Source organism: Sorangium sp. So ce128, from assembly GCF_051525245.1.
Classification (GTDB): domain Bacteria; phylum Myxococcota_A; class Polyangia; order Polyangiales; family Polyangiaceae; genus Sorangium; species Sorangium cellulosum_B.
The window spans coordinates 12,398,942-12,860,314 of sequence record NZ_CP150313.1; the positions used below are offsets into that span (position 1 = coordinate 12,398,942).

Below are 461,373 nucleotides of genomic sequence, written 5' to 3' on the forward strand. Positions count from 1 at the left end.
CATCCGGTCCTTCGGACGACCAGCCTTTGCCTTCACGAAGATCAGGGTTGGGAGATCGCAATGAACTCCACACGCGAGCCGATCAGCGCGGTGAGCAGCGCGCCGAGATTGGCGGCTCTCGGGTGTCCTGCAGGCTGGCTGCGGCGTGGAAGCGGTCCTTTCGATGCGTGGATAAATTGTTGATACAGCGACGCTTTCCAGGAGCGAGCGAATCGCATAAGGAACCTTCTCTCATCTAAGGTGAGCATCGCGATTCGCCCTTGACATCCTCGACCGCTTTGCCTTCCTTTCCCCGCGGGATGGCGCGGATGCGGGCCGTGGCGGCGTGGACGATCTCCTCCTTGACACGTTGCCCCGGCGTAGAGACCTTGGGGGCCATGCGGGAGGAGCACCTGTGGAAGCGCGCGATCGGTCCAGGCCTGGCCATCGCGGTGATGAGCGGATGCGCCCAGATCCTCGGGGCTGACTGGGAAAACTACAGGGTCGGCGATGGCAGCGAGGAGCCCGGTGGCTCCGGTGCAGGCGGCCAGGGCACGGACACCACGCCCGAAGAGTCAAGGACTTTCCGGCTACCGATCAATGATCAGCCGGAGCCCGGCAAGGTATTCGAGCTGGACAAGACGAAGACACTCGAACTGCTGGGAGACGACGGCGCAAAACGGATCACGCTCCTCGACATCGACACCACCGGGCTGCTCCGGAGCGCGCTCGAGCAGATCCAGAACGCGTGCGGGACCTCGTGGCAGAACGACAACGCGAACCCTGGCCACGACTGCTCGCTCACCGAGCTCGGCCGGAGCTTCGGGGCAGAGTGGCGGACCTCCCCGGAGTTCGCGCTCGTCCGGCTGTTGAGCATGACGCCAGCCAACGCCGATGTGACGGGGACGTCGTTCGCGGAGCTGCAGGCGCTCTTCGATGAGAACCCCGGCACGTTCGCGCTCGACTTCGCCGACATCCTCGCCGATAGCATCACCCTCGATCTGGCGGTCCAGCCGGATCCGACGTCCGTGCGCAGCAACCGGACGACGCCGCTCGTGCCGATGGACAAGCTCATCAGCGCTCTCCAGCAGCAGCTGCTCGGCACGCACCCGGCCATCTCCGATCCGAAGGGCAAGAGCATGCCCATCAACCTCTACGAGGCCTTGCACGATCTCGAGGCGCTCGATCAGAAGCTCGGCCCGTCCGGCGACCATCCCGGCGTGCTCGTCCCCGACGACGGCACCTTCACGACGCACAGCGATCTCCTCCAGCTCGACTTCTCGATGCGGATCGTCGCTGAGCCCGGCCTCCGCCGGGTCTCCGGAGTTGACCTCTCCAGTGGGCTCGGCGCAATGTTTCACCGCGAGGGCGACGCACCGCTCCGGTTCGACTTCAATGACCCCGAGAAGCTCCAGATCAGCGGCATCGCACCGGCGCCGATCGTGGTCATGCGGATCGCACTGCACGAACTCCCCACCGCGGTGTCGCCTTGCATTGGCGAAGATGACCCGGACTGCAGGACCAACTCTCCGAATACCCCCGTCGGCACCGATCATATCTGGTCCGTCCCTCCCTACCTGCTCGAATCCATCGTCGGCACGGCGGGTTACCTCACGTACCGCGATCGCGTGCCTTTCTCGGGGTGTTACTGGAGGGCTGGCGGGACGTGCGTGCTCGGCGTGAACATCGGCCAGGAAGGCAAACCGCCGGGCTGGTCCGTTTTCCTCAGCAGCATCTCATTTCCGCCCGATCCACCGCCCCAGGTACCAGGTCCGCAGTTCTTCTGGGAGCTGCTCACAGACGTGGCGCAGACCGCCATCCACGACCCCACCGGCGATGGCAACCCCGAGATCCTGGAAGGCGCCGCCCAGCCGGTCTTAGCGCTTCACAACGTCAGCATCGGCCTGACCGCTGACGAGATCGTGGCCGACCTCCGCCCGACCCTACAGAGCCAGGCTAAAGAGATCGCGGAGCTCATCATGGGCAGGTACTGGGAGAATGACGACCCGCTCGACTTCTACTGCGCCCGCAGCGCCCCGGGCGGCGCTCCCACCCTGTTCTTCGTGGCCGAGGGCGACCTCCGGCCTTCGGATCGAAACTCGAATGTCCCGCGCGCCTACACCTACGAGAGTCCCGGCTTCTTCACGAGCCCCGATCTCAGCGAGGCGAGCAAGGTCTCGAGGAAGGAACTCGACGGTATCTCCGACAAAACGCACGAGAAGTACCGGCTCCCTCCGGGCGAGACCACGCTGTTCATGCAGGACGACGAGGGGACGACCTTCAAAGTGCGTTTTCAGGTGCCGGACGAGGAGGATCCTGTCGAGATCACCGCCGAGGTCACCAGGCTCTGATCGGCGAGCCGGATCTTACCGCGATCCATGCCGAGCGCTGCGTGTCTGTCGACTGACGCAGCCTTCTGCTGGGAGGAGATGAGGGCGATCTCCTCCGCCGCCCCCTTCACTCGGCCGGCGCCAGCACCTCGATCGCCTTCGGCTCCAGCGTGACCGTGATCGGCAGCTTCCCGAGCGGCTCGCCGTCCACGTCGAGGAAGAACGCCTGCTCGACGTCGCGGTTCAGGAGCGTGAGCTCGATGCTATCGCACTGGAAGTGGCGCACGTCCGGGTGGCGGATGTGCGAGCCCGTGTACATGCCGGTCGACACGGCGGCGAAGCGGAGGTGGGGCGCGGCGCCCAGATCGATGACGTCGAACACGCCGTCGTCGAGCTTCGCCATTGGCGCGAGCTGCATGCCCGCGCCGAAGAAGCGGCCATTGCAGATCCCCACCATGCGCGTCGAGATCTCCTCTTCGCGCCGCTCCCCGCGCAGCGTCGTCACGCAGCGCACCCGGCCGACGCGGCTGCGGACGAGGCCCTGGAGCGAGGCCAGCGTGTAGGCGAGCGTGTTGCCGAGCGCCCGCGACGACTCGTTGACCAGCGAGACCACGATGCCGCTCATGCCCGTGGAGAGGATGTTGACGAAGAACGCGTCGGCCCGCTGGCCGTCGCGCGTCTCGTAGGAGAGGCGGCCCACGTCGAGCCGGCGCGTGTGGCCGCTCGCGATCGCGGTGCAAAAGCTGTCGAGCCGGCGGGTGAGCTTCAGCGTCTTGCAGAGATCGCTGCCGGTGCCCGCGCCGATGATCCCGAGCCGCGTGCCGGTGGCGCCCCGGTCCCTCGCCTGCATGAGGCCGTTCACCACCTCGCTGATGCTGCCGTCCCCGCCGACCGCCACGACGGTCTCGCGCCCGCCGAGCGCGGCTTCGCGCGCGAGATCGACGGCGTGGCGCGGGCGATCCGTGCGCACGATGTCGACGTCGCCGAGGATGCGGCGGATGGGCGTCAGCATCTCGTCGAAGAGCCTGCCCGTCTTTCCGCCGCTGGACCGGGGGTTCACGATGAGGAGGGGGCGCATGCGGGCACCGATGCTAGATGCCGCAGGCCGCCCAGGGCGAGGTGTTTTTGTCGCGAGCCCCGCGGCGGCGGTCACTGCTTCGTGCAGCCGCAGCCGCAGTCGTCGCTGAAGTAGCTCCAGCCAGGCTCGCACACGAAGCGGATCCGGGCGCACTCATCCCGGTCCTGCCCCACGTACTTGAGCATCGGGCTGTCGGTCCCGCAGCCTGGCGGGCTGCTCATGCCCGGCGCGCCGCCGGCGCCGGTCGGCTCGCCCTCCGGGCCCCGCACGCTCCCCGTCTCCGCGCCCTTCGCGCTGTCGGCCGGCGGAGCTGCCACGGGCGCGCCGCTCGGGGCGCCGCGGCAACCCGCGACGAGCGAGCCGAGCAGCACGAGCAGCGATGGCGAGGAGAGGAGGTATCGAGTTGGCATGAAGGTGGCTCCGGTGGCAGTGACAGGCCCGCTGCGCGGGGCTCGGCGGTGAAGGGGCGCCGCCTATGCCCTCCCTCGATGGAGCTCCGAGCGGCGCGAGCCGGCGGGGTGGGGGAGCGCCGCGTCGCTGCCCGAGCTCTCGTCGCGCGGGGCGTGCGCGGCGCCCGTCGTGACCGCGGCGTTCTGCGCCTCTTCCTTCGCGGCCTTGGGCAGATCCGCCCCCGTATCGCTGGCGTCCTTGGCGCCCGTGCGCTTCCCCTCAGGCGAGCGGTGCTCGATGATGGCGTTGATCTCGGCCCCGAGGAGCACCGCCAACGAGGAGATCCACATCCAGAGGAGGAGGATGATGACGCCGCCCAGCGCGCCGTAGCTCACCTCGTAGCTGCCGAACCGGCTGACATAAAAGGAGAAGCCGAGGGACGCGATGACCCAGATCACGACCGCCACGACCGACCCCGGGGTGATGAACTTGAACTTCTGCTCGACGTCGGGGAGCAAGTAATAGAGGGTTGCCAGGACCGCCATCACGATGAGCGCCGACACCGGCATGCGCAGCCAGAGGACGAGCGTCGCGAAGGGGCCGAGGTGCGCGGCGAGCGCCGGCGTGGCGACCGCGATCGCCGAGGCGATCGTCAGCAGGACGGCGCCGCCGAGCGTGACCAGGAGGGCGATCCCGCGGCGCTTGAGGTAGGACCGCCTGTCCTCGACGCCATACGCAGAGTTGAGCGAGTCCATCAGCGCGGTGACGCCGCCCGAGGCGGCCCAGACCGCGCCGAGGGCGCCGACCGTCAGGAGCGCCGGGCTCTGCCCCCCGGTGAGCGCCTGAAGGCGCTCGCCCAGGATGTTGGCCACGGCGGGCGGGGCCACCTGGTACAATTCGCCCATCAACCGCGCGGACTCGGCAGGATCGATGACCAGGCCGGCGAGGGCGACCGCGAAGAGCAGGAACGGGAAGATCGCGAGGACACCGAAGAACGCGAGCGAAGCAGCGACGGTGTCGATCTTGTCCTTGATACATTCCTGCTTGATGTCGTTCAGGAAATCCTTCCAGGGGATCTCTCTTCCGGGCAGGTGCATGATGGACCTTCAGTGGGCGCATGGAGCGCTGCTGGGTTCTTCCTGGGGCGGCTCGCCCCGGAGGCGCTGTACGCTGTCATGAAAAGCAACGCGGGTGCCAGGCCTGCGGCTGCAGCTCCCCCGACAGGTCGGCGATTTTCGCGCGCGGGGCCCCGGCCGAGCGCAGAGGCGGCTCGATCCTCGCGCGTGGCGCGAATTGCCCCACACGGCAGAACGGCCACGGCGCGAGCGCCCGAGGCCACCTGGCCGGGCGCTCGCGCCGTGGCCCCCGGCTGCCGGCGGAGCGCGCGGCCGGGCGCCCTACGCGGCCGGGCGCTCCGCCGGCGGCCTGCCGGCGCTGCGAGCTAGCTCATCGCCTTGCCGATGAACTCGTGCAGCTCCGGATCCATCCCGTGCTGGGTCCTCACCGAGGGCTCCTGCCGGTACATCGTGTTGAGCGATCGCTCGATCCCGGGGTTCTTCCCCGTGAACGCGTCGATGAGCTCCCGCATGCGCTTCACGATCTGCTGCACCGGCTCGCTCTTCGGGTCGGAGCCCTTCTGCATCTCCGCCCGCATGTCGTCGTAGATCTGCTTCCACGCCGACTCGGCTTCACGCATCTTCTCGGGGCCCATCGCGTCCGCGCGCTGCTTGAGCTCCTCGAGCTGCTCTGGGGTGTAGTATTTCTCGATCATGGTCATCACCTCGATGGTTTGAAGGAGCTGCTCCACAGAGACGTCCTCTCCCGACCGCAGGACGTGGGCCAGGCCCTCGAGCCGCGCGCAGAGCCGCTGCTCCAGCGCGATCTGCTCGCGCAGCCGCGACAGGTGGAGCTCGACGGTCTGGAGCGGAGAGAACCCCGGCTGGTCCAGGCACGCGGCGATCTGCTCCAGGCTGAAGCCGAGCTCGCGCAACGACTTGATCTGCTGGAGCCGGGCGACGTCGCCCGCCGAGTACATCCGGTGCCCCGACGCGGTGCGATGCGACGGGGCGAGCAGGCCGATCTCCTCGTAATAGTGGAGCGTGCGGACGGAGAGGCCGGTCTGCCGGGCGAGATCGCCGACTTTCAACGGTGCTGAACGCATGGCGTTACCCCTGTTTCCAGGGCGGGTGAGCACGTCCATGCCCCGGAGGCTAGGTCCTCACGTAGCGTGAGGATCAAGGGCCCGCCTTCACTTTTTTCGCTCGACCGGGGCGCTGCGCGGAGCGGCTCGGGCGGGAACGACCTCTCCCTCGCCCCGCGCAGGGTCACCGCATGCGGAGCGTGTATCTCTCGACCGACCTGTACTGAGGTGGCCAGTCGATGTCGAAGCCCTGCTCCGCGGCGGCGTGCCGGGTCCAGTACGGGTCGTAGAGGTGCGCCCGCGCGAGCGCGCACAGGTCGGCTCTCCCGGCCGCGACGATGCTGTTCACGTCCGCGTAGCTCTGGATGTTGCCCACCGTGATCGTCGGCACGTTGGCTTCCAGCCGCACGAGCTCCGAGAGCGGCGTCTGGAACAGCCGGCCATGCTCCGGCTTGCTGGACGGGTCCGTCTGTCCTGCCGAGACGTGGATGATGTCGGCGCCGTGCTCTCGCAGCATCGTCGAGAGCGCGATCAGATCGTCCGCCGTGAGCCCGCCCGGCGCCCAGTCGGTGGCGGAGATGCGCACGCTCATGGGCTTCTCCGCCGGCCACGCGGCCCGCACCGCGTCGAACACCTCCAGCGGGTAGCGCATCCGGTTCTCGATAGGACCGCCGTACGCGTCGTCGCGCCTGTTCGTGAGCGGCGAGATGAAGCTCGCGAGCAGGTAGCCGTGCGCGCAGTGCAGCTCGATCAGGTCGAACCCGGCCTCGTCCGCCCGCCTCGCCGCCTGCACGAAGTCCGAGGTCACCTGGTCCATGTCCCCGCGATCCATCGCCTTCGGGACCTGGCTCTCCGCCAGGTACGGGATGGCGGAGGCGCTGAGCAGCGGCCAGGCGCCGCGCTCGAGCGGCACATCCATGCCCTCCCAGAGCAGCCTCGTCGCGCCCTTGCGCCCGGCGTGGGCCAGCTGGACGCCGATCTTGGCCCGGGAGCGCGCGTGGACGAAACCGACGACGCGCCGCCACCCCTCGACGTGGCCGGGGCGATAGAGCCCCGCGCAGCCCGGCGTGATGCGCGCTTCCGCGCTGACGTCGGTCATCTCCGTGATGACGAGCCCTGCGCCTCCGAGCGCCCGGCTGCCGAGGTGGACGAGGTGCCAGTCGTCGATCTGCCCGTCCTCGGCCGAGTACTGGCACATGGGCGACACAACGACCCGGTTCTCCAGCACGAGCGATCGCAGCCGGAACGGCGTGAACATCGGCGGCGGCGGCGCCCCATCCCCGGCGAGGAGGCGCGCCCCCGCCTGCGCCTCCGCCTTGCGCGCCACGTGCGCGTCGATCTCGCGCACGAACGCCGGGTCGCGCGCCTTCAGGCCCTCGTGCGTCACCCGCAGGCTCCGCGTCAGCAGGCTGAACATGAACTCCACCGGGTCGAGCGCCATGTAGCGCTCGGTGTTCTCGAACCACAGCAGGCTCACCTGCGCGGCCCGCTGGAGCGCGAGCACCTTGGGCTTGCGCTCCGCCTCGTAGGCGGCGAGCGCCTCGGGCACGCCCCGGTGCCGCTCCAGGCTGTCGACGAGCGCGATCGCGTCCTCGAGCGCGAGCTTCGTCCCCGAGCCGATCGAGAAATGCGCCGTGTGCGCGGCGTCCCCGAGCAGCACCACGTTGCCCGCGCTCCAGCGCTCGTTGTGCACCGTGGGGAAGCTCCGCCAGACGCTCCGGTTCTTCAGCAGCCGGTGTCCCTGGAGCTTTTCGGCGAAGAGCTCCTCGAAGTACGCGATCGTCTCGTCCTCGCCGGCGCGATCGAGGCCCGCGCGCCGGAAGGTCTCCTCCCGGCACTCGACGATGAAGGTCGAGCGCTCCGGCTCGTAGCGGTACGCGTGGACCCGGAAGAGGCCGTGGCGGTTCTCCTCGAAGTAGAAGGTGAAGGCGTCGAACGGGAACGTCGTGCCGAGCCACACGAACCGGTTCGGGCGGACGTCGATGCGCGGCCCGAACCGGTCGGCGAACCGCTCGCGGATCCGGCTGTTCACCCCGTCGGCCGCGACCACAAGATCGCTCCCGGCGAGGGCCTCCTCCGGATCCGTCACCTCCTCCTCGAAGCGCAGGACGACGCCGAGCTCGCGCGCCCGGTCCACCAGGATCGCGAGCAGCTTCTGGCGCGAGAGGCCGCTGAAGCCGTGCCCCCTCGAGACGAGGACGCGCCCGCCGAAGTGCGCGTGGAGCTCGTCCCAGTGGGCGAGGCTGCTCCGGATCGCGTCGTAGCTCGGGCGATCCGCGTCGGCGAGGCCGTCGAGCGTCGCGTCCGAGAACACGACCCCGAAGCCGAAGGTGTCATCGGGCCGATTCCGCTCCACCACGACGACCTCGCGCCGGGGGTCTGCCTGCTTCGCCAGGAGGGCGAAATAGAGGCCCGCCGGCCCGCCGCCCACGCATGTGATCCTCAACGCCCTGCTCCTCTGCTCCCGCGTCTGCGCCCGCGCCGGAGCCTACACGAGAACGCCGAGGTACAGCGCCGCTCCGGTGGAAATCAAGGGTGGACAGGATCGAAGAACGGGATTTCCGGGACGCGCAAGAGCTGGTTCGCATCATCGCGCGATCGAGCGCGGCAGTCCGCGCCGTCACCCGGCTCGCACAGGCGGCCGGCGACGCAGTTATCAGAGATGACCACCCCACCCGATCTCATGGAGACTCCGAGAGCGCCGCGAGCATGGGTGTCGAGCCCGACGGTCAGAGGGCGAATTCGGCGCGCTGGAGCAGATCGGTCCGCTTCATCTGACAATTCCCTTCATGGATTGGCATTGGGGAGCGGAAAATTGAACAGGGAGACGGGGAGGGAGATCGGTAAGATTTTTTTTTTCTCCCGTCTCCCCGTCTCCCCGTCTCCCTTTTCAATTTCTCCGGAAAATTGGAGGGAATGCTTCTTCCGCCCTGAATGCCTCTGCATGAGGGCCTCCGGGCGACCGACGAAGGGGTTGGTCGGCGGGCGGAAGTAGGGTAAGCCTGGATCAGAAGAGCGATCATCGGGAATGTAGACCGAGCCCCGAGGTGACGCCGGGGCGCACGTACCGCTCTGCTTCAAATATTCTCCTTAGCCATGTCGCGGCTCATCGCCGGGACACGCCTCGGCATGGGCCAGGTGAATTCCACCCGAACGGCTGGTCACTCCATGAGCAAGACAGCGCCGCCCGACACCGATCGATCGGTACCGTTTCTCCGCCGTTCCATCGCGGCGGGCATGTTCGCGATGGGGCTCGTCGGCCTGACGGCGGCTGCCTGCACCGGGCAGCTCGGCGATGGCAGCCCGGGCAGCTCTATCGACGACGACAGGCCCATCGACCCGACCACCGGGAAGCCGGCCGCGTACGACTGCAGAGAGGCCCGAACGAGCCCCGGCGTGCTGCGCCGTCTGTCCAAGGTCGAGGTCCAGCTGACCCTTCAGGACCTGTTCCAGCTCGACGAGCCGCCCGCCGTGGACAGCATCCCGGAGGACACCGGCCAGGGCGGCTTCCGGACGATCGCCGCCCTCCAGAACGTGTCGGATCAGCACCTGCGCGCCTACCTGGCGATCGCGGAGACGCTCGGGCAGGAGCTCATGGCGGACGAGGCGCGCCGGACAACGGTGCTCGGCTGCGAGCCGGAGGCCGACGATTGCCTCGATCGCTTCGTGCAGCGCTTCGGCAAGCTGGCGTATCGAAGGCCGCTCTCGGCCGAGGAGGCGAGCGATCTGGTCGCGCGGGCGAGCGAGGTCGCGCGGGACAGGGAGGACGCGTTCCGCTTCGTCATCGAGGCGCTGCTGACCTCGCCCAGCTTCCTGTTCAGGATCGAGGTCGGCTCGGCCGGCTCGGAGACGTCGACCTTGACGCCGCTCGAGCTCGCGTCGCGGCTGTCGTTCACGCTGTGGGGCCGGTCCCCGAGCGCAGCGCTGCTCGAGCGGGCGGAGTCCGGCGAGCTCGACAGCGACGAGGGCCTCCGCGCGGTCGCGGAGGAGATGGTCGGAGACGAGCGGACGCAGGTCTTCTTCAACGCCTTCTTCAAGCAGTGGCTGACCTTCGAGCAGCTCCGCGCGCCGGTCAACCCGGACGCGTCGTTCACGCCCGCGCTGCTCGAGGACATGATCGCCGAGAGCGAGCTCGTCCTCGGCGAGCACGCGTTCACCCCTGACGTCGACTTCTTCGACGCGCTCACCGCGAACCACACGTATGTCACCCCGGCGCTCGGCAAGTTCTACGGCCTCGAGGTGCCGGGGGACGGCGTGAGCCGCGTCGAGTTCCCGGCCGGCCACCACCGGGCGAACACCGGGCTGCTCACGCACGCGAGCCTCATCAGCGCCAAGAACGACGGTGATCTCATCGCCGTGCGCGGCCAGTGGCTCCGGGCGGCCTTCCTCTGCGAGAAGATCTCGATCCCCGCGGGGCTCCTCGAGCAGCTGGAGAGCGAGCTCTCCGGCCTGACCTATCTCGAGGTCCTCCAGAAGCGCAACACCCAGGAAGGGTGCGCTGGCTGTCATGCGCTCATTGATCCCATCGGCGTCGGGTTCGCCCAGTACGACAAGCTGGGGAAGTACGATGGGAGCATCGGTATCGACGAGTTCGGGCTGGAGCCGCGCCTGGAAGGCGCCGCGAACGAGTCGTTCGACTCGCTCGCTGCCCTGGCGGCGGAGCTGCGGCGGAGCCCCGATCTGGCCGCCTGCGTCGCGGAGAAGCTGTTCATCTACACCCAGGGGCGCGAGCCGGCGGCCGAGGACCGCTGCGCGATCGACGCCTCGGCGGGGAGCTTCACGCAGGACGGCAACCGGTTCCGCTCCTTCCTGACCGCCATCGTGCGCTCGCCGGAGTTCCGGCTGCGGAGGGCGCCAGAGTGATGTGCTCGCACAAGGTTCGACCGACGGAAGAGGAGTGTCGCCAGTGAAGATCTCGAGAAGAGCTCTGCTCCGCGGGGCGGGCGTCGCGGTCGCCCTGCCGTTCCTCGACGTGATGCGGCCCCAGCGCGCCAGCGCTGCACCGGCGGATCCGAAGCGCTTCGTGGCGTTCTTCGTCCCGAACGGCACGGATCCCGGGGCGTGGCACCCGAAGACGGAGGGGCCGCTCTCGGCGGAGGGGCTGCCGCCGTGCCTCGTCGACATGAACGGCTTCGACGCCGAGCGCGAGTGGCCGGCGGGGGACGCAATCTGGCGCGACGTCACCATGGTGTCCGGCGTCGACCACCAGGTGATCTGCTCCGACATCCACAGCCCGGCCATGGCGCTGTGCGCCCACACCGACGGCGGCGGGACGGCCGTCCCGCGCAAGGCCACGCTCGACCAGTACCTCGCCAACCACATCGCGGCCGAGACCCCGTTCCGCAGCCTCAACCTGTCCCCCACGGGCGACACGGCGGTCACGCAGGGCTTCATCTCGTTCAGGGACGGCGGTCAGGTCGAGGATGCCTTCCGCGATCCGGTGAAGGTGTTCGACACGCTCTTCAGCAACATGGGCAGCCCCAGCGAGGAGATGGACGACATCCGGCGGCGCCGCGCCAGCGTCCTCGACTGGGTGCGAGAGGACGCGAGGCGCCTGAACCTGCGCCTCGGCGCGGCGGACCGGGCGCGCGTGGAGCAGCACCTCGAGTCGGTGTTCGAGCTGGAGAAGCAGATCCAGTCCACGACGCAGTCGGGCTGCACCGTCCCCGGCGCGCCCACGAAGGGGCAGAACTTGCACGGCAAGTTCAAGCAGATGATCGATCTCGGGCTCCTCGCCCTCACCTGCGACCTGACGCGGGTGCTCGTCCTGCAGTACTCGAACAGCTGGGGCCTCGACTTCGCCGGGTACGATCTGCCCGACGGCGTGGGGGACTGGAGCGATCACTTCATCTCCCACAAGCTCGGCGATCGCGACCGCGCGACCGATCTCGACGGGCTGCCGCAGGCGGAGGCGATGCGCATCGCGAACGCCCGCGTCGTCCAGACCTCGCGGTTCAAGGTGCGCCGCTTCGCCTACCTGCTCAACGCGATGAAGGCCGCCCAGACGGCGACAGGCAACCTGCTCGACGAGTCGCTCGTGCTCTACACGTCAGAGAACGGCGACGGGGACTCCCACGGTCGGACCAACATGCCCATCATGCTCGCCGGCCACGTGGGGGGGTTCCAGACAGGCCGCGCCATCAAGGCCAGCAAGCCCCCGACCGGCGCGCTCCATTGCTCCATCATCAACTACTTCGGCGTCGAGCTGTCGGAGTACGGCGACCCGGCGGGCGGGCCGATCGCCGGCCTGTGAGCCTCGCGCGCCGCGAGGCCTGCGCGTGACACCTACCAGCGCTCGACCTTCGATGGGCCCGCCTGCTCGCGGCTGCTGAGCAGCTCGCTCGCCGCGGTCGGGCAGGGGACGTGCATCCAGCCCGGGCAATGTGACGCCGTGCGGGCATGAGCGGCACAGCTCTCCGCGCGCGAGCGGCGGACGCGCCGTGCGCTCAGGCCGCGCGCGTCCGCCGGATGTGCGCGACGTGGATGCCAGAGAAGGGGGTGAGGCATGGAATCGCTGGGACGGTATTGGTGGCTGCTGGCCCTGAGGGGCGTGGTCGGGATCCTGTTCGGGATCTTGTTCTTCGTGTGGCCGATCCCATCGCTCGCCACGCTCGTGCTGCTGTTCGGCGTGTGGGCGTTGTTCGACGGCTGCGCCGCGTTCGCGTCCGCGATCAGCGGCCGCGGCGGCGTGTATTCCGTGGTCGAGGGCATCTTCGGCGTCGGGATCGCGGTGCTGACGTTCTGGCGGCCCATGATCACCGCGCTCACGCTCTACGGCGTGGTCGCTGCGTGGGCCATCGTGATGGGCATCTTCAAGATCGTCAGCGCGGTGAAGCTCCGGCACGTGATCGCCAACGAGATCTGGCTCGGGCTGAGCGGCGCCATCTTCGTGATCTTCGGCGTCATGATGGTGGCGCTCCCGGCGGCCGGCGTGCTGGCGCTCGTCTGGTTCATCGGAGCGTTCGCGATCGCCGAGGGAGCGATGCTCATCGGGCTCTCGCTGCGCCTGCGCCGCGTGCCGAGCATGGTCGCGCCGCTGCGCATGCCCTGACGCCCGGCGGGGCGCCACGGAGCGGAGCGCGCCCGTCAATCGATCTGCAGGTGGTAGTGCGCGGGCGTCGTCTCCTCGAGCACCAGGACGCCCCCAACCTCCGCGGTGCTCTCGAGGAACGCTCGCTTTTCCTTGGGCGACATGGTCCTGTTGCGCACGTCGACGGCGCCTTTGCGCAGGTGCGCGGAGACGTAGATCCCCCGGTCGATCTGGTCCTGGATCACGGCCTCCATGGCCGACACCACCTGCTCCGGCGGCTTGCGGGAGTTCGCCTGATAAGCCTTCTTGATCTCCTGGACCGCCGCCTTGTTGCGGTAGAGCTGGAGGAGGTCCTCGCCGAGCCTGAGCTTCGTGAACATCGCCCTGGCCTGGCGGTTCGCGTCGCGTGTCCCGCTCGTGATCACGAGGTGCTCGCGCGTGCGTCGCGCGTAGCCCTGGTCGATCTGCTCGACCTTCGCGGCGATCTTCGCCGGGAGCGTCACGCCCGGGAGCACCTCGTATGGCGGCGGGGCCCACGGCTCCGTGGGCACGGCCTTCCCGAGCGCCGTCAGGGGCGGCAGCTGCGCGCGCCGCTCCTCTTCCTCCGACGGCAGCTCGTCGCACTCGGGTCGGGTCGCCGGCGCGGCGGCGCGCGGCGCGGCGCTGGCTGTCCCGGCGGCGCGCGGCGCGCTCGGGGCCCGCGGCGCGGCGCTCGCCGGCGCCGCGGGGACGCTCGCGCCGGGCGGATCGAGGCCCGGCAGGCCGATGCTGGGCAGATCGATCGACTCGAGCCGCTCCCTGCATCCAGCCGCGCAAAGCAGCGCTGCGGCGAGGGCGCGCAGGCGGCGCGGCGGCTCCAGGGAGCGTTCCTGTGCGGCTGCTCGGCGTGTCGGAGGCGTCGGCAAAGCCGGTCCAGCGTGCCATGGCGCGCGGCGCGGGCGAAAAAAACGGCGGCGCGCGACGTCCACCGACTCGACGCGCGGGGCCCCGCATCGACTACACACCTCCTCATGCCCCATGCTCCCCTGACCGGCCGTATCGCCCTCGTGACCGGCGCCGGCACCCGCCTCGGCGCCGCGACGGCCCGCGCGCTCGCGGCCGCAGGCGTCGACCTGGCCGTCCACTACGCCACGAGCGCCGCCGGCGCGGAGGTCGTCGTCGACGAGGTGCGCTCCCTCGGCCGCCGCGCCGCCGCGTTCCAGGCGGACCTCCACGACCGGGGAGCGCTCGCCGCGCTCGCCCGCGCGGTGCTCGACTGGTCGTCTGGCCGGCTCGACCTCCTGGTCCACAACGCGGCGAACTTCGATCGGGTCCCGCCGGCCGAGCTCTCCGCCGACGCGTGGGATCGCGCCATGGCGCTCAACGCGACCGCGCCATACCTGCTCACGCTCGAGCTCGCCCCAGCGCTCCGCGCCTGCCGCGGCAGCGTCGTCGCGATGGTCTGTGTGAGCGCCGAGCGCCCCTGGAAAAATTACATTCCGTACTCCGTGTCGAAAGCCGCGCTCGCGCACCTGGTCCGCGGCCTCGCCGTGGGACTGGCGCCGGAGGTGCGCGTGAACGGCGTCGCACCCGGGACGGTGCTGCCGCCGTCCTCCTACGACGAGGCCACGCTCGCTCGCCTCCGCGAGCGCATCCCGCTCCAGCGCATCGGCGAGGCGGAAGACGTCGCCCGCGCCGTGGTGTTCCTTGCTGAAAACGACTTCATCACCGGCCAGATCCTCGCGGTCGACGGCGGCGCCTCGGTCGCGTGACGCGCCGCCTTGCCACGCGTGCCGATCCGCCCCAGCGTGAACGGGGGCGCGCTTTGGCTTGAACGACCTCACCTGATCGACCCATAGTTCGAGCCTCATGAGCCACACGCCCGAGACCAGCGCCGCCCCCCTCCAGGCAGATCCTGCCCACAGCGCGCCCGCCGGCGGCCCGGCCGAGGCGCCCGCGGCTGCGGCTCCCGGCGCCGAGGTCAAGCCGGCGAGCCACGACTCGACGCTGCCGGAGGCGCTGATCGCGTTCATGCTGGAGCGCTGGACGCCGGCGTCCGGCGAGCTCCCGCAGGCGATCGCGCATGCGGAGGTGTTCGCTGCCCGCCGCCGCGCCCTGTCGAAGCTCTTCCCGGCGGAGACGCTCATCATCCCCACCGGGCACGAGAAGGTGCGCGCCAACGACACGCACTACCGCTTTCGCCCGGGCTCGGACTTCTTCTACCTGACGGGCAACCTCGAGCCTGACTGCGTGCTCGTGCTGCAGCCGCAGGAGGGGGGCGGGCACCGGGACATCCTCTTCGTCGAGCCGAACCCCGGGCGCAGCGACAAGACGTTCTTCACCGATCGTGCCAAGGGCGAGCTCTGGGTCGGCCCCCGCCTCGGCGTCGAGCAGAGCCGCGCGCACTTCGGCGTCGACGAGTGCCGCGGGCTCCCCGAGCTGGACGCGTACCTGAGCGGCCTCGTCGGCACGGTGACGCGCCCCCACCGCGTGCTCCGCGGCATGTCCGAGCGCGTCGACAAGCTCCTCGCCCGGCACGATCGCGACAAGCAGCTCGGCGAGGCGCTCTCGGAGATGCGCCTCCTCAAGGACGCCCTCGAGGTGCAGGAGCTCGAGGCGGTCGTCGCGTCGACGAAGCGGGGCTTCGAGGACGTCATCCGCGCGCTCCCCCGCGCGCGGAGCGAGCGAGAGGTGGAGGGCACCTTCAACCTGCGCGCCCGGGTCGAGGGCAACGACGTCGGTTACGGGACCATCGCCGCGTCGGGCCACCACGCGTGCATCCTGCACTGGACGAGGAACGACGGCGCGCTGGAGCCGGGCAAGCTCCTCCTGGTCGACGCCGGCGTCGAGGGCAACGCGCTCTACACGGCCGACATCACCCGGACCCTGCCGATCAACGGGAAGTTCTCCAGGGAGCAGCGCGAGATCTACGAGCTCGTGCTCGAGGCGCAGGAGGCGGCGATCCGCGAGGTGAAGCCGGGCAACGACTTCATGGAGCCGAACCGGGCGGCGATGAGGGTGCTCGCCCGGGGGCTCGAGCGGCTCGGCATCCTCCACGTCTCCGCCGAGGAGGCGCTCAAGGAAGACAGGCAGCTCTACCGCCGGTATTCGCTCCACAACGTCAGCCACATGCTGGGCCTCGACGTGCACGACTGCGCGCAGGCGCGGCAGCAGGTCTACAAGTTCGGCAAGCTCAAGGCGGGCATGGTGCTCACGGTCGAGCCGGGGCTTTATTTCCAGCTCGATGACGAGACCGTGCCGGCCAGGTACCGCGGCATCGGGGTGCGCATCGAGGACGATATCCTCGTCACGGAGACGGGGTATCGGAACCTGTCGAGCGATATCCCGAGGTCCGTGAGCGACGTGGAAGCGTGGATGGCGGGACTCTGGGCCACGCCGAAGTGAACTGAACGGCGGGCGGGGGAACGGTTCAGGCGAGCGAGTTGGAGGGCGTCCCCAGACGCAGGGGCCGCCGGTGGCGGGTGGGGCCGCGCGGGAGGGCGGCGGGGGTCCCCCCACAAACTCGCGCCTTTTGGGGGGCTGTTGCCGCACACACGGGGGGGCGGGGCTGGGGGCGACTCGCTTCGATGCGGGCCGGCGCTCGGATTTGTGGGGCCCACCCCCGCCGCCCTCCCGCGCGGCCCCACCCGCCACCGACGGCTCTGCCGTGGGGAGCGGTGGCGGGAGCTTGGGCGGTCGAGCTCGGCCTTGAGGGGATCTTGAGGGGATGCGGTGGGGCGGTGTCGGGTGTTCCAGGAAGTCCGTGGTTGGATGGCGGTTGATGCCTCGGGACACGGCGAGGGGCGCGAAAGGGGGCTGGCGCACGGACGCAATGGGCGCGGCGCGAGGATGCTGGATCGATGGCTGCTCGCGGGCGGCGGCGCTACCCTGCCGATGAGGAGACCCGCATGCACACGTCTCGCCTTCTGCGTTGGCCAGGGACCGCAAATCTCCGAACCGGACGCGCGCTCGCGACGTCGCTGCTCGCCGCGGCAGCGGTGGTCGCAGCGGCGGGCGCGGCCAGGGCCGAGGATGGGACGGACGGCCAAGGCGCCGGGGCCGTCCTCGCCGCGCGCTCGCCGGGGATGCTCGAGCCTCGCCTCCCTGGGTACGTCAACCCTGCGCTGCCCGTCGACGTCGGCCCGTCGCTGCGCGGCCCGGATCTCCTGGTCGAACCGGTCGCGACCGCGGGCGAGCCGCTGCACGGCATGGCCTCCGAGCTCGACGAGACCAGCTACGACATCCCCGGGCAGATCGTCGTCGACGCGCGCGACGACCTCGACGACGCCTCGCTCGCGGACCTCGTGCGCGACTTCTCGCTGCGCGTGCTGCCGACGGCGCTCACGTCACAGACCAGGATCCAGATCGCCACGGTGGACGGGCCGGTCAGCGCGACGCTGGAGCGGCTCGCGCGCGATCCGCGCGTGGAGGCGGCGGAGCCGCTCGCCTGGGTGCGCGCCTCGTTCATCGCGAACGACCCGCTGATGAAGGACCAGTGGCACATGGCGCGCGTGGGCGCCGAGCGCGCGTGGGACTTCGCCTCCGGCCGCGGCGTCACCGTCGCCGTCGTCGATACGGGCATCGCGTGCGAGGACCACGGGCCCTTCACCAAGGGGACCGACCTGGCCTCGACCGAGTGCGTGGAGGGATGGAACTTCGTCACCAAGACGAACCACGCGAACGACGACCAGGGGCACGGCACGCACGTCGCCGGGACGATCGCGCAATCGACCAACAACGGCCTCGGCGCCGTGGGGCTCGCGTTCCACGCGCGGCTCATGCCGGTCAAGGTGCTGAACGAGAGCGGCTGGGGCACGACCGCCGACGTGGCCGACGGCATCCGGTGGGCGGCCGAGCACGGCGCCCAGGTCATCAACCTGAGCCTCGGCGGCCCCCGCAACTCCAAGGTGCTCCAGAGCGCGATCGACGACGCGGTCGCGCGCGGCGCGGTCGTCGTCGCGGCGGCCGGCAACACCGGCGGGCGCGTGCAGTTCCCCGGCGCCTCCGATGGCGTCATCGGCGTGAGCGCCACCGACGTGAACGACAAGATCGCGCGGTTCTCCTCGCGCGGCCAGGGCGTCGACGTCGCCGCGCCCGGGGTGAACGTCACCCAGCAGACCATCTGCAACCGCGGGCGCGACAAGTGCCAGAATTTCTACGCGTACAGCGGCACCTCGATGGCCGCGCCCCACGTGGCCGGCGCGGCGGCGCTGCTCGTGAGCCTCGGCGTGACGGACCCGCGCGCGGTCGAGGACGCGCTCCGCGCAGGCGCGCGCGTCGTCGACGACTCCGACGGCGGAAAGCTCCTCTACGGGGCCGGCATCCTCGACGCAGCGAGCTCGGTCGTGCGCGTGACGCAGAGCCACATCGTCGTGCGGCTGCTCGCGCTGCTGGTGCTCGCGACGTGGGTCGCGCGCCGCGCCCGCAAGAAGGACGCGACAGCCACGAGCCCGTGGCGGGCGAGCTTCCTCCTGCCGGCGCTCGCGGCGGGGCCGGGGCTGTTCTTCTTCGCGCCGTGGCTCCTGCCGCGCGTGGAGCTCGCCGTCGACGTGCTGGCCCGGCCGATCGCCGACCTCGACCTGCTGATCGGCGCCTCGGTCCACCGCTGGCTGCCGCTCGCCAACGCGCTCGTCCCGCTCGGCCTCACGGCGCTCTTCTTCGGCGTGAAGAGGCTCCGGCCGGCGATCGCGGGCTTCGCCGTCGGCACGGCGGCCTACCTCACGTCGGTCGTCCTGCTCGGCGAGGCCGCCGGTCCCTTCGGCCGGATGGCCCTCGTCGTGTGGTGCGCGGTCAACGCCGCGGCCTGCCTCTGGATCGCCCGGACGAACCTGTCCACGCGCTGAGCCGGCGCCTGCCGCGCTCGCTCCATGGCCGGCGGTGCGCCCGGCCGTCATGACCACCCTGCAAAAACGAGCTAGGATGCCGGCATGCGGTCCGGCACCTTGCTCCTACCTTTCACGCTGCTCCTCGGGGCGTGCGGCGGCTCCTCCAGCGAGACGCCGTGGCCCGCCGAGCCACGGGGCCCCGCGCTCGGTCCCACGGACGAGGCGTCGCCGGACGGGCCGGCAGATACGGGCGCGGCCCCTCAAGGCGCGGGCGAGGGCCCGGCGAGCGAGGCCGACGCCGGCCGGTGAACCGGCGGCGGAGAATGGCATGGCGGACATCCGGACGGCAGGCGAGCAGCGGAGGGCCTGGCTCTCCGCTGCGCTGCTCTCCGTCGCGCTGCTGGTCATGCCGCTCCTCGTCTGGCTGCTCCTGCCGCGCCCCAGCCCCGTGATGCCGCTCCGGCGCGAGCCGGCCGCTGCGCTGCTCCCTCCACCGCAGCCGGAGCTCACGGCGCCGCGCGAGGTCGAGGCGCCGCCGGCCCCACCCTCGCCGCCGGCGCCACCCTCGCCGCCGCCGCGCGAGATCACGGCCGCGAGCGTGGGGCCGGTCCGCGGCGTCGTGCTGGATCCGGAAGGGCATCCCAGCGCCGGCGCCGTGGTCAGCTGCCGCGAACCGCCGGGCAACTCTGCGAGCGCCGACGCCGAGGGGCGCTTCGAGCTGCCGGCCGAGGCCGACGGTTGTACCGCCACCGCCGCGCAGCCTCCGTACGGCGACGCCGAGCCCACGCGCGTCGCCGCGGGCCGCGATAACGTCCTTCGCCTGCTCGCCGCGGGCGCGATCGTGGGCGAGGTCGTGGATCCATCGGGCAGGCCCGTCGAGGCGTACCTCCTGGCGATCGAGTCGTTCACGCCGGCCGGGTCCGGCGCGCACGCGGGCGTGAACGGCCGCGCGCGCAAGGTGTCGGATCCGGGCGGCGCCTTCCGGTGGGACGCGCTCGCCCCGGGCCGCTACGTGCTGACGGCGAGCTCCGCCGGGCGCCCGCCTGCGCGGAGCCGGGCCGTCGACGTCGAGGCGGGCCGCGCCGCCGAACGCGTGCGGATCGTGCTGCCGCAGGGCGCGACGCTGAGGGGCAGGGTCGTCGACGCCGCGTCGCGCGCGCCGGTCGTCGAGGCCCAGGTCGAGCTCGACTCCGCGACCTCGTCGGGCGCGAACGCGATCTCGCTCGCGCTCACCGACGCGAACGGCGACTACGAGCTCGAAGGGGTGCCGGCCAGCGGCCCGTTCTCGGTGCGCGTGCGCCACCAGCAGTACATGGCCAAGATCGTGTCCGGCCTCGACGCACGCGGCGCGCAGTCGACGCGGGTCGACGTCGAGCTCCGCCAGCTGGACGACGGCGGGGCGCGCGAGGAGCTCACGGGCATCGGCGCGATGCTCTCGCTCTCCTCGGGCCGCGTGATCATCGCAGGCGTCGTCGAGGGGGGGCCTGCGGCGTCCGCGGGGCTCCTGGCGGGCGACGTCATCGCCCGCATCGACGGCCGGCCCACGACGGAGCTCCCGCTCGCCGACTGCATCCAGCGCCTCCGCGGCCCGGCGGGGACGGTCGTCACCGTCGGCGTGGAGCGGGAAGGGCGCACCCTCGACGTGACGATACGGCGCGACGTCGTGGTTCGGTGAACGGCCGCGCGCCGAGGTGCTAAGGGTCGGTCCATGTCCACGCGCCCTACCGCGCTTCCCCCGGCCGGAGCTCCGGACGTCCTCTACCTCGTCGACCTGTCGGGCTATGTCTTCCGCGCCTACCACGCGATCAGCCCGCTCTCGAGCCCGAGCGGCGAGCCGACCCACGCGACGTACGGCACCGTCGCGATGCTCACGAAGCTCGTGGACGAGCGGAAGCCCGCGTACCTGGGCGTGGCGATGGACTCCCCGGGCAAGACGTTTCGCGACGAGCTCGACCCCCGCTACAAGGCGCACCGGCCGCCGCCGCCGCCCGACCTCGGGGTGCAGATGAGCCGGTGCCGGGAGATCGTCGAGGCGTACCGCATCCCGATCTTCATCCAGGAGGGGCTCGAGGCGGACGATCTCGTCGCCGTCGCCGTCGCGCGGGCCAAGGAGCGGGGGCTGCGCGTCGTCATCGCGTCGAGCGACAAGGATCTGATGCAGCTCGTCGACGGCGAGCAGGTGATGCTCTGGGACGCGATGCGCGACAAGGTCTACGGGAACCCCGAGGTCGTCGCGAAGTTCGGGGTGCCGCCGGAGCAGGTGCGCGACCTGCTCGCGCTCGTCGGCGACACCTCGGACAACGTCCCTGGCGTCCCCGGCGTGGGCTTGAAGACGGCCGCCGAGCTGCTCGCGCAGTTCGGCTCGCTCTCGGCGATCTACGAGCGCATCGGCGAGGTCAAGAAGCCTCGCATCCGGGAGTCGCTCCAGCAGAACGAGGCCGACGCGCGCCTCTCGCAGAAGCTCGTGACGCTCGACGGCGGCGCCCCCGTGTCGCTCGACCTCGAGACGCTGCGCTACGGCGGCGCGGACACCGGCAGGCTCCGCGAGCTCTTCACCGAGCTCGGCTTCTCGCGCTTCCTGAAGGCGGTCCGCGCGCCCGAGCCGACCGCGCGCGCGGCGACCTACCGGGTCCTGACGACGCGCGAGGAGCTCGAGGGCTTCGCCAGGTCGGCGCGCGCGGCCGGCCGCCTCGCCCTCGACGTGCTCGCGACGAGCCGCGAGCCGATGAGCGCCCACGTCTGCGGCGTCGCGCTCGCCTGCGAGCCGGGGCAAGCCGTGTACGTCCCGCTGGGCCACCGCTACCTCGGCGCGCCGGCCCAGCTCTCGATGAGCGACATCGACGCGGTGATGGGCCCGCTGCTCGCCGACCCCGAGCTCCCGAAGGTCGGCCACGACGTCAAGTTCTGCGAGGTGATCCTCCTGCGGCACCGCATCGGGCTCGTGGGCGTCTCCTTCGACACGATGCTGGCGAGCTACCTGCTCGATCCCGAGGGGAAGAACCAGCTCCACGAGCTCGCCGAGCGCGAGCTCGGCGCCAAGATGCAGACCCTCGACGAGGTCGCCCCGAAGCGCCGCGGTCAGGCGCAGCGCGCCCTCGACGAGATCGAGCTCGGCGAGGCGTCGAGCTACGGGGCCGCGTTCGCCGACGTCGCGCTCTCGCTCACCGACCGGCTGCGCCCTCGGCTCCGCGCCGAGAAGCTCGAGGACCTGCTCGTGCAGATCGAGCTGCCCCTCTCCGCCGTGCTCGCGGAGATGGAGCTCACGGGCGTCCTCGTCGACCCGCAGGCGCTCGCGCAGCTCGGCGCGCAGATGACGACCGAGCTCGCCGCGCTGGAGCAGAAGGCGCGCGAGATCGTGGGGCACGACATCAACCTGGCGTCGCCGAAGCAGCTCGAGGCGGTCCTGTTCGACGAGCTCAAGCTGCGCTCCCAGCGCAAGACGAAGACCGGCCGCTCGACCGACGCCGACGTGCTCGAGGCGCTCTCGGAGGAGCACCCGTTCCCCGGGGTGGTCCTCGAGCACCGCGCCATCGCCAAGCTCAAGGGCACGTACGTCGACGCGCTGCCGCGCCTCGTGCACCCGGGCACGGGCCGGATCCACACGCGCTGGGGCCAGGCCGTGGCCGCGACCGGGCGGCTCTCGTCGCAGGACCCGAACCTGCAGAACATCCCGATCCGCACGGAGCTCGGCCGGATGATCCGGCGCGCGTTCGTCGCGCCGCCCGGGAGCGTGATCGTGAGCGCCGACTACTCCCAGATCGAGCTGCGCGTCCTCGCGCACCTCTCGAAGGACCCGGTGCTCGTCGACGCCTTCCGCACCGGGCAGGACGTGCACGTGCGCACGGCCATGGAGATCTTCGGCGTGGATCAGGCAGGGGTCACCGCCGAGATGCGCCGCCGGAGCAAGACGATCAACTTCGGCGTGATCTACGGCATGGGCGAGTCGGCGCTCGCCAAGCGGCTCGACATCTCGCGGGCGGAGGCGGCGCGCTTCATCGACGCCTACTTCGCGCGCTACCGCGGCGTGCACGAGTTCATGGAGGGGACGATGGCCGAGGCGAAGCGCTCCGAGTCGGTGCGGACGCTGCTCGGCCGGCGCCGCTTGCTCCCGGATCTGCGCAGCAGCGACCGCATGCGCCGCGCTCAGGCAGAGCGCATCGCCCAGAACACCCCGATCCAGGGGACGGCGGCGGATCTCCTGAAGCTCGCGATGGTGCGCGTCCCGCGCCCCGTCGTCCCCGGCGCGCGCATGGTGCTCACGGTGCACGACGAGCTCGCGTTCGAGGTGCCGGCCGCGGCCGTGGACGAGGCCAAGGCGAAGGTGCGGGAGGCCATGGAGTCGGTCTTCCCGCTCGACGTCCCGCTCGTCGTCGACGTAGGTCACGGACCCACCTGGGCCGACGCTCATTGAAGGGGCGGGCACCCGCTTCGGATACGGGCCCATCTCGGCGTTTTCGGTGCTCAGCGTACCGGAGTACGCTTCCGCGCCGAAAACGCCGATCTGGGCCCGTCTCCTGTGCGGGTGCCCGCCGCTGGCGTCATGGGGGGAGAAAGGTCTGGAGACAAAACGACGACGCCCGCTTCACCTTGCGGTGAGCGGGACGTACGTGCGGAAGGGTTGTTCTCAGCTCGCGGCGGTCTTGGCAGCGACGCTCGCCTTGTGAAGGGCGAGGGCGAGGCGGCTCTTCACGCGCGACGCGCGCTTGGCGGGGATCGTCCCCTTCGACGCGGCGCGATCGAGCGCGCTCACCGCGGCGGTCACCGGCGCGGCGGACTCTTGCGACACGCCCTTCAGCGCGGTACGCGCCTTCTTGACGGTCGTGCGGAGCTCCGACTTGATGGCGCGATTGCGCGCCGTCCTCGTGATGCGCTGGCGGTTGCGCTTGTCGGCGGATGCGTGATTGGCCATGAGAAAAGCTCTCCTACTTCTTCGCCTGCGCCTCGGCGGGCGTGGCAGCGCGCAGGGCGTCCGGCGCGTTCTGGTCGTAACCCGCCGGATGGATCGGGAACGCGGGGGTGCCGTGTGCGCGCTCGAAGCGCTTGCGGCGGGTGCCCGCCGTGCGCGCCTTGCGCCGGCGGATGCGCTGGGTTTGCTGAGTCGCGGAAACCATGGGGGCGCGCATTCTACCCACGGGGGGGGCTGTGTCAACCCGGAGGTTTGCTGTCCTCCGCGAGGCGCCCCTGGCTAGGGTCGGATCGTCGCGCTGACCGAGAAAAACGGCTTGGAGAAAGGACCCACGTTGGCGCCCTTGAGCGCGGACTGCACGCAGCTCGACTGGCCGTTCGACGCCGCCCACCCGCTGACGCTGACCTTGCTCACCTGGCCTGTCGACGAGAACGTGATCTGCGCGCGCGACACGTCGTCCGCGCCCGCGACGCACGCCTTGGCGCTGCCCATGACCGAGCCGAGCGCGGCCTGGACCGAGCCCTGCGACGGCTGCTCGGGGATGTTCTGCTGCCGGAGCGGACCCGACGCCGGCACCGGCGCCTCCGAGACGACCGAGGGCTGTCGCTCCGCGTTGTCGCCCACGGCCGCCTGCATGGCCGAGGGGAGGTCCCCCGGCTTGCCAGCCGCCGCCGGCGCAGCCGCCACCTTTCCCTGCTCGGGCTTCGGCGACACGGCAGGCGTGGCCGGCGCCTCGACGGCCGCCGGCGCAGGAGCGCCGCCGCCAGCCGGGGCGGCTGACGCCTTGGGCGCCGCGGCGAGCTTCTCCTCCGCTTGCACGGGCTGCTCGACCACGGCGCGCTGCTCCGGCGCCGCGGCGACCGGAGCAGCCGGCTCCACCCGCGTGTCGCCGCGCGGCGCGGCGGGCGCCGCGACGGTGGTCGGCGCGGGCGCCGCAGTCGCCGCGATCTCCTGCTGCGGCGGCGCCGTCGTCTTCACCATGACGGTGACCGCCGCGGCCAGCCCCAGGGCCGCCACGGCCGCGCCGGCGATCATCCCGCCGGATCGCTTCTTCGCTGGAGCCGAGGCCACGGGCGCGGACGGGGCGCGGCGCGCCGCCACCGGCATCCCCGCTGCCGCCTTCGCGTCCCCGAACCGATCCGCCGCGCCGTGCTGCGCCGCTTCGGAGGCCTCCACCTCCGAGGGCGCCGACGCGTTGAGCCGGTTCAGATCGATGACCCCGGAGTCCTCGGGCACCCCCTCCGCCGGCCGCAGGGACGGCGACGACGCGCGGGCGCCGCCGGAGAGCGAGCCGCGCCCCGGCAGCGGGGACACACGCCCTGGCGGCGCCGAGCTGCGTCCCGAAGCCGGCAGCGGCGTCGAGAGCGCAGAGCCGCTCATCGCGGGCATACCGCTCGCGCGACCCGGCGCCTGGCTGACCCGCTCGGCGATCTCCTTCAGCGACTGGCGTCTTTTCTCCGGCGGCCGCGACAAGGTGCCGCCCGACAGGCTCTCAGGCTTCGAGGCCCTGGCTGCTTGTGATCCGTCCCCCATGGTGCTGCGTTCTCCTGATGCGCGTTCTTCGCGCGAAGGGTCCTCCGTCTGCTCCTCGCCTGGCGCTGCGGTGAGGTCGGGGGGGGCGAGGAGGTCGGCTGCCGCCGCGGTGTCCTCCGAGCGCCGGGAGATGGCGGCCTCGACGATGTGAGCGGCCCGCGTCTCCCACGCCTCCTCGTCGTTCGTCGAGGGCGCGGGGGCAGGCCAATCGTTGAGCATCCCGTCGAGGTCGAGCTTGTCGGTGACGTTCATTCGGCGTCCCCTCCGAAACCGCGCTCCGCGAGGTATGCGCGGAGCTTGCGGCGCGCCTCGTGGACGCGCCAGGCGACTGTTCCTTCCGGACAACCCAGGATCCTGGAGGCGTCCTCGTGGGGCACGCCGTCGATGCAGACGAGGATGAGCGTCGTCCGCAGCGTGTCCGAGAGCGCGTCGATGCCGTCGCAGAGCGCGGCCGCGAGCTCGCGCCGCTGGGTCGACGCGGCCGGATCGCCGCCGTGGCTCGGGCGCGTCTCGAGCAGCAGCGCCTCGATCCGCGGATCGTCCGCGGGGGTCGAGTTCTTGCTCGGCTTGCGGGCCCGGATCATGTTGAGCGAGAGGTTCACGGCGATCCGGTAGAGCCAGGTGAACGGTTCGCTCCGGCCGTCGAACCGGTCGAGCGCCTGGTAGGCCCGGACGAAGGTCTCCTGCGTCACGTCCTCTGCCTCCGCGCCCGAGCGGACAAGGTGGAACGCCAGCCGGAAAATGCGCTTCTGATATCGACGAACCAGCACCCCGAACGCCTGGGCATCTCCGCTCCGGGCTTGATCGACGAGCTCACGATCGGTGGGTTTGGCCATCCTAGCCGCCTCGGGGTGCGAGTTGTCTCCCGCGCACGGACGACAGCGCAGCCGCGGACACCTCCTCGCGACGGCCCCCGACCGTCTCGGCGAGAGAAGCCCCTCGCGGCGAGCCCCGCTTCGCGAACGCGAAGCCGGGCGATGAGGAGGCAAGTTCCACGTTCAGGCGCGCGAAGATAGCCGAACACTCCTCTTAGGACAAACCATGCGCCCGGAGCTTGGGCGCCGTGATGACCTCGTCGACTGGCGGGCGATATGCCCGCGCTGGCGCATCGAAACCCTGCGCGGCGCCCCGCCCTGCAAGGGCGCCGCGCAGGCGTGTGAACGAGCGCGGCCGTCGCCGGCGCACCGCGCCGCCGCCCGTACCGCTGCTATGGTCGGCGGATGCAACGCTTCTCGAGCTGGATGCGCACCCTGGGGCTCATCGCTGCGGCCTTCGCAGGAGGGGCGGCGACTTCCCACCTCGCGGGCGCGAGCACACAGGCGCAGAGCCCCTACGCTCCGCTCGAGCAGCTCGCGCGCGTGCTCGTGCTCGTGGAGAACAACTACGTCGAGCCGGCGCAGCGCAGCAAGATCCTCGACGGCGCCATCAAGGGGATGGTCGCGGAGCTCGACCCGCACTCGGCGTACATGAACTCCTCGGAGTTCGCCCAGTTCCAGGAAGAGACGGGGGGGACGTTCGGCGGCGTCGGCATCGAGGTCGACGCCAAGGACGACAACATCACCGTCATCGCGCCGATCGAGGGCTCGCCGGCGGCGCGGGCGGGTATCCGCTCCGGCGATCAGATCCTCGCGATCGACGGCCGCCCCGTCCGCGGCGAGCGCCTCGACAAGCTCGTGAAGATCATGCGCGGGGCGCCCGGCTCCCGGGTGAAGCTCACGATCCGCCGGCAGGGCGTGCCTGAGCCCCTCTCGTTCGACCTCACGCGGGAGCAGATCCACGTCACGAGCATCGCGGCGAAGCGCCTCGACCGGGACATCGCGTACGTCCGCGTGAAGCAGTTCCAGGACGGCACCCACGAAGAGATGCTCCGCGCCGCGGCGAAGCTGCGCGCCGCATCGAAGGCGCCGCTGGCCGGCGTCATCCTGGACCTGCGCAACAACCCCGGAGGCCTCGTCAACGAGGCGGAGGCCGTGGCCGACGAGCTCCTCTCCTCGGGGACGATCTACTCGACGCGCCAGCGCAACCAGGTCGTCGACGAGGCGAAGGCGCACGACGGCGGCGCGTTCGCCTCGCTGCCCATCGTCGCGCTCGTGAACGAGTACTCGGCGAGCGCCGCCGAGCTCGTCGCGGGCGCCCTGCAGGACAGCGGGCGCGCGGTGCTCGTCGGCGCGAGGACCTTCGGCAAGGGATCGGTGCAGACCATCTACGAGCTGCCCGGCGGCGCCGGGGTGAGGCTCACGACGATGCGCTACTACACGCCGAACGGGCGCTCGATCCAGGCCCAGGGCATCCGGCCGGATGTCGTCATCGAGAGCGCGGCGCAGCAGGTCCCGGCCGCGATCCTCCGCGAGCAGGATCTCGAGGGACACCTCCCCGCCGAAGGGGCGATCGGCGACCGTTCGCCGAGGGCCGTGCTCGTGGAGAAGCGCGCCGAGGCGGCCGCGGCGGCCGGCCCCGAGGGCGACATGCCCTCCGATCCCACCCGCGGGAGCGACTTCGCGCTCGCCGTCGGGTACCAGCAGCTCCTCCGCGCCATCCCGGCGATCCGCCAGCGCTGAGGATCGCGCGTCGAGCGACCTGCGCCGGGCGCCGCTCGACGCGCGTCAGACCTCGGCGCCGGCGCGGAGCCCGGTCGTCACCGCGTCGAGCACGGTGCGCGCTCTCCCCGCGATGGTCGCCCCGGCCGCCAGGATCCCGGGCGCGGCGCGGACGCCCTCGCACCGCACCCCCACCGCCTCCAGCGCGCCGAGGCGCTCGCCGCGGGGCCACGCGACGACGTCGAGCTCCGGGCCCTGCATGGAGCTCACCACGCCGAACGCGCCGCGATCGTCGCCCATCGTGACGGGCGCCGCGATCGAGAGCGCGAACGGCGCGGCGCCGCGCGCCGGGAAATCGGCGCCGGCGCCGCTCTCGGGCGGCGTGTACGCGATCCCGCCGCCGGCGAGGCCGCCGATCGCCAGGATCACCCCGTCCGCCGCGAGCGGCACGTCCTCCCCCTCGATGTGGATCGTGACGCCTTCGTCGGGCGCCCCCGGTCCCGGGTGCCCGCCGCCCACCGCGCGCACGCGGCCGTGGCGCTGAGCCGCCCCGATCGCCGCGAGCAGCGCGTCGCGCGCCGCCTCGAAGCGCAGCCCCGCCGGCGAGCCGGCGCCCATCAGCGCCTCGCCCACCGGGACGCCGAGGCGGGCCGCGAGCGCCTCGGCCCGCGGAGCGCTCGCGCCGAGCCACGGGCCGAGCAGGATCGCCCCCGCGCCGCCCGCGCCCTCGAGCGCCTGGCGGAGCCGATCGAGGAGCCAGGAGAGCCGCGCCGGGTCGTCGTGCCGGGCCGCGAGATCGCCGTCGGCGATGTGCCGCTCGTCGTCGAAGCGCAGGACCGGCGCGTCGACCGGCAGGAAGCGGAGCCCCCGCGCCCGGGCGAACGGCTCGTCCGTGAGCGCCTCCGCGAGCGCGTCCGCGTCCCACGCGGCGCGCGCCGCGCGCGGGACGAGGATCCGCGTGCGGCGGAGCGGGCCGAGGTCGAGCAGCGCGCGATCCCTGCCGCGGGCGGGGCGGATCCGCCCCGCGACGGTCGCGAGGCGCACGCCCGCCGCCTGCGGCAGCTCCCACAGGCCGAGCTCCGCCGCGAACTGCCTCGCCGCCAGCGCGAGATCGCTCGCGGGCAGGTCGCCGCCGAGCAGCCGCGACGCCCGCTCGATCTGCTCCCACGGAACGTCGTCCACCGCGCCGCCCGCGAGCGCCGTCTCGCCGACGCCCGCGGAGATCACCGCGACCCGGGCCCCGCGCCGCCGCGCGCTCCACGCGGCGGCGAGCCCGGCGACGCCGGCGCCGATCACGAGGATCGATCGCGCCACGCCCTCTCCTCCGGCTCCCGCGCGGCGCGCTGCGAGCGACGATCGGCGTCCTCGCAAGTCGCCGCCGCCTCGTCGTCCGCGGGCGCGCCGAGCTCCGACCGGACGCTGGCGATCGCGAGGGCCTCCTGCCGCGCCTGCTCCGGGCCGAGCGCGACCGCGCGGGTCACCGCCTGCCGCGAGAGGAACGCCGCCGCCTGCCGCATCCCGTCGCGCGGCGGGAGCGAGAGCTCCTGCGCCACGATCTGCCCGCACCGCGCCGCGCAGCGCATGCCCCCGCACGCGCCCAGGCCGAGGCGCGTTCGGCGCGCGACGTCGGCGACGCTCCGGGCGAGCTCGTGCCGGAGGACATAACGCACCTCGGCCTCGATCACGGGCTCGCAGGGGCACACGGTCGCGGCCTCGCGCGGCCGCTGCCGCACGCGCTCCTCGATCCGGAGCGCGCGCGAGCCGTGCCGGTACACGAGCCGCCGGGCGGCCACCGCGTCGATCTCCATCCGCCGCGAGAGCGCGAGCGCGTCCACCGCGCGATCGCCGCCGGGCAGCGCGGTCGTGTGCGTCACGCAGCGGGCGCCGAGGTCGAAGCGCCGCGAGAGGACGTCCGTCATCTCCTCGGCGAAGAGCCGGAAGCTGGCCAGCTTGCCGCCGATCATCGAGTAGAGGCCCGGCGCGCCGTGCGCCGCGTGATCGACGATCTGGTGCTCGCGCGAGAGGGCGTCCTCGGTGGGCCCGAACGCGTAGAGCGTGGGCCGCACGCCCGCGAACGTGCCGATCGCGCGCGCCTCGTGGATCTGCGGGAACACGCGGCCGATGCCCTGGACCAGGTACCTGACCTCCTCGCTCGTCGCGCGGACCTGATCGAGATCGCCGTAGAAGTCGTCGTCGGTCGTGCCGATGACGCTCATGTTCTCCCACGGCTCGAGGAAGATCTGACGGCCGTCGATCGTCCTCGCCATGATCGCGTAATTGGTGAGGCGCCGGTCGAACACGACGTGCACGCCCTTGCCGGGCCGCACGCGCGAGCTCGCGGCGGGGAGGCCGGCGAGGGACGATGTGATCGGCGACCACGCGCCCGTCGCGTTCACGACCGTGCTCGTGCGGAGCCGCCCGCCTTCCCCCGTCGTGCGGTCCCGGTAACGGACGGCGACGACCTCGCCGGTGTCCTCGCGGCGCTCGATCCGCTCGACCGTGTGTCCCACGTAGACCTTGGCCCCGCGCTCGATCGCGTCGACCGCGTTGGCGACGCAGAGCCGCGCGCCGTCGATCCCCCACTCGTCGAAGCTGAAGCCGCCGACCAGGTCACCGTGCAACCCCGGCTCGAGCCGGCGGAGCTCGTCGGGCGAGAGGCGCGCGTGCGGCTTGCCGCGCTTGAGCGGCTGGTAGTTGTCGTACGCCTCGAAGAAGGCGTCCGCGAGCGGGTACAGGAGGCGCCCGTGCCGCGCGTTCTCGAACGGGACGAGGAAGGGGATCCGGAAGAGCAAGTGCGGCGCGATCGACTGGATGTGGCCCGAGTCGCGGCACGATTTCTCGGTCACCTGCGGATCGCTGGTCAGGTACCTGAGCCCGCCGTGGATCATGCCGCTCGAGTTGCCGCTCGCGCCGAACGCGAGATCGTTGCGCTCGAAGAGGGCGACCCTCAGGCCCCGCTGCGAAGCGTCCCGCGCGACCCCCACGCCGTTCACGCCGCCGCCGATGACCACGACGTCCACGTCGGTGTCCGCGCGGCGAGCCGGTCTTGCGGCGCTCGAGAGGAGGATCGTCACCTGCGGCGTATAGCATGCCAGAATTTTTCCACGAGCGGGCCCGGCCTCGCGCGCGGAGCTGCGAATGGTGCGCGAAGGCTGGCGGAGCCGGCCGTCAGCCGCGGACCCGGATGGCCCAGGTCAGCTTCGCGAGGCTACGCAGCACGTTCGGGACGCGGCGGGTAAGGTTGATCGAGGGGCGCCGCTTCTCCAGCACGCGGACGGGGATCTCCTCGATCCGCAGGCCAGCGCGGTAGGCGCGGATGACGAGCTCGCTGGCGAAGACGTCCTTGTCCACGACGCAGTCGCGCGTGACCCCGAGGAGCGGCTCGCGCAGGAACGCCTTGAGCCCGTGCGTGTCCGTCCCACGGAAGCCGAGCGTGGCGCGGAGGAGCCCGTTGTACACCTGGCTCGCCGCGTGCCGCGCCCACGGGCGATCGTCGCGCGCCCCCTGGATGAGCTTGGACCCGATCACCATGTCGACGCCGCCTGTCCGCAGCATCGCGATGGCGCGGCGGTGGAAATCCACGTCGCAGAGGTCGATCTCGTCACAGAGCACGAAGCGCCCGCGCGCCCGCTCGATGCCCGCGCGGAGCGCGGCCCCGTAGTTCGGCTCGCCGATCGAGAAGTGCCGCACCTCCGGGTACTTGCGCTCGAGCTCGCCGGCGATGCCGAGGGTCCCGTCGTACGAGCCGTTCTCGGCGAGCACGAGCTCCCAGCGCCAGCCGAACGGCGAGAGCCGCTCGCGCAGATCCACGACGGCGGCGTGGAGGATCGCCTCCTCGTTGTAAACGGGGATGACGATGGAGATCTCCGGCGATCCGCTCGCATCCTCGCGATCAGGCTCGGCTGTGCTCACGGCGCGCCTCCGAGGAGCGCCTGCGCGCGGTGCGCCGCGTCGCGCCCGAAGTGGAGCGCGTCCTCCATCGAGGAGTAGTTCCAGCCGCCGTAGCGTCCGCACGAGAGGATGCGCTGGCCCTCGAGGAACGGCCGCACCGCCTCCAGCGAGCCGAAGTAGCTGTGATCGAACACGACGTACGCGTGATCGATGCGGCGCAGGCGGGCGAAGCGGATGGCGCTCGGGGCGGGGATGAGGCCCATCTCGACGAGGCCGTCGGCGACGCGGGGGAGCAGCGCCGCGAGATCGGGCTCGGCGCGATCGGCGAGCTCGACGTAGAGGCCGGCCTTGCCCGGCGGGGCCATGGCGGCGGAGAAGTGGGAGTAGCAGCCCACGCGGTAGAACGGGTACTTCGCCTCCGGGACGTACACCCAGTGCAGCGGCTGCCCGCACGGGGTGTCGAGCGCCACATCGAGGTAATAGAGGTGCGTGCAGCGCAGCCGGGAAGCCGCCTCGCCGACGGCGCGAGGCGCGTCCGAGAGGAGCCTCACGAGCGCGGGCAGCGGCGCGGACGAGACGAGCACGTCGTACCGGACGATCTCGTCGTCGAACACGAGCTCGCGCGCGCGCCAGTCGATCGACCTGGGGGAGCGGCTGAGCTCGAGCGCAGGCGTTCCCGCGTCCCGCGGCCGCTGCTCGGCGAGCGCTCGCGCGAGCCCGTGCGTCAGCTGCCCGATGCCGAGCCGCGGGTAGAGGAACCTCGCGTTGTAGCCGAGCTCCCGGTCGTTCAGCCCGACCGCCCCGGCGAGCACGTCCTCCAGCTTCGGTATCGGAACGAAGCGGGAGCACCAGTCGGCGGTGATCTCGCTCGGGTGCACGCCCCAGAGGCGGCTGTTGTAGGGGATCATGAAGTGGCGGCTGATCCCCTCGCCGAAGTGCGCCAGACAGAACTCCTCGAAGTTCCTTGGCTGAGGTCTGTCCTTGGCGAAGTGCGCCTCGATGAAGCCGCGGAGGCAGTCGTAGGCCACCGCGGGCGGCAGGCCGAAGGTGTTCGCCTGGAACGGATAGCGGGTGTACGTGCCGTTCGACCAGATCATCGAACGTCGCTCGATCTCGAGCGGGTCGGGGCCCAGCCAGCTCAGCGCGAGCTCCCGGGTCGCGGGGTCGCGCAGGTGGAGGAGGTGCCCTGTCCGGTCGAAGCGAAAGCCGGCGTCCTCGAGCGTGATCGCGTGGCCGCCCGGGCGCGGCAGGCGCTCGAATACCCGGTGCGGCACGCCGGCCCGTCCCAGGTGGTACGCCGCTGCCATGCCCGTCAGGCCGGCGCCGAGGATCGCGACGGGAACGCTGGAGATCGTGGGTCGGGTCATCGCTCGCGGCCCGGCCGCGGCCGCGAAGACACCATCTCCCTGGTGCGTCGTCAAGGCACGCTGCCGTCCAGGCGCTCCTCGGCTCATGCTGGATTTCCTGCCTTCGACGTAAGGCGCGCGGAGCTCCGCGCGCGCCGGCAAAGACCGCCGTTGGCGCCTCCGCCCAGAGCGACTAGGTGTGGAGAGGTCCCAGCGCGCGCCGCGCGTCCCGGGGCGTCCGAGGTGCAGATGCCGATCCCCCGCCGGAAGTCCGTTCAAGTCACCGGGAGGACCCTCTACCTGACCGAGGACCCGGCGCTCCTGAAGCAGCAGCTGGCGGGCGGCGAGCTTCGCTTCGATCCCGAGCAGCACGCGCTGATCGACAACATCTCGACCGACGAGCTCACGCCGGGCTGGGTCTGTTACTACTACGACGAGACGCTCGCCCGTTACTGCCTGGTCGGGCTGCGCGGCGGGCACATCGAGCGCGACGCCATCAAGAACGGCGGCTTCGGCGTCATCGTCAGCGGGCGCTCGAAGGGGTGCGGCAGCTCGCGCGAGACGGCGCCGTACTCGGAGCGCGAGGCGGGGATCCAGATCGTCGTCGCGCGCAGCATCGAGAAGATCTACGGCCAGAACTGCCAGAACATCGGGCTGCTCACGACGACCGATTTCTCGCTCCTCGACCGGATCGCGCGGGGCGACGAGATCCCGATCGGCGAGTTCACCCGCGGGCTCGACCCGATCAGCGCCGATGTCGTCGAGTACGGTGGCCTCTTCGCCTACAACAAGGCGCGGATGGCCGGCGAGGTCTCGCCGCCCACCCTGGCCACGCCGCCGCGGCCGATGACGCTGTGCGAGAAGATCATCGCGGCGCACGCGATCGTGGACGCCCGGGCAGGGAAGATCGGCGTCCCCGCGGTGAAGCCTGGAGACGCGCTCTTCGCCCGCATCGACGTGCGCTTCTCGCACGAGTACGTCACGCCGATGGCCGAGTCGCTCTTCCGGGCGGGCGTCGGGCCGGACGCGGTCGTGACCGAGCCGGAGAGCGTCTTCGCCTTCCGGGATCACCTGACGTTCCTCGATCGCGTGATGCCGGAGGCGCACCTCAGGCTCGGCTTGCGGGAGCAGGCGGCCTCGCTCGCGACGGTGCAGCAGGCCTTCACCGAGCGGCACGGGATCAAGCTGTACGGCGAGGTCGAGCGCGACGGCAGGACCGTGGGCTCGGAGGCCATCTGCCACAACAAGGTGATCGAGGAGCTCGCGCTGCCAGGGCAGATCGTGGCGGGGACCGACTCGCACACCTGCATGGCGGGGGCGCTCGGGTGCTTCGCGTTCGGCGTCGGCTCGACGGACATGGCGAACGCGTGGCTCACGCGCGACGTCCGCGTCGCGGTGCCGCAGTCGGTGCGCTTCAACCTGACCGGGCGGCTCGGGCCGGGGGTCACGGCGAAGGACGTGATGCTGTTCCTGCTCTCGCAGCCGTTCTGGAAGACGGGCCAGGGCATCGGCAAGGTGCTCGAGTTCGCGGGCGATGGCGTCCGCGCGATGGGGCTCGACGAGCGGGCGACGCTCACCAACATGGCGGTCGAGGCGGGCGGCTTCACGGGGATCATCGAGGCCGACGAGGAGATCGTGCGCTACCTCGTCGAGCAGCGCGGGCTCGTCGCGGAGGACGTGCGCGCGCGCATCGTGCGCGCGGATCCCGGCGCGGAGTACATGGCGACGTTCGACGTCGATCTCGCGTCGGTCGAGCCGATGGTCGCGACCCCGGGTGATCCGAGGAACGGCGTGCCGCTGCGGTCGCTCGATGAGGCCGCCGGCGGTCCGGTGAAGATCGACATCGCGTACGGAGGCTCGTGCACGGGCGGCAAGAAGGCCGACATGGACATGTACGCGTCCGTGCTGCGCCAGGCGGTCGAGCGGGGCAAGCGCGTCGCTGAAGGCGTGCACCTCTACATCCAGTTCGGATCGCAGGACATCCGCCGCTACGCCGAAGCCAAGGGCTACCTCGAGATCTTCGAGAAAGCCGGCGCCGAGCTCGTCGACCCCTCCTGCGGCGCGTGCATCAAGGCCGGTCCCGGTGTATCCGACCGCAAGGAACAGGTCACGGTCTCGGCCATCAACCGAAACTTCCCGGGGCGAAGCGGGCCCGGCCAGGTCTACCTGGCCAGTCCCCTCATCGTCGCGGCGAGCGCGATTGCGGGGAAGATCGCATTCCCGGAATCATGACGCAGAGCGCCTATCGCGGCAATACACACATAGTGGCCGCAATCGGCATCATGGAAAAACGAATGCTTTCCACGGAAGTGCACCGTACGCTAAGGTGCTCTTCTGTGGCGGATCGGGAGGAGCCCCAAGAGCGTATGACCGACAAGGACACGCTGGCGAAAAACAACGAAGCCTCGAAGACGGACAAGCGGAAGCAGAGCCTCTACTTTCCGGAGTCGATGCTGCAGGAAATCAAGGAGGAAGCGGCGCGGCTCGATCGCTCGCTTTCTTGGGTTGTGCAGCGCGCGTGGAAGCTGGCGCGGATAGACATCAAAAAGCTTCCGAGTGTCAATGACGTGGCTGACGACGAGGACAGCGGCGACTAACATCGCCGCGAGCCTCGCGTAAAGCCGCGTCGCTCGGGGATCGATGGGTCGAGAGCTTTTCGCCGCCGGGAAGGACGGTACGCGGATTTACGTCCGCTACCGGGAAGGTCCCGGCGGCAGCGGAAGCTTGGTCAGCGGGGTCGGGGCGGGCTCGGGACGCCTCACCGCGGTGCTCTGTGACGGCATCGCGTGCGACGGCTTCATCTGGAAGTACCTCTGGGACGACCTGGCCCGTACGGTCAACGTCGCCCACTGGAACTATCGCGGCCACGGTCGCAGCAGCTTGCCTGGTGATCCGCAGGCGGTCGAGCTGCGCGATCACGCCAGCGATCTGGCTGCGGTGCGCGCGTCGATCGGCGACGGCCCCGTCGTGCTCTTCGGGCACTCGATGGGCTGCCAGGTCGTCCTGGAGCACCTGCGGACCCACCGCGAGGGGGTGCGCGGGCTCGTGCTGATCTGCGGCTCGTCCGGCAGGATCACGCACCATTTCAAGGGCACGGACGTGCTCGCGCAGCTCCTGCCGCGGTTGATCGAGCAGGTCGACGCGTACCCGCACATCGCGCGCGCGATCTGGAGCCGCGTGCCCGCGCCGATGGCGCTGCGGATCGCGCTGCTCACGCGGGAGGTCGACGCGAGCGCGGTCACACCGGCGGATCTGCTGCCGTACATGCGGCACATGGTCGACATCGATTTCTCGATGTTCCTCCACATGCTGCGCAGCGCCGGCGAGCACTCGACGCTCGATCTTCTCCCGCAGATCGACGTGCCCGCGCTCGTGATCGCGGGCGATCGCGACACGTTCACCCCGCCTCGGCTCGCAGAGGAGATGGCGGCGGCGCTGCCGCGCGGAGAGCTGATGATGGTGAACGGCGGCACGCACGTCGTCCCGCTGGAGCGCAAGAAGATGGTCATCGAGCGCGTGGAGCAGTTCCTCCTGGAGCGCGTCATCGGCGGCGCGTCGCTCGGGGCGAGCGCGCGGGCGTCAGGCTCGCAGGCTGCGACGGATGACGGGCGCTCGCGGTCGCTGGCCGAGGAGGCGTCGTCGCAGCGTCTAGCCGAGGGCGGGTCCTCGCCGGACCATCCGCGCGGGCTCGCGAAGGACGGATGAGCCGGTGTGCGCGCTACCTGCGCGCCCCCGGATCGGCGCGCGGACCGCTGCGGCGCCTCGGCGGCGTGGGGGCGCCGCGCATGCTCGTCGCGGCGGCGCTGCTCGCGGTCTCGTGCGCGCGACCGTCGTCCGAGCGCAGCGACGGGTCCGTCGGCGCGATCGCTGCGCTCGTCGACGAGGAGAGCGCGCCTGCGATCGGCGCGCCCACGGCGCGCGCGCCGGCCGATGCGCGCTCGCCGGCCGATGCGCGCTCGCCGGCCGAGCAGCGCTCGCCAGCCGATGCGCGCTCGCCGGCCGAGCAGCGCTCGCCTCCCGCGTCGAGCGCCTGGGCCGCGGGGGAAGCGCGCGTCGCGCGCGCCCTCCAGCGCTCTCCCCTGCGCGCGCTGCGGCTCACGGGCAAGGTGGCTGACGGCCGGTTCGAGGCGACGCTCTCGCTGGCCGCACCCGCGGAAGGAGCGGCCCCGCGCGAGGTGAAGGTGAAGCTCGCGCCGGCGCAGAAGAAGGCCCCGCTCGCGTTCCGGCGCCCGCTCGCGTTCTACCGCATGGCCAGGGCGCTCGGCGCGCATGTCGTGCCCGCGGCAGCGGCGCGACGCATCGGCATCGGCGACCTCGCGGCGCTCCTCGGCCGAGAGCCGAACGCACGCAAGCTGCTGCGTCGCCTCGCCGTCATGAACGACGGGACGGTCGACGCGCTGGTCCTCGCGCCCGCTCCCGGTCCGCCCGGCCCGCGCTGGCTCTCGCCTCGCCGGCGGCCCGTACGCTTCGACGACGCGCCCGAGCTCGACGTGTGGGCGCGCTGGGCTCGGTCGCCGTCGCCTGTCCGCGGCGAGCGCGCGGTCATCCTCCGCGACTACCTGGAGGTGCTGGTGCTCGATTACCTGGCGGGCAACGGGCTCCGGAAGGAGATCGTCATCGACGTGCACGCGGGAGCGCTCAGCCTGGAGGCCAACGCGAGCGCCTTCCCGCTGCACGTGAAGGCGCACGAGCTCGATCGGCAGCTCGAGCGCCTCGTGGAAGCGGTGCGGTTCCCCCGGGCCCTCCGCGATGCGCTCGCGCGCTTCGGCCCCGAGGAGGCCGCCGCGGCGCTGCGCCCCGGCGGCATCGAGGAGGAACTGGTGCCGCCGCGCGCGCTCGTCGAGCTCGAGGAGCGGAGGCAAGCGCTGCTCAGCCTGATCGCGGCGAAGCTCGCCGACCGGGGAGAGGACGCCGTCCTCAGCCTCTAGCGCCCCTCGCCTCCGTCGCTTGCCCCTGCGAGGGGGCTTCCAGCGCGCCGCATCTTGATCTCCGGCGGCGGCAGGGCGATCACGTCACCCGTGATCGACGTGGAGACCCTGCAGCGCTGGACGGAGGAGATCGGCTACAGCGCCGAGCTGACGAAGCCCTCGACCCTGCGCATCCGTCCGCGCGAGGAAGGGGTCGTCGAGCTCCCTCCGTTCTACGTCCAGTGCACCGAGAACTGGGTCGTGCTCTCGATGTTCGGCGTGCTCGATCTGCTCGACGCGCGATGCGACGCCCAGGGCGGCGCTGCGATGCCGACCCTGGCCGAGGACACCGGCCAGGTGCTCGGCTTGCTCCGTCATCTGCTCGAGGCCAACCGCGACATGCGCGTCGCCAAGTTCGCCCTCGATGATCGGAACGAGATCCTGCTGTGCGCCGAGCTGCCCACCGAGTCGCTCGACCGCTCGGAGTTCGTCGACGCGGTCGAGCGGATCATCGAATACGGCACGACCTACCAGCACACGCTGCTCGGCGCCGACACCTGAGGCGCCGGGGCGCGTCGATGTCCGGTCCGCGCCGCCGCGGGGTCACTTCTGCGTGATCACCACGCGGTTGTCGTCCCGGTAGGTGATGTTGCCGGACTCGCCGCGGCAGTCCCAGCAGGTCGCCCACGCGAGCCGTCGCCGCACGTAGCCGTTGAACCCGAGCGCGAGCGGCCCCGGATCGTCCTTGAGCAGCAGCGACGACGCGATGCGGTAGCGATCTCCAGGGAGCTTCAGGAACGCGACGATGAACGCGTCGTCGTCGGCCTTTCCCGTCACGACGAGCACCTCCTCGCCCGGGACCGGGTTCCAGAGCAGCGGAGACGTCGTGAGCGTGGTGTTCGGGGGCGGGCCCGCCTCCGGCTGGCTCGCCGGAGCGCCGCTCGGGGAGAGCCGCGTCCGGCCCCGGCTGAGCACGGCGTTCGCGTCGTCGGGCTCCTTGAAGAAGGAGATCTGCCCGCCGAGGTCGCGCAGCTGCGGCACCGACGCGAGCAGCTCTGCGACCTGCTGCGGCCCGATCTCCGCGCGCCGGAACGTCTGCTGCCACTGCGGCGACGGGATCGACGCCGCGTTCGGCGCCCCGTGGCAGCACCGGAAGCCGATGTCGTCGCCCGTCACCGCCGGATCGACCGCCGCGCGGCGCGCGCACCGGTGATCCACGGCGCTCGCGCTCGCCGTGGCCCCGCGCACGGCGGCGGCCTTGGGCTGGAGGTTCTCGATCGGCGCGATGTCGCTCGCGGTCCACTCGCGCAGCGCAGCGCCCATCCCGACGACGCCGAACCCGGATGCGCACGACGCGGGCGCCTTGGCGCACGCCGGGTCCCACGCCGCGCCGCCCGCGTAGGGCGTCCCCTCGGGGCCCTTGCAGGCGCGCTCCCACTCGAGCTCGGTGCACAGCCTCCCGCCGGCCTGCTGGCAGAGCTCCGAGGCGCGCGCCCGCGTCACCCCGGTGAGCGGAGCCTGCGCAGGATCGTTCGGGTACAGGGCGCGATCGACGGTGAAGCCGCCCAGCTCGACGTCGAGCAACGCCGGCTCGAGCGTCGGATCGCGCCCCTTGTCTCCGGGCGTGCTGCCCGCGACGAGCTTTCCAGCAGGGATCTCGATCCGCGCGGGCCCGGCCGCCGCGGCGCCGGCCCGCGGCGTCGCGCTCGCGGCGGGCGACTCGTTCTCGGCCGCCTCGAGCACCTTCCCCTGGGGCGCGGGCGCCTGGGGGGCGCCTCCGTCCGCGCGCTTCTCCCCGGGCTCTCGCTGCTCGGCGCGGCTGCAGCCGGCCCCTCCGGCGATGCCGGCGGCCAGCAGGATCAGGGCAACGGCAGGCGTCCTCGTCGGCACGGTTCCTCGTGAGCGCCTCGCCTTATGTCGCAGGACCCCTCGCCCGTCAAAGTGCCCGCGCTATGCTGGCCGGGATGGGGCAGGGCGTGAGCGGCGCACCGGATCCGATGGCCTCGCAGATGGCGCAGCTCCTCGCTGGCAGCGATCTCGACGAGCTGCGCGAGGTCGTGAGGCGGTGGGTCGCCGAGGCGCCGACCGAGGGTGTGCGCCGTCACTACCAGGAGCTCGGCGGCCGCCTCGTCGACCTCAAGGCGGCGCTCGCCGAGAACCCCGTGCAACCCACGATCGCGGAGCTCGAGCAGGCGCTCACGATGATGCTCCGGCTCGCCGCGTCGAGCCCGAGGACGTGAGCCCCAGGTGATGCTCGCCGATTTCTCTCCGTGGTTCCTGCGCGCCTTCGGGCTCTGCTTCGGCCTGCTCTGGGGGAGCTTCCTCAACGTCGTCATCCATCGCGTCCCGCGCGAGCTCAGCGTCGTCCGTCCGGGCTCGTGCTGCCCGGCGTGCGGCGCGCCGATCCGCGCCTACGACAACATCCCCGTCCTCAGCTACCTGCTGCTGCGCGGCCGCGCTCGCTGCTGCGGTGCGCCCGTGTCGCCTCGGTATCCCCTGGTGGAGGCGGCGGGCGGTTTGCTCTCGCTCGCGATCATCGAGGTCATCCTCCTCCGGCTCCCCGGGACGACGCCGGCCCTCCACGCGCTCGCCACGTACACCGCCGACCTGGCGCTCGCGCTCGGGCTGCTCGCGGCGACGTTCATCGACCTCGAGCACATGTTCATCCCCGACTCGATCACCATCGGCGGCGCGGTGCTCGGCGTCGCGACCGCGTCGCTGCGGTCGATGGGCTTCGTCGACGCCCTCGTCGGCGCGGCGGTCGGCTTCGGCATCGTCTGGCTCCCGTTCGTCGTGATCTACCCGCGGATCCGCGGCGGCCGCGTCGGCATGGGCCTCGGCGACGCCAAGCTCCTCATGCTGGCGGGCGCGTGGTTCGGCTGGGGGGGCGCCCTGTTCGTCCTCGGCGCCGGCGCCATCCAGGGCTCGATCATGGCCATCGCCATGCTGCTCCTGCGCGGGAGCATCGAGGAGCCCGAGGCGGTGCGCCTCGAGCGGGAGCAGATCCGCGCCGAGCTCGCGGCCATGTCCCCCGAGGAGCGGGCCGCCGCCGAGGAAGAGCTTGCGCAAGATCCGCTCGCGGAGGAGCCTCGCGAAGGGTTCGGCCAGGCCCGCATCGCGTTCGGCCCGTTCCTCGCGCTCGCGACGCTGGAGTGCCTGCTCGTCGGCCGCGACGTCCTGGACGCGTACCTCTCCTGGATCGACGCAGGATGAACGCCGCTCTGCGCCGCGCGCTCGGGATCTCGCTCGCGTCGCTCCTCGTGCTCGCGGGCTGCGGCAGCTCGCTCCCGCTGCCTCCGACCGGCCCTCACCTGCCGAGCGAGACGACGGTGGTCGTGCCGTACCCTCCGCCGCCTGCGCGGGTCGAGATCATCTCGCCGTCCGAGCGGCCGGGCGACGTGTGGATCGACGGCGAGTGGCAGTGGCGGAGCCGCCGCTGGGCGTGGCAGCAGGGACGATGGGAGCCCGTCCCGCCGGGCGCGTACTTCGCGCCTGCCACCACCGTGCGCCGCGCAGACGGATCCCTGGTGTGGTTCGCCGGCGTGTGGCACCTCCCCGGCAAGAAGTGATCGACACCGCGTCCGAGCGATGGGAATTCACCCCGTGCCGAGGTGCCCGCCGCCCGATCGGCATCGGCGAGCCAGCTCGGCGTGCCATCCCCTGCACGGATCGATGAGCCTTGCCCCATGATGCTTGCCTGGTCGTTCGCAGCGCGCACACCCGACGAAATCGCCCGACTCCTCCGCGCCCTCGGCAAGCACCGGTACGTGCGCGAGGTCGATCATCGGCTCCACTGGTCCGTCGATCACGCCCTGGCCGAGCTGCCGGAGTTCGCGCCGCACGCGTCGGCCTTCCAGGCGCGCCTCCGGAAGGAGCGCGCGCTCGATCTCGGCTCGCGCGACCCTTCGCTGTGGCGCGAGGCGAAGACCGAGGACGTGATCGCGGCCCTCACGGCGTTCTGGACCCCGGATGACGCGGCGCTGCGCTACAGGAGCCGCCTGATCGAGGCGCTCGCGCGGACGGGCCTCCCCGAGGCCACGCACGCCCCCTTCGCGTCGGCCCCGAACGAGCCCCCGCACCCGGAGCTCGTGATGCTCGACTGGGAGCTCTACCCCGTCGACGAGCTCGACGCCGACCGGCACGCCGGCGCGCTGGCCGCCATGGAAGAGGCCGAGGAGGCGGTCAACGCGTCGGCGCCGATCTACAACGAAGGGCCCGTCGTGGCGGCGCCGGAGCTCTGCGAGGGAGCGCCCAACGGGGTGCTCGCGGACGATTTCCTCGTGTGGTCGGACGGGCCTTACAGCTACTCCGACTACGTGTTCCGCGGCGTCGCCAAGGCGGCGAAGCTCGTCGAGCCGCCGATCGGTTACCAGGATCTGTAACGGCCGCCCGCGGGCCCCGCGCGTCAGTAGGGATCGGGCTTCGGCGGCGGGACGGTGGGATCCGCCTCGGCGGGGGGCTTGACGATCTTCGGGGTCGCCGTGGCCGCGGGGGCCGGCCCTCGCTGCGCGTGGGAGAGCGTCACCTCGAGCTCGATGTCCCGATCGAACACGAGCATCCGTCGTTGCGCGGTGTGGCCTGGCGCGGAGACCTCGATCCGGTGCGCCGCGCCGTCCTTGATGAGCTTGCCGTCGAACGGGTTCGAGGGGAGCTCCACCCCGTCGACGAAGATCTTCGCGCTGGCGGGGCTCGCCTTGATCGATGCGCGGAGGAGCGACGCGTCGGTCTGCTCGCGTGGAGCGCTGCTCGCGGCGGATGGCGGGGAGGGCTCCGGCGCGGGCAGCGCGCTCTGGGCCGGCGGCGGGGCCACGCGGAGGCTCTGCTGGACCGGATCGCGCAGCTTCAGGTACAGCGTCGCGGCGCCGACCAGCGCGATGACCGCTGCGAACGCGACGAGCGGCAACCGGGAGCGCCGCGGCGCCGGCGCGGGCTGAACGGCCGTGGCCGGCTCGGTCCGCACGACGGCGTGGAGCGTCGCCTGCGGGGGGCTCGAGCGGTGGAGGGCGCGCGTGGGCGCCGACGGCGACGAGCCCGTGGTCGCGCCCTCCTCCTGCGCGGGAGGATCCGAGTCGAGCGGCTCGCGCCCTGGCAGCGACGGCAGCCTCGGCGCGCGGCCGGCGAGCCCCGCGCTCCCCGCCTCCGCGCCGTGCTCCTGCAGCTGCTTGAGCTGGCGATCGATGATCGCCCGGATCTCGGACCGCTCGCCGGTGAACAGCTCGCGCATGAGCGCGCCGAGCTGCTCGGCCGTCACCTGCTCTTCCAGGCGTTCCGTGTAGCGAGCGAGCTCCGCGCGAAAGGCGGCGGCCGTCGAATAGCGCTGGTCGGGCGAGTGCGCGAGCGCCTTGGCGCAGATGCGCGCGAGCTCGACGGGCACCTCGGGGCGCGCGGACCGCAGGTCCGGGATGTCCCGCATCAGGCGCGAGATGATCTGCGGATCCGACAGCCCACGCCAGAGGCGGCGGCCGGCGAGCATCTCCCAGAGGATGACGCCGGCCGAGAAGACGTCCGCGCGCCGATCGATCTGGGAAGAGTGCGAGAACGCCTGCTCCGGCGCCATGTACGCGACCTTGCCCTTCATCGTTCCGGTCTGCGTCTCGACGAGGCGGTGCGCGGCGAGCGCGATCCCGAAGTCGACGATCTTCACCTGCCCGTCGTAGGTGACGAAGATGTTGTGGGGGCTGATGTCGCGGTGAACGACGTTGAGCGGCGTCCCGTCGTAGTCGACGAGCTCGTGGGCGTAGTGGAGGCCGGCCAGCACCTCGCTGAGGATCCAGAACTGGATGGCGAACGGGATCGCCCGGGCTTGCTCTCGCGCGCGGGAGATCACCCGGCTCAGCGGCTGCCCGTCGAGGTACTCCATGGCGATGAAGTACTCGCCGTCCGCGAGGCCGACCTCGTTGGTCTGCACCACGTTGCGGTGGTTCAGGCGGGCGGCGAGGCGGGCCTCGTCGAGCAGCATGTCCCGGAACTCGGGCTCGTCGGCGATGTTGGGCCGGAGGCGCTTGATGACCTGCAGCTTGCTGAAGCCCGCCGGCCCCACCGCGACCGCCAGGTGCACGTCCGCCATGCCCCCGTGCCCGAGCGTCGCGATGAACCGGTATTTTCCGAAGCTCCGCGCGTGCCGATCCGAGGGCGACGCCTGCGCGTCCGGCGGCGCGTCCCGGCCGACCGTGGTCGTGGCGTCGCGATCCGGGCGCCGCACCTGGACGGTGGGCGGGGGCTCGGGCGCGGGGACGAGCCCCTGCCTGGAGACCAGGGTCCCGCCGTCGATCGCTGCCCGCACGCGCTCCGGCGGGCCCGAGGCGGCGAGCTCGTTGCTGCGGGCGGAGTCCGCCGCCCAGTCAGCCTCCTCGATCGTCCCTTTGCGCTCGCCCACCGCCGAATGGTCCTGATCCAAAGACGTGCAGTCAAGCTGACGACAGCGCGGGCCAGCGTTTGCGCGGCAGCGGGCGGAGGAGGAGCGGCTCGCCCGTGACGGCGAGCCGGCGTCCCGCCCGTAACCGCAGCGAGGACCGCCGCGCGCTCGGCCTGCTCCAGCGCGCGATCCGCCGAGCGTGCGCTCGGAGCGCCGCCGGACAGAAGCGCCCGGCGGGAACGTTTCACCCTCAGAACGCCGCGGCGTCTGCTGCTACTGTGCGGGACGCCACTCCCCCAGGCGGTCCCGGACCCCGGGCGGGTGCAGGAAAATTCGCCTGTGATTGCGCACGCTTGCCCCTGAACGAGGTAGCCCGATGCCCTGTGACTCGATACCGCGGCGCCTGCTAGGCCAGGCGAAGGCGCGTCCCGAGGCTCCTGCCCACTACGTCAAGGAGGGGGGCTTCTGGAGGATGACCAGCTTCCGGGAGTACGCGGGCGAGGCGCGGCGCGCCGGCAAGGCGCTCCTCGCGCTCGGCCTCGAGCCCGGCGCCACGGTCAGCCTCCTCGGCTTCAACCGGCCCGAGTGGGTGGTGCTCCACGTGGCTTGCATGGCGATCGGAGGCGCTCCCGCGGGCATCTACACGACGTGCTCGCCCGAGGAGGTGCGCCACGTCGTGCGCCATGCGGGGTCGCAGGTGGTGCTGGTCGAGGACAGGGCCCAGCTGGAGAAGGTGCTGAGCCAGTGGGATCGGCTGCCGCGGCTCTCGTGGGTGGTGCTGATGCGGGGCGCGGAGCCCGCGGGCGATCCGCGGATCCTGGCCTGGGATGAGTTCCTCGCGCGGGGCGACCGCGTCTCGGACGAGCTGCTCGAGCAGCGGCTCGACGCGCTCGAGCCGAATGGCCTCGCGACGCTGCTCTACACCTCCGGGACGGTGGGGCCGCCGAAGGGGGTCATGCTGAGCCATGAGAACCTCACGCGCTCGGCGGACATGGCGGCGCGCCTCATCCCGAGCTCGTCCCGGGACATCGCGCTCTCCTACCTGCCTCTTTCGCACGTCGCCGAGCAGATGTTCACGATCCACATCCCGGCCTCGGTCGGCGCGGCCGTGTACTTCGCCGAGTCGATGGCGGCGCTCGCCGACAACCTCAAGGAGGTGCGGCCTACCGCCTTCTTCGGGGTCCCGCGCGTCTGGGAGAAGCTGAGGGACGGGATCGACGCGAAGCTCTCCGGCGCGAAGGGGTTGCAGAAAATCATGCTCGATCAGGCGAGGCGCGTCGGGCTCCAGCACAGCGAGCTCCGCGCCCGAGGCGAGCAGCCGGGGCCGCTGCTCGCGCTGCAGCACCGCGCCTTCGACACGCTGGTCTACGCGAAGGTGAAGGCGGCCGTGGGGCTCGGCCGGGCGCACGCGTTCAGCAGCGGCGCGGCCCCCATCGCGAAGGAGGTCCTCGAGTTCTTCGCGTCGCTCGACATCCTGATCACCGAGGTCTACGGCCAGTCCGAGGTGACCGGCGCGACGAGCTACAACCTGCCGGGCAGGACGAAGCTCGGCTCCGTGGGGCCGTCGGTGCCAGGCATGGACGTGAAGATCGCGGACGACGGCGAGATCCTCGTGAAGGGGCCGACCGTGTTCCTCGGCTACTACAAGGATCCCGAGGCGACCGCGCAGGCCCTGGTCGACGGCTGGCTCCACTCGGGGGATCTCGGCCGATTCGACGAGGAAGGGTTCCTCCACATCACCGGGCGGAAGAAGGAGATCCTCATCACGGCCGGCGGAAAGAACATCTCGCCCAAGAACATCGAGGAGGCGCTCAAGCGCCACGACCTCATCGCCGAGGCGGTGGTCGTCGGCGATGGGCGCAAGTTCCTCACGGCCCTGCTCGTGCTGGCCCCCGACGCGGTGAAGCGCCTCTCGGCCGAGCGCGGGCTCGGCCGCGAGCTCTCGCACGCGTCGCCCGAGATCAGGGAGGCCGTGCAGCGGGCCGTCGACGAGGTGAACGGCGAGCTCGCGCAGGTCGAGACGATCAAGAAGTTCTCGATCCTGCCGCGCGGCTTCACCATCGAGGACGGCGAGCTGACGCCGACGCTCAAGATCAAGCGGCGCAATGTGAGCCAGAATTTTGCGCGCGAGATCGAGGCGATGTACGCCGAGTAATTCATGCGCAACGAGCCTGCTACAGCCGTCTCCTTCGACTTCGGCCAGACCCTGGTGGAGCTCGACACGGGGCTGCTCTCCGCCCGCCTCGCCGAGCGGGGCATCGCCGCGCCTCGGGAGCGGCTGGACGGGGCGGTGGACGAGGGCTGGCGCGCGTACAACGAGGCGATCCAGCGCGGGCTCGGCGGCCACCCGTGGAAGATCATGATGCGCCGCCTGCTCGAGGCGGGCGGCGTCGAGGCCAGCGCGCTCGACGCGGCGGTCGACTGGCTCTGGACGGAGCAGCCCCGGAAGAACCTCTGGCGCCGGCCGATCGCGGGGATGATCGACGTCGTGATCGAGCTCCGGCAGGCCGGCGTGCCGGTCGCGGTGCTGTCGAACTCGGAGGGCCGGCTCGAGGAGCTGATCGAAGAGCTCGGCTGGTCGGCGCACTTCGTGGCGGTGGCGGACTCGGGGCGGCTCGGGTTCGAGAAGCCGGGCAGGGAGATCTTCGCGTGGACGGCCGAGCGCCTCGGTGCGCCGCTCGCCGCGGTGGTCCACGTCGGCGATTCCTTCGCCGCCGACGTCGGCGGCGCCCTCGCGGCAGGGATGCGGGCCGTCTGGTTCAAGGGGGACCCGACGCGGGCTGCGGAGGTGTCCCAGGCCGAGCGGGTGGCGGTGTGCGACGGCGCGGAGGCGCTGCGCCGCGCGCTCCGGGCGTTCGGCGTCCGCCTCTAGCGCGTGCGCTGCGCCGCGCGCCGTCGTGCGGCCAGCGATCTCCATGAGCCCGTCACCTGGCGAGCGCGGCCCGCAAGCGCGGCGCTCGCGCGCGAGGTCGACGCGGGCGTCGCGCGCTCGCCCTTCCGTCCGTGAGCACGAACGTCCCGGAAGGCGCTCCGCCCCGCGCTCGTCGCGCGCGCTTCTCCGCTGGCTCTCCTCGTCCTGCTGCCCCGCGCCGGTGGGTCGGTCTCCGGATCGTGCAGCCGATGCACGTCGCGCGGTGGTTCGGGCATTGCTGGAGACCGGTTCACGATGATCGCCAACGATGCAGACATCGAACAAGAGTCCGGACGCCGGGAGCGGCGAGCGAACATTCCCGCCGCCGTCCCTCGCCTCTTCGGCGAGGTCCGCCGCGCGGACGAGCGGCTCGTCTCGCTCGTGCAAGAGCGCCCTGTCGCCACGCTCCTCGCGGTGGCCGCCGTGGGCTACCTGATCGGGCGGGTCGTTACACGGTTGAGTTGAGGAGGTCATCATGACGGCACGCGAGGTCGAGGTCGAACGGGAGCGCGACGCGCGAGAGGTGGTGAACGACGCGCTCAGCCGGCTCGACGCGGCGGAGGTCAAGCGGGCGGTCTCGGCGTTCGCGCGGGACAACCCGCACGTGGCGATCGCAGCGGCGGCTGGGCTGGGGTTCCTGCTCGGCGGGGGCCTGACGCCGCGCGTACTCAGCAGGCTCGGGTCGCTCGCGACGCGCAGCTACGTCAAGAGCGCGCTGGCCCAGGCGGTCGAGCTCGTCCTCGATGAGCAGACGCGGTCCCAGAGCCATCTCGGCTCGTCGCCGTGATCCAGCAGGCACCTGCTGCGCGTTACCTTGGTTGAAGGTGGGGTCGTTTGAACCGCCAAGGACGCCAAGATTGTTGAGGTTTTTCTCGGCGCCCTTGGCGGATTGGCGGTTTCATCACGGGCGCGTCCCGGCCGCGTCCGCACGTGGATCGCGGCTCGATCGTTGCTCGTTCGCAAGATCGCTGGGCCACGCCACGCCGGGCGCAGGGTCCTCCTTCAGGTCCTGCGGCTGCAGGTCTTGCGGATGCGGCGACCGCCGCTCTCGCTCAGCACCTCTTCAACGCTGCGGGAAACGTCGGGCAAGCACCGCACGGAGAGCAACGCGCCGCCGCCGGCGCAGCCGTCGTCGAGCCGGCGCGCCTCGTACTCGGGCAGGCGCGCGCCGAGGACGGCGCCGAGCAGGGTGCCGGCAGCGCCAGCGGCGCCCGCTCCCGCGAGGCACGCGACGATGGGCCCCGCCAGGAACGCGTCGAGCCGCGGAATGATCAGCGCGCCTCCTGCCGTGATCGCCGCGAGCGTGCCCCCGACGAGCCCTCCGATCACAGCGCCCAGGGCGGCCCCTTCGGACGCCTTGCTGTGGATCGTGAGCTCGATCTCGTCCAGACGGGAGTGCTGCCTGGGTACCATGCTGATGTCCTCGGCCGCGACGCCCAGGGCGAGGAGGCGGCCAAGTGCGCCCGCGGCTTCCGTGCGACCTGGGAAGAATGCAGTGAGCGTCCGGTAATACATCATTCGACGAGTGCCCCTGTGCCGCGGTTCGCGAGGTGTCTCGTTCAATCCATCTGCTCTCGGAAAAGCATCGCTTGTGCCGCTCCGGCTGCGCAGATGTCGCTCGGCTGCTGGAGCACATCCCGGGAAATGATGGAAGGCGCCGCTCCGCGCGTGGGCGGTGCGGCGCCTTCGCGCCCCCCTGGAGCTCGCTCAGCGGGCGCCGAGCTCGTTGGAGTACGAGCCGGTGCTCTCCTGGAGCTTCTCCTGGATCTGGTCCTGGGTCCGCTGCGCAGCGCCCAGGGCGCGCTCCTTGGCCCTCTCCGCGCGCTCGCGCAGCCGGCTCGTGCTGTCGCGCAGCCGGCGGCGAGCCTCGTCACCTGACGTCGGCGCGACCAGGACGCCAACCCCGACGCCCATGGCGACGCCGAGGCCGAGCCCGACCGACAGGGGAACGATCCAATCGAGTGAGCTCCTTCTCCTGTAGGGGAACATGTCGGCCATGTAATTGACGAGATCGTTTGCCTTCATTGTGGCTCCGTCGGTTCGTATCGCGTGGGGGCGCGTAACGCGTATCCCTCAGCGTGGATTCACGTGGCTGGAACAGTGACCGGCGGGACGTGAGGCAGCGCGCATGCCAAGGGCATATTGCGCACGGAGGGGGCAGGGCAGGGGGCTGCCCTGCCCCGAGGAGCGATCGCGGCGGAGGAGCGCCGCGGCGTTACCGGCAGAAGCCGTCGATGCAGATCTTGCCTTCGCTGCAGGGCGTCTCGGGATCGCAGTCGCCGCCGAGGTTCTCGCTCGACCCGCAGACCTGGTGCTCGCCGGAGAACGTCGCCACGGTCCTGCACTCGCTCAGCGAGGGCGGCTGGTTGTCGCAGGCGTTCGGGTTCGGCTGGTCGCACGAGATGTAGCAGCTGTGGTGCAGACAGATCGACCCCGGCGCGCAGACGTCCTGCGCTCCATCCTCGCCACACACGAAGTTGCTCGACTGATTCGGGATGCAGCCGTTCTCGACCCAGACGTCGCCCTCGGGGCAGGCGGCGCCGTCGCTCCTCGGAACACAGGCGCCGTCGACGCAGACGGCGGAGGGGCCGCCGCAGTCGTCGGTGATGACGCAGGGCTGCACAGGGCGGGAGCAGATGCCGAGGGTGGCGTCGCAACGGTAGCTGCTGGGGCAGTCCGCGTCCTCGCTGCAGGCGGGCGTGCATTTGCCCTCGACGCACTTGTCGTTGACCGGACACTGCGTCTGATCGAAGCACTGGTCCTGAGGCGCGGTGCAGATGCCGCTGACGCAGAGGTAGTCCGCGCCGAGGCGGGCGCAGTCGGCGTCGGCGCCGCACGCGGCCGGGGTCGCCGGCACGCAGGTCGCATCGGCCTCGTCGCCCTCGCAGACATAGCCGTGGATGCAGCCGAGCGGCTCGCCGCTCGGAAGGACCTGGTCGCAGCTGCCGGGCTGACACGTGCCATCCGGCGCGCAGGTCTCGCCATCGGCGCAGTCGTCCGGGTTGCCGCAGTACACGACGCCGCCGGGGGCCCCGCCGCTGCCCCCCTCCCCGGAGGAGCCGCTCGCGACGCAGGCGGCGGTGTGGTCGTCGGCGATGACGCACTCGAAGCCCCGGCTACACCCCCAGGTCGTGCAGTCGCCGATGTGGCATTTGTTGTCTTCGCCACAGGTCTCGTTGATCCAGCAGTCGGCTGGCCCGTCACAGCCGCTCGGGATGCCAGGCGTGCAGTCCTCGACGACTGCATCACAGAAGGGGCTGTCGGCGTCGTCGTCGTAGATGGGGCAACCCGCGAGGAGGGGCGCCAGCACGCTCGCGAGACCCAGCAGAGTAAGTCGCTTCATTCACCGTCTCCCGAAAGCATTCGGCCGCCCGGCGTCGAGGAGCCGCGCCCTCGCGCGTGACGGTCGCGACCGGACGAGCGTAGCAAGCGACATGCCCCACACAAGCCTGGCAAGTCGCGGCGCATTTCGGTCGATCGCGCGCTCGCCGTGAAGCCGCGTTCACGTCGGCATGTGGCCCGCGTGTGGCGCGGCGCGGCCCGGCCCCGATGTGCCGTGCCGCGCGGAGGTCACGTGGCGGCGGCCGCGACATCGGGGGGCGGGGGGACCGCAGGGGAAGGGGAACCGCAGGGGAGGGGGACCGCAGGGGACCGCGAACCCTGAACCGCGCAGGAAAGCGGAGGACGGCGCGGCGCGGCGCGACGCTTTGGGGCGCACAGGGGAACCCGTGCTACCGTTCCGCCGAGTTCCGGGCGGCTACCTCCGAACGAGGAACCCCGGCAGGCTCGCGCCTGGGGGGCCAGCCGTTCGCGAGGACACGGGGACCGGTCGAGCAGATGGATGTCACCTGCGAGCGTTGCAGCACCGAGTACGAGTTCGACGACGCGCTCGTGTCGGAGCGCGGCACGACGGTCAAGTGCACGAACTGCGGCTTCCAGTTCAAGGTCCGCCGCACCGACGGCGCGCTCCCCGAGAAGTGGGTGGTGCGCACGCTCGGCGGCCGGGAGCTCGAGTTCAAGATGCTCCGGGAGCTCCAGGCGGCGATCACCCAGGGCCAGATCACCCGCGACGACGTGATCTCGCGCGGCAACGCGAGGCCGCGGCGGCTCGGGTCGATCGCGGAGCTGGAGCCGTTCTTCAAGGGGCCGGGCAGCATCGTGATGGCCGGGACCGCGCTGGGCATCGGCGGGCCCTCGCCGTTCCCTGGTCGCTCGAGGTCGCTGACGCCTCCAGGGCTCGGCGGTCCGGCGCCGGCGCAGACCGAGGGCTCGGTCGCGATCCCGCTCCCGCGGGCGGAGAGCGACGCGGACGCCGCCCCCGAGTCCATCCACGACGCAGAGACGGTCGTCCGGGACGTGCGGGAGGTCCAGTCGGGCAGGGAGCGCCCGTCGCCGCGCCGCGGGGCGCAGACCGCGGGCTACGACTCCGAGGCCAGCGCCCCCGCGCGGGCGATGACGAAGCCGGGCGCGCTGCCCGGGGTCGTGGTGCCGCCGGAAGAGGCGCCGCCGCTGCCGGACGGGCACCCCGCGCGCCGGCAGGAGCCGCGGACCCTCCGCGGCGCGGGGGTCGCCGAGGCGCGCCAGGGCAGCATCAGGCCCGGGCCCGCGGACGCCGGCGGCGAGGGGCAGGGGCGCGCCGCAGGCGTCGTTCCGCTGCGGATGCCGAACAGCGTCCCACCGCCGCGCATCGAGCGCGCCGACAGCCCGGGAGAAGAAGCCCCCGTGGCGAGGCGCGGGGCGTCGCGCGCGGCGACCGAGGACCACGCGTCGCGGCGGGCAGCGACGTCGGGGTCGCCGACCGCACCCGCGGAGCCCGAGGGGCGTCCCTCCTATGTCGACGAGGGGGACGGCGACGCGGGGATCACGTCGCTGCCCTCGAGGAGGACGGGGATCGCGCGGTGGGTGGTCGGCCTCATCGTCGTCGGCCTCATGGTGGTGAGCGCGGCGACCCTCGGGCCGAAGTACCTCAAGCCGGCCGTCCAGGCCCGGCCTGCGGCGAGCGACGATCGCGTCTCGGCGCTGCTCGCCGAGGGCGAGAGGAGCCTGGCCGAAGGGGATCCGGAGACGGCGAGGGACAAGCTCGTCAAGGCGAGCGCGCTCGCCGAGGACGACCCGCGCGTCGCGGCGGCGCTGGCCCGGGTCGAGACGGTGAACGCGGACGTGCGGTGGCTGCGGCTGCAGCTCCTCGCCGCAGGGGACGCGGATCTGGACACGGTGCGGCACGAGCTCGACATCGCGATCGAGCGCGCCCGCAAGGCGGTCGAGCACGCGCGCCGCGTCGCGCCGGCGAACGCCGAGGTGACCCGCGCGGCGATCGATCTGCTCCGCATGCAGGGCGACCTCGCCTCCGCGCGGAAGCTCGTCGGCGCGATCTCGGCCGAGAGCGCGCAGCCGGAGAGCGCGCTGACGCTGGCCGCGCTCGATCTCGCCGAGGCTCATCCGAGCTGGGCCGCCGTCGTCGAGCGGCTCCGGACGGCGGCGAGCATCGAGCAGAGCCCCGGGCGAGCGCGGGCGCTCCTCGTCTATGCGCTCGCGAGGTCCGGCGATCCCGCGGCCGCGCGCGCCGAGAACGAGCGCCTGCTGGCGACGAGCCGGCCACACCCGCTCGCGCGCCCGCTCCGGGCCTTCATCGACCGGCTCGAAAAGGCGCAGGGCGAGCCTGGAGGCGTCACCGAGCCGGCGTCGAGCGCGCGCGCGGAGAGCCCGCAGGCGGGCGCTCCTCCGCCGAGCCCACAGGCCGCGGCGAGCGCTCCTCCCGCGAGCCCGCCGGCCGCGCCGGGGCGCCCTCGGCGCGGGCCGGAGGCGGCGCCGGACGACGGCCGCGTGCCCGACGACTACGTCGCCCCGGGCGGCACCATCGATACGAGCGATCTGCCCGGCGTGCATCCGCCGCCGACCGCCGCGCCTGGAGCGACGGCGCCGCCGATCGACACCTCGGATCTGCCTGGAATGAAGCATGAATAAGCGCCGAGCTCGAGGGGTGCGGTGGACCGGCGTCGGCGCCCTCGCCGTGGCGGCATCGATGGCTGGGTGCACCGGGAGAGAGCGGGCGGCGGCGCTGCCGGCGCCCGCCGCGGCGGGCCTCGACGAGCCGGCGGTCATCGAGATCGATCTCTCGCGCGGGCTCCCCGAGAGCGCGTCCGCGTCGCTCTTCGGCCCGCCGAGCGGCAGGACCCACGCGCAGCTCGTGCAGTCGCTGCGAGCGCTCTCCGAGTCCGCGAGCGCGAAGGGGTTCCTCGTGCGGCTCGGGAGCGCGCGCCTCGCGTTCGCGCGGGCCCACGAGATCGGCCGGATCCTCGGCGATGTCCGCGCGGCGGGGCGACCTGTCGTGTGCCACGCGGACGAGTACAACAACGCGACCATGCTGCTGGCGTCCATCGCCTGCAGCAAGCTCTGGCTCAGCCCTGCCGGGCAGGTCGACACGGTGGGGATCGCGGCGCAGCTGGTGTTCGCGAAGGGGCTCCTCGACAAGCTCAACGTGGATGTCGACTTCCTCCAGGTGGGGAAGTTCAAGGGCGCGAGCGAGCCGTTCACGCGGGAAGGGGCGAGCCCCGAGGCGCGTCGATCGCTCGAGTCCGCGCTCGTCGGGGTCCGCGAGGCGTGGCTGTCGGCCATCGTGGAGGGGCGCGGCAAGGAGGAGCTCCGGGAGGCCCTCGAGGACGGCCCGTTCGCGCCTGAAGAGGCGAAGGCGAGGGCGCTCGTGGACGAGATCGGCGATCTCGAGTCCGCGACCGAGGACGCGAAGAAGCTCGCTGGCACCGAGCGCTCCGTGCCTCGGTTCGGCGGCGCCCCGCGCGATGCGAGCTTCTCCCGGAGCCTCGTGGACGTGTTCCGCTCGGTCTCCGGGGCGAGCTCGCTGGGGACGCCGCATGTGGCGGTCGTCCCGGCGATCGGCGGCATCACCATGAGCGCCAAGGGGATGCCCATCGGCTCGTCGGACGGGATCGGCGAGCGCGAGCTCGGGCAAACGATCACGCGCCTCACCGAGGATCAGAGCGCGAAGGCGGTCGTGCTCCGGATCGACTCGCCCGGCGGCTCGGCGCTGGCCTCGGATCTGCTCTGGCAGAAGCTGATGCGGCTGCGGCAGCAGAAGCCGCTGGTCGTCTCGATCGGCGGGATGGCCGCGAGCGGCGGCTACTACCTCGCCTGCGCTGGCACCAAGATCGTCGCCGAGCGGACGAGCATCATCGGCTCGATTGGCGTCGTGGGCGGCAAGTTCGCCGTCGGGAAGGCGCTTGCGGACATCGGGATCAACGCAGAGACGGTCGCGGCCAACCCGGATCCTCAGCGGGCAGCGCGCGCCGCGTACATGTCGGCGCTCACACCCTGGGACGAGCCCACACGCGCCCGTGTGCTCGCCTCCATGGAGGCGGTTTACGATCTGTTCCTGAAGCGCATCACGGCGGGACGGAACCTCCCGTTGGAGACGATCGCGCCGTCGGCGGAGGGACGGATCTTCGGCGGGGTCGAGGCTGCAGGGCGCTCGCTCGTCGATGAGCTCGGCGGCCTGGAGCGAGCGATCGCGCTCGCGCGTGAGCTGGCGGAGCTGCCGACGGACGCGCCGGTCGAGATCGAGCAGGACGACGGCGGGCTGCTGGAGCTCCTGGCGACCGGCGACGAGGCCAACGAGGGCAGCGCTCGGGCTCCCGACCGCGCAGCGCTCAAGGAGCGCGCGCGGGAGGCGATGGCTTCCGTCCTCCTGCCGGAGTGGCTCGGCGTCGCGCCGGAGGTCGGGACCTTCGCCGCCTCCATGGCGCCTCTCCTGGCCGGAGAGAGGGCGCTCACGGTGTTACCGTTCGCGGTGACGCTCCGGTAAAGCGCGAGATTGCACCGGAAGATTGGCCTTGTACCTCGGTCGTTCTGGTAGGCTGGGCGGGTTCAGCATACCCGAAGCGGGTCGCCGAAATGAGCTCTTCACCTCCGGATCGGGCAGCATCAGCGTCGGGCGCGAGGAGGTCGCTGCATTCGCCGGAGCTGATGGATCCTGCCGGGCCCGCCTCTGCGGGGCAGCTGGTCCTCGCAGGGGCCCGGGCGATCGCGCCGGTGTCGCGCCACCGCGGCCCGCGGGCTGAAGAGGCCTACTGGCGCGCGCGGGTGGACGAGCGCCGCGCCGCCGGCGACGCGCAAGGGGAGCGCGAGGCAGCCCTCGCCCTCGCGAGGATCCTCGCCGCGCGCGGCGTCGAGCTGGACCAGGCGACGGTGCTGGCGCGCCGGGCGCTCTCGCTGGGCGACGACCCGGCGATGAGGAGCGAGCTCGCCGGCTGGCTGGCCGGGCTGGGCGAGCCAGCCCTGGCCGCCGCGGCGCTGCGCGGCCTCCGCGACGACGCGCAGCCGCCCGGCGCGACGGCGCGGATGCTGGTGAAGATCGCCGTGCTCCTCGCGCGCGCCAGCGACGTCGCGGGCGCGGTCGACGCGCTCGAAGAGGCGAGCGAGCTCGCCCCGGACGACGCGATGGCGAGCGAGCTGCTCGGCACGATCGCGGCCTGGGCGTCGGACGAGGTGTTCCCCGCGGCCGCGGCGAAGGCGTACCTGGAGGCGGCCAAGCGGCGCGAAGCCGCGCGGGAGCGGGAGGCGGCGTTCGAGGATCGCCTGCGCGCCTTCGAGATCGCGCCTCACGACGACATGGCCGCCAAGGCCATGGCGGCCGCGCTCTTCTTGCGCAGCCGGCAGGGAGCGGCCGACGAGGTGCTCCGGACGCACGCCGACGCGCTCGCGGCGCGGGCGCCTCGCGGCGAGGGCGAGGCCCCTGGCCCCTCCGCCCTGCGACGCGCGATGGAGGTGCACGGCCACCGGCTCCAGGGCGCGACGAGCGAGGGCGACTGGGCGCGCGCCGTCGGGTGCGTGCTCGACGCGGGCCTCGACGGGGCGATCGACGGCGACGCCGCCCGCGCGATCGACGAGGTGCTCGAGCAGGCGGGGCTCTACGAGCTCGTGGCCGCGCGGATCGAGCTCAGGGCGGAGCAGCGGGTCGGGGCGTCGAGGGCCGAGGCGTACGTGGCGCTCGCGCGGCTCCACGCTGGCCCGCTCGCGAGCCCCGATCGCGCCGTGGAGGCCTGGATCGAGGCCGCGGCGAGCGACTCCGGCAGCGCCGCCGCGCGCTCCGCGCTGCGCGACCACGCGGCGACGCTGCACGACATGGCGCCCCTCGTCGAGGCGCTCATCCGCATCGGCGAGGGCTCGGACGCGAGGGCGACGGAGGACGCGGCGGGGCGGATCGACGCGCTCTCGGAGCTCGCGCGCCTCGCGGAAGAGAAGATCGGCGACCCCGGCCTCGCGCGCTGGGCGCTCGAGGCGCTGAGAGACGTCGGCGGCGACCCGACGCACGCCGAGGCAGGGCTCCAGCGGATCGCCGATCGGCTCAAGGGGCAGGACGAGGCGCTCGCCGCGGCGCAGCGCGCGCTCCGCGGCGCGGACACCGCCGAGGGGCGGATCGACGCGCTCCGCCGGCTCGTCGTGATTTACCGCGGCCGCCCGAAGGAGCGCGCGGCCTACGAGGAGGCGCTCGTGGGGCTCTCGCGGGCGCTGCCGGCCGACCGCGGCTGCCTGCTGGCGCTCGATCGGCTGAGCCGGCGGACCGGGGGAGGCGCCGCGCTCGACGCCCTGCTCCGCGCGCGGCTGGCCGAGGCGACGCGGGCGTCCTCGGAGGCCGAGGGCGCGCGCTCCGCGAGGTCCGAGGCGATCCGCGCGGCCTCGCTGACGCGGGTCGAGCTGGTGCGCGTAAGGCTCCTCCTGTCGGCGATCGCCCGGCGGCAAGGCCAGGACGCCCGCGCCCTGGACGAGGTGTTGCCGCTGCTCGGCGAGGCCCCGGGGCACCGCGGCGCGGCGAGCGCCGCGCTCGTGCTGGCCACGCGGACCGGGCGCCTGCGGGAGCGCGCCGACGCGCTCGTGCAGCTCGCCGCGCCGGTCTGGCCGGCGCTGCGCGCGGTGCTGCTCTCGATCGCCGCGGCGCTCTACCACCGGACGCAGCGGGCGCGCGAGGCGGCGCCCTCGCGCGAGGTCGCGCTGCTCGCCTGCGAGGCCGATCCGTCGTCCGCGCGCGCCGTGGCCACGCTCGCCTCCATCCTCACGGCAGATCTCGCCGCCGCCGCGGAGGCCGGCGAGGCGCCTCCGTTCGAGGTCGACCGGGCGGTGGCGGCCGCGATCGAGCGCTCCATCACCACGGTGTTCCCGCGCGGCGCGCTCTGCGACGGCCTCGCGAGGGCGCTGGAGGCGCTGGGCGAGCTGCCGCTCGCGCTCGCGTGGACCCAGCGCTGGCTCGCGCTGCGGCCAGGGTGCCCCCAGGCGACCGCGGAGCTCATCCGCCGCGCCGCGGCCGCCGGCGACGCGGCCCGGCTCTCGGACGCGCTCGCGTGGATCCTGGCGCAGCCCAAGCCGCTCGGCGAGATGGCGGCGGCGCTGGCGAGCGCGCTGCACGCCCTCTACGACCTCGATCCCGAGCGCGGCACGGCGCTCGCGAGGCGCTCGCTCGACGTCTTCGGCCCGCAGAACCCGCTCTTGCGCGAGCGGCTGCTGGAGCTCGCGCGCCGGGCGGGCGACCCTCACCTCGCGGTGACCGTGCTCGAGCGGTGGCTGGCCGTCGAGATCACGGCAGCGCACGCCCCCGAGCTGATGTTCATGCTCACCGATTGCCGGCTCGACGGCGGCGATCCGGACGGGGCAGCGCAGGAGCTCGCGCGCGCAGCCGCGGTGCAGGCGGATCCTCACGAGATCCTCGCGCGGGTCCAGCGCCTCGAGTCGTCGCTGCTCGACGCGAAGGGGCTCAGCTCCGACGGCGCCATCGCGCTGGCCGAGGCGAAGGCCCGGGCGTTCACCGCGCAGGGCGCCGGCGCGGCGGCGGAGGCCGCGGCCGCGTGGCGTGAGCTCGGCAGCCTGCGCTGGGACCTGGCGGAGGATCACCGGGGCGCCGAGGAGGCGTTCTTCCGCGCGAGCGAGCTCGCGCCGAGCGGCGGCACCGAGCGTTACGCGCGGGACATGTGCGAGTTCGCGGGCGTCGACGCGGCGATCGAGGCGATCGTCGCGCGCGCCGCGGAGGCGCGGAGCGAGAGGGGAGCGCAGCCCGCCGCGGACGAGAACAGGTGGTCGGGCGACGTCGGGCCCGAGCGGCGCAGGCGCGCCAACCTGCTGATCGAGGCCGCCAACCTGGCGCACGAGCACGGCCTGCCCGAGCGCGCGCTCTCCGCGGCGGCGAGCGCGATCGAGCTCGATCCCCTCCGCGCGGACGCCGTCGCGCTGGTCGAGAAATCGGCGGACGCCGACGGCGGCGTCGTCGTCCTCGACAAGACCTACCGGCTGCTCGCCGACGCGGCCCTGGGCTGCTACGGCCGCCGCGCCGCCCATTACCGCGCGGCGCGGCAGCTGGAGAGGCGCGGCGCGTTCGAGCTCGCGCTCGCGCACGCCGTGGCCAGCTTCGAGGCGGTCCCGACCGAGGGCACCTCGTACGTGCTGCTCGCTCGGCTCGCCGAGCACGTCGGCGAGCCGTCGGACGCCGTGCGCGCGCTCGAGCGGGTGGCGACGACGGCCGATCCGGCGTCGCGCAACGCGTGGTTGAAGCGCGCCGCGGCCCTCACCGGCCGCACGGAGGAGGGCCTCCGGCTGCGCCTCGACATCCTGCTCCGCGCGTTGGTCGTACGCCCGGATGCGGCGCTCGTCGAGGACGTCGGCGCGGCCATCCGCGATCTCATCGCGTGCACGGGGCAGCCGGAGGTCGAGGCCATCCGCTTCGACCGCGCGGTCAAGGCGAGCATCGCGAAGCTCGACGGCCCCGAGGGGGCCCGCGCGGGGCTCGCGATGGCGCGCATCGCCGTCGCCGTCCTCGACTCGCCCGCGCTCGCGCTCGCCGCGATCGAGCGCGCGATGCTCGCCGACGGCGACGTCGACGAGTTCCAGACGCTCCTCGACATCGTGGGCGAGCTCGCGCGGCAGACCGAGCCGGCGTCGCACCTCGTCGCGGCGGTGTACGCCGCAGCGATGAGGCCGCACTCGAGCGTCGGTCCGGGCCTGCTCAGGTGGGCGAGCAAGCTCGCTGGCGCCCTGAACGTGCCGCCGGTCGCCGCGGCGCTGCTCGTGGAGGCCGCCCGGCGCGCGCCGGAGGACGACGCGCTCGCGTACGAGGCGGAGGGGGCCGTCGAGGCCAGCGGGGACGAGGCGCTGAAGCGCTCGCTGGACGACGCCTTGCCGGTCGCGCGGCGCCTCGAGGCGCTGCTGCACCTCGCCGACAAACACGAGCGCGAGGGCCAGCGCGCCGAGGCCACCGTCGCCCTGGAGCGGGCGCTCGCCGGCGGGCAGCTCGTGGGCGAGACGCGCAACGAGGTGGTCACCCGGCTGCGCCGGCTGTACGCGGCCGAACGTCGCAGCGCCGATCTCGAGACGCTCGTCCAGTCCGAGCTCGCGCGCATCGATCTGCCGGATGCCGTCCGCCTCGGGTTGACGCGCGAGCACGCCGGCATCCTCGCCGCCGGCGGCGATCTCCATGGCGCGGTGGAGCTCCTCATGGAGGCCGCCCAGAGGACGCCCTTCGACAAGGCGCACATCGACGAGCTCATCCGGCTCGCGCGGAGCACCGACGATCGCCAGCGGCTCTTCGACGTGCTCACGCGCCTCCAGGGCATCCTGAGCGGCGACGAGGAGCGGCTGGTCGTGCTCCGTGAGCTCGCGCCGCTGGCCCAGGAGCTCGGCGATCGCGGCGCCGCGGTGGCGCTCTACGAGGCGATCGCCCGGCTGGATCTCACCGACATGCACGCCGTCGAGGTCGTCGAGCAGGACGCGAGCGACCGCGGCGATCACGCCGCGGTCGCCGCCCTCCTCGCGCGCCGCATCGAGGCGGCCCCGCTGCCGGACACGCGGCGCGCGCTGCGGCTCCGGCGCGCCGCCCTGCTCGAGCAGCGCCTCGGCCTCCTCGACGAGGCGTGCGCCGAGCTGGAGGCCCTGCTCGCGGCGTCACCGGACGACGTGAGCGCGCTGAGGTTCCTCGCGGACATCCACGAGCGGCTCGGGACGCCGCTCCGCGCCGCCCCGCTCTGGTGCAGGCTCGGCGATCTCGCGACGACCACCGACGAGCGGGCCGAGTACAGCCTCCGCGCGTGCAGCAGCTACCTCGGCGGCGGGGACGTCGAGTCCGCGAAGGACACGCTGGAGAGCGTCGCTCGCATCGCGCCGCGCGAGGCCGTGATCGAGCTCCGCGTCGAGATCGCCCGCCGGGAGGGGGACGGCCACGCGCTCGCCGCGGCGCTCGATCAGCTCGCCAGCGCGTCGCGCGACGCCCCCGACCGGCGCGCGCAGCTGCTGGTCGAGGCGGCGCGCGCCACCTCGATGCTCGGGGACGACGCGACGGCGCTCGAGCGCGCTCGCCGCGCCGTGAAGCTCGCCCCGGAGTCGCCCGACGCCGTCCTCGAGGCGCGCCGCATCGAGTATCGCCTGCGCGGGACCGGGACGCCGCGCGACGCGCAGGCCGCGGTGGAGGAGCTCGGCCGCATCGCGCCGCGCCTGCGCCCGGCGCACGTCGACCTGCACGCGTTCCTGCTCGCCGAGACGCTCGACGTCATCCAGGGCCACGGCGCCGGTATGCGGGAGCTGACCCGGCGCCACGCCGAGGTCGGCCCGAGCACGCTGGTCGCGCTCGGCATGGCGGAGCGCCTGGCCCTGAAGCGGAACTTCTCTGCCGCCCTCCCGCTGTTCGATCGTGCGCTCGGCGGCGATCTCCAGGGGATGCGCGCGCGCGGTCGGGTCGCGCTCGCCGCCGCCGAGACCGCTCAGAACGCCGGCGATCTCGAGGCGGCCGCGCGCCTGCTCGAGGAGGCCGCGGCGGAGCCGGAGACGCGCACGCTGGCGCTGCGCCGCCAGCTGGAGCTCACGGCTGCGCGAGGTGAGCCCGAGGCCGCCCGGAAGGCGCTCGAAGAGCTCGCCGCGCAGAGCTCGGGGATCGATCGCGCGCGGGCGCTGATGCAGCTCGCGCGCCTGCACGTGTCGAGCGACCCGGATCGCGCAGCGAAGATCCTCTCGCAGGCCACGGCGCTCGCGGGCTCGGATCGCTCGCTGGGGCTGAAGATCGCCGAGCTGAACGCCGAGCTGGCCAGCGAGCGGGCGACCCTGCCTCCCGAGGACGTACCCCAGGCTGCGACGCTCCGGGCAGCCGCGGCGGAGCCGGTCCAGGCGGCACCAGAGGCGCCGCCCAGCGCTGCGTCGGCGGCGAACGGCGCCGGACCCGCGAGCAGCCGCGCGCCGTCGAGCGGGGTCGGTCCGGCGAGCAGCCGCGCGCCGTTGGGCGGGGTCGGTCCGGCGAGCAGCCGCGCGCCGTCGAGCGGGGTCGGGCCGGCGAGCAGCCGCGCGCCGTCGAGCGGGGTCGGGCCGGCGAGCAGCCGCGCGCCGTCGAGCGGCGGCGCGCCTGCCTCGAGCAACCAGCACATCGATCTCGTCGAGCTCAACGACCCGCTCGACGAGGGGTTGATCGCCGACGACCCGTCGCAATCCACCTCTCCCGCGGTGTCGGACGACGATCTGCTCGACGGGGCGGCGAGCACCGCCGCCTCGCCGGCGCCGTCACCGAGCGCCGTGTCAGGTGCCGCGGAGAGCAACGCCGCGCGCGGCGGCGCCGCGTCGGGCCGCTCCAGCGCCGGCGCGCCGCAGCCCGGGCCCCCGGTCTCCGCCCCGGCGTCGATCCAGCCGCCCTCCTCCGCGACGCGGCTCGTGGCCGCGTGGTCGCCGTCCGCGGCCGAGAGCTTCGAGGAGGCAGCGCTCTTCCGCGAGCTCGCCGCGGGCTCGTACGACGCCGGCGAGCGGCTCATCAAGAGCTTCGCTCCGCGCGACGATCGCTCCCGGGAGGCGCTGGCGGTCCGACGGATGCAGGCCCACCTGCGCCTCGGCGATCGGGGCACCCTGGAGCGCCTCCAGGCGGCCGCGATCGCCGACAAGAACATGACCTACGCCCGCGCCATCGAGCACGTGCTGCGCGCCTTCGACGGTGACGAGCCGTCCGATCGGCCCGGCGAGGGCGTCGTCACGCCGCCGCCCCTCGCCGCGCAGCGCGACGCGCCGGAGCTCGTGAGCGCGCTGCTCTTCCGCGATCTGGAATCGCCGGTCAACGAGGCGCTCGCGATCGTCTGGGAGACGGGCCTCTACCGCCGCGACGCAGGCCAGTCCGGGCTCGTCCCCTCCGAGCGGATCCAGCCGACATCGCCCACCCTCCTCGGGGAGATCTACGGCGTCATGGCCGCTCACCTTGGCCTCTTGCGCACCGCGCTCTTCCACCAGCGCGCGCCCTTGCCTGCTCCGTCGCCGCCGGAGGGGCAGGTCGTCCGGGTCAACCCGCCGGCCGTGCTGCTGCGGGGCGAGGTCCGCGAGGACACCCCCGAGCTGCGTTACCTGCTCGGCGCTCAGCTCGCTGGCGCCATGCCCGACCATGTCCTGGTGAACACCAGCTCGGAGGATGAGCTCCGCACGCTGCTCTCCGCCATCGTCGCCGCGTTCGGGCCCCTGGAGGCCACCGCGCACAGCGCCCGCGGCAATCCGGCCGTGGTGCGGCTCGAGCAGAACCTCTGGCAGCTCATCCCCCCGCGCGCAGAGCGTCGCCTCCGCGAGATCTGCGACAGCGCCGACAAGATCACCTACGAGGGGGCCGTCAAGACGACCCGCACCGCGATGCGCCGCGCTGGCCTCTTCGCCGCGGGCAACGTCGCCACGGCCGTGCGCGCGACCCTCAAGGAGCGCGGCCTGGAGCTGGCGGTCCCGCTCTCCGACCCCGAAGGGCTCGCCGCTGCCTGCGCGGCGGTCCCCGAGATCGCCGATCTCGTACGCCTCGCGACGCGGATGGAGTACGCCGAAGCGCGATGGCAGCCTGGTACGGTGCCTTCACTCCGGCGGGTCGACACGGGAAGCTCGCGCTTCCGTGCAGGCACATAGGCGCCGCGGCACCCGCTGCGCGGACGTCGGTGGCGTCATGTTCCTCGCAGACCTCGCGCCCCCGCAGCGCCGACCGGAGCCCGGTCGTATCCCGTCTCACCCGAGCTTTCCCGTGTGCATGTCCGCGCTTCGCCTGGTTGCGATGATTGCGGGGTGGCCGCATCGGCGCATCCGTCTCGACGCGACAGCGCTGTCACAGCGCCGCCGCTGGTTGCGCGGCGCCCTGTCGAGCGGATGCACGCCACACGCTGCCCGGAACGCCGTCTGTCGGTTGGCACGAACATCGCCTTCTCGTTCGGGTGTGATTTTCCCCTGCGCCTGCTCGGGTGCGGACCCGTTCGGGCTCCGCGTGTCGCTCTCCTCAGCTCGGCGGCCACCGGTCGCCGGCGTCTCCGCGGAGCCGCGGCGCTCTCCCGCCGCACCGCCACGGGGGCGGTTTCTGCTCCGCGCTGCGCGCGCTGCGTCCTTGGCGAGGAGGGCGTCGTGAGCGCGCGACACGTCGTGTGCGCCGCGCTGCTCGCCTGCCTACCGACCTCGGTGGCCTGCGGCATTCCCCTCGAAATGGCGGACTCCGCCCCCTTGAACGCCTGCGACAGGTCGGTCGAGTGCGGCCCGGGGGCGACCTGCGCCGATGTCAGCGGGCAACGCGCGTGCGTCTCGACGAGCGCGAACCTCGACGGGCTCATCCTCGAGATCCGGCCGCGCGCCTCGCCCGAGCTGGGCGCCGAGGTCTCCCATCTCCTCGCCATCGATGCAGCGAGCGGCTTCCCTCCTCAGGACCCTGGCGGGCAGGTGCATTCCGTCGATCTCACGATCCCCATGCCCGCGAGCGTGAAGGCCACGGTGCGCCTCGGCGGCTCCTATTGCGAGAACCGCACCGGCGGGCTGCCTCCCCTGACCGGCGGGCAGTTCCCTGTGAAGGTCGAGTTCCGGCGCATCGCGCCGATCCTGGGCCTGCCCACCCAGAGCTACTCGACGCTCTCGGAGCCGGACGGCATCGACGGCCAGAGATTCCAGCTCTCGATCCCCGCAGGCGACTACCACATCTCGTTGATGCCGCAGGCGCGCGCCGACTGCCTCGACGACATCCCCCCGCCGATCTTCCTGCCGAACCAGGTGGTCCCCGAGCAGTGGACGCTCGGCATCAACGCCGAGGCGCCCGCCGTGCTCCAGGGCAGCTTGCAGGTGCCTGAGGGCGTTCGCGTCGACGGGTGGAAGCTCGATCTCGTCGACCCGGTGACAGGCAGCGTCCTCTCCCAGGTAGGCCTCCTCGAACAGGCCGAGCCCGACCCGCCGGCGACCGCGACGCAGGTCGGGTTCAGCGTGAAGTTCTACTGGACCGACAAGGACAGGAGCCCGCTCATCCGGCTGCGTCCGAAGGACGGCGTGCCGAGGCCCACGGTCTACTGGGAGCTCGCTGCGCTCGCGCTCCAGGGCTCCACGGGGAACCTGGACCTGTCGCTCCTCCAGCTCGACGCGGCGGCGCGCCGCGTGGAAGGTCAGACGCTCGACGTGAACGGCAACCCGGTGCTCTCCGCCGTCCGTATCCAGAGCGCCGTCATCGACAGGGCGCCCACCGCCGCCTACAAGCTGGACACCGAGACCGACGCGAACGGCCTCTTCCGTGCCGATCTCCCGCCAGGCGAGTACGTCCTCTTCGCGCAGCCGATCAACGACACCACCAAGGCGGCCGTCAAGCAGCCGCTCAAGTTCGCCGCCGGCGACGACTGCTACTGCGGTCAGTCGGTCGTCATCCCCGAGGCCGGGACGCTGCGCGGCCGCGTCCAGGGGCCCATGGGCGAGTTGATGGACGGCGCCAGCGTGTTCGCGGTCCCTGCCCGCGGCCAGGTCACGCCCTACATCGGCCAGGTGCTGACGCCCGGGCCGCTGCTGCCCCGGCAGGCGTCCGGGGTCCTCCGTGAGGGCGCGTTCTCGATCGGCATCGACCCAGGGGAGTTCGACTTCTCGGTCCGCCCGACGCCCGGCTCCGCCTTCCCGTGGCTCGTCAGGCCGCGCCTAACGGTCTCTGCGATGGACGCCGCGGTCACCGACCTCGAGCTCGCCATCTCGTTCCCGGCCGTGCTCCAGGGCGTCGTCCGCGACGCGTCGGGCGCCCGGCTCGGCGACGCCACGGTCGTGGCCTGGCTGCCGGTCCAGGGCGCGACAGCGCCGGAGACGAGGGGCATCCAGATCGGCGAGACCCGGTCGGCGGCCGATGGCTCCTATGTACTGCCACTCCCCCCATCGATGTCCCGGTGAAGTCGGAGCGAAAAAGGGCGGTACCAGCTCAGCGCGGAGCGAGATAGGCTAACGCCCGTGGCGCAGCCGACGCGCGGTGGGACATCGGAGCCTTCAACCGAGGATGGCCTGACCCTCGCGCCTCCTCTGCGCGGCGACCTGGGCCAGCGCGCCGACGAGGAGCGCGCGACCGGGACCTCGCTTCCGTCTGCGCAGGAGCTCGCGATCGCGCTGCACGAGGTCTCCAACGCGCTCACGGTCATCGTGGGGTGCATCGAGCGCGCGCAGGGCGAGCAAGGCCCCGAGCTGGGCCGCGCGCTCGGCGTCGCCGCGTCCCGCGCCCGCGACGCTCGCCGCCTGATCCGGCGGGCCATCGGCGCCGAGGGGCGTCCGGCCGGCGACGGCGAGGTCGCGTCGAGGCCGCTGGGGGAGCCGGCGCGCCTGATCGCCGACGTCATCGACGACGCCGTGATGGGGCTCGAGCCGGAGGCGCGCCGCTCGGCGATCGCGCTCCGCGCGGTGATCGAGCCCTCGGTCGCGCGCACCGGCGTGAGCAACGGCGCTGCGGTCGTGCAGATCTTGACGAACCTCCTGCTCAACGCCGTGGCGCTGTCGCCCCGCGGCTCGTCCGTCCGTGTCGATGCCAGGCTGGAGGGCGCCGCGGTCGTCATCGGCGTCGCGGACCAGGGGCCCGGCGTCCCGCTGTCGCGCCGAGCGACGCTGCTGAGCTCCGGCGTCTCGACGCGGCCTGGCGGAGCGGGCATCGGTCTCCGCCACTCCGCAGCGCTGGCGAGCGCTGCCGGCGGCGCGCTCGCGCTCGTGCCTTCGGAGGAAGGCGCTCGCTTCGAGCTGCGCTGGCCCGTCGAGGACACGCCGCCCGCCGACGCCCCGCCCGGCGAAGCAGGAGGCGAGGAAAAGCCGCCTGTGCCGCGGAACATGACGTCGCCGCCGCAGCACGGGACGATCCTTGATGGCGTCAGGATCCTGGTGGTCGAGGACGACGACGCGGTGGTGGATCTGCTCGACACGGCGCTCACCGCGCGCGGCGCGAGCATCGTCAGCGTGCAGAGCGCGGTCGAGCTCCCGGGGGCCCTCGCCTCCGGGCCGTTCCAGGCTGCGCTGCTCGACATCTCGCCCATCCAGCAGGACATCCTCGGCACCGTCTCCGCCGTGCGCAGGGCCAACCCGGACGTGCGGCTCGTGGTCATGTCCGGCAGCGCCGGCGCCGATCCTCTCCCTGCGAACGCCGGCGTCTCCTGGGTGCGCAAGCCGTTCGAGATCCGCGAGATCGTCGAGGCGCTCGTCCGCTGAAGAGCCCGCGGGCGAGGTGCGCGCAGCGCTCCGCGCGGTGCGGGCGTGCTCCTCGGGTGCGCGCTCCGGTCGCGCGCGCAGCCGTGGCAACCGGCGATCGGTCGAGGCCGCGAGGCCGCCGCGCCGGGCTGATCAGCGCGGGCGCTGCGCCGTGTGACGACGTTGTGAGGATTAGCTTGACTTCCCCGGCCAGCTGGGTAGGTTCCGTCCCGCAACCGCACTCGCGAAGGTGGCGGAATTGGCAGACGCACTAGCTTGAGGTGCTAGCGGGTAACACCGTGGGGGTTCAAGTCCCCCCCTTCGCACTCCCTGTCTCTCTCTCGACGCCTCATTCTCCACTCCTTGTGCACACATGGCTGAGCGCATTGCCTCGGCTCGTGTGCGGTACCGGTGGCGCTGCCCTTGTGTCTTGACGGGGCCGCCCGGTTTCGGAGCGCGCGTCTGAGTCTCGACGGCTTGCCCTGGCACCGCTGAGCGCTCGTCTGCGCCCAGCTGGACGCACGGCGATGCATGCGGGCAGCACATGGCGCGTGGGGAGTGGCGCTCCGGGGGGCGTGCGACAGACCGCCTGTTCGGGGCGAATGTCACACGAGCTCGCGCCGGGGATGCACAGGAGAGCGCGCCTGGGAGCCCTCAGGGCTCCTCCGAGCGGTTGGCCGACGTGTTGTTTCGGCGGCTGCCCCCGAGGCTTCTCGCTGGCTGTCGGATCCAGGTGATCCTCGCAGACTCGCTCGAGACGGACGATGGTGCATGTCCCTATCGCACTGGCGTTGACGCCAATCGATCCATCGGTTGTGCGCGCGAGGTGTCCGCGGCAGGGGCGCTTTGAACGCGGACCCATGCTGTTCGTGGAGGGTCCACTCAGCATGTTCCAGCGTGGAGTCCGGGGTGCCACGATGACCGTGTCGTGCGCATTCCTGCTCAATCCTTCGTTCGGGCGCGCGTCGACGGCGTGCACAGGCTTGCATCGGTCGCCGAGCGGCCTGGTCGGGCTCGATCGAACGCCTTCCTTGACGCCCGTCTGGTCCTCCCCCACGCTCGCATCGGATGTTCCGCCTCCGGCGACCCCATCGTGACCGCAGCGCGATCCTTCGCTGGATCCGCGCCGCGCTCCCGGTGCTGCTCGTCGTCGGTCTCATGGCGCAGGGCCACACCCTCCAGGCGCTCGGCATGACGATCGCTTGCGAGCACCCGATGCTCGAGGCGTCGTCGGCCCATCACGAGGAGGACGCGGCGCCGGACAGCTCCCACGAGGACTGTCCGCCCAGCTGCAGCGACTGCGCTTGTGGCCGTATCCCCATGACGCTGTCCGTCGGCGCCGCGCTGCCCTACATCCTCCTGGAGGCGTACGAGATCGCCGCGTCGACGCTGCCGGAAATGCCAGGGCGCAGCCTCCCTCACCGCCTCGAACGGCCACCCCGACACCCGCGCGCCTGAGGCGCCCTCGTCAGGTGTCGCACCCGCGAGCACGGCAGCAGCGCACAGGCGTTTGAGCGCCCCTGCGCCGCGCCGCCGTGAGCTCGGCCCTCTCACGCGATCCTGACCGGGCACAACCGCGGTTCTTCGCGCGAGCGCTCCACGCGCTCGAGGGCTGTCCGTCCATGCTCCGTCCCCCCGTGCGTCGTCTGTTCGTCGCTACCTCGCTCGCCCTGTACCTCCTGTCGATCGCGCCCCCGGCGGCCCTCGCCGCAGAGCCGCCCCTCACCCGCGCCCGCGTCGCCGACCTCGCCCGCGCAGCCCCGAGCGCGCGCGTGGCCACGGCGGAGGCCGGCGTCGCCCGCGCCGCGACCTCGGCCGCTGGCGCGATTTCCCTCGAGAACCCCGTGCTGACCGGCATGGGCGGCGTTCGGCTCAACCCCGACGGGAGCAAGCCAGTGGCCGTTTCGGCGTCCCTCGCGTGGCCGATCGAGCTCGGCGGCCAGCGAGGCGAGCGCATCGCAGCCGCGAAGGCCGAGCAGCGCGCCGCCGAGATCGGCGCCGAGGACGGCCGGCGCCGCGTCCTGCTCGCCGCCCTGCTCCAGCACGCCCTCGTGCTCCGGGGCGAGCGGCAGGTGCAGCTCGCCCGCGCCCGCGTCGCGCTCGCAGAGCGCCTCCACGCCGCCGCGGAGCGCCAGCGCAAGGCAGGCGAGGTGCCGGAGGTCGATGTCGCCCTGGCGTCGCTCCAGAAAGGGCGCGACCAGGCGGCCGCGAAGGCGGCGGAAGGCACACGCGACGCCGACGAGGCGGCGCTCCTCGGCCTGCTCGGCCTCCCCTTGCGAGCAGCGCAGCAGCTGCCCCCGGTGGAGGGGCCCCTCGTGCCGCCTGACGATCCGCCGCCGCTCGCGTCGATCCTCGGCGACCTGGGACGGCGCCCCGATGTCGGGGCCGCCGAGGCTTCGGTCGACGCCGCGCGGGCCAGGGCGGAGCGCGAGCGGGCGGCCGGGTGGCCCACCGTCAACGTCGTCGCCCAGGTCGAGCGCGACGACGGCGCGAACATCGGCCTGCTCGGCCTCGCCATCCCGCTGCCGATCCTCAACGCCAACCGCGCCGGCGCCGCGACCGCCGCCGCGGAGATCGATGTCGCCCAGGCCCGCGCCGAGGCCGCGCGGACCGGCGCCGCGGGCCACATCACCCAGCTCTACGCGCGTTACAAGGCGACGAAAGAGGCCCTCCACGCGCTGACACCGACGGCCACCCTGATGGAACAGGCGGCCGCGATCTCGGCGCGAGGGTACGAGCTCGGCGAGAAAGATCTCGCGAGCGTCCTCCTGGTGCGGCGTGAGGTCATCGACGCCGAGGCGGCGCTGCTGGAGGCCGAGCACGCCCACGCGGCGGCCAAGATCGAGCTCCTGGTCGCCGCGGGGAGGGCGCCCCGATGAGCGCTCCTCCGCGGAAGATAGAGCTTTCCCCGAAGGTGATCGCCGCGATCGCCGCCGCGGCCCTGGCGCTCGTCGTCGCGGCCGTCGCCATCACGGTGCGCGTCGAGCATGGACGCCACGGGCACGATCGCGAGGCCGGCCATGAGGAGCACGACGGGCATCAGCACGGCGAGGAGGAGGGAGCGCACGGCGATGGCCACGACCGCGATCACGACCACGCGGAGAAGCACGCGCCGGACGAGCCCGGGGAAGCGCACGCCCACGGCGACAGGCTCAAGCTGTCGCCCGCGATGATCCAGAACGCCGGGCTGGAGATGCTCACCGCCGGACCGGGCAATGTCGCGGTGACGGTCACCCTCCCCGGCGAGGTCGCGCTCAACGCGGAGGCCATCGCGCACGTCACGCCCCGCGTGCCGGGGACGGCGCGAGAGGTGAAGAAGCAGCTGGGCGACGCGGTCACGCGAGGAGAGGTGCTCGCCGTGCTCGATAGCCGCGAGCTCGCCGAGCTCCAGCGCGAGCTCCTGGCGGCCAAGGAGCGCCTCTCCCTCGCCGAGGCGAGCTTCACGCGCCACGAGGCGCTCTGGAAGGAGCGCATCTCGGCCGAGAAGGAGTACCTCGCGGCCAGGCAGGCCGTCGCCGAGGCACGGATCGAGCACCGCAGCGCCGCCCAGAAGCTCAACGCCGCCGCAGGCTCGGGCGCGGGCAAGGGCAGCGGTTACGCGCTGGTCGCCCCCATCGACGGCACCATCATCGAGAAGCACATCGCCATCGGTGAGGTGCTCAAGGAAGACACCCAGGTCTTCGTGATCGCCGACCTGTCCACCATCTGGGTCAACGTCACCGTCTACGCCAAGGACCTCAGCCGCGCGCGGATCGGCCAGACGGCCTGGGTCAAGGCCGAGGGGATCGAGCAGAGCGCGCAGGGCACGCTGGCGTACCTCGGGCAGGTCGTCGATGAGCAGAGCCGCTCCGCCGTGGCCCGCGTCGTCCTCCAGAGCCCGGGCGCTGCGTGGCGCCCCGGGCTCTTCGCGACCGCCGACATCGCCGTCGAGGAGGCGGCCGCGCCCGTGGTCGTCTCCGAGGAGGCCATCCAGCGGGTCGAGGGCAAGGACGTCGTCTTCGTCGAGGAAGGCGACGCCTTCGAGGCCCGCCCCGTGAAGATCGGGCGCCGTGGCACGAGCGGGGTGGGGTTCGGGGCGCAGGGCGCCGATAGGCGACCCGGAGCCCCGAACGCCGAACCGGAGGGCGCAGGCGGGCGGCCCGCGGCCCCCGCCGTCGAACCGCCGCGCGGCGCGCCGGTCGTCGAGATCGAGGCCGGCGTCGCGGCCGGCGAGCGCTACGTCGGCAAGAACAGCTTCATCCTCAAGGCGGAGCTCGGCAAATCCGAGGCCGGACACCAGCACTGAGGAGCGCGAGGACCCCATGCTCACCTTGCTCTCGCGGCTCCTGTCCGTCTCGATCCGCCATCGCTTCCTCGTCGTCGCCATCACCCTCGCGGTCGGCGCGCTCGGGGCCTACAACTTCACCCGCCTGCCGATCGACGCGGTCCCGGACATCACCAACGTCCAGGTGCAGATCAACACGTCGGTCAAGGCGCTCTCCCCCGTGGAGGTCGAGCGCCAGATCACCTTCCCCATCGAGTGGGCCATGGGCGGGATCCCGGGCGTCCAGCAGGTGCGCTCGCTGTCCCGTTACGGGCTCTCCCAGGTGACGGTGATCTTCGAGGACGGCACCGACATCTACTGGGCGAGGCAGCTCGTGGCCGAGCGCCTGGGCGCCGCGAAGGAGAGCCTGCCGCCAGGGCTCGGCGAGCCGCAGCTGGGCCCCATCGCGACCGGCCTCGGCGAGATCTACATGTGGACCCTCGAGGCCGCGCCGGACGCCAGGCGGCCCGACGGCAAGCCGTACGATCTGACCGATCTACGCACGATCCAGGACTGGATCGTGCGGCCGCAGGTCCGGACCGTGCCTGGGGTGACGGAGGTCAACTCGATCGGCGGCCACGAGCGGCTGTACCAGGTCTCGCCGGATCCGGCGAAGCTCGTCGGCTACGGGCTCTCGTTCCGCGACGTGCTCGAGGCCCTCGCGGGCAACAACGCCAACGCGGGCGGAGGGTACATCGAGCACAAGGGCGAGCAGTACCTCGTCCGCGCCACGGGCCTCGTGCAGAGCGAGGACGACATCCGGGGCATCGTCGTCGGCAACCACCGCGAGGCGCCGATCCGGATCGAGGACGTCGCCGAGGTCAGCATCGGCCAGGAGCTCCGCACGGGGGCGGCCACCGAGGACGGAGAAGAAGCGGTCATCGGCACGGCCATCATGCTCGTCGGCGAGAACGGCCGCGCCGTCTCCAGGCGGGTGGACGACCAGATCAAGGTGGTCAACAAGTCGCTGCCCGCGGGCGTGACGGTCAAGACCGTCTACGACCGCACCTACCTCGTCGACGCCACCCTGAGCACCGTCAGGAACAGCCTTCTCGAAGGGGCGGCGCTGGTCGTCGTGGTGCTCTTCCTCCTGCTCGGCAACCTCCGGGCCGCGCTCATCGCCGCGCTCGCGATCCCGTTCTCGATGCTGATCGCCGTCACCGGCATGGTCGAGAGCAAGATCAGCGGCAACCTGATGAGCCTCGGCGCCATCGACTTCGGGCTCATCGTCGACGGCTCGGTGATCATCGTCGAGAACTGCGTGCGGCGCTTCGCCGAGGAGCAGCGCCGGCTCGGGCGCGTGCTCACCCGCGAAGAGCGGCTCGACCTCGCCTACGAGGCGTCCCAGGAGGTCCGTCAGGCGACGATCTTCGGTGAGCTCATCATCGCGATCGTCTACCTGCCCATCCTCACGCTGACCGGCATCGAGGGGAAGATGTTCCGGCCGATGGCGCAGACCGTCGTCCTGGCGCTCGCGGGGGCGACGATCCTGTCGATGACGTTCATCCCGGCGCTCGTGGCGCTGCTCCTCAAGGGCAACGTGTCGGAGAAGGAGAACCTCCTCTTTCACCACGCGAAGCGCGCCTACGGGAGGGCGCTCGCCTGGGCGCTGTCCCACAGGCCGATCGTTGTCGCGATCGCGGGCGTCGTCCTCGCCGCCTCCGGCCTGGTCGCCGCGGGGCTCGGCAGCGAGTTCGCCCCCAAGCTGAGCGAGGGGGCGCTCGCGCTCCAGCCGGCGCGCATCCCGTCGATCAGCCTCACGACGAGCGTGGCCATGCAGGCGCAGCTCGAGCGCCTCCTCAGGGAGCGGTTCCCGGACGAGATCGAGCACGTCTTCGCGAGGACCGGGACGGCCGAGGTCGCGACCGATCCGATGGGCCCGAACGTCTCCGACACCTACCTGATGCTGCGGCCGCGGAGCGCGTGGAAGAAGGCGAAGACGCAGGAGGAGCTCGCCGAGGCCATCGAGGCGGTGATCCACGAGCTGCCGGGGCAGAACTACGAGTTCAGCCAGCCGATCGAGCTCCGGTTCAATGAGCTCATCAGCGGCGTGCGGAGCGACGTCGCGGTCAAGGTCTTCGGCGACGACCTCGACGTGATGCTCGAGGAGGCCAGCAGGATCGGCGCGCTCCTCGGGGCGACGCCGGGCGCCGCCGACGTCAAGGTGGAGCAGGTCACGGGCCTGCCGGTGCTGACCATCGACGTGGATCGGCGCATGGTGGCCCGCTACGGGCTCAACGTCGCCGACGTGCAGGCGGTCGTCGAGGCAGCGATCGGGGGCGTGAGCGCCGGCGAGGTCTTCGAGGGGGACAAGCGCTTCGATCTGGTGCTCCGGCTGCCCGACTCCATCCGCCGCGACATCGGGGCCCTCGAGCGGCTCCCGATCCCGCTCCGGAGCAAGGGGGGCCACGCGACCGGACCGAGCGGCCCGACCATCGCCGCGGCGGCCGGCGCGCTCGAGCGGGCGGCGTTCGTGCCGCTCGGCGCGGTGGCGAAGATCGGCGTGGAAGAGGGCCCGAACCAGGTCAGCCGGGAGAGCGGCAAGCGCCGCGTCGTCGTCCAGTGCAACGTGCGCGGGCGCGACCTCGGCGGCTTCGTCGCCGACGCCGAGGCGCGGATCGACGCCGAGATCAAGCTCCCGCCGGGCTACTGGATGTCCTGGGGCGGCCAGTTCGAGAACATGCTCGCCGCCCAGCGGCGCCTCGCCGTGGTGGTCCCTGGGGCGCTCGGGCTGATCTTCGGCCTGCTCTTCCTCTCCGTCGGGACGCTCAGGAACGCCGCGCTGATCTTCACCGGCGTCCCGCTCGCGCTCACCGGCGGCGTCCTCGCGCTCTGGGGCCGCGGGCTCCCGCTCTCGATCTCGGCGGCCGTGGGCTTCATCGCGCTCTCGGGCGTCGCCGTGCTGAACGGGCTCGTGATGGTGACGTTCATCGAGAACCTGCGGCAGCGCGGCGAGGCGCTCGACGACGCCGTGCTCCACGGCTCGATCGGGCGGCTCCGCCCCGTGCTCATGACGGCGCTCGTCGCGGCGCTCGGCTTCGTCCCGATGGCGCTCGCCACCGGCACCGGCTCCGAGGTGCAGCGCCCGCTCGCGACGGTCGTCATCGGCGGGATCCTCTCGTCCACGACGCTCACGCTCGTCGTCCTGCCGGTCCTCTACCGGCTGACCCATCGACAGGAAAGCTCGACATGAACCGACCCTGGCTCGCCCTCGTTCTCTACGGGATCTACCTTGCGCTCGCGTTCGGATGGCGCTCGCTCAGGCAGCTCCGCGCGACGGGATCGGCGGGCTTCCGTGGCATCTCGGGGCCACCCGGGTCGCTGCCGTGGCTCGGCGGCGTGCTCTTCGTGATCGCGCTCGTCCTGGGAGCGCTGGCCCCCGTCGCGGAGCTCGCGGCCTGGATCGGGCCCCTCGCCGATCCCGGCTCGCCCCTCGTCGGCCTCGGCGCGGCCATGACGATCTCGGGGACGCTCGGCACGCTCTGGTCCCAGGGCGCGATGGGCGCGTCCTGGCGCGTCGGCGTCAGCGAGGCGGAGCGCACGGGCCTCGTCACCGGAGGCCCGTTCGCGCTGGTGCGGAACCCTGTCTTCAGCTTCATGATGCTGGCCGCGCTCGGGCTGCTGCTGATCCTCCCGAACGCGGCCGCGCTCGCCTCGCTCGTCGCGCTGGTCATCGCGATCGAGCTGCAGGTCCGCCTCGTCGAGGAGCCGTACCTCCTGCGCACCCACGGCGGCGCGTACGCGGCCTACTGCGCGAAGGTCGGCCGCTTCCTGCCCGGGATCGGCCGAGGGAGCGCGCCGCCGTCGCCCTGACGCCCCTCAGCTCGCCAGGGGCAGCGAGAAGTGGATCGTCGTCCCCTGGCCCGGGGCGCTCTCGACCGCCATGGTCCCGTGGTGCGCCTCGACGATGCCGCGCGCGATGTAGAGGCCCAGCCCCGCCCCGGTGCGCGACTCCTGCGCGGCCTTCCAGTAGCGATCGAAGAGGTGCGGCTGGTGCTCGGGAGGGATGCCCGGGCCCGTATCGGCCACCGAGAAGCGCGCGCTGTCAGCGACCCGGCAGAGCGACACGCTCACGACGCCGCCCCTCGGCGTGAACTTCAGCGCGTTGCCGAGCAGGTTCGAGAAGACCTGGAGCACGCGATCCCGGTCGGCGAGGACCTCCAGGCCCGCGTCGAGCGGCCCCTGCGTCACCCGGCAGCCCTTCGCCTCCGCGAGCGACGCGGCGGCGTCGAGCGCCTCGCGGACGAGCGTCCCGCCCCGCTCCACCCTCGGCGACACAACGAGCCGCCCCGCCTCGATGCGCGACGCGTCGAGCAGATCCTCGATGAGCCGCGTCATGCTCTGGATGCCGCGGTCCATGCGGTCGACGAGCTGGACGGCGTCGTCGTCGTCGCCGTCCTTCCGCTGGAGCAGATCGCTCCGCAGCAGCGACGCCGTGATCGCGATCGTGTTGAGCGGGTTCCGGAGATCGTGCGACACGATCGCCAGGAGGTCGTCCCGGGCGCGCGTCGCGGCCTGCGCCTCGTTGTAGAGCCGCGCGTTCTCCAGGGCGACGGACGCCGACTGCGCGAGCTGGGTCAGCAGCACCTCGTCGCTCTCCACGAAGGGGCCGTCGCGCCGATCGAGCAGCTGGATGCTCCCGATGCACTGGCCGTCCCGGCCGCGCAGCGGCGCCGCGAGGAGCGAGCGCGGGTGGAGCTCGGCCGGCGCGCGCGAGAGCACGTCGGCGCACGTCGGATCGCTCGCGATCTCGTCGCCCGTCAGCCGGACGCCGGTGCTCCTCCGCTCGATCAGGCCGAGCGCGACCTCGCGGATGCCGTCGCGGTCCTCCCGCGCGGCGTACTCCTCGGACAGCGAGATGCCCGTCAGAGGCCGCTGCTCCACGCCCCGCGCCGAGAGCCGCGAGGCCGCGACGCCCGCGTCGAGCAGCGCGCGCGCCTCGTCGGTGGTGCGCTGGATCAGCTCGTTCAGCGAGAGCGACCGGTGGATGCGCAGCGTCGCCTCGGTGAGCTGCGCGAGCTGGTTCGCGTGGCGGGCGAGCGCCCTGCGCGCCTCCTCCTCGCGGCGCTCCGCCTCGCTCAGCCGCAGGACGTGGCGCAGGCTCTGCACCAGCCGCTCGGGCGTCAGCAGGTTCTTCGGCACGTAGTCCGCCGCGCCCCGCTTCATCAGATCGACCGCGAGCGACTCGTCACCCTGCCCGGTCAGCATGATGAACGGCGCCGTGAGCTTCGCCTTGCGCGCCGCCTCGATCACCGCGAGCCCGTCGCCCCCGGGGAGGTAATAGTCGAGCAGCACGCAGTCGACCTGCTGCTCGTACAGCACCGCCAGCGCCGAATCGACGGAATCGGCCTCCCTGATCTCGGCGTCGACGCGGCCGCTCCGCAGCGCACGCAAGATCGCGATCCGATCGACCGTGTCGTCGTCGACGACGAGGAGGCGAACCGACCTCGGGCTCAAGGCATCTCCACGAGCGTCCAGTACCGGTTCAGCGCCGTCATGAGCTCGACGAAGCTCATGAACGTCACCGGCTTGAGCAGGTAGCCCGCGACGTTCAGATCGTACGCGTCCACCTTGTCCCGATCGTCGTTCGAGGTCGTCAGCACGACGACGGGCGTCGCCCGCAGCGAGACGTCGGCCCGGAGCTCGCGGAGGAACTCGATGCCGTTCATCCTGGGCATGTTCAGGTCGAGCAGGACGAGGCGCCGATCCCTGGGCACCTGGTTGCCGCGCAGCAGATCGAGCCCCTCCACGCCGTCGCCCGCCACCCAGAGCGGGTTCGTGATCTTGCCCCTCTCGAACGCCCTCCGGACGTTCATCACGTCGACGGTGTCGTCCTCGACCAGGATAATATTCAGGAATTTACCGTCCATCCTCGTCCTCGTGGAGGGGCAAAGCGGAGGCTCGTTGATAGCATCAACCAGAGGCCGCGCGCAGGGGCTACGGCGCTACGGCCAGCTACCACGCTTGCCCGCGCGGCCGACGAGGTGCGCGACCGCGGTCACCAGGCTGTTCGGCTCGATGGGCTTGGCCAGGTGCATCTGGAAGCCGGCGGCGATCGCCTGGCGGCGGTCCTCCATGCGCGTGTACGCGGTGAGCGCGAGCGCCGGTATGCCGCTCGCGGGGACGTCGGTCCCCAGGGCGCGCAGCCGCCGCATCATCGCGTAACCGTCCTCGCCCGGCATGCCGATGTCGCTCACGAGCACGTCGAACTCGCCCATGTGGAGGGCCTCGAGCGCCGCGCCTGCTGAGGCCGCTTCGCTCACCGTCGCGCCGGCGCGCACGAAGATGATGCCGAGCAGCTCGCGGGCGTCGGTCTCGTCGTCGACCACGAGGACCCGGATGCCCTCGAGCACGCGCCGCGCGGCGCCCCCCGGCGCCTCGCCGCCCCGGCGCTGCGGGGACGGCGGCGCCGCGGGCGCATCGGCGCGGATCGGCAGCCGGACCCGGAAGCGCGCGCCCTTGCCCTCTCCGTCGCTCTCGGCGTGCACGCTGCCGCCCTGCGCCTCCGCCAGGTGACGCACGATGGCGAGGCCGAGCCCGAGCCCGCCGTGGGCCCGGGTCATCCCCCCGTCCGCCTGCCGGAACCGCTCGAACAGGAACGGCAGGAAGCTCTTCGGGATGCCCTCGCCGTTATCCTCCACCTCGACCTCGAGCGTCGCCTCGACGCGCCGGGCGAGGGCCCGCACCCGGCCCCCGGACGGCGTGAACTTCACCGCGTTCGTGAGCAGGTTCCAGACGACCTGCTGGAGCCTCTCCGCGTCGCCGAGGAAGATGCCCACGTCGTCGGCGACGGAGGTGTCGACCGCGACGCCCTTCGCCAGCGCCGCCGGGCGCACCAGGTCGAGCGCCGTGGCGAGCACCTGCCGCACGTCGACCGGATCGGTCCGGAGCTGCAGCTTCCCCGCGATGATCGTCGAGGCGTCGAGGACGTCCTCGATGAGCTGCGACTGCGCCTTCGCGTTGCGCTCGATCGTGGCGAGCCCCCGCTCGAGCGACTCGGCGTCCACCTCGCCCGTCCGGAGGATCCGCGCCCAGCCCAGGATCGACTGGAGCGGCGTCCTGAGCTCGTGCGACACCGTCGCGAGGAACTCGTCCTTGAGCCGGTTCAGCTGCTCGGCGTGCTGGCGCGCGCGCTGCTCCTGATCGAGGAGCTGGGCGCGCTCGGCGTCGGTGCGCTTCTGCTCCGTGATGTCGTGGAACGAGAGGCCGACGCCGTCGCCCAGCGCCACGGCGATGGCGCGGAACGTCCGCGGAGCGCCCTCGTGCGCGCAGAAGAGCTCGACCCGGGCGGGCTCCCCGGTCTCCACGACGCGCGCGCACGCGTCGAACGCGCTCGCGAGCGCGCTGCCAGGGACCTCGATCAAGAGCCGCTTGCCCTCCAGATCCTTGCCCCGGCCCCCGACGATCGGCCCCGTGGCCGGGTTCACGTAGACCCACTCGAAGTCGGAGATCGCCCCGGACGCATCTCGCACGCTGCGCAGCATCATGAACCCGTCGGGCGACGCCTCCTGCACGGTGCGGAACCTCGCCTCGCTCGCCCGCAGCGCCTGCTCGATCGACTTCCGCTCCGTGATGTCCGTCGCCGTGCAGGTGATGCCGATGATCTCGCCCGTGTCATCGGCCAGCGGCTCGATCGAGACGTCGATGTGCTGGGTGCGCCCGCCGGCGCGCACCGCGATCTCGCGCCGCTGGCCGACGCCGCTGGCGAGCACGTCGCGCTTCGTCCGATCGAGCGACCTCGCGGCCTCCGGGTCCTCCAGCACCTCCCCGTCGGTCTTCCCGAGCACCTCGCGCTCGGACTTGCCGAACGAGTTGTGCATCCACGTGTAGCGCAGGTCCCGGTCCTGGGTGAACACCATGACCGGCGACCCCCGGAGCGCCTTGCGGAAGCGCTCCTCGTTCACGCGGAGCGCCTGCTCCGCGCGCAGGCGCTGGGCCACGCTCTGCTGGAGCTCGAGCGCGAGCCGCTCCGCCTTCCGGCGCGCGCCGATCTGCTCGGTCACGTCGAACGCCGTCACCATGACGCCCTCGACGGCGCCGCTCACGTCGTGCACCGGCTTGCACAGGACGTTGTACAGCCGCTCGACCGTCTCGCCGGTCCAGTGCGTGAGCCGCACCGGGATCTCGCTCGCCACGCTCGGCTCGCCGCTCGCCAGGACGGCCTCGAGCTGCGCGTGCAGCGGCTGCCCGCGCAGCTCCGGGACCGCCTCGACGAGCGGCTTGCCGAGGAGATCGTCGCGGCCGACCATGCGGCAGAAGAGCGGGTTCGCGAGCTCGAACACGAGCGCGGCGCCCTTGAGGAAGCAGATCGGCGCGGGCGCCTGCGCGAGCAGCGAGCCGCTCCTGCCTCGCTCGATCTCGGTGCGCCTGCGCTCGGTCTCGATCGCCTCCAGCTGGAGTCGTGTGTGCTCGCTTACCGCCTGGGCGATGCCCGCGTCCACGCGCTCGGAGAGCGCCTCGATCTCCCGCAGATCCGGCGTGATCCCCGCCTCCTCCAGCTCGCGGAGGATGGATTGCCGGAGGACGCCGTACTCGCGGACCATCACGCCCAGGTCGAGCCCGTTCTCCCAGCGCATCTCGCCGTGCTCGCGCGCGGCCTCCTTGCTGCCGGCCGTCGATGCGCGTTGCTCCAGGCTGGCGGCCACCTCGTCGAGGAAGCTCGGCAGCGAGTTGATGATGAGCGGCTTCGGCATGTTGCGCACCGCCGCGCTTCGCTTGCGCAGCTCGCCCACGAACCGCTCGATGATGGCCTCGCGGCGGGTCCTGATGAGCGTGGAGAGCGGGATCGTCATGATCGGATCGTTCGCGTCGGGAGCCCGACCTCGGCAGACGTCGCCGTCAGGGGGCCTCGGCAGCGAGCGCCGAGCGACGGTGGGCGATCGGCGGCGCGGGTGGCATCGGCAAGCACGGTATCTTCGGAGAGCTGAGCGAGCGCCACAAGACGCACTGCCAGCGCGGCTCACCCGGCCTCGGACGGCCGGCCGCCGCCCTCCTGGGACAGCCGCGGCCGGCTCTCCGTCGGCGTCGATCTCGACACCGGCCTTGAGCTGAGCCTGACTTCCACCTCGCCAGCACAAGCCCAGGCGCGAGCAAGCGTTGTGCCGAGATCGGCCAGCCGATGAACGAGATGATGCGCGGTGCGCGACGTCACGAGTGAGGCAATTTGTCGCAGTTACCCCGCCCGCCCGTGTCGTGCGGCGGCATCTGCAGCGAGCCGCCGGGGCGTCCGGGCGCTCCGCGATCCGGGGAACTCGCGATGTCGCGGCACGTCGGCTGCAATGACGTAGCGACGTAACGACGCAACGACGTAACCGCTGCAATCGCTGCAACAACGCAGCATCGAAGCGCTGGAACACCGATTCACCCAGTGATTCACCCGATGAGGAGGTTATCATGCTCAGTTGGAGTGTCGCGTTCTTCGTCGTGGCGATCATCGCCGCGATCCTCGGCTTCGGCGGCCTCGCGGCGAGCGCCGCCTCGGTGGCGAAGCTGCTCTTCGTCATCTTCCTCGTCCTGGCGGTCGTCTCCCTCGCGCTCGGCCGACGCGCCCCGACCTGACGCCATGCCGATCGCACGTGCTCGGAGGCCACGATCGGGGCGACATGCCTCGTCGGGCCGAGCGGTATCCATGCTTCCGCATGGCACGTCTGTCGCAATACCCGCGGATCGACCCATCTATCGCGCCATGAGGCCCATCCCGGGCGGCGTCGATAAGGCGTCCGTGCCGCGCCGGGCGCTCGCCCGGACGCGAGGTCGCGCGTCGACCGCAGACCAGAGGAGATCATCATGTTGACCGTCCGAACATTCCTGCCTATCGCCATCGTCATGAGCGCCGTCGTGGGCTGCGAGTCCCCCACGGCGGACGCGCAAACCAAGGCCGAGCGCGCGCAGCGCGAGGCGCAGCAGAAGGCGGCGGAGGTCGCCACCGAGCTCGACAAGAAGGTCGCCGAGATCGACCAGAAGGCCGAGCGGGCCACCGACGACGCGCTCCGCGAGGCCGCGGAGAAGCTCAACAACGCCGCCGCCAAGGCCCAGGAGAAGACCGCGGAGGCCGAGGCGGAGCTGGTGAAGGCGCGCGCGGACGTGCGCGCGTCCACGTCGCGCAGGATCGAGGACCTCGAGAAGGATGCCGTCGAGCTCCGCGAAAAGGCCGAGAAGAAGCTGCCCAAGGACGAGGTCGGCAGGCTGATGAAGGACGTGGAGGACAAGTCGGAGGCCGTCCGCAGGAGCCTGCGCGACCTCGACGCGGCGACCGGCGAGACCCTCGACCAGGTGAAACAAGGCGTCTACCAGCGTGTGGAGGAGCTGGATCGCGCGATCCAGGCGGTGAAGCGGCGCGTTTGATGCAAGCTCGCTCGCCTGGGCCCAGCAAAGCTCGACACGAGGAGGACATGATGGCGAACCAGAAGGCGACTCAGCAGACCCCATCGGCGGACATCGAGGGAGAGGGCAACCGCACGGCCGATCGGCGTTACCGAGAAGGGGTGGAGAAGTCGGTGAAGGCCGGCAAGATCAAGGAGCACGCCGAGGAGGCCGCCCGCGCGCTCGACGGACCCGAGGGCGACGAGCTGCGCGAAGCCGAGGAAGCGGCGCGGCGAGGTCAACCCAACTGAACCGGGTGAGCATCGATGATCCGCGAGCTCCGATGCAAAGCCTGTGGCCGCCGGTACGTCTTCGTATCGACGGCGGCCACGCCCTGCCGGGCCTGCGGCTCGGCCCTCGACGAGGTGGAGCTCGAGCGCGGCGTTTACGAGCTCGTCACGAACGACGCGCGGAGCCCCGCCTCGACCGCTCCGTCGAGCCCGGCGGACCCCATGGTCCCCGAGGATCTCGGCTACGGCGAGTCCCATGGATACGGACCCGCGCACGGCGGCCCGACGGGCCCCGGCGACGCGCCCGCGACCGACCCCTGATCCACCCGAGCTCACCCTGCGCTTCGCGCGCAGGGCGCCGCGGGCGCCATCGCAGAGCGCCTGTGGCGGCCGCTGGAGAGCGGTGGGCGAACGACGGGACGCCGGAGAGCGCTGGTCAAATTGGAACAGGGAGACGGGGAGGCAAGGAGGGAAAACTCAGCAAATCTCCCTGTCTCCCCGTCTCCCTGTGATCCTTCTCGGGCAACGTTGACCACCACCCGCCGGAGGGAGGGCGCTGGCCGTCAGGCCGCCCTCGCTGTGCGGAGCGGGGCGTGGCTCGAGGCGTGGGGGCGGCGGGAGTGGGCGATGAGCGCCTCGAAGAGCTCCAGCATCTGCCGGCCGAGGCGCTCGTTCGTGTCCTCGGTCAGCTCCGCCTCGATCCTCGGCAAGAGGTCCCGCTCCTCCTCCTCGGCGTGGTGCGTGACGAGCTCCCTCAGGGTGGCGAGCCTGGCCCTGAAGCTCGGGTCCTCCGGCGCCGTGCCGACGACGCGGCGGATCTCGAACCGCGTGACCGTATGCTCTTCGCAGGCTCCGCCGACGAGGTCCGGCTCGACGGCGAGCAGCTCCGGGAAGAGGACCACCTGCTCGGCGAGCATGTGGGCGAGGAGGTGCTTGGTCAGCTCGTCCGTCGCTCCCCGGACATCGCCTGTGGTCGAGAGGGCCAGATCGAACAGCCTCTCGGCTTCGCGGTGTTGCCCCTTCAAGAGCTGTGTCGCCTTCATGCATTCTCCTCTCAAGGACCGGACGTCAGGTTGTTGTTCATCGAGGTGGCTGGGCTGCCGTTCATCGAGGGGGAAAGGAGCTCGTCGCGCTCGCTCGCTAGCGACCAGCTCACGCAGCGGCCTCGGCCGAGGGCCCGCGGCGACGCGCCGAGCCTTCAGCGGGGTGACATCGCGCCATCGCGCAGCGCGCGCAGCGTCAGCGGCAAGGCCCGCGAGCGCGCGAGCCCCCCTCCCGCCCCCTCTTCTGCATGAGGCGCACTCAAGCAATCACCGTGCCGATTGGGGTTTATTCCGGATGCGAAGAGACGCTGTACGCCGGACAGGGAATATCGATGTGGAATTTCGCCTCTCGCCATGGCTCCCGGAGCGCGGGCGAACTCGGCTGTTGCCGGCAGGCGGCGCCGTCTGGCTGTTCTGGCTGTTGCCGGCAGGCGGCGCCGTCTGATCGAGAGAGGCGCCGGGCGTCCGCGGGGGACCGCGGCGATGCCTCGGTGGCGGCCCCTCGCCCGCGTCGCCCGGCGAGGCGCGACACGCGCCGCGACGAGGCGCGCTGCCGGCCCGCGCCGATCCGTGGAGGAACGGCGGGTCGGTGAGCCCCCTACCGGCCGTGGCGCTTCGGGCGCGACGGCGCTGGCTGGCCCCCGTCGGCGGCGGACCGCTCGGCCGCTGCGCGCGGCCGGTGCCATCCAGGATGGGGCAAGAACGCGCACCTGTGGCGAAACGTCACGTTGGAAGGACGCCGGCGAGGAGCGGACTGGGCTTGATGGCGCGAACTCTCCGTGGCACGTTCCCTGCAACTGCAGGCAGCGGTCGACCTTTAGAAGAGCTGCCGGGGAAGGACACGCGATGAGCGGCAGGATACTCGTCGTCGATGACGACGAAGCGACGTGCGATCTGGTCGAAGCCCTCCTCAAGAGGCAGGAGTTCTCCGTCGCGGCGCGCACTTCGGCCAAGAGCGCGCTCGAGCTGGTGAGCGATGACGATTTTGACGTCGTGTTGACCGACGTCGGCATGAGCGAGATGAGCGGCCTGGAGCTCTGCGAGCGCATCCTCGGCGCGCGCCCCGACATGCTCGTCATCGTCATGACGGCGCTCGGGAGCATGGAGACCGCCATCTCCTCCATGCGCGCCGGGGCGTTCGACTTCGTCACGAAGCCGCTCGACGCGAACCTCCTCGGCCTGACGGTCTCGCGCGCCGTCCAGCATCGGCGCCTCCGCTCGGAGGTGAAGCGCCTGCGCGAGGCGGCCCACGACGTCCAGCAGACCAAGGGCCTCGTCGGGCGCAGCCCTGCGATGAAGCGCGTCTACGATCTGATCGGGCGCGTCGCGCGGAGCGACGCCTCGGTCCTCGTGCACGGCGAGACGGGCACCGGCAAGGAGCTCATCGCGCGGGCGATCCACGAGGCCAGCGGCCGGTCCGGCCCCTTCGTGGCGGTCAACTGCGCCGCGGTGCCTCAGGCGCTCCTCGAGAGCGAGCTCTTCGGCCACGCGCGCGGCGCCTTCACCGACGCCAAGACCCAGCGCACCGGCCTGTTCCTGGAGGCCAGCGGCGGCACCATCTTCCTCGACGAGATCGGCGAGATGCCGCTCGAGGTCCAGCCGAAGCTGCTCCGCGCGCTGCAGGAGCGCAAGGTGCGGCCGGTGGGCTCGAACGCCGAGATCCCCTTCGACGCCCGCATCGTGACGGCGACGAACCGCGACCTCGAGACCGAGGTGTACGAGAAGCGGTTCCGCGAGGACCTCTACTACCGGGTCAACGTCGTGAAGATCGACCTGCCGCCCCTGCGCGAGCGCGGCACCGACGTGCTCCACCTCGCGATGCACTTCCTCGAGAAGTTCTCGTCCCGCAGCAGCAAGGGCGTGCTCTCGCTCTCGACCGCGGCCGCGGAGAAGCTCACGGCGTACAACTGGCCGGGCAACGTGCGCGAGCTCGAGAACAGCATCGAGCGCGCGGTGGCGCTGGCCCGCTTCGAGCAAATCACGGTCGAGGACCTGCCGGACAAGGTCCAGGCCTACCGGCCCGACCGCTTCGTCGTCGCCGTCGATGAGCCGGCGGAGATCATGACGATGGACGAGCTCGAGAAGCGCTACATCAAGCGCGTGCTCGCGCTCGTCGGCGGCAACAAATCGCGCGCCGCCCAGATGCTCGGGTTCGACCGGCGGACGCTCTACCGCAAGCTGGAGCGCTACGGGGAGCAGGACGGCTCGGGCGGGGACGAGGGCCCAGACAAGGCGGCCTCTTCGCCGGGCTCGGCGAGCTCCTCGTTGAGCTGAGGCGGGGCGCGAGGCGAGGCGAGGCGAGGCGAGGCGTAACGAATGAGCGAAAAGGCGCTGTCCGACTCGATTTACAGGCTGTTCGCGCGCGCGGGGCACGACGTGCGTGGGCCCGCCGGGGTGGTGGCCACGGCGCTCAACGAGCTGGAGAGCGTCCTCGGGGGCGAGGCCACCGCCCAGAACGCGGCGTACTTCACCATGGCGAGGCGGGGCGTGCGCCGCCTGCTGCGCCTCGCCGACCGCTACACCGCCGCGTCCGAGCTGTCGCGGCAGCTCGACGCCCCGGCGCAGCCGCTCGACCTCGAGGCGCTCGTCCAGAAGGCCGTCGCGGAGGCGTCGTTCGTCTACGGGCGGCGCGACGTCACGGTGACGCTCGACCTCGCCCCTGTGCGCGGCTTCGCGCACGCCGCGTCGATGACCGCGGCGCTCTCGGACGCGCTCATGCTCGCCCTGAACGTCGCCCGCGCGCGGGTCGTCGTGGCGCTCGCGGCCCATGGGGATCGCGCGCGGGTGGTGATGACGAGCGACTCGAGCGCGGCCTCGGTGGAAAAGCTCTTCGAGGCGGCGCTCGCGCCGGACGCGGATCCGCTCGCCGACGGCGGGCTGCCCGTCCGGGTGATCGACGGCGTGCTCAAGGCGCACGGCGGCGAGGCGCGGGCCGACCGCGTCGGCGCGGAGACGCAGATCACCCTGGAGTGGCCGCTGAACGCGGCCGACCGCAAGGCGGGGGCCTGATGAGCGCGGAGCTGCCGCAGGTGCTGGTGCTCGACGACGACGACGACACGGCGGCGCTGCTCGGCATGGCGCTCCGCCGCCGCGGCTTCCGCGTGCTCGTGGCGCGCTCGTGCGAGGAAGGGCGCTCGATGCTCGCCGCGAGCGCGGTCGACGCCCTGGTGACGGACGTGTCGCTCCCCGACGGCAGCGGCGTCGAGCTGGTCGCGTCGCTCGCGGACAGGCCACGGGCGGTGATCGTCGTGAGCGGATTCGGCGGGGATGACGATCGTGAGAAGAGCCGGGCGGCCGGCGCTCACGCGCACATGGTCAAGCCCATCGACGTGGCCCGGCTCGTGGCCACGCTCAACGAGCTGCTCGGGCGGCCCAGCTGAGCGGGCGGCCGGCGATCCCGCGCCGCGCGCTGGCCACGCCGGCGCGCGGAGCAGGGCGGCCGCGGGCTCGCCTCACTTGTCGACCGACGCGTAGAACGAGACGCCCCGCCGGTTCTCGTCGAGGCGGAGCGGGTGCTGCAGCGCCGGCAGCGCGCGCTGGGCGCAGTCGAGGCGCTCGCAGGTCCGGCACGTGACGCCGACGGGCACGGCCGCGCCGATGTTGTCCAGGTCGATCCCGTCGGCATAGACGAGCTCGCGGGCATAGCGGACGTCGCAGCCCATGCCGATCGACTGCACCGTGTGGGGGACGTGGTAGCCGCCGCGATCGCTGCGCACGGTGCGCGCGATGCAGAAGTAGACGGCGCCGTCGGGCATCTGCGAGAGCTGGATCCGGATCATGCCGGGCGTCATCAGGGCGGCGTGGACGTTCCAGCGGGGACACGCGCCGCTGAACCGCGCGAACCGTATGCCGGAGCCGCTGAAGCGCTTCGAGATGTTGCCCGCGATGTCGATGCGGACCATGTGCATCGGCACCCCCTCGGCGCCCGGGCGGCGGAGCGTCGTCAGCCGGTGACACACCTGCTCGAAGCTCGTGCCGAACCGGTGCGCGAGGAGCTCGATGTCGTAGCGCTCGGCGCGCGCCGCCTCCAGGAACGGCTGGTACGGCATGAGGATCGCGGCGGCGAAGTAGTTGGCCAGCGCGACGCGGGCGAGCGCACGGGACTCCGGGGTCGTGAGGTTCTCGTCGCGCAGGATGCGGTCGATGGCCGTCGATTGCGTCAAGAGGCCGAGCTGGTGCGCGAGCTGGAACCTGCGGCTCCGGGGCGGCAGCACCTCGGAGATGCTCAGCACGCGCCTGTCGGGGTCGTATCGCCGCATCGCCTGGCGCTCGTCCGCGACCCGGACGATGCGCACCTCGATGCCGCGCGTCGCGTGGAGGTACCGGACGAGGCCGCGGTAGACGTCGTCCGCGTCGAGCTCCGCCTCGCGCCAGAGCGCCTCGGCGCCTTCCTCGAGCTCCGCGAAATGGTTCATCCGGCGCTGGATGAGATCGCTGACCTCCTCGGACGGTAGCCGCGAGTTGTCGACCGCGACGAACCCGTCCCCCGCCAGCCGCTCTCCCAGCGTATCCAGCGATTCGCGCGTCGTCGCGTAGGTCCGGTAGAGCGTGAGCACCGCGCGCGCGACGTTCGGGGACGCCGCGACGAGCTCGCGCAGATCCGCGTTCGTCAGCCCGTGGCTCTCGAAGATGGGATCGCCGAAGACCTCGTGGAGATCGGCCGTGAGCCGGACGTCCTCTTCCGACGCGAAGTTCTGGAGGTCGAGCTGGAATATCTGGGCGAGCCGGATGAGCAGCGGCGCAGTCAGCGGACGCCGGTTGTTCTCTATCAAGTTCAGATAGCTCGCCGAGACACCGAGGCGCTCCGCCAGATCGACCTGCGTCATGTGCTCGCGACGCCGGAGCGCGCGGACCTTGGCTCCGAGAAGAGGTGCATCGGCCATGGGGACCCTCCCGACGTGACCAGGACAACCTGGATGAAATGTAGGCGCAGCTCGCCTGGTGGAAATTTACAATAGTTTACACGTTAACACGCTGTAAAGCCCTTTCGTCTACATCGTTATCCGCCTGCATTTCAGAGCGAAGTTGACGCTGAAACCTCGTCGACAAACATAGGTTGCTTGTAACGACGCGCAGCGTTGCAGGAGATGTGGATGAGCCAGAATCATGAGACCGCAAGCGTCCGCTTGCTCGCTCCTCGGGTCGGGGGCGACGAGTCCGTCCTCACGCCAGAGGCCCTTCGCTTCCTCTCCGGTCTTGGGCGCAAGTTCGCTGACCGGGTACCCGCCCTGCTCGCCCGGCGGCGCGCCGTGCAAGAGCGGCTGGACGCGGGCGAGCGGTTCGATTTTCTCCCCGAGACGCGGGATGTGCGCGGGGGCGACTGGACGGTGGCGCCGCTGCCCGAGGACCTCCTCGACCGGCGCGTGGAGATCACGGGCCCGGTCGATCCCAAGATGATCATCAATGCGCTGAACTCGGGCGCGAGCGTGTTCATGGCCGATTTCGAGGACGCCACGTCGCCCACGTGGAAGAACCTCATCGAGGGGCAAGCGGCGCTGAGGCTCGCGGCGCGGCGCGAGCTCCGTTACGAGGACCCGGCGACCGGCAAGCGTTACGCCCTCGGAGAGAGGGTGGCGACCCTGCTCGTGCGCCCGCGCGGGTGGCACCTCCCCGAGAAGCACGTCGAGCTCGACGGCAAGCCGCTGCCAGGCGGGCTCTTCGATTTCGGACTCTATTTCTTTCACAACGCGCGTGAGCTCGTCCGCCGCGGTACCGGGCCTTACTTCTATCTGCCGAAGATGGAGAGTCACCTGGAGGCGCGCCTCTGGAACGACGTCTTCGTGTTCGCGCAAGAGGCGCTGGGCCTCCCCATCGGCACGATCAAGGCCACGGTCCTCATCGAGACGCTGCCCGCGGCGTTCGAGATGGACGAGATCCTCCACGAGCTCCGGCAGCACTCGGCCGGCCTCAACTGCGGTCGCTGGGACTACATCTTCAGCTTCATCAAGAAGCTCCGGAACGACCCCGCCTGCGTGATGCCGGACCGCTCGCAGGTGACGATGGAGCAGCATTTCCTGCGCTCGTACACGCAGCTGCTCGTGAAGACGTGCCACCGCCGCGGCGTCCACGCGATGGGCGGCATGGCGGCGCAGATCCCGATCAAGAGCGACCCCGAGGCGAACCGCGCGGCGCTCGACAAGGTGCGCGCCGACAAGCTGCGCGAGGTGAAGGACGGGCACGACGGCACCTGGGTCGCGCACCCGGGGCTCGTGCCGCTCGCGCGCGAGGTGTTCGACGCGCACATGCCCGCTGCGAACCAGATCGAGCGGAAGCGCGAGGACGTCCGCGTCTCGGCGGCCGACCTGCTGCGCGTCCCGGAGGGCGCGCGCACCGAGGCCGGCCTGCGCCATAACATCCGGGTCGGCGTCCAGTACCTCGAGGCGTGGATCAGCGGCCTCGGCTGCGTCCCGCTCTACAACCTGATGGAGGACGCGGCCACCGCGGAGATCTCCCGGACCCAGGTCTGGCAATGGATCCGCCACGGGGCGACGCTCGACGACGGCCTGCCGCTCACCGTGGAGCGCTTCCGCGCGGCGGTGGACAGCGAGATGGCCGCGCTCCGCGGCGCGCTCGGCCCGGCGCGCTTCGACGGCGGCCGCTTCGCCGAGGCGCGCGCGCTGTTCGAGCGGCTGTCGATCGGAGAGACCTTCGAGGAGTTCCTCACGCTGCCTGCTTACGAGCTCTTGATCTCCAGCGCCGGAGAGCGGCGCTCGTGACGCCCGGCGCGCTTCATTTGACGTCGACACAGCGGCCGCTGCCGCCCCCAACCCCAACGCATTAGGAGCCCAGTCATGTCCGCTGCTTTCCCGCTGAACACGCCGATCTCCGCCGACTCCCTGCACGCGCCGCCGAGCGACACCGTCCCGGGCCGGTGGAGCGGCGTCGTCCGGCCGTACTCCGAGGCGGACGTCGCGCGCCTCCGCGGCACCGTCCGTATCGACTACACGCTCGCGACCCTCGGCGCCAAGCGGCTCTGGAACCTCATGCACTCCGAGCCCTACGTGGCGGCGCTCGGCGCCCTCACCGGCAACCAGGCGATGCAGCAGGTCCGGGCCGGGCTCAAGGCCATCTACCTGAGCGGGTGGCAGGTGGCGGCCGACAACAACGAGGCCGGGACCATGTACCCCGACCAGAGCCTGTATCCGGCGAACAGCGTCCCGACGCTCGTGCGCCGCATCAACCAGGCGCTCCTCCGCGCCGACCAGATCGAGAACGCCGAGGGCAAGGCGGGGCGCTACTGGCTCGCGCCCATCATGGCCGACGCGGAGGCGGGCTTCGGCGGGCCGCTCAACGCGTTCGAGCTGATGAAGGCCATGATCGAGGCGGGCGCGTCGGGCGTTCACTTCGAGGATCAGCTCGCCTCCGAGAAGAAGTGCGGGCACATGGGCGGCAAGGTCCTCGTCCCGACCAGCCAGTTCATCCGCACCCTGATCGCGGCCCGCCTCGCCAGCGACGTCATGGGCGTACCGACCGTCCTCGTGGCCCGCACGGACGCCGACAGCGCCAAGCTGATCACGTCCGACGTCGACCCGCGCGACAAGCCGTTCGTCACCGGCGAGCGCACGCCCGAGGGCTTCTTCGTGCTGAAGGGCGGCCTCGAGGCGGCCATCGCGCGCGGGCTCGCGTACGCGCCCTACGCGGACCTCGTCTGGTGCGAGACCTCGACGCCGGACCTCGATCAGGCGAAGCGCTTCGCGGAGGGGATCCACAAGCAGTTCCCGGGCAAGCTGCTCGCCTACAACTGCTCGCCTTCGTTCAACTGGAAGAAGCACCTCGACGACGCGACGATCGCCCGGTTCCAGCGCGAGCTCGGCGCGATGGGGTACAAGTTCCAGTTCGTGACCCTCGCCGGGTTCCACTCGCTGAACCACAGCATGTTCGAGCTCGCCCGCCAGTACCAGCGCCGGGGGATGGCGGCGTACTCCGAGCTCCAGCAGGCCGAGTTCGCCGGCGAGCAGTTCGGCTACAGCGCGACCCGCCACCAGCGCGAGGTCGGGACGGGCTATTTCGACGAGGTCGCCCAGGTGATCTCGGGCGGCGCTGCGTCCACGCTGGCCCTCCACGAGTCCACCGAGGCCGCCCAGTTCTGAGCGCCCGCGCGGGCGTGCGCCGTCCGTCGCGCACGCCCGCGCCTGTCCGCCGCGGCGCCGCCCGCCGCCGGCCTCCCGCCGTCTGAGCAGGTGCGGCTCGGCTACGCCGGGTTCATCACCTGTCGCGACGTGGTGAGAGACGAGGCCACAGGAGAGGTCGTCGAGCTCCGCTGCACGTACGATCGCCCCACGAAGCGCGGTGACGCGCCCGACGGCCGCAAGCCGAAGGGAGCGTCGCACTGGGTTCCGGCCGCCCATGCGCTCACCGCCGAGGTCCGGCTCCACGACCGGCTCTTCGCGGCCGAGCGGCCCGACGCGGTCGAAGAGGGAAGGGATTTCCTGGAGAGCTTGAGTCCCGGTTTGCTGGTTGCCCTGAGCCGAGAAGGCCAGACGCCTCATCGAACCACGTGGGATACCTGGCGATGACGCGGTGATCCTGGCCGACGACGACGGCCTCCTCCGGCCCTTCGAGGAGACGGCCGCCGTGCACGACAACCCCCGGGGCGCCGCCAACTGGGTCATCCACTCGCTCGCCCGCGAGCTGAAGGACAGGAAGACAGGCGACCTCCCCGTCTCGGGCGCGCAGCTCGGCGAGCCCCTGGCGCTGATCGATGACGGGACGATTCCGGGAAGATTGCAAGAGATGTCCTCGCTGAGATAATGCAGCAGGGCGGTAGTCCGAAGGCGATCGTCGCGCAGCGAGGGCTCCGGCAGGTCGCCCTGGAGCGCGTCGTCGACCCGATCATCGCCGGCCATCCAGGCGAGGCTTCCCGCTTCCGCGCGGCGAATTCGAAGCGGATCGGGCTCTTCGTCGGTCAGGTCATGAAGGCTTCCGGCGGCAAGGCGAACCCCGACCTGGTCAATACGCTGCTGGCCAGGAAGCTGGCGTAAATCTCCCACCCACGCGCTGTTTCGCTTCCCCCCCGACGCGGGGTGCGCCCGAGTGCTGCGCTCTGCGTTATCCCACTCCCGGCACCTGACTAGGTGATGCGTGTCGTGGCGGTGTGCAGAAACATGTCCAGAAAAATGTCCATAAAATAATTGAACTTGATAGCTGGAGTGGTGTAGATCTGATTGGTACTATGGAATCTGCACGCCAGTTCGCTCTCCTCGCTTGCGTGGCTGTGTCGTTCTCGCAGGTCGCTTGTGTAGCGTCTGCCGAGCTCGATGGGGATGATGAGGGGGTGGCGGAGGTCCAGCAGGAGGTCACGATTCACAACGCGATGACGGCCAACGCGATGACCGCCAACGCGATGACGGCCAACGCGTTGGTCGCCAACGCGATGACGGCCAACGCGATGACGGCCAACGCGTTGGTCGCCAACGCGCTGACAAGGGAAGCGCTCCGTGATCCAGAGTCGAGGGAGCTCCTCAGCTTCATTGTGAGCTGCGCTCTCCCCGAGGATGCCCGTCTCAACGTCAAGATTGATGGGGTCTCCTACAGCTTCGAGGGCGATCTCGGCCTCGCGCCCGAGTGGGGCTCGAAGCACGGCTCGTGCGATGAAGACTGCCAGGAGTGGGTCTCCGCGTGCCTGCTCGCGCGCGTGAACTACCGGGGCGAGCACGTCATGATCTCGCTCCGCGGAAAGCACGAAGCGCTCTCGTCCACGAAGCGGGAGCGGGCGAGCTACGACATCCCGGAGGCGACCTACTTCGGCAACGTCTTCCAGAAGCCGCAGCGCCGCTTCGCCTGCCTCGCGCCGGGCAAGAGGCAGATCCCGCGCGTCTGCGGGCCCTCGATCGACGACTGCCCGATCGATGTCGTGGGCGAATGTGAGGATGTGTGCGATGGGCCGAGATCGGACGGCAGCTTCTTGAACTGCCGCGATCGTGAGCCGCTCGACCTTCCGTGCGGCCCCCGCGTCTTTCCGCGCGGCACCGACCGCTACAAGGCTTCGGTCTCCGTCTTCCTCGAGTAGCATCGAGCCGTGTGGATTCCGGCGTAGTCCTCGCGAGCCGCTTCGTCGTCGAGCAGCAGGTCGCAGCAGGGGGGATGGGGACGGTCTATCGCGCGCACGACCGCCTCGACGCGCGCCCGGTCGCCATCAAGGTCCTGCACAGCCGCGAAGCATTCGACGTCGAGCGGTTCGAGCGCGAGTCGCAGATCCTCGCTGAGCTGAGCCACCCGGGGATCGTGCGGTACGTCGCGCACGGGCGAACCAGCGCCGGGGACCACTACCTCGCCATGGAGTGGCTGGAGGGCGAGGACCTGGCGGCGTGCCTCGCGCGTCGGCAGCTCGCGCTCGCCGAGAGCCTCGCGGTGCTGCGCAGGACGGCGGACGCGCTCGCCTTCGCGCACTCGCGCGGGATCATCCACCGCGACGTCAAGCCGAGCAACATCTTCCTCGTCGCCGGTGACGTCGGCCAGCTCAAGCTCGTCGACTTCGGGATCGCGCGCCCCGACGGGGAGTCGCGGCGGCTCACCTACACGGGCGGCATCCTCGGGACGCCGGGGTACATCGCGCCCGAGCAGATCGAGGGCGGGGGCGCGCTCGACGCGCGGGCGGACGTGTTCTCGCTCGCGTGCGTCTACTACGAGTGCGTCGCGGGCCGCCCGGCCTTCGAGGGGGCGCACGTCATGGCGGCGCTCGCCAAGCTCCTGTTCCAGCAGACGCCCCGGCTGCGCGACGTCCGCGCGGACGTCCCGGAGCCGCTGGAGCGCCTCATGGACCGGATGATGGCGAAGAACCCCGAGGATCGGCCGCGCGACTGCGGCGACGTCGGGGTCGAGCTCGCGCACATCGCGGAGGTGCTCGACGCTTGGGCCTCGCCGCGGCCCGCCACGCTGGCCTCCCCGCGCGACGCGACCATGCGCTCGGCGCGGCCCGATGGCTTCCTCACGCGCAGCGAGCAGCGGCTCGTGTCCCTCGTGCTCGCCGGCGAGCCGGACGACGTGCAGATGAGCGTCGCGGCGGCCGGCGGCGTGCCCAGCGCATCGGACGTCTCGAGCGTGCTGCAGGAGCTCTCGAGCGAGGGCCCGGGCTCCGCGGTGCCGCGCTCGGAGGTGCGGGCGGCGGTGGAGCCCTACGGCGCCCACATCACGGAGATCTCGCGAGGTTCGCTCATCGCGATCCTCGCCGGCGCCGGGAGCGCCGTGGACCGGGCCGAGCGGGCGGCGCGGTGCGCGCTCGCGCTGCGCGCGCGGTTCCCCGGCATCCCGCTCGCCGTCGCCACGGGGCGCGGGGTGTCGTCGGCGAAGCTCATCGAGGGCGACGTCATCGACCGGGGGGTGCGCGCCCTGCGGGCCGCGCACGCGGGGGCGGTCCGGCTCGACGACGTGACGGCCAGCGTGGTCGGCGGCCGGCTCAAGGTGGAGACCGACGAGAACGGGCCGTTCCTTGCGACCGAGACGGCGGCCGACGAGAGCGTCCCCGTGCTCCTCGGCAAGCCGAGCGTCTGGGTCGGCCGCATCCGTGAGCTGTCCATGCTGGAGGGCGTGTTCTCCGGGTGCGTCAGCGAGTCGCTGGCGAGCGCGGTGCTCGTGATCGGCGCGGCGGGGTCCGGGAAGTCGAGGCTCCGCCTGGAGTTCCTCACCCGGGCGCGGCGCCAGTTCGGGTCGGTGGAGATCCTCTCCGGGCGGGCCGAGTCGATGGCCGCGGGGTCCCCGTTCGGCCTCATCGCCGACGCGATCCACAAGACGGCGGGGATGCGCGAGGGCGAGCCCGTGGAGGCCCGGCGGCGCAAGCTGACGCGCCGGCTAGGGCGCCACCTGAGCGGCGAGGCGCTGAGCCGGATCGCGGCCTTCCTGGGCGAGCTCTCGCGGACGCCGTTCCCCGACGGCGAGACGAGCGGGCTGCGCGCGGCGCGCGACAACGCGATGCTCATGGCCGACGCGACGCGCGCGGCGTGGGAGGACTGGCTCGCCGCCGAGTGCGCGGCGCAGCCGGTGCTGCTCGTGCTCGAGGACCTGCACTTCGGCGATCCGGCGACCGTGCGCCTCATCGACCAGACGCTCCGGAACCTCCGGGACCTGCCGCTCATGCTGCTCGCGCTGGCCCGGCCCGAGGTGAGCAAGCAGTTCCCCGGGCTGTGGACCGACCGGGAGGTGCAGACGATCAAGCTCGGGCCGCTGCCCGCCAAGGCGAGCGAGCGCATGGTGCGGAGCGCGCTCGGCGAAGACACGCCCGCGGAGACGGTGGCCCGGGTCGTGGACCGGGCCGACGGCAACCCGTTCTACCTGGAGGAGCTCATCCGCGCGGTCGCGACGGGCAAGGGGGACGTGCTGCCCGACTCGGTGCTGGGCACGGTCGAGGCGCGGCTCGACGCCGAGGGGCACGAGGCGAAGCGCGTGCTGCGGGCCGCGAGCATCTTCGGCGACCGCTTCTCGAAGCTCGCGGTGGCGGCGCTGCTCGGCGGCGCGACGCGCGTGAAGGAGACGGAGACGTGGCTCGACGCGCTCGCGGCGCGGGAGCTCATCGCCCCGGTCTCGACGCCGGGGTGGCTCATCCCGACGGACTACGTGTTCCGCCACGCGATCGTGCGCGAGGCCGCGTACGCGATGCTCACGGAGCCGGACCGCGCCCTCGGCCACAAGCTGGCCGGCGAGTGGCTCGAGCGCAGCGGGCACACCGACGCGATGGCGCTCGCGGAGCACTTCCGTCGCGGCGGCGAGCCGGCGCGCGCGGTGCGGTGGTACCGGAGGGCCGCGGAGCAGGCGCTCGAGGCGAACGATCTGGCGAGCGCGCTCGCGCGCGCCGAGATGGGCGTCCAGTGCGGGGCGGCCGACGAGGAGCTCGGACGGCTGCGGCTCGTGGAGGCCGAGATCGGCCTGTGGCAGGGAGAGGTGGTGCTCGCCGCGCAGCGCGGCACCGAGGCGGCGAGCCTCGTCCGGACCGGCAGCTCGCCGTGGTTCCGCGCCATCGGGCAGGTGATCATCGCGGAGGGGAAGCTCGGTCACTTCGATCGCGTCGAGGCGTGGGCGACGCGGGCGGCCGAGGCGGCGGGCGCGATCAGCGCGCGGATCATGTGCCTGTGCGACGCCGCGACGTTCCTGAGCTTCGGCGGCCGCTACGCGGCGGCCGACGCGCTGATCCAGATGCTCGAGGCGGTCGCGAGCGAGCCCGCCGGGCTCGAGCCGCAGGCGGCGGGGCTCTACCAGCAGGCGCGTGCGGTCCGGGCGCAGACGAGGGGCGACACCGGGGCCGCGCTGAGCGGGTTCACGGCGGCGAGCGCGGCGTTCGAGCAGGCCGGCGACCGCCGGAACGCCTGCGCGGCGCGCTCGAACCTGGGCTTCTTGTACGGTGAGCTCGGCGACTTCGAGGTGGCCGAGTCGGAGCTCCGGACGGCGCTCGCCGCGGCGCAGCGCATGGGCCTCGACGACCTGGAGACGGCTGCGCTCCAGAACCTCGGCTACGTCATCGCCCACCTGGGGCAGCTCGAGGAGGCGAAGCTCCTCGAGCAGCGCGCCGCCGCGACGTTCCAGCAGCAGGGCGACCGGCGCATGGAGGGCGTGACGCTGACGTACATGGCGAAGATCATGCTCCTGTCGGGCGATCCCGTGGCCGCCGAGCGCGAGGCGCGCGCCGCGGTCGAGGCGCTGGTGGTGGCGCCTCCGCTCCGCGCCGCCGCCGTGGCGGTGCTCTCGCGCGCGCTGCTCGCGCAGGGCCGCCCGGAAGAGGCGCTGCCGGCCGCGCGCGAGGCGTTCGTGCAGCTCGAGGAGGCGGGCTCGCTCGAGGAGGGCGAGTCGCTCGTGCGGCTCGCCTACGCCGAGGCGCTCGCGGCGGCGGGCGCCGCGCGCGAGGCGGCGGAGGCGCTCGCCGTCGCGCGACAGCACCTGCTCGACCGCGCGGCGAAGATCAGCGACGCGGCCTGGCGGGAGCGGTTCTTGACGTGCGTACCCGACAACGCGAAGACCCTCGCGCTCGCCGCCGCCGAGTAACATTTCACGGGGCGGCGGCGCGGCTTGCCTACGCCGGCTGCGTCGGCTGATCCAGGGCGGCCTCCGCCGCTTCACGCTCGGCGATGGCGGCGGCGTGGCGGCGCAGCCGGTCGCCCATCACGTTCGGGATGCGCTCCGCGGCCTCGAGCGCGGCCGAGAGCGCGCGGCGCGCGGCGGCGAGCCGGCCGCGGCGCAGCGCGGTCACCGCGCGGATCTCGAGGACCTCGATGTGCTCCTGGCCCACGGAGCTCTGCGCCGAGCGGTCCACGAGCGCGTCCCACGCTGCGTCGTCCGCGGCGCCCCTGTCCTGCGTGGCCAGATCGATCATGGCGCAGAGCACCGCCTCCGAGGGGACCATCAGCGCGTCGGCCTGGCCCTCCGCGCTGGCTCGCTCCTGCATCTCGCGCATCTGCTCGAACAGCGCGCGCGCCTCGGCCTGCTCGCCGCAAAAGAAGAGGAACCGGGCCTTGAGGAGCAAGGCGACGGGCCGGCACATCCCGCAGAACCGGTGCCGCTCGATCTCGAGCGCGCGATCGATGTGCGGCCCCGCCGCCGCGAGGTCGTCCATGAGGTAGAGGTACTCGCCGAGGTTGTACTCGCCGACCCGCTCCAGCGCGCCCTGGCCGAGGTCGCGCGCGAGCGCGAGCACCCGCTCGAGGTCGGCGATCATCCGGGCCTTGTCGCCGCGGCACGCCCAGAGGAGCGCGCGGTTGTTCGTCACGACGCAGAGGTGCAGCGTGTCGTGGTGCGCCTCGCAGAGCGCGATCGCGCGGCCGAGCGCGTCCTCGGCGTCGTCGAGCCGGCCGAGCCCCTGGAGGACGAAGCCGAGCATGAGCAGCGAGATGACGAGCGTCTCGTACCCGTCGTCGCCGAGCGAGGCGGCAGACTCCGCCGCGCGCTCGAGCGCGGCGGCCGCCTCTTCCTCCCGGCTGAAGCGGTGGAGCGTGCGCCCGGCGCCGAGCGCGAGGCGCGCGGTGAGCGCCGACGACAGCGTGATCTCGTCGGCGAGCACGCCCGCCTCCTCGACGCGCTCCTCGGAGCTCTTGAACTCGTCCATCCAGTCGAGCGCCGTGGCCTCGTCGAGCAGGATGTCGATCTGCGCCGGGATGTCGCCGCGCGCCCGCGCGATGGCCCGCGCGCTGGCGAAATCGGCGAGCGCGTCGTGGTAGCGGCCCAGTCGGTAGCGCATGAGGCCGCGGCCCCGGTGCGCGGCCGCGCGGTCGGGGCGCACCCCGCCCGGCGCGCGGCGGCTGGGCGGGCCTCCGCCCGGGGCCGTCGGCTCGATCGGCTGCTCCAGGGCGCGGGTGTAGAGCGTCTCCGCGTCGAGGTAGGCGTGCCGGGCGCGCGCGCGCTCCGCCAGGGTGAGGTAGGCGATCTCCGCGATCTCGCCGAGGCCCGCCTGGGCGGCGTGGTACGCGAACGGGATGAGGCGCGCGTCCTTGAGGTGCGGCGCGTCGCGCTCGCCGGCCTCGTCGCTCGCGGCGTCGCGGTGCAGCTTGAAGGCCGCGAGGTGGACGCGCCGGCGGAGCGGCTCGGGCGCGCCGCGGGCCACCGCCTCGCGGACCAGCGCGTGGCGGAAGCCGATGCGGCCCCGCCGGTCCTGGACGAGGAGGCCCGCGGCGATCAGGCGCTTCACGGCGACCGCGGCGTCGAGCGGCAGGTCGTCGGCCTCGCCGTGCTCGTCGAGCCGGTGGAGCACGCCGGCCACCTCGGCGACCGCGATGTCGGGGCCGAGCAGCGCGATGAGCCGCGCGTGCGCCTGCAGCGCGGGCGGGAGCGCGTCGATCTCGCCGAGGGCCAGCCAGTCGAGGAGCGGCATGTCGGGGAGCCGATCGAGCTCGTCGGTGGCGAGGTACCACGCGTCGCCCCGCGGGTGCCGGCGCACGACGCCCCCCCGCTTGAGGCCGCGCACGAGCTCGATGAGGAGGAGCGGGACGCCCTGCGCGCGCTCGACGAGGTGCGCGACCGCGGGCTCGGGCACGTCCTCCGCGGGCAGGAGCAGCCGCCGGCACAGGGCGATCGCGCTCTCGCGGTCGAGCGCCTCGAGCCGGTAGGTCTCGCGGCGCGCGGCGCGCTCGCCGAAGGAGGGGCGCGCGCTCTCGAAGCTCGGCCGCCCGAACGCGCAGATGAAGAGCGGCGCCTGCGCCTCGGCGAGCGCCGCGTACTCGAGCGCGGCGAGCGCCGCGTCGTCGGCCACGTGCGCGTCGTCGAGCACCACGAAGAGCGGCGTCCGGCGCGATCGCCGGCGGAGGGCCTCGCCGGCGGCCACGGAGAGCGCGGCGCGGAGCGCGCCGGGCGCCGCGGAGAGCGCGCGGAGCTCCGGGTAGCGCTCCTCGGCGAGCGGGTCGTCGCTGATCCAGCCGAGCGCGAGCGCCACGGCGGCCCCGAGCCGCGCCTGCTGCGCGCCCGCGAGGCGGCGCCGGAGGAGCGCGCTGCCGCCGTCCGCCGGAGGGGACGACGGCAGCGCGAGCGCCCGCTGCAGGATCTCCCGGACGACGCGATCGGCCCCGCCCGCGACCGGCTCGCCGGTCCGGAGCTCGATCACCTCGGCGCGCCCCTCGAGCGCGCGCAGCCGCTGCGCGAGCGCGCCGGCGAGGCGGCTCTTGCCGTGGCCGGCCACGCCGATGACGCTGGCGATGGTGGGCGTCGCGGTCGCCACGGCGTCGCGCGCGCCCGCGACCAGCGCGTCGAGCACGTCGCTCCGGCCGAACAGCGGCTGGGAGCTCGAGTCGAACGCGGTGTCGGCGTCGGGCTGGGCGGCGGCCAGCCCGGGCCGGGCGGAGGTCGGTCCTGGCGGGGGGAGGCCGTCGCCCTGGGCCTGGGAGGCGTCGTCGCCGAGCGCCGCCGCGGCCGCCGGCGACAGGGTGAGGCCCAGAGGGCCGCCCGCCGCGAGCCGGTCCGCCCGGCGGAAGAGCGGGCTCAGGAACCGCCGCGTGCCGTCGGGCCGCGGCTGGACGGACACGGTCGCGAGGTCGAGCAGCCCGCGGGAGAGGACGCGCTGCTGCTCGAGCTCTCGGCCGGCGTGCACCGCGCGGCGCAGCGGGCTCGCGCCGTCCGCGTGTTCGAAGACGGCGACGAAGCGGCCGGCCGCGGCGTGGGCGAGCTCGCCGCCCAGCGCGCTGAGCCTCCGCTGGAGGGCCACGACGTCGAGCTCGGCCTCGAAGAAGAGGAGCGCGACGGCGCGCCGCTCGACGCTGCGGGCGCTCGGCGGCGGCGGATCGGTGGTGGGGCCCCTGAGGCGCGAGGGGCGGCGCTCCTGGCCGCGCTCGAAGCTCTCCAGGGCGGCGATGAGCGCCGCGGCGCTCGCGAAGCGCTGGCCCCTGTCCTTGGCGAGGCACCGGAGCACGATCTCCTCGAGCGAGCGCGAGATCGGCGCGATCTGGGAGGGCCGCGGGGGGCGGCGGCTGAGGTGGTCCTGCCGCACCAGGGCGGGAGGTCCCCAGAAGGGCGGCTTGCCGGTGAGCAGCTCGAACAGCACGGCGCCGAGGGCGTACACGTCCGCGCGCGCGTCGACGTCGTCGCGGCCGTCGCACTGCTCGGGGGCCATGTACTCGGCGGTGCCGGGCGCGTCGCTGTCGGCGGTGATGCGGGGCGACGGCTCGCGGTGCCCCGCGGCGAGGCCGAGATCGATGATGGTGGCGCGGCGCCCGCCGTCCCCGGCGCGCGCGGCGAGCGGCGCGCCGGAGACGAAGATGTTCTCCGGCTTGACGTCGCGGTGCACGTAGCCGCGCGCGTGGATCGCCTCGAGGGCCCGGAGCGCGGAGCGCGCGAGGGCGCACGCCTCGCGCGCCGGCATCGGCCCGGCGACCCCGCGCGCCACGAGGCGGTCGGCGAGCGTGGGGCCGTCGAGGTACTCCATGACGAAGTACGGCGCGCCCGAGGCGAGCTGGCCGCACCCGTAGACGGCGGGCACGTGGGGCGGCCCGACGTCGTAGAGGGCCCGCATCTCCTTGACGAGGCGCGCGCTCGCGTCCGGCTGGTCGGCGCGCGCGACCTTGATCGCCACGGTCGGCCCGCCCTCCTCGGGCTCGGCCGCGAACACGGCCCCGAACCCGCCTGCGCCGGCGAGCCGGACGCCCCGGTAGCCTTCGATGCTGGGCGGAGCGGCCGCGCTGAGCCAGCTGCCGCTGGACTCGTCCGCGCCGCCGGGCGCGCCGGGCTCCGGGCTGGCCTGCCGCACAACGGGCCCGTGCTCCGGACACCCCGGATCCGCGTGCGCGACGCGCCTGCCGCACTCCTTGCACCGCGCGGCGGGCGCCCCGGAGCGAGCCGCGCTTCCGCCTCGACGAGCATCGGGCAACATGGGGGCCTCATGGCAGGAACGTCGTAATCACCGCGGGCCACGACTCGCCCCGATCGTCGGTGCAGCTCGGGCGATAGCCGTCGGCCGCGCCGAGCGCGTCACACGCGAGATCGCATGAGCCCACGATGTGAATGTTCGGGCATTCTCGGACGCCCCCTCCGGGCTCGGGGAGCCCCGCGGCGCAGTCCCTGCTGAGGGCCCGAGAGCTCTCCACGTTGGATTCGTTGTAGCAGGCATAGAGGCGGGGCGGGGTTGCGAACAGATCGCCCCAGAACGCGCCTTCCTCCATCGGATACGACTCGACCTCGCTCGCGTCCGGGTGCCTGAGGGCGAGGTGCGCCGCGCGCGACGAGATCATCACGGAGACGCCGGCCCGGTTGGCGCGCGACGCCACGCAGGCCGAGACCCACTGCTCCCGGGACTCGCTCAGCGGCGCGATGGCCCAGCTCGCCGCGAGCCCGAGGTAACCCGGGTAGACCTCCTCGCGCAGCTCGCCGCGCTCGTCGCGCCACGAGAACCTGAACGATTGCGACGGGGTCAGCGCGCAGCCGACGATGTATTGAAGGAGCTGCCTGGACATCGCGCCGAGCTCCCCTGGGCGGGTGATGGCGGCGCGGACCGCCGCCGAGACGGCGTTCGAGGCGAGTCTGTTCGGGGCGAGCGCAATCGGGTCGAGGGCGTTCGGGTTGAGGGCGTTCGGGTTGAGGGCGTTCGGGTTCAGCGCGTTGTGATTCACGAGCGCACTTGAGACCTCGTCGACCGACCCCCACTCCGCGGGAAATCCGTCGCTGCCACCGCAGCACGGCAATGAAGCCAACAGAAATGTGTGTGCCCACAGAGCTCGGATTCGCCTCTTCATCTGTCCCCCCTCCGCGCCCGTTCTGCTAGCAGATGGAATAGGCTACCGTAAGGATAACGATGGATTTACTGTACCACTTGGCGAAGCGGCGTGTAGCGCCAACCCGGCCGTCTGGCGCGGAGAAAATCCTCGCTCGGGTGAGTCCTTAGTCGCATCGGGGGGGTTATGACGATGGATGCTTTGGCGACACGAGATAACGAGACGCGGGCATTTTCACTGGAGGAGAGGTCCTTTTCCCGAGGCGAGCTGCCGTGCGGCACGCGGGCGGGTGAATACACCGTTGTGTCGCCCATCGCCCGGGGCGGATGTGGGGCCGTGTACGAGGCCATTCATCTCCGGACCGGCGAGCGCGTGGCGATGAAGGTGCTCCACGGGACGCTCGCCGCGTCGCCGAAGATGGTGAAGCGCTTCCTGCGCGAGATCGAGGTGGTGCGGCTGCTCAATCACCCCGGGATCGTCGAGATTCATGACGCGGGCGAGCTCGCGGACGGCCGGCCATTTTACATGATGGAGCACCTCGACGGGGTGACGCTCGACGTGCTCCTCCGGCAGGAGGGGCGGCTCTCGCCGGAGCAGGCGCTCGAGCTGCTCGAGCCGGTCTGCTCGGCGCTCGACGCGGCGCACGCGGCCGGGATCATCCATCGCGACGTGAAGGGCAGCAACATCTTCGTCTCGCGGGGCACCCCGCGGGCGGTCAAGCTCCTCGATTTCGGGATCGCCAAGCTGATGGAGCCGGACGAGGGGGCGAGCGGCTTCACCACGGCGGGGAGGGCGCCTGGCACCCTCACGATCATGGCGCCCGAGCAGATCCTCGGCGGCGTCCTCGACGCGCGCGTGGACGTGTATGCGCTCGGCGTCCTGCTGCACAGGCTCCTCACGGGCAAGCTCCCGTTCTACTCGCCGGACGCGACCGAGCTGCTCCGGCAGCACCTGGAGGAGCCCGCGCCGCGCCCGAGCCGGCGGACCCCGCTGCCGCCCGCGCTCGACGCGGTGGTGCTGCGCTGCATGGAGAAGCAGCCGGAGCACCGCTATCCTTCGGTGAAGAGCTTCCTCTACACGCTGCGCGAGGCGGTCGGCGAGCCGACGTCGGGGCGGAGCAGCATGCCGGAGCTCCAGACCGACGCGATCGCGATCTACCTCGATCTCCGGGTGCGCACCGACGCCGACGATCTCGACGACGCGCTCGCCGAGGAGCTCGGCCTCGTGCTCGACCTCGCGGAGGAGCGCCTCCGGGACGCCGGGCTCACGCTGGTCTCCGTGACCGGCAGCGAGATCCTCGCCGTGCGCCTCCTCTCCAGCGAGCTGCGGGAGTCGCTGCTGGAGCGCGCGGCGGTGATCGAGATCGCCGCCTCGCTCCACGAGGAGATCGCGCTGAGGAGCGGCCCGGACACGCGCGTGCACACGAACCTGTGCCTGCACGCCGGGCAGGTCGTTGTGCGCTCGGCGAACCACCCGGAGATCATCGGCGGCGACCTGGCCCGGGTCGGGGCGTGGGCGCCCGTCGACGCGGTGCACGCGCTCTGCGCGACGGAGGCGGCGGTCCGCGGGATCGGCGGACTCGAGCTCTCCGCGGGGCCGCCCGGGCTCCTGCTGATCGGCGAGCTCTCCGGGCACTGCTCCTCGCCGGCGCCGACGCTGCGGTGCCGCGCGCTCTGACGCGGAGGGCGCGCGGCCAGCGTCGCCCTTCAGCGACGCGCGCCGCGCCCCCGCGACGCGCGACGTCAGGTGGGCGACGGGCGCGCGCTCGGCGTGGACCCCCTGGCCGACTCGGGAGCTCCCGGAGTCGATATGACGACGTAAAAACGAGCGAGGGGCGATTGCCGCTCGATGATAGGTGCCATTATAAGGGCCGCCCGCGGGGCGCTCTACCTCACGCCCGCGCCTCGCCGCTCCGGAAAGCTCTCATGTCCATGCGCCTCCAGCAAGCACTCCAGACCCTCCTCGATTCCGCCCCTCTCCTTCGCGACGCATCGAGCAGCGGTAACGTCCGTGTGCTCGCCTCGCTCCTCGGGCCCGCCTTCCGCGGCTTCGTCCAGCGGCGGGGCAAGGGCGTGGTCTCGACCGATATCTCGGTTGGATACGAGGCCAGCTTTAACTGGAGTTACGGGCGGGACGACCCCGACATGGCGAGGCTCTACCACCTCGCCAAGACGTCCCAGTGGGACGCTGCGACAGACCTCGACTGGTCGCGGAGCGTCGACTGGCTCGACCCGGCAATGCCGCTCTTGCCCGACAGCTGGATGCCGCCGTCCAAGCTGCCCGCCTGGCGCAGGCTCTCCGAGCGGGAGCGCGCGACGCAGCGCCACGGGCTGCTCTCCTGGATGCTGAGCCAGTTCCTGCACGGCGAGCAGGGCGCCTTGTTCGCGGCGTCGCAGATCACGGAGTGCGTGCCGTCGCTCGACGCGAAGCTCTACGGGAGCACGCAGGTCGCCGACGAGGGGCGCCACGTCGAGGTGTTCCACGCCTACCTGACGCAGAAGCTGGAGAAGCTCTACGAGATCAACGACAACCTCTATGTCGTCATCGACGCGATCATGAGCGACGGCCGGTGGGACATGAAGTTCCTCGGCATGCAGATCATGATCGAGGGCCTGGCGCTCGGCGCGTTCGGCTCGATTCGACAGGTGACGAGCGAGCCGCTCCTCAAGGACGTCCTCCGGTCGGTGATCACCGACGAGGCGCGCCACGTCCACTTCGGGGTGCTCGCGCTGAGCAGGTTCTACCGCGAGGGCATCGACGAGCGGGCGCGGAGGGAGCGTGAGGACTGGGCGTTCGACCTGTCGGTGCTCCTGCGCAACCGCTTCCTGGCGCACGAGTTCTACGACGAGTTCTACGCTCACCGCATGACGCGCTGCGCGTGGGACGAGCTCATGCTCCAGAGCGACCTGATGGGGTTCTTCCGCCGGACGATGTTCAGGCGGATCGTCCCGAACCTGAAGCGGATCGGCCTTTTGTCCGCGCGGATGCGGCCGCGCTACGCCTCGCTCGGCCTGCTCGAGTACGAGCACGGGCGGGCGGCCAGCGAGCTGACGGCCAAGGAGCTGCTCGACGACGCGTGAGGCGAGGGCGTCCGAGGGCGTCCGAGGGCGAAAGAAGCGGACGCCCGCGCCGGCCCCGGGGAGAGATCAGCAGGTGGACCGGACGCAGGCCGAGAGCTCGACGCCGCACTGCCTCTGGATGCAGCCGAAGTCGCCGTTGCAGGCGGCGAGCGACCTGAAGGCGCACGAAAGGACCTGATCGGCGAAAAACTGAGCGTTGGGGCAGCCCCGCGAGACGCAGCTCGAGACGCACGCGACGCTGAATTCCGGCGGCATCCGCTCCCTGTCGATGCACCGGGCGGCGCAGGTGACCACCTCCTCGCAGTCCACGGGCTCGCACGCGCCGCAGTCCTGGGGGCAGATGCCGCAGGTCTCGAAGCTCTCGCAGACGCCGTTCGAGCACACCGAGCACACGCCGCAGTCGCGCCGGCAGGACGCGCACGTCTCCGTCCCCGAGCAGATGCCGTCGCCGCACGTGGCGCAGGCGCCGCAGTCGTCCGGGCACGAGAAGCAGCTCTCGATCCCACCGTTGCACACGCCGTTGCCGCAGGCCTCGCAGACGCCGCAGTCGGGGGCGCAGGAGCGGCAGTCCTCCCGCGGCGAGCAGACGCCGTCGCCGCAGCCCTGGCAGACGCCGCAGTCGCCCGCGCACGTCGCGCACGTCTCGGCGCCGCTGCACACGCCGTCGCCGCAGTTTGGACACACACCGCAGTCGCCCGGGCACGTCGAGCACGACTCGCTCGCCGGATCGCAGGCGGCGTCGCCGCAGCGCGGACAGAGGCCGCAGTCCTCGGCGCAGCTGTCGCAGTCCTCTGCGCCGTTGCAGGCGCCGTCGCCGCACCCCCCGCACGGGCCGCAGTCGCTCGCGCAGCTCGAGCACGTCTCCGTCCCCGAGCAGGCGCCGTCGCCGCACCCCTGGCCCTGGCACGGGCCGCAGTCGGGGGCGCAGGAGCGGCAGTCCTCCGCGCCGTTGCAGGCGCCGTCGCCGCACGCCGGGGGCTCGGCGCCGGACGAGCTGTCGTACTCCCACGTCTCGGTGCGGCCGCAGCCCGCCCCGAGCGAGGCCCCCGCGAGGGCGACGAGCGCAGACCAGGCGAAGGCGCGCGAGGAGAGGAAGCCAGGGCGATGCCGCCCGGACCGCAGCAGGAAGCTCAGCCGGCTTGTGGTACCCATACGATCAGCCCCGGGGACACGAGAGGTCGGGTTGTCAGAAGGAGCGGGACCGGCTCGCGGGCTGCAGCGGCGCCGCGATGAGCCGTCCACGGGAACGCGCGCGGACGGAACATACATGGAGACGCCCCGCGGATGGCGCCAAAGCACAGGCGCGCCGGCGCTGGAGCCGCGGGGCGTGGGCGCATGCGCGACCGAGCGGCACAAAATAAAAGAGGGCGGCGCCTCCGGAGAGGCGTCGCCCAAAGCGCTCCGCGGTGCGCGCTTCACCCAGGAAGCGACGCGCCGCGCAGAGAGCTCACTTGGGGGCGTCGGCCGGCGCGGGGGCCGCCGCCGGGTCGGCCGGGGGGGCCGCCGCCGGGTCAGCCGCGGGGGCCGCCGCCGGGTCAGCCGCCGGAGCCGCCGCCGGGTCAGCCGCCGGAGCCGCGCCCGGGTCGGTCGGGGCCGGGGCGCTGCCGCCGCAGGCGACGACGAGGGACGAGACGGCGACGAGCGCAAGAACGAGCTTCTTCATGGAATCCTCCGAAAATGGGGCGGGTAGACCACCCTCAACCAACAGGCGTGTGAACCGCACGCAAATCCGGCGGCCACCACCCAGACGCCGAGGGGAGCCAGAACGGCTCACAGTTTTTTCGATGAGCCGCCCGGGCCCGACCAGGCGTCTAGAAAAGTGTGGGAAACTCGGGGCGCTCCTGATGCCGCTCTGGACAGGAGCCCAGGGCTCGGCGCTCCGCCCGGGCCGCTGCCCCGACTCCCGCGAGGGCATCACGATCACCGTCTGCTGTACATTTCCAGTCATGTCCCCTGGTACGAACGCATGGCTCTGAGACCTCAGCGAGGGCGCTTGCGCCTTGTCGAACCGGCCGCCCCGGCTGCCCCGGCCGCGGAGGCCCAGGAGGACATGGGCGACGCCGGGCCCGCGTTCGCTCCGGAGGAGCGCGGCCGCGGCGATGGCCGGTTCGGGGGGGCGCGCGCGCAGGACCGGCGGTCCTCCGCCGCGACCGGGGCGGCCGAGCGCGGAACGGGCCTCGCGGAGCTTCCGGACGCGCAGCTCGTGGTGCTCGGCGCCCGCGGGGACGTGGGCGCGCTCGAGCAGCTCTACCGGCGGCACGTCGCCTTCGCCATCCACCTCGCGACGCGCATCGAGGGCTCTGCGCGCGACGTGGAGGACATCGTCCACGACGCGTTCCTCCGCGCCTACGAGCGCCTCGACGACCTCGTGGATCCCGCCGCGTTCCGCGCCTGGCTCGGGTCGATCATCGTCCACAAGGTCCGCTCGCGGATGCGGCGCGCGCGGCTGCTCGGCGTGCTCGGGATGGGCAAGTCGAGCGAGCCGGTCGATCTCGACGCCCTGGCGAGCCCGGCCGCGTCGCCCCACGCGCGCGCGCAGATCGCGCAGATCTACGCCCTGCTCCAGACGTTGCCGGCGGACGACCGGATCGCGTGGATCCTCCGCTCGGTGGAGGGGCACGATCTCGAGACGGTCGCGCAGATGACGGACTGCTCGCTCGCGACCGTCAAGCGGCGGATTTCGCGGGCGCAACAGTTCCTCGACGGTCATTTTGTAGATTCAACCAGCAGCGAGGCCTCATCATGAGCCGGCGAGGGCTACCCCGGATCGCCCCGGCAGATCTCCGCGACCACGCGACCGAGGAGCGGATCGCGCGCGTCTGGGACCGCATCGAGCACGACCTCGGGGCGCGCGAGCGCTCGTCGCCGCGGCGCGCGGGCATGGCCGCGATGCTCGCGGCGGCGACGTTCGCGGCGTTCGGCGGCGGCCTGTGGCTCGGCAAGGCGATCTGGAGCGACGAGCGCGCGGCGCCCGCGCTCACCGCCGTGACGCCGGCCGACGACGCGCCGTCGCTCGTCGACGTGTTCGCCGCGGGCTCGCAGGGGCGCACCTTCCAGCTGCCGGGCGGCGGGAGGATCTCGCTGACGGCGGGCACGACCGTCGAGGTCGAGCAGGCGGACGGCGGCGCGCTGACGCTGCGGCTCGTGCAGGGCGAGGCGTGGCTCGACACCGTGAGCGGGACGCGCACGGCGGCGCTCGCGATCGTCGCCGGCGAGGCCCGCCTCGCGGCGGCGGCGGGCAGCGTGCTGCGCGTGAAGCACAACGTCGACGCGATCGACGTCAACGTCGCGGATGGCTCGGTCAAGCTCACGTCGCCGGCCGGCTCGCGGGAGCTCGGGCGCGGCGACGCCGAGGAGGGCGTGCCGATCCGGCAGCGGATCGCGGTCGTGGCGCCGCCGGAGCCCCGGCGCGCCCGCGCCTCGTCGCTCCCGCGCTCGAGCGCGGAGGTGGCGCCGATCGAGCCGCCGCCGGCCGCCGCGCCGGCCGCCTCCGCCGCCGCGCCGGACTGGCGCGCGCGGTACAACGCGGGCAACGTCGCCGAGGCGCTGCAGAGCCTGCAGCAGCAGAGCGGCGGCATCGACGGCGCCATCGCCTCCGCGAAGACGGCGAGGGAGCTGATGGACCTCAGCGACCTCTTGCGCGGGAAGGGCGGCGATCGCGCCGCGGCGATGCGCGCGTTCGCGCGCGTGGTCGAGGGCTTCCCGAGCGACGCGAACGCGCCGATCGCGGCCTACAAGCTCGGCGACATGCACGCGAGCATGGGGGAGCAGGCGCTGGCGGCGAGGTACTACGAGCAGGCGCGCTCGCTGTCGCCCGAGGGCAACCTCGCGGAGGACTCGTTCTGCAAGCGCATCCGCGCCGAGGTGGTCGCCGGTCACAAGGAAGAGGCCTCTCAGATGGCCAAGGAGTACGTGGCCAACTACCCGGACGGCCGGTGCGAGGACGTTCAGCGGATCGTCTCCGGCGAGTCCGGTGAGGAGGCGGCCGAGCAAGAGGAGCACGCGGCCCCGCCGCCCCAGCCTCCGCCGGCCCCGGACGCGAGCCCGACCCCGTAGAGCGGGGGGCGCCCGTCCACGTCGATCGCGCTCCGCCGAGCGCGGTGGACATGCTTGACACCCCTGGCGGTTCTGCGCTTGCTTGGTCGCTCGCCGCGCCGGAGAACCGCTCAGGATGACCACCGCCGTCCGCACCAGCTCTCTACCCGCTCGCAACGACGTTCAATCGCTCCCGTCGTGGAAGTTGGTGTTGCCCCGAGGCGGCTATGTGTCCTCGATGGAGGCGTTCACCACGGCGATGGGCGTCCCTGGCTTCGTGCTGCTCGATCTGGGCACGCTGGCCGGCGGCCAGGACGCGCACCGCCTCCTCGGGCTGCGGTACCTCATCGCGAACGGCGAGGTGTGGAGGACGCACTTCGGCTGGCAGCGCCCCCTGGAAGCTGCGCTGCGCAGGGCGCTCCTCGACGAGGAGCGGGTGCAGGAGCTCCTCGCGGCGGCGGAGGGCCTGCTCGCGCGGATCCGGGACACGCGCGCATCGATCACGGCCGCGGACCGCGACGGGTTCGCTCGCTACCTGGAGGGCGGGCTGCTCCGGGCGCTGAAGCGCCGTGAATTCGACGACGAGCGGCTCCTCAAGTTCCTGATCCTGGAGCAGGACGAGCCCTCGCTCCGCGACCAGGCGGCGGAGCTCCTGCGCTCCCGGGCCGGCGACCTCCTGCGGGAGGACGCGCAGGTGCTGGATCTCCTGTACGCCGCCGTGCATCGCCTGGACAGCTACCCCGCCACGACGGTGAGCGCGGGCCAGCTCAAGTACATCCTTGTCGCGGACAAGGGCGAGATGGGCGTGCGGGCGACGCGGGAGGCGATCGCGCTCGGCAAGATCCCCGTGGTCCTCTACAGCCTGCAGGACGACGCGAACGCGCTGCAGCTGCGGATCGCGCGGGAGGGCGGCGGGTTCGGGGTGGGGCTCGAGGGGAGCTTCCGCGAGAGCTACGCGAACTTCATCCAGATCGCGGACAAGGTGAGGGCCGAGTTCGAGCGGCGCTTCGGCGACGGCTCGCAGGAGGAGCTGTCGCGCGCGGGGCTCTATCCCGGGTACGGCCCGCTGGCGGAGAACGCCGCGGCCATCCGGCACTTCCGCCAGAAGAACATCGTCTTCGTCGGCCCGATGCAGGACGTGGTGGAGAGCGCCGGCGACAAGCGCAAATTCCGCCTGATGGCCCAGGATTTCGACCCGACCGCGGTGACGCCGGGCATCGTCATCGACAGCGACGATCCGGGCGAGATCCAGCGGATCGTCCTGGAGGCCCACGCGGCCGGGCGCTTCACGTTCCCGGGGCGGCTGAAGGCCGCCAACGGCGGCGGCGGCCGCGGGCAGGCCGTCATCCCGACGGTGGAGCAGGTGCCTCAGGCCATCCAGAAGGTCCTCGGCGAGATCAAGGCGTACAACTGGCAGCCGGGCGTGATGTTCGAGCAGAACATCCCGGAGACGATCCACCTCGAGGTGCAGGTGCTGCGGGATCGCTACGGCAACGCGCGGCACTTCGGCATGCGCGACTGCAGCGAGCAGCGCGCGAGCCAGAAGATCCAGGAAGAGGCGCCGCCGGCCCTGCTCCGGCGGTACCCGGGCCTGGAAGACCGCATCTGCGGGCTCGCCGTGCGGATCGCGGACCGCGTGGGCTACGTGGGCGCGGGCACCGTCGAGCTGATGTTCAAGGAAGGGAAGTTCTACTTCCTGGAGATGAACACGCGGATCCAGGTGGAGCACCCCGTCAGCGAGGAGAGCTACGCCATCAAGCGGAAGCGCAGCCGCGTCCCCGTGAACCTCGTCGCGTGGCAGATGCGCATCGCGGACGGGCAACCCATCGATTTCGAGCAGGACCACGTGGTGCAGACCCACTGTAGCCGCGAGTTCCGCATCAACGCGGAGAGCTGGAATCCCGATCTCAGGGACTCGCGGGACGGCGGCAAAGGGCTGTTCTTGCCCAACGCGGGTATCTTCGATCGCATCGCGCTCCCCGACACCGACGCGATCCGCGAGGCGCTCGAGGAGAAGGGCCTCACCGACCTGAAGGTCCGCTTCGACTGCGGCTTCGAGGCGGGGGACGTCCTCGTGAACAAGGACCCCACGTTCGGCAAGCTCATCGTCTCCGTGAGCAGCAAGGACCCGGACAGGGCCTATGAGCTCCTGCGGCTCGCGTCCCTCGAGGTGCTGAAGAAGATGAAGATCCAGGGGCGGCAGGTGCGTCCCGACGGGACGCCCATCCAGGGCTCACCCTTCAAGACGAACCTCCAGGATCACGTGCGCATCCTGAGGATGCCGCTGTTCAAGCGCCATTCGAGCGACGACGACACCGGACGTCACGTCAACTGGCTCGTGGCCGCGTTCCGCCAGGAGGCGTGAGCCGGGCAGGCCGCCGCGCTCCCCTGTGGGGTGAGCGCTGGCAGCGAAATAATCCGCGAACGCGCGGCCGTTCTCGCTCGAGAGCGCGTCGCGGTGGATTCGTCCGGCCAGAGCAGCCTCGGTGAGGTGGTCTCGGACCACAAGAAAGAGGCAATTCAGATCGCAACAGGGTATGTGGCCAAGTACCCCGATGGCCCGTGCGAGGATGCCCAGCGGATCATCTCCGGCGCGGACGCCGCCGCAGAGGACGGGCTTTGGCCGCCTGCCTCCGGCGCGCGCCCCGCGCTGGGATCTTCCCGCGCTCGCCGCCTCCGCGGTCGCCGTCCAGCTGAGCCTGGCCCTCCCGGCCGCGGCCGCCGAGCCGCGCGCCGTCGTGGCGATCGCCGGCCGCGCCGCCGCGCCCGCCGCGCCGCGGCTGCCCGACGCGGCGGCGCCCATCGAGGTGCGCGTCGCCCTGTCGCGCGGCGCGGCGGAGGAGGTCTCCAGCGTCCGCGTGCGGCGCCTGCTCGAGATCGAGCTCCCGGACGGCGCGGCGCTGGCCGCCGAGCCGGTCGGCCCGCTCGGCGACCGCGTCGCGACCGTGTGGGTCGACCGGCCCACCGCGGCGCGCCTCGAGATCCAGGTCCGCCTCGACGGCCGCGCCGTCGTGCGACGGCAGATCGCCGTCTCCGGCCTCACCTCGGACGTGGCCGCGCGGCTCGTCGCGATCGCCGCCTCCGAGATGATCGTCGCCGAGATGCGCCGCGCGCGCGCCCCGCGGCGGCCGCCGTCGCCGCGGCGCCCCACGCAGGACGAGGTCGAGCTCGCCTCGCGCGATCTCGACACCCTGTCCGTCTCGGCCGGGCCTTACGCGGCGGTCGTCTCCGGCGGGCCGCGGGTGCTCGGCGGGGCCGGCCTCGCGCTCGGCCTGCGGCGCCTGCGGCTCACGGAGTCGCTGTTCGCCCGCCTGCTCGCCGCGCCGTCCGGCGGCGAGCCGCTGCGCTGGCTCGAGGCGGGCTTCTCGGGCGACTACCGCTTCTGGCTGGCGGCCTCGTGGCGCCTCTCGATCGGCGCCACCGCCTCCGTCGCATCGCTCAGGCTGCCCGCCGCCGTCTCCGTCGATGGCATCGCGGGCGAGCGCGACACGTGGTCCGCACGCGCCGGCCTCGGGCTCGGCGTGGAGACCCGGCTGGGCGGCCCGGTGTGGCTCGGGCTGACGCTGGACCCGGGGATCGTGCTCCGGCCTGCGCCCTACGAGGGCGCCCGCGGGGAGGCGGGCGCCGTCGAGGGGGCCTGGCTGGGGGTCGGCCTCTCGCTCTCCACCGAGCGGCGCTCCGCGCCGCCGCGGTGAGGGTGTGGCGCGGTGAGGGTGTGGCGCGGTGAGGGTGTGGCGCGGTGAGGGTGCGGCCGGGCGCGGCCCGCTGGCGCAGATCCGCGGTATCGTGATCGCTGATGGATGAAGAGATCCTCGAGCAGCTGCGTGAGCGCTACACGTCAGGGAATCTGATCGTCTTCGCAGGCGCCGGCGTCTCGGCGGCCGCGGGCATGCCCACCTGGAAGCAGCTCGCCGAGAAGCTGCGCGACCGCGCGCGGCGGCGGAGCGCGGACCCGGCGGTCATCGACGAGATCCAGCAGTACATCTCCTCGAACCAGCTCATCAACGCGCTCTCCGCGGCGAGGCTCGCGCTCGGGCCGCAGGACTTCAACTGGACGGTCGACAAGGAGCTCGACGACACCGGCCGCGACGTGCCGGAGCTGGCGCGGGCGATCGCCGCGCTCAAGCCGAAGCTCAAGGCCGTGCTCACCACGAACATCGACCGCTTCCTGGAGCGCGCGTTCCAGGGCGAGTGGCGCATGGTCGATCGGCCGGCGGGCGACGTCGCCATGGACAGGTGCTTCATCCTGAAGCTGCACGGCACGCTGCGGGCGTGGGACACCTGGGTGTTCTCGCGCGACCAGTACGACCGGGCGATCTTCGGCTCGCCCCTGCTGCAGGACGCGTTCGGGGCCCTCTACCGCACGCACTCCATCCTGTTCGTGGGCTTCGGCCTCGCCGACGACAACATCGACCAGACGCTCGCCCGCGTGCGCGCGCTCTCCGGCGGGCAGCCGCCGATGCATTTCGCGCTGCTCCCGAAGGGGGTGCCGCCGTTCCGCCGCCGGCTGCTCGAGGAGTCGGGCGTCCGGCTCATCGTCTACGAGAACCAGGCGGGCGATCACGCGGAGGTCGCGCAGATCCTCCTCGGCCTGGACGCGGCGCCCTCGCCGGTGTTGACCGCAACGTGGTCGCAAGGACCCGGAAGCATTGGCTCGATCCGGGATATTCTGCCCGTTTGCCCATCCCCGGCGCCGCAAGCCGGGCCGCTGCCGCACGCCGCGCCGCGGCCGGTGCGCGTCTTCTTCTCCTACGCCTCGCGCGATGAGGAGCTCCTCGCGCGCCTCGAGGCGCAGATGACCCCGCTCAGGCGGGAGGGGCTGATCGCGCTGTGGCACAGCGGGAAGATCGGCGCGGGCGAGGACACGGAGCGCGCGATCGGCGAGCAGCTCGAGGCGGCCGACCTCATCCTCCTCCTGGTGAGCGCGAGCTACCTCGCGTCCGAGCAGGGCGACGCGCAGGTGGCGCGCGCGATGGAGCGGCGCGCGGCGGGGCAGGCCGTGGTCGTTCCGATCCTGCTCCGCCCCTGCGACTGGGAGACGACGCGCTTCGCCGAGCTCCAGGCGGTGCCGCGGGACAAGAAGCCCGTGACCAAGTGGCCCGATGAGGACGAGGCGTTCCTCCAGGTGGTGCGGGAGATCCGCGCGGTCGTGACGAAGCTGCGCCCGTCGCTGAGGTGAATCTGCGCGCCCTCGCCCGAGCTGCGGCCCTGCCGCGCTCGGGCGGCGGCTCTGTGACGCGCGAGCATGCGCGAGCGGCGGCTCGGCCGGCGCCGGGTGTATTCCGTACTCTTCCGCCTCATCGGCTCGTGAAGGATCGCCGCTCCGCGTGATCGGCGCCGGGCAGCCCGGCGTGCCCGGAGGGCTCTCTGGGTTTTCTCGCGCTCTTCCGGGCCTCTGGCCTTGTCGCGCTGCGCGCGCCGCAGCGGGCGCGGATGCACATCGGGACGCGCATGCGCCTTGCTATGCCCGCTGGGCGCACAGCGCGAACTAGCGGAGAGGTGGCCATCGTGAGCCCATTGCACAGAGAACGGATGGTGACGGCGCGCGAGAGCGGCCAACCCGAGGCGCGGTTCGCCGACGAGGAGATCCCGCCCGAGTCGGGCCGCCAGCCGGCCGTCTACACGGCGCGCGGCGGGCCCACCGGAGAGCCCTGGCCGGAGCGCGCGCCCGTGCTCACGCCGGAAGAGGCGCGCGAGCTGTCCGAGCGCTGGAGCGCGATCCAGGCGGGCTTCATCGAAGCGCCCCGCCTCTCGGTCGAGCAGGCCGACGCGCTCGTGAACGAGGTGATCCAGCGGGTCGCGCAGAGCTTCCGGGAGGAGCGCGCCGCGCTGCAGCGCCTCGTCGACGGCGAGCCCGGGCGAGCGGAGGCGTCGACGGAGGAGCTCCGGCTCGCGCTGCGCAGGTACAGATCGCTGCTCGGGCGCCTGCTCGCGTTCTAGTTCCACCCGCCAGGGGTCCGGCCAGGATGGCCCGCGCGCGGGTACGACCGGGGCGAGCGCTCCGCTTGCGCGGCGCCCTGTAGCGGGGGCTCTTCGCTTCTGGCATGGTCGCCGCCATGCTCGTCCGCAGCGCTCTCTCCTGGGTTCCACGCGGTCCGCGGCGCGACGCACGCCGCCTGACCGGCCCCGCGCTCGGGCGCCGCGCGCCAGCGCTGCTCGGCGCCGCGCTCGCCCTCTCGCTCGGGTGCTCCGGCGCAGCGCCGGCCCCCGTCGCGCGCCCGGCGCCGGTCGTGAAGACGCCGCCCGCGCAGCCGAAGGCGCCGGAAGGGCCGCCGCTCCTGCCGGCCCGCGTGATCGCGGAGCTCGACGAGGACGCGACGCCCTACTTCGCCCGGCGCGGCGACGAGGCGCTGCTGCTCCACGCCGCGGGAGGGCGCTGGAGGACGCGCCTCCTCGGCGCGGACGGCGCGCCGCGCGGGGACACCGTGGACGCGGGGCCCGTCGCCGCCGACGTGCCTGTCGCCGCGCTGCGCGCCACGCCGCAGGGCTACCTCGCCGCCTGGATCGAGCAGATCGAGGGGAGCCGCGCGGTGCGCGTGCTCGCGCTCGACCCCGCCGGCAAGCCGAGCGCCCCGGCGAGCCTCGTCGCGCAGACGGCCGAGGAGATCTCGTGGCTCGACGTGCTCCCGAACGCGCAGGGCGCGCTCGTGCTGTGGGAGATGCCGCGCGAGGCCCAGGGCGACGCGGCCCGCGCCGGCGTCGCCCACCCCGGCGTCGACCGCGTCGACGTGGTCATGACGGTCGTGGCGCAGGGCAAGGGCGCCGCGATCAAGCCGACGGCGCCCGCGTCGGTCGCGCGCGAGGTGCTCGGGTGGCACGCGGTCGCCACCGAGCGGGGCGCGGCGGTCGCCCTCGTGCTCCCGCCGGCCGCGCCGCGCGGCCGAGGCGAGGGCAAGCCCGCGCGCAAGGCGGAGGCGGAGGACGCCGCGGAGGACGGGAAGCTCGGGTCCATCGCGCTCCTGGAGATCGACGCGTCCGGGAAGGTGTCGGCGCCGGTGGTCGTCAGCCCCGAGCCGACCGCGCAGATCGATCTCGAGATCGCCTCCCTCGGTGGGCGTTACCTGCTCACCTGGACCGACGAGCGGGACATCGACGGCGCCGTCTACCTCGCGGCGGTCGAGCCGGGCGGCAAGGTGGTGGTGGCGCCGCGGCAGGCGACGCCGCCGTCCGGCGAGCAGGCGCTCGTGTCGCTCGTCGCGCCCTCCCAGGGCGGAGGCGGACGGGCGCTGCTCGCGTGGGAGGACCTGCTGCGCGCCCGCGGCGGCGAGGCCGGCGGCGCGGGCGCGCGCGAGCCGGGGCGCCTCATCCACCTCGCGTCGGTCGGCCCGGACGGGACGCTCGGCGCGGAGCGGGCGGCGCTCGTCTTCAGCGCGAGCGGGCCGCCCGACATCGCGGCCGACGGCGACGGCTTCGCCGCGGTGACGCTCGCGCCCGCCACGCTCAAGATGGCGCGCGACGGGGCGGCCGCGCCGCCGGTGTGGCCGACGTTCGTGCGCTTCGGCCCGGATCTCTCGGTGCGGGCGGCAGAGCCGGTGCGCGCCGCGCCGTTCGCGGCGACGGACGGCGTGCCGTACCTCGTGCGCGGGCTGACGTGCCACGCGGGCGCGTGCGCGACGCTGGCGAGCGCCGCGCCCGGCCCGCAGCCTGGCGGCGCGGCGGGCGCGGCGGGCGCGGCGGGCGCGGCGGGCGCGCGGGCGCCGCTCGCGCTGGTGTCGCTCCCGGTGCGCGAGAGCGCGTGGCGCGCGCCCGCGTTCCGGGAGGACAAGGACCCGCCGCCGCGCGCGACCGCGGTGCGCGCCCTCGCCGAGGGCGACCCCATCGCCAAGGTCGCGGCGGTCGAGCTCGACGGCGGCGCGGCGCTCTCGGCGTGGGTCACGTACTTCGTCGAGGGCGCGTCGGACGCCGCGCCCCGCGGGCAGGAGGTCTCCGCGACGCTCGCGGTGCGCGCCGTGTCCCCGGGCGGCCTCGGCAAGCTGAGCATCCTCTCGCAGAAGGCGTCGTCGCTCGGCGGCGTCGCGATCGCGGCGGCGCCGCCGCTCCCGGCCGACGCGAAGGGCAAGGGCGCGGCGCAGGGCGAGAGCGTGATCGCGTGGGTCGCGCGCGAGCGGGGCGAGACGCAGGTGTACCTGACCAAGGTCGACGCGACGGGCGCGAAGGTCGCGCAGAAGAAGCTCACCACGGCGCCGCGGAAGAAGCAGGGCGGCGCCGCGAGCGAGGCGTCCGACGTGGCGATCGCCTACGACGGCGCGGGGGGCTTCATCGTCGCGTGGATCGACACGCGCGACGGCAACGCCGAGGTGTACGCGGCGCGGGTGGACCGCGCGCTGAACCGGACGGCGCCGGACCGCCGCATCACGAACGCGCCGCTCGACGCGGCCGAGGTGCAGATCGCGGTTCGCGGCCAGGAGGTGTGGCTCGTGTGGTCCGACGCGCGCACGACCGGCGGCGCGGCCGCGGGCGGCGGTGGGGCTGCGGGCGGCGGCGGGGCTGCGGGCGGCGCGGCCGCGGGCGGCGGCGGGGCTGCGGGCGGCGCGGCCGCGGGCGGCGGCGCGGCTGCGAAAGCCGGAGCGGCTGGCCAGGGCGGCGCGGTTGCGAGCGGCGGCGCGGCTGCGGGCGGCGCGGCTGGCCAGGGCGATGAGCCCGGCGGCGACATCTTCCTCGCGCGGCTCGACGCGAAGACGCTGCAGCGGATCGGCGACGAATCGCGCCTCCATGCATCCTCGGAGCACTCGCGCAGCCCGGTGCTCGCGCCGCTCGAAGGCGGGCTCTTCGTCGGCTGGGTCGACGAGCCGGCCGACGAGGCCGGCGGGGGCGCGGGGGCCGGCGGGCGCGCGCGTCTCGTGCGGGTCGACGGCAACGGCGCGGTGCAGGGCCCGCCCGTCGTGGTGAGCGGCCCGGACGGCGCGACGGTGTCGTCGCTCGCGCTCGCGTGCGACAAGGTCTGCCGCGGCGTGCTCGCGTCGGCCCCGGGGGACTCGGTGGAGCTGAACGCCTTCACGCTGGCGCCCGGCGACGTGTCGGCGCCCTCCCTGAAGCCGCTGGCGTGGCTGACCGGGGGCGCGTCGCAGGACGTGTCGCCGGCGTTCGCGGGGCGGTCCGGCACCTCGCTGTTCTTTGCGGACGACTCGGTGAGCGGCTCGGGGCGCGTCCGGTGGATGACGATCGCATGGCCGTGAGCGGCGCAGATCGCGCTCGCCGGCGGCGCGCCGCGCCGCTGCGCGCGGGCTGGCTCCTCCTCGGAGCGCTGGCCTCCGCGCTCGGCTGCCCTGGGCCGCCGGAGGTGCCGGTGCCGCCGCCGCGCAAGCCGGCCGGCGCGGCGGCGTTGCCGGCCTGCAAGGAGAGCGGCTGCTCTCAGGCCGGGGCGCTGCTCGCGGCCGCGCGGGCGTTCAGCGACGTGCGGCACGACTACCTCCTCGACACATCGAGCGCCATGGTGCCGGGCCGCGGGCTGTCGAGGAGCGCGGCGGGCGCGTTCTCGCCGGTCGGCCTTGCTTGCGCCCGTCCGAAGGCGGAGCCGGCAGCGCCCGCGGCGACGGCAGCGCCCGCGGCGCAGACGGTGGCCGCGATCACGGCGGCGCCCGCGGCGACGGCGGCGCCGGGCGCACCCGCGCCGGCGCCGGGCGAGCGCGCGATCGACTTCCGCTACGTCGGCATCGCCGTCGACTCGGTCCTCGTCGGCGCCGACGTCGATCTGCCGGCGTACTTCAGCGCCGGAGGGACGCTCGACCGGCGCCGGCTGCGGCTGGTCGCGATGGCGCTGGTCGCGGACGAGGATCCGCAGTTCTTCGAGCCGACCGAGAGCGTGGTGCCGGCGGCGGGCGGCGGCTGCGCCTGCGGCCGCGCGACGCACTTCATCGGGGCCGTGAAGCGCGGCGCGATGGTCGCCTACGAGACGGACGTGACGGCCGGCGAGGCGCACGGCACGGCGCTCGGCCTGTTCAAGGCCCGGATCGAGGCGGGGGACCGCCGGGTGACGATGACCTCGGTCGGGGAGCTGGCCATCGAGGGCGTCGAGGGCGCGCCGGTCGCGGGCGCCAAGGGAGGCGGGCAGGCGTTCGGCGCGCTGCGGATGGAGGTCAAGAAGGCGGTGCCGCTGGCGTACGCGATCTACCCGGTGGCGGACGTGTGCCGCTTCTCGCTCGCCGAGCCGGAGATCGCGCCGCTGCCCGTCGACCTCGGCGTGGTGCCGTACGGCGCCGCGGGGACGGCGCAGGCGCTCATCACGAACCGGGCGCAGGTCGACGTCCGGGTGACCCACGGCGAGCGCACGGTCGAGGTGCCCGCGCACGGGAGCGCGGAGCTCACGTTCTCGTGGACGCCGGAGGGCGCGACGGCCGGCTGCGAGCGGCAGACGCGGCGGGACACGTTCGTCGTGCAGCCGAAGGACGCGTCCGCCCCGGTGGTGCCGCGCGAGCGGGCCGTCGTGGTGCCGCTCCAGGTCACGACGGGGATGCCGACCTTCTCGAAGCACGAGCCGATCGCGACCGAGACGGGGCGGTCGCCGGACTACGGCCGGGCGAGCGTGGACTGGACGTGCCCGGCCGGCTACGTGGTCGAGCAGTGCGAGCCGCAGCTGGCGAGCTGCCTGTCATCGACGGGGAGCTGCAACGCCGAGGGATACCGGCTGACGGCCGAGGCGACCGCGGACGGGCGGGGGTGCGCGTTCCGGTGCACGGGGCCGAGCTCGTCCTTGTGGGGTGACCACGGGTGCTCCTACACGGCGGCCATGGTGTGCCGGCTGGGGTGCAACTAGCGCTACGGCCGCGTGTCGCGGAGTCTCCGCCACCTCGAGGGCGACCGCCCGCGCGTGCTCAGCCGGTCACTGGCGCGGGGAGCGCCCGAGCGGGCGCGCGTCGGGGGACGAGCCCCCCTGCGCCGGGCCGCTCTCGTCCGCCCCCTGGAGCGCCATGCTCCCAGGCTTGAAGAAGATGCTCCTGAGCTTGCCCGCGAGCTGGTCGAAGGCGCGGAGCGCCATCACCTCGTAGACCCGGTCATCGGGAGGCGCGCTCGCGAGGTTGGCCCCCAGCCCTGCCGTGCTCGTGTACTCCACGGTGAACTCGTCCGGGGGCATCACCTTCAGCTTGAAGTCGAACGCGTCGCGCTCTCCGGGGATCCGCATGGTCCCGTCGAAATCGACCAGGATGCCGACGAACGCTCGTTCGCTGCGCTCGCCCGAGTACATGGTGCCGGACCAGCCGACATCGTAATGGATGTAGATCGTCGGAACGCTCGGAGCGACCCTGGCTGCGCCGGCGTTGTCGGTCAGGCGCTCTCCCTGCTTGAGCTCGAGGATGTCCGTCGGGAAGACCCGCTTGAAGCCGGCCGCCAGGTTGTTCACGATGGCCGCCTCGCGAGGAAGGGAGTGCTCAGCATCGAAATGCTTCGCGACGGGCGCCACGCCCGCGCCCCGCGGGCGGAGGGCCTGCGCCTTCTGCTGCAAGACCACATCCAGCTTCGCGAGCATGTCGGTGGCGGGCGGGTCGAAGCGGACCTCGACGGTCGACCGCTCGCTCTTCTCCAGATACGAGATCAGCTTCTCCATGAAGCTCAGCATGACCGGGTCCGATGTCGAGGCTTGCGCTCGAAAGTCGGCCAGCGTCTTCGAGAAGAGCGCATGGACCTCGGCGCGCGTCTCTCCCTCCACCACCGATCCCGGGTACTTCTTGAGGACGGCGCGCAGCGCGGTGACGCTGCCCTCGCGCTTTGCTTCCGTGAGCGCGGCCCGGGGGAGCAAGCTGTTCTTCACTTCATCGAGGTGCCTGCGGCCTGAATGGACATAGCCCTCGTAGGCGAACTCGCTCCCTACCTCCTTGGCGCTACGGAACATCGCCTCGTCGCTCAGGAGGTTGCGCACGTACCACAAGGGCAGCGCGAGGATCACGGCCACCAGCGTCGAGGCGCCCGCGATGAAGCCGGGGCGGAGGAACGACGGCATCGTGCCCACACGCGGCGCGTGGCCGCCCGCTGCGTGCGGTGGATCGACGGCCACGAGCCTGTCCCAGGCGTCGTCGCGCCGGACCTCGAAGAACGGATCCAGCGCGATGAGCTGCTGCACGTCCCTCGACGCGAACGCGGCCCCGAGCGCCTGCCGGGACCACTCGAGCTCGCCGACCTTGGCCTGGACCTCTGCCTGCGAACGGACGACGAACGACTGGCTGACGTTCCCCTGGAAGCTGAAGGTGATGAGCGAGTGGGAGTAGACCCCATTCGTGTGGTGGTGTACCGCGCCGACGTTCACGAGATCCGACATCGGGATCACCGTCAGCTTGGGCCCCGTCGCGTCGACGTAGTCCGCCGGCAACAGATACCGGCCCACCCTGAACGGGAGGGTCGACTTGAACCTGAGCCGCTTGATGGCCATCAGGGTCGACACGAAGAGCAGGAAGATGCTGCCGGCGTAGCCGAGAAGGTGCCCCGTGCCCTGAACGCCTGACCAAAGCGATCCAAAATGATTGCAGACGAGCACCAGGGTCACGGCGGCGGCGGCCAGCGCGAGGAAGCTCCATCCGAGGATCCCCGTGCCTGCGTTCGCCGGCGCGGAGAGGATCGGCCTGGGCGGGCCCTGACCATCGAGGCACCGAACGAGCCGATCGCGGACGGGATCGGGCAGCGCATTGAACAGGACATGTCGTACAGGCATGGCACCCCCAGGCAATCAGGAGACGCTATCATCGGCCCTGCGTGCGCGGCAATCGCGATGTGGAAAATCACACTCTGGCGAGCCGCGTCTGGCAGCGTGGTCCGAGACCCTGCACATCGGTGGCGTTCACGCACGCCATGTCCCGTGGCGAAGGCCGGCGCGACGCGCTGACGAATCGACCGCCCCGCGGGGTGTCCTGCGAACACGCCGCAGGTGTCGTGATCGAGGGCGCATGGCGCGCCGGCCGCCGCGCGGGCGGGAGCCCACGCTCAAACCATGTTGGAGGAGAATGACCATGAACATGAATTCGATGCGCCGTGGTGTCTCGATGGGGCGCGTCACCTGGGGCGTTGGCAACGTGATCGATCTCGAGACCCGCCGGGGGCTCTTCGTCCTCGCGCAGATGAGCAGGTCTCCCTACCTGGTCTTCTTCCGTCACTTCCGCCGCGATCGCGATTGGCGGGGGACACGGCTCGCTCCGGCGGACGTCCTCTTCTGCACGTCCGTCACCCGGCAACTCCTCACGTCGAGCGTGATCGGCCGGGTGAAGGGCGTGGCGCCGTTGAACGTCGACCTCCCGACCGTGTGGATCCACCCCGACGCGACGAGCCGGCGGGTGACTGTCTGGGAGGGCACGCCTCATGAGCGCTCGTTCATCACGATCGGTCGCGGCGGGGCGCTCGTGCGCAAGGACGTGAACCATCACGCCGGAGGTCCCTTCAAGCATCCGAGCGGCGTGTTCGACGAGATCCTCGAGCCGTCGATCGCCGATATCGAGACGATCGAGCGGCACGAGCTCACCTCACTCGCCGTCTTCCCGCTCCTCCAGGAGCGGCTGTTCCTCTGTCATGGCGCGGGGAAGAGCGTCGATCCGGAGAAGCACCTGCTCTTCGATCTCCCCATGCCTCTCGCCTTCGAGCCCTACATCGAGCTCATCACCGCATCGACGGAGGAGGAGAGCCGCGCATTGCAGCGGCGATACGGCGCCGCGATGTCTCGCGCGTGATGACCGGACCGGACAACCGGAGGCGGTGCCGCCGCTTGACGAGAAGTACGACGAGTTCGTGAAGTACGTCGGCTCGATCCCCGAGGCGCCGCGCCGCCGCGACGACGGCCGCATGCTCGCCGAGACCGCGATCCGCGCGCTCGCCGACCTCAAGGGCTGCGTCGCGACCGCGGCGCAGAGCAAGGACGCGCCGCTGCTCCGCCTGCTGCCGCCGCCCGGCTAACCAGCTGGAGCGTCGGCGATCGCGCGAGCAGCGCGCTCGCGCACACGCCGGAGCTCGTGCCCGCGCTGCTCCGGCCGTTCGTGTGGACGCCGACCAGGCGGCCGTCGGAGATCCGCAGCACGCCCGAGCCCGAGCTGCCCTCGAACGTCGCCGCGCCGAGGTAGCGGAGCGCGGTGCCGCCCGCGGCCACGCACCGGCCCGCGACCAGGTGCTTCGTGAAGCCGAGCGGGTGGCCGATCAGGCACACCGCCTCGCCCGGGCGCGCGCCGGTCGGCGCGAGCTCGGCGACGCCCCACGCGGCGCCGGGCGCGCCGGCGAGCCGCACGATCGCGAAATCGAGCTCGCCCGCGCGGTGCTCGACGAGCTCGACGATCCGGTAGCAGCGCGTCGGCCGCAGCTCGCCCGCGGGATCGAGCTGGTAGTTGAACGCGACGTGCATGTTCGTGGCGATCTCCGCGGAGCCGATCACGTCGCCGGTGCGGTCGTCGAGCGGGCGCAGCCAGCGGCCGCCGGTGCGGTCGAAGCAGTGCCCCGCGGTGAGGAACAGGTCGCGCGCGATCAGCGTGCCCGAGCCCCACGCGACGCCGCTCGCGGTGCCGGGCCGGGCGTAGCGGCGTGCGAGGTCGGCGTTCCAGCGCAGCTGGCCGACCGCACCCTCGTGCGCGGCCGCGAACGTGCGCAGCGGCGGCGGGCAGTGCTCGACCGGCTCACTCCGCACCGCGCCTCCGGCGCACGCGCCCGTAGCAGCTCATCGCGCGCAGCTGATCGGCGAGGTGGTGATCGAGCTCGGGCTCGGTCGCGGCCTGCGCGCAGCGCACGACCGCCTCGCGGCGCATCAGCTCGAGGAACGCGGCCGGGTCGAGCTCTTGCTCGGCGAGCCACGCCCGGGTCTCGGCGGCGGTGTACAGGCCGTGCTCGCGGCGGAACTGCTGCGCGGTGCGCTCGACGAGCTCGGCGCTGACCGACAGGCCCTGGCGCGCCGCCGCGTCCTCGGCGAGCGCGCGGGCGAGCGCGCCCTGGACCGCGCTCGCGTACAGCGACGCGTCGCCGAGCGCGCGCAGCGCGTCGAGCAGCGGCGCCGCGGTCGCGCCGCGCGCCGCGCGCATCCGCGGCAGCGCATGGTCCCACGCGTCGGTGCGCTCGAACGCGTAGTCGACGCGCTTCGGTGCGGCGCCGGCGGCGCGCGCGGCCTGCATCGCGTCGACGAGCGCGAGCGCATCGCGGCGCTTCTGGTCGACGCGGCCGCCGGGCAGCCAGCGCTCGAGCGCGGCGACGTCGCAGCCGGTGGCGTGCGCCTCGGCGAGCAGCTCGGGCCACCGGCGGTCGGGATAGAACCGCTGCTTCGCGAGCGCGACCAGCCGATCGGCCGCCGCGCGGGTGCACGCGCCGGCGGCGACCGCCGCGTCGAGCGTGGCGCGGATGTCGACCAGCGCCTCCGAGACATGGCGATAGCCGTGGTCGGCCGCGAGGTGGGTCAGCGCGACCTCGTCGTCGGCGTCGAGCGCGCCCGCGCGAAACTGCTCGAACACCCAGCCGACGCCGACCATGCCGAAGTCGGCGAGCTCGGCAGCGCGCAGCGCGCCCATGCTCGACGCCCCGAACACGTGCACGCCCTCGGCCATCGCCCACAGGATCTCCTTGTGCCACACCGCCGGCACGTGCTCGAAGAACCCGTCGACGAGGCCGATGCCCCACGGCCGCTCGCGCGCGGCCCGGTAGACGTCGCCCTGGGCCGCCGGTGGCAGCACGCGCAGGTCGGGCACCGCCGGCACGTCGGCCGGCGGCAGGCTCGGTCCGGTGAACAGCACGATCACGATGGCCTCGCTCGCTGCGCCCGCGGACCGGGCGCGTAGCCGGGTGCGTTCCACATGCTCTCGAGCCCCGGCACGACGACGCGGACCACCGCGACGCCGAGCTCGGGCCGGGACAGATCGACCGCGACGGCCTGGTCGAGCCCCGCGCCGCGCAGCGCGCCGAGCACCGCGGCGAGGTCGTCGTCGAACGAGTCGCTCGCCGCGTCGGGCAGCTCTGCGAACCAGCGCGCGGCGGGCGCCTCGAGCTTGACGAGCGCCGCCGCGATCCGGTCCGCCGCGCGGGCGCGCTGGAACGACGGCTCCACGATGTCGTCGCGCGCGCCGGAGATCGCGGTCAGCCGGCTCTGCGCGGCCTCGGTGAGCGCGCGGGCGAGCGCGATCCCGCGCGATCGGTGACAGCCCTGGCCGCCGCTCACGCACAGCGCGTGGCACGGGTCCGGATCGCGATCCGCGATCTCGGCGACCACGACCGGCAGCCCGAGGTCGCTGGTCGCGTCCCACGCGCCGACCGCCACGCCGGCGCGCTCGAACCGCCGGAGCAGCGCGCGGCAGTCGAGGTCGTCGACGGTGTCGAGCGCGATCCGGGTGCGCCGCCGGACCTCGGCGCCGCCGGCGCGCCAGATCGCGACCGCGTCGCGCTCGATCACCTCGTACAGCCCGTGCAGCGTCGCCTCGAGCGCGTCGTTGCCCGACGCGAGCCCGGTCGACGTGGTCAAGAAGCAGCCGCTGCCCGGCGGGCGCGGCGAGGTGTAGTCGGTGGTGACCACCTCGAGCGGCACCGCGCGCGGCGCGCCGTCGAACAGGTCGACTCCGTCGAGCCACAGCAGCTTGCGATGAGGCTGGAACGCCCCGATCGCGAGCCGCGGCAGCCCGGCGAGATCGACGAGACGGCGCGTCGCGGCGAGCTCGGCAGCGGTGCCGAACACCATCGGTCGCAGGATGTGCTCGGCATGCCACTGCTCGATCGACTCCATCACGCCCGACGCGCGCGCCGCCTCGAGGTCGAGCCCCTTGCCCTGCGAGACCGAGATCGAGCGCGCGTTCGGCCGGCACACCATCACGACCGGGATGCCGATCGAGTCGAGCCCGGTGACATCCGCGATCCGCGTGATGCCGAGTCGCCGCAGCAGCGGCCGGACCCGGGCGAGCGTGTCGGCCGGACTGATCCGGCGCTGCGTGCCGCGCCAGTACGCCTTCTCGGTGCAGGGCACGGCGCTAGTCCTGCGGCTTGAACGCGTTCAGGTTGAAGTAGAACGTGCCGCAGAACTCGGCGGGCCCGACCTCCTCGGCGGCGCCGCCGCGCGCCAGCTCCTGCTCGACGAGACGGCGGGCCGGCGGCGCATCCGCGTACGGCACGTGCTGGGTCGCGACGCGCTGCTCGACGAGCTGCTTGCAGATCGGCTCGAGCGGCCGCTTCGGTGGCCCGAGGTCTCTGCTGTCGATCACGTAGTAGCCATCTCCCTCGCCGTTGATCACGACGAGCGTGAACGGATCATCCGTCATCTTCTTCATGTCATCCCTCCTGAGAAACGCGCTGGAACTTCTCCACATCGCTCGGCGACGGCGCAGAACTCGCGCCACCGCCGGCGCACCGACTCGACCGCACGAGATGGACCGGTTTGTCGTCCTAGCCGGACAGGGGATCGAGCGCGGGCTGGTCGTCCTCGTTCACGCTGATGCAGGCCCCTCTCATGAGCATGAGCGGCACCATCATCCAAGTGCTTCTCAATCCCATCTTCTTCTCTCCGAGACAAAGAAGCCCACCCGCGTCGATTCGCGGTCAGGCGCATCGTGATGCCGAGCCCGAGAGCTCGACGCTGCTAGGTCCGCTTGGAGCGCTCAACGCACGCCGTGTGCCAGGGGCAGAGGGCGCTCGATGTCTCGAGATGTCGCGTTCCATGTGCCGGCAGGATCAGTCGCCTGCCGTGAAATGTGGCCCATTTCTCTGTGACATGTCACGGACTGCAACGTCGCATGACACGGATCCCAGCGTGACATGTCACGGATTGCAGCGTGACATGTCACGAATCGCAGTGTGACATGACCCACGCGTGCATCGCGCATCGGTCGATGGGCGCACGCCGAGAGCGAAGCCGCGGCGCCCCTGGTCGAGGGTGGAGCCCTGGTAGTCCACCGGCGTGGATGGGCCACGATCTACCGGAGGTGCGAATCGACCGCGAGGAGCGAGGCGAGGAGGTGTTCTCGGGCGCCAGAGGTGTTCTCGCGCGCCAGTAGGGTACAGCTATACGGTAGGATGCCTTCCGCCTGGTGCTACGTCGCGGTAATCCCAGGCGTTTCAGGCGTGGAAAACCTGCCTGATCGCATAAGGCCCGATCCATCTTTTTGTGGAGGCACGTCCAGCGGGAGACGAGTGCGACTCATCTTTTTGTGGAGGCACGTCCAGCGGGAGACGGGTGCGACCCGTCTTCATGCTGGAGGGGGAGCCAGCGGGAGACGGGTGCGACCCGTCTTCATGCTGGAGGGGGGCCAGCCGGAGACGGGTGCGACCCGTCTTCATGCTGGAGGGGGAGCCAGCCGGAGATGGATGCGACCCGTCTTCATGCTCGAGGCGCATTCACCCGGACGCGGGTGCCACCCATCTCCCGCATGGGCGAGCCAGCTCCTGCCCCCGGCGGGCGATCTCATCGCGCCGCCCAGATGGCGAGGAGCGCGTACGCGATCGCCACGGCCTGGATGACCGCGAAGCTCAGGAGCCCGGTCGGCAGGAAATCGAAGAAGCCGAACCGGATGGGCCTGCCGTCGACGTCCCGCAGGTCGGCCCGCTCGGTGAGCGCCTGCGCGAGCGGGCCCGACGTCGCGGCGGTCAGGAAGAGCGAGCTGCCCGCGCAGACGGACAGGGCGAGGCCGACATACACGGCGGGCGCGGGCAGCCGCTCGGCGAGCGACTCGGCCACGTCGAGCAGCGCCGCCATGCTGGGGCCCGCCGAGAACAGCCCGGTGAGCACGCCGGCGAGGACGAGGAACGCGACGAGCTGCAGCGACGGGGCGACCGGGAGCCGCGCCAGCGAGCGCGAGACCTCCTCGAACAGGCCGGTGCGCCGCACCGCCGCGACCATCACGAAGAGCGAGAGCAGGAAGAGCACCGCCTCGATGTCGAGCCCCGTCCGCGCGAGCCGCTCGCCGAGCCTGCGCGACGCGAGCAGCGCCGCGCCGGTGCCGAGCCAGCACACGAGCTCGGGGCCGACGCCGAGCTCCGCGGGCAGGAACAGCCACGCGACGACCATCGCGCCGAGCGACGCCGCCGCCGGCACGAGGAGGCGCCGGTCGGCCCGCACCCGCCGGTGCAGCGCCTCCATGGCCGCGCGCGTGAGCCGCGCCGAGACCGGATCGCGCGGCACGCCCGCGGCCGGGCGCACCACGGCGCGCACGACGACGAGCAGCACGGCGAGCGCGCAGAGCGTCGCCGGCGCGGCGCGCGAGAGGTAGGCCCCGAACGTCATGCTGCCCCGGCCGAGCAGCAGGATGGCCGGGAAATCGCCGATCGGCGTGGCGGCCCCGCCGAGGTTGCACGCGACGAGCAGCAGGCCGAGCAGCCAGGAGACGTACCGCTGCCGCGTGCCCATCAGCTTGAGCAGGACGTGCAGCACCGGCAGGACGAGCACGAGCGCCGTGAGGTTGTTGACGATGCCGCTCACGACGTACATCGCGACCGAGAACACCACGAGGACGCGGAAGGGCTCGGCGCCGCTCAGCCGCGTCGCCGCGACGGCGAGGCGATCGAAGAGCCGCGAGGCGGCGAAGAGCTGGGACAGGAGCCCCAGCGTCACGAGGATGACGAGCACGTCCCACGGCACCTCGGCGAGCAGGCGCGGCGTGGTCGCGACCCCGAGCAGCGTCGACGCGAGGCAGGCGAGGCCCGCGCCGCCCGTCACGATGAGCACGCGGCGCGACGGCAGGAGCGCCTGGAGCAGCAGCGTCCCGAGCAGGACGGCGAAGAGCGCGGCCTGGGGGGCCGTCACGTCGCCTCGATCGCCGGCGCGAGCGCGCGCGGGTCGCCCGCGCCGGCGGCGGCGACCTCGGGCGCGGGGCCGCGCGGGGCCGGCCCGACGAGGCATGAGAAATCGGCCGAGCTCGTCTCGACCATCCAGCGCGGGTACACCGTCATGGGCCGGCCGAGGATGTCCCAGCCGATCAGCGAGCGGAACTGGGTCCGCACGTCGGGGCCCGAGACGCGCAGCCACGAGGGGCTCACGTGCGCCGCGTGCCCGTCGGTGCCGTAGACGAACGTGAGCAGCGCGCTCCTGCGCCCGGCCCAGCGGTGGAGCTCGGACAGACCCACCGGCTCGATGAGCCCGTCGTAGTTCGCGAGCACGCGGCCGAAGTCCGTGTCGAGCCCGCCCGCGTCGGTGACGAGGCCCGCCTCGACGCCGGAGAGCCGCGGTACGAGCGCGTCGAGGCAGTCGGCCTCCAGCCCCACGACGAGCAGCCGGGTCACGCCGCGGAGCGCGTCGAGGACGCCTGCGAGGTCGAGCGGCGCCTCGGCGCCGCCCGAGAGCCACTGCTCGGCGACGAAGTCGAGGACGGGGAACTCGCGCCCGAGCTGGTCGCGGGCCTCGCGCGCGAGCGGGGCGCCGCCTTCGTCCACCAGCTCGCGCAGGAACAGCCGCGCCGCCGAGCGCATGCCCAGCTCGGCGGCCACCATCCGGAACGCCTGTCCGAGCGCCGGCGGCAGCGCCATCAGGCCGGCTCCGCCCCGGCGCGGGCGCGCTCGGCGCGCGCGAAGAGGGCGTCGAGCAGGCAGACCATCGCGGCGTTGGCGAGCGCGTGGTGCGGCGGGCCGTCGGTGAGGCAGTCGACGAGCGCCGCGAGCTCCGGCGAGCCCTTCGGGGCGAGGCGCGTCAGCGGCGCGAGCGGGACGGCCAGCGGGTAGTCGTGCTCGCTGCCGCGCGCGAGGTGCGGCGGCAGGCGGATCGGGACGGGCAGCGACTCGCCGCTCGGCGCGCCGCCCTCCGGCGGGCCGAGCTCCTCGAGCAGGAGGCCGAGCAGGCAGACCAGCGTGTAGCTCGCGCCGCGGTGATGGACCGGGCCCTCCCCGACGATGCACCGGACGACGAAGGCGCGCTCCTCCGCGTCGGGCATCCAGGGGGCGAGCAGCGCGTCGAGCCTCGCGGGGCGGATGAACGCGGACACCACGGAGGAGGGCAATGAAGGGTAGCGATGGCCGGGGTCGCGAGGCGGTCGGGGCGGAGGCATGAGGGCACCTCAGCGTAGCTGCCCGGAAGGGCCCGGATCCAGGCCTGATCTCGCGCGCCAGCGCCCCGTGCGGACGCGCGCGCCACTCCGGCGATGCAGCGCGATGCCTCGCGGCAGGCGACGGTGAACGAGCCCGTGGTTCGACCGGTCCAGTCGACGGTTGCGGGCTTCAAGCGCTCTGACGACATCGCAGGAAGCCAGGAAAGCGCGGAGGAGGAGCTCGCTGGTTCCCGTGCGCCTGGGCGCCCGAGCCGCCTCGCGCTGGCCTTCCCCCGTGTCGCACAACCAGAGCGGCGGCGCTCGCACCTAAGGGCTCAAATGGCCACGCGACCGCCTCGACAGCCGCTCTCGACTCTCCTCGCCCTCTGCACCCTCGCGGCGATCCTGGGATCCAGCCACGCGTACAGCGGCGGCGCCGCGGAGCAGGACGCGGATGCTTCCGTTCACGCCGGGCGCGATCGCGCGCAGGCGCCTCCGCCGAGCTGCGCCGGCGTCACGCCCGGCGCCGACGAGCGCTGCGGCCTCGGTCACGACGACGACTGCTGCGCCAGCCTGCTCGTACCCGGTGGGACGTTCAACCGGCTGAACGACCCGCGGTATCCGGCGAGCGTGAGCAGCTTCCATCTCGACAAGTACATGGTCACGGTCGGGCGGTTTCGCCGCTACCTGGAAGAGACAGGCGGCCCGACGCAGGCGAGCCCGCCGCCGGCCGGCGCGGGGGCGCACCCGAAGATCCCGGACAGCGGGTGGGACCCGGCCTGGAACACGATGCTCCCGGCGACCACGGCCGCGATGAAGCGGGCGCTCGTCTGCGATCCTTACGGCTGGCCGACGTGGACCGACGCTCCGGCCGCGAACGAGGACAAACCCATCGTGTGCGCGACATGGCTCGAGCTGTTCGCGTTCTGCGCATGGGACGGCGGGCGCCTGCCGACCCAGGCCGAGATGAACTACGCCGCTGCAGGCGGCGACGAGCAGCGGCTGTATCCGTGGGGCTCTTCCCCCATCACCTCCGAAGACGCGGCCTTCTGCTGCCAGGGCGAAGGCTCGACGTCGCTGCCCTGCGAGGACGCATTTCCCCCGTGGAGCCTCATCCACTGCACCACGGACGATCTCGCACCCGTCGGCTCCTTTCCCAGGGGAGCGGGGCGCTGGGGCCAGCTCGATCTCGCCGGCGAGGCCTACAAGGTCACGCGCGACGCCGCCGACGACGACCGCCCGCTCGTGCCGTGCGCCGATTGCTCCCGGCTGGACAACCACGCTGCCCTGCGCGTCACGCACGGCGGGAGCTTCGTCGCCGCCGGATACCGGCAGACGACGACCTACCGCGCACCCTACGAGACCCATGGCCGCCACTACTATGTATCGGCGATGTGCGCGCGCGACCTGCCAGGGCCGTGAGCCCTCCGCGCGGCCCTCGCCGGCAGCGTCGCGCAGGGCTTACGTTCCTATTTCTGACGAGGCGCGCCTCGGGGCTCCTCTGCCCGCGTGCGCGCGCATCGCCACCTTCAAGCGCTCTCGCGAAACACCTTGATGAGCGCGGCTGGCGACTCCGCCCCGTGGCCCGCGGCAACTCCCTTCCTGAAGAGCGCCGCGGCGAACGCCGGGAGCTCGGCGTTGATCCTCGCTTCCCGCGCGTGCCGCTGGATGAGCTCGACGGCCTGCGCGCAGATCTCCAGCGTGGCCTCCTCTGCCTCGTACGCTCCGGACTGGATGGAGTCCGCGTCGTGCTTGACCATCCCACCGATGGCCGGAGCGACGACGGCGGCCATGGCCCCGAAGTCGGCCACGCGGATCCCTTCGGCCTCGCAGATGCGGGCGCCGTGGTAGAAGCCGAGGAGCCCCGCGAACAGGTGCGACAGGAACGCCAGGTCCATGGCCGCCGCCCAGCCGACCTTCTCCCCGAGGTAGCTCACGGCCCCGGCCGTGCTCTCGAGCAGCGGCTTGCTCTTCTCGTAAGCCGAGCCCGAGCCCGAGACGAGGATGCTGCTCTCCGGCTTCCCCATCTGGCTCGGGGTGGCCAGGATGGCGCCGTCGAGGTAGTCGATGCCGCGCTGCTTCGCCCACGCTTCGAGGGTACGCGCGTCCTCGGGGCTGCCCGTGCTGAGCTGGACGAGCACCTTACCGGCGAGGGAGGAGACCACGTCGCGCCCCTCCAGCACGCCGTACGTCGCGCGGTAGTCGGTGATGCAGGTGATCACGATCTCGCTCGCCTGCGCCGCTGCGGCCGCGCTCGGGGCCAGCACCGCTCCCTCCGCGACGAGCGGCGCGGCCTTCGCGATCGAGCGGTTCCAGACGGTGACGCGAGAGCCGCTGCGGAGCAATTCCCGAGCGAGCGCGGTGCCCATGAGACCCAGACCGATGACCGTGACTTCACGCATGTGAGCTCCTTCGTTTGCGGCCCGTCTGCCGATGACGGGCGCGCCTTCGTGCCGGCCAAGGTGGGGGCCTGCGGCCCGGGCCGTCGCGCACGATCGGACGCCCGGAGAGCACGTTCGGACGGCGGCGAGCGCGGAGCCGCCCCGTGGCGCGCCGCTCGGCGGCGGTGGATACTGGCGGGGATGCAGGTCATCGGACAGACCCGAGCTCCCATCCGACTGGAGCCGCCCGCGGGCGCGCCGCGCCCATACGTCGGGGTACATGTCGGCGTTCACTCGACCCAGCCTGGCGTGATCGCGCTCGAGGCCTCGCAGGATCATCGGGTGAAGATCCATGCGGGCGCGCCGGTACGCGGGGCCTGCCGCGCCGATCGGTTCGTCTACACGCGCGGCGACGTGGACCTGATCCCCGCCGGAGCCTCGGACGTCTGGCAGGAGGACGACGCGGGCACCTCGCTCATCCTGTCGCTGACCCCTTCGCTGCTGCGCCGGGTCGCAGCGGACATAGGGCTCGATCCCGACAAAGCCGGCCTGGAGCCGCGCCACCAGGTCAGGGACCCGCAGATCGAGCACATCGCCTGGGCGCTCGACGCCGAGCGCAGGGCCGGCGATCCGACCGGGCTTCTCTACAGGGAGAGCCTCGGCGTCGCGCTCGCCGCGCACCTGCTCGGCCGTTACAAGGCGCCGGGCCGCCTGCGGCGAGGGCTGTCTGCGCCGCAGCTACGGCGCGTGACGGCGTACATCGAGGAGCACCTCGATCACGACCTGTCGCTCGATCGGCTGGCCGGCGTCGCCGGGGTCAGCGCGTCCCACCTCAAGACGCTGTTCAAGCGGTCGACCGGCGTGCCGGTGCACGAGTACGTGATCCAGCGCCGCGTGGAGCGCGCGAAGGCGCTGCTCCTGCGCGGCGACCTGCCCGCCAGCCAGGTGGCGATCGAGGCCGGGTTCTCGCACCAGAGCCACATGGCGAGGTGCATGCGCCGCGTCCTCGGCGTGACGCCGGCAAAGGTGGCAGCCAGCGCGCGCTAAACCAGAGAAAACAGCCGCCAAGGCGAGCCGCGATGACGCCAAGGGCGCCAAGAGACCAGCGAAATAAACAGGAGAGGAAATGCGGGGACAGCCCTGAGCAGCGCCGGCGGGGGGCCGGCGCGGCGATCCGTCCTCAGGGGCAGCCGTTGGCCGCGCCCGGGGTCGCCGGCGCGGGCGCGATGAACGCGCCCGTCCCGTCGGGGCAGCGGCTCGCCGTATCGACGTGGCCTGTCCAGCTGTGCTCGTCGATCACGACGCCGCCAGGCGTGTACAGGATGGCCGAGTCCCCCGAGCCGAGCCCGAAGGTGAGCCTGAGCGGCTCCCCGCTGCTCTCTCCGCGGATCAGCAGGTATCCCCCGGCAGGCACCACCGTGCCCGCGGGCAGCACGAGCTCGTGCGATGGATCGCTGTCCGTGAGCCGATAGCCGCCGACATCGACGTTCGATGCGCCACGGTTGTGGAGCTCGACGAAGTCCTCGCCGGCCGAGCGCACCTCGTTGATGACCAGGGTCTCTCCACCTGGATCGCCCGGCTCCTCGGGATCGCCTGGCTCCTCCGGCTCCCCGTCTCCGCCCTGCATGCTCAGCATCGAGGCGTCGAGCCGGACGAAGAAGCTCATCGCCTCTCCGCCGTCGTTGTCGTTCGTGACCCACAGGCCGCCGGCGCCGAGCGCGAGCCCCTCGATCTTCTCCTGATCGAAGCGGAACGGGTGCTCCAGGAGATCGCAGGCGAGCGCCTTGTCCACCGGATCCGCGATGTCGTTCGGTGTGCCGCTCGACAGCGCGAAGGTGCGGATCGTCTTGTTCCCCGCCTCGCCTGCCCAGCCCTGGTCGCGCTCGACCACCGCGAACGTGTCGCCGCCCACGTGAATGAGCTCGCTCAGGAACGTGTCGCCACGCGATCCGCCGGGGTTCGCGTCGAGCGGATAGAAGTACCAGCTCCACGCGCCTGTATCGACGTCGTACGCGCCGAGGCGGGCGTTCTGGCCCTCCGTCGTGAGCGCGCGCTGCATGGCCACATAGACCTCGAGGCCGCCTGAAGCAGACGGCGCGCTGTCGACCACGGCGATGCCCTCGAAGCCGTTGGCTCGCACCGTCGACCAGTCGATCGCGTTCGCGTCGCTGCCGCACGGGAGATCCACGATGCCTCCGTCGCCGTAGCCGGGGTCGAGCTGGCCGCGCTCGTCGACGAACAGGAGTCGGTTGCTGACCTCCGAGCCAACGCAGGTCGCGCTGCCGCCGTTGCCGGCGACACCCTCGCTGGCGAGGACATAACCGCCCTCGGGGTTCACCGAGATGCCCTCGGGATCGTAGCCCACGAGCTCGGCGCCGGCGCTGTCCTTCAGGATCAGCTCGCGGACGAGCTGCATGCGCCGCTCCCCATGATCGGGCCAGAACGACCAGATGCGCTGGCGCGCGAAGGCGTTGTCGGGCGTCGCGAGCAGGAAGCCGGTGGCCGGCTCGTACGCGAGGGCGCCGAGCGCGCCAAAGCCCAGGCCCCCCGAGCGTGCATCGTAGACGTCGGGGCCGTGGCCGACCTCGGCCGGATCCGTGACCGAGCGATACAGCCAGATGCCGCCGCCAACGCCGTCGTCGCCCTCGCCGCTGACCGCCACGAGGTTGCGCGACGGGATCGCGACCGCGCCCTCGGGCCTCATCGGGGCGCCGAGCAGCTCCTTCAGCACCGGCGCCGCGGGGGCGCTCACGTCGACGACGAGCAGCGTCGCGTTGCGCTCGCCCAGCAAGAAGGCGTAGTCGTCGCCGCCGAACACCCCGGTCGCGCAGCCCTCGATCTCGATGCCCCGGTCGCCCGAGCGCCCTTCCGGGTAGGCGCCGGCGCGCGCCGCGAGCCGCTCGACGGCGTCGCCGCTGTCGTAGACGCGGGCGCCGTCGAGGTCGAAGACCGAGAATCCCCGGCCGCCCGACCACAGGCCGGCGGCTGTCGCCTCGTTCGGTGTGTCTCCCTCGTTGGCCGTCACGAAGTGCCGGCCATCCGCGAGCAGACACACCGAGTCCGGCTCGAGCAGCCCGGTGAAGCCCGAGCTCGCGAGCTCGATCTCGCCGTTCGACGCGAGATCGGCGCGAGCGTGTGTGGACGTGCCGGCCTCGATATAACGGGTGACCGTCGCGGAGGCGATGTCGATGACCGCGATGAGGTTGTTCTCCTGCAGCGACACGATCGCCGTCCTGCCGTCTCTCGTGATGTCGACGTACTCCGGCTGCGGATCGCCAGGGATGTTGCCGACTCCGGGCGTGAGGGCGATCGTGGCCACGGTCGACGCCGAAGGGTGACTCTCATCGATGGTGACGATCTGGACGCTTCCGGGGCGCGCCTGGGCGACCGCGTTGTCATCGGCGTTCTCCTCGTCCTCGATGGCGACCACCACCCGGGCGCCGTCCGGCGTGATCTTGAGGCTGTCGGGGCCGACGCCGACCGCCACCGAGCCGGCGATCGCCCGGGTCGCCAGGTCGATGAAGACCAGGGCGCCGGGATCGGCGTTGTGGATCGGATCCGTCGTGTCCTTCACCGCCGCGATCGCATACCGGCCATCCGGCGTGATCGCGACGGCGGTGGCTTCGCCGTTGCCGTTGCTCACGGTGCCGGCGATGTCGACCGTGCCGAGGAGCGCAGGGCTGCTTGGATCCGAGATATCCACGAACCCCACGGTGTGGGTGACGCTGCTCGTGTAAGCCAGCACGTTGCCGTCCGGAGAGGCGGCCACGATCTCGGCGATCGGACCGCCGGGGGCCGTGTATTTGGCCACGAGCTGGAACCCCGCGACGCCGCGCCCGCCGTCCTCGCCGTGGCAGACATAGGCGGTGTCGGAGATCTCGCCTTCATCGAGCATCCCATCGTCGTCGGCGTCGAGCCCGCTGGCCACCTTCTGCCCGCCATTCGCGCAGTTCGGTCCGCTCGGCTCGGGTGCGATGTCGATGAGCACCTGCTGGGCGTCGGCGCCGTCGTTGCCGTCGGCGCCGTCAGCGCCGTCCTCGCCATCAGCGCCGTTGGCACCCTTGGCGCCGTCGTCGCCAGGCTCGCCCTTGGGGCCATCCGCTCCCGCCTTGCCGTCGAGCCCGTTGCATAGGTAGGTGGTCGCCTCGACCTCTCCCTCCTCGATCTGGCCGTTGCCGTTGAGATCGCGGCCGGAGTCGACCCGGGTGCCGCCGTTCTCGCAGCGGTCGCCGGCCGGCTCGTCGCTGAAGCCCAGGATGGCGCCGCCCCTCTGGCCGCCGCTCGGTACCTCGCCTCCATCGTCGGAACACCCCGAAAGCGCCAGCGCCGCGGCGCCGAGGCCGATCCAGGTGAGACTGCGCAGCATCACGTCACGTCCTCCTTGCTGAAGCCGCCCACAGTGCCCGAGGCGATCGCCGGCGACGCGACAGCTGCTTGAAAATTTTATTGCAGATCCATGTACTTCGATGCTCCCGGCCGGGAGCGGCCGCCGATGCCTCCGCCGGTGGCGCTGTGGCAAACTGCCCCGCTGCACGGGGCCTTGCGGCATGAACTCCGGCGGCCCGCGAGTGCTAGAGTTGCGCCATCCATGCTCGACAAGCTCGACATCGCCCGCGCCCTCCGCGAGACGGGCACGCTCCTCCTGATCAAGGGGGAGAACCCGTTCAGAGCGCGCGCTTACGAGACGGGGGCCGAGGCGCTGGAGCAGCTCACGGACGACCTCGGCGCGCTCGTCCGGGGCAAGAAGCTCACCGGCATCAAGGGCATCGGCCCGGCGCTCGCCGCCCAGATTGCCGAGCTCTACCAGACGGGGCGCTCCGGGCAGCTCGAGGAGCTCCGCGCCGAGCTCCCCAGCGGCGTGCTGGAGCTCGCCCAGGTGCCGGGCATGAGCCTCAAGCGGATGAAGGCGCTCCACGAGGCGCTCGGCATCGGCAGCGTGGAGGAGCTGAAGCGGGCCTGTCTCGCCGGGAAGGTCCGGGCGGTGAAGGGCTTCGGGGCAAAGACCGAGGCGAGCCTGCTCGAGGGGATAGCCCGCTACGAGGTGCGCGACGAGCGCGTCCTGCTCGTCGACGCGCTCGAGGCGGCCGAGCCGCTCCTCGCCCACGTGCGCGGCTGCGAGGCGACCGAGCAGGCCGATCTCGCGGGCTCGATCCGGCGCTGGGAAGAGACGGTGACGGCCATCGACCTCGTGGCCGCGGCGGACGACGCCGCGCAGGTGATCGACTGCTTCGTCCGGTCCCCGCAGGTCGCCGAGGTCGAGGAGCGCGGCGACGCGCGTTGCAGGGTGAGGCTCTCGGGCGGCCTGCGCGGCGAGCTCCTCTGCGTGCCGCCCCGGGACTACGCGGCCGCGCTTCACCACCGGACGGGGGCGCCCGAGTACCTCTCGGCGCTCGGCGCGCTCGCGCGCGAGCTGGGGCTCACGCTCGACGAGAGAGGGCTCTCGCGGGGCAAGAAGCGCCTCTCCGTGAAGACCGAAGAGGACCTCTACGAGCACATCGGCATTCCGTACATCGCGCCCGAGCTCCGCGAGAGCGCGGAGGACATCGTCGCTGCCGTGGAGCGCGCCGCGCGGGCGGGCCGCGCGGGCGAGCTCGTCGAGGAGGGCGATATCCAGGGGATGGTGCACTGCCACACGGTGTACTCGGACGGCAAGAACACGATCGAGGAGATGGCCCTGGAGGCCGAGGCGATGGGGATGAAATACATCACCATCACCGATCACTCGCCCGCCGCCCATTACGCGAACGGCGTCGGCCTCGACCGGCTGAAGCAGCAGTGGGACGAGATCGCCCGCGTCCAGGAGCGCGTGAGCGTGAAGCTCCTCCGAGGCACCGAGTCGGATATCCTCGAGTCGGGGAAGCTCGATTATCCGGACGCGATCCTGGAGCAGCTCGACGTGGTCATCGCGAGCATCCACTCGCGCATGAAGATGGACGCCGACCAGATGACGCGCAGGCTGGTCAGCGCCATGCGGCTGCCGGTCTTCAAGATCTGGGGGCACGCGCTCGGCCGGCTCATCCAGCGGCGCGAGCCGTTCGCGTGCCGCGTCGAGGAGGTGCTCGACGCCGTGGCCGAGTCGAGGGCCGCCGTCGAGGTGAACGGGGACCCGTACCGCCTCGACATGGAGCCCCGGTGGATCAAGGAGGCGCGCAAGCGCGGTATCCGCTTCGTGATCTCGACGGACGCACACTCGACGCGCGCGCTCCACAACCTGCGGTTCGGCGTGGGGACCGCGCGGCGAGGCGGCCTCCGCCGGGGCGAGGTGCTGAACGCGCTCGGCCCGGCCGCGTTCCAGAAGGCGGTCCGGCCCGCCTGATCGCATCGGCGTGCGGCCCGGACGCCGCGAAGGCCGCTTCGGTCCAGAGGTCGGCCGTCCGCGGCAACCCTGCGCGACCCACGCCATCCATGCGACGCGCGTGACGCGCGCGTCATCGCTGGCACCACCTCGACAGACGGTGCGCGTCGTGTGACCGTTGAGCTGTCATGCCAATGCCCCTGCCGACCCCTGCGCCCGCAGAGAACATCGTCGCTCTCATCGGGCACACCCCGATGATCCAGGTGACTCAGCTCGACGCCGGCCCGTGCGAGCTCTTCCTCAAGATGGAGAGCCAGAACCCGGGCGGCAGCATCAAGGATCGCATCGGCCTGTCGATGATCGAGGCGGCCGAGCGCGCCGGCCAGCTCGGGGGCGAGCGGCGCCACGTGGTCGAGGCGACGGCGGGCAACACCGGGCTCGGCCTGGCGCTCGTCGCGGCGCAGAAGGGCTACCGGCTCACGCTCGTGATCCCGGACAAGATGAGCCAGGAGAAGGTGTTCCACCTGAAGGCGCTCGGCGCGCAGGTGGTGATGACGCGCTCCGACGTCGAGAAGGGCCACCCGAGCTATTACCAGGACCTGGCCGCCCGCATCGCGCGCGAGGAGGGCGCGTTCTACGTGAACCAGTTCGAGAACCCGGCGAACGCGCTCGCCCACGAGACCGGGACGGGCCCCGAGATCGACGCGCAGCTCGATCGAAGGATCGACGCGATGGTGTGCGGCGTCGGCTCCGGCGGCACCATGACAGGGCTCTCGCGCTACTTCGCCAAGGCGCAGCCGCGCTGCGAGATGGTGCTCGCCGATCCGGAGGGCTCGGTGCTGGCGGGCTATGTCAAGACCGGCAAGCTCGGCAAGGCGGGCTCATGGCTCGTGGAGGGCATCGGCGAGGACTTCCTCCCCTCGATCCTCGACCTCTCCCGCGTCAAGCTCGCTTATACGATCTCCGACCGGGAGAGCCTGGAGACGGCGCGGCTGCTGCTCTCCAGGACGGGCATCCTCGCCGGCTCGTCGTCCGGGACGCTGCTCGCGGCGGCCCTGCGTTATTGCCGCGAGCAGTCGTCGCCGAAGCGCGTCTGCACCCTCGTCTGCGACAGCGGCAACAAGTACCTGTCGAAGATGTACAACGATTTCTGGATGGCCGATCAGGGCTTCACCGATCGCGCGCCGACAGGGGATCTGCGCGACGTGATCACGCGCCGCCACGCCGACAGGGCGGTGGTCACGGTGCAGCGGTCGGACGCGCTCCTCGTGGCCTATGCGAGGATGAAGCTCTACGACGTGTCGCAGCTGCCCGTCCTGGAGGACGGCAAGATCGTCGGGTTGGTGGACGAGTCCGACCTCCTCCTCGCCGCCGTCGACGACGTGACGCGCTTCCGAAAGGCGGTGGAGACGGCGATGACGACGCGGCTCCGCACGGTCGACGTGCGGACGCCGATTCGGGATCTCCTTCCGATGTTCGACGCGGGGCTCGTGCCGATCGTGACCGACGGCGACGAGTTCGTCGGGCTGGTCACCCGCATCGATCTGCTCAACTACCTGCGACGCCGGGTGAAGCTGCACGAGGTCTGAGCCGGCCCGGCGCGAGGGCCCGGCCTCCACCTTGTGGCGGCAGCGGGCTTGTGGTGACATGTGCGCCATGCAAAAGGCGCAGGGAACCGGCGTGGTCAGCTTCTTTCATGCGGGCGTCAGGGGGGCCGCGGCGTACACGCTGTGCTCGGCGGCGTTCGCCCTCTCGGCGTGCGCGCCCGCTGCGGCGTCGCCGCCCGCCGCGGCGCCGCCGTCCGCGCCGCAGGCCGCGCCCGCGGTCCTCGACATCGCCGCGGCGCGGGTGGTCGATCTGACGCACCCGATCACGCCGGAGATGCCGCTGTATCCTGGCAGCAAGCCGTATGCATCGGAGACGGTCCGCACCGTCGAGAAGGACTCGTACTACCTCAACCGGTTCTCGATGGACGAGCACGCGGGCACGCACGTGGACGCGCCGGCGCACTTCAAGGCCGGAACGCCGACGGTCGAGCAGATCGCGCCGGAGCAGCTCGTGGGGCCGGCGGCGGTCGTGGACGTGACGGCGAAGGTCGCGGCGAGCCCAGACCACCAGGTCACCGTGGACGATCTCCGGGGCTGGGAGGCGCGGCACGGGGCGCTCGGCGCGAGGCACATCGTGCTGATCCGGACGGGGTGGGGGGCCCGCTGGTCCGAGCCGGCGAAGTTCCTGAACCAGGACGCGAAGGGCGTGATGCACTTTCCCGGGGTCTCCGTGGAGGCGAGCCGCTACCTGAGCGAGCGCGGCGTGCGGTGCGTGGGCATCGACACGCTGTCGACCGATCCGGGGCCGAGCCAGACGTTCGATCAGCACAAGGCGTTCCTCGGCGCGGGCGGCTACCACATCGAGAACCTGGCCAACCTGGAGCAGCTCCCCGAGGCCGGGGCGGTCGTGGTGGTGGCGCCGCTCCCGCTCTCGCGCGGCAGCGGCGCGCCCGCCCGGGTGCTGGCGCTGGTGCCGGCCGCCGGCAAGCCGTCGAGGTAGCGCGGTGCTGGAGCCGCGTCGCTCTGGTTCGTCGCTGATCGCGTGTTAGGGAGTGCTGAGCTGCCCGGTCCCCATGGACGCTGAACCAGGGACTGAACGGCGCACGAGCTGGAGCCGCGGCGCGCTAGCGAAGAAAGACGGTGATCACACGGGAGGTCGACTCCTGGCTGCCGGTGAGGTTGTTGACGCAGCTCGGGTAGTACATGCCGTTCGTGTTGAGCGCCTCGCAGTAGGAGGCGCACGACCCGCGGATGCTGATCATCCCGCATTGCTGGACGGCCCCGCCGCTGGTGAGGTGACCGGCGGCGCACTCCCGCATAAGCGACCGTACATAGCTGCGATTGGCCTCGTCGTAGCAGGCGTTCAGGTAAGGAGAGGGGACAAACAGATTGCCCCAGAAGGCGCCTTCCAGACGCGTGTAGGCCGTGAGCTCGGGGGTACCGGCCTTGTCGAGGGCCGAGGGAGTGCCCCGCGAGGAGATCGTCACGGAGACGCCGTACCAGTTCGTCCGCGACGCGAGGCACGCCGAGATCCACTGCTGGTTGTATAGGTCGAGCGCCTTGGTGCTCCAGTCCGGAACGAGGCCGATGATTCCCCAGTATACCTCGTTGTGCACCTTGCCCGAGCCATCGATCACGAGAAGCTGAACGACTGCGACGGGAGGAACGCACAGCCGACCACATAGTTGAGGAGCTGGCGCGAGAGATCACCCGCCGCCCCCGGATCCCGGATCGCGCTCAGGGCCGCCGAGCTCAATGCGTTGGGGTTGAGGGCGTTGGCGCTGAGGGCATTGGGGTTGAGGGCATTGGGGTTGAGCGCGTTGACGAACTCGAGCGCGCTAGGGGCAACTCCTACGACGCTCTCGTCCTCTTCCTGAACTGCGATGCAGCCTACCAAGGACGCGAGCGAGAGCGCTGCGAACGCAGCGATGCCGATCCGGTACATCGTCGGCCCCCGGGTTCGTCCCTTCGTGGCCTTGGCGAAGAGCGGCCTGGGTGTACCGATGACTAGCCATCATGTCCAGTGCTCAACAGGCGATTTGTGAAGAATTCTCAAGTCGTTGGGGTCAGGGCTGCTCTGTCCACGGCGTGCAGGATGAGCGCATGGCCGCGTGTCGCGTTCGTCGCGCTCCGTCTGAGACCCAGTGAGGAGCGGTGGATGATCGAAATCTCACACGGCATGAAGGCTCGGCAGAACGACGGCGAGCGGCCTGTGAGTCGTTCCCATTTGCAGTGTGGCGATGGTTGCGTGCTCGGAGCCGAAGGCAATGGCGTGGGGCACACCGATGACGACCGCGTCGCCGAGCGCTTCGATCGGCGTTGTCAGGGGAGGGCGTGCACGGGGGGGCCGAGCGGGCGGTGGTCGAGCTGCTCGGGTCTGCGGCCGGGATCACCCGGGGCCGATCTCGCCCTCGCCGCGCGGGCCCTGCGCCGGAGGCGGCGAGGTTGGTTCCGGGGAAGGCTGCGCGCCCTGCGCCGGCGGCGCGGAGGCCGGGGCCGTCGTGGTGGTCGCGCCGCTGCCGCTCGCGCGCGGCAGCGGCGCGACCGTCCGGGTGCTGGCGCTGGTGCCGGCCTCCGGCGAGCCGGCGAGATAGCACGGCACCAGCACCGCGTTGCGTCAGCGCGGAGGACGTGGCCGACTTCATCCGAGCATGCGCAGGTCGACGTCAACGCACTTACATGGACGTCCAATCCGGAACGGAAGTTGACGGCCGCTGCTTGCGACAGCCTGCAGCACTGCTGGCTGTCCCCAGCAACCGACCCCCCTTCGCGCTCGTGACACCCGGTCGATTCGCACCTTCAGAACCGTTGATTCCATGCCGAAGACGCGCGGGCCTGCGGTGCGTTCCCCGCGGGCCAGGCGCGCAGCGCCGACGGCACGCAGCCTGCTAGCAGGTCAGGACAGCAGGCGCGCAGCGCGAAACCTGCTTCCTGTCGGCACCGGCCGGCGACCACCTCCGCGAATCGCGTCGTGATCACGGCGTGATCGCGTCGCAGGGGTTCGTCGGCTCGTCCGAACGACATGGCGTGAGCGGCGCGGAGCGTACACCGCAAACACAGGAGTGAGCATGAGAACGATCTCTTCGAAGTGCAGCGTGTCGGCCTTGGTGATTGGCGTCTCGATGGCCTTGGGGTGTTCTTCCGGTTCCGGTGGCTCGTCCTCCGACGGCGATCCGCAGACCGGAGACGGCGCGCTCGCGATCGTCAACGGACACGTGACCGACGAGGGCGCCGGGTCTCACGACCACAGCCTCGCCGGCGAGAGCACCGTCGCGAACACGAAGACGGTCCGCGTCTCTCATCTGCTCGAGAGCGGAGCACTCGAGTCGCTGGCAGAGACCACGATCGACGCGGCGGGGGCCTTCTCCGCGGAGGTCCCGGTGGACGCAAAGCCGCTCATCGTGCAGGCCCTCGACGGCTCGGGCCAGGTGATCGGCTCCGCGTTCCTCGATGCGGCAGGGAGCGCCGCGGGCGAGATCGCCGTCGCGGCGCCGATCTCGACCGAGAGCTCGGTCGAGGCGCTCGTGCTCATCGATCTCGCCGCCAGCGTCGCGGTGGACGCCACCGTGGCGACGGACGTGCGCGCGCTCGTCGATGCGGAGCTCGCCGCCGCGGTCGCGGCCGCGGCGTCGGCCGGCGCCGAGACCAAGGCGGTCGTGAAGGCGATCGCGGGGGCGACCCTGGGGGCGCACCACGCGGAGCTGCGCGCGCTCGCAGCCGCGGGCGCGGACATCGACGCGGACGCGCTCGCCAGCGCGGAGCTGGAGGCCGCCCAGACCCTGAACGCGGCGCTGGACAGCGAGGTTCCCGCCGGCGAGGCGACCGCTCAGTTCCTCGCGGAGGTCGACGCCGCGCTGGACGCCGCAGGAGCCGCCGCCGACGTGCGCGCCCAGGCGCAGGCCGCGGCGAGCATGACCTTCCGCGCCGCGCTCAGCGCTGCGCTCGACGCGTCCGCGGACGTAGAGGTGGTCCTCTTCGCCTGCGCCCACGCCGCCGCACAGCTGGAGGCGCGCGCGACCGCGGAGGCGACCACGGAGATCGCCAAGCTGAGCGGCGCCGCGCAGGCCACCGTCGACGCGGTCGCGGACGCAGGCGCCAAGCTGAAGGCGGACGTGGCCGCGGCAGCCAGCGTGGACGCGATCACGACCGCGCGCGCCGACTTCGTCGCGAGCCTCTCCGGCGAGGCGCAGCCCGAGGCCGACGGTGCGCTCGGCCTCCTGGCGGGCGCCACCGCCGAGGCCAAGGCGGCGCTGCGGACGGTCCTCGATGCCACGGTCGACCTCAACGCGCAGCTCGACGCCGACCTGAAGGCCGCGCTCTCGGCCTACCTCGACGCCGAGGCGGACGCCGGCGCGAGCGCGTCGGCCAGCCTCGACGCCGAGCTGGACGGCATCGTCGAGGCCTATGCGAAGTTCGCGGCGGGGATCGAGGCGCTCGCGCCGACGCTCACCGCGGCGGCCGTCAGCGACGCGCAGGCCGGGGCGGTGACCCAGGTCCTCTGCTCCGCGCAGACCATGTTCCGCACGCCGATGTGATCCGAGGTCGCCGCGGCCGGGTTCGACCGTGAACATGGGAGGGCGAACCGGGGAACTCCTCCACGCCCTCCTCCCGGTTGGATGCGGTGTCATGACCCCTTGCCGGGCCGCCCGGCACGTCGGTGCCAGGGATGGTCCACGGACGCTCAGGCGTCGGTCGCCAGGACGCCATGCCGGCGAAGCAGCTCCCGCAGGTAATTGCGATCCATCCGCGCCGCCCGCGCCGCGCGCGAGACATTGCTGCCGTTGGTGCGGATCAACGCGTGGACATAAGCGCGTTCCCAGAGCGTGATGACTCGCTCTTTCGCCTCACGAAATGACAGCGACAGATCGTCCTCCCTGAAGACGTTCTCGCGAGCTTCCCCCTGCGCCGCCTCGCCATCGGTCGCCGCGCCCTCCCGCCAGAGGACCGGATCCCCGAGCAGCACGGCCCGCTCGACCGCGCCGCGCAGCTCGCGGACGTTGCCCGGCCAGTCGTGGCGCGCCATCGCCTCCACGAGCCCCAGGGGCGGTTTGGCCCCGTCGGCGAACTGCCGGTAGAAGTGCGCGACGAGCAGCGGAATGTCCTCGCGGCGCTCCCGCAGCGACGGGACGCGTATCCGGACCACGTTCAGCCGATAGAAGAGATCGGAGCGGAAGTTGCCCCGGTTCACCTCCTGGCGCAGATCGCGGTTCGTGGCGGCGATCACCCGCACGTCCAGGCGGATCGGGTCGAGGCTGCCGACCCGCCGTATCGTCCGCTCCTCCAGGGCGCGAAGCAGCTTGGGCTGCAGGTCGAGCCGTAGCTCGCCGAGCTCGTCGAGCAGCACCGTCCCCCCGCGCGCCGCCTCGAAGGCGCCCGCCCGCGCCTGCTGCGCGCCCGTGAAGGCCCCCTTGGCGTGCCCGAACAGCTCGGACTCGATGAGCGTGGGTGGGATGGCGCCGCAGTCGATCACGACGAACGGCCCCGAGGCGCGGCGGCTCTGCTGATGGATGAGCTCGGCGAAGAGCCCCTTGCCGGTGCCGGTCTCCCCTTCGAGGAGCACCGTCGAGTCGGATGCCGCGACCCGCGGCAGCATGGCAAAGATTCGCCGCATCGCGGTGCTCTGCCCGAGGACGCGCCCGGAGAGGTCCTCGTCGCCGAGCGGCTCGCGGATCTCGTCCGGAAGGACGTCGAAGCGGAGCGTGGACTGGCCCACGCCAATCAGCGCCCCCGGATCGAGGTACGCGGCCTCGACGCGGATCCCCGAGACCCTCGTGCCATTGGTGCTGCCGAGGTCCCGGAGCAGGAACCCCTGTGGCGTGACGGTGATGACGCAGTGGTGCCGCGACACGGCCTGGTCGGTCAGGACAAGCTGGTTGCCGCGGGCGGAGCCGATCACGAGCTCCGGCGCATCTGCCACCTGCGAGGCGCCCTGATCAGGGCCGAGCTGCACCTGGACGTGGAACCGGCTGAACGCCACCTCGCGGGGGCGCGCCTCCAGCACCGCCGTCGCGCCGACATCCTGGCAGGGGGGTCGCTCCGAGGCCATCGATCTCAGGCTACCACACGAGCGACCGGCCCGCGCTCCCGGGGCGCGTCGTCGTACGCCGAGGCAGGCAAGCGCCGAGCCTGCCCGGCGCGTCACGGGCTGCAGGGCGCGAACGAGTCGAGAGAGATGCTGCTATGCAGGCTCGTGGTGATGGCCTCCACGTAGCGGCCGCCTCCCGGCGTGTCACACGTGGAGTGGCCGTCCGCGTCGCGAGCGCAGGCGAGGGAGCACGGGCCAAGGAGGGTGACGCCGCACGTGGGCGAGACGCCGCAGATCCGCTGGACCGAATGTCCGCTCCAGTCGACGCCGCACGCCGCCATATCCGTGTTGTCGACGCAGGCGAACGCAGCCGGGCTGTCCGGATGGAAGAGGTTGCCGAACATCGTGGCATCCGGGGTGGTGAACTCGGACGGCGCGGCCCCCGGGCGCCCGGCGAGCGCCTGGTGGCTCCCCGTCATCCGGACCTCCACTTCCATGCTGAGGCCGTTGAGCGTCTGAAGCAGGCACGCTGTCATCCACCGCTGTGTCTCGACGTCGTCGAGAGGCGACGAACTCCACCGTGGCGCGAGGCCGACCGCGCCCTCGAAGGAGACCCCCGCGGCCCCACCGCGCAGCGCCTCGCCTTCAGGGAGCGCGCAGAGGACCATGTAGGAGAGGAGCCGCCGCCCCTCTGCGCTCACGAGCAGCGAGGTGTCGGTGAGCTCGCCGCTCGATCCCTCGAGCGGCACCTCGGCCAGGGCGCGCAAGGCTTGCTGCGTCGCGGATCGCCAGAAGAACGCAGGATCGTCTCCGTTCATGACGATGATCGCGTCCTGCTCCTCGGTGCGCGAGCTCATGCCGCTGTGCCGCTCTGCTCCACATCCGGCGATGAAGAGAGAAAACCCCGTTATGACAGCGCTGAACGCTCGTGAAATAAACATGATCCCCCCGAGGCGCGCGCGGCGCCGACCGCATGTGCTCGGCGAGCATGCTGTGCAAGGCGCAGGCCGGCCCTCTGCTTCAGCCGCCCGCCCCGGCAGGAGCAGGCCCTGCATGAGAAATGGCCGCGCCGCCGCGCGAAGCACGTGAGTCGTACAACACCCATGCGGCCGAGATCCGGCGGTGCCTGCATGTTGCAGCCCTCAGGTGCCGCATGGCCCAGCCAGCACCTTCTCGAGGGCGCGCGCGAGGCCGTCGAAGCGAGCCCGCCACGCCGGGTGCTCCCCCAGCATGGCCTGCGCCTCGTGCACGACCGCAGAAGCGTCGGCATCTCGCCGGTCCCGCAGGGCGAGGCGAGCCCGCCAGTACAGGATCTCCAGGAACTCATCGGCGAACAGCACGCTCCCCGCGCTGCTGGCTGCGCCCATCGCTTCATCCAACGTCTCATGGGCCACCGTCTCATGGGCCACCGTCTCATGGGCCACCGTCTCATGGGGACCGACGGCGCCCTCCACCTCGTCGATCAGCAGCGCCTGGAGCATCCGGAAGCACGCAAACGCAGCGTGCGCCCCGGGCTCTGGCGGGCAGGCGCCCGCTACCCAGGCGATGAGCTCGCGCGCCTCGTCGTGCTGCCCCGCCGTGGCCAGGAGCCGCGCGAGCAGCAGGGAGCACTCGGGCACCGGGCGCTCGATGAACCGCCGCTCCAGGACATGGGCCCGGCGGGCGAGCACGAGCGCGTCCTCGCGCCGGTCGCTCCAGTAGAGCAGCTCGGCGACGTTGTAGGTCGCCACGCGCTCCAGCCATGGGTTGCCGATCTCGCGCGCGAGCGAGATGACGCGCCGGAGATCCTCCGTGGCCCGGGACGGCGACTTCTTCAGCGTCCAGAGCACGACGCGGTTCATGTACGCGACGCACAGGTGCGGCAGATCGTGGACCCTTGCACAGAGGTCGATCGCCTCGCGCGCGCGCTCCTCTGCCTCGCTGAACGAGCCCGCGTGCGCCAGCTCGACCGGCAGGAGCAGCAGCGCGACGATCCGGCTGTCGTGATCGCCGAGCGCCTCCGCCTCGACGGCGCCCTTCTCCAGGAGCGCGATCGCCTGCGCCACCTGCGCCGTCCGCACGCACCTGCGTCCATCGGCCACCACGAGCCGGACCGCGAGCCGCGGTGAGCCCGACCGCGCGACGAGGGGGCGCGCCTGCTCCACGCGCCGCGCCGACCCCTCGTAATCCCCGGTCCAGTCGAGCAGGATGGCCTCTTCCAGGAGGATCTCGCCGACGAGCACCTCGTCGGCGAGGCGCTCGCCTAGCTCGCGCGCCGTGCTCAGATCCTCGATGGCTTCCCGCGTCCGGTGCGCTCGGTAGCGTATCCTGCCCCGGCCCGCGAGCGCGAGCGCGCGCCGGCGCAGGTCCGCCGCGGAGATGTGCTCGAGGGCCGCACTGTAGTGCTGGTCGGCCTCGACGTGTCGGTGAGCCGAGAGCGCGATGTCCCCGAGCTTCACGTAGGCTTCCGCCGCCTCCTCGGTCGCTCCGCACGCGCTCGCGTGCCGCGCCAGCGAGGCAAGGGTCTCCGGGGTCGCATCCCCGGCGGAGACCCGCGCTCGCCAGAAGGCCAGCGCGTACCGGTGGGTGTCCCTGCGGTGCTCCGGATGGAGCGGCTCGATCACCGAGTCCCGGAAGACGCCGCTCTGGAATGCGTACCGCTCGCCTAGCGTGCGCGACGCGCGCGGCGCGCGCTCCAGGATGCCCCGCTCGACCAGCGCGCTCAGGCCGAAGCCCGCGTCTACCGGCGACCCGGCCCCACCGGCCCGATCGGCGGCGTCCTGGACCCACTCCAGCTCCGCCCTGGTGAACGAGGCCCCGAGCACCGCGCAGAGCCGCGCGCACGCCGCGAGCTCCGGCGGCAGCGCTTCGAGCCTCCGCAGGGCCAGCCACTGCCACCCAGGCGAAGGCGAAAGGCCTTCGGGCGCCGCGGTCGCCGCGTAGTAGCTGCCCGTGTTCGACCGCTGGCGCACGATCCCGGCCCGCTTCAGCTCCCGGACGATCGCCACAAGGCACGCCGGATTGCCGCCGGCCCACGCGGCGAGCCGCCTCAGCGTGTCCGCCGGCGGGTACTCCGCCGGCAGGAGGAGCTCCGCCGCGAGCCGCATCCCGGCGCCCTCGTCGAGCGGCAAAAGCGCCCTCTTTTCGAAGCGTTGCGTGCGGGTACCCCACCCGGGGCGGAGCTGCTCGAACCGCGGATGCGCGGCGACCACGACCCAGAGCGCCACGCCGGCGCCGTCGAGCGTCGCGACCTCGAGCGCATCGAGCAGCGCGTCGTCCGCCCAGTGCGCGTCGTCGAGGATCACGGCCACCGGCCCGCGGCGCGCGCGCCGGCGGAGCCCTTCCGCGATCGCCCGCAGGAGCTCGTGGTCGCGCGACGCGCTGCCGGACGGGGCGCCCCACCCGAGCGCCGCCGCCACGGACGGCCACGCCGCGCGCCCGATCTCCTGGCCGAGCCGCTCCACGCAGAACGCCTCGACGTCGGCCGGCGGCCTCTCCTGCGCGCCCAGCGCGGCGCGCAGGATCTCCTCCACCTCTCGCGCGACCTCGCACGAGAGCGGCTGCGCCGCGCGCATCGAGAGCACCAGCGCCTCCGGATGGAGCGATCGCGCCACGGCAGCCGCCTCGTTCGCGAGGCGCGTCTTGCCGAGGCCGGCGTCGCCGAGCAGCGTCATCAGGCCGGGACACGTGCCGTCAAAGGCCGCGGCGGCGCTCGCCGCCAGCGCCTCGACGACCTCGCTCTGCCCGAGCAGGGGCACCTCGCCGTCGACCGCGCCCGTCGCGGTCGACGCGCCCATCGCGGCCGCGGCGCCTGTCGATGGTGGCGTGGGTTCGGTCTCCACCAGCACGCGCTCGATCTCCGCGCTGAGCACGACCCCGGACCAGGGTTCGGGCGGCAGCCAGCCTTCCGGGCGATCGACCGCCGTGCCATAGGCGACGGGCGCGCACCTGCCCTTCCGGCGCACGCTGACGCCCGCGAGGTGGAGCCCCGCGCGCGCGTCGCGCCGGCCGGCGAGCTCCCACGCGGCGGCGAGCGCCGCCTGCGCCGGATGCTCGATGTCGCGGCCCGAGAACAGCGCCACGAGGCGGCGTCCGCGCTGGCGGACGACGAGCCCCTTGCGGCTCGCCAGCGCGGCGACGGCCGACGGCACGGCGCCGCTGACGTCCGCGACAAGCACCACGACCGGCTCGCGCCCGTCCGCGATGAGCCGGGCGCTCCCCGCGCTCTCGGGCAGCTCGGCCGGGGCCGCGGGCGGGGCCGCCTCCACGGCGACAGCGCCGCTGGCGAGGAGAGCCCCCACGACAGCGCCGCTGGCGCGGCCAGCGCCCGCCGCGGCGAGGGCGCGTCGGAGCAGCGACACGCTCGCGGGCCGGCGGTCTGGATCCTTGGCGAGGCATGCGAGCACGACGTCCTCGATCGCGGCCGGGACGGCGGCCAGCTCGGTCGGGCGCGGCGGACGCAGCGCGAGGTGGCCGTGCTCGATGGCGCCCGCGTCGCCGACGAACGGCGGTCGCAGCGTCAGGAGCTCGAACAGGATCACGCCGAACGCGTAGATGTCGGCGCGCGCGTCGATCGCGAGGTCCCCGCGCGCTTGCTCGGGCGACATGTAGACGGGCGTCCCAACGACGGTCCCGACGCGCGTGAGCTCGGCGCCGGTCGCCTCGGCGCCGGCGCCCCGCTTGGCGAGGCCGAAATCGAGCAGGACCACGCGCTCCTCCGCGCCGGGAAGGCCTCGCCCCGCGGCGCCGGCGCGCGCTCCGCTGTCGCTCGCTGGCACGAGGAAGGCGTTCTCCGGCTTCACGTCGCGGTGGATCACCTCCCGGGCATGCGCCGCCTCGAGCGCGACGAGCAGCGCATCGGCTCGCCCGAGCGCCCAGCCCGGGTCCGGCGGCCCGGGCAGCGCCGCGAGGTCGGCCGCGAGCGTGCGCCCTCGCAGCCGCTCCATGGCGATCCACGGCCGGCCATCGTCGAGCCTCCCCTGCCCGTACAGGCGCGGCACGTGCGGGGGGCCGATCCGCTCGAGAGCGCCGGCCTCGCGCTGGAAGCGCGGCTCGCTCTGCTCCGCGTCGATCAGGCCGACCTTGACGGCGACCGGCACCTCGTCGCGCTCGCGCCAGCCTGCCCAGACGGCAGCGAAGCCGCCCAGACCGAGGAGCTCGGTCAGACGGAAGCCCTCGACGCGCGGCGCTGAGCCGCGGGCCTCTGCGGGCGCAGGCCCAGGCGGCGGCCCGCCGTGCCGGGGGCACGAGGCCGCCTCTGCGATCCGCCTGTGGCACGATGGACAGCGATGCAAATCGGTTTTCCCTTCGCAACGGGCGCGGACCGGGGCCGTGAGCGGCGCTCATGATATCGTTGTTGCCCGGCGCATGGCACGAACCACGGAAACGGAAGACGACACGCTCCCCAGCTCACATACCCCTTCCGCGCTGGCGATGGCGGCCGTGGCTCATCAGCCGAGCGCCCTCGACGACGCCACACTTCGGATACGGGAGGCCGAGGCCACGCGCACGCAGGAGGACCCGTCGCCCGATCCGCTGCCCCGCACCCTGCCGCGGGGGGCTCGCGTCGGCGACTACATCCTCGATCGCCCCCTCGCCCGGGGTGGCTTCAGCTTCGTCTATCGCGCCACGCACGCCGAGCGCGGCACCGCCGCGGCGCTCAAGGTCCTTCACGCCGACCTCGCCTCGGATCTCGATGCGGTCGTCCGCTTCGCGCGGGAGATCGAGGCGATACAGCGCCTGAATCATCCGAACGTGGTCGCGATCCTCGATCACGGGCGGCTCAGCAGCCGTGGTGCCCCCTACTATGTCATGGAGCTGCTCGAGGGCTGTAGTCTCGACGAGCACCTCCGCGCCCGCGGACGCCTGCCCGCCACGGACGTGCTCGCGCTCCTGGAGCCGCTTTGCAGCGCGCTCGACGCGGCGCACCGCTGGGGGATCGTGCACCGGGATATCAAGGCATCGAACGTCTTTCTCGCCGAGCAGGGCGGGCGGCGGAGGGTGGTGCTGCTCGACTTCGGCGTGGCCAAGCTGCTCGATGCGCCGGGGCCTGCGCTCACGTCGTCGCGGCACATCGTCGGGACCCCGACGTGCATCAGCCCGGAGCAGATCCTCGGCGAGTCGATCGACTCCCGCGCTGATGTCTACGCGCTCGGGGTGCTGACGTACCGGATGCTCGTCGGCGAGCCGCCCTTCGTCGAGCGCTCCTATCCGATGCTGCGCCAGCTGCACCTCTACGTGGACCCGCCGCGCCCGAGCACCCGGGCGCGCGTCCATCCCGCCTTGGATGAGGTGATCCTCCGCGCGATGAGCAAGGATCGCAGGGAGCGCCCCCCGACGATCACGGCCTTTCTGGGCGAGCTGAGGGCCACGGTGGAGGCGAGCGGCGGGACAGGCGCGCTGTCTTCTGCCGCGCGCGAGCGGCAGGCGCTCGCGCTCTACGCCGAAGTGCACGTCGAGCCGAGCGCCCTCGAGGAGCCGGAGGATGGATTGCTCGCCGATCTCGAGGTCATCCTCCCCTTCATCGCCGCCGAGCTCGTCAGCGCCGGTCTCACGACCATGGTGCAGACCGGCAGCAGCATGCTTTTCACGGTGGATCGTCCCGACGACCCGGCCGGGGACAGGGAGGCGCGCCGCCAGGTGGTGCGCACGGCGCTCGCGATTTACCAGCGGCTCGAGGCCCGCTCCGGGCGCGATCCCAGGGTCGATGTGCGCCTGTGCCTCCACGCGGGAGAGCTCACGGATACCGGCAAGGGCTCGCCCGCAGCCGGCAAGCTGCTGGAGGTCGCGGCGTGGGTGCCAGACCAAGCCGGAGAGGGCGTCTTCGCTTCACCCGAGCTCCTGTCCGATCTGGAGATCGCAACGGCAGGAGAAGAGGGCGCGCTCCGCCGGATCACAGCGCCACGGACACGACAGGGCTGATCACCCGCCCCACACGCCCAGCGCGCCGAGGATCAAGCGTGTCCTCGACCTCTCGCGTGTCAAAGGTGTGAGCCGCGCGCGCGGGCACGGGCCCGCGCGCAGCGATACCCGCCTCGGTCGTCGCGTCGGGCGGGCGCGCCGCTCGCGGCGCGCCGCTCGCGGCGCGGCGCGAGCGCCCGTCGGCGTGCCTTGTGCGGGCAGCGGGCTCGTGGTGAGCTGTGCGCCATGCAGGAGGCGCACGGAGCTTTCGTGATCGACCTCGCCACGGCGCGGGTGGTCGATCTGACGCACCCGATCACCCCGGAGATGCCGCTGTTTCCCGGCGACGAACCCTATGTGTCGGAGACGCTCAGCACCATCGAGAAGGACGCGTATTGCTCCAATCGGTTCTCGATGGCCGAGCACGCGGGCACGCACGTGGACGCGCCGGCGCACTTCACGGCCGGGGCGGCGACCGTCGAGCAGATCGCGCCGGAGCAGCTCGTCGGGGCAGCGGCGGTCGTGGACGTGACGGCGGCCGTGGCGGCGAGCCCGGACCACCGGGTCACCGTGGACGATCTCCGGAGCTGGGAGGCGCGGCACGGCGCGCTCGGCGCGAGGCATATCGTGCTGATCCGGACGGGCTGGGGGGCTCGCTGGTCCGATCCGGCGAGGTACCTGAACCAGGACCCCCGGGGCGTCATGCACTTTCCCGGGGTGTCCGTGGAGGCGAGCCGCTACCTGCGCGAGCGCGGCGTGCGCTGCATCGGTATCGATACGCTGTCGACCGACCCGGGGCAGAGCGAGACATTCGAGCAGCACAGGGCCTTCCTGGGCGCTGGCGGCTACCACATCGAGAACCTGGCCAATCTGGAGCAGCTGCCGGAGGCCGGGGCGATCGTGGTGGTCGCGCCGCTCCCGCTCGCGCGCGGCAGCGGCGCGCCGGCCCGGGTGCTGGCGCTGGTGCCGGCCTCCGGCGGCCCGGCGAGCTAGCGCGGCGCGCATCCCCGGGCAGGATCGGGCGGCGGCTGTGGCGTTGCGCATTGCAGCGCGCCAGCACCCCTGGCTGCTTCCTGACCTGCCGCACGCGTCGCGTCACCTTCCGCCCAGGGTACGGATCGGCGCAGGCACGCCTGCGGGCGCAGCTCGGCGTCGTCCTGGCCTCGTCGCCCTGCGCTGGCGCCGTGTCGCCTGTTTGCATACCGCCCCCCGCGACGGTCGTACGAGGTGCTGCTCCCCGCGCCGGAGCGACCACACGGAGCTTCGCGTCCTGCCTGGGATTCGGTATCCTCTCGACTCCCCCCTCGGGAGGTGTCCGGGCGTATGAAGTTTGAAAAAGACGTCCTTCTGGCCGGCAAATTCCGCCTGGAGCGAGAGCTATCACACGGCGGGATGGGCTCGATCTGGGTGGCGCAGCACGTACAGCTCGGCACGCTCGTCGCGGTCAAGTTCATGCGCGACTCGTTTGCGCGGCTGCCGGTGCTCCGGGCGCGCTTCGAGCGGGAGGCGCGCGCCGCCGCGCAGCTCAAGAGCCCTCATATCGTGCAGGTCCACGATTTCGGCTTCGAGGAGGAGGACGAGGTGCCCTACCTCGTCATGGAGCTCCTGCAAGGCGAGGACCTCAGCAAGCGCCTCCAGCGGTGCGGCCGCCTCTCGCTCCCGGAGACGCTGCACATCATCGTCCAGGCCGGGAAGGCGCTCCGCTGCGTCCATGAAGCGGGGTTCGTGCACCGCGACCTCAAGCCCGCCAACTTCTTCCTGGCGCGCGTCGACGGCGAGGACGGCGAGATCGTGAAGCTGCTCGACTTCGGGATCGCGAAGGACGTCTCGGCGGTGCTCGCGGCCGATATCTCGGCCACGGGCGAGGTGATGGGCTCGCCCAACTACATGAGCCCGGAGCAGTTCTATGGCGAGCGGGACGTGGACGCGCGCAGCGATCTCTGGTCGCTCGGGGTCATCCTGTTCAAGATGCTCACGGGGCAGCTGCCGTTCCCGGGCGACGCGATCGGGCGCGTGGTCACGAAGGTGATCCTCGGCACGGTGCCGTCGGCGCGCGAGCTCGCCCCCGATCTGCCCAGCGGCATCGACGCGTTCTTCGCGCGGGCGCTGGCGCGCGATCGGGACAAGCGGTTCCAGAACGTGCGCGACATGGTCAACGAGCTCGCGCGCGTCGCGGGCGCGCCGCCGTTCTTCTCGCTCGTGGGGGAGACCTCGCTGGGCGCCGGGTGGTCATCGCGGGGCCCCGGCGGGGGGCCCGGGCTCGCCGACCCCGGCACTCCGCCGGTGGCGCAGCTGACGACGATGCCCATCCAGCGGCGCTCGGACCCGAACGACGTCCGCGCCTCGACGCCGAACCCGCAATCGCTGCCGGGCACCTTGACCGGCGCGATCAACCTGTCGACGCCGCACACGGCGCGCGGCGCCATCGCGCGGGTCGCGGGGCGGGTCGCCATCGGGGCGACGATCGTCGCCGTGGGGGGCGGCCTGTTCATCGCCACGCTCAAGGGCGCATCGACCGACGGCGACCAGACCACGACCCAGGCGTCCGCGGCCGCTGCAGCGCCCGGGCCCGCCGCGCCGTCGAGCGGCGCGCCGGCCGGGCTCGCCGCGGTCCCCGCCATCGCGAGCGCTCCCGAGGCGCGCGCCGCGGCGACTCCCGCGGTGGTGCCGGCCCCGCTGCCGCTCGACCCGGGCGCGGGCGCGCCGGGCGCCGCCTCCCTGGCGCCGGCACAGGCATCCGCCGTCCCCTCCGCGGCGGCGGCGCGAAGCGCCGCGCCCGCGCGCCCAGCGTCTCCGGCCACCGCTCGGACCGCGTCGACAGCGGCGCCGCGCAAGGCACTACCGGCTCCTCGTAAGAAGTCCGGCAGCAGGCCGGACTGGGGGCTCTAGCCGGGTGGCTCCGCGTCCCCAGAGAGCAGGAATGCGCTTCCGAGCGGCGGTGATGGGTACGTTCCTCCTTGTCACGCTCGCCGGCGCGGAGGCGTCCGCGCAGGCGGCGCCCCCGTCGGCGAAGGCGCGGCAGGCGGCCGTCGCGTACGCCAACCAGGGGTGGACGGCCTACCGAGCACGCCGGTACCGGGACGCGCTCCAGGCCTTCCGCCGAGCCGAGGCCACGGTGCATGCGCCGACCTTCCTGATCATGGTCGCGCGCTCCTGCCACAAGCTCGGCCGCCTGACCGAGGCGCGCTCGGTCTACCAGGTCATCGTCGACGAACAGCTCCCGGCCGACGCCTCGCAGGCGTTCCGGCAGGCGCAGGCCGAGGCGAGGACGGAGCTCGAGGCCGTCTCGTCGCGCATCCCGACCGTGGAGATCACCGTGACGGGCGCGGGCTCGGGGGGCGCGCAGGTGGCGCTCGGCGGGCTGGACGTGCCGCCGTCGACGCCCGTCGCGCGCGATCCGGGCAGCCACACGCTCGCCGTGGGGGCGCCTGGACGACGCGGGCTGACGAAGGAGATCGTCCTCAAGGAGGGGATGAGGGCCAAGGTCGAGGTCGATCTCGCGGCCGGTAAGGTGCGGATCGAGAGCGACAGGACCGGGCGCGACCCGGGCGGCGAGCCGCAGCCGCTCGGCCCTGGGCAGGGTGCGGCCGACGGCAGCGCCCAGGAGGGCGGCGGGCCGCTCGGCCCTGGGCAGGGTGCGGCCGACGGCAGCGCCCAGGAGGGCGGTGACGCGGCGGATGGACGCCCGAGCCCGCGCAGCACCGCGGTCGTGTTCACGGGGCTCGCCGCGACGGCCGCGGGGACGGGGCTCGGCGTCGCGTTCGTGTTCCTCTCGAACGGGAAGGCGAGCTCGCAGCAGCGCCTCCTGGAGCCGGCCTGCACGGACCCTGCGCGCTGCCCCGGGCTCGACCTGCGCGAGTACAACGACCTGGGACACGCCAAGGCGGACCTCGCGAACGCGGCGGTCTGGAGCTTCCTGGCCGCGGGCGCGGCGGGGCTCGGCACGGCGGCGTACGTCCTCCTGACAGGGCAGCCCGACGCGCGGGACGCGACGGCGACCGGCCTTTCGGTGAGCCCCATGCCGGGCGGGCTCGTGATCAGCAAGCGCTGGTGAGGTTTCCGAAGAGAGGGATCGTCCCGATGGTGCGCATCGAATCTTGGACGTGGATGGGCCGGGCGCTCTCGACGATCGTCCCGCTGGTCGCGCTCACCGGGGGTAGCTGCGTCTTTTACAGCTACGAGGATGTCGTCCCCGGCACGGGCGGAACAGGCGGAACAGGCGAAACGAGCGGAACGAGCGCCAGCGCCGGTGGCACCGTGGAGCCTTGTGGGCAAGGGGGTGGCGGCTGCGGCGGGGCGCCCCCGGAGGGCTGCGATGGGCCGGGGAGCCATGTCTCGACTTGCCTTGTCGATGACGGCTTGCTCGCGCGGTATTTCCTCGATGCGTATGACGCCGATGGCAAGCTCGTCGACTCGGGACCGGAGCCGGGGCTCTCGCTCGACGTGGTGCCTGACGGAGAGAGGCTGACGCTGGAAGGCGAGGCGGGGCGCGTGGGCCTCCGCTGGACGACCCTGGGCGGCAACGCGCGCGTGGAGGCCGCGGTCTCTTCGACCGCCACGCCCCCGAGCAAGCTCCTCGTGTCGAAGGCGGCGCTCACGCTCGAGACCGTGGTGAGCGTGACGGACGCGGCGGTCGAGGGCGTGCCGGCTCGCATCCTGTACCTCGGGACCGATACAGGAGAGTTCGGGAAGTACTCGCTGAGCGCGGGCGACCCCGACGGGATGGGAAACCGAGAGCTGCAGTTCCACATCTACGCCGACTCCAAGACGCAGTTCGTGGGGCAGTGGTTCATCCCGCTCGAGGAAATGGAGCGGCCCTGCGTCCTGCACCTCGTGCTGAACGCCGCCGAGGGCGTCGTCGATCTCTACGTGAACGGCGATGTGCGAACGAACGAGATCCTGGAGCGGCCGCCCGCCGACTATGTCTTCACGTGGGCGGAGCCGACGTGGTATCTCGTGCTCGGAAACTCGCGGAAGGCCGGGCGCGCTCTTCGCGGCTCGATCCAGTATGCCGCGGTGTACGGCGAGCCGTTGACCCCCGGGCAGGTGAAGGCCAACGCCGCGACGCTGGCGAAGAGCGACGATGGCCCCGGGATGTGAGCTAGTGCGCGCCGCGCCCGCTCCGGGTTCGCGCTGGCGGCCGCGCCCCCTCGCGGCCGGAGAGCGCATAGGTCACCCCGCGCTCCAGCGTCCCCCGCGTCACGATCCCCCCCAGATCGGCCCCCAGCTCCACGAGCGCCTGCGCCACGCTCGGCCGGATCCCGGTGAGCACCACCTCGGCCCCGAGCAGCCGCGCGCTCCGCGCCGCCCGGATCAGCGCGTCCGCCACCTCCGGCCCCGCCTGCGGCACCCCCGTCACGTCGAGGATGGTGATCCGGGCGTGCTGGCGGGAGATCCCGTCCAGCAGCGTCTCCGTGAACTGCGCGCCCCGCTCGCGGGTCAGCTCGCCGACCAGCGGCGCCACCAGCACCCCGTCCGCAATGGGCAAGAGCGGCGTTGAGATCGCCCGTATCGTCTCTTGCTGCACGAGCAGCATCTTCTCCTGCAGGTGCCGGGTCCTCGCCTCGGCCCGCACCCGCTCGGTGATGTCCACCGCGATTGCCCCGCATCCGGAGACCCTGCCCTCCTCGTCGCGGAGCGCGAACCTGGTGCTCATGTACACGTGCGTCCCGTCGGCCAGCTCCATCTCGTCCTCGGAGGTGATGGGCTCGGACGACGCCATTGCCGCCCGGTCCTGCGTCGCGAACCGGTCAGCGATCTCCGCGGGGAACAGGTCGTGCTGGGTCTTCCCCATCAGCTCCTCGCGGGGCTTGCCGAGGAGCGCCTCGACCGGCGGGTTCAGCAGCGTGTGGCGGCCCTCGCTGTCCCGCGCGAACATGAGCATCGGCGCGTTCTGAATGAAGGCCTCCAGCAGCGCGGCGCCCCGGCGCCTCTGCGCCTCGGACTCCACGCGCGCGGTGACGTCGATGGTCACCACCGCCACGAAGCGGTTCCCGCTCGCGTCCTCGAACGCAACGTAGCTCGGCTCGGTCCAGAGCCGACGCCGCTCCTTGTAGAGCTCGCCCGGCTCGGTGTCGTAGGGGACCGGGGGCAGCGTGACCACCTCCCCGGCGAGCGCTCGGCGGAAGGCCTCGGCGTGGCCCGTCTTCACCGCCTGCGGATCCTCGAGAGCGTTGTACTTGCCGATGATCTGCTCGGGGCTGATGCGCCACCGCGCGCAGTCGGCCCGGTTGATCGCGACGAGGAGCCCGTCCGCGCGGTGGATCACCAGCGGTAGGGGCACCGCATCGAAGAGCGCGCGGTAAGGCACGCTGTCCGCGAGCTGGCGCTGCGCGTCGCGCGGCGCCGCGCCGGAGCCGAGCCTTCGCTCCAGCTCCTCCACGCGAGCCCGGAGCCGCGCGTTCTCTGCCTTGATTCGCTCGTCGCTCTGCCGGTCGATCTCCATCGTCCCCCCTGAGCCCTGCCTGATCTGCGACTCACGTGCGGCCGCTCGCCGCCGAGGAGAGCGCGCTCAGCCCCCCTGAGCCCTGCGCGCCGCTCTCCGCCCGCGGCCGCCCCGGAGTTCTTCTGCGCTGAAATGGTGCACCATCAGGCCGGCCCCGTGAAGTACTGAATCGGCCGGGGCTGGCTCGTTCTCGCGGGCTGGCGCGTCGACAGCGGTACTCCCACGCACGACCGACTCGCCCTCATCGCAGCCCCGCGCACCAACGACCGGGACCTGCCCTTCGTGCTCGCCGCCTCGTACATCGGAGCATCTCGGAGGCGCTATCGACACGGCGAAAGACACCTTCGATCCGGACGGACGCCGCTTCGTGTTTGCGTGGCTCCTGTTCCCGGAGAATGTGCTGTCGACCAGGGGCAGGTTCCGCGGCGCGGGCTCGCCGTCCGTGGCTAGGGAAGAAAGACGGTGATCACACGGGTGCTCGACTCCGGGCTGCCGGTGAGGTTGTTGACGCAGCTCGGGTAGTACATGCCGTTCGTGTTGAGCTGCTGGCAGTAGGCGGCGCACGACCCGCGGATGCTGAGCATCCCGCATTGCTGGACGGCCCCGCCGCTGTCGAGGTGACCGGCGGCGCACTCCCGCGAGAGCGACCGCACATAGCTGCGATTGGCCTCGTCGTAGCAGGCGTTCAGGTAAGGAGAGGGGGCAAACAGATTGCCCCAGAAGGCGCCTTCCATATGCGTGTAGGTCGTGAGCTCGAGGGTACCGGTCTTGTCGATGACCGCGGAGTTGCCCCGCGAGGAGATCGTCACGGAGACGCCGTACCAGTTCGTCCGTGACGCGAGGCACGCCGAGATCCACTGCTGGTCGTTATGGCCGAGCGGCTTGGTGCTCCAGTCCGGCACGAGGCCGATGATCCCCCTGTACTCCTCGTTGCGCACCGTGCCCGAGCCGTCGGTCCACGAGAAGCTGAACGACTGCGAGGGGAGGAACGCACAGCCGACCACATAGCTGAGGAGCTGGCGCGAGAGATCGCCGGCCGCGCCCGGATCCCGGATCGCGCTCAGGGCCGCCGGGCTCAATGCGTTGGGGTTGAGGGCGTTGGGGTTGAGGGCGTTGGGGTTGAGGGCGTTGGGGTTGAGGGCGTTGGGGTTGAGGGCGTTGGGGTTGAGGGCGTTGACGAACTCGAGCGCGCTAAGGGCAACTCCTAAGGAGTCCTCCTCCTCTTCCTGAACTGCGACGCAGCCGACCAAAGACACGAGCAAAAGCGCTGCGAAATCAGCGATGCTGATCCGGTACATCGTCGTTCCCCCCCCCCGGGTTCGTCCCTTCGTGCCCTCGTCGAAGGTCACATGGGGTGTACCGATGACTAGCCATCATGTCCAGTACTCAACAGGCGATTTGTGTAGAAATCTGAAGTCGTTGGAGTCAGGGGTGCTCTGTCCACGGCGTGCCGGGCGAGCGCCAGACCGCGTGTCGCGTTCGTCGCGCGCCGTCTGAGGCCCAGCAAGGAGCGTGGATGATCGAAATCTCACATTGCATGAAGGCTCGACAGAAGGGCAACGAGCGGTCTGTGTGTCGTTGCGATGTGCAGTGTGGCGATAGGAGCGTGCGCGGGGCCGGGGGCAATGGCGCGAGGCACGCCGCTCGCTGACGAGCTCGCTGACGAGCGCGCCGCCGAGCGCCCCGGCAAGCGCTGTCAGGGGATCTCGTGCGCGGGGGCCGAGCGGGTGGTGATCGAGCTGCTCGGGTCTGCGATCCGGCTCACCCGGGGTCGATCTCGCCGTCGCCGCGCGGGCCCTGCGCCGGAGGCGGCGAGGTCGGTTCCGGGGAAGGCTGCGCGCCCTGCGCCGGCGGCGCGGCGATCGGGTAAGGCTGCGCACCCTGCACCGGCGGCGCGCCGGTCGGGTAAGCGTGCATCGGGCCCTCCTGGAAGGGCGGACGGAAGCTGGCTGTCGTGCGCCGCTGCCGCCGGACGATCGCGCGAAGGGCGTAGTAGAGCGCCGCGAAGAACGCCGCCAGGAGCAGCAACGTGGGGCCGATCGAGGCGGCGAGGACCACGGTTTTCACGGCGACGACCCCTGCGTTCTCGATTCCCTCGCTGGCCGCGCGGGCGATCTTGCCGCCGGCGCCCAATGTCTGCTCCTCGCCGCGCGCCGTGATCGACATCTTCACGGTCGCATAGGCGATCTGCCCCTCCAGCAACCGCTCCTGCGCCTCGATCTGCTCGATCGTCTCACGCACGCTCCCGAGCTGCTTCTCGACGGCGACAACGTCCGCGAGGCTCCCCGTCCTGTCGGAGAGCAGGTCGAGCAGCCGCTTCTCCTGGGCGCGGGCGTTCCGCAGCCGCGCGCCGATGTCCGCGCGCTGCTCGGTCACGTCCTCGGCCTTCTCCGCGTCGTCGACCACCTCGCCGACCGACGCCACCGCGGCGCGGAACGCGCCGACCTTCGCCGAGGGGACCCGCGCCTCGAGCGACGCGCTCCGGTGCGGGCCGCCGTGCACCCGGGCCTCGCTCACGTAGCCGCCGTGCTCCTCGACCGCGGTCCGCAGCCGCTGCATCGCCGGCTCGAAGGCGTCGACAAGGATCGCGGTCTCGACGGTGATCCGCATCGCCCTCCCGGCGAGCGACGGCGCCGCGGGGGATGGCCCCGGCGCTCGCTGATCCAGCGCCGCGGCCTGCGCGGGCGGGGCCGACCCGGAATGGTCCCCTCTGGCGCAGGCGCTCGTCAGCGTCACCGCCAGGAGCAGCACGGCAGGCAGCCTCATGCAGGAGCGCATGAGGTGACCATAGCGGCTCGAGCGAACGCCCGCGAGCGGCGCCCGCGAGCCCACCCCGGGCGAGGACGCGGACACGCCGTGCGCGCCGGTGGCGGGCCCGCCTGTTGCGAGGCGGGCGCCGACCATGTCGACACGCGAAGAGGACATCCCGGGATACGACGCGATCATCGTCGGCGGAGGGCCGGCCGGCCTCAGCGCGGCGCTCATCCTGGGGCGCTGCCGGAGGCGCGTCCTCGTGTGCGACTCGGGGCAGTACCGCAACCACACGGCGCGCGAAATGCACGGCTTCCTGTCGCGCGACGGGATCGCGCCGTCCGAGCTCCGGCGGATAGCGCGCGAACAGCTGGCGCCGTACGGCGTCGAGATCCGCGAGGCCGCCGTCACCGACGTCCGCCGCGGGGCGAGGCGCTTCGAGGTGACGCTGGAAGGCGGCGAGCGCCTGCGCTGCCGCAAGCTGCTGCTCGCCACCGGGCTCGTCGACCGGCTGCCGGAGCTGCCAGGGCTCCCCGCGATGTACGGCAAGAGCGCGCACCACTGCCCCTACTGCGATGGATGGGAGGCGCGCGATCAGGCGATCGGCGTCTACGGACAGGGCAGCACCGGGGTCTCGCTCGCCGTGAACATGAAGACGTGGAGCGATGACGTGGTCCTGTTCACGGACGGGCCAGCGTCCCTGTCGAGATCGGACGCGGATCGGCTCGCGCGCCACCGGATCGGCGTGCGCGAGGAGCGTGTCGTCCGGCTCGAGGGCAGGGACGGGATGCTGGAGCGCGTGGTGCTCGAGGACGGCAGCGCGGTGGAGCGCCGCTCGCTCTTCCTCAAGGCGAAGCAGGAGCAGGGGTCGGATCTGGCCGAGCGGCTCCGCTGCACGGTCACGGAGGAGCGGGGCGTCGAGACCGTCGCCGAGCACGAGGAGACGACCCGCGAAGGGGTCTTCGTCGCCGGGGACGCCTCGAAGGAGGTGCTGCTCGCCATCGTGGCCGCCGCCGAGGGAGCCGCCGCGGCGTTCGGGATCAACTGCGCGCTGCAAGAAGAGGAGCTCGCGTAGCGGGGCAGCGCGCCCTCGCCGGCGCTGCCCGGACAGGCGCTCAGTCGCCCCGGCCGCCCGGCCCGCGCCCGCGGCCAGGCCCCGGCCCGAACGGCGGCGGGCCCGGGCGCCGCCGCCGCTCGGCCTCGAGCTCCTCGTAGCGGGTGAGCTGCTCGGGCGTGAGCACGCCCTTCACGCGCGCGTCGGTGCGATCGCGGAGGGCGTCGAGCGCGGGGCGGCACTCGGAGAGGAGCCTGTCCCGCTCGGCCTCGGCCTCGGCGAGGGTCGCCTTGAGCTCGCGCACCTGGCGGTCGGTGAGGTCGAGGTGGCGGCGCATCGCCTTGAGGCGGAACTGGGCGCGCGCCTCGGTCGGAGGGCCCCGGAAGGTGGCCTCGAGGTCGCGCAACGCCGTGACGCCGCCGATGGCCGCGCCGGCGACGCCGCCGAAGAGGAAGACCGCGGCGAGCACGGCCAGCGGCTTCCAGCGGGCGAGGGCGGGCGGGGACGCGGGGCGCTCTGTCATTCGCTCGCCTCGAGGGCCTCCACGGAGGCCATGATCGCGCTGTCGACGTCGCGCTGCGTCTGCAGGAAGAAGAGGATGCTCGCGGCCGCGGCGAGGGCGGTCACGACGAGGGCAGGGCGACCCGAGCGGACGATGCCGTCGGCGATCGCGGGTCGCGCGGGTAGGGGCAGGAGGCGAGGAGCGGCGGTCGCGGCGCGGACCATCGCGTCGGTGAAGCCGGCGTCCGGCTCGAGGCCGCCGGTCGCGGCCGCGATGCGCGCGAGCGGATCGCTGCCCGTGCTGGCCGCGCTGGCCGCGCTGGCCGCGCTGGCCGCGCTGGCCGCGCTGGCCGCCGTAGCGCGCAGCACGGCCGCCGTGAAGCGGTCGTCGGCGTCGATGCGAGCGGTCGCGGCCGCGAGGCGCGCGAGGTCCCGATCGGGTCCGGTCCGGTCGTCGTCGCGGTCAGACATGCGGCGCCTCCTTCTCGATCTGCCGGGCGCGGAGCGCGGCCCGGGCGCGCACCAGGCGTTGCTCGACGGCGCCCTCGGAGCAGCCGAGCGCCGCCGCGGCCTCCTTCGCGGGCAGGCCCTCGACGGCGACGAGGACGAGCGCGGCGCGCTCCTGGGGCGGGAGCGCGGCGAGCAGGGCGTCGAGCTCGCGCAGCGCGACGCGCGCCTCGGCGGAGACGAGGCCGTCGAAGCGGGGCTCGGCGGGCGCCTCGCGCGGGGTCTCGCGGCGGCGCCGGAGGGCGTCGAGGCAGGCGTTCGTCACGATGCGGTACAGCCAGGTCTCCACCTTCGATCTCCCGTCGTAGCGCCCCTCGCGCAGGGCGCGGTAGGCGTCGACGAACGCCTCCTGCAGGGCGTCCTCGGCCTCCGCGAGGTCGCCGACCAGGCGCGCGGCGAGGCGGTACATCGGCGCGCGCGTGTGCTCGACGATCTGCCGGAAGGCCGCATCATCGCCCCTGGCGACGCGCGCTGCGACGAGCCTGAGGTCGACGATCACGTTCCTCCGCGATTCTGCGCCCATGGCACCGCGCGCGCTACCGGGACGGGCGCTCAGCGGCGCTCGAAGCCGGGCCCGCCGGGCCCGGGGCCGCGCATGCCGTGCCCGTGCCCGTGCTCGCCGCCGTGCCTGCCGGGCCCGGGGCCGCGCTCGCCGCGCTCGGGCCTGCCCGCGGCCGGCCCCTTCTCGATGCGCTCGGCGAGGGCGTTGCGCTGCGCCTCGTCGAGGATCGGGACGATCGCGGCCAGCGCGCCGACCATGCGGTCCAGGTGCGCCCGCGGGCCCATCTTCTCGCCCGCCGGCGGCCGCGGCAGGAACGCGTTCGCGTCGAAGCGATCCGCGGCGAACGTCTCGAGCCGCGCGCGCATCTCGGCGCGCCTCGCCGCGTGATCTTCTTTCCGCCCGACCCGGTCGGCGTCGCCCGGGCGCGCGGCCTCGAGGGCCTTGTCGATCTGCGCGCGCTGCTCGTCGCGCAGGTCGAGGCCGGCGAGGAGGTGGCCCGGCGGACCGCCGCGCATGCCGGGTCCGCCCATGCCGCCGCGGTCGCCGCGCGGGCCGCGGTGGCGCTCGCCGCCCTGCTCGCCGCCGCGCGGGCCGCGCTCTCCTCGCTCGTCCATCTTCGCGGCGATCACGTCGACGAGCTGCCGGCGCTGCTCCTTCGTGAGCGTGGCGTGCAGGGTGCTCAGCGCCCCGGCCACGCGGGCGCGGCGCTCCTCGGCCGCGCGCCCGGCGTCGGGGAGCTTCGCCTCGATCGCCGCCCGATCGACCTTGCCGGCGCGCACGCCCTCGGCGAGCGCCGCGAAGACGGCCCCGTCCTTCGGGCGCTCCTTCGCGCCGTCGCGCAGCCCCTCGAGGGCGCCCTCGATCGTCGCTTCCTGCGCGTCCGAGAGGTCGAGCTCGTGGAGCGCCGCGCGCAGGAGGTGCTCGGGGCCGCGCGGGCCGCCGCGATGGCTGCCGAAGCCTTCCCGGGGACCGCCCGCCCCGGGCGGGCCCTTGGCGAGCGCCGCCTCGGCGGCCTCGTCGCTCGGGGACGTGTCGCCCTGCCCCGTCTCCGCCGTGCAACCGGCCGCGCCGACGAGCGCGCCGACGAGCGGCAATATCCCACCAAGCCTCCACCAACGAGACTGCGTCATGGACTCTTCTCCTGCGTCGCCCGCGTCGTGCCGAGCGGGTCGTTCATCCCTGTGACGCCGGCGGGGAGGGGGGCCCTACGAGGGCGAGCCACTTTTTCTGGAGGCAAGCTCCGCAGGGAGCCGGGAGAGGCCAACGCGGGCTCGGCCGGGCTCGGCCTTACCGCACGCTGGCGATCAGGTGGGTGCGCGTCCCCTGCGGTGTGGCGACCTCGGCCTCGTCGCCCTCCGACAGGCCCAGCAGGGACGCGCCGAGGGGGCTCGTCGTGGCGAGGGTCTGCAGCTCGACCCCCTGGAACTGGATGCGCTCGCCGCCCGCGGCCGGCAGGACGAAGTAGAGCGCGCGCCGCTTTCCGCTCTCCAGCTCCACCAGCGCCGAGCTCTCGATGCCCGCGCCAGGGCCGAAGTCGCGCACCGTGACGGCGCCCAGCCTGGCGAGCGCCTGCTCGATCTGGAGTACGCGCTCGCTGTGACCTCGCGCCACGTAGGACGCCTCGGTGGCGCGCATGTCCTTGTCGCCCTCGGCGCGGTTCTCCTCGTGCGTCACGGCGCTCGCGGCGTCGCGCGCCCGCTCGGTGAAGCGCTCGAGCTCACGGGCGAGCTGATCCTTCAGGGCCGCAAGCAACGCGCGTTTGTCGATGGCCGGTGGCATGGACACGCACATCTTACCAGACGGGATCGCGGAGGTCACTCCACGGTCGTCAGGCGCCGCGCGGCGCTGAGGACAGCCGAGCGGCGCAGCCGTCCTCGGCGCCGCCCGGCGCGCGTCCGTCTCCGCCGGTCGCAGAGAAGGAGGCGGGAGGCGGCCCGGCTCTTCCGGGAAGGCCGCGCGCCGCGCGCCTGCCCGCCGGCGAGCGGCGCCGAGCGCCCACCTGCGCTGATTGCAGCTCTGTAATGGATGCCTCTCGCACAGAGTCGCAGCTCATGGCGCCTTTTCGCGTCGAGATCTCCCCGCTCCTTGCAGATGTGCAATCCATGCGCGTCGAGCGCGGCCGACTGCCGACGCGCTTATCGTTCGTGTGAATCGAATGTTTCAAGACGGTGACTTGGAAGCACGAAGACGCGCGAAGACGCGCGAAGACGCGCGAAGACGGCCCCGCGACGGCGAGCCGGAGAACCGCTCAGGAATCGTTCAGGAATCTTCGTTGCCGGGGAAGGGTGAGTAGTGTAGATTCCTAATCTGCTGCGCCGCTGCTCCGGGCTGGAACGCATCGACACGAGAGCATGGGTGTCGTGCGGCGCCACCGCACAGCCTGGAGCGCGCGGGCCGAGCGCGCGCGACATGACGCGAGGCGTCCTGCCGCCGCTCGCCCGGGTTGCGTCCAGATCACTGCACGAGCACACAAGAGGAGAATCGTGAGCCTGTATGCCCAGGAGCGGCTGCGCGTGCTCGTCGTCGACGACGAGCGGAGGATGCTGGACAGCATCGCGGCCATCCTCGACGACGACGTCGATGTCGAGACCTGCACGTCCGCCCACCGGGCGCTCGAGCTGCTGCAGACAGGCCAGTTCCACGTGGTCTGCTCCGACTACAAGATGCCCGGGATGAACGGAGACGAGCTCCTCAAGCGGGTCGCCGGCCTGCCGTTCTACACGAGCTGCCTGCTGATCACCGGCGACGAGGAGTACATCCGCTCCGGCGAGGCGGGCCGCCACTACGTCATCCTCAAGCCGTTCGAGCCCGCCCGGGTCACCCGGATCGTCCTGGAGCTCGCGCGCCTCGCCCACGCGCGGCGGTCCGCGGACGCCGGCGCGGGCGCCGCCTCGGCGCGCGAGGCCGCCGCGCCCGCCTCGAAGACGAGGAGGGCCGCGCCGTCGCTCAGGCCGCGGGAGGCCCAGGACGCGCCGGCGTCCTCGCAGCGCGAGCGGGTGAGCTCGTACCCGCCCCCGTCCTCCCGCGCGGCGTCGAGCTACCTGGACACGGTGCGGGTCGGAGACGCTGGGCTCCCGGCCCGGATCCTCAAGTGATCGACCGCGGCGGCGAACGCGGCACCCGAGGAGGCCATCCCCCACGATGACGAGCCGAGATCCGCTCGGCGCGGTGGAGCAGACCGCGACGGCCGAGGAGATCGTGGCCACGCTGCGCCACGATCTGCGCAATTGCTTCGGGACGATCCGCAATGCGGCGTTCTTCATCCGGCGCAAGGTCGCCCGGGAGCAGGCCTTTCGGGACGATCCGCGGGTGGAGCAGTTCCTCGACGTCATCGACGAGGAGGCGATCGCGGCGAGCGCGCTCGTCGACGGCGCCGTCGACGCGAACCCGAGCCTCAGGCGGCGGCCGGTGAGCGCGAGCGCCCGCGAGTGTGTCCTCACGGCGGCGGCCTGCGCGCGCATCGCCGAGCCGGGGATCCGCGTCGACGTCGACGCGGCGGAGGGCGTGGTCGAGCTCGATCCGGCCGAGCTCGCCCTGGCGGTCCGGTGCCTCGTCGAGAACGCGGCGGAGTCGATGCCCGGGGGCGGGGTGGTCACGCTGCGCGGGAGCGTGGTGGGCGCGCGTTACCGCATCGAGGTCGGCGACGCGGGGACGGGCGTGCCCGAGGAGGAGCGGGAGGCGATCACGCGCCCGTTCTACACCACCAAGCCGGGCCGCCTCGGCCTCGGGCTCAACATCGCCGGGCGCGTGGCGCGCCGCTATTTCGGGGCGCTCACCCTCGGCCCCGGCGCGCCCTCGGGCACGCTGGCCTGCATCGAGCTGCCCCTCGCTCTAGCGCCCGAGCCGCCCGGCGCGGGCGCCGAGGAGCGGCTGTGACGGCGCGCGCGGCCGAGGCGCCGCGATGAGCATCCGGGCCGCCCTCTCGCTGATCTTCGCCGTGGCCGCGGCCGTCGTGCTGCTCGCGACCGGCGCGCTCCACGTCACGTCCGCCAGCATGACGCGGCTCCAGCGGCGCGCCGAGCTGTCGTACGAGGATCTCACCCGCCATGTCACGCTCGCCAACCACGCCGGCCGCTACATGCGGGAAGCCGCGGAGATCTCCCTCGGCGGCGGCGACACCGAGGAGCTCCACTACCTGGCCGGGCTCGTCGCGCGGGACCTGGCCGCGGCGGAGGCGCTCGAGCGGGCGCGGGAGCCGCTCGAGCGGGCGCGGGAGCCGTTCGAGCGGGCGTGGGAGCCGCTCGAGCGGGCGCTGATCGAGGGCGAGCGCGCCCCCGAGGCGCTGCGCGAGGCGCAGGAGGGCGACGAGCGCCTGCGCCGGATGCGCGCGAGCTTCGCGGCGATCGCCGGGGGTGTCGACCACGTGTCCCGCATGGCGAGCGCCGGGGATCTGGCGGCCTACCGGAGGTTCGTGGAGCGCCCCGAGGCCGAGTACGAGGAGGGGTTCGTGCCCCAGATCGACGCGGCCATCGCCGACGCGCGGCGCGACGTCGCGCGGAACGCGGAGGAGGCGGGCCGCGCGGGCGCCAGGATCAGGATCGCGAGCATCGCCCTGATGACCGCGGCGCTCGTGCTCCTCGTCGTCCTCCTCGGCGGGCTCCTGCGCTCGATGGCGCGCGGGTTCGGCGCGCTCGCGGAGTGCTCGCGGCGCATCGCCGGAGGCGACCTCGATTACCCGCTGCCCGACCTGGGAAAGCACGAGTTCGGGCGCATGGGCACGGCGCTCCGCCACATGGCCGAGAGCCTGCGCGAGGCCCAGGCGTCGAGCGTGCGCGTCGAGCGGCTCGCGGCGATAGGGCAGCTCGCGGCGAGCGTCGGGCACGAGCTCCGCAACCCGCTCGGCGCCATCCGGAACGCGACGCACTACCTCAAGAAGCGCCTCGCCGGGACCGAGGTCGGCGCGGAGCCGCGCGTCGCCCGGTTCCTCGGCCTGATGGAGAAGGAGCTGCTCTCGTGCAACCGGATCATCGGCGATCTCCTGGACTTCGCGCGTGAGCGCAGGCTCCGCCGCACCGCCTGCCCGCTCGCGCCCCTGGTGGACGACGCCATGTCGGTCGTCGCGCCGCCCGCGCACGTGCGCCTGGAGAACCTCGTGCCGGCGGCGCTGCCGGTGCCGAGCCTCGACAAGGACCAGTTCCGGCAGGTGCTCGTGAACCTGATCCAGAACGCGGCCGAGGCGATCCCGGTCGAACGCGAAGGGTGGGTGCGTGTGGTTGGACGTGTATGTGACGAGGCCGTGAGCCTCGTGGTGGCCGACAACGGGGAGGGGATCGAGGAGGAGCACCTCGCGAAGATCTTCGAGCCGCTCTTCAGCACGAAGCTGAAGGGGACGGGCCTCGGGCTCGCCATCACCGCCGGGATCGTCCGTCTGCACGGCGGCACGATCGCGGTGGAGAGCGCGCCCGGCGCGGGGACGACGTTCACCATCCGGTTACCGCGCGCCGCGGCGCCGGAGGTACACTCCTCCGTGCAGCCCGCGTGACAGCGTGACAGCGGAGGGAGACGGCCGTCGATGCAAGGGACCGGACCGGTGCTCGTGGTGGACGACGAGGAAGGGATGCGCGCCACGCTCGCCGCGAACCTCGAGCTCGAGGGATATGAGGTCGTCGAGGCGCGGGACGGGGCGCACGCGCTCGAGCTCGTGAAGCAGCGGCGCTTCGCGCTCGTGCTGAGCGACGTGAGGATGCCCGGCCTCGACGGCGTCGCGACGTTCCGGGAGATCAAGCGGCTCCAGCCGGAGCTCACGGTGGTGCTGATGACCGGCTTCGCGCGCGAGCAGCTCATCGAGCAGGGCATCGGCGAGGGCGTCTATGCGGTCATCTACAAGCCCTTCTCGATGGAGCACCTCATGCGGATCATCGCGCGGGCCCTCTCCTCGCGCGGCGTGCTCGTGGTGGACGATCTCCCCGCGGTCGCGGAGTCGATCGTCGCGGGGCTCAAGGCGGCCGGGCTGCGCGCTGAGGCCGTGTACGACGGGCACACGGCCATCCAGCGCGCGCGGGACGCGGCGGTCGACGTGTGCGTGCTCGACCTCCGGATGCCGTCGCTGGACGGCGTGAGGACCCACGAGCAGATCCGGCGGCTGAGCCGCCAGATCACGGTGATCGCGATGACCGGCCACGCGACGCCGGAGATGATCCACGCGTTCACGAGCCAGGGCGGGTACGCCTGCCTCCACAAACCGTTCGAGGTGCGCGAGCTGATGCACACGATCGCGCGCGCCCGGAGCGACCCGGGGACGTGCTGAGGGCCGCGGGACATGGCGCGGGGGAGGGGCGGGCGCTGCGCCCTGCCTGGCCGCGACCGCGCCGGCCGCGCGGGCGGAGGAGGTCGGCGTGAGCGTGACCGTGCTCCTCGTCGACGACGACGCGTCGTCCCGGTTCGTGCTCGCGACGCTCCTGGAGGACGAGGGCTTCCAGGTGGAGGAGGCCGGCTCGTTCGCCGAGGCCGGGCGGAAGATCGCGGCGGAGGGCGCGCGGTACGACCTCGCGCTGCTCGATCAGAACCTCGGCGACGGCCACGGCACCGATCTCGTGGCGGTGCTGCGGGCGCGCCTGCCGCGCGCGAAGGCGGTGCTGATCAGCGGCAGCGGCGACGAGGCCCTCGGCGATGCGCCCCCGCCGGACGCGGTGCTCTCGAAGGGGATCGGCTTTCCTGATCTGCTCGATCGGATCCGGCAGCTGCTCGGCTGACGCGCTCCGGCGCCGTGCGCTCCGACGCCGCGCGGGCCCGCGCGGATGGCCGCACGCGCGGCGTCAGGCGACGCCGAGCAGGGCCTTGCCCACGATGTCGCGGATCGCGGGGCCGGACAGGGCCATGATGGGGCCGCTCATCGCGTCGCGCAGGTGGCGCTCGATGGGGCGGCTGCGCATGTACCCGGCGCCGCCGGCGATCTCCAGGGCCGAGGTGGCGATGGCCACCGCGGCCTCGTTGGCCACCACCTTGGATTGCAGCTGCAGGAGGCCGTAGCTCGGGTCGCCCGCGTCCAGGGCGGCGGCGGTGCGCATGGCGAGGGCGCGCGCGGCCTCGAGGCGCAGGCTCATGTCGGCCACGGCGAACTGCACCCATTGCAGCTCGGCGATGGGCCGGTCGCCCGGCGGCAGGACCCGCTCCTTGGCGTAGGCCACGGCCGCGGCCATGGCGGCCTCGGCGATGCCAACGGAGAGCCAGCCGAGGCCGTTGGGGATGGGGTTGGGCGCCGTGGGATCGACCGCGAGCCGCCGCGACTCGCGCAGGAGCGTGCCCTGGAAGCGGACGATCTGGCTGCGCGTGGCCCGCATGCCGAGCGTGTCCCAGACGGGCTCGATGGCGATCGAGTCGTCCCTCTCGAGGAGGAAGAACGCGGGCTGGCCGTCGCAGACCGCGGCCGTGAAGAAGAAGTCCGCGTGCTCGCACCCGGTGACGAAGCGCTTCTCGCCGGTCAGGCGATAGCCGCCCTCGGCCTTCTGGGCCACCTGGCGCGGCACGAGGAACATGTTGCCGCTGGTGGGCTCGGAGAGCGCGTTGCCGACCCACGCGCCGCGGCGGATCGCCTGCTCGAAGCGCGACCGCTCGCCGGGGTCGGCGAGGGCGCGGTAGACTGACATGGCGCCCTGGTGCATGAGCCACGCCGTGGCGAACGACGCGTCGCCCCGCGCGAGGATGGCGACGATGCGGCCGAAGGTGAGCCACGAGCAGGGCGCGCGGGCGGCGTCGTCGCCGGCGGCCCCGCCGAGCAGCGCTGTGTTGATCGGTGAGCGGATCGTGGCGGCCAGCCCCTCGATCGGGAAGGTGGCGTCCCGGTCGTGCCGGGCCGCGTGCTCGGCGAGGAGCGCCGAGATCCGCTCGGCCTCGGCGAGGAGCTCGTGGGCCTGACATGCGTCGTTCTTCTCTGCATTCATGAGGTCGTTCCTCTGTGGCTGCGAGGCATTGAGTTCGCCCGGCTGTCGACGACGCCGGGTGGACGGAAGGTGGCGCCCCGGAGGTCCGCCGCGGCGGGCCATCAGACCCGGCGCAGCCTCTCGGCCGCGCGCTCCAGCGTCTCGTCGCGCTTGGCGAAGCAGAACCGCAGGACGGGCCCGGGCTCCACGCCGGAGAGGAACGGGGAGATCGGGATCGAGGCGACGCTGTGCTCGCGGAGGAGGCGCAGCGCGAAATCGGCGTCTCGCTCCGTCGTGATCTCGGAATAGTCAACGAGCTGGAAATACGTGCCCTCGCACGGCAGGGGGCGCAGCCGCGAGCCCTCGATGAGCTTCAGGAACCGGTCGCGCTTTGCCTGGTAGAAGGGGGCGAGATCGGCGGCGAGCGGATCGCGCGCCACGACCTCGGCATACGCGTGCTGGATGGCGCCGTTCACCGCGAACGTCACGAACTGGTGCACCCGCTGGATCTCGGCCGAGAGCGCCTGCGGCGCCGCGCAATAGCCCACCTTCCAGCCGGTCGTGTGGTACGTCTTCCCGAACGAGCTGATGACCACGGAGCGGTCGGCCAGCTCCGGATACCGCGCGAGGCTCTCGTGCCAGCGCCCGTCGAAGAGGATGTGCTCGTACACCTCGTCACCGACGACGAGGGCGTCGGTCCCTTCCAGCACCCGCCCGAGCTCGCGCATGTCGTCGGCCGACAGCATCGTTCCGGTCGGGTTGTGCGGTGAGTTGATGAGCAGGAGCCGCGTGCGCGGGGTGATCGCGCGCCGCACCTCGTCCCAGTCGACGCGGTACTCCGGAAAGCGGAGCGTGACGAACACGGGCGTTCCGCCGTTCAGCTGCACGGCCGGCGCGTACGAGTCATAGCAGGGCTGGAACAGGATGACCTCGTCCCCGGGGCGGACGAACGCCGTGATCGTGCTGAAGATGCCCTCGGTGGCGCCCGAGGTGATCGTGATCTCGGTCGCCGGGTCGTAGCGGCGGCCATAGAGCCGCTCGATCTTCATCGCGAGCGCCTCGCGCAAGGCCAGCACGCCCTGCATGGGGGCATACTGGTTGTGGCCCGCGCGCATGTGGCGGGCGACGGCCTCCACCAGATCCGGCGCGCAGTCGAAATCCGGGAAGCCCTGCGAAAGGTTGATGGCGCCGTGCTCGTTCGCGAGCCGCGTCATCACCGTGAAGATGCTGACGCCGGTCGACGGCAGCTTCGATGGGAGCGCGGGCGTGGCCATGGCAGGTCCTATATCACCCCTTCAGCCCGGCCGTGCTTCCCGGCGGCGCGCCGCGGAGCGCGAGGGCCGCGACCGCCGCCGCCGAGACCAGCCTCGAGGCCGGCGCTCCGCCCGAGGCCGGACACCGGCTTCGCGCCGGCGCGCCGCGCCCGTGATAGCGTGCCTGCCGCCGGCGCGGGGGGCGGCGCTCCGTTCCTGTGCGCGCGGCGGAGAGAGAGGGGGACACCGTGCGGCTGAAGGACAAGATCGCGCTCATCACCGGGGCGAGCAGGGGAATCGGGAAGGCCAGCGCGCTCGCGCTGAGCCGGGAGGGGGCCGTCGTGGTCGGCGTGGCGCGCACCGCGGCCGATCTGGCGGCGCTCGAGCGGGAGCTCCGCGAGGCGGGCGGCCGCGGGTTGATGATCGAGGCCGACGTCACCCGCGCCGCCTCCGTCGCCGCGTGCGTGGAGGAGTCCGTCCGCCAGCTCGGGCGGGTCGACATCCTCGTCAACAACGCGGGCATCGGCGGATACCGGCCCTTCCTCGAGTGGTCGGAGGACGACTACGACCGCATCATGGCGACGAACGTGAAGGGGACATGGCTGTTCTGCCGCGAGGTGATCCCCCACATGCGCCGCCAGGGCGGCGGCCACATCATCAACGTCGCCAGCGTCGCCGGCCTGCAGGGCTATCCGAACGAGGCCATCTACTGCGCCTCCAAGTTCGCGCAGATGGGCCTGACCCAGGCGCTCGATCGCGAGTTCTGGCAGGACAACATCAAGGTGAGCGCCGTCTGTCCGGGCGGCGTCGAGACGCACTTCGCCCTCGGCGACGGGCGCACCGCCGGCTCGGAGCGCATGCGCGGCTTCTCCACGCCGGAGGACGTGGCCGAGGCCGTGGTGCTCGCCGCGCTGCCGCGGGATCGCTCGCGCATCGTGCAGATCGTCATGCGGCCGATGAACGAAGCCACGTAGCGCGCGGGCTCGCCTCGCGCGCAGCCTCGCGCGCTCAGACCGCGGCGCGCGGCCTCGCCAGCGTCTCCCATGCCGCCATCGCGCAGTCGACGATCGCCTGGAGCGCCTCGCGCGAGGCGCCGTCGCGGGCCTGGAGGGAGAGGCCCTGGAGCACGGTGGTGTAGAAGGCGGCGAGCGCCGCCGTGTCGGTGCCCGCCGGCACGTCGCCCTCGGCGACGCCGCGATCCAGCCGGCTCCGGAGCGCGTCGAGCGCCGCCCGCCGGCACCCGGCGAGGTAGGCGCGCACGCGCTCGTTCTCCGGCGTGCCGAGCGTCGCGGCGAGCACGATCATGCAGCCGCTCGGCTTGCCCGGCGTCGCGTACCCCTCCACGTTGCCGCGCAGCATCGCCTCGACCGCCCTGCGCGCCGTCGGCTCGTCGCTCATGGCCCGGTTCGTCGCCGCGCCCTCGACCTCGCTGTAGAGCGCCACGGCCTCGCGAAACAGCGCCTCCTTGCAGCCGAACGCGGCGTAGAGGCTCGGCGAGTTGATGCCCATCGCGGCCGTGAGATCGCTGAGCGAGGTGCCCTCGTAGCCCCGCTCCCAGAACACCTCCATCGCCCGCCGCAAGGCGGCGTCCCGATCGAAGCTGCGAGGGCGACCCCGTCCGACCATCATCGAGACCTTTCTGTATTTCTGTGACGATCGATAAAAAACCGATTGACCACCGGTCACGGGACAACGTATATATTCTGTATCGATCTGTACAGAAAAGAGGTTGCGATGGCGGAGTTTGCAGGCAAGGTGGCGCTGGTGACCGGGGGCAGCCGTGGAATTGGCGCGGCGATCGTCAAGCGGCTGGCGCGGGGCGGGGCGGATGTGGCGCTGACGTACGTGAGCGCCGCGGACAAGGGGCGCTCGGTCATCGCCGACGTCGAGGCGGCGGGTCGGCGGGGGATGGCGATCGCGGCGGACACCGCGGATCCGGCTGCGATCGTCGCCGCCGTCGAGCGGACGGTGGCCGAGCTCGGCAGGCTGGACATCCTCGTCAACAACGCCGGTGTCGCCATCATGGCGCCGCTCGAGGCGGTGACGCTCGCGGACCTGGACAAGACGCTGGGGATCCATGTGCGGGGCGTCTTCCTCGCCTCGCAGGCCGCGGCGCGGCACATGGGCGCTGGCGGGCGCATCGTCAGCATCGGCAGCTGCCTCGCCGACCGGGTGCCGGGGCCGGGAATCACGCTGTACTCCATGAGCAAGACCGCGCTGGTCGGCCTCACGAAGGGCCTCGCCCGCGATCTCGGGCCGCGCGGCATCACCGCCAACCTCATCCAGCCCGGCCCGATCGACACGGACATGAACCCGGCCAACGGCGCTGGAGCGGACATGCAGCGGAGCATGCTCGCGCTCGGTCACTACGGCAGCACCGACGACATCGCCGCCACGGTCGCTCACCTTGCCGGCGAAGGCGGGCGCTTCATCACCGGAGCGACGATCACCATCGACGGCGGGTTCACGGCCTGAGGGGGCCGCGCGGCCCGCGCTGGGCGCCGGTCGCGCGGCCATCGTTGACTCCGAGCGCAGCCCGCCATGGCGCCGCCACCCGCCCGATGTGCATGACTCACGCGGGTATCCCGTAGTTCGGCCTTCTCCTCGCTGGCACGCGATCTGCCGTGGGTGCCATGCATGGGAGACGCGGACATCACCTTGCGCCACCTCGCCCGTAGGCGCCCCGGGGACCTGGCGCGCGCCTTCGTCCCGGAGGGCCAGCGCACCGAGGTCGTCGGCTGGGTGGACAGCCAGGTCACGAACATCGAGCGCCGCCTCGACAAGGCGCTGCGCCTGCAGGTCGACGGCGAGCCGCGGGTGCTGCATGTCGAGTTCTGCTTTGCGCTCCGTGACGACATACCGGATCGCGTCCTCGAATACCTCGGCTTCCTCTTCGCCGCGCTCCGCCTCGAAGCCCCCGGTGAGCCTGTGCCGCCGATCGAGAGCGTCGTCGTGGTCCTCTCGGGCAGGAAGCGGCGCTTGCGCGCGACGGGCCAGCGCTGCACCACGTGGCCGGGTCGGCCGTTCAGCGGGACGCACTTCCGCGTGGACGCCGTCTACCAGCGCACGGTCGCGGAGCTCCGGGCGCGCGGCAGCGTGCTCTGGCTGGTGTTCACCCCCCTCGCGCGGGACGCGACCGCGGCGGCGCTGCGGGAGGTCGTCGCAGAGATCCACGCGGGGGCAAAGGCCGCGGCGGAGCGGGCCGAGCTGTACACGGCGCTCCTGGTGATGGCCGCCATCGATCCCTGGGGGCATAATCTGCGGAAGGAGCTCGTCGACATGGTGGAGGACAAGGAAGAGGGGCTGCTCCGGCGCACGCCGATCATCGGAGAGATGATCATCGAGGCCGAGCGACGAGGCGAGCTGCGGGGCGAGCAGCGAGGCGAGCTTCGTGGCGAAGAACGAGCGCAGGAGGCGATTGCAGAGCTGCTCGGCCGCCTCTTCGCGCGGCGGATCGGGCGACGGCCGACGGCTGACGAAGCGCGTTCGATCCTCGAGCGAGCCCGCGCGAACGGCCCGGGTGAGGTCACGGATGCCTTGCTCGATCTCGAGGGCGAGGCGCTGGTTCGCTGGCTCGCGGAGCCGATTCGCCGCTCGTGAGCTCCCGCGAGAGGCGTGGAGACCGGGCGCGTGGCCGTCGAGCGTCGCCCCGCTCGGGACGACGCGTATCAGGCCGGCCGCGCCACCCTCAGAGCGACTCCAGGTAAGCGACCAGGGCGCGCCGATCCCCGGCCGACAGGTGGGCCGTGTGGCCCATGGAGCCGTCCACCCCCTCGACCAGCGCGAGCAGCGTCGGGTAGCGGCCGTCGTGGTAGTACGGCGCGGACCGGCCGACGAAGCGCAGCGAGGGTGTCTCGAAGGAGCGCTCCGTCTCGAAGCGCGTCGCGCTCCGCACGTCGTGCCGCGCGCCGTCGGTGGTCAGCTCGTCGCCGACATGGCAGCTCGAGCAGCCCGCCTCGCTGGCGTGGAAGACCTCCTCGCCGCGCGCGGCGAGGGCCGCGCGGGCGCCGGCCGCCGCGGCTGCCGGCTCTGCGGCTGCCGGCTCTGCGGCTGCCGCTTCTGCGGCGCCGGCCGGCGCCGCCACGAGCGCGGCGCGCTCCTCGGCCGTGAGGACCGCCGCCTCGGCGGGCGGATCCATGCCGCGGAGGTACGCGAAGATGGCGTCGCGCTCCTTCGCGCCCAGGCCGGTGCCCGCGAGCCGGGACATGGTGCGGGCGAAGTGGCTCGCCAGGTCTTTCTTGCCGCCCTCCCAGCCGTACGGCGCGGTGCCGTCGAGCCGCCCCATGAGCATCGGCGTCTGGCGCGGGCCCTCCGGCGTCGACCAGGTGAGCGCGTCGTCGCGGCCGTCGGGGTGGCAGCTGGCGCAGGCGCGGCCGTCGAACGCGACGCGACGGCCGCCGGCCGCGTGGAAGAGCCGCTGGCCCTCCGCGCCCTGCTCGTCGAGGCGCGACGCGCGTGGCAGGGTGATGACCGGCAGCTCACCCGCGAGCTCCTTGCCGACGGCGCCGATCGCGGTCGGCCCCGGGTCGCGCGCGGCGGGAAGGATCGTCAGCGCGCCGTCGAACCGGGAGAAGACCACGGCGCGCCGGCGCGCGCCGTCGACGGCGATGGCGGTGGGCCCGGCGCCCACGCGGGCGCGGAAGAGCTCGCGATCCCGCACCGATCCGGGCCGCGGCGGTTTGCCGGGGATCTGGGCGCGGGCGTCGTAGGCGATCACCTCGTCGTGGCCGAGGCACGCGACGAGCAGGACCTCGTCCCCGGGCTCGATCGCTGCCGCCCGCGGGAGCCGGCAGCCGCGGAGCCCGAGGTGGGCCGAGACCGGCGGGACGTCCGCTCGTTCGCCCATCGCGTCGACGACCGCGATGTGCTCGATCACTGTGTGGACGAGCGCGCTGCCGTAACCGCCGCCGCCCGTCGCGGGCCCCGGATCGACGAGCGCGATGGGCGCGAAGACCGCGCCGCTCGCCGCGCGCGCCAGCGCGAAGCCCTGGGAGCCGCGGCGATCCACGTTCACCGTCGGGCGGCGCATCAGGAACGGCGTCCCGTCCTCGAAATCGAAGGGCACTTTCCGCGAGGGCCCGCTCGAGCTGCGGGGGAAAGGCTTGGCGAGCTTCGACGTCGATCTCGGGGCGCGCCGCTCCACCCCGTCGGTCGACAGCTCCCGCGCGCCGGTCGGCGCGCCGCCTTCGCCGAGCGTCACGACGCTGATGCGGCCGCCGACCGCGTGGGAGACGAACGCGCGCCGGCCGTCGCTCGACGCGACGACCGCGCTGGGATCCCGGGCGAGCGGGAGCTCCCCGGTGCGCCGGAGGTCGGCGGTCGCGAGGCTGGTGAGCGCGTGGCCCCAGCGGCTCGCGACGAGCAGCGTGGCGCGGTCCGGCGTCATCGCGAGGCCCACCGGCTCGCTCGCCACGGGCACCAGGCACCTTCGCTCGAGGGGGGCGGCAGGCCCCACCGGCTCCAGCACCTCGAGCAGGGCGCGGTCGCGCAGCGAGGCCACGACGCGGCCGTCGCCCAGCACGATCACCTGGGCGGGCCGGCCCGCGAGCGGCGTGCGCGCGAGCGCGGCGCGGGCATCGATGTCGACGGTGTGGAGGGCAGCGTCGTCCTCGTCGGCGACGAAGGCGAGGGTGCGCCCGCCGAGCTCCGCGAGGGCGACGCCGGAGCCGGCGTGGGTCGCGTCGAGGGGCGCGGGCGCGGTGCCCGCCGCGCGCCGGGCGCAGAGGGGCGGCGGCGGCGCCTCCGCCGCGGCAGGGGGGCTGGGCGGCGGCGCCGGGGCCGGGTCGCGCGGGGAGGGGGCGCAGGCGAGGGCGAGGAGGGCGAGGGCGGTCGGAGCGGCGGCTCTCATGCCCGGACCATCGGCCCGGCGGGCGAGAGTGTGACCGAGGCGTCGCCGCGGGGTCGTCGCTCGCCTGGCCTGGCCTGGCTGGGCTGGAGCGCCGGACAGGCGGGGGTGAGCCGGCCTGCTCTCGCGGATGGGCCGGAGGCCGGCGAGATCGCTGCTAGGAAGCGCGTTCGGTAGAGCAGGTGAGCGCGCGGAGATCCTGGATTCGGGGACCTGGGGGACCGATTGGGATGCTGCCTGGGACGCTTGACAGCGCGGGTTCGACGTCCGGTACGCTGCCTCTCCACGATGTGTGGGAGCGGCACGACGGGGCAGGGTTGGAGCTCAAGGCGCTCCACGCGTCGGACCCGCATCGACACAGAACGGTTCCCGGATCGGAGAAGCTAGCATGTCAGATGCTCTAGGAGAGCTGGTCAAGCCCGTCATCGTCGGTCGTTCCAGCTCGCACTTCACGCGGGTCACGCGGATCTTCGCCGCGGAGATGGGGGTCGACTGTTCGCTCGAGGTCGTGCGGGACCTCATGTCGTCCAACGCGGCGGACTACGGGGGCAACCCCGCGCTCAAGATGCCGGCTCTCCGGACGCGCCATGGGGTGTGGTTCGGCGCGCTCAATATCTGCCGCGAGCTGTCGCGGCAGTCGAAGCGCGCGGTGCGCACGGTATGGCCGGAGGACCTCGACCAACCCCTTCTCGCGAACGCCCAGGAGCTCGTCGTTCATGCGATGGCGACGGAGGTCGCGCTGATCATGGCCGGCGCCGCCGGGGCCGGCGACGGAAGCGCGCACCACGCCAAGCAGCGAAAGAGCCTTGTCGACACCATGTCATGGCTGGAGGACAACGCGAGTCACGCGCTCGCCGCGCTCCCGTCGGACCGGGATCTGAGCTACCTGGAGGTCGCGCTGTTCTGCCTCGTCACGCATCTGGAGTTCCGGCGCGTCCTGCCGACAGAGCCCTATCCGGCGCTGAACGGCTTCTGTCGAGAGTTCGCGGCGCGGGCGTCCGCCGGCGAGACCACCTACCGGTTCGACCCCTGAGCGCAGCCCGCCATGGCGCCGCCACCCGACCGACGCGCATACCTCATGCGGGAAGCCCGTGATTTCGGCCTCCTCCTCCCTGGCATGCGATCTGCCGGGGACGCCACGCATGGGAGACGCCGACATCACCTTGCGCCACCTCGCCCGGAGGAGGCCCGGGGACCTGGTGCGCGCCTTCGTCCCCGAGGGCCATTGCACCGAGGTCCTCGGCTGGATCGACAGCCAGGTCACGACCAGTTCGCCCCCCTCGCGCGGAACGCGACCGCGGCGGCGCTGCGGGAGGTCGTCGCGGAGATCCACGCGGGGGCGGCGCCCGCTCAGATGCCGTGGCCGAGCTCCACGCCGAGGACCCCGCTGAACCCGAGGTAATCGTCTCGCACCACCGTGTCGAAGCCGGGGACCGCCGTGAAGCTCGCGCCCACGTAGGGCCTGAACCACGGCGCGTCGTCCGGCTGGTACCCGAGGCGCAGCCCCGTATCGACGACCAGGCCAAGGGAGGAGTCCTTGCCCGCGAAGAGCTCGTCCTCCCACGCGCTCACGCGGCGCCCGTCGGGCGTCTTGCGATCGTTCCCCTGCAAGTAGAAGCCGAACCCGCCGTAGCCGACCGTGATCGGGATCTGGACCGCCAGCGCTTGCGCGAAGGGCAGCCGGAACGAGAGCCCGACGTGCGCGCCCAGCATGGATCCGTCGGACTTGAGCTCGAGCGTGCGTTGCCCCTTGTAGGTCTGCCCTCCGGGTAGCTCGACCTCGAAGGTGGCCGGATTCATGGGCCCTGGCCGCCCGAGCCCACCCAGGCCGAGGCGCACCAGGCCGTTGGCGAAGGTCACGCCGGCGGCGAACGCCGGCCCGTGCGACACGTGTCCTCCCAGGCCCATCACGCGCCACTCGAGGTCGACGAAGCCGCCTACCGGGACGTCCGGCGCGGGCCGGCGCGCGCCGCGCGTATCCGCAGCCCCGGGCGGCCCGGCATCGAAGGCGCCCGCGCCGGCGCGCTCGGCGGCCCCGGACCCGGCGTCCGGAGCCTGCGCGTCGGCCCGCGCGGCCCCGAGCAGGAGCGCGAGGCACGAGCTCGACGCGAGCGTCATGAGGTGAAGGCGGTGGCCGCGGCGGTCAGTGAGCGACACGGGAGCCTCCTTGTCCGAAAGCGAAGCGCGCTCCGAAGGCGCCCTCGAGCAGGAACTTGCCGTTGTCGCCGTTGAATCCAAAGCTGCCTCCCGCGCTGGCGTCGAGGGTGAGGAGAACGTGCTCGGACACGGCGTAGCCGGCGCCCGCCGTCAGGACCTGCGCCAGGTCGGCCAGCTCCGTGGTGGGATCGAGCTCCAGCTCGAAGCCGACGGCGGCCCCGGCGCGGAGCAGCCACGCCTCGCCGAGCGCGACGTGAGCGACCATCGATAGCTCGTCGATGTGCCGGAGCGCCGACGCGGGCGCGTCGCCGCCTCCCCCGTCGCCGCCTCCGACATCCCGGAGCGCCAGGAACCCCGTCTTGAGGCGCAGATCGAGCTCGAGCGGGCCGTGCGTCACGAGCGGCATCAGGAAGACCGCAGCGCCCGAGGCGCCGCTCGCGCCTGTCACCGTTCGCCCCCCCATGTACGCTCGCTCGAGGGCCCAGAAGGAGGCAGCGGCTCCGAGCTGCGTCCCACCCGCGAGGCGCACGCGGCCGTCGAGCTCCAGGCCGCCGCCCGTGTCCCTGCCCACGAGGCGTGATCCAAGGACGAGGCGAGCCTCCGCGGGCCCCGGACCCGCGGAATCGGCGCCGCGTGGCGCGACCTCCGGCGGCGGGGATGCCCCCGTGGCATCGGCTGCGCGGGCGCCCAGAGGCGGCAGCAGCGCGCTCAAGAACGCGAGGAGGCGGAGCAGACGGCCCCGCCTCGGCCCATCGAACGTGTGGCGTACGAGCATGCACGCAGGATGGTCAGCGCCCGTTCATGCCGGTAGCGATAGAATGCGGCTTACAGTTATTTCAATTCAGAATAAATTGAGCCATGGATCGGTTCCTCGCGCTGCGCGTGTTCTGCAAGGTGGCGGACAGCGGCAGCTTCTCGCGGGCGGCGCGCGAGCTCTCCATGACGCAATCGGCCGCGAGCCGCGGGATCGCCGATCTGGAGTCGCGGCTGGGGCTGCGGCTGTTCGAGCGCACCACCCGGCGCGTCGCGCTCACCCTGGAGGGGCGCGCGTACTACGAGCAGATCGAGGAGCACGTGCGCGCGCTCGAGGACGCGGAGCTCCGCGCCGCCGCCGGCTTCGGGGACCTCGCGGGCCGCGTGAAGCTCTCGGCGCCCGGGGCGCTCGGCCGCCGGCTCCTCTTGCCGGAGCTCGTGCGGATCATGCATGAATCGCCGGGGCTCGTCGTGGACGCCGCGCTCACCGATCAGCGGGTCGACCTCGTGGCAGGAGCGTTCGATTTCGCGCTTCGCGTCGGCGTCCGCAGCGAGCCGTCGTTCATCGAGCGAACGCTGGGGACCTCGCCCCAGTGGCTCGTCGGCAGCGCCGGCCTGTTCGCGGGCAAGCCGGCGCCGACATCCATGTCGGAGCTCGCCGCGGAGCGGGTCGTGGCGAGCGGCGGCGTGCGCGAGCTCGAGAAGCTGGGGCTCACCGTCAGGCTCACGACCGACGACATCGAGACGAACCTCAGGGCGGTGGAGGCAGGGCTCGGCGTGAGCGTGCTCCCGCGCTGGCTGGTCGCGCGCCGGGTCCAGGAGGGGCGCCTGATCCGGCTCCTGCCCAGGCTCCCGCTGCCGAGCCCGCCCCTCGTCGTCGTCTACCCCCGGCGGCTCCGGCGCGTGGCGCGCCAGGTGCTGGAGCGGCTGGAGCGGCACCTCCAGAAGGAGCTCGCCTCCGATGGATGAGCGCCCGCCGGGAGGGGTCGACGCTCACAGCGACTGGTGCCCGAGGCGCACCTGCATCGACGGGTGGCGGGCGGCGAGGGCGCGGAGAAAGGCGAGGCTCTCGGCGCTCCCGGCGGGGTCGGACGAGAAATTCCCGGGCTCGACGTCGTTCCGCCAGCCCCAGGCCGTGTGGCACACATCGCCGGTGAAGAGCACCGGGCCCTCGGGCGTCCGCGCGACGTAGGCGACCGAGCCCGGCGTGTGCCCCGGCGCCGAGAGCGCGAAGAGCGAGGCGTCGCCGAGCACGTCGATCACGCCCTCGCCGCCGAAGGCCCACTCTTCGAGGGGCGCGCGGCCCTCGAGGAGCTGGTCCACGGTGGACTGGGTGAGCGCATGGAACGGGCTCTCGAACGTGGACTCGCCGGGGCCGACGAAGATCGGGACGTCGCGCGCGACGTCGGGCAGGCCGAGCACGTGGTCAAGGTGCAGGTGCGTGAGGAGCACGCCGGCCAGCGCCCGCTCGCCGCGAAAGGCGCCGAGGCTGACCTCCACCCGCAAGGCGCCGAAGTTGAGCGCCTGTCCGACAGGGCCGGTGCGGAGGGGATGGTCGCTCGCCGCGAGCGCCTGCGACGCGCCGGTGTCGATGAGGTACAGGCCCCGGGCCGGGTGCGCGAGCGCGTGAAAGGTGATGTCGACCGGCTCGAGGCCGTCGGTGAGGCCGGCGGCGCGCTCGTGGGCCAGGTTGATGAGCCCGGCGCGGCTGGTCTCCCACCGCGCGCTGACGACGGTCTCGACGGTGACGGGGCCCGCCTCTTCGAGGAGCGCCTCCATCACCTGCAGCCGGATCGGCGTGCCGAGTGCGGCCCTCTTCGCGCCGTGCGTCGACGCCGGTGGGTCCTTGGGCGCGGGGAGCGGCTCGGCGCACGCGCCGAGCAGGAGCGCGGAGGCGAGGAGAGCGCGGGATACGAAGCGAAAGGTGTGTCTGGACATGCCGCCAGTGTGTTCTCCGAAAAATGAATGGATAACCCGCGAAAGTCGCATGTAGTCATACGCAGATGGATATCTCGTGGGACGACGCGCGGCTGTTCCTCGCGGTGGCGGAGGCAGGCAGCCTGAGCGCCGCCGCGCGCAAGCTGCAGATGACCCAGCCCACGGTGAGCCGGCGGCTGGCGGAGCTGGAGGCGCTCCTCGGTGAGCCCCTCTTCGACCGCGGCGTGGCCGGCACGGCGCTGACGGCGTACGGGGCCGGCCTCGTCGAGCCCGCGCAGCGGATGGCCGACTGGGCGGCCGAGCTGACCCGCGCGGCGGAGCGGCGACACGCGCCCACGGGCGTGGTCCGGGTGACGGCGCCCCCCGGCATCGCGCACGGCTTCCTCGTCCCGTTCGCGGCGGCCTTCTCGCGGCGCGCGCCGGCGATCGAGCTGCACGTCGTGTCCACGGTGCGCCCGCTCGACCTGACGAGGCGGGAGGCGGATCTGGCGCTGCGGCTGGGCGTCCCCGCCGACGAGGACAGCGTCGCCTCGGTCGACATCGAGCTGCGCGCCTTCGCGTCGGAGCCGTACGCGGCGCGGGCGGCGGGCAAGGCCGATCCCGCGGAGCTCGCGTGGATCGGCTGGGCGCCGCCGCTCGACGACCTCTCACCGAACAGCGCGCTCGGCCGCCTGATCCCGGGGTGGCGCCCGTCGTTCGCGTCCGACGACTACCTCGTTCAGATCCGCGCGTGCGAGCTGGGGCTCGGCGCGATGATGCTCGCGCGCGAGCACCCGCACTTCCGGAGGGACCCGCCGCTCGTGGAGCTGAAGGTGGACCTGCCGCCCGCGCGACGCTCGCTCGTGCTGCTCTGCCCGCGCAGCGCCCGCGCCATTCCGCGGGTGCGCGCGGTGCTCGAGCCGCTCGCGGAGAGCCTGCGCGCGTGGCGCCCGCCGAAGGCGAGGGGCGCTCGGCGCTGACGGCGTCGCGCGCCCGCGGGCTGGGCTATGTTCGATGGCCATGACCGCCGCCGCACACGCCCTGCCAAGAGGCCCCTCTCTGCGGATCGTCTGCGTGAACGACGTGTACCTGCTCGACAACCTGCCGCGCCTCGCGACCCTCGTGCGGCGCCACACCGCCGGGCCCGCGGATCGCTCCATCGCGGTGATGGCCGGCGACTTCCTCGCGCCGAGCCTGCTGTCGAGCCTCGATCACGGCAGGGGCATGGTCGACTGCATGAACGCGCTGCCGATCACCCACACCATCTTCGGCAACCACGAGGCCGACGTCGAGCTGCCGGAGCTCAGGGCGCGGGTGCAGGAGTTCCAGGGCACGTGGCTCAACACCAACATGCCCTCGTTCGCCCCGGCGCTGCCGACACACGAGATCCTCGACGTCTCGAGCCCCGGCGGGCGGACTGTCCGGATCGGCCTCCTCGGCCTGCTCGTGCACGTGAAGGGCCTGTACCGGCGGGATGCGTTCGGGGGGATCGACATCGAGCCGGCGAACGAGGCGGCCCTCCGCTGGACCCGCCGGCTCCTCCGCGACGAGGGGTGCGCGTGCGTGATCCCGATCACGCACCAGAGCCGCGACCAGGACCTCGAGCTCGCGCGGGCGCAGCGCGATCCGCGCTTTCCCGTGATCCTCGGCGGCCACGAGCACGAGGTGATCCTCGACGACGTGGACGGCTGCTGGGTCGTGAAGGCCGGCACGGACGCGGAGAGCGCCGCCATCGTCGACCTCGTGTGGCCGGCCATGGCGCCGCCGGCCGGGGTGCCCGACCTGCCCGCGGTCACCGTCCGGATCGAGGAGGTCGGCGCCCACCCCGAGGATCCGGCGATGCGCGCGCGCGTCGACCGCCACATGCAGATCGTGCGCGACCTCGACGCGGCCACCCTCCTCCGGCTCCCGCCGGGGAGCGAGCTCTCGTCCGTCGGGACGCGGGTCCAGCAGACGTCGCTCGGCGCGCTGCTCTGCTCGCGGATCCGCGACGCCTTCGGGGCGGACGGGGGCCTCTTCAACGGCGGCGGCATCCGCGGCGGTCGCGCGTACCGGGAGCGCTTCACCTACGGGGATCTCAAGGCCGAGGTGCCCTTCAGCAACGAGGTGGTCGTGACCCTCCTGCCTGGCCGCGTCGTCCGCGAGGCCGTCGCCGCGTCGCGGTCGCGCGCCCCCGCCCAGCACGGCGGTTACCTCCAGATCGACGACCGGATGGCGACGGACGCCCGAGGCGTCCTGAGCGCGATCGACGGCCTCCCGCTGGTCGACGAGCGCGAGTACCGGATCGCCCTCCCGCGCGGGCTCCTCGGCGGCATGGATGACATCGCGCCGCTTGTCCGCTTCGCTCAGGAGCGCCCGGAGAAGGTGCCGCCGGCGGACAGCGGGCGCGATCCGAAGCTCGTCCTTGTGGAGTCGTTCGCCGCGGACCTCGTCCGCCAGCTGGGGGCGTTCGAGGCGATCGACGCCGACGGGGACGGCCGCGTCTCGGCCGAGGAGCTCAGGGCCGCCGCGTCGAGGGCGAGCTCCGAGACGCCGTCCGAGGTGGTCGTCGGCGAGATGATGAAGGCGCTCGACCGCGACGGCGACAAGCGCGTGACGCGCGGCGAGGTCGACGCGCTGTCCTCCCCGTTGCCCGCGGGCGCGGGGGGACGCGATCGATCCGACCCGTGAGGGGTCTCTTTTTATAGGTTATAGGCGGATCAGCTCACCGCGAGCGGCGCAGGCCGTCCGGCACCGCGCGCACCGCGCCGTCCAGCGCTCGCCGGTGTGCAGAGAGGGTCAGTCGATCCCGGTCTTCCCCGCGATCCAGTAGGCCTTGGCGCGCACCTCCCGCACCCCGGCCGCCCGGAGCACCTCCCGGGCCCGCTGGACCCACGCGCCGCCGCCGCAGGCCACCGCCGTGGCGACGCCCGCCGCGCGCTCGCGGAGCAAAGCGGCGGCCTCCTCGTCGGACCCCGCAACGTCCACGGAGACGTCGAGCGATCGCGCCGCCGCCTCCGCCGCGGGGACGTTCGTCACCCGGAGGACGGCGTGGGCGCCGAGGCGGCGCGCCGAGGCCGCCACGCCGAGCGAGGTCTCGTCGCCGGTCAGGAGGCCCGCGCCTCCCAGACGGAGGGAGCGTTGCGGGCCGACGAACCGCACGACGTCGCCCGGGCGGACGGCCTCCGTCCACCGCGCGCCCGGCGCGCTCCCGTGCGCGTGGAGGAGCAGCGTGGTCCGACCCTCCGCCCAGTCGATCGGGGTGTACGTCCGCACGTCGTTCGAGGGGAGGAGCACCTGGATCTTGTCGCCGGGCTGCCAGCTGCTCGTGCGCAGCCCCTCGCCCGCGAGCACCACGCGCCGGTAGAGCGGGTGGGGCGTGCCCACGGCCTGCACCTTCGCCTCGGTCAGCACCAGCCCGCCGAGGAGCCCGAGCAAGCGACCTTTTCCGGATGCCATGGGGGTCAGCGTAGTCAGGGCGACCGCGCCGCTGCGTGAAAAAGAGTGAAGGCTGCCTGGCGTGTGCCAGGGCAGCAGGGCTGCCGCTCCTACCAGGGTGGTTGCGACGGCCGGCGGCGCAGCCGGCGCGCCGCTGCGAGCCCCGTGGTGCAAGATGGGGAACCCCATGGCATCCATGCTGGCGAGCGCTGGGCGGGGCACGGCGGCGCGCATCGCGCCGTCGCGAAAGCGATGCTGCTCGGGCTCTTGCGGAGCCCCCTGTCAGATCTGACAGCTGGTCGAGCGCTGGCGTCTCCACTAGCCTCTGTCAGATGACCTCATCCTCCCATGGCATGAACCCCGCTCGACGGCGCTCTTACCTGGCTTTCGTTCCCGTGCTCACCCTCGGGCTGGTGGTGGCCTGCGGAGGCGACGACGACGGGTCGGGCGACTCGAGCTCAGGCTCGGGCGGATCGAGCCCGAGCCTCTCGGCGCTCGAAGAGCGCCTCGCCGCCTGTCCCGACCTCTCCCTGACGAGCGATCCCAGCGCGAGCGCCTGCCTGGTCGGCACCTACGAGGGGACCACGCCTTCGGGCGAGGCCTGCAGCCTCGAGCTCGGCGAGGCCGGCGCCTACGAGTTCACGAGCCCCTCGCTCTCCGTCTCGCACACCGCTCCCGACGACACGATCTTCGTCTTCGATCACTCGTCGATCGGCGGCTTCGAGCAGCTCGCGTGGAAGGTGTCCGATCCGATCTCGACCGAGACCTGGTACGAGCTGGACTTCGCGGCTCGCTTCGGCACCGGAGCGGACGAGGCAACCTCGAAGATCCAGATCGAGGTCACGGAGTACGGCGAGGACACGACCACGAGCGTCGTCTGCGTCGTCGACCTGTGACGGCTCCCTCCGGCGGCACGGACACGGACGCCGAGAGGACGCTTCAGGCGAACGTGCCCGCGTGATCGCGCGGGGTGCCGTCCACGGGACCCGGATCGAACGCGAACGGCGGGTACTGGTCGACCAGCGACGCATGATGGGCGAGGAGCCGCGCCTGCCACCGGAGCACGCCGCACTGGAAATCGTAGATGGACGTCGGGACGCGCTCGGTGAAGAGGACCGCGACCGCCGAGACGAGCCACGCCAGATAGGCGACGCAGGAGAGCAGCGCGAGGACGATGGCCGAGGGGAGGCTCGTGAAGAGGCGCAGGAGCGCGCCCTTCGCTGTCGGCGCGCCGGTCGGATCGATGTCGAGGCGCGCGGTCTCGGCGGGGCGATCGAGCGGGAGCCTGTCGGTGAGCAGGAAGAGATAAGCGAACGCGGCCTGTAGCCACACGAGCGCGCGCGCCAGCCTCGGGCCGTCCTCGGCCAGGAACCGGGCCGATCCCTTCTGAGCCACCAGCGCGGCCGCCACGGCGGGCAGGGCCAGATAGACAAGCATCATGACGAACCCCACCGTGACGCCGGCAATCGAGAGCGCCGCGAGCAGGAGGACACGCGCGAGGAGCTGGACGCGATCGAGCTTCCAGGGGCGCGTGACCGTGAAGGTGACAGGATACGATGTCATCTCGAGATCTCCCAGGTTCATGGCGCTTCACGCGCGCGCCGGGTAACTCCCCGCGATCTTCTTGGTGAATCGGTGGAGCCGGTGGACGAAGCCCGCGTCCGGGAGGAACATCAGCGGGCACTCGCCCGCGACCACGCGGATCCCGAGCTCCTGACAGGCTTGCACGGCAGGCGCGCTCACTGCACCCTGACCGACCCCCCGGTGCAGCCACACGCGCTCGATGCCGGCAGCGGCGCACGCCCGCACGATCTGCTCGGTGACCTGGGGCGGGGTCATCACGATCGCCCCCTCGACCGGGGGATCGATCGCGCCGACCTCGGCGTACGCTGCGCGGCCTTCGATCACGCCGCCCCCCGGGTTCACCGGAACGACGTCGTAACCCCGATCGATGAGCTCCCGCATCACCATCCGGCTGAAGTCCTTGTCGTCATGCGATGCGCCCACCAGGGCCACCCGCCGGTGAGAGAGGAATTCATTGACGTCTTCCATCCTGTTCCGCATTGGGGCCTCCCGCGCTCCGCTCGTGCGCTCGTCACGACCGACGATCGACGATGAACGACGATCGACGATTGCACGGCTCGTGCCGGCCGACGCAGGCGCGGCGCAGGCCGGAGAGCCTGTCCTCTGCGGCGCAACACGTGCGCCTGCGGTGCAGGTCGTGCTGAGCCGCGCCGCGTGCCGCTGCCTCGAAGTCCCGGACAGCGGGGAGCGCTGCGACGGTCCCCCCTCCGGCGTCCGTGGTTCGCGCGCGCGTCGAAGAGCGCGACCCTCCGTCCGCCGAAGGTCCACGAGTGGAGCAGAATCAGCTCGACGTCTGTGGGGACGACCAAGTTACGGCAGCGCTGCTGCGAGCCCCGTGGTGTAAGATGGGGATCCCCATGGCATCGATGTTTGCGAGCGCTGGGCGGGTTACCGCGGCGCGGGTCGCGCCGTCGCGGGGGTTGACCCTGGACGTCATCTGCGCCGGTGAGGCCCTCTGGGATCTCGCGGCTCCGGGCGGGGCCTCGCTGCGCTTCCGGCCTGGCGGCGGGGCGGTGAACGCCGCGGTCGCGCTCGCGCGGAGCGGGCTGCGCGTGGGGCTCGCGGCCGCGCTCGGCGACGACGCCCCGGGTAGGGCGCTCCTGGCGAGGGTCGCGGCGGCCGGCGTCGACGTCGCGGGTGTGGCGCTGATCCCGGCCCGCCAGGGGCTCATCGTGCTGGAGGACACCGGCGGGGCGCGGCACATGGTCGCCCACCGCGCAGAGGACGATCTGCCCCTCTCGGTGCCCGAGGGGTGGGCGGCGCCGGTGCTGCTGCTCTCGGGGATCTCTCCGGCGCTCGCGCCGATCGCCGCGCTCTGCCGGGCCGCGCGGGCCGCGCGCCGCGCGGGCACCGTCGTCGTCGTCGACCTCAACGCGCGGTGGCGCCTCTGGGCCGGGCGCGATCCGCGCGTGCTTCACGCCCTGCTGCGCGAGGCCGACGTGGTGCGGTGCAGCGCGGCGGACCTCGCCGGGCTCGGCCTCGACGACGCCCAGGTGCGCGCCGCCATGCGGCCGAGCGCGACCCTGGTGCTCACCCAGGGCGCCGGCGCAGCCCGCGCCGCCGGCCCCTTCGGCGAGATCGCGCTCGCGCCGCCCGTCGTGGCCGAGACCCGCGCGGCCGGCGCGGGCGACGCGTTCACCGCCGCGATCTGCGCCGAGATCGCCCGCGCCGGCGACCACGGCCCGGAGCGCCCCGACCTCTGGACCCGCGCGATCCAGCGCGGTCACGCCGCGGCGAGCGCGAAGGTCGGCCGGCGTTGAGGCCGGGCTCCCCCGGCGTAGAGCCCGGTCACGGGCCCTTCGGCCCGCGCACGAGCGCCCCCGTCGCGGGCCCGCCGTCCCACGCGAGGCTGAAGTAGACGTTGGTCCCGTCCACGGCGACGCCCCACGGGTAGCTCAGGTTGCGCGCGTGCGTCGCGAGATCGCTCCCGTCGAGCCGCGCGCTCTGCACCTGGCCGTCGGCCTCCCGCGCGGTCGTCCAGAAGACGCGCGCGTCGTCGAACGCGAGCTGCGCGGGGATCTGCGGCAGATCCGGGACGACCCTGCGAAGCGGGCTCCCGGGCGAGAACGTGGCGATCCCGCGCCCCTCGATGAGCCACAGCGCGCCGCCGCGCGCCACGAGCGCGCGCGGGGCGACCAGGGCCTCGTGCAGCCTCTCCGGCGCGCTCGGCGGCGCCGCGTCGCGCGCCACCCGGTAGATCGCGCCGTCGGCCGCGCCGGTGCCCCGCGCGGTCACGTACACATGGCCGGCGTCGAGCGCCACCCCGCTGGCGGCGCCCGGGATGGCCGCGAGCATCACCTTCGCCGCGCCGGGCTCGGCGCCGAGCGGCACGTTGTACAGCCCGCCGTCCTCGAACGCCGGCGGCGTCCCCGCCTCGACCCAGTAGAGCGCGCCCTGGTCGACAGCGAGCGCCGTGACGCCGCGGGCGTCGGGCGCGAGCTCGGTCACCTCGCCGCCGGCCTTCGGGACGGCCGCGAGGCCGCGCGCGTGCGCGAAGTACACAGCGGCCTCGCCGAGCGCGAGCGGGCCCGGGAGCTCCTGCTCCGGCGCGAGCTCCACCGGCGTCCCGCCGCCCGGATCGAGCCGCATGACGCTGCCGTCCGGCGCGTCGCCCGAGCCCTGGTTCGTCCAGTAGAGCCCGGTCGCGTCCATCCCGAGGAACGTGGGCAGCCGGAGCTCGCCGGCGAGCACGGCGGCGTCGCAGGTGCCGTTCCAGCAAGCGTCGGCGCAGGTCACGCCGCAGGCCCCGCAGTGGCGCGGGTCCTCCGCGACGAGGACCTCGCAGCCGTTGCCGCCGTCGCCGTCGCAGTCGGCCCGCCCGGCGTCGCACGCGAGGGTGCAGGCGCCCGCCGAGCAGAGCGCGGTCGCGCCGTCGCCGCCCGCGCAGCGCGCGCCGCACGCGCCGCAGCTCTCGACGCTCGTCAGCAGGGCGGCCTCGCAGCCGTTGTCGCTGTCGCCGTCGCAATCGGCGAAGCCTTCCGGGCAGAGATCCTCGCGCGGCGCCGTGGACCCGGGCGGCGAGGCGCTCGGCGGTGAAGAGCAGGCGGCGAGCAGGAGCGCGCCGAGACCGAACAGTGCGTGACAGGGGTTCGAAGGCATCGGCGTCTCCTCAGAGGTTCGGGTGGACGACAGGCAGGAACGCCACGCACATCTCGTCGAGCGTCGACTCGCCGAGGACGATGTCCTGCGGCGCGGGCAGGCGCTCCTCGATGAGCTGCGCCGCGAGCGCCGGGTTCTCCGTTGTGTTGTCGTACGTGCAGCGCAGCTCGATCGTGTCGCCCGACCGCAGCGTGGGCAGCTCGTCGATCGGCGCGTCGTAGCTGTAGAGGCGCTGCCAGTTGTAGTCCCACGCCGGCGTCTGGACGAGGCACTGGCGGTCGGCCTCGTCGCCCTTCGGATCGGCGCGGATCTGGTCGACCTTGAGGTCGACGCCGGCCCGGTGCATGTGGACGCCGGCGCCGTAGATCGAGATCTCGGGGATCGGGAAGTCGATGACGTACCGCATCCGCTCGACGTGCCCCCGGGCGCCGGCGGGGATCCGGAACTCGACGCTCCCGCGGTCGCCCGGCCCGGGCAGGAGCCCGTTGCCGTCCCGGAACGGCGCCTCCGCGTTGCCGAGCGTGAGGTTCGAGAGCGCGCGGCTCGGCTTCTCGTCCGCGAGGCGGAGCGCGACCCGGGTCGCGTCGGGCGAGGGCGCCTCGCCCGGCTTCGGGTGGTAGTGGACCTGCATCACGAGCAGCGCGTTCGCTGGCACCGAGATGCCGATGTCCGCCGGCAGCTCGAACGCCTGCGTGCCGGGCGCCCAGGCGCCGAGCAGCGACGTCTCGGAGAGGCGCGCGTCGCCGAAGCACGCGTAGCTGCCGCTCTCGCCGCCGAGCGCCTCGCCCTCGCGGTTCGCGTCGATGAAGAGCAGCGCGTGGTGCACCACGGCGCGGTTGCCCGGCAGCACGTCGTAGCCCTGGACCCACGCCTGCTCCGTGAGCCCCGGATCGAGGACGAAGCAGCGGAAGCTGTCGGAGCCCTCCGCCGCGGCGAAGGGGGCCTTGGGCGAGAGCTCGAGGTCCGTGCGCGACAGGCCCGCCGCGACGGGGGTGGTGGGGGCCGGGGCGTCCGCGGGATCCCCCTCGGGGGCGCCGGCGTCGCTCCAGGCGCGGAGCAGGGCGATCTCGTCGAGGGAGAGGTGCAGGTCCCCCCGGAACGGGCGAGGGGGCGCGCACTCGTCGGTCGGCAGGGCGCCCCACGGCGGCATCCGCCGCGCCGCGGTCTCGTCGGCGATGACCGGCGCGAGCGCCTTCGCGCTCTCGTACGAGGCCAGGCTCACCGGCGCGGTGCCGCACTGCGCGTGGCAGCCGAGGCAGCTCTTCTGGAGCAGGGGCTCGATGTCCCTGTGGAATGTCGGGGGGCTCGCGCCCGGCGCCGCCTCGGCAGAACAACCGAGGAGGAGCGCCGTGGCGGAGGGCAAAACGAAGTGGATGAGAAGACGCATGCGAGGCGCCCAAGCAGCGGGCGTGCCCGAGAGGATTGGCCGCAATCGGCGGGCGGCGCGCGAGGGCGCGTGTCCGCGTCCGGACAGGTGTCCGCGGCAAAGGCGGACAGGTGTCGTGCGCCCGAGGTCCGGCGCCGGTTTCTTGCGGGGGAGGCGCGCGCTCGAGGCCATGTGATCCGGCGCATGCTCGAAGAGGCGTTCTACTGGATGGTGGTGTTCGTCCGCTGGAGCGAGCCCGAGGGGTGGGCTGCCTATCGCCCCATCTTCCTTCCGCTCATGCCCCGGGTCGTCGGCGGCGTGATCGTCGAGCTCCTGCGCAAAAGGATGACCGGCATGCTCCGCGCGCAGGGCACGGGGCGCCACAGCCGCGAGGAGATCTATGCCCAGGGCAAGGCGGACCTCGGCGCCATCGCCACCCTGCTCGGCGACCAGCCCTTCATGCTCGGGAGTCCGCTCATTCGTAGCCCTCTTCAGCGGGGAAATTGAACAAAAAGGCGGGGAAACAGGGAGTGTTTGAAGAGCTCCCCGTCTCCCCGTCTCCCTGTGAATTCTCCCCGCTTCTGCGCCTGGTTCGTATCAGGCGCCTTTGCGCGCGAGCCGGTGGACCGCCGCCACGAGCTCGCCCGGCTGGACCGGCTTGGCGAGGTGGAGCTCGAACCCGGCGTCCCGGGCCTGAACGATGTCCTCGCGCCGGGTGAAGGCGGTGAGCGCCAGCGCCGGCACGGAGCCACCGAGGTCCGGAGCGCGGGATCGGAGCTCGCGAAGGAGGGCGTAGCCGTCCTGCTCCGGCATGGCGATGTCGCTGACGAGCACGTCGGGCCGAGCGCGACTCATCATCTCCAGCGCGGCCGAGGCCGAGCCGGTCTCGTCCGCCTGGGCGCCTGCCTCGCGCAGCACCATGGTGACGAGCTCCCGCGCGTCCGGCTCGTCGTCGACGACGAGCACGCGCAGCCCGTCGAGCCGGGGGATCGTCCCGGCCGAGGGATGCTCGATCTCGGACGAGACCTCGGAGCTCTCTCTCTCCGCCAGGGCCACGGCCCGCACCGGCAAGCGCACGCTGAAGGACGCCCCTTTCCCCTCGCCGTCGCTCCGCGCGCGGACGGTGCCGCCATGGAGCTCGACGAGGTATTTGACGATCGCCAGCCCGAGACCGAGTCCGCCGTGCTGTCGTGTGGTGGCCGCCTCTGCCTGGCGGAACCGCTCGAACACGTGCGGAAGAAAGGTGGGCGAAATGCCTTTCCCGCTATCCGTCACCGTCACCTCGACGCCGCCCGGATGGAGCGCCGTCTGGAGTCCGACCTGCCCGCCGCCCGGCGTGAACTTCACGGCGTTGACCAGCAGATTCGTGACCACCTGCTGGAGGCGATCGGAATCACAGACGATCTCCCCGACACCGGGATCGAGCCTGACCTCGAGGCCGATGGCCTTCGCGTCAGCGGCCGGCCGGATGGCGTCGACCGCGGCGCGGACGAGCTCGTTCACGCTCGCGTTCCTGGGGTAGAGGCGGATCTTCCCGGTCACGATGCGCGAGCTCTCGAGGATCTCCTCGATGAGCCTGGCCTGCGCCTCGGCGTTGCGTTCGATGACCTCCATCGCCTTGGGCGCGAGCTCCGGCCGCGAACGCTGCATGCGCGCCCACCCGAGGATCGCGGTCAGGGGCGCGCGGAGCTCGTGGGAGACGATCGCGAGGAACTCGTCCTTCAGCCGGCTGGTCTCCTCGGCCTGCGCCAGGACCTCGGCCCGCTGCTGCTCGAGGCGCTTCTGATCGTCGACGTCGGTGCAGGTGCCAAACCAGCGGAGGATGCGCCCTTCGTCGTCACGCATCGGCAGCGCGCGGCCCAGGAACCAGCGGTATGCGCCGTCGGCGCGCCGGAAGCGGTACTCGATCTGGTAGTCTTCCCCCGTCTCGAGGGAGAGTTTCCACCGCTCCCACGCGCGCTGCTGATCGTCCGGGTGCAGCTGGTCGTTCCAGCCGGCGCCGCGCGTGGCGTCGGGCGTCTCGCCGGTGTAGTCGTACCAGCGGCGGTTGTAGAAATCGTGATAACCGTCGGGCCGCGTCGACCAGACGAGCTGCGGCATCATGTCGAGGATGCGGCGAAGGCTGCGCTCGACCTCCGGGATGTCGTGGGTCTCCAGGGTCAGCGCTGGAGCGGCCGGCACCGGGGCGGCGCGCTCCTCGACGAACAGGATCCCGACGAACGCCACGGCGCCTGAAGCGCCGCGGATCGGGAAATAGTGCCCGGTGAACGGCGCGCCGCTGATCGCGCCGAGCGGTACGGCGCGCGAGACGCCGTCGAGCGCCGCGCGAAGCGCCGAGGCGTGCCCGCCCCGCAGCGCGGAAGCGATCTCGTGGCGGTCGTCGGCGCTCGGGCCGAACCTCGCTCGATACGCCGGGTTCTCGTGGGTCGCGACACCAGCCGGGCTCAGCACGAGGACGGGGAGGGGGAGCCCTCCGATGACCTCGTCGAGCCACAGCTGCTCTTGCTGCTGCTTCATCCGCGACGACACCCTATAGCGCACCGGCGCGATAGGCGCTGTCGGCGCGTCGCGACCTCGAGGCGGGCGAGCGGCTTCGAAAGCAGGCAAGCGTGCCGGGGCGATTCGAACGCAACCGCCTCGCAAGTTCAGCCAGTCCTGGCCTGTCCGTCGTACCTGGGCATCACGCCCGTGTCCTTGAGCCGCATCCGCGCGCAGCGCCGGCGCGCGTGACGTGGACGCGACGCGCCAGCGTCAGCCATCGACGGCCGCCTGCGTGTCGCCCTCGATCTCGCGCTTCAGGGCGCGATCCAGCACGAACGTCCCGAAGGGGACGAGCGACGCGACGAGCGCCGCGAGGGAGCGGCGATGCGGCCAGTCGCGCTCGCTGGCCACGCGAATCAGCGCGCCGACGAACAGCAGGAAGAGGAGCCCGTGGGCGCTGCCGACGATCCGCACGGCGATCGGCAGATCAAAGAGGTACTTGAGCGGCATCGCGACGCCGAGGAGGACCAGGAAGGACAGCCCTTCCAGCAAGCCGACGAGGCGCAGGGCGCGGAGCGCGCTCATCGTTCGACACCAGACCAGGTGGGGGGAAAGACCATCATCAGCAGCACCACGAAGAGATGGGTAAAGGTCGTTACGAACGCGCCGACCGTCCGTCGATCGCGCGCGGCGCTGTGGACGAGGGCGAGCTGCGAAGCCAGCGACGGGTGATCGCCGCAGCGATCCAGAGCTCTGTCATGGGGAGTTGTCGCAGCGCGGTCAAGAGGTATCCCGCGATCCACGTGACGACCAGCCCCCGGGAGGCCGCGGCGTGGGCGGCGCGCTCACGATCGACGAGGGATGCTGCGACGAACGCTGGCATGATCTTGCGGGCCATCGCGGCTGCGCGCCCGGTGCGCCTCAGCGAGCTCTGTTGCTCCTCTCGGCGGCGATCTTCCGCATCTGCTGATCGTACGGGTCGAGGACGCTCAATATGCGCTGCGTCAGCTCGGGTCCCGCAGCTTCGGGCACCCCGGCGTTGAACGGCGGGGCGGGGTCGTATTCCAGCATGAGCTGCGTCAGCTTCGCGGCGTCGTCTCCGCGCAGCAGCGCCAGCAGCGTCAGCCCGAAATCGATGCCTGCGGTCACCCCGCCGCCCGAGATCCGGTTGCGATCGACCACGACGCGCGCCCGGACACACTCCACGCCGAACGCCTCCAGGATGTGGCGCGTGGACCAGTGTGTCGTGGCCTTGTATCCTTGCAGCAAACCTGCCGCGGCCAGGATGAGCGACCCTGTGCACACGGAGGTCACGTACCTGGAGCGGGCGCCCCGATCCCTCAGGAACCGAAGGATCTCCTGATCCACCATGGCGTCGGGGGTGCCCATGCCGCCCGGCACGAACAGGATGTCCAGGTCGTCCGGACAGTCGCTGAAGGTCGCCGTCGGCTGGATAGGAACCCCCGAGTCAGACATGACCAGGTCGCGCGTCTTCCAGAGCAGATACGTCGTCGCGTGAGCGGTCAGCACGCTTTGCGGGCCGATCAGATCCAGCGCCGTGAGGCCCGGGTAGAGCACCATGCCGACCCGGAGCGGCGGCTGAGGATCTGGCAGCTTGATATCATAGGTGTCCGTCATCGTTCGTCCCTCATCCCTTTCGATTCTTCATCTGCTGATGATCGCCTCGATGGCGGAGCTTCGTCTCGACGCGGCCCCGCGCCTGGCGCTCACGAGCGCGCCGCGGAACGCGCTTCGCAGGCCTGACTATGAGCGACGCTGGCGGGGGCGGAAAGGACATCGTCCCCTGCTTTCAGGACACGCAGGCGCAGGGCCCCGGCGCACCCCGTCGCACGCAGCTGCGCCCGAAGCATCCGGCGAGCGACGACGGCGCTCGGCCGAGCGCCCGGCGTCCGCTCACGCTCGACCGAAGCGCCTCCGGTAGTCCTCCGGCGTGACCTGCAGGGTGCGCTGGAACGCGCGCCGCATCCGCTCGTCCGTGCCGAAGCCGCAGTCGCGCGCGAGCTGCTTCATCGAGGCTCGGCCTCCCTCGAGGCAGGAGCGCGCCTGCTCCAGCCTGGCCGACTCGACGAACTTCGCGGGGGTCATCCGCATGGCCCGGGTGAACGTCCGCGCGAAGTTGCGCGGGCTCATCCCGGCCCTCTCCGCCAGCGCCTCGACGCGCAGGTCGGCGTCGAGGTGCCGGAGCACCCAGTCGATCACGCCCTGCAGCGGGCCCGCGGCGACCGTCTGCGCGAGGAGCGGGCGGCTGAACTGGGACTGGCCACCCGGGCGCTTGAGGAACACCACGAGCCCCCGCGCCACCTGGAGCGCCATGTCGTATCCGAGATCCTCCTCCACCATCGAGAGCGCGAGGTCGATGCCCGCTGTCATGCCCGCCGACGTGTAGATCTTCCCGGACCGCACGAAGATGGCGTCGGGGTCGACCTCGACGCCGGGAAACTCGCGCGCGAGCGCTGCCGCGGAATGCCAGTGGGTGGCCGCCCGGCACCCCGCGAGCAGCCCCGCGGCGGCGAGGAGGAAGGCGCCGGTGCAGACGGCGCCCATGCGCCGCACCTCGGGCGTCGTCGCGCGCAGCCAGGCGAGCAGCCGGGCATCCCGCGTCGCTTCACGGGTCTCGCCCCCGGCGACAAGCACCGTATCGATGCCGGGCGCCAGATCCGCGAGCGCCTTGTGGGCGACGATCTGCACCCCCGACAGCGTCCGGATCACGCCGCCGTTCACGGCCGCGATCTCGACCGCATAGGCGGGGGGAGCGCCGGGCACCTTCGCTCTCGCGATGTCCGAGGCCAGGGCGAATACGTCGGTGGGCCCCACCACGTCGATGGCGCTCGCGCCGTCGTAGACCACGGCCACGACCCTGCGCGTCGGTCCATGGCGATGCGCGCGCGGCGCGGCAGAGGGAGCGGATTTCGATGCAGGGAGCCGCTTCACGCGACGACGGTAGCTGGCTGGCCGGTGGCCGTGAAGATAAAGTACCTGCATTTCCTGCCAAAGAGACCGACATGATAGGGATGACGAACGTCACCAAGGTCTACCGGCGCGGCCTGCTCGAGACCCACGCGCTCGCCAGGTTCACGCTGCACGTCGCGCGCGGCGAGTTCCTCGCGGTGATGGGCCCCTCGGGCTCCGGGAAGACGACGTTCCTCAATGTCGCCGGGTTGCTCGATCCATTCGACGGGGGCGAGTACCTCCTCGACGGCGAGCCGATGCAGGGGCTCTCGGATGCCCGTGCGAGCGCGATCCGGAACCGGAAGATCGGCTTCGTGTTCCAGAGCTTCCAGCTCATCGCCGACCTCGACGTGTTCGACAACGTGGACGTGCCGCTGCGGGTCCGCGGCCTGGGCGCGCGCGCGCGGCGCGAGCGTGCCTTGCGCGCGCTCGAGGACGTCGGCCTGAGCGCGCGGCTCCGCCACCGGCCCAGCGAGCTCTCGGGCGGCCAGCAGCAGCGCGTCGCGATCGCGCGCGCGCTGGTCGGCGAGCCCTCGCTCCTCCTGGCCGACGAGCCGACCGGAAACCTCGACTCCCGCTCGGCGCGGCAGATCCTCGATCTCCTCGAGCGCATCCACGCCGGCGGCACGACGATCGTCATGACCACGCACGACCCCGAGCTTGCGGCGCGGGCGCGCCGCAAGGTGCACGTGCTCGACGGCAAGCTCATCGATCCGTGGGCGCCCTCGGACCCCGGCGCGCGCGCGGAGGCGCCGGTGACAGCGGCGAGCCGCGAATGAAGCTCGGCCACACGCTCTGGCTGGCCCGGAGGAGCCTCGGGCGGCAGCCGGTCCATACCGCGATCGTGCTGCTGGCGTTCACGCTCGGCCTCGCGGTGTGGACGGCGGCGCGCGCGGTCCTCCACGAGCGCGCGTCCGACCCGCTGGCGTCCGCGCGCGATGTCTACCTCGTCTCCCTCCGGCACGAGGGCGGCGCGCCCGTGGCGCCGGGCGCGATCCATCCCTCGAGCCTGCGCGACCGCGTCCTCCTCGGAAGCCCCCATCCCCCGCGCAAGACCGACCTCTTCGCGGCCATGGCCGCCGGCAGCGCCGATGGCGGTCCGCTCGTTCCGGTCGTGGTGGCATTCTGTACCCACGATCTGTTCGGGATGTTCGGGATCCCGGTCCGAAGCGGGGCGCTCTGGTCGCTGGCGGAGGGCGCCGGGGAGGATCGCCCGGTCGTGCTCACCGAGGCGGCCGAGCGCACGCTGTTCGGCGGGGCGAGCGGCCTCGGGCGCACGCTGCGCCTGTTCGGAGAGCCTTTCCGGGTCGCCGGCGTCGTCGCCATGCCGGCCGCTCCCGGCACGCGCGCCTCGCGTCATCCCATCGTCTTCGCGCCGAGCGCCGTGGGCATCGCGCTCGGCGTCCGGCCGCCGGTGATCCACGAGCGCGAGGACCCGAGCGGGGGCTTCGACGCGCTCGCGGCCTCCGACAACGGCTGGCTGGAGCTCCTGGTCGAGCTCCCCGACGAGGCCCGTCGGGCCGCGTTCCAGGCCGAGCTCGACGCCCACGTGGCCCGCGAGCGCGCGCGCGGCCGGCGCGTCCTCGGGGCCGAGCTCGTGCCGCGCGAGCGCGTGCACGCGCTCCGCGTGGACGACCCGGGCACGACGCTCTTCGCCCTGCTCGCCGACGTGCTGCTCGGGGCCTGCACCCTCAACGCCGCGCGGCTCCTCGAGGGGAAGTTCCGCGCGAAGCGCGCCGAGATCGCCGTTTACCGCGCGTTCGGGGCGAGCTCCCGCGCTGTCTTCCTCGAGCTCCTGCTCGAGGCGATGCTCGTGGCCGCCGGCAGCGCCGCGCTCGCTCTCGGCGTCGCCGTGGCCGCGCTCGCCGTCGTCAACCGCGTCATCCACCTCCGGCCGATCGACTACCACCTGGACGCGCGGACCTCGGCCGCAACGGTCGCTGCCGCCCTCGTCATGGGCCTCCTCGCCGGCGGGTACCCGGCGTGGCGCGCGGCGAGGCAACCCCCCGCCGAAGGGCTCCGGCGCTCGTGATCGGCCCCATCGTCAAGGCGCTCGCCCGCCAGAAGATCCCCGCGCTCCTGATGGTGCTCGAGACCGCCTTCGGCTTCGCTGTCGCCGTGCACGCCTCGGGGCTCGCCCTCCACTACGCCCGCGCCGCCGCCGCGCCGCGCGGCATCGACACGCGGTCGCTGCTCCTCGCGATGACGGAGCGCGACGGCCCGAGCTTCGCGTCCCGAGGCGAGCGCGAGGCCGCGGTCCGCCGCGACACCGAGGCCCTCGCGCGCGTCGTGGGCGTCCGCGGCGCCGCCGAGGCGAGCTCGGCGCCGTTCAACGTCACCCACCGGGAGCTCGTCGAGACGACCTCCCCGGGCGTTCCGAGCGCGCTCGCGTGGATGCTGGACGACCGCGGCGGCGTCGCGGCCGTCCTCGGCCTGGCCCCGCTCGAAGGGCGCTTGCTCGCCCCCGGGGACGCCGCGGACGCGGCGGCGACGCCCGCCGTCGTCACGCAGGCGCTCGCGGCGCGCCTCTTCCCGGACGGCCGCGCGATCGGGCAGATCGTGCGCCGGAGCGCCCGGCAGAAGCCGCTCGCCATCGTCGGCGTCGTGCCGCCGTTCCGCGCCGCCCTGGGGCCCGACGCCGACAGCGCGCTCTTCGCGGCCGAGGGGCCGCCGCTCGGCCGCACGCTCTCTTACCTGATCCGGGTCGAATCAGACGACGGCGCCGGCGCGCGGGTGCGCGAGGCGCTCGAGCGCGCCGATCCGCGCCGCGTCGTGCTCGTGCGCGCGCTCGACGAGGGCGCCGAGCTCGACACCCACACGAACCGCGGCGCTGGCGCCCTCGCCCTCACGCTGATCGGCATGATGCTCGTCGTCGTCTTCCTGGGGCGCATCGGGATGGCGTCGCTGCTCGTGTCGGAGCGCCGCCAGGCCCTCGGCATCCGCCGCGCCCTGGGCGCGACCCGCGCCGACGTGGCGCGCCTCATCCTCGTGGAGAACGCGCTGCTCACGACCGCTGGCCTCGCCGCGGGCGCCGGCGCCCTCGCCGGGCTCCAGGCCGCGGCGCGCGTGGCCGCCCCCGAGCTCGACCTGCCGCTGGATCCACGCGCGGTCGCCCTGGTCGCCGTCGCCGTGTGGCTCGCCGGCATGGCGGCGGCGCTCCTGCCCGCGCTCCGCGCGAGCGCCGTCTCCCCCGCCGAGGCGTCGCGATCATGAGGCCGATCCGCGCGCCGCTCCCGGTACGCCACGCCGCGGTGGTGCTCCTGAGCTCCGCCGCCGCCTGCGCCGGGAGCCTGGCCGCGGCGCAGGCGCAGGCGTCCCTGCCCGTGTCCGCCCTTGCGGGGCTCGGGCTCGCCCTGGTCGCCGGCGCGCTCGGCTCCCGCCTCCTCCTCGGGCGTACGCTCGGCGCGCTTCGCGCGGTGACCGATGGCCTCTCGAGCTTCGCCGAGTCGGACTACACGCAGCGCGTCCGGTACGACCGCCGGGACGAGCTCGGGGATCTCGTCGAGCGCCACAACCGCCTCGGCGACGCCCTGCGGGCGCAGCGCGACGACCTCTACCAGAAGGAGCTCCTGCTCGAGACGGCGCTCGACGCCACGCCCGTCGCGATGGTGCTCCACGACGAGGCGGGCCGGATCGTGTACGGCAACGGCGCCGCGCGCGCCCTCTTCGCCGCGGGCGAGCGCGTCGGCCAGAGGACGCTCTCCGCGCTGCTCGCGGGGGAGCCCGAGGAGCTCCGCGCCGCGATGGTCGCCGGGCGGGACGCCCTCGTGTCCGTCGAGCGCCGGGGCGAGATCGAGACGCTGTACGTCGCCCGCCGCGCGTTCCGCCTGAACACCCAGGCGCACGTCCTCGTCTCGGTCCGGTCGCTCACGCGCGAGATCTCGCGCCGGGAGGCGGAGCTCCACAGGGACGCGATCCGGTTGATCAGCCACGAGCTCAACAACTCCCTCGCGCCGATCTCCTCGCTCCTCCACTCGGGCCGCCTCCTGCTCGATCGCCCGGAGCAGCGGGAGCGCCTCGGCGTGGTCTTCGACACCATCGAGGAGCGGAGCGCGCACCTCGCCCGCTTCCTCGCCGCGTACGCCGAGCTCGCGCGCCTCCCGCCGCCCGCCCCCGAGCGGGTCCCGTGGCGCCCCTTCCTCGAGCGGCTGCGCGGGCTCGCGCCCTTCACGCTGGGCGACGCGCCGGACGAGCCAGGCTTCTTCGATCCAGCGCAGATCCAGCAGCTCCTCCTGAACCTGCTCAAGAACGCGGTCGAGGCCGGGAGCCCGCCCGACCGGATCGAGGTCTCGGTGCGGCGCCTCTCGACGGGCGAGCTCGCGCTCACGGTGGCCGACCGCGGCCACGGGCTGCCGGACGACGCCTCGGGCAAGGCGCTCCTGCCCTTCTACTCGACGAAGCAGCAGGGCCGCGGGCTCGGCCTCGCGCTCTGCCGCGAGATCGCGACCGCGCACGGCGGCGCGCTCGCGCTGCGGCGCCGCGAGGGGGGCGGGGCCGAGGCGGAGTGCCGCCTGCCGCCGCCGCCGGACGAGCGCGCTACTTGAGCTTCCGCTCGATCTGGATCCCGAGCCGGTCCATGCGCCGGTAGAGCCCCTGCCGGCTCAGGCCGAGCGACGCCGCGGCCTTGGCGACGACGCCCCGCGCCTCGACGAGCGCGCGCTCGATCTCGAGGCGCTCGGAGGAGGTCGCGGAAGGCGCGGACGACGCGGCGTGCGCCGCGGGCGCGGCGCCGGTCGCGATGGGCGCCGGCGGCACGCGCGCGACCGCGTCGAGCCCCAGGTCGTGCGGCTCGATCGTCTCGCCCTTGCGCACCAGCGCCGCGCGCGTGAGCCGGTTCTCGAGCTCGCGGACGTTGCCCGGCCAGTCGTGCTCGGCGAGCGCGTCGCGCGCGCGCGGGCCGAGCGTCACCCGCTCGCCGCCCGCCGCGCGCGCGGCGAGGCGATCGAGCAGGTGGCTCGCGATCGGCACGATGTCCTCGGGGCGATCGCGCAGCGCGGGGATTGTCAACTCGATGACGTTGAGCCTGAAGTACAGGTCTTCGCGGAAGGATCCCTCGGCGATCGCCCGCGGGAGATCGCGGTTGGTCGCGCTCAGCACGCGCACGTCGGCCTTGCGGGTGACGCTGCTCCCGAGCCGCTGGTACTCGCCGGTCTGGAGGACGCGCAGCAGCTTCTTCTGGCCGTTCAGCGACAGCGTGCCGATCTCGTCGAGGAAGAGGGTGCCGCCGTCGGCCTCCTCGAAGCGGCCGGCGCGGAGGCGGGTCGCGCCGGTGAACGCGCCTGGCTCCGCGCCGAACAGCTCCGCCTCGACGAGCTCGTCGGGGAGGGCCCCCGCGTTCACCTTGACGAACGGCCGGCCCCGCCGCCGCGAGTTGGCCTGGACGATGGCGGCGAGGAGCTCCTTCCCGGTGCCGTTCGGCCCGGTGATGAGGACGGGCACGTCGGCGGGCGCGACCTTGACGGCGAGGCTCACGACCTCGTGCATCGCGTCGCTCGCGTACACGAGGCCGGCCAGGTCGTGGCGCTCGGCGAGCCTGTGCCGCGCGCGCCCGCGCTGGGCCAGGAGGCGCGCGTTCTCCTGCTCGAGCGCCCGCAGCCGCGCGAGGTTGCCCACGATGGCGACGAGCTTCTGGTCGTCCCACGGCTTGGGCACGTAGTCGCTCGCCCCGGCCTTGATCAGCTCGACCGCGCCCGCGATCGACGTGAACGCGGTCATGGCCACGACGGGCAGCTCGGGGTCGACGGCCTTGATCCGGCGGAGCAGCTCCATCCCCTCTTCGCCCGAGGTGGCGCTCTGCCGGAAGTTCATGTCCTGGACCACGGCGCCGAGCTCGTCGCCGAGCACCGCCGCCATCGCCTCGTCGGGCGTGGCGGCGACGCGGACCTCGTGCCCGTGCAGCTCGAACAGCGTCGTCAGCGCGACGCAGACGGCGGGCTGATCGTCGATGACGAGGATCTTCGGCACCCGGCGAGACTAGCGTGTTCGCCCCCGGGGGCCCGTCACATCCCGTAAGGGTACTTGGCCAGGTCGATCACGCCGCTCGCGCGGACCTGCTGCAGGGCTCTCCCGTACTGGAGGAGCATGCCCAGCGCGTAGCGGAGCCGCTCGCGAATCCGCTCGTCGTCGGGGGACTGCGGCGCCTCCGGGTCGTTGAGGAGGCCGCGGACGTTGCGCACGATCACGTGGTCCGGGATGTAGCAAAGGTACGTGTTCTTGTAGCTGCTCATGCGCAGCTCCGCGATCGGGTAGGCGCCGCCCGCGCTCGCGGAGACCCCGACGATGAGCGCGGGCTTGTGCGCGAGCTCGCCCCGGGAGCAGAGGAGGAAGAAGTTCTTCAGTCCGGCGGGGACCATGCCGCCCCACTCCGGCGCGATGATCACGAAGGCGTCGGACGTCTTGAGCTCGGCGGAGATGGGGGCCCAGACGCGCTCCCATTTCTCGGACGGCTGCCATACCTCCGGGTCCCACAGCGGAAGCGGGTTGTCGGCGAGATCGAGCGTGTACGTGGAGGAGACGTCCGTCGACGACGACAGCTGTTGCTGCACGTGGCGGGCGATCTTCCCCGATTCGGAGCCGTTGCGGTGACTGCCTGAGATGACAGCGAGCTTCATAGGGTCTTGCGTGCGGCCGGCGACGGATCGCGCGGCGCTCCTCGGTGATCGGTGGAATGCGGCGCGATGCTACCGCGCGCTCGCGCGGCGGGTCGAGGGGTTCGTCGGCGCGGGTGACCCTCGGCCCCGCGCCGCTCCGCGCGAGGCGCCGCGGTGAGAGGCCTCGTATCGAGGGGGCGCGAGAGGCGACTCCTGTCCACGTGGCGCTGTCGCGCGCCGCGCCAGAGCCGCTGTGAAGGGCCGAGCCGGCTCGATTCGCGAGCTGCCGGGGGGCGCGCCGTTGCTCTACGATGCCCGCGACGCCGCGTGCCTGGTGGCCGGTACGCAGGCCGGCGATCTCGGGGGCGTCGCGGGGGACGGGTGATATCGACTCAAGAAGAGCTGGAGGGCGCGGCGAGCGCAGCGCTCCCCGAGGGGGGAAGCCCTGGGTCGGGGGGGACGCGCCCGGGCGCGAGCGGGATCTTCGCGGACCTCGTGAGCGTGCGCGACCTGCTCCAGGCGATCGAGCTCGCCGGCGTGCCCCTCGTCATGGGAGATCCGGTGACGGCGCGGATCGTGGGGTGCAACCGGGCGTTCTGCGAGCTGACGGGCTACTCCGAGGCGGAGCTCCTCGATCGCCCCTTCGCCGACCTCACGCACCCTGACGATCGCCCGCGGGACGCCGCCACCTGCCTGCAGGCCCTGAACGGCGGGCACCTCGAGTGGCGCAGCGAGAAGCGCTACATCCGCAAGGACGGCCGCGTCCGCTGGGCGGTGGTGCGCGGCACGGTGATCAGGGACGAGCGCGGCAAGCCGGTGCGGACGATCGGCGTGGTCAAGGACATCACCGAGCGCAAGCAGGCCGAGGAGACGCGGCGCTGGAGCGAGGACCGTTACCGCGGCCTCGTCGAGGCCACCGAGGAGGTCGTGTGGACGACGACGCCGGAGGGGCTCACGCAGCAGCACTCGCCGCACTGGTGCTCCGTCACCGGCCAGAGGCCCGAGGAGATGCTCGGGGTCGGGTGGCTGGCCGTCGTTCACCCGGACGACCGGGAGCGGACGATGCAGACCTGGACCCGCGCCGTCGAGGCGAAGGCGCGCTACGAGGTCGAATACCGGATCCGGGCCGCCGACGGCAGCTACCGGCGGACGCAGGCCCGGGCGGTGCCGCTGCTCGATGCGGAGGGGCGCGTGCGCGAGTGGGTCGGGATGAACATCGACATCACCGACCGGCGCCAGACCGAGGAGCGCTTCCGCGCGGCCCAGGAGCTCTCGCTCGACGCGTTCGTCGTGCTCCGGGCGGTGCGCGACGCCGGGGGCCAGATCGTCGATTTCCTGTTCGATTTTGCGAACCCGGCGGCCGGGCGGCTCCACTGCGTGCCCCTGGATGCGCTCATCGGCCGTCGGCTCCTCGACGTGATGCCCGATCAGCGGGCGGAGATGTTCCCGCTCTACGCGCGCGCCGTCGAGACCGGCGAGCCGCACGACAAGGAGGTCGAGCTCACCGCCGGCGGGCACCGCGTGTGGGTGCGCAACATGGCCGTGAAGGTCGGCGACGGCGTGGCCGTGTCCTGCCATGACATCACCGCGCGCAAGCAGGCCGAGCAGGCGCTCCTGGAGGCCGATCGCCGCAAGGACGAGTTCCTCGCGATGCTGGCGCACGAGCTCCGGAACCCGCTGTCGGCCATCCAGTTCTCGCTCAGCGTCTCGCAGATGCCCTCGGTCCCCGAGCCGCGGCGTGCGTGGGCGCGGTCGGTCATGCAGCGGCAGCTGTGCCAGCTCGGCCGCATGGTCGACGATCTGCTCGACGTCTCGCGGATCACGCGCGGCAAGATCGCGCTGCAGCAGGCGCCGCTCGATCTCCGCGACGTCGTCCGCCAGGCGGTGGAGGCGGCCGCGCCGCTGATCGACGCCTCGAGGCACGAGCTCTCGCTCGACGTCGGCCCGCGGCCGCTCCCGGTGTTCGGAGACTCCGCGCGCCTGGAGCAGGTGATCGTCAACCTCCTCACGAACGCCGCGAAGTACACCCACGAGGGCGGGCGCATCTGGCTCTCCGCGGGCCAGGAGGAGGCGGAGATCGTGGTCCGGGTGAAGGACACCGGGGTCGGCATCCCGGCGGAGATGCTGCCGCGGATCTTCGGCCTGTTCGAGCAGGCGCACCCGACGCTCGACCGCGCGCGCGGCGGGCTCGGGCTCGGGCTCACGCTCGTGAAGCGGCTCGTCGAGATGCACCGGGGCTCGGTGTCGGCCGCGAGCGACGGCGACGACCGCGGCTGCGAGTTCACGGTCCGCCTGCCCGCCGTCGAGGCGGCGGCCGAGCCCGGGGAGGCCGTCGAGCCGGCCCCGAGCGCGCGCCCGCGGCGGGTCCTCGTCGTGGACGACAACCGCGACCACGCGTTCGCCCTGGCGCTGCTCCTGGAGCAGGCTGGCCACGCGATCGGGCTGGCGCACGACGGGGCCTCGGCGCTGGAGATGGCGCGCAGCTTCGCGCCCGACGTGGTCCTGCTCGACATCGGCCTGCCGGAGATGGACGGCTACGAGGTCGCCCGGAGGATGCGGCGCTCGCCGGGCGCGAGGGAGCTGAAGATCATCGCGTTCACCGGTTACGGCCAGCAGGACGATCTGCGCCGATCGAGGGAGGCCGGGTGCGACGCCCACCTGGTCAAGCCGATCGCTCCCGACGTGCTGCTCGCGCACCTCGCGCGCGGCGAGCGGTAGCGGCCGGAGCCGCTTGAGGAGGACCGTTTACGAAGGCTCGAAGGGGATGGGCCGACCGCGGCGCCAGCCGCGCCCGAGCAGCCGCTCGATGAGCCCGATCGCCAGCGCCGAGGCGAGCGTCAGGGCGGCCGTCTCCGCGCGCGCGGCGGCCAGCGCGGCGAGGAGCGCGCCCGCGGCGAGGACCCAGGGGCGCACCATGGTGAGCGGGCCCAGGATCGTCACGCTGGCGAGCACGCGCGCCTCGTGGATGGGCAGCGCGTAGGCGAGCAGGGCGGCGCAGACGAGGGCGGCGTAGGCGCCGTAGACGAGGATCAGGCGCCGTCCGGCCGCGAGCAGATCGATCCAGAGGCCCGCAGGGTCGGGCGCGAGCCCGAGCACGGCGAAGGTGAGGGCCGCGAGGGCGGCGACGGCGAGGAGCCCGGCGAGGGCGCCGCGGCGGACGGCGCGGAGGAAATAGGCGCGCTTCTCGATGCGCGGGTTGCGGCCGGCGGCGTCGCGAAAGCCGCAGAACGCGGCGTCGACCAGGGCGAGCGCGGCGAGCAGCGCGGGGATCACGAGAACGCCCCGAGCCGGCGGCCGCCGCGCGGGCCGAGCTGCTCGGCGAAGGGCGCGCGCAGGTCGGGGCGGAGGCCGATCACCGCGTGCATGATGCGCAGGACGGGAAAGGGCCCGACGTGGCCGTCGAACAGCGCGGAGGAGAGGCCCTCGGCGCCCGCGCGCGCCGCGGCGAGGAGCGCGTCGCCGGCGTGGGCGCGGAGGGCGGAGAGGACGCCGTCGTGGCGGGAGAGCGGCTCGCGCATGCGGGCCTGGTGGAATATCCAGGCGCCGAGGGGGGACAGGTGGCTCGGCTTGATGTCGAAGTGGAGGAACGCGAGGGCGCCGGCCCTGGCCTGCTCGCGGAAGAACGACACGAGGGCGTCGCCGCGGAAATGGTGGACGACGCCGGTGGACAGGAAGACGGTGGCGGGCTCGCGCAGCGTGAACGCGTTGGCCACGTGGAAGCGGCACGGGAGGCCCTCGTCGGTGGCCGCCGCGCGCGCATTGTCGATCAGCGCGCGGTTGTAGTCGCAGCCCACGAGCTCGACGTCGGCGCCAAGCGCCCCGCGGGCGGCGAGCCAGCGGACGACGTAGCCGAGCCCGCAGCCCACGTCGACGACGCGCAGGGGGCGGGGCGCGCCGGCGGCGCGCAGCGCGTCGAGCAGCGGCGCGAGCACGAAGCGGACGCGCGCTCCCTGGTCGAACTCCTCGGACAGGCGCTGCAGCTCGGCGTGGACGCGGAGCAGGAGCGCGTCGACGGCGGCCTCGTCGAGGAGATCGTCCCGCGCCGGCAGCCGCGCGGCGAGCCGGGCTGCGCCGGGGCGGCCTGCGGCGCGGAGGCGCTCGACCACCGCGCTCCGGCGCACGGGCAGGCGCGCGAGGGTGTCGGGATCGTAGTCGACGAGGAGATCGGAGATCTCCGGAGCATCCACCGGCGCGAGGGTGCCGCTCCCGTGCGGGGATGTCCAGCGCGACGCTCGGCCGCGCCGGCGCTGTCGTGCGTCGCGACAGTTGCCGCGGTCGTCCTTGGCCTCTACGTCGATGGGCGTGCCCGGATCTGCTGGAGGCAGAGAGCAGGGGGGCGGCGGTGGAGCTCACGCTCTGGCGTGCTGGCTCGGTGGAGGTGTGCAATGGCGGACTGGGATCCTGCGCAGTACCTGAAGTTCGAGGACCAGAGGGCGCGTCCTGCGATTGACCTGCTCGGCCGGGTCGACCTCACCGCGCCGGGCGACATCGTCGATCTCGGGTGCGGGGCCGGCAACATCACCCGCCTCGTGGCGCAGCGCTTCCCGGGCCGGGGGATCCTCGGGGTCGACAGCTCTCCGGAGATGCTGGCGCAGGCGCGCGCCGCGCTGCCCGGGGCGCGGTTCGTCGAGGGTGATATCGCGCGCTTCGCGCCGTCCGCGCCGCCCGCGCTGATCTTCAGCAACGCCGCGCTGCACTGGCTCGACGACCACCAGGCGCTGTTCCCGGCGCTGCTCGGGCGGCTCGCGGCCGGCGGCGTGCTGGCGGTGCAGATGCCGAGGAACCACGGCGCGCCGTCGCACGCGGCGATGGTGGAGGCGAGCCGGTTGCCTCGCTTCCGCGACAAGCTGGCGGCGGTGGTGAGGGAGAGCCCGGTCGCGGCGCCGGCGGCGTATTACGGGATGCTGGCGCCGCACGCGGCGCGGCTCGACATCTGGGAGACGGAGTATCTGCACGTCCTCGAGGGCGCGAATCCGGTCGTCGAGTGGACCAAGGGGACGGCGCTGCGGCCGCTGCTCGCGGCGCTCGATGAGCACGAGCGGGCCGAGTTCCTGGAGGAGTACGGCGGGCGGGTGGCGGCGGCGTATCCGAAGGCGGCGGACGGGAAGACGCCGTTTCCGTTCCGGCGGTTGTTCCTCGTCGCCACGGCGCGGTGAGCGCCGCCGCCGCGCGGATCAGGGCGTGTACTCGATGGCGCCGACGCCTTCGGCCTCGGGGAGCACGGTCACGAGCGCCTGCGCGCCGACGGAGACGGAAGAGAGCGAGGAGCGGACGGCGACGAGCCATGTCCGGTCGCTCCTGCGCGCGACGACGATGGCGCAGCGCTCGCCCTGGGGCGTGCCCGCGCGCGCCTCGGCCTCCTGGACCACGCGCGCCTCGGAGGCGTCGCAGCCCTGGACGTCGAACTTGCGGTTCAACAGCGCGGTGAGCGCCACGCTGGCGGCCTTCTTCGCCGTGACCTCTTCGGCCGTCGGGGCCGCGGGGGGCGGCGCCGGGGCGCACCCGGCGGAGAGCGCTGCGAGGAGAGGTATCCACCGTGCGATGGGGCGTGTCACGGCGCTGTCCTATCGCGGCGGCGGCGCCAGGGGAAGCCCTCGTCGCGAGCAGGTCGGCTGGCGTCTCCCAAGACGCGTCGGCGCGGAGCGCTTGCCGTTTCAAACCCCTTTTTGAACCGCAACAGGGCCCGTCCAGCGTCTAGGACGTGAGGCTGCGCTGGTGGAGGCGTCTCCAGGCGCGTGACCTGCTTCCGGGACGTCGTTGCGCACGCACCTGCTCGAGAGAGCGGGTACGACATCCGGACGATCAAGCGCTGCTCGGCCACTGCGACGGTGCGTGCATGTCCGCGCTGCGCCGCAGGTGCCGTCGACGCCAAGCCGATCCGGCGATGTTGGGCGAGGTCATCCGCGAGGGGGGAAGCCCACGACAGCGCCCTGCTCGCACGGGGGTATGCATGCCGACCAGATCGCGGATAATGTCGCCACTTCGTGAGGATCTCTCCCGCTTCCGTTTTCATCTCGTACGTTCCCGAGGACGATGCGTCCGTGCGCGCGCTGGAGAAGCAACTCGCGCCGCTCCGGAACGCCGGGAAGATCACGACGTGGAGCAAGCGGGCCATCTGCGCGGGCGACGACATGCGCGCCATGATCCGCGAGCATCTCGCGGCGGCGGACGTGATCCTGCTGCTCATCAGCGCGGACTACCTCGCGACGGAAGCGGCCGGTCAAGAGATGGCGGCGGCGCTGCGACGTCGCGAAGCTGAAGGGGCCGCGGTCGTGCCGGTGCTGGTGCGGCCTTGTCTTGTCGAAGAAACACCGCTCGGCCGCCTGAGTGCGCTGCCCGATAGCGGCGAACCCATCGAGAGGTGGGCGAACAAGGACGACGCCTGGTTGAGCGTGGCGCAGGCGCTGCGCGACCTCGTTGCCGAGCGGTTGCAAGGCCGTCGTGGCGCGAGGCCACCGCCGTTGCCACGCGCGCCACATTTCCTGGGCCGCGACGCGATCGCCGGCGAGGTTACGGCAGCGATCGTCGCCGAGCCGCCGCAGCCGATTATGCTGTTCGGCGGGCCGGGAATCGGAAAGACGACGCTCTCGCTGGCTGTACTGCATCGTCCGGAGGTCGTGAAACGGTTCGGCGCGCGGCGCCTATTTGCGCGGCTCGACAGCGCGACGAGTGGCGCAGCGGCGCTTGGCGTGCTGGCTGGGGCGGCGGGGCTCTTGCCCGGCGCCGACTTGCGCGCGGCGCTACGCACGTGGCTCGCCGAAGCCCCGGCGCTCGTGGTGCTCGACAACATCGAGACGCCGCATGACGCCGATCGCGAGGGCACCGAGGCGCTGATCGGAATGCTCGCCGAGGTACCGGACGTAGCCGTGCTCGCGTCGAGGCGGGGTACGCTGCGGCCTGCGGGCGCCGCGTGGAAGAGCCTGCAGCTGAAGCCGCTGTCCCCGCCGCTCGACGTTGAGCTGTTCTGCACGCTGGCGCCCGAGCACGCGGCGCAGCGTGCGATGGTGGCGATGCTCGTGGCGCCGCTCGGCGGCGTGCCCCTCGCGATCGCGCTGCTCGCGCACGCGGCGCAGGGCAACGATCTCGCGAACCTCCGCGCCGAGCAGCGGACACGACGGACTGCAGCACTCGCGCAGGGCGGTCGGGACAAGCACGCGAGTTGGGCCGCCTGCGTCGACGTGTCGTTCCGCTCGTCGCGGATGACCGGAGATGCGGCGCGGCTTGCCAGGGTGCTTGCGCGGCTCCCTGAGGGGGCCGCAGCCGAGGATTTGCCGCAGCTTCTTTCTGGGGCGGCCTCGGCCTCAGCTCCATCAGCCGCACGCGTACTGGTGCACGTGGGCCTCGCATACTTTGAGAATGGCCGGCTCCGCATGCTCCCGCCGCTGCGCGACCACGTGGCTGCGGCACACCCTGCGGAGGCCACCGATCACGAGGGGGCGGCCGAGCATTACCGTGTCCTAGCGCAGGCCCTCGGCCCCAAGGCGGGCGGCTCGGGCGGACGCGAAGCCATCGAGCGGCTCACTCCCGAATGGGCCAATATGGAGGAAATGTTGCGTGAGCGGCTCTTGATGGAGGCCCCGACGTTATGGATCGACGCGGCCGCCGCGCTCCGCGACTTCGTACGGTTCTCGGGTCGCGGTACTGCCAGCGTGGTGGAGGCTGCTCTGATCGCCGCCGAACGTATCAAAGACACACATCGGTTGGCTACGTGCGCCTGTGCGCTGGGCGACATCGCTCTCGCCCGCTCCGACCATGACGAGGCGCGGGCCCGCTTTGAGGCCGCGCTGCCGCTTTATCGGCACGTGAGGGACATGCTCGGCGAAGCACGTTGCATCTTGAACCTCGGTGATATCGCGCTTGCCAGGTCGGATCATCGCGAGGCGCGCGCCTGCCTTGAGACCGCGCTGCCACTGTACCGGCAGGTGGGTAACGTGCTCGGCGAGGCGCACTGCATTCTGAGCCTCGGCGACATCGCGTTCGCGCGCTCCGATCATGAGGAGGCACGCTTCCGATACGAGACCGCGCGGCCGCTTTACCGGCAGGTAGGCGATCTGCTCGGTGAGGCGAACTGCATCCAGAACCTTGCCCACATCGCGCTCGCGCGCTCCGATCCTGGCGAGGCGCGCGCTCGATACGAGACCGCGCTCCCGCTTTACCAGCAGGTCGGCTCGGTGCTCGGAGAGGCCAATTGCATCCGGCGCCTCGGCGATATCGCGCTCTTTCAACTCGAGCATGACGAGGCACGTGCTCGTTACGAGGCCGCGCTGCCGCTCTACCGCCAGGTGGGATCGGTGCTCGGAGAGGCCAACTGCATCAAGAGCCTTGGCGACACCGCGCGCGCAGAAGGACGAAACGAAGATGCGCGCGCTCGGTACCAAGGCGCGCTCACCCTGTATGGGCGTATCCCGGCGCCGTACTCCATGGGCATGACGCACCGGTGGCTTGCGCGCATCGCCTCGGCGGATGTGGACCGTTGCCGGCACGTGGAGGCTGCACGGCAGCTCTGGACCGCGATCGACCGGCCGGATCTCGCGGCGGAGCTAGAGCTCGAATTCGGTGTGTCATAGCTTGGATTTGGGGCGCGACGCGCATCTCGCGTCAGCAGCTCAGCGCGCTCGCGTCCTCATCGAGCGGCCGTGGGCGAGGCCGGCGTCTCGCCGGTAGCTGACGAAGGGGTGGAGATCCTCGGCGGAGATCGACGCATAGAGCGTGAGCGCTCCGCTCCGGTCCGGCGCCTCGCCCGGAGGCGGATCGTTGGGCTGGAACGCGCGCTGATCGATCCCGCGCGCGTGCAGGCAAGCCCGCTCCTCGCCGGGCGGCGTGTCCGGAATCGTGTCCGGGTCCTCCGGTCATCGCGACCGCAGACTACCCGCAACGAATTCAAGGAGAACGCCGATGTCTTCCCTCACTCACTACCTGGTCATCGATCTCGAGGCGACCTGCAGCGACGACCCCGCCTTCCCCCGCGACGAGATGGAGATCATCGAGGTCGGCGCCGTGCTCGTCGATGCCGGCACCCTGCGATCCGCCGCCGAGCTGCAGTGCTTCGTGCGCCCGATCCGACACCCGCGCCTCTCGGCGTTCTGCATGCGGCTGACGAGCATCCGCCAGGCCGACGTCGACGCCGCGCCGCGCTTCCCCGCGGCGGCGGCGCGGCTGAGGGAGCTGGTGCGCGGAAAACAGGCGCTCTTCTGCTCCTGGGGCGGCTACGACAAGCGGCAGCTCGAGCGCGACGCCCGCCGCCACGGGGTGGCGCTGCCCTTCGGCGGCGATCACCTCAACCTCAAGCGGGCCTTTGCCCGCCGCCTCGGCGCCGAGCGCGAGCTCGGCGTGGGGCAGGCCCTGCGCCGGGTCGGCCTCTCGTTTCAGGGGACGCAGCACCGCGCCATCGACGACGCCCGCAACATCGCGCGGCTCCTGCCGCACGCGCTGGGCCTCGAGCCCCGCCCCGCCGGCGCTCCCGGGAGCCCCGCCGCGCCGGCGCTCACCGGCCCTCCGGCGGCGTCTCCGGGGCCTCCGGCGCCTCCAGCGCCGCGAGGAGCGCGGTGAGCCCCTTCTTCAGCGAGGCCATCTGCTTCTCCCCCAGGGCTCGCGTGAGCTCCTCCTCCAGCTCCTGCAGCACGCCGAGCCCGTAAAGGAGCATCTTCAGCCCGTGCGGCGTGAACCGCACCCGCTTCGCCCGCCGGTCGTCCGGATCGGGCGTCCGCTCCACCACGCCCGCCGCCTCGAGCTCCTCCACGAGCTGACCCACCGCCTGCTTCGTCACGCCGGCGCGCTCCGCCAGGTCGATCTGCCGCGTGCCCTCGAGATCGATGTACGGCATGAGCGCCGTGTGCGCCCGGCGCACCCCGGTCGCGCCGCGCCGGGCGACGCGCGCCACCGCCCGCTCGTCGAGCAGCCGCGCCGAGCGGAGCAGGAGCTGCCCGAGGCTCGCGCGCTTGCGCCGCTCGAGCTCGGCGACGTCGCATGGATCGAGGTCGTGCTTGTTCATGATAGTCAATTTGCTTGACCAAATGGTCAAGCTGATTTACCAATTGGAGCATGCTGCGACGGCTCGATCAATCCCTCTGGGTTGCGGAAGACACGTTGAAGGTGGGGTTTCTCCGGTTTCCGGTGCGATCTCCGATCGTGCGCCTCGAGGACGGCGGGCTGCTGCTGTTCTCGCCGCTCCCGAGCGTGGAGCGGGAGGCGGACGAGATCCGCGCGATCGGCGAGGTGCGGGCGATCGTGGCGCCGAACCTGCTGCACCACCTCGGCCTCTCGCCGGCGGCGCGGCTGTTCCCGGGGGCGCGGCTGGTCGGCTCCCGGGGGCTCCGCGAGAAGCGCCCTGACGTGACGTTCACCGGCGTGCTCGACGGCGCGCCGGACCCGCTCTGGTCCGCGGAGATCGACCAGGTGGCGGTCGGCGGGATGCCGAAGCTCGACGAGGTGGTCTTCTTCCACCGCCCGAGCAGGACCCTCTTCGTCTGGGATCTCTGCTTTCACATCGCGCAGAGCGATCACCTCCCGACGCGCCTCTTCATGCGCCTGAACGGCGCTTACGGGCGCTTCGGCCCGTCGCGCATCGCGCGCTCGATGATGCGCGATCGCGCGGCGGTGCGCGCTTCCGTGGAGCGGATGCTCGCGTGGGCGCCGGAGCGCATCGTGGTGGCGCACGGCGACGTCGTCGAGCGCGGCGGTCGAGCCGCGCTGCAGGGCGCGTTCGAGCGGGTGCTCTGACGTCCCTGACGTGGAGCGGCGCGCGGGCGCCGGTGCGGTAGAACTGTGGCCTGGCCATGAAGATCAGGACGGCCCGGTGATGGGCGCTCAGGTGACGCTGCTCGGCCTGGACTTCGGCTCCACAACGAGCTGCGCCGTGGCCGCCTCGGCGACGCTCACGCGCGCCGCGGGCAGCGGCCGGGTGGAGCTCGGCGCGCTGGAGGAGCGTTACCGATCGGAGATGGCGCTCACCCCCCTCGCCGGCGACGCCCTCGATCTCGACGCCGCGGCGGCGCTCCTCGATCGCTGGCTCGCCGAGGCGGGCGTGGCGCCCGGGGCCCTCTTCGGCGGCGGCGCGATCATCACCGGCCTCGCCGCGCGCCGGAGCAACGCCGACGCGCTCGCGGCGCTGATCCGCGCGCGCGTCGGCGAGGCGCTGCTCGCCGTCGCCGAGGACCCTTGCCTCGAGTCCTGGATGGCCTTCATGGGCAGCGCCGCTCCCCTGTCGCGCGCGCGCCCCGGCGAGCCCCTCATCAACCTGGACATCGGCGGCGGCACCACGAGCCTCGCGCTCGGCCTGGCCGGCGAGGTCCAGCGCACCGGCTGCCTCCTCGTCGGCGCGCGCCACGTCGCGCTCGACCCGCGCTCGCGCTGCCTCCGCGCGCTCTCGCCCGAGGCCCGCGCCGCCTTCGACCACCTCGGGGTCCGCCGCGGCCCGGGCGAGGTGCTCTCGCAGGCCGAGGCCGACGCCGTCGTCGCCTTCTACGTGGATCTGCTCGAGGCGGCGATCACGGGGCGCGCCGGCGCCTTCGCCGCGCCCGCGGCCGCGCGCCACGTGCAGGTGCCCTTCGCGCTGCCGGAGGGGATCGCCGCGCCCACCCTCACCTTCTCCGGGGGCGTGGGCGAGCTGATCTACGCCGGCCTGGCCGGGCGCCCCCTGCCCGAGCCCGCCCACCACGGCGATCTCGGCGTGGACCTCGCCCGAGCGATCCTCGCGTCACCTCGGCTGAGCGCGCGGGTGGCGACGCCGGCCAGCATGGGCCGGGCCACGGCGTACGGCCTGCTGCGCCACGCCACCCAGCTCTCCGGCGCGACGCTGTTCCTCCCGCGCCCCGAGCGCTTGCCCCTGCGCGACGTGCCCATCCTGGCGCGCATCTCGCCGGCCTCTTCCGACGCCGAGCTCGATCACGCCATGGACCTCTTCCGCTGGAGCACCCGCGGCGGCTGCCTGGAGATCGCCTTCGACGACGTCTCGGCGACGACCCTCAAGCGCCTCGGCGCGCGCCTCGCCGACGCGCTGCGCCAGGGCGGGGCGATCCCGGAGCACCCCCTCGTGCTGCTCACCGCGCAGAACGCGGGCAAGGCGCTCGGCGGCTACGTGACCGGCTGGGGCGCGCTGCCGGTCGACCTCCTCGTCATCGACGAGGTGCAGGCGCACGGCGCCCAGTTCGTCCAGGTCGGCCGCCTGTGCGATCAGGTCCTGCCCGTCTCGTTCTACGGGATGACGCCATGACGTCGCTCGGCGAACCTTCCGTGAAGGGAGGAGCGCGCCGTGAAGGAACCGACCCCGCTCGATCGGATCGAGGTCCCCCGCCCCCGGACCGACGTCGTCTACGCGGCCCGCCTGCCTGGCCACGGCGGCTCGTTCCGCGGCTTGAAGCGGCTCCTCGGCGCCGCCGACTGCAGCAAGGCCGGCGATCGCCAGGCAGGCCTCGCGGCGAGCGACGACGCGGCGCGGGAAGCCGCGCGGGAGCTGCTCGGCGAGCTGACCCTGGAGCACCTCCACGATCACCCGCTCACCGACGCGCGGGGCGAGATCGACGCGGTGATGCGCGTCAACTACGACATCGACCGAGACGCCTTCGCCCGGATCGCCTCGCTGCGCCTCGGCGAGCTCAAGGACCACCTGCTCCGCGCGCCCGGCCCGGAGGTGGCGCGCCTCGGCCGCGCCCTGACCGGGGTCATGGCCGCGGCGCTCGCCAAGCTCTGCGACGTGCACGAGCTCGTGTACCTCGCCCGCAAGATCAGCCGCCCGACCCGCGCCCGCACGCTCCTCGGCGCCCCGGGCACGCTCGCCTCGCGCCTCCAGCCGAACCACCCCACCGACGATCTCCGAGGGATCACCCTGCTGCTCTACTGGGGCCTCTCCCTCGGCGCCGGCGACGCGCTGCTCGGCGTCAACCCTGCGTCCGGCACGGTGGAGACCACCGCCGCGATCCTCCGCCACCTCGACCGCATCCGCCGCGCGACCGGCGTCCCCACGCAGATCTGCTGCCTGTCGCACCTCAAGGTGCAGCTCGCCGCGCTCGACCAGGGCGCGCCCGTGGAGATCCTCTTTCAGAGCCTGGCCGGCACCGAGTCCTGCTGTGTCACCGAGTTCGACGTCACCGTGGATCTCATCGACGAGGGTTATCACCGCATGGCCGCGCGCGGCCCGCTCGCGGGCCAGGCCGATCAGTTCATGTATTTCGAGACCGGCCAGGGCAGCGAGCTCACGTACGGCAAGCACGACGGCATCGACATGGCCACGGCCGAGGCGCTCTGTTACGGCCTCGCCCGCCGCTGGGACCCGTTCATGCTCAACAACGTCACCGGCTTCATCGGCCCGGAGACGCACCTCGACGACCGCGAGATGATCCTCGCGAACCTCCAGGACCATTTCATGGGCAAGCTCCTCGGCGTGCCCATGGGCATGGCCCCTTGTTACACCCTCCACGCCCACGTCACGCTGGAGGGCCAGCAGATGGCGACGCAGCTCCTCACCGCGGCGGGCGCCAATTACTACATGGATGTCTGTCTCAACACCGATCGCATGCTCGCCTACTTCGACACGAGCGGGCATGACGTGCAGACGTTGCGGGAGATCCATGGCCGCGCGCCCGGCGGCGAGTTCCTGGAGTGGTCCCTCGCGCGGGGCATCCTGGCGCGCGCGGGGGAGGGGCAGGGCGAGGAGGGCGCGATCACCCGCGGGCCGCGCTTCGGCGACGTGCGGCAGTTCTGCCCGGACGAGGCCGAGCTCGCCGAGCTGCTCGCGGCCACGCCCGCCGCCTACGGCTTCGCGACCGCCGGCCCGCGCCCGGCCAACGCGGTGAGCCGCCGCGGTCGCCGCGACGAGGCCATCGCGCGGGCGGCGCTCGCCACCGAGCTGCGCGAGGACGAGCTGGCCCGCGTCGCCGCGTTCCGCCTCATCGCCACGACGGCGGCCAGCAAGGGAGAGCACCTCGGCTCCGCCGACGCGGGGGCGCGCCTCTCCCCGGAGAGCGCCGCCCGGCTCGCGCCGGAGGAGGCCGAGGTGCAGATCGTGGTGTCGGACGGCCTGAGCGCCGAGGCCGTCCACCGCAACATCCCTGACCTGCTCCCGGTCCTGCTGGACGGCCTGGGGGCGCGCGGCGTGACCGTCGGCCAGCCGCTGCTCGCGCGTTACGGCCGGGTGAAGCTCGCGGAGGCCGTCGCCGAGCGGCTCGCGGCGCGGCTGGTCATCGTGCTGCTCGGCGAGCGCCCGGGGAGCGGCGAGCAGGCGTCGAGCAGCCTCTCGGCCTACCTCGCCTACCGCCTCACGCCCGGCGCGGACCAGGAGGCGGCCGCCGCCTTCAGCGGCAATCCTGCCATCGGCTTCGAATACACGGTGATCTCCAACATCCACGCTGACGGGCTGCCCGCCGCGGAGGCGGGGGGCGTGATCGTCGAGAAGGCCCTGGCGGTGCTCGCCCACCGCGCGGCCGGCAACCGGCTGGAGGCGTCGCTTGCCGGGGGCGCCGCTTGAGCCGAGCTGGGGGCTGGATTCGAGAAGATCAACGATGCCCACGCGCGCCACCACCGAGAGCATCGAGGTGTAGACCAGGCCGAGGGAGCGATCCATCATCGCGATGTGCGCCGGCGTCACGAGGTCAGCGAGCCGCAGCAGCGTGCGCCTGAGTCCCATCCCGAAGCGCAGCAGGAACGCGGGCGGCGCGTTGGGCAATGGGTTCGGCCCCAGGGCGACCGGGCGCGCCGTCAAGAACGGACGCGTTCAGCGCTTCGTGACGGTAACGTTGCCGCTGGCGAAGCTCGAGCTGAACCATGCTGTGGCCTTCGTCGTGCCGTCGCACGTGCCACGCAGCGTCACCTGCCGTGAGCCGCAGGCGGTGCCCGAGAGCGTCAATCGAATCAAAAACTCGTCAGCCGATACAAGGTTGGTAATTACTTCCCAGCTACCGCTTGCGATGTCCCAGGTGCCACATTCGTCGTTCTCGACGTAGGGGCGCTCGCCGGAGGTGGTGATGGTACCGCCCCTACCGAACGAAAATTGCCCACGGACGCCAGAACCGCTGAATTCGACGGTATTCCCATACGCAATGAGGCTTGTGCACACGTTACTGTTCGTAAACTCGCTGTCACGATCGTAGGGAACATCACCGCCGTTGGCGACCATGAGGTACGACACCGCAGCGGCCGCCCGAGCCGACGATCTCTCCTGCTCGGCCTCGACCTCACGCTCCGGGACCGACAGCGCGTTCGCCGTACAAGCTGCCAGAAGTAGTGATCCTTGAATCGCCACACAGCGCAGACGCTTGATCGAGTTCATGGTGTCTCCTCCAGCATGCTGACTCAGTAGCGGCGACCCCCTTGTTCCGAATTGGCTCGCGCAGTGTGCCGGGGTCCGCACGCTCGAGCGATCGCGGCAGCTTCAGGGCGTTCTGTCACGGCGTTCGTGGCATCCGGGCCATCATCCGGAATTTACCGACCGGGCTGTCATCGGGTAGGCCATAGACACCTCCGTGCACGACGTACAGCTCGTCACTGGCACAGTAATCCCACATACCTCCGAAACGGTGCGAAGCCGCCAACAAAAATCGGAGCTGGTTTCCTATTGCGGACCCTCGGTTGACGATCTGCGGAGATCATAAAGCACTGCCACCCGCACCTGCCAGGTGGCAGTATCGCTCAACACGCAAAGCGGATTTGAGCTGGCTAATCCGCTCAGGTTCCATTCTCCTAAAATACCGCGGGCATCATCCTCGGGTGGATGCTGAAACCCGCGAAATTTTCTTGCAAAGCGAACTGCCCAGCGGAGAGCGCGTCGTCTACGCGCTCCTTGTCTGATACGAACCCGAGTTTTATATCCCGGAGTCCGGGTGCATCGTGCATGAACGACCCGGCGCCTGTTGGTATAGAGCATGCTCCTGCCCGGTCGTGTGACGAGCAGGGCGGAGAACTCCAATCCCCGGGGGAGACAAGCATGAACCATCGATATCGCCCACGTCGAGGGCATGCCGGCGGTCAGCCCGACAGCTCTGCTCCGAGGAGTGTAGAACGCCAGTCGCTGGCGGGGCCGGTCCTCGCGGTGAGGCCCGATGACCTGGTCTCGCTCCAGATCTCATTCGAAAATATCGCCCTCGATACGACGCAAAGAATGCCTGTGCTCCGGCGCGCGGACGCAGACAAGGACGCCTTCCTCGTGCTCGAGCTGCCGGCCCAGGCGATCGCGGAGGAGGCGTTCTACTTCGATAAGCTAGAGCCCACCACGCCGGGCTCCTCTCCGACATGGCCGCCGGCGCGCACCATCCTCTCGAACCCCACCCGGCTCGTCTTCCGCGTTCCCGTGGAGATCGCCGAGATCCATTACAGTCTGGAGGGGATCCTCGCGGTTCTCCCGAACTGCCCCCTCATCGTCGCGCGTTCCGCCCGGTCGGACCTCCCGCCGACAGACGTCGTCCGCCCAACGAAGCCCGGGTCGCTGGAGACCGCCATCGAGGCGCCCTACCGACTGGTGCTCTCGCCGGACCAGTGCGCAGCATGGGAGCACGCCGCAATACCGGTGACGCACGGAGAGCGGACCGAGCTGTGGCATACCCGGCTCGGCTTTCGGCGCCCGCAGCAGGTGGACGAGGCGCCGCTGATGGATATGCCGTGTGTGCCCGCCGCGATCCCGAGCATCCGCGTGATTTGGTCGCGGGATTGCCCCGAGGGCAACGTCAACATGCGTCCTCCGGAGATGGGCTGTGTACCCCCGGTGAACGACCCGGGGCGGCAGACCCGCCGGCCGGGAGACGATAGGCCCATGCCAAGCTCGCTCTGGCCCAAAGCGCGGTGCGAGCTCGCCTGGCTGACTACCAGCCGCAATGTGCTGTTCACCCCCGACCGGCGCGATTACGCCGCGCCCTTGGCCGCCCGGCAGGTCATGCTGAGCAGCCTGGGCGCGTTTCTCAATCTGTACGGCGAATGGATTTTCCCCTCGCCCATTGCACGCTTCGAGCACCGGGCGACCCTGGGACGGGAGCAGCTCACGCGCCTGGAGCTCCGCGGTTATTTCTGGCCGCTCGGGCACCGCGCCACGCTCGTCCTCCTCACCGAGCGGCGACTCCGCCCGGACTTGGACGGGGCGGCGCCGATCGCCTATCTCGTGCAGGAGCTGTACATCGAGACGGCGGAGCCAATCAAGGTATACCCGCCCGAGGCATCCCCGCTCCTGGGCCGTCAGTTACCATTCCAGCGCATCCGGATCCTCACCGAGCGCACGCCACGCATTCCATCGGGGGACCTGCCGACCCAGAACCAGACAGCGTTCTGGATCCGGGTTGGGGGCAGCGATTTCATGTTCGCCGTCGAGGGCGTGGACGGAGACGGCAGCACGATACGCTGGACCATGCCGCTGGCGTTCGTCTGCCAGAATTTCGCAGTCCCGGATCTCGAGCAGGTCCAGACAGAGTTCACCGGGGAGCGGCGCACGCGCCCGCTCAATGGCCAGAGGCTGGCCTACGTCGCGGAGCAGCGAACCGGGGCCCGGGAGCCGAGTGGCAAGACCTCGCTGAACACGCAGTCCTTCACGTTCGGTACCGAGCGGCCGACCAGCGCGACTGGCCCGGCGGGACCGCCATTCCTCCCGGTCATGGACGCGGCCGAGGTGCAGGTCCCCGCGATCCAGTACCTGACGCGCAGCGGGCTCGCCACGCAGACCATTCAGTACTTCGAAGGTTACCTGCGGCGAGGCCTCGATCCGCAGCTCGGCGGAATTTTCGCGGTTTTTCCGACCCCACCCGGTCTCGACATGCCCCCGGAGCTGGGCGGCGGTCTCGCGAACCTCCGCCCCCGATTCGAGGGCCTATCTCGCGAGCTCGGTCCAATCGGGCAATTGCCCACGCTCGACCCTGGCACGGGTTTGCCCGTCGACGCTCCGGATCCCATACGGATGCTCCGCAACAGCGAGCTCCTCGGCGGGATCACCCTCGCTGACATCGTGGAGCTGCCGGCGAAATGGGAGGGGCTCGCCCCGAGCGCGACGAATGTACCGGGGCTGCCAAAGATCCCGGGTTTGACGGTGACGTACGACGACCCGCGCGATCCGAAGGTCATCACCGCGACGTTGACGTTCAAGCCGCCGGTCCGGGACCATCAGTTCTCCTTCCTGCAGTTCTTCGCGAGCGCCCGACCGCCTGAAGCCCGGGATCCTCGGCCCCGGTCCGTCCTGGAAATCTCGGCCGAGACGCAGATTCGGCGCGACGGTACGCCGCCGACGACCCTGGTTCGCGGCACCTTGACCGATTTCGTCGTCCGGATCGCGGACGTCATCGATGTGAGCTTTGAGCGCTTCGCGTTCGTGTCCCGTGCCGGTGAGAAACCGGATGTGAACGTCGGCTTGCGCGATGTCACGTTCAGAGGCGCTCTCGCCTTCGTCGACCAGCTCGCGAAGCTTATCGAAGGCAAGGGCTTCGCCGACCCGCCGACCCTCGAAGTGACCACCGAGGGCTTGAAGCTCGGGTATTCCCTGACGCTGCCGCCCGTCGAGATCGGCATCTTCACCATGACGAACATCTCGCTGGGCGCGAGCCTTTATCTCCCGCTGTTCGGGGGCGAGCCTTTCTCCATGGGGTTCCATTTCGCCCGGAGAGAGCGCCCGTTTACTGTCGGCGTCGCGCCGTTCTCGGGCGGCGGCTTCTTCGGCATCGTCGTCGGGGCGCGCGGCGTCGACGAGATCGAGGCAGCCATCGAGTTCGGCGGCAGCCTGTCCCTGAATCTCGGCGTGGCCAGCGGCGGCGTATCCGTGAAGGCTGGGATCTACTTCAAGCTCGAGAAGCTGCCGTCCGGGTCCACGGCCGCCGCCCTCACCGGCTACGTCCGCGCGAACGGCTCGCTCGAGGTCCTCGGTCTCGTCCGTGTATCGGTCGAGCTCTATCTCGGTTTGACGGTGCAATTCAAACGAGACAATCAGCCGATCATCATCCACGGCGAGGCTCGGCTCGTGCTGGAAATATCGATAGCATTCTTCACCATACCCGTAACGCTGTCGGTGGAACGCAGCTTCGACGGCCCGGATCCGGGCTTCGCGAAGAGCGTGCCGCTATCCGCCTGGAAGCGTTACGCGCTCGCGTTCGCGTGAGGAGAACAGGAGCCCTGTCATGCCTACGACTGCGACCATCCTATTCACGGCGCTGCCGAACGGGATCCTCCAGGTAGATGGACGGGAGGCCCTCGCGCTCTCGGTGTTTGTCTCACCGCGGCTCGAGCGCACGGAGCCGCCCCAGGAAGGCGAGGGCACCGTCCCCCTGGGAGATTACCCCGATATCGCGGCCTGGCCGGACGTCGTCTCCACCATGCGCTGGACGGTGCAATTCTCTCCCCCCGGAGGAGGGGACGCGGATATCAACGTGCCCGCCCAACCCGTGCCAGATCAGGTTTTGGACTCCGAGCTCTGGCGCGCCATTTTCCCTTCCGATACCGGCGTGCCCCGGTACCGATTCGAGGCCGAGCTCGCCACGTTGCCGGTCGTCTCCTATCCCGCCGGTGATCTGGCGATTCACATCCAGAACCTCTACAGGGAGGTTGGCGCGCGATATCCGCGCGATCTGCCACCGGTCGGGGGCAGGCGCGTTCGGGCGGGGCTGCTGGCAGCGGAGATGCTCGCCCCCGTCGCGAAGATCGCCACCCTGCTGCGAATCCCGGACCCGCCGCGTCCGGGCGGGACTCCGGTGATACCCGTTGGCCCGGAGCTGACGCCGCAGGAGGTGGTGGCGCTGGGCCGCAGCGAGGAGGCCCGACTGGCCCGTAGGGACCGTATCGCCGCGGTGCGAGAGCGAGAAGGTGCGATCGCGACGGATTACCTTCTCCTCCGCGCGTTTCATCACCGGGTGCCGGCCGCCGCGCCGTATCTGCCGCCGCCGCAGCTCGATTTCCATCGAATCGTCTCCGCTCTCGGCAATTACCCGTCACTGCTTCGTCGGCTCGGGCTCGTGGTGGATCTCGTGGTCCCGCTGCCGTCCCCGATGCCGGTCGTGCCCGCGCTGGTGCGCGTGATCGCCGAGTGGGCTCCGCGTGGAGCCGTCGAGCCCCGTACGCCGCGCACGCTCATGGGGCCTGACTTCCGGCCGCTCGCCTCGCCCGACGCGGACATCGCTTCGGGCTATCTGCGGCTCGACTCAGCCTGGCCGACCGTGCAAGACGGCCGATTCCAGCTCTGCCAGCTCGACGTGGACGGCGCGGGGCTCAAGCTCCTGTCGCTGGTCGAGACCCTGGAGAGCAAGGCAAATGCTATTGGGCTCCGCGATCGTCTCGATAGGGACTCCCTGCCTTCCCTGAGCTCGGCGGGGCTCGGTGTCCTGCGCCGCGCGCGCGGGGAGCAGGTCGAGAAGAACGTCGATCGCTCGATGGACCTGCAAAACAAGCTCGGCGCGACGGACGAGCTCCGGGCGGAGGACGTCCTGCGCGGGGCGCGGGTCGATGTCTTCGATGAGACCACCGGAGAGTGGCGGTCGCTCCACGCCCAGCAAGGGGTTCACGTGATCGGAGATCGGCGGATCACGCAGCCGCCGGAGGAGGGGTTTGTAGAGCCGGGTGCGACGCGCCCGCTGGCCCCCAAGGGCACGGCGGGCGCCCCCGAAGGCGCGCCCGCAGACGCGATCGAGGTGCATGAGAAGATATTCTCGTGGGAGGGCTGGAGTCTCTCCGTTGCACCCGAGGGCAAGGCGCACCCTCAGAAGAAACGACCGCTCCCGCAGGGAGTGGAACCGCCGAAGTCGCCGAGGCCCATCGTCAAATCCCAGCTGAAGGTCGTGCCCGGGACGCTGCCACGGCTGCGGTTTGGCCGATCATACCGCTTCCGCGCGCGCACGGTGGATCTGGCGGGCAACAGCATCCGACGCCAGGAGGCCGGCGAGGAGCACGCCTCGCCGCCCGAGCGATACCTGCGCCTGGAGCCCGTCGTGGCGCCGACCGTGATCCCGGTCCTGCGGGCGCAGAACGCTTATCCACCCGGGGAATCGCTGGAGCTGCTCGCCGTTCGTTCGGACCGGACGGGGCATTCCCTTGACCTTCGGGGGGAGGGGCGCCCGACTCGGCTCTTCGTACCGCCGCCGATCGGCCAGCGCACAGCGGAGATGCACGGCGTATTCGACCACGAGCTCGACGAGGCCCGCGAGCACGCCCGGCAGGGAAGACGGGCGCAGGCGGAGAAAATCCTCGAAAAGGTGCATCGGTTCATCGTCAATCACGACAACAATCTCCCTGAATGGATCGCGCGCTCTGCGGCTTCCCGCCCGCGGTCGGGCCTATCCCTGTATCTGCCCGACCCTCTCTCGTTCGGCGTCGCGCTGCGCGCGCTGCCCGGCGAGGCCGCGTGGATCCAGAGCTTCTATTCGAAGGGGGAGCGCACCACCGCTCGCAGAGAGGAGCCGCTCCCGATCCGGCTCACCCTCGACAGGAGCGGCCTCACGGAGCCGGCGGGCGCGCAATGGTCGCCCGACCGCCGCGAGCTCGTGGTGCGCCTCCGCCCATCGCAGGTGCTGCGCATCGATTGCTCCTCTTACCTCTGCCCGGAGGACATCGAGCTGCTCCAGATCTGGCACTGGATGAAAGATGCGTCGCCGGATATCGAGCGCGCGAGGCTCGACGCGATCCGCGGCGATTTCTGGATGCTCACGCCGAAGCGGGAGATCGTTCTGGTTCACGCGGTCAAGCAGCCTCTATTGCCGCCGCTTCTGGAGAACGTCGACGGGCAGACGACCTCACGGAGGTGCGGGGAGACAGCCCTCACGTTCGTCGATCTCGTCTGCAAGAAGCCGGTTGTCTCAGTGCACCAGGCGAGCACGTCCAGGGTCGATGTGATGGCCGAATACCGCGAGCCTGTCGACGACCCGTCGTCCCCGGACGGGACCCGCTGGCTCAAAGGCAGCGCGCGCGCGTTCGACATCATCGTTCAGGCGCCGGCGCAGATCGGCATTGCCGGCGAGACCTCCGTGCCGAGGATCGCGCTTTCCCTCGCCGAGAAGGGCTTCGACGGCAAACCGGTGTACCGCCACGAGCTGGGCGACACCAAGTACCGCCATGTCCGGTACCATGCGGTCGCGACGACGCGCTTCCGGGAGTACTTCGAGCCCGTCCGCGCGACCGAGCTCCCGGGCGAGCCGCCCTCTCCCGTGGAGCGCGAGTTCACCCTCGCCGGGGAAGCGGTCACCGTCGACGTATTGAGCACGGCACGGCCCATCGGCGCCAAGGTCGTCTATGGAATCCCCACGTTCGCATGGTGTCGCGGCGGCGGCGTCCTCTCGACGGCCACGAAGCCCGAGGAGCCTTCTCCGGAGGTCCGCCGGCTCCTGGGATTCTCGTCTCTGGTGAGCCCTGGCGACGTCCGATGGAGCGAGCGCAAGGGCAATGGGCTCCGGATCTACATCGAGGGACCGTGGTGGTCTTCGGGAGAGGGAGAGACCCTCGGCGTCCTGCTCGTCCCGGAGGGCCGCCGCGATCTCGGCAGGTATCTCCCGTACGTGAGTACCTGGGGGACCGATCCGGTGTGGAAATATCCGGGGCGTTACCCGTCGCCCCAGGCGACCCTTCCCGCGGAGGTGCCTGGGTTGCGCCACTTTCCGGCGGCGATCGCATGCCACGAGGGCGTGCAGCTCGCCGAACTCGGAGTTTGCGGGCGGCCTGGCGGCGGCCCGCTCCCCGTGGCGGTCGCGGGCCATGCCGTCGCCTGGGACCCCGCCCGCAAGCTCTGGTATTGTGACGTCGAGATGGACGTCGGAACGGCCTACTTCCCGTTCATCCGGCTCGCCCTCGCGCGCTTCCAGCCGCGTTCGGTGGAGGGCGTCCATCTGTCGGGCGTGACCCTGATGGATTTCATCCAGGTGACGCCGGACCGTATCCTGACGGTCACCTCGAGAGAGCTCGAGACAAAGCCGCAGGAGCGCGGCGCCAGCGCGTGCGCGACCCCCTGGGCTCGAACTGAGCTCGATATCACGCTTCTCGGTTCTGTTCCAGAGAACCGGCCCAATCAGGTGCGGATCGACGTCCAGGAGCAGCGGACCCCGGGGGAAGGCGATTTCGGTTGGGTAACGCTGGGCGCTCCCGATATCGATGTCCGCGTCGAGACGCCTCCGGGGACGCTGGCCCGCGCTGTGGTGCGCCTCCCTGCCGAGCGGCGGGGCCCCGCGCGGCGCCGCTATCGGCTCCTTGTCCAGGAGTTCGAGCATCACATCACCGATGGCGATCACGGGTCGACGCCGGTGGCCACGTCGGGGTTGCGCCCGGTGTATGCGGAGACGGTGGAACTCGAGCCCCGGACGCAATGAGGCAATCCTGGTGGGCATACTCGGTCCGTGCCTACCGCGCCGCTTCTCGGCCGGCTGCGTGGCGGCCGGCAGGGGCGGCGGCACCGCGAGCCTGCCGAGAGGCAGCGCGAGTTCGTCAAAATCCGAGCCGGTCCCGTGTCGTGGTGAAGAACTTGGGCGCCAGCTCTAGGACACGGTGAGCGGGCCAGCGCGGTAGCACGCGGATTCGCGCAGCAAAGGCCCATCGCGGGCCCGGCGCACATCCGAAGGGCGAGAACTATTCGAGACGGAAAAACTTCGCTCGCTGTTAGGCTGCCAGGACAGCGGCGGCGCCCAGCTCCAGTCCGCCGGTGAAAGTGGCGGGAATTATGGCTCGGCCTCAGCTCAGCGAATGATGCCCCACTGAGCGCAGCCCTTCAGGACGGTCTTGTGGCTTTGGTCAGCCTTCACCCAAATGCTATAGACATCGGCATCGCAGCAAGTGGTCCACTCCGGATAATATGGATCGCCCGCCCTGAGAGCGATGCATTTCTCGCAGGTCGTGCTGAGCTTGGCGTATGCGGCAACACACGCCGTGCCTGCGAGCGCGCACCCCAACCCTGCGGTCTCGATGCAGCTGACTGCAGCCCCGCCGCATGTCGCAAATGTCTGGAGGACCGCAATAAGGCAGTCCCCCGCAGCTCGAGGGGTCCGCATCGACTGCGCAAGCTCACTCATATCCTCCACCATGGAGGACAGCGCGGCGGCGGTGGCGTTGTCACGCACGAGGTCGTCCCGGGAGACGGTCCCGTCCTCGCGGAGTTCCAGCGCGCCGAAACTGGGGATCGCGCTCTCTACGATCACCGGCGTCCCTCCGCGCCCGGTCTCCTCGATCGCGAGCCGAAGGAGCGAAAGCGACTGACCCTCCGCGTCAAGCCCGAAGATCCGGAACGCGCGGGCATCTCCCTCCCGATAAATCTTCCATCTGACCACGCCGGCTGTCTTTCGCGTCGTCTCCGCGGATGCAGGCACCTCCAGGACGGGCGCCTCGTAGGGCATACTCACGTTCTCTGTGCTCGCGTCACCCGGAATCGCATCCTCCCCGGCGACTCCGAGCGCACTGGTGCCCAACATCGCGTTTGCCAAGGCGAACGCGCAATAAAACTGGCTACGACATCTCTTCATGAGCAATTCTCCTCGTCTTGTTGTCGCGCTCCGGTCTCGAAATTCCGCCAGCTTGCGCGCATCGCGGAGAGTGCATAGTTACAGGTGGTGGCGCACCGTCAGCGAACGCGCCTGTGGGCCGGGCTGCTCGTTCAGCGATGATTGATGCTGTATCCGATCAATGAGCGTGCCAGCCAAAACGAGCGACTCATGCCAGTCCGCTGGCTGCCCATGTGCAGGGGATACATTGTCGCTCGCAATGCTGGTCGTTAGCCGCCCCGATCCGCAGATTTCTGACCCTCACCACGGGACGCCGCGGGCGAGCTGCGGAGACCGCCCATCGTGATCACGCAGAGCGCGCCATCGTGATCACCGCGATCGCGCATCGTGATCGCCCTCGGAGCGAAGCGACGCTGGTCCGTCGGGGGCTGGGGTTCAGGTCTCGGTGGTCTCCTTACCCTTGCGGCGCGAGCGGTCCTTTAGCGCGACGCGGTGCGCGTTGTGGACGATGCGATCCAGGACGGTGTTGGCGATTGTCGGGTCTCCGAGGTGATCGTGCCACGTTCCGACAAAAATCTGGCTGGTGATGGCCGTTGACCGCAGGCCGTGACGGTCCTCGACGATCTCGAGCAGGTCGCGGCGCTCCTGGTCCTTGAGCCGGGGCTATGTGCTCGGGGTTGGCAAGCAGCGCGAAGCGGCCATCGAAACCGCGACCGAGCCCGAGGACGTCGCCGCGCCGGCTGTGGGGCCCGAGGGCGCGCCGATCACCGGCTAGCACCGCGGGTCAGAAATCATGCCAAGATGTCGTGCTTCGGCGATACGCCGAACTTGCGCGTGTAATCGCGGCTGAACTGTGCCGCGCTCTCGTAGCCGACGTCGAACGCCGCCGCGGACACCGAGATCGTGCCGGCGCGCAACAGGCGGCGGGCCTCGAGGAGCTGCAGGCCCTTTCGATACTGAAGCGGTGATGACGCCGTGATCGCCTTGAAGTGCTTGTGAAACGAAGACGCGCTCATCCCGACGCTGCGCGCGAGCTTCGGGATCTCGACGGGCGAGCGAAAGTCACGCCGCAGCTGTGCGATCGCGCGCGCGATCGCGCTGGCGTGGCTGTCGTGGCGGATCAGGTCGCGCAGCATGCCGCCAAACGGTGCCGTCGCGAGCCGGTAGTGGATCTCGCGCGAGACGAGCGGACCAAGCACCGCTGCGTCCGTCCGCGCGCCCGCGAGCGCGAGATAGCGATGGAGCGCGTCGACGAGCCTGGCATCGCAGGTGTGGACCGCGAGCGAGCGAGGCTGCGCGGCGGAGGGCAGCGAGTCGGCCATTGCCTCGTACAGATCGCGCAGCGTATCCAGCTCGACATCGAAGAGCAGCACGAGGTACGGGGCCTTCGTGACGCGCGCGATCACCGGAAGGTCGTGGCTGATGAGCAAACACTCCCCAACGCCCATCGGAAACGAATCGGCTCCCAGGACCGTTTCTTTTCGCCCCTGGAGGACAAGGCCCATGACCGGCTCGTAGACCGCGGCTTCGAACGATGTCGGCTGGTGGTGCCGGAGGATGCCGAGGTTCTTCAGCGGTCGCACGTACTGGCTGGCGTGGCCATTCGGGCGAGGGAGCTGGCGCGCAGCGAGCTCGGCGAGCGCCGCGAGGTTCATGCGGAGAGCGTAGCACCATCGCGCTTTTGTGTCTCCGGCGAGAGGATCGAGCAAGAAGCAGAGAGCTACCGGCAAGCACCCCGCGACGTGCGGTCGTACCTTGAGCTCATGGCGAACAACGTGCTGACCGTGCATCACCTCGGGCGTTCCCAGTCGGAGCGGATCGTCTGGCTCTGCGAGGAGCTTGGGCTCGACTATGAGCTGAAACGGTACGAGCGCCGGAAGGACAACAGGATGGCGCCGCCGGAATACAAGGCGCTGCACCCGATGGGGACGGCGCCGATCCTCACCGACGGCCAACTGGTGCTCGGCGAATCCGCCGCGATCGCTGAATATCTGATCGCGACCCATGGCGAGGGGCGGCTCGCCGTGCGGCGCGGCCAGCCTGGATTCGCCGACTATCTCTACTGGTTCCACTTCGCCAACGGGACCTTGCAGCCGGCCGTCTTGCGGGTGTGGTCTCTGGAGCGCGTCGATGCGTCCGAGAAGAATGTGGCGCTGCAGGCGGCGAAGGATCGGTTCAACCTGATCTTCTCCACGGTGGAGCAGCGCCTGGGTGAGGCGCCTTATCTCGCCGGTCCGGAGCTGACGGCGGCGGACATCATGACGGTGTTCTCGCTGACCACCATGCGGCTGTTCAAGCCGTACGACCTCTCGCCGTGGTCGAACATCCTCGCTTATCTGCAGCGGATCGGCGCGCGCCCCGCGTATCGGCGCGCGATGCAGAAGGCGGATCCGGACATGACGCCGTTGCTGGGGGCCACTCCATGACCGAGGGGGCGGTCGGCCGTGGACTCGATCCGCGGGCCTGGTGCCCAGTTGGAGCGAGATGCCGGGGGCCTCGAATGTCCGGTTTTTCCAATCGGAGGCCGCGGGCGCGTGGCATGAACACCACATGACCCACCTCGACGCCACGATGCGCCGCTCCCCGCTCCGATCGACTCCGCTGGGCAAGACCGGGCCCAGCGTCTTCCCCGTCGGCCTCGGCTGCATGGCGATGTCCGGCGCCTACGGCCCGGCCGAGGACACCGAGAGCGTGGCGACGATCCGCCACGCCATCGAGCGAGGGATCACCCTGATCGACACAGGAGACTTCTACGGCAACGGGCACAACGAGCTCCTCCTCCGGCGCGCGATCGACGGGGTGCGCGACAAGGTCCAGCTGTCGGTGAAGTTCGGCGCGATGCGCGGCCCGGACGGCGCCGCGCTGGGCATCGACACCCGCCCGGCGGCCGTGAAGAACTTCGCGGCGTACAGCCTGCACCGGCTGGGCGTGGAGGTCATCGATGTGTACCGCCCCGCGCGTCTCGACCCGCAGGTGCCCATCGAGGACACCGTCGGGGCCATCGCCGACCTCATCAAGGCCGGCTTCGTCCGGCATATCGGGCTGTCCGAGGTGGGGGTCGAGACGATCCGGCGCGCGAGCAAGGTGCACCCGATCGTGGACCTGCAGATCGAGTACGCGATCGCGACGCGCGGGCCCGAGGCGTCCATCTTCCCTGCGCTCGCAGAGCTCGGGACGAGCGCGACGCTCTACGGGGTCTTTTCGCGGGGGCTGCTCACCGGCAGCAAGCCCTCGGGGAGCGGGGACTTCCGACAGTACATGCCACGCTTCGCGGGCGAACAGGGGGCAAAGAACGCGAGCGTCGTCGAGAGGCTGCGCGCCTTCGCCGGCGAGCGAGGGATGACGCCGGCTCAGGTCGCGCTCGCGTGGGTGCTGGCGAAGCAGCCCGCGCTGGTGCCGATCGTCGGGACCCGTACGCGAGCCCAGCTCGACGATGCCCTCGTGGCCCTCGACAAGCCGCTGTCGGCGAGCGACGTCGCGGCGCTCGAGAGCATCGTGCCAGCGGACGCGATCGGCGGCACGCGCTACCCCGCCCAGCACATGAAGGCTCTCGACAGCGAGCGGTAGCCGATCGACGCGGCCACCCGCGTCGGCTTGAACGGCCGCACGAGAGGCGTAAGAGTGACGAACGTGGCCGCAGCGATCGATCTCCCCACCCTCGCGCTCCCGCGCTTCGTCGAGGACATCCGTGAGGTCGCGCCACCCCCCGGGCAGGTGCTCGACGTCGAGTGGCTTCCCGACGGCAGAACAGGCCTCTTTTTTCGAGCGCTCGAGGGTGGGCGCGAGGGGGACGTGTGGGTCGCAGGCCCCCGAACACGCGCGGTATTCAAGAGCAAGACAGGCCTCGCGCGGACGGTCACTCTTCGGTTCAAGCCAGGGTGGTCGGTTCCGCTGCTCGGTGTGGCAGCGAGCGAGCTCACGGACCGGATCGTTCCGCTGGAGGACGTGTGGGGCCGCGCGGCGTGCGAGCTCTGCGGTGAGCTACTCGCCGCGAGGAGCCGCGTGGACGTGATGGACCGCGTCGCCCGGGCGCTCGCCCTTCGTGCCGGCCAACCACTCGACACGGCATCGGGGCAGCTCGCTCGTCGTGCGGTTCGCTTGCTCGAAGGGGGCGAACTCCGCGTGGAGCGTGTTGCCGGTCGGCTCGGCGTCACGGCGCGGCATCTTCGCCGTGCGTTCACCGAGAACGTCGGCATCGGCCCGAAGGAGTTCGCGCGGACCGTCCGCCTGCAACGCGCGGTGCGAATGGCTGCGACCTCGTGCGACTGGGCACGCATCGCCGCAGACGCGGGTTATTATGACCAGGCCCACCTCATCGCCGACTTCCGTCAGCTCGTCGGGCTCACACCGGGCGCGTTCTTCAAACGCGCGGGCGGCCGGATGACCAGTTCTCCTTGCATGCAGGCGGATGATCGACCTTAGGCCTCTGCGTTCGGCAGGAGAAGGCACCGCACCTCCGGCTCCTCGTTCCAGGCATCGGTCACAGCGCTGAGCGGCAGACTCTGTCGAGCGACAGTAACTTTTTACTGACGCGCTACACCGTGACATGTCACGCCTGTACCGTGACATGTCACGCCCGCACCGTGACATGCTCCGTGATCAGCGACGGCAATATTCACTACGCCTGTTGCCTGGCCGGAGCTGTCCCCAGGCCGCAGCTGCACTGCCAGCCCCTCACGCGCTGCCGACGCCGCGGTGGCGGAGGCGGGCGCCCCAGGGCTCAGCTCTCCTCGGCCTCTGGCACGCGGGGTGCTGGAGCTCCCCGCGGCCACGCCCTCTGGCGCGTGTTGCTCGCCATTCTTCAATGGACACCAGCGGGCAAGCGCATCAGGTGCAGCAACGGGCGACACGCAACGTCGGAAGCGCCTCTCCGAGGTCTCACGAAGAACCTGTGCGCCGGATGCGAAACCATGCGGCTACGTGAGGCGGGGCCCGGTTGTTTCTCGGGGTTCGCACGTGGGAAGGGAATCCTAAGGAGGACATGATGAAATTACAAATGCAGGCGCTGACGCTCGGCGTGGTCAGCTCTCTGGCGGTTGGGGTGGACGCGGCGCCGGTCAACTTCATCTACACCCGGGGGGACAACAACGTGAACATGAGTGGGAGTCGATGCGTCGCTGGAACATCGAGTGACGAGGTGTATCTCCAGCGCAGCACAGGGGGAATCTTGACCTTGGCCCCTGGAGGGGTCACGGTGTTCTGCCCCATCACGCGGCGGTCGACGGCTTACTACGGAGTGGCCAGCGATGATCCGACCTACGTGGACCCTGTGGCAACCGTGGTAAATGTGTATGATGCTGCCAGCACTGCTTCGGTGAGCTGCCGTCAGTTCGAGAAGGCAACCAACGGATCCATCTCTTATGGAGTCACGCGTTACGCGTGCTCGGCGGACCCGAATCAGGGCTGCTCCACCCCGGGGCCGAGCTCGTGGACAGGGAGCGGCAGCATGTATTTCTTCAATGAATTCGGCTCCCAATCCACGATGAACTGGGGCCTGACCTGCAATGCCCCCAATTTGACCACCATCAACTACTACGCGAGCGCGGTCATCCCGAACTGACAGGTGAACATCATGAAAAAGCTCGCAGTGATAGCGTTGTTTGGTGCTTGCTCTCTGTTCGCCGGGGTAGCGTCGGCCACGCACAAGAATTGGCTGCTGAAGGACGGTGGGGCGGCATGTCACTTCGCGACACCGCTCTCGGACGATCGCGTAGTCTACAGCAGCGGCGCCCTCCTCAACACTACCGAGTCGAATCGGACGGTCATCTGTCCGATTTCCCTGGCCAGTCGGTGGGGCTCGAATGGTCCTGGCGGCTACACCTTCGATGCCTATAAATGGGCGGAAGCCATGTTGGCGGTCGTGAATTTTCAGCGACAGTCCTTTGCTCCTTCTCGCACCGTCAGCTGCTACGCCGGAATGCAAGCCAATAATGGATCAAAGTACTACAGCACAACGGTGAGCAACACCGGTGGTATCGGGAGTGGCAAGATCAAGCTCGCGGATGCGTCAAGCTACTCCAACCCCAATTCCTTTGGCAGCTTCTGGGGAAGCGATGCGACGCACACGCTGGAAGCCAACGAGGGCTTGACTGCGGCCAGTCTGGACTATAACTGCGTCTTGCCGACCTTCACGGCGATACTCGGCTACAAGGTCATGCTGTGCCAGCTTGCTGACAACTGCGACTCCCTTCACAATCCCGACGCGCTGCCGTCGACGGTCCCCGATCCCTGGGATCTCACGCCGGCTTGGAACAACGTCCAGGTCAGCGGCATCGAGTGTTCGGCGGCCACCACCGCGAGCGGGGTCCCGGGGATCACGCGCAGTGAGTCCGGGATCACCAACTCGTCGCCTTTAGAGTTAGACGTGTTCTGTCCCATCACTCCGCCCGCGGACGACTCCGCCGAGCACAACCGGTTCATCTCGTTCACCGAGGTTCAATACGCGGGAGGCACCGCCTTGCCGGGCTGCGTCGCCGGCGGCACCTGCCCGGACTGCAAGCTCACCTGGGTCACCCGGGATGGGACCACGTCCGAAACCGCACCATTTACAAAGGTAGCCGGCGTCACCCGTCGAGTGCGTCTCGACGCCTACAAGACGCTGATCGGTCCCGAGGTGCAGGTCGGTGTCATGTGCAAGCTGCCGTCGAACGTGACGCTCGAAGGGATCACTTCCACCGTGAGCGTGTCTCCAGTAGACGACAACGGCATGTAGCCGCGGGAGGGTTGGACAAGCAGGGCCGAGACAAGCAGGCGCGGTCAGCGCGTCTGGTCGGAGCCCGGGCCCGCGACAGACTTCGTACCTCCAGACAGGCGCCCGACGCTCACGATCATGCAGACGTGAGCGCTCCTCACTGGGGGGAGCCGCGCCGCATCAGCTCCTCGAAGTTGTCCGGGGGTAGCGTCTCGGGGAGCACATGGCCGTCGGGCGGTGGTGGATACATCACCCATGTAAGTTCCACGCGACCATCGTCGTGAGCGATCGGACCGCTGCGCATCTTGCCCGCTTGCCAGCCATTGAATTCGCCGGTGCGGGTGATGATATCGGTGGCTTTCTCCGCTTCCTGCAGCGACGGGTGAACGATGGTCACAAAGCAGCCCTTCGCGTAGCACTCCTCCTGCTCGAACGACCCGCCGACCGCGAACCGCGCGAGCTTGCTCGACCACCCGTTGACCACCGTCGATGCCGGCGCGCCCAGGCGGCGGTCCACGCCAGAGGCGCGCAACTCAGCCACAACCCGATCGCGATGCTCGAGCGCCGACGGCTCCTGTTGCGGTGGTTCTAGAGGCTCGGAGGGCGGCGCACTGACAGCCGACTCGGGCTCGGCGGGGGATCCCTCGCGCACGACATCAGGCGCAGCTGGGATCACGGGCGGTTTCCTGATAGGTGCGGAGACGCTGCGATCCGGCGCGCCGGACTCCCGCGCCGTGAGCGCCGGACGATCGGCCGTCGCCGTACGGGTGCCGAGCCAATACGCCAGAGGGAGCGCACCGACGATCGCGATGCCCCCGATGATGCGCGACATCGCGCTGCTCGTTGCGCGCGGAGCAGGCCCACCGCCCGCGGCGGGGGTCCCTCGGACTGATTGACGGGCAGCTCCCTTTGTCCCCCCTGATTTCGCAAGCTGATTCATACTCACTTCTTGTACAACAAACACCGCGCGCAAGCCACGCTCATTTGCTGCTGAATGCGTATTCCGGTCGACTCGGCCGCCCATTCCGCCAGCACTCGGCCACGCGTTCACGAGCGCCCGGGCGCGCTCGGAGCGCAGCGACCGGATCTGGGGCCTACCTGACCGACATCTCGAAGCCAGAGGGACGCTGCAGGGGCACCCCTGTCGCGGCAGGAACAGGCGCTCATGAATCGGTTGACCCGTGTGAGAGCACTGTTCGGCTGAGGCTGCGCCTATTGGAATTGGACGATTTTCAACATGTTCGCCGCTCTCGCTAGAACGACCGCACCGTTGATGCCCATCGGAGTCCTCCTTGCGTGCAGGCGGATGATCGACCTCAGGCCTTTGCGTTCGGCAGGAGAAGGCACCGCACTTCCGGCTCATCGTTCCAGGCATCGGTCACAGCGCTGAGCGGCAGACCCTTGAACGGCGCACGAAAGCCGGCCGCCGGGGCCGCTGCCAAGAGCTCGCCGGCCCCGGCCAGCAGCTCCTTCACCGGAACGCTTCCGATACCGCTACCGATGAGCTCGAGCCCCGTGCTGCGCAGCATGTCACCTCGGATCGGGATCTCGTCGCCGGCCACGGTACCCAGCTGAACAAAGCGCAGGCGCGGCTCGCCGGCCCTGGATCCACGGTCCTTCGTCGCTGCCCGGAGAACGCGGACGGCCGGCTCGCCCCACACGAAGTCGAGCACGACGTCGACGCCTCGATCGAATTGATCCCGCAATGATCGATCCGCGCCATCGTCAAAGGCAATTTTCACGTCGGCGTCGAGCCGGTCGAGCTTCACCTTGTCACGACCGACAGCGATCACTCTGCTCGCTCCGAAGTGACGGGCGGTTTGAATCGCCATGCCCCCCGCCGCGCCCGTCGCGCCGTTCACGAGCACCGTGTCGCCCTTCTGGAGGAGCGCCCGGCGTGACAGCGCAATCCAGGAGGCGAGCCCCGCGGTCGCGATCGCCGCGGCCTGCTCATCGGACAGCGCGTCGGGCACCGGCACCATCATGCTGTCCATGGCGAGCGACCTCTCGGCCATCGAGCCGAAGGGCGCCTTCGGGAACAGGAAGTAGACGCGCCTCCCCGCAGCGTCCGTGCCGACGCCATCGACGCCCGGGACGAAGCCGCCGCTCTTTCCGCTCGCATAGTGCCTGCCCGAGGCCAGGCCTTTGACGATGGGGCTGAGCGGAGCGGCGTGTACGGTCACCACGGTCTCACCGACGCCGGGCTCCGGCTCACGGAAATCGCCATAGGACGGCGGGACACCGAGCGCATGTACGACTGCGGCCTTCATGCTGAAACCTCCAGGCGATTGTTGCGGTGGCGCCGTGTCGGCGACGACCGAGCCCGTGTCCCCCGAACCCCCGCGATGACGTGGTCCATGTGCGTGCTCCTTGTTTTCACGGCGAACGCGCCGTCGACAGGGAGAAGATGCGCCTGCTCGGCGCATCGATCCACTGCATGATAGACATACTCACCATGCCTGCCCTTCATGACGTGGCCACGGTCGATCTCAACCTCGTGCGGGTGCTCGGCGCGCTCCTCGACGAGCGGCACCTCACGCGCGCGGGCAAGCGGCTCGGCCTCACCCAGTCGGCGACGAGCCATGCGCTCGGCCGGCTCCGGCGCCTCTTCGGCGATCCGCTCTTCGTCCGCACCTCGCGCGGCCTCGCCCCGACGGCGCGCGCGCAGGAGCTGGCGGAGCCGGTGCGCGAGGCGATGCGCGCTCTCGATCGCTGCTTCCGCGCCGAGGAGCCGTTCGTCGCCGCGAGCGCCGCCCGCAGCTTCAGCGTCGCCACCGCCGACTACGGCTCCTTCGTCCTCGCGCCGAAGCTCCTCGATCGCCTCGGGCGCGAGGCGCCGAACGTGGATCTCTGGCTCCGCACGCTCGACGCCTCCTTCGAGGAGCAGCTCGCCCGCGGCGACGCCGACGTGGTGGTGGCCCCGGCGCGCAGCGACGGGCTCCCCGCTGGCATCCGGTCGCGCCCGCTCTACCGCGAGCGCTTCGTCTGCCTCGTGCGCAGGGGGCATCCGCTGGTGAAGAATGGCATTGACCTCGCCTCCTGGACGTCGATGCGCCACGTCTTCATCGCCCCTCGCGGCACGCCCGGCGGCGTCGTCGACGAGACGCTGGCGCAGCTCGGGAAGCGCCGTCGCGTGGCGCTGGCGGTGCCGCACTTCCTCCTCGCGCCGCACGTGGTCGCCGGCTCTGACCTGGTCGTCACCGTCGGCGCGCGCGTGGCCGAGGCCTTCGCGGAGATCCTCCCCTTGCGCGTCGTCGATCCGCCGGTGAAGCTCCCCGGCTTCGAGGTGCGCATGTATTGGCACGAGCGCCACCACCGCGATCCGGCGCAGCGGTGGTTCCGCGATGCGGTGCGCGGCGCGGCCGAGCCGTCGTCCATCAGAGCGTGACGCCGAGACGAGGGCTCGCGGCGTCGCCCGCCGGCGGCGCCCGGTGAGCCGAGCGCGCAGGCCGGATCGCCCTACCCCAGAAGGTGGAACCGCAGGAACCCCAGGAGGCTCCTGATCGTCTCTCGCGAAGCCTCGCTGTCGTCGAGCAGATCGAACGCGTGCGGCGCCGTGGCGTGGTTCACGAGCGTCACTGGCAGGTTGCGGGCCAGCGCCCCGGCAATGAAGTCATCGATCGTCTCGTTGAGGTGAGGCATCCTGTCCTGTCCTGCCCTGGCGATGAACAGGGGCAGGTCCGGAGGGAGGTCGTCGATCGACTTCCCGGCGCACGGGTTGACGAACCGGAACTGCGCCGCCCCCTCCGCGACGCGGGTGGACGCGCCGAGATCGAGCATGAAGCCGTAGCAGAGGGCGGCGCACCGGAGCGAGCCGCTCGCTCCCCGCATCAGCGCCGACAGGGCCATGGGGACGTTGCCGGAGCAGGCCCACAGGCCGATCCGGCGCTCGTCGATCCCGAGCGAGGCGGCGTTCTGCCGGAGGTGCTCGAGCAGCGCGTGGAGATCGGACGGCTCGCGGTTCGTGTAATTGATGCCCACGAAGCCGGATGCGGCCACCAGCCGTCCCCACGACGTGGACTGCCCTATCTCCTTGCGTTTGCAGCCGAACACCGACTCGAACCCCGGATCCGGATAGCCGGACACGAAGACGACGGCAGGCGCCCGCGCCACGGCCACCGAGGTTGGTGGAGCGTAGAGGTCGAAGGTCAGGGCGCCTGCGTCGGTCGCCTGGTACTCGATATCCCTGCGGAGGATGACGGCATCCATGCCGGGGATCTCGAGGACGGCCGTCTTCTTCATCATCTTGTCTCGCTCGGATTCTTGGCTCATCTGTGCCTCTCCCTCCCTGTTATCTAGCACGACGAAGCTCAGCGCTTGACGGCCGCCGGATCAGCCTGGGCCGTGGGGTCGGCCGCTCGCGCGCGGCGGGGCCACCTGGCCGGTCACTCGACCACCCGGACCGCAGCGTCGAGCAGGTTGACGCCGCTGGCGCCGTCCCACGCCGCGCCGCTCGATAGCCGGATCGCGTAGCGCGGGTCGTCGCGCAGGCGCTCGGATGCGTCGGGCAGCCACAGGCCGAGCTGGTAGTCGCCCGGCGGGAGATCGGCCGGAATCTTTGCCTCGAGGCACATCTCGCTCTCCTCGCCAGGAGCCCAGCGGCGCGGATCGGCGTCGACCTCGGCCACGCGCCGCGCTTCGCCCTGCTGGAGCACGAGGTAGACCGGTCGCGGGTTGTAGGCCCGGGCGTACCCGTCGTTGAACACGCGCAGGCGGAGGGACAGGGGCTGCCCGCGCGCGATCTGCTCGGGTGACTCGTGGTCCATCACGACGAAGCGGTATCCGAGGCGGCAGGCGATCGTCTCGAAGCAGCCCCCGGATCGCCAGTCATCGAGCACGTCAGGGTGATAGTCGGTGTTGATGAAGCTGAAGTGGTGCGCCGACAGCTCGGCGAGCGCCGAGGCGCACTCGCTGCGCGGCGGGTTGCGGCCGCAGGTCTCGCCTCCGACGGGCGTGAACGCCGAGTCCGCGGCGGCATAGGCCTTCTCGCCGGGGAGCTGGTAGGTGCCGACGTCGTCTTCGCTCGCGAGGAAGCAGTCGTTCAGGTGGCCGACGCGCGAGAGCGGCGCTCCGGAGAACGCCGTCTCCTCGGTCAGCGGGCCGCCGTACGCCTCGAGCTTGTGCGAGGGGCGGCGCGCGAGCGTCATCCGGCTCGCGGGCAGCGCCTGAAGCAGCGCGTCGAAGATCTGCTTGCGGCTGTCTGGACGGGTGAGATCGTTCGTCGAGGCGTGCCACTCGCCCCAGGCGCCGACGAAGCCAGGGTGCAGCACGGCGATGACGTCGGCGTTCGCCTCCAGGACGGGCTTGAGCTGGTCGATGTGGGACAGCACGCGGCCGAGCGGCGCGTCGTCCTCACCGATGTCCGTCGCGTAGTAGAAGCGGGGGAGCACCTTGAGCCCCGCCGAGCGCACGGCGGCGAAGCTCTCGTTGAGCCGGTCGATGAGGGGCTGATCGATGTCCCGCGCACGGTAGTCGTCGATGAGCGCCTGACCGTAGATCAGCGTGTACCCCTCGTCTCGAAGGCCAGCGACAGATCCCAGGCTTCGAAGATCCCTGAAATGGAAGACGCCGCGCTCGGGGTTGAGCACGCCCTGGCACTCGGCATCGCCGGAGGGATCCGCGCCCGCCGTGAACAGCCTGGGCGCGTAGGCGCGCCTCACGGTGGCGCCGCTCGCGCCGCAGCTGCCGGGCGGGACGACCGCGCCGCCGCCGCCGCCGCTGCCGGAGCTGCCGCCGGTGCCGCTGCCGGAGCTGCCGCCGCTGGCACCGCTGCCGGTGCCGCTGCCGGCATTGCCATCACTGCCGCCGCTGCCGGAGCCCTCCGTGGTCGCGCTGGACGTCAGCGAGCCGACCGGGCTGCCGCCGGAGCCAGCACCGCATGCCGTCGCGAGCGCCAGGGAAAGACAGGGGACGCCGCCGCTGCGAAACAGGCGCGACAGGACATGGGACGATGACCGGCTGCTCTGCTGATGCTGGTGACGCTGGTGACGCATGAGCAATCTCCTCTCCCGCCGTGGATCGACGAGGCTTTAGGACCCGACCTGTGGGGCACGCTGTGCAGTGAATGGTCGAGGGGATTGCAGGGCCGATGCCACCGGCGCGGCCCGCCGCCGCGCGAAGCGCTGAGGCCAGGGGCTGCGCAAGGATCGTACACGTGCGCACGAAGCGGACGGCGCGCGACGGCGCATGGCGCCCCGGCCGCCACGGCGGCTCAGCTCATCAATCGCTCGCGGTCCCGGCGGCGCGCGACAGCTCGTCGATCGCGCCAAGCAGCGCGTCGTTTTGCTCCGGCGTGCCCACCGTGATCCGCAGCCTGTCCTGGATGCGCGGCGCGTCCCAGTAGCGCACGAAGATGGCGCGGTCGTAGAGCGCCCGGTACATCGCCTGCGCCGACAGCCCTCCTCCCGGCGGACTCGCCAGGACGAAGTTGCTCTGGCTCGGCGCCACCGTGAACCCCTTTTGCCGGAGCGCCCCGGTGAGCCGGGCGCGCTCGGCGATCACCTTCTCCCAGCTCTTCCTCGCCTCGTCCCGCGCGGAGAGCGCCGCGGTGGCCGCGGCCTGCGAGAGGATATCGGTGTTGTAGCTGTCGCGGGCCTTGTCGAGCGTCTCGATGAGCCGCGGGTGCCCGAGCCCATACCCGAACCTGAGCCCCGCGAGCGAGTATCCCTTGCTCAGGGTCCGCAGCAGAAGAACGTTGTCGAGCCCTCGCGCCGGGTCGAGCAGCGGCGTCGCGTCGAACTCCGCGAAGTCGACGTACGCCTCGTCGATGAGGAGCACGCCGCGGAACGCCCGCGCGACGCGCTCGAGCTTGTCGAGCGGCTCCTGCCGCCCCGACGGCGCGTGCGGGTTGACGAGGAGCGCGAGCCGGCAGCCGTGCTCGTTCAGGCGCTGCGCGAAATCCTCCGGGACCGACCAGTCCTCGGCGAGGGGGACCTGGGTGATCGTCGTGCCGTGGATCTCCGCGAGCACGTCGTAGAGCGAGTAGGTCGGGTACGTCTCGCCGATGCCGCGGCCGCCGGGCTCGCAGAACACCGTCATGGCCATGCGAAGCAGCTCGTCGCCGCCGTTCGTGGCGATCACCTGCTCGGGCGACAGGCCATGGAGCCGCGCCGCGGTCTCGCGGAACTGCTGCGCCCGGGGCGGCGGGTACCGGCGGAGCTGATCGGCCGAGACGTCCCGGATCGCCTCGAGCACGGCGGCCGGCGGCGGGTACGGGTTCTCGTTCGTGTTGAGCTTGACCACGTCGGCCCGCTGCGGCTGCTCACCTGGCGTGTAGGGCGTGAGTCGATGGATGTTGTCGCGTTCGTACAGCATGGGGATAGCCGTCTCTCGCCCACTGGCCCGCCGGAGACAAGCGCCTCGTCGTCGGCATGGCGCGCGCGGACGCGCGCGCGGCGCTCGATCCGGCCGCTCTCGGGGGAGCTCGGCCGGAGGACACGGACGGCGTTGCCCGGGCGCTCGTCGTCCGGGACGCGCGGCCCGCGCCCGCGGCGAGGTGCGCTGGCTGCGCGGATCGGACTAAGATGCGCCGCATGACGACCACGTCCGAGCCTGAAGTCTTCCTGGTCCTCTCCTGCCTCGGCCCTGATCGGACGGGCATCGTCGCGGAGGTGACCCACTACCTGACGGAGCGCGGCGCCAACGTGGAGGACAGCCGGATGGCGGTGCTCGGCGGCGAGTTCGGCATCCTCCTGCTCGCGTCGGGGCCCCCCGGCGCGATCGAGGCGGTCGAGCGCGAGACGGAGTCGCTCACCCGGGCGACGGGGCTCACGGTGCAGAGCCGCAGGACCAAGAGCCCCGAGTCGCACCGGCGCGCGGCGACCATCCCTTGCGTCATCTCCGTCGACGCGCTCGATCACGAGGGCATCGTGCGCGCGGTATCGCGCGCGCTCCACGGCGTCGGCGTCAACATCGTCTCGCTCGAGACCTCGGCCTACGAGGCGCCCGTCACCGGCTCGCAGCTCTTCCGGATGGAGGCCCGCGTCGACGTCCCCGCCGGGGTGACCGTCACCCAGCTCCGCAAGGCGATGGATGCGGTCGCGGAGTCCGAGAACCTCGACATCGACGTCCGCTCGCTCATCAAGGGCTGACCGCGCCGCGCGAGAACCGGTATCCTAGCCGGCCATGCCCTTCAGCAATCTGAGCTCCCCCCGCAAGGTGCACGGCCTGGACGCGGAGATCCGAGGCGCCGCCGTCCTCGCGAGCCCCGGGCTCGTCGCGATGGTCTCGACCGATCCGGTGCGCCTCGGCGTCTGCCCGGTCGGCGGCTCCGGCGCGAAGACGACGAACCTGTCGCTGTCCTCGGCGCACGACGTGGCGCTCCTGTCGAAGGACGTCGCCGTGGTGCGGAGCGGCGACGACGCGGTGTGGGCGCTGCTCGGCATCACGCACGGCCCGAAGCTCGAGCAGGTCGGCCGGGACGCGCGGCAGCTCGCCACGCGGCCGTCGGGCGAGACGGCGCTCGCGCTCGGCTGGGACGGCAGCGCGACGGAGCTCAAGCTCGACAAGACCGAGGTGAACGGCCGCACGTTCGCGGTGCGCGGCTCCGCGCGGGCGTTCGACCTGACCGAGACCGAGGCGCATGTGGTGATGGACGGCGCGGGGGAGGGCGGCGAGCTCCGCGTCCATCCCGGCGCGACGCCCGAGCCGGGCCCGACGCTCCGCGCCTCGCTGCCGCGCGCGGCCCAGAACCTCGATCGCGTGCGCGGCGGCCCCAAGCTGACGGCGGTGTACAAGCGCGGCGCGAGCGCGGTCTGCGCGGTCGTGAGGTCGTCCGGCAAGCTCGCGGCCAAGATGCTCGCGTTCGCCGATCCCGTCGCCGACGTCGCCGTCCTCGAGTCGAGCCTCTTCGCCGCCTTCGCGGACGGCGGCGTCGCGCTGTTCGACGGCGCTGCCATCGAGGCCGCGTCCGGCGCGCCGCTCGCGCCGACGGCGAGCGTCACGCTCGGCGCCCGCGGCGAGCCGGCGGTGCTCGCGGTCGCGGGCAAGGGGGCGCCGACGCTGTGGGTCGGGACGAGCGCCGGGGAGATCTGGAGCCTGGCGATCGTCCGCAAGCAGGGCGGCTGAGGGGGCGCCGCACGGTGCTATGACCCTACGGTGCTCTCGCTGAAAGCCACCGTGCGGAACGGCCACATCGTGCTCGACGAGCCCACCGAATTGCCAGAGGGGGCCGTCGTGGATCTTGTCGCGGTGGGGGGAGACGCGCTCGATGAGCTCGATGACGAGGAGCGGGGGGCCCTCCACGCCGCGCTCGCTGAGGGCATTGCGCAGGACGACGCAGGAGACACGCTCGACGCCGACGAGGTGCTTGCTCGCCTCCGTGCTCGCGCGTCGTGACGCCGCCCTCACCGCGGCTCACGCCGCGCGCGCCGCGATCCGGCCGTCGACCAGCGCGTCCGGATCGAGCTGGTCGAGCGTCGTCACGACGCGATCCGCCCCCGCGGCCGCCAGCAGCGCCTCGTCGGCGAGCCGCGCCACGCCGATCGAGGTCATCCCGGCCGCCTTCGCGGCCTGCACCCCGGAGGGGGCGTCCTCGATCACGAGGCAGCGCGGCGGCGGGACGCCGAGCGCGCGCGCGGCGGCCAGGAACAGGTCCGGCGCCGGTTTTCCGCGCGCCACCGCGACGCCGCAGAGGTCGGCGTCGAACAGATCGAGCAGCGTCGCGCCCAGGGAGACCGGCGCGCGGCGGGGGTTCTGGTGCTCGACGAAGGCGTCGACGCGGATCCTGCGGAGGAGCTCGCTGGCGTTCCTGGACGACGACGCCGCCGCGAGGAGCACGCCGCGCGCCTTGAGCTCCAGGATCAGCCGCGTCGCGTCAGGGAACACGACGAACTTCCCCGCCGCGATCTTCCGGAGCAGCACCGCCTGCTTGCGCTCGGCGTAGACCCCGGCGCGCTCCGCCGCGTCGGGCACGCCGAAGTAGTCGAGCGCCGCGCGCGCGCCGCTCTCGCGCGCCTTGCCGGCGACCTCGCTCTGGTAGACGGCCGTCGTGAACCGCTCGGGCGCGTAGCGTGTCTCGGGCGCGATCGCGCGCCACTCGGTCGCCATCAGCGCATCCAGCGCCTCCTGCCAGGCGTGCTCATGCGGCGAGTCGACCACCACCCCATCCACGTCGAAGAGCACTCCCCCGAGAGAACGCATGCCGCCGACATGGCGCCGGCGCGCCGGATCGGGAGCCCCACGGCGCCTCGGCGACGCGGCGCGCAGTCCGCTGGAGCGCGCTGGCGACAGCCGCCCGCGCGCCGCGCCGCGCCTTCCTCCGGCTCCGGCCGACGGCACGCCACGGCCGACTGCCGCGCGCGGTCGCACCCGCCTGTGGCTCCCGCCGCTCCGCTCGGGGTGCTACCGTGTGGGCTCGTGCTGCCTGCCCGTTCCGGAGCCGCTCCCCCTGCGACGCGCCTGCCGCGGGCGCTCGTCGTCCGCGACCCGGAGCCCGAGGAGCTCCGCGCGACCATCGACTGGTCGGACTGGTACCTGGACGACGCGGACGGCATCGGCGCGTGGGGCGAGCACGACGAGATCTCCCGCCTGCTCCTCTCGTCGATCGCGCAGCTCGCGCGCGAGCGCGGCTGGACAGACCACCACGCCGGCACGGATCGGTTCTTCGCCTGGGTGCGCGAGGAGCCGCTCGTGCGCGTCTCGCCGGACGTCTACCTCCTCGATCACCGCCCCGCGCCGCCGCTGCCCAAGCAATGGCAGACCTGGCTGCCCGGACACCGGCCCCCGCGCTTCGCCCTGGAGATCGTGGCGACCGACTGGCAGAAGGCCTACGAGGAGGTCCCGCTCAAGTACTGCCAGCTCGGCTGCCCGGAGCTCGCGATCTTCGATCCGCTGGCCGCCACGCACCGGCCGCCGGCGGGGCGCGTGGCGCTCCAGGCCTACCGGCGCGACCCCGACGGCGCGTATGTCCGCGTGTACGCCGGCGCAGGGCGCGTGTGGAGCCCCGCGCTCGACAGCTGGCTCTGCGTGATCGGCGGCGGGGCCGAGTCCCGGCTCCGCCTCACGCGCCCCGGCGGCAAGGGCGAGCTCGTGCCCACCCAGGAGGAAGTCGCGGCGATCGAGGCCCGCGCGAGGGAGGCGGCCGAGGCGCGCGTGCGCGAGCTGGAGGCGCGCGTGCGCGAGCTGGAGCAGCTGGATCACGGGTAACACACGGCGCGCGTCACGGCGCCGCGAGCGTCTCCGGTCGCGAGGAGGCGCCGGTCACACCTGCTGGGTCGGCATGATGGTGACGTGCGCCAGGTTGACGTGCCGCGGGAGGGCGGCCGTGAAGGCGATGGTGCTCGCCAGGTCGTCCGCCGTGAGCCACGTGATCTGCTGCCTCGCCCTGGCGATCCACGCCTTGGCGGCCTCGTCGGTCATGTGGCTCTGGAGCTCCGTGTTGACGAACCCAGGCTCGATGACCGAGACGCGGACGTGCTTCGGTCCGAGCTCGGCGCGCAGGTTGCGCGAGAGGTGGGTGACAGCGGCCTTGGTGGCGCAGTACACGGCGAACGTCGGAAAGACGCCGTGCGCGCCGATCGACGAGATGTTGATGAGGTCCGACGGGCCGCCCCGCTTCGCGGCCGCGACCAGCGGATCGATGAACGCGTCGACGACCCGCATCGCGCCGGTGAGGTTGACCTCGATCATCTGCTCGAAATCGGCGATCCGGTGCTCCTCGACGCCGGACGGCAACATGACGCCGGCGTTGTTGATCACGAGGTCGACGGGGCCGAGCTCGGCCGCGATCGACCGCGCGGCGCCGGCGACGGCGGTCCTGTCCCTGGCGTCGGCGGAGAGCGCGAGCGCGCGCCCGCCCGCGGCGCGGATGCCCTCGGCCAGTGAATCGAGGCGGTCCTTGCGACGCGCGACGAGCGCGACGGCGGCGCCCTGCGCTGCGAGCTTGCGCGCGGTGGCCTCACCGATGCCGCTGGAGGCCCCGGTGACGACGGCGATGCGACCTGCGAGAGGAAGATGTTGAGACATGGTGCCAGCTCCTGGTTGGGTCCCCGGTCGGGGGTGCCCGCAATCTGGAGCTCCGCGTCGAGGTTAGGCAGACGTGCCGCGATCCTAGGATTCGCAATCCCTGGATAGAGGCGCGCGAACAGTGCATCTTTCGACGCGTGCCCGGGGCGCGCGCGATCGTGAGCGACAGGCGGAGCGAGCTGGCGGATTTCCTCCGAGGGAGGCGGATGCGCGCGGCGCCGATCGCGGGCGGCGCGTTCGCGGGGAAGCGGCGGCGCACGCCGGGCCTCAGGCGCGAGGAGATCGCGCAGCTCGCCGGGCTCAGCGTCGACTGGTACACCCGGCTCGAGCAAGGGCGTGACGTGAACCCGTCGCGCGAGACGCTCGAGGCGATCGCGCGCGTGCTGAAGCTCGACGACGACGAGCGAGGTCACCTGTTCTACCTGGCGCGGCCCGAGCCCGCGCGGGCAGCGGCGCGCCAGGAGAGGGCCGAGCCGGCGATGGCGCGCGCGCTCGAGGCGATGCGCGTCCCGGCGCTCGTCTTCAGCCCCCGGTTCGACGTGCTCGCGTGGAACGGCGCGGCGCGCCGCCTGCTCGTGGACTTCGGCGACGTCTCCCCGCGAAGGCGCAACCTGCTCTGGATGACCTTCCGCCATGCGGCCTACCGCGCGCGCTACGCGGAGATCGGCGTGATCGAGCGGGAGGTCGTGGCCGCCTTCCGCTTCAGCGCGAGCTCGCACGTGGGAGATCCGGAGTTCGACGCGCTCGTTGCCGAGCTGCTCGAGACGAGCGAGGCGTTCCGGGTGATCTGGGCGCGCCACGAGGTCCGCGCCAAGGTGAGCGGCGCGAAGGCCTTCCGCGTCGAGGCCGAGGGCGCGGGTGGCCGCGACGCCGGCGACGCCGGGCCGCTCGTCCTCGAGTGGCACACGCTCGCCTCGACGACGTCGAGCCGCCAGCAGCTCGTCTACTACACGGCGCGCGCGGCGGGAGGGCCCGAGGACGAGCGCCGCCTCGCGGCGCTGTGCGGGGCCGACAGCGGATGAATGGGGCGCAGAAATGGTCGTACTGGAGCTCCCCGACCGTCGGCTGGGAGTTTTCTATCCCGGCCCCACGCGCGCGGAATCCATACATCGCGGGCAATCTGAAGCGGAACCCCGCTTCACAGCGCTCCCTCCGGGAGGACGCAACGAGAAGGAAGAATGCAGTCACTAGAGCGGGGAGCAGGTCCGAGGGATACAGTACCCGCAGTGGTTGAACCAGCCGCGTGCGTCCGTCGGAGTGATCGCTCCGATCGCGTGGCCCATCGACTTGTAGACGGCTGAGGGCGTTCGAGGTGCATCCGCTCGGATCGACTCTTTGATCTTGGAACCACAATTCTCGACCGGTGAAAAGTCCGGGGAGTAGGGCGGCAGGTACATCAGCTTCGCGCCAGCGCCTTCGATCGCTTCGCGAACGCCCCGCGTGCGGTGTGACCCGAGGTTGTCCGCGATGACGACCTGGCCTGGCCTCAGCGCGGGCACGAGCTGCCCCTCGACGTACGGGCGGAAGGCTACGCCGTCCATCGTGCCCTCGAACGCGAAGGGAGCGACGACACCGTCGAGGCCCAGCCCGATCGTGAGCGTGATCGTGGGGTCAGTGTTGATCGGCACCGCACCGTGGGCACGGACTCCCCGTGGCGCCCATGCATGCCTCCGCGTCATGCCCAGATTGGTCCCAAATTCGTCAATAAAAACCAGTTCTTGTGGATTGAGTCGAGCGAGCTTCTTCGCGAAGGCCTGGCGAGCCGCTGTCACATCTTCCGTGTCGCGCTCGGCTGCGTGGAGCGCTTTTTTTTCCGGGTGATGTTCAGCCGCCGCCGCAACGCCCGGCCGACGGTATGGCGGCTGGCTACGATGTGATCACGGCGCGCGAGCTGGTCAGCCAAATCGTCCAGGGTCGCGTCGGAGGACGTCGCCACGAGCGACCTCAGGTCATCCAGCGCTTGCCTGTCGATCTTCGGTCGCGGCCCGTTGGCGCGAGGGCGCGGCGCGCCCGTAAAGGGAAGTCATGAACGTCACGTGCTACCTCTCTCTCAATAGACGTAGGCTCCGGCGAGCCGCAGTCCCAGGTATTGGTCGATGGCCCCGCCCGCGATGTAGGCGTCGCCCTGCTCGGGCTGGAACGACGAGAAGAACCGGGCGTACTCGGCGAGCACGCGCGCCTCGATGCCGGTCGCGATGGAGACCATCACCCCGGCCATCGCGCCGATGCCCTGCACGCTCGGCCCCTTGAACCGCTCGTAGACGGCGCCTGACGAGAGCGGCAGGAGGTACTCGGCGCCCAGCGTCAGCGCGACCGGGCCGACCGGGAAGCGGCCGTCGAGGCCGGCCCGGAACAGGGTGTAGGAGACATTGGGCACCGTCCTGGCGAGATCCGCCGGCGCCTCGATATCGAAGGTCAGGAACCGGAGCCCGGCGGAGATCCCGAGCTGGGACGCGTCGCCGATCGACAGCCGCTCCCGGAGGCCCAGGTTGATGCGCTGGTAGGTGGTGCTGATCGGGTCGCCGTCGCCCACCGCCGAGTTGAGGCCGAGCGCCCGCGCGTAGCTCGCGGTGATCCCGAGGCCCTTGAGCACCGCGATGTCCGTCGACGCGAGCGGGTACACCTCGCCCGCGATCGACAGCGCGGGCTGCCCGAAGACGCTGTAGGGCCGGAGGTTCTGCGTGCGCGGATCGGAGTAGTCGAACCAGCGGCCGATGAACTCGACGCCGAGCTCGACCGAGAAGAGCGCCGACCCGGCCTCGTGCGGCTCGCGCTTGCCGCCCTTCCCGCCCTCGTCGGCGTCCCTCTCCTCGCCGCCTTCGTCCTTCTCCTCGTCCCCCCCGTCGTCATCCTCGCCTTCGCCTTCCCGGTCGCCCTTCGCCTCGTCCTCCTCGGCGGGCGGCGGCGCGATCTGCGCCAGCGTCGGGCCGAGCAGCTCTTCCAGCGCCTTCTTGCGGTCGTCGCGCGAGCCGGTCATCGGCACCGCGCTGTCCACGGCGAGGTCGCCGGCGTTCTCGTCGACGTAGACGAGGTGGACCTCTTTCTTCTTCTTCTTGTTCGTCCGCGAGACGCCGTAGATGACCCCTTCCGCCTTCGCGGCCTTGCCCGCCTTGCGGATGCGGTCGATGGCCTTCTTGCGCTGGGCCTTCGACACGAGCGTGTCCCCGACGGGCTTGGTCTGGCCGGCGCTCTTCAGCGACTTCAAGAACGCGTCAGGGTCCACGACCCCCAGCGTCTCCGGTACGATGGCGAGGATGTCCTCGCGGATGTCATCCGCGTTGGGGCCTTCGATGCGCACCGCGATCGACTTCGACGCCTTGGGGGCGGCGAGCGTGGCGGGCGCGAGCGCGAACGTCGCGGCGGTCGCGGCGGAGAGCCCGAGCAGGATCCGCCCGCAGAGGCTCATGGAAAGGAACAGTGTTGTGGTTCTGGTGGGTTTGGGCACGGGCCTCTCGCTAGCGGCAGAGACGTTAACCGGGGCTTGCACGCGCGTGAGCCTGCAGGGGACCTGGACGAGCTCCCGCAGGCTGCTTCGTTCAGGCGGCCCCTTCGATGCATGGATAAGTTGCTGGCATAGCGTCGCTTTCCAGGGGTGGATCGTATAGAGAATTTGTCTGTCAACCCAGAGCAGGTCCCGCAGTGTGATGGAACCTGGAGCACCTGATCCCGGACGGGGCCGATGTGATGACACCGTGCGCCCGAAGAGGGGCTGAGCAGAGCCCGCCGCAACATAAGTCACGCAGCACCCGAAGTTGCCATCCGGCCGCCTTCGGACCTCAGAGAACTCCGGTGGGAAATACTATGGAACTCACGACAGCCGAAGCGAGGGTTGTCGTGGTCTCCAGTGCATTGAAATTGGCAAGACCCAAGCACCATCGATCGGCGATCGCTTCCGCGGTGCCCGACCGAACGGAATCGGTGCCGAGACCGATCAGATGACGAAGGTCTCGGTGCGCATGACGGCCCACCCGAGGCGAAGCAAATGGATGCCTGTCGAGCGGAATGTGAGCGTTCACATGGTCGATGTCAACGCCAATTGATAGGCCCGCGGGCGTATCCCCGAGCCCGAGGGAGGGCAAGGCTGGCGGGGCTCCTCCGGCGCGCCGCGTCAACATGGGCGGACGCCGGACCGCGTTGATCGCCGGCCCGCCCGACGCGCTCGAAGCCGAGCAGCGCATCGACGGTTGGCGCTCGACGCTGCGAGCCCGCCGGCGCCTGGGATGTCGATGAGCATGAAGCTGATGAGTGCGGTGTTGATGAGCGTCGGCATTGGCTTTGCGGGCGCAGCATGGGCCGCGAGCGGGACCGCGGAGGTCCCCGGTTCTGTTGCCAAGGGGAAGAATTTTGGCTGCGGTGCAAAAGGACAGAAGGCCTGTCCGATGCAGGGCTGGATGAAGGCGGTGATGCAGTCGGCGACCACGAGAGGCGACGGCGCGAAGATCGCGTCGGCGCTGGAATACGTGGCGCCGAAGCCGTCGCCCGGGATGCGCAAGTGGGTCGCGATCTCGAAGGATGGCGCGGAAAAGGCCAAGAAGGGCGATATCGACGGCAGCTCCGTTCGAGCGGGTCCGCCAAACGGAGTGGTCATCGTGAGCTCCTGTGCCGTGGTGCACCGATTTCTGTTCATGGTCAGGCCGATGACGATGGCAGCCTTCGTGGGCAACCGTCGTGATGCCGTTCGCTTTCTTGAGCCCTAGGCACGCCGCTCCATTTCTGGTTGACACCGACAATGTGAACGCTCACAATCCCTTGTCGGGGTGTCGTTCTGCTTTGCCCTGGACAGGCCGTCGTGCGCGCCGGCCCTTCGTCCCCGGGATCGGGATCGATCTCGGCACCGGGTACGTTCGTTCGGTCGTCGAGCACGCGTGCAGCGGCGCGTTCGCGGGCGCATCGCTCGCGCCATGCCGCGCTCTGAGCGCGAGGCCTCACCTGCGATCCGCACACGCACCGGTTCACTCAGCTTTCAGCCGTACACAACCAACATCGTCGAGGCTGCCGTGCGTTCATATATAGCGGCAAATCGTCGCTCTCGCTGGATTGAGCCTGGTGAGATGCGGCTCGTCGGATCCAGAGCCGCAGACGCTCCCCGAGACGCTGCTCTGGCTGTGGCGCGGTTACCCGCGCTGAACGCCGGGGGCGACATCGATTTTGATCACGAACGCCGCCATTGTAACAATAAACGGAGACGGAACTACAAGGATCTCGATATTCGGATCGCGCTTGGATTCCCTGGCCTCACCCAGCTTCCCTCCAACATCTCATCCTAGCAAGAGCGTTCCATGCCAATCGCAGAACGAATCGGTGTACTAGGTTCACTCATGAGCCGCTCGTCTCGCCTCGCGGCGCCGCTCGCGGTCGTCGTGGCCAGCGGGTGCACGGGCGTCTTGGGACCCGAGGGCGACGCGGCGCCGGCGGCCGAGACGGTGCCGGCGGCCGAGTGTGGCGCCGCCCCTGCGCTGGCCAAACCGCGCATCTGGCGGTTGACCAACACCCAGCTTGCCAACACCTTGCGCGACGAGTTCGACATCCAGCCGGCAGCGCTTGCGAACTTGCCGAACGAGGCCAGGCTCGACGGCTTCGCCAACCAGGCCTCAGACCTGCGAATCGCGCCGCTCCTCGCGGACGTATATTTCGCCGTCGGCGAGGAGCTCGGGGCGCACGCGCTGCAGAACCCCGACAAGTTTGGGATCGCTTGCGACGTCGCCAGCTTGGCGCCTGGCCCTTGCCTGGACGGTTTCGTCACCAAAACGGGGCAAAAGCTCTGGCGCCGCCCGCTCTCGGCGACTGAAGTCACCTCCTTCAGCGCGCTCTTCGCCAAGACCGCCGCGCAGGGCGAAGGTCCTGCCGGAGGTGTCAAGAGCGTCGTGCAGGCGCTGTTCATGTCGCCGAACAGCCTGCACCGCACGGAGCTCGGCACGGTGAAGGATTCACGAGCGGTGACACCGTTGACGGACCACGAGATCGCTTCGGCGCTCTCGTACCTGCTTTGGGACAGCGCGCCGGATGCTGAGCTCACCGCGCTCGCAGATCAGGGGGAGCTGCGCGACCGTACAGTGCTCTTGGCCCAGGCCAAGCGCCTGTTCGAGGCGCGCGATAAGGCGGCGCCGGCCATGAACCACTTCTTCGAGCAGTGGCTGGAGCTCGAGAATCTCTCGAATTCGGTGAAAGAGGCCAGCATCTTTCCGATGGCAACGCCCGAGCTCACCGCCGATTTGAAAGAAGAGCTGCGCCTGTTCACGAACAGCGTACTCTTCGACGCGGGAGCGGATCGTCGCTTCGACTCGCTGTTCACGAGCACGTACGCGTTCGTGAACGAGCGCACCGCTCCGCTCTACGGTTTGAGCGGGGTGACCGGCAACGCCATGGTGCGTCGCGAGCTCAATCCGACGGAACGCCGAGGCATCTTCACCTCGCTACCGTTTCTCTGGGGCCACGCGCACAGCGAAGATACGAACCTCGTCGGGCGCGGCGCCTACGTCCGCGCAGAGGTCCTATGCCACCGCGTGCCGCTGCCGCCCGGCGGTGTTCCAAATGCTGGCCAATTTGCCGAGCCGGGCGCCACGGGTCGGCAAAGACTCGGCATTCATGCGAGTCCGGGCTGCGCCGTCTGTCACAACCTGTTCGACGGCATCGGGTTTGCGCTCGAAAGCTACGATGCTATCGGTCGCTACAGAACGATGGATCAGGGGCAGGTGATCGATGCGAGCGGCAGTCTGCCGCTGCCGAGCGAGGAGAATGCGCTTCCCGGAATCGTGTTCTCCAACTTCGTGGAGATGGTGGACGAGTTGGCGCAAAAGCCGGATGTCTACGGCTGCTTCGCCCAGCAGTTCGCCGCCTACGCTTCAGGATACGACTTGCCGGAGCTCGACGCCTGTGAGAAGGAGCGCCTCGCGGACGACTTTGCACGCTCACAGCACGCGATCGATCAGCTGGTGCTGAGCGTGATCGCATCGCCGAGCTTCATCGACCGGAGGAACTAGGAGTTCGCCATGCGCAACGTGAAATTTTCCCGGCGTGCGATGCTTCGTGGCCTCGGCTACGGAACGATCTTTTGTTCTGGGCTGGCCGACAACCTCTACGCCCAAACCGTTCCGCGAATCACGCGCGTCGCCATGTTCGGTTACGCGAATGGCTCTCAGTATCAATCGGAGCCAACCGGGGGCGAAAGAAACTTCGTGCTCAAGCCGCACATGGCGCCGCTCGAAGCCGTGCGCGACGACATCCTGGTGTTCAAGAACCTGACGCTCGCACGCGACCCCGGTAACGCGCACCGCTCGGCGTCGTATTCGGTGTTCGGCCTCGGCGCGCCGACCAGCATCGATCAGGAATTCGCCAAGTTCCTCAAGGACACGACCCCGCTGGCATCGCTGGAGATCGCGGTCGGTCAGACGTCCGGCGACGGCGGCGTCATCCCCGGACTGTCTCAGGTCGATGGCAGGTTCATCCCCAGCGTGAGAAACCCGCTGGCTGCGTATCAGCGCATCGCCGACCGCATCAGCGGGGGCGGCATGTCCATGAGCACGCCGAGCGCTGCCGAGCAGGCACTGCTCCGCCGTCAGAGCGTGCTCGACTTCATCAAGGACGATGTCCGGTCCTTTCGCGGGCGGCTCGGGCCGGAGGAAGCCATCAAGATGGACTTCTACCTCGAGTCGCTGCGCACGCTCGAACGCGGTGTAGGCGGCAGCATCCCCAGAGAGAGCTCGTGCAAGGAGATCGAGTCGCCGCTGCTCAGCAAGGACACCATGATGAACGACATGCCGGAGCACAGCCGGCTGTATCTCGACATCATGGCGATGGCTTTCGCCTGCAACATCACTCGCGTGGCGACCATGATGTGGGGCGGCGGTGAAAACAACGAAGCCGTCAAATTCGGTGACATCGATATCTCAGCCTGGCACTCCGTCTCACACGGCGATCCGGACGGCGCTCCGGGACAACAAATCACTCGGCTCCAGGCCTATTTTGCGGGAGAGTTCCGCTATTTCGTCGAAAAGCTGAAAGGCATTTCCGACGGCGAGTTCTCGCTGCTCGACAACACCGCAGCGGTTCTTTGCACCCAGAACGGCAGCAGCCAGTTGGGCTCCGCCCAGAACTTCGCCGAGACCGACCACCCGCCCCAACACGCACCTTTCGTGGTTGCCGGCAGCTGTGGAGGTGCTTGGACGACCGGGCGCCTGCTCGACGCCGGCGGGCGCAATCACAACGACGTTTATGTCAGCATTGCTCGGGCGATCGGCATGGACGTGACGTCTGTCGGCCGCGCTAACTGGTGTCGAGGTCCGCTCATCGCATAGCTGGCGGCCGATCGCGGCGCGGCAACGGCAGTGCCGTGCCGCTTCGCGGGTTCCCAATCCCTTGACCGAGCCCCGCAGGCTGTGGACTGAGGGCGGCCCCCTTCCCTCTGTGCCAACATCCAACCTCACGACCGACGACGAGCGCTGATGGACATCATCGAAGCGCTCGATGACATGCACGTCCCCATCGCGCAGGCGTGTGAGCCGCGGAACATGGTTTAGCACATCACCCCACCGATCGAGTGCGAGTCCCTGCCGGGAGGCGTGCAGGGACGCCTCTTCCGCCAAAAGACGCCGTCACCCTGCTGCGACTCGTCACGCGTCCACGCCATCGTGATTCTCCGGGCCCGACGGAGCGGGAAGCGGCCAACCCAAGGAGGAGCACATGCTTTCTCTCGCACGCGACCTGAGCCTTGCGGCGCGGCGGTCATGAGCGCGGTCAGCCGCGAGCTGGTCTTGGCGCCCCGCGCGGATCAGCCGTTCGGTCCCGAGCTGTTCGAGCTGCGCAGCGCGCCCATACCGCGTCCGCGCCAGGGGGAGGTGCTGGTCCGGAATCCGATCATGTCCTGTGATCACACGCAGGTCGCCTGGCTGTTCGGCGGATGCTCGTGCGCGCCTCGTATTGCTGCCGGTCAGGTCATGAGGGCGTGGTGTGCGGGCCATGTGGTGGAGTCACGCCACCCTCGCTTTCGGCCAGGCGATCGCGTGTGGGGGACCCTTGGATGGCAGGATTACGCGCTCTCTGATGGAGAGGGCATCCTGCCTCTTCGCAAGGTGCCGGACGACATCCCGCTCGGCTGTCGGCTGGGTGTGGCCGGCATCAACGGAGTGACCGCTCACCTCGGCCTGGTCGAGACGGCTGCGATGCGCGAAAATGACGCCGTGGTGGTCTCGACCGCCGCGGGCGCGACAGGCTCGGCCGCGGTCCAGATCGCGAGGATTCTCGGGGCGCATGTGGTGGCCATCGCAGGAGGGCCCGAGAAGTGCCGCTGGCTGGAAGAGGAGCTCCGCGTCGCGGACACCATCGATTACAGGAACGAAGACGTCGCCGCTCGCCTGCCTGCTGCGACTCTTCGAGGGCAAGAACATCGGCAAGCAGCTGGTGCGGCTCGAAGGCGCGGAGAAGCTCGACGCTGTGCAACTCGCGCCGCCGCCCGCTGCAGTGGAGGCTTGACCCGTCGCGACAGCGGGACGGGAAATGATCACACGCGTGGAGGAGGACGTGCGGTGAGATCCGTAGTCACAGCCCGCCGTCAGAGCAGCTGGTTTCTCCCCGCGCTGCGCGCCCCCGTCGGCGTGGGGCGCGGAGAGAATCTCGGTCACGCTCGGCCGAGCCGCGTTGTGCGGACATGGCCCTCACCGGATCCTCTCTGCGATCGTAGACGGTCGAGTTGTTCCCACGGCACGCCGATGCGCCCCCGTAGCGCGCTCGGCGCCGCCCGGACCACGCTCTTTCGACCCAGGACCGAGCCATCACGACGCTCGCGGTTCCACCCTTTCGGTTTGCTGCGCTACACTTCCTCGCGCTGCGATCCGGCTTCTTTTACCTACGCGCCCATCGCGCTCTACCGGCGCCCTGACGATCCGGGCTTCTCGGTGCGCGTGGGGTTCCGCGATCCGGCGAAGCTCCGTGGCTTCCTGGCCCTCATCGAGGACGCTGCCGGGCTGGCCCCGTGGCGAGGCGCGGTCTAGGACACGTCCCGGCGCGAGCGTGACACGTCCCGCGCGAGCGTGACATGTCACGGCGCCGTGACATGTCACGGTGTGACATGTCACGGCGCCGAGCGTGACATGTCACGGCGCGACATGTCACGACGGGACGGTCGCATTTGGGCTGGATTTGCAGCGCGACCGGCGCGGCGCCTGCCTTGATGGGGCGGCATGACGGTTGCTTGAACCCTGGTCGCCGGAAGAATACGACGGCACGGCAGGGGGATGGAGCAGTCCCTGTCGCGACATCCATCGAACAACGGGCGTCCACTACTGGTCAGCGGCGCGCGCAGGTCTCGACAGCCAAGCTGCGCCGTTGCCCTTGACGCCCGGGATTCAACCCACCGATCGCGGTCGTGGAAAGAGAGCCGACGATGAGAGAATGTGTTCGGAGATTGAGAATGGTTCCAGGGGCGATCATCCTTCTTGCTCTGGGGGCTACCGCCTGTGGTATCGAGGCGCCGCTGACGGACTCCGTGGGTACACCGCTGGGGGAGAAGTCGGCGGCCATCGTCCTGGAGAACCTGGATAACGATACGTCCATGAATCTGGTCGCGAGGGTCGAGGTGCAGCCCGATGAGCTGCTCGAGTTCTACGAACCGGCGCCTGGGCTGATCGTCGTGTCCAGGGCCGGAGCCCCGGAAGGAGGAATTTCGCCCCTCCCGCGGGCCGCGACGGGCTCCGGGATCCGTGAGCTCTGGGCCCGCGCGACGAATGGGCTGCCTCCCACCGTCGAGCTGGAGGGAGCGTTGGAGCGCGCCGAACAGCACCGCGTCGCGCGTCGGGTTGACGTCGATTCCGATGCAGGTTCGACGCGCTCTGCTCGTGAAGTCCACGCGCAGCCGCTGTATGCGTCGGCCACGGAGCGGCCCGCCATATCCGCGCTTTCGGGGGGGTGGTGCGACACCGTTTACCTGGCAGGCGATCATGGCAATTGCACGATCGACGCGTCTGAAAATTACGCATGGTCCGGACCGATCAGCCCGGACTACGTGGTGTGCCTCCCCGATAGAGAAGACGGCGCGAGCTACAGCCGCTCCGATGTCAATTACGGATACGCCAGCGTCTGCGCAGCCGAGGGCACACCGTTCTTGTTCAACGTCTCCAGCGATGAGGTCGGAGGCGCAATCTGGAGCGTGGCCTTGAACACCTGGCGCGAATTTTATCTCTACGACGATGGCTGCACTTCGGATCCATTCGACGATTGCGCGTCGATGAACGTGTCGGTCACACAGGCATCGGGCGACAGGTTCCACTTCCATTTCCTGGTGCGGGAAGATTGAAGCTTCGACGCGCGCCGCCACGTCCCGGGCGTGCAGCGCGTGTCCCCCAGGGGCGGCAGAGGGCGGGCGAGCCGCGCAATCGGGGCATATCTCGGCCGGAGGCTCGACGCCACGGAAGAAGGAGAGCGAACGCTTCGATGTGACATGCATTGATGGATGGGTAGCCGATCTAGATTCGCGATGACTGTTGCCGTCGACTCGACGAACAATGATATCAACCATTGCGCGCCCTGGGTCTCGCCTGGGGAACGCGACCATGGAAAGCGAGCTATGATGATCAGATTTTTGCAGACAGCGCTGCTCGTTCCAGGAGCAGTAGTTCTTCTTGCGCTTGGGGCAAGCGCCTGTGATGGCGACGCGCTGGTGACGGACTCAGTGGGTACGCCGCTCGGAGAGAAGTCGGAAGCCATCGTCCTGGCGAACCTGGAAGCCGAGGCATCTTTGAATCTGGTCGCGAGGGTCGAGGTGCAGCCCAATGAGCTGCTCGAGATCTACGAGCCGGCGCCCGGGCTGTTCCTCGTGTCCAGCGCCGGGGCCCCGGAGGGACCCTCGCCTATCGCGAAGGACGCGATGGTCACCGGGATCCGTGAGCTCTGGAGCAGGGCAACGAATGGACAGCCCATCAGCGCCGAGCTTGAGGCGGCTCTGGAGCGCTCCGAACGGCGCCTCGTCGCGCGTGGCGGTACATACACCTTCGCCGACGCAGCGCCGACGAGCCCTGAGCGCGAGATCAAGCCCCATCAGCTCGCTGCACCGGCGATGGGGCAGCCCGCCCCAGCTTCACTCTCCTCGGGGTGGTGCGATACTGACTACCTGGCGAGCGATCACGGCAACTGCTTGTTCGACGTGTCGGAAAATGCCGTTTGGACATGGCCGAGTGATCCGGATTTCGAGATATGCGTCGACGATCATCGGGATGGTGCCTGGGGCCACCACAGCGACGCTTTCTATGGATACTCCAGCGTGTGCGCTGCCGAAGGCTCGCAGGTCCAGTTCACCGTCAGCAGCGACGAGTTCTCAGGCGGAGCCTGGTCCGTGCCTCTGAATACCTTCCGCTGGTATTATCTGTTCGATCCCAGCTGCAACTCGAACCCGTTCGACGATTGCCCATCGCTGCATGCTGAGGTCACGCAGGCGTCGAACGATAGGTTTCACTTCCGTTTCCTGATAAAAGAGCTGTAGGTTTCACTGGCCCTGGTGCGCAGCTCGGGCCCGCAAAGAAACGAACGGCAAGATCGAGCGGTGGCGCAAGACGTTGAAGCGCGATGCGATCCGCGTCACGCCACCCTCGTCGCTCGATGAGGCACGTGGTGTCGTGGCGTGACCGCACGCAGCCCTCCGGAGCTCGGAGCCACCAAAGGCGGCATCCGTCCGCCCATCGCCCGTGCGTGCGCGACGCCGCCGCGCCCAGCGGCGGATCCTGGGTCCACCTGACCTATGTCGAGGTGCGGCTGTAGTACTAGCGCGCCTTGGTCGACGTCGCGCCGGCGCGCTCTCGCAGCTTGCCACGCGCGCGCATGTGCGCGAGCCACCGCGCGCGGAGGGCGCTCGGCTTCTCGGCGTAGCGCTCGTCGAGGAACCTGGCGCCTGTCACGCGGTCCGTGCGGAAGTGGCGGAAGTCCTGGCGGAGCTCGCACCACGCCGCGAGGAGCCGCGTCGACTCGAGATAGCCCACGATCACGGGCCACACGACGCGCTCGCTCTCGCTCCCCGTCTCATCGCGGTAGCGAAGCGCGATCTTCGTGCCGGCGCGGATCGACGCCCGCACCTCGGCCAGGTCGAGCGTGTCGGGCGCCTGGACCCCCCCGACCGGCGCGCCCGTCGCCGGCTCGAACACGAAGGGCCGCAGCCGCTCGGGGACCGCCGCGGCGATCTTCGCGATGAGGTCCTTCGCCGCCCGCTGCAGGGCGACGTCCCCGCGCTGGGCGACCCACTGCGCGCCGAGGACCGCGACCTCGATCTCGTCGGGCGTCAGCATCAGCGGCGGCATGTCGAAGCCGCGATCGAGCACGTACCCCGTGCCGGCCTCACCGCGGATCGGGACGCGCTGGGCCAGGAGGTCCGCGACGTCGCGGTACACGGTGCGCTTCGACGTCTCGAGCTCCTCGGCGAGCGCCGCCGCCGTGATCGGCGCCCGCTGCCGGCGCAGGATCTGCAGGATCTGGAACAGGCGATCGGCGCGTCGCACGGGGATGCTGACACCAGGTTGTCAGCAGGGCGGGGCTACATCAAGCGCTGTCAACGGCGCACCCACAACCGCTCGGAGATTGCCCATGATCACGCTCCACAGCTTCGGCCCCATGTTCGGCTTGCCGGAGGCCAGCCCCTACGTCACCAAGACCGAGGTCCAGCTCAAGCTGCTGGGCCTGCCCTACACGAAGGAGCGCGCGCGGCCCGATCAGTCGCCGAAGGGGCAGCTCCCCTTCATCGACGAGGGGGGCGCGCGCATCGCCGACTCGCACTTCATCCGCGAGCACCTCGAGAAGAAGCACGGCAAGGATCTCGACGCCGGCCTCGACGCCCGGCAGCGCGCCGAGGCGTGGGCCATCGAGCGCATGATCGAGAACCAGCTCGCCGCGGCCTCGGGCTGCGCGCGCTGGCTCATCCCGGAGAACTTCGCGAAGGGCCCGGCGCAGTTCGTCAACGGTGCGCCGGAGGAGGTGCGACCGAAGCTGCGCGAGGAGCTCCTCGCGCGCGTCCGCGAGAACTTCCGCGCGATGGGCATCGGGCGGCACTCGGACGAGGAGATCGTCGAGCTCGGCGCGCGCTCGCTCGCCGCGCTCTCCGCGCTGCTCGGGGACAAGCCGTACCTCTTCGGAGCGCGCCCGGCGGGCGTCGACGCGACGGCGTTCGCGGTGCTGGCGGGCCTCCTCACGCCGTTCTTCGACTCGCCGCTGCGGCGCAGGGCCGAGGGGTTCGCGAACCTCACCGCGTACACCGCGCGGCTCATGAAGGAGTTTTACCCGGATCACCCGTGGGAGGCGGCGCGGCCGGGCGCCTGAGCGGCGCAGCGCCGCCGCGCCGTCGTGGGACGCGCGGCGGCGCTGCGGCCGATCGCGGCCTGGTTGGCGCTACTCCTCGGGGGTGGGCGCCGGCTCGGGCGCCGGCTCGGGCGCCGGCGCGGGCTCCGCGACGCCGCCGTCGACGCCGGCGCACGCGTATCCGACCGAGTCCGGGGTGGGCAGGGGCAGCGACGCCACCGGCGTCGCGAGGTCGTCGAGCGCGTTCACGAGCACGCCGCCCTGGGAGTACGAGTAGACGTAGTCCTCGATGAACAGGCCGCGCTGCACGGCGGCCCCGCCGTAGGTGCACCCCGACGGCACGCTGCTGAAGAAGCCGCTGTGGTCGACCGCGCCGAGCCGGCTGAACCCGTCCTCGACATCGACGTTGAACAGCTCCAGCGTGCTCGACATCGCGCCGGTCTGCCCGTCGAAGCTCACGAGCGGGAAGGCGAGCACGCCGAGCTCGCCGTAGTACGTGAACGCCTTGTGGTTGTACTCGGCCTCGGAGTGCATGTACTCCGCCCCGTCGAGCGCCTCCTTGTGCAGGAGCGCGGGCGCCGACGCGTTCGTGACGTCGAAGATCTGGAGAGCAAGGCCGGTCACCGTGCCGTCCTCCTCGCCGTCCCTGCCGATCGTCAGGAGGTGCCCGTCGTCGAGCGGGTGCATGTACTCGCTGAAGCCGGGGATCTTGAGCTCACCCGCGACGGAGGGGGACGCCGGGTCCGCGAGATCGATCACGAACAGCGGATCGACCCGGCGGAACGTCACGACATAGCCGCGATCCCCGACGAACCGGGTGGACTGGATGGTCTCGCCGGGGGCAAGGTCGGTGACGGCGCCGATCTTCTCGAGATCGGTCCCTTGCGCCTCGAGGACGAACACGTTGTTGCTGGTCGTCCACCTGGGCTCCGCCTGCACTTGCGAGGTCGTCGAGACGCGGAGCTTGCCGTTGTGCTCATCGAGCGAGAACTGGTTGATGATGTGGCCGGGCACCGAGCCTGACGCCACGTACCCGGGCTGGCTCGGGTCGGAGATCAGGTCGAACTTGTGCAGATGGGTGAGGTTCGTGCCGACGAACATCTCGCCCGGCGCCGCCTGCTCCTGCCAGGAGCGCGCGGCGACGTAGAGCGCATCGTGGCTCGCGTACACGGTGTCGGTCGCGCCGACGATCGAGGTCGACTCCGGCGCCGCGGCGAGGTCGGCGAGGTCGAGCGACTCGATCTGCGTCAGGCCGTACGACGTCGTGCCGGCGTCCGGAACATAGAAGTCCGAGCAGCTCGCGTCGAGCAGCGTGACCGCCTCTCCCTGCTTCTCGAAGCGGTACGGCAGCCACGTCGAGAGCGGGGCGTCCTCGATGATCGCCGCGTTCTCGGTGCGGAGCTGCTCGAACGCCGCGGTCCACGCCTCGGCGGTCTCGGGGTACTCGGTCAGGCCTGACGGCCAGTAGCGGAGCGCGGGGCCGTGGGCGCCGCCGGTCAGCACCGTGCGCACGTTCGGGCCGGTGCGCCGCGCCGAGCTGTAGCCTCCCTCGAAGTACACCTCCTTGACCACGCTGGGGGCGCCGCCGGCGAGGCTCAGGACGGTGATCTTCGTGAGCGGCGCCCAGACGCCGCCCGAGCCGGGCACGTCGATGCCCGGCTCGTCGGGCGGCGGCTCATCGGCCCCGTCGCCGTCTGGAGGCGGGGGCGCCGGCGCTTCGCCGCCGGACGGCGCCTCGGCGTCGGGGGGCGTGTCGTCCTCCGACGGCGTATCACCGCCGGACGGTGGCTCGGTGTTGTCCGGCGGCAGCGGCTTCGCGTCTCCACCGTCGTCGGGGGTCCCCGGCGCGCCGCTCGGCGCGCTGGGGGCTCCAGGCGTCGGCGCGACGCCGCCGCCGCCGATCATGGTGTCGATGAGCAGGTAGTCGTAGTACCCCGGCCGCGGCGTGACGCCTGCCTGCTCGTAGATCGCGGCCCCGTTGACCGACGAATAGACGACGACCTTGTCGTCTGCCACGAACATCTCGAGGGGCGAGCCCTCGATCGCGAGCGAGCTGCCCACCGCGAGCGACGACGCCGGCCACGCCGTCAGGGTGTAGAAGCTCTGGCCGTGGAGCACGTAGATGTTGTTGCCGTCGGTCTTGATGATATCCGCCTCATCGACGCCGGCGACCTGGGTGTTCGTCTCGGAGTGGGCAGGGTCGGCGCCGCTGCCGCTGTCCTCCCCTGAGGTCTCCTGGCTGGTTCCCCCGTCGTCTGCTGTGGGCGGCACCGGGGCGGGCGTGTCCGTGGGATCCTCGGCCCCTCCGGGGACGCCGACGCTGCCGTTGTCGACGCCGCCAACGGCGGCGCCGCGGGGGTAGCCGTACGCCGAGTAGCTCGCGATCGTGGCGTCGATCTGGGCGTTCATCTTGGCGAGCGCGTCCTGCTTCAGCAGCGCTTCGAGGTCGTCGCAGGACTGAGCCCGGTGGAGCGCCGCCCGCTGAGAGTCGACAGGCTCGCCGGGCGTTGATGCCGTCTCGCATCCGACGGCGAGGAGGCCTGTTGCCAGGAGGAGCCAGAGGGAGGAATGGGTGCGGTGGGTTCGCATGGTGTCTGCTGCGTTCGCAAGGCCCGCGCCAGCCGCCCGCTCGCTCGATTCACCGCGCTTCGCTCGCGCGCCGCGCCTGTCGCGCCGCGGAGAGCACGACATGCAAGCACTGGCCGCAGGCCGCTTGGCACACGTGTGCCAGACGGATGGCAGGACTGTTGGTTTCCGTCAGCGCGGGATGGCGCGGACCTTCATGAGACCTGGACAGCACACCTTGTGGGGTGAGCTCTCTGAGACGTCCCTCGGGTTTTCCAAGAAAATTGAACAGGGAGGCGGGGAGACGGGGAGAAAAATTTCAATGTTCTCCCTGTCTCCCCGCCTCCCTGTTCAATTCCTCGCTAAAAATGCCAATAAAATGAGGGATTTGTCAGGTGAGCTCTTCGGGGTCGCCTGCGGGTTGTCCCAGCGTGTGAGTCTCCCGCTGGATCAGAGGGGGACGGGCGCCGGAGGGATCTTGAACACGTCCCACGCGGGCGTGTGGTTGCTCGTGCCTGGATCCTGGTTCCAGAGGTAGATGGCCGGATACGTGTGTACCGTCGTGCCCTCCACGACCACGCCGGTCACGTAGAGCTGCGAAGCCTTCTTGCTCGGGGTCTTCTGGAGCGTGTAGCCGTCGCGCGACGACGAGAAGATGACCCAGTAATAGATCTTGCCGTCGACGGTCGTGGCCTCGGGCGACCATTGAGGCCAGCTGTTGTGGATTCCAGGGCTCGTGACCCCGAGGCAAGCGGGTGGGTCGTTGGCCGCGAGCCGCGTCGGCGTGCCGCCGGCCGCGGGGACGACGTGAATATCGGAGTTGGGGTTATAGTACATCTCCCCCGGACCAGGCGCCCTGTTGAACGCGATCAGCCGGTCGTCGGGGGCGAATGCCGGGTAGTACTCGTTGAAATTCGCCTCTGCGGCCCCGGGCAGGGGCGTGGCCGCGCCGCCCTGCCTGTTGTTGTAAGGCACGGTGTAGAGATCGCCGGCGCCTGCGGCGAGGCGCCCGTCCTTGCCGGTGTCGGTCGACACGTAGACGATGGTCTGGCCGTTGTTGCTCCAGTCCGGCATCATCGCCCCGCGCGGGTCGCCCTCGCGCTCGATGAAGCCGAAGGCGGTCCCTTCCGCGGCCGCCATCTCGGTCTTGGCCATCGTGGCGTTGGTCCCCTCGGCGTAGGTCGGCGCGGGCGATTCGAGGTCGAACCATGCGAGGCGCGCGTTCGGCATGCTGGTGTGCGACTGGCCATCCCAGACGGTGCCCTTGTCCCGGCCATAGGAGGTGATGAAGATCCGGTCTCCGGGGGAGAAATGCGCGGGCGACATCTTGGGTGGCCCGAGCCAGGCCTGGTTCATGGCCTCCGAGCCGCCGGGCGTCACATAGGCGGGGACCGCTCCCACCGAGTCTTCCTTCACGGACGCGATGGCGAGATCCCACGGCCAGTGGTCCATGAACATGACGGCCTCGCCGTCGGGCGTCGACGAATGGCACCCGATGCACCGCGCCTTGCCGTCGCCCCTCACGTTGCCGTTCTCGTCGCGCCGGCCGCCCTGCTGCACCTGGTCGACCTTCAGCGCGTCGACGACGCCCTCCTCGCCCACGCCGAAGCCTGCCAGCCAGGCGTCCGCGGGCCCTTCGCCGATCGCCGCCCAGTACACCATGCTGCCGCCCGCCGGCGCCGGCGCGATGGTGATCGGCCCGGAGGAGCCCACGAGCGGCGCGCCCGGCGCGCTCGTCGACACGGAGCGGATCGTGATGGTGATCGGCTCGCCGCGGACGTGCGCGGCCAGCTTCTCCCACATGTCCTTGGGCATCTTCCATTCTCGGTTCGTCGTGTAGACGACCAGGTCGTTCTTCTCCCGGTCGGCGTGCACGCGGATCTCGAACAGGTCCTGTCCCTGCGGCGCGATCCAGCGGAACCTGGGCCGCAGCCAGTTGTTCGGGTAGAGCGCCCCGATCTCCGGCTCGGCGAGGCACGGGCCGCCTGTCCCGCCGCTGCCCGGGGCGCCGAAGAGCTCGGCCGCGTTCGCCGGCGGCGGCGTCCCGCTGTCGTCGAGCACCGGGGCCGCGGGAAAGTCCTCGCACACCTCGCAGGGAGGCGGCTCCACGGGGCCGCCGCTGCCCACGTCGAAGATGTTCCCCGTTCCGCCGCCGATGTCGTCCGGGATGCCGCCCGAGCCGCCGGTTCCCTGGACCTGCTGCGGGGGCCGATCCGCGCCTGCCGAGCAGGCGATCGCGCAGGCAGAGCCGATCACCAGAGTCCCAATCCGTTGATGCAAGGTTCTCATCCAGGTTCCTCCGTGCGCGCGCTCGGGGCTCGGCGCTCCCGGACCAGCACACCGTGAGGTGCAGCCGTGATCTCGAGGCCGCGGCCGGCGTTGATCCCGGACGCTTGCGCGACGCGCCCGAACCCGGGCTGACGCGATGGCTACGTGGTCACGGTGCTGCTGGTTCGTCGCGCCGGGCCTCAGCGTGTACCAGCAGCGGATCGCGAGATCGCTCAGCGCGAGGCTGCCGCCGTTGCCGCCGTTGACGATGATGTGAAGAAAGATTCGAGCAGGTAGGAGGACATGGCCCCATGTCCCTGTCAAGCGTCCGGCAGGGGCACGTCGCGTGGCTTTGTTGCCGCGGTTGCGTCGGTTGCGTCGGTTGTGTCCGTTGTCTCTGCTGCCCCGCGGGGCTTGCCGGGGTGCTAGTTTCCTCGCGTGGCATCGCCGAATCGCATCGGGTTCCCCCTTACCCCTCGGCGTTCTCCCCGCGCGCTCGTGCTCCGCGATCTGTCGCCGGAGGAGGCCGGCGCCGCGATCGACTGGTCCGGCTGGGTTCTGCCCGATGACGCGGAGCGCCCTGACAAGGCCGAGCGGTCCGAGGTCGTCCGCCTGCTGCTGTCGGTGATCGCGCAGCTCGCGCGCGAGCGTGGCTGGGCCGACTTGTACGCTGGTACCGGGCACCTCTTCGCGTGGGTGCGGAGCGAGCCGTTCGTGCGCGTCCTGCCGGACCTCTACGTCCTCGATCATCGCCCGTTGCCGCCCATCCCGCGGCAGTGGCAGACCTGGCTGCCGGGCCATCGTCCGCCGCGGTTCGCGCTGGAGGTGGTCGCGGGCGACTGGCGCCGTGCTTACGACGACGCGCCGGCGAAGTACTGGCAGCTCGGCTGTCCCGAGCTCCTGCTCTTCGATCCCGAGGCGGCTGCCGCCCTCGCGCCGCTCGCGGAGGAGCGGGTGCCTCTCCAGCTGTACCGGCGGGACGCGGACGGCACCTACCTGCGGGTCCACGGAAGCGGCGATCCCGTCTGGATCGAGGCGCTCGACGCGCACCTCGTCGTGTTGAAGGACGGCCCGCACCCGACGTTGCGCGTCGCGCGGAGCTCCCGCGCGACGGATCTCGTGCCGGCCGAGGAGGAGGCCCTCCGCGCCGAGGGCGAGGCGCGCGCCCTGGAGCAGCGCGCCCGCGTCGCGGAGCAGCGCGCCCGCGCCGCCGCCGAGGCGCGGGTCCGCGAGCTCGAGGCGCGGGTGCGCGACCTGGAGGCCCGCGTGACCCGGAGGTGAGCGCGGTGCGCCGGTGGATGGGTGCGCGCCGCCGAGCGGGTCGTCGTGACGTCAGGGCGTGCAAGCGCATCCGCAGACGGACATCTGGCCCGAGACGCTCGTGCTCCACTGCCCATTCCAGGCGCGGCTCGTGCCGCAGGCGGCCGGGCACTTGCTCGGGGCGTCGGCGTTGCTCCAGATGGGCCCGGCCTCGAGCGACACCGTGGCCGGCGGGGTGAATGCGCACTCGCAGACGGACATCTGGCCCGGGACGGTCGTCCACCATTGCCCGTTCCACTTCGTCGCGCTGCTGTACGCGGCGCAGGTGTTCGGACACTGCGTCTGAGCGTGGGTGTTGCTCCAGATGGGGCCGGCCTGCACGACGGCGGCAGGGCGCGGGCTGCATTCGCAGACCGACATCGCGCCCGGAACGGTGGTCCACCACTGCCCGTTCCAGTTCATGTTCTGGGGGTTGCAGACGTTCGGGCATTTGGTCTGGGCATCGCTGGTATTCCAGATGGGCCCGGCCTCCAGCGCGAGGTTCTTGGCGACGCACGCAGGGCCGAGCGCCTGCGACGCCTCCTCGACGGTCTCCTCGTCCGCAAACGCCTGCTCGGAGTCGCCTTCCTCCATCGGTACGCTGCAACCCGCGATGAGCATGATGCCGAGCGCGCTGGAGGTGAAGAGTCCGGAGAGGATGTGTTTCGTGTTCATGGTCGGCTCCTGGAGTGGTCGGTCCGGTGGATGTCTCGGGTCGCGATGTTCGCCGCCCGTCAGCTTCTGGTTTCGGTTGTTTGCAGCGTGCGTGCCACCAGGGCGCGCTCTCCTCGGAAGCGCCAGGCCCTCTATGTCAGCGGGCAGAATGCGAGCGGCGCCCGCGCGTTCCGGGGGCGCGGCGCGCCCGCCGACGGCCGCCTCGGCAAGACCTTGCCCGCGAGAGATCGCCGTCGCGAGTTGCCCGGCAAGAGGTTGCCGGCAAGGATGGGCCGAACGTAATAGCGGTGTCCTTCCGGCGATCGCTGCCTTCGTCCAGATCGTCGCTCCGGCCGGCACGTGAGCCGGCCAGAGCCCTCGGCCCCTGGCCCACCGTGCATGACCGGGCGCGTCGGGCGCGTCGGTGAACGCTTGCGCGCAATGGACGTGGAAATGGAGACGGATCGACCGCCTGCGTCGACCTGGCGGCACCAACAGCAGCGGCGCGGCGGAGACTCATGAGCGGCGAGATCCGCGGTGGCTCTTGGACCTCCCGGAGGAGCCTGATATAGAGACCAGCGAGGCGGAGTGCATGCGGACAGGCAAGTCGGTGCAGGACGACGCGGCGAAGACCTGGACCTTGGCGGGGAGGTCGATCTCTGCCGTTCAGCAGACCGCGGCGCTGGGCATCGCCCTCGTCTGGCAATACGCCGGAAAGACGGAGAGACGTTTGCTCTCGCCCGACACGCCGCTTGTCGTGGGGCGCGCCGCGCCTGCCGCGCTCTGCATCGACGATCGTACCCTGTCGCGGGAGCACGCCCGCTTCCTCCTCACGCGCGGGCGGGTGTGGGTCGATGACCTGGGATCCAAGAACGGCACGTTCCTCGACGGCCGCCGCGTCTCCCGCGCCGGGATCGCGATAGGGGATGAAGTCGTGCTCGGCAGCGTCGCGCTGCGGGTGCAGGCGTTCGGCGCCGGGGGCGAGTCCCTCGATCTCGAGGGAGAGGAGAAGCTCCTGCGCCGCGTGGAGGACGAGCTCACGCGCGCCCGGCATTTTCGCCGCCCCTTCGCCCTGCTCCACGTGCGCATGAGCGCGGCGGTGACGGCGGAGGGCTGGATCAGCGCCGTGCGCGCCTGCCTTCAGCCCGTGCATCGCGTGGCGCTCTACGGCACCTGCGCTGCCCAGGTGCTGCTGCCCGAGGCCGGCGCCGAGGAGGTGAGCCGCACCGCGCAGGCCATCGCGGCCTCCTTCGTGGGCAGCGACGCCCGGCTCCTCGTCGGCCTCGCCCTCTACCCGGACGCCGGCAGCACCGCGGACGAGGTCTTCGCGGCCGCCCGCGAGGCGGCCCGCCACGCCTCGCCCGAGCGCCCGGTGGCGTGCGGCCCCGCCGCGACCTCGGTGCTCGCGCGCGAGGAGCCGGAGGAAGGGGGGATCATCGCCGGCCAGCAGATGCGCGAGGTGATCGAGACGGTGAGGCGCGTGGGCGCCTCGCGCATCCCGGTCATCCTTCACGGCGAGACGGGGACCGGCAAGGAGGTCGTCGCGCGGATGATCCACGAGGGCGGCCCGCGCAAGGGGCGGCGCGTGGTGCGCGTCAACTGCGGCGCGATCCCGAAGGACCTCGTGGAGAGCACCCTGTTCGGCCACGAGCGCGGGGCGTTCACCGGCGCGCTGCAGCAGCAGAAGGGCGTGTTCGAGGAGGCCGACGGCGGCACGGTGTTCCTGGACGAGATCGGCGAGCTGCCGCCGCCGGCCCAGGCCGCGCTGCTCCGCGTGCTCGAGTCGGGGTCGTTCAGCCGCGTCGGCTCGAGCCGCGAGATCGAGGTCGACGTGCGCGTCGTCGCGGCGACGCACCGGGATCTCGAGGCGATGGCCGCGTCGGGCGCGTTCCGGGCCGATCTGTACTATCGGCTCGGCGGCGTCGTGATCGACATCCCGCCGCTGCGCGCTCGAACGGACGAGATCGAGCCGCTCGCGCGGCATTTCTTGCGCGCGGCCAGCGCGGCCAACGGGCGACATGTCGAGGGCATCACCCCCGAGGCGCTCGCCCTGCTCTGCGCGTACGCGTGGCCTGGCAACGTGCGCGAGCTGCGCAACGTGATCGAGCGCGCGGTGGTGGTGACGCCCGGCGCGCTCGTCGGCCTCGAGGATCTGCCCCCGAGGGTGCGCGCGGCGGCGGCGCGCGGCGAGTCGGAGCGCCCCGCGGACCGGGGGACGGACGCGGAGCTCGGCCGCGCTCCGCCGGACGTGGCCGTGTTCTGCCCCACGCCGCCCGCCCCGAAGGAGGCGCCCCCCGAGGGCGGGCAGGTCCGGGGGAAGGTGCAGCAGTACGAGGCCAAGCTGCTCCAGGACATGCTCGAAACCGCGGGCTGGAACCGGACCGAGGCCGCGCGCCGGCTGGGGATCCCGGTGCGCACGCTGTCCTACCGCATGAAGGTCCTGGGGGTGAAGCGGCCGTCTCCTCGATGATGCGCGGCCGTCGTCGACGAGCGCCCGCGTCTCGAACCTGAGCAAGCGCGCTGGGAGCTCGCTACACTGCGCTGACCATGCTGAATCGCACGATCGCGCGGAAGTACGCGCTGAGACGAGAGATCGGACGCGGCGGGATGGGCGTCATCTGGGAGGCGTTCGATCAGGTGCTCCGGCGCCCCGTGGCGCTCAAGGTGATGACGCCCGAGCATGTCAGCTCGGACTCGGCGCGACGCCGATTCGAGCGAGAGGCGATGGCGATCGCGCGGCTCCAGAACGAGCACATCATCCAGATACACGACTACGGCATCGACGAAGATTGCCCGTACATCGTCATGGAGCTGCTCGAAGGGGAGGACCTCGAGGCCAGGCTCACCCGGGAGCGGCAGCTCTCGCCGTCGGCGACGCTCGCCCTGCTCCGGCAGATCGCCATTGGCCTGCAGGTGGCGAGCTCCGCGGGGATCATCCACCGCGATCTCAAGCCGGCGAACGTCTTCCTGGCGCGGAAGGAGCCAGGAGAGTGCGTGAAGCTCCTCGATTTCGGCGTGGTGTGGACGGTCTTCGAGTCGGACGAGGAACAGCAGGGCTCGTTCGGCAGGGTCGTCGGCACGCCGTCGTACATAAGCCCCGAGCAGGTGCGCGCCGTCGTGCCGGATCACCTGAGCGATCTCTGGTCGCTCGGCGTCATCACCTACAGGGCCCTCACGGGCCGGCTCCCCTTCGCGGCGAGCGGGATCGGGGAGCTGCTCATCAGCATCTGTACCGATCCGTTCCCGGCGCCGTCGAGCCTCGTGCCCGGCCTGCTGCCCGGCTTCGACCGCTTCTTCGAGCACGCGCTGGCGAAGGACCCGGCGCAGCGGTTCCAGTCCGCGGCCGATTTCGTGGCGGCGTTCGCGGCGGTGATCGATGCCAGCGGGGGCCCCGCCAAGATCCTCATCGCCGACGACGAGCCCGACGTGGCGCTCATGATGAAGCTGCTCTTCCGGCAGAAGATCCGCGACCGGGTCTACGAGTTCATCTTCGCTGACAACGGCGAGAACGCCCTCGACGAGCTCCGGCGCCACCCCGACATCGACGTCGTCGTCACCGATATCAACATGCCTGTGATGGATGGCCTCACGTTCCTCGGACGCGTCCCCGAGGTGAGCCCCTTTGCGAGGACGGTGATGATGTCCGCCTACGGCGACATGGGGAACATCCGGAGCGCGATGAACCAGGGCGCGTTCGATTTCCTGCTCAAGCCGATCCAGCGCGGCGATCTCGAGGCGACCATCGACAAGACCATCAAGCACGTCGCGGAGCTGCGGAGGAACGCCCGCTCGGACGAGGAGAACAAGATCCTCCGGCAGTTCACGAGCGCGGCGTTGATCGAGCGGATCCGGGAGATGGGCCCCGCGATCGCGCTCGCGAGCGAGGCGGTCATGGCCACGGTGGCGTTCATCGACATCTTCCAGTTCACGCCCGTGACCAGGGAGAGGCTGCCCGGCGAGGCCATGAGGCTGCTCAGGGCCAACTTCGAGGTGATCGTCCCGGAGCTCGTCGCCAAGGGGGGGGTCGTCGACAAGTTCCTCGGCGACGCGGTGATGACGGTGTTCCAGGGGCCGGATCACCTGTCGCGGGCGCTCAGCGCGTGCGTGGCCGTCCGCGCGCAGATGGCGGCGGTGGCGCGCCGCGCCGGCGAGGGCTCGCCGTATACGCAGGGGATCTGCGTCGGGCTCTCCACGGGGCAGGTCCTCTCCGGCAGCGTCGGATCTCAGGCGTACGGCCGGCTCGACTACACCGTGCTCGGCGAGGTGGTCAACGCCGCCGCGCACCTCGCCAGGGCGTCGCGGCCCGGGGAGATCCTCGTCGAAGCGACGGTCCGCGAGGCCGCGCAGCAGCTCTTCGATTTCGAAGAGGTCGGCGCGAGGAGCCTGCTGCCTGGGGCCCCTCCCGTGAGCGTCTTCAACCTGGTCAAGCGCGTTCCGGTCGACGTCATCGCAGGGTGCGAGCCGACCGTCGGAGTCCACTCGACGACCACCATGCGATGAGGTCGCGAAGGCGCTGGCTCGAAGCGCCTCAGCGCGCCGCGAGGCGGTGGCGGCCCTGGGGCACGCTCGTCGAGGCCGTGCCGCTGGCAGCGTCGTAGCGCGTCGGCGCGGGCTTGCCGTCGAGGGTGAGCTGCGCGTCCTTCTGGGAGACGGCGATGCCGACCTGCGCCGCGCTCGAGAGCACCAGCTCCGCGGCGACGCCGGCGCCCTCGGGCCGGAGCGACGCGGACACGGGCGACGTGGCGAGCAGCAGGGCGCGGCCGCCGACGCTCAGCGAGGTGCCGGCGTCGACCTGGGCGCGCTCGAGCGCCCTGTGGCGCAGGAGCAGCAGCGCGCTGCGACCCTGCAGCTTCGCGGAGGGCACGCGCGGACCGTCGCCGACCTCCACCGGCTGCGCGCCGTCGGAGACCAGCGCGAGATCCTGCGTGTCTTGCTCCGCGATGGAGACCAGCGCGGCCGAGCCGCTCCCGCCGCTCACCTTGAGCGCCTCGACCGCCGGCTTCGGCTCGCCCGCGGTGAGGTCGCGCGGGTAGAGCACGGTCAGCCATTGCGTGCTGGAGGCGATGTAGCGCGCCACCGAGAACGGGTGCCGGAAGGTCATGTTCGGGAAGAAGTTGGTGAAGCCGCTTCGATCGACCGAGAAGGCGTCAGGTCGGGGGACGTAGACCACGTCGAGCTCGAGCTCGCGCTTGCCGTCGTCGGTCCGCGTTGCCCACACCAGCCGGCCCGCCGTGGGAGCGGACGGAGCGCGGCCGGCAGCGTCCGGCGGGATCGGCGCGCTCGGGGCGAGCCCGGTCGCTGCCTCCGCCGCCAGGTCGCTGGCCATCCGGACCTCGCCGCAGACGTCGCCGCAGTCCACCTGGGTGCTGGACGAGGTGGGCCTCGCGGTGGCGTAGTCGGTGCAGATGGCGGGCGCGCCCGGCCGGCAGCCCAGCCAACCGCTGTAATGGAGGTGGGTGTCGTAATAGTGGAGCATCGGTTGGGCCGAGCCGACGCCCGAGGAGATCATGTGATCGAAGACGACCACGTAGCTCCTCCGCGCGAGCGCCGCCGTCCGCCGCGTGGACACGTCGGGCACGTTGACGTAGTCGTCGATCGTGACCGTCGAGGAGTCGAGCTCCCCGGTCAGGAAGGAGGCCCGCAGGATCGCCGGATCGTCCACGGGCCGGGTCAGGTCGCTGAAGACACCGAGCTGGCGCCACGCGGGCGTCTGGTAAGTGTCCCGGATCCCCTTGAAGCTGTCGACGGTGACCAGGTTGTGCGACTCCGGGCTGAAGTTGACCCAGTAGAACAGCGAGGTGTGGGAGCTGCCCGCGGGATCGTAGTTGCGGCCGTCGCCCGGATCGATGATCAGGTATTGCCCCTTCGCGTGCAGGAGGAAGCTCGTCTGGTCGGGCTGGCTGTGCGAGGACGGCCGGTACTCGTGCTCGGTGGTCATCAGCAGGTGAACCGCGTCCGCGCTCCAGCCCGAGCGCAGCGAGGTCATGTCCGAGGTGACGATCGAGGTGTACGAGGGCTCCTGGCCCCCGGCGGCGGCCTTGGCGATGTCGGGATCGGTATAGAGGATGCTGTAGACCGGGTTGTTGACGGCGGCCTTGCCCTTCGCGCTGAGCCAGCCATAGAAGCCCTTCGCGTCGCGGCGCCCCTCTTTCTCGCTGAGCATGCTGGCGGCGATGCTGCTCAGCTGCAGGGGCTCGCGCCATCCGGTCTCGATGGTGGCCGCGTTGCCGTCCGGCATGGAGAGGGCGGCCCCGTAGCGGAGCATGCGGGCGATGCGGGTGTCATTGCCCCAGGCAGCGGGCGTGTTCACCGCGTTGATGTAATCCCGGCCGTCGTGCGCCCCCCCGGAGAGCCGCTTCATGGCCTGGAGGTAGGGCAGCATCACCGAGAACACGTCGTCCTGGTAGCTCGGGCCCTCGACGTAGGTGCCGTCCTGGGTGAGGCAGGCTTGCACGTAAGGGCCGTAGGAGCGGAGGGCGAAGAGCGACTCCAGCGGCGCGTCGCCGAAGAGATCGCGCTCGACGGTGCAGGCGTGATCGTGCTCGCCCAGGGTGTAGCTCAGCGTGGCCGCGCCGCTGCCCACGCGATAGCGGAAGTTGGTGACGTACGTTGTGTTGAACTCTTCGTACACATCCATCGTCTTCCCGAGCGCGTCCTCGAGCTTGTCGCGGATGGCCGCGTCGTCGTCCGCGCTCAGCGCCGGCTGTACGAGGTCGTAGGTGTAGGCGTAGTTGAGCAGGGCTCCGCCCCAGTACCAGGCGCCAGGCGTCTGGTTCCAGCCGGTGGCGGTGTCGCCCGCCTTCAGCAGCGCGTCGCGCGCCGCCTTCAACGCGTCGCCGCGCTGCTCGATCACCCAGGAGAGGGCCCCGTACAGCGCGCAGTTGGAGAGCTGGTATTCTTTTACGTCCGTATTCGTGGAGGGGGCCCCGCACGGGTGGCCCTGCCCCGGCGGGCCGCGGCGGACATCGTCCATCCAGGTCTTGTAAGGGTCCTGGGTGACCCGCTGGCGCAGGGCGGGGATGTCGTGGCGATCGAAGGCGATGAACGGGTGCTTCCGCTCGTGGATCTGGACGGGCGCGCACGGGGGCGGCTTGGAACAACCTCCGAGGCCCACCAGCAGGATCCACGGCGCGAGGACCTTTCCCCCCATTGAGCGGAGCATGAGGGGTCTTGTTATCAGCACCGCAATACGGGCGTCAATGTGGGCCGCCTCGCGGCCACCTCCGGCGGGAGGAGGCGCCGCGCGCGCGTTCGGTCAAAGGAGCGTCGAAGGCGCGTCGAAGGAGCGCCGGCCCGGCGGGGACATGGCTTTGTCCCGCGGACCGTGGTCCAATCCGCTCCCATGAGCGCCGCCCTCCGCCACTCGCCCCGCTGCCCCGTGGCGCTTCGAGGCTAGATCCAGCATGGTCCTGCCCGGGTACGAGATACAGGCTCAGGTCTACGACAGCACCAACACCCGCGTCTGCCGCGCCCTGCGCAAGGCGGACGGGGAGCCCCTCATCCTCAAGATCCTGAAGCCGCTCCGCCCGTCTCCCGAGCGGCTCGCCTGGTTCCAGCGCGAATACGATATGCAGCGCGGGATCGAGCTGCCCTGCGTCCCCCGGGCCTATGGCCTCGGGCTCGAGCTGCAGGGCTGGACCATGGCTATCGAGGACTTCGGCGGGGAGTCGCTGGACAGGCTGCTGCGCCGGGGGACGCCGCCGCTCGCCGAGGCGCTGGACATCGCCGTCCGTGTCGTGGACGCGCTCGGGCAGCTCCACGAGCAGCGCATCATCCACAAGGACATCAACCCCTCGAACATCGTCTGGAGCGCGGAGCGGGAGCGGCTCGCCATCATCGACTTTGGCATCTCCACCGTGCTCTCGCGGGAGAACCCCGTCCTCAAGAGCCCGGACGTGCTCGACGGGACGCTCATGTACATCGCCCCCGAGCAGACCGGCCGGACCAACCGGGCGATCGATTACCGCACCGACTTCTACTCGCTCGGCGTCACCCTCTACGAGCTCTTCACCGGGGCGCTCCCCTTCCCGGCGCAGGACGCGATGGAGCTCGTGCACTGCCACCTGGCGAGGCTCCCGGCGCCGCCTCACGCGCGGGCGAAAGGCGTGCCGAGGGCGGTGTCGGACGTGGTGATGCGGCTCCTGGAGAAGGCGCCCGAGGCGAGATACCAGAGCACGTACGGCATCAAGGCGGATCTCGCGGCGTGCATCGCGGCGCTCCGCGAGACGGGCGCGGTGGGGGCGATCGACCTCGGGGCGCGCGACGTGCCGGAGCGGTTCCAGATCCCCCAGCGGCTCTACGGCAGGGAGCGCGAGGTGGAGGCGCTGCTCTCGACCTTCGAGCGGGTCGCGCAGGGCGCGCGGAGCGCCGTCGAGGGGGCGCGCGGGGCGGCCGAGCTGCTCCTCGTGACCGGCTCCTCGGGCATCGGCAAGAGCGCGCTCGTGCGCGAGCTGTACGAGCCGATCACGCGGCGGCGGGGGTACTTCATCGGCGGCAAATACGACCAGCTCCAGCGGGCGACGCCCTACGCGGCCGTGGTGGCGGCGTTCCGGTCGCTGGTGCGGCAGATCCTCGGGGAGAGCCAGGCGCGGCTCGCGGGGTGGCAGGAGGCGCTGCGCGGCGCGCTCGGCCAGAACGGGCAGGTCATCCTCGACGTGATCCCCGAGGTGGAGGCGATCCTCGGGCCGCAGCCGCCGGTGCCCGAGCTCGGGCCGACGGAGACGCAGAACCGCTTCAACCTGGTGCTCGAGCGCTTCCTGCGCGTCTTCGCGAAGCGGGAGCACCCGCTCGTCATCTTCCTCGACGACCTGCAATGGGCCGACGCGGCCAGCCTGCGGCTGCTCGAGCGGGTGCTCGGGGAGGAGCGACTGGCGCACCTCTTCCTGATCGGGGCCTACAGGGACAACGAGGTCGGGCCGGCTCACCCGCTCACGATGACGCTCGCGGCCATCCGCGCGTACGGGACGGCGGTGCGCGAGATCCACCTCGGGCCGCTCGCGCGCGAGCACGTGGAGGAGCTGCTCGGCCAGGCCATGCACGCGGAGCCGGAGCGGGTCCGCCCGCTGGCGGAGCTCATCGTGCGCAAGACCGAGGGCAACCCGCTGTTCGTGAGCGAGCTGCTGAAGGCGGTGCACAAGGAAGGCTTCATCGCCTTCGACCGGCAGCGGGGGCGGTGGCAATGGGACCTCGGCCGGATCGAGGCGAAGGGCGTCACCGACGGCATCATCGATCTCATGATCGGCAAGATCCGCAGCCTGCCGGCCGCGACCCAGCAGGCGCTCAGCCTCGGCGCCTGCATGGGCAGCGAGATCGACGGGCGCGCGCTCTCGCTGGTGGCGGGCAGGTCCGAGGAGGCGCTGTCCCAGGCGCTGTTCGCGGCGGCGCTGGAGGGGCTCCTGCTCCCGGCCTCCGAGCTCGAGGTGGTCCAGGACTCGACAAATCCCTCGCTGCTCGTGCGGCATTACCGGTTCTTGCACGACCGGGTGCAGCAGGCGGCGTATGCGCTCGTCGAGGAGGCGGAGCGGCCCGCGGTGCACCTCAGGATCGGGCGGCTGCTCCTCTCGAAGATCAGCGGGCCGGAGCGGGCCGAGCGGATCTTCCAGCTCGCGACGCACCTGAACCAGGGGCGGGGCCTCGTCACGGATCCGGTCGAGCGGCTCGAGATCGCCCGGCTGAACCTGGAGGCCGGGAAGCGGGCGAAGAGCTCCACAGCCTATGCCGCGGCGCGGGAGTACCTCGCCGTGGGGCTCGCGCTCCTGCCCGAGGGCTCCTGGGGAGAGCACCACGATCTCACCGCGGATCTCCACCGCGCGCTCGCGGAGGCCGAGGGGCTCAACGGCAACCACGCGCGCGCCGAGACGCTCGCCCGGGCGCTGCTCGATCACGCGCGGACGCCGCTCGAGCAGGCCAGCGTCTACGACGCGCTGGTCAGCCATTGCACCATGGTCGGGCGGTACGCGGAGGCCATCGACGTGGCCCGGCGCGGGCTCGCCCTGCTCGGCATCGACCTGCCCGAGCGGGATCTCGGCGCGGCGCTCGAGGCGGAGCTCGCGGACGTCGACCGCCGGCTCGGCGATCGCCCCCTCGAGTCGCTGCTGGAGGCGCCCGCCGTGGAGGACCCCGCCGGCAAGGCCGCGCTCAAGCTGCTCTCGAACGTGCTCTCGGCGACGTTCTACGTGGACCGGCAGCTCTACGCGTTCACCGTCACGAAGTCGGTCGGCCTGAGCCTCCAGTACGGGCTCGCCCCCGGCGCCTGCTCGATCTTCGCGTTCTACGGGATCGTGCTCTCGGGGTTCCGGGGCCAGCAGCTCGCAGGCTACGAGATGGGGGTGCTCGCGGTGCGGCTCGGCGAGCGGTTCAACAGCCCCGGCGACGTCTGCAACAGCTGCTTCGCCCTCGGCAATTTCCTGTTGCCGTGGGTGAAGCACCTGCCGGCGGCCCAGGCGGTCAATGACGCTGGGTACAAGGCGGGGCTCGAGGCCGGGGAGCTGCGGTACGCGGGCTATATCCTCATCTACAAGCTGTTCAACCAGCTGTATGAGGGCAAGCCCCTCGCCCAGGTGCTCGCGGATCTGCCCGAGTTTCTGCACTTCAACCAGAAGAGCAAGAACCAGATCGCGATCGACATCATCCGCGGGCTGGAGCTCGCGCTCGCGGACCTCTCGGGCAGCGCCGGGGCCGCCGCGCCGGATCCCGCCGCCGAGGCCGACTACCTGGCCGCGTGCGAGGCGAACCAGAGCGTGATGGCGCTCTGTTACCATCACATCCTGAAGACGCAGACGCTGTACCTGCACGGCGATCTGGCGGGTGCGCGCGCCGCGGCGACGAGGGCCGAGGCGCTCATCTCGGCGGTCACCGGCAACGTGGCGTCGGCGGAGCACCAGTTTCATCACGCGCTCTGCCTCGCGGCGCTGGCCGACGGCGCCGGGGCGGACGAGCGGCGGGCCTTGCAGGAGGCCGCCGCGGCGAGGCGGGATCAACTGGGGCGCTGGGCGGAGGTCTGCCCGGAGACGTTCTCGCACATGCACGCGCTGGTCGGGGCCGAGCTCGGGCGGCTCGCGGGCGAGACCGGGGAGGCCATCGAGCTGTACGAGCGCGCCATCACCGCGGCGAGGGCTCACGGGTTCCTCCAGGACGAGGCGCTCGCGAGCGAGCTCTATGGCAGGTTCTGGCTCCGGCGCGGGAAGGAGCGGCTCGGCAGAGATTACCTTGCCGACGCGCGTTATGGCTTCGAGCTCTGGGGCGCGCGGCGCAAGGTGGCGCTGCTCGACGCGGAGCTCAACCCGCCGCAGCCGCTGGCCGAGGCGCCCCTCGACCGGACGACGCTCACCACCACGAGCACCCGGCAGCAGACGTCGCGGGTGCTCGATCTGGGCAGCGTGCTCAAGGCGTCGCAGGCGATCGCCAGCGAGCTCGTGCTGGAGCGGCTGCTCACCAAGCTGATGACCATCGTCATCGAGAACGCGGGGGCCGAGCGCGGCGTCTTGCTGCTCGCGCAGGGCGAGGAGCTCATCCCCAGCGTGGAGGCGCGCGTGGATCCGGCCGACCCGCGGGCCGCCCCTGCGGTCAAGGAGCTGGATCTGGTGTCGTCCGTGGAGGGGGGGCAGTTCGCGGAGAGCATCGCGGTCTACGTGGAGCGGACCCGCGAGAGCGTGCTGCTCGGCGACGCGGCGCACGAGGGCGATTTCACCCAGAGCCCCTACATCACCCGGAACCAGACGCGGTCGGTCCTGTGCATGCCGCTCCTCAACCAGGGCAAGCTCATCGGCGTGCTCTATCTCGAGAACAACCTGGCCACGGGCGCGTTCACGCAGGAGCGGCTGGAGGTCTTGCGGCTGCTCTCGGCCCAGATGGCCGTGTCCATCGAGAACGCGGTGCTCTACGGGCAGCTCGAGCAGCGGGTCGGGGAGCGGACGGCGGAGCTGCGGAAGAAGAACGCCGACCTCGAGGAGGCGCTGCATCACCTCAAGGCGACGCAGTTCCAGCTCGTGCAATCGGAGAAGATGGCCTCGCTCGGGCAGCTCACCGCGGGCATCGCGCACGAGATCAAGAACCCGCTCAACTTCATCAACAACTTCGCCGAGGCGAACGTCGATATCGCCGCCGAGATCCTGGACGGGCTCGCGTCGAACCGGGATCTCCGGGTCGCCGAGATCGAGGATCTGGTGGTGAGCCTGAAGCAGAGCGCCGAGAAGATCGCCGAGAACGGGCGGCGCACCGACGGGATCGTGCGGGGGATGATGCAGCACGCGAGCGGCGGCACGGGGGAGCGCCAGAGCGTCGGGCTGAACGGGCTGCTCGATCAGTACGTGAGCCTCGCCTACCACGGGATGCGGGCGCAGAAGCTCGATCTGAACGTGATCATCGAGCGCGATTACGACGGGGCGGTGGGCGCGATCGAGCTGGTGCCGCAGGAGATCGGGCGGGTGTTCGTGAACCTCCTGACGAACGCCTTCCACGCGCTGCGAGAGAAGCAGCGCTCGGCGGCCGGGCCGTACGTGCCGACGCTGATGGTGAGCACGCGGCGGCTCGGGCGCGAGGTCGAGATCCGGGTGCGCGACAACGGGGTCGGCGTCCCCGAGGCGCTGCGGGACAAGATCTTCCACCCGTTCTTCACGACGAAGCCCACGGGCCAGGGCACGGGGCTCGGGCTGTCGCTGAGCTACGACATCGTCCAGGCCCACCGGGGCACGCTCCGGGTCGATGGAAAGGAAGGCGAGGGCGCGACGTTCATCGTCGCGTTGCCCGGCTGAGACCGCCGCTCTGCGACGCTCGTACCAGGCTCAGCTGAAAACCGCTCTATTGCGGGGCGGATCCCTGGGGCCAGCGCCGCGCGAAGACGTTGTTGTCCCAGGCGACCGCGATCTCCGCGCCGCCTCTGAGCGTCATCCCTATCGCCTCGTAGATGAGCCGCGTCCCCGGGACATAACCGAGCTCCTGGAGCGCCTCCGGGACCGGCTCGAGTTCCCAGCGGACCAGGTAGACGCCCTGCGTGCCGAGCCGCTGAGCGATCATGCGGCCTCGGGCGAACGTGGTCCCGTCGGGGCGCAGGGTGGTGACCGAGTACTCGCCCGCGAAATCTCCCGGCGGGCCGCTGATCTTGGTTCCGGTCTCGCGCGCGAGCTCACCCTCGTAGAGGGCGAGGGCGAAGGTGCCGTCGACATTGCCCGTCTGGAGATCGAGGCGGAAGACGATGACGCCGCAGCTCGTCGGCGCCGGCTGCTGCGGATCGGAGATCTGAACGATCGGCATGGGGGTCCCTTACCCTGATCCAGCGTGCGCGGGGTACACTGCTGAGCTCGGAGGCGCAGGATCGGGGCTCGCGTGTGAGGCAGCCCTCGAGATCCAGTCTGAACGGCACCGCGCAGCGGACTACGCCGGCCGCAGGATCTGCCGTACCGAGTCCACGTCCGTGACCCGGTGCAGCACCGGCTGGAGCCCGGCGCCCGGGGCCTCGCCGAAGGCGCCGCTCGCGGCGACGGCGCGGGCGCGCGGGCCGTCGAGCACGAGGAACACGTCCCTCAGGCCCCCGGCGCCCGGCGCGTCGATCACGTCGACGATGCGCGAGCGATCGAGGTGCAGCTCCTCGTCGCCCCGCTGGATGAGCACGCGCCGGTCGGTGATGAGGTACCGCGTCCGCGCCGAGAGCCGCGCGGGGCGCACCACCGACATGTAGAGCATCGCCGCGCCCGCGGCGACGAGCAGCACGATCGTGAGCGAGAGGGACGCGACGAGCGCCACGAAGGAGACGCTCTCCGGATCCATGCCCGCCGCGGTCACGATGCGGATGCTGCGCACGGCGTGCATCGCCGTGACCACCGCGAAGCCGCCGAGGAGCACGCCGAGCAGCACCGAGCCGACGCCGCGCAGGCCGTTCGGGAGCCACTTGTGCCAGCCGTCGGCCGGGTGCGCCGACCAGAGCACCCGCTCGCCCTCGTCGAGGCGCTGCGAGAGCAGGCGGTGACCGTCGCCCGCGGGCGCCGACGGGACCACGCCCCGGAGGATCGCCCAGACGCGATCCGGGGCCACGACCCCGGTCAGCACGATCGACAGCCGCCGCCGGAGGGCGCCGGTCGGCACCGCCCTGACGAGCTCGAGGTCGCCGACGCCGGGGTGCTTCGGGTTCCAGTGGATGCGCGCGTAGCTGATCGACCGCCGCTCGATGGAGCGCCGGAGCTTCCCGCGCTGCACGACGATGTGCCGATCGGTGAGCATGTACTCCAGCTCCGAGCGCCACCAGCGCGGCAGGTAGCTGAACGCCACCGCGAGGCTCGCCATCCAGGCCGCGAAGGCGAGCAGCTGGTTCGGCGACGCGTCGAGCGCCTTGCTCACGACGATGGCGGACGCGGTGCTGATCGCGGAGGTCACGCCGCAGACCGCCGCGCCCACGAGGTAGAGCATCGGCGTCGCGACGACCTTGGGGCGTCCGGACCAGAGCACATGCTCATCGAACACCGAGTCACGCATCTCGATGGATCCTCCGTCCGGGGTGAGCTGGCCGGCGCCGCCCCCGCGCGCGAGGGCGACCACGTTAAGGTGAACCCGCCGGCCGGGGTCGTAAAGGGGGCTCTCGCCATCGCCCGCTGTGCGCTGTACGACCAGAGCGCCATCGGTAACCACGCGCACGCGCGGCCGTCCTTCGCCGTGCGTCGCCGGAGCGGGCGGAAGCGGCGCGCGGCCGTCCAGATGCTGAAGCGCGCGCCGCCTCGGCTCAGCGCCGCTGTGGCGCCGCGAGCTTGCGCAGGCGCTTCAGGGTCTGTTCCGATTCCCTCTCGCACTGCGCCCGCCGCGCCTTCGCCAGCGGCAGCCAGTGATCGTTCCCCGGAGCCCGGGCGATGTAGGACTCCCACGCGGTGACGGCCTGCAGGTAGGCCTCCGCGCGCGCGGCGCCGAGCTCGGCGCTCCGCGCCGCGGCCCAGTGGCCGAGCGCCGCGTACCAGGCCTCGTCGTGGGCAGGCACGTAGAACCAGCCGGCGCCGTTGATCTGCTGATCGGCCCGGTCGTAGGTCCTCGCGAGCCGGATGTTCTCGATGCCTCCCTCCAGGTCGCCGGACCGGTCGAGCGCCACCGCGAGCCCCCAGAGCGTGGTCACGCCGTAACGGACCATATCGAGCGACCCGAGGGTCGAGAGCGAGGCGCGGTACCCCTCGACCGCCGACGTGATGTCGCCGAGCGCCATGTAGGCCTCGGCCTGGTTGGCCAGCAGCAGCGCCCGCGAGACCGCGTGCGGCTCGAGCACCAGCGCCTCGTCGTACGCCTCGATCTCGTCCGTGTACCTGCCGAGCCGCGCGTAGCAGACCGCCAGCGCGTGCCACGCGTCGGCCCGGAAAGGCGCCGGAGGCTGGAGCCGCAGGAGCCCCTCGAGCGTCGCGACGGCGCCCTGCACGTCGCCGAGGTGCTCCAGGATGTCGGCGTAGCGCAGCCGCACCGAAGGGGTGCGCGACGTCGCCGCGCCGGCGCGCTCGTACAGGGCGCGCGCCTCGCGCAGCCAGAGCGGGCCGATCTCCTCGACCCGCTCCAGGAGCGGCGAGCGCCGGAGCTGGTCGTACCGCGCGAGGAGCGCGTCCGCCTGGGAGATGAGCTCCTCGCGCTCGTCGGCCGCCGGATCGAGCGCGCGGGACCAGACCGTCGGCGCTGCGTGGAGGGGCCCCGCCGCGAGCGCGAACGCAAGGAGCGCCGCGATGCCCGGCAGGCGCGAGCGCCACGGCAGGGGCGACCGCCGGGGCGGGAGCGATGACCGCGTCACCGCGCCCCTCCCGCGCTTGGCCGCGGCGCCGCGCTCCGCTCCTGCGGGGCGCGCGGGCGCGCCCCGCCGCCTGCGCCTCGCCGGAGCGCGTCGAGGCGCGCGCGCGCCGCCGGGGCCCATGGCCCCTGGCCGCCGGCGCCCGACAGGTACGCCTCCCAGCGCGCGATCGCGGCCGCCGTCATGGCCCGCTCCAGCGCGAGCGCCTCGAGGGCGAGCCTGTCCTCCGGGACCGCGAGGTACTCGACGGTGCGCAGGCGCGCCGCCGCGCTGGCGAGGTCGTCCGCGGTCCGCTCGCGCGCTGCCGCACCGGCGCCTCGGTCTTCCGCGCGCCCGCGCGCGCCCTCCCCGCGCGGGCGCGCGGCCTCCAGCGCGGTCGCGTCGCCTTCGAGCGCGGCGTCCGCCTGGGCCTTGTCGCCGGAGCGGTCCAGCGCGAGCGCGAGCGACAGCGTGACGTCGCGGGCGAGCTGCGTCTGCGCGCGCAGGCGCGCCTCGCGCAGGTAGGCGATCGCCTCGTCGAGGTCCCCGCGGGCGGCCGCCTCTCCGTGCGCGCCGGCGGGCGGCCTCGCGCTCGCGTCGGCGACGGACGCCGCGCCCGCGGTGGCCATCGACAGGTGCGCCGCCTCGAGCAGCACGAGCGCGCGCTGGTCCGCGGTCCCGAGCAGATCGATCCGCGGGACGAGCGCGCGGTAGATCGCGATCGCCTCGCCGCGCTTGCCGGTGCGGGCGAGCGAGCGCGCGAGGTCGTGCATCGTCTGCGGATCCTCGACGCTGCGGGGATCGACGCTCCGCGCCCGCTCGAAGGCGCGCGCGGCGTCCTCGGGCGAGCCGAGCGCGAGGGCCGCGCGGGCGAGCAGGACCTGCGGCGCGGCGTGCCCCGGGAGGAGCTGGTCGGCGAGGCGCGCCGACTCGCGCGCCGCCTCGGCGTCGCCGCCGAGCTGCGCCTGGCCGCGCGCGAGCAGGTCGCAGTAGCGCGGGAGCTCAGGCGCCCGCGCGCGCTCCCAGACCGTGGGCCCCCGCGCGATGGCCCGGCCGGATCGCGCCGAGCACTCGGGCGGACGCCCCGCGGCCGCCGCGGCGGCGACCAGATCGCCAGCCTGGCCGGCGTGCGCGGCGAGCGGGAGGACGAGCAGGGCCGTGAGCAGAAGCGGGCCGAGGTGCACGGCGAGAGTGTACCAGGGAGGCGCGCTGGAGGCTCACGCCGGGGCCGACGGCGCAGGGCTGCGATCCGGTTGATCGGGTGGGCGTTGGTCCGTTATGGTGCCCGAGGTGACAGCGTCGACGGGGGGCGTTCGCGGGTCGTGTTTCGCTGGACTCCGCAGCCTTGGAGCCTGAGGAGGATCGACATCATGGGCGAGGTGATTCGCAAGGATGCGCCAGCGGACGACATCATCGGTGACGTGCGCGCGACGCTCCAGAGCGCTTCCGCGAAGGGCGGGCCCCTCCGGGAGCTCGCCGAGCAGCGGCTCGTGCCCGTGCTGACGCTCTTCGACGGGGTGGAGGCCCAGCGCAACGCCGCGCGCTCCGAGGCGGAGCCGCTGCTCGCCAAGGTCGAGGCGGAGTCCGCGCGCGCCGACGACGCGCTCGGCAAGGTCGCCGACGACGTCTGGAACGCCGTGGGGCGCCCCTCCGCGGATCCTGCGCTGTCGATCCTGTTCCCGGGCGGCGTGGCCTACTTCGCCGACGACGAGGACGGCGATCTCACGGGGCAGCCCGATCGGCTGGAGGTGCTCGCGCAGCTGCTCGGCTCGGGGATCCACCCGAAGCTCAGCCTGGACAAGGCGCAGGCCGCGGCGGCCGAGGTGAAGTCGGCGGCGGCGGCGGTGCGCTCGACGGTCGAGGCGACCCGGCTGCCGCTGGAGCGGCTGAGCGTGCTCGACCGCATCCGCGCCTCGGTGGCGAAGAGCGCGCACATCGAGCTGGTGCACCTGAAGCGTCTCTACAGGGCGGCTGGCTTCAGCGAGGCGGAGATCCACGCGGTCATCCCGGATCGCGGCCGGGCACGGCGCCGCCTGTAGCGCGCCGCGCCCCTCGGCTCACGGGCGGGGGTACGGGCTGGGCGCGCCGAAGCCAGACGGCGCGCTGCGGCCGTAGACCCCGTAGTAGGGGGAGACGGCGGGCGAGTAGGGCCCGTTGGCGCCGAAGTAGACGGGGCCGTAGGAAGGCCCGTTGTTGGCGAAGCCGCCGCCGTAGTTACCGTAATTGCCGTAGTTACCGTAATTGCCGTAGTCGATGTAGCTGCCGTAGGTGCCGTAATTGCCGAAATAGGGGACGCCGGGCGGATAGCCGCCCTCCGGAATGTACGGGCTGCCGATGAGCGCGAGGAGCGACGTGGCGAACGAGAGGTTCCGCTTCGTGGCGCTCAGGACCTCCGGGACGAGGTGAGAGAGCCCCGGGTGCAGCTCGGGCCCCACGATGGCCATCTGCTCCTGGAGATGGGCGAGGAACTCCCGGTGTCGATAGATCTGAACATTGACGAACGTCCAGTCGAAGCTGGGCCCCGCGAGCCCCGTGAGCTGCTGCTGATCCGCCGCGCCCTGCTCGATCAGCGCCAGGCTGATCTCGTTGTCCACCGGCGCCATGCCCATCTGCGTGAGCGCGAGCCCGAGCTGCTGGCTCGCGGCGGTGTGATGATCGAACAGCGTCTGGGCGAGCTCCAAGACGTGCGCGTCCGACGCCTTGGCTCGGGCCATCTGCGCGTCGCTGAGCTCGAGCGCGTTGAAGGCGGCGAGCACCGCGGCGAGCTGCGGCATGGTGAGCGAGAAGGCCTGTGCGGTGGACTCGACCGCCTCCTCCGAGCTGTCCTCGTCCGCCGCCACCAGAACACCGTCTCCCGCCGCGACGGAGCAAGCGCTGGTCCCCGCGAGCGCGAGGGCTGCCATCCATGCAAAACGAAGAGAGTCGACTCGAATGTTCATAATTCCCCCATGTCATTGACGGAAGCGGGGCCGGCGCTGGAGCGCTCGGCGGTGATGCCTGGCCCGCCCCGTCACGTATCTTGAACTGTTGTTGGGAGACGCAAGCCGCGAGAACATCAAATAGGCAATTCTCACCAGCGCGCAGGATCGGCTGAATCGTCCGTGCCGCGCGACGGACCGGCGCAGAGATGCCACCTCTCGACGTCGATGAACGGACGCGGGCACCTGCCCGGGCGGCGGCGCTGGAATCCCTGCGCGAGGGCGGGCGGGGGCCGGGAGCGGCGCTGTCGGAGGATCAGCGTGGTGCCATGTCCGGGCTCGACGGAGAGCGCAGGACGGAGTTTGCCGCTTTGCTGGAGGATGGGCCCGGAGTCGGGCTCTCGGTCTCCGTCACCTGGCACCGTCACCTGGCCGCCCGGGCGGGAGAAGGACGTCAGTCGGAGATACTGGCCGGTTTGCGGGCCAGGACGCCGACGGTGCCATAGTAGACACCCCACGCCGACGGATCGGCCGCGAACCGGGCGTAGCCGGCGAGATCTTCCGCGCTGACCCGCCCTGTCGCGAGGTGCCTGTGCTGGAGCTGGGTGGCTGAGAGGCTCATGATCTCGGACAGCGGGTGACCGCCCGGGCACAGCGGCACCTCGTTCTCGACGGCCTCGATGGCGAGCCCTCGCGACGTCAGGATCGCGGGAAGGCGCAGGCCGAGGCCGGGGTCCTTGCCGTCGGCCTCGAACATCGCGAGGATCGACCGATTGACCCGATCGAACGCCTCGATATCCGGACCGGAGGCGCCCCTCGCCGCGGTGAAGTCCGGCTCCTCGAGCACCAGGTGGCCGCCGGGCTTCAGCGCCCCGAGCATGGCGTCGAGGAGATGCTGGAAATCCGCGTTGTGGACGAGCACGTAGCGGGCGTGCACCAGATCGAAGCGCGCCGCGTGGAAATTGAGCTGGCGGATGTCGCCCTCGATGATCCGGACGCCCGGCGGCGGAGAAGCGTCCATGAACCCGACATCGAGGTCGACCGCGACCACCTCGCCCTCGAGGCCCACGCGCTCTGCCATCCAGCAGGCGATCGACCCGGCGCCGGCCCCGACCTCGAGGCAGCTCCAGCCGGGCCCCATCCCGGACGCCTTGAGAAGGCGCCGGCTGCCGGGGTCGAAGAAGCCCTCGATCCGCCGCAGGCGCTCCAGCTCTCGCGCACGCTCCGAACCCGCAAACACGTAGCTGTTCTCGGCCATAGGAATGGACAGAATAGTCGATCCCATGGAGGAAAAGCGAACTTCTCCCCGCTGACTTCGCCCCACCTTCTTCCAGCGACATCGATCTGCCGAGCGGCGCACAGCGGGTGAGCTGTTCGGCCCGGGCTGTAAAGCGCGCTTGTGCCGACGATATGTCCAGACGCCTTCAAGGAATCGGGAGCGCGCCGTCACCGCCGCGCGTCTACGCGAGAATACGCGAGAAGCCTTGGGCGGAGCCACAAGAGGCCTGGCGCGGCGGGCGCGAGGGCCGCGAGCCCGAGGACCGCGCCGCGCAGGGGGCGCCCCTTCCCGCGCGGCTTTTGATGAGCACGCCGCTGCCCTCCCGCCGGAGCTGGGCCAGCGCGGCCCGGGCTCCGTGGCGTGTGGCGCGTGTGGATCGATTCGCTCGCCCCGTGACCGGCTGAGCGCCTGTCGTCGAGCGCGCGCGCCGGCCGGCGTCAGGCGTTGTTCGTTTCCTGAGGGGTTAACGGCTCTCGATCGGGCGGGGCCCGATGCGCCGTTCCGGCGTCGTCTCGATCCCGAGGGCCGTATCCGGCCCCAGCATGTCGAGCGCGGGACGCTACGCCGCCAGGCTCCGGAGGCGGCCTTCGCGCGCACGGGCGCGTCCGCATCGCCGGCGGCTCGGCACGAGCCGCGAACGCAAACGACCTGGGAGACACATCATGCGAAGCATGTTTCTGGTAGTCCTGACCGCGCTGCCGCTCATGGCCTGCGGGGGCAATCAAGGCGGAGAGGCGGCCTCGCCGGCGCCCGCGCCGGCGGGCGGAGAGACCCCCGGCGCGCCTGGAACCCCAGGAGCGCCCGAGAGCGGAACGCCCGGCGCGGGTACGATGCCTGGAGAGACGGGAGAGCCGGGCGCCCAGGGCGGGCAAGGCACCCAGGGCGGCACGCAGGAGTGGGGCAGCGGCACCGAGCGCAGACCGGGCACCGGCGGTACGAGCGGCGGCACGCCGGGCGGCACGCCGGGCACCGGCGGCACGACGGGCGGCACGCCGAGCACGGGCGGCGCGCCGGGCACGGGCGGCACGCCGGGCAGCGGCACCGGCGGCACGCCGGGAGGCGGGTCTCTCGCGCCGCCGGGCGGCGGAACCGGCGCGCCGGGCGGGACCACCACGCCGGGCGGCGGCAGCGGCCAGCGGGGCGGCACGCCCGGCGGCGGAAGCAAGAACGGCGGCTCGGGCCAGTGATCTTCGAGGCTGCACGTCCGGACGACCGTTCTGCCGGACGAGGCGGCGGCTCACCGCCCGCTGCGGTGAGCCGAGGTGCCGCCGCTCAGGCGAACGCGTTGCGCCGGACGATGGTCGCCTCGCGGTCCGCGCCGACCGAGACGACGTCGACCGGCACGCCGGTCTCCTTCTCGACCATCTCCACGTAGTGCCGCGCCGCCGCGGGCAGCTCCGTCATGGAGCGGGCGGCGTCGATCGGCTCGCTCCACTCGGCCACCGTCTCGAGCACCGGCTTCGCCGTCGCGATGTCGTCGATCGGGAACTCCCGCGTGCGGCCCGACGGCGTGTCGTAGGCGACGCACACCTTGAGCTCCGGCATGCCGGTCAGCACGTCGAGCTTGGTGAGCGCGATCCCGTCGAGGCCGTTCACCCGCGCCGCGTAGCGCAGCGCCGGCAGATCCAGCCACCCGGTCCGCCGCGGCCGGCCCGTCACCGAGCCGTACTCGCCGCCCACCGAGCGGAGCCGCTCGCCGAGCGGGCCGTCGAGCTCGGTCGGGAACGGCCCCTCGCCCACGCGCGTGCAGTACGCCTTCGCCAGGCCGAGCACGCGGCGGATGCGCGTCGGGCCGACCCCGGCGCCGACGCACGCGCCCCCCGCGATCGCCGACGACGACGTCACGAACGGGAACGTGCCGTGATCGATGTCGAGCAACGTCCCCTGCGCCCCCTCGAGGAGCACGCGCTCGCCGCGGCGGAGCGCGCCGTCGATGAGCTGCGACGTGTCGGCGAGCAGCGGCGTGATGCGCGTCGCCAGCGGCGTGAGCTCGTCGAGGATCGCGTCGAGCGACGGCGGCTCGCCGCCCAGCGCGCGCAGCGTCGGCGTCCACGCCTCGAGCGAGCGCGACACGAGCTGCGCGAGCCGCTTCATGTCGCGCAGATCGCCGAGCCGCGCCCCGCGCCGCGACGCCTTGTCCTCGTAGCAGGGGCCGATGCCGCGCTTGGTCGTCCCGAGCCGCACGCCGTCCGCCGCCGCCGCCTCGCGGAGCGAGTCGACGAGCGGGTGGAACGGCAAGATCAGGTGCGCGCGATCCGACACGAACAGCCGCCCCTGCGTCGAGCAGCCCCGCGCCTCCACCGCGTCGATCTCGGAGACGAGCACCCCGGGATCGACCACCATGCCCTGCGCCATCACGCAGCGGGCGTTCGAGCGGAGGATGCCGCTCGGGATGAGCCGAACGATGAGCTTCTCCCCGCCCACCACCAGCGTGTGGCCGGCGTTGGGCCCGCCGGCGTAGCGCACCACGAGGTCGGCGCTCTCCGTATAAAGGTCGACGACCTTGCCTTTGCCCTCGTCGCCCCACTGTGCGCCGACGATCACGATCGCGGTCATTCCGAAGCTCCTCTTGGATCACGTGGCCCGGCCTCGGCCCGCTCGTCACTCCGAGCGGCTCCGTCCGGGTCCAGGTTCGCCTTTACCCCAGGCTCGCTTGCCGAGCGAGCGTCTACTTGCCGCCCGGACGTCCTGCCCCCGTCTTCAGCACGATCGCCTGGGCCGCCGCGGCGTCGTCGAGGGCCGCCGGAACGGCGCTCGCGCTCGCCCCGGCCTCGCCGCCGCCGGATGTCGCCTCGACCACGAGCGCCCCGTCCCGCTCCCGCACCAGGTGAGAGAACCGCCAGGAAAGCGCGTACCCCTCCGGATCCTGGTCCGGCGCGTGCGTCACGGCCGGGAGGCCCAGCCCCCGCAGCGCCGCCGCGAGCGACGCGGCGCGCTCCGGCCGCACAGCGACGAGCACCCGCAGCGCCGGCTCGTCCGCCGCGCCCGCGACGTCGCGCGCCCAGGCGATCGCGTCGAGGTTCAGCGCGAAGCCGACGGCCGGCATCGGCAGGCCGAAGCGGGACAGCAGCATGTCGTAGCGCCCGCCCGCCGCGATCGCCTCCCCGGGGCCGTCGGCCAGCACGTGGAAAATTGCACCCGTATAGTACGCCAGACCGCGGAGCTCGCCGAGGTCGACCCGGAGCGCCGGGCCGAGCTCGGGGCTCGCCCTCGCCGCGTCCCAGAGCGCGCGGAGCTCGGCGAGCGGCGCCTCGGCGGGCGTGCCGGTGAGCAGGCGCGTGGCGCGGTCGAAGACCGCGGCGCCGTCCGGGTCAGCCGCGCCGCCGCCCGCGAGGTCCGGCAGCGCGGCGATGGCCGCGACGATGCGGCGCGGGACGTCGGCGGCCTTCGGGCTCGCGAGCACCGCGGCGAGGCGGGAGGCGTCCTTCAGCTCGATCACCTCCGAGAGCTCGTACGCGAGCGCCGCCGGGACGGCGTCGAGCAGCGCGCGCGCGATCATCCCGTGGCCGAGGTCCACCACGAAGTGATCGAGGCCAGCCTCCCGCACCGCGGAGGCGGCGAGGCGGAGGATCTCGAGGTCGCCCGCGAGCGTGCCGACGCCGTAGAGCTCGACGCCGGCCTGCGGGATCTGCCGATCGCGCCGCGCCCGCCCCTGGCGGCGGCGGAGGACCGTGCCCTCGTAGCAGAGGCGGATGGGGCGGGGCGCGTCCGCGAGCCGCGTGGCCACGAGCCGCGCGATCTGCGGGGTCATGTCCGGGCGGAGCGCCGCCACCTCGCCCGACTCGGGCTCGATGAAGCGCAGCACGTCCGCGGCGTCGAGCGTGCCGAGCCCGCGCTCGAGCACCTCGGCGAACTCGAACGCGGGCAGCGAGACCGGCTGGTAGCCGTACAGAACGAAGTGATCGAGCACACGCTTGGCGAGGGAGCGCCGGCGCCGCGCCTCCTCGGGGAGGAGATCGCGCATACCGGCGGGCAGCGGGTGCCCGTACTCGCGCTGCGGTGCGGAGGCGGACGGCGCTGGCCGCTCCACCCCGGGCGTCGGAACTTGGCTGTTTCGCCCTCGGGGGGCTTCCCATCGCGGAGCGTCGCTGGACATCGTGGCCCCGCTTATACCGGCTGAGCACGCGGTGCGCACGCGGCGCGCACGTCCGTTGAGCTTGCCGTGGCAAGGCCTTTGCTGGTCGGAGCGCACCACCGGGCCCGTGGGCCGGAAGCGCACGCGGCGCCCTCGACGGAGAGATGGCTCATGGCTCTGACCGCCGTTCCGACCGATGTACCGAGCGCCAGCACGAGGCCTGAGACGCCTCTGGCGCCCTGCGGTCTCACCCCGCCCGGCGTGGTCGGGTCGCGCCCATCGCCCCGCGCCGCGAGCGCGGGCCCGTTAGCCGAGGTCATCTGCCGTGCGAAGGACGGCGATCGGGAGTCGCTCGACGAGCTCACGCGGCTCATCCGCCCGCATGTGGAGCGGCAGCTCGCGCGCTACCCCGTGTCCGACGAGGATCGGCTCGACCTCGTGCAGTCGACGCTGCTGCAGGTGGTGCGGACGATCCGCTCGTTCCGCGGCGACTCGAGCTTCACGACGTGGCTCTTCCGCGTGACGGCGAACGAGGCGCTCATGCTGATGCGGTCGCAGCGGCGGCAGCGCGCGCGCATCGTCGAGGGGCTCGACTTCGAGGAGCTCGGCCTCTTGCCGACGATGCGCAGCACGATCGGCGAGGACGACGCCGCGTCCGCGGCGGAGCGGGAGGCGTACGTCCGCGAGGCGCTCTGCGAGCTGCCGGATGATTACCGCGACGTGGTGCTCGCGCACTACCACGAGGACCTCGGCCTCCAGGAGATCGCGCAGAAGCTCGCCGTGAGCGAGAGCGCCGTCCGCTCGCGGCTCCACCGGGCGCGCGTGCGCCTGCGCGCGATCCTCAACGCGACAGCGTTCGGGCGCGAGATCGCCGAGGGCGTCGCGGCCTGAGGCGCGCGTAAGCGACGCCGGCCTGAGGCGCGCGCAGGCGGCGACGTCCTGCGCGTGCGGGGAGGGAGGCTGGCCGCGCGTGCAGGCCGGCCGCGCGCGCAGATCCGACGCGCACGCCGACCCGACGCGCGCGGGTGTGCAGCTAACGAACGGTGGAGAGCCTGACCGTCGCGTCGCGCCAGCGGCGGAGGACGTCCCAGAGCTCTCCCATGGTACGCAGGAGCACGTCGGGGTGGGCGTCGAGGAGCTCGTCCTGCGATGCGAAGCCGCCGAGGACGGCGATCGACCGCGCGCCTGCGCGGCGAGCGCACTCGATGTCCTGGGGGCCGTCGCCGACCATCACCATCTTGTGCGGCTGGACGCCGACGCGCGCCGCGAGGTGGAGCAGCGGCGCCGGATCCGGCTTCTTGGCGGCGACGTCGCCGCCCGCGACCACCGCGCGGAAGCGCGCGCCGACCCCGAGCGCGGCGAGCACCGCGTCGGTGGTCGAGCGCGGCTTGTTCGTGCAGACGCAGAGCGCGAGATCGCCGAGGTCCGAGAGCCTCTCGAGCATCTCCTGCGCGCCGGGCATCCAGCGGGTGAAGTCGAGCGGGTGCCGCGCGTAGTAGTCGAGGAAGTGGCGGAGGACGTCCTCGACGCTCTCGGATGTCTCGGGGAGCCTGGCCGCGCGCGCACACAGCGCACGCGCGCCGTCGCCCACGTACCGGACGATCACCTGCCCTGGCAGCGGGGCCCGGCCCGTCGCCACCAGCGCATGGTTCACCGCCGCCACGATGTCGCCCCGACTGTCGATCAACGTACCGTCCAGGTCGAACACGACCACCGTGGGAGTGAGCATCGCCAGAGAGCCTACGCTGGCGCCCTCGCTGACGGAAGGTACGGCGAGCACCCTGATGTCGTAGAAACCGGACTATGTGTCCATTAATTACGACTCCATGTATAAAATAATTGACATTGGTTCGCCGGTCAGTTACGTGGTTCGAGGTGTCAGCGATCCCTCCGGGGATCGCTGACACCTCGAACCAGCGCGGCCGCGGAGCGGGCGCCGGGGCGCGGAGCGGGGCGAAACCGCGAGGAAACAGAGCCGTGGCCGCGCGCGTGAAGCGGCGCAGACGTCCGGCCATCCGCGGCCGGATGTGCGGCAGGCGGAGCTCGCCTCCTGCGGATGGGGAAGGACGCGCTGCCTCGGAGGGCGAGATGACGTTCAAGGAATGGAACGCGGCATGGGCAAGGGGCAACCTCGGATCACGAACGTCATCCGCACGCTGAGGTTTCAGGCGGGCGAGATGACACAGGCGGAGCTGGCCGAGAAGGTCGGCGTCACCCGTCAAACCATCGTCGCCATCGAGCAGGGCCGTTACTCGCCCTCCCTCGAGGTCGCCTTCCGCATCGCGGCGGCCTTCGGCGCGCCGCTCGAGCACGTCTTTCAGTGGAAAGGTGACGCGTCGGGCGAGCGGGGTTGAGAACAACGGTGCTTGCCCGTGTCGAACAAGGGCACAAGAAAGGAAGCGTCGTCGTGACCGCGAGCGCCGGCGACGACGAAGGCGCTGCGCGCGCGGTCGTGCTCCATGCGTGAGGCGACGCGGATGCAGTACGAGGAGCCCACGCCCAGCGCGCTTGTGCGCGTCGACGTGCAATAAGGACCGCAATTTCCGCTGGCGCGGCGTTCATGCTTGTTCGAACGCTCGGCGCAGCTCATCCACGAAGTGCCCGCGGTCACCAGATGCTGCTGCTCCGTGCTGGCTTGTCGATTTTGTGATCGAGTTGTCTCGATCCGGAGATTGCACAAGGCGTGAGCCGTGGTGAAGCGCTGACCCTGATGCAGCTCCCCGCCGCAGTTCCGCCCGACAGCCGGGCGGCGGCCGGGCGCCTCACCGGGCTCGTGATGGAGCATTCGGCGTTCGTCTGGCGCTCGCTGGTGCGGCTCGGCGTGCCGCGCGCCGACGCGGAGGACGCGGCGCAGCAGGTCTTCCTCGTGGCGGCCCGGCGGCTCGGCGACATCGAATCGGGCCGGGAGGCCGCGTTCCTGTTCAGCACGGCGCTGCGGATCGCCTCGCGCGCGCGGAGATCCCAGCAGCGGCGCCGGGAGGTGCTGGAGGAAGCGCCCTGCGAGCGCGTCGACCCGGCGCCGGACCCCGAGGAGATGATGGATCGCGCTCGCGCCCGCGCGACGCTCGATGCCATCCTCGACACGATGCCCCTCGAGCAGCGCGCTGTCTTCGTGCTGTTCGAGCTGGAGCAGATGACGACGGCGAACATCGCGGCGCTGCTCGATCTTCCGGCAGGCACGGTCGCGTCTCGCCTCCGCCGGGCGCGCGAGCACTTCCAGGCCGCCGTGAGGCGGATAGAGGCGCGGGCCCATTTCCGAGGTGAATCGCCATGACCGATCCCGAGCGCCTTCTGGACCAGAAGGGGAGTGCTCTGCGAACGACGCTCCTCCGCGCGGCGCTCGACGAGAGTCCGCCGAGCGGCTTGACCCGGCGAATGCTCGTCGCGGTGGGTGTCGGCGCCGCCGTGACGGGGACGGGGGGCGCGGCCGCAGCGGCCACGGGGGGCGCGGGCGCGGCAGGGGGCGCGGGCGCGGTAGGGGGCGCGGCCGCGGGGGCGGGGGGCGCGGTCGTGGCAGAGGGCGCGGCCGCGGGGACGGGGGGCGCGGTCGTGGCAGGGGGCGCGACCGTGGGGGCGGGGGGCGCGGCCGCGACGGGGGGCGCGGCCGCGGCGGGGGCGAGCGCCGCGCTGAAGGTGGCGAGTGTGGCGGGCGGGAGCGGGATCTTGAGCGCGCTCGGGATCGGGGCGCTCGCGGGGGTCCTCACGCTTGGGGTCGCCGAATGGACGCACGTCGACGCGCCGATGCCCGCGAGGCGCGCTCGGGAGGCGTCCAGCGGGCCGGCTGCGCTCGTCGCGCCGCGCGCACCTGGCGCGGCCGAGGTGGAGCTGCACGAGCGCGCCCCGGACGAGCGAACGGACGACGCTCCGCCCATGGCCGCGCCCGCCGCCACGGCGCCTGCCGCCACGGCGGTGAACAGCCCGCGCGCACGCGAAAGGAACGCGCCGACGCTGGCCTCCGAGCTGGCGCTGCTCGACACCGCGCGGCGCGCGCTGCGACGCGGCGATCCGGCGGCCGCCCTCGCGCTCCTGGCTCGCCACGCGCGCGAGTTCCCGAGCGCTCAGCTCTCCGACGAGGCCGCCGCGATCCGCGTCGAGGCGCTGGCGAGCAAGGGGGATCGCGCGGGCGCACACGCGGCGGCGCGGCGCTTCCTCGAGGCACACCCGGGCAGCCCTCACGCCGATCGCGTCGAGTCGGCCGCCGGACTCGACGCGCGCAAAGGAGCCGCGCAGCGGAGGAACGGACCCGCAGAGTGATACGAAAAGAGGCATCGCCGTGGCATGGTGGAAGGCCGCGCCCCACGCGCTGCCGTTCCTCGACGCGCTCGCTGCCCGTCGCTCGGAGCGCCCATCCGGCGGTGGATGGTCAGGGGGCACCCGACCTTGGTTGGTCCCCTACCGCGGGTTCACGATCGAAATCTGGAACCACTCGCCCACCTTGCCGGAATACTGGGATATGCCTCCGACGACACCGGGCCCGCACAGGTTTCCTTCGGCGCCGTTCGTATCCCGCGGTCCCATGACGTTCCACACCGAGGAGCTGCAGTCCGCTGCGGTCTCGGTCAGATGGAAGTGCGCCAGGCCGCTGCCCGCGCTCCAGTACAAGAAGTTGTATTGCGGGTAACAAGAGGTCCCGAAGCAGTCGACGCAGCCAGCCGGCCAGTGCATGATGTCCTCCTCCCCGGCCACGACCTCTTCCTTTGTCGTGAAATAATAGGTCATCTCGCTGATCTGCTCCTGGCTGAAGCCCACGCTCGCCAGGCTCCAGCGCAACGTCCCGCAATCTGCACATTCTCTGCATTCCAGCACGATGTCGTCCGCGTCTGTCGCATCCGCGAGCACGACAGCAGGCCACATGGCGGGGATGTCATCGCCGAGCGTGTCGGTGAACTGTGCCGCGATGCCCGGCGGCGCGCAGAGGGGCAGCCCCTGACATTCCGGATCGGCGCAATCCGCGAGCCCGTCCTCATCGTCATCGTAGCCGTTGCCGCAGGCTGCGTCGGTGTCCTCGCGCGGCGCCGCCGCGTCGTCGACGCCGATGACGATGTCGATGCTCCCCTGACCGACGGAGACGAGCTCGTCGTCGGCGCGGAACTGGAACACGACCGTCGATGTCGTGCCTTCGTTGATGAAGACCTGCAGCGGGTTCGGCGACGTCAGGACCGCCTGAACGGGCTGGTAACCGACGCCGGTCCACCGCTCGAGGACCCAGTAGGGCTCGAGGTATACGTCATAGTGGCCGACCGGAAGCACCTCCGTGATCACCGGCGCCTCGATCGAGCCATCGACGAGCCGGTTCGTCGGACCGTGGAGTTCGAACCATGCGTTCGACAGGCGGTACGTCGCGCCCGTGACGCTGGTCCCGACGAGGGCGAGGCTGATCGAGCCGACCTCGGACGCCTGCCCGACGCCGTCCGGCGTCTCCGCTCCACAACCCACCTGCATCGCAAGAGCAGCGAGGACGGAACATACGAAGAACTGGCGCAAATGTCTCATGATGACTTCATATCAGAGACGCTTGCGCAGGAGAAGCAAGGTCGCCGGACGCGCGATCACGACCGATTACGACCGATCACGACCGATCACGACCGATCACGACACGCGCCTCGCCAGGATCACGGCATCGACGCCCGTCCCCGCGACCGCGCGCGGCCGCTCCTCGGCCACCGTGTGCTCCCACCCACTCGGATCGAGCGCGGCGACCGCGCTCTCGACGGAGACTTGCACCTGACTCGCGATTCTTCGCGCTTGGATGCTCATGGAAAGCTCGTGGCCGTCCCACCGTACAGCCACGCTGCACGCGCTGGTGGATAGATACCGCTTCACCTCGCCGGCGGCGTGTTCATCGGCGCAGGGCTATGACGGCGACCGCCAGGGCGAGCCCGAGCCCGGTTGCGAGCGGATCCCGCGCCTCGATGCTGGCGACGAGCAGCTGCTCTGGAGTCAGCGCTTCGCGCGCCGTGCAAATCACCTGTGTGTCGGGACGATCTTCCGGATCGTCCCGTCATCGTTGAAGTAGGCGCGATCGACGCACGTGGATCGCCGATAGCTACCGCCGGTCGGCAGCGCGGCGTCGTGGTACGTGAGGTAGCTGGCCCCTTTGAACTCGAAGAGCGACTGGTGAATGGTGCTGCTGTTCGGCACCGGGTCCAGGATGACGCCCCGATGTTGCCACGGCCCCTCCGGCGACGTGCTGGTCGCGTAGGAGATGCTCTCCGGGAACCCCGAAGCGTAGGTCAAGTAATAGAGGCCGCCGTGCTTGGACAGATAAGGCGCCTCGGTATAGCCGGGGATGTTCTTGAGCACGTGAATCTGGACGCCGCTGATGCTGCGGTTCTGCATCTTCCCGCTGCCGTCGGTCGTGTAGGCCTCACCCTTCAGGTGGATCATGTCGTCCTCGAGCTCGACCCAGTACAGGATCCCATTCCCCCAGTACATGTAGGCCCGGCCGTCGTCGTCGATGAAGACCGTTGGGTCGAGGTTTCGCCACGAATGGTCCGCCGTGCCGTCGGTGTCGGCCAGGAAGATGAGCGGGATCCCCCGTGCGTCCTTGAACGGCCCTTCCGGCTTGTCCGCGACCGCGACACCGATCGAGATCCCGTAACCGGACTGGCCGCCCTCCACCGGCGCGTAGAAGTAGAACTTCGGGTTGCCGTTCTCGTCGTCGCGTTCGACCACCTGAGCCGCATTGGCGTTGCCCGTCGAGTCGCCGCCGCGAGCCCAGGGGAACACATTGTAGCGCGTCACCGCGCCCTTGTTCTCCCAGTGGATCATGTCGGACGACGTCCAGAGGCGATAGTCGAACATGCGGTAGCCCTCTGCACCCTGGGCCTGCTCGTCATGGCCGGTATAGAGGTAGACCTTGTTGTTCCAGACCATGGCCGCGCCGTCTGCGGTGAAGATGTAGTCTCCGGGACCGCTGGTCGGATCTGGCGCATCGTACTTGATGACGGGGTTGTCGAACTCTGTCGGGGGCGGCGTGCTGCCTGCGCCGCCGCCGCCTTCCGCGCCGCCGCTGCCGCCTGCCCCGCCGCTGCCGCCTGCCCCGCCGCTGCCCACCGCGCCACTGCCGGCGCCCTCACCGCCGCTGCCGCCTGCGCCGCCGCTGCTCGAGCTATTGCTGGAGCTCGATGACGACGTTCCTGGACCGGAGGCTGCCGTGTCCGGCTTCTCCTCCCCACCGTCGCAAGCCCCGAGCCATGCCGAAAGTACAAGACCAGCAATCAGCTTCGAACGAGCGTAGTCCATATCGAGCTCCTACTCATCAGCCTGTGCAACACGACGACGGCAGCGACGGCGAGCACCATCACGCCGAGCTGAACCGTGTGAGGGGCCAGTCCCCAGCGGAAAAATGTGAGCGTTCACATTTGCGACGTCAATAGAAAGCCGGCGCGGGGATGTCCTCGATCCCGAGCAGGGCGTCGCGGCGCCGGATTGCGTCAAAACGTGTGCAGCGGATCGCGCTTGACAGTCCAAATGTGAACGTTCACAATCTAGCACTCTTAACCGATTCATTTACGGGGGCGCGTCGCGCGTTCGTGTGCCCGTGTGTCCGCGCGATCGCGGTGGGTGCTGTCGGCTCCACGTTCCGGCGGGGCGGCCACCTGTCATGACCCACGCGCCACAGAAGAGGTCAGGGATGCATTCGAAGAGGATGGGACTACGTTGGTTCGGCTTTTCTTCGTTCGCCGCCCTGCTCGCGGCGTGTTCCGGCGGGGACCTCAGCTCACCGGAAGGAAATGACGGCGGTGGCTCCGGTGACACCACCTCCGTGGTGGCAGGCAGCGGCGGCGCAGCCCCAGCGCCGGCGGCGGGAGCCACGAGCAGCAGCGCCACGAGCAGCAGCGCCACGAGCAGCGGCGCCACGAGCAGCGGCGCCACGAGCGGATCGGGTGGAGGCGTCACGACCGGAAGCGGCGGCGCGGGCGGAATCGACCCGGACACGACCACCGCGCCGGAGGGCAAGATCCCGAACATGCCCATGCCGGCGAACAAGATCAACTTGCCGCGCAACAACTGGCGAGACGGCCTGGTGTCGCCGACGCTCGAGGCGGGCCACCACCAGAACCAGCCGATCGTCATCAACGGCTACGTTCAGGGCGCCGGGAACGCCGAGATCGTGTTCTACGACATCGCCGATCCGAGCAATCCGAAGATGCTCTCGCGCATCCAGAGCCCTGGCTTCGATCCCAGGGGAGGGCCCAAGGGCGTCGGCGAGGCGGAGTCGCACCAGACCTCGCTCGCCCGGTACGGCAACAAGTTCTACCAGGTCACCACCGCGGGCACCGGCGTCGACATCTGGGACGTCACGGACGCCCACGCGCCTCGTCACGTGACGCTCGTCCGGCTCGAGGGCGTCAACTATGGCGACTTCACCGACTCCGTGTGGGGCATGTACTGGCAGGGCAGCGTCATCTACGTCGGCGGCACCAACACGGGCCTGCACATCCTGGACGCAGCGGATCCCGAGAACGTGCGGTTCGTGAAGAAGATTCCGATATCGCAGTTCGGCGGCGTGAGCGCCGGTCCGCTGTGGGCCGTCGGCAATACGCTCGTCATCACGACGCCCAAGGACAACGGCGGCATCGCGACGATGGACATCAGCGATCCGATGAACCCGGTTGCGCTCGACTTCATCACCCCGAGCAAGAGCTACATCTGTGGCCTGTACGGCAAGCACGTGTACGTGCAGTCGCCGCTGCGCGTGTGGGACGTGCTGACCGATCCCACCAACATCGGCTCGGCCAATTCACCCATCGCCACGCTGCCCGACTCGGCGTTCAGGGCCAAGGGCTACCCCGCCGGATCCGAGTACATGAGCTTCTCCGACGGCTATATGTTCCTGGGTCACCTGCGGCCAGATGCCGGCGTCTCCAAGATCGACGTGCACGACATCAACCGGATGTCGATCAGCAGTCGCATCTGGGGCCGGCTCGAGTTCGAGAACGGCGACGACCAGTTCTCGATCCCGGTCGGCAGCCTGCTGGTGTTGGCCGACGACGAGCTGCCCTACCGCGGTATGGTCATCGCCGCCCACTCCACGGATCCGGACAGCACGCCCCCGGCGGTGGACACGGTGTTGCCGAAGAACGGGGCGACGGGTGTGACCAGGAAGTCGCGCATCGGTCTCAGCCTCACCGACAACCTCGAGCTCGCCACGGTTCACCCGGGCAGCTTCATCGTCCGACCGGTGGGCGGCGCGCCGGTGAAGGGCACGTTCGGCCTGTACATGGGCATCCTGAACTTCGACCCCGACGGGGACCTGATGCCGAACACGACCTACGAGGTCGTCCTGCCGAAGGACGGCGTGAAAGATCTCGTCGGCAACGGGATCGCGGCCGAGTTCAAGTCGACGTTCACGACCGGTCCCTGAGCCATGCGCTCGCTGCGGAGGGTCCTTGGCCTGGTCGGTGGCATCTGCTGGGCGGCGGCCTGGCCGGCCGAGGCGCACGCCGTCACGGCGAGCATCCCCGAGCGCGCGCCTTCGCTCGTCGGCGAGCCCGTCACGTTCGACCTGACGATCGGTGACGCGGTCGGCCCCGTGCAGGTGCGCTGGGACATGGGGGACGAGACGCGCACCGAGTTCACGGTCGACGACGTGCAGCAGGTCCACACCTACGCCGCGCCCGGCCACTACCCGGTGCTGGCGACGGTCAAAGACGATGTCGGGTTCACCAGCGTCGCGTTCGTGCACACGGTGCACCGGCCGCTCGTCACGGGCAACGCGGCGGGCTCGACCGATCTCGTCTACGACCAGCCGAACGCGAAGGTCTACACGGCCAACTACGAGAACGACAGCGTGAGCGTGCTCGACGCGAGCGCGCTGACCAGGCTCGCGGAGGTGCCGGTGGCGCGCGGCCCGGTCGGGCTCGCGCTCGCGGCGGAAGGCAAGCTGTGGGTGCTGCACCGCGACGCGCACTCGCTCTCCATCATCGACACCGCGTCATTGGCGGTGGAGCGCGAGGTCATGCTGCCGTACGCGTCGCAGCCGATGGGCCTCGCGATCAGCCCGACCGGGGACGCCGCGTACGTGACGCTGATGGCGGTCGGCAAGCTGCTGAAGCTGGACGTGGCGAGCGGCGCCGTCGTGGCGGAGCTGGTGCTGGGCGGTACGCCGCGGGGCGTCTCGGTGTCGCACGACGGCTCGCAGGTCTACGTCACGCGCTTCATCTCCGAGGACAGCCACGGCGAGGTGGCGCGCATCGACGCGGCGACCTTCCAGGTGAGCACGCGCTTCGAGCTCGCGGCGGACACCACGACGGAAGACACGGATCAACAAGGGCGTGGCCTGCCGAACTACCTGTTCTCGGTGGGGCTCTCGCCCGACGGCTTGTTCGCGTGGGTGCCAGGCAAGAAGGACAACATCTTCCGTGGTCCATTCCGCGATCAGCTCGCGCTCACCGACGACAACACGGTGCGGCCGCTCGTGGCGCTGCTCGACGTCGCGGAGGGCGTCGAGGACGTCGCGCGGCGCATCGATCTGGACGATCGCAACCTGCCCAACCAGGTCGTGTTCACGCCGCTCGGCGACTATGCGTTCGTCAGCGTCGCCGGCTCGGCCCTGGTGGAGGTTCGCGACGCCTACACGGGCGAGTTCGTGACCGCGCTGAAGGAGACGGGCTTCGCTCCGCGCGGCCTGGCTCTGACCGAGACCGACAAGCTGTTCGTGCACGCATCGCTCGGCCGTACGGTGGCGGTCTACGACGTCGCCGACGTCGTCAGCTCGCACGACCTCATCACCAAGAAGCTGGCCGACATCCCGACCGTCGCTGCGGAGAAGCTCGACGCGCAGGTCTTGCGCGGAAAGCAGCTGTTCTTCAACTCAGCCGACATACGCATGAGCGATCAGGGCTATATCAGCTGCGCGTCGTGCCACTTCGACGGCGCGGAGGACGGGCGAGTCTGGGACTTCGGCAGCGTGGGGGAGGGGCTTCGCAACACCGTCTCGCTGGTCGGACGGCGCGGCACGGGCCACGGCAACGTCAACTGGAGCGGCAGCTTCGACGAGATCCAGGACGCTGACGACAACATCCGCGACCTGTTCGGCGGCAAGGGCTTCCTCGGCGCCGAGCAGCTCGCCGTGGGGACCGTCGCCACGCCGCGCGGCGACAAGAAGGCCGGCCTGAGCCCCGAGCTCGATGCGCTGGCCGCCTTCCTCGTCTCGCTCGACACGTACCGCCCGAGCCCCTTCCGCAACGCCGACGGCTCGCTCACCGAGGACGGCGTCGCGGGGCGCGCCATCTTCGAGCGCCTGGGTTGTGGATTCTGCCACACGGGTCCCGACGGGACCGACAGCGCGCGTGGCAAGCTGCACGACGTCGGCACCGTCAAGCCGTCTTCCGGGATGCGCGCCGGTGAGCCGCTGTTCGGCATCGACACGCCGACGTTGAACGGCGTGTGGGAGACGGCGCCGTACTTGCACGACGGCTCCGCGCCGACGCTGCGTGACGTCCTCGTCACGGCCAACCCCGAAGATCGTCACGCCTTCACCAGCGGGCTCAGCGAAGCCGAGCTCGGGCAGCTCATCGCCTACGTGCAGCAGCTGGACGGCTCCGTCGAGCCGGAGCCGAGCGAGGAGGATGACGGCGCGGGTCAGGCGCCGAGCAAGGACTTCTTCAGCTTCGGCTGCAGCTTGACGGGCGGGCCCGGCGACCGTCGCGCGCCGCTCCTGGCGTTCGCGCTCGTGGCCGGGTTGATGACGTTCGGCGCCCGCCGCAGGAGGCCCGCGTGAGACACCTGCCGAACCTGTGCATGGTTTCGCTGCTGCTGACGGCGTGCGTCGGCCAGATCGGCGAGGGCGCTGCCACGGACGAGGCGGTGACCGACATCGATTGGGGCACGCTGCCGCCCGTGAGCGCTCCCGACCCGGAGCTGTCGGCCCTTCCCACGCGCGAGGCGCAGCACCGCGCGCTCTGCGCGACGCCGCGCGGCGACAGCTTCTGGCAGGCGGTGTGCGCCACGCCGCGGCCGAGCATCACCGACTTCGCCAGCTTGCTCAGGGTCGCGAAGCTCGACCAGGATCGCGCCTTCGCGCTCACCGGCAACTCCACCTCGCTGGTGAAGAGGGCCGTCTCCGCCGTCAATCCGCGCATCATCGTCTTTCCGCGTGTGACCGAGATGCGCGAGAAGCCGGCTGAAATGACCGCGCTCGGCTTCGTTCGCGGGGAGCCCTTCGTCGAGGTCGTGAGCCGCGACCTCTCGACCGGTGACTACAACTTCTACCTGTTCACCTTCGAGCGGCAGTGTGATTACGATGGCAGCTGCGATCTCGCGAGCGTGCTCACCGAGGAGATAGAGCACGGCTGGACCGCGTTCAGCGTTTACAGCGAGGAGGACGTCGAAAATACGTCGCTCGACTGTCGCTCGTGCCACCAGCCCGACGGCCACGGCACGAAGAAGATCTTGCGCATGCAGGAGCTGGAGTTCCCCTGGCTGCACTGGTTCCCGCAGCGCTTCGTGCAGCGCACGGAGTCCGATCGGGTGCTCACGCCGCAGTTCCTGGAAGCCCACGCGCTCGACGCGCAGTACGGCGGCATCCCCATCGCGACCATCCAGAATGCCATCGACGAGGGCAGCGGCGCGCAGCTCGAGGCGCTGCTCGTCGCCGAAGGCCAGGCGGCGCAGCCGAACGCGTTCGACCCGCGCATCGAGGCAGAGGTCAAGGCCGGCTCGTCGAGCCCGACCTGGGAGGAGCAGTTCGCCGTGTCGCTGGCGGGTGATTCGATTCCGGTGCCTTACCCGCTCGTGGACGTGACGGATCCGGCGCTCCGCGCGGCGCGGATCACCTCCTACCTCGACGTGGTGACGGGCGCGGCCCCGCGACAATCCCTGCTCGATCTGCGCGACCTCTTCTCCGCAGACGCGAAGGTGAAGATCGGCCTGGTGCCGCCGCCGGGGGCGAGCGGGCGCGCCGTGCTCACGCAGCTCTGCTCGCGCTGCCACGACGGTCGCGGGAACCCGGCGCTGAACCGCGCCAGGTTCAACGTGAAGAACCTGGACGGCATGTCGCGAGAGACGAAGGACAAGGCCATCTTTCGCTTGCAGGAGCCCGCGACCTCGCCGCTGCGCATGCCGCCGTGGCGCGCCGCCGACGAGCTGCCCCCCGCGGAGCTCGCCGCGGCCATCGAAGAGCTGGCCAAGTAGCGCCGCCCGCGTGACCGCAGCGCGCCAGTTTGTGATTGACGTCGGAAATGTGAGCGTTCACATTTGGCGCTCCAGGACCTGCATTGCCTTGCCCCGCTTCGCGCTGGCGTGACGGCCACGAGGCCGTGGCCACCGTCGTCTCCATCCACGGCCACGTCGCGACGGCGGCCCTGCACGGGCCCATGCTGCAGACCAGCGGAACGCAGGACACGATCGGGCTTCCGATGCAGCAAAAAACGTACGACATGTCCCAGACCCAGACATTCCTGGCGACGGTGATGGGCGCGGATCACGGGTACATCACGCGCGACGTGGGAGGCGTCGAGCGGCGAGCGATCGTGGCCTGGCTCCGTTACTGGATCTACCAGGACGCCGGCGGGAAGCACTGTTTCTACGGTGATGATTGCGTGATGTGCACCTCCCCCTGGGTGAATCCCCAGCGCAAGAACTGGGAATGACCTCGCGCTGAGGGAGACGGCACGACCCCATCCACCATCGGAGACGCGCAGCCCCGCGCCCATCCCGTTGGTCAATCGGGGAATGTCGCGATTCACAGCGTCGTAGTGTGCCGGCGTACGGATCTCGCGTACTCTTCGGGGATGTCGACCTTGCCACCCCGGGCGCGCTCCGGATACAGTTCAGCACCTAGCGAATGACAGATGAGGGATTAGGGGAGATCGGGCGGCTCAGGGCAGAGATCGCAGCGCTGCACGCGCGCGTCGAGGAGCTGGAGAGCGCGCTGGCGGAGCGGTCGAGCGGCGGCGCGGCCGAGGGAGCAGCGCGGCCGGACGCGGTGAGCGTGGACGCTCACGCCGCCTTCGGCGCGCTCGCGTGGCTGCTCACACCGGCGCCGGCGCTGATCCACTGGCGTCCCGATGGCATGGTGACGCGCTGGAGCGATGGCGCCGAACGTGTCTTCGGCTGGAGCGAGGGCGAGGCCGTCGGCCGCAGGCTCTCCGAGCTCGTGGGCGCAGATCCCGTGTCCCCGGACGCGGTGCGTGCGCTCATGCTCGACTGGACGGAGAACCGGTTCGCCTCGGCCACGAGCGAGGGCAGGACGAAAGACGGGCAGGCGCGCCTCCTCCGGTGGACCCACGCGGTGCTGCGCGACGACCGCGGCGGCGCGCGTGAGATCGCGGCGATCGTCGAGGACGCCGGCGACCCCCCGTGGAGTGAGCACGTGCTGCTCGGGCGGCTTCAGCTGCTCCTTCAGCTGCTGGACCACTCGCGCAATTCCATCTTCGTCAAGGACACAGGCGGGCGCTACGTCTTCGTCAACCGAGCTCACGCCGAGGTCCTCCAGAGGCACGTCTTCGAGGTCATCGGCAAGGATGAATACGAGTTGAGCCCCCTGGCCCCCGAGGCCATCGAGGAGGTCGTGGCGAGAGAGCACGACGTGATGGCCGGGGGAAAGGCGATGCAGTACGAAGAGGTCCTGCTGCTCGGCGACACGAGTATTCATTTCTCCACCGTCAAGTTCCCGATCCTCGACGGGCGTGGCGAGCCGATCGGCCTCGGCGGCGTCGTCACCAACACCACCTCGCTGAGGCACGCGGAGGCCGAGCGGGCCGCGCTGCAGGAGAAGATCATCGTCGCCCAGCAGGCGGCCCTCCGGGAGCTGTCCACGCCGCTCATCCCGATCGCCGACCGGGTGGTGGCGATGCCGCTCGTGGGGACGATCGACAGCGCGCGCGCAGCGCAGATCATGGAGACGTTGCTCTCCGGCATCAACAGTCAGAGCGCACACACCGCGATCCTGGACGTCACCGGCGTGCGCGCGGTCGACGCGCACGTCGCCGATGCGCTGACGCGGACCGCGCGCGCCGCCCAGCTGCTCGGCACGCGCGTGGTGCTCACCGGCGTGCGCTCGGAGGTGGCGCAGACGCTGGTCACCCTCGGCGTGGATCTGTCCGGTATCACCACGCTGGGCACCCTGCAAAGCGGCATCGCGCACGCCCTCCGCCACTCTGGGCACCAGCGGTCAGCGGGTTGAGTCCGTCTGAAAGAGCAGTAGCTCGGACCGCCTGGCAGCCGTGCGCGTCGTCTGGAGCCATGGTGCGACCGTCGAGGTGAACGCGCAGTGCGATGTAGGCTGCTGCGCGGACGCCGCCGGAGGGGCGGGCGGCAAGGCGCGTGGTCGGTCGGCGGGAGCTGGCCGGGAGGCTACCAGCGCCCGCCGGATCGGTTACGTTGTCAGGACCCCATGACGATCGACACCTCTCCCGACGCGCCCATCCCGTCGGTGCTGTCGAAGCTCGACGAGATCCGGCAGCGCATGGCCTCCCACACCGATCGGGACGACGAGCGGCGGGTCCTGGAGATCCTCGCGGGCTCGACCGCCGTCGAGCTCGACCAGCTGCTCCTCCAGCTCGATCTGCCCGCGCTGCTCGGAGACGTCGACGATCGCCTCATCGGCCCCGACAACCGTACGGCGCTGCTCGATCTCCTGACCGCCGGGCGCCTCGGCGACCTCGGGATCCCGGCGCGCGCGGCGCTCATCTCGGCGCTGCAGCGCGGCCGGACGGGTAGCCTCGACGAGCAGGCGCTGCGCCGCCTCTGGCTCGGCACGCGCGGCGCGGACGTCACGCGGCTCAAGAACGCGCTCGACGGCCGCGGCGGCTACCGCGACCTTCACCAGCTCTTCTACCACGATATCGACGACGACTCCCTGCGCGAGGAGCTCCTCGCCCACTTCGCGCGAGAGGCGGTCTCGGCGTCTGGCTCCCATTCGGGCTCAGGTTCCGTCTCGGTGCGCGAGGTGAAGGTCCTGTCCGATATCGACGATACGTTCTACGCGAACTGGAAGGACGCCCGGTACCCGAAGAAGACCGTCTATCCCGGCGTCCTGCAGTTCTATGCGGAGCTCGACCGCGGCCCTGGCCCCGTGCCCGGGCGAGCCGGCGATCTGACCTTCGTCACCGCCCGGCCGGGCGACCGCCTCGGCCTCGTGGAAGACGCGACGATCAAGGCGCTCGCCGAGCGCGGTCAGCTCACCGCGACCGTGCTCGCGGGCTCGTTCACCCGCCTCATCGGCAACCGCACGATCGCGGAGAAGAAGCTCGAGAACTTCCTCGAGTACCGGCGGCTGTACCCGGAGTACGATTTCGTCTTCGTCGGCGACAGCGGGCAGGGCGATATCCACTTCGGCCAGCGCATGCTCGAGCTCGCGCCGGAAGTGGTCAGGGCGATCTTCATCCACGACGTGGTCGCGACACCCGATCTCGCGCGGAGGGAGCTCGCGACCTCCGGCGTTCACCTGTTCGATACGTACATCGGCGCCGCGCTCGTGGCCCTCGAGCTCGGCCTCGTCGGCCCCGAGGGCGCGGCGCGCGTGGCCGAGGCCACGCTCGCGGCGCTCGCCGCGATCCCGTTCCCGTCGCACGCGGACCAGGAGCCGCGCCGCCTCGAGATGGTGCGCGACGTCGCGCGGCTGAACGAGGCGCTGCCGCCTTCGCTGCGGACAGGACAGCCGTGAAGAGAGGGTATCCGGCTAGCCGCGCCGAGAGCCGCCCGGGCCTCGGAATGGTAGACTGACGGGCATCATGGGCGGCGAGGGACGTCTGCTTGCGTGGTTCTTCGAGGCCATGGCGCGCCATCAGCCGGACGACGCGCTCTCGTTCACAGAAGCACAGGCGAACTTCACCTCGGTGCTGAAGGGCCTCATCGCAGTGGAGCGCGGCGGCGGGATGGTGTTCGGGTGGGTGCTCTCCGGCGAGCACGCCGATGCGGTCGTGCGCGCTGCGCTCCCGGCGCTCACGGAAGCGGCGCTGGCCTGGCGCGCGTACTTCGAGCGACGTCATGGCGCGCGCGGGCGCCAGGAGGTCGCCCGCATCGCCGCCGCACTCCGCTACACGCCGTTCCTCGACCGCGGCCCCCTCCGCGCCGACGCGGGCGTCGACGAGGCGCTCGCGGGGCTCATCGACGCCTGCCTCGACCCGCGCCACGCCGCGCCGCGCGCCGACGGGCCGGGCGCGGCGCCCGCGGACGACCGGCTCGGCGACACGCTCCGTGGCGCCATGGCGCTGCGCGACGCCTCCTCGCCGTGCGCCGGCCGCTCCGTCGCGGTGAAGACCCCCTCTCCGGATCGCCTTCGCGACGTGGCCGAGGTCGAGGCGCGCCACGGGGCATTTCACCCGCAGATCGAGGCGCTCTACGCCGCCATCGACGGCCTGGCGCTCCTTGATTCGGCCTCTCCGCCGTCCCGGGTGCCGTGGCCCGCCGCTCTCCCGCCGGGGGCGCTTGTCCTCGTGTCGCCGCTCGCGTGGGCGAGCGCCGTCCGTAAATCGAGCTCATCGAGCGCGATGGGCGAGATGCAGCTCCTCGTGCTTGCCCGGCTGCCAGAGCGCATGCTGCCCAGGGAGTCCGAGCGCGGCGTCGAGTTCACCGTGAACCTGTATCTCGCGTTCCGCGTCGGAACGGCGGAGATCTACCTGACGGACGAGGCCTATGGCTCCCCTCCGCTCTTGCTCGCGCGCGATGTGGTGACCTTCTTTCGCGCGATCCGCGGCGCGGCCCCGCGGCTGGAGGGCGTCCTCGCGGCCCTGGCGAAGGCGCTCGGCGGCGGCGCGTCGCAGGCTGGCTGATCCCGGGCCGCGTCGCCCTCGCGGAGGCCGCGCGAAGGACCGCCCCGAGCCTCCCCCTCGCTCAGGCCGCGGCGAGCGCGGCGACGAAGCGGTCGATCTCGGAGTCGTCGTTGTAATAATGGACCGAGGCGCGCACCAGATCGGGAATCCCGCGATCCTCGAAATCGAGCAGCGTCCCCGCGGCGGTCGATACGCTGACATGGATCGCCTGCGCGCCGAGCCGCTCCTTGATGGCCGTGGCGTCCTCGCAGGTCCGGGTGAAGGTCACGATGCCGCAGCGCTGCTCGCCGAGGTCGCGCACGGTGACCCCGGGGATCTCGGAGAGCCGCGCGCGCAGGCGCTCGGCCAGCGCACCCACCCGGTCGCGGATCGCGGGCAGGCCCAGCCGGAGCGCATACTCCGCGGCCGCGCCGAGCCCGAGCCGGCCGGCCACATAACTCTCCCAGTTCTCGAAGCGCCGGGCGTCGGGCCGCAGCTCGTAGCGATCCGGCGCCGTCCAGCGCGCCGCGTGGAGATCGAGGAACGGCGGCTCCAGCCGGTCGAGCAGCGCGCGCCGGACATAGAGAAAGCCGGTGCCGCGCGGCCCGCGCAGGTACTTGCGCCCGGTCGCCGACAGGAGATCGCAGCCGATCGCCTCGACGTCGATCGGCAGCTGCCCCACCGACTGGCAAGCATCGAGCAGGAAGGGCACGCCCGCCGACCGGGCGCGGCGGCCGATCTCCTCCGCCGGATTGACCAGCCCGCCGTTCGTGGGGACGTGGGTGATGGCGATCAGCTTGACCCGCTCGTCGAGCAGGCGATCGAGCGCGGGCAGCGATACCGCGCCGCGCTCGTCGCTCGGGATAGGGACGATCTCCGCGCCGGTGCGCCGCGCGACCTGCAGGAACGCGATGTAGTTCGAGGCGTACTCGGTCCGCGCGGTCAGGATGCGATCGCCAGGGCCGAAGCGGAGCGAGTAGAACGCCATGTCCCAGGCGCGCGTGGCGTTCTCGACCAGCGCGATCTCGCCGGGCGCCGCGCCGATCAGCCGGGCGATCGCGCCGTAGACCGCCTCGATCCGCTCGCCCGCCTCCGCCTCGGCCTCGTAGCCGCCGAGGGTCGCCTCGCGGCGCAGGTGCTCGACCACCGTGTCGACCACCACGGCCGGAGGCAGCGAGGAACCCGCGTTGTTGAAGTGAAGGACGCTGGCGCAGGCCGGGGTGTCGCGGCGCAGCGCGGCGATATCCATCGTCATGACGTCGTCTCCTCGAGAGGCCGACACGCTGCCGGCTGGGCAGCTCCACGTCAATCGCGGCGGCCGCCGGCGGCAGCTCGGCGGCGCCGCGCGGTGAGGGCTATTCCATCAGCCCGCTGCGCAGCTCGCTCGGGGAGTAGCCGAGCATGCGGCGGCAGGTCCGCGAGAAGTGCGCGAGGTCGGCGAAGCCCGCGGCGTGGGCGGCGCCTGTCGCGTCGAGGCGCGCGAACGCCCCGAGCGCGACGAGCAGCCGGCGCCATAGCTGGAAGGTGCGGATGGGCAGCCCCACGTCGCGCACGAACAGCGCCTGCAGGTGCGCCTCGGAGACCCCGGCGCGCGAGACCGCGAGGCGCCGGTCCGCGGCCGGATCGCGCAGGGCCTCGAGGACGCGGGCGACCCGCCCATCCAGGGCGATGCGCGGCGACTCCCTCGCGAGCCAGGACGCGACCTCGCGCGCGAGGCCGCCGAGCACGTCGGGGCGCGACAGGGACGCGCGGTGCGCCGCCACGGCCCCGTCGAGGCGCGAGAGGAGCCGGCCTTCGAGCGGACAGGGGCCGCCGCGCAAGCGCGCATGAGCCGCCACGTGCGGCATCTCCTGGGGGTCGTACAGGAACCCGAGCGTCGGTCCGGGGCTCGCGGCGGCGTGCCACAGGTCGGGGGGCACCACGACCGCGCGCCCGCGCACGACCGCGCCGCCCGGCTCGGTCACTGTCACCTCGCGCTCGATCCCCACCAGGATCGCCGCGCCGTGCTCTGCGTGGAGGGTCGACCTCATCGCCGTCGAGGCGCGCACCGCGAAGGCGTCCGCGATCACGGCGCCGATCCGGGATTCGTTCAAGCGGCCCACGTGCCCTGATCCTACCCTGGCCTCCGCTGGAGGTCGTGAGCGATGAACCTGTTCTCGGAAGAGATGCGCCGCAACCCTTACCCCGTGTACGACCAGCTCCGGAGCCGCTCTCCCGTGCTCCACTACCCGCCGTCCGACTCGTGGATGATCTTCGATTACGACGGCGTGAAGCGGGCGCTCCACGATCACGAGGCGTTCAGCTCGGTCGTGTCGCCGCCGGGCACCAGGACCGCCGAGTGGCTCATCTTCTCGGACCCTCCGCGCCACACCAAGCTGCGCGCAATCATCATGCGAGCCTTCACCCCGCGCGCGGTCGCGGGGCTCGAGCCGCGCATCCGCCGGCTGTCGCGCGAGCTCCTGGACCGGACGATCGAGAGCGGCCAGATGGACCTCGCCGAGGACTACACGGTCCCGCTGCCCCTCCTGGTGATCGCCGAGATGCTCGGCGCCCCGATCGCGGACCAGCCGCGGTTCAAGCGCTGGAGCGACGCGATCCTGGACCTCAGCACCACGGTCTCCGGCAGCGAGGAGGCGGCCCGGGCGCTCGACGAGTTCACCGCGGTGACGGCCGAGATGCAGGCCTACCTGAGAGGCCTCATCGAGCAGCGGCGGGCGGCGCCCGAGGATGACCTCCTGACCAGGCTCGTCGAGGCCGAGGTGGACGGAGAGCGGCTGAACGAGGACGAGATCCTGGGCTTCTTCCAGCTCCTCCTCGTGGCCGGCCACGAGACGACAACCAACCTGATCGGCAATGCGATGCTGTGTTTCCTCGAGAACCCGGACGAGCTCGCTCGCCTCCGGGCCGCGCCCGATCTGCTGCCCTCCGCGATCGAGGAGGTCCTGCGTTACCGCTCGCCAGTCCAGGCGATGTTCCGCGTGACGCGGCGCGATGTCCCGATGCACGGCCAGGTGATCCCGGCCGGCAAGGCGGTGCTGGCGATGATCGGCTCAGCCAACCGAGATTCGCAGCAATTCTGCGACCCTGACCGCTTCGACATCGCGCGCGATCCCAACCCGCACATCGCGTTCGGGCACGGCATTCACTTCTGTATCGGGGCGCCGCTCTCGCGCCTCGAAGCCAGGGTAGCGCTGGCGGATCTCGTCGCGCGGCTCGGCGGCCTCGAGCTCGCGAGCGACGCGCCGTGGGAGCCGCGCCGGGCGATCCACGTGCACGGCCCGACCCGCCTGCCGATCCGCTTCGCGCCGGGGCCGCGCCTCGGCGGCGCCCCGGGCCGTCAGGGCGCCCGCAGCGAGGCGGCGACGTCGAGCAGCGGCCCGAGCGCCTTGTCGTCCGCGGCGCCGGCGAAGAGGTGAACCCTCAGGCCCTTGATCTTCGGGTGCGGCAGGATCGCCTCCGCCATGACGCGCGTGGGGCTCATGGGCCATACTTGCCAGCTCATCGCCTTTCCGAACACCTTGCCTGGCCTGAGCGTGGGAGTCACCTTCGCCTCGTTCTGGTTGTACTGGAACGACGGGTGGTCACCGACATAGATGCCTATCGCGGACTGCGGCGCGCCGAGCTCCGCGGGCAATCGCACGCGGTGCACCGTGAAGTCCGGGCCGCGCTGCAGGGCGGTGCTCGCGCCTGCCGGGACCTTCACGAGGAAGCTGTCCTCGCTGCCCTGTCCCTTGATGGCGCGCTCTCCTCCGCCCGCGTCGATGCGCCGCGGTCCCGCGCTCACGGTGGCGGCGATCGCGCGCGCGAAGGCCGTGCAGCGGGGCAGCTCGCCGGGCGTCTCCGGCAGATCGCCCGCGCCGGCCGCGAGCGCGCTGCAGCCCGCCGCGTCCTTCGCGGCCGGAGGATTCACGTAGAAGGCGAGCCTCTGAACGAAGCCGTCCGGGTGCAGGACGTACAGGCCGAGCACCGGGATCGCGACGCTGCCCCGATTCGTGCTCCCAGGGAACACGGCCCAGGCCCTGAGCTGCTCGTCGGACAGGCGGAGCGGCTCCACCGTGGCGCTGCCCCCGGGGAAGTCCGCGGCCATCGCGGCGCGCACGCCGCCCTCGGGGTCCTTGCCGCCGAGCGCGAAGAGCTCGGAGGCCATCATCACGAAGCGCTCGTCGCCGGCGTCGAGCACCACGCGGGTCTCCTCTTCGTCCGGCTCCGCCGCGGCCATGATCGAGCGCGCGCGCGCCTCGATCCGCGCCCCCTCGGGCAGCCGGACCGCGAGGCGACCCGAGAGCAGCGAGGTGGCCGGCCGCTTGCTCAGGAAATCGGGCGAGGGCGCCGCGGGGCCGGGCGAGGCCTGGGTCGGCGCGGTCGGCGCCTCGCCCTGCGCCGCGGGCGCGGGCGCCTCGCCCTGCGTTCTGGCTGGCGCCTTGCCCGGCGCGCCGCCGCTGCCGGAGCACGCGGCGCAGGCGAGGAGGGCTCCGCAGGCGAGCGCGAGCGCGGAGGGAAGGCGGGAGAGGCGGGCTCGACGAACGCGGCGCATGGAGCGCGACCGTAAAGCACCGTTTGCCAGCGGGCAATCGCGCTCGCGGCCGCGTGGCACGAGGCGCTGAGGGCGGCGCGCGCCGCGAGCGTCTCGTGGCATGGATCGCTCGGTCGCGCGGTCATCCGGCGTTCGTGATGCCTGCGGGACTGATGCCCGCCTGCCTCACCCGTCCTGCTGTGCGGTCCGGCGAAGCCAGCGGACGCGCCGCGATCGGCCGTCAGGTTCGCGGCGGCGCCGCGCCGACGAGCCCGTCCGGGCCGGGCTGGCGCGTCGCGCGTGGCGCACGGCCGGCGGTGAGGGGAGGACCGTGGCGTCATCGCCGCTCCTCGCACCGGTGGCACCACCATTGCTGAATGGGATGGCGCTGATGGCGCTGATGGCGCTGACGGCGCCAACGCCGACCGCACGAACGACGCTGACGGCGCCCAGCGGACCGCCGTCCCGCGGCCCTGGTGGGCGATCGGGATGGGCCAGGCATGGAGGATTCGATGAATGACCAGACCTCCGTCGAGGTTCTTGTTCCACGTGAGATGTCGCCGGATCAGAGACAGCGCCTCATCGACGAGCTCTATGGCTTACGCCGCGTGATCTTCGAGGGCGCGCAGAGGGAGAAGAGCTTCGCCACCCACGTCATCGACGCTGGCGCGGAGCACGGCGCCGTCGTGGTCCACAGGGGCGCTGGCGGCCAGATCACCGGCTATTTCGCGGCTCAGATCATGGATCCGGAGCCTTCCGGCGCGCAGATCGCGATCTTCCGCGGCGAGTCCGGGGCGCTCGGCGAGCACGTCGGCGACGATACCGTCCTCCGCCACGTCCTTTTGCGCCTGATCCGGTACATGCTCGCCCACCCGGGTCGACCCGTGTTTTGCCTGTGCTCGATGGCTCACCCGTCGAGCTATGCGCTGTTCTCGCGCTTCGTCGACATCGCGCGCACGAGCCCGCCGGAGGGCGCGGACGAGCTCATGTCCAGGCTCGCCTCCTCGTTCGACCCGGAGGTGAACGATCGAGGTAGCCCGTTCGTCTTCGAGGTCGGGCAGACGGCGGCCGAGCCGGCGGGCGGCTGCGACTTCCTGCACGTCTACGAGAACCCATCGGCGCGCCCCGGCGCCGCGGAGGAGCGCGAGCTCATCACGCTCGTGCCGTTGCGCCTCGGCGGCATGCTGCGCGCCGCAGCGCGCTGCGCACCGCCGGAGGCGAGGCGCTGGTAGCGCGCCGCTCGCCGGGTCAGCCCAGCACTGCGGACAGGCTGTCGAGGAATCGCTGGTTCTCGCGCTCGGTGCCGATGGTGACCCGAAGGCTGGTCGGCAGGTTGCCGAAGGGCCGCACGATGACGCCCTTCCGGAGCAGGGCGTCGTACACCGGGCGCGCCGGCCGACCGACGTCCACGAGCACGAAGTTCGCCTGGCTCGGCGCCACCGAGAGCCCGAGCCGCGTGAGCTCGCGCGTGAGCCGGTCGCGCTCGCGGAGGTTCAGCGCGCGGCTCTTCTCGACGTGCTCGGCGTCGTCGAGCGCCGCGACGGCGGCCGCCTGCGCCAGCGCGCTCACGTTGAACGGCGCGCGCACCCGGTTCAGGTAGTCGATGAGCTGCGTCGGGCCGACGGCGTAGCCGACGCGGAAGCCCGCCAGGCCGTAGATCTTCGAGAAGGTGCGGAGCACGAGCAGCCGCTCGCGGAGGCCGCGGAGGCGCATGGAGTCCGGGAAGTCCGCCGCGTCCGCGTACTGGATGTACGCCTCGTCCATGACCACGATGACCTCGGGCGGGACCTCCTTGAGCAGGCGCTCGACCGCGGCGCGGCCCACGTGCGTGCCCGTCGGGTTGTTCGGGTTCGCGATGAACAGGAGGCGCGTCTTCGGCGTGACGGCCGCGGCCATGGCCTCGAGGTCGTGCCGCAGGTCGCGCAGCGGCACGGCCGTGAACGGGACGCCGTAGGCGAGCGCGGCGAGCTTGTAGACCACGAAGGCCGGGTCGGCGAACACGATGTGCGACCCGGGCGTCGCGAACGTGTGCACGATCAGGTCGAGGAGCTCGTTCGAGCCGTTTCCCTGGACGATCTCCTCCATCGTGACGCCGTGGACCGCCGCGAGCCGCTCGCGCAGCCGGTACGCCGCCCCGTCCGGGTAGAGGTGCACGTTCGCGAGCGCCTGGCGCGCCGCCTCGAGGGCGCGCGGGCTCGGGCCGAGCGGGTTCTCGTTCGAGGCGAGCTTCACGGCGTCCGTCACGCCGAGCTCGCGCGCGAGCTCATCGAGCGGCTTCCCCGTCTCGTACGGCGAAAGCAGCTCGACGGAGGGCAGAACTAGCGCAGACATAGCGCGCACCCTATCACACCTTGGCCGTGGGGAGTGAGCCGGCTCGCCGGCGCCCTGCCGCGGGTTCGTCGCCGGGATTGCCGGGATCTGGCCTCTCCCACGGGGCTCCGTGTGATACTCGCCGTCCCGATGAAACCCGGGGACATCGTCGCCGACCGCTTCTTGATCGAGCGCCTCGCCGGGTCGGGCGGGATGGGCTCCGTCTACCGCGCCCTCGACCGGCACACGGGCGAGACGGCGGCGCTCAAGGTCATGTCGGGCCGCGGCCTCGAGCACGGCGAGCGCTTCGCGCGCGAGGCGCAGGTGCTCGCCGAGCTGCGGCACCCCGGCATCGTCCGGTACATCGCGCAGGGCGCCACGGAGAGCGGCGAGCCCTGGCTCGCGCTCGAGTGGCTCGAGGGCGAGAGCCTCGGCGACCGGCTGCGCCGGCGCGGGCTCACCATCGCCGAGAGCGTCACGCTCGGCCTCCGGGTCGCCGAGGCGCTCGCCGAGGCGCACCGCCACAACGTCGTCCACCGCGACCTCAAGCCGAGCAACCTGTACCTCGTCGACAAGTCGGCCGAGCAGGTCAAGCTCCTCGACTTCGGCATCGCCCGCCTCACGTCGCTCGCGCCCCTCACGATGACCGGCGTCGTCATGGGCACGCCGTTCTACATGGCGCCGGAGCAGGCGCGCGGCGAGCGCGACGTCGGCGCCCAGGCCGACGTGTTCGCGCTCGGCTGCGTCCTGTTCCACTGCCTCACCGGCCGCCCGCCGTTCGTCGGCGACGACATCCACACCGCCCTCCTCCGCGTCGTGCTCGACGAGGCCCCGCGCCTCCGCGACCTGCGCGCCGACGTCCCCGAGAACGTCGACATCGCCGTGGCGCGCATGCTCGCCAAGGCCCCGGCGGACCGGCCCGCGAACGGCGCCGCCGTGGCCCTCGATCTGCTCCGCGTCGGCGAGATCAAGAGCACCCCCCCCGCGCCCGCGAGCCGGCGCGCGAGCGCGCTCACGACCGGCGAGCGGCGCACGCTGTGCCTGATGCTCGCGCGCATGGGCGCGCCGGAGGCCCCCTCGTGGCAGGGGCCCACCATGCCGATGACGCTCCCGATGACCATGCCCCTCGCGCGCACCGTCCCGGAGGACGAGGTGAAGCGCGTGGCGTCGCGCTTCGGCGGGGCCCTGCAGACGCTTGCGGACGGGCTCCTGCTCATCACCCTCGAGGGGCGCGGCCTCATCACGGACCAGGCCGCCCGCGCGGCGCGGTGCGCGATCGAGGTGCGGGACCTCCTGCCCGGCGTGCAGATGGCCCTGGTCGCCGGCCGCGGCTCCGCCGACGACCAGCTCCCGATGGGGCCCACCATCGACCGCGCCGTGCGGTTGCTCGACCGCGCCGACGGCGGGTCGATCCGCCTCGACGAGGTGATGGCCGGCCTGCTCGACGCCCGCTTCGAGGTCGGCGGCGACGCGACAGGCCTCGTGCTCCGCGCCGAGCGCGATCTCGTCGAGGCCGCGCGGACGCTGCTCGGGCGCACGACGCCGTTCGTGGGGCGCGACCACGAGCTCGCCATCCTCGACGCCGTGCTCGACGAGTGCCTCTCGGAGCCGACCGCGCGCGCGGTGCTGATCACGGCGCCCGCGGGGCTCGGCAAGAGCCGGCTGCGCTACGAGTTTCTGCGCCGCGTCGAGGAGCGCAAGGAGCGGGTGCAGGTCTGGCTCGGCCACGCCGACCCGATGAGCGCCGGCTCGCCCTTCGGGATGCTGCGCCAGATGCTCCGCCGCGAGGCCGGGCTCTCGGGCGGCGAGCCGCAGGAGGTCCGCGAGCAGCGCCTCCGCGCCCGCGTGGGCCGGTACCTGAACGGCGCCGACCTCGACCGCGTGACCGAGTTCCTCGGCGAGGTGGCGCGGATCCGCTTCTCCGACGAGGGCCGGGTGGAGCTGCGCGCCGCGCGGAGCGACCCGATGCTCATGGGCGACCAGATCCGCCGCGCCTTCGAGGACTTCGTGCTCGCCGAGTGCCGGGCCGAGCCGGTGCTCCTCGTGCTCGAGGATCTCCAGTGGGGCGACGTGCCCACGGTGAAGCTCATCGACGCGGCCCTCGCGCTCCGCGACCAGCCGCTCATGGTGCTCGCGCTGGCGCGGCCGGAGGTCGAGACCATCTTCCCGAAGGTGTGGGTCTCGCGCGGCGTCCAGGAGCTCCGGCTGCGCGAGATCGGGCGGCGGGGGAGCGAGCGGCTCGTCCGCGAGGTGCTCGGCGACGCCGTGACGCCCGACCTCTGCGCGCGCCTGTGCGAGCGGGCCGGGGGCAACGCGTTCTACCTGGAAGAGCTCATCCGCGCCGCCGCCTCGGGCCGGACCGAGGCGCTCCCCGAGACGGTGCTGTCGATGGTGCAGGCCCGCCTCGAGTCGCTCGACGGCGAGGCGCGGCGGGTGCTCCGGGCCGCGAGCGTGTTCGGCCAGAAGTTCTGGCGCGGCGGGCTGATGGCGCTGCTCGGCGGCGAGCGCCGCGCCCCCCAGGTGGACGGGTGGCTCGCGGTGCTGGTCGATCGCGAGCTCATCGCGCGGCGGGGCGAGGGCAAGTTCCGGAGCGAGCACGAGTACGCGTTCCGGCACGCGCTCGTGCGCGAGGCGGCGTACGCGACGCTCACGGACGAGGATCGCGCGCTCGGCCACCTGCTCGCCGGCGAGTGGCTGGACGCGGCCGGCGAGCGCGACGCGGCGCTGCTGGCGGACCACTTCGAGCGCGGCGGCGACGCGGAGCGCGCGGTCGTCTGGTTCCGGCGCGCGGCGGAGCAGGCGCTCGGGGCGAACGACTTCCGCGCCGCGATCCAGCGGGCCGAGCAGGGGGCCGCGAGCGCCGACGTGGACGGGGAGTTCTTCGCGGCGCTGCGCCTCGTCCAGGCCGAGGCGCACAAGTGGCTCGGCGAGGCCTCCCAGGCCGAGCGGTGCGCCGTCATGGCGATGCGGGGCTTCCCCCGGAAGAGCGCGCTCTGGTACGCGGCGGCCGGGGAGGCCGCGTCGATGCGCGTGCGCCTCGGCATGGGCGACCGGCTCGCGGATCTCGTCGAGGAGCTCCGGGGGGCCGGCCCGGGCAGCGGGGACCGCGGCTCGTGGGTCGACGTCGCGGAGGCGACCGGCGCCTCCGTGAGCGCGCTGGCGCGCATCGCCGGGTCGCTCCTGCACGGGGGCCAGTACGCCGCGGCGGAGGAGATCGTGCAGGAGCTCTCCCGGGTGGCGATGCCGCTCGCCGAGCGCGACGCGGCGGTGGCCGCGCGCATCCACGCGCTCCGGGCGTCGCGGGCGCTCTGCTACGGCGACCCTGCGGCGTCGCTCGCGTGCACGGAGCAGAGCATCCCCGCCTACCTCCAGACCGGCGACCTCAGGAACGCGTGCCTGAGCCGCGTGAACGCGGCGCACTGCCTGCTCCAGCTCGGGGTCTACGGTCGCGCCGAGGCCGAGCTGCGCGACGCGCTCGCGGAGGCGGGGCGGCTCGGGCTCTACAACGTGGCGGCGTTCGCCAAGCAGAACCAGGGCCTGCTCTGGATCCAGCAGGGCGATCTCGGCGCGGCGCGGGCGGCCACGGCCGAGGCGATCGACGCCTTCGTGGCGCAGGCGAACCGGCGGCAGGAGGCGCGGTCGCGGGCGTACCTCGCCGCGATCCTGACGCGGCTCGGCGACCTCGACGCGGCGGACAACGAGGCGGGCGCGGCCGTGGCGATGCTGGCGCACGTGCCGACGCTCCAGGCGCACGCGCTCTCGGTGCGCGCGCGGGTGCTGCTCGAGCAGGGCCGGGCAGAGGAGGCGCTCGAGGCGGCCCGGCGCGGGCTCGGGCTGCTCGTGTCGGTCGGCGGGACCGAGGAGGGCGAGGCGCAGATCCGGCTCGTGTATGCCGAGTCGCTCCGCGCCTGCGGCCACCACGAGGCGGCGCGCGAGGCGATCACGGTGGCGACGCAGCGGCTCGTCGCGCGGGCGCAATGGATTCAGGACCCGGCGCGGCGGCAGAGCTTTTGCCAGGCCGTGCCGGAGAACGCCAAGACGTTCGCGCTGGCGGCGCTCTGGCAGCAAGAAGCGGAGCCGACGCTGCAGTGAGGCGCCGAGTCGCGGCCGCGCTGCGGACGGAAGAGCGCATGTGTGCTGGCTCGCCCGGCTGCGCCGGCGGGCGAGGGCGAGGGGGATGCGCAGCGCGCGTGTCACCGCGCCGCGGTGAGCGGATCGAGCTGAGCCGCGCCGCTGTCATGAGGAGTTCACTCACGCCATCTCCGCGGTAACCAATCGTGGCCGCGGGTGGCGTGGCGTGCGCAACATGTGGGTGGGCGCGCGTGGGTGGCGCGCGTGGGTGGCGCGTGCGTGGGGAAGCGGCGACCCGGCCGCGGCTGCTTGACTGTGTGGCCGAGGTTCGAAAGAATCCTCAGCAGCCATGTATTCAGCCCTCTTTCGGAACGTGCTCTTTCCGTTCTACGAGACGAAACTCCGAGGGAGAGCCACGCTGGCCTACCTGGGGGAGCTGGAGCGGTCCCAGTGGCGTCCGGAGCGCGAGCTCAGGGAGCTCAACTGGAGAAAGATGCTGGCGGCCCTCCGCTTTGCCGAGCAGAGCGTGCCCTTCTACCGGCGCCGCTTCGCCGAATACGGGGTGCGGGTCAAGGACGTGCACGCGCCCGAGGATCTCGCGCGCTTTCCGGTGTTGACCAAAGCCGATCTCCGCGCGCACGGCAGCGAGCTCATCGCGGATGGGTGGCGCGGCAAGCTCTTCAGGAGCGGTACGGGCGGATCGACCGGAGAGCCGGCGCGCTTCTTTTACGATCACGCGACGTACGAGTGTAGAAGCGCCGCGGCCCTGCGCTCCGACGCGTGGGCCGGCGGCCGGATCGGGGACAAGGAGCTGTACATCTGGGGGATTCCGACCCTGGAGCCCCGCTGGAAGAAGGCGAAGCGCACGCTGCACGAGGCGCTGATCCGGAAGAAGACGGTCAGCGCGTGGAACCTGGCGGAGGAGCGGCTCGCGGGGGTGGTGGACGAGATCCGGCGCTACCAGCCGAACCTCGTCGTGGGATACACGAGCCCTCTCTACTACACGGCGCGCTTTGCGCTCGAGACGGGGCACCGGCTGCCCACGCCGAGGGGGATCATCGCGACGGCGGAGCGGCTCTTCCCTCACCAGCGCGAGGTGATCGAGCAGGCGTTCCAGGCGCCGGTCTACGACCGCTATGGGTGCAGGGAGATGATGCTGATCGGCGCGGAGTGTGAGCGCCACGAGGGCAAGCACCTCAACATCGAGAACGTCTTCCTCGAGGTGGTGCGCGGCGGCCGGCACGCGCGGCCCGGCGAGCCGGGCGAGGTGATCCTGAGCGATCTCGTGTGCCGGTCGATGCCGCTGCTGCGTTACAAGAACGAGGATGTGGTGGTCGCGGCCGACAAGGCCTGCTCGTGCGGCCGCGGGTTGCCGCTGCTCGCCTCGGTCGAGGGGCGGGTGCTCGACATGATCGTCGGGACGGACGGCCAGCTCCTCTCGTCCGTGTTCTTCCCCTACTTCTTCAAGGACAACCCGACGGTGGAGCGGTATCAGGTTCACCAGGACAAGACGCGGGCGATCACGATCAAGATCATCCCTGGCGAGGGGTACGGGCCGGAGACGTCGCAGGCCATCGAGCGCGATCTGCGCCGGTTCCTCGGGGAGCGGGCGGACATCCGGGTGCAGCTCGTCAGCGACATCCCGGTCACCTCGGGGGGGAAGTTCCGCTTCACCATGACCGAGGTGCCGATCGAGTTCGGCCGCGGGGCCGCGGCATGAGCGGAGCGCCCGGGGTCCGGCCGGCGCCGTCCGCCGCGCCGGGCCGGCCCGTGAAGGTCGCCCACGTGGTGCTCTCGCTCAACGTGGGTGGGCTCGAGCGGGTGGTGCTCCGGCTGCTCGACAGGATGGCGCGCGACCGGTTCGCGCCGGTGGTGTGCGCGCTCCAGGAGCCCGGCGCGCTGGCCGAGGAGCTGGCGCGGCTCGGCGTGCCGCTCGTGGTGCTCTCGCGGAAGCCCGGCCTCGACCCGGGCCTGCCGTTGCGGCTCTCGGCGTGGCTGCGGCGCGAGGGGATCGGGCTTGTGCACACGCACAACCCGGGGCCGCACCTCTATGGCGCGCTCGCGGCGGGCCTCCTGCGGGCGGTGGCGCTCCCTGGCGGAGGCGGGCCGCGCGTCATCCACACGAAGCACGGGCGCAACTACCCGAAGCAGAAGCGGAAGGTGCTGGTCAACCGGCTGGCCGCGGCGCTCACGGACCGGGTGGTGGCGGTGAGCGACGACACGCGGGCGGTCGCGCTCGAGGTGGAGCATGTCGACCCGGCCAAGGTCGTGACGATCTTGAACGGCGTGGACACGGACGTGTTCCGGCCGGGCGACGCGGGCGCGGCGCGCGCGCGGCTCGGGGTGCCGGCGACGGGCTACCACGTGGGGTGTGTCGCGCGGCTGTCTCCGGAGAAGGATCACGCGACGCTGCTCGACGCCTTCGCGCGGCTCCGCACGACGCGGCCCGACGCGCATCTGACGCTGATCGGCGACGGCCCGCGGCGGCCTGCGCTCGAGGCGCAGGCGGCGCGGCTCGGGCTCGGCGGGGCGGTGACGTTCACGGGGACGCGCGGGGACGTGGCGGAGCTCTTGCCGGCGTTCGATGTGTTCGCGCTCGCGTCGTTGACGGAGGGGATCTCGCTGACGCTCATCGAGGCGGCGGCGGCGGGGTTGCCGATCGTCGCGACGCGGGTGGGGGGCAATCCGGAGATCGTGCTGGAGGGCGAGACGGGGAACCTGGTGCCGCCTGGAGCGCCGGAGACCCTGGCGGCCGCGCTCGAGGCGGTGGCCGTGCGGGATGATCGCGCGGAGATGGGATTGCGCGGGCGGGCACGGGTGATGGAGCGGTTCGGGATCGACCGCATGGCGCGCGCGTACGAGGACCTCTATGACGAGGTGCTCGGGCGGTAGCCCCCGCGGCGCACGACAGCGAACGTCGGCTCCCCATGTGAAGGCTCGGTCTTCGATTACGTCCCCGCGACGAGCAGCGGCTGGTGTATCGCGCCCGCTCGTCGTGGGTTGCTTCGTATGCCAGCTGTGAGATAATTCGGGATACCACGCTTGCTTGCTTGACGAAGCAACAACATAGCAAGACTACGACGGTCATCCACGGGGCGTGCTTGCTTACCCGAATGGAGGGACGAGATGCGTTTTCTTGAGACTGGGTACAAAAAGAGAGAGCTCGCGCTGGGACGGCGCATCTTCTTGAAGGCGCTCGGCGCCGGCATCGCCGCGCCGCTGGCCTTCCGGATGAGCAACCTGGCGCTGGCCGAGCCGAGCTCCGCGCCGGTCCGGCTGTTCATCTACTTCGTCCCCCATGGCATGCCCATGGAGTATGCCGAGCCCTACGGATCGGGAGCGGACTTCCTGAAAGGCTCCACGGTCCTCTCGCCGCTCGCGCCCTTCGGCAAGTACATCAATGTCTGCCGCGGGCTCGGCATCAACGGCTTCAACAACCACGAGGCGGTCTCCGGCGTGCTCACCGGCGTCAAGGACGGCGCCGGGGTCGACTCGGTGGATCACACCATCGCGCAGGCGCTGGGTGTCGAGGCCTACAACCTTGGCGCCAACCCCTATCCGAGGAACCAGGACGGGACCGGGTTCGACAAGAACTCGTACCTGATCCAGCACGGGGGCGTGTGGGTGCGCCCCACGGAGGACCCCGCGGCCGCGGCGGCGGCCATGCTCGGGGCCGTCGGCGGCGGGCAGCAGGGCGGCGGGAGCGGGCCAGAGGCCGACGAGGCTGCGTTCCGCAACGAGGCGCTGGGGCTCACCGAGCGCCAGCTGGAGAGGATGCAGCGCTCGCTCTCGGGCCTCACGAAGGAGCAGAACAAGCTCGCCGTACACCTCGAGTCGGTGCGCTCGATCAAGGCCGCGGCCGACAGGCCGGTCATGAACGGCTGCAGCAGCAAGCCGGCGCTGCCGGCGCTCGACGCGCTGGCGGGCAAGAGCGTGTTCGAGCAAGAGAACCTGCGGCGCGTCGTCGACGCGCACCTCGAGGTCGCCGCGAACGCCATGGTGTGCGGCACGGCGCGCGTCGTCACGATGCAGAACCTGTGGGTCAACTGCGATCTCCCCATGGACTTCACCGATGGCCCTGGGAGCGCGAGCCCCTACCACGGGGCCACGTCCCACTCCCGCGAGCCGCCGGGTCGCATGGAGTTCGCGACCGTCCAGAGCTGGTTCTTCGCGCGGCTCGCGGAGAAGCTGCTCACCCTCCTCGACCAGCCGGATCCGCTCGATCCCGGCAACACCGTCCTCCACAACTCGCTCATCTATGTGTGCAGCGAGATCGGCGACGGCGCGGATCACAACTCCAACGTCCACGACGTCTATCTCGGGAGCCAGATCGTCCACTCGTACCTCCCGGCGATCCTGATCGGCAACGCCGGCGGCCGCATCGCGAGCCGCGGCGTCGTCGACGTCGACACCGACCACGTCAACATGCTGGCCACGCTCGGCGACGCCATGGGCGTCTCGATCAACAGGTTCGGCGCGCAAAGCGCGCAGCCGATCCAGGAGCTGAAGTCATGAAGCGCTGGCAAACGTGGGCGCTCGCCGGGCTCTCGTCCTCGCTCCTCGCGTGCGGCGCGGGCAGCATCGGCGGTGAGGACGACCCCGTGAAAGGTCCGGTCATCGACGGCAGCTCGTGCGAGCAGGCTCAGGTCGGCGCTCCGGTGCTGCGGCGGCTCTCCGCCCTGGAGCTGGAAAACAGCCTCCGCGACGTCTTCCCCGAGCTCGGCACGGCGGCCTGGTCCGGGGTCCGGCTGGGCACGGACCCGACATCGGAGCTCGGCTTCACCAACGACGCGCAGGCGCTGCAGGTCGGCGCCCAGACCGCGAAGGAGCTCCTGAGCACCGCGGAGGAGGTCGCTGACATCGTGACGGCGGACGCGGCGCTGGCCGCCTCGCTCCCGTGCGCAGCGGCCCAGCCCGGCCCCGAGTGCGCTGCCGAGTTCGTCACGCGGCACGGGCTGCGGCTGTTCCGCCGCCCGGTGACCGAGGAGGAGAAGGGCGAGCTCCTGGCGCTCCACACCTCGGTGAGCGGAAAGTCCGACTTCCGCGTCGGGCTCAAGTGGACGCTTGTGTCGATGATCCAGTCGCCCCAGGCGTTCTACCGCTCGGAGATCGGCGCGCCGAGCGCCGGGCGCTACGAGCTGACCCAGCACGAGATCGCGACGGCGCTGGCCTACAACACCACGGGCTCGACGCCCACGCCCGAGCTGCTCGACAAGGCGGCGCGCGGGGAGCTCAGCTCGCCGGAGGCGCTCGTCGAGGAGGCGCGCGCGCTCCTGAGCACGCCGCGCGGCCACGAGGCGATGAGCCGCTTCTTGCAGCAGTGGCTCCGCTACGGGAAGGTGAACGGGATCGCCAAGGAGAAGATCCCCGACTTCAGCACGTATGGCGCCCTCATGCAGGAGGAGACGCGCCTCTTCCTCGAGGAGGTCATCTACACGCGCGGCGCCGGCGTCACCGAGCTCTTGACGGCGCCAACCACCTTCCTGAACGCCCAGCTCTCGACGTTCTACGGATACGGCGGCGTCACCGGACAGGGCTTCCAGCGCGTGGAGCGGCCTCTGGACTGGGGCGTCGGGCTGCTCGCCCAGGGCTCCGTCCTCGCCGGGAACTCGCGCATGGACAGCTCGTCGCCGACCCACCGTGGCCTGCTCGTCTTCGAGCGGCTCCTCTGCGGCTATATCCCCCCGCCGCCGGCGAACATTCCGGCGATCACCAAGCCCGATCCGGGGCAGACGACCACACGCGCGCGCTACGAGCAGATCCACATCTCGGCCGACGGCTGCAACACGTGCCACGCGAGCTTCGATCCCACGGGCTTCGCGCTGGAGCACTTCGACGAGATGGGGCGCTACCGCGCCGACGAGGGGGGCCTCCCCATCGACGACTCGGGCTACATCGCCGTCGCGGGCGAGAAGCGGCCTGTCACCGGCGCGAAGGGCCTGGCCGAGGCGCTCGCCAGCGCGCCCGAGGTGACCGAGTGCGTGAGCAAGCTCGGCTCGACGTATACGTACGGCGGGGCGCTCGGGGCCGAGTGCGCCATCGAGGAGGTCCAGCAGAGCCTGATGAGCGGGCAGATCGGCCTGCTCGAGTTCTTCGCACGCCTCGCGGGCACCGAGCACATGCGCGCCCGCGTCCGCCGCGAGTAAGTCGCCCCCCGTGTCAGAGGAGCCGTCGCCTCCTCAGGCCGGCAGCCCGGCGGAGGAGTCGAGGGGTCGTGAGCAGGGCGAGGGTGGAGGGCTCGCTTGAGGCCGCTCGGATGCCTCTCAGCGGGCGCCCGCTCAGATCAGCGTCGTCAGCGCCCCTCGCAAGAAGTCGCGCGCGACAACGACGTCGTGCACCTCGTCCGGACCATCGGCGATGCGAGCGGACCTGGCGAATCGGTACCAGAGCGAGAACGGCATGTCTTCGCTGTATCCGAGCGAGCCGTGCATCTGGATCGCGTCGTCGAGCACCTGGCAGAGGAGCCGGGCGACGTGGTTCTTCGCCATCGAGGAGTAGGGGCGCGCCTCCTTCTCCTTGCCTTGCTCGAGCATCGCCGCGCAGTGCAGCGTCATCAGGTTGCCGGCGTGGATGCCCGACGCTGCGTCGGCGATCTTCTTCTGGATCATCTGGTGGTGAGCGAGCGTCTTGCCGAAGCTCTCCCGCGTGAGGACGTAGTCGCGGCACATCCCGAGCGCGCGGTCGGCCCAGCCGAGCCAGCGCATGCAGTGCGTGAGGCGCGCCGGCACGAGGCGCCGCTGCGCGAGGAGGAACCCCTCGCCGACGCCGCCGAGGACCGCGTCGTCGCCGACGCGCACGGCGTGGAAGCGGAGCTCGGCCTCGCGGTGCTGGAGCATTGGCGGGCTCATCACGGGGATGTCGCGCACGTGCTCGACGCCTTCGGCGTGACGATCGACGACGAACAACGTCGCGCCGGTGCGAGGATCGTCGGACGTCCGCGCCATCACGATGAGGAACGCCGCCTCACCGCCGCCGGTCGTATACCACTTGTGGCCATCGATCACCCAGCCGCCGCCGACCCTGGCCGCCCTCGTGCGCAGATTCGATGGATCCGCGCCGGCGCCGGGGGCGGGCTCGGTCATCGAGAAGGCGCTCGAGATCTCGGCCCGGGCGAGCGGCGCGAGGTATTTCGCGCGGATCGCGGGCGACGCCGCCTTGTGCAGGAGGTCCATGTTGCCCTGGTCCGGCGCGTCGCAGTTGAAGCAGGCCGCGCCGAGCGGAGAGCGGCCCATCTCGCGAAAGAGCGCGCACATGCCCATGACGCCGAGCCCCAGCCCGCCGTGCTCCGCGGGCAGGTGCGGGACGAACAGCCCCTCGGCCCGCGCGCGCTCGCGGAGCGCCGTGAGCGTATCCCTCCGTCCCGCGCGATCCTCGTCGAGGATCGACGTCTCGTTCGGAATGACATGCGCGTCGACGAACGCGCGCACGCGGCCGCGGAGATCGGCCAGATCGGGGGGCAGATCGAAGGAGATCGTCACAGCGGCAGTATAGGAGGCCGAAGGGCTGCGTGATAGCGTCTGACCTGCGATGGCCCTCACGCCGCCGACCAACACACGCGCGCCCCGCGAGGCGCACCGGATCGACGAAGCGGCCCTCGGCCGCTGGCTCACCGCGCACGTCGAAGGCTGCGCGGGAGGCGCCGTGACCGTCGCCCAGTTCAAGGGCGGTCAGTCGAACCCGACGTACTGGGTGGGCGTCGACGGCGGAGCCGGCGGAGATCTCGAGCTCGTCTTGCGGAAGAAGCCGCCCGGCAAGCTCCTTCCCTCCGCGCACGCCGTCGAGCGCGAGTACCGGGTCATGCGCGCTCTCCGCGACACCGAGGTGCCCGTCCCGGACGCGCTCGCCCTCTGCGAGGACGGCTCCGTGCTCGGCGCGCCGTTCTTCGTCATGCGGTACGCCGCCGGACGGATCTTCTGGGATCCGACGTTGCCTGAGCTCGGGACCTCCGAAGAGCGCCGCGCGATCTATGCAGCGTACATCCGTGTCCTCGCGGCGCTCCATCGCGTCGACTACGCCGCCGTGGGGCTCGCGGACTACGGCAAGGTGGGCGGCTTCGTCGCGCGACAGGTCGACCGCTGGTCGAAGCAATACGAGGCGTCGCGCACGGGCGAGGTGCCGGCGATGGAGGCGCTCATGCGCTGGCTCTCCGCGAATGTCCCGGCGAACGACGAGACGACGCTCGTCCATGGCGACTACCGCATCGACAACATCATCTTTTCGACCGGCGCTGCGCCCGAGGCGATCGCGACGATCGACTGGGAGCTCTCGACGCTCGGACATCCGGTGAGCGATCTCGCGTACGCTTGCATGGGTTACCGCATCAACCTCCCTGGCCGCGGCGGCCTTGCCGGGGTCGATGTCGCGTCGCTCGGGATCCCGACCGAGGACGAGATGGTCGCCTCCTACTGCGAGCTCTCCGGTCGCAGCGGCATCGATGCGTGGCCGTACTTCATGGCCTTCGGCGTCTTTCGTCTCGCCGCGATCGCTCAGGGTGTCTACCGGCGGAGCCTGCAGGGCAACGCGAGCTCCGAGGACGCCGGCGGGTACGGCGCGGCCGTGACCGTGCTCTCGGAGCTCGCCTGCGGTATTGCGGGGATCTCTCCGCGCCAGGCCAGGTGAACGCTCGAATTTCGATTTCGTCCCTGCGATAAGCAGTGGCTGTGGTGCGCTGGGATGACCCGCCGCTGAGCCTGGTGATTGCCGTCGTCGCCGCAAGTGAGAGAACCACGAGGGTCGACGTTGCGGACGCCGTGCTCACAAGGGCAGTCTTGCCGCTCGCGCTGTACGGCCCGCGGGACGTCTTGTCCGGCGACGCGGCGCGGTGTAGCGTGCGCCACGTTAAGGAGGGAGGCGTATGAGACGTCTGCGTGTCGCCGTGCTCGTTTCGCTCGTCGTCGGCTGCTCTATCTTGGACCCCGAAGATCGCGAGGAACTGAGACATCAGATCGCGTCGATGCCGTCCTCAGAGGCAAAGGAGTACAAGAGATGGTACATGAAATGGAGGGCACAGAGATGGTTGGCGGGCAAGGACCCCAACGACGAGGTGGGCAAAGTACAGTGTCGCGACAACGAGGGCGGGCTATGGAGCGGCTGGTACGACCGCCCGAATAAGTTCTTGACCGTCGAGGATGTGGTCACCTGCCTCGTCAAAAGGGCCAACGCGACATATCTCTTTTGCGCCGAAGAATTTGCGTCGTGGGTCGTCCCTGACGCGAAGAAGGAGATCGAGAAGTTGCTGCCCGCGTACACCGACATCGAGTGCAAGTACGTATGGGATTTTCGATACGAGCCCGAGAAGGTGGATCCGAAGATGGTCGATCCAGACGCGATCACGCCAGATGACCTGATCGAAGCCTTGATCACCCTCCCCGGGCCGCCTCCAGGGTGGGCTATTCCTCGGTTCGCGCCGCTTCTCTGCCCGCTCGGCGCAGGGGAGGGCTGGGGATGCCCTCCCAGACCGTCCGACTCGTTTCCTACGGGCGGAGAGCCCACGGACCCCACGGGCGGGGATCATCCATGAAACGTCATCTCGTCGTGCATGAGGCGGGCAATGGGTCGGTCATGTTCATGACCAAGGATCCACGAGAATGGAAGTCCTACCTCCAGAACCTGGGCGAGGTGTGCGGCACGGCATGGCGAGACGATCTGTCGGAGGAGGAGGATCGCGCGTGGGCCGAGGCGCACCGGAAAGAGTTCAACCACTGGGTCGACGGCAGAGCCGCCCCGCCGTGGCCGATGCTGATCGCCGCCGTGAAGCGGGCGTTCGTTGCCGGTTATGGGGCTCTCGAGCGAAAGCCGACCACGGAGGCCGAGGCGCTCGCGCGCCTGGACAGGACCTATCTCTGGAAGCTGCTGACGGCTGACGATGTGGCCCAGGGCCACGGTCCCGAGGCGCTCCGCGCCTTCCAGCGGGGCTTCCGGCTGGGACGAAGCGAGAGACCCTACTCCACGAAGAGGAACATCCCCCGGATGGTGGATCCTCCCTATCACTGGTACCGCCAGCAGGCGGAGGCGAACTTGCAGGGACCGAGCGCAGCTCGCGAGCGAGCCCTCGTGGCCGCGTGGCGCGCGAGCGGCGCGAGTCGCGAGGACGTGGAGGCGAGCCAGCGAGCGCTGCGCGAGCTCCACGCGAGCGCCTGGCGCGATGATGTACCCGAGGAGGATCGCGCGTGGGCCGAGGCGTACCGCGAGACGTGCGCGCACTGGGTCACCGTCCACCGGCGCCGCGCGGTGGCGCAGAGCGCCTACGAGGCCTATCTCCGGAGCAGCGACGGAATCCTCGACGGGGAGCCTGCGCCCCCTTGGTCGAAGCGGTGCCACCGCGACTCGGAACCATGGCGGTACTTCGCGGATCGCGTCGAGGACGCGCCCGAGGACGAGAGCGAGCTCGCGACGGCCGAGGCGGCCGCGCGCGAGTACTGGGACGCGCGCTGGCGCGAGGCGCCGCCGTGGGACGGCGACCCGGCCCAGGTCCACTGGCTAGCGGCGGTCCGCGCCGCGCGGGAGACGTCGGCGGCGATGGCCGACCACATTCCGAGGCCCTGGTAGCGGTTGCCGCCTCGTCCGACCCCGACCGCCTTCAGTTCGTACAAGGTTGTCCCCTCGTCCGACCCAGCCCCCCTTCAGTTTGTATAAGGTTGTCCCCTCGTCCGACCCCGCTCCCCTTCAGTTTGTACAAGGTTACCCCCTCGCCCGACCCGAGGTGCCTCGAACCTGTACAAGGTTGCCGCCTCGGCCGACCGGTGGTGTTTCAATCCGTGGGCGGCCGCCTTCACGCCACAGCCAGTCTGAGGGAGCGCACTCCCCGAGCTCTCCATGGCGGCTCGCCGTGGGCGGGACGAACGTCTGCTGGACACTCTCCGTAGAACTTGTGGGTGAGACAAGGCGGCTCTGCCGATTGGCCGAGCGAGCGCCGCACGCGGGCCCGCAGCCTCACCCTTCTGCGTCCCCGCCCGCCCCGCGTTGCGCGAGCCAGCGGTAGAGCTGGGTCCGGTGCATGCCGAGCGCCCGGGCCGCGCGCATCACGTTGCCGTTTTCACGGCGCAGCACCGCCTCGATCTCCGCCGCGGCGGGCCACGCCGCTGCCCGCCGCGAGGGCCCCTTCTCCGCCGCCGGCCGCTGCGCCCGCGTGGCGTCCTTCACGGTCTCGCCCAGGACCCCGCCGGACATGCCCGCTGGTGGCTCAGGGACGCTCAGCCGCCCCGCCGACGGGGAGAGGTGCCGCTCGTGCACCACCGAGCTGCCCGCAAGGTGCGCCTCCTGCGCTGCTGCCCGGATCTCTGCGGTGAGCTCTCGAATGTTTCCTGGCCACGCCCGCAGGAGGCACGCCTCGATCAGCGACGCATGCGCCCGAGCGGGCGCGGTCGTCTCGGCGTGCGCGCCAGCCGACGTCGCATGCCGCAGGGCCGCATCGACGAGCCACGGGATGTCCTCCGATCGCTCGCTCAGCGGCGGTATGCGGACCGAAGGCCGCGCGATGCGGAAGAAGAGATCGTCGCGCAGCTTCCCCGCGGCCACCTGGGCTCGCAAATCCTTGTGGGTCGCCGAGACCAGCGCGAAATCCACGCTCACCGGCCGCGAGGCCCCGAGGGGGATCACCTCCTTCGCCTCCAGCGCCCGCAGGAGCTTCGCCTGCACCCCGAGGTCGAGCTCGGCTACCTCGTCGAGAAAGAGCACCCCGCCGTGCGCTGCCTGCACGTAGCCCTCGGCGTCCGCCGCGGCGCCCGAGTACGCCCCTTTGCGCGCGCCGAAGAGCAGCCGCTCGGCCAGCTCCTCGGGGATGGCGGCGCAGTTCACGGCGACGAAGGGCCCATCGCGGCGCGGGCCGAGGACGTGGAAGGCCCGCGCCGCGTGCTCCTTACCCGTTCCGCTCTCGCCGGTGATGTGCAGCGTCGTCTCGAGGCTCGCCGCCCGACCGATCGCATCCCACGTGCGGGCGAGGGTCGGGCCGAGGATCGTGCCCTCGGCGCGCGAGATCCCCGCGCGGAACGGCTCCACGTCGGCCTGGAGCAAGAACACCGACCAGCCTGTGCGCACGATCCGGAGCTCGGCGCCGGCGCGCGTGCCGATCAGCGGGACGCCATCGAGCCAGGTGCCGTTCCGGCTGTCGAGATCCTCGACGTGCCACTTGCCCTCGCTCCAGCGCACGCGCGCGTGCTTGCGCGACATCCGCTTGTCGTCCAGGAGCACGCCCGCTACCTCGCATCGCCCGAGCTCGATCTCGCCGTCCTCCAGCGGGAGCACATCGCAGCGGGGGCCGTCCACCGAGAAGATCAGGACCAGCCCGGGCCTTGGCTTCCGGAGGCCGCGGTGCTCCGACGGGGGGCCGGGCGCGTCGTCCAGGGTCGTGTTCGGTGCAAGGGGCGCCACGATCACCGCGGAGTGTAACGCGGCTCGTATGCCCTGTGCAGGGGGCACCCGCCGCGGTAGACGGAGAGCAGCGCCGCCGCTCCGCGGCGAGGGGCGCGCTCAGGACGCCCTGCGCCTGGCGCGTGTGCCAGCCATACGACATGAGAGCGCGCGGGACGCGCCGATGGGAGGCTAGCTTCCAGGCGGGCATCCATGGCAAATGGGTTGCTGTCGATGGCGATCGATGGCGATCGATGGCGACAGGAGGGTTCCTCGTCATGAATCAGCATGTGTTCTTGATGTCGAGCCTCCTCCTCGTCGCGGCCGCGTGCGCGAGCGACGTGTCCACTCCGTGCGGGGACGGCTACTGCCTGGCGGCTTACCGGTGCGTCGATCCGAGGGATGGAGCGCCGCGGTGCGTGCCGCAGGATACGCCGCGGAACGTCTGCGGCAACTGGAGCGTCGATCCCGGCGAGGAGTGCGACGAGGGCGACGTCGCGGCGGGCGACGGGTGCGGCGCGACCTGCCGGCGGGAGGAGTGCGGCAACGGGATCGTCGATCCCGGCGAGGAGTGCGACGAGGGCGACGTCGCGGCGGGCGACGGGTGCGGCGCGACCTGCCGGCGGGAGGAGTGCGGCAACGGGACCCTCGATCCCGGCGAGGAGTGCGACGAGGGCGACGTCGCGGTGGGCGACGGGTGCGGCGCGACCTGCCGGCGGGAGGTGTGCGGCAACGGGATCGTCGATCCCGGCGAGGAGTGCGACGAGGGCGACGTCGCGGCGGGCGACGGGTGCGGCGCGACCTGCCAGCGGGAGGTGTGCGGCAACGCGATCCGCGACCCAGGCGAGGCGTGTGACTGCGGCGTCGATGCCGTCGCGCCCCGGGAGCCGGTGTGCAGCGATCGCCAGAACGCGTCGGCGGGCGGGGTGTGCCGCCTGGACTGCCGGCTTCATTGCGGCGACGGCGAGGTCGCGGAGGAGGAGACGTGTGACCCCGCCGTTCCTTTGGCCGCCTCCTGCGTAGATCTCCGTTACGATTTCGGCCGCCCTGTCTGCTCGCGCGCCTGCGACTCGCTGGACGTCGTAGGCTGCGGCGACTTCAATTGGCGCGTAATGAATGTGCCGAGACCGGCGTTGCTCTCCAACGTGTGGGGAAGCGGACCGCGCGACGTCTACGCCGTCGGGTACGGGGACACCCTGGTTCACTACGACGGCACCGTCTGGACATCGATCTCGTTACCGGTCTTTGCAGAGCTGTACGGCGTGTGGGGCAGCGGTCCGAGCGACGTCTTCGCCGTCGGAGTCGAGAACCCCGGCGGCAGAGCCAACGGCCTCGTGCTGCACTATGACGGAGACTCATGGACTCGGATGCCCTGGCCCTACGAGGAAGCTCTTCGCGACGTGTGGGGCAGCGGCCCGAATGACGTCTTCGCCGTCGGCGATCGGGGCACCTTGGCCCGCTTCGACGGCCGCTCCTGGACGAAGATGACTTCGCCAGTCGATGTGAATCTGCTCGGCGTGTGGGGCATCGGTCCGAGCGACCAGAGCGACCAGCGCGACGTCTACGCCGTCGGGGCCGGGGGCACCGTGCTGCATTTTGACGGGAATTCCTGGGCACAGATGCTCTCGCCGGTCGAATGGACGCTGAGCGACGTGTGGGGCAGCGCTCCGAACGACGTCTTCGCCGTCGGAGGGGGGGGCGCGCTGCATTTTGACGGAAATTCCTGGGCAGAGATGCCTTCGACGTTCGAGATGGGACTTCGCAGCGTGTGGGGCAGCAGCGCAAGCAACGTCTTCGCCGTCGGAAATGTCCTGGCGCACTTCGACGGCCGCGCCTGGACGAGGATGACCGCACCGATCGATGAGATTGCGTCCGACTCGGGCATCGAGGAGATGATGGCCGTGTGGGGCAGCGGTCCGAGCGACGTCTTCGCCGCCGTCTCCGGCGGCGTGCTGCATTTCGATGGCATCACCCTGACAGAGCTGCCTTTCGCGGCCGATGACAAGACCTTTGACGTTTTGGATCTATGGGGAAGCGGAGCGAGCGACGTCTTCGCCGTCGGATGGTGGGGCACCGTGCTGCATTTCGACGGCCGCTCCTGGACGGCGATGGCATCGCCGGTCGATGCGCCTCTCAACGGCGTGTGGGGGAGCGGAGCGAGCGACGTCTTCGCCGTCGGATGGCGGGGCACCGTGCTGCATTTCGACGGCAGCTCATGGACGGCAATGGTATCGCCGGTCGATACGACTCTCAACGGCGTGTGGGGAAGCGGAGCGAGCGACGTCTTCGCCGTCGGGGGGCGGGCAACGGTGCTGCACTATGACGGTCGCTCCTGGACACCAATGTCTGTAGAGGGCACCGATCAGGTGCTCAACGGCGTATGGGGGAGCGGGCCGAGCGATGTGTTCGCCGTCGGAGAGCGGGGCACCGTGCTGCATTTCGACGGCCGCTCCTGGACGACGATGGTATCGCCGGTCAATGTGGGCCTCTACCACGTGTGGGGGAGCGGACCGAGCGACGTCTTCGCCGTCGGGGATTTTGGCGCCATCCTGCACTTCGACGGCAGCTCTTGGACGGCGATGACATCGGGGCGCAATGCTGCGTTTACCGACGTGTGGGGCAGCGGGCCCAACGATGTGTTCGCCGTCGACGGCGGCGTGCTGCACTTCGACGGTGGTTCTTGGCTGCCCATGCGTTCCGGAGCACAGACGGTATGGGGTGATTCTTTGGGTAATGTGTTTTTTTATTACGATCAGGGCCTCAGCGACCGCAGCTATCGACTCAGCCGGACAGCGCTCAGCCGCTGAAGGCGGAGGACGGATGCTTGGTTTCGGTTGGCTTCGCGCTGCGATGGACGCCCCGGAGCCTCTCTGCGCGCCGCGGCGCCGGGGACCGGCGTACGGCGGACGCGACGGCCAGGCTTCCGGCCCGCAGGCATGAGCCTGTCGGGTTCGTGCGGTGAGATTGTCATGAGCCCGATGAAGGAAATACGCTTCGCTTCTGTGGGCGACTCCGGCGCCGCTGCTGCCGACGAGGACGCGGCCGCCCCGCCGCCGAGCCGGAGGGGACGTCCGGAGTCAGAAGAGGGGATGTCCCCGTCGGCGACCTGGAGCACCGACAACGATCTCCATGCGGTGGAGCTCACCGCGCCCAGGACCGGCCCTGCGCGGCGAGCGCCGCGCGACCTGCCCATCGACGCCGGGACGTCCCTCGGTCACTACGAGCTCATCCGCGAGCTCGGCCGCGGGGGCATGGGCACGGTCTTTCTGGCCCGCGACGTCCGGCTGGGCCGCCTGGTGGCGATCAAGCTCGTCACAACGCTGACCGGCTCCCGGCTCGACCGATTCCTTGTCGAGGCCCGCGCCACCGCGCTCTGCAAGCACGAGAACATCGTGACCATCCACGATGTGAACGAACACAACGGGTATCCTTACATGGTGCTCGAATACATCGAGGGCCAGAGCCTCCGCGCGTGGATGGCGCAGCGGAGGCCGGCGGGCGCGCCAGCGGGCGTCGCGGCCACCTCGGTGTCGACGAGCGCCGCGGTGGAGCTGATGGTGCCCGTGGTGCGCGCCCTCGTGTGCGCCCATCAGCTCGGCATCGTGCACCGCGATCTCAAGCCGGAAAACATCATGTTGGAGCCGTCCGGAGCGATCAAGGTGCTCGATTTCGGCATCGCCAAGCTGCTCGACGTCGACGCCGCCGTCACGTGCGAGCGCCCTGCTCCCGGGAGCGAGCTGACCCTGACGCACGAAGGGGCCGTCATGGGGACGCTGGCCTACATGTCCCCCGAGCAGCAGGCCGGAGAGGAGATCGACCAGGCGACGGACATCTGGGCCGTGGGGATCATGCTCTATGAGCTCGTGACCGGCGCGCGCCCGTTCGACGGGGCGATGACGGTCGGCGCGCTCGACGCGTCCGTCCGGAAGATCGGCGGGATGCGCGCCGAGCTGGGCGCGCTCGGACCGATCATCGAGCGGTGCCTGCGCAGGCGGACATCCGAGCGCATCGCCTCGGCGCGGCAGCTCCTGGCCGAGCTCATGCCGCTCCTGCCGGGGCGCCGCGAGGTCGTCCTCGGCGCCGACGAGAGCCCATTCGCCGGCCTCTCGGCGTTCCAGGAGGTCGACGCGGACCGCTTCTTCGGCCGCGACGACGACATCGCCGGCATGGTCTCGCGCCTGAAGAGCCAGCCGCTCCTCGCGATCGTCGGCGCGTCGGGGGTAGGGAAATCATCGCTGGTGAGGGCGGGGATCATCCCGGCGCTCAAGCGCTCGGGGGCCGGGTGGGAGTCGCTCGTCATGCGGCCTGGGCGCGAGCCCATGGCGGCGCTCGCCGATCTGCTCGACCATCCATCCCTCCTGGAGCAGGGCGAGGTCGGCTCGCCGGCGGCGCGCGGCCGTGAGGCCGAGCGCGGGCAGGTGGCCGAGCGCGGGCAGGTGATCGAGCGGCTGCGCGCCGAGCCCGGCCACCTGGGCGCCGCGCTGCGCGCGTGGTCCGCCCGGACCCAGCGGCGCGTCGTGCTGTTCGTCGACCAGTTCGAGGAGCTCTATACCCTCTCGTGCGGCGCCCGAGAGCGCGCCGCCTTCTTCTCGTGCCTCGAAGGCGTCGCCGACGACGCCTCCTCGCCCCTCCGCGTCATCCTCTCCACCCGCTCGGACTTCATCGAGCGGGTGGCCGAGGACAGGCGCTTCATGGCGGGGGTGACCCGCGGCCTCGTGTTCCTCTCGCCCATCGGCCGGGAAGGGCTGCGCGAGGCGCTCTTGAAGCCGGTCCAGGCGGCGCGGTACGAGATCGAGGACCCGGCGATGGTCGAGGGCATCCTCGATGTGCTGGAGACGACCCCAGGCGCCCTCCCCATCCTGCAGTTCACTGCCGCCAGGCTGTGGGACATGCGCGACCGCGAGCGGCGGCTCCTCACGCGGGCGAGCTACGAGGCCATCGGCGGCGTGGCGGGAGCGCTGGCGAGCCACGCCGACGCGGTGCTGGCTGGGCTCAGCGGCCGTCAGGCGAAGCTCTGCCGAGCCATCTTCGAGCGCCTGGTCACGCCCGAGCGCACGCGGGCCATGGCCAGCCTGGAAGAGCTCCGCGAGCTGCCCGGGGACGGGGATCCGGACGAGATCGAGCGGGTCGTCCACCTGCTGGCCGACGCGCGGCTCCTCGCCATCGAGACGGGGCGCGACGACGCCGGCAGCAAGGTGGAGATCGTGCACGAGTCGCTCATCGCGCGCTGGCCGACGTTGCAGCGCTGGCTCGACGAGAACCAGGGAGACTCGGTGTTCCTCGACAAGCTGCGCGCGGCGGCGCGGCAGTGGGAGTCGAGCGGCCGCGCCGACGACCTCCTGTGGCGCGGCAAGCTCGCCGAGGAGGCGCGCCGCTTCCGGGAGCGCTCCGAGCGCCGGCTGCCCGAGCGAGAGCAGCGCTACCTCGACGCCGTGGTGAGGCTTGCCGGCCAGGCGCAGCGCAGGAAGCGCAACCTCATCGCCGGGACCATCGCGGGCCTGGCCCTCCTGGTCGTCGGCGCCGCCGCGGGGATCGTCACCGTGGTCCGCCAGAACCGGGTCATCAGCGCGCAGCTCGCGGACATTCGCCGGACCGAGGACAGCCTCGAGGAGGCGCTCGCGAGGGAGACAGCGTCTCGACAAGTCGCCGAGCAGGCGAGGATGAGCACGGAAGAGGAGAAGAGGCGGGCCGAGCGGCTGCAGAAGGAGGCCGAGGAGGCCAGGGACAGGGCCGAAGCCGAGGCCGAGAAGGCTCGCGCCGCGGCCGAGGAGGCCCGGACGGCGCGCGACGAGGCGCGGGCGTCCGAGGGCGAGGCGCGGCGCGCCGAAGCCCAGGCCGACGACGAGCGGGCAAGGGCCGGCGTCGAGGAGCGGAAGGCCAAGCAAGCGGCGGACGACGAGCGCCGGAGCAAGGAGGCGCTGGAGCAGCTCATCCAGCGCTCCGTCGGGCGGGTCCGGGACCGCTTGAGATAAAAAGCGCTCCGGGAGATCATCGAACTATTCCCCGTGCAGAGGACGCCGACGAGCACCCGAGCTGCGATCTGTTCATGGCTCTCGATAGCGCTCCTCGCGTCATGGGCCGTGCCCGCGTGGGCTCAGACCGAGCCGGCGTTGCCCCCCTGGCATGAGGGCGTCGCGGAGGAGCGAAAGCAAGCGGCGCTGGAGCTCTTCATGCAGGGGCGGGACCTGCACAGAAGGATGGTGCTCGGCGACGCCAGGAAGAAGTACGAGGAGGCGCTCGCCCTGTGGGAGCACCCGGATCTCCGGTTCTATCTGGGCAGGGTGCTCAAGATGATGGGGATGCCGCTGCTCGCCTACGAGAACCTGCGCCTCTCGCTCCGGTGGGGGCCGGCGTCGCTCGAGCCCGAGGACCATGAAGCGGCGCGCGCGCTGATGAAGGAGCTCGTCGAGCGCGAGCTGGCTGTCGTCGAGATGCGCTGCGATGAGCCCGGCGCCGAGGTGCTGCTCGACGGGAGGTCGTGGTTCGTCGGTCCGGGCTCGGCGCGCCGGTTCGTGACGCCCGGAGAGCACGTCGTCAGCGCGAGGAAGGAGGGGTATTTCCCCCTCGTCGAGCCCGTCGTCGTGCTCGCCGGGGTCCAGGCCTCGGGCGTGCTCAAGCTGAGCGCCGACGGCATCGTCACGGTGCGCAGGTGGTCCGCCTGGAAACCGTGGGCCGTGGTCGGGGCCGGGGCGGGCCTCGGGCTGGCTGGTGCGGTGTTGCGCTGGCAGGCCGACGAGCATCTGGAGGAGGCGGAGCGGCAGTTCGAAGAGACCTGCACGTCGGGTTGCGCTCCAACGACGACGGACACGTCGAGCCGGGGTATGACGGAGAGCCGTGTCGCCACCGGCCTGTTCATCGCCGGCGGCGCGACCCTGGCGGCAGGCGCGGTCCTCGTGTTCCTCAACATGCCGCGGACGTATCGCACCGAGGATCAAGGCGGCGTCGAGCTCCGGATCGTGCCCGCGGCGTCGGGCGCGGCGGCCGGGCTGTCAGCTCGACTTTCCTTTTGAAGCACCGAAGGCACCGGGCGGCGCCGGCGTCACCGCAGCGCTGCTGTTCTATTTGCGCTCGTAGAAGGTGAGGCTCACCCCGCCCCCCGCCGCGCCACCCGGGTCGGAGCTCACGTAGGACTTCGTGTTGAGGATCGCATAGGGGCCGTCCGCGCGCGTCTCGAAGACAGGAATGAGCGCGCCGAACGGTCCGCAGTTCCTCACCACGATGACCTCGCCGTCCTTCGAGGACAGCGCGTACCGGGCGTCCAGCACCGTGGTCGACCCGATGAGCTGGTAATCCGCGCCTCCGGGGAGCACCGAGCCCGACAGGCCGCTCAGCAGCATTCCGCCGGTGACCGTGCCCCCGGTGATGGGAATGATGTTGCGCGTGCCGCGCTTGCTCGCGCCGACAGACACCGAAGAGCCGAGCGTGACGGACTCGGTGAACACGCTCGAGCCCCTCGCCCCGGTCGCCTTCGAGCACTCCCACGATTGGTTCGGGACGCCCGCGGGATCCTTGAGCTGGATCTTCGGCTCTCCGGCGTCCACCTTGCTGATGTCGTAGACGTCGAGCTGGATCGTGCCCGCCGCGGCGTCGACGACACGGGTGCCCGCGAACTTCCCGGTGTTGAGCCACGCGAGCGAGCTCGAGGTGGCTACCTCGAAGTCCGGGACGATCCGGACGACGTCATCGCCGGCGGCGGCGACGCCGCAGGTCCGCAGCAGGATGGAGCTGCCGTCGCTCGCCTTCAGGATGTTGATCTCCTCGAGCTCGACGGATCCGTTCGACAGCGTGAGCTCGAGGTCCATGCCGCCCGTGAGGAACGTGGCCTGGATCTTGTCGCCCGTGAGCGTGCCCCCTTTCACGTCGAGGAGGCGGCGGTGTCCGAACTGGGTGGTCCCGACATCGTGGGTCTCGCCGAGCTGGAGCGTCGCCCGAAAGACGAGCTCGCCGCGCGTGGGGAGCGGAATGCCGTCCGGCATCCCGCAGGTCCACGACGGATCGGGCACGATCGTCGCCTCGTCGCTGCCGTTGTTGCCGCCGCCGGCCCCGGGCGTCCCGCCTGCGCCGCCGCCGCCGCCGCTGCCCGTCTCCTCCGCGCCGCCGGCTCCCGTGGTTCCGCTGCCCGCGGTGGTTCCGCTGCCCGCGCCGCCCGTGCCGGCGTCGCCGCCCGTGCCGGTCGCTCCGACGGAACCGCTCGACGCCGCGCCGCCGGAGCTGCTGCTCGTCGTCCCTCCGCTGGTATCGTCGGTCGACGAACCACACCCTCCAGAGCAGATGCCCAGGATTCCAGTTATCAAGAGCTTCGCTGGCAGATTTTTGATCACCATCGCCGGACCCATCCATTCAATCCATGCTGCGATTCGATGCCCCCTGAAACGTGGCGCTGGTTCAAGCAACGCCCGATTCAGAACTGCGAGAAGAAGCTCCAGATCGACTCGCCGGAGTTGTTCTGCGGGGCGTGGCCCCCGTCGAACTCGCACCAGACGACGGGATAGCCCGCGTCGCAGCCCTCGTAGCTGACGCAGGGGCTCGGCTCGACCGGTGTGGTCTGCTGACCGCAGTGGTTTCGCTCGAGGAAGACATCGCGAGCGCTCTGACCGTTCTCGAGCGGAACCACGTTGTCGCTCTTGCCGTGGGCGCCCCACATGGCCACGGGATGGTCGCCGTCCTCGCAGCCGCTGTAGATCGCGCCGGACATGGAGGCGATGGCGCGGAATTCGTCGCCCATCGCGCAGCCGATCGCGTAGGACATCATGCCGCCGTAGCTGAACCCCGTCGAAAAGATCCTGCTCTCGTCGATGCAGAGCTCGCCGCGGAAGCGGTCGAGCATGGCGCGGAGGAACGCGATGTCGCGGCCCCCCGTGTTCGCCCAGCCCTGGTCGAGGCCCTCGGGCGAGACGAAGATCGCCGAGCCGTTGGCGCGGCTCTGGAGCCCGTAGTAGCCGCCGCCGAACCCGGTCGCGACCTGCTCGGCAGAGCCGCCGCGGGGATGCCAGGTGAAGATCAGCCGGTAAGGGCGGCTCGAATCGTAGTTGTCCGGCACGGCGAGGATGTACTCGCGCGTCGTGCCCCCGACATCGACGCTGAAACGGCCGCTCTTCGGCGCGGTCGCGCTGCCGCAGCCCGCGCTCTGCGCCTCTCCTCCAGCGCCGCTCGAGCCGGAGCCGGCAACGCCCCCGCCGCCCGCGCCAGTTTCCCCCGAGTCCGGGCGCCCGCCGCTGCCGCCGGCGCCGCTGGCCGCCCCCGACGAGCTACCGGATGCCGACGAGCCACCGTTTGCCGACGAGCCGCCGGTTGCCGACGTGCTCCCCGTGGCGCCGGAGGCGCTGGATCCGGGCCCAGCGGGCCCTCCGGCGCTGCTGCCGGATGATGCCTCGGTCGTCGCTTCTCCCTGGCTGGAGCAGCCCAGCGCCGCGAACGCCGCGAGCGCAACGAGCCCTGGAGCGATCGCGCCGAAATTGCGAAGCGTTTTCATTCGTCCCCGCCTCTCTATTCCAAGATCGCCGTCCGTCCTCGCATCACCCGATGCAGGTGATCTGCGACGACGTCGTACGCTATGCCTCACGCCCGAGGCATGGGCATACTCGCCTATGCCTCGGGCGTGAGGCATAGGCATACTCGCCTATGCCTCGGTGCGAGACGTCACGCCCAGAGGGGCGGACTGGACGGCTCGGGTGGGGGTCGAATTGAAAGCGCCCAGACCGACGCGGTCGGCGCCGGCCGCTCCCGCGCTGGCCGACGTGGAGGGCGCGCGGTGGCGTGGCTAGAGTGCGCCCATGCGATGCAAGGTGAAGGACCTCGAGATCGAGGTCGAGGAGATCGGCTCCGGGACGCCCATCCTGATGCTCCACGGCTGGGGGCCCGACCACAGGCTGATGAAGGGGTGCATGGAGCCGGTGTTCCGGTCGGCGCCGGGGAGCTGGAGGCGCATCTATTTCGACCTGCCGGGCATGGGAAGGACCCCGGGGCGACCGTGGATCGACGGGTCGGACCGCATGCTGGAGGTGGTGCTCGGGATCATCGATCAGGTGCTCCCCGGCGAGCGGTTCCTGGTCGCCGGCGAGTCGTACGGCGGCTATCTGGCCCGGGGCGTGGTCCACGAGCGGCCGCGGAGCGTCGCGGGCCTGCTGCTCGTGTGCCCGGTGGCCGTGCAGGAGACGCGGGAGGCCAACGCGCCCCCGCTGCGGGTGCTGGAGCGCGACGAGGCGTTCCTCGGGACCCTGTCCGGCGAGGACCGTCGCGCGTTCGAGGCGATCCACGTGCGCCAGGTGCACGCCGTCTGGGAGCGGTTCCAGGACGAGATCCTCCCCGGCCTGCGCGCGGCCGACACGGTCTTCCTGGAGCAGCACCTCAGCCGGAAGGTCCCCTTCAGCTTCGCGGTCGACCGCCTGGAGGTGCCGTTCCCCGGGCCGACCCTGATGCTGGTGGGGCGCCAGGACTGCGTGGTCGGCTACCGCGATCTCTGGGGCATCCTCGAGGCGTACCCGCGGGCGTCGTTCGTGCTGCTCGACCTGGCCGGCCATAACCTGCAGACCGAGCAGCCGGCGCTGTTCGAGGCGGCCGTGAAGGAGTGGATGGAGCGGGTGAGCGGGACCATGGCGCATCCCTGACGGGGACGGCGCAGCGAGAGGGAGGACGCGCACGAGGCGCCTTCGACCTTCGTGCAGCGGCTTCGTCCGCGCGGTTGATCTCCAGCGGTTCGGTCCGCGGTACCATCGCGGCCGATGGCAGGCATCGCGAAGTCGCTGCGCGCGGCGTTGAAGAGCCCCTCCGGGGTCCGGAGCCTCAAGCTCACCAAGGTCTCGGGCGACGCCGACGTCGCGGGGATCTCGCGCCTGCCGGACCTCGTGCTCCTCGAGATCTCCGTCACCGGTGAGGAGATCCCGCGCGAGGTCTTCCGGATCCCGGGGCTCACGCACCTGACCGTGGGCGGCCGCTCGATCACCGGCCTGCCGCCCGAGATCGCGAATTGCGCGGGGCTGAAGAAGCTCGACGTCCGCGGTCACCGCATCGCCGCGCTGCCGCGCGAGATAGGTCAACTCTCGCGCCTCGACTCGCTCTACGTCGACGGCAACGCGCTCACCTCGCTCCCCGCCGAGATCTCCGAGCTCGCCTCGCTGGAGACGCTGTCCGCCGGCAACAACCTGCTCGGCGCTCTCCCCGACGAGATCACCCGCCTGCCGAAGCTGCGTGACCTGTCCCTCGAGACCAACCGGTTGACCGCGCTGCCTCGCGAGCTCGGCCGCCTCGCCGCGCTCGACGCGCTGGCGCTCGACAAGAACGCGCGCATCGACGCAGCGCCCGCGGGAGAGCTCTCCGCGCTGCGCACCCTCGGCCTGCGCAGCTGCAAGCTCGCCGACCTGCCCGCGAGCCTCGCGAAGCTCGACCGGCTCGAGGTGCTCGCGGTCGGGAACAACCCGTTTCCTCGGGTACCGGGGGCGATCCGTCCGCTCACGAGCCTTCGAACGCTGTACCTGTGGGGCGCGAAGCTCACCGAGGTCCCCTCCTGGCTCGGCGGGCTCACGCGCCTGACGCTGCTCGAGCTCGAGAAGAACGCGCTCACGTCGCTGCCGCCGGAGATGGCCGCGCTCACCGGCATGGAGGAGCTGCGCCTGGAGAGCAACGCGTTCGACCACGTGCCTTCCGCGGTGTTCGCGATGACCTCGCTGCGCAGGCTGTTCTTGATGAACAACCGGATCTCCGAGCTGCCCGCGGGCGTGAACGCGCTGACGAGGCTCGAGCGGCTCGACGTGACGGGCAACCCGCTCGAGAGGCTGCCGGCGGACCTGAGCGCGCTCTCGAGGCTCTCCCGGCTGGAGCTCCCGCAGGGCGCGCTCACGGGCGCGTCGGTGCGTGGCCAGATCGCGAGGCTGCCGCCCGTGGGCGAGGTGTGGTTCGGCAACCCCGTGTATCGCGCGGTCGCTCGAGGCGGGCAGTGGTGTTGAGGGCGCGCGAAGCGGGGAGGCCGCCAGATCGCCGTCGCGCTCGGGGCCGATGAGAGATAGGACCTGGCGAAGTCGACAATCCGTTTTCGGTTCTGCCCGAAGAGTTATGGGCTCTTTCGAAGCGAGCGTGGCTTCACCTGGATGGTGAGCAGCTCGCGCAGATCCCAGAAGCCGTGCGAAAGCGAGGGAAGCCGACGCTGCAGGTCGTGTGACCCTTCACATCGAACAGCTCACTCCTAGCCGCTCGGATCGAGCTGCACGCCGACGGTCCACGCGGCGCCGCCCACGTCGTCCTTCACGGTGATGCGCCCCGTCGCGGCGTCGAGCTCCAACGCCGGGTCGCCGCCGTTCGGGGTCGTGTTCCCGTCGTGGACGCGGACGACCTTGTCTCCCTCCACCGTGCACTCGGAGACGCCGGTCGTGCCCGCGCCGTAGAGCATGCGGCCGGCGCACGCGAGGCGCGTGAGGCACTTGCCGCCGCGCGGGAGCGGCGAGACGAGCAGCGCGCACCTCTGGCCCACCTTCACCGGGCTCGGTCCCGTGGACTCGGTGACGAGCGCGGACCGGCGCAGCGCTTTCCGGGTCGCGTCGAGGAGCGGCTCCCCCACGACGGGCAGGCTCTGGTAAGCCAGCGTGAGCTCGACGCGGTACGCGGGCGCCGAGTCGCGCCAGACGGCGCCCGCCTTGCGGATGCTGTCGAGCGAGACCTCGGCCCGCTCCCCGGCGCGCGAGCCCTTGTCCTGGTACGAGAGGGCATAAGCATAGGTGCCAGGCTCAGGGCCGGAGTCGTCCTCCACGCCGGCGCTGAACATCGACATGCCGTTCAGCGGATCGCTCGACCGGTAGATCGGTTTGCCGCCGCACAGGACCCGGAGCGCGGGCACGCGGATGTCGTCGCCCGAGCTAGCGAGCTCCGCCTCGACTGTGCACGCCGCGCCGGCCGCGAGGGGGAGCCCCGTGGCGCGCGTGACGGTCGCCTTCCAGGTCGCGGTCGCGGCCCGCGCCGGCGCCTCGCGAGCCGGCGCGGCCGGCTCCGGCGGCGCCTGCGCTGGCTCGGGCACCCGACGCGCGCTCCGCCGGAGGGTGGTGTCCGAACAGGAGGTTTGCCGACCGCTGCGAGAGGCGCACGACCGCAGCGCGTCACGGCATGACAACACCGGCCCGGAGCGCCGTTGTCGGCCCCCCCGTGTCAGAGGCCGTGCGCCCCGATCCTCACTGGGCGAGATAGCATCCGAGCTGCCTCTCCTTCGACCTGGCCTTGAGCTTGCGCAGCGCGTTCGCCTCGATCTGGCGGATGCGCTCGCGCGACAGCGACATCGACGCGCCGATCTCCGCGAGAGTGAGCTCGGGCGCGCCGTCGAGCCCGAACCGGCGCCGGAGCACGTCCTGCTCGCGCGGCGTGAGCTCGTCGAGCAGCTCCGTCGTCTGCGCGCGCATCCGGCTCTCGGCGACCTGCTCGTCAGGCGCCGGCGCGCTCGGGTCGGGGACGAAGTCGCCGACGCACGTGTCGCGGTCCTCACCGGCGGGGGCGTCGAGGCTGATCGGCGCGGGCGCGAGCCCGTCGACGAGCTCGATCCTCGCCCGCGAGAGGCCGGTCCGCTCGAGCAGCTCATCGCTCTCGGGCTCGCATCCGTGCTCCTGGACGAGCGCGCGCCGCGCGCGGAGGAGCTTCCGGCGGCTCTCCTCCATGTGCACCGGCACGCGGATGGTCTGCGCCTGATCGGAGATCGCACGCGCCAGCTGCTGCTTGATCCACCACGCGGCGTAGGTGCAGAACCGGACGCCGCGGCGAAAGTCGAACTTATCGGCCGCGCGAATCAGGCCGATGTTGCCCTCCTGGATGAGGTCGTGGAGCGACAGGCCCGCGTGCGGGTACCTGGTCGCGAGCTTGACCACGAGCGGCAGGCACGACGCGACCAGCTCGGCCCTGGCGAAGTCGGCCATCCGCCGACCCTCCTCGATGGCTTCGAGGGGGGCACGCCCGGCCCCGCCCATCGCCGGGGCTGCCCGGAGGGCGCCGACGACCCGGTCGAGGACACGGCGGCGCAGCCGAGCGCGCTCGAGCCCGGAGGCGAGCGCATTGCGGTCGCGCTGTCGCGACCGGCCAGCCTCGAGCTCCTTGGCAAGCGTGCCGGCGCGCTCGATCAGGGCGGCGAGCCAGGGCCCGGTCTGCTCGCTGGCGGCGTCCTCCTCCTCGTCGGCGGTGCGGAGGACGTTGTGCGTGCGCAGCTTGTGCGCTGCGAGCTCCTCGCCGATCCTGGCGAGCTCGCGGAGCGCGACGGACGAACCCACCAGCGCACGCAGGATGACTGCCTCCCCCTCCTCGATACGGCGGGCGAGCGCGACCTCGTCCTCGCGCGTGAGGGCGGCACGCCTGCCGAAGCCGCCGAGATAGAGGCTCGCGCCCTCGCGCGAGGGCGTCATGGCGCGGCGCGGCCGGGCCACATCCATGGTGCTTCGCGAGCGCGGCGCGGCGGGGGTGCGTCGGCGCGGCTCGCCGGATGCTTCACGTCGGATACGTCGGATACGGCTGTTGTCGGTGTCGAAAATGGAAACGGGCTGTCTCATCGTGGGTAGTTTGCACGCATGCGCAGCGTCGAGGTTGCGGCGGAGCATGCGCGGGCTCTCTCTCGTCCGACGCTCTACGCCGCAATGCATGATAACCACGTGAACGCCTCGCGAAAGGCCCCTGCGCGGTGGGCGCGAGCGAGGTGTGCGGCGACCGCTGCGCAAGCGGACGGCCACAACACCGCGCACCCCCAGCACCCCCAAGGTCGTTTCTGGGGGTCAGGTCCTCGGATGGCAATGGGACGAGGCTGCAGCGCGAAGAGCGATGAACCAGGACGAAGCAGGAGGCCCTGGTTCGATGGTTGCGGCGGCTGCATCACATGCCCCAGGGAGGGTGCGGAGGCGTATCATGGGAGAGGTCGTCACGTACGAAGTGGTGCCTATCGGCAAGATGTGGAAGGTCGGGATGACCGGGGACAGCCAAGCGGACAGCATTCACGAAGATAAGGACTCCGCGATCGCGCGCGCCGAGCAACTCGCCCGGCAGCTCCCGCTGGGGCAAGTCGTCGTCCAGACGGACGAGGGCGGCGTCGAACGCTCGTACTTCTTGGGCGAAGAACGTCGGGCAGGGTGACGCTCGCGACGCGCTGGCCGGGCGCAGCGCGCGCCGCACGGCCGTACAAGGCGCGGAGCTCGTCTTTCGCGGCCTGGAGCGTGCTGCGGCGTTCGGGATCGAGCGCCCTGCCCGCGCGGTTGATGTAGAACGTGAGCATGGCCATCGCCGAGCGGAACGGGTCCGCCTTGCGACGGCGGCTCCGGTCCGCGGAGCGCTTCAACGATTCGGCAATCGCACGCGGGCTGCGCTTCTTGAAGACACCGGGTTCGAGATCGAGCGCGTGGCTGGTCTCGGTCACCCGGCGTGACCACCGATGAGCTGGTGCACGCGTCGGGCCGCTCGATGATTGCGTTCTGCGGGTCGACTTGACTGCCATCGTCGTCGCCAGGCGCAAGCTTCGTGCGCGGTGGCGCCCTGCTTGCATCAAACGGCAGCGTCAGGTGCAGCCATGGCGCAAGAGGCCGCCAAGCCGCCCGAGAAGAGACGGCCAAAGCACCTACGCAGCCCTCTGAGAGACGTTGCGCCGAGCCCTCCCAGGGTGTGCCTGCGCGGGATGATCGAGAGCAGATGCCGAAGGCCGAGAAGGACCGCTCGCCCGCGCCGCCCGGCGAGAGATCGACCCACGTGCCCAAAGGGGCGCCTCAGGGTGAGCAAGAGCCGCGCGGCGGGCGCGACCGGACCGAGGGACGGCGCCGAAGCAGCACCGAGCAGGCTCACGATTCGACGAGGTCGGATCTGGCACGGCGGATGCTCGACATGAGATCTTGGTGCGAAGGCGATTCCGATGCAACAGGCGATCTGGACCCTGGCGAGCCTGACTCCTGAACAGGAGCGGCTGCTCAAGGAGGCGGAGGGGGCGCTGAACAGCGGAGTGCTCCTCGCTTTCGAGCGGCGCGACGTGACCCCGACCGAGCTCACGCCGAGCCAGATCGAGTGCCTGACGGGTTTGGAGCAGAAGCTCGGGCTGGTCGTCGTCGCGCTCCGGTCCGGCTGAACGGCTGGAGCGCTGCCCAGGGGATTTCCCGGCCACGTTTCCGATGTTCCTCCGCCGTGTCCGTTCCCCGTGCCCACACCCGATCCATTCCGACATGGACGGCTCGGCATCCGATCGAGGTGGATAACGCTTGGGTGGCGCTACAGGATCTTCCCGACCTCCATTTCGACATCTGCCATGTTCGTGTAGCGACGCTGTGGGAGCTTTTGGAGAACCCGCAGGATCCCCTCGGGATCGGCGAGGCGGGAGTGGTTGTGCTCGGCGTGTGCGAGCAGCTCGGCCTTGGATATCGGGAAATCGATGCCCCCGAGCATCTTCGCCACCGCCGCCGCGGAGACGGCCTCGGTCGCAGCCGCGCGCCCGCCGCGTCGCCCGGGTGGCTCCGACGCAGCAACGTCTTCGGCCGACCGGGGACGTCCCGGCGCCATGGCCTCTCCGAAAGCCACCCCGACCTCGGCGGCGTCCCGGTAGACGCGGTCAGGGAGGATAGCGAGGGCGTCCAGCACCGCCGACCCCGGAGGGAGTCGCTGCGAGGCGTACGCAAGGAGCTCGGGCTTCGGCTTGGGGAACTCGATGCCCGTGAGCGCCTCTTCGAGATCGGCTGCGCTCGTCGCGCGGGGCGGGTGGGAGGCGGCCATGTGCCGCTCGTAGCGGGACTTCTGCTCGAAGCCCTCGCCGCACAGCTTGCAGACGAACTGGGCCATTGGAGACCTCCTTCAAGCGCGGTCAGCGAACCCGGCCGAGGCCAGCGGCGACGTCCGCCATCTTCTCGTACCGGCGATCAGGGAGATGGCTCAGGACCGCGATCGCCTCTTCGGGGTTGTCGATCCGATCGCCGTGCTGTCGGGCGTACGCGACGATGCCGGCCCGGTTCTTCGGGAAGTCGATCCCGGCGAGCAGCTTGGTGATGGCCGCCGCGGAGGGCGCGCGCTTCGCCGCTGCGGCACCGCCGCGCTTGCCGGCCTTGGAGGGTGACGTCGAAGGCGGCAGCCGGCGCACCTCCTCGCCGCCCGCGCGCTCCCCGCCGTCCCCCGTCTCAGCGGGTGGCACATCGACCATCGAAGGGAAATCGCCCGTGAGCAGCGGCTTCACGCGCTCGCGCTCGCAGTGGAGCCGGAGCTCCCGGCAGACCTCGGCCGTACTCAGCTTCTTGTCCTCGGTGTCAATCCGGACGCCGAGCTCCTCCTCGACGTCCTCGGCATGGGCGGCGAGGAGCAGGATCTGCGTGTTTTCATAGTCGAGGAGCGCCGGTTCTTCGACGTCGATCCACCGCCGCGCCCCGAACTTGCCTCGAAGGTGCTTCGGGTACGCAGGAGGCGCGTGCGCCGACGGAGCTCCGGGCGTCGCGACCTCGGGGTTCTTGACCGCAACGACGTAACCTGCCTCTTCTTTGATCTCGAACTCTTCCTGGGCAGGGCCCGGCTCTTTCGGCAGCTCGAGCGCATAGGCGAGCTCGGTGTGGCGTTTGTACTTGAGGAGCTGGTACTTGCCCTCGCCCACGGGGGTGGCCGCGCCGACGACCCGCTCGCCGCGTGTCTCGCTCGCATATTCGACGGCGCCGAGCCCGCGCCGGATGTCCTGGGGATTCTTCGACGTGAGGACGTTCAACGCCCAGTTGCGCCCGCGCGGGTGCCGCGCGCCCCGCTCCATCTCGGGCAGCCTCTTGCTCCCCACGACGAAGAGCCGGTAGACCCTCCTCGGCCGCTCGGGCGCGAGCACCATGTAGAACCGCTGGACGTCGCCGCGGCCCCGCACTTCTTCAGCCCCCACGCGCGGCCGGTAGAAGAAGAAGATGTCGCCCTGCTCCAGGATGTGCGCGCCTGCTCTGGAAGGCGTAGCCGCCGAATCGGTCATGAGGCGGCGCGCTCGATGCGCTCCTGCGCCAAGTGCTGCCCGAACCAATCGCGCGCGAGCTTGGCCACCCGATCGAGCGCGCCCGGCTCCTCGAAGAGGTGGGTGGCACCAGGCACGATCTCCAGCCGCTTCTCACAGGCGAGCTCGGCCGAGGCTCGGCGGTTGAGCTCGATCACCATGTTGTCACGCCCCCCGACGATGAGCAGCGTCGGCGCGTGTACGCTCGCCAGCGCCGGGCCCGCCAAGTCGGGCCGACCGCCACGGGAGACGATGGCCCGCACGAGATCGGGGTCCTCGGCTGCCGCGACCAAGGCAGCCGCGGCCCCGGTGCTGGCGCCGAAGTAGCCGAAAGGCAAACGGCTCCCCTCGGCCTCCTGGCGAAGCCATCTGGCTGCGCCGAGCAGGCGGTTCGCGAGGAAGCCGATATCGAAGCGCAGGTGCGCCGTCTCCTCGTCGACCTCCTCCTCCGCCGGGGTGAGCAGGTCGAGAAGCAGCGTCGCCAGCCCGCCGTCGCGCAGCACCCCGGCGACGAAGCGGTTGCGCGGACTGAACCGGCTGCTCCCGCTGCCATGCGCGAACAGTACGGCGCCACGAGCGTCTGGAGGGACGCTCCAGCTCCCGGCGAGTGTCGCCCCGTCGGCCAGGATGACGACCTCCCTCTCGAACGCATCGCCGTCTGAGCCCGTCTTCATGGTTCCCTCCGTCCCCTGCGCTACCTGGACCCAACGCCCTGGAACGCAAGCCCGCTCGCAAAGGTTTGCTGCGGCCGCCGCCGCCCGATTCATCGATGGCCCGGACGGCGCGATCGCACCCTCGAAATCGGCACGGCCCGGGGTGACGCCTCCTCGGGACAGCCTCATGTGACCTGTGATCGAGAGGAGGTTTGTCGTGTCCAGCCGAGAACCCACCGCCGCTCCCCCCATCGACGCGAAGGGCAACGCACCCCTGGACAGCGCGGAGCAACGCCTGTTGCGAGAGATCGTCGACGTGACCGAGCTCGCGCCGGCGATTGACGTGTCGGACGCGCTCCAGGCCGTCTTCGAGCCGCTGCTCGCCCGGCTGAGCCGCGGCCAAGCTCGGGCCCTGCTCGCCACGTTCCCCGAGTCCGTCCGCCGTCGGTTCGAGCCGGCAATGTCGAGCCGGGGCGAGGAGGGTGAGGCGTTCGGCGCGGACGAACTCTTCCGGCGCATCGGCGACCGCCTCCGCGTGACCCCTGACGAGGCCCGGCAGGTCGCCGGCGGCGTGATCGCCGCCGTGCACCGCACGTTGTCCAACGAGGAGGTCGCGCAGGTCGAGTCGCAGCTGCCGCACGACCTGAAGAACATCTGGAGAGCGGGGCCGGCGCGACGCAAGCACAACCCGGCCGGGAACCGCGCGGCCTGAAGTCCGATGCCGGTGCCCTGCGACGCGAAGGCGTGGAAGACAGCAGAGGTCGGGCACGGCCGTATGGGGGGCCTCCCACGGGATCCATGGAGTCGCGGAGGGTCTACGGCACGAGGGCGGAGGGCGGGACGACTTGAATCTGGTTTTCGACGTCCTCCACGCCCAGCATGCACCAGGCGTCGCGCTCCGCCGCAGACTTCTGCGCCTCACTCGCCGCCGTGCCGTACAGCGTCACGACCGAGCTCTGCGTCCTGGCGCCGATCGCGACGGCATCAACGAGAGGATCCCGCTCGTGCGCGAGCCGGATCGCCTCGGTGATCTGATCGTCGTTGTCCTCCTCCGGCGGAACGACCTCGAGGGCATTGACCACGTCGCGGCTGCCCGGCACCCACCACGCGAGTAGCCCGGCGAGGCGCTTGTGGGCCAGACTCGGCACCGAGCCGTCGAGCGTCACCACCGCATCCTTCGCCGATGCCTCGATCGTGCCGCGGGCCGTTCCGGCCGGGATGCGCGCGGTCTCGACGACAACCCCCTCGCGGGTGCGTACGGCACACTCCTCGAACGCGCACTCTGCGAGCATCGCGTCCTTCACGTGATCGCGGATCGCGTCATCGTTCATGTGCACGGCGGGCCGGACGCGGAGCTGGTCGTCCACCCAGCGGACCCCGGTCACCACCGCGGCTTCCTTCAGAGCACGCTTCTTCGCTGCGATGTCCGGGACCTCGCCCTGCAAGGTGAGCACGCCGTCAACGTCCTCGATGCCGATCGCGAAGCGATCGGGGTCGCAGCGCAGCGCTCTGCCGAGGGCGGCGCGGACCTGCGCAAGCCGTCTTTTGTCGTCTTTCATGCTCCTCCGCTCCTCATCACATCACGGCGTCACGGCGGCCGTCGGCCTCCGGTCAGCGCCGCGTTCAGAACAATTTCTGCCGGCCATCATGGATCAGCTTGGTTTTCGTCGCAGATCACCTTCTCCGGGAGAGGCGACGGTCGCGCCGAACGCGCCGGCCGAGGACGGCGATGTTCGCGATCGTGCCCCCCACGCCCGGGCCAGCCACCATCGTGCAGAGCGGACGCATGCGCAGAGGGGACACATGCGGCCTTGACTCCTCGACGCGGGCTGCCTGACTCCCAGACAGCGCCTCGCGCGTGCGGTTCCTTGAGCCGATAGAGGAGCCCGAATCCGGCGATCGTCACGAGAAGCACCGCCACGCCCGGCTTGCATGGCGGCAACGGAGGCACATCCCTCATCGCAGTTCGAGGCTGTGGCGGCGTCCGCGGTCCGGCGCCCCTGCCGGTCGATCCCTACCCCGCAGATCGCACCGCGGTGTCCGGCGCGATGACAGCCGAGCACGGCGCCGGCAGAGGCATGTTAATCGCAAGGGTGTTGGGGCAACTTGCGAGAAAACGGCACGCGGACGTTCCGAGCCGCGTGCCGGGCCGGTCGGTGTTCGACCCAGCCGACGGCGAGACGGTCGAGGGCGACGCCCATCGCGCGACCTAGGCGCGTTGGATGGCGCCCGATCTGCACGATCGGGCTGATCGGGAGGAAGAGATGATGCGAACGAACCATGGGAGATCGATGATGGGCCTCCTCCTCGCGGCGGGGGTGCCCCTGCTCGTGGCGGCGTGCAAGCGAGAAGAGAGGGCGCTCGGGACCACGCCCCCGCCGGGCGCCCCTCAGGTCGAACCAGGGGTGACGACCGTCAGCGCGGTTGACAGCATCGTGGCGGCGCGGTGCGACCGCGAGGCACGGTGCAACAATATCGGCGCCGACCGGGAATATGCGAGCCAGGAGGCCTGCGCCACCAGGATTCGAGCCGAATGGCGTGACGACCTCAACTTCGCCGAGTGCCCCGGCGGCATCGATTCCAAGGAGCTGACCGAGTGCCTGCAGGAAATCCGAAATGACGACTGCAACAATCCGTTCGACACCCTCGACCGGATCGTCGCTTGCCGCTCGAGCGACCTCTGCCAAGCCACTCAATAGCTGCGCTTTCGCGCGCGGAGGCGAGCGGGGCACGCAGAGCGGTCATGGGATGTGAAGCTGCCAGTGCGACGGGGCGGACGCGTAGAGGTCCACGTCGCAGACGCCGAGCAGCCGTTCCCATTCCGGCCGGCGGGCGGGCGCCAGCTCATCGAGGATCGCGGTCGACAGGTGCTGCCGGCGGCGCGCGTTCCAGCCACGGTCGGGGAGCGGCAGGGGCGACACCACGACCACCTCCGACCGAAATGCGCCCCCCAGCAGCGGTATCAGCCTGGCGATCGCCCCCGGCTCGACCGAACCCAACGGTGCGACCGCGATGACCGCCGAGGGCGGCGGATCCGTCGTCCCGTCCTCGGTTGCGCGCAGAATGCCGAAGATCAAGATGACCCGTCCGGTGGTGCTTCAGCCGGGCCCTCCCACCGCTCTCGCCCTCAGGAGAACATCCTTGTTGAACTGCCACATGATCTCGGCGTGCCCGTCGAACGCGATCCGCCCCACACGGTTCAGGTCCTCGATCAGCTCGAGCAGTCTCCCCTTTGCCTCGCTCACGAAGAGCGCGTCTTCAGGCAGATCGCCCAATTGTGCCTGCTCGCGGGCGCTGGCGGCGTCGAGCTCGCGCTGCACGGCATCGAGCTCTTCTGCGGCGCTTCGGCTCTTGAAGTACTTTCGGAGCGCCCCGTCCAGAGCGATGACGCCTGGGCGGAGCTGGCTCAAGTGGGCCGACAGCCCCGCGGCAGATCGACCGAGCGGTCCCGTGTGCAGCGGCACAGAGGACGGCCAGGTGGCCGCTGTCTCGCGCAGCGCCATTGGCACCGCGTTTCGCAATCGCCGCAGGAAGGCCTTCGCCCGGCCGATGGCGCTCCACTCCGCGGCGTCGGCGTCGCGCGCCTCTCCTTGCGAAATGGCTGGCCCGAGCGACGCGGATAGCTCCGCGACCGTCTGCTCGAGCGCGAGCGTCTTGTCTCGCGCCCAACCATTGTCAGCCAGCTCTGCCGAGAACCGCCGCGCGAGCTCCATGTGTACGCGCCCCTGTTCGACAAGGCCGTGCCGTGGCTCTTTGCGACCCTTCTCTACCAGCCGAACTTCTACCGCCATGCGCATCAACCTGGGACGCCGAGGACCGAGGCGCAAGTTCGTCGCGCCGTCGCACGCGCACGCACTGGCGCACGCGCTGCACCGAGCATTGAAGAAGAAGAACAGCGCTGTGCTCGCTCCTCCGCAATGGATGCGGTGCACCCGGCGTGGCGTGCCCTTTGCCTCACTCGACCGCGGTGATCCATGGGAAACGAGACGAAAAAACCGGTCGTCCTCATCACGGGCAGTAGCGGGCTCATCGGATCCAAGCTCGTCGAGGCATTCGCCTCCGACTACGCCGTCCTTGGCATGGATCAGAAGACCCCGACCCAAGTCCCGGCCGGGACCCGGTTCCTTGAATGCGACCTGACAGACCGGGGGAGCGTGCAGGAGTCGCTCAGCGCCGTGCGAGAGCGAGAAGGGAGCGAGCTCGCCAGTGTCCTCCATCTCGCGGCGTACTACGACTTCGCTGGCGAGCCGAGCCCGCTGTACCACGACCTCACGCTCGGGGGAACCGAGCACCTTCTCGATGCTCTCCGGGACTTTCGGGTCGAGCAGCTCGTCTTCTCGGGCAGCCTCCTCGTGATGAAGCCGGCGGAAGAGGGAGAGCGAATCGAAGAATCATCGGCCACAGAAGCATCGTGGGACTATCCCCGCTCGAAGCTCGAGGCGGAAGAGCTCATTCGTGAGCAGCATCGAGACATTCCCGCGGTGCTGCTGCGCATCGCCGGCGTCTACACGGAAGACTGCGAGTCGATTCCGATTGCCCAGCAGATTCGACGCATCTACGAGAAGAGCTTCGAGAGCTACTTCTTCCCGGGGGATCCGTCCCACGGCCAGGCCTTCGTGCACATGGATGATCTCGTGGCGTGCTTCCGCAGGGTGGTCCAGCTTCGCGACCAGCTCGCTCGCGACGAGGTGTTCCTGATCGCCGAGCCGGACGTCATGAGCTACGCGGAGCTGCAGGACGTGTTGGGGGCGCTGATCCACGGCAAGGAGTGGCCCACCATCGTCGTCCCGAAGCCGATTGCCAAGGCCGGTGCATGGGTTCAGGTCAAGCTCAAGGGCGGCAAGGGCGCATTCATCAAGCCGTGGATGATCGATCTCGCGGATGCTCAGTACGCCGTCGATATCAAGCATGCTCAGGGCCGGCTCGGCTGGAATCCCGTGCGGAGACTGCGCGACACGCTGGGCGAGATGGTTCGCAGGCTGAAGGACGACCCGAAGGGCTGGTATGCGAAAAACAAGCTCCCGTTCCCCGAGGGGAAGGCGAGCGCCGCATGACGCCTCGCACCCACCTCGCCTCCGATCCGACGAGCCTGAACGTCCCCGCGCCGCCGTGGCATTACAACCCGTCCTCCTGGGGGCAGCGCGTGCCGATTTGTCTCCTCGCGGCCGTGGGCTTCGTCCTCTCGTCGTACATGGCGCTCTACCAATGGCGCCTCATCTCGAGCGTGTGGGATCCGTTCTTCGGTGAACAGACGCTGCGCGTTCTCGATTCAGACGTGTCCCACCAGATGCGTCGCTGGTTCGGTGTTCCCGACGCCGCGCTCGGCGCGATCGCCTATCTGGGCGACGCGATATTCGGTCTAGCGGGCTGCACGCGTCGGTGGCAGTACCGGCCGTGGCTGGTCGTGCTCTTCGGGCTCGACGTCATCCCGCTCGGCGCGGTCAGCGTCGTCCTCGTCGTGCTCCAAGGCACGGTCGTTGGAGCGTGGTGCTCGCTCTGTATCGCCACCGCCATCGTCTCGCTGGTACTCATCCTCCTCGCGTACGACGAGGTCTGGTCCAGTCTCTCCTATCTCGTGAGGGTCTGGCGTCACACGCACCAGCGTCGCGCCGTGTCCCGCACGTTCTGGGGGCGTCCGTCGCCTGGGGGGGACGACGCGGCGCTGATCGGCGGGAGGGCATGATGTGGGCGCGCGTCGTCGAGGTGATGCTCGCGTGCTGGCTGGCGGTGAGCCCCTTCATCTTTCGTCACGGAAGCCGAACAGAGCTGTGGGTCAGCGATCTCGGGTGCGCCGCGATCGTGATGACCCTCGCGCTCGCCTCGTTCTGGCGTCCGATGCGCTACGCGCATGGTGGAATCGCCGTGGTCGCCATCTGGCTCGTGGCGTTCGGCTACTTCCGGTGCGGCTCTCCGCCGCCCGCCGCCGCTCAGAATGACATCCTGACGGGGCTACTGCTCCTCATGTTTGCGATCGTCCCGAACGACGCGTCTCAACCGCCGACCCCGTGGAGGCGCGCGAGGGAAAGGGCCGTCGCTGGAGATCTCGGCGCGGCGTCGATTCAGCGGCCTGCTTCCGATTCGTGAGTCCCTCGATCCGTTCTCCCAACCGCCAGGCCGCGTGGTGCGTGCGCCGGGGCGAGCTCGGCCACACCGAGCAGCCGAGCATGACCCTCGCATCCTTCGCCGAGACCTCGATCGCGCCGCGGACCGTTCCGGCCGAGTTGTGGCTACGCGCCGCTCCGCTTCTCCGGGATGTGGTCCTCGCCGCCCGGCGTCCGCTCTCTTCGTGCCTGCGGCTCCTCCAGTTCGGGCCGCTGGTGCTCGGGGCCTTCGCGGGGCACGGCCTCGCCACCGTGCGTGCCTCCCAAGTGAGCGCCGCCGGCATAGCGCGCCGCGCTCTCGGCCGAGCTCGTTCCGCCGGCGTCCCGCTCGGCCGTCCTGCGCATCGTGCGCTCGTCGGCGTGCTCTGGGGGCCTGCGCCGCGGGGGTGCGATCTCGGGTCGAACGCGATCGCGCAGGCTCCGGACACCGCGGAGCACGCGTGAACGTCGGATCCACCGCAACCCGGCGAGGCGCCGGACGATACGATCGACCCGCTCCTTGGCCCACGTCAGGGTCTTATTGGCCGTCTCCATGAGCTCAGCTTGCGTCGGGCGATCCGGCACCGGGAGTGTGCGGCGCCGCGTTCCCACGCGGGGCCCCACCAGCGCGCGTCCGATGTCGGCCCCGGTTGCCTGAGAGGGATGAGCCGGAGCGCCATTGCACCGACCCGTCAAGCGGCCTCTTGCGCGTTACGCGACGTCGGCCTCGCGGCGCGCTCCAAAAGGGCCCGGACCTCCTCATCCGTGGTCTGCGAGAAGTCCTGGTACCAGAGCCCGACGGCCACGAAGGGCTCCGGCGTGACGGCGCAGACGACCTCGTCCGCCTCCCCCTGAAGGGCCTCGCATGTCGGGGGGGCCGCGACGGGGACGGCCACGACGATTCGAGCGGGCGACAGGCGCCGCAGAGCCTTCACTGCCGCCCGCATGGTCGCGCCCGTCGCCAGGCCGTCGTCCACGAGGATGACCACGCGACCGCGGATGTCGAGCGGAGGCCGGCCGCCGCGATATTCGCGCTCGCGACGTTCCAGCTCCTCCCGCTCCAGCAGCTCGGCATCGGCGATCTCCCTTTCCGTGAACCCGAGCGCGTCGACGACATCCTCGTTGAGCACGCGCACGCCGCCCGAAGCGATCGCCCCCATCGCAAGCTCTTCCTGCCCGGGAACGCCGAGCTTGCGCACGACGAAGACGTCGCACGGCGCCCCCAACCGGCGGGCAACCTCGAACGCCACCGGGACGCCTCCCCGCGGTAACCCCAGCACCACAACGTCCGCTCGACGGGCGTAGTGGTCGAGTTGCGCTCCAAGGCGCTCGCCTGCATCCGAACGGTCATGGAACAACATGAGCCCTCCTGCCAGGCTGCGAGGACGGACCTCTTGTCCGCTCGAAATTTGTTCGCTCGAAATGTACGGGAGGGTTCTCGAAAGCGTCAGTCCCCTACCAGCAGATAGTAGAATTGTAGTGGATTCAAGAGCCCAGGAACGACGGTATGCGGATGAGCAGCCGAACGGGGCCCGGTGGACTCTCGATGCGCCGCCCCATTGCCATGGGGAAATTCGACCCAACGAAAAGCACTGCGAAAAACAACGGAGGCGCGACATGCTCTGTAGCCAGCTGATGAAGAGTGAGCCCGTTTGCGTGCTGCCAGACACCACCGTGCAGACGGCGGCGCAGCGCATGGGCGACGAGAACATCGGATTTCTCCCCGTCTGCGACGTCTCGGGCAAGGCGCTCGGTGCGCTGACGGACCGGGATATTGCCATCCGCGTCGTGGCGAAGGCTCTCCCCGCCACGATCCGGGTCGCCGACGTGATGACGTGCGAGGTGGTCGCTTGCGGGGCGGACGAGGACATCCAGCAGGCGGAGGAGCGGATGCGGCAGGCCCAGAAGTCGCGCATCATGTGCATCGACGCGCAGGGACGCCTGGTCGGCGTGATCAGCCTCTCCGACATCGCCAGGAGCGAGCCCGATGACAGGGCCGCGGGATTGCTGCGCGCGACGGCCATGCGGGAAGCCCCAGCGGCGCCCGGGGCCGAGCCGGCGCGCGAAGCGAGGCCGATCGACGTGAAGTCCGAGCGCGTCTTCCGGCGGATCGAGCAGAGCGGGGCGCTGCCGAAGGATCTGCGCGCCCCGGAGGCGGTCGGCGCCGTGCTGTGCGTGCTGTCGCTGCGGGTGAGCGGCGGCGAGGCGCGGGACATGGCGGGCGCCCTGCCGCCGACGCTCAGGGAGATCGTCGAGCCGTGCGCGCTGCACCGGGCCGAGCTGCCGGACACCTTCGGCCGCGGCGAGTTCGTGCAGGTGTTGGCGCAGCACCTCCAGGCGTCGAGCGAGCAGGCCGAAGCGCTGGCGCGCGCCGTCTTCGCCGCCGTCGAGGCGGAGATGCCGATGGACGAGGTGACGGCGGTCGAAGTGCAGCTCCCGGGCGATCTGAAGGATCTCTGGGGTCGCCACCGCCGGGCAGCCTGACGCTCGCTCGAATCGGCGCTTCGAGGCAGGGGGGCATCGGATCCACGCTCATTGCACCTGAAACTCAGGCCGCTCCACGCCGGGCGCATGCGCGCGGCGCGGCAGCTCGACGGTGAACGTCGAGCCCCGGTCCGGCGCGCTCTCGACCCGGATGGTGCCGCCGAACGCGTCGAGGATCTGCTTCACGATCCACAGCCCGAGCCCGAACCCCCCGTAATGGCGCTCGGACACGGCGCGCTCGAAGCGCCCGAAGATGCGGGCCTGCTGCTCGGGCGCGATGCCGATCCCCTGGTCGCGCACCAGGATCCGCGCCGCGTCGGCGCCTTCCTCCACGATCAGCTCGATGGGCTTGCCGGCCCCATATTTGATGGCGTTCGAGAGCAGGTTGCTGAGGATCTGATCGACGCGGGTCCGGTCCCACCATCCGGCGACCGGCTGGCCGGCCTTGACGCGCAGCTCGCAGCCGGCGCGGGTGAGCTGCTCGCGGAACCGGAGCGCCGTGTCCCGCGCCGCGGCCGCGACATCCACCTGCTCGTGGCGAAGCTGGACCTTGCCCGCGGTGATGCGCGAGACGTCGAGCAGATCGTCCACGAGCCGCTTCAGCCGCTCCACCTGCCGCGCGACCACGTCCATCTTGTCCAGCAGCCGCTCGGGCGGCAGGGGCGCCGCGTCGCCGCGCAGCGCCCGCTGCACGCTGCCGACCTGCAGCTCGAGCGGGGTGAGCGGCGTGCTGAGCTCGTGGGAGGCGATGGAGAGGAACTCGTCGCGCAGCCGCACCGCGTCGAGCGCCTCGTGGTACAGCCGCGTCCTGTCAGCCTCGGCCTCGCGGGTCTCGGTCACGTCGATGCCCGTGCCGATGATGAACTCCACCTCCCCGTCCTCGTCGTACAGGAACGCATGCGCCCAGACGACGCGGCGCTTGCTGCCGTCCTTCGCGATCCAGTCGTTCTCGTGGTACGGCAGCGGCTCGCCCCTCTTGCTCTTCGCGAACGTCGCCAGCAGGCTCGCCTTCTGCTCCGTCGTGAGATACAGGTCCCAGAACACGTGGCCGCGCACCTCGTCGAAGCAGAGGCCGGTGAGCTTTTCGCAGGCACGGTTGAAGCGCACCACCCGGCCCTCGCGGTCGAGGACGACGATCAACGCGGCCACCGTATTGAGCACCGCGGCGCTGAAGTCCTGCTCGTGCCGGAGCGCCTCCTCCACCTGGCGCAGCCGGAGCAGCGCCCGATCGGCCTCGGCGCGCGCCGCCTGCGCGCGGGCGTACCACGCGCGGAACTCCAAGGCTGCGAGCACGGCGACGGTGATCCGCAGCGCTTGTAGAACCATGCTCCCCCGGGCTGGCCACGCGGCCGCGCCGCCCCTGAGGATCTCGGGCCCTCCCGCAGGGTAGGCTAGCATAGGTCGATCCGACGGACGCGCGGTGCGCCGGACGCCTCGAGCGCCCAGCACGTCCCCCCGTCGTGGCAGTTCGAGATCTCCAAGCGATTCCGATCGGCGGATTCGGGCGGCCGGCACGAGACCCTCGGCGCATTCCCAGGGTGCGGCGATGACGAGGGCGATCTCGGGGAGTGCCCGCCCGACTCCAGCGCGCAGCAGGCGGAAGGGGCCCAGTCGCTCCAGCAGAGCTGCGCCGCCTGTCGCACCACGACCAAGACCGGCGATGCGCGCGGCGGCGCACCCGAAGGCATCAACGTTGACGACCTCGACCATGTGCGCGGCGACAAGACCGAGATCTACGCGGCGGTCTCGGAGGGCGCGATGCCTCCGGGCGGAAAGCTCCAGGACGCGACGATCGCGTCCATCCGGGTCGACCTCGACTGCGGCGCGCAGGTACGTTTGGGCGGGGTGACTGAACTCGGGGCAAGGGGAGAGGGCAGCATTCCGCTGTCGGACTGGAATTTCTCACGAAAGAGGTCGCTTGATGGCGTTTTCTCCGGTTGACGCCGTGCGTCCAGCGTAACTACCGTCGCGCGTGGGTCATGCGCGCGTTCGCGGGGGATTCTGTCTGCCCTTCAGACCGCGACCGCCACGTCCTCTTTCACGGACTTCTCCTTCCTGGGGCTCACGCCGGCTCAGGATCGGATCCACGGCTCACCGTTGGGACCGGCGTGAGATCGTGGGGATGGGGTGAGGACATCGGGAGCCGAGGCGGTGCGTTCGACGAAAGGCCGGAGCGTTGCGAAGTCCGTCGTCGCGGTCGCGCTCTGCATGTGCGGCGCGAGCACGCTGATAGGGTGCGGTTACTCCGACGCTTGCTGGGAAGCGCTGGCGTGCGCCCCGGATCCGGAGCCTCCGCCCGATCCGTGCGAGGGAGAGCCCGGCACCGCGCCGGCCCTGGACGAGTGCGGGGTGTTCGTCAGCGCGTCGTCAGGCGACGACGCGAGCCCTGGCACGAAGGGCGCGCCGGTGAGGACCTTGCGACACGCGATCGGGCTCGCCGCGCACGGGCGACGCGACGGTGAGACGCCGACCCGGCGCGTGTACGCTTGCGGCGAGACGTTCGAGGAGAAGATCGCGCTGCCTTCCGGGCTCGACCTCTGGGGCGGCCGTCGCTGTGGTGACGGCGGCGACTGGTCGTATGCGTGGTCGTTCGGCGGGCCCGACGAGCCGACCACGATCGCTCCGCCCGCGGGGATCCCGGTGCGGGTCCTCGCGGGCGACAACGCGACGACGACGATCGTCGGCGTGCACGTCGTCGCGGCGGACGCCTCGGCGAGCGACGGCAAGTCGTCCATCGCGATGATCTTGAGCCCGGGGGCCGGCGTGGTCGTGCGGGACAGCGCGATCGTCGCCGGCAACGGCAACGATGGGGAGCCAGGGGAGGACGCGGACAGCGAGCGGGCAAAGGACGGAGAGCTGGGGAACGACGGCGCCGACGCCTGCACGGCCGACTCCGAGACGGGCGCCCTTCCGGTCGCGACCGCGTGCGATGACGGCATCGAGTCCACGGGAGGCTACGGCGGCGACGGCGGGCTCGAATCGGGGGGCGACGGTGCGCCGGGGCAGCCGAAGCCGGCGGAGAATCCGGAGGGCAAGGGCCGCGAAGGGGTCGGCGCGGGCAGTGAGCCGTGCACGGTGGGCAAAGACGGCGCCGAAGGCACCGACGGCGGCCGCGCTGACGGCGCCGCTGGCCCAGGCCAGCTCACCGAGCGAGAAGGCTGGGTCGGCGTCCGGGGTCAGGACGGGACACGAGGGGGCGTCGGCCAAGGGGGGGGGGGCGGCGGCGGCAGCAAGGGGCGAGGCGACATGGTCGCGTGCCGCGCGGGCACCCCGCAGGCCGGCGCCGCCGGCGGCTCGGGCGGGAGCGGCGGCTGCGGCGGCCGGGGAGGCCAGGGCGGCGACTATGGCGGCGCGAGCATCGGCGTCGTCGCGTTGCAGGGGAGCACGCTGACGCTCGAGGCGACGAGGGTGAAGACGGGCAACGGCGGCCGCGGTGGAGTCGGAGGAACGGGCCAACCGGGCGGCGGGGGTGGGTGGGGCGGCCACGGTGGAACGCCCCCAGTTGGAGTGAATGGCCTGTGGCCCGCATGCCCTGGTGGAATTGGAGGCCACGGCGGCCGTGGCGGCGATGCCGGCGGCGGCCTCGGGGGGCCATCGTACGGCGTCGCGTCCGTCGCTGCCCGCGTGGAGTTCGGGCCGTACGCCACGGTAGAATGGGGAGCGGGCGGCGACGGCGGAGTTGCCGGCAATGCAGCGCCCGATGACGACGCGGGCAAGGGCGCCGATGGCGACCACATGCCCTGGCGTCAATTCGACGTGTCCAATCCGGAGCCGCCCCGTTGAGGGGCCCTGTGCGCGCGGCGTCGCGTGGAGGAGCACCATGAAGCCGACCTTCCCCGTCCACCTCGCCTTTGCCCTCCCGCTCTCCGTCATCGGCTGCGGGACCACGCCGGGCCCGCTCGACACGGCCCCTGCGCCCTGCGATGACAGCACGGCGTGCTCGGACGAGCCGCCGGCGGAGTCGGTCTGTCTCGAGCACCTGGCCGCCGATGTGCTGGACGATGGCTGCGGGGTGTTCGCCGGCGGTGTCTTCGGCGGCGGGGACGACGCGAACCCCGGCACGAAGGACAAGCCGGTGCGGACGCTCCAGCGCGCCGTCGAGCTGGCGCGAAAGGGACGGGGGCGCGTGTTCGCGTGCCACGAAGGTTATTCCGACCCCCTCACGCTGCCCTCCGGCGTGGATCTGATAGGCGGGTTCAATTGCCTGACCTGGGAACGCATGATCCCCCGACTCGACGGCGGCCGCAGTCGGTCGTCGCTGCAGACCCCAACCGACTTTCGCATCCTCCTGACCGTCGAGCCGGCCGGCCCCGAGGACACGGGCGCAGGGGACGGCGTATCGAGGATCATCGACTTCGAGGTATGGGCGCACGGCCCGATCGCCGTGCTCGTGAAGTCCGGCACGACGGTCGAGTTCCTCCAAGGCCTCATTAAAGCCTCCGAGGGATGGGCGGGCCATGAGGGTGAGGAGCTGCCCGGACTGGATCAGGCATCCGATGGACGGCACGGCTTGTACGGCGGGGATGCGTGCTCCGCCGACACGGTCCCCGGCGGCGCGGCGGTGCTGAACCCGTGCGACGGCGGGCTCCCGAGCACCGGCGGCAAGGGGGGCGACGGGCTCTCCGACGGCGCCGAGGACGGGGACGACGGGGCGCCGACGTCCACGGAGTACGGAGGGGGAGGACGCGGGGACGTGCCCGGCACTCACTGCAGCAGCGGGTCCTATGGGATCTACGGTCCGTGGGGCGCCGTCGGCGCCGCGGGCCAGGGGATCGGGCGGATCGACGAGACGGGGTGGCACGGCGACAAAGCCGGCGACGGCGGCTGGGGCATGCCGGGTCAGGGCGGCGGCGGAGGGGGCGGGCGGCGGGGCGGGCTCAGCGTGTGCGGCGTGGCCGGCAAGGGAGGCGCCGGCGGTGGCTCCGGAGGCGCCGGCGGCTGCGGCGGCAGGGGCGGTCGCGGAGGCGAGAACGGGCACCCGAGCATCGGCATCCTCGCGCTCCATGCGAAGGTGACGGTGCGCGACAGCGAGATCATCACGCGTTCCGCCGGCCCGGGGGGTGCTGGGGGCAGGCCCCAGGAAGGCGGCCTGGGCGGCCGAGGCGCGCCGGGGGGCGCCTTGGGGGACGGCAACTGGTCCTGTCCGGGCGGCAACGGGGGCGACGGCGGCCCCGGCGGCTACGGCGGCCCCGGGCGCGGCGGCGACTCGATCGGCATCGCGTACCTCGACGAGGACCAGCTCACGGTGGAGGGCGTCACCTACGATCTCGGACCGCCGGGCAAGGGCGGCGTCAGCTGGGATTGGTCTGGCAAGGAGCTCACGGGCGAGGAGGGCACCGTCGCCAAGACGCTGCGGTTCCCCGAGTAGCTGGAAGTAAGCGCGCCAAGCAAGCAGGCCGCGCTGTCGATCGAGCTCTCGCGCGCCTCGCCCTCAGCCGCCCGGATCAACACGAGAATCAGCGCGCGACGCAGCCACGGCATTCGCCAGCTGCGGTCCCGCCTGCGAGACGCAGCGTGGTCGTGAACGTCGTTGTGGTCGTGGTGGTCGCAAAATGCTCGCAGCTGGTACCGGCTATCGGTACCGAGCGGCCGGCCGGCTGCCAGCCCCCATGCCGGGGCCGCTGCCCTGCGCCGCGTTCATACACGAAAGAGCCCGGTGCTTGCCCGGACCGGAGCACGCCCCGGTAGCACGTGCATCCCAGCCGCGACTGACACGTCGCGCTGACCGGTGGGTGGAGTCCGCCCCATAGCATCGCGAGAGCTAGCGAGGCTCCGCACCAGCCCGCCGGGTGTCCAGGACGCGATGCGATGCTCTCTCCACGGGCGGCTTGACAGCAGCAACCTCGACGCTTTCCATGCTGGCCATGAAGATTGCCATCAGAAAACGACATCTTTCGACTGTTGCCGCGATTGGCGCTTGGGCTCTTCTGGCTTTCATCATGGTACCAGCTTGCACCATTACAATCGGCGCAAGAAAGGATGACAATGCACAGGATGGCACAAGCAGCGCAGATGACAATTCGCGGGATGACACAAGCGACGCAGATGCCAATACGCACGATGGCACAAGTGACACAGATGACATCACCACCGATCAGTCTTCTCAAAGCGAGGAGAACATCGGCGAGCAGGTGTATACCCAGCTCGATCCGCATGAGCTCGCGCTCGCCCAGGCCAAGGCCGGCTATCTCTCATGTGCTTTAGCAGGTACGCTCGATTCGCTGAACCTTGATCCGTCCACGCTCGACGACGCGACCCTCATGAGCCTCATCGAGCAATACGGCCCTGTGGCAGCGGAACACGCTGAGACTTGGTTTTCGGAGAACATTGATTCGTCGACGGTATCCGCCGTCAACGGCCCGAAGTTTGAGTGCAAGCGCACGCACGGCTGCGAATATTGGACCAAGTGTTCGCTAAATTATGTGCCAAACGTGGCGCACTCCTGCTACGTCGACGATTGCGGCACGGCGAAGTGCTCTACCTGTCCAGACTTTGTGAACGCGCTACTGCAGAACGTTGCCATCAAGGCATGGTGCTCTTATGTCTGCACAGAGGAAGGAACGCGAACCCCAAACGTTGTAGCCGTAGGCGCAGGCGGAATATCTCCGCTTGGGAACCACTTCATAGGAACGTTCTGTCTCCCATATCCTTAGTGACGAGCTCCGGTGAGCCTCATGCCGTTTCAGATAGGATTTTAGGTGGAGAAACGATGAGCAAAGATCTGGAGAGGCAGCGTCAAGAGGCGCTCGCTGCGGCTCGGCTCGACGAAGAGCGCTATGCGTCGGCTAAAGAGAAGGCTCTGGAGGGGCTGTCTTCGTTAAGCCGCGTCATGGGCCTGATGACTATCCTCGCAGCGCCACGCCTCCTCGCTCGCATGTCGGCCGCCGGCTCCGCGGCGGTGACCCAGGAACACGCCATGCAACTCCTTGATGGTTACTTGGTCATCATTGAGGAAATCAAGAATGGAAATTTTCAGGACGCAAAGGGCGACATCCAGCGAACAGAGGAGTCTGCACGAAGAGCGCGCAAGTTGTTCGAGACGTGGGACTTCTCTGGTTACGCCCCAGCCCCGCTAGTGCAGGCCGGGCGGGAGTACTTGAAAGCGTTCGGGTTGCCGGAACCGGAAGAAGGTTGGGACCAATGGGAGGGCCCCTCAGACGACGATCAGGCGCACACGTCGACGTGAACTCACATGGCATCGATCGCACCCTGAAAAGCGCCATGTATCCATGAACATGCGACAGATCGGAGCGGGGCCGCCGGCAGGCGCGTCGAGAGCCGGCGCGTCGCTCCTCAGCCCACCGGCTGATGCGCCTCCACCAGCGCGCCGGTCCCACCGGACGCGCTGGTTCGTCGTCGTGGGCCTGCTGACGCGACCCTCTCCGGAGCGCCCAGAGAACCAGGGAAGGAACGAGGCTTCGAGAAAATCCCTTGACCCCGCCCGCCTGCCCGTGATGGATGAAAGTCAAGGGAGGTATTCTCCATGGCAAAGTCCATCCCCTTCGATCCGACTCCATACCTGCGTCCTCCGAAGCTCGATGTCCGGCAAGCCGTCGCGCTCGCGATCGCGCTCCTCTCGGCGCTGCCGAAGGACGCGACCGACGGTATGAAGCGCACGGCGCGCGCCGTGCGCAGGGCGACGCTCGCCATGAACAAGGCGTGGGACCAGAAGCGGCGCGCGGCCGGCGCCCCGAAGCCCGCGAGCAAGGCCAAGGCGGACTACCGCATCGATACCGCCTGGGCCGCCCTGAAGATGCGCGTCGATGCCTGTGCCCTCTTGCCGGCCGAAGCACACCCGAGGGCCGAGCGCGCCAAGGAGATCTCGCAGATCTTGTTCCCGGAAGGTCTCGAGTTCCTCAAGCTCTCGATGGATCTCGAGTGGGCCGAGAGCAACGCCCTACTCGGCCGGATCGCCGAGGACGACGCGCTCGGCAAGGACCTTGTCGCCATCGCGGGTCCTGAGTTCTTGGCCGAGGTGCGCGCCGCCCATGAGGCCTATGGCGAGGTCCTGGGGATCACGAAGGCGCACGAGACACCGGCGGACGTGGCGGCCCTGCGCGAGCCGCTCCGGGAGCTCGTGGGCGCGATCGGCGATTACCTGCTTCAGGTCGTGGCCAGCGTCGATCGCGAGAAGCCGGAGACGGTCCAGTCGGCGCGCGCGGCGCTCGCCCCGCTGGACCGCCTGCGCCAGGCCGCCGCCCGGCGCGCGGCCGGCAAGAGCGGCAAGGGCGAGCCCGCCGAGAACGACGACGAGGAGGCGCTCCCCGAGATCGAGCCCGACGCGCAGGTCCCGGACGTGCCGCAGTAGCCGCCCCGCCGAGCTCGGCCGCTCTGCGCTGCAGCGCGGCGTCGAGGGGCACGTCGAGCCTGGTGCATCGATCCCGATGCTGGCGCCGCCAGGGCCCGCCGTCCTTCCTGCCCTTCCCGCCGCACTCTCCGGGTCCACCAGCTCGGCGCCACCCGGGTTGCGGCCTTGGACGACCTCGGATCCCCTCGGCTCGTTCAGGATCACCGACGCGGAGGACCGGCTCCTGGTCGGCTGAGGCGGATGAGGGGCTCGGCCGACCCGGAAGCCTCGAATTTGCACAAGGTTGCCGCCTCGGCCGACCCCGGAAGCCTCGAATTTGCACAAGGTTGCCGCCTCGGCCGACCCCGGGCGCCTTCAATTTGTACAAGGTTGGCGCCTCGGCCGACCCTGGGCGCCTCAATTTGTACAAGGTTGGCGCCTCGGCCGACCCTGGGCGCCTCAATTTGTACAAGGTTGCCGCCTCGGCCGACCCTGCCTCCTTCAGGGCGTGCGCTGTTCTACCCGCTCGGATCGAGCTGCACGCCGACGGTCCACGCGGCGCCACCCACGTCGTCCTTCACGGTGATGCGCCCCGTCGCGGCGTCGAGCTCCAACGCCGGGTCGCCGCCGTTCGGGGTCGTGTTCCCGTCGTGGACGCGGACGACCTTGTCTCCCTCCACCGTGCACTCGGAGACGCCGGTCGTGCCCGCGCCGTAGAGCATGCGGCCGGCGCAGGCGAGGCGCGTCAGGCACTTGCCGCCTCGCGGGAGAGGCGAGACGAGCAGCGCGCACCTCTGGCCCACCTTCACCGGGCTCGGTCCCGTGGACTCGGTGACGCGCGCGGACCGGCGCAGCGCTTTCCGCGTCGCGTCGAGGAGCGGCTCCCCCGCGACGGACAGGCTCTGGTACGCCAGCATGAGCTCGACGCGGTACGCGGGCGCCGAGTCGCGCCAGACGGCGCCGGCCTTGCGGATGCTGTCGAGCGAGACCTCGGCCCGCTCCCCGGCGCGCGAGCCCTTGTCCTGGTACGAGAGGGCATAAACATAGGTGCCAGGCTCAGGACCGGAGTCCTCCTCCACGCCGCTGCTGAACATCGACATGCCGTTCAGCGGATCGCTCGACCGGTAGATCGGCTTGCCGCCGCAGAGGACCCGGAGCGCGGGCACGCGGATGTCGTCGCCCGAGCTCGCGAGCTCCGCCTCGACCGTGCACGCCGCGCCGGCCGCGAGGGGGAGCCCCGTGGCGCGCGTGACGGTCGCCCTCCAGGTCGCGGTCGCGGTCCGCGACGGCGCCTCGCGCGCCGGCGCGGCCGGCTCCGGCGGCGCCTGCGCTGGCTCGGGGACCGGCGCCGGCAGCTCCGGGAGGGGAGGGGCAGGCGGGGGCAGGGCCGGCTGCTGGACGATCGCCATCGTCTCGCGCGCGGGCCGCGCCAGCAGGTAGCTCGCGATCATCGCGCAGAGCCCCACGCCCGCCATCGTCACCAGGAGCGGCACCGCCGACGACCGCTTCGGCCGGCCGCGCACCGCGGCGAGCTCCCGGCCGAGCTGGTCGAGCACGCGGCGGGCCTCCGCCATCTGGCGCTCGATCTGCTCGACCCGCGCGGCCCGATCGTCGTCGCGGTGCTCCTCGAGCTCCTTCCTGGCCGCCGCGAGCTGCTCCTCGAGGCTGTCCACACGCCCCCGCAGCGCGTCTCGTTCGTCGCGGTATTGCATTGCTCGACGATACCACCGACCAGCTCGCCAGCGACGCCAGGCGCCGGCGGCGCGCCGGTCGTCGGAGCGCGTCGACACACACGCCGCGTGTGGGGCGGCCATGTCCGCAGTCTGACGCTACGCTCCGGATTCCACGGCAGGACACGAGACTTCTCGCCCGGGCCGGCGGCGCAGCGTATACGATGTAGCCGGTCCGCAGCGGCCGTGGGAAAGGCGGTCAGGTTGTGGAGCAGGAGGCCGTCGGGAATGGGTCAGGGTCGCCAGGGCAGTTCGGTACCGTTGCCGGAGCAGTGGGGCGAGCTGCCTGGCGCGGCGGAGCGGAAGGCCAGGGGAGAGGCCGGCGTCTCCGGCCCTGATCCGCGCCGGTCCGAGGGCGCGCACGCGGCGGCCCGCCCTCCCACCCTCGGCGTCGTCGCCCCGTTTCTCTCCGGCGCGTTCTGGGGCCCTGTCCTGCTCGGCATCCATGAGTCGGCCCAGCGGCGCGGGATCCGCACGCTGGTGCTGCGCGGCACGCCATCCGAGGTCCTGGCCCCCTCGCTCGCCAGAGAGCAGGTGGACGGGTGGCTCGTCATCATCGAGTTCGGCGGCCTCGAGGCGCTCGCCGATGCGGGGGTCCCGTTCATCACGCTCGGCGCCCGCCCCGCCGGCTTTCGCTGTCCCGCGGTGGTCCCGGACAACCACGGCGGCATCCGGAACGCGGTGCTCCACCTGATCGAGCACGGGCACCGGCGCATCGCGTTCGTCGGCAACTTCGCCGCGTACGACGTGCGCGAGCGCCGCGACGCCTACATCAGCACGCTCGCCGAGGCCGGGATCCCCTTCGACCCCGATCTGGTCATCCCGTGCGACAACAACATGTACAGCGGAGGCCGGGCCGCCGCGCCGCTGCTCCTCGCGCAGCTGCCCGCGTGCACGGCGGCGGTCTTCGGGACCGACAAGAACGCGCTCGGGACGATGTCCGAGCTGAAGGCGGCGGGCGTCCGTATCCCCGAGGATTTCGCGATCATCGGCTTCGACGATGTCGTGGAGGCGCAGAGCGCCGACCCGCCGCTGACCACGGTGCGCCAGCGGTTCGAGATGATGGGGAGCGCGGCGTGCGAGCTGCTCGCGTCGATGATCGCCGGCGAGCCCTTCCCGCCCGAGGGCGTGCGCACGGCCAACGCGCTCGTCCTGCGGAGCTCGTGTGGCTGCAATGTGGTCCAGAACTTCCTCGACAAGGAGGACGCGGCCTCCGAGGAGGACGCCGGCGACACCCTGGCCCGGCAGATGGTCGAGCAGCTGCTCCTGCCGCGCCCGCTCCCGCCGGATACCCCGCCGGCCGCGGTCTGGCCGGCGGTCACGCGGGTGGTCGACATGTATTTCGCGGCGCTCCGGGGCACCGCGTCCGCCCCGGCGGCCGAGCTCGAGCGAGCCTACCGCCAGGCCGTCGCCATCACGCCCGATCTGGGGGCCCTGCTGTCGACGGCCCGCCTGATGGATCAGCTCCCCGAGCGGCGCCGCATGTCCCTGGACGCCGCGGCCAGGCGGCGGGTCCAGGACTTCGTGGAGCTGGCGCGCCTCGCGTGCGCGCGGGCGCGGCTCGACGCCGAGACCCGCTCCGTCCACCAGCTCGGGGTGCTCGCGAGGACCAACTACGATGTGAGCTTCGCCCTGCTCGGCGGCACCCAGCAGGAGTACCGGTCGCTCTCGTGGCTCGAGACGACAACGATGGTCTGGGGTTGCCTCGCGTTGTGGGATGACCCGGCGGAGCGCGCGGGCCTCGTCGTCGCGGGCGCCTACAGCCGCGACGGCAGCCCGGTCCCCCCGAAAGGGAGCCGCCATCGGCTGGAGGCGTTCCCGCCGGCGGAGATGCTGCCGCCCTCGGCCGCGGACGGCACGTACATGGTGCTGCTCCTGCCGATACGCTCCGTGGAGCGCGACTGGGGGATCCTCGTGCTCATCGGCCCGGCCGTCGTCGCGATGACCGGGGACGAGGGCACGGTCGCGATCTGGGGGACGCTGCTCGGGGCGGCCCTCGAGCGCGACGCGCTGCTGGCGTCGCTGTCGGCGCGGCACGCCGACCTGCAGCAGGCGTTCGCGAGCGAGCGCGCGCTGTCGCAGACGGTGCGGGAGCTGGGGTGCCCGATCATCCCGCTCCTCTCCGGCGTGCTGCTCGTGCCGCTGATCGGGATGCTCGACGGCGGCCGCGCCCAGCAGGTGCTCGAGAAGGTGGCCGAGGGGGTGAGCCGGCACGAGGCGCTGTCCGTGCTGCTCGACCTCACGGGCGTTCCGTTCGTGGACATCCAGGTCGCCCATTTCCTCGGCATGACCAGCCGCGCGGCTGCCCTGCTCGGCGCGCGGGTCTACCTGGTCGGCGTGCGCCCCGAGATCGCGGAGAGCCTCGTCGACGTCGATCTCGGCGAGCTGGCCACGTTCTCCTCGCTCGCGATGGCGCTCCTCGAGCTCGCGCCGGCGGCGGGGGGCGCGCACAGGGCGAGGTGATGGGCGCGCCGGGGCACTGTCGCTTTCCTCACCTCCCGCCCGAAATCGATTAAGGATGGCGCTGGCCACCGAAGTGGCGAGGCTCGGCCGGACGTGGGCGAGCAGGGCGGGAGGGAGCGCGAGGATGGGTCAGGGGCGCCGGGACAGCGGCATCGTGGTGCCGGAGCAGTGGGGCGAGCTTTCCGGCGCACCGGGGCAGGCGGCGGGCTCGGGGCGCAGCACCGGCTCTTCTTTCCCACCGGGGCGCCGCTCATCTTTCCCACCGGGGCGCCGCTCTTCTCTGCCTCCGGCGCGCCGCACCGACGCCCCGCCGCTCCATGTCCCGGCAGCCGGCGCCGCGGCCCGCCCTCGCACCCTCGGGGTGATCTCCCCCTTTCTCGACGGCTCGTTCTGGAACCCTGTCCTGCTCGGCATCCATGACTCGGCCCAGCAGCGCGGGTTTCGCACGCTGGTGCTGCGCGGTACGCCGTTCGAGGTCCACGCGCCGTCGCTCGCCGGGGAGCAGGTGGATGGGTGGCTCGTCCTGATCGAGCTGCATGGCATCGAGGCGCTCGCGCGCGGCCGGGTCCCGTTCATCACCGTCGGCACGCGCGCCGCCGATGTCGCCTGTCCAGCCGTGATCCCGGACAACCACGGCGGGATGCGGAGCGCGGTGCGCCACCTGATCGAGCACGGGCACCGGCGCATCGCGTTCGTCGGCTACTTCGACGCGTACGACGTGCGCGAGCGCTTCGCGTCCTACAAGGACACGCTCGCCGAGGCGGGCATCCCCTTCGACCCCGATCTGGTCATCCGGAGCGACAACAACTGGTACAGCGGCGGCCAGGGCGCCGCGCCGGCGCTCCTCGCGCAGCTGCCTGGGTGCACGGCGGCGGTCTTCGGGACCGACAAGAACGCGCTCGGGATGATGCCCCTGCTGAAGGCGGCGGGCGTCCGCATCCCCGAGGATCTCGCCATCATCGGCTTCGACGACATCGCGGACGCGGAGGGCGCCGATCCGCCGCTGACCACGGTGCGCCAGCGGTTCGAGATGATGGGGAGCGCCGCGTGCGATCTCCTTGCGTCGATGATCGCCGGCGAGGCCTTCCCGGCCGAGGGCGTGCGCACGGCCAACTCCCTCGCCGTGCGGAGCTCGTGCGGGTGCAACACGATCCAGGAGTTCCTCGACAGGGAGGACGCGGTGCCCGAGGAGGACGCCGGCGGCGCCCTGGCCCGGCAGATGGTCGAGCTCCTGCTCCTGCCCCAGCCGCTCCCGCCCGGCCTCCCGCCGACCGAGGTATGGCCGGCGGTCACGTCGTTGATCGACGGCTATTTCGCGGCGCTTCGGGGCACCGCGCTGCCTTCGGCGACCGAGCTCGGGGGCGCCTGCCGGCAGGCGGTCGACATCACGATGGATGTGGGGACGTTGCTGGCGACGATCCGCCTGCTGGGCCAGTTTCACGAGCGGCGCGGCGCGTCCCTGGACGACACGGCCAGGCGGCGGGTGGACGCGTTCCTGGAGCTCGTGCGCCTCGCGATCGCGCGGGCCCGGCTCGAGGCCGAGAGCCAGTATGTCCGCCAGCTCGGGGTGCTCGCGAGGACGAATTACGATGTGAGCTTTGCCCTGCTCGGCGGCACCCAGCAGGCGACGCGGTCGCTCTCGTGGCTCGAGACGACCACGGTGGTCTGGGGCTGCCTCGCGCTGTGGGATGACCCGCAGGCGCGCTCCCGCCTCGTCGTCGCCGGCGCCTACAGCCGCGACGGCAGCCCGACCCCGCCGATCGGCCGCCGCTGTCGGCCGGAGGCGTTTCTGCCGGCGGCGACGCTGCCGCCGTCGGCCGAGGACGGCACGCACATGGTGCTGCTCTTGCCGATACGCTCTGCCCGGCGCGACTGGGGGATCCTGGTGCTCGTCGGCCCGACCCTCGTTGCCATGGCTGGAGACGAGGGGACGGTCGCGATCTGGGGGACGCTGCTCGGTGCGGCCCTGGAGCGCGACGCGCTGGTGGAGTCGCTGTCGTCGCAGCACGCCGACCTTCAGAAGGCGTACGAGATCGAGCGCGCGCTCTCGGAGACGGTGCGCGAGCTGGGCTGTCCGCTCATCCCGCTCCTGCCCGGCGTGCTGCTCGTGCCGCTGATCGGGATGATCGATGGTGGCCGTGCCAGGCAGGTGCTCGAGAAGGTGTCCGAGGGGGTGAGCCGGCACAGGGCATCTTCCGTGCTGCTCGATCTCACGGGCGTGCCGTTCGTGGACGCCCGGGTCGCCGAGACGGTGGGCATGACCAGCCGCGCGTCCGCGCTGCTCGGGGCGCGGGTCTATCTGGTCGGCGTGCGCCCCGAGATCGCGATGAGCCTGGTCGGCGTCGACCTCGGCGTCCTGAGCACGTTCTCCTCGCTGTCGGCGGCGCTCCACGAGCTCGCGCCGGCGGGGCGGCGCGCGCGCAAGGCGAGGCGGGGGGCGCGGTGAGCCGCGACGAGGCTGGCTCGTAAGCACGGGCGCCTGTCGTTCGCGCCGGCGTGGAAGAAGTGGCGCGCGGCGAGGCGCCTTGACCTGCCGAGACGCGGCTGGCGTAGAATCGGTCCATGCTCGCCGTGCATTGCCCGCGCTGCGGGCGACCCGCGCCTGTGTCCCTCGCCAGCCCGGATCTCATGGCCTGCGCGGCGTGCCAGTACCGCGGCCCGCTGCCCGGGGAGGCGGCGCAGGGCCTGCGCGCCGCGGCGCACGTGGTCTTCCAGACCGACGTGCGCCGCCGCCAGCTCTCGGAGGCGCTGCGGCGGAGGCTGGTCACGGCGTCCCAGCGGCACGCGCGGCTGCTTGTCGTGTTCGCGCTCGCGTCGGTGCCGATCACCCTGCTCGGCGCGCTCATCGTGCTGGGGGTCTGGGTCAGCCCCGACACCGAGGGGAACGTCATCACCGGCGGCATGACGGTGGCGGCGTGGCTCGGCACCGTCGGGACCGGCGCGGCCGTGCTCGCGGTCATGCGCAGCAGGCAGCGGCGGCTCGAGGAGGCGTGCGCCGCGCGCCCCCCGGCGGCCCCGGGCGAGCCGGCGGCGTGCCACGTGTGCGGCGCGCCGCTCGGCGCGGGTGACGGCGCGATCGCGCGGTGCGGCTTCTGCGCCGCCGACAACCTGGTCGCCGCGGCCGTCCTCGAGCGGGTGCGCGCGCGCCAGGTCGTGATCCTGCGGTCGTTCGAGCAGGCCGTGAGCGCCGAGCTCGCCTCGTTCGGCCGGGCGACGTCCGGCGCCGCCGCGGTCGTCGTGGCGACCGCGCTCGCGGTCCCGGTCGCCTCGTTCGTCCTCGCCGTCGCCGTCACCCTGGTGGGCGAATCGAGGCGGTCGCCGGTGGACGCCGCCGTGACGTACGCGGTCGTCGGCACGCCGCTCGGGCAGTGCATCGGAAAGATCATGCCGGGAAAGGGCGGCGGCACGGCGGTGCGTTTCGGCGGGTTCCGGCGCGCGGAGCTGCCCGAGGAGCAGGCGATCGCGCCGGGAGCGCCGATCGAGGCCGTGTCGCCCGGGTCCCTCGTCGGCCGCTCCGTGACGGCGAAGCAGGGGGAAGGCGTCGTTCAGGGGGTGTTCTCGTCGCCGCTCACGGGCAACTCCGTCGAGGTCCGGCGCGAGGAGGGGACGTCGTTCACGAGCAGCATCGCCGGCCTGTGCCTGAGCGGCCCGCCGCCGAGGTGATCTGCGCGTGTTTCGCGCCCACGTCCGGCAATTGACGTCGAGCGCTCAATCGCTGTTGATCGCCGCATTCCGCGCGGGCTCCGCGATTGCTGCGCTGTCCGCAATCGCGGAGCGCGCGCGGCGTTCGGCCGTCGCCCCTCTGCGCGGTGCGCGCCGCGCGGCGGCGCGGTACGGGCGCGCACGGGGGCGCCGCGCGCCGGAAGTTAGTTGTTCCGTGCCGGCGCCCTCCACGTATAGTGGGGGGTAGTTGGTTGGGGGTAGTCGGTATTCACACCCAGTGGAGACAAGATGAGCCAAGGTGGCTGGGGCGGGGGATCAGGGGGCGGTCAGGGCGGTGGTGGTTACGGGCAACCGCCTGGGGGTGGCTACGGCCCGCCGCCGGGCGGCGGCTACGGACAGCCACCCGGGGGCGCTGGCCCTGGTCAACCGCCGGGTGGTGGTTACGGCCAGCCTCCGGGACAGCCGCCGGGTGGTGGTTACGGCCAGCCTCCGGGACAGCCGCCGGGCGGTGGTTACGGGCAGCCGCCGGGCGGCGGTTACGGGCAGCCGCCGGGGCAGCCTCCGGGCGGTAGCTACGGTCAGCCGCCGGGGCAGCCGCCGGGCGGCGGCTATGGCCAGCCACCGGGGCAGCCGCCGGGCGGCGGCTATGGCCAGCCGCCGGGGCAGCCTCCGGGCGGCAGCTACGGCCAGCCGCCGGGGCAGCCGCCGGGCGGCAGCTACGGCCAGCCGCCGGGGCAGCCGCCGGGCGGCAGCTACGGCCAGCCGCCGGGGCAGCCGCCGGGCGGTGGTGGCTGGGGCCAGCCTCCGGGGCAGCCTCCGGGCGGCGGCGGCTACGGTCCGCCCCCGGGAGGAGGCGGCGGCTGGGGCCAGCCTCCGGGCGGTGGCGGCGGCTACGGCCCGCCTCCGGGTGGCGGCGCCGGCTGGGGTGGGGCCAACCCCTACCAGCCCCCGGGCGGCGGCGCGGGCTATGGCTCACCCCCGGGCACGGGCGTCGCGGCGCCGTGGGGAGCGGGAGATGCGGCATCCTTCGGCTGGGAGCGCCTGAAGCGCGACCCGGCTGTCCTCATCGGCGCCATGGTCGTCGTTGGGCTTGCGTCGAGCGTCCCCAACGGCATCGGCGGAGGCATCCAGGCGGCGCTCGCGAGGGACGCGCCCACCGCGGGGGCGGCCATCCAGTTCCTGATGCAGGCTGTCGCGCTCGTGGTCGGCGCCTACTTCGCCGGAGGCATGAACAACCTCCTCCTGAAGGTCGCGCGCGGCGAGCCGTACTCGTTCAGCGACGTCCTTGGCGGCGGGCGGTGGTTCCTGTCCATCCTGGGCGCCCAGCTCCTGACCGGTCTCGCTGTCGGCGCCGGCATGCTCCTCTTGATCGTCCCCGGCGTCATCGCCGCGCTCGGCCTGAGCATGACGACGCTGTGCATCGTCGATAAGAACCTGGGCGCCATCGACGCCATGAAGGAGAGCTGGCGAATCACGACCGGCCACAAGGGGGGCCTCCTCGTCTATGCCCTGCTCGCCTGCGCGCTCGTGCTGGCGGGCGTGCTCGCCTGCTGCCTCGGCACGCTCGTGGCCGCGCCGGTCGCCGCCATCGGGCTTGCGTTCATCTACCTGCGTCTGACGGGCCAGCCGACCGCGAGCTGAGCCTCCCGAGGGCTCGCTCCCGCGCTGCCCTCCTCCCTGCAAGCCGAGCCCCGCGCTCTCGCCGCATCACCTTCCGCCTCCTCGAGCTTGGCCAGGCTCGTTCGGTCGCGCTCAGCGCCCGAAGCCTGACCCTCCCTCGCTCACCAACGCTCACCAACGTTCACCAACGTGAACGTGGACGTGAACGTGGTCGTGGTCGTCGACGACACAACGTGGACGTAAACGCTCTGCCGAAACCTTGGTCAACGAATGAGATCCGCGACTTCCGGGTGCCGTTCACGTTCACGACCTAGCCGTTGACGACCACGACCACGACCACGTTCACGTCCACGACCACGTTCACGTCCACGACCACGTTCACGTCCACGACCACGTTCACGTTCACGTTCACGTTCACGACCACGTTCACGTTCACGACCACGTTGGTGAGCAGTGACGGGGGTCTGGCTTTGGGCGCTGAGCGCGACTGAACGGGCTCGGTTAACACCGAGGTCCCCCTCCGTTTCCGCCCCGCGCCGAGCGCGCCCCTCCCTTCTCACCCCCGTCCCCGTCCTCTCTCATCGCCTGTCCGAGCGGCGCTCCTCGCCACAAACCCCCTTTGCGACACATCGAGTCTCCGCTGCCATCCGGCGGCGCCGTACCCTCTCCAGGAGGCGCGGAAGGCGCGATACCGATCGTCAAACAAAGCTCCTTCGATCGATTGCGGCTCTCCAGGTCGCATGTTAATCGGTGTCTCCTCAGGGACTCCCGCGCAGCGAGGCGCGGAGCCGGGGGGGACATCGCGCGGCGGGCGGGCGTTCGGTCTGCCTGCCGCGCTGCGCCGTCGTGCGCCGTCCGCTCGCGAGGCGCTCTCTCTCATCACCCGCTCGCCCGCCGCTCGTCCAGACCGGAACGGAGCATCCTATGCCTGACCATGTCCTGATCACGGGGGGAGCCGGGTTCATCGGCTCTCACCTGGCCGACGAGCTGCTCCGAAAGGGGGAGCCGGTCCTCGTCCTCGACAACCTCTCGCGCGGGTTCGTCGAGCGCAACGTCGAGCGCCTCAAGGGGCGTCACGGCGCTGGCGTGGACGTCCGGGTGTGCGACGTCCGGGACGAGCAGGCCGTGAGCGACGCCGTGCGGCGCGCCTCGTTCGTCTTCCACCTCGCCGCGCAGGTCGCCATCGCGAGGAGCGTCGCCGACCCGGCGCTCGACTTCGAGGTGAACGCGCGCGGCACGCTGAACGTGCTCGAGGCGCTCCGGAGGCTCGACCGCCCTCCGCCGCTCCTCTTCGCCTCCACCAGCAAGGTCTATGGCGCGCTGCCCGATCTGCCGATCGAGCGCGGCGAGGAGCGGTATCGACCCCTGTGCGAGAGCGCGCGCGAGCACGGCATCTCCGAGAGTCAGCCGCTCGATCTCCGGGGCCCCTACGGGTGCTCGCGGGGCGCCGCCGACCAGTACGTCCTCGATTACGCCCGCACCTTCGGCCTCCACGCCGTGGTGCTCCGGGTGAGCTGCGTCTACGGCCCCCCGCAGTTCGGCAACGAGGACCAGGGGTGGATCGCCCACTTCGTCGCGCGCGCCATCCGCCGCGACCCGATCACCCTCTACGGCGACGGGCTGCAGGTCCGCGACGCGCTGTTCATCGAGGACCTCGTCGACGCCCTCCTGCGCGCGCGGCGCGCGCTCAAGCCCGCCTCGGGCCGCGCCTTCAACATCGGGGGCGGCCCGGACACGGCGGTGAGCCTCGTCGAGCTGCTCGATCTGCTCGAGGAGCTCGACGGGCGCCGCCCGGTCGTCTCGCTCGCCGCGTGGAGGCGGGGCGATCCGCGGTACTACGTCTCCGACTGCCGCGCCTTCCAGGCGCTCACCGGCTGGGCGCCGCGGGTCGCCCTGCGCGACGGGCTGCGCGCGCTCTATCAATGGCGCCTCGGCGTCGAGGCGCGCCTCGGGGCCGTCTACGCCGACATCCCCTCGTCTGTCCGGATGGACCGGCTGGAGGCCGCCTCGTGAAGGTCGCGCTCGTCAACCCGCCCTGGACCTTCCACGGCAGCGTCTACCTCGGCTGCCGCGAGCCGCACCTGCCGATCGAGCTCGGGTACGCCAGGGCGCTGCTCGAGCGCGCGGGCCACGAGGCCGCCCTCATCGACGCCCAGGCGCGCGGGATCGACCTCATCGCGCTGCGCGACGAGGTCGCGGCGCTCCGCCCGGCCATGACGGTGATCGCCACGGCGCCGAGCTACCTCTCCTGGCGCAGCCCCCCGCCCGAGCTGCGCGTGCCCATGGCGGCGGTCGCCGCGCTGCGGGGCCACGGCGGCCTCCTCGTCGCCGTCGGGCCCCACGGCTCCGCGACCCCGCGCGCGGCGCTCCGCAAGCTCGGCGTGGACGTCGTCGTCCTCGGCGAGTGCGAGGAGATCCTCGTCATGCTCGCCGGCGCGACCGAGTCGCGCTTCTGGCAGATCCCCTCGATCGCCTACCGCAGGAACGGCATCGACCACGTGCAAGGAGGCCCTTACGCCGCCTGCCTGAGGACGCTGCCGGCCCTGCGGTGGGACGGCGCGACGATCGCGCGGCACGTCCACCACCACCACCGCTTCGACGCCGTGCCCGAGGGGCCGAGCGCCGAGATGGAGACCTCGCGCGGCAGCGCCTGCCGCTGCGCCTCCTGCGCCAGGGACGGCGCGCGCGACAGGCTCCGGAAGCGCCCGCTCGCGACGGTGCTCGAGGAGCTCGACGCGCTCCTCGCCGAGGGCGTGCGCCACGTCTACTTCATCGACGAGCGCTTCCTGCCCGACCGGGCCCTGCTCGAGGAGCTCTGGGCGCGGGACGTGGTGTTCGGCGTCCAGCTCAGGATCGACAGCTGGTCGCGCGAGATGCTCGATCTCCTCGGCCGCGCTGGCTGCGTCTCGATCGAGGCCAGCGTCGAGCGCCCGTCGATCGAGGGGATGGACGCGCTCGGCAGGCGGTGCAGCGCGTCGACCGAGGAGCTCACCGCGCTGCTCGTCCACGCCCGGCGCAGCGTGCCCTTCGTGCAGGCCAACCTGAACGACGCGGGCCTCGGCGATCCGGCCGAGGCGGCGTCGTGGCGGCAGCGCCTCCTCGGGCTCGGCGTGTGGGCCAACGAGCCTGTCCCGGCGTTCCCGTACCCTGGCTCGCCCGCGTACACCCGGCGATGGGGGGCGCCGGACGACGGCGCCTGGGAGCGGGCGCACGCCCATTATATCGCCGAGCACCGGACGTTCGGCGATCTGCCAGACAGCCGGCCGCTGCCGCTCACGGAGCTCGAGCATGGCGCGCGTTGACCGCGGATCCCCGGGCGCCGCGGCGCCGCGGCCCGGCCGGGTGCTGATGACGGCCGACACGCAGGGCGGCGTGTGGACGGTCGCGCTCGAGCTCGCAGGCGCGCTCTCCCGCGCCGGCGTGGCCACGGTGCTCGCGATCATGGGCGGGCCCCTGTCGCCCGCGGCGCGCGCGGCGGCCGCCGGGGTGCCAGGCCTCGAGCTCGTCGAGAGCGCCTACCGGCTCGAATGGATGGATGACCCGTGGGACGACGTCGCGGCCGCCGGCGACTGGCTGCTCGACCTCGAGGAGCGGGCGCGGCCGGACCTCGTCCACCTGAACGGCTACTGCCACGCGGCCCTGCCGTTCCGGGCGCCCCGCGTCGTCGTGGCGCACTCCTGCGTGCTGTCGTGGTGGCGCGCGGTGCACCGCCGGCCGGCGCCGGTCCGCTACGAGCGCTACCGCGCGCGGGTCGCCGAGGGGCTCCGGGCCGCGGACGCGGTGATCGCGCCGAGCGCGGCGATGCTGAGCGCCCTCGCGGGCGAGTATGGCGCGCTCGGCCTCGGCCGCGGCCATGTCATCCCGCACGCGCGCGACCGCAGGCGGTTCGCGCCGGCGCCGAAGGAGCCGTTCGTCTTCGCGGCCGGCCGGCTCTGGGACGAGGCCAAGAACCTCGCGGCGCTCGAGAAGGTCGCGCCCCACCTCGCGTGGCCCGTGCTCGTGGCCGGGAGCGACGTCGCGGCGGGCGGCGTCGGCCGCCGCGCCGGGGAGAGCCTCTGCTCCCTCGGGTGGGTGGACGAGCCGGAGCTCACGTGGTGGATGTCGCGCGCCGCGATCTACGCCTCCCCGGCGCGGTACGCGCCGTTCGGCATGGCCACCCTGGAGGCCGCCCTCTCCGGCTGCGCGCTCGTGCTCGGCGATCTGCCGAGCCTGCGCGAGGTCTGGCGCGACGCCGCCCTCTACGTCCCCGCGGACGATCCGCGCGCGCTCCACGCCGCGCTCGACCACCTCATCCGGGACGTCGCGCGCCGCGAGGCGCTCGGCGCGCTCGCCCGCCGGCGCGCGGTGCGCTTCAGCCCGCGCGCCATGGCCCGCCGCTACCTCGACGTCTACGCCCTCGCGCTCGCCGCCCGCCCGCCGGCTCCCCGGCGGGTCTGCCCTCCCTCGTCGCCTTCACCCTGCGGGACACCATGCGAATAGCCCTCTTCTGCCACTCCTTGCTCTCCGACTGGGATCACGCGGACGCGCACTTCCTCCGGGGGATCGCGGCCGAGCTCGACGCGCGCGGCCACGACGTCCTCGCCTTCGAGCCCGAGGACGCCTGGAGCGCCCTGGGCCTCGTCGCCGCGTACGGCCCGGACGCGCTGCGCGAGGCCGCCGCCGTCTATCCGCGCCTCCGCCCGCGCCGTTACGCGCTCTCCACGCTGGACCTCGACGCCGCGCTCGCGGGGGTCGACGTCGTGCTCGTCCACGAGCGGAGCGACCCGGAGCTCGTGCGGCGGCTCGGCGAGCACCGCGCGCGCGCGGATCGTTATCGCCTCTTCTTCCACGACACGCACCACGGGCTCATCACCGATCCGGCCGCGATCGTGCGGCGCGATCTCTCGGGGTACGACTGCGTGCTCGGCTTTGGAAAGAGCGTTTGCGATCTCTACCTGAGCCGCGGCGTCGCGCGGCGCGCGGTGGTGTGGCACGAGGCCGCGGACGCGCGCCTGTTCCGGCCGCTGCCCGAGGTCGAGAAGGAGCGTGATCTCGTGTGGATCGGCAACTGGGGGGACGGCGAGCGCACGGCGGAGCTCCACGAATTCCTCGTCGAGCCCGTGAGGGCGCTGGGGCTCCGCGCGCGGGTCCACGGCGTGCGTTACCCCGATCGCGCGCTCTCGGCGCTCGCGGACGCCGGCATCGAGTACGCCGGCTGGCTCCCCAACCACCGCGTCCCGGACGCCTATGCGCGCGCCCGGATCACGGTGCACGTCCCGCGGCGGCCGTACGCCGCGTGGCTCCCCGGCATCCCCACGATCCGGCCGTTCGAGGCGCTCGCGTGCGGGATCCCGCTCGTGAGCGCGCCGTGGACCGACGTCGAGCGCCTCTTCTCGCCTGGCCGGGACTACCTCGTCGCGCGCACGGGCGCGGAGATGACGGAGCACCTCCGCGCGCTCCTCGCGGACCCGGAGTTCGCGCGCGGCGTCGCCGAGCACGGGCGCCGGACGGTGCTCGCGCGCCACACGTGCGCGCACCGCGTGGACACGCTCCTCGACCTGATCGACGAGCTGCTCCTGCGGCCGTGCTACCGGCTCGGCGAGGCGGCGGAGGACGACGTGGAGCGGAGCGGCCCTGCCTCCGGCGTTCGCCGCTGCGACCCGGGCCGCTACCGGAGCCCGCTCGCGTGAGGTGCTGCGCGGCGCGGGGGGGTCTCGGCGGTTCACGAGGGGCGGTGTTGCGACGACGGAGGTGTTCCGATGGGTGACGCGAACGGGAGGACGGTGGGGAGCGGCATGCGCGTCCTGGTGGCGGGGGGCGCCGGCTTCATCGGCTCGCACCTGTGCGAGCGGCTCCTCGCGGACGGCCACGAGGTCATTGCGCTCGACGATTTCTCGACGGGCTCGCCGGCCAACGTGGCGCACCTGATGCGCAGCAGCCGCTTCTGGCTGGTCGAGCACGACGTGGCCCTGCCGTTCGATTACGAGGTCGACAGGGTCTACCACCTGGCGTCGCCGGCGAGCCCTGCGCGCTGGCGGGGCGATCCGGTGCGCTCCACGATCACGAACGTGATGGGCACGCTGCACGCGCTCCTGTGCGCCGAGCGGCACGGCGCGCGGCTCTTGCTGGCGTCGTCGAGCGACGTGTATGGCGATCCCGAGGTCGACCCGCAGCCGGAGAGCTATCTCGGGCGGGTGGACCCGGTCGGGGTGCGCGCCTGTTACGACGAGGGCAAGCGCTGCGCGGAGTCGCTGGTGATGGCGTTTCACCGCCACGGGCGGGCGTCGGGGCGGATCGCGCGGATCTTCAACACGTACGGGCCGCGGATGGCGATCGACGACGGGCGCGTGGTGAGCAATTTCATCGCCCAGGCGCTCCGGGGAGAGGAGCTGACGGTCTACGGGAATGGGTCGCAGGCGCGGAGCTTCTGTCACGTCGACGACCTGGTGGAGGGGTGTTTGCGGCTGATGGAGCACCCGTCGGAGGTGGGGCCCGTCAACCTGGGGAATCCGGTGGAGGTGACGGTGCTCGAGCTGGCGCAGGAGATCGTGCGGCTCACGGGGAGCGCGAGCCGGATCGCGTACCGCCCGCTGCCGGAGGGCGATCCGATGCGGCGGCGCCCGGCGATCGATCTGGCGAGGCGGGCGCTGGGGTTCGAGCCGCGGGTGCCGCTCCGGAAGGGGCTCTATGCGACGATCCAGAGCTTCCGGCGCGCGCTGGCGGGGCTCGACGAATGCGCGCGGCGAGGGGAGCCGGCGATGGCGAGCTGACGGATTGCCGCCCTGCGATCGCGCTGTCGGGGGCGGAGCGGGCGCCTCGAAGCGCACGATTGCCACGTGTGCTCCTCGGCCACGTCGCTTGCGATGCGGCGTGTTGCGCTGGTAGCCTCGCTCACCGTGAGCGGTTGGGCAGAAGCTCGGGAGGGGTGGAGCCGCGACGTCCGCGTCGTGCGCCGGCGCGCTCGCGTGGCGATTGCCGGGCTGATCGCGATGGGGGCGGTGGCGGCGTTCACGGCGCTGACCGGCGCCTGGCACATTGTGTTGCTGGGCTCGACGGACGTCTCGGCATCGACGTGGCGGCTTGCCAACACGCTCCGTGAGGTCGGGGGTTTGCTCGAGCTGGGGCTCGGGCTCGTTGCTGGCGTTGTGTTCCTTCGCTGGCTCGCCCGGGCGGTCGCGCTGGCGGGTGAGCTGGATCCCGTGCGGGGGTTTTCCTGGACGCCGTCCGAGGCGGTCCTGGGATTCTTCATTCCCGTCGTGAACCTGGTGCAGCCGTACAGGGTGCTGCGCGATCTCCACGACGGCCTTGCCCCGGAGGCCGTGCCCGAGCCTGCGCCGCGCCCTCTCCTGGACGGCGGGGGTGGTTACCGGCGTGTCGAGATGGAGCACGCCCCGCGGGCGGGCGCGGTGCACCATGCCGCGCTCGGCGCGTGGTGGGGGTGTTATGTCGCGAGCCGCGGCCTCGGGTGGCTGGCCTCTACCATGCCGGATCTGACCGTGACGGAGTTCATCCGGTCCCGGGTTGCGTTCATTGCGTCCGACGCGGCGTCGATCGCTGCTGCGTGGCTCGCGGTGCGGATGATCCGGGCGATCGACAGCCGGGTCGCGGAGCGCCATCGACGGCTGGCGTACGCTTCCGAAGAGGAGCTCGACCAGCTCCTCGTGGAGCGTGATCTTCAGCTGCGGCGGGACATGGCGAAGATCGCCGACTTCGACGATCCCGAGTAGGGCCCGCGCCTTCCGGCCGAGATCTCTCTCGGCGTGCTGGCCGTCGGCGACCATCTATCCATCCGATTGACCCGTTCGAGAGAGCACGACGCGCCCACGCGGCGACGTGACCGCCCGCTGGCGCGGTAGGCCAACGCTTTCGTCGCGCTCGGCCAATGCGGGGGCGCGCTCGCGTCTTTATAAACGCCTTCATGAACGACGGAGCTCCCGTCCGAAGGAGGCAGGACATGACACGTGAGTTGCATCGACGAGCGTTCGTGCGTGGGATCATCGCGGCGGCGTCGGCGGCGTGGCTCGGGCTCTCGCTCGGCTGCGGCGCCGACACCCCGGTGGACGCCGGCGACGCGAGCCCGGAAGCCCAGCGGATCGTCCGCAAGAGCGCGTCGGCGATGACCAGCGAAGAGATCGACAGGTTCAAGCGAGCCTACGAGTACGCCGTCGCGAACGGCTTCTTCGACGTCTTCAACGACGAGCACTACGACCACCACCGGCATCGCCACCACGGCGCCGACCTCCAGGCCACCTCGCCGATGACCGTCATGGTCATGGACGAAACGTCGGGACACCGGCTCCTGCCGTGGCACCGGGCCTTCCTCCTCGAGGCGGAGCAGATGCTCCGCGCTGCCCTCCACCAGCGAGACCAGGAAGAGGGCGTCGACCCGAGCGAAGCCGATCTCCTGTTCATTCCGTACTGGGACGCGGCGCACGATCAGGACCTGCCGCACTGGGTCCACGGCTTCGAGCCCAAGGGCGGGACGGCCGTCGTGCCGCCCGGCCTGCCCGAGGGGCACGCCGGGTATGGCAAGGAGGTGGGTGAGCGCTACGACATCGTCTTCCGGCGCTGGCCGGGCAAGAACCTGGTCTTCGATACGCTGCAGGCGCCCGATCACGTCGAGCGCATCCTTGCGGAGGGCACGTTCGCCGACTTCTACGATGCGCTCGACGTCACCCCCGAGCTCCGCATCGAGAACTATCCAAAGGCGCAGGCGGCGCTGGATGTGCTGGAGGCGAAGCTGCCGGACAGCGCGGCCGTGCAGACGCTCGTCGACGCTTTCGGCGGACCCCCGAGCAGCTCGCAGCAGGGCGCGGAGACGACCAACGCCCTCTTCGAGATCGGCTGGATCGGAGCCGTCGAGGCGCAGAGGGCGGCGCCGGACACCGAGCTCGTCGGCGCCGTCAAGGACGTCTATGGCCTCTTCCATTTCATGCCCCACGTCCGGATGCACCTGTGGGCGGGCGGGCTCGATCCTGCGAACGCGGACGTGCGCGGCACCGTGACGTATTTCAATGAGCTGACGGTCGATCCCGTGTTCTGGATGCTCCACGGCGAGCTCGATCGTTATTGGTATACATGGGAGAAGACGCACGCGGACACGCCGCCGCTCCAGGGTGACGACCGGAGCTTCAACCCGCTCACCGCGAGCGAGGGCGCCTGGTACGGCGGCGGAACGACGTACACGCTCGACGATCTCACCGCGCACGACGCGCTGCCGTACGTTTACGATGCGCTGTTCGACGGGTGACGCGTCGCCGCGCGGGGGAGCTCTCGCGGCGGGCGCCCCGCGCCGCGGCGGTAGGCGGCCGGCGTCACGCCGGTCCAGCGCTTGAAGGCGCGGTGGAACGTGCTCACCTCGGAGAACCCGAGGAGGAACGCGATCTCCGAGATCGCGTCGCGCGACTCGCTCAGGTAGCGCACGGCGAGATCGGCGCGCAGCCCGTCGAGCACCGACGAGAGCGACGTGCCCTCCTCCTTGAGCCGCCGCTGGAGGCTGCGCGGGCTCATGCGCAGGCGCGCCGCGATCGCCGGCAGCGCCGGCTCGCCGTGGGCGAGCTCGGCCGCGATCGCGGCGCGCGCGCGCTCGAGGAAGCTCGCCTCGGCCGGCAGCGCGGCGGCGAGCGAGGCGAGGTGCTGGTCGAGCACCTCGCAGAGCAGGGGCTCGGCGTGCGCCTGGGGCCTCGCGAGGAAAGCGCGATCGATCACCAGCTCGTCATGGGCCTCCCCGAAGCGCAGGCCGGCGCCGAAGAGGCGGCGGTACTCGTCGACGCGCGCGGGCGCGGCGTGGCGAAACCGCGCGGCGCGCGGGGTGAACGCCGGGTCCGCGCCCCGCCTCGCGAGGACGACGAGGTTGCCCAGGAAGAACTCGACGGCGTGGCGTGAGGGCGCCGGGCTGCTCCGGGGCGGCTCGTGGCGGAGGCGGGCGACATCGCCGTCGATCTGGATCTCGAGCGAGGGGCCGATGGCCACGACGCGGAGGTAGCGAGCCGCGCGCGCGTAGGCCTCCCCGACGGTGGCGCTGCTCCGCACCGCGAACCCGAGCGCTCCGAGGCTGCCCACCGGCAGCCTCTGCGCGAGGCGCAGGCCGAAGCCGTCGTCGCGGACGAGCCGGGCGGCTTCGCTCCAGAGCCGGGCCTCGATCGTCCGCGGAAAGCGCATGTCCGGATCGGCGAGGTCCCCCGGATCGACCCCGGCGGCGGCGAGCAGCTCCGCGGGCGCCACGCCGTCGGCCGCCGCGCCGGCGACGACGGCCTGGAAGACCTTCGCGGAGATGTCGCTCATGGCTCTCCGCGGAGCTGGGCGGCATCGTGTTGCGTTCTCGATCGATACCTCGACACGGCAGCCTCCACGCCTGATCTCGAGCTGCTCAGAACGGGGATTCCGAGGTGGCGGACCAGCTCGGCCGCGGGGGCCATCGACGCCTGGGCCAGGAGCACGAGATCGCCCGGGAGCGCCGTCGCCTCGATCGTCCTGGCGATCTCGCCGGCATAGCCAGGAGAGTCACCCCTCTCGAAGAGCCGCCATGCTCGCCCGCACAGGACTTCGACGACATCGATCGAGCGACCCGCGTCGGACGCTATCTGACGCAGCAGCGCCCCGGTGGGCTGAAAGGTGCTCTGGAGCGCGGCCACGACGAGGATCCGGCGGCCGCCCGCGACGGCTTGCTCGGCCATCGGGCGATCGATCCGCATCACCAGACAGTCCGAGACGGGGACCGCCTCCGCGACGCCGCCGAGGGTCGAGCAGGTGCACACGATGACCCTCGCGCCCTCGTTCGCGAGCGCCTGAACGACCGTGGCGGTGGCCGAGCGGATGCCGTCCGTGATCCCACCGGCCGCCAGCGCATCCGCAAGGAGGCTCTCCTGAACCTCATGCCGGACCGGAATCGCGTGGTCTACGTCCTGGACAAGACGGCTGAACGTCTCGACGTGGACGTGGGCTGTATGAAGAAATGCGAGCATGTTTCTCGGTGTCCGGAAGGTCCAGGGCTCGCTTGCCCGAGGGACCCGTGTTCGTGGATGAACAGCCAGTACATCCCGCTGCTGGAACGTCACGCCGTCCGGCGTTGGCGGCCCGCTATCCGTTGGCATCGACGAGCTCGCTCCAGAACCGGATCCTGCGCGCTCCTCCGCTGACGGCGTCGACGCGAGGCGGTCGGCGAAACTCGCGGCGCAGGTAGGTCGCGAGATCGTCGCCGTAGTAAATGATGTCGGTCTGGTAGACCGAGAAGACGGGGTTTCCGGCGAGCGCCGGCTCCGCTGGAATGTAGCGGTGGCCCGCGACTGGAATCAGGCGGGGCGCCTCTGCGACCGCGGTCCTAGCGATCTGTAACGCTTCTGGTAGCTCTGAAGGACGAGCGCCCCACGCATCCAACCAGAACACGTTGTGCTCGATGTCGAACGCGATGCCTTCGAAGGGCCAGTCGAGCCGCCGACGAACCTCCGTCGAGTCTGGCTCCCGCCAGTCGGGAAAGCGCTCGCCCACCGGGAGCCCTTCCGAGAGAAAGGAGCACAGATCAGGCGGAAACCTGGCGCCGATGACGGACTCGGCTCGGTCGATCTCGGGTTCCGTCAGACCGGGGGCAATCGTGACACCCGCGTCGATCAAGATCTGGTGCTCCGCTCGCCAATCCATCCGGCTCTCCCGTTCGCTCGATGATCCAGTTCATCCATGGCGCGTGCGCAGGCCTGGTTCGCTTGGCATAGCACGCGTCGGCTGCGTTGCCTTGCTCGGCGGCGTGTGTCGTCATGGGTCGATGAGCAGCCGCCTGGCAATCCTCTCGTCAACGGCGTAGGGCCTCTCGCGAGGCAGCGACTTCGCCGCGCTGTCCGCGTGGCCGGCCTGAATCTGCTGGTACATCTTCCGGACCAGGGGAGTTCGATCCTCGATGGCGACGACCCAGCTCTCTGCGTACTCGCGAATGAGATCGCGGCCGACGCCGACCTGGATGCTGTAGCAAGGCAGCGGGCCGCCTCGCAGGTTCCGCTCGGTATCCCATTGAATGTGGACCTTGGCTTCGGCAAACGCCTTGCTCCACTCGTCCGGCGAGCGAAACACCGTCGCTTCCGGCGAGGTGAGGACGGCGAGGGAGAGCGCCTGCTCCCAGCCTGTCCGCCGGATGCGGACGGCGAGGATCCGCTCCTGCCCGGCCTTGCGCCCCCAGTTGCTGCGGTGCATGAGCCAGAGAAACGACGGCTTGATCCATGTCATGCGACCGAACGAGAACGGGGCGACGAAGCGCTGGGCAGCGAGCGCCGGCTCGGCGATGGCCGGCGCGTAGGCCTGGTACATGACGATGGTCTCCGCGTCGTAGTCCGCTCGGATCTCGTGAAGCTTCGGCATGCGGTCCACTCTTCGCGATCGGTAGGATCTGACGGGAGGCTACCCCCGAAGACGGCGCTCAGGCGAAGGACTTGATGAGCGTCGCCTGCGAGTAGACGGCCACGAGGCCCGCGCGCTCCAGGTTGCGCTGCGAGGTGCTCCCCGCCTCGGCCACCGAGTAGGCGAGGTCGCACCCCGCGTCGCGGGCGTACGGGAGGCGGGCGTCGATGAGGGCGCGCTGCACGCCCCGGCCGCGGTGAGCCGCGAGCGTGCCGCCCGCGAACAGGAGGGCGACTCGCTCGTGCACGTAGACCGCGCCGACGCCGGCGACGGCGCCGGCGGCTGACGATGCCAGGAAGTACGCCGCCCCGGGCACGTGGAAGCCCGCCTCGAAGATGTCGGCCCGATCGGACGGAGGCTCACCCGGTGCGGCGAAGGCGGAGAGCGAGGCCGCGACCCACGTCGAGGCCTCCTCGCGCTCGGCGCGCCGCACGACCACGCCGCCGTGCGCGGCCGGCTCAGGCGCGTGGACGTCGACGGCGGGGGCGAGGTGGCGCACGAGCACGGTGTCGAGCGAGTCCAGGCGGAAGCCGCGCTCCCCCAGCCGCGCGAGCAGCGAAGGGTGGGCAAAGGGAGAGACCAGGATGCGCGCGGCGGTGCCTCGCGAGGCGAAGAAGTCCTCGAGGGCCTCGACGTCGCGCGCCTCGACCGGGCCGCTCAACCCGAGGCCGACAGCGCGCGAGAGCCGGGCGTGCGGCGCCACGAACGCGGCGCGACCGCCGGCGATGGCGGCGACGGCGGCGCGCCGCGCCGGGACCCGCGCGGCGACCTCGCGCGCAAGCGCCTCGATTTTCGCGGCCTCGGTGGCCTCGAGCCGGGCGGACAGGGCCTGATCGACGAAGACGGGTCGGGGCGTCATGTGGGAAGAATAGCGCCGGAGACGGCGGCGCGGACGCTCACTGCGGCCCGGCGGTTCGGCGGCATCGTGCTGGTTCGCCCGAACAGGACCTCGACGACCTCGATCGAGCGCTCCGCGTCAGAGGTGTACGTTCAGCGCTCTGGATGCGTGCGCTGTGCCCAGTTGACCGCGTATGCCTGGGCATCCTCCACGTTCAAAGGCACAGCAGTCCAGGCGCCGACGGCACCGCCAACCTCGAACTCCAGCTGGTCTTCAGCGTCCTCGCGGCGCTCGTGCCATGTGTCGCCAGCGAAGATGCCGTCCCGTGAGAAGCGGTAGAGGAACGCTGAACCGTCGTTGAGGACCTCCATCAAGACGACTTCAGCCGGTGGCATCGGGTGACCTGCGCCTCCGAGCGTGCCCATGGTGTGGCGAGCGCCTGGCTCACCCCGCAGGGGACCCACGTGCGCAACCAGGCGAAGCTTGGACATAGAGCGAACCCTCGGAGCCGCCGAACATCCTAGATCACCCCCCACGCTCCAGGTAACCATGTTCTGGACGCTGCCCGTGCGGTTCGGTCGTGTGAGCCGGCTGCTCAGCCGCGCCGCGCCGCCGCGCCGTCGACCACCGCCGGCACGGACTCCCGCATCACCTCGATGAAGCGACGCAGCCGGGCCGGATAGAAGCGGGCATGAGGATAGACCAGGTGGACCGGCAGCGGATCCGCCTGCCACGACGGCGCGAGGTGCAGCAGCCGCCGCTGCGCCAGGTCGTCGGTCAGAAGCCAGGACGAGGCCACGCAGACGCCCAGCCCCATCAGCGCGGCGCTGCGCAGGGCATACAGGCTGTCGGTGCTCATGCGCGGGCGGATCGCGAGCTCGACCCGCTCGCCGCCCGACGCGTGGGTCAGCGTGATCGTGTCGCGGTAGTAGGTGCGCAACGCCAGCCAGGGCATGTCGGCCAGATCCGATGGATGAGCCGGCCGCGCGGCCCGGCCCAGCACCGAGGGCGCGGCGGCCACGATGCGCGGCACCTCGGTCAGGCGGATCGCCACGACGTCCGGATCGGCGACCGCGCCGACAAGGATCGCGCAGTCGATGCCGTCGGCGATGAAGTTCGGCTGCCTGTCGTGCAGCAGCCACTCGACCGAGACGCGCGGGTAGCGGCGCAGGTAGTCGGCCAGCGGCTTGACCAGCTGGTGCTGCCCGAACGCGTGCGGCACGACCACGCGGAGCGTCCCGTCGGGCTGGTCGCGGTCGCCTCGCATGTCCGACGCGAACGCCTCCAGGCTGGCCAGCAGCGCCTTGGCGCGCTCGAAGCACCGTTCGCCGTCCTCGGTCAGCTTCATCGTGTGCGTGGAGCGCTGCAGCAACGGCAGGCCCAGCGAGCGCTCCAGCGCCTGCAAGCGCCGGCTCACGGTGGGCTGCGTCGTCCCCAGCAGGGTGGCAGCCGCCGACAGGCTGCCGGCCTCGACGATCTTCACGAAGGTGTGCAGCAAGCCGATGTCGTCCAGCGACGAGGGCGAGGGAGGTGCCGGCCTGGTCATACGCCGAAGGTATAACCATCGTGCGCTCCATGCCACTACAGCGCTGGAGCGATGCTTCCCAACCTCGGTGTACCATGCACGCCATTCAGTTGACGCATACACCCCCCGCCACCCAGCCGCTGCCCGCCGCGTCCGCGCCGCCCCTGCCCGCCGCCCTGGTGCTGCTGCTGGCCACCGGCGCGGGCCTGGCCGTCGCCTCGATCTACTACAGCCAGCCCATGCTCGGCGTGCTGGGGGCCGAGATCGGCGCCTCGGACCGCGCGCTCGGCCTCGTGCCCACGCTCACGCAGCTGGGCTATGCGCTGGGCATCCTGCTGCTCGCGCCGCTCGGCGACCGCTACGACCGGCGGCGCATCATCCTGGCCAAGGCTGCCCTGCTGGCGGCCGCGCTGCTGCTCGGCGGCGCCGCGCACGCGATCGGCACGCTGCTGGTCGCCAGCCTGGTCACCGGCCTGGCCGCGACCCTGGCGCAGGACATCGTGCCCGCCGCCGCGACGCTGGCCCCGGAGGCGCATCGGGGCAAGGTGGTCGGCACCGTGATGACCGGCCTCTTGCTGGGCATCCTGCTGTCCCGCGTGATCAGCGGCTTCGTGGCGGAGAATTTCGGCTGGCGCGCGGTGTTCTTCGCCGCCGCGGCCAGCATCGCCCTGCTCGGCGCGGCGATGTGGCGCAGCCTGCCGCGCTTCGAGCCGACCACGCAGCTGAGCTACGCCGCGCTGCTCGGCTCCCTGGCCGCGCTGTGGAAGCGCCACGGCGCCCTGCGCCGCGCGACGCTGGCCCAGGGGCTGCTGTCGGTGGGGTTCAGCGCGTTCTGGTCCACGCTCGCCGTGATGCTGCACGGCGCGCCGTTCCACCTCGGCAGCGCGGTGGCGGGCGCCTTCGGCCTGGCCGGGGCGGCCGGCGCGGTGGCGGCGCCCCTGGCCGGCCGCATCGCCGACCGCAGCGGGCCCGAACGGGTGACGCGCATGGGCGCCGCCCTTTCGTTCGTGGCCTTCGCCGCCATGGCGCTGTCACCCATGCTGTCGGCGCATGGACGGCTGTGGCTGCTCGGCGCCAGCGCCGTCGCCTTCGACCTCGGCATCCAGGCCGCGCTGGTGGCGCATCAGACCATCGTTTATGGCATCGAGCCCGGCGCGCGCAGCCGTGTCAATGCCGTGCTCGTCGTCGGCATGTTCGTCGGTATGGCCTCCGGCGCCGCGCTGGGCAGCGTGCTCTTCGCACGGTGGGGCTGGCTGGCGGTGACGGCCCTCGCCTCGTCGGCGGCGGCCAGCGCGCTCCTCGTCCGACTCTGGCCGGCGACGCGCCCGTCTCCGAGCGCGTGACGGCTCACGACAGTCGACGTGCTCCTCTCCTTCAGCCCTGCTTTTGCCAGCGTGAACCGCGCGACGTCCCCTTCTGTACCTCGACAATGGCGAGCGCCACGTGGTGATCGCTCAGCGCGCCGCCGACGAACGCGTGATAGTGGCTGTGGCTCGCGAGCTCAGGGTGGGCCGCGAGCATCCGGTCGTCCTCCGAAATGTCATTGGTAGAGAAGTGTTGGCCGGCGCTTGCCACGACCTGCCTCAGAACGCTCACCTGAATCGACTTTCGGCTCATCGCTGCCTCCAGATCCTGATCGTCGCGATCGCGCCGGTGCGCGCCTTCACTGCGCCGGCGTCGGTCGAGAGCTCGAACCGCGAGGGTCACGTGGTTGATGTCCCCGATCGCCATGGCTCCGGCAGCATAGGCGACGACGGGCCCGTGCGGGAGTGCTCGATCTCTCGGAGCACCCGGTCGACGGACAGGTGCGGGGAGGGCGAGCGCCGAGCCCCGGCGCGGCCTCGCCCCTTCACAGAGCGTCGCGCCGCCGGCAGACGCCCGGACGCAATGAGATTCATGCATTTTTACATTATTTCACACGATAGTTTTCGAAATTAAACCACGAGAGTTCTCCTCGCACGTGGAGCCATGTCGCCGAGGGTGGGTGGTGCGCCAGGTGCATGAGGATCCGTTCTGAAGTCCGGAAGAACCCTACTGGCGCAGGGGTCGAAAAGCGACTATGCAATGCGCCGTCATCGGTCGTCCGGCGATGGAGAGATGATTTTGCACTGCTGAGCTTGACAAGGCTCCTTTGTTTGCCAATAGCGTTCGTCACACCGAGAGCGACCGCCCGCCGCGCCGCTACGAGCGGGCGGCGTGCGTCGTCAGGTGTGAGCCCCGGCATCACCGCCGAATCACGGCATCGCGCATGCGCATCGGGTCATCCCCAGCGCTTGCCAGGCCATGAATCCGGACGCTAGATCGGTTCGAGTGTCAGCAGATCGTCGTGACGCACGGGGTGGTTCGTCGCCCTGCCGAACGAGGCGCGACGATCGGACGCTTCATCACCAACTTGGGTAAGAACCATGCACAACTTCAGCTTCCAGAGCAGATGGAACACGTGGATGGCCGCTGCAGCGCTGGCGCTGCTGCCGGCATGCAGCGACGGCTCGACGGAGCCGATCGGCGCATCGCAGGCCGCGCTGCAGGGCGCGAACGGGATCAGCGCGGATCGCGTGATGGATTCGCAGTGGGGTCAGGGGTACTGCGCGCACATCGTCGTGAGCAACCAGCACCCGAGCGCCACGACGGGGACGTGGAGCGTCGCGCTCGACGTCGGCCCGGGCGCCATCTTCTCGTCCTGGGATGGCACGTTCAGCGGGAGCACGGGTCAGATCACGGTCACGCCTCAAGGCAGCAATGCGGCGATCCCCCCGTCGGAGAGCCGCCAGTTCGGGTTCTGCGCCAGCATCCCGAGCCAGGGGATCGAGCCGGTCGTGCTGTCGGTCAGCAGCGACCTGCCGCCGATGGGCAGCGGCGTGGCGATCGCGGAGTACAAGCTCCCGGCCGCGATCGACGCGATGGTCAGCCCTGACTACGCGACCGAGCTCTGGGCATCCTTCTACCGCCCGGCGAGCCTCGAGGCCGGCAGGCAGTATCCGCTGCTCGTGTTCATGCACGGGAACCACCCGACGTGTGGCACGGGCGTGAATCCTCGTACGGACAACAACAACCAGTATGCCACGACGGGGACGTGCCCGGCGAACTATGTCGTCGTCCCCAACCATCGCGGCTACGACTACATGGCCGAGGACCTCGCCGCGCGCGGCTATTTCGTGGTGTCCATCAACACGAACCGGGGTATCCATGCCGCGTCGGGCTCGCCCAGCGACGAGTTCGTCATCGGGCCACGCGGACGCCTGCTGCTCCGCCACCTGGAGCGGCTGAGCCGCTGGGACAGCGGCGCCGAGCCGACGCCCCCGGAGCTCGGCGTGGATCTGCTCGATCGCATCGATTTCGATCAGGTGGGCCTGCTGGGGCACTCGCGCGGCGGCGAGGCCGTGCGGTTCGCCTACAACGAGTACCGCCGGAGCGGCAGCCCCTGGCCTGGGCTGATAGAGAGCCCGGTGAGCATCCGCGGGATCTTCGAGATCGGTCCGACCGATCAGGGCCAGAACGGCCAGCGCCTGAACGCTGACCAGACGGCCTGGAACGTGATCCTGCCGGCCTGCGACTGGGACCTGAGCGATCTGCCCGGGATGCGCCCGTTCGATCGCATGATGAGCATCGCCGAGCCGGAGCCCCTCTCCAAGTCCTTCTATCATGTGTGGGGCGCCAATCACAATTACTACAACAGCGAGTGGCAGATCGCGGACGGGAACAGCGGCGGGATCCAGGGCTGCATCGACCATGAGGAGCTCTTCGATCCGCTGGAGTACGGCTCGCCGGCGCAGCGCGAGACGGGTCGCCTGGCGGCCGTTCAGTTCTTCACCGCCAACGTGGGCGCGGATCGCGACGAGGCCGCGAACACCCTGTTCGACCCCGCCTTCCCCTTTCCGGACGTCCCGTACCGCGTCCGCCGCGGCTACCATCCGGGCGGAGACGCCGCCGACAGCCTGCTGCTCGAGGATTTCATCAATCCGACCGGCACGAGCTCGTACGGCCTGCCGAACACCACCGGCGGCACTCTCTCGGTGGAGCACACGGCCCTGAGCGGGCACGACCCTTCGCTCTCGGGCGCCTGGATCCACGACGTGGCCGCGGGCAGCGCGACGTTCTTCCAGTCGAACTGGTCCGCCGCCGGCACGGGCTTCGATCTCACGGGGTACGACACCCTCGATCTTCGCGCCGACCGCGGCTGGGGCTCCGACCCGACCGAGGCGTCGTTCCTTGTGGAGCTCGTGAACGCCGACGATACCCGGTCGAGCGCCGTCGCCATCGATGAGTTCCTGGAGCTCGGCCCACCGCCGCGCGCCGGCACAACGCTGCCGACCGCGCGCATTCCGCTGTCCTCGTTCAGCGGCGCCACGCTCGCGTCGGTGCGCGGGGTTCGTCTGACCTTCACCACCCCGCTCAACGGAAACAGCCTGTACCTGGCGAACATCCGCGCGACCCGTGCCACCACCGAGGCCCTGGCGGCTTCGGGGCAGCTCGCCTCCGTCGCGTCGAGCGCGGCGCCGCCCAGCGCCCGTGCGCGCGCCGCCGGCGCGACCCTCCCCGAGCAGCGGCGGATCACGGCGGGCAATGCCATCCAGAGCGTGAGGCGCAGCGGGTCCGACGCCGTCGAGCTCACGCTCACCAGCGCCGAGTTCTTCGACCTCCGCGCCACCAACCTGGTGCTCACCGTCGGCGCCGAGCGAAGCACCGCGGCTCGCCATCCGGACGGCGATCTCCACACCGTTCAATTCCTGCTCCCGCGCGCCGCCTTCGACCGCCTCGGCGCGCAGGAGCCGGTGAGGGTCGACTACGGTCCTGGCTCCTCCGTGGCCTGGGACTTCGGGCACCTCGACAAGACGGCGCTCGCTCCCTGAGCCGACGACGGCGCGCCCTGGCCTGCATCGAGGACCAGCCGGGGCGCGCCGCCTGCCTCGCAGCGAGAAGCCGTCGGCGCCGCATTCGATCGAGAGACAGCTCCGGCGTCGATGCGGTCGTTTCAGCGCGCCGCTATTTGGGCTGCCGATCGGTGATCGGTCTGAACCACGCGCTCTCGGCCGTCCTTCGATTCGAGCACCACATCGATGCGATCCAGAGAGATGTACATCGCCTGGGTTCCTGGTCGGCTTGAACGAACGGCCAGGCGCCGCGTCGGGCGGCGTCTGGGACCAAGCGGGAAACATCATGCCGGAGGCGCTCCCTGGTTCATTGACATCAACGACCTGGATTGACCTCCTCGATGAAGTAGGCGGTCTCTGCGAAATCGTCGTCTACATCGAGAAAGCTCCCCGCGTCGGCCATCGATGGTCCGACGTTCGTCTCCAGCCACTTCTTCACGTCGCCAGCGCCGGCGTCTTCGAACAGCAGATCGGACGCTTTTGACGGCCTGAAGCAGCTGTCCGGCAGGTAGATGACCATGCTCGCTCGGACCACCGTTGAGAATAGCCGAAGGGACTCTCGCAGACCCTGTCGCACGTCACGCTCGTGAAGAAATGACGACCATCGCGCCAGATGCGTGAATTCGATCAACCTCTTGTGGACAGTGGCATGGAACCCGTCTGGGCCATCCATCCACACGTAGCCCTCGTTGAATAGCTCGTCGGCGGCGTTCGAGCTGAGCCCGCTCAGCTTCCATCCCCAGGACGCTCGTCCAGCCCGGACCCACTCCTGCACCCATGGACGGAGCGCGGGCGGTAGTGCCCAAGCAGCGTTGAGCGCGCGTGGCAGTTCATACAGCTCATCCCAGGATAGGCCATGGTCGACGATGGCGGTGAAGTCTACGCCCATGTTGTGACTCCATTGCTCGGCAATACAGCGTGCTCGCTCCAGCTGACGCTCTGCGGTGCCGCCGCCGCTCGAAGCGCGGCCGGCAGCACGGCTTGTTAGCCGACCCCGCCAGAAGTGGGAAGCGGAGTTGCCTCGGTGCGTCGCTCGGAAGACCGAAGAACTGTGCGTGGCAGCTATCGAACCGAACGACGGCGACGGGCCCTCCATCCGTGGTGGCATCGATCACGCGCGCCCAGGTGCCATCCCAGCCCGACGGTATGTTCTGGAGGTAGTACGCCAGCACGACGGTCGAACGGTCGCTCAGGACGAGCGGGTGCGGCGCGCCCGTCGAGGACTGGGGCACACCTGTGAGCTTGCTCGCGCGGTCTCGCTCGTCAAGAGTCGCGGCGAGATCTGCTGCCAGGGTCATGCGGCTGTCAGCCTCCGTTCGAGTAATCGGGGAGCTCGATCTTGTCGGCCGCGGAGGAGCCGAACCACCCCTCGCGGCGTTGCAACAGGGGAGTGGAAGCGAGCCAGAGGACCCGGTGGAGGAGCGAAACGCCGAGCCTTGACTTCGGGTGCGCGATCCAGGGGACGCCTGGCGGGAGCTTCTGGGCCAGGTCGACATAGGGGCGCATGAGCTTTTCATAGGCCGCGAAGGCGTCTCGATGGCTGGCGTGCCGCGACAGCTCTCCCGCGAGCACGTAAGCGCCGACGAGAGAGAGGCTCGCGCCCATCCCGCTGACCGGCGACGGGCAGTACGCAGCGTCACCCACGAGCGCGGCGCGACCGTGTGACCAGCGTGGCGCCATGACCTGGCTGACCGCGTCGAAATAGACGTCCTCGGAGCCTGCCAGCGCCGCGAGCACCCGCGGCGATTCCCAGCCGGCGTCGGCATAGACGTGCGCGATGACCGCCTTCTGCTCCGCGACGCTCAGCCTTTCATAGCCGCGTGGGGGCGACAGGAACCAGAGCGACGCCCGGGTGGTACCCGTATTGTCTGGACGCAGGAGTATCGATCGCCCGCGGGGGGCGTGGTACCAGCGCGCCCAGGCGCTGTCGGATGCTCCGCGGGGAATCGTGAAGTAGCTGGCATACAGGTCGAGCGGGCGAATCCTCGGCTCATCCCCGACGATGAGCGTACGGGTTCGCGAGCGGATGCCATCGGCAGCGACCACGAGGTCGAACTCCCGCGCCGGGCCATGCTCGAAGGAGACAGTCACCCCGTCGCCGTGGTCCCGGAGGCCCGTGATCTGGTCGCCAAAAACATACTCCGTCGTGTCTCGGGTGCGGTCGTAGAGGATCCTGGCGAGGTCACCGCGGAGGATCTCGAGCTCCTTGGTAAACCCACCGGTGTCCGAGGTCTCCGCGGGGAACTCGGCCCTGGTCACGTCGTGTTCGTCGACGAAGCGGAGTCCCTGCTCTCCCGTCGTGGCGGCTCGGATGTCACCTTCGAGCCCCATGCGGCGCACGACCTCCCGCGCCGCGCCCTGGACATCGATGTTCTGCCCGCCGAGCCTGAGTGCGTCGGCGCGCTCCACGACGACGGGTCGGAATCCGTAGCGCGCAAGCCAGAAGGCGAGCGCGGGACCGGCGATGCTCGCACCCGAGATCAGGACCGTCCGATGTTCCACCGGTGGAGTGTCACCGGGCGGGGGCAGGAGTCAACCCCGTCCGGTCCGACCCGATCCTTACCGCGGCTGGATCATCGCCGGGCTGTCGCGTCGCGGTCCGCTTGGCGGGCCTCGAGCCCTCGGGTATCCTCGGGGCGTCGTGCGGGCGCCGGCCTGGCGGTGCGTTCGGCCGCCGCTTCGTCTATCCTGGTCGCCATGATCAAGCGCAGCGGGAGCAGCCGAGTCGCGCCGGCGGACGACGTGTTCGCCGCGAGGAAGCGCAAGCCGGTACCGCACGAGTTCGTGCTCGATGCGCTCGCCCCGCTCGGGCCCGAGACGCGGCCGATGTTCGGCTGCCTGGCGGTCTATGTGGAGGACAAGATCGTCCTCATCCTGCGCGACAAGCCCGCGCCCGCGCAGGACAACGGCGTCTGGCTCGCCACGACGGAGGAGCACCACGCGGCCCTGCGCCCTGAGTTTCCGAGCATGAGGAGCATCGAGGTGCTCGGGAGCGGGGTGACAGGCTGGCAGGTGCTCCCGGCGGAGGCGCCCGATTTCGAGGAAGCCGCGCTGCGGGCCTGCGCGCTCATCGAGGCGGGCGATCCGCGCATCGGGAAGGTGCCGGGAGAGCGGCGGAAGCGGGGCGAGGCGCCGGCGAAGAGGGCGGCGGCGAAGAAGGCGCCGGTGAAGAAGGCACCGGCGAAGAAGGCGGGGAAGAAGGCGCCGGCGAAGAAGGCGGGGAAGGCGACCGCGAAGAGGGGATCTTGAGCGTCCGCGGCCCGAGTTCCTTCGCCAGGTAGCTGTCGATCATCATCGCGCATCATCGCGAGCCGCGAGCGGCCGTGCCCATGGCGATGGCTGGGCGATCCCCTTTATTCGATCATCTTCTGTGCCGCGAGCAGGCTCTTCGTGAGGCCGCCTCCGCACAGCACGAGCTCCCGGATCGCGTCGTCGAGGTGCCGATCGTCCACCACGATCTCCTGCCCCTCTTCGGCGGCGAAGACCGCCGCCTTGCGAAGCAACTCGCGGATGAAGGCGCCGCTCGCTCCCTCGGTGCGCGCAATCCACCGGGGCAGATCGACCCCCTTGAGCGTCAGCCCGCGTCCGTAGAGCTCGAACATCCTGCGGCGGCCTTCGCCATCTGGCAGCGGCACCTCGATGGCGAGATCGACGCGGCCGGGTCGAGATGCGAGCGCAGGCTCCAGGATATCCGGACGGTTCGTGGTCAGGAGGAACAGGACGTCAGCGTCTTCCCCGAGGCCATCCATCTCGTTCAGGAGCTCGAAGAGCACCCCATTGCACGACTGGTCCGGCCGCGTGCGATCTTCCGCGACGAGATCCACGTCCTCGAGCACCACGGTGGCGGGTTGGAGGAAGCGCGCCATGGCGCACGATTGCCGGATGAGGCCCTGGGAACGGCCCGTCAGCAAGATGACCGTCCGCCCCTCCATGCGGCTCGCGAGATACATGGCTGTCAGCGTCTTCCCGGTTCCCGGAGGCCCGTGCAGCAGAACGCCGCGCTTCAGGTGCCGGCCCGCGGAGAGGAGGGAGCGCGCGTGCTCTGAAATGCGAATCGTACAGCGCTCGATGCGCTGGAGCAGATCTCCCGGCAGGATGAGGTCCCCCTCTCCGACCTCTCGCAATGGACGGAAGCTCACCCCGATGGTGCTGCGGTCCACCTGGTCGAGCGACACCACCTTGCCGCGGTAGACGTTGCGTTCGAGCATCGTCCGGCGGAGCATTGCGAGGAAGCGCTCTCCCGCTTCGCGCTCCGGCGCCATGACGCTCACCGTGAGGCCGCCGTCCCATGGTCTTTCGCTGCCGCTGACGAGCACGGCGAGGCGTTCGGGGGTGTGTACGAGGAGAAGGCCGCATCGCAGGCATGAGACCTTCTGGCCTGCATCGAGATCGACGGTCTTGTATTCGACGGGGCCGAGGGTGGGACCTCCCTCGAACAGGCCCGACTCCGTCGCCGTGGCGAGCTGCCCGAGCCGAATGCTGTCGTAGGAGTTGCGTCCAGTGAGCCCGAGGAGCGCGTGCGATCGTCCCCCCTCTCCCAGCATCGCGTCGAGCGCGACCTGGACGTTCGGACGGTCGTACTCCGGAAAGCTCGCCTCCACGATGGGGAGCGCTGCAGGGTCCAGCGCGAAGTGATCGCGAAGCTTCTTTCTTAGGACGGATTCGTCCTTGCTGACGCGCTCGTGGGCCAGCTCGATGAGCTTCCGGAGGACGTTCATGCCGAATGACATGACCGCATGCTACGTCATGCCGTCGGGCGTTGAAAGGCCGAGGCGGAAATGGGGCGAGGCGCCGCGAAGCGGGCGGCGGCGAGGAAGGCGCCGGCGGAGAAAGGCGGAAGGCGCCGGCGACGAGGGCCGGGAACGCGACGGCGAAGAGGAAACCTTGGCGTCGCGATGAAGCTCCGGGTCAGCGCTGCTCGCGCGGCGCAGTAACCCTCGCCCACACCGCGAGGATCATCGCCTGTTCCATGGTGCTCGGCGGGGGATAACCCCTCGGGGGCTCGGCCGGCAAGGGCACAGGGGCCTTTGCCCTGCGCCATGCCGCGTCGTGGCGCGCCGAGGACCCGGCCGCGGGGCCGCGGCGCGCGACCTCGTAATCGACCGCGGCCACCGCCTCTTCGAGCGTGGAGAAGCGCTCGACCAGCTTGCCATCCAGCAGGACGTGCCACCGCTTTCCCCGACCGCCGCGGGCGAGGACGACGACCTCGCTGATCGCGCCGGGCTTCCTCTCGTAATGGAGCGCGAGGCCGAAGCGGCCGAGAGAGGCCCACGCATTGCGCGAGATGGCCATCACCTCGGGGTCGACGCGGAGGCTCAGCGGATCGAAGTGCGCGGCGCGCTCCTGGATCTCGCGCAGCGTGATGCGGCCCGCCTCGACCTCGAACCCGGGGTAGTCGAAGGTCACCTGCCGAAAGAAGCGGCTCGCCTCCGAAGCGTCCCTGCCCTCGAGATCGAGGTCGCGGGGCATGCCGAAGAGCGAGGGCAGCGTGCACAGCTGGAGCGAGGAGAGGTCGACGAAATCGAGGATGAGGCAATCCTTCTTGCCTGGATGGAGGCGCGTGCCGCGCCCGACGCACTGGGCATAGAGCCCATCCGAGCGGGTGGGGCGGGCCATCGCGATGCAAGAGACGCCAGGGTCGTCGAAGCCCTCGGTGAGGACAGCGACGTTGGTGAGGACCTGGACGCGCTCTTCCCGGAAATCGGCGAGGATCCGGCCGCGGAGGTCGGAGGGCATGTCGCCGTGGACATAGGCGGCTCGGACGCCGAGGTGGTTGAGCGCCTTCGAGAGGTTCCTGGCGTGCGCGACCGTGACGCAGAAGGCGATGGTGCGGCGGTCGCGGGCGAGCTCTTGAATGGATCGGGCGACGAGCGCGTTGCGCTCCTCGAGGTCCACCGCCTCCTCGAGCTCGTCCGTGGCGAAGTCGAGGCCGCCGGCGTCGAGGGGGGAGAGGTCGGTGGCGGTGGCGACGCGGTAGCCGGTGAGGGGGGCGAGGTAGCCGTCCGCGATCATCTCGGTGAGGGAGCGGCTGTAGACGATCGCCTCGAAGACATCGTCGAGCCCTTTGCCGTCGCCGCGGGCCGTCGTGGCGGTGAACCCGAGCAGGGTGCCTGTCCACGCGGGGTCGAAGGCGCCGAGCTGGCGGAGGACGCGGCGGTTGTCGTCGGCGGGGGCGTGGTGGCATTCGTCGTAGATCACGAGGCCGATATCGCGGCTGCGGGTGACCTGCTCGAGCCGCTTCTCGTGGAGGGAGCGTATGGAACAGACGATCACGCGAGCGTCCGCCGGGGCGCGGAGCTCGCCCTGCTCGACGGCGACCGTGGCCTGTCCGGCGAGGGCGCGCTCGATCTTGTCCTTGGCCTGGAAGAGGAGCTCTTCGCGGTGGGCGAGGACGAGGACCTGCCGCCTGGCGAGGCGGGCGAGATGGGAGAAGATGACCGTCTTGCCAGCGCCGGTGGGGAGGCACACGACCATGCGCCGGACGCCGCGCCTGCGGGCCGCGAGGACGGCGTCGACGGCGGCGCGCTGGTAAGGGCGAAGGGCGGGCGCGCCGGGGCTCATCGGTGCTGAGGCGGTGGTGGTGGTGGTCGTCATGAGCGCTCGCGCGGGCGTCGCGCACCATAGCCCGGAACCCCTGTCCGTGCTCTTCGGCGATCGGCAGCTCCCGCACGCCATGCAACGAGGGAACCTCCTCTCGACGCGGCGCCCCCGAGGAGCCCCGCGGCCGGGCCGATTGGAATTGACATCGACCATGTGAGCGAACACATTTCACGAACGGTTTCCTTTGTCCTCGCCCTGGATGTGTCGTCATGCGCATCGAGACCTTCGTCGGCTGTGAGTCGACAGCACTGCTAGCCTCGGCCCTGTGCGGCCTTGTCGTCGCTTGCTCCGAGCCCGCGGGACCCGGAGCGGCCGGAGCGGGAGAGGGGAGCAGCGGAGCCGGCGCTGGCGCCAGCGACAGCGGGGCGACGGGCGGCAGCGGGGGCCAGGCGGGCTCGAGCGGAGGGGCCGGCGTCGGGGCGGGCCAGACGGGGGCGGGTGGGCACGGGTCGGGCGGAGCAGCAGGCGGTCCCGATCTCAGCGCCGAGATCTACGACCGCGCCAACCTGCCGCGCTTCGACATCGATCTGCCCCCGGAGTCGGTTCAAGCCCTGCAGCAGGTGTCGGGCCCGGACGATCCGCTCCAGGACGAGTACGTCTCGGCCACGCTGCGCTACGGGGCGGTCACGGTTCCGAACATCGGGCTGCGCATCAAGGGCGAAGGCAGCTTCCGCGGCCTCGACGAGAAGGCGCCGTTCAAGCTCAAGTTCGACGAGTTCGTGAACGACCAGACCTTCCTCGGCCTCGAGCGCATGACGCTCAACAACATGGTCGAAGATCCGTCTTTCCTCGCGGAGCGCCTGGCGTACGACCTCTTCCGGCACGCCGGCTTGCCCGCCCCGCGCTGCAACAGCGCGCTCGTGTACGTCAACGGTGAGTTCTACGGCGTGTATGCGAACGTCGAAGCCGAGGACACGACCTTTCTCTCGCGCTGGTTCGCGAGCAACGATGGAAACCTGTACGAAGAAGGGCAGGTCGACTTCGTGCCGGGCGCCGAAGCGGAGTTCGATCTCGAGACCAATGAGACCGCGAACGACCGCACGGACCTCGCTGCGCTGATCGCCGCCGTGGACACGGCGAAGCGCGCGACGTTCCTCGAGGACATCGGCGGCTCGCTCGACACCGATCACTTCCTGCGCTTCACCGCGGCCGAGGCCGCGGTGAACCAGTGGGACATGTACGCCTACACGGTCTTTTATCCGAACAACTTTCGTATCTACAACGACCCCGCCTCCGGGAAGTTCGTCTTCTTGCCGTGGGGGATGGACCTCTCGATGAAGCCCTTCCGCGACTCGGGCAAGCCCCACATCGCCCTGTTCGAGCTCGCGCGCCAGGGGGACCTCGCGAACGGCGCGATCTCGACGGGGCTCATCTTCCGGCGCTGCCTGGAGAGCCCTGGCTGCGTGACCGCCTATCGCGGCGCGGTGGAGAGCATCATCGAGGCGTACGAGAGCGCCGACCTCGAAGGGCTCGCCAACAGCTACTACGAGCAGATCAGCGAGCAGGTCGCCGCCGACCCGCGCAAGGAATACTCCCAGAGAGAGTTCGAGCGGGGCTTCCAGAGCTTGCTCGACACCATCCGCGAGCGCCCGGACGCGCTGCGCGCGGATCTGGCCAGGTAACGCCGCCGGAGCGGGCGGCTTCGCGCCGCGCCGGGTCGACTGCGATGGCGCGGTTGGCCCCTCAGCGGTGGTCGCGGCGCCGCCGCGCGCGGCTCGCGAGGGACAGCGCGAGCCCGATCGCGGGCAGCGCCCAGCCGGACGAGGCGCCGCTGCCCGCGCTGACCGAGCAGCCGCCGCTGTCGTGTTCGGCATCCGGGTCCTCCGGAGAGGTACCGCCACCGCCCGCCCCGGAGCCCCCCGAGCCGCCGGCGCCCTCGCAGGAGCTCACGTCATCGTTAGCGCAGAGGCTGCCACGCTCCGCGCAGAATGCCTCCCTCGCGCTGCACCAGGCCTCCTCGAAGCCCTCGGGCGGAGAAGCGCACGCCTCGATGGTCTCGCCGATGCGCGCCGCGTCGGACGGGAAGACGCCCGTCGCGCCCGCGTCGCCGTGCGCAACACAGGTGCGCTCCTTCTCGACCGTCGTGCCGTCGACGAGGCTCTTGTACGTGAGCTGATAGCAGTACTCCGTGGCCGCGACGTCGTACGTCGCGGTCAGGGCCCCTCCCCAGGCCGTCTGCTTGCCGAGCTCCTCCCCGTCTGGGCTCGAGAAGGTGACGACTTGCACGTACTGGCCCACGCCGTGGTCCACTCCCCCGCTCGCATCGAGCAAGACGGTGACGTAACGCTCCACTTCCTCCGCCACGCAGCTCTTTTCCCCACCGCAGCTCCCCGGGCCCCAATCGAGGGTGCAGCAGCTCGCCTCGCCGTGCCAGCGCTCCCCCAGGAGGACGCTGGCCTGGACGGGGACGGCGCCGACGTCCATGTCGATGGCCGCGCTGGCCTGGGTCTCCTGGAACGCGGCGCTGAGGTTCGGCCCCTCGACGGTGACCTGGTAGATGTGGCCGTCGACGAGCAGGGCCGCGGGGCGAAAGGCGAGCACGCTTTCGCCCGCGCGGACAGGCACGTCGGCGACCTCCTCCTGGGTTCCGGTGAGGACCTCACCCGTGTCCGTGTCCTTCACCACGAGCACGGGCGCGCTCTCCGGACAGCTGGAGTAGCAGACGATCCGGGCCACGATGACCCCATCGATCGGCACGGCGCGCGGGACCAACGACGCATAGGGCCCGTCCAGCGGAGGCGAGCAGGCAGAGCTCGGACGGGAGATACCGAGAGCGCTCACGCCTCCCATGGCGGCGAGGATCAACGCGGTGAAGCGAGCACAAGGCATCGAAGTTCCTCCTCGAGCGACCCGACGCCGGTCAGCTCGGCGCGGGCGTCTGCACACGCCATGCCGACCGCGACTCGCCCGACCGCCGCGAGGTTCTCGTCGACTCCCGCGCGCGCCGTGCACGGCCGTGGTGCCAGACTGTGCCGGCAGCCCGGTGTCACCTCGACCACTGGGAGGTCGACTGCGACGGTACGCCTGGACCGGTCAGCGGCGGTCGCGACGCCGCCGCGCGCGGCTCGCGAGGGACAGCGCGAGCCCGATCGCTGGCAGCACCCAGCCGGACGAGGCGCCGCGGCCCGCGCTGCCCGCGCCGACCGAGCAGCCGACGCTGACGTGATCGCCATCCGGGTCCTCCGGAGAGTCACCGCCACCACCCGCCCCGGACCCGCCCGAGCCACCGGCACCCGTATCGGGGGCCTCGCAGGAGCTCACGTCGTTGTCGGCGCAGAGGTGGGGGGCCTCTTCGCAGAACGCCGCCCTCGCGCTGCACCAGGCCTCCTCGAAGCCCTGGGGCGGAGTAGAGCACGCCGCGATGTTCGCGGCGATCTGCGCCGGGTCGGCCGGGAAGACGGCCGTCTCGCCCGCGTCGCCGTGCGGAACGCAGGTGCGCTCCTTCTCGACGGTCGTGCCGTCGATGAGGCTCTTGTACGTGACCTGGTAGCAGTACTCCGTGGCCGCGACGTCGTACGTCTGGCTCGGGGACTCATTCCAGACCGTTTTCTTGCCGAGCTCCTCCCCGTCCGGGCTCGAGAAGGTGACGACTTGCACGTACTGGCTCTCGCCGGCGTCGACTCCCCCGCTCGCAGTGAGGAAGACGGTGACGTAACGCTCCATTTCCTCCGCCACGCAGCGCTCTTCCGGACCGCAGCTCCCCGGGAGCTGATCGACGGTGCAGCAGCTCATCTTGCCGTGCCAGCGCTCTTGCACGATGACGTGGCTCTGGACGGGGATGGCGCCCACGTCCATGTCGACAGCGGTGCTGGCGTAGATCTCCGAGATGCCGGCGCTGAGGTCCTGACCCTCGAGCGCGATCTGGTAGGTGTGGCCGTCGACGAGCGGGGCCGCGGGGCGAAAGGCGAGCACGCTCTCGCTCTCGCGCTCGCCGACGGCGACGTCGGCGACCTCCTCCTGGGTGCCGCTGATGGCCTCGCCCGTGTCCTTGTCCTTCACCAGAAGCACGGGTGCGCTCTCCGGACAGTTGGAGTAGCAGCTGGCCCGGGCCACGATGACCCCGTCGAGCGGCACGACGCCAAACACCCCGGACAAATAGCGCCCGTCCGGCACAGGCGTGCAGGCAGAGCTCGGACGGGAGATACCGAGAGCGCCCAGGCCTCCCATGACGGCGAGAGTCAACGCGGTGAAACGAGAATAAGGCATCGAAGTTCCTCCTCGAGCGACCCGACGCGGGTCAGCTCCGCGCGGGCATTTGCAGAGACCGCGCCGGTATGCAGATGCCGTGCCGACCGCGACTCGCCCGAGCACCGCGAGGTCCTTGTGGGGCCCAGCGCGTGTCGCGCATGATCGTGGTGTCAACCTGTGGCGGCCGCCCTGTGTCACCTCGACCATTGGGAGAAGAGATATCCATAGAATTGCTTGAGATCCACATGGTCGAGCGCCTGCACCGGGCGACCGCACGTTCCCGTGCACGTTGAGCGCGCCGGGGATCTGCCTGGCGGCGAGGAGGAGAATTTCAATGCAAGGGCGCAAAGACGCAAGGGCGCAAGAAGGCATGAAAATGGTTCTCCGCTGCCAATGCAGGTGCTACGTCCCCACGATGGCCGGGGCCCATGACGGCCTGCTGCGTCCCGACCCCTGTGCGCTGGCAGCGACGTCGCGGTCGGACAGCCACCTGGCGCCGCGCTCCGGCGGCGCACGACAGTGCCCGCGCGCGGGTGCTAGCGTGGGACCATGCGCGAGCGCCTCGACGGGATCATCGCCAAGCTGACCGCCGTTCGCGAGCGGGGGCTCTCGTGCTTCGGCAGCGCCGCGCATCACTTCGAGCTGCGGCCGCCGGCCGCCGACGCCGAGGTGGCTGTTTTCGAGGCCGCGCGGCGGGTGCGGTTGCCCGAGGACTACCGTGCGTTTCTCCTGCACGCGGGGCACGGCGGGGCCGGGCCGTTCTACGGGCTCATGACGCTCGCCAGATGGGACGACGCGCGGTACGAGGCGCTCGACGACCTCGACGCCGAGTGTCCGCTGCACCCCGACACGCTGCCTCCGGGCGAGGGCTGGCTCGAGGCGCTCTTGCCCGGCGAGGAGGAGGCGATGGACCGCGCGCTGCGGGGCACGCTGAGCCTCGGCTCGCAGGGCTGCAGCTACTACACGCAGCTCGTGGTCACCGGGCCTGCGCGCGGGCGGGTCGTGTACATCGACCTCGACGGCGGGCGCCCGTACTTCCCGGAGAACGCGGGCTTCCTCGACTGGTACGAGCGGTGGCTCGACGAGCTCCTGGCCGGGTGCAAGATCCATTGGTTTGGCACCAGCATGCCGGGCTTTGAGCCCGAGCTGGCCGATGCGCTGCGCCGGGGCGAGCGCATCGCGGATGCGCTGGCGGCAATGAGGCGACTACCGCGGATCGGCGAGGGCACGCTCGATCTGGTGATCGCGCGGCTCGATCACCCCGATGCTCGCGTCCGGGAGCGGGCGCTCCAGGTGCTCGGGGACTTCGACGGCGATGCGGGGGCGCGGGCACGGCCGTTCTTGCGCGATCCCGAGCCGGGTCCGCGCCGGGCGGCCCTGGATTGCGTGTGCAAGGGCGATGCGGCGCGCTGGGCCGCCGATGCCCGCGCCATGCTCGACGACGCCGACGGCTCGATCGCAGCGGCGGCCCTCAGCGCCCTGGATGACGCGAAGGTGATGACGCTGGCCGATCTCCTGCCGCGCCTGGGCGATGCGCGGCAGGGCGTGGCGGCGGATGCGGGCCGGCGCCTCGCGGCGATGGCCGGCCGGGGCGTGTCGCCGGCCGACGCCGCGGTGTTCGCCGCCGCCGCGACGGCGATGCTCGACCACGCCGAGCCGCGCGTGGCGATGCACGGCCTGCAGGTGCTCGCGCACGTGGACGCGCCCGAGCTCGTGGAGCGGCTGCGGGCGTTCGCGCTCGGCGAGGAGCCCTCTCACCGGCTGAGCGCGTGCCGGGCGCTCGTGCGGCAGGATCGCGCCGCGGGCATCGGCGCGCTGACCGAGCTGACGCGGCACGCCGATCCGTTCGTGCGCCAGGACGCCGCGCGCACGCTGGGTGAGCTCGGCGACGCGCGGGTGCGGCCGGCGCTCGAGCGGCTGCTCGAGGACGAGACCAAGCCGTTCGAGCGCACCGCGACCGGCACCCGCACCAACATTTACCGCGTGTGCGACACGGCCCGGATGGCGCTCGAGGCGATCGAGCGCCGCGCCAAGGCGTAGCGATCGCGGCTTCGTGGCGCGAAGCGGCCGGGGAGGCTCAGCCCGGGTGCTGCTGCAGGCGGTGCAGGTGGTGCTCCTCGCCGTTCAAGGTCAGCACCGCCATGAACCCGTCACGCGCGAGCTCCTTCTCGATCCTGAGCTCGTGTGTTCCCTGGGGGACGGAGGTGTCGACGATGCGCGCGACCTCCGGCTCCAGGGCGCCGCCGGGGTAGCTGTAGATGTCGAGGCGCAGCGTGCAGGCGCGCTCGATCGTCGCGCGGGCGACGAAGGTGTCATTGGCCTCCGTCACCGAGAAGGCGCTCCCGAGCTCGCCCTCGACGGAAGATCTCCTGAGCGCCCAGGCGATCTGCTGGCTGGCGATCGGGGCGTACACGTCCAGCACCATCACGTCCTTGTTCTGCTCCTTGAAGCGCGCGTGGAGGCGCGCCCGGGTGGCGGCGTCCACGCCGCCGCCGAGCGTGATGAGGTCGAAGTCGCCGGCGTGGAACTCCGCGTCCGGCGACGCGCTCAACGTGCCGACAGCCGAGTGCCCCTGCTTGTTCAGCGCTGCCACGCTCCGCTCGAGGATATCGGCCCTCTTGCCGATGACGAGGATCCTAATCGCTCTCGAAGCCATGCTCTCTCCTCCTTGGCGATCTGCCGCCGCGCCCTACTGGAACGCTTTCACGTGGCGTTCCAGCCATTCGTCGAACGTCCGCGCCCTGCGCCCGAGGAGCTGCTCGACGGCGGACGACGGCTCCTCTCCCTTCCCGGACCTGATCAACGCGAACGCCTCGAGCAAGGCGCGGATGAAGCCCTCGGGGAGCCTCGCCTTCACCATCGCCTCGCGGGCGGCGTCCTCGCTCACGTCGACGTACCTGAGCGGCCTGCCGATCGCGGCGCCGATCTTCGCCACCTGCTCCGCTGCGCTCAGCGCCTCCGGCCCGGTGAGCTCGTACTCCTTGCCTTCGTGCCCCGGCGAGGTCAGCGCCTTCACCGCGACCGCCGCGATGTCGCGCTCGTCGATGGGTCTCGTCCTGGCGTCGCCCAGGGGCTGGAACACCGCGCCTTGCGCCTTGATGGACGCGGCCCACCGGAGCGTGTTCGAGGCGAACCCTCCCGGCCGGAGCATCGTCCAGGCGACGCCCGACGCCTTGACCCTCGCCTCGGCCTCGCTGTGCCAGCGGGCGATCTGGACGTCGGGCGCGCGGGCGACGCTCGACGACGAGAGCAGCACGATGTGCTTCACGCCCGCCCTCTTCGCCGCGTCGGCCGCGTTGCCGGCGAGGTTCGGCAGGTCGCCGCCCACGCAGACCAGGAACGCCCTGTCCGCGCCCGCGAACGCGGCGTCGAGCGTCTCGGGCTTCGAGAGATCGCCCTTCACGACGTCGATGTCGCCGCCGAGCGCTCCCAGCCTCGCCGGATCGCGCACGAGCGCGCGGACCGGCTGGCCCGCCTCGACGAGCTGCTCGAGCACCGCACCGCCCACATTCCCTGTCGCTCCGGTCACCAGGATCATCTGCCGCTCCCTTTCATCGCGTTCACCTTCCATGGCGCACCGCGCTCGCCTCGTCGGCGGGCCGCGTCCGAAGAGCAGCGTGCAACGGAGCCTCCTGTATGTCGGATCTCACGCCAATGGGTTGGAATAACTCGGCTCGTTTGTCGCCTGTCCACCGTCCGCTTCCGAGCGGGAAGTGCTCTGTCGGCCGAGAACAATCGCCCGGCATGCTTGCCGCGATCACCTCCGTTTGTCGTATCGTGGGCGTCGTGCGGCCTAGCCCACCCGCCTCGCCCTCCCGTCTTCGCGAGTACCTGGCCATCCTCGCTGGCGCGCTGGCCGCGGCCGGCGCGTACCTCGGCGTCCTGGTCGGCGTCTTTCTGGAAGGCCGACCCGCCCTCCGCCGAGCGCCAGGGCCGTGAGCCGGCGGGTTTTCCGGGCCGCGCTGCTCGCCGCCGCGAGCGCGCTGCTCGCCGCGTGCGCGCCGCTGCCCGCGCCGCGTCTCTTCGCGGGGAGCCTCGATGTGCCGCTCCCGACCACGAGCGGCCGCATCGCCGTCATCGCCGATCTGCAGCGCACCTCGTACCTGGAGTTCTGGCGCGAGTCGAATGATCCCGAGCGCGCTGCGCTGGTGCAGGCGCTCGCCGCCGCTCGCCCCGACGCCGTGTTCGTGATCGGCGACCTGGTGTTCGACGGCGGCTCGGCGCGGCACTGGGCCGATCTCGACGCCCTGATGGCGCCGGTGCGCGACGCCGGGATCCCGGTGTTCGCGGCGTTCGGCAACCATGAGTACTGGGGCGGCCGCGACGGTGCGCGCCACCTCTTCGCGCGCTTCCCGCACCTCGGCGGGCGCCGCTGGTACGAGGTCGCCTATGGCCCCATCCGCGTCGTGGTCCTCGACAGCAACATCGACGAGCTCACCCCCGCGGAGTGGGACGCCCAGATCCGCTGGTACGAGGGCGCGCTCCGCCGCCTCGACGCCGATCCTTCAGCGCGCGCGGCGCTGGTGCTCGCGCACCATCCGCCCTACACGAACAGCACGGTGACGGGCGACGAGCCCCACGTGCAGCGCCACATCGTCCCGCCCTTCCACGGCTCCCGGAAGGCGCTGGCGCTGATCAGCGGCCACGTGCACAACCACGAGCGCTTCCAGCGCGGCGGAAAGCTCTTCATCGTGGCTGGCGGCGGCGGCGGCCCACGGGCCGCGCTCGCCCAGGGCGCGACCCGCCGTCACCCCGACGATCTCGCTCGCGGCGCGGCGCTCCGCCCGTTTCATTTTCTGCTGATCGCGCCCGCCCCGGAGGGCCTCGCCGTCGAGGTCCACGGGCTGCCCAAGGGCGGCAGCAAGGCCGTCGTCGTCGACCATTTCGTGATTCCCTGGCCGGCGCGCTGCGGCCCGCGCTACGCGGCCACGCCGAGGGTGCCGATCTCCTCGAACTCGCGGATCATCCGATCGAGCCCGCCCTCGTCGACGCGGAGGCCGAGCGCCGCCGCGGCGTGGACGAGGAGCTTCCGCTCCCGCAGCGACGCGACCTTGTCCACGGCCGCCGCGATCTCGAGCGCGCGCAGCAGCGGGGCGCGCGCGCCCTCCGGCACGCCGCGGAGGCGCTCGATCCAGGTGATGTCGTCGGCGAGGCGCTCGTTCAGGCCAGCGCGCGCCGGGGCCGGCAGCCGCCGCAGCACGGCCGCGAGCAGCGCGGACTCCTCCGGCGTGAGGCGGCCGTCGGCGGTGAAGATGAACCAGAGTCCGTCGAACAGCCGATCGAGGTGCGGGCGCAGCGTCTCGTCGCAGAGTGCCTCGTCGAGCGCGCACCGGTAACGCAGGTATCGACGCGCGGTATCCCCGAGGCGCCGGGTGACTACCCAGCTCGTGATCGACGACGAGGCGACCGAGAGCACGGGCACCAGGTTGCGCGCCACGCTCTCGCCGGCGAGCCGCGCCGCGAGCTGCTTCGCCACATCCGAGCCGCGCCCGCGCGCCGAGCGCACGAGCACGCCCGCTGGATCGTCCGAGTCCTGGGGGTGCTCCACGACGCCGAACGCGAGGGCGAGCAGCGCCCACACGTCGGCCGGCTCGTCCGGATCGAACCGGAGCCCGAAGAGATCCGCGAGCTCGCAGAGCATCTGCACGTGCAGGAGCAGCCGGAGCACCGTCTCACCACCGATCGCGAGCATGGCCGCAGGGATCGCCACGAGCCCGCCGAGCCCGTTCGTCTCGGCCGTGGCCACGGCCGCGCCGGTCGAGAGCGCCCCGGTGGCGCCGCCCGCGAGCGCCGAGCGGATGCAGGCGCGCCGGATGACCGCGCGCGCGTCGGTCGACTCCGTCACGCCGGTCGACTCTGCGATGATCGCGGGGCGAGGCCGCCGGTTGTAGCGGCGCACCGCGCGGGACAAGAGCTCCTCGAGCCATGCATCGACAGGGCGCCCGCCCACGCCTGCTTCGCTCGTCGCCTCGCTCAGCGGGAGCGCCGCGGCCCCCGCTGCGTCACCAGGATGCGCAGCCTCGTCGCCCATGGATCAGGGCGGTTCAAGATGCATTCCGCGCCCCGCGGGCGCCGAGGCCGAGCCCGTTCGCAGCCCTGCGGAGATCGGCCATTGCCTTGGTCGGGCCGATAAGGATTCACCTGCTCCCTCACCGAGCAGGAGAGCTCCTTCCGCTCACACGGCTCGACGAGCCAACTCAGCTCCAGGAGGCCCCGGCCGTCTGGGCCTGAACGGATGATCCGTGGTATGGGCGTCCTCGCCCTGCCTCCCGTCTCAGCATGTATACCGGAACTCAGGCGTTGATACGATGAAAAAACGCGTCTGCGGTGCCATCGTCGCCTCCGTCATCCACGCGGCCCGCGTGGTGGAAGGGAGAGAGACGATGCGAGTATTGCTGACGGGAGTGGGGACTCGCGGTGACGTGCAACCCGTGGTGGCCCTGGCCGTCGAGATGCGGCGTCGGGGGCACGATGTGAGGCTGTGCGTTCCGCCGAACTTCATCGACTGGGTGGGCGGCCTGGGCTTCACGGCGACCCCGATCGGCATCGCGATGCGGCAACCGAGCGGGGCCGCCGCGCCGGCCGCCCCGCCGACGCCGGAGCAGGTCCGCGCGCTGGTGGAGCACCTCGCGAGAGACCAGTTCGACGCGACCGCGTCGGCCGCCGAGGGGTGCGACGTGATCGTGGCCGGCGGAGCGCACCAGTACGCCGCGCGGTCCATCGGGGAACGGCTGGGCATCCCGTCCGTGGTCGCCGTGTACGCGCCGGTGGTCCTGCCGTCGCCGGACCATGCGCCCGGCGGTGAGCCCGGGGGCGACCCGGAATCGAACCTCCGACGCTGGCAGGACGAATCGCGGAGCTGGAACGAGCGCCTCCTCGAGCGGGTCAACGCCAATCGAGAGCGCCTTGGCCTGGGTCCGCTGAGCGACGTCTTCAGCCACATCCTGGGCAAGGCGCCGTGGCTCGCGACGGACTCGGTCCTTGGGCCGCTGCCGGCGACGCCCGGCCTGCAGGTCACGCAGACGGGAGCCTGGCTCCTTCCCGACCAGGCACCGCTCGTACCCGAGCTGGAAGCGTTCCTCGCCGCCGGCGAGCCGCCCGTCTACATCGGCTTCGGCAGCATGCCTGTCGACCAGCAGACCGGCCGCATGGTCATCGAGGCCGTGCGGGCTGCGGGGCGCCGGGTCGTGCTGTCGCAGGGGTGGGCCGAGCTCGGTCTCGTCGACGACGCCCCCGACGGCATCGCGATCGGCGACGTCAACCAGCAGGCGCTGTTCCCGAGGGTCGCCGCGGTGGTGCACCACGGCGGGGCGGGTACGACAACGACGGCGGCGCGCGCGGGCGTCCCGCAGGTGATCGTCCCGATGTTCGCCGATCAGCCCTACTGGGCCTCGCGCGTCCGGGCGCTCGGGCTCGGGACGTCCGTGGCCCATGGAGCGCTGAGCGCGGAGTCCCTTCTGGCCGCGCTGGAGGGCGCCCTCGACCACGGGGTCGCTGCCCGCGCGGCCGCGGGCGCGGGCGCCGTGGCGGTGGATGGAACGACCGTCGCCGCCGACCTCATCGAGCGGGCTTCCATGTGAAGCTCGGGTGATGGCCGCGTTCGTCGTGCCGTGTCAGCAGGTCGACCCGGGGTGATGCTCAGCTCGAACGAGCCGGCAGAGACATTGTTGTAGCTGTCGACGAAGATGTCGAGCGGAGTCCCCGCGGCCACATCCAGCGTGACCGACTCGGGGTCTCCGGCGTAGCCGGCGTCCAGGCAGTTGATCTCGGTCGCGCTCTCGCCGCAGTCCGTCCGCACGTGGAGAACGAGATCGGCGGATCCCGTCGGCGTCACGGTGATCGTCGCGCTGCCGTCCGCCTCGGGGGAATAGCGGTACACGAGCTCCGGGCCGTCGCCCGCGCATGTCGCCGTGAAGCCGCGCGTGCCCTCGGACGTGTCGCCCGTCACCGCCGCGGCCGTCACCGGCGCCGCGCCCGCGCACGCCGCCTCCGGGTCGAGCACACACGCGCTCGAGCACGTGTCGCCGTCCGCGGCATTGCCGTCGTCGCACTCCTCCGTGCCCACCCTCACCCCATCGCGGCAGGCCTGCTCCGCGAAGGTCACCTCGAGCGCATACTCCGGGTCCCTTTCACCGGTGTCATCGATGAAGAGGAAGCGCGTGTCCCCGGCCTCGACCAGGAGCTCGACCGCAAGCTCATCCGGGCCGAGCGCGACCGAGCAGCCGAGCAGCGTCGACGAGTCGTCGCAGCCCGTCCGGACGTACCAGTCGTAGCCGCCGCCCGCGGCGGACCTCGGGGCGAAGACGACCGCCCCCTTGGCCGGCGCCACGAACCGGAAGACCTTCTCCTTCACACCCACGCCGACCGCATATGTGCCGTTGGAGGCAGAGCAGATCGTGGCGAACACGTTCGTGCCGTCCTTGGTGCTGCCCGTGAACGCGCCGCCCGCCGACACGTCGATCGCCCCCGCGCACGCCGCGGCAATGCCGTCCACGCACACGTCGTGCTTGGAACAGTCGAGCTCCTCGCAGTCCTGCAGGACGTCCCCGTCGTCGTCCTCGTCGTTGTCGCACGCCTCGTCGAGGGAGCAGCGCTGCGTCTCGCCGTTGCAGGCGACATGGCACTGATCGTCGCTGTCGCAGCCGCCCACGCACGCCGCCGTCGCGCCGCTCTGGCCCACCGCGCGGCAGCTCCGCCCCGCGCCCGGACAGTCGGCCGCCTCTTCACAGGATCTGAAGCAGAGCGAGAAGTTGCTGCCAGTCGCTACACAGATCGACCCAGACTCGCACGGGGCGAGCGGCTCCGCGCAGAGCGCCGTACAGTAACCCCCCGCCCAGCCCAGGTCCGCCTCGATCAAGCAGAGTCCCCCGCTGCAATCCTCGTCGGCGGTGCACGGCTCGCCGTCCGCTCTCGGCTCCTCCGGCGCGCCGTCATCGCCGCCTTCGCCGCCCGCAGCGCCTTCACCCCCCGCGCCGGACGCCGCTCCCAGCGGCGACAGCTTTTCATCGTCATCGCCGCACGCGGCGAGCGCCAGCCACATCGTTGTCACCGCGGACAGGGAAGTGCCAAGTCGCATGTCTTGATTCTCCTCGTCCGGGGAGCGTAACGCCCTCGCAGCACGGTGTACGAAAGAACGTGTCACGAGACCGCAATGGCAGAATGGGAAATGGTTGCATTGGGGGCGAACTTTTTCGATGGCGAGCTTCGTCGGGCGCGGTGTGCCTCGGGCGACCCTGGCTCGTCACCCGGGTTACGGGTGGGCCGGAGAGCGATGAACTCCGGCGGAGAAAGGCGGTCCCATCCGTCCCGTGAGCGCAGCGGCCGATGGGAGGGTTGAGGCTGGAGAGAGGACGGTTCCGGAGCGCTCGGGAGCAACGGCGTGCCATGCGGAGCCGTTTCGCGCCGGGTCGCCAGAGACGCTCCAGCGCCATGCGATGGCCGCCCGAGCCGGGGTCGCCCCAACCCGGGTCGGGTTGCTGCGCTTCGTCAGCATGCGACGCGGCGGATCGGGCAGCTCCGCGCCGAGGTGGTTTTGTCGGCGACACGCCGCCCCGGCGCGAAAGAGAGCACGAGCGACGGGAGGATGAGCTTTCGTGAAACCACGCGCCGGCCGCCGCGTAGAGGTGGCATCTCCGCGCCGCCAACGCCGAACGCAGCGCCGTACGGGTCGCTCGCAGGCGTGCCGCTCGCCGCCGCGGCGCGGGGAGACGCCTGGCTGTGGACGCTTCTGCCCGCAGCGGGCCGTGTTTGGCCGGCGCCCCTGGCGCCTTCACGTGGGCCACGAGGCCCGAAAAGGACAATGACCATGAAGACGATCCGATTCGCGCTCTGCTCTCTCCCCCTCATGCTCGCCGCCTTCGCTGTCCCCGCGATCTCGGCGGCCGAGACCGGTCCGACCTCTGCCACGGGCGCCGTGCAGCTCGAGTCCACGGCCGTGGACGCGCCGGCGGAGCTCGGCGGCGCTGCGGACGATGCGAGTGGTGACGTGACCGACGCCGACGACGCCTCTCTGATGAGCACCGCCGCGCGCTCCGACCGTCCCAATGCCCCCGGCGTGAAGCTGTGCTGCGGAACGGCGGGGGACCACGGGGTCATCTGCTGGCGCTGCTGAGCGGGCGCCGGACGTCGGCGCGAGCTCCCGGCCACGGCACGCTGGCGCGCGATCGACCCGATCTCGTGCCAGCGTCCAGCGCCCGGCCAAAGCCGTGCGTCGAATCTCGACGTCGAGGTGCGCAGCGCCGACGCGTTGACGCGCACGGAGCCGCCGCGCAGCTGCGCATCTTCACCGCGCCGGCGTCTCGCTCTCGCCGTCGTCGAAGAACTCCATCCCTTCGTAGGCCTTGTCGCGGCAGGACGCGAGGCGCGTCCGGAGGTCGCCGACGTGGATCTCGAGCTTGTGTCCGTCCGGGTCTTCGAAATAGAGCGACGCCCCTTCGGAGCGGTTCTCTTTCCAGATCCGGGCGCCGCTCAGGCGAATGGCCTCTCCCAGGGAGGCGAAGCCCTGTGCGTCGACCGAGAACGCGAGGTGCGAGTCGTCGACCTGCCGCGCGGCGCGCGCGTCCAGCTCCAGACAGAGCCAGAGCGTCCCCAGCTCGAGATATGCGCCCCTGGCCCACTGTGCTCGCCGCTTGCCGCCGAGCACCTGGACGTAGAAATGCGCGGCGCGGTCGAGGTCTCGAACCGCGAGGGTCACGTGGTTGACGCCGCCGATCGCCATGGCTCCGGCAGCGTAGTCGATAATGGGGCTCGTGCGGGTGTGCCGGCAGGACGTCGAGGGTGACGAGAGCGGCTCGTCGGCGACGGTCGGCGTGAGCTCCAGCGGGGTGGGGCTGGCCATGATCTGTTGCCAAGTGAGCACGGCCAGCTAGGGTGCGGGCCCCAATGGACGGAAGGCGCGGATGAAGGACACCCTGTCGGCGGCGGAGGCCCGGCGCATCGCGCTGGCGGCGCAGGGCTTCCGGGCGGAGCGACCCGGGCCGGCGACGACGAAGCAGCAGCTCACCCGGCTGATCGAGCGGCTGGGCGTGGTGCAGATCGACAGCGTCAACGTCGTCTCGCGCACCCATTACCTGCCGGCCTTCTCGCGGCTGGGGGCCTATCCGCGGCCGATGCTGGAGGAGCTCGCGTGGGCGAGGAAGCGGCCGCTGTTCGAGTACTGGGCGCACGAGGCGTCGCTGTTGCCGCTCACCACCCAGCCGCTGCTGCGCTGGCGGATGGCCGACGCGCACGACGGGGTGGGCGTCTGGAAGGGTGTGGCGCGCTTCCTGCGCGAGCACCGGCAGGTGGTGAACCGGGCGCTGGAACAGATCCGCGAGCGCGGGCCGCTGGCCGCCTCGGAGCTCGAGATTGGCAAGAAGGGGCCCGGCGGCTGGTGGGGCTGGAGCGACGCCAAGCGGGCGGCCGAGTGCCTGTTCTGGATCGGCGAGCTGACGACCGCCACCCGGCGGGGGACGTTCGAGAGGGTGTATGGCCTGCCGGAGAGCGTGCTGCCCAGCGCGGTGATCGAGGCGCCGACGCCCGCGCGCGAGGACGCCCAGCGCGCGCTGATCCGCATCGCCGCCCGGGCCCTGGGCGTGGCGACCGAGCGGGACCTGCGGGACCATTTCCGCATGGGGGTCGCCGAGACGAAGGCGCGGGTCACCGAGCTCGTCGAAGCCGGTGAGCTGATCCCCGTGGGCGTGAAGGGCTGGCGGGAGCCGGCCTTCCTCGATCCCGCCGCCCGGCGGCCGCGGCGGATCGAGGCCTGCGCGCTGCTCTCGCCCTTCGACAACCTGATCTGGTTCCGCGAGCGCACCGAGCGGATGTTCGGCGTGCGGGTGCGGCTCGAGATCTACACCCCCGCGGCGAAGCGGACCCACGGCTATTACGTGCTGCCGTTCCTCGAGGGCGACGCGATCACCGCGCGGGTGGACCTGAAGGCCGATCGCAAGGCGGGCGTGCTGATCGTGCAGGCAAGCCACGCCGAGCCCTGGGCGGGCGCCGAGACGCCGGAACGGCTGGCGGGCGAGCTGCGGACCATGGCCGCGTGGCTGGGGCTGGAGCGCGTGCGGGTGGAGCCGAGGGGCGACCTGGCCGAGCGGCTGGCGGGGGCGCTGTCGGGCAGATAGCCACCAACAACACGCTGCGTGTGCCCCGGCGCCCAGAGGGCGATCTTCACACATCTCTCTAGGTGGGTCGGGTCGCCGCCGGAGATCGCTTCAAGGCGCGCGGAAGATCGCGCAACCCCGAGAGCCACGCTCGTCGGGCCCGTGCCTTGGTGTCGGGACGCACGCAGATCACACGGCGTGACAACTCGAGGGAGGTGCCCGGAATTGAAGAGGAGGACACGGCTGCTCCGGCTCCTGCGGGCCCCACGCATGAGCTTGGCATACCGCCTGGAGAGCGAGCATGTCCAGCGTGGCTGTAACCACCCGAGAGACGACCCGATGCCCTCCGTGACCCATGAAGCCCTGGTGGAGCTGTTCAAGAACCGGCCGACGCTGGCCGCCGAGATGCTGCACGACGCGCTCGGCCAGCCGGTCCCGACCTTCACGGAGGCGCGCGTCGAGTCCTCCGATCTTGCCGAGATCGTTCCCTCGGACCGCCGCGCGGACGTCGTTGTCGTGCTGCTGGTCGGCGAGCAGCAGCGGCCCGCGATGGCCATCGTCGTCGAGGTCCAGCTCGGCGTGGACCCGGACAAGCCGTACGTCTGGCCCGTGTATGTCACCCAGACGAGGGCCCGGCACCGCTGCCCGACGTGGCTGCTCGTCGTGACGATCGATGCGGGGATCGCGCGGTGGTGCGCGCGACCCATCGACGCGGGCCACCCCGGCTTGACGCTGACGCCGCTGGTGCTCGGGCCGGCGGGCGTCCCGGTTGTCACCGATGCCGAGCAGGCGAGGGCGGCGCCCGAGGTGGTCGTGCTCTCGGCCATGGCGCACGGGCAGGGCGAGGCGGGGGAGGCGATCGGCGTGGCGTTTCTGGCGGCGGCGGCCGGGCTCGATGAGGAGCGCCGCGCCGTCTACGGGGACCTGGTGCTATCCTCGCTGAACGCAGCGGCGAGGCGGATGTTGGAGGCGATGATGAAGAGCGGATACGAGTTTCAGAGTGACTTCGCGCGCAGCTACGTGGCGAAGGGCGTGGAAAAGGGTGTGGAGAAGGGCCGGGAGCAGGGGCGGCAGGAGGGGCTCCTCGAAGCGAAGGCGCACGCCGTACTCGCCGTCCTTGAGGCCCGCGGGGTGGAGGTCCCTGCCGAGGTCCGGGAGCGCGTCCTCGCGAGCACGGATATCGCCGAGCTGGACCGCTGGATCCGCCGCGCTGCATCCGTCGGCGACGCCAGGGAGCTGCTCGCAATGACCGGCTTCTGAGCGCGCATGGCCTTCGGAAGCCGTCGGGCGAACGTGTCCCGTTCCGCCCGAGCCCCAATCTTGGCGTCCTGTCCCAACTCGGCCGAGGGCTCACCCGGTGAGCGTGCTGGTCTGCGCGAGGTCGACGGTGACGTCGATGTCCGCGGAGTAGAGCTCCTTAGTCGCGCTGGGCGCCTACCCAGCCCTGGCGAGCGAACCGCCGCAGCCGCGCGATCTTTTCGGGCTTGAGCGGGGGCGAGAGCGTCACGCCCAGCGTGTCGGCCACCTCGCGGACGCTCGGCGGTCTGGCCGGTCTGTCGCTGCTCGGCGTCGTAGTGGGGCTTAAGCTCTTCTTCTTCTTCTTCGGGAGGCCATGGAGTCCTCATGGCCTCGGTCAAATCACAGAACGATTCACGCTCGATCGGACGTAGGCGATCGAACGCGGCGAACGCGGCTGTTCGGATCAGTGCGCGAAGCCGCCCGTCAGCTCGACGCATTGGACATTCAGCCATCCCATCTCGGGGGCGCAACGAGCGGCAGGAGCCTCTGCGAGAAGAAGACGCCCTTCAGGTGGACGTTCGAGAGCGCGTCAAACTGCGCCTCACAGCCAGCCTGCGGGCGTTCGACGCTCCTTCACCGCGTGCGCCTCACCGCGCCGGAGCGGGCAAGCGGCTTTGCGCTCTTCCCCTCCAGCGATCCGACGACGTTCGCCACGACGTCGCGGACGAATCGCCCCGCCGGATCGTCGTCGGTGGCGCGCGACCACAAGAGCTCGAGCCGCGCGCCCTCGAGAGAGAACGGCACCGGGACCGCGCGCAGATGCGGCCGCGCCCGGATGAGGTGGCCAGCGAGCAACGACGGCACCGTGGCCACGAGGGGAGAGCCCTCGACGAGGTCCGCGATGTAGCCGAAGGAGTGCACGGAGACGCGGACCGTCCTGGCTTTGCCCAGCGCGTCTTCCACGATGCCTCGCGTGTCGCCGGCGTACGAGACGACGATATGCTCCTGGGCGAAGTAAGCGCGCTCGGTGAGCGGGCGTGGGAGCTTGGCGAAGCGCGCGTCATACAGGCAAACGAACGCCTTCGGCCCGCTCGGGTGTGCGGTGAGCGGCTGGCGGAGGATGGATTTCGGCAGCTCGTCCGCCACGGTGACGGCGAAGTCGATCTTGCTCGAGAGCAGGCTCTCCTCGACGGTCCGGAATTGCACGGGCAGCACGATGAACTGCATGCGCGGCGCCTCGGCGCGGAGCTGGGCTATCAACCTCGGGAGGATCACGGACTCGAGCCCGTCGGCGAGCCCGAACCGGATCGTGGCGGTCGAGAGCTTCGGATCGAAGCGCGGCGCCGCCGTCGCGGCGGCGATGAGCGGCTCCAGGTGCGCGCGCGCTGCCGTGAGCAGCTCGGCGCCGCGCGCCGTCAGCGCGACGCCGCGACCCTGACGGGTGATGAGCTCGGCGCCGACGAAGGTCGCGAGCCGCCGCATCGAGGCGCTCACGGCCGGCTGCGTCACGTAGAGGCGCGACGCAGCGCGCGTGAGGCTCCCTTCCTCCGCGACCACCATGAACACGCGGAGCAGGTTCAGGTCGAGATCGCGGCCATAACCATCGTTTATGTTCCCCATCACGACTATCCATTAGCATTTGTGTTTGCTCCGCCGTACTCCTTTTCGTGGGTCGCGGCGCCGGCGGAGGCGTCGAACGCGTGAACGCTCCCTCGGAGCTCGAAGCAGAGGTCCAGTCATGAAACTCCAAGGCAACACCATCCTCATCACCGGTGGAAGCGGCGGCATCGGCTTCGAGCTCGCGTCGCAGCTCCTCCGCCGCGGCAACACGGTCATCGTGACAGGCCGCGACCAAGACGCGCTCGACGCCGCGCGGCGGAGGCTGCCTGGGCTACGGACCCTCCGGAGCGACGTGCGAGACCCGCACGCGATCGCGGCCCTCCACGAGCACGTGATGAAGGACTTCCCCGCGATGAACGTCCTCATCAACAACGCAGGGATCATGCGCAAGGTCAACCTGCAGACCTTCGGCGCCGATCTCCAGGGCATCACGGAGGAGATCGAGATCAACCTGAGCGGCTCGATCCGGATGGTGATGCAGTTTCTCCCGCACCTCAAGGCCCAGACCCGCGCGGCGATCGTCAACGTGTCGTCGGGGCTCGCCTTCAACCCTTACCCGATCGCCCCGATCTACGGCGCGACGAAGGCGGGGATCCACTCGTTCACGCAGTCGCTGCGCGTCCAGCTCAAGAAGACGAACGTCAAGGTCTTCGAGCTGGCACCTCCGGCGGTGGACACGCCCCTGAACCACACGTTCGCCGACGAGCTCCGGGGCACGCCGCTCATGAGCGTCGCGAAGCTCGTCGATGAGGCCCTGAAGGGGCTCGAGAGAGACCGCCCGGAGATCCGCGTCGGCTTCGCGAACGTCTCCAAGCTCATGAGCCGCATCGCGCCGGGCTTCATCCTCAAGCAGCTCAGCAAGCCGGTCGATCAGATGCTCGCGCAGATGAAGCAGCTGAGCAGCTAAAAGCCCATGGATGGATGTTGCACGGGGCAGGCGGGCCGAGGCGTCCTCGCCGGCGCTGCGCGAGCCTGGTGCATCGGCCGCCGCGTCACGGAGGGCCGGGAAGGAGCACGCGATGATGACGGAAGCACGAAGCGGCCGAGAGGGCCGCTCTTCGACCTCGAAAGAACCCTACGCGGCGGGCGCCGTGACCTCCAGGGACGGCACCACGATCGGCTACCGCCGGATCGGCCGAGGTCCCGGCGTCATCCTGGTGCAAGGAGCGATGGGGACCGCCGCCAACTACGACCAGCTCGCGAGGGCCTTGGCCAACGACTTCACGGTCTACGTCCCTGACCGGCGGGGGCGGGGCATGAGCCCGCGGGAGTACGACGCCGGGCACTCCATCGAGAGAGAGGTCGAGGATCTCGAGGGCCTCCTCTCGCGAAGCGGCGCCCGGCTCGTGTTCGGGCTCAGCTCGGGAGCGATCATCACGCTCGAGGCCGCGCGCGCCTTGCCCTCCGTCCGCAAGGCGGCGGTCTACGAGCCCCCGTTTTATCTCGAGGGAGTGCCCCTCGAGGAGATCGCTCGCTTCAACGACGAGATCCGCCGCGGACAGCTGGCCTCGGCGCTCGTCACGGTGAGCAACATCGTGCGTCTCGCCCCGGGGTTCCTCGCCGTGGTCCCGCGCCCGCTGCTCACGCTGGCGACGAGGGGATTTCTCCGCCTGGACGACAGGAGGGGCTCAGGGCAGTACGCGCCGGTGCGCGAGTTGCTGCCGGCGATGCGCTTCGATTTCAAGATGGTCGTCGACAGGGGAGAAAGCAACACCTCGTTCAAGGCTGTCGAAGCCGAGATCCTCCTGCTCGGAGGCACGAAGAGCCCGAGGTACCTGAAGAACGCCCTCGATGCGCTGGAGACGATCCTCCCCAGGGTCCAGCGGACGGAGCTCGAAGGCGTCGGTCACGAGGCTCCCTGGAACGCCGATCGGGGAGGGAGCCCCGAGATCGTCGCGCGATCCCTGCGCGGGTTTTTCATGGAAGGCCGCGCCTGAGCTCAGCGAGACACTCTTCCGACCCACTCGCCAGAAGCTGTGACATGCCGGCCTCACGAACACTCGGTCGCCGGCGCCCACGCACCTGGGGCAAGCGAGCTGCGGCACCGGCATATACCAGTCGAACATCCTCATGATGAAAACCTGTCAATGAGGTCGGTCCGCCCAACCGCGCGGCGGTGCGCTGCCGCGCCGCGGGCGGGGTCGGCACCAGCGCTCTGTCGGCCGCACCTTTCGTGGCATCTTGAACGGTTCGCGACGGCGCCCGGGTCGGTTGTGACCGGCTCGGCGGGCAGCCCGGCAGCGCCTCGCGCAGCCGCGCGGTCGGCTCGGGCTTGAGCGGCGGCGGGAGCGTCACGCCCCGCATGTCGGCCACCCAGGGCCACCGTCCGGCGCAGCGGGGCCCGGCGTCGCCCCCGGCGCCGATCTGTGTCAGGATGCGGCCGGATCATCGCATGGGAAACCACCTGGAGCGGGTCGTCGGGGTGCTCAACGGCGTCCTCGGCGACTACCTGAAGCGGACAAGCAACGGCCTCGCGACCGCGATGCAGCTCGTCCGCGACGGGCACCCCGTGCCGCTTGCCAGGGCATTTCCCGCGGCCGTCTCTGCCCAGGCCATGCCCCGCGTCGTCGTGCTCGTGCACGGGCTGATGAGCACCGAGGAAGTCTGGACGATGCCGGACGGCGAGACCTACGGATCGCTCCTTGCGCGCGACCTCGGCTACACGCCGTTTTATGTGCGGTACAACAGCGGCCTCCGTGTCTCCGAGAACGGCGAGGCCCTGGATGCCCTCCTCGAACAGCTCGTCTGCGCCTATCCTGTTGCCGTGGAGGAGCTGGTCCTCATCGGCCACAGCATGGGCGGCCTCGTCGCGCGAAGCGCCGCGCACGTGGCCAGCGACAAGGATCGACGGTGGCTGCCCCTCGTCAAGCGGGCCTTCTATCTCGGCACACCGCACCTCGGCGCCCCCCTGGAGCGCTTTGGCAACGTGGTCACGTGGGCGCTCGCGAGCATCGACAATCCGTACACGAAGCTCATCGCCGACATCGTCGACCTCCGCAGCGGCGGGATGAAAGACCTGGCGTATGCCAATCTCCGCCGCGAGGACTGGGAGGGCGCCAGCGCGAACGCCCTGCTCCAGAATCGCCGCCATCCCGTGCCCCTGCTCCCCCACATTCGCCATCATCTCATCGCCGGCGCGCTCACGGCCGACCCGAGGCTCTCCCTCCTGTTCGGGGACGCGATGGTCTCGCTGCGGAGCGCCACGGGGCGGGCGGTCGTCGAGGACCGGTGCTCGCCCTTCCCTCAGGAGCACGCGCGGATCATGCCGTCGCTCGGACACCTGCGCCTGGCGCACGACCCGGACGTCTACGCGCAGATCCGCGCGTGGTGCGAGGAGGCGGTGTGATGGACCGGTGGCGCGGCTTGAAGGACCTCGTAGAGGACGCGGTCGACCAAGGCTCCCGGCGCGTGGAGCGCCTCCAGAAGCACGCGGCGAAGCTGCCCTTCGACCTGCTGGAGCAGATTCCCCCGATCAAGGCGCCCGTGAGGGGGATCCGGCTCATCCACGATACGACGCTGTCCGGCGTCCACGGGGCGATCCGCCTCGTCAACCGCGCTGTGGGGGGAGCGGTGGATGTGGTCCTCTTTCTCGTGGAGCAGAAGGCACGGCCGGGGGAGTCGCCGGCCGGCAGCGCGGGCGCCACGCCGGACGCGCCCTCCGGGAGCTCGGACGACAAGGTGATCTGAGCCCGGCATCGGACGCGGATGTCGCCGGCGAACTTCACCCAGCTCCCGCGGCTTGCCGAGATCATGCCGGTGCAGCTGTTCTTTACATTGAACCTGGGCTGGGAGCTTTCGCCATGAACACCCGCAGGCGGCTCGGAGACGTCAAGCCCGGCGCGTGTTCGCCGCGCCGCCGGCCTGTGCTGGGCGCGTGTTCGCCGCGCCGCCCGCCTGTGCTGGGCGCGTGTTCGCCGCGCCGCCGGCCTGTGCTGGGCGCGTGTTCGCCGCGCCGCCGGCCTGTGCTGGGCGCGTGTTCGCCGCGCCGCCGGCCTGTGCTGGGCGCGTGTTCGCCGCGCCGCCCGCCTGTGCTCCCTGAGCGTTCCGGCGCGCGCGGTCTCGCGGGCCGCTCGGTAGAATCACCACCTCGACCTTGCGAGGCGGGGACGACACGCCCCGCATGCTCAGCCCCTGCGTCTCACGGCGGCGGCGCTCGTCGTGGTTGGCATCGCTGATGAGCCCCAGGACCGCTTCGGTATCGACCCGCCCCGAAGACGCCCGGAAACGGCCGCTCAGCCGTGTCTCGGGCGTGAGCTGGCTGCACGCGTAGAGCTCCCACATCTCCTGCGCGTAAGGGCGGGGCTGTCGATTGGGAGCGAACCGAGAGAGGAAGCGCTGGAGGTTGTCGACGTCGCGCAGCAGCAGCTTTCGCGCGTTCTGATTGCTGGAAGCGTCCACCGCCTGCGGGAAATCGATGATGACCGGCCCGTCCGCCCCCATCAGCACGTTGAAGTCGGACAGATCGCCGTGCACGACCCCGGCGCTCAGCATCCGGACCGCTTCTGCCAGCAATCGGTCGAAGACCCTCACCGCGTCGTCGGGGTTCAGTCTCACCTCGGCGAGCCGCGGGGCCGGGCTGCCGTCGGCGCCGGTGATGAGCTCCATGATCAGCACACCGTCGATGAAATGGTGGGGTACCGGGACGCGCACCCCCGCGTCGCGCAGGCGGAAGATCATGTCCACCTCGGTCGATCTCCAGGCGGCTTCGTCCTGCGCGCGACCATGGCGCGAGCGCTTGTTGATCGCGCGCTGATCGCGGCTGTTGCGCACCTTGCGCCCCTCCGTGTACTCCGCCCGGTTCTTGAAGGTCCGGTCCTGCGCCTCTTTGTAGACCTTGGCCACCCGAAGCTCGCCGCCGGAGCGCACCAGGAAGACCTCCGCTTCCTTGCCGCTCATCAGCGGGCGCACGACCTCCTCGATGAGCCCTTCGTCGGCCAGAGACATCAGGCTGCTGGGAATTCGCATCTCGTTCTTGCTTCTCCGCCGGGGATCGTTCGCGGCCTTTTAGCCACACCCCCTGGGACGCCGCAACTGGATTGGTCCTCCCGCTTCCGCGGACACCCCGGACCACACCAGGGAGCAGGAATGGGACGGTGAAAGAGGAGGGCGTTCACGCCCGAGTCGAAGGCGGAGGTGTTACGGCTGGTGAAGGTGGGCGACCGGAGCATCGGCCAGGTGGCGACGGACCTCGACCTGACCGAGACGGCGCTGCGCGGCTGGATCAGGCGCGCGGAGGGGATAAGACGAACAAGGACGATCGCGGGGAGCAGGGGCAACAGCTGCGAAGTTGCCGACCTGCACCCACGCGCCGCCTCCGGCGACCGCCTGCGCGCCGGCGTCCTCGCCCTCACCTGGGCCCCGGCATCGTGAGCCAGGCGCCCGACCTCGGACGGCGCAGGAGCAGGCCCTCGCCCCGGCCGCAACCGCGCTCTCGTGGTAGGGTCGGCCATGAGCACCGGCGTGCTGCCGCACCACCTGGATCCCGCCCGCAACACACCGGAGGTCGAGGCAGCATTCGCGGCGGTGCCGCCCGAGCAGGTGGCAGAGATCCTCGACGGGGAGCTCTTCACCTTTCCGCGGCCCGGTCGCCCCCACACGCGCAGCGCGTCACGCCTGACGATGAAGCTCGGCAGCGCCTTCGATCTCGGCGATGGAGGGCCCGGCGGCTGGGTGCTCCTGGATGAGCCGGAACTCCACCTTGGGCCGCGGCCTGACAAGGTGGTGCCCGATCTCGCAGGGTGGAAGCGGGAGCGCATGCCGGACGCCCTCGGGGACGAGGACACGCCGGCGCACTACGACGTCCCTCCGGACTGGGTGTGCGAGGTGATCTCGCCGCGTACAGAGCGCGTCGACCGGGGGAAGAAGATGCGGATTTACCGGCGCGAAGGTGTCGGGCACGTGTGGCTGCTCAGCCCCTTGCTGCGAACGCTCGAGGTGTACCGACTCGAGGGCGGACGGTGGGTGCTGCTCGAGACCTACGAGGAAGACGCGAAGGTGAGGGCCGAGCCCTTCGATGCGGTGGAGCTCGATCTGGCGGCGATCTGGATCAGATGATCGATCGCAGGCCAGCGCGTCCCATCGGGAGTGGACATCGATCGAGCCCGTGGTGCTGCGCGCGCTGAGCCTCGGTTGCTCCCCGCCTGGGACGACGCGCCCCCGGAGCTCCAGGTCGACCTCGCCCGCCTCGACACGATGGACGAGCAGACGCGCTGTCCGATCACGAAGAGCGCTCGAACGACCGGAGCTGGGCTACCGTGATCGCCATGAACCTCGCCGGAATCGCCCACATCCAGCTCTCGGTCACGGACTTCCCGCGCAGCCGCGCGTTTTACCGCGCGCTGTGCGAGCACTTCGAGATGCAGTGCCAGTACGACGATCCGGGCAGCGAGAGCGAACGGCCCATGCTCTATTACATCGGCGGCAAGACCGGCCTGTTGATTCGCCCCGTGAACCCCGAGCACGCCGGCGCCCGCTTCCACCAGTACAAGCCCGGGCTGCACCACCTGTGCTTCCGCGCCCGCAGCCGCGAGGATATCGACGCATTCCACGAGTTCTTCGAGAGCACGCTGGCCGCGCTCGGCGGCAAGCTCGTGCAGGCGCCGCAGGACGGTGCGTGGGCGGCAGGTTACTACTCGATCGTGTTCGAGGATCCGGACGGCATCCGGCTCGAGATCAACCACGTCCCCGGCAAGGGCAACCTGTCCGAGGGCGTCGAGCTTCCGCTGCCTGCGCGCGTCCCGGGGGGCGTGCCCGAGCAAGCGTGAGGCGGCGCTGTCTCCCTCCGCCTTCCTTGGGCGACGAGCGCGTCGCCTCGCGCGCTGCTGAGCTCCGCGGACGCCCCGTCCGCCTCGTGCGGACACGGCGGAGGCACCATCTCCGCCTCGTTCGGCTACGGCGGAGGTGCCGTCTCCGCCTCGTCCTGCGGGGGGCCCTCCAGCTTGATCTGCACCTTCAGCTTCCGCTTCTCTCCGTCCCCCTCGATCTGCACGTCGACCTTTCCCTCGACCCCTTGCGCCGCGAGCTGCTCCATCACCTGCCGCCGCGCCGCTTCCACGTCGTCCTTGTCGAGCACGTCCAGATCGAGCAGCTCGTGCCCGAGCTTTGCTCCCAGCGTCCCGCGCACGGTCCCCGCCAGCACGTCCTCCCGGATCTCCGCGCCGGCGAGCGCCGGGAAGGCCGCCCGGATCCGCTCGGCCGCGTCGCCCTCCGGCACCTCGTCGCCCCACACGTCGAGCGTCAGCGTCGTCGCCCCGTCCCCGCGCCGCCCCCGCACCAGGACCCGCGCCCTCCGCTCCGTCTTTCCCTCGCCGCGCACGGCCGCCATGAGCGCCTCGGGCTCGGGCAGCTCCGCGCCGTCCGCCACCTGGATGCGGATGCTCCGTCCCACGGGCACCTCCACGTCCGCCGGCGCCACGCACGCCGCCGCCCCGCACACCGCTGCCGCCGCCGCCACCACCAGCGCCTTGCGCAACCAGAGCCGCTTCATCGGGACCACCTCCTGCTCGGGGTAGAGCGGGCCGAACGCCGCCATCAGCTCGCCTTCGAGCTCGCGCGCGTGCTCTGGCCTGAGCGGCGCCGGCTCCCCGAACAGCCGGCGCAGCTTTCGTCGCACCTCAAAGCCCAGCATTGGAAACACCCTCTCCGCGGGACTCGCCCGCGTCCTGCTCGGCGCGCGCCTCGAGCCGCGCCTTCAGCTCGCGCAGCGCCCGCGACGCCCGCTGCTTCACCGCGTCCGCACGGAGCCCGAGGAGCTCCGCGATCTCCTGGTGTTTCAGCCCGTCGCCGTACCGCAGCACCAGCACCTCCCTCGCCTCCGCCCCGAGCGCCTCCAGCGCGTCCCTGACCGCGCGGAGCTCCTCGCCCCGCACGAGCGCGTCGAGCGGCGTCCCCGCCTCGTCCGCGAGCACGCCCGCGAGATCGTCGATCGGCGCCTCGTGCCGCGCCGCCCGCGCGTGGTCGATGACCAGGTTCCTGGCCATGGCGAGCACGAACATCCGCGGCGTCCCCTTGCGCCGATCGAACTCTCCCAGCCGCTCCAGCAGCCTGTGGAAGACCCGCGCGACGAGATCCTCGGCGTCCTCCCGCCGGCCCACGCGTCGCGAAACGAAGCGCGCCACCGGGTCGTACAGCTCCTGGTAGAGCGCCCGGAACGCGCCGCGATCGCCGCGCCGGGACGCATCGATCAGCTCGCAGAGATGGTCATCGCGGGAGGGCCAGAGGAAGCTCATCGCGGGGCTCACCCTCCTCTACGGCAGAGGCGCCAGAAGGTGACAGGCGAGCGGTCGATTCGTCGGCTGCGGTTGCGCTGGACGACCCGGCGACGGCGCGCCAGCAAGGCCTCGATGACCCGGCTCGCCCGTTCGGGATCGAGCGGGCCGACGAGCGGCATGACGAGCACCCCGCCGGCGATCGGCAAGAGCGGTGTCGCGAGCTCCCGGAGGATCGGATCTCTCGATCCAGGGGTCCCGAGGATGACGCCCTTTCTCGTCGCCGTGCTTCAGGTGTCGAGCACCGTCCAGTCCTGCTCCGCCGCCCACGTCGAGAACGAATGCCACCCGACTTCGGGGTAATCGTGCCGGAGCCGGACGATATCGGCCGAGAAGCCCGCGCGCTCGTACCACGCGAACATTCTGGCCATGGCCTCGCTGCCGGCGCGCACGGCGTCGAGCGGGAGCTCCACGTACTGGATCTTCTTGCCGGACGCGCGGGTGATCGCCACCGCTGCGTCCAGCGCGCAGACCTCGTCCGAGGCGATGTCGATTCGCACGCCGAGGAACGGCTCGCGCTGCTCGAGGACCAAGGCGGTGAACAGGGCGACGTCGGCGACCGCGATCTGCTGGAGCGTCCGCGTCCCTGACATGGCGATGAGGAGCTTGCCCTCGCGGAGGCCGGGCAGGAGAAAGACGCGCAAGAAGTTCTCCATGAAGAACGCCGGGCCGATGATGGTGAAGGGGACATCGAGCGACCGCAGGTGCCCCTCCACCTGGAACTTGCTGTCGAAGAGCGGCACGCCGGTGCCACGATCGGCGCTCGCGACGGAGGAGTAGACGACGTGTCCGACCCTGGCGGCCTTGGCGGCGTCGAGCACCGCGCGCGCCTGTCGGATCTCCAGGTCGGCCCCTGCCTCGGACGGGGCCATCGCGAACACGGCGTCACAACCTGCTGCAGCGCGCTCGATCGATCCTTGATCGTCGAAGGACCCTACCGTGAGCTCCGCGCCGAGCTGGCGGAGCTGCGAGGCCTGGGGGCCATCGGCGCTCCTCGTGAACGCGCGCACATGGTGCCCTCGGGAGAGGAGGGTTCGAGCGACAGCGCCGCCCTGCCACCCGCTCGCCCCCGTGACGAGCACTGTCAGTCCAGTACGGTTCCAAGCCACGTCATTCACCTCCATGACCATGCGCCTGAGCGGCCTTGCGGGGGAGGGCCAGCGCAGCCACGCCGTCGAGGAACTCCCACAGCGCGGTCCATTGCGCGATCGCTCCGCGCCATGTGGCCGCGAGCGATGGCCCGCGCTCCTTGACCAACGCCGCGAGCGCGCCGGAATCCTCGGCGTGATCGACCTCGAGCACCTCGTGAATGGTCAGCCAGGCGAGCGCGTCCGGCGAGATCGCACTCTGGCGCCGGATCTCGTCGCCTAGGCAGCGATCCATCTTCTTCGCGAAGATCTCTGCGACGATCAGCGCGCCCACGGCCTCGTAGGGATCATCAGCCTCGAACAGCGCCGTGGATCGCTCACCGAGGCGTTTTCCGGGCCTGAGCACGTCGCCTCGGGCGTCCCTCGGACGCCAACCATCGAGGCCAGTCACGAACCGATCCAGGAGATCACTGTGGATCTTCTTGCAATCGCCGTTGCCCAGCTCGTCATTCAACTGCTTCGCCATGAGTGAGGCGATGCGGCGGTCGTCGATGCGGGCGATCGTCTGGGCGAGCCAGCGGACGAAATGGGGGGAGATGCCAGCGTGGGTGTTCGCCACCAGGAACCAGATCGCCCGCAGATCGACGGGGTTCTCCCTGAGCGACACGAACAGCGGGTGCGCCGAGACGTCCCGTGCCTCGTATTCGTCGACGAGGCGTGTCGCCGGTAAAAGAGTTGTATCCTCGGTACGCATTTCAATTGCACTGGTCACGTTCATGCTCTCCTTGTTGCATCAGAGCGGTGCTCAGACGAGCGTGATACGAGCACACCAGGTGCGCCGAGATGAACCCCCCTGGGTCCTCCTGACGTCCTTGGCGGCCTATATCATTCGGGTGACTGCACCAGACGCGGGTGAGCCCGGCTCTGGATCAGCTCAGGGCTAGAGGCCCGCTCGACCACCCAGTGGCGATCGGAGACCTGGGCGATGTCGACCTCAGCAAGCCCAGCGCTTCGGCAGCAGGCGCGAACCTCGTCCAGCGTCAGCGCTGCGTGAAGCGAGTTCCGGAACAGCGCGCGCTGGTAGGGCGTGTCGCCGCCGGCATGACGCTGGACGAGGTCCTCGAGGTCCCCGAGGGTCGCCGGTCGCAGCAGGTCCTTGATCAGGATGGCCGCGCCTCGCCTGCCCACGCGCTGTGCCTCTGCGAACAAAGTGGTCGGGTCCGCCAGGTGATGAGCCAGGCTGTTCGACACCACGGCATCGAAGGCGCGCTCGGGAAACCCCGTGGCCTTCGCATCGCCGCGCGCGACGTGGATGCGGCGGCGCGCAGGCGACGCGCCAGCGCGCCGCCGCGCGATCGCGAGCATCGCCTCGGCCAGGTCGATCGCCGTGACCTCGAGGCTGGACAATTCGGCGATGCGGATAGCGATGTCGCCAGGCCCGGTGCCGATGTCGATCAGCCGGCCCTGGGCGGGCGCGAGCTGGACGGCGCGCCGGGCGAAGGCCTCGTTGACGACGTCGTTGGAGATCGCCGCGTACTCGGCGGCGTCCTCCTCGGTGTCCATCGCTTCTGGCTCCAGGATTCGAGGTAACATCACAGGTGCTCCACCGAGCGCCGGGACGCCATGCGGGACTCGTAGCCGGTGAGGACCTCGTGGAAAACATCGTAGTCGCCGGCGACGAAATACATGGATTGCAGGCTGGAGAACTCGATGTCGTATCCGATGACATCCATCGAGTACGGGCGGATCTGCGCGTCGCCCCTGCATGCGAGGCGGCCCTCCCGGTGCGACGAGAGCAGCGCTGCGCCGAACAGCCGGAACTCGTCGGCCGTGCCGATGAGGCCAAACTCGACGCTCCACAAGAAGATTCGACTGAGCTCGGTCTGCTCCGAGGGGGTCGCGCTCGCTTCCATCCCGGCGCGGCGGGCCGACGCCTCTGCCAGGGCGATCTCCTCCGGCGACGCCGACTGGCTCATCAGCGTGGACATGTGCCGGTTCGCCTCGTAGAGCCAGCGGTCGTAGTCGTTTCCACCGGCCACGATCATCATCTGCGCGAGGCGTTGCAGGTAGGTGCGGTGCGCTGCGCAGAACAGCATCGGTAGGTGTCCCAGCACGTCGTGCACGAAGTCGGGCGCCGGCGCGTGCTCGATGTGGTGCTCGCTGCGCATGAAGGCGGCGATTGGAAACACTCTCCTCGCGAGGAGAGTCGCATATACGCGCGATGGGATATAGCCGTCCACGCTGGTCGCCATCCACCCGATCTCTTCGAGGCGGCGGCTGATCTCCTGGATGGACGGGATCCGGAGGGGATCCAAGTCGAGGCGAGCGAACCCCCTCAGATACGCCGGATCGACGTGGTCCCTTAGCTCGTCGAGCATCGCCGTGTGGGCCGCCATCGTTCGTCGCCACACGCAGGGAGCCCCGCGATCGTCGCCGAGCGTGTGGTGCGGAGCGATGTACCTGCTCACGTCCGGTGGCATCGAGTCCGAGATGAGTCTCTGACACTGGGTGGACATGAAACTCCTTGGAGCACCTCACAAGACCTACGGCCACCGGCCGGGTCCGGTCTTGTTCGGCGCTCTGGAGTCGACGGTATTGGCGATCCGTCATGGGAGGATCTTAGAGTTCCTTAGTTCGTCTCAGGCTTCGCGTGGGTGGAAGCTCACCGAGAGCGAGGGCTCCAGCACATACCCTCTCTCGGCGGTGTGCAGCATCTCACCGAGACCAAGGCTGCGCAGCACCGCGATCGTGTTGTAGAGGCGGTTCATCGCCGCGCCGACGAGGATCCGCTCGTCTGGCCAGCCGACTTCGATCAGCGTCGACATTGCGACGGGCTGCCCCGGTGCCGTGTCCAGCTGCTCCACCAGGCGAAGGAGCAGCCGTCGCATGGCGTGGCGCCGCCGCATGCTCACCCTCGCCCCGCCGTGTGCGCGGAACCACATGCCGTCGGGACCTAGCTCGAGATCTGCGGTCCGCTCGGCGGCGGACGCCGCCGGCGCGCATCCGCTGGTGCGAGGGGTCGTGCCCGTGTCCTCGGCCTCGACGTCCGATCTGGTGGGGCGGGCCGCCGGGGAGCCTTTGCCCTCGCGCAGCTGCGCGAGGCGAGCAAAGCGCTGCTGAGCTCCCTGATGGTGCGCCCGAGCGTCGATTTCCTGCCCGCTGCTGTGGGCCCCTCGGGCGCGAGTGAGTTCGAGCAGGCCATCGAGCGGCTCGGCGAGGACGCCAGAGCACACGACGTCGGCCCGCTCCTCGGCCAGGCGCCTCGCGTGTGCCAGGTGCCCCTCGGCGAGGGAGAAGCGGTCCTGGGCTACTTCGATGAGGCCGCGGGTGGCCGCGCCGACGATCTCCATGACCCCTCGGCACCACGCCGGGAGGTCGGAGGCGCTGTCGCGGCGGCGGGCCGTGCGCTCCGGCAGGTCGGCCGACCTACTCTTGCTGTCGTGGTGCTCGGCCTCGAGCTGAACGAAGGTGGAGAGATCGGCGAGCTGAAGCGCGAGCTCGCAGCACTGCAGCGTGAGGTCGAGCGCTCGCGCGAGGCTCTCGCGGGAGGTGGCCGGCTTGCATCTCTGGCATGGCATCTCGGGTGTCCCGATTGACGAACGGAGATGCGCATGGGCATCCGAATGGCCAGCGTTGCGGTGGCCGATCCGAGGATCGCGCCCCGCCACCTCCGTTGTCCGAGCGTCCGAGGTGGCGGCGCACGTCACCGTGTCGGTGGGACGCGCGTCGTCTACATCGCGTACCAGGTGAGTCTCTTGGCTCGTGTGGCGCTTGATCGCATCCGCTCGCTGCTGGCCCCGACGGGTATGTTTCGGCACAAAGGTCTCCTGGAGTGGCGCGGCGCGGAAACGCGCGTCCGCATCAATGGCCTTTGTCTCGCAGCCCTTTCCGCCCAGCCAAGGGCATCGCGATCGTTCGCGTGGCGCCGGTTACCTGATTCCATCGCGACGAACGAGGAAGCGATGGTGACGAGTGTGGAGTGGGTCGAGCGGGTCGAGCGATGCGAATGGATCGGGCTGAACGTCGAGAAGTTCGCGCGGCGCGAGGGCTACAAGCCAATATCGCTCTTGCGCCGGTAAACACGGTGCTTGAGCTCAGCGAGCTCGGCCTTGACCTGCCCCAGGTCGCTCTTCAGGTGGGGCGCGTAGCCGCGCCAATCACACTCGTAATCGCGGTCGTCCAGGGGGTCGAACGACCAGGTTTGATCAAAATTCCGATCTCGAGCTGGAAGCGCTCTTCTGGCCGGTCATCGTCGTGACATATCGACGCTGTCGACGTGCGTGACGATCCCGAAGATGTTCTCCGGAACCGCAGGCGGATGCGAAGAGGACGAGAGGGCCCGCACAAAAAACGAAGAGCGCTTCATGCCCTTGAGTGTTTCCGGAGCGCGCCCGTTCCGTGATGGAAAGCGGCAGAAGCAGGACAGTTCGAGCATCGCGGGGTTCACATCGACGCCACGAGGCTCACAGCTGAGCGCCCATGTGACCGCGGCTCGGCTGCCCTAACCCCGGCCGGGTCGCTGCGCGCGTGATCCGCGGGGGCGTGCCCGCTCAGCGGGGCGGCCCGGGGTCCGCCGCACGCGGCTTCGCGCGGAGCTCCGCGAGCGTCCACTGCGCCACGCCGCGCGCCCCGTCGATCGTGAAATGCACGCCGTCGGGCCGGATCGCGCCGTCCTCGTACATGCGCCGGCACTCGCCCCCGGGGCAGATGTTCTCCTGGAGGTCGAGGAGCGCGACGTCGGGCAGCGTCGCGACGACCTTCCGGATCGAGCGGTTGATGCACGTGACCTGCTCGCGGACGTCCTTCGTCTCCCAGTCGCCGAGCGCGTAGGGGACGGTCGCCATCCAGACGCGCCCGTGCGGGTTCCGGAGCTTGTCGAGGTTCGTGACGAGGTTCGTCTCGAAGCGCTCGTGCCACGCCGGCTTGCACGCCTTCGTCCACTCGTCGTTCGCCGTGATGCCGTGCATGAAGGCGCCGCCGAGGTAGAGGACCGTGGCGTCGGGCTTCGCCTGCGCGAGGAGCGCGGGCCACTCGGTCATGCCGCAGAGGTCCGCCATGATGGTGCAGCCGTCCCGCCCGTGGAGGTCCACCGCGAGCCCGCGCTCGTGCAGGCCGCGGAGCGCCCAGCCGAGCGTGTTCGCTGTCGAGTCGCCGACGACGACGACGCGGAACGTGACGTCGTCCTTCACGACCGCGGTGACGAGCGCGTCGAACATCGCGGAGCCCTTCGGCGCCTCGCCGTCCTGCGCGTGGGTCGCGCGGACGGCGATGAGCAGACCGAGCGTGACGCCGGCCGGCACCGCCCAGAACGAGCGCCCCTTCGGCAGCCCGCGCTCGCGGATCGGCCGCTCGAGGAAGCGGTAGGAGACGAGCGCGACCGCGAAGGTGATCGCGAAGCGGAGCGCGGTGAGGGCGGGGCCGTGCAGGCGATCGCTCGACACGAACACGTGCACCGGCCAGTGCCAGAGGTAGACGCCGTAGCTGATGGTGCCGACCCACGCGAGCGGGCGCCACGCGAGCGCGCGCGCGACGAGGCTCCGCGAGCCCTGCACCGCGCACGCGATGAGGACGAGGGCCCCGAGCTCCGTGAGCCAGAACCCGCCGTGGTAGAGGAGCCACGACTGGCCGTCGAACACGGACCACGCGATCGCGAGGCCGATCGCCGAGGCGACGCCGGCGCCGTCGAGGAGGCGCACCGCGCCCGCGGAGAGCTCGGCGCGCGGCGTGAGCACCGTCGCGAGCGCGGCGCCGAGGAGGATGCCGGAGGCGCGCGTGTCCGTGCCCATGTACACGCGCGTCGTGCTCTCCGGCGCGAAGAGGACGAGCATCGCGATCGCGGAGAGCGCGGCCAGCGTCAGCGTGAGGACGAGCACGCCGCGGCGCGACCACCGCGAGAGCACGAAGACGATGACGAGCGGCCAGACGACGTAGAACTGCTCCTCGATCGCCAGGCTCCACGTGTGCTCGAGCGGCGAGCGCGACGTGAAGATCTCCCAGTAGCTCTTGTGCGCGTAGATGGCGCGCCAGTTCGCGACGTAGCCGAGCGTCGCGAGCACGTCGGCGCGGAGGCCGGCGAGCGCGCTCGGCGGCCCGAAGAGGCGCCCGTGGAGCACGACCACCGGGACGAGCGCGAGGAGCGCCGGGAGGAGCCGGCGCGCGCGGCGGATCCAGAAGTCCTTGAGCGAGATCGCGCCGCGCGCCTCGTGCTCCGCGAGGAGGAGCGACGTGATGAGGTAGCCCGAGAGGACGAAGAAGAGATCGACGCCGAGGAAGCCGCCGCGCAGCATCCCGTTCGCGTGGAAGAAGAGGACGCCGAGCAGGGCGAGCCCGCGCAGCCCGTCGAGCGCGGGCAGGTGCGGGAAGAGCGGGCGACGGGCGGGCGTGTCCACGAGGCGAGGGGCGAGACTATCAAAACGCCCGGGCGGCGCCTCCCCTGCCGCGCGCTCGCGTCGCGCGGATCGCGCCGTGGTCGAGGTTACTCGTCAGTAATGATCGCCCTTCTTCGTGACGCCGAAGGGGATGAGCTGCGACGGTTGACCGTTGATCGTCGTCCCCCCGGCCTGGATCATGTGCGCCAGATCGAGGAACTCGGCCGGGAAGTTCAGCTTCGGAGCGGTGAGCGCGTCGAGCGCCGCCGTCTGCTCCGGCGTGAGCTTCACCTCGAGCGCCCTCACGTTGTCGTCGAGCTGCGCCAGCGTGCGCGCCCCGATGATCGTGGACGACACCGTCGGGCGCGCCTGCACCCAGCTGAGGGCGACGCGCGCGACGGTGGTCTCGAGCTGCTTGGCGATCCGCTCGAGCTCGTCGATCACCGTGTAGCTCCTCTCGTCGAGGTAGCCCGCGGCCCACTGCCGCCCTTCCGGCTTGACCGTCGCGGCGTTCCTCCGCGTGTACTTGCCGCTCAGGATCCCGCTCCGCAAGGGCGACCACGGCGTCACCCCCAGCCCGAGCTCCTGGGCCATGGGGATCAGCTCCCCTTCGACCGTCCGCTCGAGGAGCGAATACTCGATCTGCAGCCCGATGAACGGCGCCCATCCGCGGAACTGAGCGATCAGCTGCCCTTGCGTCACCTTCCACGCAGGGGTGTCGGACACGCCGATATAACGCACCTTCCCCGACTGGACGAGATCGTGGAGCGCCGCCATGGTCTCCTCGATCGGCGTGAACTTGTCCCAGTTGTGCAGCCAGTAGAGATCGATGTAGTCGGTGCGCAGCCGGCGGAGCGACTGCTCGCAGGCGGCGAGGATCGATTTGCGGTTCGAGCCGCCGCCGTTGGGATCACCGACGTACAGGTTTCCGCTGAACTTCGTGGCGATCACCAGCCGGTCGCGCTTCTGCCGGTCGTGGCCGAGGTGATCCCCGATGATCTTCTCCGAGTGTCCTTTGGTGTAGAGGTTCGCCGTATCGATGAAGTTTCCCCCGAGCTCGATGAAGCGGTCGAGGATGGCTTCGGAGTCCTTGACGCTGCTCCCCCAGCCCAGGTCTTCGCCGAACGTCATGGCGCCGAGGCAAAAGGGGCTCACCCGCAGACCTGAGCGACCGAGCGTGACATAATGATCGAGCGGCATCGCATCACCTCTGGAACTTGTTCCGTTTCGAACAGTTCAATATTGAACTAGTAGCGCCGCACCGCTCCATCGTCAAGCGCGAGCAGAGAGAACATGGACAAGCCTTCGCCCTGGGAGCTCTGGACGCTGAACTTCGAGTTCAGCATGGCGGTCATGGCCGAGGTGGAGCCCGAGGTGCGCGCGCTGGGGCTCGAGATGAAGGAGTTCTTCCTCCTCGGCAAGCTCGACGACCACCCTTACCCTGCCGAGCTGGCGCGCGCGCTGATCACGCCCAAGCCTTCGATCACCTTCATGGTGAAGCGGATGGAGGCGGCCGGCTTCGTCCAGCGTGAGACGGAGGCGGGCGATCTGCGGCGCTTTCGGCTGACGCTCACCCGCTCGGGGCGCAAGGCGATGGAGGCGGCGCGGGCGATCCTCGACGACGCCTTCGGGCGAAGGCTCGCGCGGATCTCGGCAGGTGAGCGCGCCGAGCTGGCGCGGCTCCTCACGCGGCTGACGGGGGAGCGTGCCCGCCCGCGCTGACGGCCGCCCTCGCGCTCACTCGTAGTCGCCCCTCAGCGCTTCGTAGAACGCGTCGCTCATGAGGTAGTCTGCCCACCACTGCTCGACCGGCGTCGCGCCCCGGCGCTGCTGGAAGAGCACCAGATCGTCCAGCTCGCCGTCGTACCAGCCCCACAGAAACCGGGCCCGCAGCACGTCCACGTTTCGCCTGCGGAGCTCGGCCACCGCGTCCTCGAGCGACTCGTCGTCGAACTCGTCGACCAGCGCCTCCGCCTCGTCGATGATCTCGCCGAGGTAGGCCAGCCCCTTCTTGGTGAGCTCGAACCGCGCCTTGCGGCGGTTGACCTCGACGAGGTCCGCGTTCACGAGCTCCTGCAGGACGTCCTCCAGCGGGCTCAGCTCGGACGGCAGCACGAGGGGCATCTCCATGCCTCCGTCGGCGGGCTTCAGGTCCATCTTCTTCAGCACGTAGATGCCGGCATAGACCAGCTTCTGCTCGCGCGACACGATCGGCTGTCTGCGTCCTTCGAACATCGTCTCACTCCGCGATGCGCCAGGCCTCTGCCTCGAGGCGGATATGCCGGCGACCGTCTGCGTCGGTGTCGAGCCACGCGTCGACGTCGCCGTCGGCATAATACACGGGGGTGCGCCCCGCCGCCTCCGGCCGCCGGATGCGCGCGGCGTGGGGGTTGCACATGGCGAGCACGATGGCGCGCTCGCCGGAGAGCGCGGCCGGCAGCCAGCGCTCGAGGAACGCCGACAGGAGCACGGTCACCGAGTAGTCCTCGGCGACCTCCTCGACGAAGAACTCGAGCTCCACGTCATCGGGCAGCACCTCCGGCTCGTCCGCGGCGTGCACCGCCACGACGAGCGCGTCGGTCAGCCGGAGCGGCCCTCGATCCGCGCGGCCATCCAGCCAGAGCGCGTCCACCCGGCACCAGCCGAACTGCGTGGACTCCACGTCCGGCTCGTCGCGGTGCTGTTCGAGGTTCAGCAGCTCCAGCGCGGGACGGCAGCGGAACGGGAGCTCGGAGATGCTTCGCAGGGGCTGCATCGCGGCGGCTGGCGCGCGGCTACGCGACCAGGCGCTCGGGCCTGCGGCCTCGCTCGCCGCGGCGGACGCCGAAGCGCGAGCCGGCGCCGGACTTGCCGCTCCCGAAGCGGCTGCCGCCGGCGTTGTTGTAGCGCCGCCCGGTCTGCGACGACCTGCTGTGGTCGACGCTGGACGGGTTCGAGGCGCGGTACGCCTCGCGGTGGGATCGCAGATCGGGCGCGCGGCCGGGCGGCGTGGTGTACGGCTGCGTGTACACCGGCACGTAATTCGGGCGCAGCGCCGACGACACCATGGCGCCGAGGAGCATGCCCGACGCCAGGCTCATCACCGGCGAGTGGTAGTACCCGTAGGGGCCGAACCCGGACGTCTGGATCTGCGCGGCGCCTTCGCCCGAGACGTCACGGCGGATCGTGAACACCTTCTCGGGGTCCTGCACGCCGCCGTCGCTGTTCTTGTCGAAGAACCCGGTGACGACCTGCGTCTTGGCGTCCAGGTCCTGTACGGCGACGCTGATGACCTCGCTCCCCTGGTAGATCTCGTTGACGCGCCGCTCGAAGTCCTCGGGCCCCTCGGCCGCCTTGAAGGCTTCGTTGACCTTGTCGAAGTCGAGCTCGACGCTGGTGTTCTCGGTGGTCGCCCAGCGCTCTCTGGACCGCCCGCCGCTGCCGCTGGAATCGCAGCCGGCGGCCGCGACGGCGAGGGCTGTCATGAGCACGACGGGCAGGGTGGTCTTCGTCATCATGTGGAGGGATCTGTCTGGTGCTGTTGGAGGATTCTGTCAAGCAGGCGCCGAGCCCAGCACCGGGAGCCCGCAGGCGCCGGGAGAGAACCTGCGCACGAGGGGGCGCCGCGCAAGATCCGCGAGATCATGGAGGGCACGGCAAGATCATGGAGGGCGCGACGCGTCAGGGCGCGCGCCGGCCGGAGCGGCCCCCGGGGCCGCCGGGCGGCGGCAGCTCGGCCGAGCGCAGCCGCTCGGGCAGGGGTCGGGTCGCCAAGCGCGGGGTATTCAGGTCGCCTTCGGCTTGTGGGTGGCGAAGAAGAGGCCCGGCAAGACGAGCGCCGCGCCGAGCCAATGGTAGAGGGCAAACGCCTCGCCGAGGAGCAGCCACGCCAGCACGGCGGTGTAGACCGGCGACATGTAGAGCAGCAGGCCAGTGCGGCTGGGGCCGAGATGCTCGGTGATATAGCTGTACGTGGCATAGGCGCCGACGCCCGGCACCAGGACCAGGGTCACCGCGGTGGCGACGGTGCGCAGGTCGAAATGCGGCGCCCCGCGGCTGGCCAGCTCCCAGCCGAGCGGCGGCAAAAGGAGGATCGCCCCGGCCAGCGCGATCGCGGTGAGCCGCGCCTGGACCCCCAGCGGATCGGGCCATCGCTTCAGCAGCACCGTGTAAAGCGCCCAGGAGATCGCCGCGCCGAGGATCATCAGGTCACCGGTGCTGAAGCTGAGCGCCAGCAGCGCCGCCGGGTCGCCGCGCAGCACGATGACCAGCACGCCGGTCAGCGCCAGCGCGGCGCCCAGGCCCTGGCGCCGGCTGAGCCGCTCTCCGAACATGGCCCGTGACAGCAGGATGATGATCACCGGCGAGACGGCGTAAATCAGGCCGATATTGGTGGCCGTGGTGGTGGCGGCGCCGTAATAGACGCCGGCGCCGCAGATGCCCATGCCCAGCAGCCCGAGCAGGGCATATCGGGCCCAGTTGCGCCGTAGCGCGGCGCGGTTGCGCCACAGTTCACGGCCGCAGAAGGGGAGCAGCACCAGCGCGACGCCCATCCATCGAAGCTCCGCCAGCGCCACGGGCGGGATGAAGTCCGCCGTGGCGCGCGCCAGCAGCATGTTGGTGGTGAACAGCGCCGGGGTGACGAACAGCAGGACGTGGGCGATGCGCTGCTGGCGGGACTCGGCGAAGCCGAGAGAGCTGGAAGCCATTGGCGCCGACAGTAGGGAAGCGCCGCTACCCTGGCCAGGGCTCGTCGTCCCGCTACGCCCCCCAGCGCTCTATCCCAACCCGCCTCGCTGCCTCCGCCGCTGTCGGCCAATACGCTTCTTCCCGCGGGATCTCGATCTGCCCGGCACCCCGGCCGCGCAGCACCTCCCTCTGCTCCGCCACGAGCGCCGAGATGTCCTCCACGCCCACCGTCCACTCCTCGGCGAACCGCCGCAGCGTCGCGCCCCGCAGACCGAGCTGGATCGCCCTCCGCGCGACCGGCGCGCCCGACGGATGGTGGTCCGGATCCCACTGGAGCCGCACGTCCGAGCGCTGGAGATCGCTCTTCCACGCCTCCTCGCTCGGGTGCAGCTCGGGCACGAAGCTCGACGGCACCGCGGCCGCCAGGATCGCATCGAACCCCGCGCGCTGGATGCGGATGGCCAGCACCGCCTCCTGGTCGGGCTTCGTGCCCCAGCCCGAGCGGAACATCATCCAGAGGAAGTTCGGCTTGATCCAGCTCATGCGGCCGAAGCTGAACTCCGGCCCTCCGAGCCGCTGGTGCAGGGCCGCGTGGCGCGCGATCGACGGACGGTACGCCTGGTAGACCACGATGGTCTCGGCGTCGAACTGCGCGAGGATGTGGCGTCCCGCCGAGGGCCAGCGGGCGGCCTGCGCAGCATACGACTCGAGCTCCAGCTTCTTCATCGCTCCTCCATCGCTCCTTCCTCGGGCTCAACTCGATCCGGCTTCCCTTGTCCGAGGCCTTCCCCAGCATAGCTCGCCCGTGCTGCGCCGCAGGGAGGCCGGACCGGCTGCGGAGGACCCCATGGAAACCCTCGTTCGCATCGCGGACGCGCTGGGGCGATTCAGCGCGCGGTACGTGCCCTCGGCCTTCGCCGTCGCGGTGCTGCTCACGCTGCTCGCGTTCGCGCTCAGGCTCACGTGGGCGGGCGCGGCGCCGATGGATGCTATGAAGGGCTGGGGCGGCGGCTCCTGGGAGCTGCTCTCGCTCCCCATGCAGATGGCTCCAGGCAGATGGCGCTCGTGATGTTCAGCGGCTATCTGCGGGCGCTCGCCGGGCCGCGCGTAGCGGCGCGGCTCACAGCGCCATCGGGAGCTGATCCAGGATGCGCACGAGCTGCTCGCAGAGCCGTGCCCTGCTGAACTGCGCGATCTTGACGGCGTTGTCGTTCGGGAGCGTGCGCCACCCGCCCTGCATGCGATCGAGCAGCCAGCGCGCGATCCCGAGCACGTCGCACGGTTGGAAGTGGTAGCCCGCTTTATGCTCTTTGATGATGTCGGTCGCCTCGCCGTCGGGTGCGATCGCGAGGATCCCCTTCCCGAGCGAGAGATACTCGAACATCTTCGCCGGCACGACGCGGTGTGCGTTCTCGACGTCGCTCAGGAGCATGCAAAGCGCGTCGGCGGATCTCATCCAGTCGATCGAGCGCGAGTGGTCGCAGTAGGGCTCGAGGCGCAGGCGACATCGCGTCTTCTTGACGCGGTCGAGCAGCCTCTCCTGCTGCTCGGTTCTCCTGCCCACGATGACGAGCTCCAGCTGCGCGAGCCGTTCCGGCGCGGATGCGTCGAGCACCTCAATCGCTGCGATCAGCGGCTCGATGCTCGTCAGATTCCAGAGCGTGCCCGTATAGACGAGCCGGAAGGTGTTCGGCTCTGATTTGGCGATGTCGGCCGCGGCCTGCCCAGGAGCGAAGTCGTCCTCGTCGAAGCCGTTGTAGATGCACGTCGACGCGGCGTGGCTGCCCGCCTCGCGAGCGCGGTCCTGAAGGCGCCGGGCGCTCGACTTTGTCGTGCAGATGAGGGCGTCGGCCTGCTGCAGGATATAGCGCTGCATCCTGCTCTGGACGGCAAAGGAGAAGGCATTCTGGCGCGCGTTCTCGAGGTAACGTTGGCTGATGTCCCATTCATCGCGGAAATCGAGGACGAGCGGCAGCCCGAAGCGCTTCTTCAACAGGGCTCCAAGGACGAGGTTCGAGTACGACGGGGCGGTCGCGAGGATGGCGTCGTGATGGATCCCGCGCAGGAGATGGCTGCCTGCGCGCAGCGCCGAGGGGAGCCAGAGCACCTGCGGATCGGGCTGCAGCGCGAGCATGGCCGCTCCGCGTAGCGCCCTGGCGAGGCGCCGGCGCGGTCCTTTCGCGGTCGTCGTACTCGTCGTGTCGGACGCGACCTTGGCCTTCATGCTGTAGCTCGGCTCCCACGTCCTCGCTCGCTCGATGTGCGTCTCCGCCGGGATGTCGCCCAGCAGGCTCTCGTCGGAGAGCGGCGCTGATGGGTTCGCCGCGACGAGCACGCTCGCCTCCCAGCCGAAGCGACGCAGGTACTTCACGAACTTGACCGGACGCTGCACCCCGGCTCCGCCGACCGGCGGAAAGTGGTAGCTGATGAGCAAGAGCCGCCGGTACCCAGCTGCTCGACGGAGAACGGCCCCGTCATCGGCGTCGCTGGCTGGCCTGTGCTGTCCTGTGACATCAAAATGAACGCTGTTGTCGAAGAGCATGGTTTCCCCCCTGATGATGAGACATTCATGCGATGTGCTGAGAGATCCACGAGAACTCGATGCTTCGCCCGTTCGCATGCTTTACGAGCTCGTGGACGAGCGCGCCGGTGACGCTTGATGTGTCGTGAAGGAGGATGATGTCCCCGCTGCGAGGCCTGTATCGCGCACCCCATGCAACTGCGGCTTCGGGAGATTTCATGGCGTAGTCGCGAGGGTCGGCGTTCCAGAGAACCACGGTGTGCCCATCGCTCCAGAGCTGGAAGAGCGCGCGCGCCGAGACCTTCCCCCAGGGCGGACGGAACAGAGGGCACGCGCGGCCGGTGAGATCCTCGAGGAACGCCCGTGTCGTCCCCACCTCCGCGCGCAGCAGCTGAGGAGACGCATGCTCCAGCGAGACGTGCGTGTAGGTGTGGTTGCCTATTTCGTGTCCGTCTGCAACCATCCGGCGTACAAGATCGGGGCGGCTCCGGGCCATGGTGCCGAGGACGAAGAACGTTGCGCGCACCCCGTGCTCGGCGAGCAAGTCGAGGAGTCGGGGGGTGCGCTCGGGGTGGGGGCCGTCATCGAACGTCAGCGCTATCTCGGCGGCGCCCCGGCCGTAACGTCCAGCGATGAGGGCGCGCCTGCGGGAGGAAGGCCCGCGTTCCAGGAGCATGCGACGGGGGACCGTCTGCGTCGCGAGTTGCTTGAGCGTCTGTCGTATAAAGCCCATAAGTGCCCCTTCTCGCCGCGAGCGAGCGCCGGCTTGCCGGCTCCGCGCCTCCGAGGGCGGAGAGGCGAGGACTTCGGCAAATGCAGACTCTGTGTGATTAGCAGGGTGTGGCGTTTTTGCAACGGTGTCGCTATTTGGTATAATTCTAACATTCCTGCATGCGTCGGAGACATCAGTGCTCGACATCAGGGGTGACCGGATGAGGGGTGACCGGGACGGCGCCGGCATGACCGTGGTTGGGCGCGGCGGGCCGGCCTGACCGTCGGGGCGCTCTGACCCTGGTTGCGACGCCGGCGCGCTCTGACCGCGCGGTGCCAGAGAAGTCATGTGATGCCTGGAGGTGTCCATGATCTATAGGGTGAAAGTCCCGGAACGGCATTCGGTCGAATCCGCATAGCTTGGGAGGCACTCCATCACTCCCGTGCCCGGTCCCTCGTCGGGGCCATCGCAAGCCGACCCCGCGCGCGGGGGCTTCCACAGCATCACTCGCCCGTGCTACGCCGCAGGGAGACCGGACCGGCTGCGGAGGATCCCATGGAAACCCTCGTTCGCATCGCGGACGCGCTGGGGCGATTCAGCGCGCGGTACGTGCCCTCGGCCTTCGCCATCGCGGTGCTGCTCACGCTGCTCGCGTTCGCGCTCGGGCTCACGTGGGCGGGCGCGGCGCCGATGGATGTCGTGAAGGGCTGGGGCGGCGGCTTCTGGGAGCTGCTCTCGTTCTCCATGCAGATGGCGCTCGTGATGTTCAGCGGCTATCTCCTGGCGCTCACCGGCCCTGTCCGCGCCGCGCTCGAGAAGATCGCTGCGCTCGCGGCCACGCCGCGGCGCGCGGTCATGCTGATGGCGTTCGTCTCCATGGCGCTGTCGTACCTGAACTGGGGTCTGTCGCTCGTGGCGTCGGCCATGCTGGTGCGCTTCGTGGTGCGCCGGCAGCCCGACGTGGACTACCGCCTCCTCGTCGCCTGCGCGTACTTCGGCATGGGCGCGACATGGCACTCCGGGTTCTCCGCCTCAGCGCCGCTCCTCGTCGCCACGCCGGGCCACTTCCTCGAGAAGACCACCGGCATCATCCCCATCGACGAGACGCTGCTCTCCGCGTTCAACGTGGCGCTCCTCCTCTCGGTCGTCGCCGTGATGACGCTGCTCGCAGGGCTCCTCCACCCGACGCCCGACCGCACCGTGAAGGTCGATCCGAAGGTGGTGGAGGGCTTTGGTCGCTTCGACCCACCCGCGCCGCCGGCCGCGCCGTCGCTGGCCTCCCTCCTCGACTTCACCCCCGTGCTGAACCTCCTCTTCGGCGCCGCAGGGCTCGTCTACGCGACGACCGTGCTGTGGAGCGGCTGGCGGAACGTCAACATCAACACGGTCAACTTCATCTTCCTCACCCTGGCCGTCCTCCTGCACGGCACGCCGGCGCGCCTCATCAAGGCCTCCGAGGAGGCGGCCAGCGTCCTTCACGGCATCGTCCTGCAGTTCCCGCTCTACGCGGGCATCTACGGCATCTTCAAGGCCACCGGCCTCACCGATCGCATCGGCGAGGCGTTCGTCGCCCTGAGCTCGCGGGAGACGTTCCCTGCGATCGTCTACTGGTACAGCGGCATCGTGAATTACTTCGTCCCCTCGGGTGGCTCGAAGTGGGCCATCGAGGCGCCGTACCTGCTCAAGGCAGCCTCCGACCTCGGCGTCGAGCCGCGCAAGGTCGTCCTGGCCTACGCGTGGGGCGATATGGCCACCGACCTCGTGCAGCCGTTCTGGGCGCTGCCGCTGCTCGCCGTGGCACGCGTGGAGTTCAAGGAGCTGCTCGGGTTCCTGCTTCTCGCGTTCATCGTATACGCACCCCTGGTCACCGCGGCGTTCCTCTTCCTCCTCTGAGCCCTCCGGCGCCCGCGCGCCGACTCGACGCGATGAGGCATCCGGCGCAGTGTGTGCCGGCGTGTGCCAGCTGGTGTCGATTGTATCTACCGGTAATTGCTAATAAAATGGCTCGGCATGTCGAGTGCTTCTCCTGTGGCCATCGATCCGAACGACAGACGGACACGGAGACTCACATGCGATCATTCTACAGGGGTTGTACGCTTGTTTCTCTGCTTGCGCTCGCCGCCGGCTTCGCCGCCTGCTCGAGCGGATCGGGCGGATCTGGCGGGCCCGCGGAGACGGGCCTGGCACAGAGCGCCCTCACGCCCGCGACGAGCTGTGACGATGTCGAGGCGCTGCTTCGCGAACGGCTGAAGCAGAACATGATCAAGTCGGTCGACGTGGCGCGGAAGTCCGCCCTGCAGCAGCTCGAGGAGGGGTGCTACTGGTCCGGAGCGGACGGCGGGGTCGTCGCATCCGCCTCCTCCGGCTCCTCCTCCTCCACGGGAGGGCCCGTCTCGGCGCCGGGCGACGAGGCAGGGGGGGACGACGACGGGGCCGCGACGGAGTATTCGACGACCAACACGCAGGAAGCGGACGTCGACGAGGCCGACTTCATCAAGAACGACGGAGAGCACGTCTACATCCTGGCCCACGGGCAATTCCAGATCTTCGACGCGTGGCCCGCCGCCGACACGCACCGCGTCGCGTCGGTCGCGATCGAGGGGGATCCGAAGAAGCTCTTCGTCCACGAGAAGCGCGCCCTCGTGTACTCGTCGCTGTCCCCGTCCTCGTCGCCTGACGGCGAGCTCCCTTATTACGGCGGTGAGTGCACGTACGGATACGATTGCGAGTTCACGGGCGACGGCACGCCGCTCATGGTCACCGAGCTCGACATCGGCGATCTCACGGCGCCGACCGTCGTGCGGACGCTGAAGTTCTCCGGATCGTTCCTCAACGCCCGGCGCATCGGGAGCGCTGTGCACACGGTCGTGGCCTCCCCCGAGCCGGTGGTGGAGGGACTCTCTACCTGGCCAGAGGGCATCGATGTCTGCACCCTGTCCGAGCAGGGGGTCAACCCGTCCACGGTGGCCGCCGTGAACGGCGCGTACGACAAGCTCGTGGAGAAGAACCTCGCCGTGATCGACGCGGCCCCGCTCGACATCCAGCTGCCCACCGTGGAGGACACGCTGTACCGGGACGGCGTGGCGCACCCGAGGAGCGACGCCCCGTTCGCGAGCTGCGAGAACTTCTACCTGTCGAACACGGGCGACGGGCAGAGCTTCCTCTCGGTCGTCTCGACCGAGCTCGGCACCGAGGCGCTCGGCCAGACGACGATCGTGGGAAGGCCCGGCGCCGTCTACGCGACCGCGGACTCGCTCTACGTGGCGAGCCGGCACCAGTACGGAGACACGTACGGCTGGTTCTACGACGACGGCGAGACGACGCCCGACGCGACGACCATCCACAAGTTCGCGCTGAGCGAGCGCGCGGCGCCGAGCGCGTACCTGGGGAGCGGCGTCGTGAAGGGGCGCGTGCTCAACCAGTTCGCCCTCAGCGAGCACGAGGGGTATCTCCGCATCGCGACCACCACCGGGCACCTGCCCGACCCGGACACGCACAACACCGTCGCGTCGCTGAAGCAGGAGGGCGGCGCGCTCGTGGTCAAGGGGATGGTGGACCAGCTCGCGCCCGGCGAGGACATCCGATCCGCCCGCTTCTACGGCGACGTCGGGTTCGTCGTGACCTTCAAGAAGACCGACCCGCTCTACACCATCGACTTCTCGGATCCCGAGGCGCCGAGGGTGCGCGGCGAGCTGAAGATCCCCGGCTTCTCGACCTACATGCACATGATCGACGAGGGGCACGTCATGAGCATCGGCTACGACGCCGACGACCAGGGCGACTTCGCGTGGTTCCAGGGGATCATGCTCCAGATCTTCGACGTGACGGACCTCGACGCGCCGAAGCTCACGCACAAGGAGGTGATCGGGACGCGCGGCTCCGCGAGCGACGCCGCGACCAACCACCTCGCGTTCAACTACTTCACCCAGCGGGGGCTGCTCGGGATCCCCATGGTCATCTGCGAGGGCGGGAGCGGCGGCGACTTCGGCGACACGATGACGTTCAGCGGGCTGCTCGTCTACAAGGTGGATACCGGCGCGGGCTTCACGTCCGTCGGCGGCGTGCCCCACCCGCTGCCCGACGCGAGCGCGGACGGAAACGGCCAGAGCTGCGGGAGCTGGTGGAGCAACGCGACGTCGTTCGTGAAGCGGAGCGTCTTCATGGAGGATTACGTCTACTCCGTCTCCGAGGACGAGATCCGGGTCGCCAACATCAGCGATCTCGCGACGCCGGAAGCCGTCGTGCCGCTCGTCCCCTGAGCGAGATCGAACGTACGCCGCGCCGAGCCGGACGACGGGGATGAGCCCGTGGCGCACGAAGATGCGCCCCGCTATAGAGCTCCGGCATGGAAGCGCTGGACCTCCCCGCCGAGCAGCTGGCCTCGGCGGTCGGCGCGCGGCCCTTGCTGCTGCTCGCGCTGCTCTTGATCGGAACGGTGGGGGTGCTCCTCGGGCTCGTCGCCGTCGCGCGCTTCTCCGACCGCCACGCGCGGGCGCTGTGGGCGTGGGCCGTCCGGGCCTACGCCGCGGCGGCCGCGCACCCGGCCACGCAGCGCCTCTCGGCCCGGTTCCCCGCGGTCGCGAGGGTGCTGCGCGAGCTCTCCGCGGCCGAGTACCTCGTGATCCACCTCGGCCTCGGGCTGGCGCTCAGCATGGCCGCGCTCGTGTTCGTCGCGCTCGCGGAGGGGGTGCGCGAGGGCGAGCCGATCGTGGACGTCGATCTCGCGCTCGCGCGCGCGCTCCACGCGTCGTCGAGCCGCGCCGGCGTGGCGGCGCTCCGCGCGTTCACCCTCCTCGGCAGCTTCTGGGCGCTCGCGCTGCTCGCGGTCGTCGTGGCCGCGGCGCTGCTGAGGCGGGGCCGGCGCGTCCTCGCGGTCGGGTGGCTCATCGCGCTCGCCGGCGGCGGGCTCCTCAACTTCGCGCTCAAGGCCCTGTTCGCCCGGCCGCGGCCGACGTTCGCCGATCCGCTCGCGGTGGCCGCGGGGTGGAGCTTCCCGAGCGGACACTCGATGGGCACGTTCGTCGCCTTTGGCATGCTCTCGTACCTGGGCCTCGTGCTCCTCCGGACGCTGCGCGCTCGCCTCGTGCTCGTCGCGCTCGCGCTCGGCTGGACCGTGGCGATGGGCTTCAGCCGCATGTACCTCGGCGTGCACTACCTGAGCGACGTGCTCGCGGGGTTCGCCGCAGGCACCGTGTGGCTGGCCGTCTGCATCTCGGGGATCGAGGTCGCGCGGCGCAGGCCGGGTCGGATCGACGGGCAGTCGCTGCCTGCCTGAGACGGCCAGTCGCGTCCGCCCCGAGGTGGGCAGTCGCAGGCGGCCTGAGCTGCCGCGGCGCCCGCCGGGCCGCGGCGCGGGCCGGCGCCCCGGCCGCTCCGCGGTAGGATCGCGCGGGAGGAGGCAGGAGATGCAGATCAGCGGCAGGAACAAGATCCCCGGGAAGATCACGGAGCTCGTGGTGGGCGACGTGATGGCCAAGGTCGTGATGGAGGGGCCGGGGGGCACGGAGCTCGTCGCGGTCATCACGAGCGACGCGGCGAAGGAGCTCGGCCTCTCCGTCGGCAAGCAGGTGCAGGCGCTCATCAAGGCGACCGAGATCATGGTGATCGCCGGGTGAGCGGCGGCTGGCCCGCGTAAACCTCGCCGCCGCCCTGATCCGCAGCGCGCCCGGCGATGTCAAGATCGAACTCCGGCCGTGCTCGATTCGACATCAAGCCGCGAGCTCGTCGGCAGAAGCCGAATTAAGCCACGGTGGAAATAGACATTATTATCGAAATTTGCGCCGACACCAAGGTGCAGAACCGAGGTGGACGCCTGGGCGCAGAACCAAGGCGCAGAACCACGTCGGCTGCCGGCGGTGAGCAGGATGAAGAGCTGCGCCGAGCACAGCGGCGCCGCCGATTTCGCCTGGAGCGGGGGTGCACTTTTACGATAAAGTGTGTCTAGCGCCGTTTGCTCGGGAAGAGCGCAACGTGCGTTATCGAGGTGGCCGTGGGTTTAAGGACTTCTTATCTGGCTTTGGCGGTGGGATTGCTTCAGATCACGGTCGCTTGCGGCGGGGGCGGCGCGACCACGAGCGATGCGACCGGCTCCGGGAGCGGCGCGAACTCCGGCGGCGGCGCGCCTGGCGTCGGCGGCGCCGGCGGCACCGGCGGTGAGCCCGAGTTCACGGTGGGCAGCGGCATCGGCCTCGGCGGCAACGGCGGCGGCGAGCCGGACCCGTGCGAGGTCGACGATCCGCCCCCCGAGTGCTTCCTGCCTCCCGACCCCGCCTGCGGGGACGCGGCGCTGAACCAGGCGTCCGAGGCCTGCGACGACGGCAATACGCTGCCGGGCGACGGCTGTTCTGGGCAGTGCCAGGTCGAGCCTTACTGGGAGTGTCCGACGGCCGGTCAGCCTTGCGAGCTGACCATCGCGTGCGGCGACGGCGTCGTCGACCCCGGCGAGTTCTGCGACGATGGCAACAACGCCGACGGCGACGGCTGCAGCGCCGACTGTTACTACGTCGACCCCTCGTACGTGTGCCCGAAGCCGGGCGAGCCGTGCATCCTGCTCTACGACTGCGGCGACGGCCGCGTGAACGGCTCGGAGGAGTGCGAGGACGGCGACGACCCGCCCGCGTCCGGCGACGGCTGCAGCGCGGACTGCAAGCGCGAGGCGGGGTTCCAGTGCAGCCGGCCCGGTCTGCCGTGTACGCGGCTGCCGGTCTGCGGCAACGGCGCCAAGGAGACAGGCGAGGGGTGCGACGACGGCAACACCGCGAGCGGCGACGGCTGCTCGAGCCTGTGCCGGCAGGAGCCCTATTACAACTGCCCGACCCCCGGATCGCCCTGCGTGCGGCTGATCGAGTGCGGCGACGGCAAGGTGCAGCCGGGCGAGCTCTGCGACGACGGCAACGCCGCGGATGGCGACGGTTGCTCCGCCGACTGCCAGGTGAAGGACCCGGCGTACGTGTGCCTCGAGCCGGGCGAGCCGTGCATCCCGCTCTACCTGTGCGGCGACGGCCGCGTGAGCGGCAACGAGCAGTGCGACGACGGCGACGACCCGCCGGCGAGCGGCGACGGCTGCACCGCGGACTGCCGGCTCGAGGAGGGCTGGGTCTGCAAGCCCGGCCAGGCCTGCACCGTGAGGACCTATTGCGGCGACGGCACGGTGCAGCTCGGCGAGCAGTGCGACGACGGCGGCGGGGAAAACCCTGTCGGCGGCGACGGCTGCACCGCGCAGTGCAAGATCGAGGTCGGCTGGACGTGCCCGCCGGCGGGCGGGCGCTGCACCCCGCCGCCGCCGCCCGTGTGCGGCGACGGCAAGATCGGCGGCACCGAGGTGTGCGACGACGGGAAGCAGCCCCCGGCGAGCGGCGACGGCTGCAGCGCCGATTGCCAGACGATCGAGGACGGGTGGGATTGCTCGCGCGTCGGGTTCCCCTGCAAGACCATCTGCGGCGACGGGCGCAAGCGCGGCGCCGAGCAGTGCGACGACGGCGATCTCGTCTCGGGCGACGGCTGCGACGATACGTGCCGCATCGAGCCCGGGCGGGTGTGCACGAGCGCCGTGCCCCAGGACTGCACGGGCTACTCCGTCTGCGGCAACGGCGTCCGCGAGGGCACCGAGCCCTGCGACGACGGCAACGGCAACTGGCGCGACGGCTGCACGCCGGACTGCAAGGGCGAGCCGAACTGCAGCGGCGGCGCGTGCATCTCGAAGTGCGGCGACGGCATCCTCCTGCCCGGCGACGCCACCGAGGCGTGCGACGACGGCAACACCGCGAGCGGCGACGGCTGCTCCGCCACGTGCACGATCGAGCCGGGCTACGCCTGCACCGTTCAGCCCACCGAGATGCGGCTGCCGATGGTCATCCGCGACTTCATCGGCTGGTGCCCGACCACGTACAGCCGCACGTCCAGCAACAGCGCGTGCGACGCCAACCTGACGGACAGCCTCGTCGGGCACTTCGATTTCGAGATCGATCCCAGCGGCAATCAGATCGACAAGATGGTTCAGCCGACGCTCGACGCCGCCGGCAAGCCCGTCAGCAGGTTCGGCCCCGCCTTTGTCGACCCGAGCGATACCAACGGCTGGACCACGGGGCAGGACAACTTCCAGTGGTGGTACCGGGACAACCCGACGTTCAACAGGACGCTCGTCACCACCATCGAGCTGACCGCGCAGGCCGGCAGGTACGTGTACCAGCGGAGCCCGTTCTGGCCGGTGGACATCGACCCGCCGGGCACGGATCCCGTGCTCGACAACCTGGTCTCCGCCGGGCTGGAGCGGGCGCAGCAGAGCAACCCCTCGCACAACTACTACTTCACGAGCGAGGTCCGGTACTGGTTCCAGTTCAATCCGAACGGCGCCGCTGCGGATCCGGTGCTCACCTTCTTCGGTGACGACGACGTCTGGGTGTTCATCAAGAACACGCTGACCGCGGACATCGGCGGCATCCACGGGCAGCTCCAGGAGAGCGTGACCATCCTGGACAACGGCGACGCCCGCGTGACCCCGTGCACCCAGAACGCCTGCCCGGCGGACGCCCGCACCCCCTACGACGTCGACCTGAACCTCGAGGCGGGCAAGGTCTACGAGATCGCGGTGTTCCAGGCCGAGCGCCACGTCGTCGGGTCGAACTACCAGCTCACGCTGTCGGGCTTCAGCGCCGGCACGTCGGTGTGCTCGCCGCAGTGCGGGGTCGACGAGCCGGTCGTGACGCCGGGCGAGGAGTGCGACGACGGCAGCGAGAACGGGACGGGCTACGGCCAGTGCAACAACTGCCAGCTCGGGCCGTACTGCGGCGACGGCCAGAGGAACGGCCCGGAGACCTGCGACAACGGGATCAACAACAGCGCGTACGCCAACGCCTCGAACGCCTGCGCGCCGGGGTGCGTGGCCCCGCCCCGGTGCGGCGACGGCGCGGTCAACGCGCCGTACGAGGCGTGCGACCTCGGCTCCGGCAACACGGCGAACGGCTACGGCGGCTGCACGCGCGAGTGCGAGATCGGGCCGTACTGCGGCGACGGCGCGACGAACGGCCCCGAGCAGTGCGACAACGGCAGCAACGACGGCTTCTACGGCACGTGCAACCCGAACTGCACGCCCGCCCCGCGGTGCGGCGACGGCAACGTCGACGAGGAGTGGGGTGAGGAGTGCGACGACCCGGCCGACCCGAACTGCGTGGGCTGCCAGCTCGGGGCGCTCTGCGGCGACGCGGTGGTGCAGGCGAGCTACGGCGAGGAGTGCGACGACGGCGTCAACGACGGCGGCTACGGCGAGTGCGCGCTGATGTGCCTCTACGGCCCGCGCTGCGGCGACGGCGTGGTGCAGCCCGACGAGGAGGACTGCGACCTCGGCGAGGCCGACAACAACGGCGCTTACAACGGGTGCACGCAGCACTGCTCGTACGGGCCGTACTGCGGCGACGCGGCCGTCAACGGCGCTGAGACCTGTGACGACGGCGTGAACGACGGCTTCTACGGCAGCTGCTTCCCCGACTGCACGCCGGCGGCCCAGTGCGGCGACAGCCACATCGACGAGGAGTGGGGCGAGCAGTGCGATCCCCCGAACGAGGCGACCGGCTGCAGCGAGAACTGCCGCAAGGGTGCCCAGTGCGGCGATTCGGTGGTGCAGGCCGACCTCGGCGAGAAGTGCGACGACGGCGTGAACGACGGCGGCTACGGCGAGTGCGGCCCGAGCTGCGTCTACGGCCCGCGCTGCGGCGACGGCGTGGTCAACGGCCCCGAGCAGTGCGACGACGGGGACGGCAACAACACCGGCGGCTACGGCAAGTGCGCGCCGGGGTGCATCTACGGGCCGTACTGCGGCGACGGCGTGCGGCAGAGCCTGTACGAGGAGTGCGACGACGCGAACAACACGAGCGGCGACGGCTGCAGCTCGGCCTGCGAGTACGACAACCAGCCTCTCTAGCCGCCCCTCACGCCCCCGACCGCGGCGCCTCCGGCCGCGGTCGCACCGTGGTGTCGCCCAGCGGCTTCTCCAGGAGAGGAGGGCCCGCGATGGGCAGCCAGATCTCGAAGACAGCGCCCCCCTTCTTGGCCTTGCGGTAGGTGATCTCACCGCCGTGCTCGAACACGATCCGCTGCGCGATCGCGAGGCCTAACCCCGTCCCCTTGTCCTTGCTGGTCGCGTAGGGCTCGAACAGGCGCGGCACCATTTCCTCAGCCACGCCCGGGCCGTTGTCGCGCACCACGATCCGCACGCGGTCGTTCGGCAGCGGGCCGATCGTCACCGAGACGCGCGGGTCGCGCCGGATGGCGCTCGCGGCGTCCAGCCCGTTCTGGACCAGGTTCGTGAGGACCTGGATCAGCTGATCGCGATCGGCCGAGACCTCGGGGATCGGATCCGCCACGAGCTCCACGCGCGGCGACGGCGCGCCGGAGGTCGCGCCCGCGCCGGAGGTCGCCTCGCCCGACGCCGGGGCGGCGTGCAGCGTGACCACCCCGCGCGCGACCGCGACGAGGTCGATGGGCGTGAGGTTCGGCGGCGGCAGGCGCGCGAACTGGGTGAACTCGGTCACGATGTTCGCGATCCGGTGCACCTCGTTCAGGACCGTCGACGTCGCCTCCGCGAAGTAGTCGTCGAACGCCGGGTCGTCGCGCTGACGGAGCCGGCGCAGCGTCTCCACCGCCGCACGGATGGGCGCCAGCGGGTTCTTGATCTCGTGGGCGATCTGGCGCGCGACCTCGCGCCGCGCGGCGATGCGCTCGGTCGCGGCCAGGCGCTTGCGCATCGCCGCGAGCTCGTCGATGGTCGCGTTGAACGCCGCCGCGAGATCCGCGATCTCCCGCCCCCCGCGCCCCTCCACGCGCCGCGGCGCGCCGCTCATCACCTCGCGCGTCTCGCGGGCCAGCGCCACGAGCGGCCGCGACAGGCTGCGCGCCAGCACGACGGCCATCGCGACGGCGATCGCCAGCACCGTGGCGCCCGTCAGCGCGATCGCGCGATCCAGCCGCGCGAGCGCCTGCCTCAGCGGATCGCGCGGAACAGACGCGACAACGTCAAGGCCCGGGATCTCCGCGAAATGGAGGACGCGCACGACCTCCGCCTCGCTGCTCTGAGGGGCGAGCTCCCCCTCCCGCGCCGCCGTGAGGCGCACATGGTACGCCTCGCCGATCCGCGCGAGGACCGGGCCGATCCGCCGCGCCCCCACGAGGCCGATGGTCACCCCGTGGCTCGACAGGGCGCAGTGGACCTCCAGCGACGGCTCGCCGCCCGCCTTCGCCGGCCGGAGCCGCGGTGCGCCCCCGGGGGCCTGGATCAGCTCCGCGAGCCGCTTGTCGCGCGCGCCGATGCGCGCGGCGTCCTCGGCCCCCAGGACGCTCCCGTCGCCCGCGACGAGCGACAGCTCGTCGAGGCGCAGCGCCTTGGCCTGGCTCGGGACCAGCCGCCCGAGGGCGATGCGGCTCCCCGGCTCCATCGCGTCCGGGTCGCCCTTGGCGCGCTCCAGCTCGACGTGGGCCTTGTCGACGAACGTGTCGTGCCGGCAGAGCGGCGGCAGGAGGTCGCGCAGCGCGTCGGCCTCCCACGCGAGCTGCCGCCGGACGCCTGCATGCGCCGCGTCGATCCGCTCGGCGAAGCCGCCCTCGATGATCTCGCGCGACGCCTCGCGGAGGGTCAGCCCGACGAACGCCGTCGCGATGATCGCGACGAGCCCGAAGGCGAGCAGGAGGCGAGCGGCGAGGGACATGGCGGGACGGCCACGCCCGCCCGGCCGCCGGTACGGCCGGGCGGCCGCCGCGGTCCGCGGCGGTGTTCAGGGTCGGTGCGGTCGAACCTAGAGGAATCGGCGCCCGCGCCGAGCCCCCGCGGCGGGCTCCTTCTCCGCCGCAACCTCCGTGCATACGCCATCGGGTCGAGATCGTCCAAGTTCATCGCGTTTCCCCCAACCGCGCGGGCCCGCCCCCTGCGCCTCTGCCCAGGAGATATCGGTTCGCGGCTCGCCTGCCCGCGGCTCCCTTGCCGCGCTCGCCGCGCTTCTGCCGCGCGCTCTCCTTGCACCGGGGGGCACTCGCCTCTTACGCTCGGTCGTCCTTCGGGGTCGCCCTTGGCGCGCCGGCCAACGCGCGCGCCGCAGCTCGACCGCGCTGGAACGCACGAAATGAACTCCAAGCAGCTCTCCATCCCCATCGCCGTCATCCTCGCGCTCATCGGCTTCGGGCTGAGTTTCGCGTCGAAGTGGCTGGCGGAGTTCTCGGGCCAGCTGTTCATGGTCTTCGGCTTCTCCGCGGCGGTGGCGGTGGTGTACGCGAGCCTCGCGGGCAAGGGCGGCGTCCCCCTGGGAGGCCTGCGCGACGCGCTCCGCGGCGCCGCCCGGGGCAAGCGGCCCAAGCTCCCCGAGGGCGCCCCCGCCGACGTCGCCGAGACCTACGAGCAGATCGCCGAGATCGCCGGCCGCCAGCTCGAGCTCGCGGAGGAGCGCCACGCGCTCGCCGAGGAGCGCGACAAGCTCGCGAGGGAGCGCGACGGCCTGAGCCGGGAGCGCGACGGCATCGCGAAGGAGCGCGACACCCTCGAGCGGGAGCGGGACAACCTGAGCCGGGAGCGCGACGGCATCGCGAAGGAGCGCGACACCCTCGAGCGGGAGTGCTCGACGCTCACCCGCAAGGTGAACGAGCTCGCGCAGCGCGGCCCCGACATCGACGTCGACGCGCTCGTGGACGCCGTGCTCCGCGCCACCGCCGGCGAGCGGGTGCGCGTCCCGCCGGGCTCGTCGCCCGA

General features: G+C 71.3%; 363 protein-coding genes, 1 tRNA gene and 7 pseudogenes (1 of these 371 running past the window's edge). 204 read left to right on the forward strand and 167 right to left on the reverse strand.

Translation table 11 applies throughout. From position 1 onward, the window contains the following. Positions 1-41: 41 nt before the first annotated feature. Complete coding sequence (locus WME82_RS46935) at positions 42-218, reverse strand: hypothetical protein (protein ID WP_438040640.1); 177 nt, start codon at positions 216-218, stop codon at positions 42-44. Positions 219-377: 159 nt separating this feature from the next. On the opposite strand from WME82_RS46935, the gene WME82_RS46940 reads away from it, so the two are divergent. Beyond that, positions 378-2,330 (forward strand): hypothetical protein, encoded by a 1,953-nt coding sequence (locus WME82_RS46940; RefSeq protein WP_438040641.1) that lies wholly within the window; start codon positions 378-380, stop codon positions 2,328-2,330. A gap of 106 nt (positions 2,331-2,436) precedes the next feature. Here WME82_RS46940 and WME82_RS46945 read toward each other — a convergent pair whose 3' ends face one another. The 5 genes from WME82_RS46945 to WME82_RS46965 form a co-directional block, all read right to left on the reverse strand. After that, positions 2,437-3,387: a diacylglycerol/lipid kinase family protein gene (locus tag WME82_RS46945; protein WP_438040642.1), complete on the reverse strand. Its 951-nt coding sequence runs from the start codon at positions 3,385-3,387 to the stop codon at positions 2,437-2,439. A 71-nt stretch (positions 3,388-3,458) separates the two neighbouring features. Then, entirely contained in the window at positions 3,459-3,797 is a 339-nt protein-coding gene (locus WME82_RS46950) for a hypothetical protein (protein ID WP_438040643.1), read from the reverse strand. Between the two features lie 63 nt (positions 3,798-3,860). Beyond that, positions 3,861-4,874: a YihY/virulence factor BrkB family protein gene (locus tag WME82_RS46955; protein ID WP_438040644.1), complete on the reverse strand. Its 1,014-nt coding sequence runs from the start codon at positions 4,872-4,874 to the stop codon at positions 3,861-3,863. 344 nt (positions 4,875-5,218) lie between these two features. After that, positions 5,219-5,938: a MerR family transcriptional regulator gene (locus tag WME82_RS46960; RefSeq protein ID WP_437742944.1), complete on the reverse strand. Its 720-nt coding sequence runs from the start codon at positions 5,936-5,938 to the stop codon at positions 5,219-5,221. 163 nt (positions 5,939-6,101) lie between these two features. Continuing rightward, on the reverse strand, positions 6,102-8,363 hold the full coding sequence (locus WME82_RS46965; protein ID WP_438040645.1) for a bifunctional salicylyl-CoA 5-hydroxylase/oxidoreductase: 2,262 nt from the start codon (positions 8,361-8,363) through the stop codon (positions 6,102-6,104). Between the two features lie 722 nt (positions 8,364-9,085). On the opposite strand from WME82_RS46965, the gene WME82_RS46970 reads away from it, so the two are divergent. The 3 genes from WME82_RS46970 (at position 9,086) to WME82_RS46980 (ending at position 12,968) form a co-directional block, all read left to right on the forward strand. After that, a complete protein-coding gene (locus WME82_RS46970) occupies positions 9,086-10,780 on the forward strand; it encodes a DUF1592 domain-containing protein (RefSeq protein ID WP_438040646.1) in 1,695 nt (564 codons plus the stop codon). Between the two features lie 43 nt (positions 10,781-10,823). Further along, positions 10,824-12,170 (forward strand): DUF1552 domain-containing protein, encoded by a 1,347-nt coding sequence (locus WME82_RS46975; RefSeq protein ID WP_437854971.1) that lies wholly within the window; start codon positions 10,824-10,826, stop codon positions 12,168-12,170. A 252-nt stretch (positions 12,171-12,422) separates the two neighbouring features. Continuing rightward, complete coding sequence (locus WME82_RS46980) at positions 12,423-12,968, forward strand: HdeD family acid-resistance protein (protein WP_437742948.1); 546 nt, start codon at positions 12,423-12,425, stop codon at positions 12,966-12,968. A gap of 35 nt (positions 12,969-13,003) precedes the next feature. On the opposite strand, the gene WME82_RS46985 is transcribed toward WME82_RS46980, so the two are convergent. Continuing rightward, positions 13,004-13,852: a hypothetical protein gene (locus tag WME82_RS46985; RefSeq protein WP_438040647.1), complete on the reverse strand. Its 849-nt coding sequence runs from the start codon at positions 13,850-13,852 to the stop codon at positions 13,004-13,006. 105 nt (positions 13,853-13,957) lie between these two features. Here WME82_RS46985 and WME82_RS46990 point away from each other — a divergent pair, with 105 nt between their 5' ends. From WME82_RS46990 to polA, 6 genes are all read left to right on the forward strand, one after another. Next, on the forward strand, positions 13,958-14,698 hold the full coding sequence (locus WME82_RS46990; RefSeq protein ID WP_437742950.1) for an SDR family oxidoreductase: 741 nt from the start codon (positions 13,958-13,960) through the stop codon (positions 14,696-14,698). A 97-nt stretch (positions 14,699-14,795) separates the two neighbouring features. After that, positions 14,796-16,331 carry an aminopeptidase P family protein gene (locus WME82_RS46995; protein ID WP_438040648.1) on the forward strand — a complete coding sequence of 512 codons (1,536 nt, stop codon included), beginning with the start codon at positions 14,796-14,798 and terminating at the stop codon, positions 16,329-16,331. Between the two features lie 503 nt (positions 16,332-16,834). Further along, complete coding sequence (locus WME82_RS47000) at positions 16,835-18,769, forward strand: S8 family serine peptidase (protein WP_438040649.1); 1,935 nt, start codon at positions 16,835-16,837, stop codon at positions 18,767-18,769. Between the two features lie 84 nt (positions 18,770-18,853). After that, positions 18,854-19,060: a hypothetical protein gene (locus WME82_RS47005; RefSeq protein WP_438040650.1), complete on the forward strand. Its 207-nt coding sequence runs from the start codon at positions 18,854-18,856 to the stop codon at positions 19,058-19,060. Positions 19,061-19,079: 19 nt separating this feature from the next. Continuing rightward, positions 19,080-20,426 (forward strand): carboxypeptidase regulatory-like domain-containing protein, encoded by a 1,347-nt coding sequence (locus tag WME82_RS47010; protein WP_438040651.1) that lies wholly within the window; start codon positions 19,080-19,082, stop codon positions 20,424-20,426. A 33-nt stretch (positions 20,427-20,459) separates the two neighbouring features. Beyond that, positions 20,460-23,162, forward strand: coding sequence for a DNA polymerase I (gene polA, locus WME82_RS47015; protein ID WP_438040652.1), 2,703 nt, complete (start codon positions 20,460-20,462; stop codon positions 23,160-23,162). 213 nt (positions 23,163-23,375) lie between these two features. On the opposite strand, the gene rpsT is transcribed toward polA, so the two are convergent. The 4 genes from rpsT to WME82_RS47035 form a co-directional block, all read right to left on the reverse strand. Then, positions 23,376-23,660: a 30S ribosomal protein S20 gene (rpsT, locus tag WME82_RS47020; protein WP_437742956.1), complete on the reverse strand. Its 285-nt coding sequence runs from the start codon at positions 23,658-23,660 to the stop codon at positions 23,376-23,378. A 13-nt stretch (positions 23,661-23,673) separates the two neighbouring features. After that, positions 23,674-23,862 (reverse strand): hypothetical protein, encoded by a 189-nt coding sequence (locus tag WME82_RS47025; protein ID WP_044967265.1) that lies wholly within the window; start codon positions 23,860-23,862, stop codon positions 23,674-23,676. 74 nt (positions 23,863-23,936) lie between these two features. Next, positions 23,937-25,442, reverse strand: coding sequence for a hypothetical protein (locus WME82_RS47030; RefSeq protein WP_438040653.1), 1,506 nt, complete (start codon positions 25,440-25,442; stop codon positions 23,937-23,939). Then, entirely contained in the window at positions 25,439-26,026 is a 588-nt protein-coding gene (locus WME82_RS47035) for an RNA polymerase sigma factor (RefSeq protein WP_437742958.1), read from the reverse strand. The genes WME82_RS47030 and WME82_RS47035 overlap by 4 nt, the downstream gene beginning before the upstream one ends. Before the next feature lie 384 nt (positions 26,027-26,410). On the opposite strand from WME82_RS47035, the gene WME82_RS47040 reads away from it, so the two are divergent. Then, positions 26,411-27,748: a S41 family peptidase gene (locus WME82_RS47040; RefSeq protein WP_437742959.1), complete on the forward strand. Its 1,338-nt coding sequence runs from the start codon at positions 26,411-26,413 to the stop codon at positions 27,746-27,748. 45 nt (positions 27,749-27,793) lie between these two features. On the opposite strand, the gene WME82_RS47045 is transcribed toward WME82_RS47040, so the two are convergent. From WME82_RS47045 to WME82_RS47060, 4 genes are all read right to left on the reverse strand, one after another. Next, complete coding sequence (locus WME82_RS47045; RefSeq protein WP_438040654.1) at positions 27,794-29,041, reverse strand: FAD-binding protein; 1,248 nt, start codon at positions 29,039-29,041, stop codon at positions 27,794-27,796. Continuing rightward, on the reverse strand, positions 29,020-30,801 hold the full coding sequence (locus WME82_RS47050) for a glycerol-3-phosphate dehydrogenase/oxidase (protein WP_438040655.1): 1,782 nt from the start codon (positions 30,799-30,801) through the stop codon (positions 29,020-29,022). The genes WME82_RS47045 and WME82_RS47050 overlap by 22 nt, the downstream gene beginning before the upstream one ends. A gap of 94 nt (positions 30,802-30,895) precedes the next feature. After that, positions 30,896-31,639: a glycosyltransferase gene (locus WME82_RS47055; RefSeq protein ID WP_438040656.1), complete on the reverse strand. Its 744-nt coding sequence runs from the start codon at positions 31,637-31,639 to the stop codon at positions 30,896-30,898. Next, positions 31,636-32,985: a protoporphyrinogen/coproporphyrinogen oxidase gene (locus WME82_RS47060; protein WP_437854991.1), complete on the reverse strand. Its 1,350-nt coding sequence runs from the start codon at positions 32,983-32,985 to the stop codon at positions 31,636-31,638. The genes WME82_RS47055 and WME82_RS47060 overlap by 4 nt, the downstream gene beginning before the upstream one ends. A 228-nt stretch (positions 32,986-33,213) precedes the next feature. On the opposite strand from WME82_RS47060, the gene WME82_RS47065 reads away from it, so the two are divergent. From WME82_RS47065 to WME82_RS47085, 5 genes are all read left to right on the forward strand, one after another. Then, positions 33,214-35,196, forward strand: a complete 1,983-nt coding sequence (locus tag WME82_RS47065; RefSeq protein ID WP_438040657.1) for an aconitase family protein — start codon at positions 33,214-33,216, stop codon at positions 35,194-35,196. A 134-nt stretch (positions 35,197-35,330) separates the two neighbouring features. Further along, positions 35,331-35,561 (forward strand): TIGR04563 family protein, encoded by a 231-nt coding sequence (locus tag WME82_RS47070; protein WP_012241296.1) that lies wholly within the window; start codon positions 35,331-35,333, stop codon positions 35,559-35,561. A gap of 43 nt (positions 35,562-35,604) precedes the next feature. Continuing rightward, entirely contained in the window at positions 35,605-36,669 is a 1,065-nt protein-coding gene (locus tag WME82_RS47075; protein WP_438040658.1) for an alpha/beta fold hydrolase, read from the forward strand. Then, positions 36,666-37,892, forward strand: a complete 1,227-nt coding sequence (locus WME82_RS47080; RefSeq protein WP_438040659.1) for a hypothetical protein — start codon at positions 36,666-36,668, stop codon at positions 37,890-37,892. Before WME82_RS47075 ends, WME82_RS47080 begins: the two co-directional genes overlap by 4 nt. 90 nt (positions 37,893-37,982) lie before the next feature. Continuing rightward, positions 37,983-38,432 carry a YbjN domain-containing protein gene (locus WME82_RS47085; protein ID WP_438040660.1) on the forward strand — a complete coding sequence of 150 codons (450 nt, stop codon included), beginning with the start codon at positions 37,983-37,985 and terminating at the stop codon, positions 38,430-38,432. 42 nt (positions 38,433-38,474) lie between these two features. Here WME82_RS47085 and WME82_RS47090 read toward each other — a convergent pair whose 3' ends face one another. After that, positions 38,475-39,761 carry a formylglycine-generating enzyme family protein gene (locus WME82_RS47090; protein WP_437742968.1) on the reverse strand — a complete coding sequence of 429 codons (1,287 nt, stop codon included), beginning with the start codon at positions 39,759-39,761 and terminating at the stop codon, positions 38,475-38,477. A 62-nt stretch (positions 39,762-39,823) separates the two neighbouring features. On the opposite strand from WME82_RS47090, the gene WME82_RS47095 reads away from it, so the two are divergent. The 4 genes from WME82_RS47095 (at position 39,824) to WME82_RS47110 (ending at position 42,253) form a co-directional block, all read left to right on the forward strand. Beyond that, on the forward strand, positions 39,824-40,111 hold the full coding sequence (locus WME82_RS47095) for a hypothetical protein (protein ID WP_438040661.1): 288 nt from the start codon (positions 39,824-39,826) through the stop codon (positions 40,109-40,111). Positions 40,112-40,121: 10 nt separating this feature from the next. Beyond that, complete coding sequence (locus WME82_RS47100; protein WP_438045001.1) at positions 40,122-41,084, forward strand: prepilin peptidase; 963 nt, start codon at positions 40,122-40,124, stop codon at positions 41,082-41,084. Further along, positions 41,081-41,440, forward strand: coding sequence for a YXWGXW repeat-containing protein (locus tag WME82_RS47105; RefSeq protein WP_438040662.1), 360 nt, complete (start codon positions 41,081-41,083; stop codon positions 41,438-41,440). Before WME82_RS47100 ends, WME82_RS47105 begins: the two co-directional genes overlap by 4 nt. Positions 41,441-41,557: 117 nt before the next feature. Next, on the forward strand, positions 41,558-42,253 hold the full coding sequence (locus WME82_RS47110) for a hypothetical protein (protein ID WP_437742971.1): 696 nt from the start codon (positions 41,558-41,560) through the stop codon (positions 42,251-42,253). Positions 42,254-42,276: 23 nt separating this feature from the next. Here WME82_RS47110 and WME82_RS47115 read toward each other — a convergent pair whose 3' ends face one another. Then, positions 42,277-44,247, reverse strand: a complete 1,971-nt coding sequence (locus WME82_RS47115; protein ID WP_438040663.1) for a serine/threonine protein kinase — start codon at positions 44,245-44,247, stop codon at positions 42,277-42,279. 355 nt (positions 44,248-44,602) lie between these two features. Here WME82_RS47115 and WME82_RS47120 point away from each other — a divergent pair, with 355 nt between their 5' ends. From WME82_RS47120 to WME82_RS47135, 4 genes are all read left to right on the forward strand, one after another. Next, the gene (locus WME82_RS47120) at positions 44,603-46,381 is read left to right on the forward strand and encodes an AMP-dependent synthetase/ligase (protein WP_438040664.1); all 1,779 of its coding nucleotides are present in this window, start codon (positions 44,603-44,605) and stop codon (positions 46,379-46,381) included. 3 nt (positions 46,382-46,384) lie between these two features. Further along, a complete protein-coding gene (locus WME82_RS47125; RefSeq protein WP_438040665.1) occupies positions 46,385-47,098 on the forward strand; it encodes an HAD family hydrolase in 714 nt (237 codons plus the stop codon). 294 nt (positions 47,099-47,392) lie between these two features. After that, on the forward strand, positions 47,393-47,602 hold the full coding sequence (locus WME82_RS47130) for a hypothetical protein (protein WP_437742975.1): 210 nt from the start codon (positions 47,393-47,395) through the stop codon (positions 47,600-47,602). A 10-nt stretch (positions 47,603-47,612) separates the two neighbouring features. Next, on the forward strand, positions 47,613-47,924 hold the full coding sequence (locus WME82_RS47135; protein WP_438040666.1) for a hypothetical protein: 312 nt from the start codon (positions 47,613-47,615) through the stop codon (positions 47,922-47,924). 215 nt (positions 47,925-48,139) lie between these two features. Here WME82_RS47135 and WME82_RS47140 read toward each other — a convergent pair whose 3' ends face one another. From WME82_RS47140 to WME82_RS47150, 3 genes are all read right to left on the reverse strand, one after another. Continuing rightward, positions 48,140-48,550: a hypothetical protein gene (locus WME82_RS47140; RefSeq protein ID WP_438040667.1), complete on the reverse strand. Its 411-nt coding sequence runs from the start codon at positions 48,548-48,550 to the stop codon at positions 48,140-48,142. Between the two features lie 294 nt (positions 48,551-48,844). Then, on the reverse strand, positions 48,845-49,162 hold the full coding sequence (locus tag WME82_RS47145; protein ID WP_437742978.1) for a YtxH domain-containing protein: 318 nt from the start codon (positions 49,160-49,162) through the stop codon (positions 48,845-48,847). A gap of 190 nt (positions 49,163-49,352) precedes the next feature. After that, entirely contained in the window at positions 49,353-50,480 is a 1,128-nt protein-coding gene (locus WME82_RS47150; RefSeq protein WP_438040668.1) for a hypothetical protein, read from the reverse strand. 494 nt (positions 50,481-50,974) lie between these two features. On the opposite strand from WME82_RS47150, the gene WME82_RS47155 reads away from it, so the two are divergent. From WME82_RS47155 to WME82_RS47205, 11 genes are all read left to right on the forward strand, one after another. Beyond that, positions 50,975-53,101 (forward strand): zinc-ribbon domain-containing protein, encoded by a 2,127-nt coding sequence (locus WME82_RS47155; protein ID WP_438040669.1) that lies wholly within the window; start codon positions 50,975-50,977, stop codon positions 53,099-53,101. Further along, on the forward strand, positions 53,094-54,953 hold the full coding sequence (locus WME82_RS47160; RefSeq protein WP_438040670.1) for a S49 family peptidase: 1,860 nt from the start codon (positions 53,094-53,096) through the stop codon (positions 54,951-54,953). The genes WME82_RS47155 and WME82_RS47160 overlap by 8 nt, the downstream gene beginning before the upstream one ends. A gap of 161 nt (positions 54,954-55,114) precedes the next feature. Beyond that, positions 55,115-63,031, forward strand: coding sequence for a hypothetical protein (locus WME82_RS47165; protein WP_438040671.1), 7,917 nt, complete (start codon positions 55,115-55,117; stop codon positions 63,029-63,031). Between the two features lie 483 nt (positions 63,032-63,514). Beyond that, positions 63,515-65,290, forward strand: coding sequence for a carboxypeptidase-like regulatory domain-containing protein (locus WME82_RS47170; protein WP_438040672.1), 1,776 nt, complete (start codon positions 63,515-63,517; stop codon positions 65,288-65,290). 57 nt (positions 65,291-65,347) lie between these two features. Beyond that, the gene (locus WME82_RS47175) at positions 65,348-66,580 is read left to right on the forward strand and encodes an ATP-binding protein (RefSeq protein WP_438040673.1); all 1,233 of its coding nucleotides are present in this window, start codon (positions 65,348-65,350) and stop codon (positions 66,578-66,580) included. A gap of 223 nt (positions 66,581-66,803) precedes the next feature. Continuing rightward, positions 66,804-66,885 (forward strand) — tRNA-Leu (locus WME82_RS47180). Positions 66,886-67,627: 742 nt separating this feature from the next. After that, entirely contained in the window at positions 67,628-68,017 is a 390-nt protein-coding gene (locus WME82_RS47185; RefSeq protein ID WP_438040674.1) for a hypothetical protein, read from the forward strand. A gap of 164 nt (positions 68,018-68,181) precedes the next feature. Then, positions 68,182-69,438, forward strand: coding sequence for a TolC family protein (locus tag WME82_RS47190; RefSeq protein ID WP_438040675.1), 1,257 nt, complete (start codon positions 68,182-68,184; stop codon positions 69,436-69,438). After that, complete coding sequence (locus WME82_RS47195) at positions 69,435-70,844, forward strand: efflux RND transporter periplasmic adaptor subunit (protein ID WP_438040676.1); 1,410 nt, start codon at positions 69,435-69,437, stop codon at positions 70,842-70,844. The genes WME82_RS47190 and WME82_RS47195 overlap by 4 nt, the downstream gene beginning before the upstream one ends. Positions 70,845-70,860: 16 nt before the next feature. After that, complete coding sequence (locus WME82_RS47200) at positions 70,861-74,055, forward strand: efflux RND transporter permease subunit (RefSeq protein ID WP_438040677.1); 3,195 nt, start codon at positions 70,861-70,863, stop codon at positions 74,053-74,055. Next, complete coding sequence (locus WME82_RS47205) at positions 74,052-74,675, forward strand: methyltransferase (protein WP_438040678.1); 624 nt, start codon at positions 74,052-74,054, stop codon at positions 74,673-74,675. The genes WME82_RS47200 and WME82_RS47205 overlap by 4 nt, the downstream gene beginning before the upstream one ends. Before the next feature lie 6 nt (positions 74,676-74,681). Here WME82_RS47205 and WME82_RS47210 read toward each other — a convergent pair whose 3' ends face one another. From WME82_RS47210 to WME82_RS47220, 3 genes are all read right to left on the reverse strand, one after another. Next, on the reverse strand, positions 74,682-76,319 hold the full coding sequence (locus WME82_RS47210) for an ATP-binding protein (RefSeq protein ID WP_437855031.1): 1,638 nt from the start codon (positions 76,317-76,319) through the stop codon (positions 74,682-74,684). Continuing rightward, complete coding sequence (locus tag WME82_RS47215) at positions 76,316-76,732, reverse strand: response regulator (protein WP_437296506.1); 417 nt, start codon at positions 76,730-76,732, stop codon at positions 76,316-76,318. Before WME82_RS47215 ends, WME82_RS47210 begins: the two co-directional genes overlap by 4 nt. A gap of 75 nt (positions 76,733-76,807) precedes the next feature. Beyond that, entirely contained in the window at positions 76,808-79,654 is a 2,847-nt protein-coding gene (locus tag WME82_RS47220; protein ID WP_438040679.1) for a PAS domain-containing hybrid sensor histidine kinase/response regulator, read from the reverse strand. A 601-nt stretch (positions 79,655-80,255) separates the two neighbouring features. Between WME82_RS47220 and WME82_RS47225 the strand changes: the two genes are divergently transcribed. The 4 genes from WME82_RS47225 to WME82_RS47240 all read left to right on the forward strand — a co-directional run bounded on the left by WME82_RS47225 (position 80,256) and on the right by WME82_RS47240 (position 81,775). After that, entirely contained in the window at positions 80,256-80,420 is a 165-nt protein-coding gene (locus WME82_RS47225) for a DUF1328 domain-containing protein (RefSeq protein WP_012241326.1), read from the forward strand. A 228-nt stretch (positions 80,421-80,648) separates the two neighbouring features. Beyond that, positions 80,649-81,206, forward strand: a complete 558-nt coding sequence (locus tag WME82_RS47230; protein WP_438040680.1) for a hypothetical protein — start codon at positions 80,649-80,651, stop codon at positions 81,204-81,206. Between the two features lie 47 nt (positions 81,207-81,253). Further along, entirely contained in the window at positions 81,254-81,475 is a 222-nt protein-coding gene (locus WME82_RS47235; RefSeq protein WP_437713915.1) for a hypothetical protein, read from the forward strand. A 15-nt stretch (positions 81,476-81,490) separates the two neighbouring features. Further along, positions 81,491-81,775: a hypothetical protein gene (locus WME82_RS47240; RefSeq protein ID WP_437742994.1), complete on the forward strand. Its 285-nt coding sequence runs from the start codon at positions 81,491-81,493 to the stop codon at positions 81,773-81,775. A 242-nt stretch (positions 81,776-82,017) separates the two neighbouring features. Here the strand turns inward: WME82_RS47240 and WME82_RS47245 are convergent, their stop codons facing one another. Continuing rightward, positions 82,018-82,497, reverse strand: a complete 480-nt coding sequence (locus tag WME82_RS47245; protein ID WP_438040681.1) for a hemerythrin domain-containing protein — start codon at positions 82,495-82,497, stop codon at positions 82,018-82,020. Between the two features lie 846 nt (positions 82,498-83,343). Here WME82_RS47245 and WME82_RS47250 point away from each other — a divergent pair. From WME82_RS47250 to WME82_RS47260, 3 genes are read left to right on the forward strand one after another with little or no spacing between them, the layout of a single operon-like run. Continuing rightward, positions 83,344-84,771, forward strand: a complete 1,428-nt coding sequence (locus WME82_RS47250) for a sigma-54-dependent transcriptional regulator (RefSeq protein ID WP_437742996.1) — start codon at positions 83,344-83,346, stop codon at positions 84,769-84,771. Between the two features lie 42 nt (positions 84,772-84,813). Further along, on the forward strand, positions 84,814-85,506 hold the full coding sequence (locus WME82_RS47255) for a histidine kinase (protein ID WP_438040682.1): 693 nt from the start codon (positions 84,814-84,816) through the stop codon (positions 85,504-85,506). Beyond that, on the forward strand, positions 85,506-85,877 hold the full coding sequence (locus WME82_RS47260) for a response regulator (RefSeq protein ID WP_438040683.1): 372 nt from the start codon (positions 85,506-85,508) through the stop codon (positions 85,875-85,877). Before WME82_RS47255 ends, WME82_RS47260 begins: the two co-directional genes overlap by 1 nt. A 72-nt stretch (positions 85,878-85,949) precedes the next feature. On the opposite strand, the gene WME82_RS47265 is transcribed toward WME82_RS47260, so the two are convergent. Next, on the reverse strand, positions 85,950-87,380 hold the full coding sequence (locus WME82_RS47265) for a helix-turn-helix domain-containing protein (RefSeq protein ID WP_437296514.1): 1,431 nt from the start codon (positions 87,378-87,380) through the stop codon (positions 85,950-85,952). Positions 87,381-87,590: 210 nt separating this feature from the next. Here WME82_RS47265 and aceB point away from each other — a divergent pair, with 210 nt between their 5' ends. The 6 genes and pseudogenes from aceB (at position 87,591) to WME82_RS47295 (ending at position 96,465) form a co-directional block, all read left to right on the forward strand. Continuing rightward, positions 87,591-89,213, forward strand: coding sequence for a malate synthase A (gene aceB, locus WME82_RS47270; protein ID WP_437742998.1), 1,623 nt, complete (start codon positions 87,591-87,593; stop codon positions 89,211-89,213). 75 nt (positions 89,214-89,288) lie between these two features. Further along, on the forward strand, positions 89,289-90,587 hold the full coding sequence (aceA, locus tag WME82_RS47275; RefSeq protein WP_437547590.1) for an isocitrate lyase: 1,299 nt from the start codon (positions 89,289-89,291) through the stop codon (positions 90,585-90,587). A gap of 90 nt (positions 90,588-90,677) precedes the next feature. Next, complete coding sequence (locus WME82_RS47280) at positions 90,678-91,013, forward strand: hypothetical protein (protein ID WP_437742999.1); 336 nt, start codon at positions 90,678-90,680, stop codon at positions 91,011-91,013. A gap of 58 nt (positions 91,014-91,071) precedes the next feature. Beyond that, positions 91,072-91,478, forward strand: a pseudogene (locus WME82_RS47285) (hypothetical protein). A 293-nt stretch (positions 91,479-91,771) separates the two neighbouring features. Then, complete coding sequence (locus WME82_RS47290) at positions 91,772-92,506, forward strand: hypothetical protein (protein WP_438040684.1); 735 nt, start codon at positions 91,772-91,774, stop codon at positions 92,504-92,506. Positions 92,507-92,517: 11 nt separating this feature from the next. Beyond that, entirely contained in the window at positions 92,518-96,465 is a 3,948-nt protein-coding gene (locus tag WME82_RS47295; protein ID WP_438040685.1) for a serine/threonine-protein kinase, read from the forward strand. 28 nt (positions 96,466-96,493) lie between these two features. On the opposite strand, the gene WME82_RS47300 is transcribed toward WME82_RS47295, so the two are convergent. Together WME82_RS47300 and WME82_RS47305 are read right to left on the reverse strand one after the other, a co-directional pair. After that, positions 96,494-100,768 carry a serine/threonine-protein kinase gene (locus WME82_RS47300; protein WP_438040686.1) on the reverse strand — a complete coding sequence of 1,425 codons (4,275 nt, stop codon included), beginning with the start codon at positions 100,766-100,768 and terminating at the stop codon, positions 96,494-96,496. Between the two features lie 7 nt (positions 100,769-100,775). Further along, positions 100,776-101,504, reverse strand: a complete 729-nt coding sequence (locus tag WME82_RS47305; RefSeq protein ID WP_438040687.1) for a hypothetical protein — start codon at positions 101,502-101,504, stop codon at positions 100,776-100,778. A 294-nt stretch (positions 101,505-101,798) separates the two neighbouring features. On the opposite strand from WME82_RS47305, the gene WME82_RS47310 reads away from it, so the two are divergent. Continuing rightward, positions 101,799-103,283, forward strand: coding sequence for a serine/threonine protein kinase (locus WME82_RS47310; RefSeq protein ID WP_438040688.1), 1,485 nt, complete (start codon positions 101,799-101,801; stop codon positions 103,281-103,283). Between the two features lie 248 nt (positions 103,284-103,531). After that, complete coding sequence (locus WME82_RS47315; protein ID WP_437855074.1) at positions 103,532-104,686, forward strand: ferritin-like domain-containing protein; 1,155 nt, start codon at positions 103,532-103,534, stop codon at positions 104,684-104,686. A 66-nt stretch (positions 104,687-104,752) separates the two neighbouring features. Here the strand turns inward: WME82_RS47315 and WME82_RS47320 are convergent, their stop codons facing one another. Further along, positions 104,753-105,838, reverse strand: coding sequence for a hypothetical protein (locus WME82_RS47320; RefSeq protein ID WP_438040689.1), 1,086 nt, complete (start codon positions 105,836-105,838; stop codon positions 104,753-104,755). A 295-nt stretch (positions 105,839-106,133) separates the two neighbouring features. After that, the gene (locus WME82_RS47325) at positions 106,134-106,349 is read right to left on the reverse strand and encodes a hypothetical protein (RefSeq protein ID WP_438040690.1); all 216 of its coding nucleotides are present in this window, start codon (positions 106,347-106,349) and stop codon (positions 106,134-106,136) included. Between the two features lie 330 nt (positions 106,350-106,679). On the opposite strand from WME82_RS47325, the gene WME82_RS47330 reads away from it, so the two are divergent. The 8 genes from WME82_RS47330 to WME82_RS47365 all read left to right on the forward strand — a co-directional run bounded on the left by WME82_RS47330 (position 106,680) and on the right by WME82_RS47365 (position 119,474). Further along, positions 106,680-107,432 (forward strand): RNA polymerase sigma factor, encoded by a 753-nt coding sequence (locus WME82_RS47330; protein ID WP_438040691.1) that lies wholly within the window; start codon positions 106,680-106,682, stop codon positions 107,430-107,432. After that, entirely contained in the window at positions 107,429-108,742 is a 1,314-nt protein-coding gene (locus WME82_RS47335; RefSeq protein WP_437913970.1) for a FecR domain-containing protein, read from the forward strand. Before WME82_RS47330 ends, WME82_RS47335 begins: the two co-directional genes overlap by 4 nt. Positions 108,743-108,959: 217 nt before the next feature. After that, positions 108,960-111,086: a biotin carboxylase N-terminal domain-containing protein gene (locus WME82_RS47340; RefSeq protein WP_438040692.1), complete on the forward strand. Its 2,127-nt coding sequence runs from the start codon at positions 108,960-108,962 to the stop codon at positions 111,084-111,086. A gap of 205 nt (positions 111,087-111,291) precedes the next feature. Next, positions 111,292-112,416, forward strand: a complete 1,125-nt coding sequence (locus WME82_RS47345) for a hypothetical protein (RefSeq protein WP_438040693.1) — start codon at positions 111,292-111,294, stop codon at positions 112,414-112,416. 101 nt (positions 112,417-112,517) lie between these two features. Continuing rightward, positions 112,518-113,900 (forward strand): SIR2 family protein, encoded by a 1,383-nt coding sequence (locus WME82_RS47350; RefSeq protein WP_438040694.1) that lies wholly within the window; start codon positions 112,518-112,520, stop codon positions 113,898-113,900. Between the two features lie 329 nt (positions 113,901-114,229). Next, complete coding sequence (locus WME82_RS47355) at positions 114,230-114,661, forward strand: hypothetical protein (protein ID WP_437855089.1); 432 nt, start codon at positions 114,230-114,232, stop codon at positions 114,659-114,661. 104 nt (positions 114,662-114,765) lie between these two features. After that, positions 114,766-117,897 carry a hypothetical protein gene (locus WME82_RS47360; protein ID WP_438040695.1) on the forward strand — a complete coding sequence of 1,044 codons (3,132 nt, stop codon included), beginning with the start codon at positions 114,766-114,768 and terminating at the stop codon, positions 117,895-117,897. After that, the gene (locus tag WME82_RS47365; RefSeq protein WP_438040696.1) at positions 117,894-119,474 is read left to right on the forward strand and encodes a hypothetical protein; all 1,581 of its coding nucleotides are present in this window, start codon (positions 117,894-117,896) and stop codon (positions 119,472-119,474) included. The genes WME82_RS47360 and WME82_RS47365 overlap by 4 nt, the downstream gene beginning before the upstream one ends. Before the next feature lie 66 nt (positions 119,475-119,540). Here the strand turns inward: WME82_RS47365 and WME82_RS47370 are convergent, their stop codons facing one another. Continuing rightward, positions 119,541-121,361: a hypothetical protein gene (locus tag WME82_RS47370; RefSeq protein ID WP_438040697.1), complete on the reverse strand. Its 1,821-nt coding sequence runs from the start codon at positions 121,359-121,361 to the stop codon at positions 119,541-119,543. Positions 121,362-121,656: 295 nt separating this feature from the next. Here WME82_RS47370 and WME82_RS47375 point away from each other — a divergent pair, with 295 nt between their 5' ends. Continuing rightward, complete coding sequence (locus WME82_RS47375; protein ID WP_438040698.1) at positions 121,657-122,367, forward strand: hypothetical protein; 711 nt, start codon at positions 121,657-121,659, stop codon at positions 122,365-122,367. Between the two features lie 25 nt (positions 122,368-122,392). After that, positions 122,393-122,590 (forward strand): hypothetical protein, encoded by a 198-nt coding sequence (locus WME82_RS47380; RefSeq protein WP_437743018.1) that lies wholly within the window; start codon positions 122,393-122,395, stop codon positions 122,588-122,590. Here the strand turns inward: WME82_RS47380 and WME82_RS47385 are convergent. The 7 genes from WME82_RS47385 to WME82_RS47415 all read right to left on the reverse strand — a co-directional run bounded on the left by WME82_RS47385 (position 122,517) and on the right by WME82_RS47415 (position 129,618). Next, the gene (locus tag WME82_RS47385; protein ID WP_437743019.1) at positions 122,517-123,308 is read right to left on the reverse strand and encodes a trypsin-like serine peptidase; all 792 of its coding nucleotides are present in this window, start codon (positions 123,306-123,308) and stop codon (positions 122,517-122,519) included. The genes WME82_RS47380 and WME82_RS47385 overlap by 74 nt on opposite strands. After that, complete coding sequence (locus tag WME82_RS47390; protein ID WP_437855105.1) at positions 123,298-124,404, reverse strand: TfuA-like protein; 1,107 nt, start codon at positions 124,402-124,404, stop codon at positions 123,298-123,300. The genes WME82_RS47385 and WME82_RS47390 overlap by 11 nt, the downstream gene beginning before the upstream one ends. Further along, a complete protein-coding gene (locus WME82_RS47395; protein WP_438040699.1) occupies positions 124,401-125,615 on the reverse strand; it encodes a YcaO-like family protein in 1,215 nt (404 codons plus the stop codon). The genes WME82_RS47390 and WME82_RS47395 overlap by 4 nt, the downstream gene beginning before the upstream one ends. A 4-nt stretch (positions 125,616-125,619) precedes the next feature. After that, positions 125,620-125,916 (reverse strand): hypothetical protein, encoded by a 297-nt coding sequence (locus WME82_RS47400; protein WP_438040700.1) that lies wholly within the window; start codon positions 125,914-125,916, stop codon positions 125,620-125,622. A 1,130-nt stretch (positions 125,917-127,046) separates the two neighbouring features. Then, entirely contained in the window at positions 127,047-128,384 is a 1,338-nt protein-coding gene (locus WME82_RS47405; protein WP_437743023.1) for an SLC13 family permease, read from the reverse strand. After that, positions 128,381-129,103 carry a hypothetical protein gene (locus WME82_RS47410; protein WP_438040701.1) on the reverse strand — a complete coding sequence of 241 codons (723 nt, stop codon included), beginning with the start codon at positions 129,101-129,103 and terminating at the stop codon, positions 128,381-128,383. Before WME82_RS47410 ends, WME82_RS47405 begins: the two co-directional genes overlap by 4 nt. After that, a complete protein-coding gene (locus WME82_RS47415) occupies positions 129,103-129,618 on the reverse strand; it encodes a hypothetical protein (protein WP_437913980.1) in 516 nt (171 codons plus the stop codon). Before WME82_RS47415 ends, WME82_RS47410 begins: the two co-directional genes overlap by 1 nt. A 318-nt stretch (positions 129,619-129,936) precedes the next feature. Here WME82_RS47415 and WME82_RS47420 point away from each other — a divergent pair, with 318 nt between their 5' ends. Then, positions 129,937-131,019, forward strand: coding sequence for a formylglycine-generating enzyme family protein (locus WME82_RS47420; protein ID WP_438040702.1), 1,083 nt, complete (start codon positions 129,937-129,939; stop codon positions 131,017-131,019). Between the two features lie 107 nt (positions 131,020-131,126). On the opposite strand, the gene WME82_RS47425 is transcribed toward WME82_RS47420, so the two are convergent. Next, a complete protein-coding gene (locus WME82_RS47425; protein ID WP_438040703.1) occupies positions 131,127-131,999 on the reverse strand; it encodes an NAD(P)-dependent oxidoreductase in 873 nt (290 codons plus the stop codon). Between the two features lie 321 nt (positions 132,000-132,320). Between WME82_RS47425 and WME82_RS47430 the strand changes: the two genes are divergently transcribed. Then, positions 132,321-133,025: a helix-turn-helix domain-containing protein gene (locus WME82_RS47430; protein WP_438040704.1), complete on the forward strand. Its 705-nt coding sequence runs from the start codon at positions 132,321-132,323 to the stop codon at positions 133,023-133,025. Between the two features lie 133 nt (positions 133,026-133,158). On the opposite strand, the gene WME82_RS47435 is transcribed toward WME82_RS47430, so the two are convergent. After that, positions 133,159-136,344 carry an esterase-like activity of phytase family protein gene (locus WME82_RS47435; protein ID WP_438045002.1) on the reverse strand — a complete coding sequence of 1,062 codons (3,186 nt, stop codon included), beginning with the start codon at positions 136,342-136,344 and terminating at the stop codon, positions 133,159-133,161. 222 nt (positions 136,345-136,566) lie between these two features. On the opposite strand from WME82_RS47435, the gene WME82_RS47440 reads away from it, so the two are divergent. The 3 genes from WME82_RS47440 (at position 136,567) to WME82_RS47450 (ending at position 140,820) form a co-directional block, all read left to right on the forward strand. Then, positions 136,567-138,294 (forward strand): helix-hairpin-helix domain-containing protein, encoded by a 1,728-nt coding sequence (locus WME82_RS47440; RefSeq protein ID WP_438040705.1) that lies wholly within the window; start codon positions 136,567-136,569, stop codon positions 138,292-138,294. Positions 138,295-138,467: 173 nt separating this feature from the next. Further along, on the forward strand, positions 138,468-139,862 hold the full coding sequence (locus tag WME82_RS47445; RefSeq protein WP_438045003.1) for a pyridoxal-phosphate dependent enzyme: 1,395 nt from the start codon (positions 138,468-138,470) through the stop codon (positions 139,860-139,862). A gap of 67 nt (positions 139,863-139,929) precedes the next feature. Continuing rightward, positions 139,930-140,820, forward strand: coding sequence for a cyclase family protein (locus tag WME82_RS47450; protein ID WP_438040706.1), 891 nt, complete (start codon positions 139,930-139,932; stop codon positions 140,818-140,820). Positions 140,821-140,944: 124 nt separating this feature from the next. Here the strand turns inward: WME82_RS47450 and WME82_RS47455 are convergent, their stop codons facing one another. The 3 genes from WME82_RS47455 to WME82_RS47465 form a co-directional block, all read right to left on the reverse strand. Then, positions 140,945-141,457 carry a hypothetical protein gene (locus tag WME82_RS47455; RefSeq protein WP_438040707.1) on the reverse strand — a complete coding sequence of 171 codons (513 nt, stop codon included), beginning with the start codon at positions 141,455-141,457 and terminating at the stop codon, positions 140,945-140,947. Beyond that, on the reverse strand, positions 141,454-141,765 hold the full coding sequence (locus tag WME82_RS47460; protein WP_438040708.1) for a hypothetical protein: 312 nt from the start codon (positions 141,763-141,765) through the stop codon (positions 141,454-141,456). Before WME82_RS47460 ends, WME82_RS47455 begins: the two co-directional genes overlap by 4 nt. Positions 141,766-142,209: 444 nt before the next feature. Next, the gene (locus WME82_RS47465; RefSeq protein ID WP_437855162.1) at positions 142,210-142,422 is read right to left on the reverse strand and encodes a hypothetical protein; all 213 of its coding nucleotides are present in this window, start codon (positions 142,420-142,422) and stop codon (positions 142,210-142,212) included. A gap of 466 nt (positions 142,423-142,888) precedes the next feature. Here WME82_RS47465 and WME82_RS47470 point away from each other — a divergent pair, with 466 nt between their 5' ends. Beyond that, positions 142,889-144,355, forward strand: a complete 1,467-nt coding sequence (locus WME82_RS47470; protein ID WP_438040709.1) for a hypothetical protein — start codon at positions 142,889-142,891, stop codon at positions 144,353-144,355. A gap of 146 nt (positions 144,356-144,501) precedes the next feature. Here the strand turns inward: WME82_RS47470 and WME82_RS47475 are convergent, their stop codons facing one another. The 3 genes from WME82_RS47475 to WME82_RS47485 form a co-directional block, all read right to left on the reverse strand. Beyond that, a complete protein-coding gene (locus WME82_RS47475) occupies positions 144,502-145,866 on the reverse strand; it encodes a sigma 54-interacting transcriptional regulator (protein ID WP_438040710.1) in 1,365 nt (454 codons plus the stop codon). 92 nt (positions 145,867-145,958) lie between these two features. Beyond that, positions 145,959-146,702 (reverse strand): hypothetical protein, encoded by a 744-nt coding sequence (locus tag WME82_RS47480; protein WP_438040711.1) that lies wholly within the window; start codon positions 146,700-146,702, stop codon positions 145,959-145,961. A gap of 285 nt (positions 146,703-146,987) precedes the next feature. Then, complete coding sequence (locus tag WME82_RS47485; RefSeq protein WP_438040712.1) at positions 146,988-151,118, reverse strand: protein kinase domain-containing protein; 4,131 nt, start codon at positions 151,116-151,118, stop codon at positions 146,988-146,990. 139 nt (positions 151,119-151,257) lie between these two features. Between WME82_RS47485 and WME82_RS47490 the strand changes: the two genes are divergently transcribed. The 5 genes from WME82_RS47490 (at position 151,258) to WME82_RS47510 (ending at position 157,824) form a co-directional block, all read left to right on the forward strand. Beyond that, entirely contained in the window at positions 151,258-152,745 is a 1,488-nt protein-coding gene (locus WME82_RS47490) for a serine/threonine-protein kinase (RefSeq protein ID WP_438045004.1), read from the forward strand. Between the two features lie 225 nt (positions 152,746-152,970). Then, positions 152,971-153,717 (forward strand): cyclase family protein, encoded by a 747-nt coding sequence (locus WME82_RS47495; protein ID WP_438040713.1) that lies wholly within the window; start codon positions 152,971-152,973, stop codon positions 153,715-153,717. A gap of 330 nt (positions 153,718-154,047) precedes the next feature. Further along, positions 154,048-155,613, forward strand: coding sequence for a serine/threonine-protein kinase (locus WME82_RS47500; protein WP_438040714.1), 1,566 nt, complete (start codon positions 154,048-154,050; stop codon positions 155,611-155,613). A gap of 31 nt (positions 155,614-155,644) precedes the next feature. Continuing rightward, complete coding sequence (locus WME82_RS47505; RefSeq protein WP_438040715.1) at positions 155,645-156,778, forward strand: tetratricopeptide repeat protein; 1,134 nt, start codon at positions 155,645-155,647, stop codon at positions 156,776-156,778. Between the two features lie 26 nt (positions 156,779-156,804). Further along, entirely contained in the window at positions 156,805-157,824 is a 1,020-nt protein-coding gene (locus tag WME82_RS47510) for a hypothetical protein (RefSeq protein WP_438040716.1), read from the forward strand. Position 157,825: 1 nt separating this feature from the next. Here the strand turns inward: WME82_RS47510 and WME82_RS47515 are convergent, their stop codons facing one another. The 3 genes from WME82_RS47515 to WME82_RS47525 all read right to left on the reverse strand — a co-directional run bounded on the left by WME82_RS47515 (position 157,826) and on the right by WME82_RS47525 (position 161,935). Further along, positions 157,826-159,169 carry a PAS domain-containing protein gene (locus WME82_RS47515; protein ID WP_438040717.1) on the reverse strand — a complete coding sequence of 448 codons (1,344 nt, stop codon included), beginning with the start codon at positions 159,167-159,169 and terminating at the stop codon, positions 157,826-157,828. Positions 159,170-159,615: 446 nt separating this feature from the next. Next, positions 159,616-160,467: a hypothetical protein gene (locus WME82_RS47520; RefSeq protein WP_438040718.1), complete on the reverse strand. Its 852-nt coding sequence runs from the start codon at positions 160,465-160,467 to the stop codon at positions 159,616-159,618. 463 nt (positions 160,468-160,930) lie between these two features. Beyond that, positions 160,931-161,935 carry a DUF4349 domain-containing protein gene (locus tag WME82_RS47525; RefSeq protein WP_438040719.1) on the reverse strand — a complete coding sequence of 335 codons (1,005 nt, stop codon included), beginning with the start codon at positions 161,933-161,935 and terminating at the stop codon, positions 160,931-160,933. A gap of 136 nt (positions 161,936-162,071) precedes the next feature. Here WME82_RS47525 and WME82_RS47530 point away from each other — a divergent pair, with 136 nt between their 5' ends. Then, positions 162,072-162,995, forward strand: coding sequence for an NAD(P)/FAD-dependent oxidoreductase (locus tag WME82_RS47530; protein WP_438040720.1), 924 nt, complete (start codon positions 162,072-162,074; stop codon positions 162,993-162,995). A 40-nt stretch (positions 162,996-163,035) separates the two neighbouring features. On the opposite strand, the gene WME82_RS47535 is transcribed toward WME82_RS47530, so the two are convergent. The 5 genes from WME82_RS47535 to WME82_RS47555 all read right to left on the reverse strand — a co-directional run bounded on the left by WME82_RS47535 (position 163,036) and on the right by WME82_RS47555 (position 166,263). Beyond that, on the reverse strand, positions 163,036-163,497 hold the full coding sequence (locus tag WME82_RS47535) for a hypothetical protein (protein WP_438040721.1): 462 nt from the start codon (positions 163,495-163,497) through the stop codon (positions 163,036-163,038). Next, positions 163,494-163,946 carry a hypothetical protein gene (locus WME82_RS47540; protein ID WP_438040722.1) on the reverse strand — a complete coding sequence of 151 codons (453 nt, stop codon included), beginning with the start codon at positions 163,944-163,946 and terminating at the stop codon, positions 163,494-163,496. The genes WME82_RS47535 and WME82_RS47540 overlap by 4 nt, the downstream gene beginning before the upstream one ends. Then, the gene (locus tag WME82_RS47545) at positions 163,939-164,481 is read right to left on the reverse strand and encodes an RNA polymerase sigma factor (protein WP_438040723.1); all 543 of its coding nucleotides are present in this window, start codon (positions 164,479-164,481) and stop codon (positions 163,939-163,941) included. The genes WME82_RS47540 and WME82_RS47545 overlap by 8 nt, the downstream gene beginning before the upstream one ends. 53 nt (positions 164,482-164,534) lie before the next feature. Further along, entirely contained in the window at positions 164,535-165,614 is a 1,080-nt protein-coding gene (locus WME82_RS47550) for a Spy/CpxP family protein refolding chaperone (RefSeq protein ID WP_438040724.1), read from the reverse strand. Between the two features lie 157 nt (positions 165,615-165,771). After that, positions 165,772-166,263, reverse strand: coding sequence for a GreA/GreB family elongation factor (locus WME82_RS47555; protein WP_438040725.1), 492 nt, complete (start codon positions 166,261-166,263; stop codon positions 165,772-165,774). A 704-nt stretch (positions 166,264-166,967) separates the two neighbouring features. Here WME82_RS47555 and WME82_RS47560 point away from each other — a divergent pair. The 5 genes from WME82_RS47560 (at position 166,968) to WME82_RS47580 (ending at position 171,176) form a co-directional block, all read left to right on the forward strand. After that, positions 166,968-167,579 (forward strand): response regulator transcription factor, encoded by a 612-nt coding sequence (locus WME82_RS47560; RefSeq protein ID WP_438040726.1) that lies wholly within the window; start codon positions 166,968-166,970, stop codon positions 167,577-167,579. Positions 167,580-167,625: 46 nt separating this feature from the next. After that, entirely contained in the window at positions 167,626-168,360 is a 735-nt protein-coding gene (locus WME82_RS47565; RefSeq protein WP_438040727.1) for a sensor histidine kinase, read from the forward strand. A gap of 25 nt (positions 168,361-168,385) precedes the next feature. Then, positions 168,386-169,966: a sensor histidine kinase gene (locus tag WME82_RS47570; RefSeq protein ID WP_438040728.1), complete on the forward strand. Its 1,581-nt coding sequence runs from the start codon at positions 168,386-168,388 to the stop codon at positions 169,964-169,966. 30 nt (positions 169,967-169,996) lie between these two features. Further along, positions 169,997-170,731: a response regulator gene (locus WME82_RS47575; protein WP_438040729.1), complete on the forward strand. Its 735-nt coding sequence runs from the start codon at positions 169,997-169,999 to the stop codon at positions 170,729-170,731. 88 nt (positions 170,732-170,819) lie between these two features. Continuing rightward, positions 170,820-171,176 carry a response regulator gene (locus tag WME82_RS47580; RefSeq protein ID WP_437743048.1) on the forward strand — a complete coding sequence of 119 codons (357 nt, stop codon included), beginning with the start codon at positions 170,820-170,822 and terminating at the stop codon, positions 171,174-171,176. Between the two features lie 63 nt (positions 171,177-171,239). Here WME82_RS47580 and WME82_RS47585 read toward each other — a convergent pair whose 3' ends face one another. Further along, positions 171,240-172,364 carry an acyl-CoA dehydrogenase family protein gene (locus tag WME82_RS47585; RefSeq protein ID WP_438040730.1) on the reverse strand — a complete coding sequence of 375 codons (1,125 nt, stop codon included), beginning with the start codon at positions 172,362-172,364 and terminating at the stop codon, positions 171,240-171,242. Between the two features lie 101 nt (positions 172,365-172,465). Continuing rightward, positions 172,466-173,617 (reverse strand): methionine aminotransferase, encoded by a 1,152-nt coding sequence (locus WME82_RS47590; RefSeq protein ID WP_438040731.1) that lies wholly within the window; start codon positions 173,615-173,617, stop codon positions 172,466-172,468. Between the two features lie 227 nt (positions 173,618-173,844). Between WME82_RS47590 and WME82_RS47595 the strand changes: the two genes are divergently transcribed. After that, a complete protein-coding gene (locus WME82_RS47595) occupies positions 173,845-174,570 on the forward strand; it encodes an SDR family oxidoreductase (protein ID WP_438040732.1) in 726 nt (241 codons plus the stop codon). 34 nt (positions 174,571-174,604) lie between these two features. On the opposite strand, the gene WME82_RS47600 is transcribed toward WME82_RS47595, so the two are convergent. Further along, the gene (locus tag WME82_RS47600) at positions 174,605-175,222 is read right to left on the reverse strand and encodes a TetR/AcrR family transcriptional regulator (protein ID WP_438045005.1); all 618 of its coding nucleotides are present in this window, start codon (positions 175,220-175,222) and stop codon (positions 174,605-174,607) included. 108 nt (positions 175,223-175,330) lie between these two features. Here WME82_RS47600 and WME82_RS47605 point away from each other — a divergent pair, with 108 nt between their 5' ends. Continuing rightward, entirely contained in the window at positions 175,331-176,071 is a 741-nt protein-coding gene (locus tag WME82_RS47605; protein ID WP_437914011.1) for an SDR family NAD(P)-dependent oxidoreductase, read from the forward strand. Between the two features lie 162 nt (positions 176,072-176,233). Further along, positions 176,234-177,196 (forward strand): hypothetical protein, encoded by a 963-nt coding sequence (locus WME82_RS47610; protein WP_438040733.1) that lies wholly within the window; start codon positions 176,234-176,236, stop codon positions 177,194-177,196. 88 nt (positions 177,197-177,284) lie between these two features. Here WME82_RS47610 and WME82_RS47615 read toward each other — a convergent pair whose 3' ends face one another. Continuing rightward, positions 177,285-179,444 (reverse strand): cytochrome C peroxidase, encoded by a 2,160-nt coding sequence (locus WME82_RS47615; protein ID WP_438040734.1) that lies wholly within the window; start codon positions 179,442-179,444, stop codon positions 177,285-177,287. Positions 179,445-179,829: 385 nt separating this feature from the next. On the opposite strand from WME82_RS47615, the gene WME82_RS47620 reads away from it, so the two are divergent. Further along, on the forward strand, positions 179,830-180,474 hold the full coding sequence (locus WME82_RS47620) for a glutathione S-transferase N-terminal domain-containing protein (protein WP_437743059.1): 645 nt from the start codon (positions 179,830-179,832) through the stop codon (positions 180,472-180,474). A 317-nt stretch (positions 180,475-180,791) separates the two neighbouring features. Here WME82_RS47620 and WME82_RS47625 read toward each other — a convergent pair whose 3' ends face one another. Next, complete coding sequence (locus WME82_RS47625; protein WP_438040735.1) at positions 180,792-181,598, reverse strand: hypothetical protein; 807 nt, start codon at positions 181,596-181,598, stop codon at positions 180,792-180,794. Beyond that, complete coding sequence (locus tag WME82_RS47630; RefSeq protein ID WP_438040736.1) at positions 181,585-182,169, reverse strand: hypothetical protein; 585 nt, start codon at positions 182,167-182,169, stop codon at positions 181,585-181,587. Before WME82_RS47630 ends, WME82_RS47625 begins: the two co-directional genes overlap by 14 nt. Positions 182,170-182,456: 287 nt before the next feature. Between WME82_RS47630 and WME82_RS47635 the strand changes: the two genes are divergently transcribed. After that, a complete protein-coding gene (locus WME82_RS47635) occupies positions 182,457-183,320 on the forward strand; it encodes a LysR family transcriptional regulator (protein ID WP_438040737.1) in 864 nt (287 codons plus the stop codon). 24 nt (positions 183,321-183,344) lie between these two features. Here the strand turns inward: WME82_RS47635 and WME82_RS47640 are convergent, their stop codons facing one another. Continuing rightward, entirely contained in the window at positions 183,345-184,289 is a 945-nt protein-coding gene (locus WME82_RS47640) for an MBL fold metallo-hydrolase (RefSeq protein WP_438040738.1), read from the reverse strand. A 65-nt stretch (positions 184,290-184,354) separates the two neighbouring features. Here WME82_RS47640 and WME82_RS47645 point away from each other — a divergent pair, with 65 nt between their 5' ends. Next, entirely contained in the window at positions 184,355-185,248 is an 894-nt protein-coding gene (locus WME82_RS47645) for a LysR family transcriptional regulator (RefSeq protein WP_437855249.1), read from the forward strand. A 40-nt stretch (positions 185,249-185,288) separates the two neighbouring features. Beyond that, the gene (locus WME82_RS47650) at positions 185,289-186,938 is read left to right on the forward strand and encodes a 5'-nucleotidase C-terminal domain-containing protein (protein WP_438040739.1); all 1,650 of its coding nucleotides are present in this window, start codon (positions 185,289-185,291) and stop codon (positions 186,936-186,938) included. Positions 186,939-187,046: 108 nt separating this feature from the next. On the opposite strand, the gene WME82_RS47655 is transcribed toward WME82_RS47650, so the two are convergent. Further along, a complete protein-coding gene (locus WME82_RS47655) occupies positions 187,047-187,706 on the reverse strand; it encodes a siderophore-interacting protein (RefSeq protein ID WP_438040740.1) in 660 nt (219 codons plus the stop codon). A 311-nt stretch (positions 187,707-188,017) separates the two neighbouring features. On the opposite strand from WME82_RS47655, the gene WME82_RS47660 reads away from it, so the two are divergent. Beyond that, positions 188,018-188,581, forward strand: coding sequence for a hypothetical protein (locus WME82_RS47660; RefSeq protein ID WP_438040741.1), 564 nt, complete (start codon positions 188,018-188,020; stop codon positions 188,579-188,581). A 43-nt stretch (positions 188,582-188,624) separates the two neighbouring features. Here WME82_RS47660 and WME82_RS47665 read toward each other — a convergent pair whose 3' ends face one another. Together WME82_RS47665 and WME82_RS47670 are read right to left on the reverse strand one after the other, a co-directional pair. Next, positions 188,625-189,248, reverse strand: a complete 624-nt coding sequence (locus WME82_RS47665) for a DUF4389 domain-containing protein (RefSeq protein ID WP_438040742.1) — start codon at positions 189,246-189,248, stop codon at positions 188,625-188,627. Between the two features lie 27 nt (positions 189,249-189,275). After that, complete coding sequence (locus tag WME82_RS47670) at positions 189,276-189,737, reverse strand: CoA-binding protein (RefSeq protein ID WP_438040743.1); 462 nt, start codon at positions 189,735-189,737, stop codon at positions 189,276-189,278. 389 nt (positions 189,738-190,126) lie between these two features. Between WME82_RS47670 and WME82_RS47675 the strand changes: the two genes are divergently transcribed. Next, complete coding sequence (locus WME82_RS47675) at positions 190,127-191,029, forward strand: PfkB family carbohydrate kinase (RefSeq protein WP_438040744.1); 903 nt, start codon at positions 190,127-190,129, stop codon at positions 191,027-191,029. Between the two features lie 28 nt (positions 191,030-191,057). Here the strand turns inward: WME82_RS47675 and WME82_RS47680 are convergent, their stop codons facing one another. Both WME82_RS47680 and WME82_RS47685 read right to left on the reverse strand, forming a co-directional pair. Then, on the reverse strand, positions 191,058-192,368 hold the full coding sequence (locus tag WME82_RS47680) for a hypothetical protein (RefSeq protein WP_438040745.1): 1,311 nt from the start codon (positions 192,366-192,368) through the stop codon (positions 191,058-191,060). A gap of 10 nt (positions 192,369-192,378) precedes the next feature. Beyond that, a complete protein-coding gene (locus tag WME82_RS47685; protein WP_438040746.1) occupies positions 192,379-193,755 on the reverse strand; it encodes a hypothetical protein in 1,377 nt (458 codons plus the stop codon). Between the two features lie 183 nt (positions 193,756-193,938). Between WME82_RS47685 and WME82_RS47690 the strand changes: the two genes are divergently transcribed. Continuing rightward, positions 193,939-194,241: a hypothetical protein gene (locus WME82_RS47690; protein WP_438040747.1), complete on the forward strand. Its 303-nt coding sequence runs from the start codon at positions 193,939-193,941 to the stop codon at positions 194,239-194,241. A gap of 90 nt (positions 194,242-194,331) precedes the next feature. Here WME82_RS47690 and WME82_RS47695 read toward each other — a convergent pair whose 3' ends face one another. The 4 genes from WME82_RS47695 to WME82_RS47710 all read right to left on the reverse strand — a co-directional run bounded on the left by WME82_RS47695 (position 194,332) and on the right by WME82_RS47710 (position 199,089). Next, positions 194,332-196,251 carry a hybrid sensor histidine kinase/response regulator gene (locus WME82_RS47695; protein WP_438040748.1) on the reverse strand — a complete coding sequence of 640 codons (1,920 nt, stop codon included), beginning with the start codon at positions 196,249-196,251 and terminating at the stop codon, positions 194,332-194,334. 234 nt (positions 196,252-196,485) lie between these two features. Next, a complete protein-coding gene (locus tag WME82_RS47700) occupies positions 196,486-196,800 on the reverse strand; it encodes a DUF3817 domain-containing protein (protein ID WP_437743075.1) in 315 nt (104 codons plus the stop codon). A 336-nt stretch (positions 196,801-197,136) separates the two neighbouring features. After that, a complete protein-coding gene (locus WME82_RS47705; protein ID WP_438040749.1) occupies positions 197,137-197,853 on the reverse strand; it encodes a DJ-1/PfpI family protein in 717 nt (238 codons plus the stop codon). 276 nt (positions 197,854-198,129) lie between these two features. After that, a complete protein-coding gene (locus WME82_RS47710) occupies positions 198,130-199,089 on the reverse strand; it encodes a GlxA family transcriptional regulator (protein ID WP_438040750.1) in 960 nt (319 codons plus the stop codon). A 149-nt stretch (positions 199,090-199,238) separates the two neighbouring features. On the opposite strand from WME82_RS47710, the gene WME82_RS47715 reads away from it, so the two are divergent. Genes WME82_RS47715 through WME82_RS47730 form a run of 4 tightly spaced genes read left to right on the forward strand, consistent with a single transcriptional unit; the run spans position 199,239 to position 203,729 of the window. Further along, positions 199,239-199,964 carry an ABC transporter ATP-binding protein gene (locus WME82_RS47715; RefSeq protein ID WP_438040751.1) on the forward strand — a complete coding sequence of 242 codons (726 nt, stop codon included), beginning with the start codon at positions 199,239-199,241 and terminating at the stop codon, positions 199,962-199,964. Next, positions 199,961-201,217 (forward strand): ABC transporter permease, encoded by a 1,257-nt coding sequence (locus WME82_RS47720; protein WP_438040752.1) that lies wholly within the window; start codon positions 199,961-199,963, stop codon positions 201,215-201,217. The genes WME82_RS47715 and WME82_RS47720 overlap by 4 nt, the downstream gene beginning before the upstream one ends. After that, positions 201,214-202,398 carry an FtsX-like permease family protein gene (locus WME82_RS47725; RefSeq protein ID WP_438040753.1) on the forward strand — a complete coding sequence of 395 codons (1,185 nt, stop codon included), beginning with the start codon at positions 201,214-201,216 and terminating at the stop codon, positions 202,396-202,398. Before WME82_RS47720 ends, WME82_RS47725 begins: the two co-directional genes overlap by 4 nt. Further along, positions 202,395-203,729, forward strand: coding sequence for a sensor histidine kinase (locus WME82_RS47730; RefSeq protein WP_438040754.1), 1,335 nt, complete (start codon positions 202,395-202,397; stop codon positions 203,727-203,729). Before WME82_RS47725 ends, WME82_RS47730 begins: the two co-directional genes overlap by 4 nt. On the opposite strand, the gene WME82_RS47735 is transcribed toward WME82_RS47730, so the two are convergent. Together WME82_RS47735 and WME82_RS47740 are read right to left on the reverse strand one after the other, a co-directional pair. After that, complete coding sequence (locus WME82_RS47735; protein WP_438040755.1) at positions 203,722-205,149, reverse strand: sigma-54-dependent transcriptional regulator; 1,428 nt, start codon at positions 205,147-205,149, stop codon at positions 203,722-203,724. The genes WME82_RS47730 and WME82_RS47735 overlap by 8 nt on opposite strands. Before the next feature lie 35 nt (positions 205,150-205,184). Beyond that, entirely contained in the window at positions 205,185-205,796 is a 612-nt protein-coding gene (locus WME82_RS47740) for an NADPH-dependent FMN reductase (RefSeq protein WP_437743083.1), read from the reverse strand. Between the two features lie 360 nt (positions 205,797-206,156). On the opposite strand from WME82_RS47740, the gene WME82_RS47745 reads away from it, so the two are divergent. Continuing rightward, positions 206,157-208,493, forward strand: coding sequence for a PAS domain S-box protein (locus WME82_RS47745; protein ID WP_438040756.1), 2,337 nt, complete (start codon positions 206,157-206,159; stop codon positions 208,491-208,493). Between the two features lie 27 nt (positions 208,494-208,520). Here WME82_RS47745 and WME82_RS47750 read toward each other — a convergent pair whose 3' ends face one another. Beyond that, positions 208,521-209,048, reverse strand: coding sequence for an oxidoreductase (locus tag WME82_RS47750; RefSeq protein ID WP_437855308.1), 528 nt, complete (start codon positions 209,046-209,048; stop codon positions 208,521-208,523). Next, a complete protein-coding gene (locus WME82_RS47755) occupies positions 209,045-209,962 on the reverse strand; it encodes a class I SAM-dependent methyltransferase (protein ID WP_438040757.1) in 918 nt (305 codons plus the stop codon). The genes WME82_RS47750 and WME82_RS47755 overlap by 4 nt, the downstream gene beginning before the upstream one ends. A 198-nt stretch (positions 209,963-210,160) precedes the next feature. On the opposite strand from WME82_RS47755, the gene tam reads away from it, so the two are divergent. Beyond that, on the forward strand, positions 210,161-210,931 hold the full coding sequence (gene tam, locus WME82_RS47760) for a trans-aconitate 2-methyltransferase (protein ID WP_438040758.1): 771 nt from the start codon (positions 210,161-210,163) through the stop codon (positions 210,929-210,931). Between the two features lie 18 nt (positions 210,932-210,949). Here the strand turns inward: tam and WME82_RS47765 are convergent, their stop codons facing one another. Then, the gene (locus WME82_RS47765; protein WP_438040759.1) at positions 210,950-211,330 is read right to left on the reverse strand and encodes a hypothetical protein; all 381 of its coding nucleotides are present in this window, start codon (positions 211,328-211,330) and stop codon (positions 210,950-210,952) included. Positions 211,331-211,759: 429 nt separating this feature from the next. Here WME82_RS47765 and WME82_RS47770 point away from each other — a divergent pair, with 429 nt between their 5' ends. Together WME82_RS47770 and WME82_RS47775 are read left to right on the forward strand one after the other, a co-directional pair. Next, positions 211,760-214,342: a tetratricopeptide repeat protein gene (locus WME82_RS47770; protein WP_438040760.1), complete on the forward strand. Its 2,583-nt coding sequence runs from the start codon at positions 211,760-211,762 to the stop codon at positions 214,340-214,342. A 328-nt stretch (positions 214,343-214,670) separates the two neighbouring features. Beyond that, the gene (locus WME82_RS47775; protein WP_438040761.1) at positions 214,671-215,324 is read left to right on the forward strand and encodes an exonuclease domain-containing protein; all 654 of its coding nucleotides are present in this window, start codon (positions 214,671-214,673) and stop codon (positions 215,322-215,324) included. On the opposite strand, the gene WME82_RS47780 is transcribed toward WME82_RS47775, so the two are convergent. Beyond that, complete coding sequence (locus WME82_RS47780; protein WP_437743091.1) at positions 215,260-215,766, reverse strand: MarR family winged helix-turn-helix transcriptional regulator; 507 nt, start codon at positions 215,764-215,766, stop codon at positions 215,260-215,262. The two genes, WME82_RS47775 and WME82_RS47780, sit on opposite strands and share 65 nt — an antisense overlap. Positions 215,767-215,816: 50 nt before the next feature. Between WME82_RS47780 and WME82_RS47785 the strand changes: the two genes are divergently transcribed. The 3 genes from WME82_RS47785 (at position 215,817) to eutB (ending at position 220,236) form a co-directional block, all read left to right on the forward strand. Continuing rightward, positions 215,817-216,494 (forward strand): DUF4336 domain-containing protein, encoded by a 678-nt coding sequence (locus tag WME82_RS47785; RefSeq protein ID WP_438040762.1) that lies wholly within the window; start codon positions 215,817-215,819, stop codon positions 216,492-216,494. 79 nt (positions 216,495-216,573) lie between these two features. Further along, the gene (locus tag WME82_RS47790) at positions 216,574-217,986 is read left to right on the forward strand and encodes an ethanolamine ammonia-lyase reactivating factor EutA (RefSeq protein WP_438045006.1); all 1,413 of its coding nucleotides are present in this window, start codon (positions 216,574-216,576) and stop codon (positions 217,984-217,986) included. Between the two features lie 39 nt (positions 217,987-218,025). Then, the gene (gene eutB / locus WME82_RS47795) at positions 218,026-220,236 is read left to right on the forward strand and encodes an ethanolamine ammonia-lyase subunit EutB (RefSeq protein WP_438040763.1); all 2,211 of its coding nucleotides are present in this window, start codon (positions 218,026-218,028) and stop codon (positions 220,234-220,236) included. Between the two features lie 246 nt (positions 220,237-220,482). Here the strand turns inward: eutB and WME82_RS47800 are convergent, their stop codons facing one another. Further along, positions 220,483-221,037, reverse strand: coding sequence for a hypothetical protein (locus WME82_RS47800; protein WP_438040764.1), 555 nt, complete (start codon positions 221,035-221,037; stop codon positions 220,483-220,485). Positions 221,038-221,691: 654 nt separating this feature from the next. Here WME82_RS47800 and WME82_RS47805 point away from each other — a divergent pair. Both WME82_RS47805 and WME82_RS47810 read left to right on the forward strand, forming a co-directional pair. Beyond that, on the forward strand, positions 221,692-224,829 hold the full coding sequence (locus WME82_RS47805) for a hypothetical protein (protein ID WP_438040765.1): 3,138 nt from the start codon (positions 221,692-221,694) through the stop codon (positions 224,827-224,829). A 19-nt stretch (positions 224,830-224,848) separates the two neighbouring features. Continuing rightward, positions 224,849-229,012: a hypothetical protein gene (locus tag WME82_RS47810; RefSeq protein ID WP_438040766.1), complete on the forward strand. Its 4,164-nt coding sequence runs from the start codon at positions 224,849-224,851 to the stop codon at positions 229,010-229,012. Between the two features lie 363 nt (positions 229,013-229,375). Here WME82_RS47810 and WME82_RS47815 read toward each other — a convergent pair whose 3' ends face one another. Then, complete coding sequence (locus WME82_RS47815; RefSeq protein ID WP_438040767.1) at positions 229,376-230,155, reverse strand: hypothetical protein; 780 nt, start codon at positions 230,153-230,155, stop codon at positions 229,376-229,378. Between the two features lie 414 nt (positions 230,156-230,569). After that, complete coding sequence (locus WME82_RS47820) at positions 230,570-230,767, reverse strand: ATP-binding protein (RefSeq protein ID WP_438045007.1); 198 nt, start codon at positions 230,765-230,767, stop codon at positions 230,570-230,572. 19 nt (positions 230,768-230,786) lie between these two features. Here WME82_RS47820 and WME82_RS47825 point away from each other — a divergent pair, with 19 nt between their 5' ends. Then, on the forward strand, positions 230,787-230,909 hold the full coding sequence (locus tag WME82_RS47825; RefSeq protein ID WP_438040768.1) for a hypothetical protein: 123 nt from the start codon (positions 230,787-230,789) through the stop codon (positions 230,907-230,909). A 16-nt stretch (positions 230,910-230,925) separates the two neighbouring features. On the opposite strand, the gene WME82_RS47830 is transcribed toward WME82_RS47825, so the two are convergent. Next, a complete protein-coding gene (locus WME82_RS47830; protein WP_438040769.1) occupies positions 230,926-231,789 on the reverse strand; it encodes an AraC family transcriptional regulator in 864 nt (287 codons plus the stop codon). A 120-nt stretch (positions 231,790-231,909) separates the two neighbouring features. Here WME82_RS47830 and WME82_RS47835 point away from each other — a divergent pair, with 120 nt between their 5' ends. The 5 genes from WME82_RS47835 (at position 231,910) to WME82_RS47855 (ending at position 236,846) form a co-directional block, all read left to right on the forward strand. Further along, complete coding sequence (locus WME82_RS47835) at positions 231,910-232,560, forward strand: glutathione S-transferase family protein (protein ID WP_438045008.1); 651 nt, start codon at positions 231,910-231,912, stop codon at positions 232,558-232,560. A 124-nt stretch (positions 232,561-232,684) separates the two neighbouring features. Beyond that, on the forward strand, positions 232,685-233,701 hold the full coding sequence (locus WME82_RS47840; protein WP_438040770.1) for an aldo/keto reductase: 1,017 nt from the start codon (positions 232,685-232,687) through the stop codon (positions 233,699-233,701). Positions 233,702-233,728: 27 nt separating this feature from the next. Then, on the forward strand, positions 233,729-234,556 hold the full coding sequence (locus WME82_RS47845; RefSeq protein ID WP_437855442.1) for a helix-turn-helix domain-containing protein: 828 nt from the start codon (positions 233,729-233,731) through the stop codon (positions 234,554-234,556). A gap of 559 nt (positions 234,557-235,115) precedes the next feature. Then, positions 235,116-235,694, forward strand: a complete 579-nt coding sequence (locus WME82_RS47850) for a hypothetical protein (RefSeq protein ID WP_438040771.1) — start codon at positions 235,116-235,118, stop codon at positions 235,692-235,694. 12 nt (positions 235,695-235,706) lie between these two features. Next, positions 235,707-236,846, forward strand: a complete 1,140-nt coding sequence (locus WME82_RS47855; protein WP_438040772.1) for a hypothetical protein — start codon at positions 235,707-235,709, stop codon at positions 236,844-236,846. Between the two features lie 136 nt (positions 236,847-236,982). Here WME82_RS47855 and WME82_RS47860 read toward each other — a convergent pair whose 3' ends face one another. Then, entirely contained in the window at positions 236,983-237,657 is a 675-nt protein-coding gene (locus tag WME82_RS47860; RefSeq protein ID WP_438040773.1) for a hypothetical protein, read from the reverse strand. A gap of 484 nt (positions 237,658-238,141) precedes the next feature. Further along, positions 238,142-239,095 carry a zinc-binding dehydrogenase gene (locus WME82_RS47865; protein ID WP_438040774.1) on the reverse strand — a complete coding sequence of 318 codons (954 nt, stop codon included), beginning with the start codon at positions 239,093-239,095 and terminating at the stop codon, positions 238,142-238,144. Between the two features lie 185 nt (positions 239,096-239,280). Between WME82_RS47865 and WME82_RS47870 the strand changes: the two genes are divergently transcribed. Continuing rightward, complete coding sequence (locus WME82_RS47870) at positions 239,281-240,213, forward strand: LysR family transcriptional regulator (RefSeq protein WP_438040775.1); 933 nt, start codon at positions 239,281-239,283, stop codon at positions 240,211-240,213. A 71-nt stretch (positions 240,214-240,284) separates the two neighbouring features. Here WME82_RS47870 and WME82_RS47875 read toward each other — a convergent pair whose 3' ends face one another. From WME82_RS47875 to hisC (WME82_RS47885), 3 genes are all read right to left on the reverse strand, one after another. After that, positions 240,285-241,097, reverse strand: a complete 813-nt coding sequence (locus WME82_RS47875; protein WP_438040776.1) for an alpha/beta hydrolase — start codon at positions 241,095-241,097, stop codon at positions 240,285-240,287. Positions 241,098-241,210: 113 nt separating this feature from the next. After that, a complete protein-coding gene (locus tag WME82_RS47880; RefSeq protein ID WP_438040777.1) occupies positions 241,211-242,818 on the reverse strand; it encodes a DUF4832 domain-containing protein in 1,608 nt (535 codons plus the stop codon). Positions 242,819-243,044: 226 nt separating this feature from the next. Beyond that, a complete protein-coding gene (gene hisC / locus WME82_RS47885) occupies positions 243,045-244,139 on the reverse strand; it encodes a histidinol-phosphate transaminase (RefSeq protein ID WP_438040778.1) in 1,095 nt (364 codons plus the stop codon). Between the two features lie 218 nt (positions 244,140-244,357). Between hisC (WME82_RS47885) and WME82_RS47890 the strand changes: the two genes are divergently transcribed. Genes WME82_RS47890 through WME82_RS47900 form a run of 3 tightly spaced genes read left to right on the forward strand, consistent with a single transcriptional unit; the run spans position 244,358 to position 246,161 of the window. Further along, positions 244,358-244,915, forward strand: a complete 558-nt coding sequence (locus WME82_RS47890; protein ID WP_437529497.1) for a glycine cleavage system protein R — start codon at positions 244,358-244,360, stop codon at positions 244,913-244,915. Positions 244,916-244,949: 34 nt separating this feature from the next. After that, positions 244,950-245,891, forward strand: coding sequence for a hypothetical protein (locus WME82_RS47895; RefSeq protein WP_438040779.1), 942 nt, complete (start codon positions 244,950-244,952; stop codon positions 245,889-245,891). A gap of 30 nt (positions 245,892-245,921) precedes the next feature. Continuing rightward, positions 245,922-246,161, forward strand: coding sequence for a hypothetical protein (locus tag WME82_RS47900; RefSeq protein ID WP_437743103.1), 240 nt, complete (start codon positions 245,922-245,924; stop codon positions 246,159-246,161). 18 nt (positions 246,162-246,179) lie between these two features. On the opposite strand, the gene WME82_RS47905 is transcribed toward WME82_RS47900, so the two are convergent. Next, positions 246,180-246,965 (reverse strand): HAD family hydrolase, encoded by a 786-nt coding sequence (locus WME82_RS47905; protein WP_438040780.1) that lies wholly within the window; start codon positions 246,963-246,965, stop codon positions 246,180-246,182. A 216-nt stretch (positions 246,966-247,181) separates the two neighbouring features. Here WME82_RS47905 and WME82_RS47910 point away from each other — a divergent pair, with 216 nt between their 5' ends. Further along, complete coding sequence (locus tag WME82_RS47910) at positions 247,182-247,970, forward strand: Uma2 family endonuclease (protein ID WP_438040781.1); 789 nt, start codon at positions 247,182-247,184, stop codon at positions 247,968-247,970. A gap of 54 nt (positions 247,971-248,024) precedes the next feature. Here the strand turns inward: WME82_RS47910 and WME82_RS47915 are convergent, their stop codons facing one another. Further along, positions 248,025-248,789, reverse strand: coding sequence for an SDR family oxidoreductase (locus tag WME82_RS47915; RefSeq protein WP_438040782.1), 765 nt, complete (start codon positions 248,787-248,789; stop codon positions 248,025-248,027). 158 nt (positions 248,790-248,947) lie between these two features. Between WME82_RS47915 and WME82_RS47920 the strand changes: the two genes are divergently transcribed. Then, positions 248,948-249,811, forward strand: coding sequence for a helix-turn-helix transcriptional regulator (locus WME82_RS47920; protein WP_438040783.1), 864 nt, complete (start codon positions 248,948-248,950; stop codon positions 249,809-249,811). Positions 249,812-249,976: 165 nt separating this feature from the next. Here the strand turns inward: WME82_RS47920 and WME82_RS47925 are convergent, their stop codons facing one another. The 3 genes from WME82_RS47925 to WME82_RS47935 all read right to left on the reverse strand — a co-directional run bounded on the left by WME82_RS47925 (position 249,977) and on the right by WME82_RS47935 (position 252,195). Next, entirely contained in the window at positions 249,977-250,561 is a 585-nt protein-coding gene (locus WME82_RS47925) for a transposase (protein WP_437855499.1), read from the reverse strand. Further along, positions 250,558-250,725 (reverse strand): hypothetical protein, encoded by a 168-nt coding sequence (locus tag WME82_RS47930; RefSeq protein WP_438040784.1) that lies wholly within the window; start codon positions 250,723-250,725, stop codon positions 250,558-250,560. The genes WME82_RS47925 and WME82_RS47930 overlap by 4 nt, the downstream gene beginning before the upstream one ends. A 114-nt stretch (positions 250,726-250,839) precedes the next feature. Next, positions 250,840-252,195 (reverse strand): hypothetical protein, encoded by a 1,356-nt coding sequence (locus WME82_RS47935; RefSeq protein WP_438040785.1) that lies wholly within the window; start codon positions 252,193-252,195, stop codon positions 250,840-250,842. Between the two features lie 820 nt (positions 252,196-253,015). Between WME82_RS47935 and WME82_RS47940 the strand changes: the two genes are divergently transcribed. The 7 genes and pseudogenes from WME82_RS47940 to WME82_RS47970 all read left to right on the forward strand — a co-directional run bounded on the left by WME82_RS47940 (position 253,016) and on the right by WME82_RS47970 (position 261,258). Then, positions 253,016-253,486: a hypothetical protein gene (locus WME82_RS47940; RefSeq protein WP_438040786.1), complete on the forward strand. Its 471-nt coding sequence runs from the start codon at positions 253,016-253,018 to the stop codon at positions 253,484-253,486. Between the two features lie 621 nt (positions 253,487-254,107). Next, positions 254,108-255,769: a DUF1592 domain-containing protein gene (locus WME82_RS47945; protein WP_438040787.1), complete on the forward strand. Its 1,662-nt coding sequence runs from the start codon at positions 254,108-254,110 to the stop codon at positions 255,767-255,769. A 9-nt stretch (positions 255,770-255,778) separates the two neighbouring features. Continuing rightward, positions 255,779-257,083: a DUF1552 domain-containing protein gene (locus WME82_RS47950; protein WP_438040788.1), complete on the forward strand. Its 1,305-nt coding sequence runs from the start codon at positions 255,779-255,781 to the stop codon at positions 257,081-257,083. 429 nt (positions 257,084-257,512) lie between these two features. Then, positions 257,513-257,833: pseudogene (locus WME82_RS47955) on the forward strand (NADP-dependent oxidoreductase); the annotation flags it as partial. 753 nt (positions 257,834-258,586) lie between these two features. Beyond that, the gene (locus WME82_RS47960) at positions 258,587-258,775 is read left to right on the forward strand and encodes a hypothetical protein (protein ID WP_438045031.1); all 189 of its coding nucleotides are present in this window, start codon (positions 258,587-258,589) and stop codon (positions 258,773-258,775) included. Positions 258,776-259,194: 419 nt separating this feature from the next. After that, positions 259,195-260,076 carry a hypothetical protein gene (locus tag WME82_RS47965; protein ID WP_438040789.1) on the forward strand — a complete coding sequence of 294 codons (882 nt, stop codon included), beginning with the start codon at positions 259,195-259,197 and terminating at the stop codon, positions 260,074-260,076. Between the two features lie 270 nt (positions 260,077-260,346). Next, positions 260,347-261,258, forward strand: a complete 912-nt coding sequence (locus WME82_RS47970; RefSeq protein ID WP_438040790.1) for a hypothetical protein — start codon at positions 260,347-260,349, stop codon at positions 261,256-261,258. Between the two features lie 277 nt (positions 261,259-261,535). Here the strand turns inward: WME82_RS47970 and WME82_RS47975 are convergent, their stop codons facing one another. Further along, positions 261,536-262,264, reverse strand: coding sequence for a helix-turn-helix transcriptional regulator (locus tag WME82_RS47975; protein ID WP_438040791.1), 729 nt, complete (start codon positions 262,262-262,264; stop codon positions 261,536-261,538). Positions 262,265-262,349: 85 nt separating this feature from the next. Here WME82_RS47975 and WME82_RS47980 point away from each other — a divergent pair, with 85 nt between their 5' ends. Further along, positions 262,350-263,078: a glutathione S-transferase C-terminal domain-containing protein gene (locus tag WME82_RS47980; RefSeq protein WP_438040792.1), complete on the forward strand. Its 729-nt coding sequence runs from the start codon at positions 262,350-262,352 to the stop codon at positions 263,076-263,078. A gap of 69 nt (positions 263,079-263,147) precedes the next feature. Here the strand turns inward: WME82_RS47980 and WME82_RS47985 are convergent, their stop codons facing one another. Together WME82_RS47985 and WME82_RS47990 are read right to left on the reverse strand one after the other, a co-directional pair. After that, positions 263,148-265,646 (reverse strand): beta-propeller domain-containing protein, encoded by a 2,499-nt coding sequence (locus tag WME82_RS47985; RefSeq protein WP_438040793.1) that lies wholly within the window; start codon positions 265,644-265,646, stop codon positions 263,148-263,150. 426 nt (positions 265,647-266,072) lie between these two features. After that, complete coding sequence (locus WME82_RS47990) at positions 266,073-267,878, reverse strand: TolB family protein (protein WP_438040794.1); 1,806 nt, start codon at positions 267,876-267,878, stop codon at positions 266,073-266,075. A 450-nt stretch (positions 267,879-268,328) separates the two neighbouring features. Here WME82_RS47990 and WME82_RS47995 point away from each other — a divergent pair, with 450 nt between their 5' ends. Further along, on the forward strand, positions 268,329-269,171 hold the full coding sequence (locus WME82_RS47995; protein ID WP_437914062.1) for a Uma2 family endonuclease: 843 nt from the start codon (positions 268,329-268,331) through the stop codon (positions 269,169-269,171). Between the two features lie 51 nt (positions 269,172-269,222). On the opposite strand, the gene WME82_RS48000 is transcribed toward WME82_RS47995, so the two are convergent. Then, positions 269,223-269,864: a mannan-binding protein gene (locus WME82_RS48000; protein WP_437743119.1), complete on the reverse strand. Its 642-nt coding sequence runs from the start codon at positions 269,862-269,864 to the stop codon at positions 269,223-269,225. Between the two features lie 571 nt (positions 269,865-270,435). Here WME82_RS48000 and WME82_RS48005 point away from each other — a divergent pair. After that, positions 270,436-272,313: a sigma 54-interacting transcriptional regulator gene (locus tag WME82_RS48005; RefSeq protein ID WP_438040795.1), complete on the forward strand. Its 1,878-nt coding sequence runs from the start codon at positions 270,436-270,438 to the stop codon at positions 272,311-272,313. A 77-nt stretch (positions 272,314-272,390) separates the two neighbouring features. Next, positions 272,391-274,343, forward strand: a complete 1,953-nt coding sequence (locus WME82_RS48010; protein ID WP_437743121.1) for a protein kinase domain-containing protein — start codon at positions 272,391-272,393, stop codon at positions 274,341-274,343. Positions 274,344-274,371: 28 nt separating this feature from the next. On the opposite strand, the gene WME82_RS48015 is transcribed toward WME82_RS48010, so the two are convergent. After that, positions 274,372-277,005 carry a hypothetical protein gene (locus WME82_RS48015; protein WP_438040796.1) on the reverse strand — a complete coding sequence of 878 codons (2,634 nt, stop codon included), beginning with the start codon at positions 277,003-277,005 and terminating at the stop codon, positions 274,372-274,374. Positions 277,006-277,246: 241 nt separating this feature from the next. On the opposite strand from WME82_RS48015, the gene WME82_RS48020 reads away from it, so the two are divergent. Further along, entirely contained in the window at positions 277,247-282,595 is a 5,349-nt protein-coding gene (locus WME82_RS48020; protein WP_438040797.1) for an AAA family ATPase, read from the forward strand. Positions 282,596-282,641: 46 nt separating this feature from the next. Here the strand turns inward: WME82_RS48020 and WME82_RS48025 are convergent, their stop codons facing one another. The 4 genes from WME82_RS48025 to WME82_RS48040 all read right to left on the reverse strand — a co-directional run bounded on the left by WME82_RS48025 (position 282,642) and on the right by WME82_RS48040 (position 286,748). Then, entirely contained in the window at positions 282,642-283,094 is a 453-nt protein-coding gene (locus WME82_RS48025; RefSeq protein ID WP_438040798.1) for a hypothetical protein, read from the reverse strand. A 120-nt stretch (positions 283,095-283,214) separates the two neighbouring features. Next, complete coding sequence (locus WME82_RS48030) at positions 283,215-284,309, reverse strand: hypothetical protein (protein ID WP_437855592.1); 1,095 nt, start codon at positions 284,307-284,309, stop codon at positions 283,215-283,217. A 244-nt stretch (positions 284,310-284,553) separates the two neighbouring features. Next, the gene (locus WME82_RS48035; RefSeq protein ID WP_438040799.1) at positions 284,554-285,588 is read right to left on the reverse strand and encodes a tetratricopeptide repeat protein; all 1,035 of its coding nucleotides are present in this window, start codon (positions 285,586-285,588) and stop codon (positions 284,554-284,556) included. Continuing rightward, on the reverse strand, positions 285,585-286,748 hold the full coding sequence (locus WME82_RS48040; protein WP_438040800.1) for a hypothetical protein: 1,164 nt from the start codon (positions 286,746-286,748) through the stop codon (positions 285,585-285,587). Before WME82_RS48040 ends, WME82_RS48035 begins: the two co-directional genes overlap by 4 nt. Positions 286,749-286,934: 186 nt before the next feature. On the opposite strand from WME82_RS48040, the gene WME82_RS48045 reads away from it, so the two are divergent. After that, complete coding sequence (locus WME82_RS48045) at positions 286,935-287,603, forward strand: hypothetical protein (RefSeq protein ID WP_437743128.1); 669 nt, start codon at positions 286,935-286,937, stop codon at positions 287,601-287,603. Positions 287,604-287,621: 18 nt separating this feature from the next. On the opposite strand, the gene WME82_RS48050 is transcribed toward WME82_RS48045, so the two are convergent. Beyond that, positions 287,622-288,467, reverse strand: coding sequence for a DUF4142 domain-containing protein (locus tag WME82_RS48050; protein ID WP_438040801.1), 846 nt, complete (start codon positions 288,465-288,467; stop codon positions 287,622-287,624). A gap of 469 nt (positions 288,468-288,936) precedes the next feature. Further along, positions 288,937-289,767, reverse strand: coding sequence for a class I SAM-dependent methyltransferase (locus WME82_RS48055; protein ID WP_438040802.1), 831 nt, complete (start codon positions 289,765-289,767; stop codon positions 288,937-288,939). A 656-nt stretch (positions 289,768-290,423) separates the two neighbouring features. Here WME82_RS48055 and WME82_RS48060 point away from each other — a divergent pair. Continuing rightward, entirely contained in the window at positions 290,424-290,948 is a 525-nt protein-coding gene (locus WME82_RS48060) for a hypothetical protein (RefSeq protein WP_438040803.1), read from the forward strand. 85 nt (positions 290,949-291,033) lie between these two features. Here WME82_RS48060 and WME82_RS48065 read toward each other — a convergent pair whose 3' ends face one another. Next, the gene (locus WME82_RS48065; protein ID WP_438040804.1) at positions 291,034-292,317 is read right to left on the reverse strand and encodes an adenylosuccinate synthase; all 1,284 of its coding nucleotides are present in this window, start codon (positions 292,315-292,317) and stop codon (positions 291,034-291,036) included. A 112-nt stretch (positions 292,318-292,429) separates the two neighbouring features. After that, complete coding sequence (locus WME82_RS48070; RefSeq protein WP_438040805.1) at positions 292,430-293,725, reverse strand: ATP phosphoribosyltransferase regulatory subunit; 1,296 nt, start codon at positions 293,723-293,725, stop codon at positions 292,430-292,432. A 282-nt stretch (positions 293,726-294,007) separates the two neighbouring features. On the opposite strand from WME82_RS48070, the gene WME82_RS48075 reads away from it, so the two are divergent. Next, entirely contained in the window at positions 294,008-294,727 is a 720-nt protein-coding gene (locus tag WME82_RS48075; RefSeq protein WP_438040806.1) for an RNA polymerase sigma factor, read from the forward strand. A gap of 142 nt (positions 294,728-294,869) precedes the next feature. On the opposite strand, the gene WME82_RS48080 is transcribed toward WME82_RS48075, so the two are convergent. Next, a complete protein-coding gene (locus WME82_RS48080; protein WP_437855632.1) occupies positions 294,870-295,565 on the reverse strand; it encodes an HAD family hydrolase in 696 nt (231 codons plus the stop codon). 385 nt (positions 295,566-295,950) lie between these two features. Between WME82_RS48080 and WME82_RS48085 the strand changes: the two genes are divergently transcribed. The 3 genes from WME82_RS48085 (at position 295,951) to WME82_RS48095 (ending at position 298,090) form a co-directional block, all read left to right on the forward strand. Then, positions 295,951-296,190: a helix-turn-helix transcriptional regulator gene (locus tag WME82_RS48085; RefSeq protein WP_437743136.1), complete on the forward strand. Its 240-nt coding sequence runs from the start codon at positions 295,951-295,953 to the stop codon at positions 296,188-296,190. A gap of 329 nt (positions 296,191-296,519) precedes the next feature. Continuing rightward, positions 296,520-297,110 carry an RNA polymerase sigma factor gene (locus tag WME82_RS48090; protein WP_438040807.1) on the forward strand — a complete coding sequence of 197 codons (591 nt, stop codon included), beginning with the start codon at positions 296,520-296,522 and terminating at the stop codon, positions 297,108-297,110. Continuing rightward, on the forward strand, positions 297,107-298,090 hold the full coding sequence (locus WME82_RS48095; RefSeq protein ID WP_438040808.1) for a hypothetical protein: 984 nt from the start codon (positions 297,107-297,109) through the stop codon (positions 298,088-298,090). Before WME82_RS48090 ends, WME82_RS48095 begins: the two co-directional genes overlap by 4 nt. 138 nt (positions 298,091-298,228) lie before the next feature. Here WME82_RS48095 and WME82_RS48100 read toward each other — a convergent pair whose 3' ends face one another. From WME82_RS48100 to WME82_RS48110, 3 genes are all read right to left on the reverse strand, one after another. Further along, positions 298,229-299,329 carry a hypothetical protein gene (locus WME82_RS48100; RefSeq protein ID WP_438040809.1) on the reverse strand — a complete coding sequence of 367 codons (1,101 nt, stop codon included), beginning with the start codon at positions 299,327-299,329 and terminating at the stop codon, positions 298,229-298,231. 96 nt (positions 299,330-299,425) lie between these two features. Next, on the reverse strand, positions 299,426-299,560 hold the full coding sequence (locus WME82_RS48105; protein ID WP_438040810.1) for a hypothetical protein: 135 nt from the start codon (positions 299,558-299,560) through the stop codon (positions 299,426-299,428). A gap of 240 nt (positions 299,561-299,800) precedes the next feature. Further along, positions 299,801-301,081, reverse strand: a complete 1,281-nt coding sequence (locus WME82_RS48110; RefSeq protein ID WP_438040811.1) for a glycoside hydrolase family 43 protein — start codon at positions 301,079-301,081, stop codon at positions 299,801-299,803. A gap of 406 nt (positions 301,082-301,487) precedes the next feature. Here WME82_RS48110 and WME82_RS48115 point away from each other — a divergent pair, with 406 nt between their 5' ends. The 7 genes from WME82_RS48115 (at position 301,488) to WME82_RS48145 (ending at position 311,559) form a co-directional block, all read left to right on the forward strand. Continuing rightward, positions 301,488-303,206, forward strand: a complete 1,719-nt coding sequence (locus WME82_RS48115; protein WP_438040812.1) for an Ig-like domain-containing protein — start codon at positions 301,488-301,490, stop codon at positions 303,204-303,206. A gap of 3 nt (positions 303,207-303,209) precedes the next feature. After that, entirely contained in the window at positions 303,210-305,564 is a 2,355-nt protein-coding gene (locus tag WME82_RS48120; protein WP_438040813.1) for a PKD domain-containing protein, read from the forward strand. After that, on the forward strand, positions 305,561-306,976 hold the full coding sequence (locus WME82_RS48125) for a c-type cytochrome (protein ID WP_438040814.1): 1,416 nt from the start codon (positions 305,561-305,563) through the stop codon (positions 306,974-306,976). The genes WME82_RS48120 and WME82_RS48125 overlap by 4 nt, the downstream gene beginning before the upstream one ends. 125 nt (positions 306,977-307,101) lie before the next feature. Beyond that, positions 307,102-307,434 carry a hypothetical protein gene (locus WME82_RS48130; RefSeq protein ID WP_438040815.1) on the forward strand — a complete coding sequence of 111 codons (333 nt, stop codon included), beginning with the start codon at positions 307,102-307,104 and terminating at the stop codon, positions 307,432-307,434. A gap of 194 nt (positions 307,435-307,628) precedes the next feature. After that, complete coding sequence (locus WME82_RS48135) at positions 307,629-308,969, forward strand: PAS domain-containing protein (RefSeq protein ID WP_438040816.1); 1,341 nt, start codon at positions 307,629-307,631, stop codon at positions 308,967-308,969. Between the two features lie 210 nt (positions 308,970-309,179). Next, complete coding sequence (locus tag WME82_RS48140; protein WP_438040817.1) at positions 309,180-310,451, forward strand: phosphatase domain-containing protein; 1,272 nt, start codon at positions 309,180-309,182, stop codon at positions 310,449-310,451. Positions 310,452-310,518: 67 nt separating this feature from the next. Then, positions 310,519-311,559: a hypothetical protein gene (locus tag WME82_RS48145; RefSeq protein WP_438040818.1), complete on the forward strand. Its 1,041-nt coding sequence runs from the start codon at positions 310,519-310,521 to the stop codon at positions 311,557-311,559. A 61-nt stretch (positions 311,560-311,620) separates the two neighbouring features. Here WME82_RS48145 and WME82_RS48150 read toward each other — a convergent pair whose 3' ends face one another. After that, positions 311,621-312,793, reverse strand: a complete 1,173-nt coding sequence (locus WME82_RS48150) for an aminotransferase class V-fold PLP-dependent enzyme (protein WP_438040819.1) — start codon at positions 312,791-312,793, stop codon at positions 311,621-311,623. 100 nt (positions 312,794-312,893) lie between these two features. After that, the gene (locus WME82_RS48155) at positions 312,894-313,640 is read right to left on the reverse strand and encodes a helix-turn-helix domain-containing protein (RefSeq protein WP_438040820.1); all 747 of its coding nucleotides are present in this window, start codon (positions 313,638-313,640) and stop codon (positions 312,894-312,896) included. 42 nt (positions 313,641-313,682) lie between these two features. Between WME82_RS48155 and WME82_RS48160 the strand changes: the two genes are divergently transcribed. Continuing rightward, the gene (locus tag WME82_RS48160; RefSeq protein ID WP_438040821.1) at positions 313,683-314,954 is read left to right on the forward strand and encodes a cytochrome P450; all 1,272 of its coding nucleotides are present in this window, start codon (positions 313,683-313,685) and stop codon (positions 314,952-314,954) included. On the opposite strand, the gene WME82_RS48165 is transcribed toward WME82_RS48160, so the two are convergent. Next, the gene (locus tag WME82_RS48165; protein WP_438040822.1) at positions 314,876-316,072 is read right to left on the reverse strand and encodes a hypothetical protein; all 1,197 of its coding nucleotides are present in this window, start codon (positions 316,070-316,072) and stop codon (positions 314,876-314,878) included. The two genes, WME82_RS48160 and WME82_RS48165, sit on opposite strands and share 79 nt — an antisense overlap. 491 nt (positions 316,073-316,563) lie before the next feature. Here WME82_RS48165 and WME82_RS48170 point away from each other — a divergent pair, with 491 nt between their 5' ends. Then, on the forward strand, positions 316,564-317,283 hold the full coding sequence (locus tag WME82_RS48170; RefSeq protein WP_438040823.1) for a hypothetical protein: 720 nt from the start codon (positions 316,564-316,566) through the stop codon (positions 317,281-317,283). 16 nt (positions 317,284-317,299) lie between these two features. Here WME82_RS48170 and hisC (WME82_RS48175) read toward each other — a convergent pair whose 3' ends face one another. After that, positions 317,300-318,382, reverse strand: coding sequence for a histidinol-phosphate transaminase (gene hisC / locus WME82_RS48175; RefSeq protein ID WP_438040824.1), 1,083 nt, complete (start codon positions 318,380-318,382; stop codon positions 317,300-317,302). 129 nt (positions 318,383-318,511) lie between these two features. Here hisC (WME82_RS48175) and WME82_RS48180 point away from each other — a divergent pair, with 129 nt between their 5' ends. The 5 genes from WME82_RS48180 to WME82_RS48200 all read left to right on the forward strand — a co-directional run bounded on the left by WME82_RS48180 (position 318,512) and on the right by WME82_RS48200 (position 328,578). Beyond that, positions 318,512-322,453, forward strand: coding sequence for a protein kinase domain-containing protein (locus tag WME82_RS48180; protein WP_438040825.1), 3,942 nt, complete (start codon positions 318,512-318,514; stop codon positions 322,451-322,453). Positions 322,454-322,781: 328 nt separating this feature from the next. Next, on the forward strand, positions 322,782-324,152 hold the full coding sequence (locus tag WME82_RS48185; protein WP_438040826.1) for a phenylacetate--CoA ligase family protein: 1,371 nt from the start codon (positions 322,782-322,784) through the stop codon (positions 324,150-324,152). After that, positions 324,149-325,324: a glycosyltransferase family 4 protein gene (locus WME82_RS48190; protein WP_438040827.1), complete on the forward strand. Its 1,176-nt coding sequence runs from the start codon at positions 324,149-324,151 to the stop codon at positions 325,322-325,324. Before WME82_RS48185 ends, WME82_RS48190 begins: the two co-directional genes overlap by 4 nt. Positions 325,325-325,558: 234 nt before the next feature. Then, on the forward strand, positions 325,559-326,947 hold the full coding sequence (locus tag WME82_RS48195) for a DUF1552 domain-containing protein (RefSeq protein ID WP_438040828.1): 1,389 nt from the start codon (positions 325,559-325,561) through the stop codon (positions 326,945-326,947). Further along, complete coding sequence (locus WME82_RS48200; protein ID WP_437743157.1) at positions 326,944-328,578, forward strand: DUF1592 domain-containing protein; 1,635 nt, start codon at positions 326,944-326,946, stop codon at positions 328,576-328,578. Before WME82_RS48195 ends, WME82_RS48200 begins: the two co-directional genes overlap by 4 nt. Positions 328,579-328,710: 132 nt before the next feature. On the opposite strand, the gene WME82_RS48205 is transcribed toward WME82_RS48200, so the two are convergent. Next, positions 328,711-329,910 (reverse strand): acyl-CoA dehydrogenase family protein, encoded by a 1,200-nt coding sequence (locus WME82_RS48205; protein WP_438040829.1) that lies wholly within the window; start codon positions 329,908-329,910, stop codon positions 328,711-328,713. Positions 329,911-329,959: 49 nt separating this feature from the next. Between WME82_RS48205 and WME82_RS48210 the strand changes: the two genes are divergently transcribed. Genes WME82_RS48210 through WME82_RS48225 form a run of 4 tightly spaced genes read left to right on the forward strand, consistent with a single transcriptional unit; the run spans position 329,960 to position 332,980 of the window. Beyond that, a complete protein-coding gene (locus WME82_RS48210) occupies positions 329,960-331,051 on the forward strand; it encodes a phosphotransferase family protein (protein ID WP_438040830.1) in 1,092 nt (363 codons plus the stop codon). A 44-nt stretch (positions 331,052-331,095) separates the two neighbouring features. After that, positions 331,096-331,290, forward strand: a complete 195-nt coding sequence (locus tag WME82_RS48215; protein WP_437914084.1) for a hypothetical protein — start codon at positions 331,096-331,098, stop codon at positions 331,288-331,290. Next, positions 331,287-331,952 carry a hypothetical protein gene (locus WME82_RS48220; RefSeq protein WP_438040831.1) on the forward strand — a complete coding sequence of 222 codons (666 nt, stop codon included), beginning with the start codon at positions 331,287-331,289 and terminating at the stop codon, positions 331,950-331,952. The genes WME82_RS48215 and WME82_RS48220 overlap by 4 nt, the downstream gene beginning before the upstream one ends. Beyond that, a complete protein-coding gene (locus tag WME82_RS48225; RefSeq protein ID WP_438040832.1) occupies positions 331,949-332,980 on the forward strand; it encodes a hypothetical protein in 1,032 nt (343 codons plus the stop codon). Before WME82_RS48220 ends, WME82_RS48225 begins: the two co-directional genes overlap by 4 nt. A gap of 384 nt (positions 332,981-333,364) precedes the next feature. Here WME82_RS48225 and WME82_RS48230 read toward each other — a convergent pair whose 3' ends face one another. After that, positions 333,365-334,801 carry a sigma 54-interacting transcriptional regulator gene (locus WME82_RS48230; protein ID WP_438040833.1) on the reverse strand — a complete coding sequence of 479 codons (1,437 nt, stop codon included), beginning with the start codon at positions 334,799-334,801 and terminating at the stop codon, positions 333,365-333,367. A 257-nt stretch (positions 334,802-335,058) separates the two neighbouring features. Here WME82_RS48230 and WME82_RS48235 point away from each other — a divergent pair, with 257 nt between their 5' ends. The 3 genes from WME82_RS48235 (at position 335,059) to WME82_RS48245 (ending at position 341,790) form a co-directional block, all read left to right on the forward strand. Further along, complete coding sequence (locus WME82_RS48235) at positions 335,059-337,587, forward strand: glucosyltransferase-I (protein ID WP_438040834.1); 2,529 nt, start codon at positions 335,059-335,061, stop codon at positions 337,585-337,587. Positions 337,588-337,749: 162 nt separating this feature from the next. Next, complete coding sequence (locus tag WME82_RS48240; protein WP_438040835.1) at positions 337,750-340,752, forward strand: nSTAND1 domain-containing NTPase; 3,003 nt, start codon at positions 337,750-337,752, stop codon at positions 340,750-340,752. A gap of 33 nt (positions 340,753-340,785) precedes the next feature. Next, the gene (locus WME82_RS48245) at positions 340,786-341,790 is read left to right on the forward strand and encodes a tetratricopeptide repeat protein (RefSeq protein ID WP_438040836.1); all 1,005 of its coding nucleotides are present in this window, start codon (positions 340,786-340,788) and stop codon (positions 341,788-341,790) included. Between the two features lie 48 nt (positions 341,791-341,838). On the opposite strand, the gene WME82_RS48250 is transcribed toward WME82_RS48245, so the two are convergent. Further along, on the reverse strand, positions 341,839-343,104 hold the full coding sequence (locus WME82_RS48250; RefSeq protein WP_438040837.1) for a DUF3237 domain-containing protein: 1,266 nt from the start codon (positions 343,102-343,104) through the stop codon (positions 341,839-341,841). Between the two features lie 77 nt (positions 343,105-343,181). After that, complete coding sequence (locus tag WME82_RS48255; protein WP_438040838.1) at positions 343,182-344,252, reverse strand: alpha/beta hydrolase family esterase; 1,071 nt, start codon at positions 344,250-344,252, stop codon at positions 343,182-343,184. Between the two features lie 301 nt (positions 344,253-344,553). On the opposite strand from WME82_RS48255, the gene WME82_RS48260 reads away from it, so the two are divergent. Next, on the forward strand, positions 344,554-345,387 hold the full coding sequence (locus WME82_RS48260) for an alpha/beta fold hydrolase (RefSeq protein ID WP_437743164.1): 834 nt from the start codon (positions 344,554-344,556) through the stop codon (positions 345,385-345,387). Positions 345,388-345,501: 114 nt separating this feature from the next. Then, positions 345,502-346,722, forward strand: coding sequence for a leucine-rich repeat domain-containing protein (locus WME82_RS48265; protein ID WP_438040839.1), 1,221 nt, complete (start codon positions 345,502-345,504; stop codon positions 346,720-346,722). Positions 346,723-346,958: 236 nt separating this feature from the next. Here WME82_RS48265 and WME82_RS48270 read toward each other — a convergent pair whose 3' ends face one another. Together WME82_RS48270 and WME82_RS48275 are read right to left on the reverse strand one after the other, a co-directional pair. After that, positions 346,959-347,783, reverse strand: a complete 825-nt coding sequence (locus WME82_RS48270; protein WP_438040840.1) for a hypothetical protein — start codon at positions 347,781-347,783, stop codon at positions 346,959-346,961. A gap of 151 nt (positions 347,784-347,934) precedes the next feature. Then, complete coding sequence (locus WME82_RS48275; protein WP_438040841.1) at positions 347,935-349,338, reverse strand: RNA polymerase sigma factor RpoD/SigA; 1,404 nt, start codon at positions 349,336-349,338, stop codon at positions 347,935-347,937. Between the two features lie 301 nt (positions 349,339-349,639). Here WME82_RS48275 and WME82_RS48280 point away from each other — a divergent pair, with 301 nt between their 5' ends. Further along, complete coding sequence (locus WME82_RS48280; RefSeq protein WP_438040842.1) at positions 349,640-349,864, forward strand: DUF2188 domain-containing protein; 225 nt, start codon at positions 349,640-349,642, stop codon at positions 349,862-349,864. Between the two features lie 28 nt (positions 349,865-349,892). Here the strand turns inward: WME82_RS48280 and WME82_RS48285 are convergent. Next, a pseudogene (locus tag WME82_RS48285) lies at positions 349,893-350,222 on the reverse strand (DUF3175 domain-containing protein); the annotation flags it as partial. Between the two features lie 408 nt (positions 350,223-350,630). Here WME82_RS48285 and WME82_RS48290 point away from each other — a divergent pair. Next, positions 350,631-350,840, forward strand: coding sequence for a hypothetical protein (locus WME82_RS48290; RefSeq protein WP_437743168.1), 210 nt, complete (start codon positions 350,631-350,633; stop codon positions 350,838-350,840). Between the two features lie 140 nt (positions 350,841-350,980). On the opposite strand, the gene WME82_RS48295 is transcribed toward WME82_RS48290, so the two are convergent. From WME82_RS48295 to WME82_RS48305, 3 genes are read right to left on the reverse strand one after another with little or no spacing between them, the layout of a single operon-like run. Continuing rightward, on the reverse strand, positions 350,981-351,544 hold the full coding sequence (locus WME82_RS48295) for a DUF2795 domain-containing protein (RefSeq protein WP_438040843.1): 564 nt from the start codon (positions 351,542-351,544) through the stop codon (positions 350,981-350,983). Between the two features lie 22 nt (positions 351,545-351,566). Beyond that, complete coding sequence (locus WME82_RS48300; protein WP_438040844.1) at positions 351,567-352,694, reverse strand: DUF2795 domain-containing protein; 1,128 nt, start codon at positions 352,692-352,694, stop codon at positions 351,567-351,569. Beyond that, positions 352,691-353,386 (reverse strand): dienelactone hydrolase family protein, encoded by a 696-nt coding sequence (locus WME82_RS48305; RefSeq protein ID WP_438040845.1) that lies wholly within the window; start codon positions 353,384-353,386, stop codon positions 352,691-352,693. The genes WME82_RS48300 and WME82_RS48305 overlap by 4 nt, the downstream gene beginning before the upstream one ends. Before the next feature lie 196 nt (positions 353,387-353,582). Here WME82_RS48305 and WME82_RS48310 point away from each other — a divergent pair, with 196 nt between their 5' ends. Then, the gene (locus WME82_RS48310; protein WP_437743172.1) at positions 353,583-354,077 is read left to right on the forward strand and encodes a DUF2267 domain-containing protein; all 495 of its coding nucleotides are present in this window, start codon (positions 353,583-353,585) and stop codon (positions 354,075-354,077) included. Between the two features lie 103 nt (positions 354,078-354,180). Here WME82_RS48310 and WME82_RS48315 read toward each other — a convergent pair whose 3' ends face one another. Continuing rightward, positions 354,181-354,924, reverse strand: a complete 744-nt coding sequence (locus WME82_RS48315) for a BON domain-containing protein (protein ID WP_438040846.1) — start codon at positions 354,922-354,924, stop codon at positions 354,181-354,183. A gap of 663 nt (positions 354,925-355,587) precedes the next feature. Between WME82_RS48315 and WME82_RS48320 the strand changes: the two genes are divergently transcribed. Further along, on the forward strand, positions 355,588-356,064 hold the full coding sequence (locus tag WME82_RS48320) for a DUF6184 family natural product biosynthesis lipoprotein (RefSeq protein WP_438040847.1): 477 nt from the start codon (positions 355,588-355,590) through the stop codon (positions 356,062-356,064). 42 nt (positions 356,065-356,106) lie between these two features. On the opposite strand, the gene WME82_RS48325 is transcribed toward WME82_RS48320, so the two are convergent. Then, entirely contained in the window at positions 356,107-356,442 is a 336-nt protein-coding gene (locus WME82_RS48325) for a hypothetical protein (protein ID WP_438040848.1), read from the reverse strand. Positions 356,443-356,463: 21 nt separating this feature from the next. Next, positions 356,464-357,078, reverse strand: a complete 615-nt coding sequence (locus WME82_RS48330) for a hypothetical protein (RefSeq protein WP_438040849.1) — start codon at positions 357,076-357,078, stop codon at positions 356,464-356,466. Positions 357,079-357,339: 261 nt separating this feature from the next. On the opposite strand from WME82_RS48330, the gene WME82_RS48335 reads away from it, so the two are divergent. The 3 genes from WME82_RS48335 to WME82_RS48345 are packed head-to-tail and all read left to right on the forward strand — an operon-like array spanning position 357,340 to position 359,449. Beyond that, a complete protein-coding gene (locus tag WME82_RS48335) occupies positions 357,340-358,419 on the forward strand; it encodes an NAD-dependent epimerase/dehydratase family protein (RefSeq protein WP_437743178.1) in 1,080 nt (359 codons plus the stop codon). Beyond that, positions 358,416-359,048 carry a vitamin K epoxide reductase family protein gene (locus WME82_RS48340; protein ID WP_437743179.1) on the forward strand — a complete coding sequence of 211 codons (633 nt, stop codon included), beginning with the start codon at positions 358,416-358,418 and terminating at the stop codon, positions 359,046-359,048. The genes WME82_RS48335 and WME82_RS48340 overlap by 4 nt, the downstream gene beginning before the upstream one ends. Then, the gene (locus WME82_RS48345) at positions 359,045-359,449 is read left to right on the forward strand and encodes an SPW repeat domain-containing protein (protein ID WP_438040850.1); all 405 of its coding nucleotides are present in this window, start codon (positions 359,045-359,047) and stop codon (positions 359,447-359,449) included. The genes WME82_RS48340 and WME82_RS48345 overlap by 4 nt, the downstream gene beginning before the upstream one ends. Positions 359,450-359,592: 143 nt before the next feature. Here the strand turns inward: WME82_RS48345 and WME82_RS48350 are convergent, their stop codons facing one another. Then, entirely contained in the window at positions 359,593-360,000 is a 408-nt protein-coding gene (locus WME82_RS48350; RefSeq protein WP_438040851.1) for a hypothetical protein, read from the reverse strand. Between the two features lie 137 nt (positions 360,001-360,137). Further along, on the reverse strand, positions 360,138-360,806 hold the full coding sequence (locus tag WME82_RS48355) for a phosphoribosyltransferase (protein ID WP_438040852.1): 669 nt from the start codon (positions 360,804-360,806) through the stop codon (positions 360,138-360,140). A 256-nt stretch (positions 360,807-361,062) separates the two neighbouring features. Between WME82_RS48355 and WME82_RS48360 the strand changes: the two genes are divergently transcribed. After that, positions 361,063-361,929 carry a CBS domain-containing protein gene (locus WME82_RS48360; protein WP_438040853.1) on the forward strand — a complete coding sequence of 289 codons (867 nt, stop codon included), beginning with the start codon at positions 361,063-361,065 and terminating at the stop codon, positions 361,927-361,929. A gap of 48 nt (positions 361,930-361,977) precedes the next feature. Here WME82_RS48360 and WME82_RS48365 read toward each other — a convergent pair whose 3' ends face one another. Next, positions 361,978-363,327, reverse strand: coding sequence for a PAS domain-containing sensor histidine kinase (locus WME82_RS48365; protein WP_438040854.1), 1,350 nt, complete (start codon positions 363,325-363,327; stop codon positions 361,978-361,980). Between the two features lie 312 nt (positions 363,328-363,639). Here WME82_RS48365 and WME82_RS48370 point away from each other — a divergent pair, with 312 nt between their 5' ends. The 6 genes from WME82_RS48370 to WME82_RS48395 all read left to right on the forward strand — a co-directional run bounded on the left by WME82_RS48370 (position 363,640) and on the right by WME82_RS48395 (position 370,237). Further along, positions 363,640-363,870, forward strand: coding sequence for a hypothetical protein (locus WME82_RS48370; RefSeq protein WP_438040855.1), 231 nt, complete (start codon positions 363,640-363,642; stop codon positions 363,868-363,870). 210 nt (positions 363,871-364,080) lie between these two features. After that, positions 364,081-365,712, forward strand: a complete 1,632-nt coding sequence (locus tag WME82_RS48375) for a hypothetical protein (RefSeq protein ID WP_438040856.1) — start codon at positions 364,081-364,083, stop codon at positions 365,710-365,712. Between the two features lie 37 nt (positions 365,713-365,749). Further along, positions 365,750-367,297, forward strand: a complete 1,548-nt coding sequence (locus WME82_RS48380) for a hypothetical protein (protein ID WP_438040857.1) — start codon at positions 365,750-365,752, stop codon at positions 367,295-367,297. 496 nt (positions 367,298-367,793) lie between these two features. Continuing rightward, the gene (locus WME82_RS48385; protein ID WP_438040858.1) at positions 367,794-368,582 is read left to right on the forward strand and encodes a hypothetical protein; all 789 of its coding nucleotides are present in this window, start codon (positions 367,794-367,796) and stop codon (positions 368,580-368,582) included. 56 nt (positions 368,583-368,638) lie between these two features. Then, a complete protein-coding gene (locus WME82_RS48390; RefSeq protein ID WP_438040859.1) occupies positions 368,639-369,115 on the forward strand; it encodes a hypothetical protein in 477 nt (158 codons plus the stop codon). Between the two features lie 297 nt (positions 369,116-369,412). After that, positions 369,413-370,237, forward strand: a complete 825-nt coding sequence (locus tag WME82_RS48395; protein ID WP_438040860.1) for a hypothetical protein — start codon at positions 369,413-369,415, stop codon at positions 370,235-370,237. A 497-nt stretch (positions 370,238-370,734) separates the two neighbouring features. Here WME82_RS48395 and WME82_RS48400 read toward each other — a convergent pair whose 3' ends face one another. After that, on the reverse strand, positions 370,735-371,928 hold the full coding sequence (locus WME82_RS48400) for a hypothetical protein (protein ID WP_438040861.1): 1,194 nt from the start codon (positions 371,926-371,928) through the stop codon (positions 370,735-370,737). A 246-nt stretch (positions 371,929-372,174) separates the two neighbouring features. On the opposite strand from WME82_RS48400, the gene WME82_RS48405 reads away from it, so the two are divergent. The 4 genes from WME82_RS48405 (at position 372,175) to WME82_RS48420 (ending at position 379,713) form a co-directional block, all read left to right on the forward strand. Then, positions 372,175-374,409 carry a substrate-binding domain-containing protein gene (locus WME82_RS48405; protein ID WP_438040862.1) on the forward strand — a complete coding sequence of 745 codons (2,235 nt, stop codon included), beginning with the start codon at positions 372,175-372,177 and terminating at the stop codon, positions 374,407-374,409. 124 nt (positions 374,410-374,533) lie between these two features. After that, the gene (locus WME82_RS48410; protein ID WP_437855951.1) at positions 374,534-376,855 is read left to right on the forward strand and encodes a substrate-binding domain-containing protein; all 2,322 of its coding nucleotides are present in this window, start codon (positions 374,534-374,536) and stop codon (positions 376,853-376,855) included. Positions 376,856-376,971: 116 nt separating this feature from the next. After that, positions 376,972-378,072, forward strand: coding sequence for a hypothetical protein (locus WME82_RS48415; RefSeq protein ID WP_437743192.1), 1,101 nt, complete (start codon positions 376,972-376,974; stop codon positions 378,070-378,072). A gap of 288 nt (positions 378,073-378,360) precedes the next feature. Further along, positions 378,361-379,713 carry a hypothetical protein gene (locus tag WME82_RS48420; protein WP_438040863.1) on the forward strand — a complete coding sequence of 451 codons (1,353 nt, stop codon included), beginning with the start codon at positions 378,361-378,363 and terminating at the stop codon, positions 379,711-379,713. 289 nt (positions 379,714-380,002) lie between these two features. Here the strand turns inward: WME82_RS48420 and WME82_RS48425 are convergent, their stop codons facing one another. Next, positions 380,003-380,128 (reverse strand): hypothetical protein, encoded by a 126-nt coding sequence (locus WME82_RS48425; protein ID WP_438040864.1) that lies wholly within the window; start codon positions 380,126-380,128, stop codon positions 380,003-380,005. 488 nt (positions 380,129-380,616) lie between these two features. Between WME82_RS48425 and WME82_RS48430 the strand changes: the two genes are divergently transcribed. From WME82_RS48430 to WME82_RS48460, 7 genes are all read left to right on the forward strand, one after another. Beyond that, entirely contained in the window at positions 380,617-381,705 is a 1,089-nt protein-coding gene (locus WME82_RS48430; protein ID WP_438040865.1) for an SDR family NAD(P)-dependent oxidoreductase, read from the forward strand. Then, entirely contained in the window at positions 381,702-382,994 is a 1,293-nt protein-coding gene (locus WME82_RS48435; protein ID WP_438040866.1) for a TIGR04295 family B12-binding domain-containing radical SAM protein, read from the forward strand. Before WME82_RS48430 ends, WME82_RS48435 begins: the two co-directional genes overlap by 4 nt. Beyond that, positions 382,981-384,171 carry a glycosyltransferase family 4 protein gene (locus WME82_RS48440; protein ID WP_438040867.1) on the forward strand — a complete coding sequence of 397 codons (1,191 nt, stop codon included), beginning with the start codon at positions 382,981-382,983 and terminating at the stop codon, positions 384,169-384,171. Before WME82_RS48435 ends, WME82_RS48440 begins: the two co-directional genes overlap by 14 nt. Continuing rightward, complete coding sequence (locus WME82_RS48445; protein ID WP_437762696.1) at positions 384,162-385,361, forward strand: CgeB family protein; 1,200 nt, start codon at positions 384,162-384,164, stop codon at positions 385,359-385,361. The genes WME82_RS48440 and WME82_RS48445 overlap by 10 nt, the downstream gene beginning before the upstream one ends. Before the next feature lie 69 nt (positions 385,362-385,430). After that, complete coding sequence (locus tag WME82_RS48450) at positions 385,431-386,441, forward strand: UDP-glucuronic acid decarboxylase family protein (RefSeq protein ID WP_438040868.1); 1,011 nt, start codon at positions 385,431-385,433, stop codon at positions 386,439-386,441. Positions 386,442-386,636: 195 nt separating this feature from the next. Beyond that, positions 386,637-387,398: a DUF4328 domain-containing protein gene (locus WME82_RS48455; RefSeq protein WP_438040869.1), complete on the forward strand. Its 762-nt coding sequence runs from the start codon at positions 386,637-386,639 to the stop codon at positions 387,396-387,398. Between the two features lie 227 nt (positions 387,399-387,625). Next, a complete protein-coding gene (locus WME82_RS48460) occupies positions 387,626-388,921 on the forward strand; it encodes a tyrosinase family protein (RefSeq protein ID WP_438040870.1) in 1,296 nt (431 codons plus the stop codon). Here WME82_RS48460 and WME82_RS48465 read toward each other — a convergent pair. From WME82_RS48465 to WME82_RS48495, 7 genes are all read right to left on the reverse strand, one after another. Beyond that, positions 388,897-389,955 (reverse strand): AraC family transcriptional regulator, encoded by a 1,059-nt coding sequence (locus WME82_RS48465; protein WP_438040871.1) that lies wholly within the window; start codon positions 389,953-389,955, stop codon positions 388,897-388,899. The genes WME82_RS48460 and WME82_RS48465 overlap by 25 nt on opposite strands. After that, positions 389,952-390,635, reverse strand: a complete 684-nt coding sequence (locus tag WME82_RS48470; RefSeq protein WP_438040872.1) for an aspartate/glutamate racemase family protein — start codon at positions 390,633-390,635, stop codon at positions 389,952-389,954. Before WME82_RS48470 ends, WME82_RS48465 begins: the two co-directional genes overlap by 4 nt. 115 nt (positions 390,636-390,750) lie before the next feature. Further along, positions 390,751-391,281, reverse strand: coding sequence for a hypothetical protein (locus WME82_RS48475; protein ID WP_437743203.1), 531 nt, complete (start codon positions 391,279-391,281; stop codon positions 390,751-390,753). 138 nt (positions 391,282-391,419) lie between these two features. Further along, positions 391,420-392,016, reverse strand: coding sequence for a DUF4291 domain-containing protein (locus WME82_RS48480; protein WP_437714254.1), 597 nt, complete (start codon positions 392,014-392,016; stop codon positions 391,420-391,422). A gap of 58 nt (positions 392,017-392,074) precedes the next feature. Then, positions 392,075-392,914 (reverse strand): N-acetyltransferase, encoded by an 840-nt coding sequence (locus WME82_RS48485; RefSeq protein WP_438040873.1) that lies wholly within the window; start codon positions 392,912-392,914, stop codon positions 392,075-392,077. 131 nt (positions 392,915-393,045) lie between these two features. Next, positions 393,046-393,318 carry a hypothetical protein gene (locus WME82_RS48490; RefSeq protein WP_438040874.1) on the reverse strand — a complete coding sequence of 91 codons (273 nt, stop codon included), beginning with the start codon at positions 393,316-393,318 and terminating at the stop codon, positions 393,046-393,048. A 170-nt stretch (positions 393,319-393,488) separates the two neighbouring features. Next, the gene (locus WME82_RS48495) at positions 393,489-394,541 is read right to left on the reverse strand and encodes a LysR family transcriptional regulator (protein ID WP_438040875.1); all 1,053 of its coding nucleotides are present in this window, start codon (positions 394,539-394,541) and stop codon (positions 393,489-393,491) included. On the opposite strand from WME82_RS48495, the gene WME82_RS48500 reads away from it, so the two are divergent. Next, on the forward strand, positions 394,514-395,761 hold the full coding sequence (locus WME82_RS48500; RefSeq protein ID WP_438040876.1) for an MFS transporter: 1,248 nt from the start codon (positions 394,514-394,516) through the stop codon (positions 395,759-395,761). The two genes, WME82_RS48495 and WME82_RS48500, sit on opposite strands and share 28 nt — an antisense overlap. 31 nt (positions 395,762-395,792) lie before the next feature. Here WME82_RS48500 and WME82_RS48505 read toward each other — a convergent pair whose 3' ends face one another. Further along, the gene (locus WME82_RS48505) at positions 395,793-396,149 is read right to left on the reverse strand and encodes a hypothetical protein (RefSeq protein ID WP_437743210.1); all 357 of its coding nucleotides are present in this window, start codon (positions 396,147-396,149) and stop codon (positions 395,793-395,795) included. Positions 396,150-396,823: 674 nt separating this feature from the next. On the opposite strand from WME82_RS48505, the gene WME82_RS48510 reads away from it, so the two are divergent. After that, the gene (locus WME82_RS48510; protein ID WP_438040877.1) at positions 396,824-399,268 is read left to right on the forward strand and encodes a cellulose binding domain-containing protein; all 2,445 of its coding nucleotides are present in this window, start codon (positions 396,824-396,826) and stop codon (positions 399,266-399,268) included. A gap of 337 nt (positions 399,269-399,605) precedes the next feature. On the opposite strand, the gene WME82_RS48515 is transcribed toward WME82_RS48510, so the two are convergent. After that, positions 399,606-400,178, reverse strand: coding sequence for a hypothetical protein (locus WME82_RS48515; protein WP_438040878.1), 573 nt, complete (start codon positions 400,176-400,178; stop codon positions 399,606-399,608). A 416-nt stretch (positions 400,179-400,594) separates the two neighbouring features. Further along, positions 400,595-401,791, reverse strand: a complete 1,197-nt coding sequence (locus tag WME82_RS48520) for an FAD-dependent monooxygenase (protein ID WP_438040879.1) — start codon at positions 401,789-401,791, stop codon at positions 400,595-400,597. A 195-nt stretch (positions 401,792-401,986) separates the two neighbouring features. Here WME82_RS48520 and WME82_RS48525 point away from each other — a divergent pair, with 195 nt between their 5' ends. Continuing rightward, positions 401,987-402,538, forward strand: coding sequence for a hypothetical protein (locus WME82_RS48525; protein WP_438040880.1), 552 nt, complete (start codon positions 401,987-401,989; stop codon positions 402,536-402,538). A 104-nt stretch (positions 402,539-402,642) separates the two neighbouring features. Here the strand turns inward: WME82_RS48525 and WME82_RS48530 are convergent, their stop codons facing one another. Together WME82_RS48530 and WME82_RS48535 are read right to left on the reverse strand one after the other, a co-directional pair. Beyond that, the gene (locus WME82_RS48530) at positions 402,643-404,019 is read right to left on the reverse strand and encodes an AAA family ATPase (protein ID WP_438040881.1); all 1,377 of its coding nucleotides are present in this window, start codon (positions 404,017-404,019) and stop codon (positions 402,643-402,645) included. Positions 404,020-404,197: 178 nt separating this feature from the next. Continuing rightward, the gene (locus WME82_RS48535; RefSeq protein WP_438040882.1) at positions 404,198-405,883 is read right to left on the reverse strand and encodes a DEAD/DEAH box helicase; all 1,686 of its coding nucleotides are present in this window, start codon (positions 405,881-405,883) and stop codon (positions 404,198-404,200) included. A gap of 215 nt (positions 405,884-406,098) precedes the next feature. Here WME82_RS48535 and WME82_RS48540 point away from each other — a divergent pair, with 215 nt between their 5' ends. Next, positions 406,099-407,511: a CotH kinase family protein gene (locus WME82_RS48540; RefSeq protein ID WP_438040883.1), complete on the forward strand. Its 1,413-nt coding sequence runs from the start codon at positions 406,099-406,101 to the stop codon at positions 407,509-407,511. 61 nt (positions 407,512-407,572) lie between these two features. On the opposite strand, the gene WME82_RS48545 is transcribed toward WME82_RS48540, so the two are convergent. Next, on the reverse strand, positions 407,573-408,718 hold the full coding sequence (locus WME82_RS48545) for a hypothetical protein (protein WP_438040884.1): 1,146 nt from the start codon (positions 408,716-408,718) through the stop codon (positions 407,573-407,575). Between the two features lie 204 nt (positions 408,719-408,922). Continuing rightward, positions 408,923-409,984 (reverse strand): hypothetical protein, encoded by a 1,062-nt coding sequence (locus WME82_RS48550; protein ID WP_438040885.1) that lies wholly within the window; start codon positions 409,982-409,984, stop codon positions 408,923-408,925. Positions 409,985-410,626: 642 nt separating this feature from the next. Here WME82_RS48550 and WME82_RS48555 point away from each other — a divergent pair. Further along, the gene (locus WME82_RS48555; protein WP_438040886.1) at positions 410,627-412,117 is read left to right on the forward strand and encodes a HEAT repeat domain-containing protein; all 1,491 of its coding nucleotides are present in this window, start codon (positions 410,627-410,629) and stop codon (positions 412,115-412,117) included. Between the two features lie 37 nt (positions 412,118-412,154). On the opposite strand, the gene WME82_RS48560 is transcribed toward WME82_RS48555, so the two are convergent. Beyond that, positions 412,155-412,670, reverse strand: a complete 516-nt coding sequence (locus WME82_RS48560; protein WP_438040887.1) for a hypothetical protein — start codon at positions 412,668-412,670, stop codon at positions 412,155-412,157. 96 nt (positions 412,671-412,766) lie between these two features. After that, positions 412,767-413,615, reverse strand: coding sequence for an SDR family oxidoreductase (locus tag WME82_RS48565; protein ID WP_438040888.1), 849 nt, complete (start codon positions 413,613-413,615; stop codon positions 412,767-412,769). A 502-nt stretch (positions 413,616-414,117) separates the two neighbouring features. On the opposite strand from WME82_RS48565, the pseudogene WME82_RS48570 reads away from it, so the two are divergent. Then, positions 414,118-414,672, forward strand: a pseudogene (locus tag WME82_RS48570) (metallophosphoesterase family protein); the annotation flags it as partial. Here the strand turns inward: WME82_RS48570 and WME82_RS48575 are convergent. Both WME82_RS48575 and WME82_RS48580 read right to left on the reverse strand, forming a co-directional pair. Next, positions 414,583-414,960 (reverse strand): hypothetical protein, encoded by a 378-nt coding sequence (locus WME82_RS48575; RefSeq protein ID WP_438045032.1) that lies wholly within the window; start codon positions 414,958-414,960, stop codon positions 414,583-414,585. The pseudogene WME82_RS48570 and the gene WME82_RS48575 overlap by 90 nt on opposite strands. A gap of 35 nt (positions 414,961-414,995) precedes the next feature. Then, positions 414,996-416,108: a hypothetical protein gene (locus tag WME82_RS48580; protein WP_438045033.1), complete on the reverse strand. Its 1,113-nt coding sequence runs from the start codon at positions 416,106-416,108 to the stop codon at positions 414,996-414,998. Between the two features lie 352 nt (positions 416,109-416,460). Between WME82_RS48580 and WME82_RS48585 the strand changes: the two genes are divergently transcribed. Next, a complete protein-coding gene (locus tag WME82_RS48585) occupies positions 416,461-417,657 on the forward strand; it encodes a glycosyltransferase (protein WP_438045009.1) in 1,197 nt (398 codons plus the stop codon). A gap of 422 nt (positions 417,658-418,079) precedes the next feature. Here the strand turns inward: WME82_RS48585 and WME82_RS48590 are convergent. Next, positions 418,080-419,153 (reverse strand): annotated as a pseudogene (locus tag WME82_RS48590) (hypothetical protein); the annotation flags it as partial. Positions 419,154-419,882: 729 nt separating this feature from the next. Between WME82_RS48590 and WME82_RS48595 the strand changes: the two are divergent. Then, complete coding sequence (locus WME82_RS48595; protein WP_438040889.1) at positions 419,883-420,188, forward strand: hypothetical protein; 306 nt, start codon at positions 419,883-419,885, stop codon at positions 420,186-420,188. A 171-nt stretch (positions 420,189-420,359) separates the two neighbouring features. Here WME82_RS48595 and WME82_RS48600 read toward each other — a convergent pair whose 3' ends face one another. Further along, positions 420,360-420,794, reverse strand: coding sequence for a fosfomycin resistance glutathione transferase (locus WME82_RS48600; RefSeq protein WP_438045010.1), 435 nt, complete (start codon positions 420,792-420,794; stop codon positions 420,360-420,362). Between the two features lie 181 nt (positions 420,795-420,975). On the opposite strand from WME82_RS48600, the gene WME82_RS48605 reads away from it, so the two are divergent. Further along, entirely contained in the window at positions 420,976-422,184 is a 1,209-nt protein-coding gene (locus WME82_RS48605) for a winged helix-turn-helix domain-containing protein (RefSeq protein ID WP_438040890.1), read from the forward strand. Positions 422,185-422,502: 318 nt separating this feature from the next. Next, positions 422,503-423,423 carry a hypothetical protein gene (locus tag WME82_RS48610; RefSeq protein WP_438040891.1) on the forward strand — a complete coding sequence of 307 codons (921 nt, stop codon included), beginning with the start codon at positions 422,503-422,505 and terminating at the stop codon, positions 423,421-423,423. A gap of 612 nt (positions 423,424-424,035) precedes the next feature. Here WME82_RS48610 and WME82_RS48615 read toward each other — a convergent pair. Continuing rightward, positions 424,036-425,022 (reverse strand): LysR family transcriptional regulator, encoded by a 987-nt coding sequence (locus WME82_RS48615; protein WP_438040892.1) that lies wholly within the window; start codon positions 425,020-425,022, stop codon positions 424,036-424,038. 118 nt (positions 425,023-425,140) lie between these two features. Here WME82_RS48615 and WME82_RS48620 point away from each other — a divergent pair, with 118 nt between their 5' ends. The 4 genes from WME82_RS48620 (at position 425,141) to WME82_RS48635 (ending at position 428,709) form a co-directional block, all read left to right on the forward strand. After that, complete coding sequence (locus tag WME82_RS48620; RefSeq protein WP_438040893.1) at positions 425,141-425,929, forward strand: SDR family oxidoreductase; 789 nt, start codon at positions 425,141-425,143, stop codon at positions 425,927-425,929. Between the two features lie 112 nt (positions 425,930-426,041). Then, positions 426,042-426,959, forward strand: a complete 918-nt coding sequence (locus WME82_RS48625) for an alpha/beta fold hydrolase (RefSeq protein ID WP_438040894.1) — start codon at positions 426,042-426,044, stop codon at positions 426,957-426,959. A 455-nt stretch (positions 426,960-427,414) separates the two neighbouring features. Next, entirely contained in the window at positions 427,415-428,368 is a 954-nt protein-coding gene (locus WME82_RS48630) for an esterase/lipase family protein (protein ID WP_438040895.1), read from the forward strand. Continuing rightward, on the forward strand, positions 428,368-428,709 hold the full coding sequence (locus WME82_RS48635; RefSeq protein ID WP_438040896.1) for a hypothetical protein: 342 nt from the start codon (positions 428,368-428,370) through the stop codon (positions 428,707-428,709). The genes WME82_RS48630 and WME82_RS48635 overlap by 1 nt, the downstream gene beginning before the upstream one ends. Before the next feature lie 384 nt (positions 428,710-429,093). Here the strand turns inward: WME82_RS48635 and WME82_RS48640 are convergent. Then, positions 429,094-429,987 (reverse strand): annotated as a pseudogene (locus WME82_RS48640) (PA4780 family RIO1-like protein kinase); the annotation flags it as partial. A 132-nt stretch (positions 429,988-430,119) separates the two neighbouring features. On the opposite strand from WME82_RS48640, the pseudogene WME82_RS48645 reads away from it, so the two are divergent. The 3 genes and pseudogenes from WME82_RS48645 to WME82_RS48655 all read left to right on the forward strand — a co-directional run. Further along, positions 430,120-430,257 (forward strand): annotated as a pseudogene (locus tag WME82_RS48645) (transposase); the annotation flags it as partial. A gap of 213 nt (positions 430,258-430,470) precedes the next feature. Further along, a complete protein-coding gene (locus tag WME82_RS48650) occupies positions 430,471-431,076 on the forward strand; it encodes a Uma2 family endonuclease (RefSeq protein ID WP_438040897.1) in 606 nt (201 codons plus the stop codon). A 209-nt stretch (positions 431,077-431,285) separates the two neighbouring features. Next, positions 431,286-431,786, forward strand: a complete 501-nt coding sequence (locus WME82_RS48655; RefSeq protein ID WP_437743232.1) for a VOC family protein — start codon at positions 431,286-431,288, stop codon at positions 431,784-431,786. A gap of 125 nt (positions 431,787-431,911) precedes the next feature. On the opposite strand, the gene WME82_RS48660 is transcribed toward WME82_RS48655, so the two are convergent. The 7 genes from WME82_RS48660 to WME82_RS48690 all read right to left on the reverse strand — a co-directional run bounded on the left by WME82_RS48660 (position 431,912) and on the right by WME82_RS48690 (position 437,955). Then, positions 431,912-432,634 carry a hypothetical protein gene (locus WME82_RS48660; protein ID WP_438040898.1) on the reverse strand — a complete coding sequence of 241 codons (723 nt, stop codon included), beginning with the start codon at positions 432,632-432,634 and terminating at the stop codon, positions 431,912-431,914. 1 nt (position 432,635) lies between these two features. Then, a complete protein-coding gene (locus WME82_RS48665) occupies positions 432,636-433,250 on the reverse strand; it encodes an RNA polymerase sigma factor (protein WP_438040899.1) in 615 nt (204 codons plus the stop codon). Positions 433,251-433,519: 269 nt separating this feature from the next. Then, positions 433,520-434,398, reverse strand: a complete 879-nt coding sequence (locus WME82_RS48670) for an NmrA/HSCARG family protein (RefSeq protein WP_438040900.1) — start codon at positions 434,396-434,398, stop codon at positions 433,520-433,522. A gap of 1 nt (position 434,399) precedes the next feature. Continuing rightward, positions 434,400-435,155 (reverse strand): iron-containing redox enzyme family protein, encoded by a 756-nt coding sequence (locus WME82_RS48675; protein ID WP_438040901.1) that lies wholly within the window; start codon positions 435,153-435,155, stop codon positions 434,400-434,402. Positions 435,156-435,262: 107 nt separating this feature from the next. After that, positions 435,263-435,940 carry a class I SAM-dependent methyltransferase gene (locus tag WME82_RS48680; RefSeq protein WP_438040902.1) on the reverse strand — a complete coding sequence of 226 codons (678 nt, stop codon included), beginning with the start codon at positions 435,938-435,940 and terminating at the stop codon, positions 435,263-435,265. Positions 435,941-435,969: 29 nt separating this feature from the next. Next, positions 435,970-436,893, reverse strand: coding sequence for a hypothetical protein (locus WME82_RS48685; RefSeq protein WP_438040903.1), 924 nt, complete (start codon positions 436,891-436,893; stop codon positions 435,970-435,972). A gap of 123 nt (positions 436,894-437,016) precedes the next feature. Further along, positions 437,017-437,955: a hypothetical protein gene (locus WME82_RS48690; RefSeq protein WP_438040904.1), complete on the reverse strand. Its 939-nt coding sequence runs from the start codon at positions 437,953-437,955 to the stop codon at positions 437,017-437,019. Between the two features lie 33 nt (positions 437,956-437,988). Between WME82_RS48690 and WME82_RS48695 the strand changes: the two genes are divergently transcribed. Continuing rightward, complete coding sequence (locus WME82_RS48695; RefSeq protein WP_438040905.1) at positions 437,989-438,456, forward strand: hypothetical protein; 468 nt, start codon at positions 437,989-437,991, stop codon at positions 438,454-438,456. A gap of 471 nt (positions 438,457-438,927) precedes the next feature. Here the strand turns inward: WME82_RS48695 and WME82_RS48700 are convergent, their stop codons facing one another. Beyond that, positions 438,928-440,766 (reverse strand): DUF459 domain-containing protein, encoded by a 1,839-nt coding sequence (locus tag WME82_RS48700; RefSeq protein ID WP_438040906.1) that lies wholly within the window; start codon positions 440,764-440,766, stop codon positions 438,928-438,930. 93 nt (positions 440,767-440,859) lie between these two features. Next, positions 440,860-441,945 (reverse strand): aldo/keto reductase, encoded by a 1,086-nt coding sequence (locus WME82_RS48705; protein WP_437743240.1) that lies wholly within the window; start codon positions 441,943-441,945, stop codon positions 440,860-440,862. Between the two features lie 93 nt (positions 441,946-442,038). On the opposite strand from WME82_RS48705, the gene WME82_RS48710 reads away from it, so the two are divergent. Next, positions 442,039-442,467, forward strand: a complete 429-nt coding sequence (locus WME82_RS48710) for a MarR family winged helix-turn-helix transcriptional regulator (RefSeq protein ID WP_437743241.1) — start codon at positions 442,039-442,041, stop codon at positions 442,465-442,467. 15 nt (positions 442,468-442,482) lie between these two features. Here the strand turns inward: WME82_RS48710 and WME82_RS48715 are convergent, their stop codons facing one another. The 5 genes from WME82_RS48715 to WME82_RS48735 form a co-directional block, all read right to left on the reverse strand. Next, positions 442,483-442,980, reverse strand: a complete 498-nt coding sequence (locus WME82_RS48715) for a hypothetical protein (RefSeq protein ID WP_437743242.1) — start codon at positions 442,978-442,980, stop codon at positions 442,483-442,485. A 4-nt stretch (positions 442,981-442,984) separates the two neighbouring features. After that, positions 442,985-443,500, reverse strand: coding sequence for a hypothetical protein (locus WME82_RS48720; protein WP_437856312.1), 516 nt, complete (start codon positions 443,498-443,500; stop codon positions 442,985-442,987). 19 nt (positions 443,501-443,519) lie between these two features. Beyond that, entirely contained in the window at positions 443,520-444,242 is a 723-nt protein-coding gene (locus WME82_RS48725) for a hypothetical protein (protein ID WP_438040907.1), read from the reverse strand. A 267-nt stretch (positions 444,243-444,509) separates the two neighbouring features. Continuing rightward, positions 444,510-445,433: a DMT family transporter gene (locus tag WME82_RS48730; protein WP_438040908.1), complete on the reverse strand. Its 924-nt coding sequence runs from the start codon at positions 445,431-445,433 to the stop codon at positions 444,510-444,512. A 52-nt stretch (positions 445,434-445,485) separates the two neighbouring features. Further along, positions 445,486-446,139 carry a DUF4291 domain-containing protein gene (locus tag WME82_RS48735; RefSeq protein WP_438040909.1) on the reverse strand — a complete coding sequence of 218 codons (654 nt, stop codon included), beginning with the start codon at positions 446,137-446,139 and terminating at the stop codon, positions 445,486-445,488. 121 nt (positions 446,140-446,260) lie between these two features. Between WME82_RS48735 and WME82_RS48740 the strand changes: the two genes are divergently transcribed. Continuing rightward, positions 446,261-446,482 carry a TIGR00366 family protein gene (locus WME82_RS48740; protein WP_438040910.1) on the forward strand — a complete coding sequence of 74 codons (222 nt, stop codon included), beginning with the start codon at positions 446,261-446,263 and terminating at the stop codon, positions 446,480-446,482. A gap of 51 nt (positions 446,483-446,533) precedes the next feature. Here WME82_RS48740 and WME82_RS48745 read toward each other — a convergent pair whose 3' ends face one another. Continuing rightward, a complete protein-coding gene (locus WME82_RS48745; protein WP_438040911.1) occupies positions 446,534-447,955 on the reverse strand; it encodes a glycosyltransferase in 1,422 nt (473 codons plus the stop codon). Positions 447,956-447,980: 25 nt separating this feature from the next. Further along, positions 447,981-448,667: a polysaccharide deacetylase family protein gene (locus tag WME82_RS48750; RefSeq protein ID WP_438040912.1), complete on the reverse strand. Its 687-nt coding sequence runs from the start codon at positions 448,665-448,667 to the stop codon at positions 447,981-447,983. A 534-nt stretch (positions 448,668-449,201) separates the two neighbouring features. Between WME82_RS48750 and WME82_RS48755 the strand changes: the two genes are divergently transcribed. The 5 genes from WME82_RS48755 to WME82_RS48775 all read left to right on the forward strand — a co-directional run bounded on the left by WME82_RS48755 (position 449,202) and on the right by WME82_RS48775 (position 458,562). Then, positions 449,202-450,539: a short-chain fatty acid transporter gene (locus tag WME82_RS48755; RefSeq protein ID WP_438040913.1), complete on the forward strand. Its 1,338-nt coding sequence runs from the start codon at positions 449,202-449,204 to the stop codon at positions 450,537-450,539. A 176-nt stretch (positions 450,540-450,715) separates the two neighbouring features. Beyond that, positions 450,716-452,905, forward strand: coding sequence for a beta-propeller domain-containing protein (locus WME82_RS48760; protein WP_438040914.1), 2,190 nt, complete (start codon positions 450,716-450,718; stop codon positions 452,903-452,905). Between the two features lie 86 nt (positions 452,906-452,991). After that, a complete protein-coding gene (locus WME82_RS48765; protein ID WP_438040915.1) occupies positions 452,992-453,921 on the forward strand; it encodes a phosphatase PAP2 family protein in 930 nt (309 codons plus the stop codon). Positions 453,922-454,051: 130 nt separating this feature from the next. Beyond that, the gene (locus WME82_RS48770; protein ID WP_437743251.1) at positions 454,052-454,261 is read left to right on the forward strand and encodes a TOBE domain-containing protein; all 210 of its coding nucleotides are present in this window, start codon (positions 454,052-454,054) and stop codon (positions 454,259-454,261) included. Positions 454,262-454,674: 413 nt separating this feature from the next. Next, on the forward strand, positions 454,675-458,562 hold the full coding sequence (locus tag WME82_RS48775) for a DUF4215 domain-containing protein (RefSeq protein ID WP_438045011.1): 3,888 nt from the start codon (positions 454,675-454,677) through the stop codon (positions 458,560-458,562). A 7-nt stretch (positions 458,563-458,569) separates the two neighbouring features. Here WME82_RS48775 and WME82_RS48780 read toward each other — a convergent pair whose 3' ends face one another. Further along, positions 458,570-460,342 (reverse strand): ATP-binding protein, encoded by a 1,773-nt coding sequence (locus WME82_RS48780; RefSeq protein WP_438040916.1) that lies wholly within the window; start codon positions 460,340-460,342, stop codon positions 458,570-458,572. A gap of 411 nt (positions 460,343-460,753) precedes the next feature. Here WME82_RS48780 and WME82_RS48785 point away from each other — a divergent pair, with 411 nt between their 5' ends. Next, positions 460,754-461,373, forward strand: the 5' end (the start) of a protein-coding gene (locus WME82_RS48785; protein ID WP_438040917.1) for a methyl-accepting chemotaxis protein. It continues 1,369 nt past the right edge of the window; 620 of the gene's 1,989 nt are visible here — the first part of the coding sequence; it begins with the start codon at positions 460,754-460,756; its stop codon lies off the right edge, out of view.

Bases quoted from the DNA above. Each gene is read 5' to 3' on its own strand.
- WME82_RS46935 (WP_438040640.1), bottom strand. From the start codon at position 218: ATGCGATTCGCTCGCTCCTGGAAAGCGTCGCTGTATCAACAATTTATC.
- WME82_RS46940 (WP_438040641.1), top strand. From the start codon at position 378: ATGCGGGAGGAGCACCTGTGGAAGCGCGCGATCGGTCCAGGCCTGGCC.
- WME82_RS46945 (WP_438040642.1), bottom strand. From the start codon at position 3,387: ATGCGCCCCCTCCTCATCGTGAACCCCCGGTCCAGCGGCGGAAAGACG.
- WME82_RS46950 (WP_438040643.1), bottom strand. From the start codon at position 3,797: ATGCCAACTCGATACCTCCTCTCCTCGCCATCGCTGCTCGTGCTGCTC.
- WME82_RS46955 (WP_438040644.1), bottom strand. From the start codon at position 4,874: ATGCACCTGCCCGGAAGAGAGATCCCCTGGAAGGATTTCCTGAACGAC.
- WME82_RS46960 (WP_437742944.1), bottom strand. From the start codon at position 5,938: ATGCGTTCAGCACCGTTGAAAGTCGGCGATCTCGCCCGGCAGACCGGC.
- WME82_RS46970 (WP_438040646.1), top strand. From the start codon at position 9,086: ATGAGCAAGACAGCGCCGCCCGACACCGATCGATCGGTACCGTTTCTC.
- WME82_RS46980 (WP_437742948.1), top strand. From the start codon at position 12,423: ATGGAATCGCTGGGACGGTATTGGTGGCTGCTGGCCCTGAGGGGCGTG.
- WME82_RS46990 (WP_437742950.1), top strand. From the start codon at position 13,958: ATGCCCCATGCTCCCCTGACCGGCCGTATCGCCCTCGTGACCGGCGCC.
- WME82_RS46995 (WP_438040648.1), top strand. From the start codon at position 14,796: ATGAGCCACACGCCCGAGACCAGCGCCGCCCCCCTCCAGGCAGATCCT.
- WME82_RS47000 (WP_438040649.1), top strand. From the start codon at position 16,835: ATGCACACGTCTCGCCTTCTGCGTTGGCCAGGGACCGCAAATCTCCGA.
- WME82_RS47005 (WP_438040650.1), top strand. From the start codon at position 18,854: ATGCGGTCCGGCACCTTGCTCCTACCTTTCACGCTGCTCCTCGGGGCG.
- WME82_RS47010 (WP_438040651.1), top strand. From the start codon at position 19,080: ATGGCGGACATCCGGACGGCAGGCGAGCAGCGGAGGGCCTGGCTCTCC.
- polA (WP_438040652.1), top strand. From the start codon at position 20,460: ATGTCCACGCGCCCTACCGCGCTTCCCCCGGCCGGAGCTCCGGACGTC.
- rpsT (WP_437742956.1), bottom strand. From the start codon at position 23,660: ATGGCCAATCACGCATCCGCCGACAAGCGCAACCGCCAGCGCATCACG.
- WME82_RS47025 (WP_044967265.1), bottom strand. From the start codon at position 23,862: ATGGTTTCCGCGACTCAGCAAACCCAGCGCATCCGCCGGCGCAAGGCG.
- WME82_RS47030 (WP_438040653.1), bottom strand. From the start codon at position 25,442: ATGAACGTCACCGACAAGCTCGACCTCGACGGGATGCTCAACGATTGG.
- WME82_RS47035 (WP_437742958.1), bottom strand. From the start codon at position 26,026: ATGGCCAAACCCACCGATCGTGAGCTCGTCGATCAAGCCCGGAGCGGA.
- WME82_RS47040 (WP_437742959.1), top strand. From the start codon at position 26,411: ATGCAACGCTTCTCGAGCTGGATGCGCACCCTGGGGCTCATCGCTGCG.
- WME82_RS47060 (WP_437854991.1), bottom strand. From the start codon at position 32,985: ATGACCCGACCCACGATCTCCAGCGTTCCCGTCGCGATCCTCGGCGCC.
- WME82_RS47065 (WP_438040657.1), top strand. From the start codon at position 33,214: ATGCCGATCCCCCGCCGGAAGTCCGTTCAAGTCACCGGGAGGACCCTC.
- WME82_RS47070 (WP_012241296.1), top strand. From the start codon at position 35,331: ATGACCGACAAGGACACGCTGGCGAAAAACAACGAAGCCTCGAAGACG.
- WME82_RS47075 (WP_438040658.1), top strand. From the start codon at position 35,605: ATGGGTCGAGAGCTTTTCGCCGCCGGGAAGGACGGTACGCGGATTTAC.
- WME82_RS47080 (WP_438040659.1), top strand. From the start codon at position 36,666: ATGAGCCGGTGTGCGCGCTACCTGCGCGCCCCCGGATCGGCGCGCGGA.
- WME82_RS47095 (WP_438040661.1), top strand. From the start codon at position 39,824: ATGCTGGCCGGGATGGGGCAGGGCGTGAGCGGCGCACCGGATCCGATG.
- WME82_RS47100 (WP_438045001.1), top strand. From the start codon at position 40,122: ATGCTCGCCGATTTCTCTCCGTGGTTCCTGCGCGCCTTCGGGCTCTGC.
- WME82_RS47105 (WP_438040662.1), top strand. From the start codon at position 41,081: ATGAACGCCGCTCTGCGCCGCGCGCTCGGGATCTCGCTCGCGTCGCTC.
- WME82_RS47110 (WP_437742971.1), top strand. From the start codon at position 41,558: ATGATGCTTGCCTGGTCGTTCGCAGCGCGCACACCCGACGAAATCGCC.
- WME82_RS47120 (WP_438040664.1), top strand. From the start codon at position 44,603: ATGCCCTGTGACTCGATACCGCGGCGCCTGCTAGGCCAGGCGAAGGCG.
- WME82_RS47125 (WP_438040665.1), top strand. From the start codon at position 46,385: ATGCGCAACGAGCCTGCTACAGCCGTCTCCTTCGACTTCGGCCAGACC.
- WME82_RS47130 (WP_437742975.1), top strand. From the start codon at position 47,393: ATGATCGCCAACGATGCAGACATCGAACAAGAGTCCGGACGCCGGGAG.
- WME82_RS47135 (WP_438040666.1), top strand. From the start codon at position 47,613: ATGACGGCACGCGAGGTCGAGGTCGAACGGGAGCGCGACGCGCGAGAG.
- WME82_RS47140 (WP_438040667.1), bottom strand. From the start codon at position 48,550: ATGGTACCCAGGCAGCACTCCCGTCTGGACGAGATCGAGCTCACGATC.
- WME82_RS47145 (WP_437742978.1), bottom strand. From the start codon at position 49,162: ATGAAGGCAAACGATCTCGTCAATTACATGGCCGACATGTTCCCCTAC.
- WME82_RS47150 (WP_438040668.1), bottom strand. From the start codon at position 50,480: ATGAAGCGACTTACTCTGCTGGGTCTCGCGAGCGTGCTGGCGCCCCTC.
- WME82_RS47155 (WP_438040669.1), top strand. From the start codon at position 50,975: ATGGATGTCACCTGCGAGCGTTGCAGCACCGAGTACGAGTTCGACGAC.
- WME82_RS47160 (WP_438040670.1), top strand. From the start codon at position 53,094: ATGAATAAGCGCCGAGCTCGAGGGGTGCGGTGGACCGGCGTCGGCGCC.
- WME82_RS47165 (WP_438040671.1), top strand. From the start codon at position 55,115: ATGGATCCTGCCGGGCCCGCCTCTGCGGGGCAGCTGGTCCTCGCAGGG.
- WME82_RS47185 (WP_438040674.1), top strand. From the start codon at position 67,628: ATGTTCCGCCTCCGGCGACCCCATCGTGACCGCAGCGCGATCCTTCGC.
- WME82_RS47190 (WP_438040675.1), top strand. From the start codon at position 68,182: ATGCTCCGTCCCCCCGTGCGTCGTCTGTTCGTCGCTACCTCGCTCGCC.
- WME82_RS47195 (WP_438040676.1), top strand. From the start codon at position 69,435: ATGAGCGCTCCTCCGCGGAAGATAGAGCTTTCCCCGAAGGTGATCGCC.
- WME82_RS47200 (WP_438040677.1), top strand. From the start codon at position 70,861: ATGCTCACCTTGCTCTCGCGGCTCCTGTCCGTCTCGATCCGCCATCGC.
- WME82_RS47205 (WP_438040678.1), top strand. From the start codon at position 74,052: ATGAACCGACCCTGGCTCGCCCTCGTTCTCTACGGGATCTACCTTGCG.
- WME82_RS47215 (WP_437296506.1), bottom strand. From the start codon at position 76,732: ATGGACGGTAAATTCCTGAATATTATCCTGGTCGAGGACGACACCGTC.
- WME82_RS47220 (WP_438040679.1), bottom strand. From the start codon at position 79,654: ATGACGATCCCGCTCTCCACGCTCATCAGGACCCGCCGCGAGGCCATC.
- WME82_RS47225 (WP_012241326.1), top strand. From the start codon at position 80,256: ATGCTCAGTTGGAGTGTCGCGTTCTTCGTCGTGGCGATCATCGCCGCG.
- WME82_RS47230 (WP_438040680.1), top strand. From the start codon at position 80,649: ATGTTGACCGTCCGAACATTCCTGCCTATCGCCATCGTCATGAGCGCC.
- WME82_RS47235 (WP_437713915.1), top strand. From the start codon at position 81,254: ATGATGGCGAACCAGAAGGCGACTCAGCAGACCCCATCGGCGGACATC.
- WME82_RS47240 (WP_437742994.1), top strand. From the start codon at position 81,491: ATGATCCGCGAGCTCCGATGCAAAGCCTGTGGCCGCCGGTACGTCTTC.
- WME82_RS47245 (WP_438040681.1), bottom strand. From the start codon at position 82,497: ATGAAGGCGACACAGCTCTTGAAGGGGCAACACCGCGAAGCCGAGAGG.
- WME82_RS47250 (WP_437742996.1), top strand. From the start codon at position 83,344: ATGAGCGGCAGGATACTCGTCGTCGATGACGACGAAGCGACGTGCGAT.
- WME82_RS47255 (WP_438040682.1), top strand. From the start codon at position 84,814: ATGAGCGAAAAGGCGCTGTCCGACTCGATTTACAGGCTGTTCGCGCGC.
- WME82_RS47260 (WP_438040683.1), top strand. From the start codon at position 85,506: ATGAGCGCGGAGCTGCCGCAGGTGCTGGTGCTCGACGACGACGACGAC.
- WME82_RS47265 (WP_437296514.1), bottom strand. From the start codon at position 87,380: ATGGCCGATGCACCTCTTCTCGGAGCCAAGGTCCGCGCGCTCCGGCGT.
- aceB (WP_437742998.1), top strand. From the start codon at position 87,591: ATGAGCCAGAATCATGAGACCGCAAGCGTCCGCTTGCTCGCTCCTCGG.
- aceA (WP_437547590.1), top strand. From the start codon at position 89,289: ATGTCCGCTGCTTTCCCGCTGAACACGCCGATCTCCGCCGACTCCCTG.
- WME82_RS47300 (WP_438040686.1), bottom strand. From the start codon at position 100,768: ATGTTGCCCGATGCTCGTCGAGGCGGAAGCGCGGCTCGCTCCGGGGCG.
- WME82_RS47310 (WP_438040688.1), top strand. From the start codon at position 101,799: ATGGATGCTTTGGCGACACGAGATAACGAGACGCGGGCATTTTCACTG.
- WME82_RS47315 (WP_437855074.1), top strand. From the start codon at position 103,532: ATGTCCATGCGCCTCCAGCAAGCACTCCAGACCCTCCTCGATTCCGCC.
- WME82_RS47320 (WP_438040689.1), bottom strand. From the start codon at position 105,838: ATGGGTACCACAAGCCGGCTGAGCTTCCTGCTGCGGTCCGGGCGGCAT.
- WME82_RS47325 (WP_438040690.1), bottom strand. From the start codon at position 106,349: ATGAAGAAGCTCGTTCTTGCGCTCGTCGCCGTCTCGTCCCTCGTCGTC.
- WME82_RS47335 (WP_437913970.1), top strand. From the start codon at position 107,429: ATGAGCCGGCGAGGGCTACCCCGGATCGCCCCGGCAGATCTCCGCGAC.
- WME82_RS47340 (WP_438040692.1), top strand. From the start codon at position 108,960: ATGGAGGCGTTCACCACGGCGATGGGCGTCCCTGGCTTCGTGCTGCTC.
- WME82_RS47345 (WP_438040693.1), top strand. From the start codon at position 111,292: ATGCCCAGCGGATCATCTCCGGCGCGGACGCCGCCGCAGAGGACGGGC.
- WME82_RS47350 (WP_438040694.1), top strand. From the start codon at position 112,518: ATGGATGAAGAGATCCTCGAGCAGCTGCGTGAGCGCTACACGTCAGGG.
- WME82_RS47360 (WP_438040695.1), top strand. From the start codon at position 114,766: ATGGTCGCCGCCATGCTCGTCCGCAGCGCTCTCTCCTGGGTTCCACGC.
- WME82_RS47370 (WP_438040697.1), bottom strand. From the start codon at position 121,361: ATGCCTGTACGACATGTCCTGTTCAATGCGCTGCCCGATCCCGTCCGC.
- WME82_RS47375 (WP_438040698.1), top strand. From the start codon at position 121,657: ATGAACATGAATTCGATGCGCCGTGGTGTCTCGATGGGGCGCGTCACC.
- WME82_RS47400 (WP_438040700.1), bottom strand. From the start codon at position 125,916: ATGAAGAAGATGACGGATGATCCGTTCACGCTCGTCGTGATCAACGGC.
- WME82_RS47410 (WP_438040701.1), bottom strand. From the start codon at position 129,103: ATGGCGCTGCCGCCGGCGCTCGGACAGGCGTTCCGGATGGTGGCCGCC.
- WME82_RS47415 (WP_437913980.1), bottom strand. From the start codon at position 129,618: ATGCCTCCGCCCCGACCGCCTCGCGACCCCGGCCATCGCTACCCTTCA.
- WME82_RS47420 (WP_438040702.1), top strand. From the start codon at position 129,937: ATGGCCACGCGACCGCCTCGACAGCCGCTCTCGACTCTCCTCGCCCTC.
- WME82_RS47425 (WP_438040703.1), bottom strand. From the start codon at position 131,999: ATGCGTGAAGTCACGGTCATCGGTCTGGGTCTCATGGGCACCGCGCTC.
- WME82_RS47435 (WP_438045002.1), bottom strand. From the start codon at position 136,344: ATGCTGCGCAGTCTCACCTGGATCGGCCTCGGCGCCGCGGCGCTGGCG.
- WME82_RS47440 (WP_438040705.1), top strand. From the start codon at position 136,567: ATGCTCGACAAGCTCGACATCGCCCGCGCCCTCCGCGAGACGGGCACG.
- WME82_RS47445 (WP_438045003.1), top strand. From the start codon at position 138,468: ATGCCCCTGCCGACCCCTGCGCCCGCAGAGAACATCGTCGCTCTCATC.
- WME82_RS47450 (WP_438040706.1), top strand. From the start codon at position 139,930: ATGCAAAAGGCGCAGGGAACCGGCGTGGTCAGCTTCTTTCATGCGGGC.
- WME82_RS47460 (WP_438040708.1), bottom strand. From the start codon at position 141,765: ATGTACCGGATCGGCATCGCTGCGTTCGCAGCGCTCTCGCTCGCGTCC.
- WME82_RS47470 (WP_438040709.1), top strand. From the start codon at position 142,889: ATGAGAACGATCTCTTCGAAGTGCAGCGTGTCGGCCTTGGTGATTGGC.
- WME82_RS47475 (WP_438040710.1), bottom strand. From the start codon at position 145,866: ATGGCCTCGGAGCGACCCCCCTGCCAGGATGTCGGCGCGACGGCGGTG.
- WME82_RS47480 (WP_438040711.1), bottom strand. From the start codon at position 146,702: ATGAGCTCGCGCACCGAGGAGCAGGACGCGATCATCGTCATGAACGGA.
- WME82_RS47490 (WP_438045004.1), top strand. From the start codon at position 151,258: ATGGCGGCCGTGGCTCATCAGCCGAGCGCCCTCGACGACGCCACACTT.
- WME82_RS47495 (WP_438040713.1), top strand. From the start codon at position 152,971: ATGCAGGAGGCGCACGGAGCTTTCGTGATCGACCTCGCCACGGCGCGG.
- WME82_RS47500 (WP_438040714.1), top strand. From the start codon at position 154,048: ATGAAGTTTGAAAAAGACGTCCTTCTGGCCGGCAAATTCCGCCTGGAG.
- WME82_RS47505 (WP_438040715.1), top strand. From the start codon at position 155,645: ATGCGCTTCCGAGCGGCGGTGATGGGTACGTTCCTCCTTGTCACGCTC.
- WME82_RS47510 (WP_438040716.1), top strand. From the start codon at position 156,805: ATGGTGCGCATCGAATCTTGGACGTGGATGGGCCGGGCGCTCTCGACG.
- WME82_RS47515 (WP_438040717.1), bottom strand. From the start codon at position 159,169: ATGGAGATCGACCGGCAGAGCGACGAGCGAATCAAGGCAGAGAACGCG.
- WME82_RS47520 (WP_438040718.1), bottom strand. From the start codon at position 160,467: ATGTACCGGATCAGCATCGCTGATTTCGCAGCGCTTTTGCTCGTGTCT.
- WME82_RS47525 (WP_438040719.1), bottom strand. From the start codon at position 161,935: ATGAGGCTGCCTGCCGTGCTGCTCCTGGCGGTGACGCTGACGAGCGCC.
- WME82_RS47530 (WP_438040720.1), top strand. From the start codon at position 162,072: ATGTCGACACGCGAAGAGGACATCCCGGGATACGACGCGATCATCGTC.
- WME82_RS47535 (WP_438040721.1), bottom strand. From the start codon at position 163,497: ATGACAGAGCGCCCCGCGTCCCCGCCCGCCCTCGCCCGCTGGAAGCCG.
- WME82_RS47540 (WP_438040722.1), bottom strand. From the start codon at position 163,946: ATGTCTGACCGCGACGACGACCGGACCGGACCCGATCGGGACCTCGCG.
- WME82_RS47550 (WP_438040724.1), bottom strand. From the start codon at position 165,614: ATGACGCAGTCTCGTTGGTGGAGGCTTGGTGGGATATTGCCGCTCGTC.
- WME82_RS47555 (WP_438040725.1), bottom strand. From the start codon at position 166,263: ATGCCACCGGCCATCGACAAACGCGCGTTGCTTGCGGCCCTGAAGGAT.
- WME82_RS47565 (WP_438040727.1), top strand. From the start codon at position 167,626: ATGACGAGCCGAGATCCGCTCGGCGCGGTGGAGCAGACCGCGACGGCC.
- WME82_RS47570 (WP_438040728.1), top strand. From the start codon at position 168,386: ATGAGCATCCGGGCCGCCCTCTCGCTGATCTTCGCCGTGGCCGCGGCC.
- WME82_RS47575 (WP_438040729.1), top strand. From the start codon at position 169,997: ATGCAAGGGACCGGACCGGTGCTCGTGGTGGACGACGAGGAAGGGATG.
- WME82_RS47585 (WP_438040730.1), bottom strand. From the start codon at position 172,364: ATGAATGCAGAGAAGAACGACGCATGTCAGGCCCACGAGCTCCTCGCC.
- WME82_RS47590 (WP_438040731.1), bottom strand. From the start codon at position 173,617: ATGGCCACGCCCGCGCTCCCATCGAAGCTGCCGTCGACCGGCGTCAGC.
- WME82_RS47600 (WP_438045005.1), bottom strand. From the start codon at position 175,222: ATGGTCGGACGGGGTCGCCCTCGCAGCTTCGATCGGGACGCCGCCTTG.
- WME82_RS47605 (WP_437914011.1), top strand. From the start codon at position 175,331: ATGGCGGAGTTTGCAGGCAAGGTGGCGCTGGTGACCGGGGGCAGCCGT.
- WME82_RS47610 (WP_438040733.1), top strand. From the start codon at position 176,234: ATGGGAGACGCGGACATCACCTTGCGCCACCTCGCCCGTAGGCGCCCC.
- WME82_RS47615 (WP_438040734.1), bottom strand. From the start codon at position 179,444: ATGAGAGCCGCCGCTCCGACCGCCCTCGCCCTCCTCGCCCTCGCCTGC.
- WME82_RS47620 (WP_437743059.1), top strand. From the start codon at position 179,830: ATGTCAGATGCTCTAGGAGAGCTGGTCAAGCCCGTCATCGTCGGTCGT.
- WME82_RS47635 (WP_438040737.1), top strand. From the start codon at position 182,457: ATGGATCGGTTCCTCGCGCTGCGCGTGTTCTGCAAGGTGGCGGACAGC.
- WME82_RS47640 (WP_438040738.1), bottom strand. From the start codon at position 184,289: ATGTCCAGACACACCTTTCGCTTCGTATCCCGCGCTCTCCTCGCCTCC.
- WME82_RS47645 (WP_437855249.1), top strand. From the start codon at position 184,355: ATGGATATCTCGTGGGACGACGCGCGGCTGTTCCTCGCGGTGGCGGAG.
- WME82_RS47650 (WP_438040739.1), top strand. From the start codon at position 185,289: ATGACCGCCGCCGCACACGCCCTGCCAAGAGGCCCCTCTCTGCGGATC.
- WME82_RS47655 (WP_438040740.1), bottom strand. From the start codon at position 187,706: ATGGCATCCGGAAAAGGTCGCTTGCTCGGGCTCCTCGGCGGGCTGGTG.
- WME82_RS47660 (WP_438040741.1), top strand. From the start codon at position 188,018: ATGACCTCATCCTCCCATGGCATGAACCCCGCTCGACGGCGCTCTTAC.
- WME82_RS47665 (WP_438040742.1), bottom strand. From the start codon at position 189,248: ATGACATCGTATCCTGTCACCTTCACGGTCACGCGCCCCTGGAAGCTC.
- WME82_RS47670 (WP_438040743.1), bottom strand. From the start codon at position 189,737: ATGGAAGACGTCAATGAATTCCTCTCTCACCGGCGGGTGGCCCTGGTG.
- WME82_RS47675 (WP_438040744.1), top strand. From the start codon at position 190,127: ATGGCATCGATGTTTGCGAGCGCTGGGCGGGTTACCGCGGCGCGGGTC.
- WME82_RS47680 (WP_438040745.1), bottom strand. From the start codon at position 192,368: ATGCCTTCGAACCCCTGTCACGCACTGTTCGGTCTCGGCGCGCTCCTG.
- WME82_RS47685 (WP_438040746.1), bottom strand. From the start codon at position 193,755: ATGCGTCTTCTCATCCACTTCGTTTTGCCCTCCGCCACGGCGCTCCTC.
- WME82_RS47690 (WP_438040747.1), top strand. From the start codon at position 193,939: ATGCTCGAAGAGGCGTTCTACTGGATGGTGGTGTTCGTCCGCTGGAGC.
- WME82_RS47695 (WP_438040748.1), bottom strand. From the start codon at position 196,251: ATGAAGCAGCAGCAAGAGCAGCTGTGGCTCGACGAGGTCATCGGAGGG.
- WME82_RS47700 (WP_437743075.1), bottom strand. From the start codon at position 196,800: ATGAGCGCGCTCCGCGCCCTGCGCCTCGTCGGCTTGCTGGAAGGGCTG.
- WME82_RS47705 (WP_438040749.1), bottom strand. From the start codon at position 197,853: ATGACGGACACCTATGATATCAAGCTGCCAGATCCTCAGCCGCCGCTC.
- WME82_RS47715 (WP_438040751.1), top strand. From the start codon at position 199,239: ATGATAGGGATGACGAACGTCACCAAGGTCTACCGGCGCGGCCTGCTC.
- WME82_RS47720 (WP_438040752.1), top strand. From the start codon at position 199,961: ATGAAGCTCGGCCACACGCTCTGGCTGGCCCGGAGGAGCCTCGGGCGG.
- WME82_RS47730 (WP_438040754.1), top strand. From the start codon at position 202,395: ATGAGGCCGATCCGCGCGCCGCTCCCGGTACGCCACGCCGCGGTGGTG.
- WME82_RS47740 (WP_437743083.1), bottom strand. From the start codon at position 205,796: ATGAAGCTCGCTGTCATCTCAGGCAGTCACCGCAACGGCTCCGAATCG.
- tam (WP_438040758.1), top strand. From the start codon at position 210,161: ATGGCGGACTGGGATCCTGCGCAGTACCTGAAGTTCGAGGACCAGAGG.
- WME82_RS47775 (WP_438040761.1), top strand. From the start codon at position 214,671: ATGTCTTCCCTCACTCACTACCTGGTCATCGATCTCGAGGCGACCTGC.
- WME82_RS47780 (WP_437743091.1), bottom strand. From the start codon at position 215,766: ATGAACAAGCACGACCTCGATCCATGCGACGTCGCCGAGCTCGAGCGG.
- WME82_RS47785 (WP_438040762.1), top strand. From the start codon at position 215,817: ATGCTGCGACGGCTCGATCAATCCCTCTGGGTTGCGGAAGACACGTTG.
- WME82_RS47790 (WP_438045006.1), top strand. From the start codon at position 216,574: ATGGGCGCTCAGGTGACGCTGCTCGGCCTGGACTTCGGCTCCACAACG.
- WME82_RS47800 (WP_438040764.1), bottom strand. From the start codon at position 221,037: ATGAACTCGATCAAGCGTCTGCGCTGTGTGGCGATTCAAGGATCACTA.
- WME82_RS47805 (WP_438040765.1), top strand. From the start codon at position 221,692: ATGAACCATCGATATCGCCCACGTCGAGGGCATGCCGGCGGTCAGCCC.
- WME82_RS47810 (WP_438040766.1), top strand. From the start codon at position 224,849: ATGCCTACGACTGCGACCATCCTATTCACGGCGCTGCCGAACGGGATC.
- WME82_RS47815 (WP_438040767.1), bottom strand. From the start codon at position 230,155: ATGAAGAGATGTCGTAGCCAGTTTTATTGCGCGTTCGCCTTGGCAAAC.
- WME82_RS47830 (WP_438040769.1), bottom strand. From the start codon at position 231,789: ATGAACCTCGCGGCGCTCGCCGAGCTCGCTGCGCGCCAGCTCCCTCGC.
- WME82_RS47840 (WP_438040770.1), top strand. From the start codon at position 232,685: ATGACCCACCTCGACGCCACGATGCGCCGCTCCCCGCTCCGATCGACT.
- WME82_RS47850 (WP_438040771.1), top strand. From the start codon at position 235,116: ATGATGAAATTACAAATGCAGGCGCTGACGCTCGGCGTGGTCAGCTCT.
- WME82_RS47855 (WP_438040772.1), top strand. From the start codon at position 235,707: ATGAAAAAGCTCGCAGTGATAGCGTTGTTTGGTGCTTGCTCTCTGTTC.
- WME82_RS47860 (WP_438040773.1), bottom strand. From the start codon at position 237,657: ATGTCGCGCATCATCGGGGGCATCGCGATCGTCGGTGCGCTCCCTCTG.
- WME82_RS47865 (WP_438040774.1), bottom strand. From the start codon at position 239,095: ATGAAGGCCGCAGTCGTACATGCGCTCGGTGTCCCGCCGTCCTATGGC.
- WME82_RS47870 (WP_438040775.1), top strand. From the start codon at position 239,281: ATGCCTGCCCTTCATGACGTGGCCACGGTCGATCTCAACCTCGTGCGG.
- WME82_RS47875 (WP_438040776.1), bottom strand. From the start codon at position 241,097: ATGAGCCAAGAATCCGAGCGAGACAAGATGATGAAGAAGACGGCCGTC.
- WME82_RS47880 (WP_438040777.1), bottom strand. From the start codon at position 242,818: ATGCGTCACCAGCGTCACCAGCATCAGCAGAGCAGCCGGTCATCGTCC.
- hisC (WP_438040778.1), bottom strand. From the start codon at position 244,139: ATGCTGTACGAACGCGACAACATCCATCGACTCACGCCCTACACGCCA.
- WME82_RS47890 (WP_437529497.1), top strand. From the start codon at position 244,358: ATGACGACCACGTCCGAGCCTGAAGTCTTCCTGGTCCTCTCCTGCCTC.
- WME82_RS47895 (WP_438040779.1), top strand. From the start codon at position 244,950: ATGCCCTTCAGCAATCTGAGCTCCCCCCGCAAGGTGCACGGCCTGGAC.
- WME82_RS47905 (WP_438040780.1), bottom strand. From the start codon at position 246,965: ATGCGTTCTCTCGGGGGAGTGCTCTTCGACGTGGATGGGGTGGTGGTC.
- WME82_RS47915 (WP_438040782.1), bottom strand. From the start codon at position 248,789: ATGTCTCAACATCTTCCTCTCGCAGGTCGCATCGCCGTCGTCACCGGG.
- WME82_RS47935 (WP_438040785.1), bottom strand. From the start codon at position 252,195: ATGAGCCTCTGCGGGCGGATCCTGCTCGGGCTCTCCGCCGCGACCGCC.
- WME82_RS47940 (WP_438040786.1), top strand. From the start codon at position 253,016: ATGAGCATGAAGCTGATGAGTGCGGTGTTGATGAGCGTCGGCATTGGC.
- WME82_RS47945 (WP_438040787.1), top strand. From the start codon at position 254,108: ATGAGCCGCTCGTCTCGCCTCGCGGCGCCGCTCGCGGTCGTCGTGGCC.
- WME82_RS47950 (WP_438040788.1), top strand. From the start codon at position 255,779: ATGCGCAACGTGAAATTTTCCCGGCGTGCGATGCTTCGTGGCCTCGGC.
- WME82_RS47965 (WP_438040789.1), top strand. From the start codon at position 259,195: ATGGTTCCAGGGGCGATCATCCTTCTTGCTCTGGGGGCTACCGCCTGT.
- WME82_RS47970 (WP_438040790.1), top strand. From the start codon at position 260,347: ATGATGATCAGATTTTTGCAGACAGCGCTGCTCGTTCCAGGAGCAGTA.
- WME82_RS47980 (WP_438040792.1), top strand. From the start codon at position 262,350: ATGATCACGCTCCACAGCTTCGGCCCCATGTTCGGCTTGCCGGAGGCC.
- WME82_RS47985 (WP_438040793.1), bottom strand. From the start codon at position 265,646: ATGCGAACCCACCGCACCCATTCCTCCCTCTGGCTCCTCCTGGCAACA.
- WME82_RS48000 (WP_437743119.1), bottom strand. From the start codon at position 269,864: ATGAACACGAAACACATCCTCTCCGGACTCTTCACCTCCAGCGCGCTC.
- WME82_RS48005 (WP_438040795.1), top strand. From the start codon at position 270,436: ATGCGGACAGGCAAGTCGGTGCAGGACGACGCGGCGAAGACCTGGACC.
- WME82_RS48010 (WP_437743121.1), top strand. From the start codon at position 272,391: ATGCTGAATCGCACGATCGCGCGGAAGTACGCGCTGAGACGAGAGATC.
- WME82_RS48015 (WP_438040796.1), bottom strand. From the start codon at position 277,005: ATGCTCCGCTCAATGGGGGGAAAGGTCCTCGCGCCGTGGATCCTGCTG.
- WME82_RS48020 (WP_438040797.1), top strand. From the start codon at position 277,247: ATGGTCCTGCCCGGGTACGAGATACAGGCTCAGGTCTACGACAGCACC.
- WME82_RS48025 (WP_438040798.1), bottom strand. From the start codon at position 283,094: ATGCCGATCGTTCAGATCTCCGATCCGCAGCAGCCGGCGCCGACGAGC.
- WME82_RS48030 (WP_437855592.1), bottom strand. From the start codon at position 284,309: ATGCGTGACTCGGTGTTCGATGAGCATGTGCTCTGGTCCGGACGCCCC.
- WME82_RS48045 (WP_437743128.1), top strand. From the start codon at position 286,935: ATGGGCGAGGTGATTCGCAAGGATGCGCCAGCGGACGACATCATCGGT.
- WME82_RS48050 (WP_438040801.1), bottom strand. From the start codon at position 288,467: ATGGCAGCCCTCGCGCTCGCGGGGACCAGCGCTTGCTCCGTCGCGGCG.
- WME82_RS48055 (WP_438040802.1), bottom strand. From the start codon at position 289,767: ATGGGATCGACTATTCTGTCCATTCCTATGGCCGAGAACAGCTACGTG.
- WME82_RS48060 (WP_438040803.1), top strand. From the start codon at position 290,424: ATGCGAAGCATGTTTCTGGTAGTCCTGACCGCGCTGCCGCTCATGGCC.
- WME82_RS48065 (WP_438040804.1), bottom strand. From the start codon at position 292,317: ATGACCGCGATCGTGATCGTCGGCGCACAGTGGGGCGACGAGGGCAAA.
- WME82_RS48070 (WP_438040805.1), bottom strand. From the start codon at position 293,725: ATGCGCGATCTCCTCCCCGAGGAGGCGCGGCGCCGGCGCTCCCTCGCC.
- WME82_RS48075 (WP_438040806.1), top strand. From the start codon at position 294,008: ATGGCTCTGACCGCCGTTCCGACCGATGTACCGAGCGCCAGCACGAGG.
- WME82_RS48080 (WP_437855632.1), bottom strand. From the start codon at position 295,565: ATGCTCACTCCCACGGTGGTCGTGTTCGACCTGGACGGTACGTTGATC.
- WME82_RS48085 (WP_437743136.1), top strand. From the start codon at position 295,951: ATGGGCAAGGGGCAACCTCGGATCACGAACGTCATCCGCACGCTGAGG.
- WME82_RS48095 (WP_438040808.1), top strand. From the start codon at position 297,107: ATGACCGATCCCGAGCGCCTTCTGGACCAGAAGGGGAGTGCTCTGCGA.
- WME82_RS48100 (WP_438040809.1), bottom strand. From the start codon at position 299,329: ATGAGACATTTGCGCCAGTTCTTCGTATGTTCCGTCCTCGCTGCTCTT.
- WME82_RS48110 (WP_438040811.1), bottom strand. From the start codon at position 301,081: ATGGACTACGCTCGTTCGAAGCTGATTGCTGGTCTTGTACTTTCGGCA.
- WME82_RS48115 (WP_438040812.1), top strand. From the start codon at position 301,488: ATGGGACTACGTTGGTTCGGCTTTTCTTCGTTCGCCGCCCTGCTCGCG.
- WME82_RS48120 (WP_438040813.1), top strand. From the start codon at position 303,210: ATGCGCTCGCTGCGGAGGGTCCTTGGCCTGGTCGGTGGCATCTGCTGG.
- WME82_RS48135 (WP_438040816.1), top strand. From the start codon at position 307,629: ATGACAGATGAGGGATTAGGGGAGATCGGGCGGCTCAGGGCAGAGATC.
- WME82_RS48140 (WP_438040817.1), top strand. From the start codon at position 309,180: ATGACGATCGACACCTCTCCCGACGCGCCCATCCCGTCGGTGCTGTCG.
- WME82_RS48145 (WP_438040818.1), top strand. From the start codon at position 310,519: ATGGGCGGCGAGGGACGTCTGCTTGCGTGGTTCTTCGAGGCCATGGCG.
- WME82_RS48150 (WP_438040819.1), bottom strand. From the start codon at position 312,793: ATGACGATGGATATCGCCGCGCTGCGCCGCGACACCCCGGCCTGCGCC.
- WME82_RS48160 (WP_438040821.1), top strand. From the start codon at position 313,683: ATGAACCTGTTCTCGGAAGAGATGCGCCGCAACCCTTACCCCGTGTAC.
- WME82_RS48165 (WP_438040822.1), bottom strand. From the start codon at position 316,072: ATGCGCCGCGTTCGTCGAGCCCGCCTCTCCCGCCTTCCCTCCGCGCTC.
- WME82_RS48170 (WP_438040823.1), top strand. From the start codon at position 316,564: ATGAATGACCAGACCTCCGTCGAGGTTCTTGTTCCACGTGAGATGTCG.
- hisC (WP_438040824.1), bottom strand. From the start codon at position 318,382: ATGTCTGCGCTAGTTCTGCCCTCCGTCGAGCTGCTTTCGCCGTACGAG.
- WME82_RS48180 (WP_438040825.1), top strand. From the start codon at position 318,512: ATGAAACCCGGGGACATCGTCGCCGACCGCTTCTTGATCGAGCGCCTC.
- WME82_RS48185 (WP_438040826.1), top strand. From the start codon at position 322,782: ATGTATTCAGCCCTCTTTCGGAACGTGCTCTTTCCGTTCTACGAGACG.
- WME82_RS48190 (WP_438040827.1), top strand. From the start codon at position 324,149: ATGAGCGGAGCGCCCGGGGTCCGGCCGGCGCCGTCCGCCGCGCCGGGC.
- WME82_RS48195 (WP_438040828.1), top strand. From the start codon at position 325,559: ATGCGTTTTCTTGAGACTGGGTACAAAAAGAGAGAGCTCGCGCTGGGA.
- WME82_RS48200 (WP_437743157.1), top strand. From the start codon at position 326,944: ATGAAGCGCTGGCAAACGTGGGCGCTCGCCGGGCTCTCGTCCTCGCTC.
- WME82_RS48210 (WP_438040830.1), top strand. From the start codon at position 329,960: ATGGCCCTCACGCCGCCGACCAACACACGCGCGCCCCGCGAGGCGCAC.
- WME82_RS48220 (WP_438040831.1), top strand. From the start codon at position 331,287: ATGAGACGTCTGCGTGTCGCCGTGCTCGTTTCGCTCGTCGTCGGCTGC.
- WME82_RS48225 (WP_438040832.1), top strand. From the start codon at position 331,949: ATGAAACGTCATCTCGTCGTGCATGAGGCGGGCAATGGGTCGGTCATG.
- WME82_RS48235 (WP_438040834.1), top strand. From the start codon at position 335,059: ATGAATCAGCATGTGTTCTTGATGTCGAGCCTCCTCCTCGTCGCGGCC.
- WME82_RS48240 (WP_438040835.1), top strand. From the start codon at position 337,750: ATGAGCCCGATGAAGGAAATACGCTTCGCTTCTGTGGGCGACTCCGGC.
- WME82_RS48250 (WP_438040837.1), bottom strand. From the start codon at position 343,104: ATGGTGATCAAAAATCTGCCAGCGAAGCTCTTGATAACTGGAATCCTG.
- WME82_RS48255 (WP_438040838.1), bottom strand. From the start codon at position 344,252: ATGAAAACGCTTCGCAATTTCGGCGCGATCGCTCCAGGGCTCGTTGCG.
- WME82_RS48260 (WP_437743164.1), top strand. From the start codon at position 344,554: ATGCGATGCAAGGTGAAGGACCTCGAGATCGAGGTCGAGGAGATCGGC.
- WME82_RS48265 (WP_438040839.1), top strand. From the start codon at position 345,502: ATGGCAGGCATCGCGAAGTCGCTGCGCGCGGCGTTGAAGAGCCCCTCC.
- WME82_RS48275 (WP_438040841.1), bottom strand. From the start codon at position 349,338: ATGCTCCGCCGCAACCTCGACGCTGCGCATGCGTGCAAACTACCCACG.
- WME82_RS48280 (WP_438040842.1), top strand. From the start codon at position 349,640: ATGGGAGAGGTCGTCACGTACGAAGTGGTGCCTATCGGCAAGATGTGG.
- WME82_RS48290 (WP_437743168.1), top strand. From the start codon at position 350,631: ATGCAACAGGCGATCTGGACCCTGGCGAGCCTGACTCCTGAACAGGAG.
- WME82_RS48295 (WP_438040843.1), bottom strand. From the start codon at position 351,544: ATGGCCCAGTTCGTCTGCAAGCTGTGCGGCGAGGGCTTCGAGCAGAAG.
- WME82_RS48300 (WP_438040844.1), bottom strand. From the start codon at position 352,694: ATGACCGATTCGGCGGCTACGCCTTCCAGAGCAGGCGCGCACATCCTG.
- WME82_RS48305 (WP_438040845.1), bottom strand. From the start codon at position 353,386: ATGAAGACGGGCTCAGACGGCGATGCGTTCGAGAGGGAGGTCGTCATC.
- WME82_RS48315 (WP_438040846.1), bottom strand. From the start codon at position 354,924: ATGAAAGACGACAAAAGACGGCTTGCGCAGGTCCGCGCCGCCCTCGGC.
- WME82_RS48320 (WP_438040847.1), top strand. From the start codon at position 355,588: ATGGCGCCCGATCTGCACGATCGGGCTGATCGGGAGGAAGAGATGATG.
- WME82_RS48330 (WP_438040849.1), bottom strand. From the start codon at position 357,078: ATGGAGCTCGCGCGGCGGTTCTCGGCAGAGCTGGCTGACAATGGTTGG.
- WME82_RS48335 (WP_437743178.1), top strand. From the start codon at position 357,340: ATGGGAAACGAGACGAAAAAACCGGTCGTCCTCATCACGGGCAGTAGC.
- WME82_RS48340 (WP_437743179.1), top strand. From the start codon at position 358,416: ATGACGCCTCGCACCCACCTCGCCTCCGATCCGACGAGCCTGAACGTC.
- WME82_RS48345 (WP_438040850.1), top strand. From the start codon at position 359,045: ATGATGTGGGCGCGCGTCGTCGAGGTGATGCTCGCGTGCTGGCTGGCG.
- WME82_RS48350 (WP_438040851.1), bottom strand. From the start codon at position 360,000: ATGGAGACGGCCAATAAGACCCTGACGTGGGCCAAGGAGCGGGTCGAT.
- WME82_RS48355 (WP_438040852.1), bottom strand. From the start codon at position 360,806: ATGTTGTTCCATGACCGTTCGGATGCAGGCGAGCGCCTTGGAGCGCAA.
- WME82_RS48360 (WP_438040853.1), top strand. From the start codon at position 361,063: ATGCTCTGTAGCCAGCTGATGAAGAGTGAGCCCGTTTGCGTGCTGCCA.
- WME82_RS48365 (WP_438040854.1), bottom strand. From the start codon at position 363,327: ATGCTAGCCTACCCTGCGGGAGGGCCCGAGATCCTCAGGGGCGGCGCG.
- WME82_RS48380 (WP_438040857.1), top strand. From the start codon at position 365,750: ATGAAGCCGACCTTCCCCGTCCACCTCGCCTTTGCCCTCCCGCTCTCC.
- WME82_RS48385 (WP_438040858.1), top strand. From the start codon at position 367,794: ATGAAGATTGCCATCAGAAAACGACATCTTTCGACTGTTGCCGCGATT.
- WME82_RS48390 (WP_438040859.1), top strand. From the start codon at position 368,639: ATGAGCAAAGATCTGGAGAGGCAGCGTCAAGAGGCGCTCGCTGCGGCT.
- WME82_RS48395 (WP_438040860.1), top strand. From the start codon at position 369,413: ATGGCAAAGTCCATCCCCTTCGATCCGACTCCATACCTGCGTCCTCCG.
- WME82_RS48400 (WP_438040861.1), bottom strand. From the start codon at position 371,928: ATGCAATACCGCGACGAACGAGACGCGCTGCGGGGGCGTGTGGACAGC.
- WME82_RS48405 (WP_438040862.1), top strand. From the start codon at position 372,175: ATGGGTCAGGGTCGCCAGGGCAGTTCGGTACCGTTGCCGGAGCAGTGG.
- WME82_RS48410 (WP_437855951.1), top strand. From the start codon at position 374,534: ATGGGTCAGGGGCGCCGGGACAGCGGCATCGTGGTGCCGGAGCAGTGG.
- WME82_RS48415 (WP_437743192.1), top strand. From the start codon at position 376,972: ATGCTCGCCGTGCATTGCCCGCGCTGCGGGCGACCCGCGCCTGTGTCC.
- WME82_RS48420 (WP_438040863.1), top strand. From the start codon at position 378,361: ATGAGCCAAGGTGGCTGGGGCGGGGGATCAGGGGGCGGTCAGGGCGGT.
- WME82_RS48430 (WP_438040865.1), top strand. From the start codon at position 380,617: ATGCCTGACCATGTCCTGATCACGGGGGGAGCCGGGTTCATCGGCTCT.
- WME82_RS48440 (WP_438040867.1), top strand. From the start codon at position 382,981: ATGGCGCGCGTTGACCGCGGATCCCCGGGCGCCGCGGCGCCGCGGCCC.
- WME82_RS48445 (WP_437762696.1), top strand. From the start codon at position 384,162: ATGCGAATAGCCCTCTTCTGCCACTCCTTGCTCTCCGACTGGGATCAC.
- WME82_RS48450 (WP_438040868.1), top strand. From the start codon at position 385,431: ATGGGTGACGCGAACGGGAGGACGGTGGGGAGCGGCATGCGCGTCCTG.
- WME82_RS48460 (WP_438040870.1), top strand. From the start codon at position 387,626: ATGACACGTGAGTTGCATCGACGAGCGTTCGTGCGTGGGATCATCGCG.
- WME82_RS48465 (WP_438040871.1), bottom strand. From the start codon at position 389,955: ATGAGCGACATCTCCGCGAAGGTCTTCCAGGCCGTCGTCGCCGGCGCG.
- WME82_RS48470 (WP_438040872.1), bottom strand. From the start codon at position 390,635: ATGCTCGCATTTCTTCATACAGCCCACGTCCACGTCGAGACGTTCAGC.
- WME82_RS48480 (WP_437714254.1), bottom strand. From the start codon at position 392,016: ATGCCGAAGCTTCACGAGATCCGAGCGGACTACGACGCGGAGACCATC.
- WME82_RS48485 (WP_438040873.1), bottom strand. From the start codon at position 392,914: ATGACGCCCCGACCCGTCTTCGTCGATCAGGCCCTGTCCGCCCGGCTC.
- WME82_RS48490 (WP_438040874.1), bottom strand. From the start codon at position 393,318: ATGGGCACGCTCGGAGGCGCAGGTCACCCGATGCCACCGGCTGAAGTC.
- WME82_RS48500 (WP_438040876.1), top strand. From the start codon at position 394,514: ATGCACGCCATTCAGTTGACGCATACACCCCCCGCCACCCAGCCGCTG.
- WME82_RS48505 (WP_437743210.1), bottom strand. From the start codon at position 396,149: ATGGCGATCGGGGACATCAACCACGTGACCCTCGCGGTTCGAGCTCTC.
- WME82_RS48510 (WP_438040877.1), top strand. From the start codon at position 396,824: ATGCACAACTTCAGCTTCCAGAGCAGATGGAACACGTGGATGGCCGCT.
- WME82_RS48515 (WP_438040878.1), bottom strand. From the start codon at position 400,178: ATGGGCGTAGACTTCACCGCCATCGTCGACCATGGCCTATCCTGGGAT.
- WME82_RS48525 (WP_438040880.1), top strand. From the start codon at position 401,987: ATGATCAAGCGCAGCGGGAGCAGCCGAGTCGCGCCGGCGGACGACGTG.
- WME82_RS48530 (WP_438040881.1), bottom strand. From the start codon at position 404,019: ATGTCATTCGGCATGAACGTCCTCCGGAAGCTCATCGAGCTGGCCCAC.
- WME82_RS48535 (WP_438040882.1), bottom strand. From the start codon at position 405,883: ATGACGACCACCACCACCACCGCCTCAGCACCGATGAGCCCCGGCGCG.
- WME82_RS48540 (WP_438040883.1), top strand. From the start codon at position 406,099: ATGCGCATCGAGACCTTCGTCGGCTGTGAGTCGACAGCACTGCTAGCC.
- WME82_RS48545 (WP_438040884.1), bottom strand. From the start codon at position 408,718: ATGCCTTGTGCTCGCTTCACCGCGTTGATCCTCGCCGCCATGGGAGGC.
- WME82_RS48555 (WP_438040886.1), top strand. From the start codon at position 410,627: ATGCGCGAGCGCCTCGACGGGATCATCGCCAAGCTGACCGCCGTTCGC.
- WME82_RS48565 (WP_438040888.1), bottom strand. From the start codon at position 413,615: ATGATCCTGGTGACCGGAGCGACAGGGAATGTGGGCGGTGCGGTGCTC.
- WME82_RS48575 (WP_438045032.1), bottom strand. From the start codon at position 414,960: ATGGTCGACGACGACGGCCTTGCTGCCGCCCTTGGGCAGCCCGTGGAC.
- WME82_RS48580 (WP_438045033.1), bottom strand. From the start codon at position 416,108: ATGGGCGACGAGGCTGCGCATCCTGGTGACGCAGCGGGGGCCGCGGCG.
- WME82_RS48585 (WP_438045009.1), top strand. From the start codon at position 416,461: ATGCGAGTATTGCTGACGGGAGTGGGGACTCGCGGTGACGTGCAACCC.
- WME82_RS48595 (WP_438040889.1), top strand. From the start codon at position 419,883: ATGAAGACGATCCGATTCGCGCTCTGCTCTCTCCCCCTCATGCTCGCC.
- WME82_RS48600 (WP_438045010.1), bottom strand. From the start codon at position 420,794: ATGGCGATCGGCGGCGTCAACCACGTGACCCTCGCGGTTCGAGACCTC.
- WME82_RS48605 (WP_438040890.1), top strand. From the start codon at position 420,976: ATGAAGGACACCCTGTCGGCGGCGGAGGCCCGGCGCATCGCGCTGGCG.
- WME82_RS48610 (WP_438040891.1), top strand. From the start codon at position 422,503: ATGCCCTCCGTGACCCATGAAGCCCTGGTGGAGCTGTTCAAGAACCGG.
- WME82_RS48615 (WP_438040892.1), bottom strand. From the start codon at position 425,022: ATGGGGAACATAAACGATGGTTATGGCCGCGATCTCGACCTGAACCTG.
- WME82_RS48620 (WP_438040893.1), top strand. From the start codon at position 425,141: ATGAAACTCCAAGGCAACACCATCCTCATCACCGGTGGAAGCGGCGGC.
- WME82_RS48625 (WP_438040894.1), top strand. From the start codon at position 426,042: ATGATGACGGAAGCACGAAGCGGCCGAGAGGGCCGCTCTTCGACCTCG.
- WME82_RS48630 (WP_438040895.1), top strand. From the start codon at position 427,415: ATGGGAAACCACCTGGAGCGGGTCGTCGGGGTGCTCAACGGCGTCCTC.
- WME82_RS48635 (WP_438040896.1), top strand. From the start codon at position 428,368: ATGGACCGGTGGCGCGGCTTGAAGGACCTCGTAGAGGACGCGGTCGAC.
- WME82_RS48650 (WP_438040897.1), top strand. From the start codon at position 430,471: ATGAGCACCGGCGTGCTGCCGCACCACCTGGATCCCGCCCGCAACACA.
- WME82_RS48655 (WP_437743232.1), top strand. From the start codon at position 431,286: ATGAACCTCGCCGGAATCGCCCACATCCAGCTCTCGGTCACGGACTTC.
- WME82_RS48665 (WP_438040899.1), bottom strand. From the start codon at position 433,250: ATGAGCTTCCTCTGGCCCTCCCGCGATGACCATCTCTGCGAGCTGATC.
- WME82_RS48675 (WP_438040901.1), bottom strand. From the start codon at position 435,155: ATGAACGTGACCAGTGCAATTGAAATGCGTACCGAGGATACAACTCTT.
- WME82_RS48680 (WP_438040902.1), bottom strand. From the start codon at position 435,940: ATGGACACCGAGGAGGACGCCGCCGAGTACGCGGCGATCTCCAACGAC.
- WME82_RS48685 (WP_438040903.1), bottom strand. From the start codon at position 436,893: ATGTCCACCCAGTGTCAGAGACTCATCTCGGACTCGATGCCACCGGAC.
- WME82_RS48690 (WP_438040904.1), bottom strand. From the start codon at position 437,955: ATGCCATGCCAGAGATGCAAGCCGGCCACCTCCCGCGAGAGCCTCGCG.
- WME82_RS48695 (WP_438040905.1), top strand. From the start codon at position 437,989: ATGGGCATCCGAATGGCCAGCGTTGCGGTGGCCGATCCGAGGATCGCG.
- WME82_RS48705 (WP_437743240.1), bottom strand. From the start codon at position 441,945: ATGCCGCTCGATCATTATGTCACGCTCGGTCGCTCAGGTCTGCGGGTG.
- WME82_RS48710 (WP_437743241.1), top strand. From the start codon at position 442,039: ATGGACAAGCCTTCGCCCTGGGAGCTCTGGACGCTGAACTTCGAGTTC.
- WME82_RS48715 (WP_437743242.1), bottom strand. From the start codon at position 442,980: ATGTTCGAAGGACGCAGACAGCCGATCGTGTCGCGCGAGCAGAAGCTG.
- WME82_RS48720 (WP_437856312.1), bottom strand. From the start codon at position 443,500: ATGCAGCCCCTGCGAAGCATCTCCGAGCTCCCGTTCCGCTGCCGTCCC.
- WME82_RS48725 (WP_438040907.1), bottom strand. From the start codon at position 444,242: ATGATGACGAAGACCACCCTGCCCGTCGTGCTCATGACAGCCCTCGCC.
- WME82_RS48730 (WP_438040908.1), bottom strand. From the start codon at position 445,433: ATGGCTTCCAGCTCTCTCGGCTTCGCCGAGTCCCGCCAGCAGCGCATC.
- WME82_RS48735 (WP_438040909.1), bottom strand. From the start codon at position 446,139: ATGAAGAAGCTGGAGCTCGAGTCGTATGCTGCGCAGGCCGCCCGCTGG.
- WME82_RS48740 (WP_438040910.1), top strand. From the start codon at position 446,261: ATGGAAACCCTCGTTCGCATCGCGGACGCGCTGGGGCGATTCAGCGCG.
- WME82_RS48745 (WP_438040911.1), bottom strand. From the start codon at position 447,955: ATGCTCTTCGACAACAGCGTTCATTTTGATGTCACAGGACAGCACAGG.
- WME82_RS48750 (WP_438040912.1), bottom strand. From the start codon at position 448,667: ATGGGCTTTATACGACAGACGCTCAAGCAACTCGCGACGCAGACGGTC.
- WME82_RS48755 (WP_438040913.1), top strand. From the start codon at position 449,202: ATGGAAACCCTCGTTCGCATCGCGGACGCGCTGGGGCGATTCAGCGCG.
- WME82_RS48760 (WP_438040914.1), top strand. From the start codon at position 450,716: ATGCGATCATTCTACAGGGGTTGTACGCTTGTTTCTCTGCTTGCGCTC.
- WME82_RS48765 (WP_438040915.1), top strand. From the start codon at position 452,992: ATGGAAGCGCTGGACCTCCCCGCCGAGCAGCTGGCCTCGGCGGTCGGC.
- WME82_RS48770 (WP_437743251.1), top strand. From the start codon at position 454,052: ATGCAGATCAGCGGCAGGAACAAGATCCCCGGGAAGATCACGGAGCTC.
- WME82_RS48780 (WP_438040916.1), bottom strand. From the start codon at position 460,342: ATGTCCCTCGCCGCTCGCCTCCTGCTCGCCTTCGGGCTCGTCGCGATC.